This is a genomic window from Pseudomonas sp. P5_152 (genome assembly GCF_033989915.1).
GTDB lineage: Bacteria > Pseudomonadota > Gammaproteobacteria > Pseudomonadales > Pseudomonadaceae > Aquipseudomonas.
This window is the reverse complement of the sequence record NZ_JASFAH010000002.1, coordinates 3,220,172-3,681,544: the sequence shown is the minus strand read 5'-3', so window position 1 is coordinate 3,681,544 and position 461,373 is coordinate 3,220,172. Positions and strand designations below refer to the sequence as shown.

Sequence of the window (461,373 nt, the reverse complement as noted above, 5' to 3'; positions counted from 1 at the left end):
CGTTGCGCCCCGAACCGCCCTGGCCGCAGCGCTGAGCCTCAAGTACACAGACGCTCTTGCCCTGTTCCAGCAAATGCACGGCCGCCGACAAGCCGGTGAAGCCGGCGCCGATCACGCAGACATCGGCCCGCACCTCGCCCTTGAGCGCCGCCCGGTCAGGCCGTTGCGGCGTCAGTTTTTCCCATAAGCATTCTTCGCGTAACGGCATTGCCAGACTCCGATCAGAAACCGAACCCACACAATTCAATGTGGGAGCGAGCCTGCTCGCGATTGCCATCAGCCAGCCAACAACGATGCTGGCTGACAAGACGCTATCGCGAGCAGGCTCGCTCCCACTGGGGACTACCGCTCGACTGCAGTTTCAATCAAACGTAATGCCCTGGGCCAACGGCAGTTCCAGCGAGTAGTTGACGGTGTTGGTCTGGCGTCGCATGTAACCGCGCCACGCATCGGAGCCCGACTCGCGACCGCCGCCGGTTTCTTTCTCGCCGCCAAACGCGCCGCCGATTTCCGCACCGCTCGGGCCGATGTTGACGTTGGCGATCCCGCAGTCGCTGCCCACCGCCGACATGAACTGCTCGGCTTCACGTACGTCAGTGGTGAAGATGCACGACGACAGGCCTTGCGGTACAGCGTTGTTGAGGCGCAGCGCTTCGGCGAAGTCGTTATAGCCAACCACGTAGAGGATCGGCGCGAAGGTTTCGCTGCACACCACGTCGCTTTGCTCGGGCATTTCGACGATGGCTGGCGAGACGTAGTAGGCGTTGGGGAACTGCGACTCGAGCTGGCGCTTACCGCCGAATACTCGGCCGCCTTCACTCAGAGCCTGCTCCAGGGCGTCCTGCATGTTGTCGAAACTGTGTTTGTCGATCAGTGGCCCGACCAGGTTGCCTTCCAGCGGATGGCCAATGCGCACCTTGGAATAGGCGGCCTTGAGACGGGTGACGATCTCTTCCTTGACCGATTCGTGGGCAATCAGCCGGCGCAAGGTGGTGCAGCGCTGGCCAGCAGTGCCGACGGCACTGAACAGGATGGCCCGGACCGCCATGTCCAGGTCGGCGCTTGGGCCGAGGATCATCGCGTTGTTGCCACCGAGTTCGAGAATGCTGCGGGCGAAACGGGCGGCGATTTTTGGCGCCACTTCGCGGCCCATGCGGGTACTGCCGGTGGCACTGATCAGGGCTACGCGCGGGTCGTCCACCAGCGCTTCACCGGCATCGCGGCCGCCGATGATCACCTGGCTGAGGTAGGGCGGTGCATCACTGAAATTCTTCAGCACTCGTTCGAACAGCGCCTGGCAGGCCAGTGCGGTGAGTGGGGTTTTCTCCGACGGCTTCCAGATCACCGGGTTGCCGCACACCAGTGCCAGCGTGGTGTTCCAGGCCCAGACCGCGACCGGGAAGTTGAACGCACTGATCACCCCGACCACGCCCAGCGGATGCCAGGTTTCACGCATGTGGTGACCCGGGCGCTCGGAGGCGATGGTCAAGCCATAAAGTTGGCGGGACAACCCGACGGCGAAGTCGCAGATGTCGATCATTTCCTGCACTTCACCCAGACCTTCCTGAGTGATCTTGCCGGCTTCCCAGGACACCAACTCGCCCAGGTCGGCCTTGTATTCGCGCAGGACCTCACCGAACTGGCGCACCAGCTCACCGCGGCGCGGCGCTGGCACCTTGCGCCACAATTCGAATGCATGCTCGGCACGACTGACCTGCTGCTCGACTTCGGCGGCACCTTCCCAGTTCACCGAGGCAATCTGGCTGCCATCGACTGGTGAATGCACGGGCTGTTTGCCATTCTGGTACAGGGCCGGGTTTACCCCCAAACGATCAAGCAATGCGGCAACCATGGGTCACTCCTCAAGCAAAAAACGGAAAGTTCGCAGCCGCAGCAAGTCGGCTGATCAGGCCTGTAGTTGTAGCGCTACACAGACGAGCCAACAAACGACGATTAGGCGAGATATCATTCCGTTTATTCATGCAACGCGTTGCAACAAGAACAAAGGGACCACCCATGCTGAATAAACGCCACTTGCCATCGATCACTGCCCTGCAGTGCTTTGAAGCGGTCACCCGCCACCTGAGCTTCACCCGCGCCGCCGAAGAGTTGAACCTGACTCAGAGCGCAGTGAGCAAACAGGTGGCGCAACTGGAAGAGCTGTTGCAGCACCTGCTGTTTCGCCGGGTCCGGCGGCGCCTGCAAATGACCCCGGCTGGGGATCTGTACCTGGTTGAAGTCCGAAAAATCCTTACCCAGGTCGAAATGTCGACCCACTACCTGCGCTCCTACGGTGGCGAGACAGAAGTCTTGCGGGTGTCCACCCCGCCTACTTTTGGTGCCCGCTGGCTGGTGCCTCGCCTCAAGGGTTGGCGCCTGCGCCATCCGCAGATTCATCTGGACCTGTGCAGCGAACAGGAAGCCGACGACCTGCTGCAAGGCCGTGCCGACCTGGCGTTCTACTTCGGCCAGGGCTCTCGACCGGGCACCGAGTGCCTGAAGCTGTTCGGCGAAGAACTGGTCCCGGTGTGCGCGCCCGGCAGCCTGCCGGAGCACCCCTTCACGGACCCGACCCAGCTCACCGACCTGGTGTTGCTGCAAAATGCCTCGCGGCCCCAGGCCTGGCACGACTGGTTCGACAGCCAGGGTTACCAGACCGAACACAGCTACCACGGGCCACGCTTCGAGACGTTCTACATGTGCATCCGCGCCGCGCAAGTCGGCTGTGGCGTGGCCCTGTTGCCGCGTTTCCTGGTGGAAGAAGAACTGGCCGACGGCAAGCTGGTCATTCCCTGGCAGCATGCAATGCCCAGCAGTGACGCCTATTACCTGGCCTACCCGGAACACTCGGCGGAGGTGCCCAAGGTCCGGGATTTTGTGAAGTGGATGCTGGAGCAGATCGATACCCCGGCAGCCAACTGATGAGGGTCGCTCCAACAATGGATAGGCGTCGGCCAAAAAATCACTGGCAATCACCACTGCCGATATGCGCCACTACGCCCACTCAATGAAACTGCGTTAAAGGCTGCGGCCAGCCTGGAGATCCCCGTTATGAGCGAGAGTGTGTTTGCCGATCGCATCGTGCAGAACCTGCTCGACACCGACTTCTACAAGCTGACCATGATGCAGGCGGTGCTGCACAACTACCCTAACGTTGAAGTCGAATGGGAGTTTCGCTGCCGCAACAGCGAAGACCTGCGCCCTTACCTGGCGGAAATCCGTTTTCAGATCGAGCTCCTGGCCGAGTTGAGCCTGAGTGCCGACCAGTTGGGTTTCCTGGAGCGCATCAGCTTCATGAAGCCGGACTTCCTGCGTTTTCTCGGGCTGTTCCGCTTCAATCTGCGCTACATCCACACCGGCATCGAACAGGGCGAATTGTTCATCCGCCTGCGCGGGCCATGGCTGCATGTGATTTTGTTCGAGGTGCCGTTGCTGGCGATTGTCAGCGAGGTGCGCAACCGCTATCGCTACCGCGAAGTGGTGCTCGAGCAAGCCCGCGAGCAGCTGTATCGCAAGTTCGACTGGCTGAGTGCCAACGCCAGCAGCGAGGAGTTGTCCGAGTTGCAGGTCGCGGATTTCGGCACCCGTCGCCGGTTTTCCTACCGGGTCCAGGAAGAAGTGGTCAACGTGCTCAAGCACGACTTCCCGGGGCGCTTCGTCGGCACCAGCAACGTGCACCTGTCCCGGGAAATCGACATGAAACCGCTGGGCACCATGGCCCACGAGTGGATCATGGCCCACCAGCAACTCGGCCCAAGGCTGATCGACAGCCAGAGCGCCGCCCTCGATTGCTGGGTCCGCGAATACCGTGGCCTGCTCGGCATTGCCCTGACCGACTGCATCACCACCGATGCATTCCTCAACGACTTCGACCTGTACTTCGCCAAGCTGTTCGACGGCCTGCGCCACGACTCCGGGGACCCGATCCTGTGGGCGGAAAAAGCCATCGCCCACTATCACAAGCTCGGCATCGAGCCGATGAGCAAGACCCTGGTGTTCTCCGACAGCCTGACGCTGCCCCGCTCGCTGGAGATCTTCCGGGCGTTGCGCGGGCGGATCAATGTCAGCTTTGGCATCGGAACCAACCTGACCTGTGACATTCCCGGTGTCGAACCCATGAGCATCGTGCTTAAAATGGCCGCCTGCAACGGCCAGCCCGTCGCCAAGATTTCCGACGAGCCTGGCAAGACCCACTGCAAGGATCCGAATTTCGTCGCCTATTTGCGACATGTGTTTCAAGTACCTGCCGCCCTATCTGGCAATTCAAGCAAGGAGTGAATTCATGCAAGCCGTACAGCGTGAGATTGCTGAACAGCTCAAGGTCCAACCGCCCTTCGCCGACCAGGCTGCCCTGGAAGCGGAAATCGTGCGGCGGATCGCTTTCATCCAGGACTGCCTGGTCAATTCCGGGCTCAAGAGCCTGGTGCTGGGCATCAGTGGTGGCGTCGACTCGCTGACCGCAGGCCTGCTGGCCCAACGCGCCATGCGTGAACTGCGCGAGCGCAGCGGTGATGCGGGCTACAAATTCATCGCCGTGCGCCTGCCGTACGAAACCCAGTTCGATGAACACGAAGCCCAGGCGTCGGTGGACTTCATCGCACCCGATGAGCGCCACACGGTCAACATCGGTCCGGCGGTCAAGGCACTGGCCAGTGAGGTCGCGGCCTTTGAAGGCAAACATGCGGTGTCGGTGGATTTCGTGCTGGGCAATACCAAGGCCCGCATGCGCATGGTCGCCCAGTACACCATCGCCGGCGCCGCCCACGGCCTGGTGATTGGCACTGACCACGCCGCCGAAGCGGTGATGGGCTTTTTCACCAAGTTCGGTGACGGCGCCTGTGACCTCGCGCCCCTCAGCGGCCTGGTGAAAAACCAGGTACGGGCCATCGCCCGACACTTCGGCGCGCCTGAGTCACTGGTGGAAAAAGTCCCTACCGCCGACCTCGAGGACCTGTCGCCGGGTAAACCGGACGAAGCCTCCCATGGCGTCACCTACACCGAGATCGATGCCTTCCTGCACGGTGAGCCGGTGCGTGAAGAAGCATTCCGGATCATTTGTGACACCTATAGAAAGACCCATCACAAGCGGGTGATGCCGTTTGCTCCGTGATTGACCAAGGGGTCTGTGGCGCGGCCATCGCGAGCAGGCTCGCGATAAATGCCAGGCACAAAAAAAGCGTCCCGGCGGGACGCTTTTTTATGGGCGCTATAGGCTTACTTCAGGGTAATGGTGCCTTTCATCATCGAGATGTGGCCAGGGAACGAGCAGAAGAAGCCGTATTTTTGCGCAGCGTCGAGTTTCGACACGTCAAAGGTCACGGAGTCTTTCTCGCCAGCACCGATGATCTTGGTGTGGGCGATCACGCGGGTATCGCCTTCCTTGAGGTAGTTCTTGTCGATGCCGGCTGCCAGGCCATCGGTGGCGATCGGCTGCATGTCAGCTTCAGTGCTGATCACCAGGTTGTGGCCCATGACGTTCTTCGGCAGGCTGCCGGAGTGGGTCAGCTCGACGGTGAATGTTTTGCAGCTCTTGTCGATTTCAATGGCCTTGGTGTTGAAGGACATCTGGTCAGTGGAATCAACGGTGACCTTGCATTCGGCAGCCATCAGTTGGCTGCTAGCCAGTGTCAGCAGGGATACCGCAACAAGTTTGGCAAACATGGTGAATCTCCAAGGCAGGGTTAAAAAATCCATATCTTGTAAAGACTGCCTGAAATTTCCGGAAGTTCCTATGACCTGAATCAAGAATTGTATACAACTTTCGAGCTATGACACTCATCGAAACAATCTACCAGCCAGACAGCCCGCGCCAGCCTAAGATCGGTCCATTGTTCCCGCCAATGGAGTGTCCGTCATGTCCCTCAATAGCCTGTTGTGCAGTTTGCTCGCCGCCTACGCCTGTGGTGCCAGTGGCACATTTGATGAGGCCCGCCGCGCGGATTAATCTTGGAGCAACCCGGTGCCAGCCATTACTCTGCGCTCGTCACTGATCACGGAGGAAGGCATGTCTTTAACATCTGTTTGTGTGTTTTGCGGCGCCAGCACCGGTACCGACCCGGCCTATCGAGAGGCCGCGATTGCCCTGGGCCAGGAACTGGCTCGGCGCAAGCTGACGCTGGTGTACGGCGGTGGCGCGGTCGGCTTGATGGGGATTGTTGCCGACGCCGCACTGGCGGCCGGTGGCGAAGTGATCGGAATCATTCCCGAAAGCCTGAAAAACAAGGAAATCGGCCACAACGGCCTGACTCGCCTGGAAGTGGTCGACGGCATGCACGCCCGCAAGGCGCGCATGGCAGAACTGAGCGACGCCTTTATCGCCCTGCCCGGCGGCCTGGGCACCTTCGAGGAACTGTTCGAAGTCTGGACCTGGGGCCAGCTCGGCTACCACGGCAAACCGCTGGGTCTGCTGGAGGTGAATGGTTTCTACAGCAAACTCACTGCATTTCTTGATCATGTCGTCGGTGAAGGCTTCGTTCGCGGCCAGCACCGTGACATGCTGCAAACGAGCGAATCGCCGCAGGATCTGCTGGATGCACTGGATGCCTGGCAGCCGGTGGTCAGCCCCAAATGGGACGGGCAAAAACCCGATTAACCCTTGGTCCCGGTTTAAAGGCAGAATACGCGCCGCTCAACCTCACCTTCGACCCCAGAGGATCGCCCATGGCTAAACCTAATTACTCCTTCGCCAAGCGTCAAAGAGACTTGGCCAAAGAGCAGAAGAAAGAGGAAAAGTTGCAACGCAAGAAAGCGGCTGCCGATGAAGAGGCCGGCGCACTGAACCAGGATGCAGAAGGCGAAGTGACTGCCGAAGACGCTGTAGAAACACCGAAAGAGCAGGCGCCAGACGCCTGAGCCCCACCGGACAGTGTCCCGCCTATCTTCTGTAGGAGCTGGCCAGCCAGCTCCTACGGCGGACCGCGCTAGTCCATCGGCAAGACCGTCACCCGTACTTCCGGGTCATGGCTGCCGCCCCCCAGAATCACCCCACGCAACGGCGACACATCGGAAAAATCCCGGCCCCAGGCCAGGGTGATGTGCTCCAGCGCCGGCTGGACATTGTTGGTCGGATCAAAATCCACCCACCCCACTACCGGACAAAACACCGACACCCAGGCATGGGACGCATCGGCGCCGATCAGCCGCGCCTGCCCGGGAGGTGGTTGCGTCAGCAGATAGCCACTGACGTAACGCGCGGCCAATCCCCTGGAACGCACACACGCCAGCATCAGGTGCGCAAAGTCCTGGCACACCCCCCGCCGCCGCTCCAGCACCTCCACCAGCGGAGTTGCGACCTGCGTGGCCTCGGCGTCGAAGGTGAACTCGCTGAAGATCTTCTGCATCAACGCCTGTACCCCCAGCATCAGCGGCCGCCCCGGCGCAAAACAGCTTTCGGAGAATTCGACGAAGGGGCTCTTCAAGTGCACATACGGCGACTCGAAGCGATAACGACACGCCTGCAGCACCTGGTCGGCGACTGACTGGCCACTGTAGGTCAGCGCACTGCGGGTCGCCTCCCAGGCCGGCGACTGCTGGAAGTCGGGCAATGCCCGGGCCAGCACCTCGACCGTCAGCCGGGCATTGACCTGCAACTCATCGTGGGGTCGCTCGAATGCCAGGCGGGTCAGCGGGTTGCCGAACACGTCCAGCTCATCGCGACGGGTCGTCGGTGATGGGCTGATCAGCAACTGCTGCTCGGTGCAGCGCTGCCAGGCACAGGGCCGCGGCCACAAATGGGCCAACTGCTGGGCCAGGGAAACCGGGCTGTCGTAGCGATAATGGGTGTCGTGGAGAATCTGATAGCGGGCACTTTTCACACGGACACCGTACGTTGGCTGACATCGTCGACATGGGCGAAATGCCGCAAGGCCAGGCGATCGGACACCTGGTTGCTGACATCGGCGACCTCCTGCAGCAAGTCCGCCAGGCCATCGAGGGCGGCGCGCACACTGCTGTCACCGAAAAGCGGGTTTTCCAGGCAGCCAAGGTCAAACCCGGCCAGGCGCTCCACCAACAGTGGCAAGGCCGCCTCGGCAGGCGCAGCGAAGTCGTGGTTCAAGCGCTTCAGGGAGCGGCTCACCAGTTTCAACTGGAACAACACCGCATGGGGGTTCTGTTCATCGAGCAACAACAGGTCCAGCACCGGGATCAACTGCGCCACGGCCAGGTAACGGGAGCGGTAGGTGATGCTGCTGTTACCCAATTCGAGCAACCATTCCAGGCCCGCCTGATCGAACGCCCCGGCGCCACGCAGAAAGCCCGCAAGGCTGCTGCTCAAGAACTGCAAACGCTCGATGCGCCGGCCGATCATCAAGAAGCGCCAGCCTTCGTCGCGGGTCATGTCGTCCAGGGCAAACCCTGACAACGCGGCCAGCGACATCACCAGGCGGTTGAGAAAATCCAGCAACTCGCCAAAATCCGCGGCCTCGGTCGAAAGCGCCATGGCTTCGCGCTGCAACTCCACCAACGCCTGCCAGTTCTCGCGCGACAGCTTGCCGCGCACCTGGGACGCCGCCCACTGCAAGCGCTGCAGGTTGGCGCGCAGGCTGAACGACCAGTCGGCACCGAGCAAGGCGGCGAGCAGGCGCTCGGGCAACTCGCCCTCCTCGGGCAGCAGCATCAGGCTTTCCCCCAGCTCGACAGCCGCTTGCAGGGCCTGCGGATCGTCGCCGTCGACATAACGCGCAAGCATGATGCGCAGCAAACGCGCGCTGTCATCGCAGCGCTCGCAATAACGGCCGAACCAGAACAGGTTTTCCACCACCCGCGACGGCAGGTACGGATCGCGCCGCACCAGGTCGTGCACGCCGAGGGTTCGCTGGGCTTTCCATTGTTCGCCGACGGGGGCTCGCTCGCCCAGCACCCAGGTGTCTTTGCTCGCACCGCCACGCTGCATCGAGACCACTTCGGCATCCGCCTCGGCGGCCACCCGGGTCAGGCCACCGGGCAATACCCGATAGCCGTCGCGACTGGCCACCGCATACACCCGCATACCGATGGCCCGTGGCTGCAACTGGCCGGTTTCGGCCTGCCACACTGGCGCCTGGGACAGCTGGGCCAATTCTTGCGCCACATAGGCATAGGGTCGCGCACGGATGCGTTGTATCAGATCAAGCCGCTGTTTTTCACTCAAGTCGCGGCCAAACACCGGGATAAAACTCTGCGAGGGAAAGGCCGGCTTGATCAGCAGCTCGGGAAGCTTCTCCAAGGCTTGCTCCAGCACCGGCGGTTCGCCGCACCACCAAGTGGCAATGGACGGCAGGAGCAGTTCCTCACCGAACAGGTATTGATTGATCTTCGGTAGAAACCCCAACAGGCCTGGCGATTCCAAAACACCGCTGCCCAGGGCGTTGGCCACCAGCACCCGGCCCTGGCGCACCGCATCGAGCAATCCTGGAACGCCGAGGGCCGAGTCGGTGCGCAGCTCCAACGGGTCGCAGAAGTCATCATCGAGCCGGCGCATGATCGCGTGGACCCGGCGCAGGCCACTCAGGGTCTTGAGGTAGACGGTGGCATCCCGCACCGTCAAGTCACCGCCCTCGACCAGCGGATAACCCAGTTGGCGGGCCAGGTACAGGTGCTCGAAATAGCTCTCGTTGAATCGCCCGGGGGTCAACAGCACCACCAGCGGCACTTCCTCGGCGCTGGGTGCCTGGCGGGCCAGGGTTTCCTGCAGGGTCCGGAAGAACCCCGCCAGGTGTTGCACCTGCAGGTCGCGGTAGAGTTCGGGAAACGCGCGGGACACGATGGTGCGGTTTTCCAGCGCATAACCGGCGCCAGACGGTGCCTGGGTGCGGTCCGCGGTGACCCACCAGCGCCCGTCGGGGGTGCGCGCCAGGTCCACTGCATACAGGTGCAGGAAGGTGCCGGCAGGCGGCTGGATCCCCTGGCACGGCCACAGGAAATTGTTATGGCCAAACACCAGTTCCGCCGGCAGCAGGCCCTCGGCAATCAGGCGCTGCGGGCCATACAGATCCGCCAGCACCGCGTTGAGCAGCCGTGCACGCTGGGCGATACCGGCCGACAGGTGCTGCCACTCCTCGGCGGCGATCACGTGGGGCAACAGGTCCAGCTCCCAGGGGCGGTCGGCACCCTTGGGGTCGGCGTAGACATTGTAAGTGACGCCGTTTTCCTGGATCTGTCGCGCCAGCAACGCCTGGCGCTGTACCAATTGTGCAGGCGAACTGCGCTGCACCTGCTCGAACAGGCGCCGCCAATGCGTGCGCACGGCGCCGCTGTCGTCGAGCAGTTCGTGATAGGTGCCCGCCGTGAGCGGGTAACGGTCTAGCAGGTCAGGCATGGAACGCTCGGCAGGCTCAGGAAAAAATCAGGTTAGCGCATAACTATGGCAGGTCTGTTATTGGCTGGCCTGCGCAAACCGGCGCAAATCCAGGGTCATGGGCAACTCATCATTGATAGTCAGGGTCGGGACCTGAAGGGGTCCCGGGCTGTGGCCAAGCCGGAAAAACCGCGCCATGCGCCGGCTCTCGGCTTCGTTGGCGTTGACCGGCAGGCTGTCGTAGTTGCGCCCTCCCGGATGGGCAACGTGGTATTGGCAGCCCCCCAGGGAGCGCTGCATCCAGGTGTCGAGCAGGTCGAACACCAAGGGCGCATGCACCCCGATGGTTGGCTGCAGGCAGTTGGCGGGCTGCCAGGCGCGGAACCGCACGCCGGCGACAAACTCGCCGACCCGACCGGTCGGCTGCAGCGGCACCGCAACCCCATTGCAGGTCAGCACATAGCGCTGCGCAGCCAGCCCCGTGAGCTTGACCTGCAGGCGTTCCAGGGACGAGTCGACATAACGCACCGTACCTCCCGTTGCGCCCTCCTCGCCCAGCACATGCCAGGGCTCCAGCGCCTGGCGCAGCTCCAGTTCGATGCCGCTGACCGCATAATCGCCGACCTTGGGAAAACGGAACTCCAGGTGGGCGGCGAACCATTCGGCGCGCAACGCATACCCGGCGGCGTTGAGATCCACCAGCACATCGGCAAAGTCCTGCTCGATAAAGTGCGGCAGCAGGAACCGGTCATGCAGCTCCGTCCCCCAGCGCGCCAGCTTGGCCGGCGCATAGGGCTCGCGCCAGAAGCGCGCCACCAGGGCCCGCAGCAACAGTTGCTGGACCAGGCTCATACGCGCATGGGGCGGCATCTCGAAGGCCCGCAACTCCAGCAGGCCCAAACGCCCGGTCGCACCGTCCGGCGAATAGAGTTTGTCGATACAGAACTCGGCGCGGTGGGTGTTGCCGGTGACATCGATCAACAGGTTGCGTAGCAGGCGATCCACCAGCCAGGGAGCGCAGGCCTCACCCGGCGGCGGCATTTGCGCGAAGGCGATTTCCAGCTCGTACAAGGCGTCGTTGCGCGCCTCGTCGACCCGCGGCGCCTGGGACGTCGGGCCGATGAACAGGCCGGAAAACAGGTAGGACAAGGACGGGTGGTTGTGCCAGTAGCTGATCAGGCTGCGCAGCAGGTCCGGACGCCGCAGAAAGGGTGAGTCGGCCGGAGTCGCGCCTCCCAGTACAAAATGGTTACCGCCGCCGGTGCCGGTGTGGCGGCCGTCGATCATGAATTTTTCGCTGGTCAGGCGGGTCTGGCGGGCTTCCTCGTAAAGGAACTCGGTGCGCTCCACCAGCTCATCCCAAGTGGCGGACGGCTGCACGTTGACCTCGATCACGCCTGGGTCCGGGGTCACCCGGAAATTGCTCAGGCGCGGATCACTGGGCGGTTCATAACCCTCCAGCAACACTGGGCAATGCAGTTCCTGGGCGGTGGCCTCGATGGCGCTGACCAGCTCCAGGTAATCCTCGAGCCGCGCAAGCGGCGGCATGAACAGGTACAAGCGCCCTTCCCGAGCCTCGGCGCAGAACGCGGTGCGGGTCAGCCAGTCGGCCGACTCGTCGAGTGCCGGCACGCGCTCCTCGGCCTCTGCGGGCGTAGCGTGGACCGCCAGTTGCGCGGTGCCCGGCAGTGCTGGGAAGTCCTGGTTGGGGTCCTGCGGGTGAATGAACGGATACTCCGCGGCTTTTACCCAAGGCTGGGAACCCAGTGGCAATCGATAGCCCAGGGGGGAATCGCCGGGGATCAACCGACAATGCTCATCGCGCAGGTACCAGCGCCCGCTTTGCCACTGGTCGCCCTGGGGGGTGCGCGCCAGCGGCAGGACCTGGCCAATCACCTTGTCCAGGCCCTGGCTGAAGACCTTGCGCAGCCGCGCACGCTCCAGCGGCTCGTCCAGGCGCGGGTCTTCGGCGCTGACGTTCAGCGGCAAGTTGCCTTCGCGCCACAGGTAATAGAAATGATCTTCGTAAGCCGGGAATACAAAACGCGCAGGCAATTTCAAGCGCTCGGCGACACTCGCCAGAAAACGCCCGGCCAGCGCACCATCCGCACCGTAGTCCTGCTGCTCATCGGCGATCAACGCACTGTTGTGCCAGACCGGTACGCCATCACGCCGCCAGTAGCAGTTCAGCGACCAGCGCGGCAGTTGTTCGCCGGGGTACCACTTGCCCTGGCCGAAATGCACCAGGCCTTTGGGCGCGTAATGCTTGCGCAGGCGCTGGAACAGCTCGGCAGATAGCCGACGTTTGTCCGGGCCGAGCGCGGCGGTGTTCCATTCGGCGCCATCCGGGTCGTCGATCGAAACGAAGGTCGGCTCGCCGCCCATGGTCAGCCGCACATCGCCGGCCAGCAGGTCGCCGTCGATCTGCCGGCCCAGGGTCTGGATGGCCTGCCACTGCTCCTCGGTGTAGGGCTTGGTGACCCGGGGCGCTTCCCAGATCCGCTCCACCGACATTTCATGGCTGAATTCACACTCACAGGGTTCGACCAAGCCGCTGATCGGGGCCGCAGAGGACGGATCGGGACTACAGGCCAACGGAATGTGTCCTTCACCGGCAAACAGCCCAGAGGTGGCGTCCAGGCCGATCCAGCCCGCACCCGGCAGGTAGACCTCGCACCAGGCGTGCAGGTCGGTGAAATCCACTTCGGTGCCGGACGGCCCGTCGAGGCTCTTCACGTCCGCCGTGAGCTGGATCAGGTACCCCGAGACAAAACGCGCTGCCAGCCCGAGGTTGCGCAGCAGCTGCACCAGCAACCAGGCCGAGTCGCGGCATGAACCGGATGCGTGCTCCAGGGTGTATTCCGGGGTCTGGACCCCGGGTTCCATGCGGATCAGGTAACCGATGTCTTCGCTCAGGCGCTGGTTGAGGGCCACCAGGAAATCCACGGCCGGCAGCGGCGTGCGCTCGATACCCTGCAGATAAGCCTTGAGCCTGGGGGTCAGCGGCAGGGTTTCGAGGTACGGCGCCAGTTCCTTGCGCTCATCCGCGGCGTAGGCGAACGGGATGTACTCGGCGTAGGGCTCGAGGAAAAAATCGAACGGGTTGAACACCGCCATTTCGGCCAGCAAGTCGACTTCGATGCGCAGTTGCTCAGTCTTTTCCGGGAACACCAAGCGCGCCAGGTAGTTGCCCTGGGGGTCTTGCTGCCAGTTGATGAAGTGCTGCTCGGGCAACACTTTCAGCGAATAAGAGAGGATCCGCGTGCGGCTATGGGCCGCCGGGCGCAGGCGCACGATCTGCGGGCCGAGTTCGACGGCGCGGTCGTAGCGGTAGTGCGTGACGTGGTGCAATGCGACATGAATCGACACGGCGTGCCTCCTGCGAGCCTAAAGCGTACCGGGCACCGCGCAAGACTTATGCCATACAGCAGCGCTGGCGCTTTCTCCGGTTGCTTGAGGCAGTACAGCACCAAAATCGGGCGCTGCAGGAAAATGGTTTGGCGCAGGTGCACGTAAATGTGGCGATCCGTCAGAAATTGGTTGGCAGTTCCGGCCTCTTCGCGGGCAAGCCCGCTCCCACAAGGATCGCTGCGAATGCAATAAAGCAGACAACCTCCAACACTGTGGAAGCGGGCTTGCCCGCGATGAGGCCAGCAGCTCCAGTACATTTCCCAAGCCTGAAATGCAGAACGCCAACCCGAAGGTTGGCGTTCTGTTCAGCGGGGGCGCGGCTTAGCGCGGCACAACCGGCTTGCGCGCAGGTTTCGGGCCCTTGCCTTTGGCCGCATCCTTACGCTCCTTGGCCGCCTGCTGGTTACGGGCGAACGCCGCAGCCTTGGCCTGTTCACGCTTGTCCCACGGATTGCCACCATCACTGGCACGCGGCGGCAGGCCGGTATGCTGGGTGAGGATCTTGGTGGTCTTTTCCGTCGCCGCCACTTTATGGCTGCCAGCCGGCGTCGAGTTCTTGCGACGGGCACTCTGGTAGCTGTCGCTAGCCGGCTGGTGCAGCGGAATCAACTGGTTCTTGCCCGGCCCGATCAGGTCGGCGCGGCCCATGCGGGTCAGCGCTTCACGCAGCATTGGCCAGCCTTTCGGGTCGTGGTAACGCAAGAACGCCTTGTGCAGGCGACGCTGCTCCTCGCTCTTGACGATGGTCACGCCGTCGCTCTTGTAGGTGACCTTGCGCAGCGGGTTCTTGCCCGAGTGGTACATGGCGGTGGCCGTGGCCATCGGCGACGGGTAGAACGCCTGTACCTGGTCGGCGCGGAATCCGTTGCCCTTGAGCCACAGGGCCAGGTTCATCATGTCTTCGTCGGTGGTGCCCGGGTGGGCCGCGATGAAGTACGGAATCAGGTACTGCTCCTTGCCCGCTTCCTTGGTGTACTTCTCGAACATGCGCTTGAACTTGTCATAGCTGCCGATGCCCGGTTTCATCATCTGGTTGAGCGGACCTTCCTCGGTGTGTTCCGGGGCGATCTTCAGGTAACCACCGACGTGGTGGGTCACCAGTTCCTTGACGTACTCAGGCGACTCGACCGCCAGGTCGTAACGCAGGCCCGAGGCGATCAGGATCTTCTTCACACCCGGCAAGGCGCGTGCGCTGCGATACAGCTGGATCAGCGACGAGTGGTCGGTATTGAGGTTCGGGCAGATGCCCGGGAACACGCAGGATGGCTTGCGGCACGCGGATTCGATTTCCGGGCTCTTGCAGGCGATGCGGTACATGTTCGCGGTCGGCCCGCCAAGGTCGGAAATGACCCCGGTGAAACCCGGCACTTTGTCGCGGATCTCTTCGATTTCGCGAATGATCGACTCTTCGGAACGGTTCTGGATGATCCGGCCTTCGTGCTCGGTAATCGAGCAGAAGGTGCAGCCACCGAAGCAGCCGCGCATGATGTTGACCGAGAAGCGGATCATGTCGTAGGCCGGGATCTTCTCCTTGCCGTACGCCGGGTGCGGGACACGGGCGTAGGGCATGCCGAACACGTAGTCCATTTCTTCGGTGGTCATCGGAATCGGCGGCGGGTTGAACCAGACGTCGACTTCGCCATGCTTCTGCACCAGCGCACGGGCGTTGCCCGGGTTGGTTTCCAGGTGCAATACCCGGTTGGCGTGGGCGTAGAGCACCGCGTCACCACGGACTTTTTCCACCGATGGCAGGCGAATCACGGTCTTGTCGCGGGTCATGCGCGGGCTGGCCAGGATCTGCACGACTTTAGCTTCGCTCGGATCCTCGACGGGCCCTTTTTCCTGCTCGATGGCGCAGGCTTGGGTGTCCTGGGTGTTGACGTACGGGTTGATGATCTTGTCGACCTTGCCCGGACGGTCGATGCGCGTGGAGTCGACTTCGTACCAGCCTGCAGGCGTGTCACGACGAATGAACGCGGTACCGCGCACGTCGGTGATGTCTTCGATCCTGTGTCCGTAGGACAGGCGCTGGGCGACTTCGACAATGGCCCGCTCGGCGTTGCCGTATAGCAGGATGTCGGCGCAGGCGTCGATCAGGATCGAGTTGCGCACCCGGTCCTGCCAGTAATCGTAGTGGGCGATGCGGCGCAGGGAAGCTTCGATGCCACCGAGCACGATCGGCACGTTCTTGTAGGCTTCCTTGCAGCGCTGGCTGTACACCAGGCTTGCGCGATCCGGACGTTTGCCGGCCATGCCACCTGGGGTGTAGGCGTCGTCGGAACGGATCTTCTTGTCGGCGGTGTAGCGGTTGATCATCGAGTCCATGTTGCCGGCCGCGACACCGAAGAACAGGTTCGGCTCGCCGAGCTTCATGAAATCGTCTTTGGACTGCCAGTTCGGCTGGGCAATGATCCCGACGCGAAAGCCCTGGGACTCCAGCAGCCGGCCGATGATGGCCATGCCGAACGATGGGTGGTCGACGTACGCATCACCGGTAACGATGATGATGTCGCAGGAATCCCAGCCAAGCTGATCCATCTCCTCCCTGCTCATCGGCAGGAATGGCGCAGGACCGAAACATTCGGCCCAGTACTTGGGATAGTCAAATAACGGCTTGGCTGTTTGCATGACGGTGACCGGTGTTGAGATGAAAAATCGCGGGCGCGGAATATAGCACAAATTTTGACCAATTCCGACGGTTATGGTCGGAAATTACGGCGACCCAATCGCGGGCAAGCCCGCTCCCACAGGGATCACACTAACCCTGTGGGAGCGGGCTTGCCCGCGATGAGGCCCTTTCAGGCACTACACAACTTACTCGTCGTCGAAATTGTAGCTGCCCGGCGCGAGGTTTTCGAAGCGCGTGTACTTGCCGATGAACGCCAGTCGTGAGGTGCCGATCGGGCCGTTACGCTGCTTGCCGATGATGATTTCGGCGATGCCCTTGTGCTCGGTTTCCGGGTGATACACCTCGTCCCGGTAAACGAACATGATCACGTCGGCATCCTGCTCGATCGCTCCGGACTCCCGCAAGTCGGAGTTGATTGGCCGTTTGTTCGGTCGTTGCTCCAGGGAGCGGTTGAGCTGGGACAACGCCACTACCGGGCAGTTGAATTCCTTGGCCAGGGCCTTCAAGGAACGGGATATCTCGGAAATCTCGTTGGTCCGGTTGTCGCCACCCGACCCCGGGATCTGCATCAGCTGCAGGTAGTCGATCATGATCAGCGCGACGTCACCGTGCTCACGCACCAGTCGGCGGGTCCGCGCGCGCATTTCCGAAGGGCTGATACCGGCCGTATCGTCGATGAACAGCTTGCGGTCGTTGAGCAGGTTGACCGCCGAGGTCAGGCGCGGCCAATCGTCGTCGTCCAGGCGACCGGCCCGGACCTTGGTCTGGTCGATACGGCCCAGGGACGACAACATACGCATGATCAGCGATTCGCCTGGCATCTCGAGGGAGTAGACCAGTACGCACTTGTCGCTGCGCAACACGGCGTTTTCCACCAGGTTCATCGCAAAGGTGGTTTTACCCATGGACGGACGGCCAGCGACGATGATCAAGTCAGCCGGTTGCAGGCCGCTGGTTTTCTCGTCGAGGTCGGTGTAGCCGGTGGACAGGCCGGTGATGGCGTTGTCAGTGTTGAACAGGGTGTCGATGCGATCGATGGCCTTGGTCAGCAGGTCATTCACGCTCACCGGGCCGCCGGTTTTAGGCCGGGCCTCGGCGATCTGGAAGATCTGCCGTTCGGCTTCGTCGAGAATCTCTTCAGCCGTACGCCCTTCGGGGTTGAAGGCGCTGTCGGCAATTTCGGTGGCGATGCCGATCAACTGCCGCAATGTTGCCCGGGCACGAACGATCTGGGCGTAGGCCTTGATGTTGGCGACCGACGGGGTGTTTTTCGCCAGCTCACCCAGATAACCGAGGCCGCCCACCTGGGAGGTCTGGCCTTCCTTGTCGAGCTGTTCGGCGAGGGTCACCACGTCGATCGGCGAATTCTGGTCCGCCAGCTTGGCAATCGCACGGAAAATCAGGCGGTGGTCATGACGATAGAAATCACCGTCCGAGACCTGATCGAGCACGCGTTCCCAGGCGTTGTTGTCCAGCATCAGACCACCGAGTACAGCCTGTTCGGCCTCGATGGAATGGGGCGGCACTTTCAACGCGGCGGTTTGCAGATCGTATTGCTCAGGAGCGGAGATATCGTTCATGGCCACTTGGAATTAGGGGATCGTAGAAAAACAAAAGGCACGACCTGTAAACAGGATCGTGCCCGATGTTAACTGGCTGACACGCGAGGTGCCAGTCAGTTAGGTGCTGCTTAAGCTGCTACCACGACAACGCGTACGGTGGCTTCAACTTCAGCGTGCAGGTGCACGGCTACGTCGAATTCACCTACGTTGCGGATGGTGCCGTTCGGCAGACGAACTTCGCTTTTTGCAACTTCAACGCCAGAGGCGGTCAGTGCATCAGCGATGTCGTGAGTACCGATCGAACCGAACAGCTTGCCTTCGTCACCGGCGGTGGCAGTGATAGTCACTTCCAGCTCAGCCAGTTGGGCAGCGCGGCTTTCAGCCGAAGCTTTTTTGTCTGCAGCCAGTTTTTCCAGCTCAGCACGACGCTCTTCGAACGCAGCCAGGTTGGCAGCGGTCGCAGCGGTAGCTTTGCCGTAAGGCAGCAGGTAGTTACGGCCGTAACCAGCCTTAACGTTCACTTTGTCGCCCAGGTTGCCCAGGTTGGCGACTTTTTCCAGAAGGATCAGTTGCATGTGAAAATCCTCTTAACTTTTAACCTTCACCGTTCGCGTTATCGACGTCTTTCGGCGTCAAACGACCGCGAAAATCAATCAGGCTGTCGACAATGGCCAGGACCACCAGCAACGGATAGATCAGCTGCATAAACAGCAACAGCGTTACGTACAACCCCACCAGCCAAAACTTGGCCAGTCGCTTTTCAGCCACCAGCCCATGAATCAAGGCCAGCCCGGCGAACACCAGCGGTACGCTGCACAACGGCGTCAACATGGCCATCTGGGTACCGAAGTTCGGCCCCAGAAGCATGCACGCCAGCAGCAACATCGCCGGCCCCAGCGGGATTCGGATGGCGCGAAACTCGCGACCAAAACCACCGGGGTTGTACAACAACGCCTGCCAGTAGCGCCCGACAATCAGGCTCAGCACACTGACGATTTGCAACAAGGCCGCTATCAGGCCAGTCAGGACCGGTGCAATCAGGGCGGCGAGACGCGCTCGCTCCTCTACCGACAATTGCTGGTAGAGGTCACCGAGGGCCAGCGGCAGGATCTTGACCAGTTCCTGTGCCAGCATCTCGATGTGGGGACGGTAAACCGCACCCAGCACCACCGAAAACACCACTCCCATCGCTACGCTGACCAGCAGCGTGCGGTTCCAGGACTCACTTGCGCGTAAAACCAACGCAAGGCCCGAAGATCCCAGCAGCACCATGAGTGCCCGTGGATCATCGGAATACAGCCACCAAATCAAGGCTGGCAGCATCCCCAGAGCAAGGACGCCCAAGGCGTCCTTCAATCCGCGCCGCAGCAGCACCAGGCTCCCTGCGGCAGCACCCAACCAATACAACAACGGCAATGCCGCGCATCCGGCCACTACGAGAGTGGCCTGCATACGGCCGCGCATGATGAACTCAGCTATGGCACGCATGCATTCAATCCCTTACTACGTGTCGACTGCCCGGTCTCAGCGGCCGTGGCTGTCGGTGTAGGCCAGCAGGGCCAGGAAGCGGGCGCGCTTGATAGCGGTGGCCAGCTGACGCTGATAACGTGCTTTGGTACCGGTGATGCGGCTTGGAACGATTTTGCCGGTCTCGGATACGTAGGCTTTCAGAGTGTTGAGATCTTTGTAATCGATCTCTTTCACGTCTTCAGCGGTGAAGCGGCAGAATTTACGACGACGGAAGAAACGTGCCATTTGATAGGCTCCTTAAAAGGTCCGTGGATTACTCGTCAGCGTTATCGCTGTTGTCGCTGTCATCACTATCAGCGCTTTCGGCGCCTTCGTGCTCAGGACGGTCGCGACGCTCACGGCGCTCACTGCGGTTTTCTTCAGCCTTGAGCATCTCGGATTGGCCGGTAACGGCTTCTTCGCGACGGATGACCAGGTTACGGATCACTGCATCGTTGTAGCGGAAGTTGTCTTCCAGCTCGGCCAGGGCCTTGCCAGTGCACTCAACGTTCAGCATCACGTAGTGAGCCTTGTGAACATTGTTGATTGCGTAGGCCAGTTGACGACGGCCCCAATCTTCCAGACGGTGGATTTTGCCGCCGTCTTCTTCGATCAGCTTGGTGTAACGCTCAACCATGCCGCCGACTTGCTCGCTTTGATCCGGGTGGACCAAAAAGATGATTTCGTAATGACGCATGAATGCTCCTTACGGGTTGTAGCCTGCCGCTCAAAAGCGGTCAGACAAGGAGTGAATGACACTTATGGACTTGCTTGCGATAGACACATGCGTGCCTGCCGTCACAGCAAGGGGCGCAATTGTAGAGAAGGGACAGGAGAGGTGCAAGGTTATTGGTGAATATTTGAACAGTTCGTTCGCATGCGCATTTGCGCGACACCACAAACCCCTGTAGGAGCGAGCTTGCTCGCGATGAGGGCACAACATTCAACATTGATGCCGAATGTTGCACCGCTATCGCGAGCAAGCTCGCTCCTACAGGGAACACAACCGGGTCAGGACTTTTTGCCGGTCCCGGCAGCCTTGACGCTGCGCTGACGCTGGGCTTCGAACAGGCAGACACCTGTGGCCACGGACACGTTGAGGCTGCTGACGCTGCCGGTCATCGGCAAGTGCACCAGGTAGTCGCACAGGTCACGGGTCAGGCGACGCATGCCGCTGCCTTCGGCGCCCATGATCAGGATCGTCGGGCCGGTCATGTCCTGCTGATACAGGCTCTGCTCGGCTTCGCCCGCCGTTCCGACCACCCACAAGCCACGCTGCTTGAGTTTTTCCAGGGTGCGCGCCAGGTTGGTCACGGCCACCAACGGAATCACTTCCGCGGCGCCACAGGCTACTTTTCGTACAGTCGGGGTCAGGGTCGCTGACTTGTCCTTCGGCACGATCACCGCCAGCGCACCGGCCGCATCGGCCGAACGCAGGCAGGCACCGAGGTTGTGCGGGTCGGTCACACCGTCGAGCACCAGCAACAGCGGTGCGCCTTCGGTACGGTCCAACAGCTCGTCGAGCATGGCCTCACCCCAGACCTGGCTCGGACTGACATCCGCAACCACGCCCTGGTGCACGCCCTCGACCCAGGCATCCAGCTCACGACGCTCGGCCTGGCCGACCGCAACGCGGTTTTCGCTGGCCAGCTCGATCAGCGTCTGCACCCGCGGATCGCTGCGGCCTTCGGCCAGCCAGATCTGCTTGACGCGTTTCGGGTGGTGACGCAGCAATGCTTCTACCGCATGCACGCCGTAGATTTTTTCCAACTGACTCATGACTTGGCCTTAGGTTTACGTGCCCCGCCGCTTTTGGCTGGAGCCGAGCCCGCTTTTGGCGGACCCTTACGGTGTTTACTCGGTTTGGCTGGCTTGCCGCCGGTGGCCTTTTCAGGCGCCGACCGTCCGGTCTTTCCCCCAGACGCCGCTTTACCACCGCTTTTCGCTTCGGCCAGCAACGCCTGTTTCATTTCCCGACTCTTGCGCACTTCGGCGTTTTTCGCCGCGGCATCGCTTGGGCGGTAGGCTTCGGCAGCCTTTTCCTTGGCAGGACCACGACGACCGGTTTTCGCCGGCGCTGGTTCTGCGGCGGTCTTGGCAGCCGGAGCGGCGGTTTCGCTGCCGCGCTTCTTGCGGCCGATCGGTGCGCTGATGGTTTTTTCCGCCATCTCGAAGTCGATCTTGCGCTCGTCCAGATCAACCCGCATCACGCGCACTTCGACGGTGTCGCCGAGGCGGAAGCTGCGACCGGTACGTTCACCGGCCAGGCGGTGGTGCACAGGGTCGAAGTGGTAGTAGTCGCCCGGCAACGCGGTGACATGGACCAGGCCTTCGACATAGATATCGGTCAGCTCGACGAACAGGCCAAAACCGGTCACGGCGGTGATCACACCCGGGAACGACTCGCCCACGCGATCTTTCATGAACTCGCACTTGAGCCAGTTCACCACGTCGCGAGTGGCTTCGTCGGCGCGGCGCTCGCTCATCGAGCACTGCTCGCCGAGTTGCTCCAGCGTCGCTTCGTCGTACGGATAGATACGCGCCTTCGGAATACTCATCGCGCCAGCACGCTTGACGTGCGGGGTGTTCATCTTCGAATGGATGACACTGCGAATCGCCCGGTGCGTGAGCAGGTCCGGGTAGCGGCGGATCGGCGAGGTGAAGTGGGTATAGGCTTCGTAATTCAGGCCGAAGTGGCCCTGATTGTCCGCGCTGTACACCGCCTGGCTCAACGAACGCAGCATGACCGTCTGGATCAGGTGGAAATCCGGGCGATCCTTGATACCGGCCAGCAAGGCCTGATAGTCCTTCGGCGACGGACCATCCTTGCCTTTGTGCAGGGACAGGCCGAGCTCGCCGAGGAAGGCGCGCAGTTTTTCCAGGCGTTCCGGTGGCGGGCCATCGTGAACACGGTACAACGCAGGAATCTCGTGCTTCTTGAGGAACTCGGCGGTAGCCACGTTGGCCGCCAGCATGCATTCCTCGATCAGCTTGTGCGCGTCGTTACGCACAGTCGGGCGGATTTCCGCGATCTTGCGCTCGGAACCGAAGATGATCCGGGTTTCCTGGGTTTCGAAATCGATCGCACCACGCACGTGACGAGCGGCCAGCAACACTTTGTACAGCGAGTAGAGCTGCTTGAGGTGTGGCAGGACGTCGTTGTACTCGCCGCGCAGTTGACGCGCCTCGGAGAGTTTCGGCGTTTCCAGCATCGCGCTGACCTTGTTGTAGGTCAGGCGGGCGTGGGAGTGGATCACCGCTTCGTAGAAGCAGTAGTCGGTCATTTCGCCGGACTTGGAGATGGTCATCTCGCAAACCATGGCCAGGCGATCGACGTGCGGATTCAGCGAGCACAGGCCGTTGGACAGCTGCTCGGGCAGCATTGGGATCACGCGCTCGGGGAAGTACACCGAGTTGCCGCGAACCTGGGACTCGTTATCCAGGGCCGAGCCGATCTTCACGTAGCTGGAAACGTCGGCAATCGCCACGTACAACTTCCAGCCGCCGGAGAACAGGCGCAGCTTGCCTGGCTTGGACTCGCAGTAGACGGCGTCATCGAAGTCGCGGGCATCTTCGCCGTCGATGGTGACGAACGGCAGATGGCGCAGGTCGATGCGTTTCTCTTTGTCCTTCTCTTCGACTTCCGGCTTGAGCTTGGCCGCTTCCTTGAGGACCGCTTCCGGCCAGACGTGAGGAATGTCGTAGGTACGCAGGGCGACATCGATTTCCATGCCCGGCGCCATGTAGTTACCCACTACCTCGACCACGTCGCCTTGCGGCTGGAAGCGTGGGGTTGGCCAGTGGGTAATCTTTACTTCAACGAATTGACCGACCTTCGCGTTCGCGTTGCGGCCCGGAGTCACCAGCACTTCCTGCTGGATCTTCGGGTTGTCAGCGACGACAAAGCCGATGCCGCCTTCTTCGAAGTAGCGGCCGACGATGGTTTCGTGAGCACGCGACACCACTTCGACGATCATGCCTTCGCGACGCCCGCGACGATCCAGGCCAGACACGCGCGCCAGGGCACGGTCGCCGTCGAACACCAGGCGCATTTGCGCCGGGCTCATGAACAGGTCGTCACTGCCGTCGTCCGGCACCAGGAAGCCGAAGCCGTCACGGTGACCGCTGATGCGGCCAAGGATCAGGTCGAGCTTGTCCACCGGTGCGTAAGTACCACGACGGGTGTAGATCAGTTGAGCGTCGCGCTCCATGGCGCGCAGGCGGCGGCGCAGGGCTTCGACCTGGTCTTCTGTGGTCAGACCAAACTCTTCGACCAGTTGCTCGCGGTTAGCAGGCGAACCTCGATCAGCAAGGTGCTGAAGGATCAGTTCGCGGCTAGGAATAGGGTTTTCATATTTTTCCGCTTCACGAGCGGCCTCGGGATCGAGGGACTGCCAATCGGCCATTAGAGAGTTTTCACCTTGTCTATATGCGGGTTAGTTTGGCATAGGCGTAATGAAACGGGAAATTTCAGGCTACTGAAGGCCCCAAATGCCCTTTCCTGCCGCCGGAATGCGACCGCCTGGCAGCATTCGTAAAGTTTTCCCTGTTTTTTTGATATCAGGGGTTTACAGTTAAAACGACGCTCCGTATAGTGCGCGCCATCGACGACGTACAGCGTTGCCGATACTGCCCAGATGGTGAAATTGGTAGACACGCCAGCTTCAGGTGCTGGTGACCGCAAGGTCGTGGAAGTTCGAGTCTTCTTCTGGGCACCAATTACGAGCTTGAGATTAGTTCAATTTCAAGGCTCACACAAAAACCCGCGAAAGCGGGTTTTTGCATTTTAGCGGTTTGATTTAATTTTATTAAATCAGGGGTTTACAGATCAAATAGCGCTCCGTATAGTGCGCCACATCAACAGCGGCAACGTTGTCGATACTGCCCAGATGGTGAAATTGGTAGACACGCCAGCTTCAGGTGCTGGTGACCGCAAGGTCGTGGAAGTTCGAGTCTTCTTCTGGGCACCAATTCAAATTCAAGGTCGATGATCTTGAATCTCACAAAAACCCGCGAAAGCGGGTTTTTGCGTTTCCGGCCTCCGAAAAACACCCCACCCTCTTCTGTAGGAGCGAGCTTGCTCGCGATGCACTCGAGAACAGCACTTGTTCTCAGACAGAACGCGCCATCGTTCACGCCCATCGCGAGCAAGCTCGCTCCAGGAATCAGCGTCCGCACTTGAGAAACAATATCGTTTATCATTGTTTCAAGTTTTTGCAATGCGACAGTGAGGAACCCTGCGAATGATGTTTCGAAATACCCTGCGCCGCGGCCTGACCTTCACGCTGCTAGGGCTGGTCCTGGCCTGCCCACTCACCCAGGCGGCCGATCCGGTTTCCCTGACGCTTTATAACGGCCAGCACAAGGAAGTCGGCGATGCCGTCGCCAAAGCCTTCGAAGCCAAGACCGGGATTCACGTCAACGTACGCAAAGGCAGCAGCAACCAGCTTGCCAGCCAGGTCGTGGAGGAAGGCGAGCGCTCACCCGCCGACGTGATCTACACCGAAGAGTCGCCGCCACTGAACAAGCTGGGCGAACAAGGCCTGCTGGCCAAGACCGACGATGCCACTCTGGCAGTGCTGCCCAAGGATTACGTGGCCAGCAATGGCACCTGGATCGGCGTCACCGCCCGGGTCCGCGTGGTGGCCTACAACCCGAAACTGATCGACGAAAAAGACCTGCCAAAATCGGTGATGGAGTTCTCCGATCCGAAATGGCAAGGCAAGGTCGGGTTCGTACCCACCAGTGGCGCGTTCCAGGAACAGGCCGTGGCGATCATCAAAGTGCACGGCATGGATGCGGCCGAAGAATGGCTGACCGGCCTGCGGGCGTTCGGCAAGACCTACAGCAACAACATGGTCGCCCTCAAGGCCGTGGAAAACGGTGAAGTAGCCACGGTGCTGGTGAACAACTACTACTGGTTCGCCCTGCAACGGGAAAAAGGCCAGCTCGACTCGAAGCTGTATTACTTCAGCGACGGCGACGTCGGCGGCCTGATCACCGTTTCCAGCGCCGCTGTGCTCAAGTCCAGCAAGCACCCGCAAGAAGCCCAGCAACTACTCGCCTATATGGCCAGCGAAGAGGGCCAGCGTGTGATTACCCAGACCACCGCCGAGTATCCGCTGCATAAAGGCATGGAGTCGGACCGCGGACTCAAGCCGTTCAACGAACTGCAAGCGCCGAAAGTCACCCCGGCCGACCTGGGCAATGCCGAGGAAGCCCTGGAACTGGAACGTGAAGTTGGCTTGAACTGATGAGCGCCTCCCTGCCCGCCTCCGCCTCGCGCGCAGCCTATGTACCCCGGCGCAAGCGGCCTTCGATCTGGTTGCTGCTACCGGTGCTGCTACTGGTCTGCCTGAGCCTGCTGCCACTGCTGTATGTCGGCCTCAAAGCCTGGCAGGCCGGCTGGGCGCAGGCGGTGCATCTGCTATGGCGACCCTATGTGTTCGGCCTGCTGCGCAACACCCTGCTGCTGATGATCGGCGTCACGCTGGCCTGCGCCTTGGTCGGCCTGTCGCTGGCCTGGCTGCTGGAGCGCAGCAACCTGCGGGGGCGGCGCGTATGGGGAGTGATTCTGTGCTTGCCGTTTGCCGTCCCGGCTTTCGTCAGCAGCTTCACCTGGGTCTCCCTGAGTGCCAGCTTCGAAGGCCTGGGCGGGGCGATCCTGGTGATGAGCCTGTCCAAGTACCCGCTGATTTTCCTCCCGGTGGCGGCGACCCTGCGCAATCTCGACCCCGCCCTGGAGGAGTCGGCCCGCACCCTGGGCCTGAACCGCTGGGGCGTGTTCTTCAAAATCACCCTGCCTCTGCTCTGGCCCTCGCTGCTGGCTGGCTCGCTGCTGATTGCCCTGCACATGCTGGTGGAATTCGGCGCCCTGTCGATCATTGGCCTGCAAACTTTCACCACGGCGATCTATCAACAGTTTGAGCTGGAGTTCAGCAACGCCAATGCGGCAATGCTCTCCGCCGTCCTGCTGGCGCTGTGCCTGGTGCTGTTGTGGCTGGAGCTGCGGGTGCGCGGCAAGGGCCGCCATGTGCGGATTGGCCAGGGTGCCGCGCGGCATGCCGAGCAGGTTCGCCTGGGCGCCCTGGCACCGCTAGGCCAGCTTTACTGCCTGTTGCTGGCGATTGTCGGCAGCGGGATTCCCCTGGGCATGCTCGGGTACTGGCTGGCGGTAGGCTCTTCGGCAGCCTTCCCGATGGCGGCAATCGGCGAAGCGCTGCTGTCATCGCTGGTCTTGTCCCTGGGCGGCGCAGCGCTGTGCCTGGTGCTGGCGGTGCCCGTGGGCTTGCTGGTGGTGCGCTACAAGGGCCGCCTGGCGCTCTGGGCTGAACGCCTGCCGTATTTACTGCACGCGCTGCCTGGCCTGGTGATCGCCCTGACGCTGGTCTACTTCGCCTTGCACTATGTGCCAGCGCTGTACCAGACCTCGGGGTTGCTGCTGATCGCCTACGCCTTGCTATTCCTGCCGCTGGCCCAGGCGCCGATTCGCACGGCCCTGAACAAGGCTGCTCCGCAACTCGAAGAGGCCGCCCGCACCCTCGGCGCGTCCTCGTTCAGCGCCTTTGTGCGAGTGACGCTGCCGATCATCTTTCCGGCGCTGGGCGCAGCCTTTGCCCTGGTGTTCCTCGATGCGATGAAAGAGCTGACGGCGACCCTGCTGCTCAGCCCGACCGGGCTCAACACCCTGGCCACCGAGGTCTGGGCTCACACTGCGAATGTCGAGTTTGCGGCAGCAGCACCCTATGCGGCGCTGCTGATTCTGGTGTCGGGGCTGCCGGTGTATCTGTTGACTACCCGGATGTATTTGAGTCGCTGAGATGGCTATTGCGGGCAAGCCCTACGCCCGGAACTGCCCCAGGCTGGCCTTCAACTGCGCCGCCAAGCCATCCAGCACTTTGCCGCTGGCCGTGGTTTCAACCACCGCCTGGGCCGCCTTCTCGGCCTGGGCATGGATGGTCTGGACCCGTCCGCGCACCGCTTGCGCGCCCTTGGCCTGATGCGCCGCCGCCTGGGTCGCCAGGCCGATGGCCGCATGCACTTGTTCGACAGAGGCCTGCACCGACTGCTGCAGCCGTGCATTGTCGCGCAATACCAACAACCCTTCGTTGGCCTGGCGCCCTGCCTGGCCGATCGCCGCTACCGCTTCACGCGCGCCCTGCTGCAGGGCACCGATGTGCGCCTGGATGTCGCCGGTGGAGCTTTGTGTCTTGCTCGCCAGCGCCCGCACTTCGTCCGCCACAACCGCGAAACCGCGCCCGGTCTCACCGGCCCGCGCCGCTTCGATGGCGGCATTAAGGGCCAGCAGATTGGTCTGCTCGGCAATGCCGTGGATCACCTCCAGGACCACCTCGATCTGCTCGCTTTGCTGGGCCAGCCGTTCGATCACCTTGGCGCCCGTATCCACCTGCCCGGCCAGCGCTTCGATCAAGCTGCCGACCTGAGCCGAGGTACGGGTGTTTTCATCGGTCGCCTGGCGAATGTCCACCACCTGCTGCAAGGCCGCCTGCATGGCATGACTTTCAGCCTGCGCCTCGTCCGCCATCTGTGACAGCGCCCGCAGGCTCTCTGCCACTTCGTCACGCTGGGATTTCGCCGCGGCATCGGCCCCGGCGTTACGCTGGCTCATGGCGCCGATTTCCACACCTGTGCGCTGGGCCACATCACCCGCCTCGCGAACGATCGGCTGCAACTTATCGACAAACCGATTGACCGCCGACGCCATGTCGCCGATTTCGTCCTGGCTGTTGATCTGCACGCGCTTGGTCAGGTCGCCCTCGCCCGCCGCCAGGTCATCCATCGCGGCAATCAGTAACTTCAGGCGATTGACCACTCGCCGCCCGAGCACCACCGCGAGCAGCAGCAACACACCGCAGCCGACCAGGGCCAACGCCATGCCGATCCGCCAGCGCAGAGTCGCCGCGGCTTCCTGTACGGTAGCGGTGGTATTGGCCTGCATCTCGCTGGCAGTGGCCTGCGCCGACTGCAGGCGCGCGCGCATGGCTGTAGCGCTGTCGGCCGCGGCGCCCTTGAGGCTGTCACCGACCAGTTGATCGCTGCTGGCGATCAGCGCCGAGAAGCGCTTGTCGAGCGCCGCCAGGTCCGCCTCGACCGAGGCCGTGGAAACGCCCATCAAGACCTTGCCGATTTCCACGCCATTAGGGTTGATCGAAGCCTCGACATAGAACACCGACGGATCGTTTTTCGCCGCATCCAGCACTTTATCCAGGGCACGCTCGCCCTGGCCTTTTTCCAAAAGGGCCTTGTTGATCGGGTTTTCCCGGTTCAGGTAGCGGGTCAGGTGCTGGCCGGTGGCATCGTCGTACACCACAAACAGCACATTGGGATTGCGCTGGGCGCGCCGGGCGAACTCGGACAGGGTCGGAACATCGCTATCCCACATGGCGCGCGGTGCGACCGATGCCAGGAGCTGGGCCATGTCATTGGCCGAGTCCTTGAGGTCCTTTTCCAGGGTAGCGCGCAGTTGTGCCTGCTCATCCTCGAGTCGCGAAGACAAACCGGCCGTCAGGCGCTGACGGGTACTGGTGGAGAGGTTATCCAGACTGGAAGTGACCTCGCGTCCGGCTTGTTCCAGCTCACCCGAAAGCTTCTGGCTATCGGCGCCCAGTCGCGCGCCCAGATCCGCCTCCAGGGCGGTCACGGTGCTCCGCGTCAGGGCAACCGCCACCAGAACCTGCACCAAAAGGGCGATACCAAGGGTAACGAATACGGGCCGCAACAAACGGCTTTGTAACAGTGAGAGAACGGCCGACACAGAAAATCCCTCTACTTGGATGCTATTAAACTGATAGCACGCTCGAAGGGATATTCACAGCAAAGGTCATGCCGCCCGGCAGGCACAAACGACAAAGGGCCCCATCAGGGGCCCTTTGTTTTTTACATCAACAGCTTATTAAGCGAACGGGTGACGCAGAACGATAGTTTCGTTGCGGTCCGGACCGGTCGAAATAATGTCGATCGGCGCGCCGATCAGCTGTTCAACGCGCTTGATGTAAGCACGGGCATTGGCTGGCAGCTCTTCCAGGGTTTTGGCACCCACGGTCGATTCGGTCCAACCTGGCACTTCTTCGTACACAGGCTGCAGGCCCAGGTAGCTGTCGGCGTCGGTCGGAGCAATGTCGTTGCCTTCTGCATCTTTGTAGCCGACGCAGATATTGATGGTCTCCAGACCGTCGAGTACGTCCAGCTTGGTCAGGCAGATACCCGAGATGCTGTTCACATCGATAGCGCGACGCAGGATAACGGCGTCGAACCAGCCACAACGACGAGCACGACCGGTAGTCGCGCCGAACTCGTGACCTTGCTTGGCCAGGTGCGCACCGACTTCGTCGAACAGCTCAGTCGGGAATGGACCCGAACCCACGCGCGTGGTGTAGGCCTTGGTGATGCCCAGGATGTAGTCCAGGAACATCGGGCCAACACCCGAACCGGTAGCAACGCCGCCAGCGGTGGTGTTGGAGCTGGTCACGTACGGGTAGGTGCCGTGGTCGATGTCCAGCAACGAACCCTGGGCGCCTTCGAACATGATGTCTTTGCCAGCGCGACGCAGGTCGTGCAGCTCGGCAGTCACATCCAGCATCAGCGGGGTGAGCAGCTCGGCGTATTCCTTGCACTCGGCCAGGGTCTTTTCGAAGTCGATGGCTGGCTCTTTGTAGTAACCCACCAGCATGAAGTTGTGGTAATCCACCAGTTCACGCAGTTTGTCGGCAAAGCGCGGCATGTTGAGCAGGTCGCCCACACGCAGGCCACGACGCGCAACCTTGTCTTCGTAGGCCGGGCCGATACCGCGACCGGTAGTACCGATCTTCAGCTCGCCACGGGCCTTTTCACGAGCCTGGTCCAGCGCTACGTGATACGACAGGATCAGCGGGCAGGAAGGGCTGACACGCAGGCGCTCGCGCACCGGTACGCCTTTCTCTTCCAGCTTGGTGATCTCGCGCAGCAGGGCGTCTGGTGCAACCACCACGCCGTTGCCGATCAGGCACTGCACGCCTTCGCGCAGTACGCCCGAAGGGATCAGGTGCAAGACAGTTTTTTCGCCATCGATCACCAGCGTGTGGCCAGCGTTGTGGCCACCTTGGTAGCGCACTACGGCGGCAGCATGTTCGGTCAGCAGATCAACGATCTTGCCTTTGCCCTCATCACCCCATTGGGTGCCCAGGACTACGACATTCTTACCCATAACACTTGTCCTCATTCGCGCAAACTTGGTGCCGGCAGCGGCCGGCAGGAAAACTCAAGAAGCCAGCGGCAATACTTGCCAAAGCCCGTTCTGCTGAATCAATTGCCGGTCGCAGTCCGCGTCACGGGCGGCGGCCAATGGTTGCCCAGGCAATGCCTGGACGACACGCTGACCCTCACTGCGCAACTGGCAAACCTGCTGCCAGAGTGCCGCATCCGTACTGTCAGGCATCCAGATACCGCCAGACGGTAGCTCGATCTCAGCACGCCCCAGGGTCACCAGGGTTTTCAAATCGGTGGAGAAGCCGGTGGCCGGACGAGCGCGACCGAAGTCGGCGCCGATGTCGTCGTAACGACCGCCCTGGGCAATGGACTGGCCAACACCCGGCACGAATACCGCGAACACCACACCGGTGTGGTAGTGGTAGCCACGCAGCTCACCCAGGTCGAAGTACAGCGGCAACTGCGGGAAACGCACGGACAGCCGCTCGGCAATCGCCAGCAAGTCGTCCAGCGCTGCCAGCACCGGCGCCGGCGCCTGGGCCAGGCGCTCACGGGCAGCAGCCAGCACTTCACGGCCGCCACACAGGTCGACCAGCGCCCGCAGCATGCCCGCCAGGTCGGCAGGCAGGCCTTCGGTCAAGGTAATGACCTCGTCGATAGCCTTGCGTTGCAAGGCGTCGAACAGCTGTTGCTCGACCTCACCGGACAAACCGGCCGCACGGGCCAGGCCGCGGTAGATACCGACGTGGCCCAGGTCCATGTGCACATCCGGCACATCGGCCAGTTGCAGCATGGCCAGCATCAGGCTGATGACTTCGACGTCGCTACTCGGGCTGGCGTCGCCGTACAACTCGGCGCCCAGCTGGATCGGGCTGCGCGAAGTCGACAAGGCACGGGGCTGCGCATGCAGCACACTGCCGGCGTAGCACAGGCGGCTCGGGCCTTCGCGGCGCAGGGTGTGCGCATCGATGCGCGCCACTTGCGGCGTGATGTCGGCACGAAAACCCATCTGCCGGCCAGACTGCGGGTCGATGACCTTGAAGGTGCGCAGATCCAGGTCCTGGCCCGCACCGGTCAGCAGGGATTCCAGGTACTCGATATGGGGAGTCACGACAAACTCGTAACCCCAGCTCTGGAACAGATCCAACACCTGACGGCGCGCCACTTCAATGCGCGCCGCCTCTGGTGGCAGTACTTCTTCGATGCCATCTGGCAGCAGCCAGCGGTCTACCGTTGCCATTACGCCATTCCCCTTTGATCCGGGCGGCCAACCCTCGGCCGGCCTTGAGTGAAGCAGAAAATGTCTGGCCCATGCACAGAATTTCACGCGCATGGACGACGTGGCGATCGGCCTGAATCCGGCCTCGCCAAACACTTTCCTCGAAAAACCTGTCGAGTTGTTCAACCCGACTGCACGCAATCAAACGTGCAGACGCAAAAAAGCCGGGAATTTCCCGGCTGCCGCATCATACACACGTTTTCCCAAAGGATCACCCCGCGAGAGGCTTTAGCCGCCCGGCGGGGTTCCTTTTGGATCAGTGTCGGATCAAGGCTTGGCTTTTTCCAGGTAACGGAAGAAGTCGCTGCTTGGATCCAGGACCATGACGTCGGATTTGTTCGCGAAGCTTTCACGGTAGGCGCGCAGGCTACGGTAGAACGCGTAGAACTCCTGGTCCTGGCCGTAGGCCTTGGAGTAGATCGAAGCGGCCTGGGCATCACCGTCACCGCGAACCTCTTCGGATTCACGATAGGCTTCAGCCAACAGTACGCGGCGCTGACGATCGGCGTCGGCACGGATGCCTTCTGCCAGCTCGTTACCCTTGGCACGGTGCTCACGGGCTTCACGCTCACGCTCGGTGCTCATACGCTCGAACACGCTGCGGTTCACTTCCTTCGGCAGGTCGATGGTCTTGACCCGAACATCGACAACTTCGATGCCCAGCTCTTGTTCCGCCATCTTGTTCAACGAAGCCGTGATATCCGCCATCAGCGCATCACGCTCACCAGACACCACCTCGTGCAGGGTGCGCTTACCAAACTGGTCACGCAGGCCCGATTCCAGACGGCGGGACAAACGCTCGTCGGCAATCTGCTTGAGGCCGGATGTCGCGGTGTAGAAGCGCTCGGCATCCTTGACTCGCCACTTGGCGTACGCATCGACCATCACGGCTTTCTTTTCCAGCGTCAGGAAACGCTGTGTCGGTGCATCCAGGGTCATCAGGCGTGCGTCAAATTTACGCACCTGGTTAACGTAGGGCACTTTCACATGCAGGCCTGGCTGGACATCAGCCTGGACCACGCGGCCAAACTGCAGCAACACCGCACGCTCGGTCTGAGCCACGATGTAGAAGCAGTTCCAGGCAGCGATAGCCACGACAACGCCGACAATAAGGGCGATCAGCGATTTATTGCTCATCAGCGACTCTCCCTGGTACGTGCCTGTTGCTGCAGATCTGCTGCCGCACGCGCATTCGCTTCATTGCTGCTGGCCGCGGCACCGGTCGCCGGAGCGCTGGCAGGACGGCCACTGTCGATCATCTTGTCCAGCGGCAAGTACAGCAGATTGCTCTGGCCATTCTTGTTGCCGGTCACGAGAACCTTGCTGGTGTTGCTGAAGACTTCCTGCATGGTGTCCAGGTACAGACGCTCACGAGTGACTTCCGGAGCCTTGCGGTACTCGGCCACCAGCTTGGTGAAGCGGTCGGCCTCACCCTTGGCGCGCGAGACTGTTTCGTCACGGTAACCGTTGGCGTCTTCGATGATGCGTTGGGCCTGACCACGCGCTTCCGGCACGACGCCGTTGGCATAGGTTTCAGCCTGGTTGCGCGAACGCTGCTCGTCTTCACGGGCACGGATCACGTCATCGAAGGCTTCTTGCACTTCACGCGGTGCCGCTGCGTTCTGTACGTTGACCTGGGTCACGGTGATACCGGTGCGATAGGTATCGAGGAAGCGTTGCAGACGCTCCTTGATTTCGCTGGCCATCAATTCACGACCTTCAGTCAGCACCTGGTCCATGGCGGTAGAACCCACCACGTGGCGCAGGGCACTGTCGGTTGCGTGCTGGAGGCTGATTTCCGGCTGATCGACGTTCAGCACGAAGTCCTGCAGGTTGCTGATCTTGTACTGCACGGTCAGCGGCACTTCGACGATGTTCTCGTCTTCAGTCAGCATTTGACCCTGCTTGGTATAGGCACGCTCACGCGTGACGTTTTCCATGTACTTCTTGTCGATCGGCGGGAGGTAGATGTTCAGGCCCGGGCCAACGGTCTCGTAGTACTTGCCGAAGCGCAGCACCACGGCTTGCTCCTGCTCGTCGACCACATAAACCGCGCTGTACAGCCACACGGCCGCCAGCACGACGAGGCCGATGCCGAGCAGGCCATAACCGCCGCCCTTGCTCGAACTACCGCCATCGTCACCACGTTTCTTACCACCACCGAACAACCCATTCAGGCTTTCCTGCAGCTTTCGGAAGGCCTCGTCGAGATCTGGTGGCCCCTTGCGGTCGCCATTATTGCGGCGCTTACCACCCCAAGGATCCTGATTATTCGAGTTGCCACCCGGCTCATTCCAAGCCATAGCGCTCTCCATCTGATAAAGCAAAGACGCACCCACGGCGCGCCGACCAATGCTACAGAATGCCCGTCATAGCGGCACAACCGCTTTTTCAGGCTTTTATTGCAAAGTGTGTTGCTCGATGAATTCCAGCGGCTGCATTCCCTCGCGGCTCACCAGTCGATTGAGTTCGACCCGTGGCAAACGAACGTCCAGCAAACTGATGCCTTCTTCGTCGTATTCTTCTTTCTGTACTGCGCCCAGCTCGAAGAACTGTGCACGCAGTCGAGCGAATCGTTGCGGCAAACGCAATGTACCCACAAACAACTCACTGCCCAGCAACTCGGCAATCGCTTGCTCAAGTAATTCCAGACCACTGCCATCACGCGCCGAGAGCCAGACCCGTTGCGGCTTGCCATCGGCATCGCGCTGGATTTGTGGCTCAACGCCTTCAAGCAAATCGAGTTTGTTATAGACCTCGAGGATCGGCAAGTCCTGAGCCCCAATCTCGCCCAGCACCACCATCACCTGCTCGATCTGCAACATGCGATCCGGTTCGGCCGCATCGATCACGTGCAACAGCAAGTCGGAGTTGCTCGACTCTTCGAGCGTAGACCGAAATGCCTCGACCAGCTTGTGCGGCAAGTGGCGGATGAAACCCACAGTGTCCGCCAGGACAATCGGCCCCAGGTCGTCCAGTTCCAGACGGCGCAAGGTCGGGTCCAGCGTGGCAAACAACTGGTCAGCCGCGTACACGTCGGATTTAGTGACGTTGTTGAAGAGCGTGGATTTACCGGCGTTGGTATACCCCACCAGAGACACGGTAGGAATATCTGCACGCGATCGACCCCGTCGCGATTGCTCGCGCTGGCTACGCACTTTTTCCAGCCGCCCCTTGATCTGTCGCAGGCGAACCCGCAGCAGGCGGCGGTCGGTTTCCAACTGGGTTTCACCCGGGCCACGCATGCCGATACCGCCACCCTGACGCTCAAGGTGAGTCCAGCCACGAACCAGGCGGGTGCTCATGTGGTCAAGCTGGGCCAGTTCGACCTGGAGCTTGCCTTCATGGGTACGGGCGCGCTGGGCGAAAATATCGAGAATCAGACCGGTACGGTCGATCACGCGACACTCGAAAACACGTTCGAGGTTACGTTCCTGACTGGGCGTGAGGATGTGATTGAAAATTACCAGATCGGCCTTTTCGGCATGGACCAGGTCGCGTAGCTCCTCGACCTTGCCGCTGCCAATCAGGAATTTGGCGGTTGGCCGATGACGCGGCACGTTAAAAAACGCAACGGTCTCGGCGCCCGCCGAATTAGCCAGTTCCTGAAACTCCTGCGGATCTTCGCGCGCCTCAGGGTCCTGTCCATCCAAGTGAACAAGGATCACTCGTTCACCACCACCGTGGCGCTCAAAGAACAAAGGAGACTCCTATCAGGCGTTACCTGGCTCAGCGTCACCCTGTTCGGATTCGGTTGCGCTAGGCAGACGAATTGGACGAACCGGTACCACTGTCGAGATAGCGTGCTTGTAGACCATCTGGCTGACGGTGTTCTTCAGCAGGATGACGAACTGGTCGAACGACTCGATCGTGCCTTGCAGTTTGATCCCGTTGACCAGGTAGATGGAAACCCCAACTTTCTCTTTACGTAAAGTATTCAAGTAAGGGTCTTGTAGCGAATGCCCTTTTGACATGTGCCGCACTCCTTTAAGGATTCAATAATAAAAAAATAGGTAAGCAGAAAGCTTTCAGCCGTCACACCCCCAAGGATAGACGGCAATTGCAAGGACTCAGCTCAATATGGAGACCGATCCCAAGTATTTCAAGGCGCGTGGCAGATTGTCGCAATCGAGGCTGTCCAGCCAGTGCAAATCAGCCCAACTGCGCAGCCAGGTGAACTGGCGCTTCGCCAATTGGCGCGTGGCAATGATTCCACGCTCCTGCATCTCGGCTGACGTCAGCTTGCCATCCAGGTAATCCCAGACTTGTCGGTAGCCTACAGCGCGTATAGACGGCAACCCCGAATGCAGGTCACTTCTTTTACGCAGGGCTACGACCTCGTCAATGAACCCCTGTTCCAACATTTGTGTGAATCTTTGTTTAATTCGCTCATGCAGCACCTGGCGATTTGCCGGGGCAATGGCCAAGTTTGCGACAGTATAGGGCAATTGTGGGCGTCCCGAAGCGCCTGCTTCAGTACTTTGCGCAGATTGTCGTGCGCGCAGCTCGGTCATGCTCTGGCCGCTGGCCCGATAGACTTCCAGCGCCCGACTCAGGCGCTGCGGATCGTTGGGGTGAATGCGGGCCGCGGAAACGGGGTCAATCACCGCCAATTGATCGTGCAGGGCCTGCCAGCCAAGGCGGGCCGCCTCTGCCTCGATCTCGGCACGAATCTGCGGGTCGGCAGCGGGCATCTCGGCCAGGCCGTCGATCAACGCCTTGTAATAAAGCATGGTGCCGCCCACCAGCAGCGGGATCTTGCCGCGCGCGGTGATCTCGGCCATGGCCTCGATAGCATCGCGACGGAAATCCGCGGCCGAATAGGCGTCGGCCGGGTCGAGAATATCGATCAGGCGGTGGGGAAACTCCGCCAGCAAGGCCTTTGAGGGCTTGGCCGTGCCGATATCCATGCCCCGGTAGACCAGCGCCGAATCGACGCTGATCAGCTCACAGGGCAGTACCTTGGTCAGCTCGATGGCCAAATCGGTCTTGCCCGCAGCGGTCGGGCCCATCAGGAAAATCGCTGGAGGGAGCTGGCTCATCAACGACCGCGCAAGAACAGTTTGTCCAGATCGTCCAGGCCCAATTGGGTCCAGGTCGGTCGGCCATGGTTGCATTGACCGCTGCGCTCGGTGTTTTCCATGTCACGCAGCAGACCGTTCATTTCCGGCAGGGCCAGGCGCCGGTTGGCGCGGATCGCGCCGTGGCAGGCCATGGTCCCGAGCAACTCGTTGAGGTGCGCCTGGATACGGTCGCTGGTGCCGTACTCCATCAAGTCCGCCAAAACGTCCTGCACCAGGCGATTGGCCTCGGCCTGCTTGAGCAGCGCCGGGATCTGCCGGATACCCAGGGTTTCCGGGCCCAGGCGCTGCAGCTCGAAGCCCAGGCGCTGGAACCAGCTGACGTGCTCTTCCGCACAGTCGGCTTCGCGCTGGCTGACTGCCAGGGATTCGGGCACCAGCAGCGGCTGGCCGCTCAGGCCTTCGCTGGCCATTGCCACCTTCAGGCGCTCATACATGATCCGCTCGTGGGCGGCGTGCATGTCCACCAGGACCAGGCCTTGAGCGTTTTCCGCAAGAATGTAGATACCCTTGAGCTGCGCCAGGGCGTAGCCCAAGGGTGGAATGTCGTCCTGACCCTCCGGCAACGCCGCGGCATTCGCCTCGGGCAAGGGTGCAAAAAACTCGCGATAGGCCGCCTGGGCCTCAGCCACCGGCACGCCGGCACCTTGGGGCCGTGGCGTGTATTGGTACTGATAACCGGCACCGGCACCCGAGCCCGGCGCAGCGCCGGTATTGAATGTCGGCTGGCCCTGGGGTTGCTCAAGCAGCGCATTGGCCGCCAGGCGCATTTCCCCTTGCGGACCGAACTCCCCGGCCTCGATCCCGGTGGGACGAACCATGCCGGCAACCGGCGCTGGCGCGGCCAACTGGTCTTCCGGACGCACATCGCCGAGGGCGCGGTGCAGAGTGCCATACAGGAAGTCGTGAACCATGCGCCCATCGCGAAAGCGCACTTCGTGTTTGGTCGGGTGCACGTTGACGTCGACCGCCGCCGGGTCGACTTCGAAAAACAGCGCGAAAGTCGGATGGCGTCCGTTGAACAGCACGTCGCGATACGCCTGGCGCACCGCATGGGCCACCAGCTTGTCGCGCACCGCACGGCCGTTGACGAAGAAATACTGCATGTCCGCCTGGCTGCGGTTGAAGGTCGGCAACCCGACCCAGCCCCACAGATGCAAGCCATTGCGCTCGATTTCGATCGGCAATGCCTGCTCCAGGAAACCCGAGCCGCAGATGGCTGCCACCCGCCGCGCACGGGCCGCATCATCATGGGCCTCGTGCAGGCTGAGGATGGTCTTGCCGTTGTGCCGCAGGTGGAAGGCCACATCAAAGCGCGCCAGTGCCAGGCGCTTGATCACTTCTTGCAGGTGATCGAATTCGGTCTTTTCAGTCTTGAGAAACTTGCGCCGCGCCGGGGTGTTGAAAAACAGGTCGCGCACTTCCACCGAGGTGCCCACCGGGTGGGCCGCCGGTTGGACCCGGGGCGCCATGTCACGGCCTTCGGTCTCGACCTGCCAAGCCTGATCGGCATCCCGGGTGCGTGACGTCAGGGTCAGGCGCGCCACGGAACTGATGGAGGCCAGGGCCTCACCGCGAAACCCCAGGCTCATCACCTGCTCGAGGTCTTCCAGGTTGCGGATCTTGCTGGTGGCGTGACGGGCCAGGGCCAGGGGCAGGTCATCGGCCGGGATCCCCCGGCCATCGTCGCGAACCCGCAGCAGCTTGACCCCACCCTGTTCGACATCGACATCAATGCGCCGGGCGCCGGAGTCGAGGCTGTTCTCCAGCAACTCCTTGATTACCGAGGCGGGGCGCTCGACTACTTCACCAGCGGCGATCTGGTTCGCCAGGCGCGGGCTGAGCAGTTCGATGCGCGCGCCGCTGTTCACCGAGTCGTTCATTCCTTGGCCGCCAGTTCGGTGCCGGGAATGTTCAGGTGCTGGCCGATCTTCAGCTCATCGGATGGCAGGTTGTTGGTGCTGCGCAAGCTGGCCGCAGACACCTGGTAGCGCACGGCGATCATCGCCAACGTCTCGCCGGGGCGCACGGTATGGTCCCGTGGGCCCTGGGCGATTTTCCCGGAATCGCGCAGCCAGGCAATGTAGGTGCCCGGTGGCGGGTTTTGCTGGAAGAACTGCCGAACGCCACTGCTGATGGAGCGGGCAAGTGCCTGTTGGTGGCTCGGGGCGGCCAGTTTCGAGGCTTCGTTGGCATTGGAGATAAACCCGGTTTCCACCAGGATCGACGGAATATCCGGGGATTTCAGCACCATGAACCCGGCCTGCTCGACCCGTTGCTTGTGCAACGGCGTGACCCGGCCGATGTTGCTCAAGACCTTCTGGCCAACGTTGAGACTGGAGGTCAGCGACGCGGTCATCGACAGGTCGAGCAGGACCCCGGCAAGCATCCGGTCCTTGTCGTCGAGGCTGACGTTGCCAGCACCGCCGATCAGGTCGGAACGGTTTTCGCTGTCAGCCAACCAGCGCGCGGTCTCGGAAGTCGCACCACGGTCGGACAAGGCGAATACCGAAGCGCCGAAGGCAGCTTTCGACGGCGCAGCGTCGGCGTGGATCGAGACAAACAGGTCGGCGCCTTTCTTGCGGGCGATTTCGGTACGCCCACGCAACGGAATGAAATAGTCGCCGGTGCGGGTCAGTTCAGCGCGAAAGCCCTTGATGCCGTTGACCTGACGCTGCAGTTCACGGGCGATGGCCAGTACCACGTCTTTCTCACGCTGGCCGCGCGAACCCGAGGCGCCTGGGTCTTCACCGCCGTGACCGGCGTCGATCACCACAATGATGTCACGCTTGCCGGGGGGCGCAGGTGGTGCGGGTGGCAGCTTGATTGCCGGCGCCGTCGGGGTCACCGGCACCGCCGGAATGGTCGCAACGCTAGGCGTCGGGGCCGGCGGCGGTGCGGCGTCGGCCGGGTTGTCGAACAGATCGACCACCAGGCGGTTGCCGTACTGCGCATTGGGCGGTAGCACGAAGCTTTTCGGGGTCACGGCCTTTTTCAGGTCGATGACCACCCGCAGGTCGGTCGGCGTACGTTGGGCCGAACGCATGGAGGTAATCGGGGTATTTGCGGTGGCGACGTTCAGCGGCGCGCCGAGCACGGCACCGTTGATGTCGATCACCAGGCGATCCGGGGCCGTCAGGGTAAAGACGCTGTGCTGGACAGTACCAGACAGGTCAAACACCAGTCGCGTGTTGTCCGGTGCCCGCCACAGGCGAACACTGTTGACCTTGGTCGCGGCCACAGCGTCAACGGCCAGTGCCGTAAGCAGCATTCCTACGACAGCAACCAACGCGCGAAAGCGCATACCTAACCCCATCATTTATTTGAATTCCAATGCCAAAGCGGCACACCAGGTCTCGCCACGCGGGCTCTGGGGCAACAAACTCAGCGAACGTCCGCTGTCATGCGGGCTAATGGTAATGGTCAGGTCGGGCTTTGGCAAAAAGCCTGCACCTTTCTGGGGCCATTCGATCAGGCACAACGCATCGTCTTCGAGGTAATCACGAATACCCAGGTACTCCAGCTCTTCCGGGTCGACCAGCCGGTACAGGTCGAAGTGGAAGGCACGAATCTCACCGATTTCGTAGGGTTCGACCAATGTGAACGTAGGGCTTTTTACTGATCCTACATGGCCCAGGCCGCGAATGATGCCCCGGGACAGGGTGGTTTTACCCGCCCCCAGGTCGCCGTCCAGAAATACGATGCCATGCCCCTGGGTCACTTGGGCAATACGGGTACCCAGCGCCACCATGGCGTCTTCATCGGCCAGATACAGGGTTACTTCAGACACGGTGCTTGCTCCTCCAGCAACTGACGAATGGCGGGAATCAGATCACTGGCCGCCAGCCCTCGGCCCAACTTACCTTCACGCTCGCCCGCCGTGGCATGCAGCCATACGGCCAGCGCAGCGGCCTCGAACGCGGCCATCCCCTGGGCCAGCAACGCCCCCAGCAAACCGGCCAGGACATCGCCCAGGCCTGCGGTGGCCATGGCCGGATGACCACGCTCGCAACGATAGACACGACCATCGGGACTGGCGATCAGAGTGCCCGCGCCCTTCAATACGGTGACTGCATCAAATTGTTGGCTCAACGCGCGCGCTACGCTAAGGCGGTCAGCCTGAACCTCGGCTGTCGAAATCCCCAACAGTCGTGCCGCCTCCCCTGGATGCGGGGTGATCACGCAGTCCTTGGGCAGACTGACCCCACCACGGGCCAACAGATTCAGCGCATCGGCATCCCAGACCTGGGGCAGCGCTGCGTTGGCCGCTGCCGACAACAGGCTGCGCCCCCAGGCGCCCTGCCCCAGTCCAGGACCGACCACCAGCACCGATGCCTGCTCCAGCAGCCCCATCAACTGGTTCGCCGACGAGGTGCCAAGCACCATGGCTTCGGGCAACCGGGCCAGTGCCGCCGGCACATGTTCGCTGCGGGTGGCCAGCGAGACCAGCCCGGCCCCGCTGCGCAAGGCACTCTGGGCACTGAGCAGGATGGCGCCGCCAAAACCGCGGTCGCCGCCGATCAACAACACATGGCCAAACTGGCCTTTATGGGCGCTCGCCGAACGTGCGGCAAGTCTCGGCAAATGGCCGGGATCCAATGACTGAACGTCGGGTAAAGGGTGATTTGTCTGCGGCATGCGTCTTCGGGCTCCGATGTCTGGCAGAATTATACGCACCTCAGCTCCGGTTTCTCTTGTCTCATGCCTGCAATTACTACAGACCTCCCCGCGCTCGCCCAATCGATCAAGGACTGGGGCCGCGAACTGGGCTTTCAACAAGTCGGCATCAGCGGTCTGGACCTGGCTGAGCATGAGCAGCACCTGGAGCGCTGGCTTGGCGCTGGCTATCACGGCGAAATGGAATACATGGGCGCCCACGGCAGCAAACGCTCACATCCCGAGGAGCTGGTGCCGGGCACCTTGCGTGTGGTCTCGCTGCGCATGGACTACCTGCCAGGCGATACCAACATGGCGCAGCTACTGGCCCAACCGGAAAAAGCCTACGTCTCGCGCTACGCCCTGGGCCGCGACTACCACAAGCTGATCCGCAAGCGCGTGCAGCAACTGGCAGAAAAGATCCAGGCGCTGATCGGCCCGTTCGGCTATCGCGCCTTCGTCGACAGTGCACCGGTGTTGGAAAAAGCCATCGCCGAGCAGGCCGGCCTGGGCTGGATCGGGAAAAACACCCTGGTGCTGAACCGCAAGGCCGGTAGCTACTTCTTTTTGAGCGAACTGTTCGTCGACCTGCCGCTGCCCGTGGACCCGCCCCACAGCACGGAACATTGCGGGCGCTGCACCGCCTGCCTGGACATCTGCCCGACCAACGCCTTTGTCGGCCCCTACGTACTGGATGCGCGACGCTGTATTTCCTACCTGACCATCGAACTGAAAGGCCCGATTCCCGAAGAGTTGCGTCCGCTGATCGGCAACCGGGTGTTCGGCTGCGACGATTGCCAGATCGTCTGTCCCTGGAACCGCTTCGCCCGCCCCAGTGGCGAAAGTGACTTCAAGCCCCGCCACAACCTGGACAATGCCGGCCTGGCCGAGCTGTTCCTGTGGGATGAAGACAAATTCCTCAGCAGCACCGAAGGCTCGCCCCTGCGCCGCGCCGGTTATGAACGCTGGCTGCGCAACCTGGCCGTGGGCCTGGGTAACGCGCCGTCGAGCATTCCGGTGCTGGAAGCCTTGAAGGCCCGGGCCGAGCACCCTTCAGAACTGGTGCGCGAGCACGTGCAATGGGCCCTTGAGCAACATCAGGCTTCGTCGTTATAGACGAACTTGGGCATTTCCCAATGAAAACGGATCGCCAGCAAGCGCAGCAGGAATCCGCCGAACAAGGTGATCAGGATCGCCTGCTCACCCGGCAGCTCCAGGTACAGGCAGAACATGTAGCACCAGGCAGCCGCAAACGAGACGCTGGCGTAAAGCTCGCGACGGAAGATCAGCGGGATGTCGTTGCAGAAGATGTCGCGCAGGATGCCGCCGAATACCCCAGTGATCACCCCGCTGACAGACGCCACCAGCATGCCGTGGCCCATTTCCAGGGCGGTCATGCAGCCGATCAGGGTAAAGGCCACCAGCCCCACGGCGTCTAGCACCAGGAACAGCGAGCGCAGGTGGCGCATCCAGCGCGCGGTGAACACCGTGAACATCGCCGCCACCGACGTCAGCACCAGGTACTCCGGGTGCTTGACCCAGGTCAGCGGGTAATGCCCCAGCAGCACATCACGCACCGAACCGCCGCCCAGGGCGGTGACGCAGGCGATCAGCACCACACCGAACCAATCCATGCCCCGACGGCCGGCAGACAACGCGCCAGTCATGGCTTCAGCGGTAATGGCAATCAGGTAGAGCATCAGCAACATGGTGGCGGTCCTTGCAGGAAGGCGCGCAGTCTAGCCATTTCGGATCCGCACCAGAAGAGGGCATATGCTGATCAGCCTGCTTTGCTGGGTCAGGCCTTGATGAAATGCTGGCGGTAGTGCTGCAACTCGGCGATGGATTCGCGGATGTCGTCCAGGGCCAGGTGGGTGCTGCCCTTCTTGAAGCTGTCGCGCACGTCCGGTGCCCAGCGGGCAGCCAACTCTTTGAGAGTCGAAACGTCGAGATTGCGGTAGTGGAAATAGCTTTCCAGGGATTTCATGTGGGTATAAAGGAAGCGTCGGTCCTGGCAGATGCTGTTGCCGCAGATCGGCGACTTGCCCTTGGGTACCCACTGTTCCAGAAACGCGATCGTCTGGGCTTCGGCTTCGGCCATGCTGATGCGGCTGTCGCGCACCCGCTGGGTCAACCCGGAACCGCCGTGTTGACGGGTGTTCCACTCGTCCATGCCAGCCAGGATCTCGTCGCTGTGGTGAATCGCGATCACCGGGCCTTCAGCCAGGGTGTTGAGATTGCTGTCGGTGACAATCGTTGCCATCTCGATGATGACGTCGGTGTCAGGGTTCAGACCGGTCATTTCCAGATCGATCCAGATCAGATTCTGTGGGTTTTGCATGTGTCGGCTCCTAAGCAGTGTTGCGCAGTTTAGCCTAGGCAACCCCCTGGGCGTGCTAAACTCGCGGCCGTTTTACCTAATCGCTGCATTATCAACACGGAACACCCATGGCCAAACGCCAACTCAATCGTCGTCAAAACTGGCGCATCGAAAAAATTCAAGGCGAGCGCGCTGCCCGCGCCGCCAAACGCGAATCCAGCGCCGTGCAAGCGCTGGAGGGTGGCGACCTTGGTCCCGAGCAAACCGGCCTGGTCATCGCCCACTTCGGCGTCCAGGTCGAGGTCGAGGCTTGCGAAGGCGAACTGGCCGGCCAGGTGTTCCGCTGCCACTTGCGCGCCAACCTGCCCGCACTGGTAACCGGCGACCAGGTCGTCTGGCGTGCCGGCAACCAAGGCATCGGCGTGATCGTCGCGCAACTGCCGCGCAACACCGAGCTGTGCCGTCCGGACAGTCGCGGCCAACTGAAGCCGGTCGCGGCCAACGTCGACATGATCGTCATCGTCTTCGCCCCGCTGCCCGAGCCCCACGCCAACCTGATCGACCGCTACCTGGTAGCTGCCGAACACGCCGGCATCCGCCCGCTGTTGCTGCTCAACAAATTCGACCTGATCGACGAGCACAACGCCCCGGCGCTCAACGCCCTGCTGGCGGTGTACCGCACCCTCGGCTACCCGGTGCTGGAAGTCTCGGCGCACCACGGCAATGGCATGGAAACCCTGCAACAGCAGCTGGACGGACGCATCAGTGTGTTTGTCGGCCAGTCCGGCGTCGGCAAGTCGTCGCTGGTCAACAGCCTGCTACCGGAAGTCGAAACCCGCGTCGGGCCGCTGTCCGAGCTGTCTGGCCAAGGCACCCACACCACCACCACCGCGCGGTTGTTCCACTTCCCAGGTGGCGGTGAGCTGATCGACTCCCCGGGCATTCGTGAATTCGGCCTGGGCCACGTCAGCCGCGCCGACGTCGAAGCCGGCTTCATCGAGTTCAACGACTTGATCGGCACCTGCCGCTTCCGCGACTGCAAACACGACCGCGAACCTGGCTGCGCCCTGCTCAAGGCCCTGGAAGACGGCCGCGTGCAGCAGCAGCGGATGAACAGCTACCGTTCGATCATCGCCAGCCTGCCTGAAACCAGCTACTAAACAGACGCGCTCGCCGCTCCAGCACTGATGGAGCGGCGGGTGGTTCATGTCGCCCGACAAATCCCTGCACCTTTTAAACATCGGAATTTTCTGTAAGGCCCGCGCACGCCTGCTTGTAGGGCGATTCTCTTTCTCTCTGCCGGTCTTGCGACGCCCATTCAAGTGCATACATTCAGTCTCTCTCGCATTCAGGCGATACCGAGGGAAACCCATGCAAACCTATCATCTGTTCATCAGCCACTCGTGGAACCACGCCGACAAACACGACCGGCTGGTGGAGTTGCTCAGCGCACACCCGAGCTTTTCCTTCAAGAACTTCTCGGTGCCGCCGCAGAATCCGATCGTCGGCGCCTTGAACGACATGCAACTGGAGCTGGCGATCGAAAACAAGATCCGCCCCTGCTCTGCGGTGTTGATCATGGCGGGCGTGTATTCGACGTACAGCAAGTGGATCAACAAGGAAATCGAGATTGCCAAACGCCTTGGCAAGGTGATCATCGCGATCAGGCCTTTCGCCGCCGAGCGCACGTCGACGGTGGTGCGTGACGCGGCGCACGCCGAATGTGCGTGGAACACCAACAGCATTGTCAACGCGATCCGCCAGCACACGGCGGTGTAACCATGCGCAAGGGATTGTTCATCGGGATCAACCACTACAGCCACGTCACCCAACTGAGCGGCTGCAACAACGACGCCATGGCCATGGCATCCCTGCTGGAGCGCCATGCCAGCGGCCGACCCAATTTCAGCAACAAGATCATGACCTCGGCCGAAGAAGTCCTGACCGGCCGGCTATTGAAGCAGAGCATTCAAGAGTTGTTCTCCGGGGATTGTGATGTCGCCCTGTTGTACTTCGCCGGCCACGGACAGTTTGATACGAGCATTGATGAAGGGCTGCTGATTCCCCAGGACTTTGGAGGCGGCGGTGACGGCATCCGCATCAGCGACATTCTCGGCTGGGCCGGCAATGCCACCCAGATCAAAAACAAAATCATCATTCTCGATTGCTGTGAAGCCGGCGCAGCCGCCGATGTCCGCGGTTTAAGGGGCGGCAGCAGCATGATCGGTGAGGGCTTGACCATCCTCACCGCGTGCAAGAAAGAGCAGCCAGCGATGGAGAGGGCCGGCCACGGCGTTTTTACCGGCCTGCTACTGCAGGCATTGCATGGCGGCGCGGCCAACGTACTGGGCAAAGTCACGCCCGGCAGCGTCTACTCGTTTGTCGACAACGCGCTGGGCGCGTGGGAGCAGCGTCCAGTCTTCAAGACCAACGTGTCGCAATTCGTTGCCTTGCGCGAAGTCGCGCCACTGATCGCCGAGGACATACTGCGAAAACTGCCCCTCTGGTTTACCGAGCCAAGTTTTGTCTTCCCTCTGGACCCCAGCTTCGAACCCACCGACGCCGCCTTCGATCCGGAAAACGGCGACATTTTCGCCCAACTGCAAAAGTGCAATCGCCACAGCCTGGTCGAGCCAGTTGACGCCGAGCACATGTACTACGCCGCCATCAACGCCACCGGTTGCCGGCTCACCGCACTCGGCGCCTATTACCGCGAACTCGCGATCAAGGGACACTTCTGATGCCTGTGTTTATCAGCTACCGCCACACCGACCGCCCCATCGCCATGACCATCAACGAACGGCTGAGCCAGGCTGGGATAAAAACCTATCTGGATGTACTGGATCCCGAATCGCAAACCACCGACGACATCACCGGGGTGATTACCCGCAACATTACCGAGTGCAGCCATTTGCTCGCAGTGGTGTCGGACAAAACCGCGCACTCCTGGTGGGTACCCTTCGAAATTGGCGAGGCGACCATCAGTGACCGGCGAATCTGCTCATTCAAGACCGGCACCGGAGAACTGCCCGAGTACCTCGACAAGTGGCCAAAACTGTCGAGGATTGCCGACCTCGATTTCTTTATCGACGCCTACCGCGACGAGCAGACAAGCAGACGCGCAATGACGCTGGACTCGATCGTCAGCAACGAGTCGCTACGCTCGAACAACCGGACTAATGCAGATCGCTTCCATACCGAACTCAAGGCCAGGGTCCGCCGCGGCTTTTGAAGCGAACGGCGAGCATGAAAAAGCCGACATCGCTGTCGGCTTTTTATTGATCACTGCTTGGTGGCTTCAGATGGCTTGGGCAGCGGATCATCAAACAGATTCAAGCGCTCGCGCAGCTCATGGGCTGGCAGCGGTTGCTGGTCTGCAGGCAAGGCATCCGGGTCGACTGGCACTGCCGGCACTTCGCCCGGGGCCCCTTGGCCCTGGGTCGGCACCGGCGCCGGCTCGGCACCTTGTTCACCTTCGATGGCACGCTGGGCCTTCTTGGTCAGGACCACAATGTCGATCCGGCGGTTGACCGGGTTGAACGGATTCTTGCGGTCGAACATGGCCGACGAAGCGTAGCCCACCACCCGCGCCACCTGCGTTTGCGGATAGCTGCCAGCCACCAGCGCTCGTCGCGCGGCGTTGGCACGGTTGGACGACAGCTCCCAGTTGCCGAAATCACCACTGCCGGCATAGGGCTTGGCATCGGTGTGGCCGCTGATGCTGATCTTGTTGGGCACCGCCTTGATGGTGTCCGCCATGGCCAGCAGGATGTCTTCGAAGTACGGCTTGAGGCGTGCACTGCCGGAGTCGAACATCGGCCGGTTTTCCGAATCGATGATCTGGATGCGCAAGCCATCCGGGGTGATCTCGAACAGGATCTGGTCCTTGAATTTCTGCAGTTGCGGGTTTTCCTCGACCTTGTTCTGCAACTCCTGCAGCAGCAACTCGAGGCGTTCCTGCTCGACCTGTTCGGCCACGCCTTCGGCCTGCTCGGTATCGACCGTCACCTTGTCCGGCTGCGGCTGGAATTTGGCCTCAGGGTTGAGGGTCTTGTCCGGCGCCAGCTCCGGCGAACCGCCGAGGTCGATGACGTAGGGCGTACCGCTCTCGGTGAAGCCGATCGGATCCTTGAAGTAGCCGGCAATGGCGATCTTCTGCTCCGGCGTGGCCGTGGACAGCAGCCACAGCACCAGGAAAAACGCCATCATCGCCGTCGCGAAGTCAGCGAACGCGATTTTCCAGGCGCCCCCGTGATGCCCGGCCGCGATGCGCTTGACGCGCTTGATGATTATCGGCTGATTGTTTTCCATGACTCAGCGACCGCGAACTGCTTGTTCCAGCTCGGCGAAGCTAGGACGGTGCGCCGGGTACAGCACCTTGCGCCCGAATTCCACCGCCAGCGACGGCGGCATGCCGGAAGCCGAGGCCACCAGCGAGGCCTTGATGGCCTCGTAGACGTTCAGCTCTTCCTTGGCGTCGTGGGCCAGGGAATGGGCCAGCGGACCAAAAAAACCGTAGGCGGCGAGAATACCGAAGAAGGTCCCCACCAGTGCCGCACCGACGTGCAGGCCGATGGACTTCTGGTCGCCCTCACCCAGCGAGGCCATGGTGACCACGATCCCCAGTACCGCCGCGACGATACCAAAACCGGGCATCGCATCGGCAATGCCGTTGACTGCATGGGAGGGGTGTTCCAGGTCTTCCTTGAGACTGTACAGCTCCATGTCGAACAGGCCTTCGAGCTCATGGGGCGCCATGTTGCCGGACGACATGATGCGCAAGTAGTCGCAGATAAACGCAGTCATGCGCTCGTCCTTGAGCACCGTCGGGTACTTGGCAAAAATCGGGCTGGCGGCGGCGTCCTCGATATCCCCTTCAATCGCCATCATGCCTTCGCGGCGGCTCTTGTTGAGGATCTCGTAGATCAGGCCCAGCACCTCCAGGTAGAAGGCGTGGGTGAAGCGTGTGCTGAACATGCTCAGGGACTTCTTGAGCACGTGCATGGTCATGTAGCCGGGGTTGGCCTGGAGGAATGCACCCAGGGCTGCGCCGCCGATGATCAACACCTCGAAGGGCTGGATCAGGGCGGCAATCTTGCCATGGGAAAGCACGTATCCGCCGAGCACGCTCGCGAATACGACGATGATGCCGATAATTTTAGCCATAGGTAGAAGGTACTTACTTAAGTCGGGTTCAAGGTCATATTCGGAAGTTAAACAATCTCTTCTTCTACTTATCGGCAAAACTGCGCCAGACTATAGCCAGTTATGGCGAAAAGCCAATTTGCCCCGCCCCGGGCGTGTTTGAAGTCAACGATGATCGCGCCCGACCATGGTTAATGAAACGAACGTCCCACCGGCAACCCCCTCCACCCTGCAGGACTGGGTCCAGCGTCTCGACGCTGTGGTCTTGCCCGTACCGCAGGCCAGCCATGACCGCGTGTGCAGAGCCATCAACAGCAGTCGCAGCTCCCTGCGCGATATCGCCGACTTGATTCAGGGCAGTCCAGCCCTGGCCCTGAGCGTGATCCGCGAGGCCAATCGCCACGCCCACGGCAGCCTCAGTGAGCCTTGTGAAAACCTGGAAGTGGCGCTCACTCGCCTGGGCCTCAAACGCACCGCCGAACTCCTGGCACGCCTGCCCGCCATGCCCGAGCGCGATATCCCGCCTGCACTGCGCAAGCTGCAACTGATCAGCCAGCACGCCTCGCAACAGGCCAACGGTTTTTTTGCCAGCCGCCTGGCGCGCCTGTGGCAGGACATCCACTGGGGCAGCCTGTTGTTTCTGGCCCCCCTGTGGCCGCTGGCCCTGAGTCACCCACAGTTGCTGCAGGAGTGGGAGCGCCGGGTGATCCACCAGGGCGAGGCAGCGCACAAGGTCGAAAAACAGCTGTTCGGGGTACGCCTGCTGGAACTCTGCCAGGTGCTGGTGGAGCTCTGGCGCTTGCCCTTCTGGGTCGCCCAGGGCTATCGCCTGCTGCTCACCGAGCAACGCGAGCTGGTGCAAGTGCTGCACATTGCCCGTGACGCCGACCATCCACTGCGCCAGCAAAACCGCCTGGATGACGATCCGACCTTGCGCCGCTGGCTCAACCAGCCCGCCAACAGCGTGCTGCTGGCCAACGGCCTGGCGCTGTCGGCCCAGCAATCCTGGGTCGGCCCGCACACCCGGCGCTGGCAGTACCTGACCAGCCTCTACCTGCAAATGCCGATGGATGAGGTGCAGCAGCAACAGCACCAACAGGCCGCGCAAAGCGCGCGCAACCACGGCCAGCCCGACCTCTGGCACCCGGCCGAGGCGCTGCTGTGGCCCTGGGAAGATGCCCAGGGCCGCGGCGAACAGGCTCCCGCCGCGCCCTCGGCCGAGGACCTGCAGCGCTGGCGCAAACACTGTGCCCAACTGCTGGCCGAGCCGAGCCCCTTCAGCAACGCCCTGCACCTGACCACCTGCGCCCGGGATGCCTTGGCGGCCTGCGGCATGCGCCGGGTCATGCTGCTGATGGCCGACCGCACTCAGAGCAACCTGCGTGTCCACCAGACCTGGGGCTTGCCCAAGGACAGCGCCACCCTGCAACTGGCGGTCGGCCAGAGCAGCGTGCTGCAGCGCTTGCTGGCGCAACCGGCGCAATTGCGCCTGACACCCGCCAACCATGCACAGTTTTGCGCCCACTTGCCGGACAGCCTGCACTCGCTGTTCGACGGCGAGCACTTGCTGCTGCGCTCGCTGACCAACAAAGGCAAAGTGATCATGCTGCTGGTCGCCGACCAGGGTGGCGGCGCGTTTGCCGACATCAGCGTCCAGGCCTTCGGCAAAACCGCGCAGTGCATCGAAAAGGCTCTCAATACCTATAGCGCGCGTTGATCCCTCGCTCATCCGCTTTTTCCGTCGACGGATTTGCCAATCTGGCGAAGTGATACTAATCCTTACTCACTACTGATCACCCTGCGCAGCCCCTCCCGCGAGCAACGACGGAGAGTGATACGTCAACAGTCCACTCCAAGGACAGGAATTATGTCTGGCAGTCATTCTTGGGCACGACTGGGTAGTCGTGGATTTGGCGTTTTCTGGGTGATCGGCGGCCAGGCGGCGCAGAGCCTGACCAGCTTCCTCACAGGCCTGGTGCTGGGCCGCTGCGTCTCGCAAGAAGCCCTGGGCGCCTACGCCCTGGGCTTGAGCTTCTGCTTCCTGATCATCTCGTTGGGCGACACGCTGATCGCGACGCCCTACACCTATCTGCGCGCCAGTGGCGAAGGGGAGCCGCACGCCCTGTTCAGCAGCGCCTTGTGGGGCAGCGCCGGGCTCGGCCTGGTGGTGGCGTTGGTCTTGACCCTGCTGCACCAATTCGGGGCGGGATTGCCCAGCGAGCTCTGGCCTGCCCTGCCCCTGGCGGTGATGGGCCTGGTGATGCGCGAATTTCTGCGGCGGCATTTCTACGTGATCAACCGCTCCAGGCAAGCCCTGATCCTCGACCTGACCAGTGCCGTCGGCCAGTTGCTCGCCCTCGGGGTCTTAGCCTGGGGTGGATGGCTCAGCGCTGAAACAGTGTTCTTTGCCATCGCCGGGGTTTGCGCCCTGTCCTTTGCGCTGAACCTGCCGCAGGCCCAGGCGTCATTCTTCTGGCCACCGATCAGGCAACTGGCGACTCAATGGCGTGCCTTCCTCGGCTATGGCGGCTGGCTGGTGGCCGGCGGGTTGTGCCATGTGGCCAGCGTGCAGCTGTACCCCTGGCTAGCGCTGCTGGGGGGCGGCCAGGCGATGGCCGGCCTGTATGCGGCGTGCATCGCGGTCACCAACCTGATCAATCCGTTGCTGATCGCCCTGACCAATCATTTCCGCCCACGCTTCATTGCGCACTATCAAGAGGCAGGCCCGGCACGTTTGCTCCGCTATATGCTGCTGCGGGCGTTGCCATTCCTGCTGCCGGCCCTGGGGTTCGTGCTGCTGGCGTGGCTGGCTGGGGAGCCGTTACTGGGCGTGCTGTACGGCCCCGACTTCAGCAAAGGCGGGCCGGCGCTGGTGTACCTGGCCTTCGGCCTGCTGGCCGTGGCAGCCGCCGCACCGATACAACTCGGGCTCCTGGCCTTGCGGGCGCCGGTGAGCAACCTGTTCTACCACGGCACCAACCTGACAGTGCTGCTGGTACTGGCCTTGATCTGGCACGACCGGTTGTCGCTTGAGCTGCTGGCCCAGTTCTATTGTGGCGCAAATGTTGCTGGCCTTTTGATGCTAGCAATTATGTTCCAAGTAATGGCAAAAAAAACTAACCGCTGCACTGGTGAAATACAGGTGAGTGACTAAAGTCAAACTTCGCCTAATGGCTATTAAGTATCAAAACGCCACAAGTTCGCTGTTGTCGTTGGAGCTATCTGTAACAAAAAACACTTATGGACCCTTGATCCGCGCAGTAGGGGTCGGCGAATGGATTGGACGTTTTATCAGACTCAGGTTTTTGGCCAAGGAGTTAACGTCATGCGCAAGATAGTAGTAACTGGCGGCGCCGGCTTTGCGGGCTCGCATATTGTCGACGAAGTTTGCCGGCATTTCTCTGACGCCAAAGTTGTGGTCTTCGACAAGATGACTTACGCCGGCGATGTTCGCAATATTTCCCATCACTTGTTTCCCAATCGCGTCCAGTTGCTGGTCGGCGATGTTGCCGACCTGGATATGTGCCGCCGTGTGGTCAAGGACGCTGACCTGGTGATCCATGCCGCAGCCGAAAGCCATGTGGATAACTCTTTCGGCAACTCCCTGGAGTTCACCCGAACCAATGTGCTGGGCACCCATGCGTTGATGGAAGCCTGCCGCCAGGAGAAGGTCAGGAAGATCGTCCATGTCAGCACCGACGAGGTCTACGGGCAGGTCATGGAAGGCGCGGCCAGTGAAAACGAGGTCTTGCGCCCCACCAACCCCTACTCATCCTCCAAGGCCGCGGCCGAGATGATCCTGCAGGGTTACCTGCAGTCCTACCACGAACCCATCGTGATCATCCGGGCCAACAACCTCTATGGCATCCGCCAGTTTCCGGAAAAGATCATCCCGCGCTTTATCTGCCACATGCTGACCGGGCGCAAACTGACCCTGCATGGTAATGGCACCAATCGCCGGCACTACCTTAGTGCACAGGACTTCGCCGAAGCGGTGGTGTTCGTGGCTGAAAAAGGTGAAGTCGGCGAGGTCTACAATATCGGCACCACCGAGGAATATACCAACCTGCAAGTGGCCGAACTTATCAGCAAGGCCTTCGACAAACCCTCGCGCGAAGTCATTACCTATATCCCCGACCGGCCGTTCAACGACGGGCGTTACTCAGTGTCCTGGGACAAGCTCATGCACATGGGCTGGAAGCCCAAAAACAACCTGAGCGACGACATCAGCATGTTAGTCGACTGGTACCGCGACAACTTCGCGCGCTACCCGGAGTTGTTTGGCGAGTTGCCCGCGACCGCTGCCGTCGAGGTCGAAGTCGCCGGCCTGCTGCCGGTACAGGAAGTCTCCAACGGGCTCTCCAAAGGCCTTAGTTCCTGACTCAGAGTTGTTGTCACTTGCGCAGTTGAGGCGAGGATATTCCATGTCAGTTAGCGAAACGCTCCCGGGCGCTGCCCCGGACGCACAGGTGCAGGGTACGCGTGCTAAAAAAAGGGCCCGCCGTTTTGATGCCCCGGCCTTGGCTGGCCTGGAAATCCTCCTGACTCGGCTGGGCCGGGTGCTGGGAGGATTGCTCGCGACCGTGCTGCTCAACGTCCACTACTGGTGGCTCACGGATCGCTGGTGGGCCGATGCCTGGACGGTCGGTTTCGTGGTGGTCTGTGCCTCGGCGGTGATGCCCGTGCGGGTCTACAAAGGCTTTTCGCGCCAGGACCGCAAAGCCCTGCGCTGGGTCAGCTCGGTGCTCAACGGCGCACTGGTGACCCTGCTGGTGCTGGTGTTCATGGAGATCGGCCAGATGCCGATGCTGGCTCCCTGGTCCTACCTCGCGCTGTTCATCATGCTGGTGCTTTTTGCGCAAGTAGCCGGTCAGTACGTGTCGCGCTACACCCGCTCCTGGGACCGCAAGCTGCGCCTGGTCATCGTCGGCGCAGGCGAGCAAGGCGTGGCGATTGCGCGCTACCTGACCGCCCGGGAACCGGAAATCGTGGTGATCGGTTTCATCGACGACCGCAGCTCGCGCATTGATACCTCCACCCTGCCGTTCCCCCTGCTCGCCGGGGGAACCGCGCAGCTGGACCAACTGCCACCGGACATCGACGGGGTGATCATCGCCCTGCCCAACCAGGCAGGCGACCGGGTCAGCTCGCTGGCCACCCGCCTGCGCGGGCAGATGGGCAATGTCTACCTCGCCCCCGAGGAGCCGGTGCTCGGCCATCCCTTCCTCAGCCGCCCGCACAGCGGACCCGGCAACATGTTGCTGCTGGGCATGAACCCCTTGCCTATCGAAGGACGGTTGATCAAGCGGGTGTTCGACATCAGCTTCTCGGCGGTCGTGCTGTTGCTGTTCCTGCCCATTGGCCTGGTACTAGGCGCCCTGATCCGCCTGGAGTCGCCTGGGCCGGCGCTGTTCACCCAAGGTCGCTACGGCCTGCGCAACCGCCTGTTCCAGATCTACAAATTTCGCAGCATGCGGTTCGACCCTACGCCCGGCGAAATCTGCCTGAACCAGCGCCAGGATGCCCGCGTAACCCGGATCGGCAACTTCATCCGACGCACCAGCCTCGATGAGTTCCCGCAGTTCATCAATGTGCTGCTGGGGGATATGTCGGTGATCGGTCCACGCCCTCACCCGCCGGGCGTCAAGGCCGGCGACCGCACCTACGAGAACGTGGTGGTGGATTTCGTCGAGCGCTACAAGGTGCGCCCAGGCATTACCGGCTGGGCCCAGGTCAATGGCTCACGGGGCAATACCTTCACTGAAGAGTCACTGACCGAGCGCTTCATCTTTGACGTGCAGTACATCCAGAACTGGTCGCCAGAGCTGGACTTGTGGATCGTGATCAAGACCATCTTTGGTGGGTTGGGAGGCAAGAATGCATTTTGAATCGATGCCCGTCGCCAGCCCGAACGAGGAAGCCAATCTGGGAATGCGCAGCAGCATCATCGTGCTGACCCTCAATGCCCAGGAGCACCTCACGGCCCTGCTGCCGGCCCTCACCGCCCTGAAACAGGCGCCTCGGGAGGTGGTGTTCATCGACTCCTCGTCCACCGACCTGACGCCGCAGATGATCGAGACCGCCGGGCATCGCCTGGTGACCATCCAGCGCAGTGAGTTCGGCCACGGCAAGACCCGCAACCTGGCGCTGCAGTTGTGCGCCGGCAGCGAGTTCCTGGTGTACCTCACTCAAGATGCCTGCCCCCAGGGCGATGATTGGCTGCAACGCTTGCTCAAGCCCTTTGCCGACCCACAGGTGGCCCTGGTCTACGGCCAGCAGCTACCGCGCCGGGAGGCCACCGACACCGAACGTTTTGCTCGCGAGTTCAATTACCCCGATCGCCATGAGCGCACGACCCAGGCAGACATCGCGCGTATCGGAATCAAGGCGGTGTTCTGCTCCAACTCCTTTGCCGCCTATCGTCGCGACGCACTGGAGGCCGTCGGCGGATTCCCCACACAGTTGCCCCTGGGCGAAGACATGGCCGCAGCCATCCGCCTGCTCGGCAAGGGTTATGCCCGGGTCTACGAACCCGCGGCCCAGGCCGTGCACAGCCACGACTACAGCATCAGCCAGGAATTCAAGCGCTACTTCGACATCGGCACCCTGATTGCCATGGACAGCGAACTGAGCAAGGCGCGCCTGTCGACGTCCGGCGAAGGCTTGCGGTTCGTCAAGGTCGAGATCCAGGCTGCACTCAAGCGCGGCCAGCCCCTGGCAGTTTTTTCCATCCTGCTGCGCACGGCGGGCAAGTACCTGGGCTACTGGCTCGGTGAGCGTTACCTACGGGTACCGCTGGCATGGCGCCGGCGGATGAGCATGCATTCAATGTTCTGGAACCAGCCATGAGCATTGTCGTCGTCGGGGATACCAGCCTGATCGCCCAGGCCTTGCGCCAGTGCGAGCAGACGGCTGGCTGGGGTTTTATCGGCCACCGCGAAGCCCTCGCGAGCGACACCTGGCTCGACGGTGTCAGCCAGGTGCTGAACCTGGCGTACAACCCGGCCCTGCGCAACGGCTACGAACACGCCCTGGACTTCGAACTGGCCCTGGCCCGGCGCATCGAACCGCTGCCGCAGGTGCGCTACATCATGGCCAGTTCACGCCTGGTGTACGGCCCCGCGATCAATGACCAGGCCTTGCAAGAATCCCAGGAACCCCAGCCCGTGGCGACCTACGGGATCGGCAAACTGATCACCGAACGGGCGATCACGCAGATGCTCGGCGAGCGCCTGACCATCGTGCGCATGAGCAATATCTTCGGCTACGAACTTGAGGAAAGCCGGCGCAACTTCTTCGCCATCGCCTTGCGCAGCCTGCTTGGCCAGCAGCGCATCGTGCTGGACATGAGCCCCTTCGTCGAACGCGATTTCCTCCCCGTGGACGTCCTCGCCAGTTGGCTGGCACGAATCGCCCAAGACCCGCAGCCAGGCATCTTCAATCTTGGCTCAGGCATCGGCACGCCCACCGGGCGTATTGCCCAGTGGTTAATCGAAGGTTTTGGCAGCGGTGAGTTACTGGTGACCAACCTGCGCGAATTCGACGGGTTCCGCCTGGATATCGCCGCCGCCCGGGCCACCTATGGCATCCCGGGCCTGACTGCCACGGCGCTCAGGCAGCATTGCCAAGCCCTCGGCGCCCGCCTGCATGATGAGAGTCGATTGCTCCAGGGGTATGCGTGATGAAGACGCTCACGGTTTCCATCGTCAATTACCGCACACCGCAATTGGTGGTCGAGTGCGTGGCATCGCTCAAGCGTTTCCCGCCCAGTCGGGCAACGCTGGCCATTGCCGTGGTCGATAACGCTTCGGGCGATGACAGCGTGTCGGTCATCGCCCAGCAGTGCCCGGACATTCAACTGATCGCCTCGCCAAACAACCTGGGTTTTGGCGGCGGCAATAACCTGATCCTGCGCGGCTTGCGCAGCGACTACGTGCTGCTGCTCAACAGTGATGCCCAGGTCGAGGCCGGCACCCTCGACCGGCTGATCGAAGTCCTCGAACTGCAACCGCAGGTGGGCGCGGTCAGTGGCCGAGTCGTCAATGCCAGCGATGGCGCCGATCAGGATTTCCCCTGCCGTTTCCCCAGCCTGACGCAGATGGTCAAGCGCATGCTGACCGGCCCGCAGTTCCCGGCCAACGGCCAGTCGGCCCCCATCAGCCTTGAGCGCCTGCATGGCGCCTGCATGCTGATCCGCGGCGAGCTGCTGCACAGCGTCGGGCTGTTTGACGAAGGTTTCTTCATGTACGACGAAGACGTCGACTGGTGCGTGCGGGCCCGCAATGCCGGCTGGGAGTTGCTGCTGGTGCCCGACGCGCGGATTCTGCACCACGGCGGTAGTTCCTCCGGACGCGCACCCGCTGGCCAGCGCCGCCAGGCGCCGAGTGAAACCGCGCTGCGCATGCGCTATGAGCTGCGCCGCAGCCGCTATCGACTGTACCGCAAGCACCGCAGCCTGGCCGAAGTGCTGCTGCTCAAACTGCTGACCGACCTGGTGATGCTGGCCGCCAGTGCCAAGACCCTGCTGGCCGCCGTCCTGCAGCCGGCGCGGCGCGAGGAAGCCCGGGCATTGCTGCGGGCCAATGCCCGGGTGATGTCGATCAACCCCCTGCGCATCGAGGTGGTTGACCATGGCGTTTGAGCCCTCACCCTACGAGCCCCTCGATGACCGGACTCAGCGCCGGGGCGTGGTGCTGGCCGGGGTTCTGGGGTTGGTGGTGGCGTTCACCACGGTCTACATGCCCCTGGCGGGCATGGCCTTGTCGTTGGCCTTCGGCGGCGTCCTGCTGCTGGCCCGCCGGCCGCAATGGTTATTCCTGGGTTTTGTGATCAGCCTGGCCATCCCGATCCAGAAGACCGTCGGTGGCATTCCACTGAACGCCGCCGATGCGCTTGTCGTGCTCTGGGCGCTGCTCTGGCTGTTCATGCTGCAACGCCCGCAAGCGCCGCACCTGGGGCGGATGCGCGTACCGTTCCTGATCCTCGCCATCACGCCCTTCCTGATCGCGGTGTTCCTCGCACAACTGGGCTCCATCGCCCCCGGCGCCAGCATCAAGCAGTCATTGCGGGTCGTCGAATGGTTCGTACTGTTGCCAGCGCTGTTGATGGTATTTCGCCCGGATCAGGACTTCTGGCGTTTCGCCGCGATCACCCTGATCTGCACTCCGGTCTTCTTTGCCATCGATGGCCTGGTGGAGTATGCCACCCACGGTCACACGCTCACCGGCATGCTGGGCATCCCGGTGCCTGGCCCCAGCGGTGACGAACCGGCGATCCACCACACCTTCGATATCTCCGGCCGGGCGGGCAGTTCCTTTGGTGGGGCGCAGGGCCTGGCCATGTACCTGGTGATGCTGCTCAGCATCTCCCTGGCGCATCTGCTGAACTCGCGCAGCGGTGGCCTGAGGGTCCTGGCGGGCCTGGGGATCGTCATCAGCATCGCCGGGATGATAGCCGCCCAATCCCGAGGCGGGCTGCTTGGGGGCCTGGCGTGCCTGTTGGCGATCTGCCTGATGCTGCGCCCGCAGCTGTGGAAATTCCTGGTGCTGGGGTTGATCGCGGTGGCCGTGATCGCCCCCATCGGCCTGGGTCTGTGGCCCAGTTGGGACGGCACCCTCAGCGGCCTGGTGCCGGGCCGCCCGGATGCGGTGATTGACCGCCTGACCATCTGGGGCGTGGTGCGTGACGTGTGGTTCGACAACCCGTTGATCGGGGTCGGACTGGGCAATTTCCGCGATGAGTTCTACGCCCGCGGCGTAACCCTCAACGTCGAACTCGGCTACCAGTCGACGCATGCCCACAACACCTACCTGGAGCTGCTCGCCGACACCGGCGCCCTGGGGCTGCTCAGCTACCTGGCCTTCATTGTCATGGTCTTCCGGCAATTGATCCGGCGCTGGAAGCGCAGCGTTGGCGACCCCGGCGACACCTTCACCCTGGCCGCGGTGGGCACCCTGACCGCGTACTGCGTGTTTGCCATGGTCGACATGCTGCTGCTGCAAAACATGCACTTCACCCTGGTGCTGCTGCTGAGCCTGGGGCTGACCGACAGTACCGCCCGCGCCCTGGGGCTGACCGGCGTCAAGACTCAAGAGGTTGCTGGATGAAGATCATGCTGCTGGTCGAGGAACTGGGCATCGGTGGCCTGCCCAACTACGTGCTGGACCTGGCCCGGGCACTGAACGCCCAGGGCGACCGGACCCTGGTGGCGCACCAGGGGCAACAGGTCCCGGCGCACCTGGATTGCACCGGGGTGCAATTGCTCGGCCTGGGGGATGCCGATTCGCCCGGCCAGGCCCTGGAGCGCATCCAGGCCTGGGAGCCGGACCTGGTGCACGTGCACCTGTGCAGCGACAGCGACCTGCTGGCGGCATTGACCGACAGCGGCCTGGCGCTGATGCGCTCGTTCCATGACTACACGTCGATGTGCCTGCGCCGCGGCCGTCGACGTTTTCCGGGAGATCGTTGCCAGCGCCCTCTGGACTGGTCCTGCGCCTTGAATGGTTGCCTGATCGGTCCGCCGAAAGCCGGTGGCCGTGTGCCGCGACTGATGGACTTGGCGGGCAAACTCAACGAACGCGGGATGTACCAGCGCTTTCGCGGGGCCGTGGTTGGCAGCCAGCATATGGGCCGGGTGCTGCGGATCAATGGCTTCAGCGAGCAGCGGATCCATGTGGTGCCTTACTTCAGCCGGTTCGACCAACAGGCCCAGCAGCCGCAGGCCGTTGGCAAACCTGCCCTGCAAGGACGTCCCCTGCAGTTGCTGTTTGCCGGCCAGGCCGTCAAGGGCAAGGGCCTGGAGGTGTTGGTCAAGGCCCTGGCCGAGATCCAGGGTGACTGGCGCCTGGTCGCCATCAGCAGCGGCCCGCGCCTGGCTTCGGCCCGTGGGCTGGCGGAAAAACTGCAACTGACCTCGCGCATTACCTTCATCGACTGGCTGGCCTCCGAAGAACTGGCCGGGCACTACCGGGGCGCCGACCTGTTCGTATTGCCTTCGGTGTGGGACGACCCCGGTCCCTTGGTGGGGATTGAAGCGATGGCCTTCGAGACGCCGGTACTAGCGTTCGCGGTCGGCGGCATTGCCGACTACGTGCGCGATGGCCACACCGGCTTGCTGGTCACCGATGTCAGCGTCAAGGGCCTGGCCGCCGGCCTGCAGCGCGCCCTGGATGAACCCGAACGCCTGGCGGTGCTCGGGCGGGCCGCTCGTGAGTGGGTCAAGGCCAACCACAGCCGCGACGGTCACATCCGCGCCTTGCGCGCGTTGTATGAGCAGTGCACCCACAACTTACCGGCCCATCCCCCCCTGGGACTGATCTACGGGAGTGCGCGGGTATGACCGTATTGCGCCAGTTTGCCGGGTTCTATAGCAAGGCGATCGCGCCCTGGGCCGTGGCCAAGGGTGAGCTGCTCAGCGTCCAGCGCCTGCGTGGGCTGGCGGTGCTGATGGTGTTGGTGGTGCACGTCGAAGACATCGGCCGCAAGCTGCCGGTGATGGCCGACTTTCACAGCACCTACGCCATGCGCGTGGGGTATTCGGCCCCCGACCTGTTCTTCGTGATCAGCGGTTTCATCATGACCTACGTCTCGGCAGGCAGTGCGTTCCAGCCCAAGCGCTGGGTCCTGAGCCGGGTCTTTCGCATCGTGCCGCTGTACGTGCTGTTTACCGGACTGGTGGTGCTGATGTGGCTGTACAGCCCGAGCATGACCATGGGCTCGGGCAGCCACGACTGGGTCAGCGCGCTGAAGTCGATGCTGATGCTGCCGCAAGCCGGCCTGCCGATCCTGTTCGTGGGCTGGACGCTGGAACATGAAATCGTGTTCTACACCATCGTCTTCCTGGTCATGCGTTTCAGCACAATCAACGCCTTGCCGTGGGTGATGCTGACCCTCTCGGTGCTGGCCCTGGCCAAATGGGCACTGCGGGTCCACGGTGGGATCGACTTCTGGGACTACCACCTGTTTTCGCTGTTCATCATCCAATTCACCATCGGGGTCGGGGTCTTCAAGATCTATCAGCGGGCCCGGGCCTGGGGCTTCTGGCCGCCCTTCGTGGCGGGCTGCGTCCTGCTATTGCTGGCGTCGATCTTCGCCGACTCGGGACAACTCAACCGCGAACAACCAATCCGAGTCCTGAGCTTTGGCCTGTCCTATGGCGCCTTCATGTTGGCCGGGCTGACCCTGGAATGGCAAAGCCGCACCAAAGGCCACGTGCCCACGCGCCGGGACTGGATGGTGCAGATCGGCGATGCCTCCTACGCGATCTACCTGACACACCCGTTCGTGCTCGCCAGTTTTGGCCGGTTGTTCAAGGTGGTCAGCGTGCCCCCCTTCGGCGCGGTCGGGGTGGTGATCCTGGCGGGCCTGACTACGATTGGGGTGGGGTATGCCGTGCATGTGTTGCTGGAAAAGCCGGTCATCGAGATTGGCAAACGAATCACCCGAGCCATTGCATAAGCAACTAAGGAAGAATCAATCATGAATGCAATCAGTCATCCCATCGTGCCCTCTGCGGGTGTAGACGAGGCAAGACTGAGGTTTCCGATGCAGGAAATCATGGCCAGGGTCCTGCGCGATGCCACTGACGAGGCACTCACGCAACTGATGTTCATCGGTGTGGCGCGCAAGGTCGGCACCACCTTTGTCGCGCAGCAGGCCGCCAGCCACCTGGCGGCCGCCTTCGGCAGCGTGCTGGTGATCGAAGTCAGCGCCAATGTCGACGACACCGAAATGCTCGCCGGCGACCTCAAGCGCCTGCGGGTGCCGAACCATTCGGTGGTACGCATCAGCCTGTCGGTCAACAGTTGCCTGAAGCTGCTGGGCCACGGCGGTGAATCGCCGGCGAAACTGGCCGAGCGCCTGCGCGAGCACTTTGACCTGGTGCTCTGGGACATGCCGTCGCCGACGTTCGCCCCCGTGTCGATCGTTGCCGCTCGCCACATGAATTCGATTGTGCTGGTCGCACAGGCCAACAAGAGCCGACGCCATGCCGCCAAGTACGTATGCGACCGCCTCGAGGACAGCGGCGGCAACATTCTGGGCGTGGTGCTCAATCGTACCCTCAACTTTATTCCGGAGTGGTTGTATCGCTGGTTGTAACCGTGGCCAAGAAAAACATGAATTTCACCTGGGGATAAGAACGGACATGGCGATCATGGACTGGTGTGGGGCGAGCGCGAAGTTTCTGCTAACCGCTGTACTGATGGGGGGCCTGCTGAGTGGTTGTACAACGATCAAGACCGAACAGATGGCTGGGTCGCAGACTTTGCCGCTGCTAGGCAAGGATGGGGTGGTGCCCGGCGGAAAATACCTGATCCGTCCCGGCGATGACCTGGACATCAAGTTCTACACCGCCAAGGACTACGACGAGGCGATCCCGGTGCGGCCCGATGGCTTCATCAGTATGCAGCGGGTCTCGGACATCAAGGCCGCCGGGTTGACGCCCGACGAACTGAGCGCGGCCATCAGCAAGGCCTACACGGGCAAGCTCAGTGATTCGAGCGTGTCGGTGATGGTCAAGTCCTTCAAGGGCTTTCGCGCGTACATCGGTGGCGAAGTGGCCAAGCCCCAGGTCATCCCCATGGAAGGTGGCATCACGGTGATGCAGGCGATCTACCGTGCCGGAGGCCTGCGTTACACCGCGCACCCGGAATCCGTGGTGCTGATCCGCAAGCAGGAAAATGGCGAGCCCAAGAGCTACCACCTGGACCTGAGCGACCAGGCCATCGAGCTGGGCAAGAACGACATGGCCGTGGCTTTGCAACCCTACGACGTGATCTATGTCCCGCGCTCGCCAATTGCCAACGCCAACCTGTGGGTGACGCAATACATCACCGACCTGCTGCTGTTCAAAGGCATCAACTTCGGCTTCTCGGTCAACCGCAACTACAACAGCGGGGACAGTTCGGATGGCACCTTCTAATCCACGCGTGAGGCTCTGGAGCAGCCTGCTGCTGGGGTTGCTCGCCTGTTTGCTGGTGCCCGTGGCGCAGGCCGAGATGAAATACGGGATCAACGCCAAGTGGGGCGGTGGCGGCTACGAAGAGCTGGTCGCACGCTTTGCCCTGGCCCGTTCGCTGGGCGTCAAGCAGGTGCGTATCGACTGGGAGTGGCGCCTGGTGGAAGGCCAGAAAGGCGTCTACGACTGGACCCCGATGGACAACCTGGTCAAGGCCGCCGCCGAGCAGGATATCGAGCTGTTGCCGATCGTCCACTACGCGCCGAACTGGGCCCTGCCAATGCTCGCCTTCAAATCCAGCGGCACCTACGAGCTGGCGCCTTCGAGCGACTACTACGACAACTTTGCCGCCTTCATCAAAGCCTGTATCGAACGCTACGGCCCCACCACCAAGGCCGGCATCACCTACTGGCAGATCTGGAACGAACCCAACACCCCGCAATTCTGGGGGCCGTCGCCCAAGCCCAAGGACTTCGTCAAGATGATGAAAGCCGTGAGTCACGCGGTGGCGGAACAACGGCCGAGCATCAAACTGGTACACGCCGGTATCTCGCGCAATGACATCACCTACCTGTGGATGCTCTGGGATATCGACCCCTCCTACGGCGAGTACTTCGACATCCTGGCGGTGCACCCGTACCTGTTCAACAAGGACGCCAGCGGCATCAACGCCCCCCAGGACATGGACGCCGACGAAAGCAGCCTGGCCAAGATGGGGTTTGTCGGCAGCAAGGAAGACAACACCTACCTGGGCAAACTCTTCAACCTGCAACTGTTCATGCACCTGCGCCAGTCGAGCAAGCCGATCTGGATCACTGAGCTGGGCTATGTGGTCGCCGCGCCGCCCCTGGGCGTGACCGAAGCCCAGCAGAGCGCCAAGACCAAGGCCACCCTGGACTACATCAACCAGCATCTGAGCGGCAAAAGCTTCGGCAAGGGCTTGCGTGGCGACCTGCCGGCCGATGTCGAGCGGGTCTACTGGTTTTCACTGGAGGACTACGAGTCCCCCGATGGCCTGGGGAATTTCGGCCTGATTCGTGCGGACGGTACCGAGCGGCCCGCCGCCGCCGTGTATCGCCAATACGCCCAATAAGAGGGGATGAACATGAGTATCCGCGACGTTCTTAATATTCTCTTCAAGCGGCGTTATGTCGCGATCTGCTTCTTCCTGGCGGTGTTGATCGGTGGTTTTGTCGGGCTCAAGGTGTACCCGGCAACCTACGACGCCACCGCCCGCCTCCTGGTGCGCCTGGGCCAGGAAGACATCTACATGCCGGTGCTGAGCAGCAGCCAGTTCCGCACGCCGATGATGTCGGTGGTGCGCGAAGAACAACTGCACTCCGAAGCCGAGATCATCACCAGCGAAGGCCTGTCCGAACAAGTGGTGGACAAGCTGACGCCGCAAGTGCTGTTTCCCGGCATCGACATCAACCATCCCTGGTACTCGCCCAAGGGCTGGCTGCAGATGGCTACCCAGGCCTACGCCGGTCTCGAGAGCTTCTTCTTCCCGCAATCAGGCAACCGTGACCTGCGCAGCAAAGCCATCTCGCGCTTGCAGAATGACCTGAGTGCAGAACCGGTCAAGAGCTCCAACATCATCGAGGTCACGCTCAAGAGCAAATCGCCGCAGGCCGCCGCATTGGGGGTCAACGAGCTGGTCAAGCACTACCTCACCGAACGGGTCAGGGTTTACCAGCGCGAGCAGACCGGCTTTATCTCTACCCAACTGGAAGAGCTCGACGGCCAGATCAAGGGCATCGAAGGCACCCTGGAACACTTCCGCAATGACCGGCAGATCATGGATGTCGACCTACAGCGCAGCATGCAGATCGAAAAGCTCAAGGACGCGCGCAAGAACATCGATACCACCTCATTGATGGTCGAGCAGACCGACAAGCAGATCGGTGTTCTTCGCAGTCAGTTGAGCGGCTTGCCCCAGGTGACCGAACTCGACGGCCAGCAAGGCTCCAACAGCTACGCCCTGAGCGAGATGAACAAGCAACTGACTGACCTCAAGCGCCAGGAGGCCGACACCATCGCACGGCTGTCGCCGAGCGATCCGAAGGTCAGCTCACTGCGTGAACAAATCACCGTGGTCGAACGCGGGATCGCCGAACAACGCGGCCAGCGCGACACCAACTCGCGGCGCGGGATCAACCCGCTCAACGCCCGCGTGCGCGATGACCTGATGAAAAGCGAGGCGGCCATGGCCGGTTATCGCCAGGGCCTGGCCACCCTCAAGGAGCAGGAGGCGGCGGATGTCACCCGGCTCAACGAAATCAACAACGTCGAAGCCCAGTTCAAGGAACTGGAGCAGAAACTCGGGGTACTGCGCGACAGCCGCAAGCTGTACCTGGAGAAACTCGAGGAGACCCGCTTCCTCAACGAACAGGCCAGCTCGCAGATCGGCAACGTCTCGGTAGTGAGCTGGGCAACCGTTAATACCAAGCCGGTCAGCCCGAAACTGTGGATGGTGTTGATTGGCGTGCTGGTCGGTGGCTTGCTGGGCGGGATCGGCCTGGCCTTCGTGATCGAGTTCTTCGACGACAGCCTCAAGTCCGACTCGGACGTGCGCCGCTACCTGGGCCTGCCGGTGATCGCCAAGGTGCCGAACCTGGGATGACCCCTGGGGGGCGAGCCTGCTCGCCCCCCTCCCTCATTGATCACAAGCCCTCTGTTAGTGCTTGCGCTACAATCGTCTCCCTTTGTGCTCTGGAGACCTCACATGCCTGACTTCTCTGGCTTGCCGTTGGTGATCGAGCCGGGCGACCTGCGCGCCCGCCTCGACGCCCGCGAACTGATCCTGGTGGACCTGACCAGCAGCGCCCGCTATGCGCAAGGGCATATCCCCGGCGCACGCTTCGTCGACCCCAAGCGCACCCAACTGGGCCAGCCGCCAGCACCGGGCCTGATGCCGTCACAGGCGGCACTCGAAGCCCTGTTCGGCGAGCTGGGGCATAACCCCGATGCGGTCTACGTGGTGTACGACGACGAAGGCGGCGGTTGGGCCGGGCGCTTCATCTGGCTGCTGGATGTCATCGGTCACCACCGCTATCACTACCTCGACGGTGGGTTGCTGGCCTGGCAGGCCGAAGACTTGCCGCTGTCTGGCGAGGTTCCGGCGGCGGTCGGCGGCCCAGTCGGGCTGACCTTGCACGAGGGCCCCACGGCCACCCGCGAGTACCTGCAAAGCCGCCTCGGCGCCGCCGACCTGGCGATCTGGGATGCACGCGGCCCGCTGGAGTATTCCGGGGAGAAAGTCCTGGCGGCCAAGGGCGGGCATATTCCCGGGGCGATCAACTTCGAGTGGACCGCGGGCATGGATCAGGCGCGTCAGTTGCGCATCCGCAGCGACATGCCACAGATCCTCGAGCAGCTTGGCATTACCCCTGACAAAGAAGTGATTACCCACTGCCAGACCCACCACCGCTCTGGCTTCACCTATCTGGTGGCCAAGGCACTCGGTTATCCGCGGGTCAAAGGCTATGCCGGTTCATGGGGCGAATGGGGCAACCATCCCGATACGCCCGTTGAGATTTAAGGTTTTTAAGGACAGTTAATGAAAAAGCGTTTGTTTATCCTCAGCCAGTACCTGCTGCCCCACCACCTGCTCTCGCGTCTGGCCGGCTGCATTGCCGAATGCCGCGTGCGCTGGTTCAAGAATGCCTTCACCGCCTGGTTCGCCAAGCGCTACCAGGTAGACATGTCCCAGGCGCTGGTCGAAGACCTGACCGCCTACGAGCACTTCAACGCGTTCTTCACCCGCGCCTTGAAAGACGGTGCTCGGCCACTGGACCAGACCCCGGGCGCGATCCTCAGCCCGGCCGACGGTGCGGTCAGCCAACTCGGCCCGATCGAGCACGGCCGTGTGTTCCAGGCCAAGGGCCACAGCTTCAGCGTGCTGGAACTGCTGGGTGGCGACACCGCGAATGCCGCGCCGTTCATGGGCGGCGACTTCGCCACCATCTACCTGTCGCCCAAGGATTACCACCGCGTGCACATGCCGCTGGCCGGCACCCTGCGCGAAATGGTCTACATCCCGGGGCGGATCTTCTCGGTCAACCAGACCACCGCCGAAAACGTACCGGAACTGTTTGCCCGCAACGAACGTGTGGCCTGCATTTTCGACACCGAGCGTGGCCCGATGGCCGTGGTCCTGGTGGGTGCGATGATCGTTGCCTCGATCGAGACCGTCTGGGCCGGGCTCGTCACGCCACCCAAGCGCGAACTGAAGACCTTCCGCTACGACGAAGCCGCCCGCGCACCGATTCACCTGGAAAAAGGTGCGGAGCTGGGTCGCTTCAAGCTGGGTTCGACGGCTATCGTCTTGTTTGGTCCGGACCAGATCCAGTGGGCTGAAGAACTGGCAGCGGGTTCGCCAGTGGTGATGGGCCAGGGTCTGGGCTCACCAAAAGCCTAAAGTCCACGCTGTACCTTGTGGGAGCGGGCTTGCCCGCGAAAGCGTCGGCACAATCAACATAGATGTTGAATGTACCGGCCTCTTCGCGGGCAAGCCCGCTCCCACATTTATAGGTGGTGTATCAGAGTTGACCGTCGCGGTCGCGGAACCCCAGCAGATACAGGACTCCATCCAGCCCGAGGGTGGAAATCGCCTGTTTGGCCGACTGTTTGACCAGCGGCTTGGCGCGGAACGCCACACCCAACCCGGCAATCGCCAGCATCGGTAGATCGTTGGCCCCGTCACCGACCGCAATGGTCTGTTCCAGACGCAATCCTTCCTTGTGCGCCAGTTCGCGCAGCAGATCCGCCTTGCGCTGGGCGTCGACAATCGGCTCGACTGCCACCCCGGTGACTTTGCCGTCGACCACTTCCAGCTCATTGGCAAACACGTAGTCGATGCCCAGCTTGGCTTGCAGCTGCTTGGCAAAGTAGGTGAAGCCACCCGACAGGATCGCCGTCTTGTAACCCAGACGCTTGAGCTCGGCGAACAGGGTTTCGGCGCCTTCGGTCAAGCGCAGCGAGGCGCCGATGGAATCCAGTACACCGACGTCCAGGCCCTTGAGCAAGGCCAGGCGTTCCTTGAAGCTGGCACGGAAATCCAGCTCGCCAGCCATGGCCCGCTCGGTGATTTCAGACACCTGCTCACCGACGCCGGCCGCCTTGGCCAGTTCGTCGATGACCTCGGCCTCGATCAGCGTCGAGTCCATGTCGAACACCGCCAGGCGACGGTTGCGGCGAAACAGCGAGTCTTCCTGGAACGCGATATCGACGTTCAACTCCTGGGCCACGCTGAGGAACTCGGCCCGCAGCGCTTGCGGATCAGCCGCCTCGCCGCGTACCGAAAACTCGATGCAGCCCTTGCCCTTGTCGGCCGGAGTGTCCAGCGGCATGCGCCCGGACAGGCGGTCGATATGGTCGATGTTCAGGCCGTACTTCGCGGTGATCGAGCTCACGCTCTGCAATTGCTCGGCTGTCACTTTGCGCGTCAGCAGGGTCACGATATGGCGTTTTTTACCCTGGTTGCCGACCCATTGCTGGTAGTCCTCTTCGGAAACCGGGGTGAACCGCACCTGCTGATCAAGCTTGTAAGCCGTGAACAGGATGTCCTTGAGCACCGACTTGCCTTGCTCGGTGTCGGGAATTTCAACCAGGATGCCGAACGACAGGGTGTCGTGGATCACCGCCTGGCCGATGTCGAGAATGTTCACACCACCCTGGGCCAGAACACCGGTAATGGCCGCAGTCAGACCCGGACGGTCGACTCCCGTGATGTTTATCAGGACGATTTCGCGCAAGGCGCACCCCCGCAAGTGGAAAAAAACCGCATTCTACCCACATTCAGTGACCATCGGGCACAGCGAGCGCTTTGCCGGTCTGGGGGCTATCGCTATACTGCGCGTCAACTCCACGGACAAAAGAGCCGAGCTCAGTGAACCGGCCCACGCCAGTCAAACCCGATAACTTCTTCCTGCTGATCTTCCGTGCACTGCGCCACCGCCGTGTACCGATTGCATTGCGCATTGCCAGCCATAACGTGATCCTGGTCGCATTGGCCCTGGTGATCTACGCCTGCGTGATGGGTCTGCAGTTCAAACAGGCAATGCACGAACAGGCCGATGCCCTGGGTCAGAGCCTGACCACCCAGACGGCAACCTCGGCCACCGAGCTGCTGGTGTCCAACGACATCCTCAGCCTCAACGTGCTGCTGAACAACCTGACCAAGAATCCCTTGGTGGCCCACGCCGCTATTTATAGCGTGGACAACCGGATCCTGGCCGAGGCGGGGCAACGTCCCAAGCAGGGCCTGCTGGGCGAAACCCAGGGCATGTACGAGAGCAAGATCACCTTCCAGGACGTGTCGGCCGGGCAATTGCGCATCAGCCTGGACATGCAGCAGTTCGAACAGCCGATGACCATCAGCCTGCAGAGCATGGGCATTCTCAGCGCCATCCTGCTGGCCCTGGCCCTGGCCCTGAGCCTGCGCCTGGGGCGCAACATCTCCACGCCACTCCTGCAATTGCGGGTGTGGCTGCGTGACATCGACGAACACACCCCGGCCACCCAGCGCCAGGACGAGATCGGCGACCTGGCCCGCCAGTTGCACGCCAGCTTTGCCCCTGAGCCGGTAGCGCCGGTGGTGGTTGACGAGCCGGAAATCGATGAACTGGACGATGTCGAGGACGACGAGCCAGCGTTCGAAGTGCGCAACTTGCGGGACCCGAGCTTCGATGAAAGCGCCCCGGTGGCCAGCCTGAAAGCGGCGCCCCGGCACGTGATCAGCGCCGAAGAAGACGAAACGGACGACGATGAAGACCCGTTCGCCGATGTTCGCGACAGCGCCACCAGCGCGGTAGTCGTCAAGCCACAGCCCAAGGTCGTCGCCTCCAGCCAGCCGCAGTTCAGCGCCGTGCTCGCCGTGCAACTGGGCGCCCAGGAGCAGCTGCGGCGCCTGCCGCGGGCACGCCTGACCGAGTTGCTGGACCGCTACCGCGACTGCCTGGACCAGGCTGCGTCGCTGTACGAGAGCGAGCTGCACACGCTCAACGACGGCAGCACCCTGATGCTGTTCCACACCCAGGACAGCGGCGAAGACTACCTGACCAACGCCATCTGCTGCGGTGAGCTGTTGCGCGCCCTCGGCCATCAGTTGCAGATCGAAGTCGCCGACAGCGGCATCACCCTGCAATTGCAACTGGGCCTGACCCTGGGCGAAGAACTCTTCGGCCTGAGCCAGATCGACCTGCTGTTGACCGAAACCGCCCAGGACGCTCTCGCCCTCTCCCAGCACAGCCGTAACCTGCTGCTGGTGGAGCGCAAGATCAGCGACGACGCCTTGATCCGCCAGCGCGCCCGCATCCGCCCGATCGCCAGCCCTGAAGGCGCCTGCTGCGTCGAGCGCCTGATGGAGCCCTACCCTTCGATGCTGGAACGACAGCTGGCGCGCATGCACGAGACCCGCGCCTAAGTCCGATCGCGCCCCACCCAAGCCCGCAGCCGAGTAATCGCCTGCGGGCTTTTTATTGCGTCCCGCAGTTGCCAAGGGGGGGGGCAGCTCCATTGGACCAGGTAGCAGCGAGCTTGCTCGCGAAGAACCCAAGAACAACGCGCTGATTCAGACAATGCACGTCATCGTTAACGTCCATCGCGAGCAAGCTCGCTCCTACAAGCAGCAGTTTCGGGGTCGGCAGAAACAACAAAACCCGCACGGGGCGGGTTTTGTGGGGGCGACGTGCAGCTTAGAAGCGGAACACTTCCATGTCCGTGCGAATAGGCGCGGCCATCGGAATCTTCGGCTGTTTCTCACGCTCGGCAGGAGCCGTGGGTTTTGCCGCAGCAGGCTTGCGTGGAGCCTCGGCAACAGGTGGCTGGTTGGCCAGCGGCTTCAGGGCGACCGACAACTGCTCGGCCAGGCGCTGCAACAGCACCCCCTGGGCTTGGACCTGTGCAGCGGTGCCGCCGGCATGTTGCTCCTGCAGGTGAATGATGCGGTTATCGCGGACCTGGCCGCGACGGTCGATCAAGCGCCACTGGGCATCGAGCACCGCCGGTTGCGATTCGCCGGAGTCCAGGCGGGTAATCGACAGCAATACCTGCACGTCCGGAGTGAACCCCAGGGTCGCCGGTGCCAGGACCACGCGCTGGCTGTCCAGCTGACCCGCGACCTGACGCAGCAGCAACTGATTGATGTCCGAAGACAGGCTGCCCGCCCAACGACCGTCGGTCGACGCTTGCAGGCTGCCGTCCGGTTGACGCTGCAACAGGGTTTCACGCTGCAGGTAATCGGCAATCAACACCGGACCCAGCAACACCGCCATGCCTGAGCTTTGCGCAGGCTGTGCCGGGGTGCCGCTGTCCAGCTGATACAGCGACACCGGCTGGTGAACGCTGCAACCCGCCAGGCCAAGAACGCCAGCGAGCAACAAAATTAGAGGAAAGCGCAGAACAGTCATCATCCCATCCAGGTGACGGCCACAAGGCCAGCCACTGTGAAAATACTCAAAAAATATGAAGAACGCTCGACCACGCCGGCGCTTGAAAGGCCATATCATCCGTGAATATGCCTTGCGACTCCAGCGCGAAAGCATCGATCTACGCGTTAAATCGTAGATCGAGCGCTCTAGACCGCTTAATTGAGAGTTTCTACCAATAGTGCATCGACCCGCTGGAAGCCCCGCGGCAGTTTATTGCCCCGGCGTCCACGCTCACCCTTGTAGTGCTCCAGGTCATCGGCCTTGAGTGACAGTGTGCGCTTACCGGCCTGCAATACCAGCGTCGCGCCTTCCGGCAGCACCGCGATATCCGTGACATATTCCTCGCGGTTAGCTACACGTTCGCCGGGGATACCGATGATTTTGTTGCCTTTACCCTTGCCCAGCTGCGGCAGGTCGCTGATTTTGAAGATCAGCAGGCGACCTTCGGTCGTCACCGAAGCCAGCCAGTTCTCGTCACGGTCTGCGACCGGACGCGGCAGGATCACCTTGGCGTTGTTCGGCAGGCTCAACAGCGCCTTGCCCGCCTTGTTCTTGGCTTGCAGGTCCTCGCCCTTGACCACGAAGCCGTAACCCGCGTCGGAGGCGATCACGTACAGGCCATCATCCTCTGGCATCAGGACACACTCGAAGGTCGCACCCGGTGGCGGAGTCAGACGGCCGGTCAACGGCTCGCCCTGGCCACGGGCCGACGGCAGGGTGTGGGCCGGCACCGAGTAACTGCGTCCGGTGGAGTCGATGAACACCGCAAACTGGTTGGAACGACCGGCAGCAGCAGTCTTGAAACCGTCCCCGGCCTTGTAGGAAAGGCCGGTTGCATCGATATCGTGGCCCTTGGCCGAGCGTACCCAGCCTTTTTCCGACAGCACCACCGTAACTTTCTCGTTCGGCAGCAGATCATGCTCGGTCAGCGCCTTGGCTTCGGTGCGCTCGACAATCGGCGAGCGACGGTCGTCGCCATACGTCTCGGCATCCTTGAGCAGCTCGGTGCGTACCAGCTTCTTGAGCTTGGCTTCGCTGCCCAGCAGGGCTTGCAGCTTGGCCTGTTCCTTGAGCAGTTCGTCCTGCTCGTCGCGCAGCTTCATCTCTTCCAGGCGCGCCAACTGACGCAGGCGCGTGTCGAGGATGTAGTCGGCCTGGATTTCGCTCAGGGCAAAACGTTCGATCAGCTTGGCCTTGGGATGCTCCTCGGTGCGGATGATGTGGATCACTTCATCCAGGTTGAGGTAGGCAATCAACAAGCCGTCCAACAGGTGCAGGCGACGCTCGACCTTGTCCAGGCGGAACTGCAGGCGGCGACGCACCGTGCGCACCCGGAACTCCAGCCACTCGACCAGCAACGCGCGAAGGTTCTTCAGCTGCGGCTTGCCGTCCAGGCCAATGATGTTGATGTTGACGCGGTAGGTGGACTCCAGCTCCGTGCTGGCGAACAGGTGCTGCATCAGGGCTTCATGATCGACCCGGCTGTTGACAGGAATGATCACGATCCGGCACGGGTTCTCATGGTCGGACTCATCACGCAGGTCGGCGATCTGCGGGGCCTTGGACGGCTTGGCCTGCATCATCGCGGCAATCTGCTCCAGCACCTTGGCCCCGGAAACCTGGTGCGGCAGCGCGGTGACGATGATGTCGCCGTCTTCGACGTGGTACACGGCGCGCATGCGCACCGAGCCCTTGCCGGTCTCGTACATTTTCAGCAGGTCGGCGCGCGGCGTGATGATTTCCGCCTCGGTCGGGTAGTCCGGGCCCTGGATGTGCTCGCACAGTTGCTCGACCGTAGCCTTGGGCTCATCGAGCAAGCGCACGCACGCCGTGGCGACTTCGCGCAGGTTGTGCGGCGGGACGTCGGTGGCCATGCCCACGGCGATGCCGGTGGTGCCGTTGAGCAGGATGTTCGGCAAGCGTGCCGGCAACACCAGCGGTTCATCGAGGGTGCCGTCGAAGTTCGGCCCCCAGTCGGCCGTGCCCTGCCCCAGCTCGCTGAGCAATACTTCGGAGTAACGCGACAGCCGTGCTTCCGTGTAACGCATGGCGGCGAAGGATTTCGGATCATCCGGCGCACCCCAGTTACCCTGGCCGTCCACCAGCGTGTAGCGGTAGCTGAACGGCTGGGCCATCAGCACCATGGCCTCGTAGCAGGCAGAGTCGCCGTGCGGGTGGAACTTGCCGAGCACATCACCGACGGTACGCGCGGATTTCTTGTGCTTGGAGTCAGCGTCCAGCCCCAACTCGCTCATGGCGTAGACAATACGTCGCTGCACCGGCTTCAGGCCGTCGCCGATATGCGGCAGGGCCCGATCCATGATCACGTACATGGAGTAGTTGAGGTAGGCATTTTCGGTGAAGTCGGCCAGTGAGCGGCGTTCTACGCCGTCCAGGCTGAGATCCAGGGAGTCGCTCATGCGGGCCTCATCATTTCGTGGTCTGGCGCAGCAGCAAGGTGCCACCGCGCTGGGTAAATTCGAGTTGTTTCAGGGCGCTCATGCCCAGCAGCACTTGATCGCCGCTCAAGCCTGGCGCCACCAGGGCGCGCACGTCATGCAAGACAATGTCGCCCAGTTTCAATTGTTGCAGTCGGGTCCGGTAGCCCTGGCTGCGGCCATTGGCCGTGCTCAGGGTGACCGCGGCACCTTTTTCCAGATTCAGCCGTTGGGCCAGGCCGGCCGGGATCGACACATCGGTGGCCCCAGTATCGAGCATGAAGTTCACCGGCTGACCGTTGATCTGGCCATCGGCAACGAAGTGTCCCTGGCCATTACCCACCAGCTTCACCTCGATAAACCCCTCACCCTGCTGCGAACTGACCTGGGTGTTGGGATTTTCCTGGCGCTGTTCCCAGTCGCCGAAAAACCGCGTTGCCAGGAACAGCCCGGCACACCAGGCGAGCACCAGCAGCACCCGGCCGGCGCGTTTTCCCGGCGCCTGCTGACTCATGACTTGGCGCTCCAGCCACCCTGCGGCGCAGCGAAGCGCCAGACGATCGGGCGGACTTCGCCGTCAGCCCGGGCGCCGTTGTTGTTGTCGATGCCGATCCAGGCACCTGAGGCGTCGATCACCAGCGCCTCGGCCAGGCCGTAGGCTTGCGGATAACGCCGCGGCGCCTGCAAGGCATCGGCGGCATACGACCAGCAACGCTCGACCTGGGCCGTCACCGCGTCACGGCGGCAGATTTCATAGGCGTTGCGCTCCAGGGTAAAGAGCTTGCCGTCGAACCACGCCAGGTCGGCGAAGTCCCGGGACACCGGCCGGGCATGGGGAAACTGCGCCGGTTGCATCTGTGTGCCGGCTTCGCTGAGCAGCACGCAGGCACCGTCGCAGTCCCACACGGTTTGTTGCCGCTTGAGCCGCAACAGCCCACGTCGCTCACGCTCGGCCGCCAGCCACAGCTGGTTGCCCTCAGGGTCGACAGCCAGGCCTTCAAACAGCGCATTGAAGTGCAGCAACATGCCACTGGCCCGCGCTTCGCGCACCAGCATCGGGGAAATCTTCAGCCATTGCGCGGCGCCCGTCGGCGGCACCCGCAACACCGCTGCATGGGCCTCGCTGACGATGTAGCGATTGCCGGCCTTGTCGCAGCTGATGCCCTCGAAATCGAAGTTACCACCGCGCACGATCGACGACGCCCAGGTACGCGACTTCAGCCCCCAGGGCAAGCCGCTGTCAGGCACCGGCGGCACGTCGACGGGCACCGCTTCGGCCTGCCAGACACCCTCGCCGGTGGCGAGACGGTAGATCTGCCCATCGTCGCGATCGGAAACCGTCCACAGTTCATTGCCGCATTGCGCCAGACCCGACAGATTACCGCCGTGCATGCCTTGCACGGCATGCTCGGACAGCATCGTCAGCTCAGGCGCCGGCTGCGCGAACGCAGCCCCTGCCAGCAACAACCACGGGAGGGCAAAACCGCTCCGCATCAGGCCAGAACCTCGGCCAGGTTGCCCTTGGACTCCAGCCAGGACTTGCGATCACCTGCACGTTTTTTCGCCAGCAGCATGTCCATCATTTCCGAGGTGGCGGCAAAATCATCCAGGGTCAATTGCACCAGGCGCCGGGTGTTCGGGTCCATGGTGGTTTCGCGCAGTTGCGGTGGGTTCATTTCACCCAGGCCTTTAAATCGGGTGACCTGGGGCTTGCCGCGTTTCTTCTCGGCCACCAGGCGGTCGAGAATGCCATCGCGCTCGGCTTCGTCGAGGGCGTAGTAGATTTCCTTGCCCAGGTCGATCCGGTACAGCGGCGGCATCGCCACGTAGACGTGACCGGCATCCACCAGCGGGCGGAAATGCTGGACGAACAAGGCGCAGAGCAAGGTGGCGATGTGCAGACCGTCGGAGTCGGCGTCGGCGAGGATGCAGATCTTGCCGTAGCGCAGTTGGCTCATGTCCGCCGCGCCCGGATCGACACCAATGGCGACGGCGATGTTGTGCACTTCCTGGCTGGCCAGCACTTCGCTGCCGTCCACTTCCCAGGTATTGAGGATCTTGCCGCGCAGCGGCAGGATCGCCTGGAACTCTTTGTCCCGCGCCTGCTTGGCCGAGCCGCCGGCGGAATCACCTTCCACCAGGAACAGCTCGGAGCGCATCGGGTCCTGCCCGGCGCAGTCGGCGAGCTTACCCGGCAGGGCCGGCCCCGAGGTAATGCGTTTGCGCTCGACTTTCTTGCTGGCCTTGAGGCGACGGCCGGCGTTGTTGATCGCCAGCTCCGCCAGGAGCATGCCGGTTTCCGGGTTGGCGTTGAGCCACAGGCTGAACGCGTCCTTGACCACCCCGGACACAAACGCCGCCGCCTCGCGGGACGACAGGCGTTCCTTGGTCTGGCCGGAGAATTGCGGCTCCTGCATTTTCATCGACAGGACGAACGCGATGCGCTCCCAGACGTCTTCCGGCGCCAGTTTCACCCCACGGGGCAACAGGCTACGGAACTCGCAGAACTCGCGCATCGCATCGAGCAGGCCCTGACGCAGACCGTTGACGTGGGTACCGCCCTGCGCCGTGGGGATCAGGTTGACGTAGCTTTCCTGCACGCTGTCGCCGCCTTCGGGCAACCACAGCAGCGCCCAGTCGACCGCTTCCTTATTACCAGCCAGGCTGCCGCAGAACGGCTCGTCCGGCAGGCGCTCGAACTCACTGACCGCGTCCACCAGGTAGGAACGCAGGCCGTCTTCGTAGTGCCACTCGACTTTTTCGCCGGTGGCCTTGTCTTCAAAACTGACCAACAGCCCCGGGCACAACACGGCCTTGGCCTTGAGCACGTGCTTGAGGCGGCTGATGGAGAATTTCGGCGAATCGAAATACTTCGGATCCGGGGCAAAGAACACGCTGGTACCGGTGTTGCGCTTGCCGACACTGCCGACCACTTCCAGCTCGGTTTTTTTGTAACCGTCGGCGAAAGTCATCTGGTATTCGTTGCCGTCACGCTTGACCCGCACCCGGACCTCGGTCGACAGGGCGTTGACCACCGAAATGCCGACCCCGTGCAAACCACCGGAGAACTGGTAGTTCTTGTTGGAGAACTTACCGCCGGCGTGCAGTTTGGTGAGGATCAGCTCGACGCCCGAGACGCCCTCTTCCGGGTGGATATCCACCGGCATGCCGCGGCCATCATCGCTGACTTCCAGCGAGTGGTCGGCGTGGAGGATGACCTGGACCGATTTGGCGTGCCCGGCCAAGGCTTCGTCGACACTGTTGTCGATGACTTCCTGGGCAAGGTGGTTCGGCCGACTGGTGTCGGTGTACATGCCGGGGCGTTTACGCACCGGGTCGAGGCCCGAGAGGACTTCGATGGCGTCTGCGTTATAAGAGCTAGCGCTGGGAGTGGCCATGGGGTCTCGTCGTCAGTCGTTCATGAAAATAGGGGCAAGGGTTCACAGTGCTGTGAAATCGATCGCCTGGTACACATCTGCGCCAATGCCGGCAAAACTCAACAGGGCCGGCATCTGTCCGGCAAATCCCTGGAAACTATGGTCGCCGCCGGCCTGGATGCGCAACGCACAGGCTCGGTAATACTGTTGGGCGAGGCGATAGTCCAGCGTTTCGTCGCCGGTCTGCAGCCACACCTGGTAGCGCCGTGGGTCCTGGGGCGCCGGCACTTCCAGCTCGGCCAGGGCCGTGATGTGGTCGTGGGTCAATTCCCAGGTCTGTTCGGTATACAGGTTTTGCTGCGTCCCCAGGTAGCCGTCGAACATCCGGTGCGGACTGACGGCAGGGTTGACCAGCAGGGCCTTGAGGCCATGGAGCTCGGCCAAGTGAGTGGCATAGTAGCCGCCGAGTGAGCTGCCGACCAGCAGTGGCCGTCCCAGCTCGGCAATCGCCTGCTGTAACTGACCGATGGCCTCACGCGGGTGATGATGCAGGGCCGGAACGCGCAATTGGTCAGCCAGCCCCAGACGCTCCATCACTCCGATCAACTGGCTGGCCTTTTTCGACGCAGGCGCGCTGTTGAAGCCGTGGATGTAGAGGATCGAACCGGACATTTGAGCTCCCTGGCGGTCGGCAAAAGAAAGCGCAGTTTACAGGGAGTCGGGCATATCGCGAGCAGGCTCGCTGCCACATTTGTTTCCTGGGTCGGTGTAATCCCTGCTCGCGATCGCCGTGAAGCGGTGTTTCTGCTCAGTAACCTTCAGAACCGTAATCGACCGTGAAATCGAATCCAATGACCCGCTCCACTCCGGTTTCCAACCGCCCATCGGGCAACAGGCGCAGCCAGCGGTAGCCTGGCGCCAGGGTATCGACCCGAAAATCTTCGCTGCCGGGTTCGAACTGGATACAGGTCGAAGGCGATGCCAGCAACCGCACGCCGTTGCGCAGTTGGTCGATTTCCTGATGCACATGCCCCCATAACACGGCGCGCACCTGGGGAAAGCGGTCGAGCACGGCAAACAGCGCTTCAGGGTTACGCAAGCCGATCGGCTCCATCCACGGACAGCCAATGGGCACCGGGTGATGATGGAAACACACCAGATGATGACGTTCGGGCGCCTCGCTCAGGGCGCGGGCGAGCAATTGCAGTTGATCGTCCTGCAGGTAGCCCGGCACCGAACCCGGCACGGCGGAGTCGAGCAAGGTGATCCGCCAGTTGCCGATGTCCAGCAACGGTTCCAGCAGCGAACTCTGCACGGCCGCCTGGGCCATGACCTGCGGTTCGTCGTGGTTGCCCGGAATCCAGCGGGCAGGCGCGTCGATCTGCTCGCTCAAGCGGCGAAACAGCTGATAGGAGGCCAAGGTGCCGTCCTGGGACAGGTCGCCCGTGGCAATCACCAGGTCCACCCGGGGCTGTTGCACCCGCACCAGTTCGATCACCGTCGACAGGCTGTCGCGAGTGTTCATGCCCAGCAGCGTGCGGTCAGCCTCGGCGAACAGATGGCTGTCGGAAAGCTGCACCAGCAGGACCGGGTCGTTGGCGGTCAGAGTCGATACGCTCGGCAAGGCGTTCTCCCAAGGCGCGATCACGCAGGTGGATAAGTGGCGCAATTATGCTGGGGCATGGGTAAAAGAGGAAAGCCGTGAACCGGACACAGTTCACATCTGCCGCTTAACGCACCACTTCGTATTCGTGCCCGCACGCCAGGCAATGGCTCAGCCATTCGCCGAGGAAGACGTTGAGCTGGGACTTTTCGTCAGGCTGGTGCATGAAGGCATTGGGGTAAGGATAGATGCCGCGAAAGCGCCGCGCATGTTCGGCGCTGACCACTTCGGCCATGCGCGCATCGTGATAGACCTGCACCTCCAGCTGCGGCACCGGCAGCCAGGGCAGGCTGTGTTCCTGGCGCACACGCAGGGTGGTGGTGTAGGGACAGGTCAGCAGGACCTCGAGGGTCAGCACCCCGAGCATCTGGTCGCCCTGGGTCATGGCGATGCGCCGCGCCGCCGGCGTATTGCGCATGTCCGGCAGCAGCCGCAGCAAGCGGGCATAGTTGGCCTCGCAGGCGCTTTGCAGCCCCACCAGGTCGACCCGATAGCGGTCGCGCTGTTTGTTTACGACCATAGCCCCCTCACTTCAACGCGGTTCAAAGCCAGCCATTGCAAGGCAATAATGCTCGCCGCGTTGGAAATCCGCCCATCACGCACGGCCTGCAGGGCATCTTCAAAGTCCCAGACCGTGACGCGAATATCTTCTGCTTCCTCCAGCAACCCATGCAGGCCGCCAGCCCCCGTACTGTCACACCGCCCCAGGTACAGGTGCACGTATTCAGTGCTACCGCCAGGCGACGGAAAATAGTTGAGCATCGGCCACAACGCCGTGAACTCAAGCCCAGCTTCCTCCTGCGCTTCACGGTGAGCAACTTCTTCCGGTTGTTCGTCCTTGTCGATCAGACCGGCGACCAGCTCGATCAACCACGGGTTGTCGGTCTTGCCCAGGGCCCCCACGCGAAATTGTTCGATCAACACCACCCGGTCGTGCTGCGGATCGTAGGGCAGGACGCAGACTGCATCGTGGCGCACGAACAGTTCGCGATTGATTTCCCGGCTCATGCCACCGGCAAACAGCTCATGGCGCAGGTGTACCCGGTCGAGCTGGTAGAAGCCCTTGTGGCAGTTCTCGGTGCGCACGACGTCGACGACAGTCGGGGTGGCATTGGTAAAGTCAGTCATCACAATCCTCGTCTACTGCAGATCCGCTACGAGGCTCCAACCTCGACTTCGCGCCATCCTAACGCGCTCGCCACCTTTGATGCAGCCCCTTTGCAGTTGCCGGGATAGACGGCAGGGGGGCAAACCTACTCTAATTGACACTATTGAGCTTAGTGGCGAACTGACCGCCCCGCTGGCAGTCGAAGCCGGTAACTTTTTGCCTACCCTTGATCCATGAAGGACGCCCATGTCACTTTTGAAAATCGCCTCCGTGGCCTGTATCGCCCTGACCCTGGGCGCCTGCCAAAGCCTGTTCGAGCCTAGCTACAAGGCGCCGCTGGAAACCCTGCGCGACACCGCAGAGACTATCAAGCCCGGCTGCACCGGTGCCGAATGCCCGCTGGTCAACATCGATCTCGTGCGCTTCCCCGGCGAACCGCAACTGGATGGCATCATCGAACGACGCCTGCTGCAAATGACCCCCACCGCCGCCGATGCACCACTGCCGGTTTCGCTGGCGGCCTATCGCGAGCAGTTCCTGCGCGATGCCGCCCCGCGCAACAGCAGCTACTTGCAGGCCAAGGTACGCGAGCAGCATGACGGACTGGTGATCATCGAGCTGTCCAGCTATCTGGACAACGGCACTGCCACTGGCAAGCCGGGACGCGGCTTCATCAACTACTCGCGCCAGGAGCACAAGGTGCTGACCCTGGCCGATATGCTCAAGCCGGGCGAGGAACAGGCATTCTGGAAAGCCGCCCAGGTGGCGCACAACAGCTGGCTGATCAGCACCCGCCTGGATCAGGAAGCGCAATTCCTCAAGGCCTGGCCGTTCAAGCAAACCCCCAACGTTGCCCTGACCACCGCCGGGGTGATGCTCAAGTACGACGTGAACACCATTGCGCCTTACGCCCTGGGCCACGTCGAGTTGAAGATTCCTTATTCGCGCCTGGGTGGCATCCTCAAGCCCGAGCTGTTTCCCGCCCGAAAGTAACGATGCGGCCCAGCACCAGCTGCAACAGCCCTGCCAGGATCAACGCCGGCAGGGTTGCGCCCAGCTCGGGATAAAAATTGGCCAGCAAGTGATAGGTAACCACCCCGCCCAACCAGGCGCACAGGGCCGACCCGCGCAACGCCGCGCAGGTCGCCTGGGCACCGCGCTTGCGCAGGATGAAGTGATCCACCAGCACCACGCCGAACAACGGCGCGAACACCGAGCCGATCAGCAGCAGGAAGTTCTGGTACTGGGCCAGTGGCGCCAGCAGCGCGATCAGGGTGCAGATCACACCGATGGCCAGGGCCAGGTGCTCGACCTTGAGCCGTGACAGGGTCGCGCTGGACACTGCCGCCGAGTGAATATCGGCAAAGGCGTTTTCCGACTCGTCGAGCAGGATCAACAGCAGCGGAATCCCCAGGCCGGCACCGGCCAGCGCCAACAGCAAGGCATTCACGTCACCGCTGGGGGCAAACGCCAGGGTGTAGGCCACGCCCAGGCTCATCAGCCAGAAGTTACCGATGAAAAAGCCCAGCGCTGTGCCGCCGAAGACATTTTTCGCGCGCTTGCCGAACCGCGAGTAGTCCGCAATCAGCGGCAGCCAGGACAGGGGCATGGCGATCGCAATGTCGAAGCCCACGGCGAACGGCATCGAACCGTCACCGGCCTGGGCCCACAACGCAGCCAGGTCAGCCTTGGCAAACAGGTTCCAGGTCAGCCAGATGCACGCTGCCAGCAACAGCCAGATGCCCCACTTGCGCAGGATCTGCCGCACGAACGTCAGGGGGCCGCTCACCGCCAGCAGGGTCGCCAGGGCGCCGAAGAACAGGGTCCACATCAGCGGGCTGGCCATCAGGCTGCCCTCGCTGAATCCGCGGGCGCCCAGCAGGCTGGCGGCATCGCGCATGACGATGATCTCGAACGAGCCCCAACCGATCAACTGCAGCAGGTTGAGCAGCGCCGGCAGGCTTGCGCCCTTGCTGCCCAGAGTCAACTTGAGCGCGGCCATTGACGACAGGCCAGTATCGCTGCCGATCACGCCGACGGCCGCCAGCAGCAGCACGCCGACCAGGGTGCCGAGGAAAATCGCCAGCAACGAACCCGACAGGCCCAGGCCCGGCGCAAGCAAGGCGCCGGTCTGCAGGACCATCAGGCCGATGCCGAGGGAAAACCACAGGGAGAACAGATCACGGCCGCCGAAGACGCGCTGGTCAGTCGGCACCGCGATATCGGGGGAGTAAGTGCTGGGTTGAATGCTCAAGGGTGTTATCTCAGAGGGACATTTTTTGTTGTGTTGACCGCTATCGCGGGCAAGCCCGCTCCCACATGGACTGCATAAATCCTGTGGGAGCGGGCTTGCCCGCGATGGGGCCCTCTCAGGCCCCGACCCTTCGGGTCAGATCAAACCTTCTTGTACAGCTGGCTGCCTTCCTGCTTGAAGCGCTCGGCCTGTTCGGCCAGGCCTTGGGCGACGTCCACGTCCACCGCTTCGATCCGTTGGTTGGCCGCATACTCGCGGACTTCCTGGGTGATCTTCATCGAGCAGAATTTCGGCCCGCACATCGAGCAGAAATGCGCGACCTTGGCCGAGTCCTTCGGCAGGGTTTCATCGTGGTACGAGCGGGCGGTGTCCGGGTCCAGGCCGAGGTTGAACTGGTCTTCCCAGCGGAACTCGAACCGTGCTTTGCTCAAGGCGTTGTCGCGGATCTGCGCGCCCGGATGGCCCTTCGCAAGGTCGGCGGCGTGGGCGGCGATCTTGTAGGTGATGATCCCGGTCTTCACGTCATCCTTGTTCGGCAGGCCCAGGTGCTCCTTGGGCGTGACGTAGCAGAGCATGGCGCAACCGAACCAGCCGATCATTGCGGCACCGATGCCCGAGGTGATGTGGTCGTAACCCGGGGCGATGTCGGTGGTCAGCGGGCCGAGGGTGTAGAACGGCGCCTCGTCGCAGCACTCCAGCTGCTTGTCCATGTTCTCCTTGATCAACTGCATCGGCACGTGGCCCGGGCCTTCGATCATGCACTGCACGTCGTGTTTCCAGGCGATCTTGGTCAGCTCGCCGAGGGTTTCCAGCTCACCGAATTGTGCAGCGTCGTTGGCGTCGGCAATCGAGCCCGGACGCAGGCCATCGCCCAGCGAGAAGCTGACGTCGTAGGCCTTCATGATTTCGCAGATGTCTTCGAAATGGGTGTAGAGGAAGTTTTCCTTGTGATGCGCCAGGCACCACTTGGCCATGATCGAACCACCACGGGAAACAATGCCGGTCACGCGCTTGGCGGTCAGCGGCACATAGCGCAGCAACACGCCGGCGTGGATGGTGAAGTAGTCGACGCCCTGCTCGGCCTGCTCGATCAACGTGTCGCGGAACAGCTCCCAGGTCAGGTCTTCGGCGGCGCCGCCGACTTTTTCCAGGGCCTGGTAGATCGGCACGGTGCCGATTGGGACTGGCGAGTTGCGGATGATCCACTCACGGGTTTCGTGAATGTGCTTGCCGGTGGACAGGTCCATGACCGTGTCCGAACCCCAGCGAATGCCCCAGGTCAGTTTCGCCACTTCTTCTTCGATGGACGATCCCAGGGCACTGTTGCCGATGTTGCCGTTGATCTTCACCAGGAAGTTACGGCCGATGATCATCGGTTCCAGTTCGGTGTGGTTGATGTTGGCCGGGATGATCGCGCGACCGCGGGCGATTTCCTCGCGCACGAATTCGGGGGTGATGATTTTCGGCACGCTGGCGCCGAAGCTGTGGCCGGCGTGTTGCTGGTCCAGCAGGCCGGCCGCGCGGGCCACTTCCAGCTTCATGTTTTCGCGGATGGCGACGTATTCCATCTCGGCGGTGATGATGCCTTGGCGCGCGTAGTGCATCTGGCTGACGTTGGCCCCAGCCTTGGCGCGGCGCGGGTTGTTGACGTGGGCGAACCGCAGCTTGGTCAGCTCGGCATCGGCCAGGCGTTCCTGGCCGAAGTTGGAACTCAGGCCTGGCAGGCGCTCGGTGTCGCCACGGGCTTCGATCCACGGCGAGCGCACGTCGGCGAGGCCTTTGCGCACGTCGATGATGACGTTCGGGTCGGTATAGGGGCCGGAGGTGTCGTAGACCACGACAGGCGCATTGATTTCACCGCCGAAGTCGGTCGGGGTGACGTCCAGGCTGATTTCGCGCATCGGCACCAGGATGTCCGGGCGCGTGCCCTGGACATAAATCTTTTGCGAGCGGGTAAAGGGCTGCACCGATTGTTGATCGACCTTGGCCGATTCACTCAGGTGGGTCGCATTTTTTAGTTTTGTGGTCATCACGGGCTCTCCAGACAGCATCCAGGCAGTGGATTGTCGGAGCAGAACCTGAAAGGCACGGAGGCACCAGGACTGGTGCTGTGCATCATCTCGCGAAGCGTTCGATTGTCGAACAATATCCCGGACGAAGCACAAGAGGACTCGCCGGGTGACGAGAAATCTTGTTCCCTACGCAGGCGCTAACCTGATCAGGTTCAACGGGATCCGAAATTATTCGATCTCAGCCTCATAGCAAGGCACCCCGACAAGAACCCGGCCAGTCTAGACATAACCACCCAAGAACGCCAACCCCGGATTAAACAGCGTGATGAATGGCGTAATTGCAGGATTGTTGCCCCAGGTCACCACAACTACACTCGCTACGCCATGCCACGCCTTGACGCTGACGGGCCCGCGCCGTAGCTTGGCGCTCTATTTCTTGTCGCATTTTCAATTCTAGGGATCGCCTCATGCTGCGCAAACTCTCACTGGCTCTCGCCGTGTCTTGTGCGTCCAATGGAATGGCCTGGGCAGCAGACACGCCCCTGTCGACCAAGACCGACCTGGTCAGCGTCTACCAGGAGGCAGTCGACAACAACGCCGACCTCGCGGCGGCCCGTGCCCAATATGGCGCGCAAAAGGAAGTCGTGCCCCAGTCGCGCGCCGGCCTGCTGCCGAACCTCTCCGGTGGTGCGGAAATCGCCAACGTGCGTACCGACATCGACTCCCCGGCGGCCATTGCCAACCGCAACGCGCATTTCTACCAGGCAACCCTGGCCCAGCCGCTGTTCCGCGCCGACCGCTGGTTCCAGTTCCAGGCCGCCAAGGATGTCAACGAACAAGCCGCGTTGCAGCTCTCGGCCACCGAGCAGGACCTGATCCTGCAGACCGCCCAGACCTACTTCAACGTGCTGCGCACCCAGGACAACCTGGCCTCGACCAAAGCCGAAGAAGCCGCCTTCAAGCGCCAGCTGGACCAGTCCAACGAGCGCTTCGACGTCGGCCTCTCGGACAAGACCGACGTGCTGCAGTCGCAAGCCAGCTATGACACTGCCCGCGCCAACCGGATCCTCGCCCAGCAACAGGTGGATGACGCGTTCGAGGCCCTGATCACCCTGACCAACCGGCAGTACAACTCAATCCAGGGCATCGTCCATACCTTGCCGATCCTGCCGCCGGCGCCCAACGACGCCAAGGCCTGGGTCGACACCGCAGCCCAGCAGAACCTCAACCTGCTGGCCAGCAACTACGCGGTCAGCGCGGCCGAAGAGACTCTCAAGCAACGCAAGGCCGGGCACGCCCCGACCGTCGATGCCGTGGCGCAGTACAAGAAGGGTGACAACGACGCCTTCGGCTTCAGCAACCCTAGTGCCTTTGGCCAGCCCTACAGTGGTGACGTGACCCAGACCACCGTCGGCCTGCAGCTGAATATTCCGATCTACAGCGGTGGCCTGATCAACTCCCAGGTCCGCGAGTCGTATGCACGCCTGGACCAGAGCGAGCAACAACGTGAATCGCTGCGCCGCCAGGTGGTGGAGAACACCCGCAACCTGCACCGCGCGGTGAACAGCGATGTCGAGCAGGTGCAAGCGCGCCGCCAGTCGATCATCTCCAACCAGAGCGCGGTGGAGGCCACTGAAATCGGTTATCAGGTGGGGACCCGCAATATCGTCGACGTGCTCGATGCCCAGCGCCAGCTGTACACCTCGGTGCGCAACTACAACAACAGCCGCTACGACTACATCCTCGACAACCTGCGCCTGAAACAGGCGGCCGGCACCCTGAGCCCGGGCGACCTGCAAGACCTCAAGCGCTACCTCAAGGCCGACTACAACCCGGACAAGGACTTCCTGCCACCGGACCTGGCCAAGGCTGCGGCCGAGCAGTTGAAAGCCCGACCTTGAGCTGACACTCAAACCCTTGTAGGAGCGAGCTTGCTCGCGATAGCGGTAGATCAGTCAACACTGGTCTTCAATGTGCAGCTGCCATCGCGAGCAGGCTCGCTCCCACAGGTTGTGTGAATTGATCAACCCTTGAGCAACCGCCCCAACCCATCCAGCAACCGCTGCAACGCGCCCTGGTTGGCGCGCATCACGGTCAATCCCGCTTCGGCCATTTGCTGCGCATCGCGCGGCAGTTCGAACAGGCGCTGCACCGCCACCGCCAGCCCGTGGGCGTCCTCCACCTCTTGCAGGGCCTTGGCATTGCGCATCAACGCCGCGATCTCGAGGAAGTTGAACAGGTGCGGGCCACTGAGTACCGGCTTGGCCAATGCCGCCGGCTCCAGCAGGTTATGCCCGCCGTTCGGCACCAGGCTGCCGCCGACAAACGCACTGTCCGCCAGGGCATAGAGAAACAACAGTTCGCCCATGGTGTCGCCGAGCAGCACCGCGGTATCGGCGTCGACCGCCGCGCCGCTGGAGCGCCGGACCGTGTTGAAACCCTGCTGCTGGCACAGCTCGAACACCGAGTTGAAGCGTTCCGGGTGACGCGGCACCAGAATCAGCAACGCGTCCGGGTGGCTGGCGAGCAACTGCCGATGAGCCGCCAGCACTACCTCGTCCTCACCCTCATGGGTGCTCGCGGCGATCCACACCGGTCGCTGGCTCGCCTGCCATTGCTCACGCAGATCGCTGGCGCGTTGCAGCAAGGTCGGGTCGATGCTCAGGTCGAACTTGATCGAACCCGTTACCTCGACCGTTTCCGCCCGCGCCCCTAGCGCCCGGAAGCGTTCGGCTTCGGCTTTGGTCTGCACGGCGAACAGGCTCATTTCAGCGAGCATCGGCTGCGTCAGTTGGCGAAAACGCCCGTAGCCCTTGGCCGAGCGTTCGGAGAGCCGGGCGTTGGCCAGCGCCACGGGAATCGCGCGCTTGGCGCATTGGTGAATATGGTTGGGCCACAACTCGGTTTCCATGATCACCGCCAGCTTGGGCTGGACCCGGTCGAGAAAACGCGCGGCGGCACAAGGCAAGTCGTACGGCAGGTAGCAGTGCTGGATCCGCGGTTGATTGGCGAACAACGCCTGGATTCGCTCCGAGCCGGTCGGCGTCATGCAGGTGACGGTAATCGGCAGCTGTGGATAACGCTCCAGCAGCGCACGAATCATCGGCGCCGCGGCGATGCTCTCGCCCACCGACACCGCGTGCACCCAGATCCCGCCGGGCGCCATCGGTGGCAGGCCGATGGAAAATCGCTCGCCGATACGCTTGGCGTAGGCCGGCGCCTTGCGCGAGCGCAGCCACAGTCGAATCGCCACCAATGGCAGCCCCAGGTAAAACAATGCGGTATAGAGGGTTCTGTTCATGGGGCCGGAGTTTATCGACTTTTTCAGCCAATCGCCTGCAACTGCACGGCAAAACGTTCGGCCAGCCACCGCGCCGCCGGCCCCAGCGTCTCATCGCGGCGCCAGACCAGCTCCACCACCAGCGCCGGCGGCGTCCACTCGCTGAGCAGTTCGACCATCTGCCCCTGATAGGCGGGGTACTGCACCACGTGCCGGGGCAACCAACCCCAGCCCAGGCCACGCATCAGCCATTCCGCCAGCACGTAGAAACTGTCGGCGCGCCAGACCTGAGGACTGGCCTGTTCACTGCCGGGGTAGACACTCGAATGGGTGGCCATCAACAGTTGCCGATGCTGGGCCATTTGCTGGCAATTGACCTGGCCGCCCGCCGCCAGCGGATGCCCCACGCCACACACGGTGACCATCTCGACACTGCCCAACACCCGCCGCTCCAGCGCTTCAGGGATCTGCTCGTGATAAAACAGCAGGCCCAGGTCGGCCTGACGCTGGACCAGCTTGCGCGCGACATCGCCCTGGGCGGCACTGGCCAGTTGCACCTCCAGGCTGGGGAATTGCTCAGCCAGCGCCTCCAGGCTGTCGAGCACCGGCTGATAGGGCATCGCCTCGTCCTGGGCCAGGCGCAGGCGCGCCTCCTGGCCACGCATCAAGGCCTGCGCCCGGCCGTTGAGGCGCTCGCACTGGCGCAACACTTCCCGCGCCTCTTCCAGCAAGGCGCTGCCGGCCTCGGTCAGCCGTGGCTGGCGGCCGCTGCTACGCTCGAACAGGCTGACACCCAGGTCCGCCTCCAGCAGTGCAATCGAACTGCTGACAGCCGACTGCGCCTTGCGCTGGTCGCGGGCCACGGCAGAAAACGAGCGCTGCTCGGCGACGCTGACGAACAACTGCATCTGCTCCAGGTTCCACTGAATACTCATGCTGTAACCCATCTTCAAATCAGATAGGTAATGACTTTACCGCATCTAAGGAATCACTAGAATGCCGACCTCAGAAAGCAACACTTCATACGAGGATTGACCCATGACCGCTTACTACTACCTGGCCATCGCCATCTGTGCCGAAGTGATTGCCACTGTTTCGATGAAAGCGGTCAAAGGCTTCAGCACGCCCCTGCCACTGGTGCTGGTGATCGTCGGCTATGGCATCGCCTTCTGGATGTTGACCCTGGTGGTGCGCAGCGTTCCCGTCGGCGTGGCGTATGCAGTGTGGGCCGGCATGGGCATCGTGATGGTCAGCGTCGCCGCGCTGTTCATCTACGGGCAGAAGCTCGATGTTCCGGCCATGCTGGGCATGGCGCTGATCGTGCTCGGGGTGGTGGTGATCCAGCTGTTCTCGAAAACCGCCGGGCACTGACCCACGGCAGCCGCTACATAGCGCTCGGCATGAATCTGTATACTGCGCCCCTAGTCTTGAACACTGAGGTCGCCGCATGCCATCCGTTATTTCCACCGACGTACTGATTGTCGGCGCTGGGGTTGCCGGGCTCTGGCTGAATGCACGCCTGCGCCGCCAGGGGTTTGCCACCGTGCTGGTGGAAAGCGCCAGCCTCGGCGGTGGGCAGAGCGTCAAATCCCAGGGAATCATCCATGGCGGCGCCAAGTACGCGCTGCATGGCGCCCTGACAGGCGCCTCGGAAGCCATCGCCGACATGCCGCGGCGCTGGCGCGAGGCCCTGGCCGGTGACGGCGAGCTGGACCTGTCCGGCGTGCGCCTGCTCTCCGAAGCCCATTACCTGTGGTCCCCCGGCACCCTGGCCGGCAACCTCACGAGTTTCTTCGCCAGCAAGGCCGTGCGTGGACGGGTCGACCAGGTCAAGGGCGAGCAATTGCCGCCAGCCCTGCAAGACAAACGCTTCAAGGGCAAGGTCTATCGCCTGGCCGAGTTGGTTGTCGATGTCCCCAGCCTGATCAGCCGCCTGGCGCAACTGGCCGGTGATGGCCTGCTGGCTGCACAGCAGATCGAACCGTTGCTGGAAGACGGTCAGTTGGTCGGCCTGCGGGTCGACGAGCGGGAGATCCGCGCGCAACGCATCGTCCTCAGCGCCGGCGCCGGCAATGCCGACCTGCTCGCCGCCCTGGGCCTCAGCCAGCCGGCCATGCAATGCCGGCCGCTGCACATGATCCTGGTCAAGGGCCCGAGCCTCAAGCCGCTGTACGCCCATTGCCTGGGCGGCGGGCCAAAACCGCGCATCACCGTCACCACCCATCCGGCGGCCGATGGCCAATGGGTCTGGTACCTGGGCGGTGATATTGCGGAAGCCGAAGGTGTAGCACGCGAACCCGCTGCGCAAATCGCCGCCGCGCAAAAAGAACTCGGGCAACTGCTGCCCTGGATCGACCTCAGCCAGGCGCAGTGGGCAACCTTGCGCGTCGATCGCGCCGAACCGCAGCAGTCGGGCCTGAGCCGTCCCGACAACGCCTTCCTCGCCGAGCAGGACCGCCTGCTGGTGGGCTGGCCAACCAAGCTGGCATTGGCCCCGGACTTTGCTGACCGGGTGATTGCCGCCCTGCAGCGCGACGGTATCCAGCCGAGCCACCCGGCGCCCTTGCCCGACCTGCCGAAACCACCCATGGCGGTACCGGCCTGGGAGCAACTGCTGCCATGAGCCAGGCCACTCTGCACGATTTGCACCGCCCGCTGGGCAGCACCGGCCTGCAGGTTTCGCCACTGGGCCTGGGCACCGTCAAGCTGGGTCGCGATCAAGGGGTGAAGTACCCCAACGGTTTCCAGATCCCGGACGACGACGAAGCGCGCATGCTGCTCAAGCTGACTCGCGACCTGGGCATCAACCTGATCGACACCGCCCCCGCCTATGGCCGCAGCGAAGAACGCCTCGGCCCGCTGCTGCGTGGCCAGCGCGAAGACTGGGTGATTGTCAGCAAGGTCGGTGAAGAGTTCGCCGACGGCCAGTCGCACCACGATTTCAGTGCCGCCCATACCCGTTTCTCGATCGAGCGCAGCCTGCAACGTCTGGAAACGGATTTTATTGACCTGGTGCTGGTGCACTCGGACGGCAACGACCTGGCGATCCTCAACGACAGTGAGGTCTACCAGACCCTCGCCGCGCTCAAGGCCGAGGGCAAGATTCGCGGTTTCGGCTTCTCCGGAAAAACCGTCGAAGGCGGCCTGAAGGCTCTGGAACAGGGCGATTGCGCCATGGTCACGTACAATCTCAACGAACAGGCCGAGCGGCCGGTGATCGACTACGCTGCTGCACACGGCAAAGCGATCCTGGTCAAAAAAGCCCTGGCCAGCGGTCACGTGTGCCTGAGTCCGGGGGTGGACCCGGTACGTGCCAGCTTCGAGTTGTTGTTTGCCCAACCCGGGGTTGCCAGTGCTATTGTCGGGACCATCAATCCGCTGCACCTCGCCCACAATGTGGCGACCGTTGCTCAAGTCCTAGCCAGTCGTTGAACCGCCGCCGAGGCGGCCGACCCCGACGCAAGAAGGAGCCGACATGCCGCGCACGCTCATAAGAAAGAACCCCAGCAACTTCAAGACCCTGCCGTTATACGTCGAAGCGACTCCCGAAGGCCTGAGCTACCAGAGCGTCGGGATGCCGCTCAACTTCTCCCAGACCCTGCAACGTCGACGCCCGGTCACGGTGGCCAATGCCGAACACTTTGCCCTGGAACTGGCCAACCTCGGCGTGTCAGTGCGCCTGACCCTGCATTGGCAGAATCGCGACTATTGGGTGTTGGTGCGCCAACGCCGCCAGGACCGTGGCGATGTGGTACTCAAGCTGATTTCCGGTTACGTTCCGGCCCACGAGCTGAATCTGCCGCTGCACACGGCGATTCAGGAGATCGCCGAAGAATGCCTGCTGGAAACCCCGGAAGGCTGGCTCGGCGGTCGGTTCAACGACACCTGGCTGCCAGCGCCCTATGCCACCGCCCTGCATTACCGCGAAGCCATGCCGTTTCGCCTGACCCCGGAGTCGGGCGCGGCACGCCCGGTGCGCTGCGCCAACCTGCAATTGATCGAGCGCCCACGGGCCTACGTGCACCTGCCCACGGCGTCGCTGCAACTGATTTACGATTTGCGCCTGGATGTGCCCAAGGAAGCCAAATCCCTGAGCCTGTTCCATGTCGACGAGCGCCTGGAAGGCGATCAACTGGTCGCCCGCCTGGATCGCAAGCGCCCGGACCTGTACCTGATGCCCCTCAAGGACGGTCAGCCGCTGCCCGAGCTCTACACCCTGAAAAAGGATCAGTTGTACCCGGCGAGCACGCGCGGTCTGTACCTGGCCGAGAGTTTTGCCCGGCAGGAAGGCTGGCTGGTACGCGATGAACGAATCAAATGGAAGGACTGGCTCAAGCAACAAGGCTTGAGCCAGCCAGGCAAGCCGTCAGGCTTGAGCCGCCTGACCGGCAAGGCCAGGCAACTGCTGAAGAAAATCGTGCCGCGCAAGGCGACCCGCTAAACGCGGGCGGTGGCGAGGGAGCAAGCCCTCGCACCGGCTCAGCCTTACTCGGTCTTGCGGATCTTCTCGACGATCGCGGTCGTCGAGCTGTTTTCCACCAGCCCCAACACCTTCACCGTGCCGCCATAGGCGCTGACGATATCGGCACCGACCACCTGGTCGATCCCGTAGTCGCCACCCTTGACCAGCACGTCCGGCTTGACTTGGGTCAGCAGGTTTTCCGGGGTGCCTTCAGGGAAGCTGATCACCCAGTCCACTGCGCCCAGGCCCGCCAGTACGGCCATCCGCCGATCAACGCTGTTGATCGGTCGGCCAGGGCCTTTCAAGCGGCTCACCGAAGCGTCGTCGTTGACCGCGACGATCAAGCGATCGCCCTGGGCCCGCGCCTGCTCCAGGTAGGTCACGTGACCGGCATGGAGAATATCGAAGCAACCGTTGGTAAAGACGATCGACTCGTTGTGCGCACGCGCATCGTCGACGGCCAGCAACAGTTGCTCGAGCCCCAGTACGCCGCGCTCCGAGCCTTCTTCACGCTGAATCGCCCGACGCAATTCCGGAGCACTGATGGCCGCCGTACCCAGCTTGCCGACCACAATGCCCGCCGCCAGATTGGCCAGTGCCACTGCGTGGGGTAGTTCTTCGCCAGCCGCGATCGCCGCCGCCAGGGTCGAAATCACCGTATCGCCGGCACCCGTCACGTCGAATACCTCGCGGGCACGCGCCGGTAGGTGCAGCGCCGGATGATCGGGACGCAACAAGGTCATGCCGTGCTCGCCACGGGTCACCAGCAACGCGCCGAGATCCAGGTCGTGCATCAGCTTGGCACCCTTGCTCACCAGGTCGTGCTCATCGACGCAACCGCCGACGATGGTTTCGAACTCGCTGAGGTTAGGGGTGATCAGGCTGGCGCCGCGATAGATCGAGAAGTCCTTGCCCTTGGGGTCGGCCAGCACCGGAATGCCACGGGCACGAGCCGCCTGGATCAGCACCTGATGGTTCTTCAAGGCGCCCTTGCCGTAGTCGGACAGCACCAGCACCTTGATGCCTTCGAGCAGATTATCGACCTCGGCGCCGAGCGCCAGGGCGTCGGTGGCGAAGGGTTCCTCGAAATCGATACGCAGCAGTTGCTGGTGACGACTCATGACCCGCAGCTTGACGATGGTCGGCTGGTGGGCGATGCGCTGGAACAACGCCCGCACGCCAGCGCCCTTGAGGCTGTTGGTCAGGCTGTCGGCAGCTTCGTCGTCACCGGTCACGCCGACCAGGGACGCTGGCGCGCCGAGCGCAGCAATGTTCAACGCAACGTTAGCGGCACCGCCCGGGCGGTCTTCGATTTGCTCGACCTTGACCACCGGCACCGGTGCCTCAGGAGAAATCCGTGAGGTACCACCATGCCAATAACGGTCGAGCATGACATCGCCGACCACCAAGACAGGGGCTTGATCGAATCGCGGCATGGACAACTTCATGGTGCAACCCACATACAAAATGAACAGGGGCGCGATATTAGCACAGGGTGAACGCTGGCTAGTTCGAGAGCTTCATCGGCTGTGATGCAGACTGTGAAATTGTTTATTTTTTAAACAATTCAGACAAATAGAGGGGTGAGCCAGGCTCACCCCTCTGTCGTTATCAGGCAATACCGGCCGGAGTCGGCTCATCCAGACCCATGGCGTGCAGGCGCGAATAGTACCCGCCCTGGGCCAGCAACTGGGTGTGGGTACCGCGTTCAACGATTTCGCCGTGATCCATGACCAGGATCAGGTCGGCTTTCTCGATGGTCGACAACCGGTGGGCAATCACCAGAGTGGTGCGGCCCTTCATGACTTTATCCAGGGCTGCCTGAATATGGCGCTCGGACTCGGTATCGAGGGCGGAAGTCGCCTCATCGAGGATCAGCAATGGCGCGTTCTTCAACAGGGCGCGGGCAATGGCCAGGCGCTGGCGCTGACCACCTGACAGCAGCACGCCGTTTTCCCCGACCTCAGTGTCCAGGCCCTGCGGCAACTGGGAAATGAAGTCCATGGCATAGGCGTCTTCAGCGGCCTTCTCGATGTCCTCGCGAGGCGCGCCGGCCAGGTCGCCATAGGCAATGTTGTTGGCGACCGTATCGTTGAACAAGGTCACATGCTGAGTGACCTGGGACACGTGCTTGCGCAGGTTACGCAGGCGATAGTCTTCGATCTCGACCTCATCGAGCAGGATCTTGCCGCTTTCGTGATGGTAGAAACGTGGAATCAGGCTAGCCAGTGTCGATTTGCCGCTGCCCGAACGCCCCACCAGCGCGATCATCTGCCCGGGGGCTGCGCTGAAGCTGATGTTTTTCAATACTTCCCGATCGGTACCCGGGTAGGTGAAGCTCAGGTTGTGCACATCCAGGCGACCGCTGATGCGCTCGCGCTCGACTGTGCCGCTGTCGACTTCCGGCTCGACGTCCAGTTGCTCGAAGATGCTTTCAGCACCGGCGACACCCTTCTGGATGGTCGAGCTGACTTCAGACAGCTGGCGGATTGGCTTGGGCAACAAACCGGCAGCGGTGATGTAGGCCACCAGATCACCGGCGGTGGCATCACCGCGCAGGAACAGCACCAGGAACATCAGCGAGGCCATGGCGGTATAGATCACCAACTGCAGCGCCGGGGTGTAGATGGCGCTGGTGCGGGTCATGCGCAGCTGCTTGTCAGTATTGCTTTGGCTGGCCCGGGCAAAACGCTGCTCTTCGTAGCTTTCGCCACCGAAGCTGCGGACCACGCGATAGCCTTGAATGGTTTCGGAAGCGACATGGGTCACGTCCCCCATGGCCACCTGGATTTTTTTGCTCTGCTTGCGGAATTTCTTGCTGGTGTTGCCGACCATGAAGGAAATGATCGGCAGGATCGCCAGCATCACCAGGGTCAGTTTCCAGTTCATCCACAACAGGTAGGCAAACAGGAAAATCACTGTCAGGCCTTCACGAATCACCACCTTGATGGCGTCGGTCGCCGCCCCGGTGACCATGGTCACGTTGAAGGTAATGCGGGAAATCAGATGCCCGGAGTTATGGGTATCAAAATAGCGGTTAGGCAATACCAGCAGCTTGTTGAACAGCTCCACCCGCAGGTCATGCACCAACCCCAGGGAAACCTTGGCCAGGTAGTAGTTACTCAGGAACGAACCCAGTCCCTGCCACGCCGCGATCAGAATGATCAGCAGGGGCACGGCCACCAGCAACTGCAGGTCCTGAAGGAACGGCACATTGGGGAAGAGCACGGCTTCGGGGTTGCTCAAGCCATCGACGAAGTACTTGAGAATCCCGGCCAGCATCGGTTGAGTGGAGGCAAATATCACAAAGCCCAGGATACTCAACAGGAAAATGCCTACGTAGGGTTTTACATACCCCAGCAGTCGAAAATAGATTTTCAGGCTTGAATCCTGTTCCGCATTGGGCGGTGCTGCACTCATCGTAGAGCTCACTTCTTAGGTAGAACGCGGAATTTTATCACAGGCTTGGAACTTGGCCTGTGTCCATACCAAAACGCTGGCCAGGCCCACCGGCAACCAACTGATGAACCACTCGGCACGCGGGGTGCCACTGATGCTCGCCGCATCGAATTGCATGGCCAGGAACGAGAACATCCAGATCCCGATGATGCCACGGCCGTACACCGTATCACGTGCCCGCCACGCCTCGCGCAGCACGGCAAACCAGACCACGCACCAGAGCAGCAGCCCGGGCAGCCCCAATTCGATGGTGATATGGGTAAACAGGTTGTGGGCGTGATCGAACTCATGGCCTTCGGTAAACACCGAGTAGGCCGAACCCAGGCCCAGGCCACGCCACGGGTGCTGGGCAATCATGTCCAGGCTGGCCATCAGGATTTGCGGGCGGAATGAGGCGCCCCTGGCCATCACCAAAGGCTCCAGCAGCCAGAATGCGAACATCGCCATCGTCAGTGCGCCGACGGCGATCAGACGGCTGTGGCGGTCGCGGCTCCAGATCGGCATGCTGACGAACGTCAGCAACAGCGCCAATGCCGCCCCCCGGCTCTGGGACAGCACGACAAACCCGCACAGGAATGCCAGCGCCACCACCCAGACCGCCTGTTTCCAGCGCTCCTGCGGGATCCAGTGCGCCAGCCAGACAGCTGCCAGGCCCAGCACATAACCCCCCAGGATCGGATGAGCCAACTGGCCCAGGCCAACCAGGCGCGCGGTCCACAGGTTATCGTCGACCAGGTAGAACTTGATGGCCGCCAGCACCGCCGTCAAGGCCAGCCCCAGGCCGCCCCACTGCATGATGCGAATCACCCGCTCGGGGCGGGTATTGGCAAGTACCGGGAAAAACAGCAGGAAGACGATGACGTACAGCGCGCGCTTGGCACCGCGCGAAGGTTCGGGATCCTGGGTCCAGAGCAGGGTCAGCAACGCCCAGGCTCCCAGCGCCAGGACCGCCAGGCACAGCACCCGCTGCGCTTGCCACAACTCAGCCAGTCGAGCCCGTGCCGACCAGGCCAGAAACAGGGTCGGCAACCAGAGAAACGCGACCAACCCTTGCTGGTAAATCTTGTTGGTTGGAGCGAACGCGATAGCGAGCAAAAACCATAGAAGACCTGTCGCCATCCAAACCTGCGCCCAACGCGTTTCCTGCATCTACCCGCTCCCGCTGAAAAATCCAAGTGCCAACACGGCATGGTTAAAACAACAACTTTTCGGCATCATTGATCGCACATACGCCCCATTTTTCTACAAGGCTTCCTACATGCAATGCTTCCGGCTTCCACACGCCGCTTTAACTCAAATGGTTGAAGGCGCCAGAGTACTAGAAGCCGACAGCTTCGGCCCGAAAGTATTCCTTTTGCCGGACGGCAACATTCTCAAGCTGTTCCGGCGCAAGCGACTGCTCTCGTCGGCCCTGTTTCGCCCGTACTCGAAACGCTTTATCGAGAACGCCGCCCAGCTCGAAAAACTCGGCATCCCGACCCTGCAGACGCTGAAATTCCATCAACTGGAAACGCCCGGCATGACGGCAGTCCTCTACCGCCCCTTGCCTGGCGAAACCTTGCGCCAGATTGCAGCCAAGGCAGGTTTCGACTGGCAACAGGCCTTGCCCGCATTGACCCTGTTCATTCGCCAGCTGCACAGCGCCGGGGTGTACTTCCGCTCGCTGCACCTGGGCAACATCGTGGTGACGCCCGACAATCAGTATGGCCTGATTGATGTCGCCGACATGCGCTTCACCCGCGGGCCGCTGCCACCGCATCTAGTCAAGCGCAACCTGCAACACTTCGCGCGCTATATTGAGCGCGAGAAGCTGAACGAGAGCTTTCCAATGCACACTCTCGAGCAATCCCTACTGCCGGCATGACAACAGGGTCCGGGCTGCCTGGCTGAATTCCAGCCACCCGCGGTCCGGGCACAGTACCGCCGATTGAGCCTGGGCAATCTGCTCGGGAGCGACGCTGAACGTCTTGATCAGCGCCTCGCTCCAGGCTTGAGTGTCTTCTGTCGCGGCGTACCACCCCGCCTCTGCCAACTGCTCGCGGAACACCGCAAGCTCGCTGCTCAACACCGGCACACCGGCCAGTACTGCCTCCTGCAGAATCAGGCCCAGGCCTTCTTCCAGCGACGGGATCGCCACCCAGTCGAATGCTCGATACAGCCTTGCCACATCGTCCAGGTGCCCAGGCAGCGAGACACTCCCCTGCAGGCCGAGCTGGTTGATCCGCTCCTGCAGGGCGGCGCGTGCATGACCTTCACCGACAATCACCAGGTGCAGGCGCGGACGCTCGATCAGCGCCATGGCAAACGCCTCAATCAAGCAGGCAAACCCCTTGTTACCCACCAGACGCCCCACTGCGCCCACCACCGGAGTGTCATCGGTGGGCAGGTGCAGACGGGTTCGGGCCTGTTCGCGAGACAGCAGGCGGGAGCGAAAGTCGGCGGGGTCAAGCGCACTGCGCAACGTGACGACCGGCAAATGCAGAGCGCTGGCCAATGACTCAGCGAGGGTTTGGGAAACCGCCGCCAGGGTCAACCGGGAGGAATCGAACCCCGCCAACAACTGACGATCGGCGGCCCTGATCCGGGTTTCCCCGTGAAACAGCACCACCGCACGCAGCGACGACAGTTTTTCCAGGACCGGCAACAAGGCGCGAGCAGTGCCCAAGCCATCGAGCAACACCACTTGTGTATCCGTGTCCTTGAGGGCGCGGTGGAAGTGCGCGCGCATCCTGCTCTGCAGCAGTTTCCAGACGTGTTTGCCCTTGAGCCGGCTGGAGGACAAGTGCCATTCCCGGGTTTGCCCGATATCGGCGGCACAGCCTTGCTTATCGCCGCACAGCAGCCAGGTATTGACCGTGATGGTCGGATCCACCTGGCTCAGAATCTGCCGATGAACCTTGTGGATGGAGGCAAAAGCTGAGCCACCGGACCACATGACATTGAGGATACTCATCGAGCGGGGCACCCTTTTCCACATCGGCTTGAGGCACTGTTGGACCCCAACAGTGCCTGGTCATTGCCAGTTATAGTTTCAAATGCTCTCAAACGCTTGGAATACCCGGTCAAATACCCAACTTCAGGCGAATTCGTTCGACCAGGCTCAAGGCCGCGCGCGGTCTTAGCGGGGGCTGGAGCTCTTCGACGATCCGCTGGCCGACCCGCGCAAAACTGAACTGGCTGACGGCCAGGTCCCGGCCATTGCGGGCAATGCTGGCTGCCAGCCCAGGATCGGCACGCAGCAGCGCAAGCTTTTCCTGCAACTGTGCAATGTCACGATAGAACACGATGTTGTGCATGTCCTGCAGGCCCAGCGCGCGGCTCTCGGCCTCGCCCTGGTCGAAGGCCAGGAGCACGCAGCCGCAGGCCATGGCTTCGAAATTCTTGATCATGAACTCGCCCATGCCGACATCGGCACTGACGAAAAAGCGGATCCGGTTGAGCGTATCGCGATACTCGTCACCGGACTTGGTGCGAGTCACCACCAGCGGTTCGACACTGGCCAACTCGTCGAGCAATGCCTTGCGCCCACTGTAGGCAACGCTGTTGGTACTGCCGACGAAGGCCAGCTCGATATCGCGCTCCCGGCCCTGATCCTGCAACAGGCTCTGGTCATAGCCCTTGGGCACGAACACCGCGTCGAAGCCCTCCTGGCGCAAGCGCTCGGCGACCACGAAGCCGGAACTGATGACCCGTGCCCACGGCAGGCGGCGGTAGTGCGCACTGAACTTGCCGGTGTATTTGCAAGGAATGTAGTTCTGGTAGGCGTCGTGCTCGAGGATCACCAGGTTGGGGATGGTGCGGATAAAACTCGCCTGGCGGATTTCCTGCTTGAACCGCAGGAAAAACACGATGCGCTCATAACGCGTCACATCCACTTCACGACGGAAGTAGCGGCGCAGGTTGCGCTGCTCGTCACTGCTGAGCCACCGCAGGTCGCATTCGCAATGATCGGCCACGCCTTCATACAAGCGGTCGAGAATCGCCCGCTGTTCTTTCTGCACCAGAAATAGAACCTTCATCGTTTTCCTTGCAGTGCAAGCCAGCCCAAAAAAAGTGCAGAGATTAACCCACGATCTCAGTAGAAAGATGTCCCGCAATACATAATTACAAACGCCAGAACAGCTCGTGGCGACGCACTGCCTTGCGGAAAAACTCATTTTCGCCATAGGGCGAACCCCGACGCCCTGCCAGCCAGCGCTGCAAGCCACGGCGCAAGCGCCGCTTGAAGGGTGCGCGGGGCTGCAGGTCATGCATCATGCCCAGCGCCATGGCCTTGTCCCGCTGCTGTTCGAGCGACAGGCTCAGGCAATACGGCTGCAGCACCTGCGACCCGTCGAACACCGGCGGCAAGGCAATCCCGGCACCGGAGTCGCCCATGGGCCAGCGATCGTTGTCGTGCAGGTGATTAGCGTAGCCGAGCAGTACCGAGGGTTGCCACTCAAGCCCCTGCAACGCCTCCAGCACCGCTTGCTGGGCACAGATGTGGTCAGGGTGGGGATCGAGCCAGCTGTGGGGCAGCACGATCACCTCAGGGCGCGCCTTGAGCAGGACTTCGCGCAGATCGGCCAGCAGATTGTTCCAGGTCGGCAGGCCGTCGAGGTCGCCCGGCAAGGTAAACGGGTTGAACCGGCGGAAGGCGCGGATATCGCCCAGTTCGGCCTCGCGGGAAGCCACCGGCTGTTGCGGTGCCGCCTGCATGGCAGGCAACTGCAGGCAGAAATACCCCAACTGCACGCAGTGCGCCTCTGGCACACCGGCCCAACGGGGCACCGTAATACTGTCCCAGGCGCGCAGACGGCCCTTGAGCCGCGATGCCTGGACCTTGTCCAGGCCCATCGCCTGATAATGTTCGGCTTCGATTTCACCGGCCGTCAGGGTAACGATCCAGGTCTCGGCAGCCTGGCTGTACAGGCCGAATGCGGCGAGTTCGGCATCATCGGCATGGGGCGCAATCACCATGACCCGCTGCTGGCGGTAGTCCGGTTGTTCGATCGACCACAGCAGCGGCTCCCCGGCCAGCCGGCAGAAATGCCCACGCAAGCGCAACTGACCGGCAGACAGAACCTGCGCCTGGCCACTGAGGTTGAGGTAACGCAGGCCGCTGACCCCGCGCTCGAAGACTTGCCGATCCGGCTGATCACCGCCAGCCAGCTCGACCACCGGGTCGAAAAAGCGCCCCAGCCAGGTGCTCTTGACCTGCACGGCCAAGACCAGCGTGGTGTCGTCCGCCAGGATCACGCCCTCATCCAGCAACAGCCGGTCCCCGTCCAGGCGAACCTTGGGCTGCGGGGTGTACGGCGGGAAGCTGTAGACGTAATCGTCCTTGGGCGAATAGAACAAATGGTCGGCGAACCAGGCCTCGTGGGCGACCCAGGCCAGCACCGCCAGCACCAGCGGCACCCACCAGGCCAGCAGCACGCCGATGCCGACCAACAGCACCAGAGTGATCAACAGGCCGATGCGTTTGTTGCGTCGATGACGCTTGAGCAGTTGCTGCTTGCGACTCATGGGCTGGCTCATACAGTGAAGACGGGCACGGGATTGCACCAACGGTCCTTGTATTCACGATCTGCGCGACCAAACGAAAAGCGCAACGGCTTGTCGACTGCCCGCGCCTGCTCCCAGGCACTTTGTGTGTTGAGAAAGCTCAGCACGCTACCGGGGCTGAACTCACGGGTCTCGGGGTCGACCCCGCCATTGATGTACTCGACGCTGATCCACTGCGGCGCTTGCACCCGGTACACCAGCTGGATCGCAATCGGCGCATCGTTGAGGAAGATCACCGAACCGATCAACAACTCGCGCAGCAACTCCAGCACCTCGCTCATGCGCGCCGCACCCGTGGCTGGGAAACCCCAGCGGCGCTGGAACAGATCGCAGTAGATAGCGGCCAGTTCGCTGCTGGAAAACTCGCTGACCGGCCGCACCACGCCGCCCGCCTCTTCCAGCAAGCGCAGTTCACGGCGCTGGTTGTAGCGAAATTTCTTCGACAGTTCTTCGGGTGTGCGTGCCATCGCCAATTGCTCGGCTTGCAGCCTGAGGCCGGTGAAACGACCTTCATTGAGCGCCGACAAGTAGCGGGCACGATGGCGTAGCACGGCCTGGGCATCGGGGGTGGCCGGCAGAATCAACTCGGCATTGCCGAGGTCAAACAGACCTTTCTTACCATGACGCTTGAGCACATCCTTGGACAAGGCCAGGTCGCGGCCCCAGGTCGGGATCGCCGCCTGCAGCTCGCCGCCCTGCTCCCAGGCCAGGTAACGTACGGGAATACCGGCCAGGTCAGCCAGGCGCTCGACCACCAGCGGGTGAGTCGCGACGCTGCCCCCCCAACGTTGCCAGGCGTCGCTATAGGTCGACGCGTCGACAACGGACCAGCCGCGTTCGCGCCAGCCTTGGAATCGGTTGAGCATCAAGCCCTCGTCGTCAGATCAATGACAGGCGGCAGACGCCAGAACGCCTCGCGTACCGCGCGATCGGAAAATTGCTGGCGCAGGCGCTCAAGCATCAGCTCGGCGCACAACTGGCGCTCCCGCTGGTCCATCCGGGCCAGGTGTTGCAGCCCTTGCGCCAGGTGTTCGGCGTCGCCCAGAGGAAACAGGATTCCGACGCCTTCGACCACTTCCTTGGCCCCGCCACACGCCGTGGCCAACAACGGCACGCCGGCCGCCATGGCTTCGAGTAGCACCATGCCAAAAGGTTCATGGTCGGAGCTCAAGGCAAACACATCAAAAGCGCGGAAGTAGCGACGCGCTTCAGGCACTTGGCCGAGGAACAACACGCGATCGCCGATCCCCAGTTCGCGGGCCAGTTCCTTGAGGTCCTGCTCCAGGCGGCCGGTGCCGAGAATCGCCAGTTGGCTATCGACCGGCAAGCCTGGCAAAGCCTGGGCAAAGCCGTGGAGCAGCGTGGCCTGGTCCTTGTCCGGGTGCAGGCGGCCAACGTTGCCGACCACCCAGGCATCCGACGACAGGCCCAACTCTTCCCGCGCCTGGGCGAAGGACAGCTGGCTGGCCTGCAAGGCGTCGACATCGATACGGTTGTAGAGCGTTTGAATGCGTGCTGCCGGCCATTTCGGCAGGCAGCGGCGCATGTCGTCGCGCACCGCGTCAGAGACCCCGAGCAGGCTCAGACGCTTGCGGAAAATCTGCGCAAACAGCTTGCGCGTGCGCCGCTGGTAGTCACCAAAGGCGTGGTGCACGCCAATCACCGGCAGCGCCGTGGCGAGCAAGGCGATGTAGATCGGCTTGAACCGGTGGGCAATACAGAAACTGAACTGGCGCGACTGGGCGATCTTGCGCAGATCGGCAATCGCGCCCAGCTTCAGGCCACGAATGGCCTTGGAGCTGTATTCCATGAACAGCACTTCGTCAGACGCGCAGCCGGCTGCGACTTCGGCATCGGCCACCCCGGTGAGGAACACCGTGGTCACACGATAACCGGAGCCCGCAAACAGGCTGGCGTACTGCCGGGCGCAGTCCAGGAACGGCCCGTCATAGCCGTGACAGAACTGCAGGACATGGCGCTCAGCCGAGCGTGTCATAAGCGTCCGCGCCGTCTTTGACCACGAGAATGTCTTCCATGATCAAATACTGTAGATCGGAACCGAAGAACATGTTCAGCGCGTCGGTCGGCGAGCAGATCATCGGTTCGCCACGACGGTTGAGCGAGGTATTGAGCGACACACCGTTGCCGGTCAGCACTTCCAGGGCTTTCATCATGTCGTAGTAGCGTGGGTTGTACTCACGCTTGAGCACCTGGGCTCGGGAGGTGCCGTCTTCATGGACGACTTCCGGCACGCGGGTCTTCCACTCTTCAGCCACTTCGAAGGTGAAGGTCATGAAGGGGGCCGGGTGATCAATCTTGATCATCTGCGGCGCCACGGTGTCGAGCATCGACGGGCAGAAAGGCCTCCAGCGCTCGCGGAACTTGATCTGGTGGTTGATCCGGTCAGCCACGCCAACGGCGCTCGGGCAACCGATGATCGAACGACCACCAAGGGCACGCGGACCGAACTCCATGCGCCCTTGGAACCAGGCTACCGGGTTGCCATCGACCATGATCTTGGCGATGTTTTCCGGCATGTTCTCAAGCTTGCGCCAAGCAGGCTTGCTCGGGTGACGGGCACACGCGGCGATCACGTCTTCGTTGCTGTACGAGGGGCCGAGGTAGACGTGTTCCATCTTCTCGACCGGTACGCCACGGGCGTGGGACACATAGGCAGCAGCGCCAACTGCGGTACCGGCATCGCCGGATGCAGGCTGCACAAACAGCTCTTTGACGTCGTCGCGGGCGATGATTTTCTGGTTCAGCTTGACGTTCAACGCACAGCCACCGGCGTACGCCAGCTTGCCGGTTTCCTTGAGCACATCGCCCAGGTAGTGGTCGATCATCTGCAGCGAAATTTTTTCGAACAGCGCTTGAATGCTGGCGGCGTAGTGGATGTAAGGCTCGTCGGCGATGTCACCTTCGCGCTTGGGACCCAGCCACTCGATCAGCTTCGGCGAGAAGTAGTAACCCTTGCCCTTCTCTTTATAACGACGCAGGCCGATGACGTTGGCGTAGTCGGTGTTGATCACCAACTCGCCGTTTTCGAACGAAGCCAGGCGCGAGAAATCGTATTTGCTGGCGTCACCGTACGGCGCCATGCCCATGACCTTGAACTCACCGTCGAGCATGTCGAAGCCGAGAAACTCGGTGATCGCGCCATACAGGCCGCCGAGGGAGTCCGGATCGAAGAATTCCTTGATCTTGTGAATCTTGCCGTTTTCGCCGTAACCGAAGAAGGTCGTGGCGTACTCGCCCTTGCCGTCGATACCCAGGATCGCGGTTTTCTCTTTGAAACCGGAGCAGTGATAAGCGCTGGAGGCGTGGGCCAAGTGGTGCTCGACCGGCTCGATCTTGATTTTCTTCGGATCGAAGCCCAGTTGCTCCAGGCACCAGACGATCTTGTTGCGATAGCGCTTGTAGCGACGGTTACCCATCAGGATCGCGTCAAGTGCGCGATCCGGGGCGTACCAGTAACGCTTGGCGTACTGCCAACGGGCCTTGCCGAAGAGGCTGATCGGGGCGAACGGGATCGCGACTACGTCAACGTCTGAAGGTTTGATACCGGCCTGTTCCAAGCAGAACTTCGCCGATTCGTAAGGCATGCGGTTCTTTGCATGTTTATCGCGTACGAAGCGCTCTTCTTCAGCAGCCGCGACCAGCTTGCCGTCGATGTACAGCGCTGCGGAAGGATCATGGCTAAGGGCGCCGGACAGGCCAAGAATCGTCAATGCCACAGGGGTCTAGCCTCTTTAGTCTGCATGCAGGCGACGTGCGCCTGGAAATAATGTGTCCCCGCACCAAGGCGAGAAACAGCTAAAGGGCGAGATTATAGCGTAAAGATGACGGGCGGCGAGGACTGCGTCCTCGAACACAGCCTCGCGGGCTCGACAGCTGCTACGGGGGGTTGGGGTATACCCCTCCAAAAAAAAGAGTCAAGCCACCTGCTTGGGCAACCGCTGATCAATCACCCGATACAACGCCGACCCCTCACCCCAATTACGCATGAACCGCGCCCGATCCCGCGCATAAGCCGGCGCAAAACTACTGAGTGAAGCGTGCTGACACATCGAATCCAGGTCAATCAACGACCAGCGATCCCGGTCCCAGAACAGGTTATGCCCCTTGAAATCACCATGACTGATGCGCTCGGCGATCAACTCGGCAAACAGTTGATCCAGCGCCACCAACTCAGCCTCAGGCGCCTCGCCACTTTCCACATAGGGCGCAAAACGCTCAATGATGTCCGGCCCCGGCAGATACTCGGTGATCAGGTAGGCCCGGCTGCGCAGCCAGAAAAACCGTTTTTCCAGCAACGCCAACGGCTTGGGCGTGGCGATGCCGAGGAACGCCAGGCGATTGCCCTCGCGCCAGGAATGCCAGGCGCGGCTCGGACGCCAGAAACGCTTGAGCCAGTGGGCAAACCCCTTGATGTTGTAGCGCTTGACCACCAGCGTACGACCACCCACCTCAACCTTGCCCACACTCGCCGCGCCGCCGGTCTTGTACAGATGCCCCTGGTCGAGCAAGGCATCGGCCTGCTCCAGCACCGGCAACATGGCGGCCTCTTCGTCGCGGCGAATCGCACGCAACCCAAAGGCCCCGCGCTGCACGGCGAACAGCGAGCACTCACGGCCAACCTTGATCAGGTAATCCTTGAGTCGCCAGCTACGAATCTTGCGTACCTGCTTCTGCAAGGCTTCGAGCGGCAACGCGTGCTCGCCATTGCTCAGCAGGTAATGCACCAGCAACTCTTCGGTGAACGGCTCCAGCGTCTTGGGCAACTGGGCAAAAAACACCCCGAGGTTTTCCAGGACCTTTTGCCGCGACAACGGCTGCCCCGCGGTTTCGGCATGAATCCCGGCACCGTCGATCAAATACAGCCGACCACCGTGGCGCAGCAGATTGTCCAGGTGCAGGTCCGATTGCCACAGGCCCTTGCTGTGCATCTGGCCAATGGCGGCCAGCGCCTCGGCCAGCACTTCGCTTTGCTCATCCGCCAGCACTGGCAGGGCTTCGACCTGTTGCCAGGCGTCGCCCAGGCTGTGCGCGCCCTCGAGCAGTTCGAACAGCAACCAGCCGCCCTCGCCTTCTTTCAGGCCGTCAGCCAACAACAACGGGGTGGTCAGGCCTTGGGCCGCGAGCAGGCGCACACCGTCCAGCTCACGCTGAAAATGCCGCGCCGCCTTGCGGCCCACCAGCAACTTGGCCAACACCGGACGCCCGCGCCAGACCCCGGCCCCGACATAGCGCTGGCCGGGCAGCACCCGCAGCAGACTGAGCAGTTGCAACTGCGCCGGGCCCGCGGCATCGGCCAACTCCAGGCTCAACGGCAGTTGTGGGGTGCGTCCGGCGTTTTTCAGTTCAGACAAACGCATCAACGCGTCCCCTTATGACTGCGTCGAGCGGACAAGCGCTGCAGCCAGGCATCCACCAGCGCACTGTCGGCGGGTTGATCCAGGTACGCCGCCAGCAAGCTGCGCACATTCTCGGTGCTCCAGACCGGCGCTCGGCGCAACAACGGCTCCAGATCCTTGACCCGGTCGCGCTGGCCAAACAGCAGCGGGCGGGTTTTCTCCAGGTCGATCAGTTGCGCCCGATAGCCTTCGTCATCGGCCTGCAAGAAGATGTGCTTGGGATAAAAGCAGCCATGCACCTGGCGCACGCCGTGCAGCCGCCGCGCCAACAAGCCGCAGGCGCGCAGGATCGCCGCCTGTTGCCCGGCGCTGAGCTGCGGCCATTGTTGCAGCAGCGCATCCAGGTCGTTCCAGCCATCCAGCGCCCGCGTCAGCAGGATCGCGCGGACTTCGCCGGCGACTTTGCGCTCGCCAAAGAACACCGCCTCCAGCGCCGGAACCCCCAACTGCCGGTAACGACTGATGTTGCGAAATTCCCGGGCAAAGCTCGGTTCGCCGAAGGGCCGGTGCAGGGTTCGTGTCAGGTAGTTGCTCTGGCGCTTGAGGTAATACCCCTGGCCGTCCAGGTCCAGGCGGAACACGCTGCTCCAGCCCCCGCCCGAGGTGTTGGGCTCGTCCACCGCTTCCAGTTCCCGCGCCCACAGCGCATCGAACGTGGCAAGCCCGTGGCGTTCGAACCGCTCGCGGTCCTCGGCGGCTAGAAAATCAGTCATCAGAGCGCATCCCCATAGCGCTGTTTGCGCTCGTACAGTTTGTTCGCCTTGCCCTCGAGCCAGGCCAGCAGCGAGGCTTCTTCACGCAGGATCTGGCGCAACGGCAGCAGGAAATAACCCTTGAGGAAACGCAGCTTGTCGCGGCGAGTCAGGCCGATGTCCAGCGCCGAGAAGTACAGCGCGGCCAGGTCCTTGTTGCGCCAGCGTCGGGTGATCGCCGGGCGGGTCTGGGCCCGATGCAGGTCGATGATCGAGAGCTTGAAGTCCTCAGCCGTGACCGGCTTATCGGTGTGCAGCAGGAAATGGCAGATATAGCAGTCGCGGTGATTGACCCCGGCGCGGTGCATCATGCCGGTCATGCGTGCCACTTCGGCAATCAGCGCGCGCTTGAGCCGGGGCTCCGGCGCTTGCCGGGCCCAGTCGATACTGAAGTCTTCGAGGCTGACGGTCGGCGCCAGCTCTTCGGTGATGATGAATGAATGCTGGTCAGCGGGGTTGCTGCCTTTTTCGCCATAGGCCACGGCGGTCATGGTCGGCACCCTGGCCTCGTGCAAGCGCTGGATCGCCCGCCATTCCTGGCCCGCGCCGAGCACCGGCAGCTTGGCCGTGAGCAGGTTCTTGAAGATCTCGCCCCAGCCGATACCCCGGTGAATCTTCACGAAGTAGCCGTTGCCAGCGACTTCGGTGCGCAGGGTGCGGCGCGCTTCGAGTTCACGGTAAACCTCGCCCTCCAGGCCTTCGACGGCGCTGAACGCATCGCGTCCGGCCCACAGGCTCTTGAACGGTTCGGCCAGAATCAACTTCATCAGTGTTGCTCCGCCAGAATCACATCCGCCGCGTGCTGCGGCATGCTGTAAAGGTCGGCCGTGTCAGCGAAGGCCAGGCCATTACGGCTCCAGGCCGCACGTGCGGCATCATCGCTCAACATGGTCGTCAGGTACTGCGTGAGTTGCGCCTGCTCGAAGGGCTCGTCCAGCACCAGGCCGCAGTCGGCCTCGGCGATGTAATGGGCATAACCACATACCGCGCTGACCAGCACCGGCAACCCGGCCACCAGCGCTTCGAGCAGTACCGTCCCGGTGTTTTCGTTGTACGCCGGGTGGATCAACAGGTCGGCACCGAGCAGGAACCGCGGGATATCACTGCGGCCCTTGAGGAACTGCACATTATCGCCCAGGCCCAGTGCGGCACTCTGCAACTGGAATACTTTGGGGTCATCCTGGCCAATTACAAACAGCCGCGTGCGTTTACGCAATTCGGCCGGCAGCGCGGCCAGGGCCTTGAGACTGCGGTCAACGCCCTTGGTCTTAAACCCGGAGCCAATCTGCACCAGCAGCAACTCGTCGTCGGCCAGGGAGAACTCACGGCGAAAGTCCGCGCGAATTTCGCCGGCATTCGGCGGCGCGCGCCGGTCCTGGGCAATGCCCGGCGGCAGCAAGTGGAAGCGCTCCAGCGGGGTGTCGTAATGCTTGATGAACAGCGGCTGCTGGACTTCGGAGATCATCAGCACTTCGGTTTTCGCGTCCTTGGCGAACACCGCGCGCTCATACTCGGCGAAATGCCGGTAGCGACCCCAGCGGCGGTACAACGAATTGCGCAGGTTCTGCGCCTTGTCCTCGAAGCAACCGTCGGCGGCGTAGTAGACGTCCAGGCCAGGCATCTTGTTGAAACCGATCAGGCGGTCCACCGGGCGCCTGGCCAGGTCCTCGGCCATCCAGGCGCTGAGTTTTTCATTGCGCCGATGGTTGAAGAACGCCTTCACCGGCGCCACCAGCACTTCAAAGCCCGGCGGCACGTCGCCTTCCCAAATCAGCGTATAAACGCGGATCTGGTGTCCGCGCTGCTGACATTCCAGGGCAATGCGCATGAAATCACGCTGCAAGCCGCCAAACGGGAAATATTTGTACAGTACAAAAGCCAATTGCATCAGCGCAGCTCCTCAGCCATTAACAACGTGCTCAGTCGGCTCGCGACACGCTCGGGGTTCAGGCGAGTGAAGCACAGTGGCCACTCGCGCTTGAGATCAAACCGACGCTGGTCTTCAGCCGTCGGTTGGTAGGTACATTTCTTTTGCATGCACGGCGCACAGGGGAAATCACTCGCCATGTGCACCTGGCTACGACCATAGGCGCCCGTCAGGCCCGGGTTGGTCGGACCGAACAGCGACACCGTCGGCACGTCCAGCGCCGCGGCCAGATGCCCGAGGCCGGTATCCACCGCCACGCAGGCTTGCGCGCCGGCCAACACCTTGGCGACGCCCGCCAGGTTCAGCTTGGGCAACACCTCGGCGTTGCGCAGGCCCTGGGCGATACGCTCGGCGCGCGCCTTCTCGGCCGGATTACCCCACGGCAACTTCACCGCCATGCCCAGGTGCCCCATGCGCTCGGCCAGTTCGCGCCAATAGGCTTGCGGCCAGTGCTTGGTGTCCCAGGTGGTGCCGTGCAGGAACAGCACGTACGGATTCTTGCGCGGCAACTCCACCAGGCGCTCGACGTTCAGGCCGTAGTCGCCCAGGCCTTTGGGTAAGTCGTAGCCCAGGGCCACGGCGAACAACTGGCGCAAACGCTCTACCGCATGTTGCCCACGGGCCACCGCCAGGCGCCGCGAGTAGAAGCGCGCCGCCAGAGGCTCGCGGGCCGAGTGTTTGTCCAGGCCAGCCACCGGTGCCCGCACGTAACGGGTCAGCAAGGCACTTTTGAGCAGGCCCTGGGCATCGATCACCAAGTCGTACTTGGTCGCCTGCAGGTTTTGCTTGAAGCGCTTGAACTCGCCGCTCTTGATGGTCTGCCAGAGATTCTTGCGCCAGCGACGGATCGCCACGGGAATCACCTTGCCCACCGCCGGATGCCAGGTGGGGATTTCGGCAAAGCCTTCTTCCACCACCCAGTCGAACTGGATGCCGGGGATCGCCCGCGCAGCGTCGGTCAGCGCGGGCAACGCATGGATCACATCGCCCAGCGAAGAGGTCTTGATCAACAGTACCCGCAACTTAACGAACCTCGACCACAGTGCCCTGCAACCGCTGCAAGGCATCGTTCACCGCTTGCGGCATCAGCTGGCGCAGGCAGTTGTAATGGCCGAAGCGGCAGGTGCGGTCAAAACACGGGCTGCATTCGATGCCCAGGCGCACGATTTCGACGTGCTCGGCCAGCGGCGGGGTAAAGCCCGGCGAAGTCGAACCGTAGACCGCCACCAGCGGACGATTCAGCGCCGCGGCCACGTGCATCAGCCCGGAGTCGTTGGAGACCACCGAGTCGGCGCAGGACAGCAAGTCGATGGCCTCGGCCAGCGACGTGTCGCCACTGAGGTTCATCGCCTCTTCCCGCAGCCCGGGAATCAACCGGGAACGGATCTCTTCGCCGACCGCGTGATCGTTCTTCGAACCGAACAGCCAGACCTGCCAACCCTCGCGAATCTTCGCCTCGGCGACCTTGGCGTAATGCTCGGAGGGCCAGCGCTTGGCCTCGCCGAACTCGGCCCCCGGACACAGCGCCAGCACCGGGCGATCGAGGGTCAGGCCGAACTTGGCCAATGCCGCCTCGCGGGTCACAGGATCGATTTGCAGGCTGGGCCGTGGATAAGGCGTCGGCAGTTCGGCTGCCGGTTCATAGGCCAGCGCCATGAAACGCTCGATCATCAGCGGGTAGCGCTCTTTATCCAGCGTGCGCACATCGTTGAGCAGACCGTAGCGAAACTCGCCACGCCAGCCGGTGCGCTTGGCGATGCCGGCAAAAAACGGTACCAGCGCCGACTTCAACGAGTTCGGCAGCAGGATCGCCTGGTCGTACTGGCCGGCCAGGGACTTGCCGATCCGCCGCCGCGTTGCCAGCTCCAGCGCGCCGTGGCCGAGCGGAAAGCTCAAGGCCCGGCGCACCTGGGGCATGCGCTCAAGGATCGGCCGGCTCCACTCCGGGGCCAGCACGTCGATTTCGCACTGTGGATGACGCTGCTGCAGACACATGAACAGTGTCTGCGCCATCACCATGTCACCGACCCAACTGGGCCCAACGATCAGAATTTTCATAGTTATCCACAAACGAATAGGGGAGGCATTGGCCTCCCTGCTTCGAAAAACACTGTGGGAGCGGGCTTGCTCGCGATGGGGTGATTACCTTCAACACTGCTGTCGACTCACACTCCGCTATCGCGAGCAGGCTCGCTCCCACATGGGTATTGGTGCACATCCCGTGCAGTGTCGCTTGAGTGGCTCCAGATCTACCAATCACAGCACCTTCACTGTGGGAGCGGGCTTGCCCGCGATAACGATGTAATAGCCGACATCAACGGTGATGTCTGACGACGCCATCGCGGGCAAGCCCGCTCCCACAAGGGGCATGAGGTGTTTGAACTACCCCGTGTCAGCTTAGCCCCAACTCGCGCCAGATTCGCAACACCTGTTGGCGCTCATCGACAAACTGGTTGCCTGCCACCACCCCGGCCTCGTTCTGCAACGCCTGGCGGTGAGCGGCGGCGCGGTAGGCCTTGTAGACCTCACGCATCAGGCTGGCATCGGCCGCGGGCATCAAGCCTTCGTGCTCCAGCTCTTCCAGAATGCGGATGTTGTCTGTCCAGCGCAGCAGCGGCGGATGCGTCTGGGACCACGCCAAAGCCGCGTATTGCACCATAAATTCAATATCGACGATACCACCGGCGTCCTGCTTGAGGTCGAACGGCACCGTGGCTTCGAAGGCATTGGCCGCCGTCCCGGCACCGGTAATCCTGGTTCCCAGGTTATCGCGCATCTTGGCGCGCATCTCGCTGACTTCCTGGCGCAGCTTGGGCAAATCGCGGGCTCGCCCCAACACCTTGGCGCGGACTTTCTCGAACGCCTGGCCGACATCCTGGCTGCCCACCAGCACACGGGCGCGCACCAGCGCCTGATGTTCCCAGGTCCACGCTTCATTCTCTTGATAGCGCTCAAACGCCCCCAGCGAACTGACCAACAGCCCCGAGGCGCCGGAAGGCCGCAGGCGCATATCGACTTCGTAGAGTTGCCCGGAGTTGGTCTGGGTGGTCAGCAAATGAATGATGCGCTGGCCCAGGCGGGTGAAAAATTGCGCGCCATCGATCGGCTTGGGCCCGTCGGTTTCCGCCTGCGGGTCACCGTCGTGGATAAACACCAGGTCCAGGTCCGAACCATGGCCGAGTTCCAGGCCGCCGACCTTGCCGTAGCCAACAATCACAAAACCTGGGTCGCACAAGGTGCCGTCGGGGCGCTGTGGCGAACCATACTTGGCGGCGGTCTGGCGCCAGGCCAGGGCCAGGACCTGCTCGAGGATCGCCTCGGCCAGCCAGGTCAGGTAGTCGCTGACCTTCATCAAGGGCAGGCTGCCGGCGATTTCCGAGGCGGCGACCCGCAGGCGGTGCGCCAGCTTGAAGTGCCGCAGGGCCTCCATCTGCTGTTCCAGGTCATCCTCGGGAATACGCGTCAGGCGCTCGCGCAGCTCCGCCGCCAGTTCCGGCGCCAGGGGCGGCTTGAATAGGCGCCCCTCGTTGAGCAACTCATCGAGCAACAGCGGGAAGCGGGTGATCTGTTCGGCAATCCACGGGCTGGCCGCGCACAACGTCAGCAGGCGGCGCAGGGCACCCGGGTTTTCCGTGAGCAACACCAGGTACGCCGAACGCCGCGCCACGGCTTCAACCAATGGCAGCACACGCTCCAACACCAGGTCCGGGTTGGCGTGCTCGACGGCCTGGGCCAGCAAGCGCGGGATAAAGGCGTCCAGACGCTCGCGCCCCAGACGCTGCATTGCCCGCAGCTGCGGACTGCCTCGCAGGCCGGCCAAGGCCTTCAGGGCTTTCGGCGCATCGGCAAAACCGCCCTCCTGCAACTGACGGCACGCAGCTTCTTCGTCCTGGGCGTCTTCCCACAGCGGCAACCATTCACCACCGACCACCACTTCGCTTTGCGCACCCTCCTCTTCGTCGGGATCGGCGATCACTTGACGGAAATGCCAGTCGACCCGGCCCCGCCAATACATCAACTGCGCATGGAAGGCTGGCCAGTCGGCAAAACCCAGCATAAAGGCGATGCGCGCCTGATCCTGCTCGTTGTCGGGGAGCATTTGTGTCTGCCGATCGGCAATCGCCTGGATCGCGTGCTCGGTGTAACGCAGAAACTCATAACCCTCGCGCAATTCGCCGACCACCGCCGGCGGCAGGTAACCCTGCCCTTCCAGCGTGCTGAGCACCTTTAATAGAGGACGCTGCTGCAGGCTCAGGTCGCGGCCGCCGTGAATCAGCTGGAAGGCCTGGGCGATGAATTCCACTTCACGGATGCCACCGGCGCCCAGCTTGATGTTGTCGGCCATGCCCTTGCGCCGCACTTCCTGCTGGATCAACTGCTTCATGGTGCGCAGCGCTTCGATCGCCGAGAAATCCAGGTAGCGCCGATAGACGAACGGGCGCAGCAGGTCGAGCAATTGTGCCCCTGCGACCTGGTCGCCGGCCACCACCCGTGCCTTGATCATGGCGTAGCGTTCCCAGTCACGGCCCTGGTCCTGATAGTACTGCTCCAGGGCATTGAAGCTGAGCACCAGCGCGCCGGACGAGCCGTACGGACGCAGGCGCATGTCGACGCGAAATACAAAACCGTCGACGGTCATCGGGTCCAGCGCCTTGATCAGCCGCTGGCCCAGGCGAATGAAGAACTCCTGGTTATCCAGCGCACGCTTGACGCCGACGGTCTCGCCGCCTTCGGGGTAGGCGAAGATCAGGTCGATGTCCGAGGACAGGTTGAGTTCCACCGCGCCGAGCTTGCCCATGCCGAGGATGACCATCTGCTGCGGCTCGCCACTGCGCCGCCCGGTGGGCGTGCCGAACTGCTGGCAGTGGCGCAGGTACAACCACTGATAGGCCTGGTCGATGCTGGCATCGGCCATGTCCGAGAGATCGCGGCAGGTCTGGATCAAGTCGGCCTGACGGTTCAGGTCGCGCCAGATGATGCGCACCTGGTGACGGTTACGCTGGCGGCGCAGCGCCCGGGCCAGTTCGTCATCGGTGGTAGCTGCCTGCGCTGCCGTGGCGATCTGCGCGCATAGCTCACCCGCAGCGAAAGGGCGGTCCAACTCGCCGGACTGCACCAGCGCCAGCAACATCAAGGGGTCACGTACACATTGTTCAGAGACAAAGTCGCTGGCGCCCGTCACGCGAGCCCATTGCGCCCAGCGTTCGGGCGTCCAGGTGGACAGGCCATGATCATCGTCGAGGGCGGCCACGGCCGCGCGCAACGATTGCTCGGCACGGCTGACAAACGGCTGGAGAATGGCGGGCAGTTGGGCAAGCGAAGGCAGGCTCATGGTCTATCCTTGATCGGCGTAGAAAGGGCGGTCTGTAGTGAACCCAGCAATTGCACTACGCAAAGGACTGTCGAACAAAGGTTAGAAATAGCTGAAATCTCAATATTTTTGGTAGCCAGCATCACGCTCGACCCTATTCTGGTTGGCTAAAGACCAAGAGTAACGATTATTCTCACAACACAGCAGGAGGCCACAAGCCGTTCTTCTGTAGTTTTACTACTCGTATATACATTCGAAAGGCTGAAATGCCCGGAGATTTGTAGTAAAACTACACGCCGCCGAATCAACCTCCGGCATTCCAAGAATTTATAACGTCTGCCCACAAGGCCAGTCGCTAACTCAGGCAACCGATTCTGGTAGCCTTTCCGCCCTGGAGCAAGCCATGCAAGACCTCGATCCCGTCGAAACCCAGGAATGGCTGGACGCCCTGGAATCGGTTCTCGACAAAGAAGGCGAAGACCGTGCTCACTATCTGATGACCCGTATGGGCGAACTCGCAACCCGTAGCGGTTCGCAACTGCCTTACGCCATCACCACGCCATACCGCAACACCATCCCCGTTACCCACGAAGCACGCATGCCTGGCGACCTGTTCATGGAACGCCGCATTCGCTCGCTGGTACGCTGGAACGCGATGGCCATGGTGATGCGTACGAACCTGAAAGATTCTGACCTGGGCGGTCACATCTCCAGCTTCGCCTCCAGCGCAACCCTGTACGACATCGGCTTCAACTATTTCTTCCAGGCCCCGACCGACGAACACGGCGGCGACCTGATCTACTTCCAGGGTCACACCTCGCCAGGCGTCTACGCCCGTGCGTTCATGGAAGGCCGCATCACCGAAGAACAAATGAATAACTTCCGCCAGGAAGTCGACGGCCAGGGCCTCTCGTCCTATCCGCACCCTTGGCTGATGCCTGACTTCTGGCAGTTCCCGACCGTTTCCATGGGTCTGGGTCCGATCCAGGCGATCTACCAGGCACGTTTCATGAAGTACCTGGAAGCCCGTGGCTTCATTCCGGAAGGTAAGCAGAAAGTCTGGTGCTTCCTGGGCGACGGCGAGTGCGACGAGCCGGAATCCCTGGGCGCGATCTCCCTGGCTGGCCGCGAGAAGCTGGACAACCTGATCTTCGTCATCAACTGCAACCTGCAGCGCCTCGACGGCCCGGTTCGCGGCAACGGCAAGATCATCCAGGAACTCGAAGGCGTGTTCCGTGGTGCCCAGTGGAACGTGACCAAAGTCATCTGGGGCCGTTTCTGGGACCCACTGCTGGCCAAGGACGTCGACGGTATCCTGCAACGCCGCATGGACGAAGTCATCGACGGCGAGTACCAGAACTACAAGGCCAAGGACGGCGCGTTCGTCCGTGAGCACTTCTTCAACACGCCAGAACTCAAGGCGATGGTTGCCGATCTGTCCGACGACGAGATCTGGAAGCTCAACCGTGGCGGCCACGACCCGTACAAGGTCTACGCGGCGTACCATGAAGCGGTCAACCACAAAGAACAACCGACCGTCATCCTGGCCAAGACCATCAAGGGTTATGGCACCGGTGCCGGCGAAGCGAAAAACACCGCGCACAACACCAAGAAGGTTGATGTTGAAAGCCTGAAGCTGTTCCGCGATCGTTTCGACATCCCGGTCAAGGACGAAGAGCTGGAGAACCTGCCGTTCTTCAAGCCTGAGCCAAACAGCGCTGAAGCCCGCTACCTGAGCGAGCGTCGTACTGCACTGGGCGGTTTCGTGCCACAGCGCCGCGCCCAGAGCGTGAGCATTCCGACCCCGCCACTGGACACCCTCAAGGCGATCCTGGACGGCTCGGGCGACCGTGAAATCTCCACCACCATGGCCTTCGTGCGGATCCTCGCGCAATTGGTCAAGGACAAGGAAATCGGTTCGCGCATCGTCCCGATCATCCCGGACGAAGCCCGTACCTTCGGTATGGAAGGCATGTTCCGCCAGTTGGGCATCTACTCCTCCGTCGGCCAGCTCTACGAGCCAGTCGATAAAGACCAGGTGATGTTCTACAAGGAAGACAAGAAGGGCCAGATCCTTGAAGAAGGGATCAACGAAGCAGGTGCCATGAGCTCCTTCATCGCGGCCGGTACTTCGTACTCCAACCACAACCAGCCAATGCTGCCGTTCTACATCTTCTACTCGATGTTCGGCTTCCAGCGGATCGGCGACCTGGCCTGGGCGGCCGGCGACAGCCGTACCCGTGGCTTCCTGATCGGCGGTACCGCTGGGCGGACCACGCTGAACGGCGAAGGCCTGCAACACGAAGACGGTCACAGCCACATCCTGGCTGCCACCATCCCGAACTGCCGCACCTTTGATCCAACCTACGGCTACGAGCTGGCGGTGATCATCCAGGACGGCATGAAGAAGATGACCGAAGAGCAGCAGGACGTTTTCTACTACATCACCGTGATGAACGAGTCCTACCAGCAGCCAGCCATGCCGGCCGGTGTGGAAGAAGGCATCATCAAGGGCATGTACCTGCTCGAAGAAGACAACCGCGAAGCGGCGCACCACGTACAGCTGATGGGCTCCGGCACCATCCTGCGTGAAGTCCGTGAAGCGGCGAAGATTCTGCGTGAAGAGTTCAACGTCGGCGCTGACGTATGGAGCGTTACCAGCTTCAACGAACTGCGTCGCGATGGCCTGGCCGTGGAGCGCAGCAACCGTCTGCACCCAGGCCAGAAGCCTAAGCTGAGCTACGTCGAAGAGTGCCTGAACGGCCGTAAAGGTCCGGTGATTGCCTCTACCGACTACATGAAACTGTTCGCCGAGCAGATCCGTCAGTGGGTACCGTCCAAGGAATTCAAAGTCCTGGGCACTGACGGTTTCGGCCGCAGCGACAGCCGCAAGAAACTGCGTCATTTCTTCGAAGTTGACCGTCATTTCGTGGTGTTGGCAGCCCTGGAAGCACTGGCTGACCGTGGTGACATCGAACCTAAGGTTGTGGCTGAAGCCATCGCCAAGTTCGGTATCAACCCGGAAAAACGCAACCCACTGGACTGCTGAGGAGATTTTCCGTGAGCGAACTCATTCGCGTACCTGACATCGGCAGCGGTGAAGGTGAAGTAATTGAACTGTTTGTGAAGGTCGGCGACAAAGTCGAAGCCGACCAGAGCATCCTGACCCTGGAATCGGACAAGGCGAGCATGGAAATCCCTGCTCCCAAGGCCGGCGTGGTCAAGAGCCTGAAAGTGAAGCTGGGCGATCGCCTGAAAGAAGGCGACGAACTGCTGGAGCTGGAAATCGAAGGTGCTGCTGATGCAGCCCCTGCGCCAGCCGCTCCTGCCGCTGCTCCTGCCACTCCTGCTGCTGAAAAGCCTGCAGCTGCTGCCCAGGCCCCTGCGGCCCCGGCTGCTGCACCTGCCGCCGCCACCGTGCAGGACATTCATGTCCCGGACATCGGCTCGTCGGGCAAGGCCAAGATCATCGAACTGCTGGTCAAGGTCGGCGACACCGTCGAGGCTGATCAGTCGCTGATCACCCTGGAATCCGACAAGGCCAGCATGGAAATCCCTTCGCCGGCTGCCGGCGTCGTGGAAAGCATCGCGGTCAAGCTCGAAGACGAAGTCGGCACTGGCGACTTTATCCTCAAGCTCAAAGTCCAGGGTGCAGCCTCTGCAGCCCCAGCACCTGCTGCTGCGCCAGCTCCGGCGGCCAAGGCTGAAGCGGCACCTGCCGCTGCCGCCCCTGCGCCTGCTGCCAAAGCCGAGGCCGCTGCGGCCCCGGCTGCTGCGCCAGCGCCAAGCGGTGCCAAGGTTCACGCCGGTCCGGCCGTACGCCAACTGGCCCGTGAATTCGGTGTCGAGCTGAATTCGGTGAGCCCTAGCGGCCCGCACGGTCGTGTGCTCAAGGAAGACGTGCAGGTTTACGTCAAGGCCATGATGCAGAAGGCCAAGGAAGCCCCGGCCGCCGGTGCTACTGGCGGCGCCGGTATCCCTCCGATTCCAGTCGTGGACTTCAGCCGCTTCGGTGAAACCGAAGAAGTGCCGATGACCCGCCTGATGCAAATCGGCGCATCGAGCCTGCACCGCAGCTGGCTGAACATTCCGCACGTGACCCAATTCGACTCGGCGGATATCACCGAGCTGGAAGCGTTCCGTATTGCCCAGAAAGCTGTGGCCGAGAAGGCTGGCGTCAAGCTGACCATTCTGCCGCTGCTGCTCAAGTCTTGCGCACACCTGCTCAAGGAACTGCCGGACTTCAACAGCTCCCTGGCACCAAGCGGCAAGGCGATCATCCGCAAGAAGTACGTGAACATCGGTTTTGCGGTTGATACCCCAGACGGCCTGCTGGTTCCTGTGATCAAGAACGTTGATCAGAAGAGCTTGCTGCAACTGGCTGGCGAAGCCGCTGCGCTGGCTGCCAAAGCCCGCGACAAGAAGCTCACGGCCGACGACATGCAAGGCGCCTGCTTCACCATCTCCAGTCTCGGCCACATTGGCGGCACCGGCTTCACGCCGATCGTCAATGCACCGGAAGTGGCGATCCTCGGCGTGTCCAAGGCAACCATCCAGCCAGTCTGGGACGGCAAAGCCTTCCAGCCGAAACTGATGCTGCCGCTGTCGCTGTCCTACGACCACCGTGTGATCAACGGCGCCGCTGCGGCCCGTTTCACCAAGCGTCTGAGCGACCTGCTGGGCGACATCCGCACCATCCTGCTGTAAGACCGCTGGGCCCTTCTTTCGCGAAGGGCCCTGCGTGCTCCACGTTTTCCGAGCGCCACGCTCGTACCTCAACCCCGCCAATTGGCGGGGCTTTTTTTGCCTGCAAAACAGCCCAACCTCGAAAGGCGCTTAGGCAAAACCGCTACGCATTCCTACCGGCGTTAACACCAAAGACTACGCCAACAGTTGACCAGGACCACGTCCCGGGTCCACTTCCCCGCCAATTCTCAAATGCCCTCCAGCCATAAGATGAATTGCAAAGCACACATACCGTGCTGGACGCGACTTCCCACGCCGCACTTCGAATGGATTCGAATATGCTCAAGCCTACTGTCGGCCCAATTGTCGGCCACACCACCTTTCAACATGCCCGCCTGTTTCTGCGGGGCGCCCCAGTGACCAACGCCTGGGTGTTTGCCGGGCTGCGTTATCGCCGCACGGGCGATCCGAACTGGTCCAAAGGGTTCTTTGCCGAGCTGACGACGGATCGCGACATGTCGGCGGTGATCGCGCTGCATGACCTCGCCAGCGATACCGAGTATGAGTACCAGGCAGGCTGGTTCAATACGGGCAATACCCGACCGGCGCTGGAAACCCTTGACCCGTTAAAACTGCAATGGCCCCGGGAAACCTACCGCTTTCGCACCGCCTCCAGCAAAGCCTGCACCCCCCGCAGCTACATCGTCGGCTCGTGCCGCTACCTGCGCATGACCCTGGGTCTCCCGTCAGCGCCCGCCAAGGGCGACCGGATCTTTGCGGCGATCAAGCGGCTGGCGGACACCTCCTCGTCAGCGATCAGCGCCCTGGTGATGACCGGTGACCAGGTGTATGTGGACGACATGAACGTCGTCGCCCCGGACCGCGATTACCCGGATATTCTCGCCAAGTACCGCGCGGCCTTTTCTCAGCCCCATATTCGGGCGCTAATGGCCTCATTGCCGACCTACATGATTCTCGACGACCACGAAATAGAGGATAACTGGCCCGCCAACGCCGGTGGCAACGACAACAGCCTGTATCGCAACGCGATGGCCGCGTACGAAATCTATCAAGCCAGTCATGGTCCGGCTGGCGAGCAACCCGATGACCAGCCGCCACATTACTGGTACCAGTTTGCCCAGGGGGACATCGAGTGGTTTGTCATGGACACCCGAACCCGACGCAACCTCTCGGCCGACGACCGACGCATCATCGATGCCGATCAAGAGCAAGCGGTGCTCAAGTGGCTGATCCACAGCCCGGCGCGGGTCAAAATGCTGGTCACCGGCGTCATGCTGTTCCCGGACAGTAAAGGCAATGACAGTGACACCTGGAAAGCCTTCCCCGAACAGCGCCTGCGCATCCTCGAAAGTATCCGCCTGCACAAGATCAGGAATGTGCTGATCATCTCGGGTGACGTCCACGGCTCACTCACCTCGCGCCTACGTCACACAGCAGACCCGGACTTCGAGGTGCAGACCATCGTCTCGTCACCGTTTTGCAACAGCGCCTGGCTGCCCTTTGCCAAGTCCTCGTCGTTCATCCTTGACCAGCCGCTGGCGAAAACCGCTGCCGGCGACTATTACCTCGAATGGACAAGCGAGGTGATCAGCCAGGACAACTTCGCCCACCTGACGGTGCACACCGAGCATATTCGCGTGGAGTACCGCGACCCTGATGGCGACCTGCTGTATTCGGTAAACCTTCCCCTGCACCCTCCCCCCCAGACTCTGCCACTTGTTGTGTAGGTGTGGCCTTACGAAATCCCACAAATTACGCGCAGTTTTCCTACAGAAATCCGTGTTTCGGCCGATAAACACCTATAGCACTAAGCCTTCATCCTCTATTGTCAGCCAGGGCGGCATCATGCAACCTTGCCGCTGGCTACACAGAGGGCGTGAGCACGTCGCGTTCAGCATTTTCGAAGCGAGTTTCTTCCATGAAAAGCCATCCCGATGCCGCCAGCCGAATGGTGGCCGAGGTAGTGACGCAATTGCCTGTGCCCTCGCGGCTCGGCATGCTGCGTTTCGAGCGGCTGAATGAAGCAAGCTGGGCCCTGCTGTTTCTCGACCCCAACTGCGAACGCCAGTTCGGCCTGCCCGCCGTAGAGCTTTGCGCCCTGGTCGGCTCGCCCTACGCCAGCCTGATGGAGCCTGAAGCCCGTTATCAGTTGCACGATACGATCCAGCAGCAACTGAGCCAAAGCCCGCACTACCTGATCCGCTACACCCTGCACACTGCCCAGGGCTCCCTGAGCCTGCTGGAAATGGGCGAAGCCTATAAGCAACACAATCGACACCTGCTGCGCGGTTATCTGCTGGTGGTCGACGGCCTGTTCGAAGACGACCCCTTGCTGCCGGCGCTCGACCTGGAAACCCAGAATTCGCGCCTGCAGATTGCCCTGGAGTTGAACCAGCGCGCCCAGCAGGAACAACTGCAACACCTGGAGCGCGTGCGTGCCCAGCAAGACCTGATCCTGCTGCTGACGCGCCAGCGCTACAGCTCCGGCAATTCGTTGCGCGAAGCGGCCGAACTGATTACCCGCAGCGCCTGCGATATCTACCAGATCGACAGCGCCAGCCTGTGGAACCTGGAAAATCGCCAACTGCTGCCGATTTCCGCCTACCACCGCTCTTCGCAGGAACACCGGCTACCCGAAGTGATCGACGCCAGCGGCTTCCCCGATTACCTGGAAGCCCTGCACTCGAGCCGGGCCATCGATGCCCACAACGCCATGCATGACCCGCGCACCCGGGAAATGGCCGAGAGCCTGCGTCCACGGGACGTCAACGCCATGCTCGATGCCAGCATCCGCGTGGACGGCCAGGTGGTCGGCGTCCTGTGCCTGGAACAGACCGGCGTGACCCGTGCCTGGCAGTCGGACGAAATCGCTTTCGCCGGCGAGTTGGCCGACCAGTTTGCCCAGGTCATCAACAACCACAACCGGCGCACCGCCACCAGCGCCCTGCACCTGTTCCAGCGTGCGGTCGAGCAAAGTGCCAACGCCTTTTTGCTGGTCAATTGCGACGGCGTGGTCGAGTACGTCAACCCCAGCTTCACGGCGATCACCCAATACAGCACCGAAGAAGTCCACGGCCAGCGCCTGTCGGAACTGCCGGCCCTGGAAAATCTCAGCGAACTGCTGTTCGACGCGCCCTCGAGCCTGGCCAAGAGCAACAGCTGGCAAGGTGAGTTCAAGAGCCGGCGCAAGAATCTGGAGCCCTACTGGGGCCAGTTGTCGATTTCCAAGGTGTATGGCGACAACCGTGAGCTGACCCACTACATCGGCATCTACGAAGACATCACCCAGGCCAAGCTGGCCCAGCAGCGCATCGAGCGCCTGGCCTATACCGACAACCTGACCAACCTGGGCAATCGCCCCGCGTTTATCCGCAACCTCGACGAACGTTTTGCCCGCGACAGCGACAGCCCGATCTGCCTGCTGCTGGTGGACATCGACAATTTCAAGCGGATCAACGACAGCCTCGGCCACCAGACCGGCGACAAACTGCTGATCAGCCTGGCCCGCCGCCTGCGCAACAGCTTGAGCCCGAGTGGCAGCCTCGCGCGTTTTGCCAGCAACGAATTTGCGGTACTGCTGGATGACGCCAGCCTGTCTATCGGCCAGCAAATGGCCAGCCAGCTGTTGATGACGCTGGACAAGCCGATGTTCGTCGATAACCAGTTGATCAGCGTCACCGCCTCCGTCGGCGTGGCCTGTGCGCCGCTGCACGGGCGCGACCCGCAAACACTGATGCGCAACGCCGGGCTGGCCCTGCACAAGGCCAAGGCCAATGGCAAACACCAGGTCCAGGTGTTCACCGAAGCCTTGAACGCCGAGGCCAGCTACAAGCTGTTCGTGGAGAACAACCTGCGCCGCGCCCTGACCCAGAACGAGCTGGACGTGTTCTACCAGCCCAAGCTGTGCCTGCGCTCCGGTCGTCTGCTGGGGATGGAAGCACTGCTGCGCTGGAACCATCCGGAAAAAGGCATGATCCGCCCCGATCAGTTCATCAGCGTCGCCGAAGAGACCGGCCTGATCATCCCCATCGGTAAATGGATCGCCCGCCAGGCCTGCCGCATGAGCATCGAACTGAGCGCTGCCGGGCTGGGCAACCTGCAGGTGGCGATCAACCTGTCACCCAAGCAGTTCTCCGACCCGGACCTGGTGTCCTCGATTGCCAACATCCTCAAGGAAGAAAAGCTCCCCGCCCACCTGCTGGAGCTTGAACTGACCGAAGGCCTGTTGCTGGAAGCCACCGAAGACACTCACCTGCAGCTCGACCAGCTCAAACGCCTGGGCCTGACCCTGGCCATGGACGATTTCGGCACCGGCTATTCGTCCCTCAGCTACCTGAAGAAATTCCCGATCGACATCATCAAGATCGATCGCAGCTTCATTCATGAGATCCCGGACAACCAGGACGACATGGAGATCACCTCGGCCGTGATCGCCATGGCCCATAATCTCAAGCTCAAAGTGGTGGCCGAAGGCATCGAGACGGCCGAACAACTGGCCTTCCTGCGCCGCCATCGCTGCGACGTCGGCCAGGGCTACCTGTTCGACCGGCCGATCCCCGGCGCCGAGCTGATCGACAAGCTCAAACGCTACCCACGTGGCCCAATTGCCTGACTGAGTCATCCCTGCGGGCGCTCGCTCCCGCGGGGATTATTCGGCACACTGGCGGTCTGACTACTTACATACTCTGACTGAGAGGACTGATCATGGTCTTGCGCTCGGAAATTCTGGTGAACAAAAACGTGCTCCCAACTAAAGAACAAGCCCTGCCCGGCCGCGAATCCCCGATCACCGTACCGGAGAAACACTTCGTCAATAAGGACCAGTACATGCTGGGTCCCTTCATTGGCAATGTGGAATTCGCGATCTTCGGCCTGGGCTGCTTCTGGGGCGCAGAACGCAAGTTCTGGCAGCGTGAAGGCGTGGTGAGCACAGCGGTGGGTTATGCCGGCGGCTTCACCCCCAACCCGACCTATGAGGAAGTCTGCTCGGGCCTGACCGGCCACACCGAAGTGGTGCTGGTGGTGTATGACCAGGACCGGATCAGCTACAAGCAGTTGCTGGCGATGTTCTGGGAGCTGCACAACCCGACGCAAGGCATGCGCCAAGGCAACGACATCGGCACCCAGTACCGTTCGGTGATCTACGCGGTCAAACCTGAACAACTGGAGGAAGCCAAGGCCAGCGAGCAGACGTTCCAGGCGCAGCTGACCAAGGCGGGAATGGGCACCATCACCACCGAAATCGAACAGGCCCCGACCTTCTACTACGCCGAGGCGTATCACCAGCAGTACCTGGCGAAGAACCCTGAGGGCTACTGCGGGATCGGCGGCACAGGCGTGACCTGCCCGATCTGATTTTCAGATCGTCAAAAGCATCGCGGGCAAGCGGAGCGCCGCCCGGCCCGCCCCCACAAAACCTGTGGGAGCGGGCCGGGCGGCGCTCCGCTTGCCCGCGATGGCGTCCGATCAGACGCCGCTAAAACAGCTGATCAACTCTCGGCGATCAACCAATCCATCTGCCACCCACCCTGGGTCTGGCCAAGCTTCTGCGCCAGCCACGGCAGCAACTCCCGCAATTCCTCTTCCAGCCCCCACGGCGGATTGGCAATCGCCAGCCCGGAGCCATTCAGGCTGTTCGGTGTATCCAGCGGATGCACCAGCAATTCCACACGCAGCAACTTCGGCGCGCCCGTGCCGGCCAGGTCCTGATAGAAGCGGCGCAACATGCGCTGGTCCTTCACCGGGTACCAGATCGCAGCCACGGTTTGGCGCATACGGCCAATCGCTTCTTTGAGCGAAGCGGCACAGCGCTGCATCTCATCGAGCTTCTCGAACGGCGGATCGATCAGCATCAAGCCACGCTTCTCCGGCACCGGCAGCATCGCCCGGGGCACATGCCAGCCTTCGCCCAGGTGCACCTTGACCCGGCGATCGCCCTTCATGTTGTCCTTGAGCAGCAAGCCGTCTTCCGGGTGCTTCTCGTTGAGCAGGACACGATCCTGCGGGCGGGTCAGGCGCCGCGCCAGCTCCGGCGAGCCAGGGTAGTAGCGCAACTGGCCATCCGGGTTCATCTCGTGCAGCACCTGCATGTAGTCGGCCGTCAGCACCGGCAGGTCCGGCTCGCCCCACAATCGCGCGATACCCTCCAGGTACTCACCGGTCCGGCTGGCCTGGTCGCCCTGCAAGTCATACAGACCAATGCCGGCGTGGGTGTCGAGATAGGCAAACGGCTGCTCCTTGCGCGACATCAGGGCGATGAGGCGGGTCAAGGTCAGGTGTTTGAACACGTCGGCGTGATTGCCGGCGTGGAAGGCGTGACGATAATTCATGGCTGCTCCTGCGAAGGAGGCGAAGTTTACCTTTTACCGGCCAGCAAGTCAGGGGTTCACGGCTGAGCGGGCCTGCGCTTTTGCAGTTGCCTGTTTCAGCAAAGTCCACCAACGAAAACGGCCCGCATCCATCAGGCTGCGGGCCGTTCTTTGATCAGCGATTGATCAGGGCATTGGCCCTGGCAATTACTTGTTCAGGTGGAAATCTTTCTCTGCTGCGGCAAAGCGCTGCAGCATGCCGGCCGATGGTTCGCCCATCTTGCTGACCAGGAAGATTGCCAGGCTGGCGAAGATGAAGCCCGGGATGATTTCGTACAGACCCAACAGTTCGAAATGCTTCCAGACGATCACAGTCACCGCACCTACCACGATACCGGCCAGTGCGCCGTTACGGGTCATGCCTTTCCACAGTACCGAAATCAGTACAACCGGACCAAAGGCGGCACCGAAGCCGGCCCAGGCGTAGCTCACCAGGCCCAGTACGCGGTTTTCCGGGTTGGCTGCCATCGCGATGGCCACCAGTGCAACCGCCAGGACCATGGCGCGGCCGACCCAGACCAGCTCGACCTGGGAAGCGTTCTTACGCAGGAAGGACTTGTAGAAGTCTTCGGTCAGGGCACTCGAGCACACCAGCAGTTGGCAGCTCAGGGTGCTCATTACCGCCGCCAGAATGGCCGACAGCAGCACGCCAGCGATCCACGGATTGAACAGCAGCTTGGCCAGCTCGATGAACACACGCTCGTGGTTCTCGGTCACAGGGCCGGCAACTTCCGGGTGCGCCGAGAAGTAGGCGATACCGAAGAAGCCCACTGCCACGGTGCCGCCCAGGCACAGGATCATCCAGGTCATGGAGATGCGACGCGCCTTGGCGATCGATTTCACCGAATCCGCCGCCATGAAGCGCGCCAGGATGTGCGGCTGGCCGAAGTAGCCCAGGCCCCAGCCCATCAGCGAGATGATGCCGATGAAGGTGGTGTTTTTCAGCATGTCGAAGTTGCTTGGATCTTGCGCTTCGATGGCCAGGAAGGTGGTGTCGACGCCACCGGTGGCCAGCAGCACGATGATCGGCGTCAGCAACAGGGCGAAGATCATCAGTGTGGCTTGCACGGTGTCGGTCCAGCTGACTGCCAGGAAACCACCGACGAAGGTGTAGGCAATAGTCGCCGCAGCACCGGCCCACAGCGCAGTCTCGTAGGACATGCCGAAGGTGCTTTCGAACAGACGGGCGCCAGCCACAATGCCGGAAGCGCAGTAGATGGTGAAGAACACCAGGATCACCACGGCAGAAATGATGCGCAGCAGGCCGCTCTTGTCTTCGAAGCGGCTGGAGAAGTAGTCCGGCAGCGTCAGTGCATCACCGTTGTGCTCGGTCTGTACCCGCAGGCGACCGGCCACGAACAGCCAGTTCAGGTAGGCACCGATGATCAGGCCGATGGCGATCCAGCTTTCCGACAGGCCCGACATATAGATGGCACCTGGCAGGCCCATCAACAACCAGCCACTCATGTCCGAGGCGCCAGCGGAAAGCGCGGTCACGACGCTGCCCAGGCTACGGCCACCGAGAATGTAGTCAGAAAGGTTGTTGGTGGAGCGATAGGCCATGAAGCCGATCAGCACCATTGCTGCGATGTAGATCACGAACGTGATCAGGGTTGGATTGCTTGCACTCATTGAGTTACGCCCTGGCTTTGTTTTTATGTAGCAGCGGTCTGTTGAACCGCCACCAAACGATTACGCTTGAAAGACGATTGGAGAATCCGCGCATTTATGACTGATGTTTCCCCAGGAAAGCCATCAGCCGATGAACCGTCTCGTGGATGGTTGCACCTTGGGCGCGAATGCTATTCAACAAAGCAAATGAGGTGCAACCTGTTTCGCCCGAATAAGTTGCACCCAGTCGGAAATTTATTTTAAAGGACAGTTTTTGCTCCCTTTCGGAGCAAGAAACTCAACGGACTGGGAGAAAAAGCACCAAGCAGGGGCGACACGCTGTTGCTTGAATTTAATTCCTGACGAACTGCCGATAATTCCGACAAAAAAGGGTTGCACCAGGTTGCACCTCCATCAGTGCGCCGCTAATCTTGCCGCCAGCTGATGCCACGCAGTCGTGGCAAACATGAGGATAAAAATATGGCTACCACCACCCTTGGGGTCAAACTCGACGACCCGACCCGCGAGCGCCTCAAAGCCGCCGCGACCTCGATTGATCGCACGCCGCACTGGCTGATCAAGCAGGCGATTTTCAATTACCTGGAAAAACTTGAGGGTGGTGCAACCCTGACCGAGCTCAACGGTTTGACCCGTGCCGAGGCCGATGACAGCGCTGACGTGCACGTCGACCACGCGCACCAGTGCTTCCTTGAGTTCGCGGAAAGCATCCTGCCGCAATCGGTCCTGCGCGCCTCGATCACCGCCGCCTACCGTCGCCCTGAGCCGGAAGTGGTGCCAATGCTGCTCGAACAGGCCCGCCTGCCTGCAGCGATGGCCGAGGCCACCAACAAGCTGGCCGCCTCGATTGCGGAAAAACTGCGTAACCAGAAGAGCGCCGGCGGCCGTGCAGGCATCGTCCAGGGTCTGCTGCAGGAATTCTCCCTGTCGTCCCAGGAAGGCGTGGCCCTGATGTGCCTGGCCGAAGCGCTGCTGCGGATTCCCGACAAAGGTACCCGCGACGCCCTGATCCGCGACAAGATCAGCACCGGCAACTGGCAACCGCACCTGGGCAACAGCCCGTCGCTGTTCGTCAATGCTGCGACCTGGGGCCTGCTGCTGACCGGCAAACTGGTCTCCACCCATAACGAATCCGGCCTGACTTCGTCCCTGAGCCGCATCATCGGCAAAAGCGGCGAACCGATGATCCGCAAGGGCGTCGACATGGCCATGCGCCTGATGGGCGAGCAGTTCGTGACCGGCGAAACCATCGCCGAAGCCCTGGCCAACGCCAGCAAGTTCGAAGCCAAGGGCTTCCGCTACTCCTACGACATGCTCGGCGAAGCAGCACTGACCGAACATGACGCGCAGAAATACCTGGCGTCCTACGAGCAAGCCATCCACTCGATCGGCAAGGCTTCCCACGGTCGCGGCATTTACGAAGGCCCGGGCATCTCCATCAAGCTGTCGGCCCTGCACCCACGCTACAGCCGCGCCCAGTACGAGCGCGTGATGGACGAGCTGTACCCGCGCCTGCTGTCGCTGACCTTGCTGGCCAAGCAATACGACATTGGCCTGAACATCGACGCCGAAGAAGCCGACCGCCTGGAACTGTCGCTGGATCTGCTCGAGCGCCTGTGCTTCGAACCACAACTGACTGGCTGGAACGGCATCGGTTTTGTGATCCAGGCCTACCAGAAGCGTTGCCCGTACGTGATCGACTATGTGATCGACCTGGCTCGCCGCAGCCGTCATCGCCTGATGATCCGCCTGGTAAAAGGCGCGTACTGGGACAGCGAGATCAAGCGTGCCCAGGTCGAAGGCCTGGAAGGCTATCCGGTCTACACCCGCAAGGTGTACACCGACGTTTCCTACATTGCTTGCGCGCGAAAACTGCTGTCGGTACCAGAAGTCATCTACCCGCAGTTCGCGACCCACAACGCCCACACGCTGTCGGCCATCTACCATATCGCCGGTCAGAACTACTACCCGGGCCAGTACGAGTTCCAGTGCCTGCACGGCATGGGTGAACCACTGTACGAACAAGTCGTGGGCAAGGTTTCCGAAGGCAAGCTGAACCGTCCGTGCCGCGTGTACGCACCGGTCGGCACCCATGAAACCCTGCTGGCGTACCTGGTACGTCGCCTGCTGGAAAACGGCGCGAACACTTCGTTCGTCAACCGGATCGCCGACCAGTCGATCTCCATCCAGGAGTTGGTGGCCGATCCAGTGAACCAGATCGAGCAGATGGCGACGCTGGAAGGCGGCTTCGGCTTGCCGCACCCGCGTATCCCGCTGCCGCGTGATCTGTATGGCAGCGAGCGCGCCAACTCCAGCGGCATCGACATGGCCAACGAACATCGCCTGGCTTCGCTGTCCTGCGCTCTGTTGTCGAGCGCCCATAACAACTGGAAAGCCGCGCCGATGCTCGGTTGTGCCTCCAGCAGCGAAACCCCGGCACCGGTCCTCAACCCGTCGGATCATCGCGACGTGGTCGGCCATGTCCAGGAAGCCACCGTCGAAGACGTCGACAATGCGATCCAGTGCGCCCTCAACGCCGCACCGATCTGGCAGGCCACCCCGCCCGCCGAGCGCGCGGCGATCCTGGAACGTGCCGCCGACCTGATGGAAGGCGAGATCCAGCCGCTGATGGGCCTGCTGGCCCGCGAAGCCGGCAAGACCTTCGCCAACGCCATCGCCGAAGTGCGCGAAGCCGTGGACTTCCTGCGTTACTACGCGGTGCAGGCACGCAACGATTTCAGCAACGACGCCCACCGCCCACTGGGTCCGGTGGTGTGCATCAGCCCGTGGAACTTCCCATTGGCAATCTTCAGTGGTCAAGTGGCTGCTGCATTGGCCGCCGGCAACCCGGTCCTGGCCAAGCCTGCGGAACAGACCCCGCTGATCGCCGCTCAAGCCGTGCGCCTGCTGCTCGAAGCCGGTATCCCTGAAGGCGTCCTGCAACTGCTGCCAGGCCGTGGTGAAACCGTCGGTGCCGGCCTGGTCGGCGACGATCGCGTCAAAGGCGTGATGTTCACCGGTTCCACCGAAGTCGCGCGCCTGCTGCAACGCAACATCGCCGGGCGCCTGGACTCCCAGGGCCGTCCGATTCCACTGATCGCCGAAACCGGTGGCCAGAACGCCATGATCGTCGACTCCTCGGCCCTCACCGAACAGGTGGTGATCGATGTGGTTTCCTCGGCCTTCGACAGCGCCGGCCAGCGTTGCTCGGCACTGCGCGTGCTGTGCCTGCAGGAAGATTCGGCAGACCGCGTGATCGAAATGCTCAAGGGCGCCATGGCTGAATGCCGCCTGGGCAATCCGGAGCGCCTGTCCGTGGACATCGGCCCGGTGATCGACGCCGAAGCCAAGGCTGGCATCGAGAAGCACATCCAGGGCATGCGCGACAAAGGTCGCAGCGTGTACCAGGTGGCAATCGCCGATGGCGAGGAAGTCAAACGCGGCACCTTCATCATGCCGACCCTGATCGAGCTGGAAAGCTTCGACGAGCTGCAACGCGAGATTTTCGGCCCGGTACTGCACGTGGTGCGCTACAAGCGCAAAGACATCGACCTGCTGATCGAGCAGATCAACGCTTCCGGCTACGGCCTGACCCTGGGCGTGCACACTCGCATCGACGAGACCATCGCCAAGGTGATCGACAACGTCAATGCCGGTAACGTCTACGTCAACCGCAACATCGTGGGTGCCGTGGTCGGCGTGCAACCGTTCGGCGGCGAAGGCCTGTCGGGCACTGGCCCGAAAGCCGGTGGCCCGCTGTACCTGTACCGCCTGCTGTCGACTCGCCCAAGCGACGCGATCGAGCAATCCTTCGCCCGTGCCGATGCCGAGACAGCGCCGGATGTGCGTCTGCGTGATGCCATGCGCAAGCCACTGACCGCCCTGCAAGCCTGGGCCGACAGCCACAAGCTCAACGACCTCAGCGCCCTGTGCGTGAAGTTCGCCGAGCAATCGCAAAGCGGTATCACCCGCGTCCTGGCCGGCCCGACCGGCGAGCGCAACAGCTATGCGATCCTGCCGCGCGAACACGTACTGTGCCTGGCGGACAGCGAAAGCGACCTGCTGACGCAACTGGCTGCGGTCCTGGCCGTGGGCGGCTCGGCAGTGATGCCGGAGAACGAGCTGAGCAAGGCACTGCTGGCCCGTCTGCCAAAAGAAGTACAGGCGCGCATCCAGCGGGTTGCAGACTGGACCAAGGACGAAGTCGTCATTGATGCCGTGCTGCATCATGGTCACTCCGACCAGTTGCGTGCGGTTTGCCAGCAAGTGGCAACCCGTGCCGGCGCCATCGTCGGGGTCCACGGCCAGGCGCCGGGGGAAACCGGCATTGCGCTGGAACGCCTGGTGATCGAGCGCGCGCTGAGCGTCAACACCGCAGCGGCCGGCGGTAACGCCAGCTTGATGACGATCGGCTAAAACCGATAAGCCGGGCAACTGCAACAGATGCCCGGTTAAGCAACAATCCCTGTGGGAGCTGGCTTGCCAGCGATAGCGATGTGTCAGTCACCATTAGTGTTGACTGATCTGCCGCCATCGCTGGCAAGCCAGCTCCCACAGTGGTTTGTGGTGAGTATGTTAAGTCACCGCTCTTGCCCACCATCACGCTCATCAATCTTCCTGTTCACCCCGCCCTTCCCGCCTCTAGACTCGGCCCATTCCAAAACAGGTAGGCCGCCATGTCCGAGACGCTGCTCAGTTCCCGCAATCTGGCTTTCGAGCTGTACGAAGTCCTCGATGCCGAGGGCTTGACCCTGCGCGAGCGTTTCGCCGAGCACAACCGCGAGACCTTTGACGCGGCCATTGGCACCGCCCGCAGCATCGCCGAGAAGTACTTTGCGCCCCATAACCGCAAGGGCGACGAGAACGAGCCGCGCTATGAAGACGGCAAGGCGATCCTGATCCCGGAAGTCAAACCTGCCGTGGATGCCTTCCTCGAGGCCGGTTTTCTCAACGCCGCCCGCAGTTTCGAGGCCGGTGGCATGCAGTTGCCGACCCTGCTGTCGCAAGCCTGTTTCGCCCACTTTCAAGCAGCCAACGCGGCAACCACTTCCTACCCGTTCCTGACCATGGGCGCGGCCAACCTGATCGAGAGCTTTGGCACCGACGAGCAGAAACAACGTTTCCTGCAGCCAATGATCGACGGTCGGTTTTTCGGCACCATGGCCCTCACCGAACCCCACGCTGGCTCGTCGCTGTCGGACATCCGCACCCGCGCCGAACCGGCGTCTGACGGTACTTATCGTCTCAAGGGGAACAAGATCTTTATTTCCGGCGGCGATCATCCGCTCTCGGAAAACATCGTGCACATGGTGCTGGCCAAGCTGCCGGACGCGCCGGCCGGCGTGAAAGGGATTTCGCTGTTCATCGTCCCCAAGTTCCTGGTCAACGATGACGGCAGCCTCGGTAAGCGCAATGACGTGCTGCTGGCCGGCCTGTTCCACAAGATGGGCTGGCGCGGCACCACTTCGACTGCGTTGAACTTCGGCGATAACGGGGAGTGTGTCGGCTATCTGATAGGCAAGCCGCACCAAGGCCTAAGCTGCATGTTCCAGATGATGAACGAGGCGCGGATCGGCGTCGGCATGGGCGCGGTGATGCTGGGGTATGCCGGCTACCTGTATTCCCTGGAATACGCCCGCGAACGCCCGCAAGGTCGCCTGCCGGACAGCAAGGACCCGAATACCGCCCCGGTCTCGATCGTCCAGCACGCCGACGTCAAGCGCATGCTGCTGACCCAGAAAGCCTACGTCGAAGGCGCATTCGACCTCGGCCTCTACGCGGCGCGATTGTTCGATGACACCACGACGCTTGAGACCGAAGCCGAGCGCAAAAAGGCGCACGAACTGCTGGACCTGCTGACGCCCATCGTCAAATCCTGGCCATCGGAGTTCTGCCTGAAGGCCAACGAACTGGCGATCCAGATCCTCGGCGGCCACGGCTACACCCGCGAGTACCCGGTGGAGCAGTATTACCGCGACAACCGCCTGAACCCGATCCACGAGGGCACCCACGGCATTCAGTCGCTGGACCTGCTGGGGCGCAAGCTCGCGCAGAACGGCGGCGCGGGGCTCAAGCAACTGATCCGCCTGATCGCCGACACCGCCGAACGTGCCCAGGCATATGAATCGCTGACGCCATTACGTGAGCCACTAGAAAAGCTGGTGGCGCGCCTGCAAACCGTGACCATCGGCCTGCTGACCGATCTGGCTCAGGGCAAGGTCAACAGCAGCCTGGCCAACTCGGCGCTGTACCTGAAGGTATTTGGTCACACGGTGATCGGCTGGCGCTGGCTGGAACAGGCGATCCGCGCCGAAGAAGGGTTGGCCAAGGGCAATGCCGCGGACGTCGGCTTCTATAAAGGCAAGCTGCAAGCGGCGCGCTACTTCCTGACTTGGGAAGTGCCGGGTTGCCACCATGAGCTGGCGATTCTTGAAGCGCGCGATGACGTGTGCCTGGGCATGCAGGATGAGTGGTTTTGATCACTGCCTTGCGGTGCTGCTGAAATCCAATCATCGGATCGCCGCCCGGAACAAGCCCGCTCCCACAAGGATCTGTGTTGTTCACAGATAAGTGGGAGCGGGGCTTGCCCGCGATAGCGCCAGCTGGGCCGACGCTATTTTCAGTCAGACCTGACTGATGGTCTTGGCAATCACTTCGACCGTGGCGCTGACTTGCTCTTGGTAACGGTCGAGTTCCTGTTGGTGACGTTTCTGCATTTCCAACTGCTTTGAACACAGGTTCATCGCCGTCAGCACCAGCAGTTTGTCCCCGATCAGGGTCGGGTATTTCTTCTTGGTCTCAGCCAGCACCGCCTTGAGCATGAGCGCGGCATCGAGCAGCATCTGCTCTTCCCCGGCCGGCGCCTTGATCGAATAGTCTTCTCCAAGAATGGAAACGACTTTTACCCCATCGGCACCGTGATTCATGCGTTCACAGGACCTGCGCTCACACGCTCAACCAGGGCTTGAATACGGGCTACGGTGGCACCCTGCTTTTCTTCCTGTTCCATCAGGCTCAGTTGCAGGCTTTCGTTTTCGTCCTTGGCCTGCGCCAGCTCGGCGCTCAGGGCCTGGTTAGTGCCGAGCAGTTCCTGGTTCTGTTGCACCAGCTCGCTGACCAGTTGTTCCAATTGGCTTAGGGTTGCTTCCAACATTTTGATATTCCGGGCATTTTCAAAGGGCGCGTACGATAAAGAAAAGTCACCACAGGCGCCAGGGTTATTGCGGCGCAGAGCCTTGATTTTCCTGGCGGCGATCTTTCCCGCGAATGTTAAAGACTGCGATTGGCCCATCTGGTTCCTGCAACTCGTCAGGGGCAAGCAAATGTTACCCACGCCCCCTTGATTACACGGGGGTGAAACAGGCCACTTAAAAGCTTTTTGACAGCATCACATTTCAACAGGTTAGAATCGCTGGCACGCAGACTGCATGGTCAGTTCGCGCCCGCCTTTCAGCTTTCCGGAGTACTGCCTTTGAATGCGACGACCATCAACAGCCTGTTCTTGATCGGCGCGTTGCTGGTAGGTGCGAGCATTCTAGTAAGTTCACTTTCCTCCCGTCTGGGCATCCCGATTCTGGTGATCATCCTGGCCGTGGGCATGACCGCCGGCGTTGACGGTGGCGGCATCATTTTCGATAACTACCCCACCGCGTACCTGGTCGGCAACCTGGCCCTGGCCGTGATCCTGCTCGATGGCGGCTTGCGCACCAGAGTCTCGAGCTTTCGCGTGGCGTTATGGCCGGCGTTGTCGCTGGCCACCGTCGGGGTGCTGATCACCACCGGGCTGACCGGCATGGCCGCGGCCTGGCTGTTCGACCTGAACCTGATCCAGGGCCTGTTGATCGGCGCCATCGTCGGCTCCACCGATGCCGCGGCGGTGTTCTCCCTGCTCGGCGGCAAGGGCCTCAACGAACGTGTGACGGCCACCCTGGAAATCGAGTCCGGCAGCAACGACCCGATGGCGGTGTTCCTCACCGTGACCCTGATCGACATGCTCGCCAGCGGCCAGACCGGCCTGCACTGGAGCCTGCTGACTCACCTGCTGCGCGAGTTCGGCATCGGCGGCCTGATTGGCCTGGGCGGTGGCTGGCTGATGCTGCAGATGGTCAACCGGATCAACCTCGCCACCGGCCTGTACCCGATCCTGGTGATCGCCGGTGGCCTGGTGGTCTTTGCCCTGACCAACGCCCTGCACGGCAGTGGTTTCCTTGCGGTGTACCTGTGCGGCCTGGTGATCGGCAACCGCCCGGTGCGCAGCCGCCACGGCATTTTGCACATGCTCGACGGCATGGCATGGCTGGCGCAAATCGGCATGTTCCTGGTGTTGGGCCTGCTGGTAACGCCCCACGACCTGCTGCCGATCGCCCTGCCGGCCCTTGGCCTGGCCCTGTGGATGATCCTGTTTGCCCGGCCGCTGTCGGTGATGGTCGGCCTGCTGCCATTCAAGGCTTTCCATGGCCGGGAAAAGGTGTTCATTTCCTGGGTCGGCCTGCGCGGCGCGGTACCGATCATTCTCGCGGTGTTCCCGCTGATGGCCGGGCTGCCCAACGCCCAGCTGTACTTCAACCTGGCGTTCTTCATCGTGCTGGTGTCGCTGCTGGTCCAGGGCACGAGCCTGCCGTGGGTGGCCAAGCTGCTGAAGGTGACGGTGCCGCCGGAGCCCGCGCCGATCTCCCGCGCAGCCCTGGAAGTGCACGTGACCAGCGAGTGGGAACTGTTCGTTTACCGTCTCGGCGCGGAAAAGTGGTGCATCGGCGCAGCCCTGCGCGAGCTGAAAATGCCCGAAGGCACCCGCATCGCTGCCCTGTTTCGCGGCCAGCAACTGCTCCATCCGTCGGGTAGTACGGTGCTCGAAGTCGATGATTTGCTCTGCGTGATCGGCCATGAACACAACCTCCCGGCCCTCGGAAAACTGTTCAGCCAGGCCCCGCAACGGGGCCTCGACCTGCGTTTTTTCGGCGACTTCGTTCTCGAAGGCGACGCCCAGCTGGGCGCGGTTTCCGCGCTGTACGGGCTGCAACTCGAAGGGGTCGATCCGGACATGCCGCTGGGCCGCTTCATTACCCAGAAAGTCGGCGGCGCTCCGGTGGTAGGTGACCAGGTGGAATGGAACAACACCATCTGGACGGTTGCGGTCATGGACGGGAACAAGATTGCCAAAGTGGGCGTCAGATTCCCCGAAGGAAGTCGCCCGGGCCCCGGGTTGTTCCTCTAAACTCCTTTTTCCGCCACGTTTTCGATCGGTCTCTATGCCAACCCTGCGCACATTTTTAGCTGTAGCCCTGTTGGGGCTGAGTCTTTCCGTCGGCACCCTGCAGGCGGCCGAACCACCTTCCGCTGACACCGTGCAGAAGAGCCTGGACAAGATCGCCGAACGCAAACTGCCCGAGGCCGATCAAAAAGCCCTGCAAGCGGTACTGCAACAGACCCTGACCCAGCTGTCGAACAAGGCCGATTACGACAAGCGCCTCAACGACCTCAAGCAACAGCTGAGCACCGCGCCCAAGCAGAACATCGAGAACCAGCGCGAACTGGACCGTCTCGAGGCGACCAAGGTGATCCCGGTTGCCCAGCGCTACGCCAGCCTGAGCGTGCCGCAGCTCGAACAGATGCTCACCGAGCGCAGTACCCAGCAAAGCGACCTGCAAAAGGCCCTGGCCGATGCCAATAGCCTGATCATCACGGCCCAGACCCGCCCCGAGCGCGCCCAGGCCGAAATCAGCAGCAGCCAGACCCGTATCCTGCAGATCAACAACATCCTCAAGACCGGCAAGGACAACGGCAAGACTCTCTCCAACGAGCAACGCGATCTGCTCAACGCCGAGCTCGCCGCCCTGAATGCGCTGATCCCGCTGCGCCGCCAGGAACTGGCCGGCAACAGCCAGCTACAGGACCTGGGCAACAGCCAGCACGACCTGCTGACCGAACGCACTGTGCGTATGGAGCGGGAGATCCAGGACCTGCAGACCCTGATCAACCAGAAACGCCTGGCACAGTCCCAGGAGACGGTTACCCAGCAGTCGATCGAAGCCCAGAAAGCCGGCGGCAGCAGCCTGCTCGCCACCGAAAGCGCGGCCAACCTGAAGCTCTCCGACTACCTGCTCAAAAGCACCGACCGCCTCAACGAACTGACCCAGCAGAACCTGCAAACCAAGCAGCAGCTCGACACCGTGACCCAGAGCGACGCGGCGCTGGACGAACAGATCAGCGTCCTCAAGGGCAGCCTGCTGCTGTCGAAGATCCTCTACAAGCAAAAGCAGGCCCTGCCCCGCTTGCGCCTGGACCGCGACCTGGCCGACCAGATTGCCGACATCCGCCTGTACCAATTCGAAGTCAATCAGCAACGCGAGCTGATCAGCAATCCCACAGCCTATGTGGATAACTTGCTGGCAGCCCAACCGCCGGACCAGGTTACCCCGCAACTGCGCAAGAACCTGCTGGAGCTGGCGCTGACCCGGGTCGACCTGCTGGAGCGCCTGAACCGTGAGCTGAGCGCCCTGCTCAACGAATCCATCACCCTGCAGTTGAACCAGAAGCAACTGCTGACCACCGCCCAGAACCTGCGCTCGACCCTCGACGAACAGATGTTCTGGATCCCCAGCAACAAGCCGCTGGACCTGGAATGGCTGCGGGCCGTGCCGACGCGCCTGGAAAAGCAGATCAACACCCTGCCCTGGACCTCGACCCTGACCGAGCTGAGTGACGGCCTGATCCAGCGACCGCTGCTGTTCACCCCGCTGGCGCTGCTGATCGGCTTTCTACTGTGGCGCCGCAAGTACCTGTATGGCCGCCTGAACAAGGTCCACCAGGATATCGGGCACTTCAAGCGCGACAGTCAATGGCACACGCCCCAGGCAATTCTGATCAATGTGCTGCTGGCGATGCCGGTTTCCCTGGCACTGGCGCTGTGTGGCTACGCCTTGCAGATCGACGCCCGCGGGCAAAACACCAACCTCGGTGCGGCCCTGCTGCAAGTGTCCCAGGCCTGGCTGGTGTTCTACACCGCCTACCGGATCCTGGCTCCCGGCGGCGTGGCGCAGTTGCACTTCCGCTGGGAAAAACCCCAGGTCGAGTTTCTTCGCGGCTGGATCCGGCGCCTGGGCGTGGTGGTGATCGCACTGGTCGCCGTGGTAGCGGTGGCCGAGTTGCAACCGGCGGCACTGGCCGATGATGTGCTGGGCATCGGCGTGGTGCTGACCTGCTACGCCCTGATGGCCTGGCTGCTCAGTCGCCTGTTGCTCCACAGCCCGACCCACAACAACGCCTCGCTGTTTCGCAAGGCGGTCGGGGTGATGTTCACCGCGCTGCCCGTGGCGCTGTTCATTGCCGTGTGCTTTGGCTACTTCTACACCGCCCTGAAGCTCAGCGACCGGTTGATCAACACCCTGTACCTGTTGATGTTCTGGCTGGTGATCGAGGCCACCTTCGTGCGTGGCCTGTCCGTGGCGGCTCGGCGCCTGGCCTACCAGCGGGCGTTGACCAAGCGCCTGGCGGCCAAGGAAGCCGGCGATGGCGAAGTGGTGGTCGAAGAACCGACGCTGGACATCGAGAAGGTCAACGAGCAATCCCTGCGCCTGATCCGCCTGGCCCTGCTGGGTGGCTTCATTGCCGCCCTGTACTGGGTCTGGGCCGACCTGATCACGGTGTTCTCGTACCTGGACAACATCACCCTCTACGAATACACCAGCGGCACCGGCGCCAACATGAGCATGGTGCCGATCAGCATCGGCGACATGCTCGGCGCCCTGATCATCATCGGCATCACCATGGCCCTGGCGCGCAACCTGCCCGGCCTGCTGGAAGTGCTGGTGCTGTCCAAGCTTGACCTGGCCCAGGGCAGCGCCTACGCCACCACCACCTTGCTGACCTACGTGATCGCCGGCATCGGTTTCGTGACCACCCTGTCGACCCTCGGGGTCAGTTGGGACAAGCTGCAATGGCTGGTGGCGGCGCTCTCGGTCGGCCTGGGTTTCGGCATGCAGGAAATCTTCGCCAACTTCATCTCCGGGATCATGATCCTGTTCGAGCGTCCGGTACGGATCGGCGACACCATCACCATCGGCAACCTGTCGGGCACGGTGAGCAAAATCCGCATCCGCGCAACCACCATCACCGACTTCGACCGCAAGGACATCATCGTCCCGAACAAGACGTTCATCACCGGGCAACTGATCAACTGGTCGCTGACCGACACCATCACCCGTGTGACGCTCAAGCTTGGCGTGGACTATGGCTCGGACCTGGACCTGGTCAAGGAGCTGCTGCTCAAGGCCGCCCGCGATAACCCGCGGGTGCTCAAGGAGCCGGAGCCCCACGTGTACTTCCTGAACTTCGGCGAAAGCACCCTGGATCACGAACTGCGCGTGCATGTGCGTGACCTGGGTGACCGCAACCCGGTCCTCGACGAGATCAACCGGTTCATCAACCGCGAATTCAAGAAGCAGCACATCAACATCTCGTTCCGGCAGATGGAGGTGTACCTGAAGAACCTCCACGGCCAGGAATACAAGATGGTGCCGATCGAACCGGAAGCGAAAACCATCGTTGCGGCAAAGGACCTCTCTGGCGAGCAACAACCACCCGCGCCGAAACTCGACTAACCGGGCAATCCCCAGCAGAATGCTCGGACATTCTGCTGGAGATGGCCGTTGAAAGCCCTCGACGAACTGACCTTCGACAACCGCTTCGCTCGCCTGGGCGACGCGTTCTCAACCCATGTCCTGCCCGAGCCCATCAGCGAGCCGCGCCTGGTCGTGGCCAGCCCCGCCGCCATGGCCCTGTTGGACCTCGACCCGGCGGTGGCCGAGACCCCGGTGTTCGCCGAGCTGTTCGGCGGTCACAAACTGTGGGCAGAAGCCGAACCCCGGGCAATGGTCTACTCCGGGCATCAGTTCGGTTCCTACAACCCGCAACTGGGCGATGGCCGCGGGCTATTGCTGGGCGAGGTCTACAACCAGGCCGGCGAGCATTGGGACCTGCACCTCAAGGGGGCCGGGCAGACGCCCTACTCACGCATGGGCGATGGCCGCGCCGTGCTGCGTTCCTCGATCCGCGAGTTCCTCGCCTCGGAAGCGCTGCACGCACTGGGCATCCCGAGCAGCCGCGCGCTTTGTGTGATCGGCTCCAGCACACCGGTGTGGCGCGAGAAACAGGAACGGGCGGCGATGGTCCTGCGCCTGGCGCCGAGCCACGTGCGTTTCGGCCACTTTGAATACTTCTACTACACCAAACGTCCCGAGCAACAGAAGGCCCTCGGCGAACACGTCCTGGCGCAACACTTCCCCGAGTGCCTGGAACAGCCGGAACCTTACCTGGCGATGTTCCGCGAAATCGTCGAGCGCAACGCCGAGCTGATTGCCAAGTGGCAGGCCTATGGGTTCTGCCACGGGGTGATGAACACCGACAACATGTCGATCCTGGGCATCACCTTCGACTTCGGGCCATTCGCCTTTCTCGACGATTTCGATGCCCACTTCATCTGCAACCACTCCGATGACCAGGGCCGCTACTCGTTCAGCAACCAGGTACCGATCGGCCAGTGGAACCTCAGCGCCCTGGCGCAGGCCCTGACGCCATTCATCAGTGTCGAAGCCCTGCGCGAGGTCCTGAGCCTGTACTTGCCGCTGTTCCAGGCCCATTACCTGGACCTGATGCGCCGACGCCTGGGCCTGACCACCGGCGAAGACAGTGACCAGACCCTGGTCGAGCAGCTACTGCAGTTAATGCAAAACAGTGCCGTCGACTACAGCCTGTTTTTCCGCCGCCTCGGCGATCAGGCACCCGAGCAGGCCCTAGCCCGCTTGCGCGATGACTTTGTCGACATCCAGGGTTTCGATGCGTGGGGCGAGCGTTACAGCGCCCGGGTGGCCCGTGAAGGGGTGGTTGACCAGGAACAGCGCCGCACACGGATGCACGCGGTCAACCCGCTGTACATCCTGCGCAACTATCTGGCGCAAAAAGCCATCGATGCGGCAGAAAATGGCGACTATTGCGAAGTCCGCCGCCTGCACGCGGTGCTGAGCAAGCCGTTCGAGCAACAACCGGGAATGGACAGCTACGCTGAACGCCCGCCGGAATGGGGCAAGCATCTGGAGATCAGTTGTTCGTCGTGAGGTGATATTCAGATAAACATCTAGGCAAAATGCTAAAGCAATCTTCCAAGCTCGGAATGCGAGCCAAAAACTCGTTGCATCAATCGGCCTGAGCCGGCTCAGGCCGCTTACCGTGCTTGAAAAGCACAAAGTCGCGATCAATATTAACCGTAGCGGCACTCTTGATAATGAACGCTAATCCAAAGCCGATCGCCACAAACAAACCTGAAACTTCAGGGTCTGCCGCGTAGAGGCTTGCAACCATACCGATCAAGAAATAAGGCAACATAATCAGCAAGGCCATCTTTCCCACGCGGGCGGCTGTTTGTAGCTTCTTGTCCAGCACCTGACGGTCACCTTCCTCAAGCAGAAGTTCCGAACCGCATTGATCGCAAGAGATCGGGTGTAGCTCGATCAGTTCAAACGCCTGCTGATACGAAGGTGTCAACAACGAACTGCAATGCCCGCAACTCATGTTTACATCATTGTAAGTAGTTGACTCGGCGACCGAAGCCGACTCATTTGTGTTACTCATGATTGTTAGATCCCTTCAGTTTGAAACGCCGACCACAGAGCCGCACGCAAAGCGTCAGGCTAACAGCCTGATATTGAGCGGGAAGTCAGCTCATACGCCAATGCATGTAGGGTTTATCTTTATCTGAAGAAGGTAATGCCCTACAAACTGCCTTCTTGATAAACCAGATTCCGCCACCAGATCTTCTTCATAGATTGCCTTCCGAGAACTAATCATGACGTCCCCAAGCCTCATTCCCTGCCCTGCTTGCAACGGCCTCAACCGCATCCCTGCCGAGCGCCTCGACGACCATCCAAAATGCGGGCGCTGCAAGGCCGAAGTCCTGCTGAGCAAGCCGTTTGAATTGAAGCAAGGCGACTACGCCAGCCAGATCAAGGGCGATCTGCCGCTGCTGGTAGACGTCTGGGCGGACTGGTGCGGGCCGTGCAAGTCGTTTGCACCGGTGTTCGAGCAGGCGGCCGGACAACTGGCGGGCAAGTGCCGGCTGGCCAAGCTGGACAGCGAAGCAAACCAGCAGTTGTCGGCGCAGCTGGGGATTCGCTCGATTCCGAGCCTGATCCTGTTCAAGAACGGCCGGGAAATCGCCCGGCAGAGCGGGGCGTTCCCGTTACCGCAGTTGATGGCCTGGCTGCGCAGCCAAGGCATCTGAAACAACACAGACCCTGTGGGAGCGAGCCTGCTCGCGATAGCGGACTGACATTCAATAAAGATGTCGCCTGATACACCGCTTTCGCGAGCAGGCTCGCTCCCACAGTGGTTCTGTGTTGACAGCTAGAGTCAGGCGTTTTCCAGCAGATTGTGCAGCTCAACGAATTGCTGGGTCAGCTTGTGCCGTGGATCAAGGTGGATCAGCGGCGTATTGGCCTGGTGCGACTCACGCATGCGCACCGAACTGCCCAGGTACACCGGCAACACGGGCAGGCCTTCGGCAATCAGCTCATCGAGCATCTGCTGCGGCAGGCTGGCCCGCGCCTGGAATTGGTTGACCACGATGCCTTCGACCTCCAGGCCTTCGTTGTGGTCTTCCTTCAATTCTTCGATCTCCGCCAGCAGGCCGTACAGCGCCTGACGGGAAAAACTGTCGCAATCAAAGGGAATCAACACCCGATCGGCGGCGATCAACGCTGAAACCGCATAAAAGTTCAGGGCTGGCGGGGTGTCGAGGTAGATCCTGTCGTAGTCTTCGGCCAGTTCGTCGAGCAATTTGCGCAGCTTGTTGATCTTGTGCTTCGCCTCAAGCTTAGGCTGCAGGTCGGCCAGTTCAGCCGTGGCGGTGATCACGTGCAGGTTGTCGAACGGGGTTTCATAGATATCCACCCGGTTCTTCTTCGAGAACGGCCCGGACGACAGGGTCTGCTTGAAGAAGTCGGCAATCCCCATCGGAATGTCATTGCCGGTCAGGCCGGTGAGGTATTGAGTGGAATTGGCCTGGGCATCGAGATCCACCAGCAGGGTGCGATAGCCCTCGCTGGCGCTGACCGCCGCCAGATTGCAGGCGATACTGGATTTGCCCACGCCACCTTTCTGATTGAACACCACGCGCCGCATTGCAAAACCTCCGTGTATCAAAGAATGACCGAGTGTAGTAGGCCTCGATGCCGCTTAGCTACCTTGGCGGCAAACAGACTACAGAGTCAGCTGCAATCTCTTCGAGTTAACCAGCGCGATCTTCCAATGACTGAAGAAGTGGCTGGCAGATTTCCCCGGCGAAAACCACAGAACTGCCCCGCCGCCGGTTACTTGAGAACGCTCACCATCTACTGAACAAAATGTAACCAGCATTTGCTACAAGCCAACAGCACCGGGATAATGCGCGACACTCGGCCGCCGTGCCACGCCAGGTCAGTCGCCAATCGAAACGACTTACCGCGTCAAGGAAGCCCGCAGGGGCGGGAAGAATTCAGTGATCACATTCAGCATCGCCCAATGGCGCGCCTGGGCCCCTGGGCTCGTAAGCGTGGACGACTGGCAAGCCTGGAGCCGCCAACCGGTGGTACTCCCGGCCAGCGATGAGGCTCCCGACGTATCCTTTCTTCCAGCCATGCAGCGCCGCCGCCTGAGCCGCCTGGCCCGCATGGCCTTCAGCGTCGGCTGGCCGCTGGCCGAAGGTCGCGAGCAACTGCCATTGGTGTTCGTGTCCCGTCATGGTGAAACCCCGCGCACCTTCGAGATCCTCAGCGACCTGGCGACCGAGCAGCCGCTGTCGCCTACCCAGTTCAGCCTGTCAGTGCACAATGCGATCATCGGACTGTGGTCGATCATGCGCGGGGAAACCAGCGAAATGACCGCCCTGGCCGCCGCCGGTGACGGCCTCGAACATGGCGTGCTGGAAGCCGCGGCCCTGCTCGATGAAGGTGCACCGGCAGTGCTGCTGGTGGTGACCGAAGATCAGCCCCCCAAGGCCTACTCACCGTGGATCGACGACGTGCCGTTTCCCTACGCCGTCGGCTTGCTGCTGACCCCCGGTAAAGACTGGCAGCTGTCCCTGAACAGCGCAGCGGATCCGTTGTCCAAAGCCCACTGGCCCCACGCGCTGAATCTGTTACCTGTGCTCCTCGGCCAGGAGACTTCTTGCCAACATGCCTGGAAAAATCGTGTATGGACCTGGCAACGCAATCCGTGACCGAAAAAACCCGCGACGCCTACTACTGGCGCCTGCTGGCGACGGCTGCCAGCTTTGCCCTGTTCGGGTTGGGTGGGCTGTGCCTGCGGCTGGTGGTTTTTCCGGTACTCGGTTGCTTGCCCGCAGATGCCCCGACCCACAGGCGGCGGGCACGCGCGACGGTCAGCCGGCTGTTCTGGCTGTTTGTGCGGTTCATGACCCGTACCGGCGTGCTGACCTACGACATCCAGGGCGCAGAACGCCTCGGCCGTCCGGGACAGATGATCATGGCCAATCACCCGTCGCTGATCGACGTGGTGTTTCTGATCGGCCTGGTGCGCCACGCCAATTGCGTGGTCAAGCAAAGCCTTTGGGAGAACCCCTTTACCCGCAGTCCGCTACGCTGCACTGAATACATCAGCAACGACGGCAGCATGGACATGCTCGATGCCGCCGCCGACGCGCTCAGGAGCGGGCAAACCCTGATTATCTTCCCGGAAGGCACACGCACCCAGCCCGGCCAGCCACCGGCCTTCCATCGTGGAGGGGCGGCTATTGCCCTGCGGGGTGCGAGCATCCTTACCCCGGTGATAATCAAGGTCAGCCCGACCACCCTGACCAAAGCCGAACCCTGGTACCGGATCCCCAAGCGCCGCGTGCACTTCAGTTTCCGCGTGGGGGCCGATATAGACCCACAAGCCTTCGCCGCGATGGGGCCTGCGCCGCAGGCCTCGCGCAAGCTCAACGACTACTTGCATCATTACTATATTAAGGAGCTCGCCGAAGATGAGCGAACTGCACCGTGAGATAAAACTGCTGATCATCGATTCCCTGGGCCTGGAGGATATCGGTGTCGATGACATTGGCGATGAGCAGACGCTCTTCGGCGAAGGCCTGGGCCTGGACTCCGTGGATGCCCTGGAGCTGGGCCTGGCGATCCAGAAAAAGTACGGCATCAAGATCGATGCCGACGCCAAGGACACCCGCAACCACTTCATCAATGTGGCGAGCCTTGCGGCGTTCGTCACGGCAAAACAGGCAGCTTGAGACCGGACCATGCAAACTCGTGACGATATTTTCAACACCTTGCGCGATGCCCTGGTCGAACTCTTTGAACTGGATCCGGCGCGCGTGAGTCTTGAATCCCACTTGTACCAGGACCTGGAGATCGACAGCATCGATGCCGTCGACCTGATCGACCACATCAAGCGCCAGACCGGCAAGAAAATCGCCGCCGAAGAGTTCAAGTCGGTGCGCACTGTCAGCGATGTGGTCGAGGCGGTCTATCGTCTGGTTCAACCGGCAGCATGAGCCCAGTGATCGGCCTTGGCCTGTTGCTCACGGGCCTGTTGTACCCCTTTGCGGTGTATTACGGCATGGCGCACTTCGCCCCGTGGCAATTCGCCCTGCTGCTGGGCAGCCTGTGGCTGGCCAGGGCCGTGACGGGCAAACGACGCCCTGGCGACGTGCTGATGGCCGGCGCAGTGCTGCTGTTTTGCCTGATGCTGGCGTTGCTCGACAGCCCGGGCCTGCTGCGTTGGTACCCGGTGCTGATCAGCGGCCTGTTGCTGGGGCTGTTCGGCGCGAGCCTGAAGTACGGCCCGCCGATGGTCGAGCGCCTGGCGCGCCTGCGCGAGCCGCAGTTGCCGCAAAAAGCCATCCGCTATACCCGCAATGTGACGATTGCCTGGTGCCTGTTTTTCCTGTGCAACGGCCTGTGTGCTGCTGCCCTGACCCTGTGGGCACCGCTGAGTTGGTGGGCGCTGTACACCGGGCTGATTTCCTACGTTTTGATCGGTCTGATGTTTGCCATCGAGTGGCTCATACGACAACGGGTACGAGGCCACCCATGAACTGGATAAAACTTGAGCACCTGTTGCTCAAGACTCAAACACAGCGGGCCGTGACCAGCGGCCCTGCGCTCGACCACGCACGCCTGTGCGAGCAGGCGCTGAGCCTGGCTGCCGGCCTGCAGGCCCGCGGCGTGCAGCGTATTGCCGTGCACCTGGAAGACGCCGCCGACCTGGCCATCGCCCTGCTCGGCGCCTGGCGCGCCGGGGTCAGCGTACTGCTGCCTGCCGACCTGCAAGCCCAGACCCGTCAACGCTGGAGCAGTGAAGTCGAGCTGTGGCTGAGCAACCAGCCGGGTGATGCCTGCCTCGACGATTTGCGTGACCCGCCACTGGCGCCCGCCACCCTGGATCTCGATCGCTGCCAATTGAGCCTGTGCACCTCCGGCTCCAGCGGTGAACCCAAGCGCATCGACAAGTCCTTGCGCCAACTGGCCAACGAAGTCGAGGCCCTCGAGCAGCTGTGGGGCGCCGACCTGGGCGACGCCTGCCTGATTGGCAGCGTCGCCACGCAACATATCTACGGCCTGTTGTTCCGCGTCCTGTGGCCGTTGTGTGCCGGGCGCCCGTTCGTGCGCAAACAACTGGCGTTTCCCGAAGACCTGCAGCGCGCCAGTCGCGAACATCCGGCCTTTGCCTGGGTCGCCAGCCCGGCCCTGCTCAAGCGCATGGGCGACAACCTCGACTGGCCGGCCCTGAGTGCGGTACGCCGGGTGTTTTCTTCCGGTGGCGCGCTGCCGGGCGAAGCCGCGCAAAGCCTGCATAACCGGCTGCAGCAATGGCCAACGGAAATCCTCGGCAGCTCGGAAACCGGTGGCATTGCCTGGCGTCAGGGGCATGAGCCCTGGCAGCCCTTTGCCGGCGTCCAGCTGCGCCAGGACAGCGACGGCGCCTTGCTGATCGCCTCGCCCTACCTGCCGCCCGGTCATGTCGAACACAGTGCCGATGCCGCCCGCATCGACGCGCACGGGCGCTTCGAACTGCTGGGGCGCCTGGACCGGATCGTCAAACTGGAAGAAAAACGCATTTCCCTGCCCATGCTCGAGCAAGCCCTGGTGACCCACGACTGGGTCGCCGAAGCCCGCCTGGGCGTGGTCCAGGAAAACCGTGCCTCGCTCGGCGCAGTGCTGGTCCTCAGCGAAACGGGCCTGCATGCCTTGCGCAATATTGGTCGGCGCAACCTGACCCAGGTCCTGCGTGAACACCTCAACCAGCATTGCGAAACCCTGGCACTGCCCCGCCGCTGGCGCTTGCTGCGACAACTGCCGATGAATGCCCAGGGCAAACTCCCGCAGAAAACCATCGATGCCCTGCTCCTGGCGCCGCGCCCCAAGACCCCCGAGGTGCTGGAGCAGAGTGAAGACGAAGGTCAGTGGAGCCTGCAACTGGCCGTGCCCCCGGACCTGGCCTACTTCAGCGGTCACTTCCCTCTCGCACCGGTGTTGCCGGGCGTGGTGCAGGTGGACTGGGCCTTGAAGCTGGGCCTGCAGTTGATGAACCTGCCGCAAAAGTTTGCCGGTATGGAAGTGCTCAAGTTCCAGCAACTGGTGCGCCCGGGCGATGAAATCCAGCTGCACCTGCGCTTTGACGCAACACGCGGCAAGCTGTACTTCACCTACCGCAATGCCACCGCCACCTGCTCCAGTGGGCGGATCCTGCTCGAGAGCGCAATTGATGCATAACCCTTGCGCGGTGATCCCGGTCTACAACCACGAAACCGCCATTACCCGGGTGGTCGAGGCCATGCTGGCCGCCGATTTGCCGTGCATCCTGGTGGACGATGCCAGCAGCCCGGCCTGCGCCGCGGTACTGGATGCCCTCGGCCAACGGCCCAAGGTGTTTGTGTTGCGCCTGGGCGTCAACCAGGGCAAGGGTGGCGCGGTGATGCACGGCCTGCGCGAAGCCGCGCGCCTGGGCTTCAGCCATGCCCTGCAGGTGGACGCCGACGGCCAGCATGACCTGCAGGATGCCACGCGGTTTATCGCCTGCTCCAAAGCCCACCCCGAGGCGCTGGTCTGCGGTTACCCACTGTACGACGCCAGCGTGCCCAAAGGCCGCCTGTACGCGCGCTACCTGACGCACGTGATGGTCTGGATCAACACCCTGTCGTTGCAGATCCGCGACTCCATGTGTGGTTATCGGGTTTATCCGCTGCCACCGACCCTGTCCCTGATCGACTCGGCCAACATCGGCCGGCGCATGGACTTCGACTCCGACATCCTGGTGCGCCTGGCCTGGCGCAACCAGCCCATGCTGTGGCTGCAAACCCGGGTGCACTACCCACTGGACGGCGTTTCGCACTTTCGCCTGTTCTACGACAACGTGCTGATTACGCGCATGCACACGCGGCTGTTCTTCGGCATGCTGCTGCGCTCGCCCGCGCTGCTCTGGCGGCGGTGGCGCCGATGAGTGGCAACGCCGATAACAAGCACTGGGCCGACCGCGAGGAGCGCGGCAGCTTCTGGTTGATGAAATTCACCGCCGGCGCTGCCAAGCTGCTGGGCCGACGCGCATTGAGCCCGCTGCTGTACGGCATCGTCCTGTACTTTTTCCTGTTTGGCCGTAATGCCCGCCAGAGCGCCTGGCAGTACCAGCAGCGCCTGGCCGACTGGAGCGCTCGCGACGACTTGCGCCCCAGCCATTGGCGGGTGTTTGGCCAGTTCATGGCCTTTGCCGACTCGATGCTCGACAAGCTCGACGTCTGGAACGGCAAGCTGAGCATCGAGCAGATCGAGATCATCGACCCGGCCCTGCTGCGCAATCAACTGCGCGGTGCCCGCGGGCAACTGCTGGTGGGCGCCCACCTGGGCAATCTCGAGGTGTGCCGCGCACTGGCGGAGATCGGCGAGCGGGTCACCATGAACGTGCTGGTGCACACCAAGCACGCCGAGCAGTTCAACCGCTTGCTGGGGGAAGCCGGGGCGACCAACCTGCGGCTGATCCAGGTCAGCGAGCTGGACCCGCTGACCATGCTGCAGCTGCACGAGCGCCTGGAGCGTGGCGAATGGTTGGCGATCGCCGGTGATCGGGTGCCCCTGCACGGCGGGCGCAGCGTGACCGTGGACTTCCTCGGCCATCCGGCGGCGTTCCCGCAAGGCCCGTGGTTGCTGGCCGGCTTGCTGAAATGCCCGGTCAATCTGCTGCTGTGCCTGAAGCAACCCGCGGGCCACTACCGACTGACCCTCGAACCCTTCGCCGAGGCGATACTGTGGAAACGCAGCGAGCGCGAGCAGGTCATTCATCAGTGGGCTTCCCGTTATGCCGAACGCCTGAGTCACTATTGCCTGCAAGCGCCCCAACAATGGTTCAACTTCTACCCTTTCTGGAAAGCCGATGACGACGCCCACGCTTGAGCCGGTAACCTTCGGCGAACTCCCCTTGCGCATCGAGGACGTGCTGGCCCTGGCTAACCGCCAGGCCCCTGCGCGGCTGCAAAGCGACAGCGCCTACCGCGAGCGCATCGCCAAGGGCGCGCGGTTTCTCGATTCGTTGCTGGACAAGGAAGGCGTGATTTATGGCGTGACCACCGGTTACGGCGATTCCTGCGTGGTGGCGGTTCCGCTGCACCACGTCGAGGCCCTGCCCCGTCACCTGTACACCTTTCACGGCTGTGGCCTGGGCCAGTTGCTTGATGCCCAGGCCACCCGCGCCGTACTCGCCGCACGCTTGCAGTCGCTGTGCCATGGCGTCTCCGGGGTTCGCGTGGAACTGCTGGAGCGCCTGCAGGCGTTCCTCGACCAGGACATCCTGCCGCTGATCCCCCAGGAAGGTTCAGTGGGCGCCAGCGGTGACCTGACGCCGCTGTCCTACGTGGCCGCAACCCTGTCTGGGGAGCGTGAGGTGCTGTGGTGCGGTGAGCGCCGCACCTCGGCCGAGGTCCACCGCGAGCTCGGCTGGGCACCGCTGGTACTGCGCCCCAAGGAAGCCCTGGCGCTGATGAACGGCACCGCCGTGATGACCGGCCTGGCCTGCCTGGCCTTCGCCCGCGCCGACTACCTGCTGCAACTGGCCACGCGCATTACCGCGATGAATGTGGTCGCCCTGCAAGGCAACCCGGAACACTTCGACGAGCGCCTGTTCGCCGCCAAGCCCCACCCAGGGCAGATGCAAGTCGCCGCCTGGCTGCGCAAGGACCTGGCGATCGATGCGCCCACCGCGCCCCTGCATCGCTTGCAAGACCGCTACTCGCTGCGCTGCGCACCCCATGTGCTGGGCGTACTGGCGGACAGCCTGAACTGGCTGCGCTCGTTCATCGAGATTGAACTCAACAGCGCCAACGACAATCCGATCATCGATGCCGAAGCCGAGCGCGTGCTGCACGGCGGGCACTTCTACGGTGGGCACATCGCCTTCGCCATGGACAGCCTGAAGAACCTGGTGGCCAACGTCGCCGACCTGCTCGACCGTCAGCTCGCCTTGCTGGTGGACGAACGCTACAACCATGGTTTGCCGAGCAACCTGTCAGGCGCCAGCGCCGAGCGGGCCATGCTCAACCACGGCTTCAAGGCGGTGCAGATCGGCACCAGCGCCTGGACCGCCGAAGCGTTGAAAAACACCATGCCGGCCAGCGTGTTCTCGCGTTCCACCGAATGCCACAACCAGGACAAGGTGAGCATGGGCACCATTGCCGCCCGCGACGCGATCCGCGTGCTGGAACTGACCGAGCAAGTCGCTGCCGCCACCTTGCTGGCCGCCCAGCAAGGGGTGTGGCTACGCGGCCAGGCAGCCGATGCCCGGCCCTTGCCGCCAGCATTGGCGGCCATGCACGCGGAGTTGGCCAAGGACTTTGCCCCGGTGATCGAAGACCGTGCCCTGGAAGGCGAGTTGCGCCTGTGCCTGCAACGAATCGGCGAACAACACTGGAGGCTGCATGCGTAGCAAGGGAGTGCTGCACCACGACACCGAGATCCTCGTGCCGTTCTTTGACGTCGACAGCATGCACGTGGTCTGGCATGGCCATTACGTGAAGTACCTGGAGATCGCCCGCTGCGCCCTGCTCGACAGCCTGGGCCACAACTACAAGGCCATGCAGGAATCTGGCTACGCCTGGCCGGTGATCGACCTGCAGTTGCGCTACGTGCGCGGCGCCGTGTTCGGCCAGCGGCTGAATGTGCGGGCCAGCCTGGTTGAGTGGGAAAACCGCCTGAAGATCAGCTACCTGATCAGCGACCTCGCCAGCGGCGAGCGCCTGACCCGTGCCTGCACGGTGCAGGTCGCCGTCGACCTGGCCAGCCGCGAGATGCAATTGGCCTCGCCGAAAGTGTTCACCGATGCCGTCACGAGAGCCCTCGAATGATGCACACCCCCCCTGTAGGAGCGAGCTCGCTCGCGAAAGTCGTCAACGATAACGCTGCACGCCTGGTATTGCGACGCGTCCTCAGGTTCTTCGCGAGCAAGCTCGTTCCTACCGGAATGGGGGTATTACTGAGCTTCAGCGCACAGGCATTCGACCTGCAACAGCTCAGCACTCAACTGGCCAAACCCACGGTAATCCACGGCCAGTTCATTCAGGAAAAACACCTGCGCGCCCTGCCCCAGCCGTTGACCAGCCAGGGCAGCTTCGTACTGGCCAAGGATCACGGCTTGCTCTGGTTGCTCAAGACTCCGCTGCAGCAGGACTACCGCATCACCGCCCAAGGCATCGCCCGGCGTGACGCCAACGGCTGGCAGATGCTGCCGGGCAAAAGTGCCGGTGCCGAGCAGAACCGTTTGTTCCTCGCGGTGCTGCAAGGTGACAGCAGCGGACTGCAGCGTGATTTCGAACTGGCGCTCAGTGGCGATGCACGGCGCTGGCACCTGACCCTGACCCCGCGTTCGCTGCTGCTCAAGCAGGTATTCCAGCAAATCAACATCGACGGCGGTGAACTGGTACAGCGCATCGAACTGCTCGAAACCCAGGGCGACAGCACCCTGCTGCGCATGCAGGACAGCACCGCCAATCAACCTCTCAGTGACGCGGAGCAACATGACTTTGCCCAGTGAACGCAGGCTGCCCTGGCTGTTCCTGGGCCTGCTGCTGGGCGTGCTCGCGCTCGGCGCCTGGCAATGGCGCGACGGTGCGCCCTTGTCGGCCAACCTCATGGAACTGGCGCCCGGCACCACTCCTGACGCGCTGGAACTGCGCGCCGAACAGCGCATGCAAGAACCGCTGAACCGGGAAATGCTGGTGCTGGTCGGCCATCAGCAGCGCAGTCAGGCCATCCAGATGGCGCAGACCCTCGGCGCTCAATGGCAGGCCAGCGGTCTGTTCGAAAAGGTCCAGTGGGATCTGCAAGCCGATCTGCCGGCCCTGCGCAGCCAACTGCTGTCAGGTCGCCTGGCCATGCTGTCGAAGACCGACCGGCAACAATTGCTGGAACAGCCGGACGCCTTTATCCAGCAACGCCTGCAAGCCCTGTTCGACCCCTTCAGCAGCTTTAGCCTGGTGCCCAGCCAGGACGACTGGCTGGGCCTGACCGGGCGTATCCAGAACAGCCAACCGCAGCGCGGCGTGGTGCAGCTGGACATCGGCAGCGGCGCATTGATTGCCGACGCCGACGGCAAGAGCTGGGTCCTGCTGCGGGCCCGCACCGCCGGCAATGCCTTCGACATGCAACTGCCGCTGCAAGTGGCCGGGCTGCTCGAACGCAGCCGCGAACAGGCCGCCAAGGCTGACGTGCAACTGCTCGCGGCCAGCGGCCTGCTGTATGCCGCTGCCGGTCAGCAGCAGGCGACCCGGGAGATGACCTGGGTCGGCGGCGGCGCCACCCTGGGGATCCTGCTCCTGCTGTTGCTGGCTTTCCGCCGCTGGCGGGTGCTGCTGGCGTTCGTCCCGGTGCTGGTGGGCATGTTGTTTGGCGCGGTGGCCTGTGTCGCGCTGTTTGGCCACATGCATGTGATGACCCTGGTCCTGGGTTCCAGCCTGATCGGGGTGGCGGTGGATTACCCACTGCATTACCTGTCCAAGAGCTGGAGCCTGAAACCCTGGCGCAGCTGGCCGGCCTTGCGCCTGACCTTGCCGGGGCTGACCCTGAGCCTGATCACCAGTTGCATTGGCTACCTGGCCCTGGCCTGGACACCGTTCCCGGCCCTGACCCAGATCGCCGTGTTCTCGGCCGCCGGACTGCTCGGCGCCTATCTGTCGGCGGTGTGCCTGCTGCCGGCGCTGCTCAAGGGCCTGGAGCTGAACCCGGCGCAGTGGCCGCTGCGGATCTGCGAAGGTTTGTTGAACCTGCGCGAAGCCCTGCTCAAACACCTGCGCACCCCCGTGTTGCTCGCGCTGCTGCTCGCCTTCTGTGTCGGTGGCCTGTTGCAATTGCACACGCGCAACGACATTCGCCAATGGGTCGGAGCGCCCGCGCAACTCACCGAAGAGGCGCGGACCATCGCGCAGATCACCGGCTTTCAGCCCACCAGTCAGTTTTTCCTGGTGCGGGCCGCCAACCAGGAGCAATTGCTCGAGCGCCAGAGCGCCTTGAGCGAACGCCTGGAGCAACTGGTCAACCTGGAAAAACTCCAGGGTTTCCTCGCGCTCGATCAACTGGTCAGTACCCCCAGCGTGCAGCAGCAGGTGCGCGAGGCGTTGGCCAAGCTGCCCCAGCACTGGCAGCCCTTGCTGGCCCTCGGCATCTCGAACGAGGCGCTGCAGGCAGAACTGGCGGCGTTGCAGGCGCTGCCGCTGCAGGATATCGATGCCGCGCTGCTGGGGCCGCTGGCTGAACCCTACCGCACCCTCTGGCTGGGCCCAAACGCCGAGGGTGTGGCGGCCATGGTCAGCCTGCAAGGCTTGAACGACCCAGCATTACTGCGGGTGCAGACCCAGGACTTGCCCGGCGTGGTGCTGGTGGATCGCCTCGGCGACCTGAACCAGGTATTCGCCGCCACGCAAATCAGCGCCGCCGAGTTGAAGCTCGCTTCCTGCGTGCTGATCGTGCTGGTGCTGATTCTGCCCTTTGGCCTGGGCGGTGCCCTGCGCATCGTCCTCCTGCCGTTGCTGGCCGCCTTGTGCAGCCTGGCCAGCCTGGGCTGGCTGGGGCAACCCTTGACCCTGTTCAGCCTGTTCGGCCTGCTGCTGGTAACGGCGATCAGCGTCGACTACGCGATCCTGATGCGCGAACAGGTGGGTGGCGCGGCGGTGAGCCTGCTCGGCACCCTGCTGGCGGCGCTGACCACCTGGCTGTCGTTCGGCCTGCTGGCGGTGTCCAGCACCCCGGCGGTGAACAACTTCGGCCTGGCAGTGAGCCTGGGGCTGGTGTTCAGCTTCATCCTCGCACCGTGGGCGGGAAGCCAGGCCCACACGGCGCCACGCCGGGAGCCGCAAGCATGCTGATTGCCCTGTTCTGGCTCCTGGCCCTGGCGCTGTTCGCCGCGGCCACCTACCTCGGCCGACACCTGGGCCTGATTCCGATCGTCAGCCAGTTGCTGCTGGCCACCTTTGGCCTGCCGTTGCTGATGTACTTCTGGATCGAGCCGGGCTGGCAGCTCACGGGTGCCGAACTGATTGGCCCCGGGTGGCTGAAAAACCTCTACAGCCTGGGTTTTGCCTTGCTGCTGGGGCATATCCTCAGCGACGTGATCGACCTGCGCCTGGACCGCCAGAGCCTGAAAATCGCCCTGCCGAGCTTTTGCCTGCCCTTCGCCTGCGGCCTGGCCACGGCCATCTGGCTGCTGCCAGCGCAACCCTGGATCAGTTCCCTGGCGGTCGGCCTGCTGTTCGCGATCACCGCGATCCCGGTGCTGTACCTGTACCTGCGCCACATCGGCTATCCCGCGGCTGCGACCCGACGCCTGGTGCAAACGGCAATCCTCATCGACTTGACCTGCTGGACCCTGTTCGCTGTGGCCCAGGGCAGCCTGCACCTGAGCAGCCTGTTGCTGCCGTTGGCCGGTGCGTGCACGCCGCTGCTCCTGCGCCTGCTCGGGCTGCGCCAGCCGCTGATCTACAGCGCCGGGTTTTTCCTGTTGCTGGTAGTGGCCGAGCACTACAAGCTCAACGCCCTGATTCTCGGCATCGGCTACCTGCTGTTGATGGCCACCATGAAAATCGCGCTGGTGCTGCCCCTGCCGGCGGTGTGGATGAACCGTGTGCAGACCTGGATCGCCATCCCGCTGATCCTGACCTTCGGCATTGTGCAGATCGACGTGCACAGCGCCCTCGACAGCCTGGGCTGGGGTAAATTGCTGGCCTTGCTGCTGTTGCCGATCGCCAGCAAATTGCTCGGCAACTGGCTGGGCCTGGGCTGGGCCGGACTATCCTTTGCAGGCGCCAGCCGCTGGCGCGAATCTGTGCTGCTGAATATTCGCGGGTTGAGCGAGATCGTCTTTCTCAACCTGCTGCTGCAACAACAGCTCATCAGTGGCGCGCTGTACTTCGCGCTGATGCTGATGGGTCTCGTCGCGACGCTACTGCCGGCCTTGCTCGGCATGCACCGCGCCCCCGGAAATAGCGCCGCTACGGCAAGGAGTCCACGTGCCAACCGTTGAAATAGAACAGCGTCAGGTAGTGATCATCGGCGCCGGCCCCTCGGGGGCGATTGCCGCCGCGCTGCTCAAGCGCAAGGGCCACGATGTGCTGGTCATCGAACGCCAGCATTTCCCGCGATTTTCCATCGGCGAGAGCCTGTTGTGTCACTGCCTGGACTTCGTCGAAGAAGCCGGCATGCTCGATGCGGTCAACGCCGCCGGGTTCCAGCTGAAGAACGGCGCCGCCTTCGCCTGGGGCGAGCACTACAGCGCCTTCGACTTTGGTGACACCTTCACCGCTGGCAAGCCGACCACCTTTCAGGTGCAGCGCGCCGACTTCGACAAGTTGCTGGCCGACCAGGCCGCCTTGCAAGGGGTGGAAATCCGCTACGGCGAGGCCATCGTCAGCGTCGATGTCGAGCGCCCGCAACCCCTCCTGCAGGTACTGCGCGAGGACGGCAGCCAGTACCCCGTGCAAGCCGCCTTCATTCTCGACGCCAGTGGCTACGGCCGCGTGCTGCCGCGCTTGCTCGACCTCGAAGTGGCGTCGAACTTTCCGCTGCGCCAGGCGGTGTTCACCCACGTGCAGGACCGGATCGACAGCCCGGCGTTCGAGCGCGAGAAAATCCTCATCACCACCCACCCGACCCAACGCGATATCTGGTTCTGGACCATCCCGTTCAGCAATGGCCGCTGCTCGGTGGGCGTGGTCGCGGCCGCCGAGCATTTCGCCGGGCGCAGCGCCGACCTGGATGCCTGCCTGCAAGGCTTCATCGCCGAAACCCCGAGCCTGGCCAAGGTTCTGCAAAACGCCGTGTGGGACACCGAGGCCCGGACCATCGGCGGCTACTCGGCCAACGTCAAGACCTTGCACGGGCCGGGGTTTGCCCTGCTGGGCAATGCCGCGGAGTTCCTCGACCCGGTGTTTTCCTCCGGCGTGACCATCGCCATGCGCTCGGCGAGCATGGCCGCCGCGGTCCTCGATCGCCAACTACAGGGGCACAGCGTCGATTGGCAACGCGAGTTCGCCGACCCCCTCAAACGCGGGGTCGACACCTTCCGCTGCTATGTCGAAGGCTGGTACAACGGCACCTTCCAGGATGTGATCTACCACCAGGGCGGCACCGTGGAGATCCGCCGCATGATCAGCGCGATCCTCGCCGGCTATGCCTGGGACGAACGCAATCCGTTTGTCAGCGAGGCCCGGCGCCGGCTGAAAATGATCTCGCAATTCTGTGCCCGGGATGCCACATGAGCCAGCGTGACCTTGTCGCTCGCCTGATGCTGCTGGGTGCTGCCTTGCTGCTGAGCGCATGCGCAGGCCAACCACCTCTGCCCGCGGGGCAACCGGCGTTGGCGCTGCCGCTGCAACTGCACGTGCAACAATCGCAGGACCAGCAACGCCAGGATTGGGTGCTGGTGATCCAGCGTGAAGAACCCGGGATTCGCTGGTCAATGATGGACTTGCTGGGTATCCCCCAGGCACGCCAGAAACTGGTCAACGGCCAGTGGCAGGCTGACGGCCTGCTGCCGCCCAACCCGCAAGCCCGGGAACTGTTCGCCGCGTTACTGTTTGCCCTGACGCCGCCAGACCAGTTGCAAGCCAACTACCCCAGCGCCTGGCAGCATGGCGCGCAACGTTCGCTGCCCACGCGCTGGGACGTACGTTATGCCCAGCCCCTGAACTTTCAGCTCAGCCTGCCCCAGGGCCCGACCTATCAGGTCACGCCACTTCGCGGGGACACCCCATGACGGCTTACCTCAACGCCCTCGGGCTGGTCTGCAGCCTCGGTCGCGGGCAGCAGGAAGTCGCGCGCAACCTGTTCGCCGGGGACGGCTCGGGGATGCGTGTCGAGTCGGGCTGGGTGCCACAGCGCGCCCTGCCGGTGGCGGCAGTCCAGGGCGAACTGGCAGCTATTCCCGCTCATCTGCGCCAGCACGCCAGTCGCAATAATCAGCTGTTGCTGGAAGCGGCGCTGCAGATCCGTGCCGACATCGACCAGGTCATCCAACGCTACGGAGCGCAGCGTATAGCAGTGGTGTTGGGCACCAGCACCTCAGGGATCGACGAAGCCAGCCAGGGCCTGGCCACCTATCTGCGGGACCGGCGATTCCCCGCAGACTATGACTATCGGCAACAGGAACTGGGCGCCCCGGCGGACTTCCTCGCCGACTGGCTGCAACTGCGCGGCCCGGCCTATGTGATTTCCACCGCCTGCACCTCCAGCGCCCGCGCCCTGCTGAGCGCCCAGCGCCTGCTCGACCAGGGCCTGTGCGACGCAGTGCTGTGCGGCGGCGTCGACAGCCTGTGCAAGCTGACGCTCAACGGTTTTTCGGCCCTGGAAGCGGTGTCCGAACAACGCTGCAATCCGTTCTCCGTGAACCGCAATGGCATCAACATCGGCGAGGCGGCGGTACTGTTCCTGATGACCCGCTGTGCCAATGAGCAACCGACGCTGGCCCTGCTCGGTGGCGGCGCCAGTTCCGATGCACACCATATTTCCGCCCCCGAGCCCTCCGGTCGCGGCGCGCGACAAGCGATGCACAAGGCCCTCGACCGTGCCGGCCTGCAGCCCGGGCAGATCAGCTACCTGAACCTGCACGGCACCGCGACCCAGCACAACGATGCGATGGAAAGCCAGGCCGTGGCCAGTCTGTTCCCGGCCGGCGTACCGTGCTCCTCGACCAAGCCCCTGACCGGCCACACCCTTGGCGCTGCCGGGGCCCTGGAAGCGGCGTTCTGCTGGTTGAGCCTGGGCGCGGACAACCCCGCCCACGTCCTGCCTCCTCACCTCTGGGACGGCCAGCCGGACCCAGGGCTGCCAGCGCTGCAATGGGTGACGCCGACCGATCGCCTGGCGTCCATTGGTCCGCGCTACCTGATGAGCAACTCCTTCGCCTTCGGTGGCAACAACGTCAGCCTGATTATCGGAGACGCACCATGATTGACTGGCCGCTCGCCGAACTGCTGCCCCACGCTGGCGACATGATCCTCATCGACCGGGTCCTGGGGTTCGACGAAGAACAGATTCACACCCAACTGACGGTCAAGCCCGACGGCCTGTTCAACCATCCGGACGGCAGCCTGCCGGCCTGGGTCGGCATCGAGCTGATGGCCCAGAGCGTCGCCGCCTTTGCCGGTTGCCATGCCCGGCGGCGCGGCAACCCCGTGGAACTGGGGTTCCTGCTCGGTACCCGCAAGTTCGAGTGCAACGTCGAGCAGTTCCCGGCTGGCACCGAGCTGACTATCCACGGGTTCCGCTCCCTGGAAGATGACAATGGCATGGGCGTGTTCGAATGCCATATCCACGGCACCGGCATTCACGCCAGTGCGCGCCTGAATGTGTTCCGCCCGCCCCAGGCGGCTCAATATCTCGATCAATCCAAGGAGTCCAGTGATGACTGAATTCGTACTGGTCACCGGCTCCAGCCGTGGCATCGGCCGCGCCATCGCCCTGCGCCTGGCGCAGGCCGGGCATGACATCGTGGTCCACTGCCGCAGCGGTCGCGCCGAGGCCGACGCGGTCCAGGCCGAGATCGAGGCCCTCGGCCGGCGCGCCCGGGTCCTGCAGTTCGACGTCGCCGACCGCGCCCGGTGCAAAACCGTGCTGGAGGCCGATGTCGAGGCCCATGGCGCCTACTACGGCGTGGTGCTCAACGCCGGACTGACCCGCGACGGTGCATTTCCCGCCCTGAGCGAAGAAGATTGGGACCAGGTCATGCGCACCAATCTCGACGGCTTCTACAACGTACTGCACCCGGTGATGATGCCGATGATCCGCCGCCGCGCCGCCGGCCGGATCGTCTGCATCACGTCGGTGTCGGGCTTGATCGGCAATCGCGGGCAGGTCAACTACAGTGCCTCCAAGGCCGGTCTGATCGGCGCGGCAAAAGCATTGGCGATCGAGCTGGGCAAGCGCAAAATCACCGTCAACTGCGTCGCACCCGGCCTGATCGACACAGCCATGCTCGATGACAACGTGCCGGTGGAAGAACTGATGAAAATGATCCCCGCACAACGCCTGGGCACCCCACAAGAAGTGGCTGGCGCGGTGAACTTCCTGATGTCGGCAGAAGCCTCGTACATCACCCGCCAGGTACTGGCCGTCAATGGAGGCCTGTGTTGATGAAGCGCGTCGTCGTCACCGGCATGGCCGGCATCACCTCCCTGGGTAACGACTGGGCAACCATCGCCGGCCACTTCAAGGCCAACCACAGCGGCATCCGGCGCATGCACGAGTGGGATCGGTTCACCGAGCTGAACACCCGGCTGGCCGGCCCCATCGATGACTTCAAGGTGCCGGCCCACTGGACCCGCAAACAGCTGCGCAGTATGGGCCGGGTGTCCCGCCTGGCAGTTGGCGCGGCCGAACGGGCCCTGGCCGACGCTGGCCTGCTAGGTGACGAGTCGATCAAGGACGGGCGCATGGGTGTGGCCTGCGGCTCATCCACCGGCAGCACCGACGAGATCAAGGCCTTCGGCAACATGCTGCTCAACTCGGTGGCCGAAGGGCTCAACGCCAACTCCTACGTGCGCATGATGCCGCACACCACGGCAGCCAATATCAGCATCTTTTTCGGCCTCACCGGGCGCCTGATCCCCACGTCCAGCGCTTGCACCAGCGGCAGCCAGGGCATCGGCTACGCCTATGAGGCGATCAAGTTCGGACGCTTGCCGTTGATGCTCGCCGGCGGCGCCGAAGAGCTGTGCCCGACCGAGGCCATGGTGTTCGATGCGCTCTACGCCACCAGCCTGAAAAACGATGCGCCGCAATCCAGCCCACGGCCCTACGACACTGCGCGCGACGGCCTGGTGATCGGTGAGGGTGGCGGCATGCTGGTGCTTGAAGAACTTGAGCACGCGCTGGCTCGTGGTGCGCATATCCACGCCGAAGTAGTCGGTTTCGGCAGCAACGCCGACGGTCAACACACCACCCGTCCAGAACAGAGCACCATGCGCCGGGCCATGGAGTTGGCGCTAGAGGACGCCGGCCGGGAGCCAGCAGCGATCGGCTACGTGAACGGCCACGGCACCGCCACCGAACAGGGTGACATCGCCGAAACCATAGCCACCAGCAGCCTGTTCGGCAACCGCATGCCCATCAGCTCGCAAAAGAGTTTCCTGGGCCACACCCTGGGCGCCTGCGGTGCCCTGGAGTCCTGGTTCAGCATTGAAATGCTCAACAGCGACGAATACGCCCACACCTTCAACCTCGACCACGTCGATCCCCAGTGCGGCGCGCTGGACTACCTGCGTGGCGAGTTCCGGCAGATGTGCAACCAGTACGTGATGAACAACAACTTTGCCTTTGGCGGGGTGAATACTTCGTTGATTTTCAAGCGCTGGGCGTAACACCAGAACGACAAAGGGCGCCTTTCGGCGCCCCTTCACAGACAGGTCGGCTTGTCATCACCCTTTACCTGCCTGGCTCTGCGATGGCTGGTTGACCAGGATCCTCAGAGTCTCACAAGCCCCTTGCGGGAACTTGTGCAGTATTGCCCGGAATGGCGTCTCGGACAATAGATGGCAACTCGCCTGCCTGCGCCAGATTCGACCGCATCACAAACCCAGCGCCCTACGCACCGCGACCTTGATGGCATCAAACTCATCTGTTTCAAGTTGTGAAATGCCGTACACGCGCTTTCCTTTGCGATCACGACTCTTGATTCGATCGAGCCTGGAGAGACTGACTGTCGCGACCATATCGCATTTTGCCCAACAAGTCGGGTTCGCTCCCTGCAAATGGCTGGACAGCTCCAGGTGGTGTTCAAGCACACAGTCTGGAGCGGTTGTACTGAGTGGAACAACTGTCACCAACAAGCGGTTGCTCCTGTGCTTTCGTATGACGACAACAGGTCTGACCTTGATCATTTCTGGGACTTCATAGCCCCTGAAGTCGCAAATCAGCACACTGCCTTCCTTGGGCTGATATTGAAGTGGCATCCGTGTCACCCGACTAAAGAAATCGATTCTGCGCAAGAATCGCGAAAACCACTAAGTTCAATCCATTACTTGAAATGTCCCGAGAGCGACACCTTGCTCACGACTTCACTGCGTCGACCTTGCGCGTCAGTAGCTCGACAAACGCCTTGGCCATCGGTGACTTCTGGTCCTTGCGCTGAACCAGCCACACCGCCGACATGGCCAGCGGATCGAGTAGCGGTCGGTAGACCACGCCGTCGATGCGCATCCGTTGGTAGGACGCCGGCAGTACCGAGACTCCCAGCCCCGCCGCCACCAGGCCAATGATGGTCATGGCCTCGCCGGCTTCCTGGGCAAAGTGCGGGCTGAAGCCAGCGTCGCGTGCCAGGCTCAGCAGTTGCGCGTAGAGGCCGCTGCCGTAGCTGCGCGGAAAGAACACGAACGGTTCATGGGCCAGCGCCGACAGAAACAGGCCCTCCTCACTGCCCACCGATAACGGGTCCTTGGCACTGAGTACCGCCACCAGCGGCTCGCGGGTCAGCTCGACCACCTCCAGCGAGTCCGGCAGCGGCAACGGCCGCATGATGCCGACCTGGATCGACTCGTCCACCAGTGCATCGGCGACCTGGGTGCTGCTCATTTCCCGCAGGTTCAGGTGCACGGCCGGGAAGCGCTGGCGAAAGGCAAAGATGGCTTGGGGGATGGTTGAGTTGAACGGCGCCGATGAGGTGAAGCCGATCTTCAACTCCCCCAGCTCGCCGAGTTGAGCGCGGCGCGCCACATCGGCGGCTTTGTCGACCTGGGCCAGTACCAGCCGCGCCTCTTCGAGGAATAGCCGGCCAGCTTCGCTGAGTTCGACCCGACGATTGGTACGCTCGAACAGACGCGCCCCGACCTCTTGTTCCAGCACCTGGATCTGCTGGCTCAGTGGCGGTTGGGAGATGCCCAACACCTGTGCCGCGCGGCCGAAATGCAGTTCTTCGGCGACGGCGATGAAGTAGCGCAGATGGCGCAATTCCATGAAAACTCCATTAGGTCGTAAAACCTCTTAAACAGGTCGAACAATATATTGGATAGAAACATTAGCCAGCTATATGCTTTTTTCATTGCCTGCCCGGCCGTGCACTCCCGAGGTCCCCCGTGAAAACTGCTGTTGCGCCACTCGCCCATGATCTTCCGCCTGCCGCACAGGCCCCCGGGGTCGCCCAACTGCATGAGGTGTACATCGAAAAAGGTACGCCGATGTTCCTGCGCACGGTGCTCGCGCTGTTCAGCGGCGGCTTCGCCACCTTTGCCTTGCTGTACTGCGTGCAGCCGATGATGCCGCTGTTTTCCCATGAGTTCTCGATCAACGCCGCGCAGAGCAGCCTGATTCTCTCGGTGTCCACCGGCATGCTCGCCATCGGCCTGTTGATCACCGGCCCCCTGTCCGACCGCATCGGCCGCAAACCGGTGATGGTCGCAGCGTTGTTCGCCGCCGCGCTGTGCACCCTGGGCAGCGCCCTGATGCCGACCTGGGAGGGCATCCTGCTGATGCGCGCGCTGACCGGCCTGGCCCTGAGCGGCCTGGCGGCGGTGGCGATGACCTACCTCAGTGAAGAGATCCATCCACAGCACATCGGCCTGGCAATGGGCCTGTACATCGGCGGCAACGCCATTGGCGGCATGTGCGGCCGACTGATAGTCGGGGTGCTGATCGACTTCGTCAGCTGGCACACGGCGATGCTGGTGATTGGCGGGCTGGCGCTGATCGCCGCGGCGGTGTTCTGGAAGATCCTCCCCGAATCGCGCAACTTCCGCGCGCGCTCGCTGCACCCACGCAGCTTGCTCGATGGCTTCACCATGCATTTTCGCGACGCCGGCCTGCCGCTGCTGTTCCTCGAAGCCTTTGTGCTGATGGGCGCCTTCGTCACGCTGTTCAACTACATCGGCTATCGCCTGCTGGCCGCGCCTTACCACATGGACCAGGCCTTGGTCGGCCTGTTGTCGGTGGTGTACCTGTCGGGCATCTACAGTTCGGCGAAGATCGGCTCCCTGGCCGATCGCCTGGGTCGGCGCAAGGTGCTCTGGGGCACCATCGTGCTGATGCTTGGCGGGTTGGCCGTGACCATGCTCAGCCCGTTGCCACTGGTGATCGTCGGCATGCTGATCTTCACCTTCGGCTTCTTCGGCGCACACTCGGTGGCCAGCAGCTGGATCGGCCGCCGCGCCACCAAGGCCAAGGGCCAGGCATCGTCGCTGTACCTGTTCAGCTACTACGCCGGGGGAAGCATCGCCGGTACGGTGGGCGGCGTGTTCTGGCACCAGGGCGGCTGGAACGGGATCGGGTTGTTCATCGGCACGCTGCTGGTGATTGCGCTGCTGGTCGCGTTGAAGCTGGCGAAGTTGCCGACCCTGGCGGAGAGCGCCAAGCCCTGACGCAAAAAAGGGCCGCATGGCGGCCCTTGGGGAAAAACTCGGTCTTAGTTGAGGATTTCCACCCGATCGACATCGATCTCACGCTTGAGCAAGCCCTTTTCCACTTCACCGGTCAGCTTGACCCTGGTTTTGTCGTTGAAGGCGACCGCAGGTAGATCTTCATCATCGATTTCAACGGTGACCGTACCGCTGGAATCCTTGAACTCGTATTTGTCGTCGTTGTTCAGCTTCTTCACCACAAAACCCTGCAGGACGACTGGCGTGTCGTCAGCTGCTTCGTTGGCCGCGGCCACCGTGGTGATGGGCTCGGCACCCGGCCCGGTGTAACCGGCAGCCAGGACCGCGGTGCTGAACAGGGGGGCAACGAGCAGAGCGAGGTAGCGTGCTTTCATGGCGATAATTCCATCTGGATTTCGATGGACCCAGGGTAAACAGGCTCGCTGAATTGAAACTTAATCTGCGCGCAAAAAAATGCCCGGCAAGCGCCGGGCGTTTTTTATCGGGTCACGATCACTCGTGATACTGCGCCGACAACTCGTGCACCGCGCGCAGGAAGGCACCGGCGTGTTCCGGATCGACTTCCGGGGTGATGCCGTGGCCGAGGTTGAACACGTGGCCGCTGCCTTTGCCGTAGCTGGCGAGGATTCGCCCGACTTCGCTGCGGATTGCTTCTGGCTTGGCGTACAGCACGGTCGGGTCCATGTTGCCTTGCAGGGCTACCTTGCTGCCGACGCGGTCACGGGCGCTGCCGATATCGCAGGTCCAGTCCAGACCCAATGCATCAGCGCCAGTATCGGCGATGCTTTCCAGCCACAGGCCGCCGCTCTTGGTGAACAGGATCACTGGCACTTTACGGCCTTCGTGCTCACGGATCAGGCCGTTGACGATCTTGCGCATGTAGGCCAGAGAGAACTCCTGGTACGCCGCCGCCGACAGGGCGCCGCCCCAGCTGTCGAAGATCTGCACTGCTTGTGCGCCGGCCATGATCTGGCCGTTGAGGTAGCTGGTGACCGTCTGCGCGAGCTTGTCCAGCAGCAGGTGCAGGGCTTGCGGGTTGTCATAGAGCATGGTTTTGGTCTTGCGGTAGTCTTTCGACGAGCCGCCTTCAACCATGTAGGTGGCCAGGGTCCAGGGGCTGCCGGCAAAGCCGATCAGCGGCACGCGGCCGTTGAGCTCGCGGCGGATGGTGCTGACTGCATCCATCACGTAGCCGAGGTCTTTGTGCGGATCAGGAATCGGCAGGGCTTCGATGTCGGCCAGGGTGCTGACGACTTTCTTGAAGCGCGGACCTTCGCCGGTTTCGAAGTACAGGCCTTGGCCCATGGCATCGGGGATGGTCAGGATGTCGGAGAACAGGATCGCCGCATCCAGCTGCGGATAGCGATCGAGCGGCTGCATGGTGACTTCGCACGCGAACTCCGGGTTCATGCACAGGCTCATGAAGTCGCCGGCCTTGGCGCGGCTGGCACGGTATTCAGGCAGGTAGCGACCGGCCTGACGCATCATCCACACGGGCGTGACGTCTACGGGTTGCTTGAGCAGGGCACGAAGGAAACGGTCGTTCTTCAGGGCAGTCATGTCGGCATCCGGAAAAAAAGTGCGGGCATTTTCTCAGAGCCGGACGCAAAAGGCACGGTTGCAGGTCAGCCTTTTGTCTATCGGGTCAATTTGTCGCGGTGGAATGCAGTTTTTGCAGTACCACAAAACACTGTGGGAGCTGGCTTGCCAACGATGCAGACACCTCGGTGTGTCAGGTAGACCGAGGTGATGCTATCGCTGGCAAGCCAGCTCCCACAGGTATTGCGTTGCAGTTTCGAACGGGGTTTACACGCCCAGGTAATCCAGGATCCCTTCGGCGGCATTACGGCCTTCGAAGATCGCCGTCACTACCAGGTCGGAACCGCGCACCATGTCGCCACCGGCGAAGATTTTCGGGTTGCTGGTCTGGTGCTTGAACTTGCCTTGCTCCGGGGCCACGACGCGGCCCTGGCTGTCGGTCTGGATGTCGAACTGCTCGAACCAACTGGCCGGGCTTGGACGGAAACCAAAGGCGATGACCACGGCGTCGGCCGGGATGATCTCTTCGGAGCCCGGAATCGGCTCGGGGCTGCGCCGGCCACGGGCGTCCGGCTCGCCGAGACGGGTCTCGACTACCTTCACGCCTTCGACCCGGTCTTCGCCGACAATGGCGATCGGCTGGCGGTTGTAGAGGAATTTCACCCCTTCTTCCTTGGCGTTCTTCACCTCTTTGCGCGAACCTGGCATGTTCGCCTCATCACGACGATAGGCACAGGTCACCGACTTGGCGCCCTGGCGAATCGAGGTGCGGTTGCAGTCCATCGCCGTATCACCGCCGCCGAGAACCACGACCTTCTTGCCTTTCATGTCGACGAAATCTTCCGGCGACTTTTCAAAGCCCAGGTTACGGTTGACGTTGGCGATCAGGAAGTCCAGTGCGTCGTAGACGCCCGGCAGGTCCTCACCAGCAAAGCCGCCCTTCATGTAGGTGTAGGTGCCCATGCCCATGAACACCGCATCGTATTCTTCGAGCAACTGCTCGATGGTCACGTCCTTGCCCACCTCGGTGTTGAGGCGGAACTCGATGCCCATGCCGGTGAAGACTTCGCGGCGATTGCTCAGTACGGTCTTTTCCAGCTTGAACTCGGGGATGCCGAAGGTCAGCAGACCGCCGATTTCCGGGTTCTTGTCGAACACCACCGGGGTCACCCCGCCGCGCACCAGCACGTCGGCACAACCCAGGCCCGCCGGGCCCGCACCGATCACCGCGACACGTTTGCCGGTCGGCTTGACCTTGGACATGTCCGGGCGCCAGCCCATGGCGAACGCGGTGTCGGTGATGTACTTCTCCACCGAGCCGATGGTGACCGCGCCGAAGCCGTCATTAAGGGTGCAGGCACCCTCGCACAGACGGTCTTGCGGGCACACCCGGCCGCAGACTTCCGGCAAGGTGTTGGTCTGGTGCGACAGTTCGGCGGCGGCGAGGATGTTGCCCTCGGCCACCAGCTTGAGCCAGTTGGGAATGAAGTTGTGCACCGGGCACTTCCATTCGCAATACGGGTTACCGCAACCCAGGCAGCGGTGGGCCTGGTCGGCCGACTGCTGGGGTTTGAAGGGTTCGTAGATTTCCACGAACTCTTTCTTGCGTTGACGCAACAGTTTCTTCTTCGGATCCTTGCGCCCGACCTCGATGAACTGGAAGTCATTATTCAGACGTTCAGCCATGTTAAAACCTCATCAAACTCTTCAGGCGCATATCACTGCGGGTTGGCACGAGTGCTGGAAAGCAACGTTTTCAAGCTGGCAGCCTTAGGCTTGACCAACCAGAAACGGCGCAGGTAATCATCGAGGTTCTCGGCGAGTTCACGACCCCACTCGCTGTCGGTTTCCTCGACGTACTCGTTCAGCACACGCTGCAAATGGCTACGGTAGGCTTCCATCGCCTCGCCGCTGATCCGCTGGATTTCCACCAGTTCATGGTTGACCCGGTCAACGAAGGTGTTGTCCTGGTCGAGCACATAGGCGAAACCACCGGTCATGCCTGAGCCGAAGTTGTAACCGGTCTTGCCCAGGACGCAGACAAAACCACCGGTCATGTATTCGCAGCAGTGATCGCCAGTGCCTTCGACCACGGTGTGGGCACCGGAGTTACGCACCGCAAAACGCTCGCCCGCGGTACCGGCGGCAAACAGCTTGCCGCCCGTGGCGCCGTACAGGCAGGTGTTGCCGATAATGGCGCTGTCCTGCGTCCTGTAGAGGCTGCCCTTGGGCGGAACGATAACCAGCTTGCCGCCGGTCATGCCCTTGCCCACGTAGTCGTTGGCATCGCCTTCCAGGTACATGTTCAGGCCGCCGGCGTTCCATACGCCAAAGCTCTGCCCGGCAGTACCTTTGAAGCGGAAGGTGATCGGCGCATTGGCCATGCCCTGGTTACCGTGCTTGCGCGCGATTTCACCGGAGATCCGCGCACCGATCGAACGGTCGCAGTTGCAGATGTCCAGGTTAAATTCGGCGCCGCTCAGGTCGTTGATGGCCGAGGTGGCCAGGTCGACCATTTTCTCGGCCAGCAGGCCCTTGTCGAACGGAGGGTTGCGCTCGACCTGGCAGAACTGTGGTTTGTCTGCCGGGATGTGATCGCTGCCCAGCAACGGTGTCAGGTCCAGGTGTTGCTGCTTGGCGGTCTGGCCTTCGAGGATGTCCAGCAGGTCGGTCCGCCCGATCAGCTCTTCGAGGGAGCGCACGCCCAGCTTGGCCAGCCACTCACGGGTTTCTTCGGCGACGTAGGTGAAGAAGTTCACCACCATGTCGACGGTACCGATGTAGTGATCCTTGCGCAGCTTCTCGTTCTGGGTCGCCACGCCGGTGGCGCAGTTGTTCAGGTGGCAGATGCGCAGGTATTTGCAGCCCAGGGCGATCATTGGCGCGGTGCCGAAGCCGAAGCTTTCAGCGCCGAGGATGGCCGCCTTGATCACGTCGAGGCCGGTTTTCAGGCCACCGTCGGTCTGCACCCGAACCTTGCCGCGCAGGTCGTTGCCGCGCAGGGTCTGGTGGGTTTCCGCCAGGCCCAGTTCCCATGGAGCGCCGGCGTACTTGATCGAGGTCAGCGGCGAAGCACCGGTGCCGCCGTCGTAGCCGGAGATGGTGATCAGGTCGGCATAGGCCTTGGCCACACCGGCGGCAATGGTGCCGACGCCAGCTTCTGCCACCAGCTTCACCGAGACCAGGGCCTTGGGGTTGACTTGCTTGAGGTCGAAAATCAGCTGCGACAAATCTTCGATCGAGTAGATGTCGTGGTGCGGCGGAGGCGAGATCAGGGTCACGCCTGGCACTGCGTAACGCAGCTTGGCGATCAGGCCGTTGACCTTGCCGCCTGGCAGTTGCCCGCCTTCGCCTGGCTTGGCGCCCTGGGCCACCTTGATCTGCAGCACTTCGGCGTTGACCAGGTATTCCGGGGTCACACCAAAACGGCCAGTGGCGACTTGCTTGATTTTCGAGCTCTTGATGGTGCCGTAGCGTGCCGGGTCTTCGCCGCCTTCGCCGGAGTTGGAACGCGCACCCAGGCGGTTCATGGCTTCGGCCAGGGCTTCGTGGGCTTCCGGCGACAGCGCGCCGAGCGAGATACCGGCGGAGTCGAAGCGTTTGAGCACCGATTCCAGCGGTTCGATCTCGCTGATGTCCAGCGGCGTCTCGAGGGTCTTGACCTTGAACAGGTCGCGGATCATCGACACCGGGCGGTTATCCACCAGCGCCGTGTATTCCTTGAACTTGGCGTAGTCACCCTGCTGCACAGCGGCTTGCAGGGTGTTGACCACGTCCGGGTTGTAGGCGTGATATTCGCCACCGTGGACGAACTTCAGCAGGCCACCCTGCTGGATCGGCTTGCGCGGGCTCCAGGCTTCGGCAGCCAGGGCCTTCTGCTCGGCTTCGATGTCGACGAAACGCGCGCCCTTGATCCGGCTCGGTACGCCACGAAAGCTCAAGTCGCAGACTTCCTGGGACAGGCCGATGGCTTCGAACAACTGCGCACCACGGTAGGACGCAATGGTGGAGATGCCCATCTTCGACAGGATCTTCAGCAGGCCCTTGGTGATGCCTTTGCGGTAGTTCTTGAACACCTCATAGAGGTCGCCCAGCACTTCGCCGGTGCGGATCAGGTCGCCCAGCACTTCATAGGCCAGGAACGGATAGACCGCCGAAGCGCCGAACCCGATCAGTACCGCGAAGTGGTGCGGGTCGCGCGCAGTGGCGGTCTCGACCAGGATGTTGGAGTCGCAGCGCAGACCTTTTTCGGTCAGGCGGTGGTGCACCGCGCCGGTAGCCAGCGAAGCGTGGATCGGCAACTTGCCCGGGGCAATATGACGGTCGCTCAGCACGATCTGGGTGCGACCGGCGCGCACGGCTTCTTCAGCCTGGTCAGCGACATTGCGCACTGCGGCTTCGAGGCCGAGGCTCTCGTCGTAGTTGAGGTCGATGATCTGGCGTTCGAAGCCCGGGCGATCGAGGTTCATCAGCGAGCGCCACTTGGCCGGGGAAATCACCGGCGAGCTGAGGATCACGCGCGAGGCGTGTTCCGGCGACTCCTGGAAGATGTTGCGCTCGGCACCGAGGCAGATCTCCAGCGACATGACGATGGCTTCGCGCAGCGGGTCGATCGGCGGGTTGGTAACCTGGGCGAACTGCTGGCGGAAATAGTCGTACGGCGTGCGCACGCGCTGGGACAGCACGGCCATCGGCGTATCGTCGCCCATCGAACCAACAGCTTCGTAGCCCTGCTCACCCAGTGGACGCAGTACCTGGTCACGCTCTTCGAACGTCACCTGGTACATCTTCATGTACTGCTTGAGCTGGTCGACGTCGTAGAAAGCCGAACCATGGTCGTTGTCTTCCATGGTCGCCTGGATGCGCAGGGCATTCTTGCGCAGCCATTGCTTGTACGGATGACGGGACTTCAAGCGGTTGTCGATGGCGTCGGTGTCGAGGATCTGCCCGGTCTCGGTGTCCACGGCAAAGATCTGGCCCGGACCCACGCGGCCCTTGGCGATCACGTCTTGCGGCTGGTAGTTCCAGACGCCGATTTCCGAGGCCAGGGTGATGAAGCCGTTCTTGGTAGTGACCCAGCGCGCCGGACGCAGACCGTTACGGTCAAGCAGGCACACCGCGTAGCGACCGTCGGTCATGACCACGCCAGCCGGACCGTCCCACGGCTCCATGTGCATCGAGTTGTACTCGTAGAACGCACGCAGGTCCGGGTCCATGGTCTCGACGTTCTGCCACGCTGGCGGAATGATCATCCGCACGCCACGGAACAGGTCGATGCCACCGGTGACCATCAGCTCCAGCATGTTGTCCATGCTCGAGGAGTCCGAACCCACGCGGTTGACCAGCGGGCCGAGCTCTTCCAGGTCCATCAGGTCGTTGCTGAACTTGGTGCGACGGGCCACGGCCCAGTTGCGGTTGCCGGTGATGGTGTTGATCTCGCCGTTGTGCGCCAGGAAGCGGAACGGTTGGGCCAACGGCCATTTCGGCAGGGTGTTGGTGGAGAAGCGCTGGTGGAACACGCAGATCGCGGTTTGCAGGCGCTGGTCACTCAGGTCCGGATAGAAGGCGGTGAGGTCCGCCGGCATCATCAGGCCTTTGTAAATGATGGTCTTGTGGGAAAAGCTGCAGATGTAGTGGTCGGTGTCGGCGGCGTTGGCCACGGACGAACGACGACGGGAGCTGAACAGCTTGATTGCCATGTCCTGATCGCTCAGGCCATCGCCGGCGATGAACACCTGTTCGATCTGCGGCAGACGCTCCAGGGCCAGGCGGCCAAGGACGCTGGTATCGATCGGCACTTTGCGCCAGCCGACCAACTGCAGGCCTTCGGCGAGGATCTCGCGGTTCATGTTCTCGCGCGCGGCCTCGGCTTTAACCGGGTCCTGATTGAAGAACACCATGCCCACTGCATATTGCTTGGGCAATGCTACGCCGAAGGTTTCCTGGGCGATTGCCCGCAGGAACACGTCCGGTTTCTGAATAAGCAGACCGCAACCGTCACCGGTCTTGCCGTCGGCGTTGATCCCACCGCGGTGGGTCATGCAGGTCAGGGCCTCGATGGCCGTTTGCAAAAGGGTATGACTGGGTTCGCCCTGCATATGGGCTATCAGGCCGAAACCGCAGTTATCCTTGAATTCATCTGGTTGGTACAGACCTGCTTTCATAGACACTTTCTCACCAGGCTGCCTCTTATCGAGACAAATTTCTTTTCAATTCAACCACTTACCTTCCGCGCCGAACGTACGCCAGCTTTGCGGGGGCAAAAGGGAGGTCATTGTACACACCGACACAGAGGCTCACAAATTTGACGACGAAATGTCGCAAATCTATGTCGCATTTATGAAAGGTTTAAAGCGATCTACTGTGCTAGTCAAAACTTTTTTTAATTCTGACCGCAACGACTCAAAGACTACTGTGACGCAGACACCACAAGGCACGCGGCCTGGGGGCAGCATGCCTTGCAGAAATTTTGAGGTGCCGGGAGAGGCGGCCTGGGTAAGGCCGCCGAATCTTCAGCGAGCTGTTGCCAGTTCTTGTTGGACGCTGGCGACAGAGCGAGGCCAAGGTTTACCAGCCTGAACCTTCGCTGGCAAGGCCTTGATGGCGGATACAGCGGCATCGCGGTTGGCGAAGTTACCGTAGGTGATGACGTAAAGCGGCTTGCCGTTGAGGACTTTCTTGAAATAACGGTACTCGCCGCCCTGCTCCTTGACGAAGCTCTGGGCCGAGGCTTCCGAGCTGGTGCCGAGGATTTGTACCACGTAGTTACCCGGCTTCTGACCGGCATACCAGGTGCCACCGGCTGCCGGCGCTGCCTTGGCGACAGTGGCTGGCTTCTCTACTGGCTTGGTCACCGGCGCTGGCTTGACCACAGGCGCGGGTGCCGGCTTGGCCACTGGGGCCGGGGCAGGCTTGGCCGTCGCGACCTGGGTAGGCGCAGGCACCGGCTTGGCCGCGGGCGTCGGCGCAGGACCGGCAGGCACGCCGCTTGGCGGAGCAATGGTGGTCACGGTCGGCGGAACACTGCTGGAGCCTTCGAGCGGCACGCCATCATCGCCCTCGGTGATGCCACCGGCAGCTTCAGCCAAAGGACCGCGCATCACCGGCTGCGACTGGCCGACCAACGGCAAGGGCATTGGCTGGGTATTGCCGGCGAATTCGACCGACGGCGCACCGCCGTTGGCACCCTGACCCAGGGGTAACTGCGCCTGCTCGTTGGCTGGAGCCCCGGTGGTTGGTGTCTTGTTGCGACCTGGCAGCAACCAGGCGGCAGCCACCGCGACCACGACTACGGCGGATATCGCCAATACGTGTTTCTTCGGCATGTTGAACCCCATACTTGGACGCTTGACCGCGGAGCGGCTAGCAATCATGGCTTCGATCATCGCATCGCGGGCAACCTGGTTGATGTTTCCAGGCCAGCCGTCGGAGCTTTCGTGAATCTCAGAGATCTGATTAGCGGTAAAAAGTTCGATTCCCCTGCCCGCACCCTCAAGACGCTGGGCCAGGTATTCGCGGGTTTCTTCTTCCGCGTAGGGCTGCAGCTCGATCACGTGGAAGCGCTCTTCCTCGGTGCTCAACTGCTCAAGCCCGGCGATCAGCGAAGGCTCGCCAAACAGGAACACATGCGGGCGGCCTTCCGGGGCGCCAGCAGCCAAGGCCAGCAAAGCCTCAAGCGCCGATTCGTCGAGCTGCTCGGCATCATCCACCAGCAGATAGACTTCCTGGCCGGTCAGCGCCAGTTGCACCACTTGCTTGAGGATCGCGCCGACTTCCGCCTGGGCGACATCCAGGGACTGGGCTACCTGACGCAGCACACCCGCTGCGTCGCCGGCACCACGGGCGGAAACCACCACGCTCTGCACCGACTGTTTGTTGGTGCTGGCCACCAGCGCCTGACGCAACAGGGTCTTGCCACTGCCCAGCGGGCCAGTGACCACCAGCAACAACTGGCTGTAGCGGGCCAGGTGATGCAGTTGCCCCAGCACCGGTTTGCGCTGGGCAGGGAAAAACTTGAAGCCAGGCACCCGCGGAGCAAAGGGGTCGTGGTTCAACTGGTAGTGGCCTAGGAACGCCTCGTCGGCATGCAAACTGGTCATTGTGATCTTATTAACCTTTCAGCTGAGCCAGGGCACGGTAATCCGCTCCCAGCGTTGCCTGTAAAATCTCTTTCGGATAATCGTCGGTCACGACTGCCTCGCCCATGCGGCGTAGCAGCACCAGGCGCAGACGTCCGTCGATTACTTTCTTGTCGATTGCCATGTGTTCGAGAAAATCGGCTTCGCTCATCTCTGGCGGCGGGATCACCGGCAACCCGGCGCGCAGGAACAGGGCAATGCCACGGCCACGCTCCTTGGGAGTGATCCAGCCCAGGCGCGAGGACATCTCCAGGGCCATTACGGTGCCAGCAGCGACCGCCTCACCATGTAGCCACACACCATAGCCCATGTGGGTTTCGATGGCGTGACCGAAGGTATGCCCCAGGTTGAGAGTGGCGCGCACGCCGGTCTCACGCTCGTCGGCACCGACCACCGCGGCCTTGGCTGCACAGGAGCGCGCGATCGCATAGGTCAGGGCGTCCTGGTCCAGAGCCCGCAGGCGGTCAACGTTTTCTTCGAGCCAGGTGAGGAACGGCTCGTCGCAGATCAAACCGTACTTGATGACTTCGGCCAGGCCCGCGGACAGCTCGCGCTCCGGCAGCGTATTGAGGGTGGCGGTATCGATCAGCACCACGTTGGGCTGATAGAAGGCGCCGACCATGTTCTTGCCCAGCGGATGGTTGATACCGGTCTTGCCGCCCACCGAGGAGTCGACTTGCGACAACAAGGTGGTCGGTACCTGGATGAAGTCCACGCCCCGCTGGTAACAGGCGGCAGCGAACCCGGCCATGTCGCCAATCACTCCGCCGCCCAGGGCGATCACGGTGGTGCGGCGGTCATGGCGCGCGGTCAGCAGGCCGTCGAATATGCTTTGCAGGGTTTCCCAGTTCTTGAAGGCTTCGCCGTCGGGCAGTACCACGGAAATGACCGAGAACTGCGCCAGGCTGCGGGTCAAGCGCTCCAGATACAGCGGGGCAACGGTCTCGTTGGAGATAATTGCCACCTGCCGTCCGGCGATGTGTGGCGCCAGCAACTCGGGCTGATCCAGCAACCCTTCGCCAATATGGATCGGGTAGCTACGCTCGCCTAGATCAACCTTAAGTGTCTGCATGTGTCCCCACAGTAAGTTGGAATCAGGCGTCCTGCCTTATGTTATCGACTGGCCACGTCTGCCTGTGTGACGTGGCGTGCTAGCCATGCGCCACACCCGACTGCCGCCATGGCGCGACGCCGAGGATAGCGCATTTCGCCCTGCGGATTAACGGGGAGGTAGCTGCTGCAAGCGTTCCAGAATATCCAGCACCACCATCCGCGGCGGCCGCTCATCGGTTTGCACCACCAGGTCGGCGATTTCCCGATACAGCGGATCGCGCAGGGCCAGCAAGTCACGCAGGGTTTTTGCCGGATCAGCAGTACGCAGCAAGGGACGATTGCGGTCGCGCGCAGTGCGCCCGACCTGCTGCTCGACCGAGGCGTGCAAGTAGACCACGCGACCGCCGGCGTGCAGCGCCCGACGATTGGCTTCGCGCATGACCGCACCACCGCCGGTCGCCAGCACCACGCCATCGAGCTCACAGAGCTCGGCGATCATCGCCTGCTCGCGATCACGAAAGCCGGGTTCGCCTTCCTTATCGAAGATCCACGGGATATTGGCGCCTGTGCGCAATTCAATTTCCTTATCGGAATCCTTGAACGGCAGACGCAGCTCTTTGGCCAGCAAGCGGCCGATGGTGCTTTTACCCGCACCCATTGGCCCAACAAGAATCAAATTTCGCACAGAATCAATGACTCACAGCAATCGCCTGGTTATTCATGATACGCGGAGTGAGAAATACCAGCAGCTCGGATTTTTTCTCCGACACCACGTCACGCCGGAAAAGGCGGCCAAGATACGGCACATCACCAAGAAATGGCACCTTATCTACAACCTTGCTTTGAGTATTTGAGAAAACCCCGCCTATCACGATAGTTTCCCCATCGACCACCAGCACCTTGGCATTGACCTCGTTTTTCTTGATCGGCGGCACATCCTGCACCTTGTTCAGGTAATCGGGCTCGTCCTTGGTGACCTTGACCTCCATGATGATGCGATTATCCGGGGTGATCTGCGGCGTCACCTCCAGCGACAGCGAAGCCTCCTTGAACGACACCGAGGTGGCGCCGCTGGAGCTGCTCTCCTGATAAGGAATTTCGGTGCCCTTGAGGATCTTCGCGGTCTCCTTGTCGGCAGTCACCACCTTGGGTTGCGAGACGACTTCGCCGTTGCCGGTTTTCTCCATGGCCGACAGTTCAAGGTCGAGCAGCAGGTTATCGGTAATGAATGCAATGCCCAGCCCCGAGGTAGCACCCGCTGCCCCCATATCGACAAATGGCGCGCTGCCCGAGCTGAGCAGAGCCGCTCCATCGCCGCCAACCCCGGAGGCACTCCAGTTGCCCCGGCCCATCGCACCACCCCAGCGCACGCCCAGACTCTTGTCGTAATCGACATTGGCCTCGACGATCCGCGCCTCGATCATCACCTGGCGTACCGGCACATCCAGTTGCGTGACGATCCGTCGTAGCTCGTCCATTCGATCCTGGGTCTGGAAGGCGATGATGTTGTTGGTTCGCTCATCCACCGTCAGCGTGCCTCGCTCGTCGAGTCGGTCCTGGGCATTGGTCACTGACTGGAACAGCCGGGCTATTTCAGTGGCCTTGGCGTAATTGACCTGCAACAGCTCACGCCGCAGCGGGGCGAGTTCGGCCAGTTGCCGCTGCGACTCCAGCGTCTGCCGCTCACGGGCGGCAATTTCCTGTGCCGGGGCGACCAGCAGGACGTTGCCAGCCCGACGCTGGTCCAGGCCCTTGGTCTTGAGTACCAGGTCCAGCGCCTGGTCCCAGGGCACGTTATCCAGGCGCAGCGTGATGCTGCCCTGCACCGAGTCGCTGGCCACCAGGTTGAGGCCAGTGAAGTCGGCGATCAGTTGCAGCACCGAACGCACTTCGATGTCCTGGAAATTCAACGACAACCTTTCGCCACTGTAGGCATGACGCTCGGCGCGCTGATCACCGGGCGGCGCGACAATATCCAGCGACCTGGAGTTGGCCAACAACCCCGGTGACAGCAGCGCAATCCATAGCGCCACACCGAGGGTCGAAAAAATCCTGTACATGGTTAGAGCTCCACTAGGAGTGCGTGTTCAAGGAAAGGCTGCGTGGTCGTTCCAGCCAGGCGCCCTGGCCGTCGGGCACCAGCTCGACCACCTCGACCCGGGTCTCGCTGACCGATACCACTCGGCCTTCATTGCGCCCGAGGTAGTCACCCACCTTGAGCCGATGCACCGCACCCGCACCGCGCAGCAGGGCATACGCCCCCGAGGTACCGACCATGGTGCCGACCATTTCGAACTGCTCGATGCCGAAGCGCTCGAGGTACTGGCGGGGCCGCAGTCGATCCGGCTCACCCCTTGGCTCACCCCTTGGCTCGCCCCACACCAGCCCCTCCTCGCCCGCCATGACCTGCGCCGAGAACGGACTGCGCAGTGACGCCGCGCCGTAGCTGAATAGCGGGTATGGCGCCCACGTCGGCACGGCTTCGAGAGGGCCGGGCAATTCAAGGCGCGCTTCATCCATGTAGGTGTCCAGATCACTGAAATCGCGCTCACCACCACAGCCAGCCAGACCACCGAGCAACAACGCCAACCACCCGCAACGCACCGTGTTCATGGTTGCTGCCCGCTGTCGGCGGAGCGATAGGTTCTTGCCAGAATGTTCATGCGCAGCGTCGGACCCTCGCTGGAATCCAGCGGGCGAATGCTGAAGTCGTGCAGCGTGACGATCCGCGGTAAGGCCGAGACAGCGCTGACGAACGCCGCCAGGTCATGGTAGGCACCCGTCGCGCTGATCTGGATTGGCAGCTCGACGTAGAACGGCTGGTTGACCTCGGGCAACAACTTGATCTCTTCCAGCTCCAGACCACTGCCCGAGCCTGCACGACTGATGTCCTCCAGCAACCCCGGCATCTCAGTGTCGCCGGGCAGTTGTCGCAACAGCGTGGCGAAGGCGCTTTGCATAGTCCTCATCTGCTCGAGGTGAGGCTGTAAATGGGCCGCTTGGTGCGCCTTGCTCACAAATACCTGCTTGAGTTCGGCCTCCCCGGCGCGGGCAAGTACCAGCCGCGCCTGCAGTTCGCGCAAATAAAAGCTGTAGCCCAGGACCAACAGCAGCACCATCAACAGCACGCCCAGCAGGGCTTTGCCCAGCGCCGGCCAGGTCGCCATGTTGTGCATGTCCAGGCCATCGAGGGTCAACCATGGCAGCCGCCTCATGCCTCCAAGCCTGCTTGCGCCTGAGCCACGGTCAAGCGAAAAACACTGGTCGAGCCCTCGTCGCCAGCGCTTGCTGTTTTAACCTCCTCCAGCACAGGAACAGCCAGGCCACCCGCGGCCGCAAGGCTACGCAGGAGCTGCGAAACCTGGGCATTGGATTCGGCCACACCGCCGATCGACAGCGTCTTGCCGACCCTCCCCAACTCGGTGAAATACACACCATCGGGCAGCGCGCGGGTCAATTGATCGAAGAGCCTGACACTGGCCGGCCGATTACCTTGCAGGCCCTGAATGATCTGCAACCGCGCCAGCAACTGCTCGCGCCGGGCTTGTAGATCGCTGATCTGGCTGATCCGCTCATCCAGGCTGGCAATGCGGGCACCAAGGTAGGCGTTGCGCGAAGCTTGCTGCTCGATGGCGCGGTCAAGGATGCGCTCGCCCAGCACGATGAGGCCGGTCGCAACTACGGCGATACCGACCAGCAACCACAAGAAATGTTGGTGCCGCACCTCGCGCTGCTTTTCACGCCATGGCAGAAGATTGATCCTGGCCATCAGTCAAAGCTCCTTAACGCCAGACCGCAGGCGACCATCAACCCGGGCGCATTGTGGGCGAGTGCCGCAGCATCGACCGCACTGCCCAAGGCCATGCCGGCAAAAGGATTGGCTACCCGGGTCGGGATGCCCAGATGCTGTTCGAGCAGGCGATCCAGCCCGGCCACCGCGCAGGCCCCTGCGGCCAGCAGGATATGCTCGACTGCGCCGTGCTGGCCCAAGGCGAAAAACTCCTGCAATGAGCGCGATAGCTGTTGCGCCAATACCTCAGCATCGCGAGACAGGTCCAGCCCACCCGGCTGCGTCGCCACTCCTGCCGGTTCGAGAGCAAACCCGTAGCTCGGCTCACCGGCCTGGTTCAGTTGGTGCGCACCCAGCAGTTGTTCGCGGGCATACAGGATCTGGCCAGCGCTTATCACACTTAAAGTCGACAGACCGTTGCCAATCTCGACCAGCGCCACTAGCGACTGCGCCTGGGCACCGTCCGGCGGCGTTGCCAGCAGATCCACGCAACGCGCCAGCGCATGCGCCTGGATATCCACCACCCGCGCCGTCAGCCCAGCCAGTTCCAGCGCGGCCTCAAGCAACTCGACATGATCCTTGCGACAGGCCGCCAGCAACACCTCGACCTGCCCCGGATTGTGCCGCGAGATTCCCTGGACCTGGAAATCCAGGGCCATGTCATCGAGGGGATAGGGAATGTACTGGTCCGCGTCCAGCTTCAACTGGCTTTCCAGGTCGTCGTTCGTCATTCCCGCTGGCATTTCCAGGGTCTTGGTGATGACCGCCGATCCGGAAACCGCCACTGCTACATTGCGCACCCGGGTCCCGGCTTTCAGCCATGCGCGGGCCAATGCCTGCCCCACGACCTCCACTTGAACAATGGCGGCCTCCACCACTGCATTCGCCGGCAACGGCTCTATTGCGTAGGTCTCGAGCCGATAACACGCGCCTGAGCGGCTTAATTCGACCAGCCTGACCGAGGCGGCGTCGATGTCGATACCCAAGAGGGTTCTAGGTTTTTTCCTGAAGAGTCGTGGCACAGTCAATTCCCTATGACTTTCCGTGAGTTACGCGTGCTTTGCCGGCCTTGCAGGCAATCGCAACGTCTTGACAGCGTGGCCAAATGCGCTTTAAGCGGAAAAATGCTTATAATGCCCAGCGTTTTTTTCCGCTTTCTTCAAGCGCAGGCCGCTCCTTGTTTTCCCTGAATGCCCTGACGCCAAATTCATTCTTTGCCCTGGATATCCAAAAGCCTTGATTCGTCTGCTGAAATTTTTCGGGTGGTCCATCGTCGCTGTTTTCTGCGGACTGCTGCTGGGTCTGAGCGGGGCGTTTCTTTACCTTAGTCCCGGACTGCCGTCAGTGGAGGCACTGCGAAGTATCCAGTTGCAGATTCCTTTGCGGGTCTACAGCAGCGACGGCAAACTGATCGCCGAATTCGGCGAGATGCGCCGCAATCCCATACGTTTCGCCGACATTCCGCCCAATTTCATTAATGCGTTACTAAGTGCTGAAGACGACAACTTCGCCAATCACTACGGCGTCGATCCGAGCAGCCTGATGCGTGCCGCCACCCAGTTGGTAAAAAGCGGACACATCCAGTCCGGCGGCAGCACCATCACCATGCAGGTAGCGAAGAACTTCTTCCTGACCAGCGAACGCAGCTTCTCGCGCAAGACCACCGAGATCCTCCTGGCCCTGCAAATCGAGCGTCAGTTGACCAAGGACGAGATCCTCGAGCTCTACGTCAACAAGATCTACCTGGGTAACCGCGCCTACGGCATCGAGGCGGCGGCGCAGGTGTACTACGGCAAGTCGATCCGCGACGTCAGCCTGGCGCAGATGGCGATGATTGCCGGCCTGCCCAAGGCCCCTTCGCGCTTCAACCCGCTGGCCAACCCGGCGCGCAGCAAGGAACGTCGCGACTGGATCCTGGGGCGCATGTACAAGCTCGGCAAAATCGACGAGGCGGCGTACCAAGCTGCGGTCAATGAGCCGCTGAATGCCAGCTACCACGTGCCGACTCCGGAAGTGAACGCCCCCTACATCGCTGAAATGGCCCGCGCCGAAATGGTCGGACGCTATGGCAGCGACGCCTACACCGAAGGTTTCCGGGTCACCACGACCGTGCCGAGCAACCTTCAGGAAATGGCCAACACCGCCGTGCATGAAGGCTTGATCACCTACGACCAGCGTCACGGCTACCGCGGCCCCGAATCCCGCCTTCCAGGCAAGACGCCCGACGCCTGGGCCAGCGAGCTGACCAAGCAGCGCACCATCAGCAGCCTTGAGCCGGCCATCGTCACCGAGGTCGACAAGAATGGCTTGCAGGTGCTGACCCGCACTGGCGCAGAGCACGTGGCCTGGGACAGCATGAAATGGGCCCGGCCATTCCTCAACACCAACAGCATGGGGCCTAATCCGCGCCAGCCGTCCGATGTAGCCCAGGTCGGCGACCTGATCCGCGTCCAGCGCCAGCCCGACAACAGCCTGCATTTCAAACAAATTCCGGTCGCCCAAGGCGCACTGGTGTCCCTGGACCCGCAAAACGGTGCAATCCGCGCCCTGGTCGGTGGCTTCGCCTTCGAGCAGAGCAACTACAACCGCGCCATGCAGGCCAAGCGCCAGCCAGGCTCGAGCTTCAAGCCATTCGTCTACAGTGCGGCGCTGGATAGCGGCTACACCGCAGCGACCCTGGTCAATGATGCGCCGATCGTGTTCGTCGACGAGTACCTGGACAAGGTCTGGCGCCCGAAGAACGACACCAACACCTTCCTCGGCCCGATCCGCATGCGCGAAGCTCTGTACAAGTCGCGCAACCTGGTCTCGATCCGCCTGCTGCAAGCGATGGGCGTCAGCAAGACCATCGATTACATCAGCCGCTTCGGCTTCAACAAGCAGGACCTGCCGCCGAACCTGTCGCTGGCACTGGGCACCGCAACCCTGACGCCCATGGAGATCGCCACCGGCTGGAGCACGTTCGCCAACGGCGGCTACAAGATCACCCCGTACATCATCGACAAGATCGAAAGCCGCAATGGCGACACGCTGTTCGTCGCCAACCCGCCGAGCGTGCCCAAGGGCGATATCGCCAGCAACGGTATCGCCGCGCCGACCGCCGAGACCTTTACTGTCGACGCCATCCCAGGCGAAGCCCCGGCCGCACCAGCACCCGAGCAGGCACCGGCGATCGCGGAGCGTATCGTCGACCCGCGCACCACCTACATCCTCAACAGCATGCTGGAAGACGTGATCAAGCGCGGCACCGGCCGTCGCGCCCTGGCCCTGGGTCGTAGCGACCTCGCGGGCAAGACCGGTACCACCAACGAGTCCAAGGACGCCTGGTTCTCCGGTTACAACGCCGACTACGTGACCACTGTCTGGACCGGTTTCGACCAGCCGGAAAGTCTCGGCCGTCGCGAGTTCGGTGGGACCGTCGCGCTGCCGATCTGGATGAGCTACATGGGCGCCGCCCTCAAGGACAAGCCGCCACACACCCAGCCAGAACCCGAGGGCATCCTCAGCCTGCGGGTAGACCCGGTCAGCGGTCGCGCCGCCTCCCCAGGCACGCCAGGCGCCTACTTCGAACTGTTCAAGGCCGAAGACACGCCTCCGACCGGCAGCGAGCTGGGCAACGGCAGCGCCCCGGGCAGCCCACTGCCGGCAGACGAAGTGGCGCCAATCGACTTGTTCTGATGCCACACCATTGAAAAAGCCCCGCCTTCGACACAAGTGCGGGGCTTTTTTTGCGCCGGATCCTGGTGCGCGCAAGGCTTGAGAGACTCTGCGCCATAGCGCTCCCGACAAGCCCGCGCCCACAACGCAAAAAGCCCCGACTCGCAGGAGCCGGGGCTTTGTGTTGAAGCGCTAAACGGGCTTAGCCGTTGAACACATCATCCACGCTTTTCAGCGGGTAGTTCTTCGGATACGGCAGGGTCGCTACGCCGGTCTCGATGGCGGCCTTGGCCACGGCATCGGAGATCACGGTGATCAGGCGGGCATCCATTGGTTTCGGGATGATGTACTCACGACCGAATTCCAGCTTGATGCCGCCGTAGGCATCGCACACTTCCTGTGGCACAGGCAGCTTGGCCAGTTCACGCAGGGCGTTGGCAGCGGCTACTTTCATTTCTTCGTTGATGCGCTTGGCGCGAACGTCCAGGGCACCACGGAAGATGAACGGGAAGCCCAGTACGTTGTTGACCTGGTTCGGGTAGTCCGAACGACCAGTGGCCATGATCACGTCGTCACGGGTGGCGTGCGCCAGTTCCGGGGCGATCTCTGGATCAGGGTTGGAGCAGGCGAACACGATCGGGTTGGCCGCCATGGACTTCAGGCCTTCAGCGCTCAACAGGTTCGGGCCGGACAGGCCAACGAACACGTCTGCGCCTTGCAGGGCGTCAGCCAGGGTGCGCTTGTCGGTCGCGTGAGCGAAGACTGCCTTGTACTGGTTCAGGTCGTCACGGCCGGAGTGGATCACGCCGGTACGGTCGACCATGTAGATGTTTTCGATGTTGGCGCCCATGCTCACCAGCAATTTCATGCAGGAGATGGCCGCAGCGCCTGCACCCAGGCAAACGATCTTGGCATCGGCAAGGGTCTTGCCAGCGATTTCCAGGGCATTGATCATGCCGGCCGCGGTTACGATCGCGGTACCGTGCTGGTCATCGTGGAACACCGGAATATCGCACTGCTCGATCAGAGCTCGTTCGATCTCAAAGCACTCAGGGGCCTTGATGTCTTCCAGGTTGATGCCACCGAAGGTGATGGAGATGCGCTTGACGGTGTCGATGAAGGCTTGCGGGCTCTCGGAGTCGACTTCGATGTCGAACACGTCGATACCAGCGAAACGCTTGAACAGTACACCCTTGCCTTCCATGACTGGCTTGGAAGCCAATGGGCCGAGGTTACCCAGGCCGAGAATCGCGGTGCCATCGGAAATCACTGCAACCAGGTTGCCTTTACCGGTGTACTTGTAGGCCAGTTCAGGATCGCGGGCGATTTCGCGAACTGGTTCGGCTACGCCGGGGCTGTAGGCCAGCGACAGGTCGCGAGCGGTAGCGGTGGCCTTGGTGAGCTCGACACTCAGCTTCCCTGGACGAGGATGGGCATGATATTCGAGAGCGGCAGTTTTCAGATCAGACATGGGGGCATTCCGCTTTTTACTGTTGGACAGACTGGTCAGCGAGGATACGCGCCTGGCAAAGTCCCCACAAGACTGACCAGTCACCCCTGTCAAGCGCCCTGCCCTACGACTTTGGGCCAAGAGCCACGGAACACAAGGGCTCAACTGTTCACAATCGCCATAAAAAATGTCTACAATTATTTATCCAACCCTGCCCGCAAGTGACTGGGCAGCACCACAACAGGCTCTCTTCAGGCCCCGCGACAAATCCCGGGCATAAAAAAAGGCGTCCACCAGGGACGCCTTTTTCATCAATCTGCAAAAGCCGCAATGGCCTTCCAGGCTGATTGGCCTTAGGCCTTTTTCGCGCCGAAAGCACCGAAGCGATCTGCGAAGCGCTGTACACGGCCGCCAGTATCCAGAGTCTTCTGCTTACCGGTGTAGAACGGGTGGCACTCGTTGCATACGTCGATCGCCAGAGGCTTGGCCAGGTTCGAACGAGTTTCGAACTTGTTGCCACAGCTGCAGGTAACTGCGGTGATTTCGTATGTTGGATGGATATCGGCTTTCATGGTGATTCCTCAGGCTAGCGTGCCGCCACTCAACACCATTGTTGAATACCGCACGTAATTAGGCCGAGGATTCTACCAGACCTTCCAAATCACGCAAGCTGTCCCTGATGCCGACCGTCTGCTAGGCTCCGGCCCTTCTTCACCGCCCGTCCTATAGAGAATCCCCCGCGTGCCCGACGCCATCCTGCGCCTCGCCCTGCCTTCGCCCTTGCGCCGCCTGTTCGATTACCGCGCCCCGGCGGGCGTGCTGCGGGCGCAGTTGCACCCTGGGATGCGCCTGCGGGTACCATTCGGCCGGCGCGAGATGATCGGCATCCTGGTGGAGGTCACCGACCACAGCGAAGTCCCGGCAGAAAAGCTCAAGCCGGCCCTCGCGCTGCTGGATGCCACGCCACCGCTGCCGGCTTCATTGTTCAAGCTGTGCCTGTGGACCTCCCAGTACTACCAGCACAGCCTCGGCGACACCCTGAGCTGGGCCTTGCCGGTCCTGCTGCGCCAGGGCGAACTGGCCGAGGCGCGCCAGGAGCGCTTCTGGTCGATCAGCCCCGGGGCCAGGCTCGACGACCCGCGCATCGCTCGCGCCCCGCGCCAGCGCGAAGCCCTGGCGACCCTGGCCCAGCATCCCCACGGCGTGGCCCATCAGTTGTTGAGCAAGCTGATGCTGAGCAAGGACAGCCTCGACCTGCTGCTGGCCAAGGAACTGGTGCAGGTGGAGATCCGCAAGCACGCCCCCGGCGAGCGTCACGAACACTGGCTGGCCCAGCCGGAACTACCTTTGAATCCGGAGCAGCGCGCCGCCTACGAAGCCGTCAGCGCTGGTCTGGACAGTTTCCATGCCTTTCTCCTGGCCGGCGTGACGGGCAGCGGCAAGACCGAAGTGTATTTGCAACTGATCCGCAAAACCCTGGAGGCCGGTAAACAGGCGCTGGTCCTGATCCCGGAGATCAACCTCGGACCGCAGACCCTGGCGCGCTTCGAGCAGCGTTTTAATGCGCGAATCGCCCTGGTGCACTCGGCAGTCAACGACCGCGAGCGCCTGGAGGCCTGGCTGGCCGCCCGCGACGGCGATGCCGACATTATTATCGGCACTCGCTCGGCATTGTTCACACCCATGAAGAACCCCGGCCTGATCATCATCGATGAAGAGCACGACGGCTCCTATAAACAGCAGGAAGGCTTGCGCTACCACGCCCGCGACCTGGCACTGGTGCGAGCCCGCCAGGAAAATATCCCGATCGTCCTTGGCTCCGCGACGCCGTCCCTGGAAAGCCTGCACAACGCCTACACCGGTCGTTACGGCCTGCTGCGCCTGAACGAGCGTGCCGGCGGCGCAAAACAGCCGCGCTTCCTGCGCCTGGATGTGAAAAGCCGTCCGCTGGACAGCGGCATTTCCGGGCCGATGCAACAAGCCATTGGCCAGACCCTCGCCGCCGGCCAGCAAGTGCTGGTGTTTCTCAATCGCCGCGGCTTTGCCCCAACCCTGCTGTGCCACGATTGTGGCTGGATGTCCGAATGCCAGCGCTGCGATGCACGGATGACCGTGCACCAACGCTCCGGCGAGCTGCGCTGCCACCATTGTGGTTATGTCGAACGCGTGCCGCGGCATTGCCCCAAGTGCGGCAAAGTCGATTTGCGCCCAGTGGGTGCCGGCACCGAACGCGCCGAGGAACGCCTGGGCATCCTGTTCCCCGACTTTCCGGTGCTGCGGGTCGACCGCGACAGTACGTCGCGCAAGGACGCGATGAACCAACTGTTCGCCACCATCCAGAAAGGCCAGCCGTGCATTCTGGTCGGCACCCAGATGCTCGCCAAGGGACACCACTTTCCCCGCGTCACCCTGGTGTCGATTCTCGATGCCGACGGCGGCCTGTTTTCCGGCGACTTCCGCGCCAGCGAGCGCATGGCCCAGTTGATTGTCCAGGTTGCCGGACGCGCCGGGCGGGCCGAAGAGCCGGGCAAGGTGATCATCCAGACCCACCTGGCGGACCATCCGTTGCTGGTGCAACTGACCGAGCAGGGCTACTTCGCCTTTGCCGAACAGGCCCTGAGCGAACGCCGCGCCGCGGGGCTGCCGCCTTTTGCCCACCTGGCATTGCTGCGCGCCGAAGCGCACAAGCCCGGGCAGGCCGAAGGTTTCCTCGACGAGGCCTGCAGCGAGGCGGAGCGGTTGCTGGCCGAGCAGAACCTCGGCGGCATCGAGCTGCTGGGCCCGGTGCCCGCACCGATGGAACGCCGCGCCGGACGCTATCGCGCGCAACTGCTGCTGCAAGCCACGGCCCGAGCGCCCCTGCATCGACTGTTAAGCAGCTGGCTACTGGTGCTGGAGCAGATGCCCAGCGCACGCGCGGTGCGCTGGTCGCTGGATGTCGACCCTGTGGATTTGTATTGAGCGCCTGCAAGTCGTCTACCCGCCATGGCAGCCGATTTGTCACCACATATCCGTAACCGGCCTGCTAAGGTTGGCAAGCCCGACTTCGCAACGGATAATGTCCAGTTTTTCCACCTGCGCATTGACGCGCCGCCGCTTTGCGGTTGAAAGAGAAGACCATGAAAGACACCATTCGCCAGTTGATCCAGCAAGCCCTCACCCAACTCGTTACCGACGGTGTGTTGCCTGAAGGCCTGACGCCGGCGATTCAGGTGGAGAACTCCCGTGACAAGACCCACGGTGACTTCGCCAGCAACATCGCCATGATGCTGGCCAAGCCGGCCGGCATGAAACCCCGCGACCTGGCGGAAAAAATCATTGCCGCCCTGCCGGCCGACGAAAACGTCAGCAAGACAGAAATCGCCGGCCCGGGGTTCCTCAATTTCTTCCAGAACACCCAGGCCCTGGCATCGCGCCTGGATGCGGCCCTGGCCGACGCCAAAGTCGGCGTGCGCAAGGCCGGTCCCGTGCAGCGCACCGTGGTTGACCTGTCGGCCCCGAACCTGGCCAAAGAGATGCATGTCGGCCACTTGCGCTCGACCATCATCGGCGACGGCGTGGCCCGCGTGCTGGAGTTCCTCGGCGACACCGTGATCCGCCAGAATCACGTGGGCGACTGGGGCACTCAGTTCGGCATGCTGATGGCCTACCTGCAGGAAAACCCGATCACCAGCGACGAGCTGTCGGACCTGGAGAACTTCTACCGCGCCGCCAAGCAACGTTTCGACGAATCCGCAGAGTTCGCCGACCGCGCCCGTGGCCTGGTGGTCAAGCTGCAAGCCGGCGACCCGGAATGCCTGGCCCTGTGGACCAAGTTCAAGGACATCTCGCTGTCGCACTGCCAGAAAATCTACGAACAACTGAACGTCAAGCTGACCATGGCCGACGTCATGGGCGAAAGCGCCTACAACGACGACTTGATCAATGTGGTCAACGACCTCAAGGCCAAAGGCATGCTGGTCGAGAGCAACGGCGCCCAGTGCGTGTTCCTCGACGAATTCAAGAATGCCGACGGCGACCCGCTGCCGGTGATTATCGTCAAGGCCGATGGCGGCTACCTGTACGCCACCACTGACCTGGCCGCCGTGCGCTACCGCAGCGGCGTGCTCAAGGCCGACCGCGCCCTGTACTTCGTCGACCAGCGCCAGGCCCTGCACTTCCAGCAAGTATTCGCCGTGGCACGCATGGCCGGCTTCGTGACCCATCCAATGGAAATGGAACACATGGGCTTCGGCACCATGAACGGCGCTGATGGCCGTCCGTTCAAGACCCGTGATGGCGGCACCGTGAAGCTGATCGACCTGCTCAACGAAGCCAAGGAGCGCGCCTACACCCTGGTCAAGGAAAAGAACCCGGAGCTGGCCGAGGCCGACCTGCGCAACATCGCCAAGGTGGTGGGCATCGGTGCGGTGAAATACGCCGACCTGTCCAAGCACCGCACCAGCGACTACAGCTTCAACTTCGACCTGATGCTCAATTTCGAAGGCAATACCGCGCCTTACCTGCTGTACGCCTACACCCGCGTGGCTGGCGTGTTCCGCAAACTGGGCAAGGATTTCAACGAAGTCCAAGGGCAGATCGTCCTCGAGGCCGCGCACGAACACGAACTGGCAGCCAAGCTGGCGCAGTTCGGTGAAGTGCTGAACAACGTCGCCGAGAAAGGCACGCCGCACATCCTTTGCACTTACCTGTACGACGTTGCCGGGCTGTTCTCCAGCTTCTACGAGAACTGCCCGATCCTCAGCGCCGAAACCCCGGCACAGATGCAGAGCCGCTTGCGCCTCGCCGCGCTGACCGGTCGCACCCTCAAGCAAGGCCTGGAACTCTTGGGCCTGGAAACACTGGAGCGTATGTAAGTTGGCTGCCAAGAAAAAACCTGCACCCAAGCGTGGCGCCAGCCGTTACCAAGCTCCTGCAAAACAGCCGATTCCGGGGTGGCTATGGATGGCCATCGGCCTGACCGTGGGCGCCTTCATCGTGTTCCTGATGAAGCTGGAGCCGGGCAAGGGCGATGACGTCAAGCGGGTCAAGCAGGAAGAACAGAAAGCCACGCGCATGGCCGAGGCCAACAAGACCCCGCCGAGCCCACAGCAACCGGTGAAGCCCAAGTACGACTTCTACACCCTGCTGCCGGAATCGGAAGTGATTGTGCCGCCAGACGCCGTGCCTGAAAAAACCCTGCCAACACCGCAGACCGCGCCCGTGGCACCGGTTACGCCGGCAGAAGCGGCGAAGATCGACACCGCGCGCGCCCAGGCAGCCTTGAGCGGCCTGACCCCACCGCCTGCGCCTCCGGTGGCCAAGGCGGCCCCGGTGACCAAGTTCTTCCTGCAGGCCGGCTCGTTCCGCAAGGAAGCCGACGCCGACCGGGTCCGTGCACAGATCATCCTGCTCGGCCAGGCGGTTTCGGTCGAGTCCGGCACGGTCAAGGACGAAACCTGGTACCGCGTGCTGGTCGGCCCGTTCAGCAACCGCGAACAATTGACCACCGCCCAGAAACAATTGGCGGGCAGCGGCTTCAGCAATCTGTTGTTACAACAACGCCAGAGCCGCTGACAGCACGATCAACCCCCCTCCTGTGGGAGCGAGTCGGACGGCGCTCCGCCTGCTCGCGAAGGCCTACATTCAGTCAACATTGATGGCGACTGATACAACGCTTTCGCGAGCAGGCTCGCTCCCACCAGGATGACCTGCGACCCACCACCACTCGTCCCCTCTACCACCGCGCAGTTGAAAAACGCCACAGCACCCCCATATGAGTTGGCATAAGGCATTTTCGCCCCGCTGCGTGGAGACTCTTCCCTTGACCACCATCGTTTCAGTTCGCCGCCACGGCAAAGTCGTCATGGGCGGCGACGGCCAGGTTTCCCTGGGCAACACCGTGATGAAAGGCAACGCGAAAAAAGTTCGTCGCCTGTACCACGGCCAGGTCATCGCCGGTTTCGCTGGCGCCACCGCCGACGCCTTTACCCTCTTCGAACGTTTTGAAGGCCAACTGGAAAAACATCAGGGCCACCTGGTCCGTGCCGCGGTCGAGCTCGCCAAAGAATGGCGTACCGACCGCTCCCTGAGCCGCCTCGAAGCAATGCTCGCGGTCGCCAACAAAGACGCCTCGCTGATTATCACCGGCAATGGCGATGTGGTTGAACCCGAGAACGGCCTGATCGCCATGGGTTCCGGCGGCGGTTACGCCCAGGCGGCAGCCAGCGCCCTGCTGAAAAAAACCGACCTGTCGGCCCGGGAAATCGTCGAAACCGCCCTCGGCATCGCCGGCGACATCTGTGTCTTCACCAACCACACCCAGACCATTGAGGAGCAGGACTGCGCCGAGTAAGCGTGCGTGGCTGCGCGCCACCGCTCACTCTTGCCTGAGGTCCGCCAATTATTATGTCCATGACTCCCCGTGAAATCGTCCACGAACTCAATCGCCATATCATCGGCCAGGACGACGCCAAGCGCGCCGTCGCCATCGCCCTGCGCAACCGCTGGCGCCGGATGCAACTGCCCGAAGAACTGCGCGTCGAAGTCACCCCCAAGAACATCCTGATGATCGGCCCGACCGGTGTCGGCAAAACCGAAATCGCCCGGCGCCTGGCCAAGCTCGCCAACGCACCGTTCATCAAGGTCGAAGCCACCAAGTTCACCGAAGTCGGCTACGTTGGCCGCGACGTCGAGTCGATCATTCGTGACCTGGCCGATGCCGCTATCAAGCTGCTGCGCGAACAGGAAATGATCAAGGTTCGTCACCGCGCCGAAGACGCCGCCGAAGAGCGCATCCTCGATGCCCTGCTGCCACCGGCACGCACCGGCTTCAACAACGAAGAAGCCCCGGCCCAGGACTCCAACACCCGCCAACTGTTCCGCAAGCGCCTGCGCGAAGGCCAGTTGGATGACAAGGAGATCGAAATCGAAGTCGCCGAAGCCGCGGGCGTCGATATCTCCGCGCCACCGGGCATGGAAGAAATGACCAACCAGCTGCAGAGCCTGTTCGCCAACATGGGCAAGGGCAAGCGCAAGAACCGCAAGCTCAAGGTCAAGGAAGCGCTCAAGCTGGTCCGCGACGAAGAAGCCGGCCGCCTGGTCAATGACGAGGAACTCAAGGCCAAGGCCCTGGAAGCGGTCGAGCAGCACGGCATCGTGTTCATCGACGAAATCGACAAGGTCGCCAAGCGCGGCAATTCCGGTGGCGTCGACGTCTCCCGCGAAGGCGTACAGCGCGACCTGCTGCCGCTGATCGAAGGCTGCACAGTCAACACCAAGCTGGGCATGGTCAAGACCGACCACATCCTGTTTATCGCCTCCGGTGCATTCCACCTGAGCAAGCCGAGCGATCTGGTGCCTGAACTGCAAGGCCGCCTGCCGATCCGCGTTGAACTCAAGGCCCTGTCGCCGGAAGACTTCGAGCGTATCCTCAGCGAGCCGCACGCATCCCTGACCGAGCAGTATTGTGCCCTGCTGAAAACCGAAGGCCTGGCCATCGAGTTCCAGCCGGACGGCATCAAGCGCCTGGCCGAGATCGCCTGGCAGGTCAACGAGAAGACCGAGAACATCGGTGCCCGTCGCCTGCACACCCTGCTCGAGCGCCTGCTCGAAGAGGTTTCGTTCAGTGCCGGCGACCTGGCCAGCGCCCACAGCGACCAGCCGATCCGCATCGACGCCGACTACGTCAACAGCCACCTGGGCGAATTGGCGCAGAACGAAGACCTGTCCCGTTATATCCTGTAGGTCACTTCTACTGCGATAAGGGACCTGTGGGGGCGAGCCGGCTCGCTCCCACAGGTCCCTCGCAATGACGGACGACCAGCCCCATGACAACCCCGCTTCCCACCGATATCAAGCTGCACAAAGCCTCGAAAACCCTGTCGCTCAAATATCCCTCCGGCGAGGAATATCAACTGAGCGCCGAGTTCCTTCGGGTGCACTCCCCCTCCGCCGAGGTCCAGGGCCATGGCAAACCCATCCTGCAATTTGGCAAGATCGGCGTAGGACTGAGCAAGGTCGAACCGGCCGGCCAGTACGCACTGAAACTGACCTTCGACGACGGCCACGACAGCGGCCTCTTCACCTGGGATTACCTCTACCAGTTGGCACAGCGCCAGGACGCCCTCTGGGAAGATTATCTTGGTGAACTCAAAGCCGCCGGAAAGTCCCGCGATCCGAGTGAGTCCGTAGTCAAGCTGATGCTCTAGACCGGAGCTTACGCTCATTAGAAGGCATTTTCTAATTTCATCTGCTTGAATGCTCCCGCCCAGGACCCTCCATTGGCCCGCTTGCGAAAAAAATTAAACTCGGGTAACCAATGGAGCTGGCAAGTTCTGTGCAGCGCTCCCTGATGTAAAAAATCAGCGATGTGCAATTAACGGTCACCCGAGCAGTAGTACCTGGCATTGGCTGTGTGACTACACAGCAGGACTCAGGTACTCGTCTCAGGACAATGGAGCGTCGTAGATGAGTAACAAGAATAACGATGACCTGAAACGCCAAGCCTCGGAAAACACCTTGGGGCTCAATCCTGTCATCGGCTTGCGTCGCAAAGATCTGCTTACCTCTGCCCGTATGGTGCTGACCCAGGCCATCAAACAACCCATTCACAGCGTCAAGCACGTGGCCCATTTCGGCCTCGAGCTGAAGAACGTGATGTTCGGCAAATCCGAGTTGCAACCCGAAGGCGATGACCGTCGCTTCAACGATCCGGCCTGGAGCCAGAACCCGCTCTACAAACGTTACCTGCAAACTTACCTGGCCTGGCGCAAGGAGCTCCACGACTGGATCGGCGACAGCAACCTGTCGGAGCAGGACATCAACCGCGGACACTTCGTCATCAACCTGATGACCGAAGCCATGGCCCCGACCAACAGCGCGGCCAACCCCGCTGCCGTCAAACGCTTCTTCGAGACCGGCGGCAAGAGCCTGCTCGACGGCCTCTCCCACCTGGCCAAGGACCTGGTACACAACGGTGGCATGCCGAGCCAGGTCAACATGGGCGCCTTCGAAGTCGGCAAGAGCCTGGGCACCACCGAAGGTGCGGTGATTTTTCGCAACGACGTGCTGGAGCTGATCCAGTACCGGCCCATCACCGAACAGGTTCACGAGCGCCCCCTGCTGGTGGTTCCGCCGCAGATCAACAAATTCTACGTATTCGACCTGAGCCCGGAAAAAAGCCTGGCGCGCTTCTGCCTGCGCAACAACCTGCAGACCTTCATCGTCAGTTGGCGTAACCCGACCAAGGCGCAACGCGAGTGGGGCCTGTCGACCTACATCGAGGCGCTCAAGGAAGCGGTCGACGTGGTCACCGCGATCACCGGCAGCAAAGACATCAACATGCTGGGCGCCTGCTCCGGCGGCATCACCTGCACCGCCCTGCTCGGCCACTACGCGGCGATCGGCGAGAAGAAGGTCAACTCCCTGACCCTGCTGGTCAGCGTCCTGGACACCACCCTGGACTCCCAGGTGGCGCTGTTCGTCGACGAGCAGACCCTGGAGTCCGCCAAGCGCCACTCCTACCAGGCCGGAGTGCTTGAGGGTCGGGACATGGCGAAGGTCTTCGCCTGGATGCGCCCCAACGACCTGATCTGGAACTACTGGGTCAACAACTACCTGCTGGGCAACGAACCGCCGATATTCGACATCCTGTTCTGGAACAACGACACCACTCGCCTGCCGGCCGCGTTCCACGGCGACCTGATCGAGATGTTCAAAAGCAACCCACTGATCCGCCCCAATGCACTGGAAGTGTGCGGCACGCCCATCGACCTCAAGCAGGTCACGGCCGATGTCTATTCCCTGGCCGGCACCAACGACCACATCACCCCGTGGAAGTCCTGCTACAAGTCGGCCCAGCTGTTTGGTGGCAAGGTCGAATTCGTGCTGTCCAGCAGCGGCCATATCCAGAGCATCCTGAACCCGCCGGGCAACCCGAAATCGCGCTACATGACCAGCACCGAGACGGCATCGAACGCTGATCAGTGGCAAGAAAACTCGACCAAGCACACCGACTCCTGGTGGTTGCACTGGCAGGCCTGGCAGGCCGAGCGCGCGGGCAAGCTGAAAAAAGCCCCGAGCGCACTCGGCAACAAGACCTTTACCGCGGGTGAAGCAGCACCAGGGACCTACGTACACGAACGATAACTGACACACCTCGCCCCCTTGTAGGAGCGGGCTTGCCCGCGATGACGGCAGCAGCTTCAGCCAATGCGCTGACTGATCCTGCGCTATCGCGGGCAAGCCCGCTCCCACAGGTTGCCGAGGATGAATTTGAGAACGTGACCCACAGGGCCTGAAGCATGCCGCAACCGTTCATCTTTCGTACCGTCGACCTGGATGGCCAGACCCTCCGCACTGCGGTACGCCCCGGCAAGCCTCACTTGACGCCCTTGCTGATTTTCAACGGCATCGGCGCCAACCTGGAGCTGGTGTTTCCGTTCGTCCAGGCGCTGGACCCGGACCTGGAAGTGATTGCCTTCGACGTGCCCGGTGTCGGCGGTTCATCGACGCCGCGCCGGCCGTATCGCTTTCCCGGGCTGGCCAAGCTGACCGCACGGATGCTCGATTACCTCGACTACGGCCAAGTCAACGTGATCGGCGTGTCCTGGGGCGGCGCCCTGGCGCAGCAGTTCGCCCATGACTACCCCGAGCGCTGCAAGAAGCTGGTATTGGCGGCCACGGCGGCCGGCGCGGTGATGGTGCCGGGCAAGCCAAAAGTGCTGTGGATGATGGCCAGCCCGCGGCGTTATATCCAGCCATCCCACGTGATTCGCATTGCGCCGATGATCTACGGTGGCTCGTTTCGCCGTGACCCTAACCTCGCCGCCGACCACGCCAGCAAAGTCCGCTCCGCCGGCAAGCTGGGCTACTACTGGCAGCTCTTCGCGGGGCTGGGCTGGACCAGCATCCACTGGCTGCACAAGATCCACCAGCCAACCCTGGTGCTGGCCGGTGACGACGACCCGCTGATCCCGCTGGTCAATATGCGCCTGCTCGCCTGGCGTATTCCCAACGCCCAGCTACACATAATCGACGACGGTCATTTATTCCTGATCACCCGGGCCGAGGCCGTCGCCCCGATCATCATGAAGTTCCTCCAGGAAGAACGGCAGCGGGCGGTGATGCACCCGCACCCGGCACCCTATGGCGGCACCTGAGGTGCGCTGGCGGGAATGAGGGACTTGTTCACGGCTTGACGAAGGAGTGTTGACTCATGCGAGACAAACCAGCGCCGGGCACCTTGCCCACAGCCGCTGCATTCATCAATGCCCAGAGTGCGATCACCGGTCTGCGCGGCCGGGACCTGCTCTCGACCTTGCGCAACGTCGCCGCCCACGGCTTGCGTCACCCGGTACACAGTGCCCGGCACGCACTGGCACTGGGTGGCCAACTGGGCCGCGTGTTGCTGGGTGAGACCCTGCACCAACCCAACGCCGCCGACACTCGTTTTGCCGACCCCAGCTGGACCCTCAATCCGTTTTACCGACGCAGCCTGCAGGCCTACCTGAGCTGGCAGAAACAAGTCAAACGCTGGATCGACGAAAGCGGCATGCCCGATGACGATCGCGCCCGCGCGCACTTTGCCTTCACCTTGCTCAACGATGCGGTATCGCCCTCCAATACCCTGCTCAACCCGTTGGCGATCAAGGAACTGTTCAACTCCGGCGGCCACAGCCTGGTCCGCGGCCTGAGCCATCTGTTCGATGACCTGATGCACAACAACGGGCTGCCCAGCCAGATCACCAAGCACGCCTTCGAGGTCGGCAAGACCGTTGCCACCACCACCGGCGCGGTGGTGTTTCGCAATGAACTGCTGGAGCTGATGCAATACAAGCCCATGAGCGAAAAGCAGTACGCCAAGCCGTTGCTGGTGGTGCCGCCGCAGATCAACAAGTACTACATCTTTGACTTGAGCCCCAGCAACAGCTTCGTCCAGTTCGCCCTGAAAAACGGCCTGCAGGTGTTCATGATCAGTTGGCGCAACCCGGATGTGCGCCACCGCGAATGGGGCCTGTCCAGCTACGTCGAGGCCGTGGAAGAAGCCATGAACGTGTGCCGGGCCATCACCGGCAGCCGCGAGGTCAACCTGATGGGCGCCTGCGCCGGCGGCCTGACCATCGCTGCGCTGCAGGGTCACCTGCAAGCCAAGCGGCAACTGCGGCGCATCTCCAGCGCCACTTACCTGGTCAGCCTGCTCGACAGCCAGTTGGACAGCCCCGCCACTCTGTTCGCCGACGAGCAGACCCTGGAAGCGGCCAAGCGACGCTCCTACCAGCAAGGTGTGCTCGAAGGCCGCGACATGGCCAAGGTGTTTGCCTGGATGCGCCCCAACGACCTGATCTGGAACTACTGGGTCAACAACTACCTGCTGGGCAAGGAGCCGCCCGCGTTCGACATCCTCTACTGGAACAACGACAACACGCGCCTGCCGGCCGCCTTTCACGGCGACCTGCTGGACTTCTTCAAACACAACCCGCTGACCCATCCGGGCGGCCTCGAAGTGTGCGGTACGCCGATCGACCTGCAGAAGGTCAACGTCGACAGCTTCAGCGTGGCCGGGATCAACGATCACATCACGCCCTGGGATGCGGTGTACCGCTCCACGCTCCTACTTGGCGGCAACCGCCGCTTCGTGTTGTCCAACAGCGGTCACGTGCAGAGCATCCTCAACCCGCCGGGCAACCCCAAGGCCAACTACGTCGAAAGTGAAAAGCTGACCAGCGACCCTCGGGCCTGGTACTACGACGCCAGCCATGTCGACGGCAGTTGGTGGACTCAATGGCTTGCCTGGATCCAGGAGCGCTCCGGCGCCCAACGGGAAACCCTGATGGCCCTGGGCAATCAGCACTACCCACCCATGGAGGCGGCGCCCGGTACCTACGTACGGGTGCGCTGATTTTTCTCGACGCCACGGCCGGGAACAGGCCGTGGCACTCAAGGCTCGACAACTAAGAAGACTGGATGAAAACCCGCGACCGGATTCTCGAATGTGCCCTGTTGTTGTTCAACCAGAAGGGCGAACCCAACGTCTCGACCATGGAAGTTGCCAACGAAATGGGGATCAGCCCCGGCAACCTCTACTACCACTTCCACGGTAAGGAGCCGTTGATCCTGGGGCTGTTCGAACGTTTCCAGAGTGAACTGACGCCGCTGCTCGATCCGCCGTCGGACGCCCGGCTGGCGCCGGAAGACTACTGGCTGTTCCTGCATCTGATCATCGAGCGCCTGGCGCACTACCGCTTCCTGTTCCAGGACCTGTCGAACCTGGCCGGACGCCTGCCGAAACTGGCCAAGGGCATCCGTAACCTGCTCAATGCCATCAAGCGCACCCTGGCCTCGCTGCTCGCCCGGCTCAAGGCCGAAGGCCAACTGGTCAGCGACACCCAGGCCCTGGGCCAACTGGTCGAACAGATCACCATGACCCTATTGTTCTCCCTGGACTACCAGCGAATTCTCGACCGTGAAGGTGAAGTGCGGGTGGTGGTCTACCAGATCATGATGCTGGTCGCCCCCCACCTGCTGCCGCCGGCCAAGCTCGCCACCGAGCGCCTGGCGCTGCAATACCTCGAAGGCCAGGCGTAAGGGCTGGATGCCGATTCGCGCACAACAAAAACGCCCGACCTTCGCAGGCCGGGCGTTTTTATCTGTCCCGGGAATATCAGGACTGACTGGTTGGCGCCGAAGGTGCTGGCGTAGCAGTCGGGGTCGCAGCAGGTGCTGGCGCGGCGGCGGAGTTCGCCGGGCTGACCGCAGCAGCCGCAGTGGCCGGCTTGGCAGCGACCGCTGGGGCTTTCGGCGCGGCAGCTTTGGGAGCTGCAGGCTTCTTGGCTGCCGGCTTTTTCGCGGCTGCGGGTTTGGCGGCAGGTTTCGCTGCTGCAGCTTTCACCGCAGGTTTGGCGGCGGGCTTGGCAGCGGCTTTGGCGGCAACCGGTTTTGCGGCGGGCTTGGCCGCGGCAGGCTTGGCAGCTGCGGTTTTCGCGGCCGGCTTGGCGGCTGGCTTGGCAGCCGGTTTAGCTGCAGCCTTGGCCAGTGGCTTGGCGGCAGTCTTGGCGGCTGCCGGTTTGGCCGCTGCGGTTTTGGCCGCTACGGGGGCAACCTTGGCGCCGGTGAGTTTTTCGATTTGCTTGGTCAGGGTGTCGACCTTGCTGTGCAGGGCTTTCACTTCGTTGCGGCTCGGCACGCCGAGGCGCGAAATGGCACTGTTCAGGCGCTTGTCGAAAGCCCCTTCCAGTTCGTCCCATTTGCCCAGCGCGCGATCCTTGACCCCACTGATGCGCGACTTGGCCGAAGAAGCGGAGTCCTTGGCGGCGTCGACTTTTTTACCGACAGCGCTCTTGGTGAGCTTCTCGGCTTTCTCGCCATCCTTGACCAGTGTATCGAAGAGCTTGCTACCGTCAGTGTCGATCTTCGAGTACACGCCTAAACCAGCAAGCCAGATTTTGCGGGAGTAGTCTTCGACCTTCCCGATCCACGAGCTGCCTTCTTTTTCAGTATTCTTTTTACCAGCCATCCCGTTCTCCTTAATGTTTACGCGCGACACGTTCGAGCAATGCCGTTAGCTCATCGAGCTTAGCAGAGAGTGTCTCAACGTCATGTTTAGACGCAATGCCGACACGATTCAAGGCACTGGCGACACGCGTATCAAAAGCCTTCTCGACTTTATCAAGCTGCACTTCAACGCGGTCCTTGAGACTGACTACATCACCCTTGACGTTATCAATCTGAGTGTTGGCCGCTTCAAGTTGTTCCGTAACAACTTTTTTGCCTTTCTTTTCAACAGATTGACCAGCCTTGATCAATTCTTGAACGTATTCGCTGCCCTCTTGACCGACCTTGGCGTAGGCACCCAGGCCTGCCAGCCAGATCTTGCGGGCATAGGATTTCACTTCGTTCACCGGGGCAGGTTGAACGTCAGTTTTTTTCTTCAAAGTAACTTTGGCCATGGTGCACCTCACGCGCAGAAGGTTTGAGGAACTGCCCGCAAAAGAGTCGGGCTCAGGCACAAGGTAGGTAGAAAAATTAGAAACGGCACCCTAAGAACCGACACAAACCGCTGGATACACCACAAACCTATGTAGGAGCGAGCTTGCTCGCGATGACGGCGGGTCAGGCACTATCGATGTTGAATGGACCGGCCTCATCGCGGGCAAGCCCGCTCCCACAGTGCGCTTTGGGTGCTCGCTGATTTTGCATACACCCACAACCTTTGTGGGAGCGGGCTTGCCCGCGATGGCGGCGTGTCAGGCACTATCGATGTTGAATGGACCGGCCTCATCGCGGGCAAGCCCGCTCCCACAGTGCGCTTTGGGTGCTCGCTGATTTTGCATACACCCACAATCTTTGTGGGAGCGGGCTTGCCCGCGATGACGGTGGGTCAGGCACTATCGATGTTGAATGGACCGGCCTCATCGCGGGCAAGCCCGCTCCCACAGTGCGCTTTGGGTGCTCGCTGATTTTGCATACACCCACAACCTTTGTGGGAGCGGGCTTGCCCGCGATGGCGGTGGGTCAGGCACTATCGATGTTGAATGGACCGGCCTCATCGCGGGCAAGCCCGCTCCCACAGTGCGCTTTGGGTGCTCGCTGATTTTGCATACACCCACAATCTTTGTGGGAGCGGGCTTGCCCGCGATGGCGGCGTGTCAGGCACTATCGATGTTGAATGGACCGGCCTCATCGCGGGCAAGCCCGCTCCCACAGTGCGCTTTGGGTGCTCGCTGATTTTGCATACACCCACAGTGCGCCTTGGGTGCTCGCTGATTTTGCATACACCCACAATCTTTGTGGGAGCGGGCTTGCCCGCGATGGCGGCGGGTCAGGCCGCATCGATGCTGGATACTTCACAATCAGACCAGGGCTTTATCCAGGGCTTTTTCGATTTCCGCCTTGATGGTCCCGCTCATCGCCGACATCAGCAGGCCGAGCTCGACATCGACCCGGATCGAATCCTCACCCACATGCACTGCGCCCTTGACCCCCGAGCGCTTGAGATTGAGGGTATCGCCCGCCCATTTGGGCTCCAGGCCATACTGTGCAGCCAGCTTCTCGGCCAGTTTATCGGCCTTCTCGCGCGCCGCTTCCTTGCCCAGGCCGTGGGCACGTTCAACACTAATACGGGCCATTGATTGACTCCTGATTGATCGGGACTTGCTCAAGACATCTTGACCCCGACTGCGTCAAAAGGTCCCGGCGGTTGCCTATCTTACATTCAGCCTTGCCAAGACAAAGCAGGCCCTGGGGATTAGAATGTCGCGCATTCTCTTTTGGTGACGGCGATATGACTGATCAGCGCAAAGGCAGCGATGCCGAACCCACCACACACTTCGGCTTCAAAAACGTTCCGCAAAGCCAGAAAGCGGAAAAAGTCGCTGAGGTGTTCCACTCGGTAGCGGCCAAGTACGACCTGATGAACGACGTGCTGTCCGGCGGCATGCACCGCCTGTGGAAGCGCTTCACCATTGAGCTGTCGGGTGTGCGCGCAGGCAATCGGGTCCTGGACATCGCCGGCGGTACCGGTGACCTGGCTGCCAAGTTCTCCCATCTGGTCGGCCCGACCGGCCAGGTAGTGCTGGCCGACATCAACGAATCCATGCTCAAGGTCGGTCGTGACCGCCTGTTGGACAAAGGTGTGGCCGGCAACATCGAGTTCGTCCAGGCCGACGCGGAAAAGCTGCCGTTCCCGGACAACCACTTCGATTGCGTGACCATCGCCTTCGGCCTGCGCAACGTCACCCACAAGGAAGACGCCCTGCGCTCGATGCTGCGTGTACTCAAGCCTGGCGGCCGCCTGCTGGTGCTGGAGTTCTCCAAGCCGACCAACGCCCTGATGTCCAAGGTCTACGACGCCTACTCGTTCGCCTTCATGCCGATGGTCGGCAAACTGATCCTCAATGATCCGGAAAGCTATCGCTACCTGGCCGAGTCGATCCGCATGCACCCGAACCAGGAAACCCTGAAGTCGATGATGGTCGAGGCCGGTTTCGACCGCGTGACCTACCACAACATGACCTCAGGCATCGTTGCCCTGCACCGCGGCATCAAGCCCTGATGTTGCTCGCCGGCCTGCTCGCCAGCGTCGAACTCGGCCTGAACCGGGTCCTGCGGCTCGACAGCACGGCGCTGCCGCGCCTGGCCCATTTGAACGGCAAGGTCATTGCCGTCGAGTGCCGCAGCCCGGCGTTGCAGCTGTTCATCCTGCCCAGCGATGAGGGCCTGATGCTGGCGGCCCACTGGGCAGCCGAAGCCGATTGCACCCTGCGCGCACCGGCGGCCAGCTTGCTCAAGCTGGCCATCAGCAAGGACAAGACCGCAGTGCTGCACAGCCCGCAAGTCGAGCTGGACGGTGACAGCGGCGTGCTGCTGGAGCTGGCTGGCGTGCTGCAGGACCTGGAGCTGGACTGGGAGTACGAACTCGCACGCTGGCTGGGCCCAGTCGCCACGCAACTGCTCGGCGGCCACCTGCGCAGCCGCGCGCGCTGGTACCAACAAGGTTTCACCAGCCTGAACCAGAACCTGGCCGAATACCTCGCCGAAGAGTCGCGTACCCTGGTCGGGCAACGCGAAGCCGAAGCGCGGTTCAGTGAGCTGGACCAGATCAAACTCGATCTGGAACGTCTTGAGGCGCGCTTGGAGCGTCTTTCCCGATCCCTCGACTCAAGCGATAACGCATGAAGCTGCTCGCCGTCCGCCGTCTGTTGCGCATCCAGCGCGTCGTGATCCGCTACCGCCTCGATGACCTGCTGTTCGCCCTGCCATTGCCCTGGTTCCTCCTGGCACTGCGTTATGCCCTGCCGTGGCGCTGGTTCCCGCGCAAGACCCTGGAACTGAGCCGGGGCGCGCGCCTGCGTTTGGCCCTGCAGGACCTGGGGCCGATCTTCATCAAGTTCGGGCAGATCCTCTCCACTCGCCGCGACCTGCTGCCCGAAGATATCGCCGATGAGCTGATGCTGCTGCAGGACCGAGTACCACCCTTCGACTCGCAACTGGCCGTCAAGCTGATCGAAGAGCAACTGGGGAAAAAGATCAGCGAGGTGTTCAGCCGCTTCGACATCGAGCCCCTGGCCTCGGCCTCGGTAGCCCAGGTGCATGCCGCGCAGCTGAAAAGCGGCGAAGAGGTGGTGGTCAAGGTCATTCGCCCAGGCCTCAAACCGATCATCGCGCAAGACCTGGCGTGGCTGTTCATCCTCGCCCGCACCGCGGAAAAACTCTCCGCCGATGCGCGCCTGCTGCACCCGGTGGACGTGGTCCAGGACTACGAAAAAACCATCTACGACGAACTCGACCTGCTGCGCGAAGCGGCCAACGCCAGCCAACTCAAGCGTAACTTCGACGGCTCGCCCCTGCTGTACGTGCCCCAGGTCTACTGGGACTGGTGCCGGCCAAAAGTACTGGTGATGGAGCGCATCTACGGGGTCCAGGTCACCGACCTGGCAACCCTGGCCGACCAGCGCACCGACATGAAGATGCTCGCCGAACGCGGCGTGGAGATCTTCTTCACCCAGGTGTTTCGTGACAGCTTCTTCCATGCCGACATGCACCCGGGCAACATCTTCGTCAGCACGGTCAACCCGTGGAGCCCGCAGTACATTGCCATCGATTGCGGCATTGTCGGCAGCCTGACCCCGGAAGACCAGGACTACCTGGCGCGCAACCTGTTCGCCTTCTTCAAGCGCGATTACCGGCGTGTCGCCCAATTGCACATCGACTCGGGCTGGGTACCGGCGGAAACCAAACTCAACGAATTCGAAGCGGCGATCCGCACGGTATGCGAACCGATCTTCGAAAAACCGTTAAAAGATATTTCCTTTGGCCAGGTGCTGATGCGCCTGTTCCAGACGGCTCGGCGCTTCAATATGGAAGTCCAGCCGCAGTTAGTCCTGCTGCAAAAGACCCTGCTCAACATCGAAGGCCTGGGCCGCCAGCTGTACCCGGACCTGGACCTGTGGAACACCGCCCAGCCGTTCCTCGAACGCTGGATGCGTGAACGCGTCAGCCCGAAAACCCTGCTGGGCAACCTGCACAACCAGGTCGAGCAACTGCCGCACCTGGCCAACATGACCCGCGATCTGCTCGAACGTATGACCCAACCCCACGCCGCCAACCCGCCCGTGGCCTGGCATCGGCGCTCGGACGACTGGTTCCTGCGCCTGCTCGGTGCCGCCCACCTGGCCGGCGGTGCGATCCTGCTGGCCGGTGGTCCGCTGAACGAACTGGGCCACTGGCCGGGCGCAATTATGCTCGCGGTGGGTTTGTATCTGGTCGTTCGCCGATAGCCAGCCGGGTTGTCGGCTGGCACACTGTTTCAAATCGCCCAGGCCCAGCGAAGATGCTGGGCCCGGCTGTCGGAGTCGAAGATGAAAAACTGGCTGGACGAGATCAAATGGGACAGTGACGGCCTGGTGCCGGCGATCGCCCAGGACCACAAGACCGGGCGCGTGCTGATGATGGCCTGGATGAACCGCGAAGCACTGGAGCTCAGCGCTGCCGAGAACCGCGCCATCTACTGGTCACGCTCGCGTGGCAAGCTGTGGCGCAAGGGCGAAGAGTCCGGCCACGTGCAGACCCTGCATGAGATGCGCCTGGACTGCGACGCCGACGTGATCATCCTGATGGTCGAGCAGATCGGCGACATCGCCTGTCATACCGGGCGCCAAAGCTGCTTCTACCGCGTATTCGAGAACGGCGACTGGAAAACCGTCGACCCGGTGCTCAAGGACCCGCACGCCATTTACTCTGCAGGACACAGCCATGAGTGACACCCTGACCCGCCTGGCCCAGGTGCTGGAAGAGCGTAAAGGCGCCGCCGCCGACAGTTCCTATGTCGCCAGCCTTTACCACAAGGGCCTGAACAAGATTCTGGAGAAAGTCGGCGAAGAGTCGGTCGAGACCATCATTGCCGCCAAAGACGCCGCCGTCAGCGGAGATTGCAGCGATGTCATCTACGAAACCGCTGACCTGTGGTTCCATAGCATGGTCATGCTGGCCCAGTTAGGGCAGCATCCGCAGGCGGTACTCGACGAACTGGACCGCCGCTTCGGCCTGTCCGGGCACGACGAGAAAGCCTCGCGTCCATCCAACTGAATAACGATTAGAGAGGAGCAGCAAGATGGGCATTTTTGACTGGAAACACTGGGTCGTCATTCTGGTGGTGGTAGTGCTGGTATTCGGCACCAAGAAACTGAAAAACCTCGGCACCGACGTCGGCGAATCGATCAAGGGCTTTCGCAAGGCCATGAACGATGACGAAAAACCCGCCGAACCGGTGGTGCCACCGACCGCACAGCCAGCACCGCCCGTGCAGCCACAGGCTTCGACCCTGAACGAGCCGCACACCATTGACGTGCAGGCCCAGAAAGTCGAAGAGCCGACCCGCAAAGACTCGTGAGCACAGACTAATGTTTGGTATCAGCTTCTCTGAACTGCTGCTTGTCGGCCTCGTTGCCCTGCTGGTGCTGGGCCCCGAGCGCCTGCCGGGCGCTGCGCGCACCGCCGGCCTGTGGGTCGGGCGCCTGAAGCGCAGCTTCAACGCGATCAAACAGGAAGTTGAGCGTGAAATCGGTGCCGACGAAATCCGTCGGCAATTGCACAACGAGCACATTCTGTCGCTGGAGCAGGAGGCGCGCAAAATCCTCAATCCGCTCCAGCAGCAGCCGACGCCAACTGAAACGCCGATCTCCCCAGCCACGCCTGCCCCAGCGGTGAGCTCCGCGGCAGTCGAGCCAGCAGCGGCCACCGTCAGCGCACCTGTCACCGAGCCGGCGGCCACCGCTGCGCCTGCTCCCCACGACCCAACACCGGCGCCGCGAGCCCCATGAGCGATATTCCAGAGAACGACCAACACATGCCGCTGGTCTCGCACCTCACCGAGTTGCGTACCCGCCTGCTGCGCTGTGTCGCGGCGATCTTCCTGATCTTCGCCGGGCTGTTTGCCTTCACCCAGCAGATCTACACCTTCGTCTCGACACCGCTGCGGGCGTACTTGCCGGCGGGTGCGACGATGATCGCCACCGACGTCTCGTCGCCCTTCCTGACGCCATTGAAGCTGACCATGATGGTCTCGCTGTTCCTGGCGATCCCGGTGATCCTGCATCAGATCTGGGGCTTCATCGCACCGGGCCTGTATAAGCACGAGAAGCGCATTGCCGTGCCGTTGCTGGTGTCGAGCATCGTGCTGTTCTATGCCGGCATGGCGTTCGCCTACTTCCTGGTGTTCCCGCTGATCTTCAAGTTCTTCGCCGCTGCCACCCCGGCCGGCGTGGAGATGATGACCGACATCACCAGTTACCTGGATTTCGTCATGACGCTGTTCTTCGCCTTTGGCGTGGCGTTCGAGATCCCGGTGGCCGTGGTCCTGCTGGTATGGATCGGCGTGGTCGACGTCAAGTACCTGCGCAAGATCCGCCCGTACGTGATCATCGGTTGCTTCGTGGTGGGCATGATCCTCACCCCGCCGGACATCTTCTCCCAGACCCTGCTGGCCGTGCCGATGTGGATGCTGTTCGAGATCGGCATCCTGTTCGGCAGCCTGATCAGCAAACGTGGCGAGCATCCGGACGACCAGCCGGCTGACGATCACAACGACCAGCCGCCAGCGACCCAACCGTGAACCTGCTGCTCCTCGAAGAGGCCGATTTCATTGCGCCCGACCGGGTCGTGCTGCGCGATCGGCGCTTGACCCACATGCAGGAAGTGCACCGCTGCGAAGTCGGTGACAGCATGCGCGTCGGACGCATCGGCGGGCTGATGGGTGCGGCCCAAGTGCTGCGCCTGGAACCCGGCGAAGCCGAGTTGCGGGTCAGCCTTGACCAGCCACCGCCGGCCAAGCTGCCCCTGACCCTGGTCCTCGCCCTGCCTCGGCCGAAGATGCTGCGCCGGGTGTTCCAGACCGTGGCCACCATGGGCGTGCCCAAGGTGGTGCTGGTCAACAGCTACCGGGTCGAAAAGAGCTTCTGGCAGACCCCCTTCCTCGAGCCCGAGGCGATTCGCGAACAATTGATCCTCGGCCTGGAGCAGGCCCGCGACAGCGTGCTGCCGGAAATCGTCATCGAAAAACGCTTCAAGCCCTTCGTCGAAGACCGCCTGCCGGCCATTGTCGAGGGCACCCTCGGGCTGGTCGGCCACCCTGGCAACCACCCGTCCTGCCCTCGCGGGCTGACCGAGCCCGTAACCCTGGCCATCGGCCCGGAAGGCGGCTGGATCCCCTACGAAATCGACCTGCTGGGCAAGGCTGGACTGCAACCGGTACAGCTCGGCGAGCGCATCCTGCGAGTCGAAACCGCAGTCACCGCACTGCTCGCTCGCCTATTCTGATCCCCAGGATCGTAGGAGCACCTACAGATTCTCTTTAGTCGGCCGATAGACTCTCCATAATTCGAATCAATGGGGAGTCTGCAGCATGTACCGATGGTTAGCCGAGAACCTTGGCAATGTGAGCGTAAATCGCAAGCTGGGCATCGGCTTCGGCCTGGTCTTGCTGATGACCCTGCTGATCACCGTCAACGGCTGGTCGGGCATGAGCAGCATCATCAGCCGGGGCGACAAGCTCGGCTTCATCTCCAGCCTCGCCGCACTGACCAAAGACCTGCGCATTGCCCGCCTGGACTATGACATGCGTCACGGCGAGCAAGGACCGGCGGCGGTGAACGAGGTGTTGAACAACCTCGACCAGGGCCTCAAGAGCGCTCTGACGATGATCGAGCAGCCCGCCGACGCCGCCATACTCAATGAGCAACTGGAAGCCGTCAGCGAGTACCGGCACGCCTTCGCCGACATGACCCAGGCCACCACCCATCGTGAAGCCGCCAGAGCCAACCTGGGCGCGACCGCTGACGCTGCCGTGGCCCGCGTCAACGAAGTGGAGAAAGCCCTGCTGCAAGGCGATAACGTGGCGCAGTTCAACAGCGTCATCGACCTCAGCAAACTGCTCCAGCAGGCGCGCTTCCAGGTCCGCGGCTACACCTACAGCGGCAAGGCCGAGGCCGAACAGCCGGCCCTGGCCGCCATCGACGCAGCCCTCGACTACCTCAAGGCCCTGCCCGCGCAACTGCCCGAGCAGCACGTCGGCAACCTGCAACAGGCCAGCGACTCGCTGATCGGCTACCGCGCGGCGGTCAGCCAGTACCGCGATGCCCAGGTGGCCAGCGCCACCGCACTCAAGGACATGGCCCATCAAGGCGACGTCCTGCTGGAACTGAGCAAAAAACTCACGCTGTCGCAGACGGTCGTCCGCGACACCGACGCCGCCCACGCCAAGAACACCCTGTTGCTGAGCACGGTGCTGGCCCTGGTGTTCGGCCTGATCGCTGCCTGGGCCATCACCCGGCAGATCATCATCCCGCTGAACCAGGCCCTCAAGGCCGCCGAGCGGGTGGCCGCCGGCGACCTGACGCACAACCTGATCTCCCAGCGCCGCGACGAACTGGGCCAACTGCAGCGCGCGATCCAGAGCATGATCGTCGGCCTGCGCGAGCTGATTGGCGGGATCAGCGATGGCGTCACGCAAATCGCCAGCGCTGCCGAAGAGCTGTCGGCGGTGACCGAGCAGACCAGCGCCGGGGTCAACAGCCAGAAGGTCGAGACCGATCAGGTCGCCACCGCGATGAACGAAATGGCCGCCACCGTGCAGGAAGTCGCGCGTAACGCCGAAGAGGCCTCGGAGGCCGCCGTCGCGGCCGACCAGCAGGCCCGTGAAGGCGACAAAGTGGTCGGCGAAGCCATCGCCCAGATCGAGCGCCTGGCCACCGAGGTCGGCCACTCCACGGTCGCCATGGGCGATCTGAAGCGCGAGAGCGACAAGATCGGCAGCGTGCTGGACGTGATCAAGTCCGTGGCCCAGCAAACCAACCTGCTGGCCCTCAATGCCGCCATCGAGGCCGCGCGGGCCGGTGAGGCCGGCCGAGGTTTTGCCGTGGTCGCCGATGAAGTGCGCAGCCTGGCGCAACGCACCCAGAAGTCCACCGAAGAGATCGAGGAACTGATCGTTGGCCTGCAGAGCGGCACCCAGCAGGTCGCCACCATCCTGGACAACAGCCGCAGCCTGACCGACAGCAGCGTCGAGCTCACCCGCCGCGCGGGCGGTTCGCTGGACAACATCACCCGCACCGTCTCAGCGATCCAGGCAATGAACCAGCAGATCGCCGCCGCGGCCGAGCAACAAAGCGCCGTGGCCGAAGAGATCAACCGCAGCGTGCTGAATGTGCGTGATGTGTCCGAGCAGACCTCGGCCGCCAGTGAGGAGACCGCCGCCTCCAGCGTCGAGCTGGCGCGGTTGGGTACTCATCTGCAGATGCTGGTGGGTAAATTCAGGGTCTGATCGGTGGCACACGCGAGGCTGGCAACAGCCTCCCGGTTCAGGCCTGGAACCCGCCAACCTGGCGAATGCGCTGCGCCAGGGCCGCGAGGTCGTGGTTGAGCTCACCCTTGAAGTCATGGGACGAGATATAGCCTTCGTAGCGCTCGAAGAACTTGTCGACGTTGGAACTGATGGGTTTGAAGGCGCTGGAGTCGCCCGTCCCGTGCATGGGGAAGAGCTTGGCGTGCAAATGGTCGATGCCATAGCCTTCCAGCATCAAGCCCGTGCGGCCAACGTCCGGCAGCGCGCGGTCGATCAGCAGTGCGACTTTTTTCGCGGCGATCATCAACCCCGACAATACCTCGTCAGACTGGGCGAACGCGTAGCTGCCAACGTGCTGCCGGGGCACGACCACCGAGAAGCCCGGTGTATTGGGACGGCTGGAGAGGAATGCCACGTGGGCTTCGTCCTCCCAGATCAGGTGCATGGGTGCCTGGCCGGCGAGCATTTTGCAAAAGATACAGTCCATGTTGTTCAAGCCCGTCCGTGGAGTCCTTGATAAACGTTTCTGCCGACCAGTTATTTAGTCGCGCCCTTACAAGACCTGACGCAAGAACGCCTGCGCCCGCGGGTCCTTCGGTGCATCAAAGAACTCGGCTGGCGAGGCATCTTCCAGCAACTTGCCGTGATCGAAGAACAGCACCCGGTCCGCCACTTCGCGGGCAAAGCCCATTTCATGAGTGACGCAGACCATGGTCATGCCTTCTACCGCCAGGGTCTTCATCACATCCAGCACTTCGCCGACCATTTCCGGGTCGAGTGCCGAGGTCGGCTCGTCGAACAGCATGACCTTGGGCTCCATGGCCAGCGCCCGAGCGATTGCCACCCGCTGTTGTTGGCCGCCGGACAGGCGCGACGGGAACTCGTGGGCCTTCTGCGCAATGCCGACCTTCTCCAACAGCGCCATGGCCTTGGCTTCGCGCTCCTTCTTGGCGCGCTTGCGCACGACCTTCTGCGCCAGGCACAGGTTCTCCAGCACGGTCATGTGCGGGAACAGGTTGAAGTGCTGGAACACCATGCCGACTTCACGCCGGTAGGCATTCACGTCGGTTTTCGGGTCGGCCAGTTGCAGGCCGTCGATGCTCACCGAGCCGGAATCGAACTCTTCCAGGCCATTGAGGCAGCGCAAGAAAGTCGATTTACCGGAACCGGACGGACCGATGACCACCAGCACCTCGCCCTTGGCCACCTGGGTGGTGACGTTGTCCACCGCGCGAACCACCTGGCCACGGGTGTCGAAGACTTTTATCAGATCGCGGACTTCAATCACTTTGCGCGAGCCTCCGCTCAAGCCGGCTGGCCATTTTCGACAGCGGCAGGTTGATCAACAGGTACAGCCCGGCCACGCAGAACAGGATTTCGAACGGCGAGAACGAGGTGGTGATGACTTCACGGCCACTCTTGAGCAGCTCGGTGATGGCGATGACCGACACCAGCGAGGTGTCCTTGACCAGGCTGATGAATTGCCCGGCCAGTGGCGGCAGCACCCGCTTGAATGCTTGCGGCAGCACCACATGGCGCATCGACTGGCTGGCATTCAGGCCCAGGGAGCGCGCGGCTTCGTTCTGCCCACGGGCAATCGACTGCACGCCCGATCGAATGATCTCGGCCACGTAGGCCCCGGTGAACAGCGACAGCGCGGCAATCCCGGCGAACTCGCGGGACAGGTTGAGCACCGTGCCGATGAAGAAGTAGAAAATGAAGATCTGCACCAGCAGCGGCGTACCGCGCACCAGCTCGATGTAGACGATCGACAGATCGCGCAGGGTCGGGTTGTTCGACAGCCGGCACAGGCCGGTTGCGAGGCCGATCAACAGCCCAAGCACACCCGAGACCAGCGACAGCCACAAGGTTGTCCACAAGCCCCACAGCAGCGGTCCTGCGGCCCAATGCCGGGTGACACCGATCACATCGCCTTCGGCCACATCGTCGCCACGGGCCACTTGCAGGCTGTTGTCGTCGACCGTCAGCACTTGCTCGGTGCCGGCGTCGTTGCGCAGGGTCACCTCAGCTTTGTCACCTTTGCGCACCAGTTCACTGACGGTGGAGATGTCGGCGGCACGCTGGGTGTCTTCGGCGTGATAGGCGAAGTACTGCGGCACGCGGTTCCAGCGCCATTCGTAGGACATCAGCGAGGTGGCGTAGTACAACGCGCCGGCCATGCCGACCAGCACCAGCACGGTCAGGACGTGCCAGGGCCATTGGGCTTTTTTATGTTTCATTGCGGGTTCCGGGATGTTTGTTGCCTGTCAGGCCGTCATCGCGGGCAAGCCCGCTCCTACAATGGTCCAGGTGAGCAGCATTTTTGTGTCCAACGCTGAACCTGTGGGAGCTGGCTTGCCAGCGATTGAGGCGACTCGGTCTATCTGACCAAGCCTTATTCCATGTCTTTCTGCCAAGCGGTGTCTTTGAACCACTTGTCATGAATACGATCGTAGGTGCCGTCTTCGTGGATCTGGTGCAGGAAGTTGTTGATGAAGTTCAGGCTGTCGTAGTCGCCCTTCTTCAGGCCGAAAGCCAGTGGCTCGTAGGTGAACGGCTTGTCGAGGAACACCAGCTTGCCGTTGCCGACCTTGTTCACTGCCACCACGTTGTACGGTGCGTCGTAGACAAAGGCGTCAGCCTTGCCGTTGACCACGTCGAGCACACCTTCCTGTTCGTTGTCGTAGCCGTGGTACTTGGCTTTGGACATCAGCTTCCTGGCGACCATTTCGCCCGTGGTGCCGAGCTTGGAGGTGATGCGGTAGTCGGCGCTGTTCAGGTCTTTATAGGACTTGATGGTGCCTTCCAGCTCCTTGCGGATCAGCAGCGTCTGGCCGACCACGATGAAGGGTTCGCTGAAGTTCAGGCGCAGGTTGCGTTCCTGGGTCAGGGTCATGCCGCTGCCGATCATGTCGAACTTATCGGTCAGCAAGGCCGGGATGATGCCATCGTAACCGGTGGATACCAGTTCCAGCTTGACGCCCATGGCCTTGGTCATGGCTTTGAGCAGATCGACTTCGAAGCCAATGATTTCGCCGCGCTTGTTGGTCATTTCAAACGGCATGTAGGTCGGATCCATGCCGACTTTCAACGTGCCACGCTTGACTGCATCGTCGATGGCGCCGGCCTGCGCCGCGTTGACCGCTACCAGTGCCGAGACGCCGAGCATCAGCATCGAGAGATACTTCTTCATCATCAAAGTCCCCAATCTTTTTGTAGTAAGGCGCGCAATCGAACGCTTTTTTGTGGAAAACGGCCGATACGGACACAAAGGTTGTCCGGGCACACCAAAGAAGGGAGCGATGCTAACGCACTCGGCCGTTTGCACAAGTGGTTACGAAGTTTCAGGCAAAAAAAAGCCCCGCGGATCGGCGGGGCTTTTTCATCAGGCCGGTTGTGCCTGCAAGCTCAAGGGCTTGAGCGGCAACAGCGGCGCATGGGGGTCGGCTTTCACCGAAGCCCGCCAGGCGTCCAGCCAGTCGGCGTGGCCTTCGCTCCAGACCTGCTCATGCAGGCGAGCCAGGGCTACCGGGTCGCTGAGCAACTGCAGGCGCTCATGGTTGTTCAAGCCGGCCGGGCCGACTTTCAACGCGTGGCGTACCCGCTCGGTGCGCAACCACTCGATCGGCTCGGCCTGACCGTGACGCGAAGTCGCCAGCGCACACGCCAGGGCGTTCTGCTGCGGGTCGACCACGGCGCGGATGAAGCCGTCGTTCAGGGCGTGCCAGCGGTTCTCGTGGGTGTACTGGTCGGTTGCCAGCAAGGCCTGTGGCGGATTGTATTCCTCAGGAATCAGGAACAGGCTCTCGTCACGGGACTTCAGGCCCAGGCCCACACGGCTGGAGATCACCGACACCGGGATCGACAGCATCAACGAACCGACGATCGGCACCAGCCACCACAGGAAGCTCGGGTTCAGCCAGATCACCAGCAAGGCCCAGAAGAAGCCCAGCAGGGTCTGCGGACCGTGACGCTTGACTGCCTCGCTCCAGGGCGTGGAGTCATCGTCACGCTGTGGCGAGTTCCAGGTCGCGGCCCAGCCGAGGAACGCGGCGAGCACAAACCGGGTGTGGAAAATCATCCGCACCGGCGCCAGCAACATGGAGAACAGCATCTCCAGGAGCATTGACAGGGTGACCTTGAACTTGCCGCCGAACTCTTTCGCGCCCTTGGCCCAGATCAGGATGATGCTCAACAACTTCGGCAGGAACAGCAGCACGATGGTGGTCGAGAACAGCGCGATGGCCTTGTCCGGGTGCCATTGTGGCCACAGCGGATACAACTGGCGCGGTTCCAGGAAGTACTGCGGCTCCATCAGCGTGTTGACCGCCAGCAGCGCCGTCGACAGCACCAGGAAGAAGAACCACAGCGGTGCCGACAGGTAGGACATCACGCCCGTCAGGAACACCGCACGGTGCACCGGGTGCATGCCCTTGACCAGGAACAGGCGGAAGTTCATCAGGTTACCGTGGCACCAGCGACGGTCACGCTTGAGTTCGTCCAGCAGGTTGGGCGGCAGTTCTTCGTAGCTGCCCGGCAGGTCGTAGGCAATCCACACGCCCCAGCCGGCACGGCGCATCAGCGCGGCTTCAACGAAGTCGTGGGACAGGATGGCACCGGCAAACGCGCCTTTACCGGGCAACGGCGCCAAGGCGCAGTGCTCGATGAACGGCTTCATGCGGATGATCGCGTTGTGCCCCCAGTAGTGGGATTCGCCCAACTGCCAGAAGTGCAGGCCGGCGGTGAACAGCGGGCCGTAGACCCGGGTGGCGAACTGCTGCATGCGCGCATACAGGGTGTCCATGCCCGACGCCCGTGGCGCGGTCTGGATGATCCCGGCGTCCGGCGTGGCTTCCATCAAGCGCACCAGGCTGGTCAGGCATTCACCGCTCATCACGCTGTCGGCGTCGAGGACCACCATGTACTTGTAGTCACCCCCCCAGCGACGGCAGAAGTCGTCGAGGTTACCGCTCTTGCGTTTGACCCGACGGCGACGGCGGCGATAGAAGATCTTGCCAAAGCCCTTGGCTTCGCGGCAGACATCCAGCCAGGCTTGTTGCTCGGCGACACAGATATCGGAGTCGTTACTGTCACTGAGGACGAAGAAATCGAAACGATCGAGATCGCCAGTGGCGGCCACCGATTCGAAGGTTGCGCGCAAACCGGCAAACACCCGTGGCACGTCTTCGTTGCAGATCGGCATCACCAAGGCGGTGCGGGCGTCTTTGGGAATCGGCTCGTTGCCGGCACTTTTACCGGAGATGCGGTATTTATCGTGACCGGTCAGCAGCTCGAGGAAGCCCATCAGCGCGGTCCAGAAACCGGCCGAGACCCAGCAGAACAGAATCCCGAACAGAATCAGGATGCTGGTCTGCAAGGCGTATGGCAGCACTTGCGTGGCGGTCTGCATCAGCGGTTGATGCAGGACTTCGTTCAGGTCGACGAACGACCAGCCCTGGTACGGCATGATGCCTTTCATGTACCAGCCGGCAACGATGGTCTGCCCGAGCATCAGCACCAGCAGGATGTAGCGGCGAATCGAACCGACGGTGCGCCAGCGCGCGGCCGGCAGCACACGTTCATCCTTGGGCGGTGCCGGCGGATTGGTGCGACCGGTCAGCCGACGCCAGCCGCGCACCAGGATATTGGTACGCCACGGCTCGGGCACGACCTTGGTCCGACGGATCGGCGGGGTGGCTTTCAGGCACACCCGGCCGCTGGCGTCGAGCACCAGCATCTCGGCCTCTTCCAGCTCCTCGGCGGAGTTGAGGGTCAGGCGACGGCCGACCGAGGCCTGTGCGGCCTCGCTCGGTGCGTCGAAGGTCGACGAGGACAGGCGTTCATGCAGTTCGCTGAAGGATTTGCAGCCCGCCAACTCGGCGCGCTGCTCATCGGTCATCGGCAAATGCGCCAGATACTCGCTGAGCGACTCTGGCTGTGCTTGGGAATTACTCATCGGCAGGCAACTGATAGCTCCAGGTCTCGGTCAAGACTTCTTCAGTCGGCGCCGATTCCGGTGTGGCTGGGGCCGCTTCGGCAGCAACTGGCTGCTTGGCGTCTTTGTTGTCCTTGGTCTTGCTCTCGGCAGCGGGCTTGGCGTCAGCCTGTTTGGCGTCCGCTTGCTTGGCTTCTGCCTGCTTGGCTTCCTTGTCCGCTTTCTCTTGCTGCTTGGCGGCCACTTTGTCGGCCTTGGCCACCGAGGAATTGGAGCTTGGCAGCGAAGTCTTGGTCAGGTCCGCCGGCACGATGGGCTGCACCAGGGCCGCACGCATCTCGGTCGACTTGCTCGGGTCCTTGATCTTCATCCGCAGGGTCAGGCGCCAGCCCTTGGTTTCAGGGTTGTAGCGCACGCTGTTCTCGACCAGCTCGGCATTGTCACCCACGCTGACCTGGCTACGAACGTCGGCCTCCGGCGGCAGGGCTGCCAGGGATGGACCTTCGAAATCCACCAGGTAGGCAACACTGCCATCTGGCTGACGAATCAGGTTGGATTGCTTGACGTCGCCGGTGGAACGCAGGGTCTGGCTGACCCACGCGCTATCCGGGGCGTGCAGGGCTGCTTCGTCGATGGTCCAGTGCAGGCGATAGGCTACATCCAGTGGCTGGCCAGGCTCCGGCAGTTTTTCCGGGCTCCAGAAAGCCACGATGTTGTCGTTGGTTTCGTCGGCGGTAGGAATTTCCACCAGGTCGACCGAACCCTTGCCCCAATCACCTTTTGGCTCGATCCAGGCGCTTGGGCGCTTGTCGTAGCGGTCGTCGAGGTCTTCATAGTGGCTGAAGTCGCGGCCACGTTGCAGCAGGCCAAAACCACGTGGGTTCTCTACCGAGAAGTTGCTCACGGCCAAGTGTTTCGGGTTGTTCAGCGGACGCCAGATCCACTCGCCGTTGCCGGCATGGATCGCCAGGCCGCTGGAGTCGTGCAGCTCGCGACGGTAGTTGAGGACCTTCGATGGCTGGTTGGCGCCGAACAGGAACATGCTGGTCAGCGGGGCGATGCCCAGCTTGCTGACCTTGTCACGCAGGAACATCTGCGCCTTGACGTCGACAATGGTGTCGCTGCCAGGACGCAGGGTCAGGCGGTAGGCGCCGGTGGCACGTGGCGAATCCAGCAGGGCGAAAATCACCAGGTGCTTGTCGCCCGGCTTCGGCTGCTCGATCCAGAACTCGGTGAAACGCGGGAATTCTTCACCCGACGGCAGCGCGGTATCAATCGCCAGGCCACGGGCCGACAGCCCATAGGTATGGCCCTTGCCGACGACGCGGAAATAGCTCGCGCCGAGCATGGTCATGATTTCGTCTTGCTTGTCGGCCTTGTTGATCGGGTAAAGCACACGGAAACCGGCATAACCCAGTTGTTCGGTGGCCTTGGGATCAAACTTGACGTCGCCGAAATCGAAACGACTTGGGTCGTACTTGATCTCTTCGACGGTGTTGGCCGTGATTTCGTTGATTTTCACCGGCGTATCGAAATGCATGCCCTGGTGATAGAACGACAGCTTGAACGGGGTCTTTTTATCGGCCCATTCAGCTTTTTCGGTCAGGAAACGAATTTTTTGATAGTCGGCGAATTTCATTTCGCGAAATTCGTTCGGCAGATTGCTGCGCGGAGCCTCGTATTTCTGCCCAGCCAGCTCTTTTGCCTTGGCCGACACATCGTTCAGATTGAATGCCCAAAGCTGGCCGGCGCTGAGCAGGCAAAACAGGGCAGAGCCTGTCGCCAGTGCGTTTCGTAACCGTTTGGCAGACAATTTTGGTGCAGTACAGGGACTAACAATCACGAGCAACCCTCGCCGAAAACAGATCAAAAAACCAACGGCCAGCTATCTATATGCCAGGTTGGCGAGCATTGTTCCGACTCCGATGGGGCAAAATGATTCCCCAAACGGTCGTGAACAAGTCTCTACCTAAGTCAAAAATGGGCCAACGAACGCTGATCCCCGTAGCGCGGGATTATCTAGTAGCCCGCGTTACAACGCATCAGGGGTAACAAAGTATTTATTGCGAAAAACCCCTGTTTCACCCCGAAACAGCCCTGAAAAGATGTTTCAAACGCTTTCAGGTCTGCAACAGGAAGGTCACCGGGCCATCATTGACCAGATGCACCTGCATATCCGCGCCAAATCTGCCTGATGCCACATTGCCATGCAACTGCTGTGCTTTGCCTAGTAAATAGTCAAAAAGCTCTTCGCCCAGTGCCGGAGGGGCAGCGGTCGAAAAGCTCGGGCGCAGGCCATTTTTGGTGTCGGCGGCCAGGGTGAACTGCGAGACCAACAGCAACCCCCCGCCGACATCGGCCAAGGACAGGTTCATCTTGCCCTCGGCGTCGCTGAATACCCGATAGTTAAGCAGCTTCTGCACAAGTTTGTCGGCGCTGGCCCGGGTATCGTCGGGTTCAACGGCCACCAGGACCAGCAAGCCCTGGTCGATCGAGCCGACAACCTCCCCCGCTACCTCGACGCGCGCGCCACGCACGCGCTGCAACAGGCCCTTCATGCTTCTTCAGGCGGCAGGTCGAGCAGGCGCCGCGCCATCTGGTTGGCAGCCCGCACCAGGGCATCGGTGATACCCAGCTCGGAGGCAGCGTGCCCGGCGTCGCGGATCACCTGCAGTTCACTGTTGGGCCAGTTCTGGTGCAACTCCCAGGCATTGTCCAACGGGCAGATCACGTCGTAGCGGCCATGCACGATGACGCCAGGCAGGTGGGCGATCTTGCCCATGTCGCGAATCAGCTGGTTGGGTTCCAGGAAGGCGTTGTTGGTGAAGTAGTGGCATTCGATCCGGGCAATCGACAGCGCGCGCTGCGGCTCCGAAAAGCGATCGACCACCAGCGGATTCGGGCGCAGGGTCGCGGTGCGGCCTTCCCAGAGCGACCAGGCCTTGGCCGCATGCATCTGGGCAATCTGGTCGTTGCCGGTCAGGCGCTTGTGAAAGGCGTTGAGCAGATCGTCACGTTCGTCCTGGGGAATCGGCGCGATGTAGTCCTGCCAGTAATCAGGGAACAGGCGGCTGGCGCCGGCCTGGTAGAACCATTCGATTTCCTGCGGGCGGCAGAGAAAAATCCCGCGCACAATCAGGCCGTGCACGCGCTCTGGGTGGGTTTGTGCGTAGGCCAGGGCCAGGGTCGAACCCCAGGAGCCACCGAACAGCACCCACTTGTCGATGCCCAGGTGCTGGCGAATCCGCTCCAGGTCGGCAACCAGGTCCCAGGTGGTGTTGTTTTCCAGGCTTGCGTGCGGGGTCGAACGGCCGCAACCACGCTGATCGAAAGTGACAATGCGATACAGATTCGGATCGAAGTAGCGCCGGCTCTGCGCATCGCAACCCGCCCCCGGGCCGCCATGAATGAACACCACCGGCAACCCTTCCGGTGATCCGCTTTCGTCGACGTACAGGGTATGGGTTTCATCGACGGCCAGATCGTGCCGGGCGTAAGGTTTGATCTGCGGGTACAAAGTCTGCATTGCGCGCTCCGTAAGGGGTCGAGGTCATCCCTGGGGGGACTTCTATTATTCTGCCGTTGGGCATCATAAACCCGAATAGCGCAATGAGCATGTCCCTGAAGAAAATACGGTTTTTGCGGCGCCGGCGAGGGTCCTTTCCCACGCAAACTTGCAGGGCGAATGCAAGACTTGCAAACACCCAGAATCACTGTGGGAAAGCAGACCGCCTCAGACGCCCTTACCACTCCTCAACCGTATCGCTGCCGCCCCCAGGCCAACATCCCTTGCAGCAGTTGCTTGAGCACCACCTGGGTCGGAGCGGCCAGGTCGGGGCGGTAGCGGAACGGCTCGAACTCTTCCATATAGGTGCACTGCCCCAACTCCAGTTGCACCGCATGAATGTTTTCGTCCGGGTTGCCGTAATGCCGAGTGATGTGGCCGCCCTTGAAGCGCCCGTTCAACACGTGACTGTAATCGCTGTGGCCAGCACAGATCGCTTCCAACTCGGTCGCCAGCGTCGGATCGCAACTGGCACCGTTGAAGGTGCCGAGGTTGAAGTCCGGCAGCTTGCCTTCGAACAGGTGCGGGATCACCGAGCGAATCGAGTGCGCGTCGAACAGCATGGCATAGCCGAACTCGGCCTTGAGCCGCGCCAACTCCTGCGCCAGCGTGCGGTGGTACGGGGTCCAGACCTGCTCCAGATAACGTGCGCGCTCCTCGGCAGACGGCTCCAGCCCTTCGCGGAACAACGGCACGCCGTCGAACAGGGTCGCCGGGTACAGGCCGGTGGTCGCGCCGACGTACAGCGGCTTGTCGTCAGACGGACGATTGAGATCGATGACGAACCGCGAATACTCCGCCGCCAGGGTGCTGGCGCCCAGTTCCTGGGCGAACTCGTAGAGTGTCGGAATGTGCCAGTCAGTGTCCGGCAGGCTTTGCGCGGCGGGGATCAACCCGGCCTCGACGGCTGGCGTCAGGCGCACACCGGCGTGCGGCATGCTGATCAGCAGCGGCACCCGGCCTTGTTGGAAGTTCAGAACCTTATCCACAGCTGCTCTCCTAAATCTCGACTTCAACGCCGTGACGCACGACGCGTTTTTCCAGGTCACCACCCAACCAGTACGACAGGTCGGCCGGACGATCGATCTGCCAGGCGACGAAGTCGGCAACCTTGCCCACTTCCAGCGAACCGTGGGTATCGGCCATGCCCAGCGCAGTGGCGGCGTGGATTGTCGCGCCAGCCAAGGCTTCCTCCGGCGTCATACGAAAGCAGGTGCAGGCCATGTTCAGCATCAGGCGCACCGACAGGGCCGGCGACGTGCCGGGGTTGAGGTCGCTGGCGATGGCGATTTTCACGCCGTGCTTGCGCAGGGCATCCATCGGCGGCAACTGGGTTTCGCGCAGGAAGTAGAACGCCCCAGGCAGCAGTACGGCTACCGTACCGGCCGCGGCCATGGCGATGGCGTCGTCTTCGGTCATGAACTCCAGGTGATCGGCCGACAACGCCTGATAACGCGCCGCCAGGCTAGAGCCATGCAACGACGACAACTGCTCGGCGTGCAGCTTCACGGGCAGACCCAGCTTCTGCGCGGCGATGAACACCCGCTCTACCTGCGCCGGCGAGAACGCCAGGTATTCGCAGAACGCATCCACCGCATCCACCAGCCCTTCAGCCGCCAGGGCCGGGAGCATCTCGTTGCAGATATGCTCGATGTAGTCGTCGCTGCGATCGGCGTACTCCGGTGGCAAGGCGTGGGCCGCCAGGCAGGTGGTGCGCACGCTGACCGCAAACGCCTCACCGAGGCGCCGGGCGACACGCAGCATCTTGCGCTCGCTGACCAGGTCCAGACCGTAGCCAGACTTGATCTCGATGCTGGTGACGCCGTCGCGCAGCAGGCTTTTCAGGCGCTTGGCGGCACTGGCGAACAGTTCGTCCTCCGTTGCGGCACGGGTCGCGCGCACGGTGCTGGCGATACCCCCGCCGGCGGCAGCGATCTCGGCATAGCTGACGCCTTGCAGGCGCTGTTCGAATTCGCCGCTGCGGTTGCCGCCAAACACCGTGTGCGTGTGGCAGTCGATCAGGCCCGGGGTCACCCAGGCCCCCGCGAGGTCATGGACCTCGGGGTAATAATCGGACGGCAGCTCGCTGCGTGGGCCGATCCACTCAATGTGCGCACCTGACGTCACGATGGCGGCATCCTCGATGATCGAGTAATTGCCTTGGGCCATGCTTGCAACGTGGCAGTGTTGCCAGAGAGTTTTCATCCCAGGCCTCCGTTAGGTTATCGATGGGACATGGAAGGGTCGCGACTCACCTCGACCGCCGTTGGGGCAGCCGGCTTGACCCACAATTTATAAGCAATCACCAGCAAGACGATCCACACCGCACCGACTACCAGCGCTGCCTGGGTGCTCGGGAAGTAACCCAGCACACCAAATACAAACAGCATGAACACTATCGCGGCCGCCGGCGCATAAGGCCAGAACGGTACCGGGAATTTCAGCTCGGCGACTTGCTCGCGGGTCATCGAACGACGCATGGCCACTTGGGTCACCAGGATCATCAACCACACCCAGACGGTGGCGAAAGTCGCGATCGAGGCGATCACCAGGAACACATCCTTGGGGATCAGGTAGTTCAACACCACGCCGCCCAGCAACGCTGCGCCCATGACCACCACGGTCATCCACGGCACGCCCTGTTTCGACAGCTGGGCAAACCCCTTGGGTGCGTGGCCCTGCTGCGCCAGGCCGTACATCATGCGTCCGGCACCGAAGATATCGCTGTTGATCGCCGATACTGCCGCCGAGATCACCACGATGTTAAGCACAGTTGCCGCCGCGCCGATGCCCAGGCTGTCGAAGATCTGCACGAACGGGCTGCCCTGGCTGCCAATCTGTGGCCATGGGTAGATCGCCATCAACACAAACAGGGTCAGCACGTAGAACAGCAGGATCCGCAGAGGCACCGCATTGATCGCCCGTGGAATCACCCGTTGTGGGTCCTTGGCTTCACCGGCAGTGATACCGATGATCTCGATGCCGCCGAATGCGAACATCACCACCGCCAGGGAGGCAATCACACCGCCGATGCCATTAGGCATGAAACCACCGTGGGCCCACAGGTTGCTCAGGCCGGGAGCCGTTTCAGTGCTGGCCGTGCCGATGCCGAAGAGCATGATGCCAAAACCGCCGAGGATCATCGCGACGATGGCGGCGACTTTCAGCAGCGACAGCCAGAACTCCATCTCGCCGAAGACCTTGACGTTGCACAGGTTCAGCCCGCCGATCAGCAGCACGATGCCCAGCACCCAGATCCAGCGCGCGACTTCCGGGAACCAGAAGCCCATGTAGATGCCGAAGGCCGTGACGTCGGCCAGGCAGACGATGATCATCTCGAAGGCGTAGGTCCAGCCCAGGATGAAGCCGGACATGGGCCCCAGGTAGGTGCTGGCGTAATGGCCAAAGGAACCCGAGACCGGGTTGTGCACGGCCATCTCGCCCAGGGCGCGCATGACCATGAACACCGCGGCGCCACCAATCAGGTAGGCCAGCAGCACGGCCGGCCCGGCCATCTGGATGGCCGAGGCGGAACCGTAGAAAAGCCCGGTGCCGATCGCCGACCCCAGTGCCATGAAGCGAATATGTCGGGCGGATAGCCCGCGTTTCAAGCCTTTGTCTGGCTGTTGCATTGCTCGTCCCTATTATTTTTGTCGAAGCAAATCGATTCGCAGGCAAACCTGCTCCCACAGGTTCAGCGCAATCCTTGTGGGAGCCGGCTTGCCCGCGATGGGGCGCTTACAGGCTCGGCAGCAACTTCGCCGTCACCAGTTCATTCAAGCAACGCGAAGCCAGCAGCTCGCTGGCGGCGTTGATGTCCGGCGCGAAGAAGCGGTCTTTCTCGTAGAACGGCACTTTGGCGCGCAAGGTGCTGCGGGCTTTTTCCAGTTTCGACGAGGTTTTCAGGCCGTCGCGCAGGTCCAGGCCCTGGCAGGCAGCCAGCCACTCGACTGCGAGAACGCCACGGGTGTTTTCAGCCATTTCCCACAGGCGCTTACCTGCCGCCGGGGCCATGGACACGTGGTCTTCCTGGTTGGCCGAAGTCGGCAGGCTATCTACCGAATGCGGGTGCGCCAGGGCCTTGTTTTCACTGGCCAGGGCCGCCGCAGTCACCTGGGCGATCATGAAGCCGGAGTTGACGCCACCGTTGGCCACCAGGAACGGCGGCAGTTGCGACATGTGCTTGTCCATCATCAACGAAATGCGGCGCTCGCTCAGGGAGCCGATTTCCGCGATGGCCAGGGCCATGTTGTCAGCGGCCATCGCCACTGGCTCGGCGTGGAAGTTGCCGCCGGAGATCACATCGCCTTCGCTGGCGAAAACCAGCGGGTTGTCGGACACGGCATTGGCTTCGACGGCCAGCACTTCAGCGGCCTGGCGGAACTGGGTCAGGCAGGCGCCCATGACTTGTGGCTGGCAACGCAGGGAGTACGGGTCCTGGACCTTGTCGCAGTTCTGGTGCGAATCAGATACTTCACTGCGCTCGCCCAGCAGGTCGCGGTAGGCTGCGGCCGCGTCGATCTGGCCTTTCTGGCCACGGGCAGCGTGGATGCGCGCGTCGAACGGCGAGCGCGAACCCAGCACGGCTTCCACGGTCAGGCCGCCCAGTGCCAGGGCACCGGCGAACAGGTCTTCACCTTCAAACAGACCACGCAGGGCGTAGGCCGTCGATACTTGGGTGCCGTTCAGCAGCGCCAGGCCTTCTTTGGCAGCCAGGGTCAGCGGCGCCAGGCCGGCGACTTTCAGCGCCTCGGTCGCTTCCAGCCATTCACCCTTGTAACGGGCCTTGCCTTCGCCCAGCAGGACCAGCGACATGTGGGCCAGGGGCGCGAGGTCACCGGATGCACCGACCGAGCCTTTGAGCGGGATGTGCGGGTACACCTCGGCATTGATCAGGGTGATCAAGGCGTCGATCACCACCCGGCGAATACCAGAGAAACCACGGCTCAGGCTGTTGACCTTGAGCACCATGATCAGGCGCACCAGCGCATCGCTGATCGGCTCGCCAACACCGGCGGCGTGGGACAGCACCAGGGAGCGCTGCAGGTTTTCCAGGTCTTCGCTGGCAATGCGGGTCGAGGCCAGCAGGCCGAAACCGGTGTTGATGCCGTAGGCGGTGCGGTTTTCCGCGAGGATCTGTTCCACGCAGGCCACGCTGGCGTCGATCTGTGCCGAAGCACTGTCGTCCAGGGTCACACGCACCGGCTGCTGATACACGGCACGCAGTTGGGCAAGGCTCAGTTGGCCTGGGATTAGGTTCAGCGCAGTCACATTCATTCTCCTTTTGAGAGTTTATTAACCAGACGCTCCGGAAGTATCCGTTGTCCGTCGCTTCCCGCTTTTGAGGGGTGGCGCCTTGGCACGCTGGTCTTGGTTAGAAGTCAGTACAAATCGGCAAATGTCTCTTGCAGCGAGGCCGGGTCTTTCAACAGCATGGTCATTAATCCACGGTTTTCAGCCTGCACAAGCAATCTCTGCCGACATCACTGATGCAGGAGCTGGCTGCCCGCCGGCTCCTGCGGGTAGTGCGTTACTGGCCGGTGATCATCGGCAGGTTCAGGCCCTGTTCCTTGGCGCAGTCGATCGCGATCTGGTAACCGGCGTCGGCGTGGCGCATTACGCCAGTGGCCGGGTCGTTGTGCAGGACACGAGCGATACGCTCAGCCGCTTCGTCGGTACCGTCGCAGACGATCACCATGCCCGAGTGCTGGGAGAAGCCCATGCCGACGCCGCCGCCGTGGTGCAGGGAAACCCAGGTCGCGCCGCTCGCGGTGTTGAGCAGGGCGTTGAGCAGTGGCCAGTCGGACACGGCATCGGAACCGTCCTGCATCGATTCGGTTTCGCGGTTCGGGCTCGATACCGAACCGGAGTCCAGGTGGTCGCGGCCGATCACGATCGGTGCCGACAGCTCGCCGCTGCGCACCATTTCGTTGAACGCCAGGCCCAGCTTGGCGCGCAGGCCCAGGCCAACCCAGCAGATACGTGCCGGCAGACCCTGGAAGCTGATGCGCTCGCGCGCCATGTCCAGCCAGTTGTGCAGGTGCGCGTCGTCCGGGATCAGTTCCTTGACCTTGGCGTCGGTCTTGTAGATGTCTTGCGCGTTGCCCGACAGTGCAGCCCAACGGAACGGGCCGATGCCACGGCAGAACAGCGGACGGATGTAGGCCGGTACGAAGCCTGGGAAGTCGAAGGCGTTTTCCACGCCTTCTTCTTGCGCCATCTGACGGATGTTGTTGCCGTAGTCGAAGGTCGGAATCCCCATTTTCTGGAAGTCGAGCATCGCCTTGACGTGCACCGCCATCGATTGCTTGGCGGCTTTGACCACGGCAGCCGGCTCGGTCTTGGCACGGGCGCGGTACTCTTCCCAGGTCCAGCCGGCCGGCAGATAGCCGTTCAGTGGGTCGTGGGCGCTGGTCTGGTCGGTGACCATGTCCGGGCGTACGCCACGCTTGACCAGTTCCGGCAGGATCTCTGCCGCGTTGCCCAGCAGCGCGATGGAAATCGCCTTGCCTTCCTTGGTGTATTTTTCGATGCGTGCCAGCGCGTCGTCGAGGTCGGTGGCTTGCTCATCGACATAACGGCTGTTCAGGCGGAAGTCGATGCTCACTTGCTGGCATTCGATGTTCAGCGAGCAAGCGCCAGCCAGGGTTGCAGCCAGAGGCTGGGCGCCACCCATGCCGCCCAGGCCTGCGGTCAGCACCCAACGGCCTTTGAGGTCAGCGTTGTAGTGTTGGCGACCGGCTTCGACGAAGGTTTCGTAGGTGCCTTGGACGATGCCCTGGCTGCCGATGTAGATCCAGCTGCCGGCGGTCATCTGGCCGTACATGGCCAGGCCCTTGGCATCCAGTTCGTTGAAGTGTTCCCAGCTGGCCCAGTGTGGCACCAGGTTGGAGTTGGCGATCAGTACGCGCGGAGCGTTGGCGTGAGTCTTGAATACGCCGACCGGCTTGCCGGATTGCACCAGCAGGGTCTCGTCGTCATTCAGGTTGGTCAGGCTTTCGACGATCTTGTCGTAGCATTCCCAGTTACGCGCTGCGCGACCGATACCGCCATAAACCACCAGTTCTTTAGGGTTCTCGGCAACTTCCGGGTCGAGGTTGTTCATCAACATGCGCAGCGGCGCTTCGGTCAGCCAGCTCTTGGCGGTCAGTTTGTTACCGCGGGCAGCGCGGATTTCAACGTCACGGTATTTCGTAGGCTTATTCTCGGTCACGAACAGAACTCCTCAGCAATCAATCCAAACCAACCCAGGCGGCGGGCGAGCAAGCCGGCGAACAACGATGCACACCAGCGAATCTGTGGACGATGGTTGAGTCTTCGTGACTCATACGCATACGTCTTTACTTGTACATACAAGCATATGCAATCGAGCGGCCAACTTGCTGGACAAGCATTCAAGAAAAACCCTGCAATGGCTGGAGAGCGCCAGGAACAAGGGCTCTGGCGCGGAAGATTTTTTCCGTGGGAAGATTTTCGAGGACATGTCCGATGTTACTGCTACATGATTTTTTCGCCACGCTGGGGCGTTCGGTAACACGCACGCCCAATTCAGCGCATTCCAGAAACACCCTACAACCTCATTAGATACGTCCGACTCTACCGCCGCTGATCCCCGCCGACTTCATGACCACCCCCTGAAGTCACTCCTGCGAGAACCCGCAATGAAACAGTGGAAAGTCAGAACCCATCTCCTACTGCTTGCCGGCACCCTGCTGACCAGCTTGATGTGCATCGGCGCACTCGGGCTGTACGGGATGCGCTCCACAGTCCAGGGACTGGAGACGGTCTACCTCGACCGGGTCATCCCGCTGCAAGACTTGAAGAAAATTTCCGCGCTGTATTCCGTGCAGATCGTCGACGCCATACACAAGGCCCGGGACGGCATCTACACCGCAGCACAAGCGGCGGAGCAGATCAGCCTGGCGCTGCCGGAGATCGAACAACTCTGGCTCAACTACCAGTCGACGCACTTGATTGCCGACGAAGTGCAACTGATCGACGAAATCACCCCGCTGATGCAGGCAACCGAAGCTCCGCTGCGGCATTTGCAGGCGCTACTGAACAGCAGGGACCTCTCAATCTCAAACCCGAACCTGGAGCGCTTCGCCGCCCGACAGCTCTACCCCTTGATCGACCCGTTGACCTCACTGTTTTCGCAACTGACCGACGTTCAACTGCAAGAGGCCCGAAAACAGTACGAGTTCAGTCACGCCCGCTACGATTTCTATATGAAGCTGGAGGCTATAGTCCTGGCGCTGACGCTGCTGTTCGCCAGCCTCTACGCCGCGATATTTTGCGCCAGACTGCTGCGCTACCTCGGTGCCGAGCCTCACGAACTGGCCGCCATCAGCACGCACATCGCTCAGGGCCAGCTCTTCGATCCGCCAACCATCACCGCAACCACTACGGGGGTCATGCAGTCCGTCGAGGCGATGCGGCGCAGCCTGCGTACCATGATCGGCAAAATTCGCGAGGCCTCGCGGCACATCGAGGCCTCGACGAAAAGCCTCGGCACCTCGTCCGAGCAAGGCCTGAAACAGGCCGCCGAACAAACCAGTGCAGCGTCTTCGATTGCCGCGGCCGCTGAACAGATGTCGGCCAACATCACCCACATCGCCGAGAGTGCCGTACAAGCGCGATACCACGCAAAAAGCCGAACAGATCACCGTCCAGGGCATTGCCACCATGGACCGATCCATCATCGAAATGCAGCAAATCGCGCAGTTGGTGACCCAGACATCGAGCGATCTCGATCAACTGACCCTGCATTCCAATTCCATCGGGAAAATCGTCGACGTGATCCACAGCATCGCCGAACAAACCAACCTGCTCGCACTCAATGCCGCCATCGAGGCCGCCCGGGCCGGGGACCAAGGCCGCGGGTTTGCCGTAGTCGCCGAAGAAGTACGCGAGCTGGCGATCCGCACGACCCGCTCCACCGCCGAGATCGTGAAGCTGGTGAATACGATCCAGAGCGGCATGCGCAAAGCGAACAACAGCATGAGCGCCGGTCGTGAGCGGGTGCTTCAGGGCCAGCAACTGATCGACAGTGCTGGCGCATCGATGAATGATGTAAAAGGCGCGCTGGATCAGTCACTCGACGCGGTCAGGCAGATTTCCCACGCCTTGCAGGAGCAACGTGTAGCCAGTGAAGACGTCGCGCGCAATGTGGAAACCGTCGCCCAGCGTGTTGAGGAAAATGTCTCGGCACAACAGGACGTCGTGACAACCACTCATGCGCTCAAACGGATGTCGAGTGAGCTGGAAGACACCGTTCGAGGCTTCACCCTCGAACGGGAATAACCGGCATTACCGGTGCTGCGTCAACTCGATCACGCAGCAGGGGCCATTGACGGAAATTTCCAGCAAGCCGCGGTTAGCGTCCAGTTGCAGGCAATCATGGCGACCCAGTTGCTGGGGACCTTCACTCAGCCTGACTTCAAGTTGCTCGGTGACACTGAACACCAACACGCTGCCCGCTGAAGTAAAGAAACGCTGCTCACCCTCCAACCACTGCAACCGCGCACTATAACGCTGCGGCGCATAGATCAGGTTGAAGTCGCGGATCGCGCCACCCAGCAGGGTGCACGACACCTGGCTCTCGCCGCTGAAGGCAAAGGGATCCAGCGGTAACAGTGGGCGCGTGTCCTCGCCGTCGACCGTCAAGCGCATGCCCGCGCCTTGCAGCACGGTAATCACCCGCTGATAACCGGCGAAGGTAGAGAAGCCGCCCGACTCGCCGATATCGGCAATCGACAGGCGCCAGCCGAAACCGTCCAGGCCGGTGCCCGCATCGCGGGTGATTTCTTCAGTGCTACCGCCGCCATTCTTCCACGGCATGCGCGGATAGTCGGCCGCGCGCAAGACCTTCAACTGACTCATGGGTGCCTCGTGTCTTATTTATGAAACCGCCCTTCCAGGCGATGACGGGAACCGGGGTGGATCAGGCGAGCGGCAGTCACCGGCTGGCGGCCCGACCAGGTGCGCCGACGAATCAGCAGGCAGGGCTCGCCCTTTTCGATTTGCAGCAACTTGCACTCGCTGGACTCGGCCAGGATCGCCTCGACCACGTGCTCGCCCTCGGTCAGGGGCGCGACCTGGTTCAGGTAGGCGTATGGCGTTTGTTGGGTGAAGTCTTGCTTGAGGTAGTCCGGCGCCACCAGGGCGTTGACGAAGCGATCTTCGATCTGCACCGGAATATCGTTCTCGAAATGCACGATCAGCGAGTGGAAGACCTTCTGCCCTTCGCGCATGTCCAGCGCCAGCGCACGCTCGGAACCGGCAGCCTCTTCTTCCAGGGTGATCACCTTGCAGGTGTGGCGGTGGCCACGGGAGGCGATCTCATCGGCAATGTTGTGCACTTCAAACAGAGCGGACTGGCTCTTGGGTTCGGCGACAAAGGTGCCGACGCCCTGCATGCGCACCAACAAGCCGTCGGCCGTCATCTCGCGCAGGGCGCGGTTGATGGTCATGCGGCTGAAACCCAACTGGCTGACCAGCTCGCTTTCCGACGGCACACGGTAGTGCGGCGGCCAGTTTCCACTGTCGATCTGCTGGGTGATCATCTGTTTGACGCGTGCGTACAAGGGCGCCGGACTGTCGCCCAGGTTGGCACTCAGCGTCGATACTGCGGGCGGAGTCGGCACAGGAAATCCTTGTTGATGGATGAAAGTCACTAGCTTGCCGGAGTTTACCGAGCAGGCAAACGTCTGTATATGTATATACAAATAACACACGATGGGGTGCTGAACCATGTCCGCCTTCTTTGCCGAGCGCGCGCTACTGCCTAACGGATGGGCCAACAATGTACGTCTTGAGGTCGGCGCCGATGGCCTGCTGACCCACATCCAGGCCGATGCAAGCGCACAAGGCGCGGAGCAACTGAGTGGCCCGCTGCTGCCGGGCATGCCCAACCTGCACTCCCATGCGTTCCAGCGGGCGATGGCTGGGCTGGCAGAAGTAGCGGGCAATCCGAACGACAGTTTCTGGACCTGGCGCGACCTGATGTATCGCCTCGTCGGAAAAATCAGCCCTGATCAGTTGGGTGTGATTGCCCGCCAGCTGTACATCGAAATGCTCAAGTGCGGCTACACCTCGGTCGCCGAATTCCACTATGTGCACCACGATCACAATGGCCAGGCGTATGCCGACCCGGCCGAGCTGTCGCTGCAGATCAGCCAGGCCGCCAGCGCCGCCGGTATCGGCCTGACCCTGCTGCCGGTGCTGTACAGCCATTCCGGTTTTGGTGGCCAGGCGCCGAACGACGGCCAGCGCCGCTTTATCAACAGCACGCAAAACTACCTCGACCTGCAGGCTCGCTTGCAGCCGATCCTGGCGCAACAGCCGGCACAGCGCCTGGGTTTGTGTTTCCACTCGTTGCGTGCGGTGACACCACAGCAGATCAGCGACGTGCTGGCCGCCAGCGACCAGCAGTGCCCGGTACATATCCATATCGCCGAACAGCAGAAGGAAGTCGACGACTGCCTGGCCTGGAGCGGTCGCCGACCGCTGCAATGGCTGTATGAAAACACCGAGGTCGATCAGCGCTGGTGCCTGGTGCACGCGACCCACGCCAATCCGGAAGAAGTCAGTTTGATGGCCAGAAGCCGCGCCATCGCCGGCCTGTGCCTGACCACCGAAGCCAACCTGGGCGACGGAATTTTCCCGGCCGTGGACTTCCTCGCCCAGGGCGGGCGCATGGGTATCGGTTCCGACAGCCATGTGTCGTTGAGTGTGGTCGAGGAATTACGCTGGCTGGAATACGGCCAGCGCCTGCGCGATCAACGCCGTAACCGCCTGTATGGCGCCGAGCAACCGATGGTCGGTCGCACCCTGTACGACGCCGCGCTCGATGGCGGCGCGCAGGCGCTGGGCCAACCGATTGGCGCCCTTGAGGTCGGCAAGCGCGCCGATTGGCTGGTGCTCGATGGCAATGATCCTTACCTGGCGACCGCCAGTGGCGACGCCATTCTCAACCGCTGGCTGTTTGCTGGCGGCGACCGTCAGGTCCGCGACGTGCTGGTCAACGGCAAGTGGGTGGTGCGTGACGGCCATCATACTGGCGAAGAAGAGAGCAACCGGGCGTTTACCCAGGTGTTGCGCGACCTGCTGGGCTGACACCCGCTCTTGCAGGAGCAAGGCTTGCCCACGATGGCGGCGACACATTCGCCATCGCCGGCAAGCCTCGTTTCTACGGTTACTTCGAGGTCTTGGCCATCCGCGTATCCGACACACGCCAGATCAGGCGAGTGGTGTCGTAGCCCTGCTGACGCGCCCTGCTCAGCAGTTCTTCACGGGTCTCGGCGTTGACCTCCGGCTTGCGTGACAGCAGCCAGAGGTAGCGGCGATTGGGGTTGCCGACGATCGCGGTCTGATAGTCATCGCTGACGTACAGCACCCAGTAATCGCCCTTGACCACTCCCGGCAACAGGCGGGTAAACCAGTTATCGAAATTCACCCACAGCTTGTCGGTCTTGCCCGGCACCTGCGGCGTCGCCGTGCCCCGGGCTTCTTCCCAGGTCCATTCTGGCGTCAGGCAGCGGTTGAGCACGTCCATGTCGCCGTCAGGCTTGAGGGCGTAATGGGCCTCGGACTGGGCGCAGTTGCGCTGGAAGTACATGGGCATGCGCGCCAACTCGTACCATTTGCCCTGGTAACGCTTGAGGTTGACGTTATTGGCCGTTTTCGGTGCCAGCGAATCATCGCCAGAGGTGGCACAGCCGGCCAAGAACAGACCGGCTAAAAGAACTAATACAAACCGCATCATTATTTTTCTCCCGTGGGCGCTTGGCCCCGGTTTACTTCAGGCCTTGCCCGGAAAACATCAACACTTTGTCACCGGCAAACTGCACGCTGATAAAGCTGTTCTTGTCGCCCCAGGTGCAGCTGGACATCCCCAATGCGCCGGAACAATCGGCCGGTTTGCCCAGCAGGGTTTCGACCTCGGCCTTGGGCATGCCCGCCGAAAGTTTCGAGTAGTTTTCCTGGTTGACCTTGCTGCATGCGGCCAACAGCACGCAAAACGACAGCAAGGCGATAGATCGCAGCGACATGGTGAAACTCCTGGAAAGAGACGCTGGCATGGCTGCCAACCAAAAGCTTAGAAGAGAAATCGCCCATCTGGTTCCCACCGCAGGCGGGTATTTCTTGAACGGTCAGATCGACGCTCAAGGCTCGAATCGGACACCTTTTTGCGGTGTACGACATTTCGTCGTTTTTTGCCAAACCCGTCTCATCTTTGCCGTCGTGGCGCAGTCAGTGCAAAAGATGATCGAAGAGCTTCAGCAATTGGTGGGGAGTTTGCGGATCCAGGGTGCTGTCACCGACCTCATCGCGGGCAAGCCCGCTCCCACAGGGATCTCTGTGGGAGCGGGCGCCCGCTTGCGGCTTGCCCGCGATGGCGGCATCAGCAACAACAAAAAGCTAGAACCGCGACCCCGGCTCACGCAAAAACGCGACCTCTTCGGGCGTACTCTCACGCCCCAGGATCGCATTGCGATGGGGAAAGCGGCCAAACCGCGAGATGATCTTTTGATGCCGTTCGGCGTAATCGAGGTTATCGGCAAACACCTCGCGTTGTGCCTGGGGCTGCTCGGCCAGCAAGTCGGCAAAACGCGAAATCGCCTCGTTCTGCACCGCCAGGTGCTCGCAGTGCTCGAACACCAGGTAGATAAAGACGCGCTGGATCGCTGGCAACTGCCGATCGAAATCCGCGGCTATGCCTTGCGCCACAAGCTGCTGGGCACGCAGGTCACCGGAAAATGCAGCGGGGGTATCGCGATAGATCATGCGCGGCAATTGGTCGAGCAACAACACCAGGGCCAGCCAACCTTCGGGACGTTGCGTCCACTCGGTCAATCCGCCGGCCAGTGCCTGGTCCACCAGGTCCGCAAAACGCTCACGCGCCTCACGGTCCTGGCTGTCACGCTTGCCGAACCACAGACCGCCCTGTTGCGCCGCCACTTCGTTGGGGTTGTCGGCTGTACCGAACCACCATTGGAGCAACGGCAACCAGGGCGCGGTCATGGTTTATTCCTTGTGGTAAGCCGTGGCGCGTTCGACTTCTTCTTTCGAGCCGAGGAACACCGCTACGCGCTGGTGCAGGCCATCGGGCTGGATGTCGAGGATGCGCTGGTGACCGTCGGTGGACGCACCGCCAGCCTGTTCCACCAGGAACGACATCGGGTTGGCTTCGTACATCAGGCGCAGCTTGCCCGGCTTGGACGGCTCGCGGCTGTCGCGCGGGTACATGAACAGACCGCCACGGGTCAGGATGCGGTGCACGTCCGCGACCATCGCGGCAACCCAACGCATGTTGTAGTTCTTTTTCAGCGGGCCTTCTTCGCCAGCCAGCAACTCTTCAACGTAGCGTTGTACCGGAGCTTCCCAGTGACGCTGGTTAGACATATTGATGGCGAATTCCTGAGTGGCCGCAGGAATGGTGATGTCTTCGTGGGTCAGGACGAAGCTGCCCATTTCACGGTCTAGGGTGAAGCCTTTGACGCCGTCGCCCAGGGTCAGCACCAGCATGGTCTGTGGACCATAGATGGCATAACCGGCAGCTACCTGCTGGGTGCCTGGCTGCAGGAAGGCTTTTTCATTCAGGGGTTCGTTCTGGGTCAGGTACTCGTTCGGGCAACGCAGTACCGAGAAGATCGTGCCGACCGGGGCGTTGATGTCGATGTTCGACGAACCGTCCAGTGGGTCGAATACCAGCAGGTATGCGCCTTTCGGGTACTTGCCCGGGATCTGGTAGGCATTGTCCATTTCTTCGGACGCCATGCCGGCCAGGTGACCGCCCCATTCGTTGGCTTCGAGCAGGATCTCGTTGGAGATCACGTCGAGCTTCTTCTGCACTTCGCCTTGCACGTTTTCAGTGCCCATGCTGCCCAGAACACCGCCCAGGGCGCCTTTGGAGACGGCGTGGCTGATTTCCTTGCAAGCTCGCGCCACTACTTCGATCAGGAAACGCAGATCGGCAGGAGTGTTGTTGCTACGGGTCTGCTCAATCAAATAGCGACTCAGGGTAACGCGGGACATGTAAGGCTCCGGAGAAGTGGGGGCTAAAAACCCGCGCAGTTTAACGCGAGTCGTTACGCAATTGCTCTTATCAGACGAGATTCGCCTGACAGAGTTCATGCGCCGGGTTGAGCGTAGTAGCAAAAACGTAGATTGGGATCAGGGTTTGACCGCCGGCTTGCGTAACAAACTGAAGGCCATGGCCGCCAGGAACAGCACGCTGAGCAACAGTACAGCCCACAGGCCCAGCTTCTTCCAGTCGGTCCCTTGGGCCAGAGGCGGCACTACGACCGGCGGAGTCACCAGCGTGCCCTCCTCGATCCGGGCCTGGCCGAGACTCTCCAGGCGCTTGGGGCTGATGTCCGGGATCAGGGTAGCCAACGGCAGGCTCGCGGTTTTTTCACTGCTGCTGCCCAGTGCCAGGCGGTAAGGCCCGGCGCCCCGGGCGAGGAATACCAACTGGGTCGCGCGCACCGCATAACGCACGCTGGGCGCTTCGGCACCCAAACCGCCACCGCGATCATCGACGGTCAATTTCAACTGCTGCACCACCTGCCCTGGCAGCTGCAACTGGTCCTGCACCACGTCCTGGCCGTTCTGGGTCAGGCGGTAGAGCAAACCGCTGCTCACGGTCTGCCAAGGCAGGCTGGCGTCGCGACGCCCGGCCAGCGACACCGGCGCCAGGCTGTTGGCTTCGGTCAATTGCACCTGGAGGCGTTCGACACGCAGGCCCATCGGCAACTGCCAGGTGTATTCACCGGCCGGGGTACGGCTGCCGGCCACCGGCTCGGACCACACCAGGGGCTGCGCCGGGCTGCTGGTGGTCAGGCTCTGCAACAGCGCCGAGGTCAGTACCGGGGCCGCCTGCGGGGTTTGCCACAGCAAACGCAGGTAACGCGCCCGTTGGCCAGGCAGCGCGACTTCATGCTGCTCGACCCGTTCGTCGGCAAACGACAGGCGCGCCACTTGCCCTTCGCCCCAGGCCTGCCAGTTCTGTAAATCGTCACTGGCTTCGATACTGAATCGCTGGAAACCGTCCTGCTCGCTGGACCAGTCGAGGATCAATTGCTGCAACGGCGCCTTGATTGCACTGGCGTCCAGCAGCCAGCCACGGCGCACTTCCTCACCGGCCTCCAGCTGGCTGGACGGTTGCACCTGCACCAGGGTGCCGGCGGCATTGGACAACACACGCACGTTCGGCACCGCCGAGCTCGCATCGGCCGAGTCGTACAACGGGAACCACTTGACCTCATGCAGTTGCAGGCTCTCACCACTGGGCGCTTGCTCGCGCGTCAGCGAATAGGCCTGCACTTCACCGGCGGCATTGAACACTCGCACATCCGCCAGATCGCTCTGATGGGCGTGCAGTTGCACGGCCAGGGGCAAATCGAGGCGGTACCAGGGGCCTTCGCCGCTGAGGGTCAGCGGCACGTGAGTGGCGAAATTCGCTGCGGTTTGCGCGGCCTGCGCCGACAGCACCATGCAGCATCCAAGCACAGCCAGCCAGCGCGGGCTCAACATCATGTTCAAGACGACACTCCTTCAGATTCATTGGCCGCTTCATGCGGCTCAGGCGCAGCTTCGATTCGTTTGGGCGGCAGCGGCGCAAAGTAGCCGACCACCAGCAGCAATACGCCAACGCCAATGAACGACACGATGCGTGCCAGCCCACCGCGGTTGCTCAACTCGACAAACACCAGTTTGGCCACCACCAGCGCGATCAGCGCCGCGCCCACCAGCCAGACTTCCCGACGTTTGCGCAGGTGCCCGCCGATCATCAGGCCGAGGGCGATCAGGGTCCAGACCAGCGACAGGCTGGCCTGCACCAGCATCGACCCGAGCAATGCATCCAGCTCATATGGCACGCCACCCCAATGGTGGGCGCTGCGCATCACCACGGCGGTGAAGAACGCGAACAGCGACACCCCAACCACAACTTCGCTGGCGAGCCCGGCGTGCTCGAAGCGGATGGCCAATTGGCCCTGGGCACTGCGCGACCACGCATAGACGCCGAACAAGGCGAACAGCAGACCGATATCCAGTGGGTTCAGTAGCGGCACGTAGGGCAACGGCTCGGCGTTGCCGGAGCTGACCGTGTTGGCCAACCAGAACCAGCCCAGCATTAGCACCGCCAAGGGCAGCGCGGCATACAGCCGGTACTCGCGGGCATAGGCCGACACCGGCCACGGCCAGGCACGTGGCGCGGCCATCAACACCAGGTACAGGCTCGGCAGAATCGCCCAGCCCAACCAACGCCAGGCATTGTACTGCTCGGACAGCACCAGCAGGCCGTAGCGTAACTCCAGCGCCAACACCCCGATCAACAGCCAGCAACCCAGCACATGAGCCACGCTCGCCACCGGTTGCACGAGCATCGGCGCCAGACGCCGCAACGAAACGAAATGCACGGCGAACACCGCCGCCCACGCCAGCCAGCCGAAATCCGCCGCCGGGTGATAACGCCCATGGGACGCCGCCCACAACAACAGACTGGCCGCCGGGATCAACAGCGTGCACAGGATGCCCAGGGCCGACCAGTTCAGGCGCAAGGCCAGCCAAGTCCACAGCGCCACACTCAACGCTGCGCAGCCCAGCAACAGCGCGCCAGACAACTGCACCGGCGCAAAACGCAACACCTCGGTCAGCAGGGCCAATGCCCACCAGGCCGCGCCCCACGCCAACAGCAACTCGGACAAGCGCCGCAGGCTCAAGGCATCAAACGCACTGGCATGGTTGCCCACCTGCAAGCGCCAGGCCCCGACCATCGCCGCCAGCCCCAGCACCATGGGCGTCCAGAACCCGGCATGGGCCAGCGGCCGCAAGCCTTGGTGATCCAGAGGCCCGAGCAAGTCCGGGCCGGCGATCAGGAACGCCGCGCCGCCGATCACCTGCAGCACCAGGCCAAAGACAAAACTCAGGCGCTGCTGCAAGTACAGGCTCAACCAGATGATCAACACCCCACTGGTGGCCCACACCGCGCTCGCGGTTTGCCAGGGCAGGACAAACAACACCGCCAGATTGATCAGCGCCAGGCCCGCCAACAACACCAGTGACAAGCCGCGCAGCAAGCGCAGATCGCTGCGCACCATGCTGTCGCGGGCGGCAAACAGCATCCCGCCGATCAATGCCAGGCCAATCAACGATGCGGCCAGCAGACCGCTCCAGCCGGTGTTGAACACCGCCGTCGAATCGCCGCTGGCACCCTGCAGCCGTAGCAGGAACAGCACGCCACCGAGCAGTTGCACGGCAAACGCGGTGAACAGGAAAGTGCGCGATTGCAGGCGCAGTCCGACGAACAAGGTCGCCAATCCCGCCAGGGCCCAACTGATGGCCGTGCCCTGGGTGAAGAAGAACAGCGGTGCCAACAGATAAAGGAACGTCAGGCCGGCGCAGGCCAATATCGGCAGGCCTTGGCGCTCCCAGGCATGGCTGTGCCCAGGTGCCGCAGCGCGTAGCTGATTGAAGGTGAACAACAACGCCAGGCCGAGCATCAAGGCGCCCAGCGGTGCCCCCTCGATCAGGCTGCTGACGCCGACATCCAGCTCGCTGAGAAATGCCAGCGCCGAGCCCAACTGCAGCAGCAAGGCAAAGGCCCGTGCCAGCGGCCGCTGCTGGCGCAAGCCGAGCCAATAGATACCCGCGCCTTCGACGGCCCAAGCGGCGGCCGTCCAACGTGCATCCAGACCCAGGGGAATGGCCAGGCTGGCAAAGATCACCCCCAGCGCCAGGCACGTCTCACCCAGCAACAGCGCGCGCCCGCCACTGAGTACGCGGGCCAGGCCCATGTAGATAAAACCCAGCAGCAGCGCACTGAAGGCCGCTGCGAACTCCAGGTGATGCACCAGCGCGAACTGCAAGCCAAAGCCCACCAGCGGCGGGCCGAACAGCAGCGTGCCGTCGACGTAGTCGCCCTTGCGCGCCGACCAGTGCAGCAGTGCTTCGCGGTCGCCGTCCAGCGGGGCGTCGCTGATCTCCAGCAACTTGCGCCGGGCGAACAGCAGGCCGATGGCCACGTACATCAGGAAGAACAGCATCAGGAACGGCTCGGTGCTCCACAGCAGTTCCGGAGTATAGGAGCGCAAGCCCCAGGCCAGGCCGATGCCGAAGGTGCCGACGAAGCCAATCAGGTTCAGCAGGCGCCAGGCCTTGAACCAGGCGATGCCGAGGATGCCGGCGTTGAGCAGGGCGAAGTAACTGAACAGCGCGACATGGTTGCCGGCACCGGTGGAGGTCAGGATGGGTGCGGCGAATCCGCCCAATGCCGCGGCGCAGGCCAGGGCCAGGGAGTCCTGGGTGATCGCCAGGATCGCCGAAAACACCGTCACCGCCACCAGCAGGCCGAGGGCCGCCGTCGGATCGAGCAAAGGATGCAAGCGCATGGCGGCGAACACGGTGAGGTACAACACGGCAATCCCGGTGCCCTGGAAGATCAACGCGTACTGGGTGTTGCGCAGCCGCAGCCACCACCCCAGCCCCAGCAAGGCCAGGGCCGCCGCCGCAACGCCGGCATAGCGCAACTCGATCGGCACCACCATGCCCTCGGTGGCGTAGCGCAGCAGAAACGCCAGGCCGAAGAACAGCAGCACCACACCCACTCGCAGCACCGTGTTGCCGCCAAACAGCCAGTCACGCGCACCGGCGATGGCGCGGTCGAACAAGTTGGGCGCGCGAGGCGCCGGGGGCTGAGGCGCGGCGGATGGCTCAGGCTGGGGCGTCCACAGGTCGACCGGTGCAGGCTCGACACTGGCTTGGGCCATGCTGATTTCAGGCGGTAGCTCCCAGACCAGCTCGGACGCGGCAGGCGTTGGCTCGAGTTGAGGCGCTGGCGCCGGGACAGCCTCGGCATGGGAGAGCGGCTCGGCAGCAACGCCCCCGCCCTCCAGCGAGGCCAGGCGCTGCTCGACCGCACCCAAGGCCACCTGGGCCAGCTTCAATTCACGCCCCTGCTGCAAAGCTTGCGCATTCAAGCGTTGCAGCACAAACGCCTGGCCAGCACCCAGCCCGATCAGCGCACCGATCAAGGCGTCGCTGAACGACTCATCGAGCAGCCAGCCGAGCACCAGCCCAATCAGCATGAACATCCATTGCATGGTCGATATCCCTTCGCGTAGGAGCTGCCGCAGGCTGCGATTGGCCCGCTACACCAGTATATCGATCCCTCCCACCCGAACTACGAGACTTTTCTTAAAGGCCTCCCCTACTCCAGCGCCTTCCAGATATCCGTGGCGTACTCACGAATGGTCCGATCCGAGGAAAACCAGCCCATCCGCGAACTGTTGAGCACCGCTGAACGCCACCACTCCTTGGAGTCGTGCCAAAGGGTCTCGACGCGCATCTGCGCGGCCCAGTAGGAGTCGAAGTCGGCACAGACCAGGAAGCGGTCGTACTCGATCAAGGAGTCGATCAGGCCGGTGTAGCGCGCCGGATCATCCGGCGAGAACACCCCGCTGCGAATTGCCTGCAACACGTCGTTGAGCCGGTGCGAAGCGGCAATGTCCGGGGCGGCGTGGAACTCGTGGTTCTGCTTGCGCGCCTCGACCTGCTGGGCACTCAGGCCAAAGATGAACATGTGCTCGGCACCGATGCGCTCGCACATTTCCACGTTGGCCCCGTCCAGGGTGCCGATGGTCAGGGCGCCATTGAGGCCGAACTTCATGTTGCTGGTGCCGGATGCCTCGAAGCCGGCGGTGGAGATCTGCTCCGACAGGTCGGCCGCCGGAATGATGCTTTCGGCCAGGCTGACGTTGTAGTTGGGCAGGAACACCACTTTCAGCAGGCCGCGCACGGTCGGGTCGTTGTTCACTGTGCGGGCGATGTCGTTGGTCAACTTGATGATCAGCTTGGCCTGGTGATAACTGGCCGCCGCCTTGCCGGCGAAGATCTTCACCCGCGGCACCCAGTCGGTCTCAGGCTCGGCGCGAATCGCCTGGTACAGCGCCACCGTGTGCAACAGGTTGAGCAACTGGCGCTTGTACTCGTGGATCCGCTTGACCTGCACGTCGAACAGCGCCGCCGGGTTGACCGCAATCCCCAGGCGCTCGTGAATCAAATAGGCCAGGGCTTTCTTGCTGTGCAGCCGCTGCTCGGCGAACTGCTTGCGGAACGCCGCTTTCTCGGCAAACGGCTCCAGGCCCAGCAACAGTTGCTCGGGGTTATCCAGCAGCTCCGGCCCCAGGGCATCGACCATCATCGAGGTCAGTTCCGGGTTGGCCTGGTACAGCCAGCGGCGGAAGGTGATGCCGTTGGTCTTGTTGTTGATCCGCTCGGGGTAGAGCTTGTGCAGCTCGGAAAATACCGTGCTGCGCATCAGTTGCGTGTGCAGGCCGGACACGCCGTTGACGCTATGGGAGCCGAGGAACGCCAGGTTGCCCATGCGCACCCGGCGGCCGTTGTCTTCCTCGATCAGCGACACCGCGCGCAGCACGTCGAAGTCGTGGATGCCCTTGGCCCGCAATGAGTCGATGTGCTGGGCGTTGATCAGGTAGATGATCTGCATGTGCCGCGGCAGCATCCGCTCCATCAGCCCTACCGGCCAGGTTTCCAGCGCTTCGGGCAACAGCGTGTGGTTGGTGTAGGACAGGGTATCGACCGTGACCTGCCAGGCCGCATCCCACTCCACGTCGTAGATGTCGACCAGTTGGCGCATCAGCTCGGCCACGGCAATCGAGGGGTGCGTATCGTTGAGCTGGATCGCCGCATGATCGCCCAGGGTCAGCACCGAGCTGTGCATGTTGCGATGGCGCCGGAGCAGGTCCTGCAGGGACGCGGCGACAAAGAAGTACTCCTGGCGCAGGCGCAGTTCCTGCCCCGCTTCGGTGCTGTCGGCCGGGTAAAGCACCCGGGAGATGCTTTCGGCCCGGGCCACTTCGGCCACCGCGCCCAAGTGATCACCGGCGTTGAAGCGCTCCAGGTGCAGGTCCTCCATGGCCCGTGCCCGCCACAGGCGCAAGGTGTTGACGCTGGCCCCGCGCCAACCGACCACGGGCGTGTCGTACGCCACCGCGCGCACCGTTTCCGAAGGCGTCCAGACTTGCTTGCTCTTGCCGCCGGCATCGATGACGGTCTCGACGCTGCCGCCAAACCCGATCGGGTAGATCACCTCCGGCCGCTCGAACTCCCAGGGGTTGCCGAAATCCAGCCAGTGCTCGGTCTGCTCCTGCTGCCAGCCATCGACAATCGCCTGGCGGAACAGGCCGTGCTCATAACGAATGCCGTAGCCATGCCCGGCGATGCCCAGGGTCGACATGCTTTCCATGAAACACGCGGCCAGGCGGCCGAGACCACCGTTGCCCAAAGCGGCGTCCGGCTCCAGCAGGCGGATCCGCTCCAGGTCGACCCCCAGCTCGGTCAAGGCCTCGCGGGCTACGTCGAGCAGGCCCAGGTTACTCAGGCTGTCGTAGAGCAGGCGGCCGATGAGGAATTCCAGCGACAGGTAGTACACCCGCTTCTGGCCTTTGCGGTAAATCTGCCGCGTATGGTCCATCCAGTGCTCGACCATGTGATCGCGCGCTGCCAGCGCAATGGCCTCGAACCAGTCGTGGTCGAAGGCGTGATCCGGATCCTTGCCGACGGCATAGGTGAGTTTGGTCAGGACGGCTTCGCGAAATGCGGCCACCTCAGCTTCGCGAACAAGTGGTTCTTGAGTCATCGATAGGGCCTCGGGCGAGCATGGAATTGACTGAGCCTAGACGGTCTGACAAACGGTGCAGTCGCTGGTTCGGGTGTTTTGCACAATCACCTGAATTGAGTGGTTCAGGAACAAAAGGATGCAGGGGGCGTGCCGGATCCTTGAAAAAGTTGTTCAAAAAACCACCAATCCCGTATCATCCCGCGCCCGGATACAACGCTCCCCCTTGGAACCCTGATGAAGCCTCAACTGATCGCCGCCGCGGAACTCGACCGTCTCGAGACCTGGCAGAAATACTCCAGCCATATGTGCGGCGGCTGCGTGTCCAGCTGCTGCACGCTGCCAGTGGAGGTCAAGATCAAGGATCTGATCCGCATCGGCATCGTCGATGAATTCGAACGCGGCGACCCGCCGAAGAACATCGCCAAGCGCCTGCAAAAGGAAGGGATCGTCGAGCGTTACAACCAGAAATCGGAAATCTTCACGCTCCAGCGCATGAGCAACAACGATTGCCTGTATCTGGATCGTAAGAGCCGTTTCTGCACTATTTATGACAAGCGCCCGGATACCTGCCGCAATCACCCCAAGATCGGCCCACGACCAGGCTACTGCGCCTACAAGCCCAAGGAAGTGGTGCGCGATACCCAACGGCGGACGCTGGACAAGTTCTGATCTGGATTTTGTATGGCTCCAAAGGCCCTCATCGCGGGCAAGCCCGGCTCCCACACGGACCGAGTTGCCTGGCTGAACGCGGTAAATTGTGGGAGCTGGCTTGCCAGCGATAAGGCCCACACAGTCATCACATAATCCCAGACAAATAAAAACGCCCCCGACCTTGCGGTCGGGGGCGTTTTTTTTGCCCGCTAACTAAGTGACTTAGTTATTGGACTTCTTGGCAGCGCGGGTACGCTCGCTTTCGCCCAGGATCTTCTTACGAAGACGGATGGACTTAGGAGTGACTTCACACAGCTCGTCTTCTTGTACGAATTCCAGAGCTTGCTCCAGAGTGAAACGTACAGGCGGAACCAGAGCGATGGTTTCGTCTTTACCCGAAGCACGCATGTTGTCGAGCTTCTTGCCTTTAGTCGGGTTAACACCCAGGTCGTTGTCGCGGCTGTTCAAGCCAACGATTTGACCTTCATAGATGTCCTGGCCGTGTTCGATGAACAGCTTGCCACGCGACTGCAGGGTTTCCAGCGAGTAGGTCAGCGCCTTACCGGTAGCAACCGATACCAGCACGCCGTTCTGACGGCCGGACATGTCGCCGGACTTCATCACGTCGTAACGGTCGAAGATCGAGGTCAGGATGCCTGCACCGGAGGTCAGGGTCAGGAACTCGTTACGGAAACCGATCAGGCCACGGGCCGGGATGTTGTACTCAAGGCGCACACGGCCCTTGCCATCCGGAACCATGTTGGTCAGGTCGCCCTTACGGATACCGATCTGTTCCATGATCGAACCTTGCGATTCTTCCGGCAGGTCGATGGTCACGTTTTCGTACGGTTCGTGCTTGACGCCGTCAACCATGCGGATGATCACTTCCGGACGACCAACACCCATTTCGAAGCCTTCGCGACGCATGGTTTCGATCAGTACCGAGAGGTGCAGCTCACCACGGCCGGATACTTTGAACTTGTCAGCCGAGTCGCCTTCTTCAACGCGCAGAGCAACGTTGTACAGCAGCTCTTTGTCCAGACGTTCCTTGATGTTACGGCTGGTCACGAACTTGCCTTCTTTACCGCAGAAAGGCGAGTCGTTTACCTGGAAGGTCATGGAAACGGTTGGTTCGTCAACGGTCAGCGGAGTCATTGCTTCGACGTTCAGTGGGTCGCACAGAGTGTCGGAGATGAACAGCTGGTCGAAGCCGCTGATGCAGACGATGTCGCCGGCAGCTGCTTCTTCAACGTCGATGCGGTGCAGGCCGTGGTGACCCATCAGCTTGAGGATACGACCGTTACGCTTCTTGCCGTCGGCATCGATAGCCACGACCGGAGTGTTCGGCTTGACGCGACCACGAGCGATACGGCCAACGCCGATAACACCCAGGAAGCTGTTGTAGTCCAGAGCGGAGATCTGCATCTGGAACGGACCGTCACGGTCGACTTTCGGCGCTGGTACGTTGTCGACGATCGACTGGTACAGCGGGGTCATGTCTTCAGCCATGTCGGTGTGGTCCAGACCTGCAATGCCGTTCAGGGCAGAGGCGTAAACCACTTTGAAGTCCAGCTGTTCTTCGGTAGCACCCAGGTTGTCGAACAGGTCGAAGATCTGGTCCAGAACCCAGTCCGGACGTGCGCCTGGACGGTCAACCTTGTTGATTACCACGATTGGACGCAGGCCGGCTTCGAAAGCCTTCTTGGTCACGAAACGGGTTTGCGGCATAGGGCCGTCTTGAGCGTCAACCAGCAGCAGAACGGAGTCAACCATCGACATTACACGTTCAACTTCGCCGCCGAAGTCGGCGTGGCCCGGGGTGTCCACGATGTTGATGTGGTAGCCGTTCCAGTTGATGGCGGTGTTTTTCGCCAGAATGGTAATACCGCGCTCTTTCTCCTGGTCGTTGGAGTCCATCACGCGCTCGTCGTTGAGCTCGTTGCGCTCCAGGGTGCCGGATTGACGCAAGAGTTTGTCTACCAGGGTGGTCTTACCATGGTCAACGTGAGCAATGATGGCGATGTTGCGTAGATTTTCGATCACTTGTGTATCTCGATCAGAGGATTCGGTGTGCTGACAGGTCGTGGCAGCGATTTACAGTAGAGTCAGGCCTTGCCGTTACAGCTTGACGGCAGAGTCGGGGGGCCGGTGACGCAGGCCACAGGCAAACAGCCCCGGGCTCTTAGCTCGGTCGATAAACGCGCACATTGGCATGCCCCTCACTGAGCAAATGGTGGGCATGCAGGCGACTCATCACGCCTTTGTCGCAATACAGCAGGTACTGGCGAGTAGGGTCCAGTTCCTTGAAACGAGCGTTCAGTGCATAAAACGGCATCGTTTGTACCTCGACGCCAGCCAGGGCGAGCGGGTCGTCTTCAGCAGCATCCGGGTGACGGATGTCGATGACGATCTGACCTGCCAGCGCTTCGCTGACTTCTTCAATTTGCACGTCCTGGCCCAACTCGTCGATTACCCGATCGATCGGCACCAGTTTGGCGTTCTCGAGCGCACGCTCAAGGACTGCCATGTCGAATTCTTTCTCTTCATGCTCCACGCGTGGACGCTTGGCGTGGGTCTTGGGGTTCACCGAGATGACCCCGCAGTACTCTGGCATGTGCTTGGCGAAGTCGGCGGTGCCGATTTCGTTGGCCAGGTCGATGATGTCCTGCTTGTGACTGGCGATCAGCGGGCGCAACACCAGCTTCTCGGTCACACAGTCGATCACCGACAGGTTCGGCAGCGTCTGGCTGGAAACCTGGGAGATCGCCTCACCGGTCACCAGCGCCTCGATCTCCAGTCGATCGGCGATTCGCGAAGCAGCGCGCAACATCATACGCTTCAATACGACGCCCATATGACTGTTATCTACTTTGCCGAGAATTTCTCCCAGCACTTCCTCGAACGGCACACTGACAAATAACACGCGTTGCGAGCTGCCGTACTTCTTCCAGATGAAGTGCGCCACTTCCATCACGCCCAATTCGTGGGCACGCCCGCCGAGATTGAAGAAGCAGAAGTGCGCCATCAGCCCGCGCCGCATGATCTGGTAGGCCGCCACCGTGGAATCGAAACCGCCGGACATCAGTACCAGGGTCTGTTCCAGGGCGCCCAGCGGGTAACCGCCGATGCTGTTGTGCTGGTTGTGGATCACAAACAACCGTTTGTCGCGAATTTCGATGCGGACTTCAATTTCCGGGTCTTTCAGGGAAATTCCGGCGGCGCCGCACTGGCGACGCAGTTGGCTGCCGACGTATTTCTCGACATCCATGGAGCTGAATTCGTGCTTGCCGGCGCGCTTGCAGCGCACCGAGAAAATCTTCCCGGCCAGCGCCTCGCCAAAGTGCTGCTTGCACTTGGCGACCACGTCGTCGAAGTCACCCAGCGGGTACTCGTCGACCTGCAGGAAATGCGCGATGCCCGGCATGCAGCTCAGGCGCTCGGTCATGTCCTTCAAGGCTTTGGGGTCAGTCAGCTGCGTTTCCAGCTCGAGATTGTCCCATACACCGTTCACCACCACAGCCGGGTCCAGATCGCGGAGCACGGCACGGATGTTCTTGGCCAACTGACGGATGAAACGCATCCGTACCGGGCGGCTTTTGATGGTGATCTCGGGGAAGACTTTTACGATTAGTTTCATGAAAACAGCGCGCGCTGGGCCAGCCGAAAAAGGGGGGCGCGGATTATAGCGGAAATTGCTCAAGGTTTAACCAGTTAATGTGCAGAAGGTTTTCAGTGCACCAAAACGGGTCATTTATGCTTTTGAGCGCTACATTAGGGGGCGCGATTTTGCCCTTTTCCACGCTTTGCACCTTTATAAGCGTGATATTGGGGCAAAAAACCCAACTCGGGGCACTGGCATGCAATTTGCTCCCTTGTGAGGCAGGTTGCCTTGGCAGAGTATTCGCGCCGGCATCACCCACATTCTAAGGGCATCCACTACTCAAGCCCGAAGCCACCCGGAGGACACTATGTCGAAGTCGGTTCAACTCATCAAAGATCATGACGTCAAATGGATTGATCTGCGCTTCACAGATACCAAGGGCACTCAGCACCACGTGACCATGCCGGCTCGCGATGCGCTGGATGATGCTTTCTTCGAAGAAGGCAAAATGTTCGACGGTTCCTCCATCGCTGGCTGGAAAGGCATCGAAGCTTCCGACATGATCCTGATGCCGGACGACAGCACCGCTGTCCTCGATCCGTTCACCGAAGACCCAACCCTGATCATCGTCTGCAACGTGATCGACCCTTCGACCATGCAAGGCTACGACCGCGACCCACGTGCGATCGCCAAGCGTGCCGAGGACTACCTGAAGTCCACCGCTATCGGTGACACCGTATTCGTCGGTCCTGAGCCTGAGTTCTTCATCTTCGACCAGGTCAAGTTCAAGTCCGATATCTCCGGTTCGATGTTCAAGATCTACTCCGAACAAGGTTCGTGGATGTCTGACCAGGACGTGGAAGGCGGCAACCATGGCCACCGTCCAGGTATCAAGGGCGGCTACTTCCCGGTTCCACCGTTCGACCACGACCACGAAATCCGTACCTCCATGTGCAACGCCATGGAAGAGATGGGCCTGACCATCGAAGTTCACCACCACGAAGTGGCGACTGCCGGCCAGAACGAAATCGGTGTGAAGTTCAACACCCTGGTTGCCAAGGCTGACGAAGTTCAGACCCTCAAGTACTGCGTACACAACGTGGCTGTAGCTTTCGGCCGCACCGCTACCTTCATGCCTAAGCCTCTGTACGGCGACAACGGCTCGGGTATGCACGTTCACCTGTCCATCGCCAAAGATGGCAAGAACACCTTCGCTGGCGAAGGTTATGCCGGCCTGTCCGACACCGCCCTGTACTTCATCGGCGGTATCATCAAGCACGGTAAGGCCCTGAACGGCTTCACCAACCCGGCGACCAACTCCTACAAGCGTCTGGTGCCAGGTTTCGAAGCTCCAGTGATGCTGGCCTACTCGGCTCGCAACCGCTCCGCTTCGATCCGTATTCCTTACGTGTCCAGCCCACGCGCTCGCCGTATCGAAGCTCGCTTCCCGGATCCGGCTGCCAACCCGTACCTGTGCTTCGCCGCACTGCTGATGGCTGGCCTGGACGGCATCCAGAACAAGATCCACCCTGGCGACGCTGCTGACAAAAACCTGTACGACCTGCCGCCTGAAGAGGCGAAAGAGATCCCACAAGTTTGCGGCAGCCTGAAAGAAGCCCTGGAAGAGCTGGACAAAGGTCGTGCGTTCCTGACCAAAGGCGGCGTGTTCTCCGATGACTTCATCGACGCTTACATCGCTCTGAAAAGCGAAGAAGAAATCAAGGTTCGCACCTTCGTACACCCACTGGAATACGAGCTGTACTACAGCTGCTAATCCAGTAGCGCCAGCGCAAGCGGCGTGACGATGAAAGAGGCCTCCTACGGGAGGCCTTTTTTATGGAAAATTCCGACACCACGAAACATCGACTGCTCGCTGATTCAGCGTCGCGCCTGACATCCAGTGCAGCCCCGGGCACTTAGTCTTTCACAAGGCCGCACCGCAACACCCCAGCTCGCCCGCCCTTCCCCTTACGTCAAAAAGGAATCTGCCATGCGCTCATTGAGGTGGTGCCTGCTTATATGGCTCGCCCTGTCTGCCGCCGCGCTGAGCGCACCGCGCCCCACCTACTGCGTACTGGCCCTCAGCGAGCTGACCGACGGCCAGGCCCTGCGCGCCAATAACGGTTCATTCAGCGTTGGCGTACAGATCCAGCCACCGCTGCAGGCCACTCATCGCTTGCGCCTGCTGCTCGATGGCCAGCCCTACGGCCCAGCGAGCGAAACCACCCGACTGCACCTGCTGAACATCGATCGCGGCGAGCACAGCCTCGCAGTGCAGGTGTTGGCCGCAGACGAGGTGATCCAACAGAGCCCAACCCTCAGGTTCACCGTGCTGCGAGTACGCAAGCGCTAGGGCAGGCAAACTCATTTTGCAGCCATTGAGGCGCCATTCAGGTTTGCGCACTATATTGGTGCAACGACTTGCACGCTTGCCACTTATCAACCCATTTTGGTTCGAAAATACCCGGCAAAGCTGGCAGAACGCCACGCAAGGCAACTTAAAGCGCCCATTTCAGGGAGTTATTGCTTCTTTTCGGAGCCTTGGTTTGGTTTTTGCATTTTCCTCGCAACAGCGCCTCCTTCTCGCGCGCGCCTGCTCCAAAAGAGGTCCTCATGACCATCAGCGACGCACTGCACCGCTTGCTACTCGACAACTTGACCACTGCCACCATCCTGCTCAATGCCGAACTGCGCCTTGAGTACATGAACCCGGCGGCGGAAATGCTCCTGGCCATCAGCGGCCAGCGCAGTCATGGGCAATTCATCAGCGAGCTGTTCACCGAGTCGACCGAAGCGCTGAACTCCCTGCGCCAGGCGGTCGAACAGGCCCACCCCTTTACCAAGCGCGAGGCGATGCTCACCGCCCTGACCGGCCAGACCCTGACCGTCGACTACGCGGTGACGCCGATCCTGAGCAACGGTGCCACCCTGCTGCTGCTTGAGGTACACCCGCGCGACCGACTGCTGCGGATCACCAAGGAAGAAGCGCAGTTGTCCAAGCAGGAAACCAGCAAGATGTTGGTGCGCGGCCTGGCCCACGAGATCAAGAACCCGCTGGGCGGGATTCGCGGCGCGGCCCAGTTGCTGGCCCGCGAGCTGCCGGAGGAAAGCCTCAAGGACTACACCAATGTGATCATCGAGGAAGCGGATCGCCTGCGTAACCTGGTGGATCGCATGCTCGGCTCGAACAAACTGCCGTCGCTGGCCATGTGCAACATCCACGAAGTTCTTGAGCGCGTGTGCAGCCTGGTGGAAGCGGAAAGCCAAGGCTGCATCACCCTGGTGCGCGACTACGACCCGAGCATTCCGGACGTGCTGATCGACCGCGAACAGATGATCCAGGCCGTCCTCAACATCGTGCGCAACGCGATGCAAGCCATCAGCAGCCAGAACGAGCTGCGCCTGGGCCGCATCACCCTGCGCTCGCGGGCCATGCGCCAGTTCACCATCGGCCACGTGCGCCATCGCCTGGTGACCAAGATCGAGATCATCGACAACGGCCCCGGGATTCCCGCAGACCTGCAGGAAACCATCTTCTTTCCCATGGTCAGCGGCCGTCCGGACGGTACCGGACTGGGCCTGGCCATAACCCAGAACATCATCAGCCAGCACCAGGGCCTGATCGAATGTGACAGCCATCCAGGCCACACCACCTTCTCGATCTTTCTGCCACTGGAACAAGGAGCCACATCGACATGAGCCGTAGTGAAACCGTGTGGATCGTCGATGACGACCGTTCTATCCGTTGGGTCCTGGAAAAAGCCTTGCAGCAGGAAGGCATGACCACGCAGAGCTTCGACAGCGCCGATGGCGTGATGAGCCGCCTGGCGCGCCAGCAACCGGACGTGATCATCTCTGACATCCGCATGCCGGGTGCCAGTGGCCTGGATCTGCTGGCACGGATTCGCGAACAGCACCCGCGCTTGCCGGTGATTATCATGACCGCGCACTCCGACCTGGACAGCGCTGTCGCGTCCTACCAGGGCGGCGCGTTCGAGTACCTGCCCAAGCCGTTCGACGTCGACGAGGCGGTGTCATTGGTCAAGCGCGCCAACCAGCACGCCCAGGAGCAACAGGGCCTGGAAGTGCCCGTCGCCCTGACCCGCACCCCGGAAATCATCGGCGAAGCGCCAGCGATGCAGGAAGTGTTTCGCGCCATCGGGCGCTTGAGCCACTCCAACATTACCGTGCTGATCAACGGCGAATCCGGGACCGGTAAAGAGCTGGTGGCCCACGCCCTGCACCGCCACAGCCCACGGGCGGCCTCACCGTTCATCGCCCTGAACATGGCGGCGATCCCCAAGGATTTGATGGAGTCCGAGCTGTTCGGCCACGAGAAAGGTGCATTTACCGGCGCCGCCAACCTGCGCCGTGGACGTTTTGAGCAAGCCGACGGCGGCACGCTGTTTCTCGATGAAATCGGCGACATGCCGGCCGACACCCAGACCCGCCTGCTGCGGGTCCTGGCCGACGGCGAGTTTTACCGGGTCGGCGGCCATGTACCGGTCAAGGTCGACGTGCGCATCATCGCCGCGACCCACCAGAACCTGGAAACCCTGGTCCACGCCGGCAAGTTCCGTGAGGACTTGTTCCACCGCTTGAACGTGATCCGCATCCACATCCCACGCCTGTCGGACCGTCGCGAAGACATTCCGACCCTGGCCAAGCACTTCCTGGCCCGCGCCGCACAAGAGCTGGCGGTGGAGCCAAAGCTGCTGAAAAGCGAAACCGAGGAATACCTGAAGAACCTGCCGTGGCCAGGCAACGTGCGCCAGCTGGAGAACACCTGCCGCTGGATCACGGTGATGGCTTCGGGGCGCGAAGTGCACATCGGCGACCTGCCGCCGGAGTTGCTGAGCCTGCCGCAGGACTCGGCACCGGTGACCAACTGGGAACAGGCCCTGCGCCAATGGGCCGACCAGGCGCTGGCTCGCGGCCAGTCGAGCCTGCTGGACAGCGCGGTGCCGGCGTTCGAGCGCATCATGATCGAAACCGCCCTCAAGCACACCGCCGGCCGCCGCCGCGATGCTGCGGTTTTGCTGGGTTGGGGGCGTAATACCCTGACGCGCAAGATCAAGGAGCTGGGGATGAAAGTTGATGGTGGGGACGATGATGAAGGGGATGAGGGTTAGATCCTTCACCGACCTGTAGATCCATTCGCGGGCAAGTCCGCTCCCACAGGTTTTGCACAATCCTGTGGGAGCGGGCTTGCCCGCGATGCTTTCAGGGCCAGCGTGCACCGCCTGAATGCACCGTGACCCGCGATCGCGCACGGCAACAGATCCGAAATCCCACCTGCACCTGCAATCAAACCCCTATCAAAAAAACACCAAAGCCCCGGAATACGGGGCTTTCGACGTTTCAACACAACATTTTGTTTCAGCTCGTTAAAACCTGGCACGCCCCCTGCAATAGTTCATTCAGTGATTCAGTTCACTACCCGGTTTCGGGGACCTTGGTACAGGCAGGCCGGGGATTCCCCTCTTTACATCGGGCTCACACCGCACAAGCGACGAGCCCAAGCAGTTTTGGGGCCCTTGATACAGGCAGGTCAGGGGTTCCTTCTTTACACCGGGCTCACGACGCAACGCGTGAGCCCTGCCGTTTCGGGGTCCTTGGTACAGGCAGGCCGGGGATTCCTCTTTTATTGCTCCTGGAGATGGATCTCCAACCGCCAGCGATCGTCCACCTCGCTGCCGGCCCAATCGCCCTTCAGCGGCCGGGCCGCTACCAGCGTCAGCAACAACCCCTTGTCACTCAAACGCACCCGCCAGTTCACATCCTTATCGTTGAGCTTGAGCTGGCCCTTCTGTGCCTGCCCCTGGGCCTCGAACAGCAGCGCGAGGCTGCCGTCGATCAGTTCACCACGGGTCTTGGGCGCGTGGTTGAACCACACCACCAGGCCATCGCGGGTGACCTCGACCTGCTGCAACTCGGTCGGCTCGGGGCTGGTCAGGCGACCGATCATCAACCCCACCATCAGGCCGACAATCGCCAGCGAGGCCATCACCCGCGGCAATAGCTTCGATCGCCGATCCACTTCCGGCGTAGAATGCCGTCCATCTTTACCTTCGGAGCCGTGCATGTTTCACGTCATCCTTTTTCAACCAGAAATTCCGCCGAATACCGGCAACGTTATCAGGCTGTGCGCCAACAGCGGCTGCCACCTGCACTTGATCGAGCCACTGGGCTTCGAGATGGATGACAAGCGCCTGCGTCGGGCCGGCCTCGACTATCACGAGTATGCCACCTTGCAACGGCATGCCGACCTTGCCAGTTGCCTGGAAAGCCTTGGCCATCCACGCCTGTTCGCATTCACCACCAAGGGTTCGCGGCCGTTTCACGACGCCAGTTTCGCCGAGGGCGATGCGTTCCTGTTCGGCCCGGAAAGCCGTGGCCTGCCGGCCGAGGTGCTAGACGCCCTGCCCGACGGCCAACGCCTGCGCCTGCCGATGCGCGAAGGCTGCCGCAGCCTGAACCTGTCCAATACCGTGGCGGTCGCCGTATACGAAGGCTGGCGGCAGCTGGGCTTCAAATAACCCACCGGCGTTTTTTCGCCTGGCCAAAACAATCGCGGGCAAGCCCGCTCCCACAGGTTTTGCACAATCCTGTGGGAGCGGGCTTGCCCGCGATGTTGTCAGCCGCGCTGCTTACTGAACGGTCTGAGCGCCGTCCTGCTGCATGCGTTGCACTTCTTGCGCGTACAGCGCGTCGAAGTTGACCGGGGCCAGCATCAGGGCCGGGAACGAACCACGGGTCACCAGGCTGTCCAGGGCTTCGCGAGCGTACGGGAACAGGATGTTCGGGCAGAACGCGCCCAGGGTGTGGCTCATCGAACCTTCGTCGAGGTTCTTGATCAGGAAGATACCGGCCTGCTGGACTTCGGCGATGAAGGCCACTTCGTCACCGTTCTTCACGGTCACGGACAGGGTCAGCACCACTTCGTGGAAGTTGTCTTCCAGTACTTTCTGACGGGTATTGAGGTCCAGACCGACGCTCGGCTCCCACTGCTGGCGGAAGATCGCCGGGCTTTTCGGGGCTTCGAAGGACAGGTCACGTACGTAGATGCGCTGCAAGGAGAATTGCGGTGCGGTTTCTTCTTCGCTAGCTGCAGTGTTCTGTTGGTCAGTCATCTCAGATCCTTTCTGATCTTGGGTCTTATAGGGAAGGAATTAGGCCTTGAGCAGCGCGTCGAGCTTGCCAGCGCGGTCCAGGGCAAACAAATCATCACAGCCACCGACATGGGTGCTGCCGATCCAGATCTGCGGCACGGACGTACGCCCGGCCTTGCTGGCCATTTCGGCACGCACCTGTGGCTTGCCATCGACCTTGATCTCGTCGAAGGCTACGCCCTTGTTTTCGAGCAGATACTTGGCGCGCGAGCAATAAGGGCAGTAATCGCTGGAGTAGACGACGACGCTGGCCATATCACTTCACCAGCGGCAGGTTATCGCCCTTCCAGCTGGAGATCCCGCCGGACAGCTTGGCGGCGGTGAAGCCGGCCTTGAGCAGTTCGCGCGCGTGGGTACCGGCTGTCTGGCCCATGGCATCGACCAAGATGATGGTCTTGGCCTTGTGCTTTTCCAGCTCGCCGACGCGGGCAGTCAGTTTGTCGTGCGGAATATTCAGCGCGCCAACGATGTGACCAGCGGCGAAATCCTTGGCCGCACGGATGTCGATCACCACACCAGCGTCCTTGTTGACCAGGCTGGTCAGCTCACCGGTGCTCAGGCTGCGACCGCCGCCCTGCATTTGATAAGCGATCAGCAACGCCAGCAGTACGACGAAGATACCGACGAGCAGATAGTGGTTAGTGGCAAATTCAATCAGGTGAGCAACCATCGAAGGAGGTTCCAGGGCGTTAAAATGTCGGCCAGTATACACAGCCACTATGGTGGGCCAAACCCCGTCCGGCGGTGACGCCGCCGGAACTTAGCTTTAAACTGCCACTCCCTTTTTTCATCGCCCCTTTTTTAACTCAGCCACGAGTGGAATCTATGACTACCACGCCTAAACCTTTGGTCCTGATGATTCTCGACGGCTTCGGTCACAGTGAGAGCGAAGAATCCAACGCCGTGTTCGCGGCCCGCAAGCCTGTCCTCGACCGGTTGTGCGCCACCGTACCGAACGGCCTGATCTCGGGTTCGGGCATGGACGTCGGCCTGCCGGACGGCCAGATGGGCAACTCGGAAGTCGGCCACATGAACCTCGGCGCCGGCCGCGTGGTGTATCAGGACTTCACCCGCGTGACCAAAGCGATCCGCGACGGCGAGTTCTTCGACAACCCGACCATCTGCGCCGCCGTGGACAAGGCCGTCGCCGCCGGCAAGGCCGTGCACTTCATGGGCCTGCTGTCCGATGGTGGCGTGCACAGCCACCAGGACCACCTGATCGCCATGGCCGAACTGGCCTTCAAGCGCGGCGCCGAGAAGATCTACCTGCACGCTTTCCTCGATGGCCGCGACACGCCGCCGAAAAGTGCCCAGTCGTCGATCGAACTGCTGGATGAAGCCTTCAAGACCCTGGGCAAAGGTCGGATCGCCAGCCTCATCGGCCGTTACTTCGCCATGGACCGCGACAACCGCTGGGATCGCGTCTCCCAGGCTTACAACCTGATCGTGGACGGCAACGGCGAATTCAACGCCGCGACCGCCCAAGAAGGCCTGCAAGCCGCCTACGAGCGTGGCGAGAGCGACGAATTCGTCAAGGCCACCACCATCGGCGAGCCGGTCAAGGTCGAAGACGGCGACGCCGTGGTGTTCATGAACTTTCGCGCCGACCGTGCGCGCGAGCTGAGCCGGGTGTTCGTCGAGGACAATTTCAGCGAGTTCGAACGTGCCCGCCAGCCGAAACTGGCCGGTTTTGTCATGCTCACCCAATACGCCGCCAGCATCCCTGCCCCGTCGGCCTTTGCCCCGGGCAGCCTGGAAAACGTACTGGGCGACTACCTGGCGAAAAACGGCAAGACCCAACTGCGGATCGCCGAAACCGAAAAATACGCCCACGTGACCTTCTTCTTCTCCGGCGGCCGCGAAGAACCGTTCCCGGGTGAAGAACGCATCCTGATCCCTTCGCCAAAAGTCGCCACCTACGACCTGCAGCCAGAGATGAGCGCGCCGGAGGTCACCGACCGCATCGTCGAGGCCATCGAGAACCAGCGTTACGACGTGATCGTGGTCAACTACGCCAACGGCGACATGGTCGGCCACAGCGGCGTGTTTGCTGCTGCAGTGAAAGCGGTTGAATGCCTGGACCTGTGCGTCGGCCGGATTGTCGAAGCCCTGGAAAAAGTCGGTGGCGAGGCGCTGATCACCGCCGACCACGGCAACGTCGAGCAGATGGCCGACGAATCCACCGGCCAGGCCCACACCGCCCACACCACCGAGCCGGTACCGTTCATTTATGTCGGCAAGCGTGATCTCAAGGTCCGCGAAGGCGGGGTCCTGGCCGACGTAGCACCGACCATGCTGATGTTGCTGGGGCTTGAGCAACCGGCCGAAATGACCGGCACCTCGATCCTGGTGTAACCCGCCCCATCAAACACCGACAAAACCCTGTGGGAGCGAGCTTGCTCGCGATAGCAATCTGACAGTCAACATCTACGTTGAATGTTATGACGCCATCGCGAGCAAGCTCGCTCCCACATTGGTTTTGGGGTGTTTTCAGAGGTAACTCTGCTCCAGTTATCACACCGCCCTAATTGGGCGTTTTTTTTGCAACGCTTGCCGGGCATACTAGGCTGTCTTTTTTCCCCCGGTGTCGCCCGCCTCTATGCTCCGCGTCCTGATAGCCCTAGCTCTGACCTGCCTGCTCCAACCGGCCTTGGCTGACGAGCGCGCGCAAACCCAACAACAGTTGGACGCCACGCGTCAGGATATTGCCGAGCTGAAAAAGCTGCTGGGCAAGTTGCAGGAAGAAAAGTCCGGGGTGCAGAAGGACCTCAAGGGCACCGAGACTGAGATGGGCAAGCTCGAGAAGCAGGTCGATGCCCTGCAAAAAGAGCTGAAGAAAAGCGAATCCGAGCTGCAGCGACTCGATACCGAGAAAAAAAAACTCCAGAGCGCGCGCACTGAACAGCAACAACTGATTGCCACCCAGGCCCGCGCGGCCTATCAGAACGGTCGCCAGGAATATCTCAAGCTGCTGCTCAACCAGCAGAACCCGGAGAAATTCGCCCGCACCCTGACTTATTACGACTACCTCAGCCAGGCGCGCATGGAGCAGTTGAAGAACTTCAACGAAACCCTGCGCCAACTGGCCAATGTCGAGCAGGACATCGCCCTGCAGCAAGCCCAACTGCTGGTCCAGAAAAGCAGCCTCGACAGCCAGCGCGACGAGCTGGACAAGGTCCGCAAGGAGCGCCAGCAAGTGCTGGCCAAGCTCAACACGGACGTCAAGGACCGCGACCAGAAGCTGCAGGCTCGCGAGCAGGACCAGGCCGACTTGTCGAAAGTCCTGAAAACCATTGAGGAAACCCTGGCACGCCAGGCCCGGGAGGCAGAAGAAGCGCGGCAAAAAGCGCTGATCGCCCAGCAGGAAGCGGAAAAAAAGCGTTTACGTGAGGCACAGGCCGCGGCAGACGCCCCGACCGATGCCCCACGCAAAATTACCCGACCGACACCCGGCGCCCTGGTCTCCAGCGCTGGCGAAACCTTCGGCGGGGCATTTTCTGCAACGCGGGGAAAACTTCCTTGGCCAGTTGATGGTCGATTGCTTGCCCGCTTTGGTGAAAGTCGCGGCGACGATGCCCGCACCAAGTGGGACGGCGTGATGATCAGCGCCTCCGCTGGCAGCCAAGTGCATGCCGTGCACGGCGGACGCGTGGTGTTCGCCGACTGGTTGCGGGGCGCCGGCTTGCTGGTGATTCTCGACCACGGCAACGGCTTCTTGAGCTTGTACGGCCACAATCAGACGCTGCTCAAATCGGCTGGCGACGTGGTCAAGGCCGGCGAGTCCATCTCCACTGTCGGTAACAGTGGCGGCCAGGACACGCCCGCGCTGTATTTCGCTATTCGTCAGCAGGGTCACCCGAGTGATCCAGCACAATGGTGCCGTGCGCAAGGATAAGCGCACCATCTAACTCAGGAGTTCGTTCGACATGCTGCATTTGTCCCGCCTCACTTCGCTGGCCCTGACGATCGCCCTGGTGATCGGTGCGCCCCTGGCGTTTGCCGCTGAACCGGCCTCGTCGACCTCGGCTGCGACCACCAAGGCGCCATTGCCGCTGGATGAGTTGCGTACCTTTGCCGAGGTCATGGACCGGATCAAGGCCGCGTATGTCGAGCCGGTGGACGACAAGACCCTGCTGGAAAACGCCATCAAGGGCATGCTCAGCAACCTCGACCCACACTCCGCCTACCTGGGGCCGGAAGACTTCGCCGAGCTGCAGGAAAGCACCAGCGGTGAGTTTGGCGGCCTGGGCATCGAAGTCGGCTCCGAAGACGGCTTCATCAAGGTGGTGTCGCCGATCGACGACACCCCTGCCTCCAAGGCGGGCATCCAGGCGGGCGACTTCATCGTCAAGATCAACGGCCAGCCTACCCGCGGCCAGAGCATGACCGAAGCCGTGGACAAGATGCGCGGCAAGATCGGCGAGAAAATCACCCTGACTCTGGTCCGCGACGGCGGTTCGCCGTTCGACGTGACGCTGACCCGCGCGACCATCCAGGTCAAGAGCGTGAAGGCGCAGTTGCTGGAGTCGGGCTACGGCTACATCCGCATCACCCAGTTCCAGGTCAAGACCGGCGAAGAGGTCTCCCAGGCCCTGGCCAAGCTGCGCAAGGAAAACGGCAAGAAGCTCAGCGGCATCGTGCTCGACCTGCGCAACAACCCAGGCGGTGTCCTGCAATCGGCGGTGGAAGTGGTCGACCACTTCATCACCAAGGGCCTGATCGTCTACACCAAGGGCCGGATCGCCAACTCCGAACTGCGCTTCTCGGCCACCGGCAAGGACGAAAGCGAAGCAGTGCCGATGGTGGTGCTGATCAACGGCGGCAGCGCCTCGGCCTCGGAAATTGTCGCAGGTGCCCTGCAGGACCAGAAACGTGCAGTCGTGATGGGCACCACCAGTTTCGGCAAGGGCTCGGTGCAAACCGTGCTGCCGCTGAACAACGACCGCGCGCTGAAGATCACCACCGCACTGTACTTCACCCCGAACGGGCGCTCGATCCAGGCCCAGGGCATCGTTCCGGACATCGAAGTGCGTCGGGCCAAGATCACCAGCGAGCAGGACAGCGAGTACTTCAAGGAAGCTGACCTGCAAGGCCACCTGGGCAATGGCAACGGCGGCGCCGACAAGCCAAGCGGCTCCGGCGGCAAGGCCAAGCCGATGCCACAGGACGACGACTACCAACTGGCCCAGGCGCTGAGCCTGCTCAAGGGCCTGAGCATTACCCGCGGCCGCTGAGATGCGCCTGCGGTTGCTCCTCGGCCTGCTGTGCTGCCTGGCCGGCGTTGCCCATGCAACGCCCGGGCAGGCGCCACCCCACAAGGCCTACCTGAGCCTGATCATCGATGACCTGGGGCAGAACCTGCCCCGGGACCGCCGCGTGCTGGCGCTGCCCGGACCAGTCACCGCAGCGATCATGCCCGACACCCCCCACGCCGCTGAATTTGCCCGCGAGGCCCACCGCGCTGGCAAGATCGTCATCCTGCACATGCCCATGGACCCGGCCACCGGCCCGTTCGCCTGGCACCCCGAACTGCCCGTCGAAGAACTGCGCAAGCGCCTGGACGCCGCGTTCAAGGCCGTCCCCTTCACCGCCGGCATCAACAATCACATGGGCAGCCGCATGACCGCCCAGCGACCGGCCATGGCCTGGTTGATGGCCGAGCTGCAACGCCGGCACAAGCTTTTCGTCGACAGCCGCACCAGCGCCCAGACCGTCGCCGCCGCCGAGGCGCAGAAGATCGGCCTGGCCAGCGCTTCACGCGATGTGTTCCTCGACGACGAACGCACCGAAGCGGCGATCTACAACCAACTGCAGAGCGCCATAAGCCTGGCGCGCAAACAGGGTTCGGCGGTGATGATCGGCCATCCCTACCCGCAGACCCTGGCAGTGCTGGAACGCGAACTGCCCAAGCTCAAGGCCCAGGGCATCGACTGGATTGATATCCGGCAGATGATCAGCGTGCGCGGCAATCGCGCCATGACTGCCCATGGCAAAGATGGGACTTATCGCTAACCAGCAGCGAGCCACTACATAGTTACCGCCAGGCGTCTCAGCCAATTCTGGATATTGAAACCCGCAGCCCAATTGGGCTGCCTTTCAATTATCAGGAATGACCATGAACCCACATGAAGATGACGCGGCACCCTCAAGGCCAATGGAATCAATCAAAGTTGAAAACCTGCTGATCAACTTTACGACCGAATTTCACCGGATCTGGGATAACAAAGGCTCACGCTCGAAACCCGGTGGCTTTTGGCGCCCCAGCCCTGCCCCTGACTCGCTGCCGGGCTTTTTCCCACTCGGTGACCTCGCCGTATCCGGCCACGACAACATCAACAATCGAAGAGTAGTGGCCGTCGTTTGCGAAGGCGAGCCGCCAAGTGCTGGCGCCAACCAGGACAAGGCACTGAGCAAGCCCGATGATTTTGAACAGGTCTGGAAAGACACGGGCTCAGGCGCCAAAACGGACTGTTCAATATGGCGCCCCGTACCACCTGAGGGCTACGTGGCACTTGGGTTGGTGTGCGCTGACGGTCTCGATAAACCTTCAGTCAACTCCGTGCGTTGCGTGCGGGCAGATCTTGTCGTGGCGGCATCCATCGACACAATGATCTGGAGCGACAAGGGCAGTCGCGCCAAGCAGGACTTCAGCGTGTGGAGTGTCCTGCCACCGGTCGCGGCCGCAGGAGAGATTCATTTTGCGCCAGGCACATTCGTCGGCGTCAACAGCTATACCAAACCAGCAACGCACGCCGCCGCGCATGCACTGCGCATGCGCATTTCGCTCAAAGCCGAACCTTCGCCAGTGCCTCCGTCCCTGACCGGATACGAACCCCCTACCTCAAGCCAATCCGCCACAGTCACCCAGACTGCGCGGCTCCCCTGGTTCGCGATCAAGGATCCCAACCTGAGCGCCTTCGAGCAGTTTCGTACTTCTCCCTACTACCTATTACATAGAAAAGAGCAGTACGTATTGATCGGCCACGGCCATAACACCAGCTCCTCGGGAAAAACCTTCAAATGGACCGATGAGGCACCCACCGCCGAAAGCCTCGAAACCTTCTCTCGCCTGACCTCTGTCGAGGTAGGAGTGGAATGGAGCTCCAGGTTGCCGGAATTTTCCATATCGCTGTCACCGACCTTTTCAGTCGAGTTCTCGGCAAAACTGGGCAACAGTTTCTCCCCCGTCAGCACCCAGAACAGCAGGTTGATCGGCCCCCTGGCGACACACGTGGTTACCATCGTTGCGAAGAAGCGCGTCGTCGCGGTTTATCGCACACAGTTTGACTACCAATTGCTACGCAGCAACGGCACACAAGTGGCAAGCGAGGGCAGTTACTCGGACTACGACAAACTGCATTTGAGCGAATATCCGCCGGAACAGTAACCGGACTGCGGCCGGCACCTCGCCGGGGGCCGGCGAGAGCGCTCACCTTGAATTTCATCACCAAGGAATGGACATGAATCACCTCAGCTTCGCGGGCCTGATCGGCTTGTTAGCTATTTGCGCAGTGCAGGCCCGCGATCTGGGCGAAGGCGCCGTAAACGACTCACCGTCTAGGGCACTGCAAAACAGCGAACATCTTTATGAAATCTGGAGCGGCGTGGGACGACTCAGTCTCCAATCGGGCGAGACTTGCAGCGCCGTTCTACTGGACACGCGTAACAGACAAGGCCAAGCCAGCGGCCCTGCTTACCTGCTCACCAGCGGTCATTGCGTGTTCTTTCAGTACGGTTCGGCGCGGACCAATCTGCCTTTGAAGGCCAGCGTCACCTTCCACTACTTTCATGACATGCCACAGCGTATGCGCCGATACACCATCCAAACTGCCCGATGGAGCAGTCTGGTCGGGACCGATCTTGCAGTACTGGAGGTCGACGCGACATTGGCGTCGCTGATACAGGCCGGGGTCAACCCGCTCAAGCTGGCGTCCCATCAAACCTACGAGAGTCAGGATGCGCTTAACATTGGCGCGCCGAGCGGCTTTACCGAACAAGGGCTTCGATTGAGTGCCTGTGCTGAACAAACCGCCGGAACGTTCATCGATCACCCCGGGGTGTTCCCTTCGGCTATGAAAAACAGTTGCGACCTTCACGCTGGCAGCTCCGGTAGCCCGATGCTGAACCGCCGCACCAATGAAATCACCGGCATCGTCAGTAAAGTCGCGGTCTCGCGCAATACACCCGAACCGCCTGGTTGTGAGCATTCGACGTCTTGCAAGGCAGCCCGTTTCAACTACAGCTACTCGGCCAACTTTCTGCATAAGTGCTTTATTGACGGTGTCTTCACCAGCGATGGGGCGGACTGTTCCCTGGAACCGGTCGAACTGACTGTCTCGGAGCCCTGGAATCTCAAGTCATACGTTCATAGAACACAAAATGCGGACGGACAGCTCATATTGCCTACGTGGGATTTCAGGTTCTCCCTCGAGGTGCCCTTCTATCGCTACAAAACGGTCCATAACGCCAGGGACTGCAAGGCGCCCGACAATTACAGCGCCGCTGTCAGCACTGAAGACGCTTACATCAATACTGAAATCGGGCCACAAAACGGCACACATGCACTCTGCATTATTGGCATCAGTTCTGAGGAACAGCACCTGACAAGGGCGACATTGAATAACGTGTTTACAAGTGCCGTGTACTTGAGCGCGACGCCAGCCGCTCCGTCTCAGGTGGTATCGAAGTGATGGTTACAGATACTTCGCCATGATGTCGTCCACCACGCCTTCTTTGCGCAGCTGATCCAGCGCTGTCTGAAGCTTGGCGACGGTTTCATCCGGCACGTCTTTATTCAACGCCAGATACAACTGCGCGCTATGGAAACGCAGGACCGTCTTGAGGCCCGTGACCCCGTCCTGGCGCGCCAGATAGCGCCCGGCAGGGTCACCGGTGGCCCACAGGTCAATCTGGCCATTGAGCAGTTTTTTCGCGTTGTCCTGATCGCGTAGCACCACGATCGGCTTGAGTCCCTGCTTGGCCAATGTCTCGGCGATGGCGTCGCCCTTGTAGGCGCCGATCTTGTATTTGCGCGCATCTTCCAGGGTCTGCAGGGTGATTTTGCTGTCGGCCTTGGCCAGCATGATCCAGTCGTCCGGACCAATAGGGCCGACCCACTTGAAGAGGTTTTCGCGGTCTGGCAAGCGCGCCATGACGAACACCCCGTATCCGGGATTTTCCAGGGCGAGTTTGTAGACTCGCTCCCAGGGGAAACGCAGGGTCAGGCTGTAGGTGATGTTGGCCCGCTTTAGCATCTCGCGAACGATGTCCACGGCGATGCCATTGATGTTCTCGTCCTGAGCGAAGTTTTTGCCGTTCTTCGCCATGTTGTAGGGCGGGAAGTTTTCCGTCAGCAAGACCAGGTCGATATCGGTTTTTTCAGCGGCCCGTAGCACGCCGCAGAACAGTAACGAAGTACTGGCAAGAACGAGGAAAAGGCGTCTGAGCATGTCGGCTACCGCAATCCATTGGCGTGCCCAAGCTTGCCTTGAGCCCGCCATGCTGTCCACTGGCCTTTATCGAACCACAATCCCGCGCGCCGCCATGTAGGCCTTCGCTTCCGGCACGGTGTATTCGCCGAAGTGAAAGATACTGGCCGCCAACACTGCACTGGCGTGACCTTCGAGGATACCGTTAGCCAAGTGCTGCAGATTGCCGACGCCGCCGGAAGCGATCACCGGGATCCCCAGGGCATCACTGATGGCGCGGGTCACGCCCAGGTCGAAGCCGTTTTTCATGCCGTCCTGGTCCATGCTGGTCAGGAGGATTTCCCCGGCCCCCAGGCCTTCCATCTTCTTCGCCCACTCCACCGCATCCAGCCCGGTGGGTTTGCGCCCGCCGTGGGTGAAGATTTCCCAGCGCGGGGTTTCGCCCGGCAGGGAGACTTTCTTCGCGTCGATGGCCACGACGATGCACTGCGAGCCGAAATGCTGCGCGGCTTCGCCGACGAACTCCGGGTTGAACACCGCCGCGGTGTTGATCGAGACCTTGTCCGCACCGGCATTGAGCAGGTTGCGAATGTCTTGCACGGTGCGTACACCACCGCCCACGGTCAGCGGAATGAACACCTGGCTGGCCATGCGCTCGACGGTATGCAAAGTAGTGTCGCGGCCATCGACGCTGGCGGTGATGTCGAGAAAGGTAATCTCATCGGCACCCTGCTCGTCGTAGCGACGAGCGATTTCCACCGGGTCGCCGGCGTCACGGATGTTTTCGAACTTCACACCTTTGACGACCCGGCCGTTGTCCACGTCCAGGCAAGGGATGATGCGTTTGGCCAGCGCCATGGTCAGTCCTCAGCCTTGGTACGAGTCGCAGAAGGCTTGCGCCTCGGCAACGTCGAGGGTGCCTTCGTAGATCGCCCGGCCGGTGATGGCGCCGATGATGCCCGGTGCGCGAGCGTCGAGCAGCGACTTGATGTCACCCAGGTTGTGGATACCGCCGGAGGCAATTACCGGAATCCGGGTGGCCGCAGCCAGGGCAGCGGTGTACGACACGTTGCAACCCTGCATCATGCCGTCTTTGGCGATGTCGGTATAAACGATGGCAGACACGCCATCGGATTCGAATTGCTTGGCCAGGTCGATGACGTTCACGGTGCTGATTTCAGCCCAGCCGTCAGTGGCGACAAAACCGTCCTTGGCGTCCAGGCCAACAATCACCTTGCCCGCAAATGCGCGGCAGGCTTCGGCGACGAAGGCCGGATCTTTGACTGCCTTGGTGCCGATGATCACGTAGCTCACGCCCGCCTTGACGTAGTGCTCGATGGTTTCCAGCGAGCGGATGCCACCGCCGATCTGGATCGGCAGGTTCGGGTAGCGCTTGGCGATGGCGGTCACTACTTCGCCGTTGACCGGCTGGCCTTCGAACGCGCCGTTCAGGTCGACCAGATGCAGACGACGGCAACCGCCCTCTACCCACTTGGCAGCCATGCTCACCGGGTCATCGGAGAACACTGTGGAATCTTCCATGCGGCCCTGGCGCAGACGTACACAGGCACCGTCCTTGAGATCGATAGCGGGAATAATCAGCATCTGGCAAACCTTCAAATTCGATTTTTCAGCATTGCTCGGAAATCAGTTTTTCTCGAGCGCCCACAGGTCGCTTTCGATGCTTTCAAACCTCTCTTTGAGGTGTGTCTGCACATCGAAAATCGCCCTGTTGTAATAGTGCGGAGCAATTTCGCGGGTAAACAGCTCAAGGATTTCGCCCGCTTCGAACGAACCCAGGTCCAGTTCGAAGCGGTCCTCCATGAAGCGCTTGATCTTGTGATTGGCCTCGTTCTCCTGTTCAGGAGTGAGGGTCAGGATCGGCGGCTTCTTCTTCACGGCCATTTACCAGCGACCATCCCACGCCGCGAAGTTCTGCAGCAATTGCAGGCCATGGGTATGGCTCTTCTCAGGGTGGAACTGCACCGCGAAACGCGAGCCTTCGGCCAGCGCAGCGGCGAAGTCGACGCCGTAGTGACCGCCACCGACCACCTGCCGCGGGTTACCGGCGGCGATGTAGTAGCTGTGCACAAAATAGAAGCGCGCCAGGTCCGGGATGTTGTGCCACAGCGGGTGATCCACCACCTGTTGCACTTCGTTCCAGCCCATGTGCGGGACTTTCAGGTGTTCGCCGTCTTCATGCAGGCCCTTGCCGAAGAACTTCACCGCACCTGGAAACAGGCCGATGCAGTCGACGCCGTCATTCTCTTCACTGTGTTCGAGCAGGGCTTGCATGCCGACACAAATGCCGAGGAACGGACGGTCCTGGCTGACTTCGCGCACCAGCGAGTCGAAGCCCAGGCGACGGATCTCGGCCATGCAATCGCGAATCGCGCCAACACCGGGGAAAACCACCCGGTCGGCTTCGCGAATCACATTGGCATCGCTGGTGATCAGCACCTTGCCGGCACCTACGTGTTCGAGGGCCTTGGCCACCGAGTGCAGGTTACCCATGCCGTAATCGATAACCGCGACCGTCTGCATTACAGAACGCCCTTGGTCGAAGGCATTTGCCCGGCCATGCGCTCATCGAGCTCGACGGCCATGCGCAGGGCGCGGCCGAAAGCCTTGAACACGGTTTCGATCTGGTGGTGGGTGTTGGTGCCACGCAGGTTGTCGATGTGCAGGCTGACGTTGGCGTGGTTGACGAAACCCTGGAAAAATTCCTGGAACAGGTCGACGTCAAAACCACCCACGGTTGCGCGGGTATAGGGAACATGCATCTGCAAGCCAGGACGGCCGGAGAAGTCGATCACCACGCGCGACAGCGCTTCATCGAGCGGCACATAGGCGTGGCCGTAGCGACGGATGCCTTTCTTGTCGCCGATGGCTTTGCTGAAGGCTTGCCCCAAGGTGATACCGACGTCTTCCACGGTGTGGTGGTCGTCGATATGCAGGTCGCCCTTGCACTCGATATCCAGGTCGATCAGCCCGTGTCGGGCGATCTGGTCCAGCATGTGCTCAAGAAAAGGTACACCGATATTAAATCGGGCCTTTCCGGTGCCATCCAGGTTGATCGAGGCTTTGATCTGGGTTTCCAGAGTGTCGCGCTCGACGGACGCCATACGTTCGGCCATCACCAGCTCCGCAAAATCATTGGGCGAAAAAGGCATCCATTATAGGCACGGCGGCGGCAAACAGAAACACGCCAAATGATATCCCTGACCGGTTGAAGCCAATGTGGCCGGGGATATACCTGTCATGACATGTATGAGCCTGAGCGCTGTCGAGCGTGGTGTATCAGGCACACCGCGCTGCCGTTTGTCGCGAGCAAGCGTTGCTCCGACGGGGTTCGCGGTGTGCCGGGTAGTGCGCGTTGACTAGTGAAACAGCACTGCCGTCTTCTGCAGGGTCACCCATACGCCCCACGCCAGCGGAATCCCCACCACCAGCCAGGCCGCCACGGCCAACGGCACGCTGGCCGACGACGCCTTCCACTCCAGCACCGTAGTGCTGTCGGCGCCTTTGTCGTGCCCCAGGGCCTGTTCTGCTGCGAGCTCGGCGTCGGTCATGAAGTACTTGTCTGCCACTGGACGCACCAGCAGGTTGCAGAGGAACCCCAACACCAGCAGGCCGGCGAGAATGTACAAGGTGATGTCATAGGCCGCTGCGCGCTCGACGCCGATGCTCAGCTGATACTCACGCAGGTAGTTCACCAGCACCGGGCCAAGCACGCCCGCCGCCGCCCAGGCCGTCAGCAGGCGACCGTGGATCGCCCCGACCATCTGGGTGCCGAACAGGTCGGCCAGGTACGCCGGCACCGTGGCGAAACCACCGCCGTACATCGACAGGATGATGCAGAACGCGGCGACGAACAGCGAGACGTTGCCCAGATGCCCGAGGTTCGGGATCAGCGCATACAGGGCAAAACCCAGGGCGAAGAACACAAAGTAGGTGTTTTTGCGCCCCAGGTAGTCGGAGAACGACGCCCAGAAGAACCGCCCGCCAATGTTGAACAAACTCAGCAACCCGGTAAAACCGGCGGCGATGGCCGCGATCGAGGCCAGTTGCCCGGCGTCCAGTTGACCGAATGCCAAATCGTTACCCAGCAACTTGCCGCCAAACACTTCCTGCAGCAGCGGCGAGGCCATGCCGAGAATGCCGATCCCGGCCGATACATTGAGGCACAACACCAGCCATACCAGGCGGAACTGCGGGGTTTTCCACGCCACATTCACGTGTACGTGACGATGGGTAATCATCGCGTTGGCGACTTTTTTCGCCGGCGGGGTCCAGCCCTCAGGCTTCCAGCCGGTCGGCGGCACGCGGTACGACAGCGCCCCGCCGATCATGAACACGAAGTAAATCGCCGCCATCACCAGGAAGCTCTGCCAGACGCCGACTCCGCCTGGCGAGGCGAAATGCCCCATCAACGCGGCTGCCAGCGGCGCACCGACCATGGCCCCGCCACCAAATCCCATGATCGCCATGCCGGTGGCCATGCCGCGCTTGTCCGGGAACCACTTGATCAGGGTCGACACCGGGGAGATGTAGCCCAGGCCCAGGCCGATCCCACCGATCACCCCGGAACCGAGCCACATCAGCCAGATCTGGTGGGTATAGATACCCAGCGCGGAAACCAACAGGCCACCACACCAGCACAGTGCCGACACCACACCGGCCTTGCGCGGCCCGGCATGTTCCAGCCAGCCGCCCCAGATAGCCGCCGAACAACCGAGGAAGATGAAAAACAGGGTGTAGATCCAGCCGAGCATCGAGATCGGCCAGTCACACTGGGACGAGAACACCTGGGCGATAAAGCTCATGTCCGGCGCGCACGCTACGGGCGCGGTCACACCAAGGGCCTTGGACAGCGGTAGCCAAAACACCGAAAAGCCATAGGCCATGCCGATGCACAGGTGAATGGCCAGTGCGGCCGGTGGCACCAGCCAGCGGTTGAAACCGGGCTTGGCGATGATGCGTTCCTTGGACAGGAACGTCGGCGGGGGCGCAATAATGCCCGCCTCGGTGCTCGTGCTCATGTGTGTTTCCCCCAATTATTAGTATGGTTCGCCCGCCACTCCTCACCCACAGCCTTGTTTGCACATTGGCATGGCCGTTTTATCGAGTGAGGGTGCGTCTGGCGCGACAACCGGTCGCAGCGAGGCAGGCGGACGGGCGAAGATTACCATTTGCCCGTGAGAGAAAAACCAGTCACTGACCAGTCGTCAGTTTCGGAGCGCTATACTCCCCCGCTAAATTTCGAATTCGACTCTCTACAAGGACTCGCCCCATGAAAGCGTTCGGCAAAATCCTGGGTCTGGTACTTCTCGGGCTGTTGCTGGTCATTGTGGCCCTGGGCTTTGCCCTGACCCACTTCTTTGATCCCAATGACTACAAAGACGAGATTCGCCAGATTGCCCGCGACAAGGCCCACATCGAGCTGACGCTCAATGGCGACATTGGCTGGAGCCTGTTCCCCTGGCTCGGCCTGGAACTGCACGAAGCCAGTGTCGCGACCCTGAGCAACCCCAAGGCACCGTTCGCCGACCTGCAGATGCTGGGTCTTTCGGTGCGGGTCTTGCCGTTGCTGCGCCGCGAAGTACAGATGAGCGACGTCCGGGTCGAAGGCCTGAACCTGCGCCTGAACCGCGACAAGGATGGCCACGGCAACTGGGAAGACATCGGCAAGGCCGTGCCGGTCGCGGGCCAGCCCGAGGTAGCGGCGACCAGCAGCGACACCACTGCCAGCGCTCCGGTCCCGACAGAGAAACCCGCCCAGCCGATTCGCCTCGATATCGACAGCCTGACCGTGAATAACGCCCGGGTGGAGTACACCGACGAGCGCACCGGCAAGCAATTCACCGCCGAGAGCATCCAGCTGAGCACCGGTCCCGTGCACGATGCGACCAATATCGACGTCAAGTTGACCGCGTTCCTCTCCAGTAACCAACCCGCACTGCGGGTGCGCACCGAGCTCAATGGCGAACTGCGCTTCGAACGCGCGCTGCAGCGCTACAAGTTCGAAGACATGAAACTGTCAGGCGAACTGACCGGAGAACCGCTGCAAGGCAAGGCCGTAACCTTTGCCGCCCAAGGGCAGGTATTCCTCGATAAAGCGGCGAACGTCGCCGAATGGACGGGCATCAAGCTGTCCGTCAATCAATTGCGCGCACTCGGTGAACTGAAGGCCAATGACCTCGACAAGACCCCGCAAATCAGCGGCGCCCTGTCGATCGCCCAGTTCGACCTGGCCAAGTTTGTCGACAGCATCGGCCAGAAACTCCCGGCCATGGCCGAGGGCAGCCTGAGCAAAGTCGAACTGGTCAGCCGCCTGGCCGCGACCCCCACCAGCCTGTCGCTGGACAACATCAACCTGAAACTCGACGACAGCACCTTCAGTGGCCGCATCGCCGTCGAGGACTTCGCCAAACAAGCGCTGCGCGTGCAGCTCAAGGCCGACACCTTCAACGCTGATCGCTACCTGCCGCCCAAGTCCGCCGATGCCAACAGTGCAGCGGTGGCCCGCCAGGCGGAAGTCAGCAGCACCGAAGCCGATGCCCTGGCCGGCGCCGGCAGCACGCCCCTGCCGAACGCCCCGACCAAAGGTGCGTGGAGCAACGACAAGCTGATCCCGGCCGAGCGCCTGAGCAAGCTCGACCTCGACGCCGACCTGACCTTCGGCCAACTGACCCTCAGCCAACTGCCAATCCACAACGCAGCCCTCAAGGCCACCGGCCAGGGCGGCTTGCTGACCCTGCAAAACCTCAGTGGCGAGCTGTACAACGGCACCTTCAACGCCAAGGGCACCCTCGATGTGCGCCAGCCGGTGCCGGCCTTGAGCATGCAGACGGCGATCAACCGGGTGCCTGCGGAAAAAATTCTCGAGAGCCAAGGCAAAAACCCACCGGTCAAGGGCCTGATCACGCTCAACAGCCAGCTCACCGCCAACGGCAACAGCCAGAAAACTCTGATCGACAGCCTCAACGGCAACGCCAGCTTCGTCATCAACAATGGCGTGCTGCTCAACGCCAACCTCGAACAGCAGTTGTGCAAAGGCATCGCCACCCTCAACCGCAAGACCCTCAGCGGCGAGCCACGGGGCAAGGACACGCCGTTCCAGGAACTCAAGGGCAACCTGACCTTGCGTAATGGCGTCGCCAGCAATCCAGACCTGAAAGTGCGTATCCCGGGGATGACCGTCAACGGCAACGGCGACGTCGACCTGCGCGTGCTGGGCATGGATTACCGCGTCGGCATCATTGTCGAAGGCGACCAGCGCGACATGCCGGACCCGGCCTGCCAGGTTGGCGAGAAATTCGTCGGTATCGAGTGGCCGCTGCGCTGCCGCGGCCCACTGGAGCTCGGCGCCAAGGCCTGCCGCCTGGACAACGAGCGCCTCGGCCAGGTCGCCAGCAAACTGGCCGGCGACAAGCTCAGTGAGAAAATCGATGAAAAACTCGGCGACAAAGTCAGCCCGGAACTGAAGAACGCGCTCAAGGGGCTGTTCAAACGATGAGAGCCGAGCAATTTTCAACGGCGGTGCTGGACTGGTACGACCGCCACGGCCGCCATGACCTGCCCTGGCAACAGGGCATCACCCCATACCGGGTGTGGGTCTCGGAAATCATGCTGCAGCAGACCCAGGTCAGCACTGTGCTGAACTACTTCGACCGTTTCATGGCGTCGTTGCCCACGGTCCAGGACCTGGCCGCCGCACCGGAAGATGAAGTGCTGCACCTGTGGACCGGGCTGGGCTACTACACCCGCGCGCGCAATTTGCAAAAGACCGCGAAGATCATCGTCGAGCAGTACGGCGGCGAATTCCCCCAGGATGTGGAAAAACTCACCGACCTGCCGGGTATCGGCCTGTCCACCGCGGGCGCCATCGCCAGCCTGAGCATGGGCCTGCGGGCGCCGATCCTCGACGGCAACGTCAAGCGGGTGCTGGCGCGTTTTACCGCACAAGAGGGTTATCCAGGCGAGCCCAAGGTTGCCAAGCAGCTGTGGGCCACCGCCGAACGCTTCACCCCCCACGACCGCGTCAACGCCTACACCCAGGCGATGATGGACATGGGCGCAACGCTTTGCACCCGCAGCAAGCCAAGCTGCCTGCTGTGCCCGCTGGAAAAGGGCTGTGAAGCGCACATGCTCGGCCTGGAAACCCGCTACCCGATCCCCAAGCCGCGCAAAACCGTACCCCAGAAACGTACGCTGATGCCGCTGCTGGCCAACCGCGACGGCGCCATCCTGCTTTACCGGCGCCCCTCCACCGGCCTTTGGGGCGGTTTATGGAGCCTGCCGGAGCTGGATGACCTCGGCGACCTGGAGCACCTGGCCCTGCAACACTCGCTGCAACTGGGCAAACACACCGAGCTGGCGAACCTGATCCACACCTTCAGTCATTTCCAGTTGGCCATCGAACCCTGGCTGGTTCAGGTCGAGGAGGCCGGCCATCACGTGGCCGAGGCCGACTGGCTCTGGTATAACCTCGCCACCCCGCCGCGCCTGGGCCTCGCCGCCCCGGTGAAAAAACTGCTCAAGCGCGCGGCCGACGTATTGAACGCAGGAGAGTCGTCATGACCCGCACCATCATGTGCCGCAAGTACAACGAAGAACTGCCGGGCCTGGAGCGCGCGCCCTTCCCGGGAGCCAAAGGCCAGGACATTTTTGACCACGTGTCGCAAAAGGCCTGGGCCGACTGGCAAAAACACCAGACCCTGCTGATCAACGAAAAACGCTTGAACATGATGAACGCCGAAGATCGCAAATATCTTCAGGGCGAGATGGACAAGTTCTTCTCCGGCGAGGATTACGCCAAAGCCGAAGGCTACGTGCCGCCTGCTGAGTAATTGCGTAGATACCGGGGTCGGATCGTAAGCGACGGTAATAATTAAAATTTTTTTGAAAACTTGCTTGACGACCCCCTGAAAAACCAGTTTAATGCGCCCCGTTGCCCAGATAGCTCAGTCGGTAGAGCAGGGGATTGAAAATCCCCGTGTCGGCGGTTCGATTCCGTCTCTGGGCACCAAATACCGAAAACCCTGAATCGCAAGATTCAGGGTTTTTTTATGCCCGTAGAAAACTGAAGATGCTCAAATAGCCCGTCGCCGTACCCGCATCTTCACAAGGACACCTCTACGCATGGACAGGCAAAGCACGGGCAACCCCGGCCCATCCGAACCTTTCCAGGCCCTGGACAAGGTTTTCAAGTTCATCGAAAAGCACAACTGGAAGCTGTTCCACTTCGCCTCCCTGGCTTTCGGCTTCCTGATCTTCCTGATCTATTTTGGCCAAAACCACTTCTACCCCGACTTCGACCTGTTCGGCTTCGTATCGCTTCTGGCGGCAGCAGCCCTCATGGGGTGCGTCATCGTGCTGCTGATCGGCTTTGGCTTCACCGCCCCCGGGTGGATCTGGTCAGAAGTATTCTTCAGCGACAAACCCGTGGATGAAGAGCTGAAGTATCGAATCAACGGCAACACTCCCAAGACAAATCTCGACCGACGCCTGATCAACCGCTATTTTTTCGCCCCCGGGTTCTGCAGCCTCGCCGTCTTGTGGCTGGCTCTGTATTTTTTACAGGACGGCCACGCCTTTACCCTCGGCTTGCTGGCCGGGCCACTGGCGATCGGCATCGCGTTCGGCCTACCCCTGCAAAAAAACTACGAACTACCGTCCTATAGCTGGCTGAAGTTCGCCATCACAGCCTTCCTGACATTCCTTACCGGCAACCTCGTCGCACTACTGGCAACGACAGCCCTGGCCAGGGGAGCCCCCGGAATGGTCAAAACCCTGGGCGAATACCCGTTCATGGCCGTGTGCTTTTTGGCCTTGCTGATACTCCTCACGGTCATTACAGCCGTGATCCGGCAAAACCAGCGCCATGTGCTGATCGTCAGCCCACTGCTGGCCCTCCTGCTGATGTTTGGGGCCAATACCTGGAGCGTACTGCCCGGGAAAATCATCAGCGCCCTGGGGCTCGGCAATTATCAGGCAGAGCAGGTACTGCTGAGCAAAGAGCTCTGCGAGAAATACCAGGCGATCGAGAGCTATGGAGTCAAGGCCGATTGCGCCCTGAACCACGTTCACGTGGTCTGGTCGATGGGTGGCCTTAGCGTGATCAAGTGGTCATTTGCAGATCAGGAGATCAAGGTCAAAGTACCCAGTGCGGTCATCCTCTCCATCAGGCTGGCGGCACCAGACGCGCCTGGCAAACCCTGAACCACCACGACCCTGTCCTCAGTGACAGGGCCGGGACGACTGCAGGCAGCTACTGGGCATCATTCCAGTGAAAGACCAGATTACTTGCCCCGCCACTGCCAACATCTGCGGTATCACGCCGCTCCTCGCCATTGCGCGTGGCGATCACCGAATACTTGCCGGCGGGCAGCTTCACGTAGACCAGGGGACCGGCGTTATCCAGCGTCAGCACGGCTTGCCCTGGCGCCTTTTGCACCACTACATCGACATCGGCCGTGTATTGGTTCTGCGGGCCCACGGCAAAGGTCATGTGCAGGTTGTAGCCCTGGGCCTGCTCAATGGCTCGGGACTCGTCGAGGCCGATGCCGCCTGACAGGTAGGTAATTCCGTTTTGCTGCTGTGGCTGGGCTTGCACCCCGGCGCTGTCGATCGGCTCATAACTGGCGGCTTGCGCCAGCACGGGGAACAGCAACAAACCGACCGCCGCGAGTGGTAACAGGAACAAACGAACACGTTTCATGATGACAACTCCCGGGCTCTGTAGAACCCAATCGTTATCCCTTTTCGATTTCCGCCAGCACGACCAAGTTTCAGACTGATTTGAACTTGAGCCAACCACGAAAAGGACTACAGGACTCACCTGTCGAACTTCGCCCCCTCTGGCGGAATTCCAGCGCAACTACAGGTCTTTCCTGCAGACTTCCAGGCCCCGCCCTGCATCCAGTCCCACCCCACGACTGAGAAGCTCTCCCGCCTGTTCTTCCCAACGCGGAGCCCCTCATGAGCGCCATCGAACCCCAGTCCCAGGAGCCACAACTTGCCTCACTGCTGGGTAGTCTCGGCGACCTGATCCGCGAGGCGCGGCGCAAAGTATTGCGCGCAGTCGATACCACCCAGGTGCAGACCTGCTGGCAGATCGGGCGGCATATCGTCGAGTTCGAGCAGCAAGGCGCCAGGCGAGCGAGGTATGGCAAGCAACTGCTGGCGACGCTGGCGAGTGTGCTGACGGCGGAGTTTGGTAAAGGCTTTGATGAGCGCAATCTGCGGTACATGCGAGACTTCTACCAAACTTTCCCAATTTGGAACGCAGTGCGTTCCGAATTGTGCTGGTCTCATTACCGCAGGCTTTTGCGCGTCGAAAACGACCACGCCCGCCACTGGTACATGATCGAATCCGCCACCCAGAACTGGTCGACCCGGGCCCTGGAACGCCAGATCGGCACGCTCTACTACGAGCGCCTGCTGGCCAGCCGCGATCGTTCGACCGTGAAGCAGGAAGCCGCGACCCATATCCAGCAACTGCCGGCCACCCCCCGGGATTTCATCCGCGACCCGGTGGTGCTGGAGTTTCTTGGCCTGCCCAATGCCGGCTCGGTGCTGGAAACCGATCTGGAACAAGCCTTGATCAATCAGTTGCAAGGCTTCCTGCTGGAACTGGGCAAGGGTTTCGCCTTTATCGCCCGCCAGCAACGCATCAGCACCGACAGCAAAGACTTCTACATCGACCTGGTGTTCTACAACTACTTGCTCAAGTGCTTCGTTATCTTCGACATCAAGCGTGGCGAACTGAGCCATCAGGATGTGGGCCAGATGGACATGTACGTGCGCATGTATGACGACCTCAAGCGCGGTCCGGAAGACAGCCCCACCGTGGGCATCATCCTCTGCGCACAAAAGGATGAGTCGGTGGTCCGCTACTCCATGCTGCAAGGTCACGAACAGCTATTCGCCAGCAAGTACAAACTGGTGCTGCCCAGCGAGGAGGAACTGCGTGCGGAACTGGATCGTGAGCGGGTCATGCTCGAGCAACGGCTGATCAACCGACACCATTGACCACCCGGACGGATTGTCGACCCGCCAAAGGCAGACTATGGTTGGCAGCTACCCGCAAAGGTTGCGCGCCAATGAATTTGCAGGAAAGCCCTTCACTGACACCGACTCAAATCGAGCTGGAACTGCCGGCCAAGCCGCTTATGACCTCCTTCCGGGAGCCCGCCGCCGACGGTTTTGCCCTGGGTGGTTTCACCTGGCGGCATGCCGGCACCGACCAGTCCCGGGCAGTGGTGATCATCAACGCCGCCACTTCGGTGCGTTGCCGCCACTACTCGCGCTTTGCCGAATACCTGTGCGCCCATGGCTGCGACGTCATCACCTATGACTATCGGGGTATTGGCGAGTCGCGCCCAGCCTCGCTGAAAAACCTCGACGCCAGTTGGTCGGACTGGGGCCACCTGGACTTCGAGGCCATGCTCAAGCGTTCCCAGCGCGAGTTTCCTGGCCAGCCCATCGATGTTGTCGGCCATAGCTTTGGCGGCTGTGCCGCGGGATTGGCGAACTCGGGGCCGCTGATCCGGCGCCTGGTGACCGTCGGTGCACAGTTTGCCTACTGGCGCGACTACACCCCGGACCTGCGCTGGCGGATGTTCGGCAAGTGGCATGTGGTGATGCCGCTGGTGACCTGGCTCTGCGGTTACTTCCCCGGCAAACGCCTGGGCTGGCTGGAAGACACTCCGGCCGGCGTGGTGCGCGACTGGAGCCGATCCGCGCCGCGCTTCGAGCAGTGCCCCAGCGGCCGCGTGCTTGCCGCAAAAGTCGGCCAGCTACCTTTCGTCGCCGTTACCGCGAAAACCCTGGCAATCAGCCTCAGCGACGATCCCTACGGCACCGTTGCCGCCATCGAGCGCCTGCTGGGCTACTTCACCCGCAGTGCCAACACTCACCTGCGAATCGCCCCGCAAGACATCGGCGAGCAACAAGTCGGACATTTCGGCTTTTTTCGCAGCCCATACCAAGCCACACTATGGCCCATTGCATTGTCCTGGCTGCAACATGGCGAACTGGCCCCCGATCATCCCGGGCGGCGAGTCCCCCGTAGCTGACCGGCCTGCACCCTCTCGACGAGACACGGAACGACGCCCATGGCATCCGCGAACAAGCAGCAAAAACGCGCCACCCGCGCCAAAGCCAAGGCCAAGCAGAACCGCACCCAACGCGCGGCCGCGCCGGTGGACCTGGACCCGAACGACGATCGCATCGACTTCGAGTCAGTCGACCTGACCGAGCTGTTCAAGAAAATGATCGACGCCGAAAAGACCAGCCAGCAAGCCCTGTGCAGCGCCTTCCTCGAAGACCCGCTGCTGGAACTGGTGTACGAGCAGGAAGGCGAAGAAGGTGCCATGGACTTCATCCTGGCGGCCCTCATCGAATATCGCCAATGGTCCACCGAGACCGACGAAGCCGGCGCCCTGGCGTGGATCGAATCGCCAGCCTTCCAGGCTGACTACGTGGCGGCGTCCGACGCCATCGCGGCCAACACTCAACAGAAAGCGAACTGAATTACATGGCATCCCCGAACAAACAGCAAAAACGCGCCAAACGCGCCAAGGCCAAGGCCAAGCAGATCCGCATGGTCGGCAGAAAGCCGCTGGCACTGGATGACGAGACAGGCCACCTGGACGCGCCGATCCCCGAGTACACCCTGGCGATGTTCAGCAAGATGCACGCCGCAGAGGCCACCAGCCGCAATGACATGCTGTTGACCCTGCTGTCGAACCTCAGCGAGATCATCAACGAGCACCCAGATCTGCTCGACATGGAAAACGCCGAGAACGAAGCCATGGCCGCCACCCACCTGGCCGCCGACATGCTGATCGACTACCGCATGTGGGCCGACGGCATGGACCGCGAAACCGCCCAGGCCTGGCTCACCGAGCCGCAGTTCATCAGCGACTTCGGCAATGCCCTGGACAGCTACCGCGAATCCTTGGGCGAACCGGACGAAAAGGCCGAATAAACCCTGCAGTCCGCTAATCAGAACGGCCGCTCGTCACCCCTGACAGCGGCCGTTTTTCGTTAGCAGTCTTTACCATGCGTGCACGTACAACCCGTCGATCGGACAGCTGTATATCCCATTGACATATCCCGCCCAAAATCTATTCTTAAGCCTCGACAGCACCACAAATGGAGGAGACTCATGGAACAAACCACCCTTTTCCTGAGCAATCGCAGCCAGGCTGTCCGCTTGCCCAAGGCAGTCGCGATGCCCGCCGATGTGAAGCGCGTTGAGGTCATTGCCATTGGCCGTGCGCGTCTCATCACCCCGGCCGGAGAAGCCTGGGACAGTTGGTTCGATGGCGAAACGGTGACGGATGACTTTATGGCAGACCGTGAGCAGCCGGCCAATCAAGAGCGCGAGTTGTTCTGATGCTCAAATACATGCTCGACACCAATATCTGTATTTTCACCATCAAGAACAAACCCCAGATAGTGCGCGAAGCATTCAATCGTCATAACGGGCAATTGTGCATCAGCGCGGTCACTCTGATGGAGTTGATCTACGGTGCGGAAAAATCGGCCGCACCTGAAAAGAACCTCGCCATTATCGAGGGGCTGGCGGCTCGTCTTGACGTCTTGCCGTTCGACTATGAAGCCGCTGCCCACACCGGAATGATTCGCTCGGAACTTGCAAAAGCCGGAACCCCCATAGGTCCCTATGACCACATGATCGCCGGCCACGCACGCTCCCGAGGTTTCATTGTGGTAACCAACAACCTTCGTGAATTCCAGCGGGTTCCGGGATTGCGCGTCGAAGACTGGGTCCACCCCGCCTGAAATAAACCAACAGGGCGCTTCTTATTGCGCGCGAAATAATTGCGCCAAAATCTGTCATGACCTCACATTCCGCGGCCTGCACAAAGACCGAGCTCCAATGCTAAGCCATTGATGTTAATAGCACTTCGCCAGAACATTAACGTGCCATCCAGCCACCGGATGAATCGGCGCACCAAAAACACACAGAAAAAACCACTGGTGCACAATAAACGCGCCGATCAGGAACGAATGTCCGCTTAGCGCTTCCAACACCCGGCCAAAGCTGGCACCATCGCGCCTTTTTTTACGCTCCCCCCACGTAAACATGGCTTCAAACAGATGTTCGGTTGTTGATGGCGCGACAGTCTGCTGCGTCGATGCGACAACCGCGCACCACTTCCCGTGTGCACCCCGTGGGGCTGTTGGCCGCCATTCCAACGCTATGCTAGCTTGGCGCCTCGCCAGGAAGGCTGCCCAACAGCACAGGCACAACCGAACACAATGAGGACCGTACATGGCTGAGGCCACGCCCGCGCTTGAAATCCGCAACTTGCACAAACGCTACGGCCAGCTGGAGGTGCTCAAGGGCGTCTCGCTGACCGCACGCGACGGCGACGTGATCTCGATCCTGGGTTCCTCCGGCTCCGGCAAGTCCACGTTCCTGCGCTGCATCAACCTCCTGGAGAACCCCAACCAGGGGCAGATCCTGGTGGCTGGCGAAGAACTCAAGCTCAAGCCGGCAAAAAACGGCGAGCTGGTGGCCGCCGACGGCCGGCAGATCAACCGCCTGCGCAGCGAAATCGGTTTTGTGTTTCAAAACTTCAACCTGTGGCCGCACATGAGCGTGCTCGATAACATTATCGAAGCACCGCGCCGCGTGCTGGGGCAGAGCAAGGCCGAGGCCATCGAAGTCGCCGAAGCCCTGCTGGCCAAGGTTGGCATCGCCGATAAACGCCACGCGTACCCGGCGCAACTGTCCGGTGGCCAGCAACAACGCGCGGCCATTGCCCGCACCCTGGCGATGCAGCCCAAAGTGATTCTGTTCGATGAACCCACTTCGGCACTTGACCCGGAAATGGTTCAGGAAGTACTAAACGTGATCCGCGCCCTGGCCGAAGAAGGCCGCACCATGCTGCTGGTCACCCATGAAATGGGCTTCGCCCGTCAGGTCTCCAGTGAAGTTGTGTTCCTTCACCAGGGCTTGGTAGAAGAGCAAGGATCGCCACAGCAGGTGTTTGAAAACCCGCTTTCGGCGCGCTGCAAACAATTCATGTCCAGCAACCGCTAACGGAGCTACCCGCATGCAGAACTACAAGAAATTCATCCTGGCCGCTGCCGCCACTCTGGTGTTCTCGGCCAACGCAATGGCTGCCGAAAAACTCAAGATGGGCATCGAGGCGGCCTACCCGCCGTTCAACAACAAGGATGCCAGCGGCCAGGTAGTCGGTTTCGACAAAGACATCGGCGACGCCCTGTGCGCCAAGATGAAAGTCGAGTGCGAAGTTGTCACCTCTGACTGGGACGGCATCATCCCGGCCCTCAACGCCAAGAAGTTCGACTTCCTGGTGTCTTCGCTGTCGATCACCGACGAGCGCAAGCAGGCCGTGGACTTCACTGACCGCTACTACTCCAACAAGCTGCAATTCATCGCGCCGAAAAACGTCGACTTCAAGACCGACAAGTCCTACCTCAAAGGCAAGACCATCGGCACCCAGCGCGCGACCCTGGCCGGTACCTGGTTGGAAGACACCTACGGTGACGACATCAAGGTCAGCCTCTACGACACCCAGGAAAACGCCTACCTGGACCTGACCTCCGGTCGCGTCGACGGCATCCTGGCCGACAAGTACGCCAACTACGACTGGCTGAAAAGCGATGCCGGCAAGAACTACGAGTTCAAAGGCGACCCAGTGGTAGAAAGCGACGAAATCGGCATCGCGGTGCGCAAGGGTGACAACGAATTGCGCAACAAGCTGAACGCCGCTATCAAGGAAATCGTCGCTGACGGCACCTACAAGAAGATCAACGACAAGTACTTCCCGTTCAGCATCTACTGATCCTGACGTGCCTGACCGGTGCGCCCACCCGGCGCGCCGGTCTTTAGCAAAGCCTGCTGCAACTTGAATAGACCTCCATGATTATCGAACTCCAAGGATTCGGCCCGGCGCTCGCCGCTGGCGCGCTGATGACCGTCAAACTGGCTCTCACGGCCTTAAGCCTGGGGCTGGTGCTCGGCCTGCTCGGCGCCTTGGCCAAGACTTCCCCGTACAAGTCACTGCAGTGGCTTGGCGGCACCTACTCGACCCTGGTACGCGGCATCCCGGAACTGCTGTGGGTGCTGCTGATCTACTTCGGCACCGTCAACCTGATGCGTGCCCTCGGCGAGTTTTTCGGCAAACCTGACCTGGCGCTCAATGCCTTTGCCGCCGGCGTGATCGCCCTCGGCCTGTGCTTTGGCGCCTATGCCACGGAAGTGTTCCGTGGGGCGATCCTGGCCATTCCCAAGGGCCACCGCGAAGCGGGTGTGGCCCTGGGCCTGTCGAAATGGCGGATCTTCACCCGGCTGATCATGCCGCAGATGTGGCGTATCGCCCTGCCGGGGCTGGGCAACCTGTTCATGATCCTGATGAAGGACACGGCCCTGGTCTCGGTCATCGGTCTGGAAGAAATCATGCGTCACGCGCAGAACGGCGTGACCATGACCAAACAGCCGTTCACTTTCTATATGGTCGCCGCCTTCATGTACCTGGGGCTGACCGTCATCGCCATGACCGGCATGCACCTGCTGGAAAAACGCGCCGCTCGCGGCTTTGCCCGGAGCAACCAATGAACTGGGAAGTGATCATCAAGTGGCTGCCGAAGCTGGCCCAAGGCGCTACCCTGACCCTGGAACTGGTCGCCATCGCGGTCATCCTCGGCCTGCTGCTGGCCATTCCGCTGGGCATCGCCCGCTCGTCCAAGCTCTGGTACGTGCGCGCCCTGCCCTACGCCTACATCTTCTTCTTCCGCGGCACGCCCCTGCTGGTGCAGCTGTTCCTGGTCTACTACGGCCTGGCGCAGTTCGACGCGGTGCGCAGCAGCGCGATGTGGCCATACCTGCGCGATCCGTTCTGGTGCGCCACCGCCACCATGACCCTGCACACGGCCGCCTACATCGCCGAGATCCTGCGCGGCGCGATCCAGGCCATCCCCCCGGGTGAAATCGAAGCCGCCCGGGCGCTGGGCATGTCGCGGCCCAAGGCGCTGTTCTACATCATCCTGCCGCGTGCCGCGCGCATCGGCCTGCCGGCCTACAGCAACGAAGTGATCCTGATGCTCAAGGCCAGCGCCCTGGCCAGTACCGTGACCTTGCTCGAACTGACCGGCATGGCTCGCACCATCATTGCCCGTACCTACCTGCCGGTGGAGATCTTCTTCGCCGCCGGTATGTTCTACCTGCTGATGGCCTACGTCCTGGTCCGGGGTTTCAAGCTGCTGGAGCGCTGGTTGCGCGTCGATGCCTGCCAGGGACGCTGAGCCGTCGGTGCTGACGGGCGAGCAGTTGCTCGCCCGCTTCAACGCCCTCGATGCCTTCCTGAGCGAGCACCAGGCACTCTGGCGCCCGCGCCCGTTTACCCAGCGCCAGTTGCCGTGGGAAACTACCCACCCGCAACTGGCCCAGTGGTTACGCCAGCGCTCGCTGCAACACGCCGAAGACCACCACAACCATCCCGAACAGCTACTCGCCCCGGCACCTTTCCCGGCGCTGGCGGCGCAGTCGGCGGCCCTCAGCGTGCTCGCGCAATTCCCTGCCAATGCCATCCAACCCGCCGCGCCGCGCCTGAACGTCGACGTTCCGGGGCGCAAATGGCAGCAGATCGAAGCCTTTGCCGCCTGCCTGCAGTTCGCCGAACAACCCCGGCACTGGCTGGACTGGTGTGCGGGCAAGGGCCATCTGGGCCGCCGCCTGCTGCAAGCCGGCCAGCAACTGACCTGCCTCGAGCATGACCCGGCGCTGATCGCCAGCGGCCAGGCCCTGAGTCAGCACCATCGGCTGACTGCCCGGCATCGGCAGCAAGACGTGCTGGCAGCCGATGCAGCGGCCCAGGTCAGCGCCGACCTGACGCCAGTGGCCCTGCACGCCTGCGGCGACCTGCACGTGCGCCTGTTGCAACTGGCGAGCGCCGCCGGCTGCCCGCAACTGGCCATCGCCCCGTGCTGCTACAACCGCACCCAGGCCAGCCAATACCAAGCCCTGTCCAGCGCCGGCAAAGCCTCCAGCCTGCAGCTTTCCCTGGACGACCTGGCCCTGCCGCTCAGCGAAACCGTGACGGCCGGCGCCCGGGTCCGACGCCAGCGCGACAGCTCCATGGCCCGCCGCCTGGGCTTCGACCTGCTGCAACGACAACTGCGCGGGCTGGACCAGTACCTGCCGACGCCGTCACTGCCCAGCGCCTGGCTGGACAAACCCTTCGCCGACTACTGCCGCGACCTCGCCGCACTCAAAGACTTATCCACAGTCGGCACCCAGGACTGGCCGGCACTGGAAGCCGCCGGCTGGCAACGCCTGGCCGAAGTGCGCAACCTGGAACTGGTACGCGGCTTGTTCCGCCGCCCACTGGAACTGTGGCTGGTCCTCGACCGCGCGTTATTTCTCGAATCCCAGGGCTACCAGGTTCGCCTCGGCACCTTCTGCGAAAGTGCGCTGACGCCGCGCAATCTGCTGCTGCTAGCCGAGCGCCATTAAGGGGCATTTTGTCGCAGCGCAGCCTGTGGATAACTCTGTTGATGAAAATCCATCTGGGCCTTTGGATCCAAGGCTTTTAGGGCTAAAAGGCCCTTGGTCATTTTTTGTTCACATTAAAAAACGAACGAAAAAACAGCCAGTTGCGATTTGTTGAGAATTCCTGCAAAAAATCGGTCATCCAGAGCGCCAGACAACTGCCAGTTGTGCATAAGCTTTAAAACCAAAGGACATAACTGCCGAATCCTGGCCTCTAACATGCCAACAATTGCGCGCATCAGATGCAGTTGCTATACACAGTCATCGGGCGCCCAGCGGGTGCCATGAATCGCCGTAACCGACTGACAGGAAGCGCCAGTGACGTTCATTTCCTATGCACAGAACTTCGAAGACATTCGCCTGTGGCGCGCCCTGAAGCACTTCGAAAACGGCTTCTACATCGACGTCGGCGCCAATCAGCCCACCGTGGACTCGGTCACCAAGGCGTTTTATGAACGCGGCTGGACCGGCATCAACATCGAGCCGGTGCAGGTCTACCACGACGCCCTGTGCCAGGAGCGGCCCAAAGACATCAACCTGCAATGCGTGGCCGGCGACAACGCCGAGGCCCTGACCTTCTACGCCATCGCCGACACCGGCCTGTCGACCGTGGAAGCCAGCGTCGCCAAGCAGCACCGCGACGCCGGCATGGACGTGCGCAGCCACACCGTCGACTCCCGCACCCTGACCTCGATCTGCGAAGAACACGTCAAAGGCCCGATCCACTTCCTCAAGATCGACGTCGAAGGCCACGAGGAAACCGTGCTGCGCGGCATGGACTTCAGCCAATGGCGCCCCTGGATCATCCTCATCGAAACCCCCTGGACCCGCGACCAGACCTGGGAACAACTGCTGCTCGACGCCGGTTACCACTCGGTACTATTCGACGGCCTCAACACCTTCTACCTGGCCGAAGAACACCTGCACTTCAAGGGCGCATTCGAACTGGCCCCGTGCAACCTCGACGAATTCCAGTTCTGCTACGGCCACAGCTTCAGCTACCCCCTGACCGACCTGGAAACCGCCCTGCACAACGAACGCCAACGCGCCGACCGTGCCGAAGCCGAACTCCACGCCCTGCGCAACAGCCGCTCCTGGCGAGCCGTAGAAAAGCTCAAGAAAGTGCTGCGCAGAGCCTGACCCTGAGCGCTACGCAAAAATAGTCAGAATTCAGGGGTTTACAGACGCAAAGCAATCGCTATAATCGTCGCCCAACACGCCGGTATAGCTCAGTTGGTAGAGCAACTGACTTGTAATCAGTAGGTCCCGGGTTCGACTCCTGGTGCCGGCACCATACAAGGTTCCAGAGAAGGCTTTCAAAATCTCTGAAACCCCCGAAAAACCCGCCTTCTGGCGGGTTTTTTCGTTTTGGCGTTCCATCGGTTTCCGTCAGAAACTGGTGGATTCCAACCGTTTTAGGGGTAGTGTTAGGGGTAAGGTAATTCGATAAAGGGGGAGTACCCTTATGTCGCGCACCACTGCTCCACTCTCCGATTCGGCTTGCCGCTCAGCCAAGCCCACCGACCGCGCCTACAAGCTTTTCGACGGCGACGGCCTCTACCTTCTAGTCCAACCCAATGGCCGTAAAGGCTGGCGGCGTCGTTACGTCAAACCCGACGGACGGGAAGGACTGACCTCGTTCGGCAACTACCCCGTCATTGGCCTCGCCGATGCGCGCCGCAAGCGATTGGAGGTCAAGCGAATGCTGTCGGATGGCATTGATCCCATAGAGACCAAGCACCAAGCCAAGGCGGAAGCCGTGATCAAAGGCAGAACCTTTGAAAGCGTTGCCCTGGACTGGCATACGGAAATGTCGGCCAAGTGGGCACCAGGCCATTCCAAGACTGTGATGAGTCGCCTCAAAACCCACGTGTTCCCGCTGATCGGCGCCCGCGCCATTGTCGACCTCGACACCCATGACCTCATGCAGCCCTTGGAAGCGATCAAGAAGCGCGGAACGATCGACGTTGCTTTAAGGGTACAAAACTACCTGCAGAGCATCATGCGCGAGGCAAAGCGCCTCCGGCTTATCACCATAAACCCTGCTTACGATCTCGAGGGCTCGATCAAGGCCCCGCGGGTGGTCCATCGCCCCGCTCTACCCTTATCGCGACTGCCGGAACTGCAGGAGCGGATCGACACCTATAAAGGCCGGGCACTTACCCGTCTGACGGTGATGCTGTCGCTGCATGTGTTTGTACGCTCCAGCGAGCTGCGCTTCGCCCGCTGGAGCGAGTTCGACCTCAAGCGCGGCGTCTGGGAGATACCGGACACTCGACCCGCGTTGGAGGGAGTACCCTTTTCCACAAGGGGTACGAAGATGGCAGGGGATATCCATTTAGTACCCTTATCGCCGCAAGCAGTGGCGCTACTCGAAAAAATCCATGCACTCACAGGCAAATTCGCATTGGTCTTCGCAGGGGATGCCAAACCCTGGAAGCCCATGTCCGAAAATACGGTGAACAACGCGCTTCGGACGATGGGATACGACACCAAAACCGATATCTGCGGGCATGGATTTCGTTCGATGGCCTGCAGCGCACTGATCGAGTCAGGATTGTGGTCAGAGACAGCCATTGAACGGCAGATGAGTCACAAGGAGCGCAATAACGTCCGCGCCGCTTACATCCACAAGGCAGAATTCATCGAGGAGCGGAGGCTGATCATGAACTGGTGGAGCCGGTACCTTGAGGCGAATCAACAGGAGCATGTCACTCCACACGAATTTGCGAACCAGACCGGGGCGAACGTCACGCGGCTCAAGGCGAAAAGCCGCTAGAGGGAGTAGGCCGTTAACCTACTCCTCGTCCTGTCCACCCATGTGCGCTTTGTACGCCTGCCTTTCATGAGTCGGCTTGGACGGAAATGCCAACTGAATCTGCCTACTTTTCACCATTCCATTCAGGTACTGCTGACGGAGGGCATCTGGACTGCGCTTTACCAAATTAGCCAAAACGTTGAGCGTCAGATAGTGCTCCTTGCATAGGGTGATAATCACCTGTTGCATACGATCCTTTTGCATGCGCTCTCGATTGCGCGGCTCCTCAGCCAGTATTTCGAGCTTTTCTCGAAACCCTGCATCAAGCCTGTCCAAATCATCGATCAGCGGCGCGTCAATATGATTGCTCAATAAACAGCCATCATCGTTTCGCTGCATATCCAGCTCGACCTTATGTTCGGAGCTACCTGCGTTATGTTCGGAGCTAGCCCCGTTATGTTCGGAGCTGCCGGCGTAATGTTCGGAGCTCTGCAGCGGACCTGCGAACACTTGCTCCGGCGTAGGCAGTTGCTCACCCGGCAGGTGATAAATCATGCCCCGTGAGCGCCCGTCGGGCACAAGGAATCCCTCGCGTACCAACCGCGCAAGCAGTTGGCTCAAGTCATGAGCATGAGTATCACAAATCTCAAGGAGACGATTATGGCTGACCACCCGCTCAATCGCGGCCGTGGCCAAAATCAACCTGGCAGTATGTTCCAAGCTCTCGAAACGAACCCCAAATCGCTCTCGTAACTGCTCCACCACCCCTTCAGGAAGCAAGTCCAACATGCGAAGCTCAAGAAGGGTTTGCTCGGGCTCGGGCTTTTCATAAAGGGCTGGCGGTCGCCAATGCTGGCTGCGCCACCCGCTGTAGATTTTTGGAACCCCAGAACCACCACGCTCGCCAAGGCCTATAAGAAGAAACATTTGGTGCATTAGCCTGTTCCGGCAATCGCTGGTACCACCTTGCAACACCTGCTCAAGGGGTAAACGTAAGCCGCCAGGATTGCGAAAGCCAAACAAGTCAGGACGCTTCACGACTAACACAGAAACCCGCCCGGTATAGTCGGCATGGACCAAGGTATTAACCAAAGCCTCGCGCAGAGCTTCATGTACCGGTGTGTCATCCTGGCGCTGATCACCTTTGAGAACGAACGGTACCTTTAGGTCCTCAACCAACTTGCGATAAACCCGCCGGTAGAAATCAAACAGATTTCCTGACCAGGTTCCATCAGGGACGAGTCTATCCACCCAACGTAGTTCTGTTTTGGCCTGCGGCCGCTCCTGATAGTCCACAAAGTAATGCGGCACACTCTCTTGGATCGAAAGCCAGCGTCCGAACATCAGTAAACCTGCCAGAGTCAGCCCTTCGACTCCGTTCGCGCGGTCCTTTCGCCAGCCGCCTATCTGTCGGAGAAACTCAATCCCTTGGTGCTCCAGCGCTGGATGGCCTGGCTTTATGTCGCCAAGCATCTGGCGGTAGATACGCAGACTGTCCGGATCGATGTCTGCGAAGTCGTAATTTGGCAAAATCCGCTCGTCCCGACAGTCCTCCACTTGCTCTGCGAACATGCGGCGAACATCTTCCTCAGAGCAACGCCGATCACCCTCATGTAATCGACGATAAGTGTTACCTAGCGGCTGACCATTGAGAAATACCGGCTTCTGCTTACGCGAAGCCGCCGGGATTTTCACTTCAAGTACCTGCTTGCCCTCCAGCTCTCTGACGACCACCTCCCGGTCAGTCAGCAGATTGACACTGACCTTGGCCGGATTGTTGAGGGTATTGAACAGGTCAGTACGTACTTTCTCGATATTGGATAGACCTGCAACGCTGAACCGCCCATCCTTCTCGCGCACGCCAAGCAGTACTACCCCACCCTGAGTGTTAGCAAAAGCGGAGTAGGTTAACCAGAAATCCTTAGGCAACTCTCCCTTCCCATCCTGCCCCTGAGCGAGCTTGCATTCGAGCTCGACAGATTCAACCAGCGAGGGCAGGTCTTCAAGGGTGTGGGGATTGAGTGACATCAAAGACTTCCTAAATGATCAGCCTGCTTCACGTAGCTGCAAAAGGTCGAAGAAAAGACATACGTGCGGGGATTGTACTCAGTCTTCCATAGTCGCACGCAACTCGACGAGCGGAGACTAATCATGAACTGGTGGAGCCGATTTCCAGTCACCCATCAGCAGGAGGATGTCACTCCTCACGACTCTGCACGAATGTCACACGGCCAAAAGCCAATCGCGGCGCAGCAAAGTAAGCGTACGTTCTCGAAATCTCGATGATCCGCTTGTCCACGCGGGTCCATCCAAACAGGGCTGCAAAGCCGCCCTGCTTGGATGGACCTCACTTAAAAAAACTAAAGCCCACGCAACTGTCTGTGGAAAACCACTGATCTCCACCGGTGGATAATTTCATCCACAGCCGCAGGACTCCCGAAAACTCGAGCCTTGACCCAAATTATCCACAGGCGTAGAAAAGATAGGGCAAAGCGCTGTCGTTGACAGCAACCCAGGTAGCCAGAATCTTTAAGGCTACGCCACACCGTGGTGGTTCTCCCAAAGTGCGATTAGCGTCCGGCGGCTCGCATGGTCACAGCGATGTGATGGATGCCTACTTTTATCAGTGTGCCCACTGCGGCAACTCATCCCCTTTCATAGCTGCCCTGCAGCAACCTACCCGCTTGGCCATTTCCTTGCGCCAACCGGCGCCCGTCTCTTTCTCCCGGAAAGAGACGGGCGCTCCTACCGCTGCTGCAGCCCATGTCGTACATGGCTTTGCCGCAACTCTCCTCGTGACAATCGGCGTGACAAACGCCGAAGTCACCAGCAACAGCGATGCCGATGATGGTGCCGCAGCCTACGGAATGGACTGCACCTGACTGACAGTCAGGCATGCCCCGGTCATCGCATCACTACCTTCACTCGACTCAGGATCTCGCGGCATTGGTCTCGTCAGCCAGTGCAGCCTCCACCCGCCCACTTCTTTGGAAGTGTTCAGGAGGTCAGATCATGAGATGCCCAAGCTCCCGGTCGTAAAGAGCCGCCAGTCCTGCGTTAGAGGACAACCCTCACAGGTCGCAGGGGCCTTGATCCCTGATAACACTCAACATTCGTGGCGGGATGACGTGAGGAAGGTTTGAAACTTTTTGGCTTCGAGAGGAGTTCGATCATGGCACTGGTAGGTAAACGTGGCGGGCGCAATTTTGGCTATGGCCGGCAACTGAGTTATGCCGGGCCGCAGGCGTTAAAAGACATGTTCGGCGGAGGGCATTACGGGACCGTCAAAGCGCACAGTGATCGTTAGCTGGCATTTGTACGATGGTGTCGGTCTGAGGATGGGCCCGGGTTTAACGATGCGAGGCAAATTGATTGGCGGACCTTGCTGGACTACGCCGGTCATCTGCGTCACCAAGTTGAACAAGGCGCTATCAGCATCGCCACCGCGCAAAACCGGTTGTCCGGCGTAAACCGAACCATGGCCGCACTTCGCGGTGATCAGTATGTGAAAGTGCCGAGTCCGAGCAAGACGCTGGGAATGCGGCGGAACAGTGTTCGTCGCTCGGTGCCGCAAGGCCAAGACCGCGAACACGTGAAGCGGATCGTCGACGTCCTCTGCGAACACCAAATGCCGCGTGCGGCGGCCATCGCCCAGTTGGCGCGAGCCACCGGCATGCGCTTGCGCGAGGCCATCTTGGCCGACCTTCCGCGCCTGCGAAGAGAAGCCGAACACTATGACAAGATCAACATCCAGGATGGCACTAAAGGTGGCCGCGGCGGCGCAACCGCGCCTCGTTGGATCAGGGTGAATGACCATATTCGCGAAGCGCTCAGGTACGCCGAACAGGTCTCTCCCGACGGTAGCCGCAACCTGCTGGCACCGAATGAACGCTACCGCGATTTCCAACAGGTACTCATTCGCCCCGCACGGGAGATTCTCCATACGCACAACCTCAAAGGCTTCCACGAACTGCGTGCGGCTTATGCGTGCGAACGCTATGAGCAGATTACCCATCACCTAGCGCCCATCAACGGTGGCAAGTGCAGGCGCCTCGATCTACGCCTTGATCGAGAGGCACGCTTACAAATCAGCTATGAACTGGGACACGGTCGAATCGACGTGGTATCGGCGTACATCGGTGGTCGGGTATGAATAAACCATTCGATATGGAGATCTTCTTGGCTGGAGTACTGACTGGAGCACATGCCTCACGCGAACGTCACATCCGCCAGGCCAAGACTATTCAAGCAGCCATTTCTGAACGCTGGAACCGAGATAATCCATGGACATGGCAAAGAAAGCATCTCGTTTGGTTTTTGAACCACCACATGAACTCAAACTCGAAATCGACGCGCTACTACTACCTGCTGACCACAAGCCTGATCTCTCTGCGCCTAGGAAAATCCTGGAACTTTCAACGTTAGCCGAATGCCAGCAACTGCGCGCTCTGTATCCCTCACTGGCAGATTGAGCCAGCCAACGATTTGATTGGGATTAGGGCGGACCTCTTGAGCACCCCTGAACCTAACCTCTGTTGTTTGATAACCTCTATGTTTTACTGATGGACCTGAGGGTTGTAGCTTGAGGCTACAGGCTTCACCTGAGACGTAGAGGCTGAAGGCCGTGATAGACACTAGTCTGGTGGCGAAGCTAAGGGCTGAGAATGCAAGATTGGTTGCCTTGCTGGATGCTCATGGCATCGAATGGCGCCCGCCTGCTGAGCCAGTCAAGATAGCGATTGTCCAAGCAGAACAATCACAGCAACTCGATACTGATGGAAAGCTTGCCCTATTCCGAAGCTTGTTTCGTGGTAGGACGGACGTTTATCCCATCCGCTGGGAAAGCAAGGCAGGCAAATCAGGATACGCACCCGCTTGCGCAAACGAATGGAGACCTGGCGTTTGTGAGAAGCCCCGAATTAAATGTGGCGACTGCGGTAACCGCCAGCTGCTTCCGCTGACCGATGAGGTGGTCTATCGCCATCTGGCGGGCGAAGTGGTCGTTGGTATCTACCCCCTACTCTCTGATGACACTTGTTATTTTTTGGCGGTCGACTTCGATGAGGCCGAATGGCGTGATGATTCCAAAGCTTTTGTGCAGTCATGCCATGAGCTGAACGTCCCGGTGGCGCTGGAAATATCGCGCTCAGGCCAAGGGGCTCATGGCTGGATTTTCTTTGAGCGTAATGTTCCTGCCTGCGATGCGCGCCGCCTCGGTGCCGCAATCATCAGTCATGCCTGTGAGCGCACCCGCCAGTTGGCGCTCAGCTCCTATGATCGACTGTTTCCAAACCAGGACTATATGCCCAAAGGCGGCTTTGGAAATCTCATCGCGCTCCCTTTGCAAAAGCGGGCCAGGGCCCAAAACAATAGCGTTTTTGTAGACGACTCGCTTGAGCCTCATCCTGATCAATGGGCCTTCCTGGCATCGATTCAGCGCATGAGTCCAGAAGATATCCAGCCCGTTATTATCCAGGCGATGGGTAATCGGGACCCTCTAGGGGTCGCCTATGTCGATGACGAAGGTGATGCAGAACCTTGGAAAGATCGTGAATCGAGATCACGTAAATTGACATGCCCGTTGCCTGCTGCTGTCAATATCACGCTGGCTAACTTAATTTACTTTGAAAAGTCGGAATTGCCACAGCCATTGGCAAACCAGCTTGTCCGGCTCGCTGCCTTTCAAAATCCTGAGTTCTACAAAGCTCAGGCCATGCGCATGTCAGTGTGGAACAAGCCAAGGATTATCGGCTGTGCCCAGAACTTCCCCAAACATGTTGCGTTACCACGTGGCTGTTTGGATGCTGCGCTGGAGCTTTTAGGGGAAAACGGGGTTACCGCTATTCTTAAAGACGAAAGCTTCGCGGGCGACCCCATCGACGTGAGTTTTCTCGGGACCCTGCGTTCTGACCAAGAGGCTGCTGTCAGCGCAATGCTAAGTCATGACACCGGTATCCTCTGCGCACCGACTGCTTTCGGTAAAACAGTGAGTGCTGCTGCGTTGATTGCCGCACGTGGCATTAACACGTTGGTGCTTGTGCATCGGACGGAACTGTTAAGGCAGTGGCAAGAGCGCTTGCAGGTGTTCTTGGGAGTCGGGAATGGTGTCGTTGGAACTCTTGGAGGCGGAAAAGCGAAGCTTACCGGCATCATCGACATTGCCGTAATGCAGTCGTTATCGCGAAAAGGCGAGATCAGCGATCAGGTAAAAAACTACGGCCAGATCATCGTTGATGAGTGTCATCACCTATCAGCAGTGTCATTCGAGGCACTACTGAGGAGCGCGACCGCGCGGTACGTGCTGGGACTCACGGCAACCCCAGTGCGCCGAGATGGGCAGCAGCCTATTATTTTCATGCAGTGCGGACCGATCCGACATTCTGCTGCTCGGCCAGCGAATGCGCCTCATGACCTATCTGTCGTGCCTCGATTGCTGTCCAAACCAATAGTGGTCCCCGACGGCTTTGGGATTCAGGACGTTTTTCGGCATCTAGCCGACGACTCTGAGCGGACAGCCAAAATCGTCTCGGAGATTGAGCTGGCGTACAGCGAGGGTAGAAAAATTCTAGTGCTAACGGAGCGGACGGAACATGTGGATGCCCTTGAATTAGAATTGAAGCAGCGTGTGCATAACCTTTTCACGCTTCATGGGCGAGTGCCTAAGAAACAGCGCCTTTCCCGTATGCATGAGCTTGAGTCCCTTCCCCCTGATGCTCCACGGGTGCTGTTGGCAACAGGAAAACTAGTAGGTGAAGGCTTCGATCACCCGCCGTTGGACACGCTGGTGCTGGCAATGCCCATCTCATGGAAGGGAATCCTTCAGCAATATGCGGGGCGGTTGCATCGATCGCATGCCGATAAGGCCGACGTGCGAGTGATCGACTTCGTTGACGAGGGTAATGTCGCGCTGCTGAGGATGTGGGATAAGCGCCAGGCGGGTTACAAAGCGATGGGCTACCGTATGGCTGATTCCATGGCCACCATGGACCTACTCTAACTCTAACGTGGTTGACCGTTGACACATCAACGGCCCAACTCTCATAGACGAATGACCGGCCGCTGTGGGGGCAACTCCGGCCCTTCGCCGTTAGTCACGTCAAGCAAGATCCTCAGCCGTACGAGGACCTTGAGGTAGTTTTAGAGGTAGAGTCGCACAGGGCTTTATGTATTAATCAGCTAATTCAATAACTTATTAGATCGTTCGACTCCTGGTGCCGCACCATACAAGGTTCCAGAGAAGGCTTTCAAAATCTCTGGAACCCCCGAAAAACCCGCCTTCTGGCGGGTTTTTTCGTTTTGGCCTTATGCCAACCTCCATTCCCCCCTTCTCCCCCTCCTCCCCAACCACCAAAGTCTGTCAAAAGTCAGATTTGTCGTTTTTCAACATATCACAATGCCACTATCGTTCATTTTCGCTCTATCATGTGCCCATTACCCTCGATCCAATAGCTGACGGCTGTGATGTGCTAGATTTGTCGCCTCTACGCGGCACCTACGAACACGGACGTCCCGGCCTTTAACGCCTGGCACTTATACGGATATTCCCCTCCATGGGCTTTTGCCTGGGTCACTGCATCACCTGTTATTTGCCTGGAGTCCTGCGTTATGCACGCGGCTCGGGCTTCTGCGTGCCTGTCGTTTGTTGGCGCAGGGTTTCGAAAACGCGCACTGCGATCGATCAACAAGCACCGCGGGGATTTTCAATCGCCGGCGGGGCGTCACTCATTCAGCTGCTGGGCTGACAAGAATTTCCGTCTGATGGGCTGACAAGAATTTCCGTCTGATGGGCGGGTAAAGGAATGGGGAAAAGGACATTGGCATGCGTGTAAATGGAAGAGTGAAACCTACGGCCCTTGCGGTGGCGGTAGCGGTCGGCCTGAGTGGTTGTGCGCAGATCGACAATTACATGGGCGAGTCGTCGGGGACCACCGCCTGTATGACGGGCGCCGCCGTGGGTGCCCTGGTGGGAGTGGCCGTGGTGGTACTGACCAAAGGCGACGGCAAGGACATGGTGGTCGCCGGGACCGCTGGCGCAGGTGCCGGTTGTGGTGTGGCCCTGCTGTACCGCGACCGGGTGCAGAAACTGCAGGCCGTGGCCAAGCAGGAAGGCCTGGTGATGCAGGTCAACGAGTTGAACGCCAATGTCGCCGCCACCCCGAACGCCGCGCCGAAACTGCAAGCCGTTGGGGTTGAAGCCCAGGTCCAGTCTTCGGAGATGTTTGCCGTGGGCTCGGCAGAGTTGACTCCGGCCGGTCGTCGCCAACTGACGTCGCTGGCAACGGCGCTGACGGACAAGCAAGCGGACAAGGCGCCGGCCACGAAGAAAATCCTGGTGGTCGGGCATACCGACGCCACCGGCTCGGCTGATTTCAATCAGAAGCTGTCGGAACAACGCGCGCGCGCCGTAGGCCAGATCCTTGCCGATGTCGGTATTCCCCGTCAGAACATTTACTACCAGGGTGCCGGTGCATCGCGTCCGCTGGCCAACAACGCCACCGAGCAAGGGCGCACCGAGAACCGCCGTGTCGAGTTCGTCGAAGTGCAGAGCGAGCAGTTGCTGGTGGAGCGCGTGCGCAATGAGCGCAGCAACGCCAAGTACCTCGCCCATGGCACTGCGCCTGCAACTACCGCCAAGCCGGCGACTACCAAGCCTTCGAGCAAGCCTGCGGTCGTGGCCAGCAAGCCCACGAGCAAGACCCCAGCCCCGGTTGCCCAGGCACCCGCGCCAGCACCTGAGCTCACAGCGCCCGTGGTTGCCGACAGCTCGCCGAATGTGCCGCTCAGCGGCAAGGGTGGTGTCGACTTCGGTGGCCGCCCAGTGACCGATACCCGCTCGCAACTGGCCATGGGCATCACGCCGAAAAGCTCGCCCTTCGCCATCATCGGCACCGCCAACGCTGCGGCCCCGCTCAGTTCTTGCGTTGCCGACATGCCGCGTATCGAGGGTCAGGTCAAGAGCCTGGCGGACGACAAGCCGCTGAAGGAATTCGCCACCACCGAGTTTTTCCCTGGCCTGAACGGCAAGCCATGGGCCACTGCGGTGAACGGTCACTCCGTGGCCGTAGGCCCGATTGCCGTGCTGCGTGACGGCGCCAAAGTGGCCCAGGCACCGAAGATGCAATTGATCACCGACTTCGCCGGCGCACAGAAAAAGCAGAGCCCGAGCTACGCCTCGGTGGCCAACACCTACGAAGGTGAAAACCAGATTCTGTACCGCGTGTTCGCGATCGATCAGCAAAAGTCGCCGGTGAGTTGCATCGATATCGTGTTCGACAAACGCGCCGGCAATGCAGTCGCTGGTGAAATCTATTACCCGAAACAGGGTGACGCTTACGTCGCTCAGTTCACTCCCAAGCGTCGATAAGTAGAGAGGAACCCACCCATGCTCGAGATTTTCCGCGCGTTTTTTACCGCGTACTGGTATGTGATCATTCCGGTCGTGTTCACCACCCTGATGGCGATTCCGGTCATTGTTTACTGGTCATCCTTCAAATACTGGTGGATGAACCTGCGCATTCGCATGCCGGGTTTTGGCCGGATTCGCCACTGGGTCAAGAACCCGGGCACAAAGGAAGCCCCATCCGAAGAGAATCCCAAGGCCCTGGGTTTTCTATCGTCGGAAAGCGAGTTGTGCCATTTTTACGAAGCCTACTATCGCGATCACCAACCGTCGGAAGCGGCCTTCCATCGCAACCAGGACTACCTGGGCAAAATTCATGAGGATGGTCGCCACGAGAAAGGTCTTGGTTTGTGGAGCTTGATCATCATCCTGATGCTGATCGAGGCCACGGCCTTCGGTTTTGCCCTGGCGCCCTTCGCCCTGACCCTGGCCACGCCAAACACCGCGATGGCCGGTGCGTTCGCCATCGGCCTGGTGATCTCGATCATTGGCTTGTTCCTCTCCGAGTTCGCGGGTCGGGTGCTGTACAAAAACAGCGTCATCGATCACATCATGTCCTACCAAAGCCTGCGCCGCAGTGGTAGCGAAGGCGACTTCACCGGCAAGGGTGTCATCACCCTCGACAACACCAAAAGTGATAGCGAGCTGCCCGAGTATCAGCAGATGCTCAACCGGGTCAAAGTGGATAAGAAAGACGGCATGCCCATCAAGAGCTTCGGTGTTCTTATCGGTTATGGCGTATTTATTATCGGCCTGGCTGCAGCGGCTTTCTGGGTTCGTACCGAAACCCTCAACGCTCAGGAAACCGACCTGATTGCCAACCCTCCTGCCATCAGCCAGTCCGCTGACGACTTCCCGAGCAACGATGGCGTGCCACTTCCGGACGACATGCAGGCGATGTCCGATAGCGCCGCAGGTAAATCGGCGCAGGACCAGATCGATGCCCTGCACCGCGCATCTCTGGTGACCTTTGCCGTCTTGAGCGGGCTGTTTATCTTCATCCAGGCGACCTCGACTTACCTGGCATACATTTACGGGTTTGCCGGTATTCACTCACGCAGGGCCTGGGAGTTGGTCCACAAATTTTCCAGCGCCGATGAGTACATGCGTTATCACGCCAGAAAAGCCCGCAGCGTCGCCAACGATGCACAGGCTTCACTGGGCACACTGCAAGGCCTGCAAATGAAAGTGTTCCGCATTGGTGGTGAAGACGAGACAAAGTTGCGCGAAGACTTGTCGAGCCGCAACTTCAAGGCCTTCATCAACGAGGAAGATGACAAGGCCGCGCGCAAAGGTATCAAAGACGGTGAAGCGGGTACCCGGACTCAGGCTCGCCAACTTATCCTGAACTATCTCAATCAGATCATGGCCGATGTGAATGCTGCCATTAAGGCCGGCGACGACGCGAAGATAAACCAATTGATCGCCCAAGCCATGCCACGTCTTGAGCAGATCGATGACAAGGATCCAGAGTTGGTTGGTTTGAAGCAGAGCTTCAACTCCCTGAAAATCTTCTACGTTGCTCCAGCGCCTGCATCCACAGCAGCTCCAGCCCCTGCACCGGTAGTCGCCCAGGTCGTGGCCGTCACCGTGGAAGCCGCACCTGCCCCCGTCGTCGCACCAGCACCAGCAGCCGCAGCCGCAGCCGCTCCGTCGACCACCTCCTTCGACCACAACGCCTTCGGCGACCTGACCGCCTTCGATGAAGATGACATCGACTACGTGGCCAACAAGAAAGGCGTGGACGCCGCCACTATCCGTCGCGCGCGCAAGCTGCAAATGCTCGATAAGCAGGAGGTCTGATGAAGTTCAAGAGCCTGCTGCTGGCTCTGGCATTCGTGCCCGCTGCCCTGGTGGCAGCGGAGCGCAATGATGTGCCGAGCTGCTACGCCCAGACCAAGATCGAGCAGTTTCGCAGTGCGCCTTCCGGGCGCATGTTGACGGTGGTGGTAGACCAGACCACGCCGCTGACCCAAGACCTGCAGAAAACCGCCTGGGGCCACATCAAGCGCTTCCTGCAGCCGGGCGACAAGCTGCGCCTGTACTCGTTCAGCGCCTACCTCGACGGCCATTACACGCGCCTGCAGTTTGCCGGCGAACTGGAAAAGCCGATCGACCCGGCAGTGCTCGGCGATGTGCCGATGATGGCCAGCCGCAAGTTCGACAGCTGCATGAAGGGCCAATCGACCGTCTTCTATCAGCGCTTCGGCAAGGCCTTCGCCAGCGCCATGGGCAAGTCCAGCTCGGACATCCCGCGTAGCGAAATCCTCTTCAGCCTGAAGTCCATCGGCGACGACATCAAGACCGCCGAAGGGGTGGACGACAACGTCATCCTGCTGATGTCCGACATGCTCGAGTACAGCGACTTCGGCAGCTTCTACACCAACAACGGGATCCGCGAGATCAATCCCGGCGTGGAGCTGGCGAAGGTCGAGAAGCAGAACCTGCTGGCTGACTTTGGCGGGGCCCGGGTCTATGTGCATGGGGCGGCCTTTGTGCCCACCCAGATCAAGAACGGCTACCGCAGCGGCAAGATGATCCAGAACCTCGAAGGCTTCTGGAGCCAGTACTTCGCCAAGTCCAATGCCACGCTCAAAGGCTTTGGTAACCCTGAGCTGACTAGCGCGGTGGAGTGATTGCACCAATTGTGACTGCCTCACACTCGTATGTGGCGTGCGCCGAACTTTGTAGGAGCTGGCTTGCCAGCGAAGAACGTCAACGATGACGCAGCGCAATCAGGCGGATTGCGTTGTCCTGACGTCCATCGCGAGCAGGCTCGCTCCTACAGGGGGCGGGATGTTTTCAGCATAAAAAAGCCCCAACTCTCGCGAGTCGGGGCTTTTTTTTTCAGCCTGGTATCAGGCGCGATCACGCATGCTTTATCAGAACACGTTGATCGGGTAATCCACGTACACCCGCAGCTCGTTGCCGCTGACGTTGTACTCGCTGGATTTCTGCGACACGCGCAGGATCGAGCTACGCAGCTTCACGCTCAGGTCTTTGGCCGGGCCGCTCTGGACCACGTACTTGAACTGGTTGAAGATTTCGCGCTCGGTGCCACCGGTGCTGGTGGAGGTGGTGATGTTGTCGCCACGCACGTAAGCCACGTTGTAGGTCAGGCCTGGCACGCCGAAAGCGCCGAAGTCGAGGCCGTAGCCCAACTGCCAGCTGCGCTCGTCTTCAGCGTTGAAGTCGGACCAGTAGGAGTTGGCCAGGTAGATGGTGTTGCCACCGTCACCGACACGACCCTGGTCTTTCTGGTAGCCGCCGTAGGCGTAGCCCAGGTTGCTATCACCGGTGCTGCGCTGGTGCGCCAGGGTGAACGAGTGCGGACCGGTGGCGAAGGTGGCTGCCAGGCTCCAGATCTTGTTGTCGTCGCCAGTGGCGCCGCTTTCACGAACGTAGGAGTCTTCCAGCTTGGTGCGGTAGCCGTTCAGGTCCAGGGTCAGGGACTGATCGCTGGCCAGCGGGAACACGTAGTTCAGGTTGATGTACTGCTTCTTCAGCACGTCTTCGACGTCGGAAGCGTACAGCGCACCCTTGAACTGCTCGGTGAACTGGTAGCTACCGCCCAACACGTTGATCGACTTCAGGCCACCGCTGTCACGGCCTTCGGCGCTTTTACGCGACTCGGCAGTGAAACGACCGGCGTTCAGTTCCAGGCCTTCGATCTCTTTGGAAGTGATCAGGGTACCGGTGTAGCTTTCCGGCAGCAGGCGGGAGTTGTCGTAGTTCAGCACCGGCAGGGCCGGCATCTGGTCACCGTAGGTCAGCACGGTGCTCGACAGACGGAATTTCACCGCCGCGCCAGCCTTGGACAGGTCGTTGGCTGCAGCGCCGCTGTCGCCTTGCTTGAAGAAGTCGATGCCACCGGCACCGCTACGACCCTTGCCGCCGTCCAGGCGCAGAGCGTACAGACCGAAAGCGTCCACACCAACACCGACGGTGCCCTGGGTGAAGCCCGAGGAGAAGGTGCCAATGGCAGCCTGGCCCCATTCGGCCTTATCGTCGTTACCATCCTTGTAATCGCGATTGATGTAGGCGTTGCGCAGCAGCACTTTCAGGCTGCTGTCTTCAACAAAACCCTTGGACTCAGCTTGGTCATTGGCCATTGCTTGAGTCGCGCTCAACATCCCCAGTGCGATCAGACTAATACGCTTATTCAACATGTTATTTTCCTTATTACGGGTTGATACGCGCTGTGACCGCTGGCTGAAATGGCTGCTTTTGCGCTCTTTTTTCATCCCTAAACAAAAGGGCCCGCCCACACAAAAGCGTGGCGGGCCCTTTTTTATTGTTTTGAGTCGTGGCTACGTGCCACAGGCGTTGGGGCGAATCCTATCCGCGCATGTAACTGTGTGTCAATTTCGTGAATCGTCTGTAATAAGACGAAAATTGTCTAAGAAATCAGTTGCCGGCGGTACTCATAGACTCGTGGATAAGCCGCTGAGCCCGCACGATCAATGGACACAACCGTCCAGCCCACAGGTCGGAGCCACTGCCGCGCTATCAAGCGCAGGCTGTTTCAGCGACTGGCCCAGCCATTGGGCAAAGGCTTCAGGCTTGCCCAGCCAAGGGCCGATATCGATCAGAGAAAACTGCCCGCCCTGCTCCAGCACCAGCGTCGGAAACCCTTGCCCGCCAACCTCTGCCAGCAGCCCCCGGCTGTGCTTGAAGTGGATCTGCAACTCGTTGGCCAGGACCTGTTTGAACTCAGCATCAAAGGCCTCGGCGTCCAGGCCGATGGCGGTGGCCAGTTCCCGCAGTACCGCCTCATCGGCAATGCGCCGACCTTGCACATAGTGTGCGCTCTGCAAGCACCCGAGCAGTTCCAGGCCACGACCACCAAGCCGTTCCGCCGCCAGCACCGCAGCGGTCGGTGGCGCCGAATCGAAGACTGCCGAGTGATCACGCAGCAGGCCGTCGAAATAAACCTGGCCAAACGGCTGCCCGGTGTACTCGGCAATTCGCCGGTCGTGGGGCATCACATAATCACGCAATTGCGCACTCACCGGCTGCCGGTTGGCTCCGGTCATCATGCCGCCGCCGTGCAGCAAAACCGGCAAAACCGCCTGCGCTGCATGCACCAGGGGTTTAGCGCCATAGCACCAGCCACACAAGGGATCGTAAATGTAATGAAGGGTCGGGCCAGACATCCGGGGCTCCAGCAAAGGGTCAGAATTAGTGGCAAGCAGGTTATGCCGGACGCGATCCTGGAAAAACCTCGCCTCGCGACTTGGTTTGTTGCACAGAGCGGTCGAATCGCCAACGAAATAATTAGTAACAATCAATCCAGGCGGAGCATCAGGAATAATTAACGGAAGTAAATAGCAAGCATTACCATTCGCACCCTCGAATGATCTACCCCTCCGGATGCGTTTCAAATGCCTGCCCCCTTCCGTCTTACGTCCGTCACCCTGGGCTTATGCGCCTCGTTGACCGGCGGTGTTACCTGCGCTGCGATCACTGAATTGCCCGCCACCTCGATCAGCGCCGAAGTAGGCGAAATCGACGATTCACGGGTCAAGATAGTCAGCACCGCGACCCGCACCGCCACCCCGGTACGCTACGTCCCGCAGGCCATCGACTCGGTAAAAACCGCCAACCTCTCCGACTACGGCACCAACGACCTGGGCACGGCCCTGGGCGGCATCCCCAACGTCAGCAGCGGAGCCGACACGCGCTTCGACAGCTTGCGCATTCGCGGTTTCGACGCCAGTAACGACTTCTACCTCGACGGCATCCGCGACGACAGCCAGTACGTGCGCGACTTGCACAACATCGAGCGCATTGAAGTGCTCAAAGGCCCGGCCGCAGTGCTGTACGGCCGTGGCAGCCAGGGCGGGATCGTCAACCGGGTGAGCAAGTTGCCAGAGTTCGGCCGCCGCTCGACCCTCGAAGCCCAGGGCGGCAGCGAGGACATGCGCAGCCTGTATGCCGACCTGAGCACCGACCCGAGCGAAAACCTCAGCCTGCGCCTGAACATGGGCAACCTGGATGAAAACAGCTTCCGCGACGGCGTCAGTGGCAGCCGCCAACTGTTCGCACCGTCGATGAGCTGGCAACTGACACCGGACCTGAACTGGTTGGTGCAGTACGAATACAGCCGCTACAACCGCACGCCCGATCGCGGCATCCCGGCCATCAACGGACGGCCCGCCGATGTCGGCCGCGATACCACCTACGGCACCGATAACGATTTCATCGACGACAAGTCGCAATCCCTGCGCTCGAAACTCAGTTACGAGCTTGCCGACAACTGGCAACTGCGCCACACCCTGGGGGTGTTCAAGCTCAACAGTGATTTCGACAACACCTACGTCACCAATGTGAACACCACGACCAACCAGGTGGTTCGCCAGCATTGGCAACAGGACCTGACCACCCGCAATGTGTTCAACAACCTGGAACTGGAAGGCGGTTTCAGCACCTTCGGCCTCGAGCATCGCCTGCTCAGCGGGCTGGAACTGGGCAGCCAGCGCCGCGATCCGAAACTGTACAACGCGGCCACCACGCCACCGGGCAACAGCCCCGTGCCGAACCTGGACCTGTACCACCCCGACCGGAACATCGTGCACACCGGGCGCATGCAGGTCTTCAGCGACTCCCACACCGAAGTCGAAAGCCGCGCCATTTACCTGCAGGACCAACTGCGCCTCAACGATCAATGGCAACTGCTGGCCGGTGTGCGTTATGACACCTTCGATGTCGACTCGACCAACCAGCTCAAGAACATCTCCGAAGACCGCGACAGCCACAGCACCAGCCCACGGCTCGGCGTGGTCTGGACCCCGCTGCAGAACCACTCGTTCTACGCCTCTTGGAGCAAGACCTTCTCGCCCGTCGGTGGTGGCCTGATCGGCATCACGCCGGGCCTGACCACCAACGTCAACGACCTGAGTCCCGAACTGACCAAGCAGAAAGAGATCGGCGTGAAGAGCGACTGGCTCGACGACCGCCTGAGCACCACCCTGGCGATCTACGAACTTGAGCTCTACAACCGTCGCACCAGCGATCCCAACGATCCGACCGTGACCCTGCTCACCGGCGTGCAACGTTCGCGTGGTATCGAACTGACTGGCGCCGGGAAAATCACCGGCAATTGGTATGTGCGCGGCGGTATGGGCTTTCAGGACGCCACCGTCGAGAAAGACAACAACGGCTTTGAAGGCAAGCGCATCAGCAACGTCGCCAAGCGCAACGGCAGCCTGTTCATCACCTGGAAACCGGAGATGGGCTGGTACGCCGAGACGGGCCTGACCCTGGTGGGCGATCGTTATGCCGACAACCTCAACACCACCGTCCTGCCCGGTTATGGCCGCTGGGACGCCCTGGCCGGTTTCCGCCAGAAAGACTGGGACCTGCGCGCAGCGCTGAACAACATCAGCGACAAGACTTACTACGAGTCGTCGACCAGCGCCTACCAGATCCAGCCTGGGGCACCCCGCAGCCTGGTCGTCACCGGGACCTACAGTTTCTAAAGGCAAAAAAAAGCGCTGCCATCCGGGCAGCGCTTGAGCAATCCATTGTTGTCTATCCTTGCATCACATCCCACAGCGCTTCCAGTTCTGCCTCGCTGAAAAAATCAGCGGGGTAGCGCTCGATCATCATCCTGCGCGGGTCGGGTTCCCTGACCTGCCGCGTTCCGTTGGACTTCAACCATTGCGCCAGCACTTGCAGCGACTCGCGATTGAGTGCCAAGGGATGTGCTGTCCGCTCGCTGACCCTGTTCATTGCAGCGCTCTCTCCCGGTTCTTGAGCGGCCAACTTATCCAAGGTTTATGACAGAACATCGCCGTTCTGCATTCCCGGGAATCACCCTCGGACCAATACAAGAGCTATGCCAAGGCGCCTGGCAGCCCGACGTGCGGCTATAAAAAAGCCCGCAGTCCTTTCGGGCTGCGGGCTGGCTGTGAATGCCTCGATGACGCGGGCTAAAACGCCCGATCATCGCCAGCCACAGGCTGTTACAACTTCACTCAACCTTTGTGGGGCGCAGGTTGCTGTTGGGTCAGGCAATGAATGTTGCCGCCACCCAGTAACAGTTCACGCCCCGGGACCATCACCACTTCATGCTGCGGGAACAGGTTCTGCAGGATTTCCTTGGCCGGGCCATCCAGCGGATCGTCAAAGCTGGGGGCAATGATGCCGCCGTTGACGATCAGGAAGTTCACGTAGGAACCGGCCAAGCGCACCGAAGGATTACGCTCCTGGCTGCCGTCTACCGGATCGACTCCCGCGCATTCTTCCTCGGTTGCATACAGCGGCCCCGGGATCGGCATCTTGTGCACGACAAACGGGCGGCCCTTGGCGTCGGTGCTGTTTTGCAGGACGTTCATGGCCGCCTGGCAACGTGGGTAGTTCGGGTCCTGCGGGTCATCCGTCCAGGCCAGCAGCACTTCGCCGGGACGCACGTAGCAGCAGAAGTTATCCACATGGCCGTCGGTTTCGTCGTTGTACAGACCGTCCGGCAACCAGATGATCTTATCCACAGCCAGTTGCGCGCTGAGCACCGCTTCGATTTCGCTGCGGCTCAGGTGCGCGTTGCGATTGCGGTTGAGCAGGCATTCTTCGGTGGTGATCAGCGTGCCTTCACCGTCGACGTGGATCGAACCGCCTTCGAGCACGAAGCCCTCGGTGCGGTAACGCGAACTGCGCTCGATCTCGAGAATCTTGCCGGCGACTTGCGCGTCACGGTTCCACGGCGAGTACAGGCCGCCGTCGAAACCGCCCCAGGCGTTGAAGTCCCAGTGCACGCCGCGCACTTCACCGCTGTTGTTGATGACGAAGGTCGGGCCGGTATCACGCACCCAGGCGTCATCACTGGACATCTCGACCAGGCGAATATTCGGTACATCGAGGCGGGCGCGGGCGTTTTCGTATTGGCCGGCGGACACGGCAACGGTCACCGGTTCAAAGCGGGCAATGGCCTTGGCCACTGCCACGTGGGCGGCTTGTGCAGGCTTGCCGCCCAGGCGCCAGTTGTCCGGGCGCTCTGGCCAGACCATCCAGGCCTGGGTCTGGGGGGCCCATTCAGCCGGCATGTAGAAACCGTCGGCGCGGGGGGTGCTGTGCAAAGTGGTCATAACAATCAGGACTCCAGGGAACCGTCTAGGGTTTTCAGCGGGCCATACAGGTTCGGACGCCGATCGCGGAACGAACCCCAGGCGCTGCGGATGTGCTCCAGCTCATCCAGATCAAAACTGTGCACCAGTATGCCTTCTTCGGTCTGGTTGAGCTCCTCGACCTTCTCGCCGAACTGGTTGGCGATGAACGAAGAACCGTAGAAGGTGATGTCGTAGCCGTCCTGTTCTTCGTTGCCGATACGGTTGCTGGCGATCAACGGCATCAGGTTGGCGCCGGCATGGCCCTGCTGTACCCGCTGCCAGTGGTCGCGCGAGGAGATGCTCTTGTCGTGCGGTTCGCTGCCGATGGCCGTCGGGTAGAACAGGATCTCTGCGCCGAGCAGCGCCATGCTGCGGGCGCACTCCGGGAACCACTGGTCCCAGCAGATGCCCACGCCAATTTTCGCGTAGCGGGTGTTCCACACCTTGAAGCCGGTGTCGCCCGGATTGAAGTAATACTTTTCATGGTAGCCAGGGCCATCGGGGATGTGGCTCTTGCGATAAATCCCCAGGTTGCTGCCATCGGCATCGATGATCGCGATGCTGTTGAAGCGCGCCCGGCCAGCCAGCTCGTAGAAGCTGATCGGCAGGACCACCTGCAACTCCTTGGCGACTTTCTGGAAGTGCTTGATGGCCACGTTGTCTTCAACGCGGGTCGCCAGTTGCAGGTAGTCCGGGTTCGGCTTCTGGCAGAAGTACGGGGCCTCGAACAACTCCTGGATCAGGATGATCTGCGCGCCCTTGCCTGCAGCCTCACGGACCAGCTTCTCGGCGGTCTCGATGTTGGCTTCAAGGTCCCAGGAACAGGCCATCTGGGTAGCGGCGACAGTAACGATACGACTCATGAATCATCTCCCGGGCGGGTGCAGGGGGTCGAGCGTGGCATCGACCGATGACAGAAAGGGGATCGGCCGGGCGCAGAAATCCACAGCGCGGCGTCAGGCGACTTTATAACCGATAAAAATCGGCTTTTGAAGTGCCTGATATGCGAATTTATCTTTTATCAGCTACTAATGCCGATAATAATCGATATTTATGGAGGATTTACTGGCCTCATCGCGGGCAAGCGGAGCGCCGCCCGGCCCGCTCCCACATCTATGGTTATGGGAGCTCACAGATTTTGCAGACACCCACCCAACCTGTGGGAGCTGGCTTGCCAGCGATGGCGACCTAACGGCCACCCTCGCCAGCGCAGGCTTACAACCCTTCGCCCAGCACCTTCGCCAGCATGTCGACAAAAAAATCGACACTCTGGCGCGACGTGACCATCGGCGGCTTGATCTTGAGGACGTTGAGGAAGTCTCCGGTCGGCTGCATGAAGATCCCCAGCTCGCGCAGGCGGTCGCACAGCAGGGCGGTTTCTGCGGTGGCCGGCTCCAGCGTCTCGCGGTTGCGGACCAGTTCCACCCCCAGGTAAAAACCGGAGCCATGCACCGCACCGACCAACGGATAACGCTCGACCAAGGCCTCCAGGCGTTCCTTGAAATAGCCGCCGACGACCTGGGCGTTCTCCCACAGCTTTTCTTCTTCCATCACATCCAGCACCGCCATGCCGATGCGGCAACTCACCGGGCTGCCACCGGCCGAAGAGAAGAAGTAGCCTTCGGCTTCCAGCGCTTGGGCAATTTCCCGACGGGTAATCACCGCCCCCAAGGGCTGGCCATTGCCCATGCCCTTGGCCATGGTGATGATGTCCGGGACCACGCCCTGCTCTTCAAAGCCCCAGAAAAACTTGCCCATGCGCCCATAACCGACCTGCACCTCGTCGGCGATGCACACCCCGCCCCGCGCGCGGACCAGCCCATAGACTTGCTGCAGGTATCCCGCGGGCAACGAGATACCACCGGCATTGCCATACACCGGCTCGCAGATGAAACCCGCCAACGGGCGCTTCTGCTCGTCCAGTCGAGCCAGGTGGTGCTCGACGCTGCGCACGTAATCCGGCGCACTGTCGGGCCCGCGGAACTCACCCCGGTAGGTGTTTGGCGCGGTGACTGGGTGCACCCAGTCCGGGCGACTGCTCAGTGCTTGCGGGTTGTCGGCGATTGAGGTCGACACCGCGTCCGCCCCCACCGTCCAGCCGTGATACGCCTCCAGCACACTGAGCATGTCGCGAGCGCCGCTGTAGGCCCACGCCAGGCGAATCGCCAGGTCGTTGGCCTCGCTGCCGCTGTTGACCAGGAACACCCGGTCCATCGAGTCCGGCGCCAGCGCCAGCAGGCGCTCGGAGAATTCAGCGATGGCGGCATAGTGAAAGCGCGAGTTGGTGTTGAGCAGCGACCACTGCCGGCTGGCCTCGGCGGCCATGCGCGGGTGACCGTGGCCCAGCACCGCGACGTTGTTGAGCATGTCCAGGTAGGAGCGGCCCTGCATGTCGATCAGGTGGTTGCGCCAGCCCCGCTCGATGCGCGGCGGATCGACGTAATAGTGCTTTTGCGAACGGGCGAAGCTGGCATCCCGACGGGCCAGCAACGTGTGCGGATCGAGCTCGAGCTCGGCATCGCAGGCCAACCCCAGCAACGCCGCCGGAGACGGGCACAATGCTTGCCAGGCCGGAGCCCGGGACGGCGTGCAGAACAGCGGCGGATCGAGTTCGGCGCCACGACACAATTGCACCCGCAACGCGCCGCCGGCCTCCCCCAGCACCTGGCCCTTGAGCACTGCGGCACCACTGTGCAGCGACGGGGTGACACCCCACAGGCGCACGCTCAGTTGGGCACTGTCGAGCTGCAGGCGGCCATCGGCGCTCAAGTGGATGACACCCGCAAACGGCGCCTCGATCGCAGTGCCCATCGGCACCTGCAAATCGACGTGCAGCGGGTAAGTGTCCGGTTCCACCGCACTGTCCGGACGGGTCCGGGACAGGCGGTACTGCCCGTAGCGACTGGCCGCCAGGCCGTGGGCCTGCGCCGCTTGCGCCAGTAGACGCTGATCGATGCCCTCCTGTTCCCAGTTACCGGCTTCGAAGTGTGCACTCAGCACACCCAGGTCGAGCAAGGCGAACTCGCGCCCCACCAGGCTCGGCAGCAAGGGCGCAAAGCCCTGGCTGGCGATCACCGGCAGCGACTCGCCGGCAGTCACCAGGATCGCCGCTTCCATCAGCTCGAAAGGCACCGACGTGGCGACGCGGAAGATCTCCCACTCGTGGCTCAGGTTGTCGCGGCTGTACTGGTTCTGCGGATCGATGCTCACCTGCTGTTCACCGCTGAGCACCAGCACCGCCGCCCGCGCCACAATCAGCGGCCAGAGTGCCTGCAACTCTTCACGCTGCAGCGGATTGACCGCGTGGTAGGCGCGCACCGCCGGCAGGATCACCATGGGATCGCCATCGGCATGGTGCAGCAGCGCCGCGCAGGTCACCGACAGATCGGTGATGCGCCAGGTGCGGATCAGATCGCCGAAGTCGATCACCCCCTGCAACTGCCAATGCCGTTGCGCATCTCGCGTCCAGACCACGTTGTCGTCGGTGATGTCCATGTGGATCGCCTGCACCGGCAGCTTTGCCTGCAGGGGCCGCAAGCGCTGCTCGGCGTGCAGGGCGGCGGCGCTGATCAGCTCGCGCTGCTGTGGGTCGCCGATTACCGGCAGCAGGTGTTCGGTCAGTGCACTGGCGTGGCGGGCATCCCACTGCAATGTGCGCTCCAGTCCCGGATGGGTGAACCCGGCCAGGGCCAGGTCCATTTCGCCGCAAAGCCGCCCGAACCCGGCCACCACCTCATGGCCCAGGTGATCGAGGTGAGTCAGGGATTGCCCGTCGATGTAGTCGAGCAAGCGCACGTGCAGGGACTGGCCGGCCAGCTCCAGGGTCAGCAGGTCGGCGCCGCTCTTCGCTGCGATGACCCGCGGCACATGCAGCCCCGGGCGTGTCGCCAGGTGTTTGAGCGCAGCGTGCTGAGCCTCAAGCTCCAGCGCGGCATAGTCGCCCCGGCAGATTTTCAGGACGAAGCGTCCCTGATCGCTGTCGAGCCGATAGTTGAGGTCCTGCTGGCTGCCCAGTGACTGCAGCGTCCCGCTCAACCCGTAGTGCTCACGCAGCAACTCCAGTGCTTGTTCTGCGCTGACTTGCGGACTGGCCAGACTGGCGCGGTGAATCAACGTGGCGAGCAACATACAACGACCCCTGGAATTTTTGTAAGGCGTCTATATCGCCACTGCTCAGGGCGATACGCAACCCCCGGCAGCGGTCAGTGATCGGTCAGCGTGATGGAACGCGTTGCGCGAGTGTCTCGCCGCGCAAGCCTAGGCATAATGCAGCGGTACCCCCAGGCGATGCCCGATGCCCATGACTCCAGCCCTCCCCCGCAGACCCCGTTGGCGCAGCCTGGCTTTGCTTGCCCTGTGCCTGGCTCCCTTGCTGTGGCCGCTGGAGCACCTGGCCGAGCGTTATTACCGCAGCGAACTGGCCGGACAGAACCGCCAGACCCTGGACCTGTACGTCGCCAACCTGCTGGGCACCCTGCACCGCTATGAGGTGTTGCCGCAGATCCTCGGCGATCTGCCCGCCTTGCGCGCCGTCCTCGGGGCGCCGGACGATGGCGTGACCCAGGGCAACGCCAACCGTTTCCTGAAAAACATCAGCGCCCAGACCGGGGCCGAGGTCATGTACCTGATGGACGTGCGCGGCAACACGCTGGCCGCGTCGAACTGGGACAAACAGGACAGCTTCATCGGCCGCAACTTCGCCTTCCGCCCTTACTTCAGCGAAGCCATGCAGGGTCGCCTCGGACGCTTTTTCGGCCTGGGCACCACCTCCACCAAGCGCGGTTATTACTTCGCTGCCGCCGTGCGCGACGGCGAGGAAATACTCGGCGTGCTGGTGATCAAGGTCGACCTCGACCACACCGAAAGCCTGTGGGGCAAGACTCCGGAGCAACTGCTGGTAACCGATCACAATGGCGTGGTCATCCTCACCTCGCGGGCGGATTGGCGTTTCCGTGCAAGCCGGCCGCTGACGGAAGACGAACGCACCGCCATCGCTGCCGTGCAGCCCTACCCGACCCTCGATCCACGACCGTTGCAGATCGACCAGAACGCCTGGTTGACCCAGACCCAGCAGATCGATGAAACCGGCTGGCGCGTCAGCATTCTTGCGCCCAGGACCCTGATCGACCGCCCCGTGCGCACGGTGCTGGCCATCGGCGGCGCGACGCTGCTGGTGCTGATGTTGCTGCTGGGGCTGATGATGCAGCGCCGGCGCCACTATCTGCAACGCATCGACTTCGAAGCCAAGACCCGGCGTGAACTGGAAGTCCGGGTGGCCGAGCGCACCAGTGACCTGGAAGGCCTCAACCGCCGGCTCCGGGAAGAAGTGCTGGAGCGTGAGCAGGCGCAACAGGAATTGGTCCGCGCCCAGGACGACCTGGTGCAAGCCGGCAAACTCTCGGCGCTGGGCACCATGTCGGCGAGCATCAGCCACGAACTCAATCAACCGCTGGCGGCGATCCGCAGCTACGCCGAGAACGCCGAGGTGCTGCTCGATCATCAACGCACCGACGATGCCCGCGGCAACCTCAAGCTGATCAGCGAACTGACCGGGCGCATGGCCTCGATCATCGCCCACCTGCGCGCCTTTGCCCGACGCGACCGCCATGCCCCGGAAAGCGTCGCCCTGCAACCGGCGCTGGACGATGCCCTGGCGTTGCTGGCCAAGCGTCGCCGCAGCATGGAAGTGGAGCTGATCCGCGACCTGCCGGCCGCCGCGCTGTGGGTCGAGGCCGGCGAAACCCGCCTGCGCCAGGTGCTGGGCAACCTGCTGGCCAACGCGCTCGATGCCCTCACCGAAAAAGGTCCACCGCGCAAACTCTGGTTGAGTGCCGAAACCACCGCCGAGGGCGTCAATCTGTACATTCGCGATAATGGCCCGGGGTTCTGCATGGAAGCCCTGGGCCGCGCCAGCGAGCCGTTCTACACCACCAAGACCCGCACCCAGGGGCTTGGCCTGGGGCTGGCCATCTGCGAAACCCTGATGCGCGCCTTCGGCGGTGAACTGTCGTTCGCCAACCACAAGGAAGGCGGCGCCCTGATCACCCTGCGGCTGCGCGCTGGCGCACCCGGTGTAAGCCTGCAACCGTCCGAGGACCGCAGTGAATGAGCAACCTGATCGACAATCGGATTGAAGTGGTACTGATCGACGACGATCCGCACCTGCGCCAGGCCCTGAGCCAAACGCTGGACCTGGCCGGGCTGAAGATTCTGCCGCTGGCGCAAGCCCAGGGCCTGGCCGCGCGCCTGGAGCGCGACTGGCCCGGCGTGGTGGTCAGCGACATACGCATGCCCGGCATGGACGGCCTGGAGCTGTTGGCCGAACTGCACGCCCAGGACCCGGAGCTGCCGGTCTTGCTGATTACCGGTCACGGCGACGTGCCTTTGGCGGTGCAGGCGATGCGCGCCGGTGCCTATGACTTCCTCGAAAAACCCTTCGCCAGCGATGCCCTGCTCGACAGCGTGCGCCGGGCCCTGGCCCTGCGCCGCCTGGTCTTGGAAAACCGCAGCCTGCGCCTGGCCCTGAGCGATCGGAATGAACTGAGCACGCGGTTGATCGGTCACTCGCCGTCGATGCTGCGCCTGCGCGAGCAGATCGGCGCGCTGGCCCCGACCAAGGCCGATGTGCTGATCCTCGGCGAGACCGGCGCCGGCAAGGAAGTGGTGGCCCGCGCCCTGCACGACTTGTCGAACCGCCGCAACGGCCCCTTCGTCGCGATCAACGCCGGTGCATTGGCCGAGTCGGTGGTCGAAAGCGAACTGTTTGGCCACGAACCGGGGGCGTTCACCGGGGCGCAGAAACGACGCATCGGCAAGTTCGAATTCGCCAACGGCGGCACGCTGTTCCTCGATGAAATCGAGAGCATGAGCCTGGACGTGCAGGTCAAGCTCCTGCGTCTGCTGCAAGAGCGGGTAGTAGAGCGGCTGGGGGGCAATCAGTTGATCCCGCTGGACATCCGCATCATTGCCGCGACCAAGGAAGACCTGCGCCAATCGGCCGACCAGGGGCGCTTTCGCGCCGACCTGTACTACCGCCTGAACGTCGCACCCCTGCGCATTCCACCCCTGCGCGAACGCGGCGAAGATGCTCTGATGATGTTCCAGCACTTTGCCGATGAAGCCAGCGAACGCCATGGCCTGGCGCCCCACGAATTGCTCCCGGGGCAACGTGCGTTGCTGCTGCGCCATCGCTGGCCGGGCAATGTGCGCGAGCTGCAGAATGCCGCCGAACGTTTTGCCCTCGGCCTGGAACTGGCGCTCGACTCCACTGCCGACGATGGCAGTCCCGTGTCGCTGACTGCCGAACCCAGCGGCAACCTCAGCGAGCAGGTGGAAAGTTTCGAGAAGAACCTGATCGCCGCCGAACTGGCACGCTCCCACAGCTCCCTGCGCAGCGTCGCCGAAGCCTTGGGGGTACCGCGCAAGACCCTGCATGACAAACTGCGCAAACACGGCCTGAACTTCGCCGACGCCGCCGGCGCCCACAACAGCGGCGAGGAGCTCGATTGAGCCACAGCCCGCCAACTGTGATCCCGGCAACCCACCATGAGGCCCACGCATGAACCACGACAGTCGTTACCTGGAATCGATCCTGCACCACGACATCCCCCTGACCCGGGACATGGGCCTCAAGGTGCTCGACTGGCAGTCCGGGCAGTTGCGCCTGCAGCTACCGCTGGCAGCCAACGTCAACCACAAGAGCACCATGTTCGGTGGCAGCCTGTACTGCGCCGCCGTGCTGGCCGGCTGGGGCTGGTTGCACCTGCGCCTGCGCGAAGCCGGCATCGAGGACGGGCACATCGTGATCCAGGAAGGGCACATCAGCTATCCGCTGCCGGTGACCACCGACGGGATTGCCATTTGCGCGGCACCAAGTGCGGCGGTGTGGAACAAGTTCCTGGCCATGTACCAGCGTTATGGCCGGGCTCGCCTGACCCTGCAAACGCGCATCGTCAACGCCGACAGCAATGACGATGCGGTGACCTTCAGCGGGCAATATGTGTTGCATCGCTGAAGAACATGAGCAGTGGCGCTGGTTCAGGCCCGAGCCAGTTCCAGCAGCTTTTGCCGCCACGAGGCCTTGGCCGGCAAGGCCAGGAAGAAGCTGTTGAGTAAGGATTCCCGGGCTGGGTAGGTGAAGGGCACACCGCTCAGTTCCAGCACTTCGCCGCCCGCGCCTTCGAGCACGCCTTGCGCTGCCGCGGTATCCCACTGGGACGTTGGCGCCAATCGCGGGTAGCAATCCGCCGCGCCTTCGGCCAGCAGGCAGAACTTCAGCGAACTGCCGATATTCGCCAACTGCAACTCACCCAGGCTGGCACTCAAGCCCGCCAGCAAACGCTCTTGTTCCGGGCTGGAATGGCGGCGGCTGGCAACCACGGTAAAGGCTTCGCCTGCCCCCGGCGCCTGGCGGACCTGGATCGGTAGCGCGGCGCTGTCTTTGTCGGCGCGCCAGGCGCCGAGCCCCGCACCGCCGAAATAGCAGCGGCCATTGGTCGGCATCGACACCACCCCAAACACCACGCGCCCCTGCTCGATCAGCGCGATGTTGACGGTGAATTCTTCACTGCCGGCGATGAACTCCTTGGTGCCGTCCAGCGGGTCCACCAGCCACCAGCGCTGCCAGCCAGCACGCACGGCTTGCGGGATATTGGCGTCTTCTTCCGAGAGCACCGGGATGCTCGGATCAAGCGCCGTCAGGCCCGCGAGAATCACATGGTGCGCCGCCAGGTCGGCGGCGGTGACCGGCGAATCGTCGGTCTTGGTCATCACCTCGGTACCGGTGCGCCAGAACGGCAGGATCGCCTCGCCAGCCTGCAGCGCCAGCTCGACCACCGACGCCAGCAACGGGTGTGCCTGGGGTAAATCCCTCATGGCTGGAACGCTCCGCGCTGGGTCAGCAGGTCGCGGGCCAGGTACAGCGCCGCCAAGGCCCGGCCTTCGGTGAACTGCGGGTTTTGCGCCAGCGCTGCCAGCTCGCGCAGATTGACCCGGTCAACCCGCATCGGCTCCGGCTCGTCCCCTTCCAGGCGCTCTTCGTAGAGCTCGGTGGCCAGCACCACCTGGATTTTCTGGCTCATGTAACCGGGCGACAGCGACAGCTCGGTCAGGTGCTCCAGTTGCCGCGCGCCAAAACCGGCCTCCTCCTTGAGCTCGCGCTCGGCAGCGGCCAGCACATCCTCGCCCGGCTCGATCAGGCCCTTGGGCAAGGACATTTCATAGGCATCGGTACCACCGCAATACTCTTCGACCAGTACTGCATGGTCAGCATCGAGCATCGCCACAATCATCACTGCGCCATACCCGGCGCCCTTGCCGACCAATCGCTCATAGGTGCGCTCCACGCCATTGGAGAAACGCAGTTGCACCTCTTCCACGCAAAACAGGCGGCTGGTGGCGACGATCTCGCGGGCTAGGACTTCGGGTTTTTGGCGCATAGCGGCTCCTTGGCGTGAACGGGTTACTATACCCGGCCTTTCCTGATTGTTTATGCCGGATATCTGTTTCCCGCTGGAGAAGCCTGCAATGCCCACACTGCCCTGGCGCGACATCGATACCGTTCTGCTGGATATGGACGGCACGCTGCTGGACCTGCACTACGACAACCATTTCTGGATGGAACACCTGCCCCAGCGCTACGCCGAATTGCACGGCATCAGCCGGGCCATGGCCGAGCTGGAAATGCAGCCGTTGTTCGAGCGCAACGCCGGTCAGTTGCAATGGTATTGCCTGGATTTCTGGAGCAGCGAACTGCGCTTGCCCGTGCGCGAGTTGAAGCTGGAAACCGCTCACCTGATCGCCCTGCGCCCGGATGCCGATACCTTTCTGGCGGCGATCAAGCAGTCCGGCAAGCGGGTCATCCTGATTACCAACGCCCACCGCGATTCGTTGTCGCTGAAACTGGAAAGGATCGAGCTGGCGCCCTACTTCGAGCGTTTGATCAGCTCCCACGACTATGGCTTCCCCAAGGAGAGCCGACAGTTCTGGGATGCGTTGCAGGCCGACATCGGCTTCGACCCAAGCCGCAGCCTGTTCATCGATGACACCTTGCCGATCCTGCGCAGTGCGCGGGATTTTGGTGTGGCGCATCTACTGGCCGTCAGCGTGCCGGATAGCCGCAAAGGGCCCAAGGACACTGCCGAGTTTGCCGCGGTGGGGGATTATCAAGAGCTTATTGCGGGGCTTTAGACCTGGTCGCCTGCATCGCGAGCAGGCTCGCTCCCACAGGGCGCGCATCAACCCTGTGGGAGCGGGCTTGAGGGTTACTCAGGAATACGCAACGTCTGGCCCGGGTAGATTTTGTCCGGGTGCGACAACAGCGGCTTGTTGGCCTCGAAGATTTTGTTGTACTGGTTGGCCGAACCATACACCGCCAGGGAAATCGCGCTGAGGGTGTCACCCTTCTTCACTACTACAAAGCGTGCAGCGGCCACCACTGGCCCGCTCACCGTGATCTGGTCATCGACACTGCCGACGCCGGCAATGTTGCCCACCGCCAGGAGGATCTTCTCTTTCTCTTCCTGACTGCTGACTTCGCCCGTCACAGTCACCTTGTCGCCATCCACCGTGGCCTGCACATTCGGGTTGCCCAGGCCGACCTTCGCGATGTGATCCTTCAACTGCTCGCTCGCATTGGCGTTACCCGGTGTCAGCAGATCCAGCAGTTTTTCGCCTGCTTCTTTCACAAAGCTCAAAAGACTCATGGTGCACTCTCCTTGGGTTTAATAGGTCCGGTCGCGAAAGACTAGACCAACTCTGCGCAACGCGGTTCCCAACCGACCAATGACGCACGTCAACCCAACCGCTAGAATCGGTCCCTCACCGCGCCCAGGAATGAAGATGGACATCAAACAGCTGAAATTCCTCATCGCCCTCGACGAAACCCGCCATTTCGGCCAGGCCGCCGCGCGCTGCCACATCACCCAACCCACCCTGTCGATGCGCTTGCGCAGCCTGGAAGAAGAGCTGGACCTGCCGCTGGTCAATCGCGGCCAGCGTTTCGAAGGTTTTACCGCCCCCGGTGAGCGGGTGCTGGCCTGGGCGCGCACCGTGCTGGCCGCTTATGACGGCCTGTACGCGGAAGCTGCGGCCTGTCGCGGTAACCTGGTCGGCACACTGCGCCTGGGGGTGGTGCCGCTGTCTAGCTTCGATCCGCTGCCGCTCTTGCACCAGTTGCACGGCGAACACCCGAACCTGCGCTTCGAGCTGTCGGCCCTGAGCTCCGAGCAAATCCTCGAACAACTGGCGAACAACCGCCTGGACCTGGGTGTGTCCTATCTCGAGCGCCTGGATGGCGAGCGCTTCGACTCGCTGGCCTTCAGCGAAACCCGCATGGGCCTGCTATATGACCAGCGTTTCTTCACCTTCGGCGAGACGCCCTTGAGCTGGGAGGCGCTGATCGAGTTGCCACTGGGCATGCTCACCAGCGGTATGCACTTTCGCCAGTCCATCGACCACAATTTCCACAGCCGGGGCCTCAGCCCACAACCGTTGCTGCAGACCGATGCCGTTCATCAATTGTTGCAGGCCGTCCACGGTGGCCTGTGTTGCGCCATCATGCCCCTGGAAGGTGGCCTGGAAGCCTTGACCGAACACCTGCGCCTGCAGCCGATTGCAAACGCGCAAACCCTTGGCCGCCTGGGGCTGATCATGCGCCGCAGCGCACCGCGCTCAGCCCTGGCGGAAGCCTGTTTTGCGATTTATCAGAGATCACAAGCCGGCTCTTGATCGACGCTATCTATCGGTAGATCAGTATTAGCGATTAGACGCGACACTTTGCCGCGCCTAGGCTTAAAGCTGGATAACCCGCCGGTACAGCCCCATGAACGCCAAGCGCCCGACCTGCGCGGCGCCCGCCCTCGACACGCCCGCGCCCGCCGCCAGTCAGAGCTATCAGTATTGCAACCTCGACCTCAGTGCCAGCGCCAGCACCGCACTGGCTGAAGAGGTCGCGCTGGCGATTGCCTACAACGGCATCAGTCAGGCAGTGATGCTGGTGACCCCGACCGATCTCGAAGACTTTATCGTCGGCTTCAGCCTGGGCAGCGGGATCGTCAGTGACCTGAGCGATATCTACGACATGCAACTCAGCGGCTCGGGCTCTGCGCAGTACGCCCAGGTCAATATTGCCAGCCGTGCGTTCTGGAACCTCAAGCAGCAGCGTCGGCAACTGGCCGGTACCAGCGGCTGCGGGCTGTGTGGCGTCGAGGCCGTGGAGCAGGCCCTGCCGCAGCTCGCCGTCTTACCTGGTGCGCCCCTGCCGCCGGCCGAATGGCTGGAGGGCTTGCGCCAGCGCATCAATGCCTTCCAACCCCTGGGGCAGCACTGCGGGGCGGTGCACGCGGCGGTGTTCATGAATAACCAGGGCGAGTTGCTGCTGGGCCGCGAAGACATCGGCCGGCACAACGCCCTCGACAAGCTGATCGGCGCCCTGGTCCGGCAGGACATCCCGACGGCGGGCGGGGTGGCGATTGTCACCAGTCGCTGCAGCCTGGAACTGATCCAGAAAGCCCTGCGCGCCGGGATCCAGACCCTGGTCAGCCTGTCGTCGCCCACCGGCCTTGCCCTGCAGTGGGCGCGCCGGCACAACCTCAATCTCATCCACTTGCCGCACAAAAGTGCGCCGCGGGTGTATAGCCCTGCGATGGAGAATCAAGCGTGAGCACTCATCATCAAGCCGACCAGACACCCACTCCACGCTACAAGCCCTACAAGGGCCCAGCCGGTGGCTGGGGCGCGCTGATCAGTGTCGCCCAGGCGTGGTTGACCAGCGACAACGCGCTGAAAAACATCCGCATGATGCTCAAGACCAACCAGAACGGCGGGTTCGACTGCCCGGGCTGTGCCTGGGGCGATTCGCCGGAAAGCGGCATGGTCAAGTTCTGCGAAAACGGCGCCAAGGCGGTCAACTGGGAGGCCACCAAGCGCCGGGTCGACGCGGCGTTTTTCGCCAAGCACAGCGTCAGCGCATTGCTGGAGCAAAGCGATTACTGGCTCGAATACCAGGGCCGCCTGACCGAGCCGATGAGCTACAACGCCGAGACCAACCGCTACCAGCCCATCAGTTGGGAGGCCGCGTTCGCGCTGATCGGCCAGCACTTGCAAAACCTGGCGAGCCCTGACCAGGCCGAGTTCTACACCTCGGGCCGCGCCAGCAATGAAGCAGCCTATCTGTACCAACTGTTTGTCCGCGCGTTCGGCACCAACAACTTCCCGGATTGCTCGAACATGTGCCACGAAGCCAGTGGCGTGGCGCTGGCGCAGAGTGTCGGGGTGGGCAAAGGCACGGTGACCTTCGATGATTTCGAACATGCCGATGCGATTTTCGTCTGGGGCCAGAACCCCGGGACCAACCATCCACGGATGCTCGAGCCGCTGCGTGAAGCGGTCAAGCGCGGTGCCCAGGTGGTCTGCATCAACCCGCTCAAGGAGCGTGGCCTGGAGCGCTTCCAGCACCCGCAGCACCCGATCGAAATGCTCACCAACGGCGACAAGCCGACCAACACCGCCTATCTGCGCCCGGCGCTGGGTGGCGACATGGCGTTGTTGCGCGGCATGGCCAAGTTCCTCCTGCAGTGGGAACGCGAAGCGCAGGGCAGCGGCGCACCTTCGGTGTTCGACCATGACTTCCTCAACGAGCACACGGTCAACATCCTCGACTATCTGAGCCAGATCGACGACACCCCGTGGGAGCAGATCGTCGAACAGTCCGGGTTAAGCCTGGAAGAAGTCGAGCAAGCCGCGCGCATGTACGCGGCCGGCAAGAACGTGATCATGTGCTGGGCCATGGGCATCACCCAGCACCGCCATTCGGTGCCGACCATCCAGGAAATCGCCAACCTGATGCTGCTGCGCGGCAACATCGGGCGCCCGGGCGCGGGCCTGTGCCCGGTGCGTGGCCACAGTAACGTGCAAGGCGACCGGACCATGGGCATCAACGAACGGCCACCGGTGGCGTTCCTCGATGCGCTGGAGCGGCGCTTCCAGTTCAAGGTGCCACGCGACAATGGCCACAACGTGGTCGAAGCCATCCACGCGATGCTCGAAGGTCGCTCGAAAGTCTTTATCGGCCTGGGCGGCAACTTTGCCCAAGCCACGCCGGACAGCCCACGGACCTTCCAGGCCCTGAGCAACTGCGACCTCACCGTGCAGATCAGCACCAAGCTCAACCGCAGCCACCTGGCCCACGGTAAAGCCGCCTTGATCCTGCCGTGCCTGGGCCGTACCGACATCGACCTGCAGACCGAAGGGGCGCAAGCGGTGACCGTGGAAGATTCGTTCAGCATGGTCCACGCCTCCAATGGCCAGTTGAATCCGCTGTCCAGGCTGATGCGCTCCGAGCCGTCGATCGTCGCCGGCATCGCCGCAGCTACCCTGGGCAGCGCTCCCGTGGACTGGAACTGGCTGGTGGCCGACTACCGACGCATTCGCGAGTTGATCGCCGACACCATTCCGGGCTTCAAGGACTTCAACCAGAAGATCGAGCACCCAGGCGGTTTCTACCTGGGCAACAGCGCCGGCGAACGGCGTTGGAACACCCCGTCAGGCCGCGCCAACTTCCGCGCCAATGCCTTGCCGCTCGACCTGGTGCACGAACGCACCAGGGCCACCGGGCAGTTGCCAGACTTGATCATGCAGTCCATGCGCTCCCACGATCAGTACAACACCACCATCTACGGCCTTGATGACCGTTATCGTGGGGTCAAGGGCCAGCGCGATGTGCTGTTCGTCAACGAAGCCGACATCATCCGCCTGGGCTTCAAGCCAGGGCAGAAGGCTGACATCGTGTCGATCTGGGATGATGGCCGCGAGCGTCGGGTGAAGGGCTTCACCTTGTTGGCGTTCGATATACCCGCCGGACAAGCGGCGGCGTATTACCCGGAAGTGAACCCCTTGGTGCCGCTGGAAAGCACCGGGGATGGCAGTCACACCCCAACGTCCAAGTTTGTCGCGATCCGCCTGGAAGCTGCGAGTGCCAGTGGTTTGATCAAGGCCAGGTCGGCCTGAAGCCTGGCGTCGAATTGTCGGCCGCCTGCGCTTAACCAACACCCACAAAAAAGGCCGCTTTGTTAGCAAAGCGGCCTGTCTCAAGTAACTAAAGACCTGCAAATTTCAATTAAGTTCCGCAGCAAAAACAACAACTTAGCAAAATGTGCGAAGGTCGTGTTACTCGTCGGATTTCGATTGTAACCATCCTGACACAGCCTCAGGATCGCGGCGTCATCCCTCTGAGGCTCCTCTATGAAGTTCTCCTCGATTCTCTTGTTGTCCCTTGGCCTGATCAGTGGCGTCGCGTCAGCTGGAGGCACCACCGAAGCCGGTGTGGGCGGCGCATTGGGCGGGGTTCTTGGCTCGGTCGTCGGTCAGTCACTGGGCGGCAGCACTGGCTCAACCATTGGTGCAGCACTGGGCGGTGCTGGTGGTAGTGCGGTGGGCGCCGACAAACGCAGCCGTGGCGAAGCCGCGATCGGCGGTGCGCTGGGCGCAGCCGGCGGCAACGTGGTCGGTCGCAGCGTCGGCGGTACCTCGGGCAGTCTGATCGGCGCAGCAGCCGGCGGCGGTGCCGGTGGTGCGCTGGGTAACTACATGGGTAATAAAAGCTATGACGACGACCGTGACGATCGTGATGATCGTCGCTACCGCGGTGGTCGCGATGACCGTCGCTACTACCGTCACGGCCACCCGGGTCGCGGCCATGCCTATGGGCATCGCAAGCACAAGCATTATCGCGACTGACCCCGTCGCATCACGCAAATCCCGCGTAAAAAATCGCAGCCCTCGGGCTGCGATTTTTCGTTTCAGGCCAGCAATCGCTCCAACGCCGCACGCAGCCCGGCAGGGATGGTCACCGGCTGGTTCGAAGCCCGATCGACAAATACGTGAACAAAGCGCCCGGCCGCACAGGCATCCTCCTCACCGGCCTTGAACACAGCCAGTTCGTACTGCACCGAACTGTTGCCCAGCTTGCCGACCCGCAGGCCGATGTCGATGCGCTCGGGGAACGCAATCGAGGCGAAGTAATCGCACGCCGAACTCACCACAAACCCGACCACTTCGCCGTCATGGATATCCAGGCCACCGACCTCGATCAGGTAGGTGTTCACCGCCGTGTCGAAGAAGCTGTAGTAGGTCACATTGTTCACATGGCCATACACATCGTTGTCGTGCCAGCGAGTGATGATCGGCTGGAAGTGCCGGTAGTCGGCGCGTTGGGGCATGCGGTCAGTCATGAGGTTTCTCGTGCAAAGGGGCTGGCAGTGTAGTGGCTGCAGCGGGGCTCAGTCAGCCTGGTACCGCGCCAGCTGTCCGCCACTCGCGGCCAACTGGCGGATGATCCCGGCAGGCTTCCACAAGGCGCCCCGCTCGGCCTCCAGGCGCAACAATCGTGCCTCGATCGCGGCCAGTCCTTGCTGGTCCGCCCATGCCATCGGCCCGCCCTTGTCCGCCGGAAACCCGTAGCCGTTCAGGTAAACCAGATCGATGTCCCGCGCGGATTCGGCAATGCCTTCCTGGAGAATCTTGGCCCCCTCGTTGACCAATGCCAGCAGGCAGCGCTCGAGGATCTCTTCAGTGCCGATCTCGCGGCGTTGATAACCGAGCTGCTCACTGACCCGCAAGACCTGCGCATCGACCTCAGGATCGTGCTCGGCCTGGCGGCTGCCCGGCTCGTAGTGGTAGTAGCCGTTGCCGCTCTTCTGGCCGAAACGTCCTTGCTCGCACAGGCGGTTATCCAACTGGATTTCATCCTCATCCTGGCCGACACCGGCCAACTCGCGGGCGCGCCAGCCGAGATCGATACCGACCACGTCGTACATGCGAAACGGCCCCATGGCAAAACCGAAGCCCTGCAGCGCGGCATCGACCTGGTAGGGGAATGCACCCTCGAGCAACATTTTGCGCGCCTCGAGCACATAGGTATTGAGCATCCGGTTGCCGATAAAGCCGAAGCAGTTACCCGCCACCACACTGACCTTGCCCATGCGTTCGCCCAGGACCTTGGCTGCCTGCAGTACCGCCGGGGCGGTGTGCGCACCACGCACGATTTCCAGCAGTTTCATGATGTGCGCCGGGCTGAAGAAGTGCAGGCCCAGCACCTGTTGTGGACGCTGGGTGACCGCGGCAATGGCGTCGATGTCCAGGGCCGAGGTATTACTGGCCAGGATTGCCTGGGGCTTGAGCAGCCCGTCGAGCTGGCGAAAGATCTGCTGCTTGAGCTCGAGGTTTTCGTAGACCGCCTCGATCACCAGGTCCACCTCGCTGATCGCCGCGTAGTCCGCAGCGGCCGTGACCCTGGCGATGCGCGCATCCGCCTCGGCCTGGTCGATACGGCCCTGACGCACGTTGTGCGCCCAGGTCTGGGCGATGGCCGTCAGCGCCTGGTCGAGCATCTGCGGATTGTTGTCGACCCACTGCACCGGCACCCCGGCATTGGCCAGGCACATGACGATGCCACGGCCCATGGTGCCTGCGCCGATCACGGCGGCACGCTGAATCTGGAATGGCGTCTGGCTCATTGTTTGCTCTCTTGTTGGCGATCCTTAGACAGCGATCACCATAGTCAGCCGGCCAGGCTTTTTGAAGTCAATTACGCTGATGGGCGACATTCAGCAGATGGATGTTCCTACAGGTAGATGGTGCTCGGCCCAACTGCGCACCTCGGCGTAAGGGTAAGCCTCCAACGCCGCAAAGCCGGGAATTGATCGGGCCTTGAGCTTGGTAAACAGCGGCATGCTGATGCCACACAAAAACCGCGTCAGCCGATCCGCGCTCGGCACCTGAGCGCTGAAGCCCTGGTGCCTGCGGATAAAGTCGCCGCACAGGGCCTCGAAGTTTTTATCCGCCAGTGCCGGCAATTCGGGGGGCGCCGGCAGACGGGCAACCTGGCCATGGCACACCGAGCAATGCCCACATTGCCGAGGCGCATTGTTATCACCGAAATACTGCGCCAGACGAAAACCCAGGCAGTGATCAGTGGCGAACAGATCGAGCATGGCGTGGATCCGCGCAACTTCCGTGCGTTCGTGCCGGGTGAAATACGCATGCAGGTCCAGGCTCAACGCCTGCCCATCGAAGTCGCTCTGGAGCAGGCTGTAGACCTCGGTCGTCTGTTTGCTTTCCAGCTCGATCCAGCCTTGCTCCTGGAAGTAATCCAGGGCCTTGACCACCCGGTTGCGCTCAGCCTGGTATCGCAGGTACAGCGCGTCGAAATCGACCGTGACCCAAGTTCGCGCGCGGCTTGAGGTCTGGATGATGGCTTCGACAAAGTCCCGGCGCTCGCCGGTAAAACGTGCCAACAGCGCTTCAGGTTCCAGTACAAACTTGAACCGGTACTCGGCGAAATAGGCGTACCGCGGGGCGATCAGGCGCTTGAGTTCCAGTTGAACCAGGAGGGTCTTGAGCGGCAACTGGCGAATGTTGCTGTGATCGGCCAGCGGCCCCAGCAAAAACTCCCATTGCCCCTCCGGCGCGCACGCTTGCAGCTCATCGAGCACACGGCGGATGCCATCGAGCTCCGGGGTGTCGCCATAGACGAAGTTTTCCAGCACGTTGAGGCTGTCACGATTGGCCAGTACCAGGCAGTCGGAGGGTTCACCGTCTCGTCCGGCGCGACCGATTTCCTGGCTGTAGTTTTCGATGGATTTGGGCAGGTCGAAATGCACCACATTGCGGATGTCGCTCTTGTCGATCCCCATGCCAAAGGCGATGGTGGCGACAATGCAATTGGACTGGCCGCCCATGAACCGGCGTTGAATCGCTTCGCGCTGATCATGGGGTAGACCGGCGTGATAGGCCTCGGCCGCAAGCCCTTGCTGGCTCAGGTGCTGGGCGATCTGTTCGGCGGTTTTCTGCAGGGTCACGTAGACGATGCTGGGCTGCCCGGCCCGTTCGCCCAGCCATTGCACCAGGCGCCGACGCTTGTCCTGGCCACGCACCGGCTCCACCAGCAAATTGAGGTTGGGCCGATAGAAGCCGGTGGTGACCACATCATCCGGAGCAATGGCAAACCTGGCCTGCATGTCGGCAATGACCTTGGGCGTCGCGGTGGCGGTCAGCAACAGGGCCTGGGGGATGTTGAACTGGCGCTGGTAGTCCGGCAGTTTCAGGTAGTCCGGGCGAAAGTTATGACCCCACTCGGAAATGCAGTGTGCCTCGTCCACCACCAGCAGCGAGATCGGCACCTGCTGCAGAAAATTGCGAAAACGCTCGTTCTTCAGGCGCTCCACGGAAATCATCAGGATCTTCAACTCGCCGCTGCGCGCCCGCGCCATCACCTCGTTGGCGTCATCACGGCTCTGGGCCGAATCGATACTGGCTGCGGCGATGCCGTGCCGTTGCAGGAATGCCAGTTGATCCTGCATCAGCGCCAGCAGCGGCGAGACCACCAGCGTCAGGTGGGGCAACAGCAAGGCCGGCAACTGGTAACACAAGGACTTGCCGGAGCCGGTGGGGAAAATCGCCGCTGCCGAGCGCCCCGCCAGCACTGCACTGATCGCCGCCGCCTGGCCGGGACGAAACTGTGGATAACCGAAGACCTGTTCGAGGGTGTTGTGCATGAGCGGTCACTCCATTGACGGCGGCAATGCCAAAAGCCTAGCGGGCGAGTGCAGCACGTCGAGAAAAGGTCGGGGATAAAAAGATACGGAATGATACAGGGAGAACGTCCCATGACCCGCGACTCTGCAACGCTCGCGAATCGTGCATTTCAATGCGAAACATCCTACTCAGTTTTGTCGAGCTGACGCCGTCTCGCCAAGCGTCAAACCTACCCAACACGTGGGAAATCCGCGTCTTGGCCATCCGCCCAAAAAAACCGCGAAACGCCTGTAGGCCAGCTTCCGATCGTCGTGTAATTCCCCTACAACAGCCGTCCATGCAGGCCATCTTGCTGCGCCTTGCCAGCACTCCCTATAGTTTGCAGCAAGGCGCAACCGCCCCTTACCGAGCGATTTCGTATATGCCTACCGGAACCTTGCCCATGAGCACCTTAACTCCGTTTTTCGAGCGCTATCGTCGGCTGAGCTCTGCCGCCGGCGATACCCCGGTACTGGTCATCGACACCCACGCCACTCCCCAGGCTCTGCTCGACGCGGCTCAACAACGCATCCGCGCCGCCAGCAACTTGCTGGAAACCTTTTACTGCCTGTGTTTCAACCAGGCGGACGTCAAGGATATTTCGCATATCGTCAACGCGTTATATCTATTGATTCAAGACGGCAGTGACTTGCTTGAAGTCATGCAACAGCGCATGCCAAAACAAACTTGAAGTTACCCACACACACTAAAATCCAGCAACACTAAGCACCTTCAATACTTAGCCATTCAAACCTAACCTGCCTATTCATTAAAAAAATTAAGGCAGCCCCCCAATGACCACATTAACTATATATTTCTGCGGAACCGGCTCGACTAAGTTCGACGCTACGAATGATACGTACTGGAACGGCGAACTTGTTTCCACTCTGGCCAGCCACGAACTTAGTCGAGAGTTTGCCGAATGGGCAGTGATCGACGGACCCGGCAGCAGCAACTTGCAAGCCGACGAAATGTTCTACGAATCCGAAGAATACGGTATTGCCGGAAGCCTGTTCGGCAGTGGCTGGGTAGAAAACGTCAAGCACGCCCTGCAACTCATCAAGGGCAAGAGTTCCTGGCAACGCCTCGAACTAAGCGAAGAAGAATATAATCGCCTGAAAGCTGCCGGCATTCCCATTGAAGAGGTCAAAAAAGTCGGCTCATGGTTCTGGCGCAAGTACAATTACGGCAAACGTCCGGTCAGCCAGCAGGAGTTACAGGAACAAATAATCAAAATGTTCCGCAAGGACGGTATTATCCCGACCACTGTCAATCTTGTTGGCTGGAGTCGCGGTGCGGTAAGTTGTCACATGTTGGCCAACATGATGCTCGATGATCCTGAACTGAAACAGGTACCGGTGAATATCTTTGCCGTCGACCCTGTTCCTGGCCCCCTGAACTTTCAGCCTGAGCGGGTGACACTTGGCGCCAACGTCAAAGAGTATGTTGGCTTTTTTGCCCGCGACGAACGCTCCAAGGGGTTTTGCTGCGTTATCCCGCTGACTCACAACAGCACCAGGACCCATATCTACCCCATGGCCGGCCGCCACGGCACCTTGGCCGGCAACGCTTCCCTCAAGGGCACCCGTGGCCCGAAACAACTGCCGGAACCCGGCCTGATAGTTCGCCACTTCGCCGAGCGCTGCCTGACCCGCTGGGGCGTTAAGCTCGACAAGATGCTCCAGCTGTCGACTGCGGATCTGCAGAACCACCACAATGCCATCGAACAAGCCGACGCCGATTACGTACGCATGCGCAAAGAGTCCTATACCTACTTCAACGAGCAGGAACAGGGCGAGCGTTACGTCTCCCATGGCAGCAAAGGCACCGCCTTCTCTACGGTCCAGGGTCCGACCCTGCAGCCGAAGGCAGGGCTGAGTGCGAGCCTGGTGTTTGAGCAGTCCAGCTACCTGGATATTCGCTGATTGTGCAGCGCTTCAATCACAGGCACAAAAAAGCCGCCCCGAGGGGCGGCTTTTTTGCATCAGACCAACACTTACAGCTTAGGACCTGCAGCCTTGATGGCGTCGCTCACGTCGAACTTCTTGAAGTTCTCGATGAACAGGCCGGCCAGGGCCTTGGCAGCTTCGTCGTAGGCGGCTTTGTCAGCCCAAGTGTTGCGTGGGTTCAACAGGCCAGTCTCAACGCCCGGTACGGCCACTGGCACGTCGAGGTTGACGGTGTCCAGGTGCTCGGTCTCGGTACCGACCAGAGCGCCGCTCTGGATCGCTGCGATCACCGCACGGGTAGTCGGGATGTTGAAACGCTTGCCGACGCCGTAGCCACCGCCGGTCCAGCCGGTGTTGACCAGGTAGACCTTGGAGCCGAAGCCGCGGATGCGCTTGATCAGCAGCTCTGCGTATTCGCCAGCCGGACGCGGGAAGAACGGTGCGCCGAAGCAGGTGGAGAAGGTCGACTTGATGCCGCTGCCCGAACCCATTTCAGTCGAGCCCACCAGAGCGGTGTAGCCGGACAGGAAGTGGTAGGCCGCTTGTTCTTCGTTGAGGATCGACACTGGCGGCAGAACGCCGGTCAGGTCGCAGGTCAGGAAGATCACAGCGTTTGGCTCGCCACCCAGGTTCTGCTCGGAACGCTTGGCAACGTGCTCCAACGGGTACGCGGCGCGGCTGTTCTGGGTCAGGCTGACATCGGCGTAGTCGGCGTGCTTGGCGTCGTCGATAACGACGTTTTCCAGGACTGCACCGTGCTTGATGGCTTTCCAGATAACCGGCTCGTTCTTCTCGGACAGGTCGATGCACTTGGCATAGCAACCGCCTTCGATGTTGAACACCACGCCTTCACCCCAGCCGTGTTCGTCGTCACCGATCAGGTAACGGCTTTCGTCGGCCGACAGGGTGGTTTTGCCGGTGCCCGACAGACCGAAGAACAGGGTCACGTCGCCTTCTTCGCCGATGTTGGCGGCGCAGTGCATTGGCAGCACGTCAGCGGCCGGCAGCAGGAAGTTCTGTACCGAGAACATGGCTTTCTTCATTTCACCGGCGTAACGCATGCCGGCGATCAGTACTTTCTTCTGTGCGAAGTTGAGGATCACGCAACCGTCGGAGTTGGTGCCGTCACGCTCTGGCACGCACTCGAAGTTGGCCACGTTGAGCACTTGCCATTCTTCACGGCCGGCCGGGTTGTACTGCGCCGGGTTGATGAACAGGCAACGACCGAACAGATTCTGCCAGGCAGTCTGGGTGGTCATTTTCACGGCCAGGTAGTGGTCTTGGGCAGCACCAACGTGAACGTGGGAAACGAAATGCTCTTGCGCGTTGTTGAAAGCCTCGACGCGAGCCCACAGGGCATCGAACTTGTCGGCCGGGAACTTGCGATTGATCGGGCCCCAGGCAATGGCTGCCTGGGTGGACGGCTCTTCAACGATGAAACGGTCGACCGGCGAACGACCGGTGCGGTGACCGGTTTCTACGACCAGCGCGCCAGTATCGGCAAGCACGCCTTCACCGCGCTGCAGGGCTTCTTTGACCAGATCGTCAACACTCAGATCGGTGTATACGGCGTTATTGGCTTGCGTCATGAGGTTCCCCGTCGGCCAGTGGCCGAGTGCTCCGAACGTTTTGTAGTAGAAAGTCCCGCACTACTACCGCGAAAAAAGTGGGCCGGATTATGCCAGAAAAGCCTGAAAAGAGTAGGGTCCTCCCGTCAGTACGGCGTTAATCCGGAACAAAGCAGTGAATTTACCTGCGCTGAAACGTTTTAGTGACGAGTATCTGACGGCGTATCCACACCCGCACCGGCGAACAATTGGCCGATATCGGCCGAGTCGAACAGGTAGCGTTGGTTGCAGAACTGGCAATCGATCTCGATATTGCCGCCATGTTCGACGACCAACGCCTGGGCATCTTCCAGGCCGAGGCTGACCAGGGCATTGCCGGAACGCTCACGAGAACAGCTGCAACGAAAGCGCAATTTCTGCACATCAAACAGGCGCACCTGCTCTTCGTGGTAGAGACGGTGCAGCACGGTTTCGTTGTCCAGGCTGAGCAGTTCATCGGCGGTCAAGGTGCCACCCAGCGCCGTGATGTGCTGCCAACTGGCGGCACGTTCTTCATCGTCTTTCAGGCGGTCGGCGGGCAGTTGCTGCAGCAGCAGACCACGAGCCCGACGGCCATCGGCATGCAGCCAGAAGCGGGTACCGACCTGTTGGGACATGACGAAGTAATTAGTGAAGCATTCCGACAGGGTCGCACCATCAAGATCGACGATGCCCTGATACCGCTGGCCCTGGGTCGGGTCGACAGTCAGAGCCAGGACGCCATTGGGCATCATGTCCGCCAGGGTCGCATCAGGGGCGATCTGGTCGGCTTCGTAACGCGCCAGGCCACGGATTTCCCGCTCGCTCGAGCACTCGATCATCAAGAGCGGCACCGGGCCTTCGGAACGCGCCTGAAGGATCAACAAACCATCGAACTTCAAGGTGCCGACCAACAGCGACGCAGCCGCCATCAGCTCGCCAAGCATCTGCGCCACCGGCTCCGGGTAGGGGTGTTTGGCGAGGACTTCGGCATAGCTGCGCTCCAGCGCAACCAGTTCGCCACGGGTATCGCTGTCATCAAAAATGAAGCGCTGGGTGTAGTCGGTATCCGGTAGATCAGTCATAGGTCTGGGTATCTGAAGTGATGACAAAATGTGTGCAAGGGCCGAAAATCAGCTTCTCGCACTATTTTGGTGCGTGATTTATCGCCATGGGAGGCATTTTATGAACAATCCGAGTCTGTTCCAAGCAAGGTGGGACCTCGGCCGATTGACGCTGTGTAATTTAGTCCCGCTGGCCCTGCTGGGTTTCTGGTTATGGCCCGCGGGACAGATGCTGTGTGTGATTTTCGACGAGTGGCTTTTTCATTTACTCAATGACCCCCTGGCGACCAATCCAACCTGGCTGCACATCTGGGCGGTTGCCAGCCTGAGACCCTTTGACGCGGTGGTCGGGGTGATCCTGCTGGCGCTGCTGATTCGCGGCAACTGGGTGTTCAAGGCCGGCGATGTGCGCCGCGCTTTTTTTGGCTTCTTCGCCATTCTGTTGCTGATGCTGGTGATCCGTACCCTGTTCTCCAAAGTCGCCGCGCACCTTGGCTGGCAACACCAGAGCCCGTCGATGGTGATCGCCGGCGCGGTGCAGATGAGCGACTACTTCCCGGGCCTGGAAAAGACCTGGGAACTCAAGGACCGTTCCAGCCAGAGCTTTCCCGGGGACCATGCCTCGGTGCTAATTATCTGGGCACTGTTCATGAGCCTGTTCAGCCGTACCCTGGGGCAATGGCTGACGGTCTGGAGCCTGGCCCTGCTGTTCATGCTGCCGCGCCTGGTAGCTGGCGCCCACTGGGGCCAGGACGATTACATCGGCGGTATGCTGCTGGCGGTCTGGGCCTTGGGCTGGGGTTACTACACGCCGTTCGCTGCCAGGGCGTCGGAGTTCTTTATGCGGCTGACCGCGCCACTTTTCAAGTTACTGGGCCAGTTGCCGGTGGTTTCGCGGATGAGCGTCGTGCGAAATGTTGCTGCCGGCTGATTGAATGTCCGCTGCAAGGATCGCCACCTGCAGGTGGCAATCCTTGGTCCGCTATTCGTGGCTGCTGCCGTGAAACTTGAACAGGTCACGGCGCTGTTTCTTGCTCGGCTTGCCGTCGGTAGTGACACTCAGGGCGCCGGCCTTGCGCAGTGCCGCGGCATTCTCGCGCTTGACGATACTGGCGTCGGTCTCCGCGTACAGCGCCTGGGCCTCTGGGGCGCCGCGCCGAACAATCGATAGCGCCTGGACCACCACCGTGCGTTCTTCAAATCCGATGCGGATCTGTAACTCATCACCGACGCGCGGCTCCTTGCCTGGCTTGCAGCGCTCACCTCGACAATGCACCTTGCCACTCTCGATGGCGGCCTTGGCCAGCGCGCGGGTTTTGTAAAAGCGCGCCGCCCACAACCACTTATCGAGACGGACTTTGTCGTCCTCTTCGCTTTTTTGTGCCATGGGTTTTCCTCATTCTGAAATATTTCTGAACTGTACTACCGTTTCTGTCATGCCATGAATTTCACCGCCGCAGCATACAATGCTCCACCTCCTCAGGCCGCATCCGAGGAGCGGCAATCCGGGCTGTAGATATCTGTCGCCTTTTAACCACTATTCTGCGTGAATACCGCCCATTCGACCGCGTTGCGGTGCGAGCGGGTATCTCACCGGTTGAGCACATTTGAAGACATTTGACCATTTGACCGTTGTCGGTCTGCGCGAGTGGGTGGCGCTCCCTGATCTGGGAGTTGCGGGCCTGCGTGCGAAAATCGACACCGGTGCCAGCACCTCCAGCCTGCACGCCACCGAGATCGAGCCGTTCGAGCGCGATGGCGAGAAGTGGGTGCGGTTTACCGCACACCTGGGCACGGTGGTGCAGTTGCGCCACCGTCGCTGTGAAGCGCCGCTGGTGACACGAAAAACCATCAAGAGCTCCAATGGTCACGCGCAGGTGCGCTACGTGATCAGCACCACCCTGGCACTCGGTGATCGGGTCTGGCGAGTCGAGTTCACCCTCGCCTGCCGCAAGTCCATGCGTTATCGCTTGCTCCTCGGCTCCAAGGCCCTGATCGACGGCCAGTTGGTGGTCAATCCCGGCATCAAGTACGTTCAAGACAAGCCGGTGTTCCCGGTGTCCACTCTCTCCTCCACAGGTGTTGCATGAAGATCGCTGTGCTGTCGCGGAACCCGCGTCTGTATTCCACTCGTCGTTTGGTTGAAGCCGGGACCGAACGCGGCCATGAGATGGTGGTGATCGATACCCTGCGCGCCTATATGAACATTGCCAGCCATAAGCCGCAGATCCACTACCGCGGCAAACCCCTGGAAGGGTTCGACGCCGTGATCCCGCGGATCGGCGCGTCGGTGACCTTTTATGGTTGCGCGGTGTTGCGCCAGTTCGAAATGATGGGCGTGTTCCCGCTCAACGAGTCGGTGGCGATTGCCCGCTCGCGGGACAAACTGCGCTCGTTGCAGTTGCTGTCACGCCGTGGCATCGGCCTGCCGGTCACCGGTTTTGCCCACTCGCCGGACGACATCCCTGACTTGATCGACATGGTCAATGGCGCGCCCCTGGTGATCAAAGTACTGGAAGGGACCCAGGGCATCGGCGTGGTGCTATGCGAAACAGCGACCGCCGCCGAGTCGGTGATCGAGGCGTTCATGGGCCTCAAGCAGAACATCATGGTCCAGGAATACATCAAGGAAGCCGGTGGCGCGGACATCCGCTGCTTCGTGGTCGGCGACAAGGTGATTGCGGCGATGAAGCGTCAGGCCAAGCCAGGCGAGTTCCGCTCCAACCTGCATCGTGGCGGCAGCGCCAGCCTGATCAAGATCACCCCGGAAGAACGCATGACGGCACTGCGCGCGGCCAAGGTCATGGGCCTGGCGGTGGCCGGCGTCGACATCCTGCGCTCCAACCACGGACCGCTGGTGATGGAAGTGAACTCCTCACCGGGCCTGGAAGGGATCGAAACCACCACCAGCAAGGACGTGGCGGGGATGATCATCCAGCATCTGGAGAAGAACGGTGGACCGAACATGACCCGGACCAAAGGCAAGGGCTAAACCAAAAGATCGCAGCCCCTGCAGGAGCTGCGATCTTTTCAGGCTGCAATCTTTTCAGCTGTCAAACCGCATCCCGAGGCAACATCAACCCCAACGGCAACCGCACCCGCGCCTCCAGGCCACCGCCGGAACGGTTGCGCAGTTCGACATTGCCGCCATGCATCGACGCGATGCGCTTGACGATGGCCAACCCCAACCCGGTGCCCTTGCCGCCCCGGGCACGGTCGCCGCGGGTGAACGGGTTGAAGATCGCCTCCAGCTCCGCCGGATCGATGCCGGCCCCGCGATCCATGACACTCAGCACCACGTACGGCGCGCTGACATCCCCCGAGACGTAAGCCGCCACCTCGACATCGCTGCCAGCGTGATGCAAGGCGTTGCCGATCAGGTTGTTCAGCAGGCGCTTCATCGATACCCGACGCAGCGGGAACGGTTGGATTGGCTCCAGGCGCAGGCGCACGCGTTCTTCGTTCTGGTTGTAGGGCGCCGCCACTTCACGCACCAGGTCGCTCAGGTCGACCTCCTCCACCGACTCGTCGCGACCATCACGAATGAATGCCAGGAACTGGTCGAGAATCGCGTCCATGTCCTCGATGTCGCGCACCATGTCGTCCGTCAGGTCGTTGTGGCCGCCCATCAGCTCCAGCGATAGGCGCAAGCGGGTCAGGGGCGTACGCAGGTCATGGGACACCCCCGCCAGCATCAACTCACGCTCACGCCCTGCCTGCTCGACATCCTCGGCCATCTGGTTGAAGGCCCGATACACTTCGGCCATCTCGCTGGGCGTGTCGCTGATCGGCAGCCGCACGCTGCGGCCCTGCCCCAGTTGCCGCGCGGCATCCACCAGGCGCTTGAGGGGCTGGTTGAGCTGGCTGACGAAGATCCACGCCGAGGCGGTGGATAACAGTCCGATGGCGAGGAACCAACCCAGCACGCTCCAGATTTTCTGGCCCCGCAGCGGATGCGGGTACAGCGGCACTTTCAGCCAGCCATCGCCCAGGCTCGGCGCCCGCACCCAGAGCGCTGGCGGTGCGTGCATGCGCAGGCGCACTTCGGTGTCACCACCCAGTTCGGCCTGCATCTGCCGTTGGTAGATTTCACTGTAGGGCCAATGCTGCTCACCGTCGGGCACGCCAGCGCCGACCACACGGATCAATCCGACGGAGTCGGCAATTTCAGCTCGGTTGGTTTCGTCGGCGGCCCAGTACGCGCGCAGTGTCAGGGCGACACCGTGGCTGTACTGACGATCCACCAGCACGTCCTCGTTCATCAATAGATAAACCAGGGTCAGCGCCTTGGAAAAAAGCACGACGATCAGCACCAGCCAGAGGGTGCGGGAGAAGAAACTCTGAGGGAACCACACAGGGGTTTTCATAGGACACAGCTACACACTTTGCAGGAGCGAGAGAGACTCGCAGAGTTGCGGATCACGAATCAACCGGATAACGCACTATCCGGCCGATTCGCTCCTACAAATGACTGATCACTTGGTCGCAGTGCCGTCCGGAACGAACACGTAGCCCACACCCCAGACAGTCTGGATGTAACGTGGCTTGGAAGGGTCGGGTTCGATCATCCGGCGCAAGCGGGAGATCTGTACATCGATGGAGCGCTCCAGGGCATCCCATTCGCGGCCACGGGCCAGATTCATCAGCTTGTCGCGGGTCAGCGGCTGGCGCGCGTTCATCACCAGCGCCTTGAGGACCGCGAACTCACCCGTGGTGAGCATGTGTACTTCATCGCCGCGCTTGAGTTCGCGGGTAGCCAATGACAGCTCGTAGTCACCGAAGCTCACGCTTTCGTCTTCGCTGCCCGGCGCGCCCGGCACCGGTGTCGACTGACGGCGCAGGACCGCCTTGACGCGCGCCATCAGCTCGTCCGGATTGAACGGCTTGGCCAGGTAATCATCGGCTCCCAGCTCCAGGCCCTTGATGCGGCTCAGCTCGTCGCCCTTGGCGGTGAGCATGATGATCGGGATCTGGTTGTTCGCGCCACGCAGGCGGCGGCAGGCGGTCAGGCCGTCTTCACCGGGCAGCATCAGGTCGAGGACGACCAGGTTGAACACTTCACGGGCCAGCAGACGATCCATCTGTTCGGTGTTCGGTACGGCGCGGGCACGGTAGCCCTTGCTGACGAAAAAACGTTCCAGCAGGCTGCTGAGCCCCGGATCGTCGTCAACGATTAGAATTTTTTCGCCTTCAGCAGTTTGTGCAGTGCTGCTCATTGGATGCTCCTTTGATCTCGGCGCGCATTATGGCGTAGCTGCCGTTATACGCACCGTGTGCATTGTTAGCAGATTTTTCCTCTACCGCCAGCGATACAGGCATTGTGCCTACAGGTTGCTTTAGCCCCCGAAGCGCGGAACGCTGGTTATAATGCGCGGCCTTTTGTGTCAGGCAACGTCAGATCGTTACCGTCTGTGGCGGCTTTTTATTTTTCCGCGCCGGGCAGTAATTTTTCGATTTCACGGGTCAATGGGATGCCTTTTGATCCAGGTAGCGGCGCAGGCCAGGCCGCTCAACCAGACTCGCCGGGCCTAGTCACTGCGCCCGCGAGCCTGCTTTCACAATTTGTCAGGTGGTTTTATGGACAGCATCAACAGCCGCATCGCCGAGGAACTCGGTGTCCGCCCACAACAGGTCGAAGCGGCCGTCGCGCTACTCGATGAAGGCTCCACAGTGCCCTTCATCGCCCGCTACCGGAAAGAAGTGACCGGCAGCCTCGATGACATCCAGTTGCGACACCTGGAAGAGCGCCTGCGCTACCTGCGAGAACTCGACGAACGGCGCATCAGCATCCTGGCCAGCATCCAGGAGCAAGGCAAGCTGACCCCGGCACTCGAGCGTGACATCAAGCTCGCCGACACCAAGACCCGCCTCGAAGACCTGTACCTGCCGTACAAGCAGAAGCGCCGCACCAAGGGCCAGATCGCCCTGGAAGCCGGCCTCGGCGAGCTGGCCGACGGCCTGTTCAACGACCCGACCCTCGCGCCAGACGCCGAAGCCGCGCGCTTCGTCGATGCCGAGAAAGGCGTGGCCGACGTCAAGGCGGCCCTCGAAGGCGCCAAGTACATCCTCATGGAGCGCTTCGCCGAAGACGCCAACCTGCTCGACAAGTTGCGCAGCTACCTCAAGCAGGAAGCCACTCTCAGTGCCCGCGTGATCGCCGGCAAGGAAGAGGAAGGCGCCAAGTTCCGCGATTACTTCGAACACGATGAACCGCTCAAAAGCATGCCGTCGCACCGCGCACTGGCAATTTTCCGTGGCCGCAACGAAGGCATCCTCAGCTCCGCGCTGAAAGTCGGCGACGAGCTGCCGGGCACCATGCACCCGTGCGAAGGCATGATCGGCCAGCAATTCGGCATCGCCAACCAGAACCGCCCGGCCGACAAATGGCTGGGCGAAGTGGTGCGCTGGACCTGGAAGGTCAAGCTCTACACCCACCTTGAAACCGACCTGCTGGGCGAGCTGCGTGACGGCGCCGAGACCGAAGCCATCAACGTCTTTGCCCACAACCTGCACGACCTGCTGCTAGCCGCCCCGGCCGGCCCGCGCGCCACCCTGGGCCTGGACCCGGGCCTGCGCACCGGCTGCAAGGTCGCGGTGGTCGACTCCACCGGCAAGATGCTCGACCACGCCACGGTCTACCCGCACGTGCCGCATAACAAGTGGGACCAGACCATCGCGGTGCTGGCGGCCTTGTGCGCCAAGCACTCGGTTGACCTGATCGCCATCGGCAACGGCACCGCCAGCCGGGAAACCGACAAGCTGGCCGCCGACCTGATCAAAAAATACCCAGCGATGAAAATGACCAAGGTCATGGTCTCCGAAGCCGGTGCTTCGGTGTACTCGGCCTCGGAGCTGGCCTCCAAGGAATTCCCGGATCTGGACGTATCGATCCGTGGTGCGGTGTCGATTGCCCGGCGCCTGCAGGACCCGCTGGCGGAACTGGTGAAGATCGATCCGAAGTCGATCGGCGTCGGCCAGTACCAGCACGACGTGTCGCAGTTGAAACTTGCGCGTGGCCTGGACGCGGTGGTCGAAGACTGCGTGAACGCCGTCGGGGTCGACGTCAACACCGCCTCCGTGGCGCTGCTGGCGCGCATCTCCGGCCTCAACGCGACCCTGGCGCAGAACATCGTCAGCCACCGCGACGAACACGGCGCATTCAAGACCCGCGCCGCACTGAAGAAGGTCGCCCGCCTGGGAGAAAAAACCTTCGAACAGGCCGCCGGTTTCCTGCGTGTAATGAACGGCGACAACCCGCTGGACTCCTCGGCGGTGCACCCGGAAGCCTATCCGCTGGTACAGCGCATTGCCGCTGAGACCGACCGTGATATCCGCTCGCTGATTGGCGACGCAGGCTTTCTCAAGCGCCTGGACCCGAAGAAATACACCGACGAAACCTTCGGCCTGCCAACCGTCACCGACATCCTGCAAGAGCTGGAAAAACCTGGTCGCGACCCGCGTCCCGAGTTCAAGACCGCCGAGTTCCAGGAAGGCGTCGAAGACCTCAAGGACCTGCAACTGGGGATGATCCTCGAAGGCGTGGTGACCAACGTGACCAACTTCGGCGCATTTGTGGATATCGGCGTGCATCAAGACGGTTTGGTGCATATCTCCGCGCTTTCCGAGAAGTTCATCAAGGACCCACGGGAAGCGGTGAAAGCCGGTGACGTGGTCAAGGTCAAAGTCATGGAAGTCGACATTCCGCGTAAACGCGTGGGCCTGTCGATGCGCATGAGCGACACCCCCGGCGAGAAGATCGACGGTGCCCGTGGTGCACGTCCAGGCTCGGCTCCACGCCAGTCTTCGAACAACGCACCGCGCAAGGAAACCCCGGCGGCCGCGCCAAGCAACAACGCCATGGCGTCGCTGTTTGCCAACGCCAAGCAATTGAAGAAACGCTGATGGAGGTCCCTGCCGGGTTGTCCGAAAGCGCCTTCTTCAAGCTCTTGGGTTGCCGTTTGCACAGCCTGGAAACCGGGGTCGCGCAAGTCGCCCTGGGCCTTGCGCCAGAGCTGCGCAATCGCGGTGGCAAGCTGCACGGTGGGGCCCTGTTCAGCCTGGTGGACATTGCCATGGGGCTGGCCTGTTCCAGCGTGCATGGCTTTGACCAGCAGAGCGCGACCATCGAGTGCAAGATCAACTACATCCGCGCCGTCTCGGACGGCGAGGTGCTGTGCACGGCCCGGGTGCTGCACCCGGGCCGGCGCACGCTGGTGGTCGAGGCCGACGTGATGCAAGGCGACAAACTGGTCGCAAAAGCACAAGGCACATTCGCTGTCCTGTAGATGCCGCTCATCGATTTGGGTTAATTTCAGCGCAATGCAACCTGTGGGAGCGAGCTTGCTCGCGATGGCGGTGTGTCAGACGACGTTAATGTTGACTGAGACGCCCTCATCGCGAGCAAGCTCGCTCCCACAGGGATTGTGCAGTTGCCGACCGACCGGCATGAGGCCTGGGCGGCGAAAAAACCAGGCGAAAACGCCAGTTTCCACTTCACCCTTGTAGACCGTCTTGCCCACCCCCATATTGGGGCGACTGACGCGTGAAGGAATCCAACTTGAGCGAACTTCTCAACCGCCGCCTGGCTCTGCTCGGTGAGCGCGCTAACCTCTCTCTGCTCGAACAGTGCCTTCACGGCATCGAACGTGAATGCCTGCGCGTGACCAGCGAAGGTCGCCTGGCGCAAACGCCGCACCCGGAAGAATTGGGTTCCGCGCTGACCAACGAACAAATCACCACCGACTATTCCGAGTCGCTGCTGGAGTTCATCACGCCCGCCCTGCCGGACCCGGCAGATACCCTGGCGAGCCTGGACAGCATTCATCGCTTTGCCTACAGCAAACTCGGCAACGAGTACCTGTGGAGTCCATCGATGCCGTGCCCGTTGCCGGCCGAGGAAGACATCCCGATCGCCTACTACGGCACCTCCAACATCGGTCAGCTCAAATACGTCTACCGCAAGGGCCTGGCCCTGCGCTACGGCAAGACCATGCAGTGCATTGCCGGGATTCACTACAACTTTTCGCTGCCGGAGAAGCTCTGGCCGCTGCTCAAGGAATCCGAAGGGTTTGTCGGTACCGATCGCGACTATCAGTCCTCGGCCTACATCGCCCTGATCCGCAACTTCCGGCGCTACAGCTGGTTGCTGATGTACCTGTTCGGGGCCTCGCCGGCACTCGACGCCGGTTTCCTGCGCGGTCGTTCGCACCAGTTGGAACAACTGGACGCCGACACCCTGTACCTGCCTTACGCCACCAGCCTGCGCATGAGCGACCTGGGTTACCAGAGCAACGCCCAGGCCGGCCTGACGCCGTGCTACAACGACCTGGACAGCTACACCGACAGCCTGCGCAAAGCGGTGGCCACACCCTATGCGCCCTACGTGGAAGTCGGCACCCACAAGGACGGGGAATGGGTCCAGCTCAACACCAACATCCTGCAGATCGAGAACGAGTACTACTCCAACATCCGCCCCAAACGTGTGACCTACACCGGCGAGCGGCCGATCCAGGCCCTGGTGGCCCGGGGCATCCAGTACGTTGAAGTGCGCCTCCTGGACATCAACCCGTTCCTGCCAACCGGCATCGACCTGCCCGAAGCACGTTTCCTCGACGCCTTCCTGCTGTACTGCGCGCTGAACGACAGCCCGCTGCTGACCAGCAACACCTGTAGCAACGCCACCTCGAACTTCCTCAGCGTGGTCAAGGACGGGCGCCGTCCGGGCCTGCAACTGCAGCGCGATGGACAGCCGGTGGACATGAAGGAATGGGCCTTCGAACTGCTGGAAAAAATCGCCCCGGTGGCTGCATTGCTGGACCAGAGCCATGGCGCTGACACCCACAGCAAAGCCCTCGATGCACAGCTGGCGAAGATCAAGGACCCGTCCCTGACCCCGTCCGCCCAGGTGCTGGCGGCGATGAACGAGCACAAGGAAAGCTTCGCCCAGTTCTCCCTGCGCCAGAGCCAGGCCCACGCCGAGTTCTTCCGTAGCCAACCGCTGCCGGCCGCAGAACAGGCCCGGTTCGAAGCTGCGGCCCGCGCGTCCCTGGAGCAACAAACCGAGCTGGAACAGAACGAGGTCGGTGACTTTGATGTGTTTGTCGGCTCGTATCAGGCGAGTATTCTGGCGATCAGTAACTAACCGCCGAAGGTCCTGCGCACGTTATCGTCGCAACTGCGCCCGGAGCAAGCTCGCTCCCACAGTGGATTCTCGGTGTGAGCACAATCGTGCAATCACCATTAAACCCATGTGGGAGCGAGCCTGCTCGCGATGACCGCGTAGCGGTCGCTCCTCAAGCTTTCTTCACATAAGCTAATTCGAAAAAGTTATTTATTTTCGAATTCTTAGATCATTTAGTCTCATCACTCGCCGAAATCCCGGCCGCCTGATGAGGACTCGATGATGAAACTGCACTTCCCCCTACGCCTCCTGGCGGCCGCGTCCCTGGCTGCCGCGAGCTTTTTCGCCCAGGCGGCCGACGTCACTGTCGCCTACCAGACCACCGTTGACCCGGCCAAAGTGGCTCAGGCCGACGGCGCCTACGAAAAAGCTACCAACGCCAAGATCGACTGGCGCAAATTCGACAACGGTGCCGACATCATCGCCGCCATCGCCTCCGGCGACGTGCAGATCGGCTACCTGGGTTCCAGCCCGCTGACCGCGGCAATTACCCGCAAAGTGCCAGTCCAGACGTTCCTTATCGCCACCCAGATCGGCGCCGCCGAAGCCCTGGTCGCCCGCGACGGTTCCGGGATCAAGACCCCACAAGACCTGGTCGGCAAGAAGATCGCCGTGCCCTTTGTCTCCACCGGTCACTACAGCCTGCTGGCCGCGCTCAAGCACTGGAACATCGACCCCTCGAAAGTCACCGTGCTCAACCTCGCCCCGCCGGCGATCATCGCGGCGTGGAAACGCGGTGACATCGACGCCACCTACGTCTGGGACCCGGCCTTGGGCGTTGCCAAGGAAAACGGCAAGGTGCTGATCACCTCCGGTGAACTGGCCAAGTTCGGCGCTCCGACTTTCGATGCCTGGATCGTGCGCAAGGACTTCGCCGAGAAGCACCCGGAAATCGTCACCGCCTTCGCCAAAGTCACCCTCGATGCCTACGCCGACTATCGCAAAGACCCGCAAGCCTGGCTCGCCAACCAGGGCAACGTCGACAAACTGGTGAAGCTGTCGGGTGCCAAGGCCAGCGACATTCCGCTGCTGCTGCAAGGCAACGTCTACCCGCTGGCGGCTGATCAGGTGCTCACCCTGGGTGCACCGACCACCAAGGCCATTACCGACACCGCCACGTTCCTCAAGGAACAAGGCAAGGTCGAGGCCGTGCTGCCGGACTACGCGCCCTACGTCAGCGCCAAATACATCACCAACTGATCGGAGCACATCGCGATGGCCTTGCTACAGCTGGAGCGCATCAGCGCACAGTACCCAGGCAGCCCGGAACCGGTACTGGCGGATATTTCCTTGACCCTGGGGCCCCAGCAACTGCTGGTCGCCCTCGGCCCGTCCGGCAGTGGCAAGACCTCGCTGTTGAACCTGATCGCCGGGTTTGTCGAGCCCAGCGCCGGGCGCATCACCCTCGACGGCGTCCCTGTCAAAGGCCCAGGTGCCGAACGCGGCGTGGTGTTCCAGGACGATGCATTGCTGCCTTGGCAGGATGTGCTGGCCAACGTTGGTTTCGGCCTCGAACTGGCCGGTGTACCCCGCGCCCAGCGTGAAATCCGAGCGCGGGAAATGCTCGCCCTGGTCGACCTCGCAGGCTTTGACAGCCGGCGCATCTGGCAGCTCTCGGGCGGTCAGAAACAGCGCGTCGGCCTGGCTCGCGCCCTTGCCGCCGACCCACGGGTGTTGCTGATGGACGAACCCTTCGGCGCCCTCGACGCCTTCACCCGCGAACAGATGCAGGAGCTGTTGCTGCAAGTCTGGCGCCGCACCGCCAAACCGGTATTCCTGATTACCCATGACATCGAAGAGGCGGTGTTCCTCGCCACCGACCTGATTCTGCTGGCGCCCAACCCCGGGCAAATCGTCGAACGCCTGACATTGGATTTCGGGCGGCGATATGCCGCCGGCGAATCGGCACGGGCGATCAAATCCGACCCGCGCTTCATTGAAACCCGCGAACACGTGCTCGCCCGTGTGTTCTCGCAACGCAGCGCCGCCCAGCGGCAGGAGCGCGCATGAGCACTTATGAGATCCCGGCCGCATCGGCCAAGACATCCAGCCCGACCAGTCCCCTGCCACTGCGGCGCAGCATCGGCACCCGCTGGATCAGCGTCCTGACCCTGGTCAGCCTGATCACGCTGTGGTGGGCCGTGACCGCCACCGGCCTGATCGAACCACTGTTCCTGCCGCCACCCTCGGCAGTCCTGCAAAAGGGCTGGCTACTGGCGACCAGCGGCTACATGGACTCGACCTTGTGGCAACACCTGGGCGCCAGCCTTGGGCGTATTGGCCTGGGCCTGGGGTTTGCCGTGCTGAGTGCCGTACCGGTGGGCATTGCCATCGGTCACAACCGCATCGCCCGGGGCGTGCTCGACCCGCTGATCGAGTTCTACCGGCCGATTCCACCATTGGCCTATCTGCCCCTGATCGTGATCTGGTGCGGCATCGGCGAGCTGTCCAAGGTCCTGCTGATCTACCTGGCGATCTTTGCGCCGATTGCCATCGCCACCGCCACCGGCGTACGTACCGTCGACCCGGCCAAACTGCGCGCCGCGCAGTCGCTGGGGGCAACCCGGGCACAACTGATTCGCCACGTGATTTTTCCCAGCGCCTTGCCGGACATTCTCACCGGTGTGCGCATCGGCCTGGGCGTGGGCTGGTCGACCCTGGTCGCCGCCGAACTGATTGCCGCCACCAGCGGCCTGGGTTTCATGGTGCAGTCGGCCGCGCAGTTCCTGGTCACCGACGTCGTGGTCCTGGGCATCCTGGTGATCGCGCTGATTGCCTTTGCCATGGAGATGGGCCTGCGTGCCCTGCAACGCAAACTGGTGCCGTGGCACGGCCAGACCCATTGAATTGACTATGCCGACACTTCGGCACCCGGATTGAAGAGAGCCCCATGAGCAGCCTGACCATCACCCCCTTGAGCCATGCCCTCGGCGCGCAGATCAGTGGCGTCGATATTGCCCAGCCCCTGAACGTCGAGCAGCGCGACGCCATCGAGCAAGCCCTGCTCAAGCATCAGGTGCTGTTCTTTCGCAATCAACCGGTCACCGCGCAGCAACAGGCGCGTTTTGCCGCCAACTTCGGCGACCTGCACATTCACCCGATCTACCCCAACGTGCCGGAACAGCCTGAAGTGCTGATCCTCGACACGGCCCAAACCGATGTGCGCGACAACGCCGTCTGGCACACCGACGTGACCTTCCTGCCGACTCCGGCCCTGGGCGCAGTACTAAGTGCCAAGCTGTTGCCAGAATTTGGTGGCGATACCCTGTGGGCCAGCGGCATCGCGGCCTATGAAGCCCTGTCCGAGCCTCTCAAGGTCCTGTTGCAGGGCCTGAGCGCCACCCACGATTTCGTCAAATCGTTCCCGCTGGAGCGCTTTGGCAACACTGCGCAAGCGCTCGAACAATGGGAAGCCACGCGCAAGAAAAACCCACCACTGTCGCACCCGGTGATCCGCACGCACCCGGTCAGCGGGCGCAAGTCGCTGTTCGTCAATGAAGGCTTCACGACCCGAATCAATGAGCTCTCGGACAGCGAAAGCGAAGCCATCCTCAAGCTGCTGTTCGCCCACGCCACCCGCCCGGAATTCACCATCCGCTGGCGCTGGCAGACCGACGACGTGGCCTTCTGGGACAACCGCGTGACCCAGCACTTTGCAGTGGACGACTACCGCCCCGCCCGGCGCGTGATGCACCGGGCCACGGTGCTGGGGGATGTGCCGTTTTAACTGAATTGTTGCCGAGGAGATGCGCTGGTCTAAACCGCATTGGGGCGAAGCACGCCTATGCTCGATAGGACGCACAGGAGTGTACGACCATGCACAGCACCATCATTATCGCCTTCGGCCTGGCCCTGCTGGCGCTGATGTTGTTCATCGGCCAGCAACTCGGCTTCAGCCCACAGACCCTGACCTACAGTTTTGTCGTGCTGTGGCTGGCGCTGTCGACAATCAACGGCGCCATCGGCGTGATGGTTGGCGGGCAGTCAGTGATCCATGAGTTGATGGTGGGGTTCATGGTGTTTGCCGTGCCGGTGGCTGCCCTGGTGTTGTTCATGACCATGAGCAACACCTGAGCAGCCCGGCCCCGATCAACGCACCAAGTGCAGGAACTGCATGTGGCGCTCGTACTGGTCGAGGATGTCGTTGATGATCTGCTCCTTGGTGTAGCCCATCAGGTCGTAGTCCTGACTGCCCTCGCTCAAGTGCACTTCGGCGCGGTAGTAACGGCGGTTGCGCAGCTCCTTTGGGCCCATGCCGCCACGGGCGAACGACGGCGTGAAGTAGCCGCGCATCTGCACCTGGTAGATGAACGGGTGCTGGTCGCCGTGACCGATTTCCAGGCTGACGCTGTCGTTGGCCGGGTCCGGCTGTGCAACCACGTTCACCCCCTTCTCGACGAACACCGCCGTCACTTCCTCGATCGCCGGACGCACCGTGGTCTCGAGGAAGCGATACACCTCATCGCGGGACGGGAAGTGCACGGCCTGGCTCAAGCGCTGGCGCCAGCCGCCCTTGCCACGGCGCGAGGTCGAGACCGGGGCCAAGGAGTGCATCTGCGCGATCTTCTTCTGCGACTCGAGATAGAAGGCCTTGTGCAGCCCCCACATCATCAACAGCAAAATCATCGAGAACGGCAGCGAGGTCAGGACCACCGCCGACTTCAACGAGTCGATGCTGCCGGCGAACAACAGCGCACTGGTCACCAACGCGGTCATCGCCCCCCAGAACACCCGCAGCCATTTCGGCCCGTCTTCATCGGCATTGCCGCCCTTGGCCGACAGCGTCGAGAGCACCACGGTGCCGGAGTCGGCCGAGGTGACAAAGAACACGAAGCTGATGAACACCGTCACGGCGATCACCGTCTTGCTCCACGGGTAGGTTTCCAGCAGCAGGTACAGGGTCATCGACGGGTTGTCGATCGCCGACATGCCGAGCGCGCTCATGCCGTGGTTGAGTACCTGGTCGATGGCGCTGTTGCCGAAGATCGACATCCACGCCAGGGTGAAGCCCAGCGGAATCAGCAGCACCCCGAAGACAAACTCACGGATGGTCCGGCCACGGGAAATCCGTGCAATGAACAGCCCGACAAAGGGCGACCATGCAATCCACCAGGCCCAATAGAACACCGTCCAGCCGCCCAGCCAGTCGCTGGGCTTGTCGTAGGCGTAGAGGTCAAAACTCTTCATCGGCAAGGCGCCCAGATAGTCGCCAAGGTTCTGGATCAAGGTATTGAGCAGGTGCTGGGTGGGGCCGGCAAACAGCACGAACAGCAACAGCGCGCAGGCCAGCAGCATGTTGATGTCGGACATCACCCGCACGCCCTTATCCACACCCGCGACGGCGACGATAATCGCCGCGCCCATCATCAAGGTGATCAGCCCGACCTGGACCCACTGGGTGTGCGCGACGCCGAACAGGTAATCGAGGCCGGAGTTGAGGTGCAGCACGCCAAAGCCCATGTCCGCGCCCAGGCCAAATACCGTGGCGATAATGCCAAAACCATCCACCGCGTAGCCGATCGGGCCGTTGATGCGCTTGCCGATCAGCGGGTACAGCGCCGAACGCAGGGCCAGCGGCAGGTTGTGCCGGTAGGCGAAGTACGCCAGGGCCATGCCGACAAAGGCGAACACCCCCCAGCCGTGCAGGCCCCAGTGCAGGAACAGAATCTGCATCGCCTGGCGCGCCGCATCGGCCGTGCCGGCTTCGCCCTGGGGCGGTAGCGACAGATGCGTCAGGGGTTCGGAAACGCAGAAGAAGAACAGCGTGATACTGATGCCGGCGGCGAACAGCATGCCGGCCCAGGACAGGTAACTGAATTCGGGCTCGTCGTGGTCGGCACCGAGCTTGATCTTGCCGTAGCCAGACAAGGCGGTGACCACCACGAAGACCAGATACAGGGTCATTGCCAGCATGTAGTACCAGCCGACCGTGTTGGCCGCCCAGTTTTGTGCTGCCAGGAGCCAGGCACCGGACTGCTGCGGGAAGGCGATGACCACCAGGCCGAACAGCAGGATGAAACTCGCCGCGAAATAAAACACCGGCGGATTCATGCGGATTTGACCGCTGGGAGGGGTAGCGGATGCACTCATGGACGGTGCACCTTCTGTGGGTAAAGCGTGGCTGTAAATTTCGGACTCAGCAAAGGCAAGCCTCCTGTTGTGAGCGGGCAGCGAACCACCGGTTTAACTTGAATGAACGTTCAAGTTAAACATGGATAGGGCACTAAGGACTAATTCCAAGGCTCGGCGGTACTCTCGTACGCTAGCTCAAGGAAGGGTATGACGTGAGGTTGAACGGAATCGTTCAACGGATATTTAGCAAATGGTCAGCCACCATTTACCAGGTCTCACAAGCCCTGTGGGAGCGGGCTTGCCCGCGATGGCCATAGGTATCTACACAACTTTGTAGCGGCCTGTGGGCTGGCCGGGGTGTTGGATTAGGTCGAGTACATATCCATTTTTGCGGTAACGGCCACCTATGGTTCCGCTTTTACAGCGGCTCACTTTTGGAGGAGCCCAAAAGTAAGCAAAAGGCTCTTGCCCCACCACTCGGCACCTCGCTTAGGCTCGGTGTTCCCTCACTCCGGCTTGAATCCGTGGGCCGCCGCCACGCGCCATCCATGGCGCGGGGCGGCTAACCCGGCGTCCTGCCGGGTTACCCACGGCTTCAAGCCTGCGTTCGGCCAGCGTGGTTAACGGGGCGCCCAGGATCAAAAGCCAGAGCCAGAGCCAGAGCCAGAGCCAGAGCCAGAGCCAGAGCCAGAGCCAGAGCCAGATTAAAAGATTGCTGACTTCGTCAACGTCTTAGGAAGTAGAAGCTACACCGCGCATGCCCTAGCGATCAGGTCGGCTTTAAGGCCGCCTCGCTTTGTTTTTGATCCTGGGCGCCCGTTAACCACGCTGGCCGTAATCCGATATTGATTTGGGGGGTAAACCGGCAGGACGCCGGTTTAGCCGCACTGGGCCAGGGAGGGCCCATTGCGGCGGCCCCCCAAATCAATGTCGGAGTACGGGCATGCCGAGCCTAAGCGAGGCACCGAGTGGTGGGGTAAAAGCGTTTTGCTTACTTTTGCCTGGGCCGGCATTCCGGCTGTTCAAAAGTGAGCCGCCGTCAGGCGGAACCATAGGAGGCCATTACCGCAAGAATGGATATGTACTCGGTCTTATCCAACACCCTGGTCGGCCCCGAGGTCACTACGCAAGCAGGTTCTCTCTCCACAGGTGCAACGTCGCACCACAGTTGTGTAGATACCTATGCCGCGATGGCGGTGGGTCAGGGGTAAGGGCGCAACCCCAAGCCGCCATCACCGCAGCAACGGATCCACCCCCCAAAACCAGGATCAAAAGACTCCGCAGGCTTACTTCTGCGTCCCATCATCATGCTGCAGATTGGCCTGGGTCAGGTTGCTCCCTGGCGGTACGCTGCGGGTCAGCCAGACGTTGCCGCCGATGCTCGAGCCCTTGCCGATGGTGATCCGTCCGAGGATGGTCGCACCAGCGTAGATCACCACATCGTCCTCGACGATCGGGTGACGCGCATGCCCCTTCTGCAACTGACCGTCCTCGTCCGCCGGGAAGCGCTTGGCGCCCAGGGTCACGGCCTGATAGATGCGCACGCGCTCGCCGATGATCGCGGTCTCGCCGATCACCACGCCCGTGCCATGGTCGATGAAGAAGCTGCGGCCGATCTGCGCACCCGGGTGGATGTCGATGCCGGTGGCCGAGTGGGCAATTTCCGAGCTGATCCGCGCCAGCAACGGCAGGCCGGCTCGGTACAGGTGGTGCGCCAGGCGATGGTGAATCACCGCCAGGATCCCCGGGTAGCAGAGCAATACCTCATCGACGCTGCGGGCTGCCGGATCGCCGTGATAGGCGGCGAGCACGTCGGAGTCCAACAGGCCGCGCAACTCGGGCAAGGCCAGGGCGAAATCCTGGATCAGGCTGATGGCCCGTGCCTCGACCTCGGTATCGACCTGGGCGGTTTGCCTGGCGACATAGCGCAACTCCAGTCGCGCTTGGCCCAGCAGGGCATTCAAGGCCACGTCCAGAGTGTGCCCGACGTAGAAGTCCTCGCTCTCCTCACGCAGGTCCACCGGCCCCAGGCGCATCGGGAACAAGGCGCCACAGAGGGCTTCGAGAATCTCCGCCATCGCTGCGCGCGATGGCAGCTCGCGACCACCCTGCTCACCGCTGCTGCGACCATTTTGCGCACGCCACTGGTCACGGGCTACGCGCAGTTGGCTGACGATGGTCTGTAATTGCCAATGGCTGGAACGCTCACTCACGGTCAAAACTCCTCGCACGCAGCGGCCCCATACCAGGCCGCCTGAATGGCAGTCACTTTACGGTATGGTCACAAACCGCAATTAAGAACGAATTGTGCGAGCCTTAGCACTTTTAGGAATATGCGATTGACGGTTGCCCGGGTAAAACGGCCTGCCTATAGTCCAGACACCTCCTACTACCCGTGCGGACCCATGATCAAACAACAGCTTGCTCGCTTTCACCGACTGGATCTTCTCGTCAACGCCACCCCCTTGGAAAAGCTCGAGCGGCTGTCGACCTGGCTGGGGCGCGAGGTCTACGTCAAGCGTGACGACCTGACGCCGCTGGCCATGGGTGGCAACAAGCTGCGCAAACTCGAATACCTGGCCGCCGACGCACTGGCCCAGGGCGCCGACACCCTGATCACCGCCGGGGCCATCCAGTCCAACCATGTGCGCCAGACTGCGGCAATTGCCGCAAAGCTCGGTCTGGGCTGCGTCGCCCTGCTGGAAAACCCGATCGGCACGGATGACAGCAACTACCTGGGCAACGGCAACCGCCTGCTGCTGGACCTGTTCGATGCCAAGGTCGAGCTAGTGGACAACCTCGACAACGCCGACCAACAGTTGCAAGCCCTGGCGGAGCGCCTGCGCAGCAGCGGCAAGCAGCCGTACCTGGTGCCAATTGGCGGCTCCAATGCCTTGGGCGCGCTGGGGTATGTGCGGGCAGGGCTGGAACTGGCCGAACAGATCAAGGACACCGGCCTGCAATTTGCGGCCGTGGTCCTGGCCTCGGGCAGTGCCGGCACCCATAGCGGCCTGGCGCTGGCATTGAGTGAAGTGCTACCGGAACTACCGGTGATCGGGGTCACCGTCTCGCGCACCGATGAAGACCAGCGCCCCAAGGTCCAGGGCCTGGCCGAACGCACCGCCGAACTGCTGGGGATCCAACTGCCGGCGAGTTTCAAGGTACAACTGTGGGACGAGTACTTCGCCCCCCGCTATGGCGAGCCGAGCGCCGGTACCCTGGCTGCGGTCAAGCTGCTGGCGAGCCAGGAAGGCCTGTTGCTCGACCCGGTCTACACCGGCAAGGCCATGGCCGGACTGCTCGATGGCATTGGCAGGCAGCGTTTCGACAATGGTCCTATCCTGTTCCTGCACACTGGCGGCGCCCCGGCACTGTTTGCCTACGCTGCATCGTTCGCCTGAAGCCAATCCACGTCATGTAGGAGCGAGCTTGCTCGCGATAGCGCCCTAAAGCATTCCACGACATCCACCAAATAACCCTAAAAGGAATAACAAACTCACTTTTTATTATTTTCAAGTCTAAAAATCCCGCCCTATAGTCTCGCCGCAGGCGCAATTGTCGCGAGACGCATACGCTGCTTCTAGGGCAGGATGTGGAATTCCCGATTTTGCCTGCTTCATAAAAAACGTCTTCATAAAAAACACAGGGGCTTGTCATGAATTTTTCCGCATTTCGTCGAAATCTGCTGGTGGGCTCGCTGGGCCTGGTACTTGGTGCCGGTCTGTTGGGGCAAGCGGTAGCCGGTGAGCAACTGCAAAAGATCAAGGACGCGGGCGTGATCAACGTCGGCCTGGAAGGCACCTACCCACCGTTCAGTTTTGTCGATGCCGACGGCAAGCTGGCAGGTTTCGAAGTCGAATTTTCCGAAGCCCTGGCCAAGGAGCTGGGGGTCAAGGTCAAACTGCAACCGACCAAGTGGGATGGCATCCTCGCCGCCCTGGAGTCCAAGCGCCTGGATGCGGTCGTCAACCAGGTAACCATCTCTGAAGAGCGCAAGAAGAAGTACGACTTCTCCGAGCCCTACACCGTCTCCGGGATTCAGGCCCTGGTACTGACCAAGAACAAGGACAGCATCAAGTCCGCCGCCGACCTGGCTGGCAAGAAAGTCGGGGTGGGCCTGGGCACCAACTACGAGCAGTGGGTGAAGGCCAATGTGCCGACCGCTGACATCCGCACCTACGAAGATGACCCAACCAAGTTCCAGGATCTGCGTGTCGGGCGCATCGACGCCATTCTGATCGACCGCCTCGCCGCGCTGGAATACGCCAAGAAAGCCAAGGACACCACCGCTGCCGGTGAAGCGTTCTCTCGTCAGGAAGCCGGTATCGCCCTGCGCAAAGGCGAGCCTGAGCTGCTGGCCGCAGTGAACAAGGCGATCGACAAGCTGCGTGCCGACGGTACGCTGAAGAAGCTTTCGGAAAAATACTTCAACGCTGACGTCACTCAGTAATGGGCGAGGCTTTCCAACTCGCGCTGGACTCCGCGCCCTTTCTTCTCAAGGGCGCGTACTACACCGTCATCCTCAGCCTTGGCGGGATGTTTTTCGGCCTGCTGCTGGGCTTCGGCCTGGCCTTGATGCGCCTGTCGCGCTTCAAGCTGGTGAGCTGGATCGCGCGCATTTATGTGTCGTTCTTTCGCGGCACGCCGTTGCTGGTGCAGCTGTTCGTGATCTATTACGGTTTGCCGCAATTGGGCGTCGAGCTTGATCCGCTGCCGGCGGCCTTGATCGGCTTCTCGCTGAACATGGCCGCCTATGCCTGCGAAATCCTGCGCGCCGCCATCAGTTCGATCGAACGGGGCCAATGGGAAGCCGCGGCCAGTATCGGCATGACCCGTGCGCAGACCCTGCGCCGGGCCATCCTGCCGCAAGCCGCGCGCACCGCATTGCCGCCCCTGGGCAACAGCTTCATCTCGCTGGTCAAGGACACCGCGCTGGCCGCGACCATCCAGGTGCCGGAGCTGTTCCGCCAGGCACAGCTGATTACCGCCCGCACCTTCGAAATTTTCACCATGTATCTTGCCGCCGCGCTGATCTACTGGGTTCTGGCCACGGTGCTGTCGCACCTGCAGAACAAGTTGGAAGAGCGGGTCAATCGGCACGACCAGGAGTCCTGACCCAATGATTGTCGTGGAAAAACTGACAAAGCAGTTCAAGGGTCAAGTTGTGCTCAATGGCATCGACCTGGAGGTCAAGGAAGGCGAGGTGGTCGCCATCATCGGCCCCAGCGGCTCGGGCAAGACTACCTTCCTGCGCTGCCTGAACTTTCTCGAAGAGCCGAGCAGTGGCCGGATCAAGGTCGGCGACATCGAGATCGATGGTAGCCGCCCGCTGAACCAGCAGCAGGGCCTGGTGCGCCAATTGCGCCAGCACGTGGGCTTCGTGTTCCAGAACTTCAACCTGTTCCCGCACCGCACGGCTCTGGAAAACGTCACCGAAGGGCCACTGGTGGTCAAGAAGATTCCCAGGGAGGAGGCCCTGGCACTGGGCCGCAAACTCCTGGCCAAGGTCGGCCTGGCGGGCAAGGAAGATGCCTACCCGCGCCGGCTCTCCGGCGGCCAGCAACAGCGCGTGGCGATCGCCAGGGCGCTGGCCATGGAGCCGGAAGTGATCCTCTTCGACGAACCAACCTCCGCGCTGGATCCGGAACTGGTCGGTGAAGTGCTGGCGACCATTCGTGGCCTGGCGGAAGAAAAACGCACCATGGTCATCGTCACCCACGAAATGGGCTTTGCACGCGACGTGGCCAACCGCGTGGTGTTTTTTGACAAGGGCGTGATCGTCGAACAAGGCGAAGCCAAGGCCTTGTTTGCCAACCCCAAGGAAGAGCGTACCCGACAGTTTCTCAGCAAGTTTCTTAACGCCTGAAGTTTCGCGCAACCCGCAACTTCCCATTTGCAACAGTCACTTTCCACGGAAGGAAGTGGCGCCTGTTAAAAACAATAACTCCCCCCTGGTATTTATCCCTACGCGCACACGGAATAAATAGTTACGTCCTCCCCTTTCCTCCGGCGGCGTACCTTGGCCCAGGCTCTGCGTCTCGCCGTCCCGAAAATAGCCTGCTTTATAGTTCTATAGCTTTGATCATCCGAGAAAAACCCCAATCACCTGTACGCTGGAAACGCCTCCAAGGTAGGACATTTCTGATTGACCAAGGATCACCAACTTCCCAACTTTCATCTATTGACACCCTATCAGGCGCGCTCTTATCTAGACGCCAATTAACTGCACACCGGCATTAACCAATCGGCTATCACTTGAACTCGACACCCTGAATCAATGTGAACTAACGCAACTTCGAAACGGACTTCGCTGCGGTATTTCAAGGAGAACACGCATGACCTGTCTGCGGAACAAAGTAGAACTGACGGCTCCACGCCTGGCGCAATCGTCGGGATCCGCCATTAACGGTGTCTCAGCGGCTCATCTGCTGATCGAGATTGCCCCCTACGCCAGCATGGAAGAAGGCGACCTGATCGAGCTGTTCTGGGACACCTGCTACGTCGCCTCCAAGGTCCTGGAAGCCGCGGATATCGGCCAGCCCATCCACCTACGGGTGCCCGAGAGCTTTATCCGCAACGGCAGGTCCGGTATCCACTATCGGGTCATGCAAGTCGGCCATGACCCGGCGCGCTCAGCGACCAAGCGAGTGCAGGTCAAGCTCGACTGCCCCGGTGGGCAACCACACAGCCAGTGCGCCGATGAAAACCAGGGGCTGGCGCCCTTGGGCATTCCAGAGATGATCCGCAAGCATGGGGTCAACCCGAACCAGATGAAACGCGGCGTGCCGCTGACCATCGAGCCTTACCTGAACATGGCCACCGCCGATGCAATCACCCTGCGCTGGGGCGATGTGCGCCTGGACCTGCCCAAGGTCAAGCCCGGCGAGGTCGGCAAGCCGATCAACCTGTGGGTGCCGTCGGCAGTGATTCTCGAGGCCGGAGAGGACAGTCGCCTGGAAGTGACCTACTGCATTCTCGATCGGGTGGGCAACAACTCACGCTGGGCGCCTGCGCGCCTGTTGCGAATCGGCTGCTGCCCACCCGGCGCCAGGCTGCCAGCCGACCCTGAGGCAACAGCGCACGGACCTTCTATGTATATTCCTAAAAGTTAGTTTATTAATTTTTTATACGCGATTAGGGTATATGCACCGGACCACCGGACATTCTTGATTCTGATTTCGCCGCACGACGCGGCTTATCCATGAGATGTGAGGTAGGTATGGTCCGGAACACAATCACCCCAGTGCAGATCGCCAGGGCATTGCGTGCAGCCAAGGAGTGGCAGTGATGTCCAGTCTGGCCGAAGCAAACATCCAGAGCGATCTGGACATCGCCCCGCCGCTGCTGCCCGCACAGGTGCTCGGCAATGACGCACAAGCCCTCGAAGCTGCCCACGAACTCGCGGCTGTCGCCCGCCAGCAAGCCGCGCGCCGCGATCAGCAACGCAAATTGCCCTGGGCGGAAATCGAGCAGTTCACCCGCAGCGGCCTGGGCAGTATCGCCATTGGCAAAGCCTTTGGTGGCCCACAGGTTTCCTACGTCACCCTGGCTGAAGTCTTCGCGATCATTTCCGCGGCAGACCCAGCACTGGGGCAAATTCCGCAGAACCAGTTCGGCATCCTCAACCTGCTGCAACATGTGGCCAGCGAGCCGCAGAAACAGCAGTTGTTCCAGAGCGTGCTCAACGGTTCGCGCATCGGCAATGCCGGCCCGGAACGGGGCAACAAGAACACCCTGGAACTCAAGGCCCGTATCACCGCCCAAGGCGATGGTTGGGTGCTCAATGGCCAGAAGTTCTACTCCACCGGTGCCCTCTTCGCACACTGGATCGCGGTCAAGGCGCTCAACGACGACGGCAAGCAGGTGATGGCGTTTATCCGTCGTGGCACCCCGGGACTGCGAGTGGTGGACGACTGGTCGGGGTTTGGCCAACGCACCACCGCCAGCGGCACCGTATTGCTCAACAACGTGCGGGTCGACGCCGACCTGGTGGTGGAAAACTGGCGGCTCAACGAGCGCCCGAATATCCAGGGTGCCGTCTCCCAACTGATCCAGGCCGCCATCGACGCCGGCATTGCTCGCGGCGCCCTCGACGACGCCATTGAATTTGTACGCACCCGCGCCCGGCCGTGGATCGATGCCAAGGTCGACCGCGCCAGTGATGACCTGTACGTGATTGCCGACATCGGCAAACTGAAGATCGAACTGCACGCCGCCGAAGCGCTGCTGCGCAAGGCCGGCAAGGTGCTGGATCAGGTCAGCGCGGCACCGGTCACTGCCGCTTCCGCCGCCCGCGCCTCGATTGCCGTCGCCGAGGCCAAGGTGCTGACCACCGAGATCTCGTTGCTCGCCAGCGAAAAGCTCTTCGAGCTGGCCGGCAGCCGCGCCACCCTCGCCGAATTCAACCTCGATCGTCACTGGCGCAATGCGCGCGTGCACACCCTGCACGACCCGGTGCGCTGGAAGTACCACGCCGTGGGCGACTACCGCCTCAACGGCACCTTGCCGAACCGGCATTCCTGGATCTGACCGACCAGACATCTGGAGATTTACATGACGTTTTCCCATTCCGTCGCGGTCATTACCAGCGATGAACAAGCCCTTATTGTCGCCAGCGACCTGGCCGAAGACTTGCGCCGCGACAGCGCCCTGCGCGACCGTGAACGTCGCCTGCCTTATCCGGAGCTGGAAGTGTTTTCGCGCTCGGGCCTGTGGGGCATCAGCGTCCCCCGCGAATATGGCGGCGCCGGGGTGTCCAACGTCACCCTGGCCAAGGTCATCGCCCTGATCGCCCAGGCCGATGGTTCCCTGGGGCAGATTCCGCAGAACCATTTTTATGCCCTCGAAGTCCTGCGGGTGAACGGCAGCGAGGCGCAGAAAACACGCCTGTACGCCGAAGTGCTCGCCGGCCAGCGTTTCGGCAATGCCCTGGCGGAACTGGGGACCAAGACCGCCCATGACCGGGTCACCCGCCTGACCCAGGATGGCCAGGGCTACCGCATCAACGGCCGCAAGTTCTACGCCACCGGCGCCATCTACGCCCAGCGCATTCCCACCTCAGTGGTTGATGACCATGGCGTCCAGCAACTGGCCTTCGTGCCCCGCGATAGCCAAGGCCTGACGGTGATCGACGACTGGAGCGGCTTCGGCCAACGCACCACAGGCAGCGGCTCGGTGGTGTTCGAGGACGTCTATGTGTCTGCCGACGACCTGGTGCCGTTTCAAAGCGCCTTCGAGCGTCCGACCCCGGTCGGCCCGCTGGCGCAGATTCTCCACGCCGCCATCGACACCGGTATCGCCCGCGCCGCCTACGAAGACGCGCTGCACTTCGTGCGGACCAAGACCCGCCCGTGGATCGACTCCGGCAACGACCTGGCCACCCAAGACCCGCTTACACTGAAAAGCTTCGGTCACCTGAGCATCCGCCTGCACGCCACCGAAGCGCTGTTGGAGCGTGCCGGTGAATTCCTCGACCAGGCTCAGCGCGACACCAACGCAGACACCGTGGCGGCCGCCTCGATTGCCGTGGCCGAAGCCCGCGCCATCAGCAGCGAAATCTCCCTGGCCGCCGGCAGCACTCTGTTTGAGCTCGCCGGTAGCCAGGCGACGCTGGCCGAGCATGGCCTGGACCGGCACTGGCGCAACGCCCGCGTGCATACCTTGCATGACCCGGTGCGCTGGAAATACCACGCGGTGGGCAACTACTACCTCAACGATGAAAACCCGCCGCTGCGAGGGACCATCTGATGAGCAGCCCCGTGCACGCGAAGAAAAAAATCCTCCTCAATGCCTTCAACATGAACTGCATCGGGCACATCAATCACGGCCTGTGGACCCATCCACGAGACAACTCGACCCAGTACAAGAGCGTCGAGTACTGGACTGAGCTGGCGCAGCTGCTGGAGCGCGGGCTATTCGACGGTTTGTTCATCGCCGACATCGTCGGTGTCTATGACGTGTACCAGGGCTCGGTGGACGTACCGCTCAAGGAGTCGATCCAGTTGCCGGTCAACGACCCGCTGCTGCTGGTTTCGGCCATGGCCGCGGTGACCCGTAACCTCGGCTTCGGCCTCACCGCCAACCTCACCTATGAACCGCCGTACCTGTTCGCCCGGCGCATGTCGACCCTCGACCACCTGAGCCGTGGGCGGGTGGGCTGGAACATTGTCACCGGCTACCTCGACAGCGCCGCCAAGGCCATGGGCCTGAGTGAGCAGGTCGAACATGACCGGCGTTACGACCAGGCCGACGAGTACCTGCAGGTGCTGTACAAGCTCTGGGAGGGCAGCTGGGAGGCGGACGCGGTACTCAACGACCCCCAGCAGCGCATCTACGCCCAGCCGGGCAAAGTGCACAAGGTCGAGCACCACGGCGAGTTCTATCAGGTCGAGGGTTATCACCTGTGCGAACCCTCGCCGCAACGCACCCCGGTGCTGTTCCAGGCCGGCAGTTCGAGTCGCGGCCTGCAATTCGCCGGGCAACACGCCGAGTGCGTGTTCATCAGTGGCCAGGACAAAACCTCGACCAAGGCCCAGGTCGACAAGGTGCGCGCCAGCGCCGTCAGCGCCGGGCGCAACCCAGACGACATCAAGGTATTCATGGGTTTGAACGTGATTGTCGGAGCCAGCGAAGAGGCCGCCTGGGCCAAGCACGCCGAGTACCTGAGCTACGCCAGCGCCGAAGCCGGAGTGGCGCATTTTTCCGCCTCCACTGGCATCGATTTCTCCCAGTACGGATTGGACGAGCCTATCCAGTACGTGAAAAGCAACGCCATCCAATCCGCCACCCAGCACCTGAAAAACAACGATTGGACCCGGCGCAAACTGCTCGATCAGCACGCCCTGGGCGGTCGCTACATCACCCTCCTCGGTTCACCCGAACAGGTGGCGGACGAGCTGGAGTCGTGGATCGCCGAAACCGGCCTGGACGGCTTCAACCTGACCCGCATCGTCACCCCGGAAAGCTATGTGGATTTCATCGACTTGGTGATTCCCGAGTTGCAGCGCCGTGGTTCGTACAAGACCGCGTATGACCAGGGCACCTTGCGCGAGAAGCTGTTTCAAGGGGCCGCGCAATTACCCGAACAGCACACCGGTTCGACGTTTCGCCGCTGACCGGTCCCACGAACCATTGTGGGAGCGAGCCTGCTCGCGAAGAGCCTCCCAAACAACCCAACTCTATGACTGGAAAACCATCATGAAAAACACCTTGTTCACCCACCCAGTCAAAGCACTGGCACTGGCCCTCGGCCTTTTCAGCTCCGTGACCTTCGCCGCCGACGCGCCGCTGAAGGTCGGCACCACCGCCGCCTTCGCCATTCCCCTGGAGGCCGCGGTCGAGGAGGCCGGCAAGCAAGGCCTGAAAGTCGAGCTGGTGGAGTTCAGCGACTGGATCGCACCCAACGTCAGCCTGGCCTCGGGCGACATCGACGTGAACTACTTCCAGCACATCCCCTTCCTGGAAAACGCCAAGGCCGCCGCCGGCTTCGACCTGGTGCCGTTCGCCCCGGGGATCATCAACAACGTCGGCCTGTATTCGAAGAAATACAAAAGTTTCGCCGAGCTGCCCGAAGGCGCCAGCGTGGCCATCGCCAACGACCCGATCAACAGCGGGCGCGGCCTGCAACTGCTGGCCAAGGCCGGCTTGATCACGCTCAAGGATGGGGTGGGCTACAAGGCCACCGAAGACGACATCGTCGCCAACCCGAAGCAGATCAAAATTCTCCAGGTCGAAGCCGTGCAACTGGTGCGCGCCTATGACGACGCCGACCTGGTGCAGGGTTACCCAGCCTACATTCGCCTGGCCAAGACATTCGACGCCGGCTCCGCGCTGCTGTTCGACGGTCTCGACCACAAGGAATACGTGATCCAGTTCGTGATCCAGCCCAACAGCAAAACCGACCCTCGCTTGATCAAGTTCGTCGACATCTACCAGCATTCGCCCGCCGTACGCGCTGCCCTGGATAAAGCCCACGGCAAGCTCTACCAAGCCGGCTGGGAAAGCTGAGCATGAGCGCCGCGAGCCAACTGCGACTGGAAATTCCAGAGCCCCACAACGCGGTCCAGACTGAACTGCACCCCGACCTCAATCACGCCCACGTCCGCTTCATTGGCCTGGGCAAGACCTACAACGGCCAGCAAGGCCCGGTCGCCGCGCTGCACGGCATCGACCTGGCGATCCAGCGCGGTGAGGTGTTCGGCATCATCGGCCGCAGCGGTGCCGGCAAGTCGTCGCTGATCCGCACCATCAATCGCCTCGAACAACCAACCTCGGGCCGGGTGCTGATCGATCAGGTGGACATCGGCGAGTTCGACGAAGACCGCCTGGTGCACCTGCGTCGGCGCATCGGCATGATCTTCCAGCACTTCAACCTGATGTCGGCCAAGACCGTGTGGCAGAACGTCGAATTGCCACTCAAGGTCGCCGGCGTGGCGAAACCGGCGCGCGAGCAAAAGGTCCGCGAGCTGCTCGAACTGGTGGGCCTGCAGGACAAGCACAAGGCCTACCCGGCACAGCTCTCGGGCGGGCAGAAACAGCGCGTCGGCATTGCCCGCGCGCTGGTGCACGATCCGGCGATCCTGCTGTGCGACGAAGCCACTTCGGCGCTGGACCCGGAAACCACCCAATCGATCCTCGGCCTGCTGCGCGAAATCAACCGACGCCTGGGCCTGACCATCATTCTGATCACCCACGAGATGGCAGTGATCCGCGATATTTGTGACCGGGTGGTGGTGCTCGAACACGGCAAGATCGTCGAGCAAGGCCCGGTCTGGCAAGTGTTCGGCAACCCGCAACACGAGGTCAGCAAAACCCTGCTGGCGCCGCTGCAACACAGCCTGCCGGAGGACCTGCAAGGCCGCCTGCAAACCCAACCCGCCTCAGCCCAGGCCGCCGTGGTATTGCGCTTGCAGTTCACCGGCAGCAGTCAGGACGAACCGGACCTGGCTGCACTGTTCAGCGCCCTGGGTGGCCGGGTGCGCTTGCTGCAAGGCGGAGTCGAGCGAATCCAGGGGCATGCCTTGGGGCAATTGCTGCTGGCAGTGTCGGGGTCGTCCCTGGACACCGAACAATTGCGGCAACGCGCCGCTGCATGGGCGCAACAGGTAGAGGTGCTGGGTTATGTGGTTTGAGCGTTTGCTGCAAGGCTTTATCGATACCTTCCTGATGGTCGGCGTGTCGTCGCTGATCGCCTTGCTGGCGGGTATTCCGTTGGCGGTGATCCTGGTCACCAGCGCCAAGGGCGGGATCTACCAAGCCCCGGCGCTGAACCGTGCGCTGGGGGCCTTTGTGAACCTGTTCAGGTCGATCCCGTTCCTGATCCTGATGGTCGCGCTGATCCCATTTACCCGGTTGATCGTCGGCACCACCTACGGCGTCTGGGCCGCTGTAGTGCCACTGACCATTGCCGCCACGCCATTTTTCGCGCGGATTGCCGAGGTCAGCCTGCGCGAGGTCGATCACGGCCTGATCGAAGCGGCCCAGGCCATGGGCTGCCGCCGCTGGCACATCATCTGGCACGTGTTGCTGCCTGAAGCGCTGCCGGGGATTGTGGGAGGGTTCACCATCACCCTGGTCACCATGATCAACTCCTCGGCCATGGCCGGGGCCATTGGTGCTGGTGGCCTGGGCGATATCGCCTACCGTTACGGCTACCAACGCTTTGACAGCCAGATCATGCTCACGGTGATCGTGCTGCTGGTGATTCTGGTGGCGGTGATTCAATTGGGCGGGGATCGGTTGGCGCGCGGCTTGAACAAGCGTTGAACCCTCGGCCGCAAAGGGTATATTCGGCTCACTCCCCTTGCCTGCGCAGCCGATCATGAAACACACCCCCGACGACCTCCAACAGATCACCGCCACCACCCTGGATCACTACAATTCGGTGGCCGAAGGCTTTCGCGAAGGCACTCGCGAGCATGACGTCAGCCAGAACATCGCGGCCCTGCTGCGGCACATCCAGGGTGAGGCGCCGCTGCAGATTCTCGACTTCGGCTGCGGCCCGGGGCGGGACTTGCAGACGTTCACTCGCCTGGGACATACGGCCGTCGGCCTCGACGGCTCTGAGCAGTTTGCCCGGATGGCCCGCGAGGACAGCGGCTGTGAGGTCTGGCAGCAGGACTTTCTCAAGCTCGACCTGCCGGCCGATCGGTTTGACGGGATTTTCGCCAATGCCGTGCTGTTTCATGTGCCACGCCAGGAGTTGCCGCGGGTGCTACGGCAACTGCACGGGACCTTGAAACCGGGTGGTGTGCTGTTCAGTTCCAATCCCCGTGGCGACAACCAAGAGGGCTGGAATGGCCCGCGATACGGGGCGTATCACGACCTTCACGCGTGGCAGCAATTGCTCACCGAGGCGGGTTTTGTCGAGCTCGAACACTACTACCGCCCGGCCGGGCTGCCGCGCGAGCAGCAGCCTTGGCTGGCGAGTGTCTGGCGTAAATCGGCGTAGGCCGTTAGACCGCCATCGCGGGCAAGCCCGCTCCCACACAAGCCTGCTGGGTGTATGCAAGATCTGCGAACCCCAAAACCACTGTGGGGGCGGAACATTCAGCATCGATGGCGCCTGACACACCGCCATCGCAGGCCTGCAGGGTGTATGCAAGATCTGCGAACTCCAAAACCACTGTGGGAGCGGGCTTGCCCGCGATCGGGGCGGAACATTCAGCATCGATGGCGCCTGACACACCGCCATCGCAGGCAAGCCCGCTCCCACATAGACCTGCGTGGGTGTATGCAATATCTGCAAGCACCCAAAACCACTGTGGGAGCGAGTCGGGCGGCGCTCCGTCTGCTCGCGATGAGCGCATGGCGCTCGCCTTTATACCGCCTCTTTAGTCGGCTCCTTGATCTTGTACCAGGCCACATACAGCGCCGGCAGGAACAGCAGCGTGAGCAGGGTGGCGACGATGATCCCGCCGATCATGGCGTAGGCCATCGGTCCCCAGAACACTTCCCGGGCAATCGGGATCATGCCCAGGCTCGCGGCGGCCGCCGTCAGCAGGATCGGTCGGCGGCGGTGCTCGGTGGCTTGCACCACGGCATCCCAGGGGGAACAACCGTCGCGCTCGAACGAGTCGATCTGGGTCACCAGGATCACCGAGTTGCGAATGATGATGCCGATCAGCGCCAGGATCCCCAGGATCGCCACAAAGCCCATGGGCGTACCCGTCGGGATCAGCGCCAACACCACCCCTATCAGGCCCAGCGGCGCGACGCTCGCCACCAGGAACAACTTCTGCACACTGTGCAACTGGATCATCAGGAACGTCGCCATCAGGAACAGCATCAGTGGCACAACCTTGGCAATCGGCCCCTGGGCCTTGCCGCTCTCCTCCACCGTACCGCCCGTGGCAACCTTGTAGCCTACCGGCAACGCTGCGGCGAACTTCTCGATGTCCGGCTTCAGCAGCTTGACCAGATCCGTTGGCTGGATCTCATCGCGCACCGCCGCCTTGATGGTGATGGTCGGCTTGCGATCGCGACGCCACACCAAAGGTTGCTCGAGTTCGTAGCGCACGGTGGCAAAGGCCAGCAGCGGGATCGAGGTTCCGCTCGGGGTGAGGATCTGCAGGTTCTGCAGAGTCTTCGGTGAGCCCCGCTCAGCATCCACGGCGCGACCGACGACGTTGATCAGGTAGATGTCATCGTCGACCTGGGTCACCGTCGAGCCACTGACAATGCTGTTCATCAGGCTCGCCACGTCCTCGGACGACAGCCCGAGTTGCCGCGCCTTGTCCTGGGCAATGTCGATGCGCAGGACCTTGCCCGGCTCGTTCCAGTCGAAAATGATCTCGCCGATATGCGGGCTCTTGTCCAGCTCGCTGGCCAGGTCAATCGCGTGTTTGCGCACCTGATCGATGTCCTTGCCGCTGACCCGGTACTGGATCGGCCTGCCCACGGGCGGGCCCATCTCCAGCGCCTGCACATAACTGCCGACACCCACGAAGTCCTCGCGCAGACGCTCACGCAGGCGCTGGCTGAGGGCCGTGCGCGCTTCAAAGTCCTTGCTGACAATTACTAACTGGGCGTAGTACGGGTTCTGCAGTTGCTGGTCCAGTGGCAGGTAGAAACGAATCGCGCCCTGGCCGATGTAAGTGCTCCAGCGCACGATGTCAGGGTCGCCCTTGAGGGTGGCTTCGAGACGGTCGACCACCTTGCGGGTTTCATCCAGCGAGGCGTTCTGTGGCAGGTTGAGGTCGACCAGGATCTCTGGGCGATCCGATGACGGGAAGAACTGGTTCTGCACAAAACGCATGGAGAACACCGCCAGCACGAAGCACAGCACCGTGATGCCGATGGCCCACCAGCGATTGCGCATGCACCACAGCAGGCCACCGTTGAAGGCCCGGCCAACACGCCCAGGCTCGGTGGAATGCGGCTTCACCTTGCTGCTGAGGATGTGTACGCCAATCACCGGGGCAAACAGCACCGCGACAATCCAGGAGACGAGCATCGCCACCGCGATCACGGCGAACAGGGTGAAGGTGTATTCCCCGGCGGAGCTGCCGTTGAGGCCGATCGGCACAAAACCGGCGACGGTCACCAAGGTCCCGGTGAGCATCGGGAACGCGGTCGAGGTATAGGCGAACGTGGCCGCCTGCTCCTTGGTCTCGCCCATTTCCAGGCGCGTGACCATCATCTCCACCGTGATCATTGCATCGTCCACCAGCAGGCCCAGGGCGATGATCAACGCGCCGAGGGAGATCCGCTGCATGGTGATGCCGCTGTACTCCATGAACACAAAGACCATCGCCAGCACCAACGGAATCGAGCAGGCCACCACCAGCCCCGCGCGCACTCCCAGGCTGATGAAGCTGACCACCAGAACGATGATCACTGCCTCGAACAGCGCACTGGTAAAGCCACCGACGGCCTCCTCTACTACTTCGGCCTGATCGGAAACCTTGTGCACACCGATGCCCACGGGCAGGTCGGCGGTGAGTTCGTCCATGCGCTGGTGCAGCGCCTTGCCGAACTCCTGGATGTTGCCACCCTTCTGCATCGCCACGGCCAGGCCAATGGCGGGCTGGCCGTTGAAACGGAACATCGGCGCGGCCGGGTCGACGTAGCCACGGCTAATCTCGGCGATGTCGGCCAGGCGGTAGAAACGATCGTTGAGACGCAGGTTGACCGTCGCCAGGTCTTTCTCCGAGGCGAACTGCCCCGAGGTCCGCACGGATATTCGCTCCGGTCCTGCCTCGATCACCCCGGCCGGGGTCACCGCGTTCTGGGTCTGCAGGCTTTGCACCACTTGCGCCTGGTCGATGCCCAACGCCGCCAGTTTGCGGGTGGAGAAATTCAGGTAGATGACTTCGTCCTGCTGGCCGACCATCTCGATCTTGCCCAGCCCCGGCACATCACGAATCTCCGCGCGGGCCTGCTCGACGTAGTCGCGCAACTGGCGCATCGACAGGCCATCGGCGGTGAAGGCGAACACCGAGCCGAACACATCACCGAACTCATCGTTGAACGAGGGGCCCTGGATGCCCCGCGGGAAGCTGCCGTGGATATCGCCGATTTTCTTCCGTACCTGGTACCAGATTTCCGGAATGTCCTTGGCGCTGGTGGTGTCGTGCAGGTACACATAGACCGTGGACTCACCCGGACGGGTGTAGCTTTTCACGTAGTCGAGCGAGTCGAGCTCTTCGAGTTTTTTCTCGATGCGATCAGTCACCTGCTTGAGGGTTTCCTCCTGGGTCGCACCCGGCCAGCGGGTCTGGATGACCATGGTCTTGATGGTGAACGAGGGATCTTCCTCGCGGCCCAGGTTGAGGTAGGAAAACACCCCCATCAATAAGGCGACGAACATCAGGTACCAGACAAACGACTGATGCTTGAGGGCCCATTCGGATAAGTTGAAACTCCCTTTCATCGCGGGCTTTCCTCATCGATTCTGACTTTTTGCCCCGGTTTGAGGCTGTTCACACCGGCACTGACCACACGCTCGCCATTCTTCACCCCGCCTCCCAGGATCACACTGTCGGCACCACGGCTGAGCAGGCTGACGTCCCGTGGGGAAACGGTCTGGTTCTGCGGGTCGATCACCCAGATCCGCGATTTGCCGTCGACGTCCTGCACGGCGGTGAGTGGCAACTCGATGCGCGGCTTGATGGCCGAGCTGAGGGTGACACTGATGGCCGTGCCCAGGCGCAAGCCCACTGGCGTCTCGGCCAGGGTCAGGCGCGCGCGACGGGTGCGGGTCGCGCTTTGCGCCTGGGGTTCGATTTCGCGAATGATCGCCGTGGTATGGGTCGACGGATCCAGTTGCGCCGCCACCACAAACACCACATCGGCAGGCAACTGCTCGGCAAGGTCTGCAGGCAGGTCGATCACCGCTTCCTTGATATCCGGCCGGGCCAGCGTCACCACCTGCTGGCCGGCGGTCACGACCTGTCCAGCCTCGGCGTTCCAGGCCGTGACGACTGCGGCATGGTCGGTGCGCAACTCGGTGTAGGCCAACTGGTCCTGGGACTGCCTGACGGCGGCCCGAGCCTGGTCGAGTGACGCCTGGGTGGTTTTCAAGTCGGTCTGGGCCAAGTCCAGTTGGGCTTGCGCCCCCACGCCACGGTTGAACAGCTCCTGCTGGCGCCGTGCATTGGCCTGGGCGTTGATCAATTGCGCCTCGATCTTCGCCAGGTCGCCCTGGCTGGCGCGCAACTGGTTCTGTTGATCAGTGGGGTCGAGGGTCGCGAGCAAGGCGCCCTTCGCCACTTCGCTGCCGACATCGACGTTGCGGCTGGCAATGCGCCCTGGTACCCGGAACCCGGTATTGCTTTCATACCGCGCCTGGATACTCCCGGCAAAACGCCCGAGGTTTTCCTGGTCATAGGCGCGCACTTCGATCGACAGCACCGGGCGCACCGGCTCAGGCGGCGGCTCTTTATCGGAACAGGCGGCCAGCAACAGCCCGGCCCCCAGCAACATCACCAGGCGCTTCATGGCTGGACTCCTGGCAATTGCGGTGCGCTTGCGGAAGGGGTAACGATTTCCACCCGCACATCGGGGTGCAACAACTGGCCGCCGGCGGTGACGACTTTCTCGCCGTCGCTCAGGCCGTCGCTGATGATCACCTTGCCGGAAAGGTAGCGACCGACCGTGACGGTCTTGAGCTGGGCCTTGCCCTGGCTGTCGACCAACCATACGGCCGGATCGCTGAGGTTCTTGGTCAATGCCGACCACGGCAGTTCGACCGCCGACTTGCCCGGCACATTGGCCGTGGCACTGACCACCGAGCCCAGGCGCATGCCTTCGGGCAACTCACTGAGGGTGACCTTGACCTGCACCGTACCGGTTTGCGCCGACACCGCCGGGGTGATTTCGCGCACCGTACCGGTGGTCTTGATCTTCGGATTGTCGAGCAGGCTGACCTCCACCGTTTTGTCTTCCGGCGGTTCAGTCAGCAGCGATTCGTAGATGTTGAACACCGCATCCCGCTCGCCGTCGCGGGCCAGGCTGAAAATCGGCACCGTGGCCTGCACCACCTGGCCGACTTCGGCCTGGCGTGCGGTGATGATCCCCGGTGCGTCGGCAATCAGCGCGGTGTAGCTCAGTTGCTCACGGGCGTTGGCCAACTGCGCCTGCGCCGCGGCCAATGCGCTCTGGCTGCTGCGCAGCGCGGCCTGAGCCGAGTCATATTCACTTTGGCTGGTGTAGGCCTTGGGCAGGAGTTTTTGCTGGCGCACAAATGCCGCAGCGGTCTGCTTGACCCGCGCCTGTTCGGCGACCACCTGGGCCTGGGCCGAGTCGACACTGGTCTGCAGGTCCTTGGGGTCGAGCCGGGCGAGCACCTGCTTGGCCGTCACCCGGTCACCGACATCCACCGTGCGCTGGATGATCTTGCCCCCAACCCGAAATGACAGATCGGTCTGGACCCGTGCCTGCACGTCCCCGGTCAGGGTCACGGAAGCGGCGTAATCTGCCAGCTTGACCTCTTGCACGAACACCCTGGGGCGTTCCTTCTCGACCGCTGGCTTGTCGCCGCAGGCGGTCAGTAGCCCAAACACACTCAGGCCAACAATAATTTTCAATCCAGGACCAGCCATGCAGGCTCCTTTGCGTGTTGCGGGCGAATGTGCGGCGTACGACTCAAGAGCTTAGATCAGGGTGGCAACGACGCATCCAGTGGCGCAAATCAATTTGCGCCGCTTCCATGGACAGCTTGAAATCGGCGGGATTCAATCCGCTGCGCCACAGCGTGGGGCGCTAAATGGCTAATATCCTGACACACTGTGTGGATGGTTTCGTGTCGGATCTGTCACAACCCGGACAAGTCCTCGCTACAAAGGAGTTTGCGGATGCTCAAGACCCTCGCCGTGGCCAATTACCGCTCGATCAACAAACTGGTGATCCCGCTGGCACGGCTGAATCTGATTACCGGTCCCAATGGCAGCGGCAAATCCAACCTTTACCGCGCCCTGCGCCTGCTGGCCGAGACCGCCCAGGGTGGCGTGGTCAACGCTCTGGCGCGCGAAGGCGGGCTGGATTCAACCTTCTGGGCCGGCCCGGAGAACATCAGCCGGCGCATGCGCAACGGGGAAGTGCCGATCCAGGCGTCGCAACGCCAAGGACCTATGCGCCTGCGCCTGGGTTTCAGCGGTACCGACTTCAGTTATGCGATCGCCCTGGGGCTGCCCATGCCGCTGCCAGATGAGGTGTCGTATTTTTCCCTGGACCCGGAAATCAAGCGCGAGTGCATTTGGGCTGGTGCCCTGTATCGCCCTGCCAGCCTGCTGGTCAATCGCGCCGGCCCGATGATCCGCGCCCGCGAAGGGTCCACCTGGGAGGTGCTGGCCCAGCACACGCCGACCTTCGACAGCTTGTTCGACCAGGTCGGCAACCTGCGCTCCTCTCCCGAGGTGTTGCTGCTGCGCGAACAGATTCGCGGCTGGCGTTTTTATGATCACTTTCGCACGGACGCCGAAGCACCCGCGCGCCAGGTGCAGTTGGGAACACGCACTCCGGTGCTGCATCACGATGGCCGAGACCTGGCGGCAGCCCTGCAGACCATCCGCGAAATCGGCGATCCGCAGGCCCTGCAAACCGCCATCGGCGACGCCTTCCCGGGTGCGCGCCTGAACATCGCCCCGGTGCAGGGCGGGCGGTTTGCCATCGAGTTCTATCAGGAAGGTTTGTTGCGCCCGCTGTCCGCCGCCGAATTGTCGGACGGCACCTTGCGCTACCTGCTGCTGATCGCGGCGCTGCTGACGCCACGACCACCGACGCTGATGGTGCTCAACGAGCCGGAAACCAGCTTGCACCCGGACCTGCTGCCGGCACTTGCGCGGTTGATCATCCGCGCCTCACATGCGAGCCAGCTGTGGGTGGTGTCCCACGCCAGCCGCTTAATTGCTGCGCTGCAACAAGACCCTGAGTGCAACGCCATTGTGCTTGAGAAAAATTTCGGCCAGAGCGAAATGGTCGGCCAGGGCATGCTCGATGAACCGGCGTGGAACTGGCCGGATTGAGCCACTCGAAAAACCGCTTCGCTGACCCACCAGCGAAGCGCTCCCAAGGATCACTGCAGCGCTGAAGAATTCAGCCCTGCCACTTGCCGCCTTCGACAATCACGCTTTCAGGCTTGGTGTCGTCGCTGAGCTCTTTGCGCACATATTGGTCATAGAGCTTGAGCAGGTACTTTTCTTCACCCAGCTTCGCCAGCTCGGCATTGACCCAGTCACGCAGCTCGATGTTGCCCTTCTTCACAGCCGGGGCAATCGGTGCTTCGGCCCCCAGGGTTTCGTCGAGTACGCGGTAGCCCGGGTTCTGCTTGGCCCAGCTGAACAGCACCAGATTGTCCTGGGCATAAGCGTCGCCACGACCGTTGGCCAGGGCTTGCAGTGACTCGGAGTTTTTCTCGAACTTGAGCAGTTTCCAGTCCGGGTGGTTCTTGGTCAGCCAGATATCGGCGGTGGTGCCGGTGGTGACGATGGTCGTGCGGCTGGCCAGGTCTTGCAGGCTCTTCACGTCACTGGCCTGGGGCACCAGCGCCTGCACCGCCACCTTGAGGTTCGGGTTGGTGAACTCAACCGCTTCCTTGCGCTCGGGGGTCACGGTCATGTTGGCCAGGATCAGGTCGACCTTGTCGCTTTGCAGAAACGGGATCCGGCTGGCCGGCTCCACGGCGACAAACTCGACCTTGTTCTCGTCGCCCAGCAGGTCCTTGGCAAATTGCCGGCCGATGTCGGTATCAAACCCGACGTAGCGCCCCGCCTCATCGACAAAACCGAACGGTGGCTTGTCGGTGAAGACGCCGACAATCAGCTTGTCCCGTGCTTTGATTTTTTCCAGGTAGCTGGCCGGCGCGGTGCTTTCACTGGCGACTTTGGGCTTGGGCGGCTCTTCAGTCTTGTTGCAGCCGGCCAGCAGCGCAAGGCCGAACAAGGGGAGTAGCAGCAGGGAAGACTTGGCAGTTTTCATGAGGGTAACGGTTCCTTTTTTTGCGAATGAGCCGCAGCTGCCTGTTTCGGCAGAGCTTCGACGTAGGAGAACTTCTCCAGGAACTGCTGCGCGCGTGCGGTTTGCGGGTTCGTAAAGAAAATCTCGGGTGGGTTCTGTTCCAGGATGCGTCCGGCATCCATGAACACGATGCGGTCGGCCACCGCGCGGGCGAAGGCCATTTCGTGAGTCACGATCAGCAGCGTCATGCCCTCGCGCGCCAGGCCCTGGATCACTTCCAGCACCTCCTTGACCATCTCCGGGTCAAGGGCTGCGGTCACTTCATCGAACAGCATCACCTGAGGGTTCATGCACAGTGAGCGAATAATCGCGATGCGTTGCTGCTGACCACCGGAGAGCTGACGGGCGAAGGCGTCGCGCTTGTCTGCCAGGCCTACCCGTTCGAGCAGGGCCAAGGCTTGTTCACGGGCTTCACGGGGGTCGCGCTTCTGCACCTTGAGCGGGCCGAGCAGCAGGTTGTCCAGCACGCTCATGTGCGGGAACAGGTGGTAACTCTGGAACACCATGCCGATCTGCTGACGCACCTGGCGCCAGTCGGTGTTGCTGTCCAATAACTGGCGCCCGGCAAACAGCAACTCTCCGCTATGAGCGACTTCCAGGCCATTGAGGCAACGCAGCAAGGTACTTTTGCCGCAGCCGCTGGGACCAAGGATGACAATCACTTCACCGGCCTCGACACTCAGGTCGATGCCCTTGAGCACCTGCTGCTCAGCGAAGAATTTGTTGAAACCCTTGAACTCGATCAATGCGCTCATGCTTGCGTCCAACGCCGCTCCAGCACACGCGAGGCGGCCGAGAGCGGGTAGCAGATAAAAAAGAAAAACAGGAACAACGCGCCGTAGATCAGCACCGACTCGTAGGTGCGTTCGATGATCTGCTGCCCGACCTTGATCACATCCACCACGCCGATCAGCACCGCCAGCGAACTGGTCTTGATGATTCGCGTGTAGACGTTGATGGTCGGTGGCGTCATGCGCTTGAGCGCCTGGGGCAACAGCACATAGCCGAACAGTTGCGGGCCGGACAGGCCAATCGACAAGCCCGCCTCACGCTGCCCACGTGGCAAGGAATGCAACGCCCCGCGCACCACTTCGCCGACTTCGCTGGCGCCCCACAACGACAGCACCAACACCGCGCACCAGAAACTGGGCAGGCTCAGGCCAAAAAAGATCGGCAGGCCAAAAAACAGCAGGTACAGCCAGACCAGCACCGGGATCGCCCGGAACAGCTCCAGGTACACCCGCAAGACCACCTTCAGCCATTGCACATGGAGGTTGCACAGCACGCCGTAGAGCACCCCGCCCAAGGTGCTGATGGCGATGCTCAGGAAAGAGATCGACAGGGTTTGCGCAGCGCCCCTGGCCAGTTGCGGCAGAGACACCCAGAGCAACTCAAGACCCGAACTGGCCATGCTGGAGCCTCCTTTCCAGGCGGCTGAGCAGCAGCGACAGCGGCAAGAACAACAGCACGCAGATCAGCGTGAGCACGGCGAGCATTTCGTAGGTTTTGTAATACAGCGCGATGTAGCTCTTGGTGGTGTAGAGAATTTCCGGCACCGCCACCGCGGAGACCACCGTGGTCTCCTTGAGCAGGAAGATGAAGTTGGCAAACAGCGACGGCAGGCTGAGCAGCCCCGCTTGCGGCAGGATCACGTAGCGCAGCAATTGCCCGTTGGACAGGCCGATCGAGCGACCCGATTCCAGTTGCGCCGCCGGCACCGCCTCGACCCCAGCCCGCAGGACTTCCGTCAGGTACGCGCCACCGAGGAAGGTCATGGTGATGATCGCTGCCGCAAAGCCGGAGACCTTCACCCCCAGCGCGGGCAAGGCGAAGTAGACGAAGAACAGTTGGATCAGCAGCGGGGTATTGCGCGCCAGCTCGACGTACACCGCCACCAGGCGCTGCAAGTAGGGGGTACGCAGCACCAGCACAGTGGCGTTGAGCACGGCCACCAGCAACGAGGTGCCGATAGCGATCAAGCCCACCTGCAGGGTCACGCCTACGGCGCGCAGGAATGCCGGCAGGGTGCCAAGGATAAACGCGTAGTCAAAAGTCATGGGGAGTCCTGGACGTCGCTGGGTAAACGACGGTGATGCAGTCCATAGGGCTGTGGATAACAGCTCGGCAGGCACTGACTTTAAAGGCATAAAAAGAAAGATTTAAATACCGTTAAAGCATATTGATATCACGCAAAAACCTATGCCCCGGATTGGCGTAGGTGGCCAGGATCAATCCCCCGGGCATAAAAAAACGCCGACGCTGCAGCAGCCGTCGGCGTTCAAACCTTGAAGGGGTTTATCGCGTGATCAGAACGCCGGCAGGACCGCGCCGCTGTACTTCTTGGCGATGAATTCCTTCACCTCTGGGCTGGTCAAGGCCTTGGCCAGTTTCTGGATCGCGACGCTATCCTTGTTGTCTGGACGAGCCACCAGGAAGTTCACGTAAGGCGAATCCGCGCCTTCGATCACCAGTGCGTCTTTAGCTGGGTTGAGGCCAGCTTCCAGCGCGTAGTTGGTGTTGATCATGTCCAGGTCGACCTGATCCAGCACACGCGGGAGCATGGCCGATTCCAGTTCCTTGAACTTGAAGTTGTGCGGGTTCTTGGCAATGTCTTTTGGCGTAGCCAGGGCGTTTTTCGGATCTTTCAATTCGATCAGGCCGGCTTTCTGCAGCAGGATCAAAGCGCGACCGCTGTTGCTGCCCTCGTTCGGGATGGCGATGGTTGCGCCATCCTTGAGCTCAGCCAGGGTTTTGACTTTCTTCGAGTAACCGCCGAAAGGTTCGACGTGCACACCGATCACAGTCACCAGGTTCGTGCCTTTGCCTTCATTGAAGCTTTGCAGGTACGGCAGGGTCTGGAAGTAGTTGGCGTCCAGACGCTTCTGATCGACCTGTACGTTCGGTTGCACGTAATCAGTGAAGACTTTGATTTCCAGGTCCACGCCTTCTTTGGCGAGAGTTGGCTTGATCAACTCGAGAATCTCGGCGTGCGGTACCGGAGTGGCCGCGACCACCAGTTTCTCGCCGGCCTGGGCCAGGCCAGCCGTCAGGGCAGCCGCGAGTGCGGTAAACAACAGAACCTTTTTCATGCAGTGTCCTTATTTGTCGTTGTCGACAACGGCTTAAAAGTGAGGTGCCAGTGAAGTGCTATCGCTGGCGTGAGGCGGACAATACCCGGATTTTTTATGCCGTAAAAATACTTTTTATCGAAGCCTATATTCGATAAACGAATAACAAATCCGCAACCGTCACGCACCGCGAATTACACGTGCGCCAACAGCTGCTTCAGCCTGTCCAGGGGTTCACGGTTACCACTGCGGACCCATTGCTCCACCCAGCGCTCAATCAACTGCAACGGCTGCTCGGTGGCTGGCAGGTTCAAATGCTCCGGCGCAATCTCGTCACCGCTGCTGACCAGCAACGCAAAATGAATGACGTTCTCCAGCTCACGGGTGTTGCCCGGCCAATTGTGTTGCTCCAGCACCTGCTGCGCCGCGTCGCTGATAAAGGGCACCGGCAAGCCCAGGCGCTGGCTGTAGATGCCGAGGAAGTATTCGGCCAGCGATTGAATGTCACCCACCCGCTCGCGCAGCGCCGGCAATTGCAACTGGCCTTCGCTGAGGTAGTGGTAGAGCCGCTCGTGGAATTTGCCGGCCGCCACGGCCTGCGCCAGGTCGATGCTGGTGGCGGCCACCAGGCGCACATCGACCGGGCTCGGCTGCTGGGCGCCGACCCGGGTGACTTCGTGATTCTCCAGGGCCGCCAGCAACTTGATCTGGATCGGCAGCGGCAAGTCGCCGATCTCATCCAGGTACAGGGTCCCGCCGTTGGCCGAACCAAACCAGCCGGCACGGCTGCTGGCCGAGCCACTGAAACTGCCGCCGGCATAACCGAACAGCTCGGCATCGGCATAGGTCGGGCTGATGGCGCCGCAATTGACCGAGACGAACAAGCCACCGCGATCACTGGCCCGGTGAATGTGGCGTGCCAGCAATTCTTTACCACTGCCGGTTTCGCCGTGAATCAACACCGAAATCGCCCGCGGTGCCAGTTGCTCCAGCTCCTGGCGCAAGGTGCGCGAACGTGGGTCGACGAACACCAGCGCCTTGGCACGAATGCTCAGCGGACTTTTTTCTGCGTCGGGAAAGGTCAGCAATGGCTGACCGAAGGTTTCATGCAAACTCATGGCAGGCTCCCGCCCAAAACCGCCGGCGGACGGGGGCGTTTAATTGAAATGGACGATCAGGCGCGGCGCAGGGCGTGGTGTTCCATGCGGTTCTGCAGGCGATACAGGTAAGCGAACCCCTGTTCCCAACGATGGTGGCCGGACTTCACGTTGATGTGTCCAGCACCTGCCAGGACGCCTGCCTCGGCGCCCCAGTTGCGCGCCAGCTCGAGGGCGCGCGGGGCGCTCACGGCAGCGTCGTTGTCAGAGCTGACGACCTGGCTGGGAAACGGCAGCAGGTGCGTGGGAATCGGTGCGAAATTGCGCAACGCCGGCACGCACGCCGGGCGCTCGACATCGGCAGGCGCCACCAGCAGGGCCCCGCGCACCTGGCGCAGCGCCTGCAAGGGTGCAGTGGCCGCCCAATGGGCAACGGTGATGCAACCCAGGCTGTGGGCGATGAGGATCACCGGCGTACTGTCGGCAGCAATGGCCTCGGCCAGCGCGGCCACCCAGTCTTCACGACGAGGGGTGAGCCAATCGGCCTGCTCGACCCGTGCGCTGTTCGGCAGACTGTTCTGCCAGTGGGTCTGCCAATGATCGTCTGGCGATCCCTGCCAGCCCGGCACAATCAGGTAGCGAATTGATTCGTTGCGCATGGGGAGCTCTCCTGTGCGTGTCTGTTCCTGATCGAGTATAGGGATGAGATTTATATTCGTTAAGGAATAAGAAGCTATTTATTAAGACCCTAATGGAATATGAAAGATTGAGAGGGTTGGGTGCGCTGGCAAGCCAGCACTTACGAGCGGGGGGGATTGCGATAAATAAAAAAAGGGCCGCACCCTGCCAAGGAGACGGCCCTGGAAAACTGTGATGGATTAGCGCGCAGTAATCACCGAAAGCTTGGTAATACCCGCCCGTTCGATGGACGCCATGGCGCGCGCCACTTCGCCGTAGTTCACACCGTCATCGGCCTGCAACTGCACCCGCACCTGCGGGTCCTTGGCCTTGGCCGCCTGCAGGTTGAACTCCAGCAAGTCCGGTTGGATTTCATCCTTGTTGATGAACAGCTTGCCGGCGCCGTCGATGCTCACCACCAGTGGATCTTTCTGTTCCACCGGGGCGACCGCTTCGGTCTTGGGCAGGTTGATCGGAATCGCGTTGGTCAGCAGCGGTGCAGTGACGATGAACACCACCAGCAACACCAGCATCACATCCACCAGCGGCGTGACGTTGATCTCGCTCAGTACCTCATCGCTGTCTTGGGTAGAGAAGGCCATATCAGGACGCCTCCTTCACTTTATGCACAGCGTTCTGGGCGGTGTTCTTTTGCGCCGTCGGGTGCAGCAGCACGCGGAACGAGCTCTTCTGCGCCAGGCTGTAGAAGTCGTGGGCAAAGTCATCCAGATCGGCGGCGGTGAGCTTCAGGCGACGCAGGAAATAGTTGTAGACCAGCACCGCTGGCACGGCGACCGCGATCCCCACACCCGTCGCCACCAACGCGGCACCAATCGGTCCGGCCACGGTTTCCAAGCTTGCCGAGCCGGCGGCGCTGATGCCCTTCAAGGCCTCCATGATGCCCCACACAGTGCCGAACAGACCGATGAACGGCGAGGTGCTGCCGATACTCGCGACCACGGCCAGGCCGGTTTCCAGCGAGCGCCGTTCACGTACGATTTGCTGGCGCAAGGCGCGCTCCAGGCGGTCCTGGTGATTGATCGCCTGGCTCAGGTCCGCCGCCGGCGCTTCACCGACCTGGATCGCCGCGTAACCGGCCTGGGCCACACGGGCAGCAGCACCGGGATGGGTCTCGCTCAGTTCAGCCGCCGAATCGAGACTGGAGGCGGCCCAGAACTGTTTATGGAATTTGCGATCCTGGGCTTTCAGGCGCGCGAACTGCACACCCTTGAGCAACGCCAGGCCCCAGGTGGCGACGGAAAAGACCACCAGCAGCCAGATCACCGCGCTTTCGATGGATTCGAGTGGAGATGCCAGTAACGTCATGATGTGTTCCCTCTGTGTAAACACTTAGCGCGAATAAGTTGCGGTTCAATGAATCTTGAAATCGATGGGCACGCTGACCCAGCCGTCCTGGGCGACATCACCCTGCTTGGCCGGCACAAAGCTCCAACGTTTCACGGCACTTAATGCCGCATCGTCGAGCTGCTGGCGGCCACTGCTTTTCTGGATCTGGATCTCCCCCGGCTTGCCGCTGGCCAGTACGTGCACCCGCAACAACACCGTGCCCTCCCAACCCCGACGCTGGGCCAGCGACGGATATTCCGGTGCCGGGTTCTTCAGGTACGCGGCGTTGGCCGAGGCCGGAGTGACCGGTGCCGGCGCCGGGGGTGCAGGCGGTGCTGGCGCCGCCACCGGGGCTGCCGGTTGCGGCGGCGCAGGCGGCTGTTGCACGGCTTTTGGCGCGGGCTTGGGCACCTGCTTGACCACCGGTTTGGGGATCGGCTTGGGTTTTGGCGGTGGCTTGACCGCCAATTCATCCACCACCGGTGGCGGTGGCTCCACTACCGGCGGCGGTGCCGGTTGTGGCGGTGGCGGTTCGACCACTGGTGGCGCCGGACGCGAGAACTCGATGGTCATCGGCGGAATTTCCGGCGGCACGATCGGCAGCGCCGGCGTGGGTTGTTGATTGACCCAATAAATCACTGCGCCATGCACCAGCACTGCCAGCACCGCCAGCACAATCGCCTCACGACGGCGCAAGCTGCTCTTGGGCGTCTTTTGCAGCCGCAACTGGCCCAGAGGCGTGCGATAAGCCCGGCCGAGATCGACCAACTCACCACTTGGCGCCTGGCGCCATAACACCTCATGTGCACTGGCGGCGGTCTGGACATTGCCCATTGAATGACTCCCTACGGTCTTTTGCGAATAACCCGACAGCAGCGCCTGATTCCCCCCGCGCTAATGCCTGGAGGTGAATGATTGGCGGCAGAGGCTTATCCCTTAAAGTAATTTTTAAGGCTTCACATAGAACCGTATGGAATATAAAAAACCACGTCCAGGCGCAAAGCCGCACGGTTCAAGGGCTACAGAGGAGGCGCAAAAACCCCATGCCTTGCAGGCATTGAAAATATTCGCCAAAGGCATGCAAAACTGACGAGATACGACCAATTTTGTGTGCGAACAGGGCAGCGCTCAGTCGGCTCCCGATGAACCAGAGGAAAAAACAGACCGACTTCCAGGTTGCCGTGCTTTGGCTCTTGATCTTGATTCACCCGCCCCATCGGCAGCCTGAGCGAGGGGCCGTACGTCAGGGGCACAGCGCTTGGGTGGGCCTGTCCCGTGACAACGGACGCCAAGAAGCGATACTTAAGTCGCTCTCTTGGAGGTTGCCCATGACCCTGCGCTCGATGCTCAAACACGGCCTGCTGGCCGCCGGATTACTGTTGGGGGGAATGCTGATGGCCAGCGATGACGCGCTGCTCAACGCCGTACGCGCCGGACAATTGCAACAGGTGCAAGCCCTGCTCAAGCAAGGTGCCGAGGTCAATGTCCGGGGGGCCGATGGCAGCAGTGCGCTGCTGTTGGCCACCGCCGACAACCGGGTCGAGATCGCCCGTACGCTGATCGAGGCCGGGGCCGACGTCAATCAGCAGAACCTGATCCAGGACAGCCCTTACCTGCTGGCCGGCGCCAGCGGGCACAACCAAATCCTCGCCCTGACCCTGAGCCACGGCGCTGACCTGAAAAGCACCAACCGCTACGGCGGCACAGCGCTGATCCCCGCCTGCGAGCGTGGGCATGTCGACACCGTACGAATGTTGATCGCCGCCGGGGTCGACCTCAACCACGTCAACCGCCTGGGCTGGACCTGCCTGCTGGAAGCAATCGTGCTCGCCGACGGCGGACCGGCGCACCAGCAGATCGTCGCACAACTGATCAGCGCCGGCGCCGACCTGAACCTGCCCGACCACGACGGCGTCAGCCCGCTGCAACATGCCGAACAACGCGGCCAGAGCACCATCGCCAAAATGCTGCGCGATGCCGGCGCTTCGTGAACAGCCAGGACTTGAGCCATGCATGACACCCCACCCGCCGGCCCGCGAACCGAATCACGCCTCAAGCACTTCGCCGGCTGGGCCTTGCTGGTGGCGCTGGGCTTGAACCTGCGGCCGATCCTCAGCTCCATCAGCCCCTGACTCAGCGACTGGCGCTGGCCTGCTGGACCGCCGGGGCCGGGACAATCACCGCCGTTTCCGAACGCGGCGTGCCCACCGGCACCCAGTCGTAATTCACCGGCAATGCGCGGTACACCCAGTTGCTCAGCGCGTCGCTGCCTGGCGCCTTGCCCAGGTAAGGGCTGACGTACTCCCAGACGTTCTCACCGCCTTGGGTGACCTGGAAAAAGCGCCCGTGCATGCCCTCGTCGATCAAGGTATTGCCGTTGGGCAAGCGCCGCGCGCTGCTGATGAACGAACTGTAGAACGCCCACCCCGGCTGCCTGGAATTGGCGGCGCTGTACTGCCAGACGATCTGTTGGCTGAGCGGATCGATTTCCAGCACCCGTGAGCCCGAGATCAGCCCCAGGGGCACCGAGGGATACCCCGCCGTACCCTGGTTGTCGAACACCAGCAGGTTGCCCGCCCCCGGCAATCCGGGGCCAATGATATGGGCGTCATGCTGGCCGACGAATTGATCCACGGCTCGCGGCACCTGCCCGGCGGTTTTCGGGTTGATCGGCGGCAGGTTCGGCCCCAGGTGCCAGACCACCTTGCCGCTGTTTTTGTCGATGATCGCGATGAAGTTGGCGTTGCGTGAGTCAATCAGCAGATTGTCCGGGGCAAAACGTTTGTCACCGGCGTCGAACCACTTGTTCGGCCCCACGACACTGAGGTTGTTGATGTGCAGGTAGTCCGGGTCCTTGCTGGCATGCACCAACTTCAATTGCGCGGGTGTGAAGCCAAACTCGGTGAGGTGCTCGGACGCCAGCCACTGCCATTTCACTTCACCTTGAGGGCTGACTTCATAGATCGCATCGTCGATCACCTCCGGCACCTTGAAACCCGACACTGCATGCACCTTGTTCGCCAGCACCAGGGTGTTGCCATTTTTCAGCCGTCGTTGATCGTGGTGCTGTTGCGCCGCGCCACCGGGGGCCTGGTCGCCCCACTGCCAGACCACCTTGCCGTTCCAGTCCAGCTCGCCGACGCTCTGGTTGCCCAGGCCGTTACCTGCCGATCCGAGCTTGCCAGGGTCTTTGTCACTGAGTTGCAGCAACACTCGTCCGCGCTCGCCGCCCACCAGTTGCGGGTCGATGATCGCCGAAGGAAAACCGGCCTGTGGCCAGGTTTTCACGGCGTTGCCATTCATATCGATCAGGTGGGTCTGTTTGTCCGCGCCGCTGAAAATCACGTACTGGTTGTACGCTTTGGCCGGGTCGTAACGGGTGACGCCGGTGGGGTAGACACTCGGTGCGGCGAGTGCCGCCGAGGCCATCACGGCGCTGGACAGCAGCACCGCCAGCGCGGTCTTGGTATGCAACATGGTGCAACTCCTGTTCAAGGGGGTTAGAAGTCGTAGCGGCCGGTGACACCCAGGGTTCGCGGCGTGCCGAGCAAGCCTTCGTAGGCGCCGTTGCCGCCGGTCCAGAGGGTGGTGTAGTAGGTCTTGTCGAAGGCGTTCGTCAGCCACAGCGAGACATCCCACTGCCCCTCATGGAAGTCGCCGCGAAAGCCGGTGGAGAGGTTGACCACGGCATAGCTGGGGATCTGCCCGTAGTCGGAGTCCTCGACCGTACCGACCGCCTTGGAACGGAAGGCATAGCTGGCGGTGACGTACTCTTCGAGGCCGTTGTCCAGGTTCCACTTGTATTCACCGTTGGCGTTGCCGATCCACTTCGAAGCCCCGACCACCTGGTGGCCGCTGAGGTCGCACGCCGCCGGCGCGCCCGGTGCCAGGCTGACTTCCGGTGGGCATGGGGCATCCTTGTAGGAGAGGTAGCTGACGTCGTTGTACGAGCCGTTGAGGTTCAGGGTCAGGCCGCGCAACGGCACCAGGGTGCTCTCCACTTCCACGCCGCGCGAGCGCACGGAACCGGCGTTGGTCAGGTACTGCACACGATTGACGTCGTCATAGGCGTTGGTCTGGTAGCCGTTGACCTGGGTCCAGAACAGGTTGGCGTTAAGCTGCAGGCGGCGGTCCCAGAGCGTGCTCTTGAAGCCCAGTTCGGCGTTGTTGGCGCGCTCGGTCCCCACCAGCAAGGAGTCGGCGCCGGCCACTGGTGCCGAACCTACCGTCAAGTTGACCCCACCGGATTTCTCGCCGTGGGACAGCGTGGCGTAACCCAGCAAGTCATCGGTAAAGCGATAGCTGAGGTTGAGCAAGCCTGACGGGCTGGTGCTGTACTGGTTCAGGTCCCCGGAGTCGTAGGCCCCGGTTCGACCGTTGCGCACGTTGGCCGCAGCGCCGGTCACGCCAGCGCCGCCAAGGGGCGCATCACGACTGACCCAGGCGCTCTTCTCCTCGTAGGTACCACGCAGGCCAGCGGTAAAGTCCAGGCGCTCGGTGAGGTGCCAGGTACCTTGGGCGAACAGCGCGAAGCTGTTGGTTTCGATATGGCCATCGCCAAGGCTCGTCACGTTGGCCAGGGCCCCGCGTGGCGTGCCGTTCCAGATATCCGCCTGGGGCCCGTAGTAGGCGAAGGAGCGGTTATCCAGGTTCGAACCGAAGTAGTAGGCCCCGAGCACGTAGTCAAAGAAGCCGCCGGTGGGCGACGCCAGGCGAAATTCCTGGGAGTACTGCTTGTCTTCCACCGACACGCCGGCGTTGTAGGTGGCCGAGACATTCAAGCCATCGTCGTTGCGCGGGGTGAAATTCCACCAGCGATAGGAACTGATCGAGGTCAGGGTGAAGTCGTTCGGCAAGGTCCAGTTGGCCTCCAGGGAGGTACCGCCCTGGAACACTGTGACGTGCTGGTCGTTGTTCAGATTGACCTTGCGATGACTGCCGTCGACCAACGTCGCCCCCGCCGCCGCAGCGCGCGCCTGGTAGACATTGACCCCATTGATGGTCGGCCCGGTGCTGTAGAGCACGCGGGTGCCGGCACTCGAGTCTTCTTCGTTGTAGTCGCCGATCCAGCGCAGGTTGAAGCTCTCGTTGGGCTTGTACAGCAGCTGCCCACGAAAACCCTCGCGTGAACCGCCGTTCAAGTCATGGCCGTCGTACTCGTTCTTGATGTCGCCGTCGCTGCGGGTCCGATAGGCCGAAAAACGCCCCGCCAGTTCGTCGTTGAGCGGCCCGGATATCGTGCCCTTGGTCTGGAAATAGCCGTCTTCGCCGACCGAGGTTTCGATGCTGCGCTCCGGGGTGAAGCTCGGTGCCCGGGTACTGATATTGATCACCCCGGCCGTGGTGTTCTTGCCGAACAAGGTGCCCTGGGGCCCGCGCAGAACCTCCAGTTGCTCGATGTCCATCAGGTCGAACACCGCCATCCCCGGGCGTCCCAGATAGACGTTATCGATGTACAGGCCGACGCTGCCTTCCAGGCCGTCGCTGGCCGGGTTGTTGCCCAGGCCACGGATCGACACGCTGGACTGGCGGGCATGCATGTAGGCCACGTTGACGCTGGGCACCAGTTGCTGCAGGTCCTGGATGCGATACACCCGCTGGCTCTCCAGGGCCTGGCCACCGATCACACTCATCGGGGTCGGCACGGCCTGCGCACTTTCTTCACGGCGTCGCGCGGTGACGGTCACGGTCTCCAACTGTCCGCCGCTGGCCTTGGTCTTGCCCGTGGCGGTAGCTGCCGGCGTGCCGGGTTCAGCGCCGGTGGTGTCGGCGGCATAGGCTTGGGTCCAGTTCGCACTGCCAGCCAGTAACAGGGCCAGCGGCAGGCGTTTGAGCCGTCGGGGCGCTAGGGGTGAGGCGAGTTTCGATGCACGCATGGGACGGCTCCTGGTCAAGAAATACACACCCTGTATATTCTTTTAAGTTATTTATTTATGTTTTTACAAAGATTTACTGCATAAGAGATTGCCTTTATAAGGAGTCGACCTAATGCATATCCAATGCATTTCCCCGATATTTTTTATGTGAAAAATGCATATCGATCTGCGCCAACTCAGGCACTTCATCGCCCTCGCCGATCAGCGCAGCTTCGTCGCGGGTGCCCAGGCGGTGAACCTGTCGCAGTCGGCGTTCAGCCGCAGCATCCAGGCGCTGGAGCACAGCGTCGGCTGCCAATTAGTGGACCGCGGGCGCAAGGACCTGGCGCCGACCAAACAGGGCCAGGTGCTGCTCGAACATGCGCGGCGACTGGTCAGCGGTGCGCAGCAAATGGCCAACGAGATCAGTCAGTTCAATGGCCTGGAAGCCGGAGAGCTGCGCTTCGGTTGCGGCCCCGCCCCGGCGGCCGGCCTGATTCCCCGGGCCATCGGCAGCTTCATCGGGCGCTATCCCAAGGCGCGGGTACAGTTCCAGGTGGACGACTGGCAAAGCCTGTGCAAACGCCTGCTCAGCGACGAGTTCGAATTTTTCGTCGCCGACACCCGCCAGTTCGAAGCCAACCCGGACTACCTGACCCAACGCCTGCGCCCGCGCAAATGGCATTTCTGCTGCCGTGCCGGGCATCCGTTGGCGGGTCTTGCCTCGGTCAGCGCGGCGCAGTTGATGAGCTACCCGATGGCGGTGACCATTCGCCCGCCGAACCTGCGCAAGGTCATCGTCGACCTCAGCGGCCGCCCGGACTTCACACCCAACGTGGAATGCGAAAACAGCTATAGCCTGCTGGGCGTGGTGCTGCGCTCGGATGCCATCGGGATTGTCGGCGCCTACAGCGATGCGCTGCATCACGCCAAAGGCGACCTGGTGTGCCTGAAAGTCGAAGGCCTGGCCGACGACCTGGAGGAGCTGTACACCCGCTATGGGATCGTCAGCCGCGCGGGGTATCGGCTATCGCCGCTGGCCGAGGCGATGATCGAACAGATCAAGGCGATTGATGAGCGGGATGAGGACGTGTGTTCGCTGGAGTACGTCGCGGTCTAAGCGAATGTCATCGCGGGCAAGCCTTGCTGTTGCAGTCACTGCATCAAAACCATTCCCCGAATGCACTTGCCCCAACCCGCTGCCCAAGGCGAAATCCCTCACCTGTCTTTCGATCGGTGACGCCCATGTCCAATGCCCAACCCCCCGTGCGCAATGTGCTGTACATCATGTGCGACCAACTGCGCCGCGATTACCTGTCCTGCTACGGCCACCCCCATCTGCACACGCCGAATATCGATCGCCTGGCCGCGGCCGGCGTGCGTTTCAGTCGCGCCTATACCCAGGGCACGATTTGTGGGCCGTCGCGGATGTCGGCCTACACCGGGCGCTACGTCAGCAGCCATCAAGTGGCGTGGAACGCCGTGCCCCTGCCCCTTGAAGAGCTGACCATCGGCGACTACCTGCGGCCCCACGGCATTCGCACCGCGCTGGTCGGCAAGACCCACGCCACGCCCAACCTGGACGCTCAGCAACGGCTGGCCATCGACGCGGCCAGTGCCGAGGCCGAGGTGTTGAACGAGGTCGGCTTCGAACCCTACTTTCGCCACGACGGGATTTTCCCCGACGACCCGCTGTTCGACGACAAACGCGAATCGGCGCCCTACACCCACTACCTGCGTGACCTCGGCTTCGGCGGCAACAACCCGTGGCACGAATGGGCCAATGCCGGTGCGGATGAGCAGGGTGAACTGCGCAGCGGTTGGAAGATGCGCAACGCTCACCTGCCCGCGCGGATTCCCGAGCAGCACTCGGAAACCGTGCACACCACCGACCGCGCCATCGACTTTATCCGCGAACAACAGGAACAACCCTGGTGCCTGCACCTGTCGTACATCAAGCCGCACTGGCCGTACATCGCACCCGCGCCGTACCACGCGCTGTACCGCGCAGACCAGGTGCTGCCCGCCGTGCGCGCGGCCGCGGGTGAGGAGAGCGACCACCCGGTGTATGCCGCCTTTCGCCAACACGAAGAGAGCCTGAACTTCTCCCGGGACGAGGTGCGCTTGAATGTGATCCCGACCTACATGGGCCTGATCAAGCAGGTGGACGATCAGCTCGGGCGGCTGTTCGACTTCCTCCAGAGCAACGGCCGCTGGGATGACACCTTGATCGTGTTCACCAGCGATCACGGCGACTTTCTCGGCGACCATTACCTGGGAGAAAAGGAGTTCCTGCTGGAGCCGGCGGTGGGTGTGCCATTGATCGTGCGCGACCCGCGAGCCGCTGCGCACGTCAGCCGTGGTTCGGTGGATGAGCGCCTGGTGGAAACCATCGATGCCTTGCCGACGTTCCTTCAGGCCTTGGGCTTGCCGACAGCTGAGCATCGCCTCGAAGGCCGCTCGCTGATCCCGCTGCTACATGGCGCACCAACTGACTGGCGCCGCTACGCCATCAGCGAATACGACTATGCGTTCCAGGCCCCGGCCCGCGAACGCCTGGCGCAACCGATCGACCGTTGCCGCATGACCATGGTGCGCAGCGAGCGTTGGAAATACCTGGCGTACGATGGTTTCCGGCCGCAGTTGTTTGATCTGCACAATGATCCGCAGGAGCTGCGCGATCTCGGTGCCGACCCGGCGTATGCGTCCGTGCGCGAAGAGCATGCGGGGTATCTGTTCGAATGGCTGCGAGGGCTGAAGCGCCGGACCACCATCAGCCATCCGGAAATTGATCTGCGCGGCCAGCGGTTTCGCTACGGTGAGCCACAGACTGAGAAAATGGTGCAGATCGGCGTGTGGTGAAAAAACATCGCGAACAGCCCGCAAGCGAGCGCCCGCTCCCACAGGCCTTGCACCAATTCCTGTGGCAGCGAGCCTGCTCGCGATGAAGCCCTGTCAAACAACGCTAATCTCAGCACCCCGGATGGTCTGGCTACGCTGCCCCGCTACCCCCACCGGCACCTCGCCCCTGAGCGTCACGCGGCGCACGATACGCTCCTGGGTGCCGTAGTCATCCACTGCGTAATGCTGAGTCGAGCGGTTGTCCCAGATCGCCACATCACCTGCCTGCCAGCGCCAGCGCACGGTGTTTTCCAGGCGCGTGACGTGGCTTTGCAGCAGGTTGAACAGGTGCGCCGAGTCGGCCTGGGAATAACCCTTGATGCGTTTGACAAAGTGCCCCAGCAACAAGCTCTTCTCTCCACTGATCGGGTGGACGCGCACCACCGGGTGCTCGGTCTCGAACACGGTTGAGGTAAAGATCTTGCGATAGCGCTCCAGCTTTTCCGCCGAGACATCCGGCTTGACGCCCGCGTAGTCATATTCGTTGCTGTGCACCGCCCACAACTGGTCGGCCAGCGCCCGCAGTTCCGGCGCCAGCTCGTCATAGGCGCTGGCAGTATTGGCCCAGACCGTGTCGCCACCGGAAGTAGGGGCGAGCACTGAACGCAGGATCGAAGCCTTCGGGTAGGCGTCAACGAAGGTCACGTCGGTGTGCCAGGAGTTGGCCCGCTGGCCCTGGGCGCCGTCCAACTCGAGCAGGTAGCGGGTGCCGTCGCGCACCGGCACGGTGGGGTGCGCCACCGGCTCGCCGAGCAGATGGGCAAAGGCTTCCTGACGCTGATCGTCGAGGTGGGTCTGTTCGCGGAAGAAGATCACTTTGTACTGCAGCAGCGCCTGCTGGATCGCCTCGACAGTGGCGGCATCCAGCTCACCGGAGAGCTGCACACCTCGAATCTCGGCACCGATACGGCCAGCCACCGGATGGATTTCAAGCGCGTGGACTGCAGGTTTTACAGCGAAAGCGGCATTGCTCATGGGGACACCCTCGATCGGACTGCTGACGGTTTGCCGACGGCGAAACAACGCTCTATCTATATTCAATTTAGGTCTAATAGATATTCACATGCTTCGTTGACGGAATAAGAGCTTGCATTTAAAACCTCAGGCAACCCTCGTCGCAAATGCCTTCGAGCTATTTTTAGGATGCCGGAAAAGCATATGGATCTTCGCCAGTTGCGTTACTTCATCGCCCTCAACGAGCACCGCAGTTTTGTCCGCGCCGCCGACGCCATGGGCATCACCCAGCCGGCCTTCAGCCGCAGTATCCAGGGCCTGGAGCAGGAGTTCGGTTGCGTGCTGGTGGACCGCGGCAACAAGGACCTGCGCCCCACCCCCGAGGGCCAGGTGGTGTTGCAACACGCCTTGACCCTGGTCCAGGGCGCGGCGTTGCTCAGCGCGCAAGTGACGCAGATGACCAAGCTCGATGCCGGTGAAGTGCACTTTGGCTGTGGCCCGGCGCCGGCGGTGAAACTGGTGCCGGATGCCGTGGCGCAATTCGTCAACGCGCACCCGAAGGTGCGCACCTGTTTTCAAGTGGATAACTGGGAAAAACTCAGCCGTGCGCTGAGCCGTGAAGAGATCGAGTTTTTCATCGCCGACATCCGCCATTTCGAGGCCGACCCGAACTTCCAGACGCGCGCCCTGACCCCCAAGCGCGGGGTGTTTTTCTGCCGTCCGGGGCATCCATTGCTGGCCAAGGAAAGCCTGTCGACCAACGACATGTTCGACTACCCGCTGGCAACCACCCTGATCCCGCCGGGCATTCGCAAACTGTTGGCCAACCTCAGCGGCCGCACCGATTTTTCCCCGACCATCGAGACCGAGCATTTTCCGGCGCTGGTGAAGATCGTGCTGCAGTCCAACGCAATTGGCGTCGGCACCGAAGAAGCTTTTGTCGAAGACATCGCCCAGGGCTCGCTGGCGCTGTTGCACTGGCGCAACCTGCCGCAGAACATCGAGAGCATGAACGCCCGCTGCGGCATCGTCAGCCGCACCGGCTTTCGCTTGTCACCGGCGGCGCGGGCACTGATCGAAACCCTGGTGGCGGTAGATAAACAGGACATGGCCGTGGCGGTTTAATCGCGGCCTTACAATTTGGCCGCAGCCAACGGTGGCGCCACCCACTCACTGACCTTGAACGGCTTGCGAATCAGCTTCTGCTGCGCGGCCAGGTCAACGGCGTCCTGCAATTTGCCGAGGAACACCGGGTCCAGGGTCGAGGGGAAGACCTCACTGAGTTTCTGGTCCTTGAGGTCCTGCTGCAGAATCAGCGGCGGGTAGCTGGCCAGACCCGAGACCAGTACGATGTAGGCGTCCTTGTTGCTGTCCTGGGTCAGCCATTGCACGGCGTGTTCCTGGGCCTTGAGCAGCTTGGCCACGGCTTCGGGATGCTCGTCGACAAACTTGCCGCTGCCCACCAGTACCGCCTGGATACTGCCCGCCCCTCCCAGATCCTTGGTGTTGAGCGGCAGTTCGGCCAGGCCCCGGGCCTGCAGCGCGGTCAGCCCGGAGCCGCCCCACGAGGCGTCGATCTGCTTGGCCGCGAGCGCCGCCACGGCCGCGTTGAAGTCCAGGTTGATGACCTTGAAGTCCTTCTCGCTCAGGCCCTGGCTGGCCAGTGCGGCATCGAACGACAGCTGGCTGGCGGTACCACGGAAGATCGCCACGCGCTTGCCCTTGAGGTCTTGCAGGGTCTTGACCCCCGAGCCCGGGACCACGCCCAGGTAGTGCTTGATCCCCCGCGCCGTGGCGCTGAGCAAGCGGGTATCGAGGCCGTTGGACTTGCCGATAATCGCTGCCAGGTCACCCAGGTACGCCAGGTCGACTTGCCCGTTGGCGAAGGCTTCATTGATCACCGGGCCCGCGCCCTTGAAGTAGTTCCACTGGATCTCGACGCCCTGTTCGGCAAAGGCTTTCTCGAAAATCTGCTGGGTGCGCAACACATCGGTCAGCCCGCCTCCACTGTGCTGGGTGCCGGCACTGAGGTCGGGCACGGCGATACGGATTTGCGTAAGTTCGGCGGCGCTGACATTCAACGCCAGGCCAGCGAGCACGCCCGCGGCAAACAGATTGATGACGCGTTTGAAGGGAGTGTTCATAGGGTGCGGCTCCTGATTACGACGGGCGTTTAGGAGCCGAAAGTAGGCACAGTCGGACTAAAGATTTAAATACTAAAAATTCACATTTTAATAACCAAAACGCATACACCAGCCAAAACGCTGCTCTCAGCGCGGTATGCAGCAACAGCATCAAAAATATTCTTCGAATGCATTGGATGCGTGGCAGGGACAGGCCTTAAATGGCTTCTCTTATCTCCCAATAGCATTGATTTTATTTTTAATAGATCAAATTCACATAAAAAGACTTTGCCCATCCCGACAACGGAGATCACCCATGGCCCGTGTTTCCCTGCTGACCCTGCCACTGGCCGCCCCGCCGTTGAACCCGCGCCGGCTGTGGCCGAACCTCAGCCAGCGCGTCCTGCCCTGGCTGCTGCCTCTGGGCCTGTTTGCCCTGTGGTGGCTGGCTAGCCGTAATCAGTGGATGAGCGAGCAGATCCTGCCACCGCCGACGCTGGTCTGGAGCAGCGTGGTGGAACTGGCGGGTGGTGAGTTGTGGAGTCATCTGGCGATCAGCCTGCAGCGCCTGTTCTGGGGCCTGCTGGCGGGGATCAGCGCGGGTGCCGTTCTGGGCGCCGCACTGGGTTTCAGCCGGCGTCTGGAGCGCCTGGTGTTCCCCACTTTCGCTGCCTTGGCGCAGGTGCCGACCCTGGCCTGGATCCCGCTGTTCATGGTGTTTTTCGGCATCGGTGAAGTGTTGAAACTGGTGGTCCTGATCAAGGCCATCGTAGTCCCCGTAACCCTGCACACCTTGGTCGGGGTGCGTGACGCGCAGCCGAAATTGCGTGAGGCCGCCGCCGTGTTGCGCCTGCCCCGTCACCTGTTGATCCGCCGCCTGGTCCTGCCGGCGGCCCTACCGGCCTTCATGGCTGGGGTGCGCCTGGCGCTGGCGGCCGGCTGGACCTCCTTGCTGGCGGTCGAGTTGCTGGCTTCGAGCGAAGGCATCGGTTACCTGATGGTCTGGGCGCGCCAACTGTTCATGCTCGACATCGTGTTCGTGTGCATCGTGGTGATCGGCGTGATTGGCGTGGCCATGGATCGCGGCATCGGCCTGCTGGACCGCAAGCTGGTGCACTGGCCACACCCACCCACCGCACAGATTACCCGGGGCCCGCGCTACCAGGGCTGGCAACGCCTGCAACCCTGGCTGCTGCCGCTGGCCTTGCTGGTGGTGTGGCAGGTGGCGACGGATCAGGCGTGGGTCGATGCCAATATCCTGGTCAGCCCCTGGACCGTGCTGCTCACTGCCGTGGGCGGCCTGGGCGATGGCACGCTGCTGGGGGGCATGGCCCTGAGCCTGAGCCGGACCCTCGGCGGATTGCTGCTGGGCGGGGGCCTGGGCTTTGCACTGGGCCTGTTGCTCGGCTTGTCATCGTTCAGTGAGCGCTTGCTCGGGCCGAGCCTGGCCGCCATCCGGCAGATCGCCATTTTCGCCTGGGTGCCGCTGCTCACCGCCTGGTTCGGCCTGGGGGAAGCGGCCAAGTATGTGTTCGTTGCCCTCGCCGCGTTCTTTCCATTGTTCATCGCCACCCAGCGCAGCGTTGCCAATCTCTCGCCGCACCTCGATGAAGCGGCGCGGGTGTTGCGCCTGAACCTGCGCCAGCGTTTGCGGCGACTGATCCTGCCGGGGGCCGCCCCGGGGATCTTCGCCGGGCTGCGCCTGAGCCTGATCTATGCCTGGCTCGGGACCATCGGCGCTGAGTACTTCATGCCGTCCAACGGCGGCATCGGCAGCCAGATGATCGGCGCCCAGCAACTGCTGCGCATGGACCTGATCATGGCCGGCATGCTCCTGGTCGGCCTGACCGGCGCCCTGCTCAACCTGCTTGGCCAACTCCTTGAAACCCGCGCTACGCGCTGGAGGCACGCATGACCGCTCCGATTGTCAGCTTCAACCACGTGGGCAAGACCTTCGACGTCGATGGCGTCGAACTGGAAGCGATCCGCGAATTCAACCTGGACATCGCCGAGGGCGAGTTTGTCGCGATTGTCGGCTCCAGCGGCTGCGGCAAGTCCACCCTGCTGCGCTTGCTGGTGGGACTGGACACGCAATTTCGCGGGCACATCAGCGTCGACGGCAAGGCCGTGACCGGGATCGGCGGCGAGCGCGGCATCGTGTTCCAGGAACACCGCCTGTTTCCCTGGCTGACGGTCGAGGAAAACATCGGCCTGGGCTTGGTCAACGAACCGTTGAGCGCGGCGCAACGGCAACGGCGGATCGCTGATTTCATAACCCTGGTCGGGCTCAGCGACTTCACCCGCGCCTACCCGCACCAGCTCTCGGGCGGCATGGCGCAACGGGTGGCGATCGCTCGCGGGCTGGTGGCCAGCCCACGGATCCTGCTGCTCGACGAACCCTTTGGCGCCCTTGACGCACTGACCCGCCAGCAGATGCAGGATGAGCTTCTGGCGATCCGCCGCCGGGCCAGGATCACCACGGTGCTGGTCACCCACGATGTCGAGGAAGCGATCTTCCTCGCCGACCGGGTGGTGGTCATGGAGCCGCGCCCCGGGCGCATCAAGCAGGTGGTCAACATCAGCCTGCCCCACCCGCGCCAGCGCAGCAGTTTCGACTTCCATCAACTGCGCGAAGAGTTGCTGCACGAATTGACCAGCGACGACCACTACCAACCGCCCGTCCCCGAGCAGATCCGCAACCTGCCGCTGACGTTCATTGCTTGCTAACGAGGAGTCCCTGATGCCGCAACGTCCCAATTTCCTGGTAATCCTGGCCGACGACCTGGGGTTCTCCGACCTCGGCGCCTTCGGCGGTGAAATCGCCACGCCGAACCTCGACGCCCTGGCGAACAACGGCTTGCGCCTGACCGATTTTCATACCGCACCAACCTGCTCGCCGACCCGCTCGATGCTGCTCACCGGCACCGACCACCACATCGCCGGTATCGGCACCATGGCCGAAGCGCTGACGCCCGAGTTGATCGGCAAGCCGGGCTACGAAGGCTACCTCAACGACCGTGTGGTGGCCTTGCCCGAACTGCTGCGCGAGGCTGGCTACCAGACGCTGATGAGCGGCAAATGGCACCTGGGCCTGACCGCCGAACTGGCGCCCCATGCCCGTGGTTTCGAGCGTTCGTTCTCGTTGCTGCCAGGGGCGGCCAACCACTACGGTTTTGAACCGACCTACGATGAGCAGACCCCCGGCCTGTTGAAATCGACGCCAGCGCTGTACATCGAAGACGATCGATTGATCGACCAGTTGCCCAAGGATTTCTATTCTTCCGATGCCTTCGGCGACAAGTTGCTGCAGTACCTCAAGGAGCGTGACCAGAGCCGGCCGTTCTTCGCCTACCTGCCGTTTTCCGCGCCACACTGGCCGTTGCAGGCACCGGCCGAGGTGGTGGAGAAATACCGTGGCCGCTATGACGCCGGCCCCGAAGTGCTGCGCCAGGAACGCCTGGAAAAGCTCAAGGCCCTGGGCCTGATCGACGCCGATGTCGAACCGCATCCAGTGCTCGCGCTCAGCGCCCAATGGGAAGCCCTGAGCGACGAACAGCGGCAGGTGTCCGCGCGAGCCATGGAGGTCTACGCGGCGATGGTCGAACGCATGGACTGGAACATCGGCCGGGTGGTCGACTACCTGCGCAACCAGGGCCAGCTGGACAACACCTTTATCCTGTTCATGTCCGACAACGGAGCCGAAGGCGCGTTGCTCGAAGCGTTTCCCAAGTTCGGCCCGGAGCTGCTGACCTACCTCAACCAGCATTACGACAACAGCCTGGACAACATTGGCCGCGCCAACTCCTACGTCTGGTATGGGCCGAACTGGGCGCAGACTGCCACCGCGCCATCACGCCTGTTCAAGGCCTTCACCACCGAAGGCGGGATCCGCGTGCCGGCGCTGGTGCACTACCCGGCGCTTGCGCTCAAGGGGCGGATCAGCCATGGATTTTCCACGGTGATGGATATCACCCCGACCATTCTCGACCTGGCCGGCGTACGCCATCCGGGTAAAGTCTGGCGCGGCAAGCAGGTGGCCGAGTTGCGCGGTAAATCGTGGCTGGGGTTCCTGTCTGGCGAGACCACCCAGGTCCACGACGAGCACACGGTGACTGGCTGGGAACTGTTCGGTCGGCGGGCGATTCGCCAGGGACAATGGAAGGCGGTGTACATCCCCGGGCCAGTCGGGCCGGCAACCTGGCAGCTGTATGACCTGGGCAGCGACCCGGGGGAAATCCACGACCTGGCAGCGAGCCAGCCCGACAAGCTCAGCGCGCTGATCGGGCATTGGCAGAGGTATGTGGAGGAGACCGGGGTGATCCTCAGCGCTTCACCGTTCCAGCCGGACTGAAGTGGCCTGACACACCGCCAACGCGGGCGAGCCCGCTCCCACAATGGTTGTTGGGGCTAGCTTTTTTGCATACACCCCCTCCATTTGTGGGAGCGGGCTTGCCCGCGATGGAGCCATTACAGACAACCCATCAAGCCCGCACGGTACGCACTTCTTCCCCCGCCACCTGCTCCTTGCGGGTAAACCGGTTGGCGCGGCCGAAGGTCCCGAAATCATTGAACCGCACCCCCATCTCACGCATCACCTTATGTGCCACCGGCACAGTCAACTGGCGGATGTAGAACGGCTCCTTGACCACAAAATGGTGAATGCCGTGGCTGCTGCCGAAGTTGCAGCAGAACGCTTGCATCGGCCACATCCACCACGGGTTGAGCACCTGGGTCTGCTGGATCACGTTACCGGCCTCGATATCGCCGTAATAGTGCATGTTCGAACTGACGAAGTGCAGGCAGAAGGTGCGCAGCACGTTGGGACCAATGATCACCACCACGGCGATATCGATCACCTGCATCACCGCCAATGTGCTCGCTGACCACTCCACCGCAGTGCCCATCAGCCAGGCGATACCGTTGATCCCGTGAAAGCCGAGGAACACGTACCAGGCGCCCCAATGCAGCAGTGCCAGCGGCGCATAGACCTTGAGGCTGCGCTGGACAATGCTCAGCTTGTGCGCCCAGGTCTTGGCCCGCAGCATGCGGATAAAGGCCGACATCAGGTTATCGCCGACCATCAGCAACCGAGCGATGCCCCATGGCTCACCGTTGGTGATGGCGCGCTCTTCCATGTCGCTCTCGGTGCCGGATACCTTGTGGTGATTGAGGTGCAGGTGACGGCGGATCCACGGGTTGATGGTGCTCGGGCGCGCCAGCCAGACCAGTCCCATCATCAGGTTGTGCGGCAGCCGCTGCTTGCGAAAGTACATGCTGTGGATCAGGTCGTGCTCCAGCTCATGGGTCAGCGAGGCAAAAAAAGCGTTGAGCAGCAGGCACACCCACCAGGCCATGTGCCCGCTGATGTACAGCGCCGCCGAACCGACCATCCCGGCCAGGGCAAAGGCCAGGATGCCGGCGCCAAGCGCATCCTGATGCAGCAGGAGCGGGTAGCGCTGGCGCAGCTCGACGCCCTTGGCGAGCACCACTTCACGAATATGCGCCGATCGTTGTTGTGCATTCAGGCGTTCCGGACTTGCAGAAGTACCGTGCATGCTTCCATCCTCTGGTTATTGATGTTCGCATCCTGCCCTGTGCGGTCGCGTTGGGCGCTAGCTGTGAACGCCAACCTGTTGACCGGAAGCGCCAATCATCATGATTGAACCCACCTCACTCGCCAGCTGGACCCGCGCCCTGCGCAAACAACTCGATGCCCTGGGCTTCGACAGCGATGTGCTGTGCCGGCAAGCCGGGCTCGACCCACAATTGATGGACGACCCCAACGCGCGGTATCCACTCTCGGCCACCACGCGCCTGTGGGAACTGGCCGTCCAGGCCAGTGGTGACCCGGCGATCGGCCTACGGGTCTCGCGGTTCGTCAGCCCGACCACTTTTCACGCACTGGGCTATGCGCTGGTGGCGAGTGGCAGCCTGCGCGAAGTGTTCGAGCGCATCGTGCGTTATCACCAGGTCGTCAGTGATGCCCTCGAACTGCACTTGAGCCGGGCTGAGGACCGCTACTGCTTCACCCTCAAAGTCCCCGCCGACAGCCCGGCGCCGGCTCCCGAAGCCCTCGATGCCTTCGCCGCGATCTATGTGCGCACCTGCCGCAACCGCCTGGGCCGCGAATACGCGCCACTGGCGGTGTACTTGCGGCGTGCGGAGCCGGCCGACCCCCATCCCTGGCACAAGGTATTTCGCGCACCGGTGTACTTCGCCGCAGAAGAGGATCGCCTGGAGTTTTCCCTGGAGGATTTCGACAGTCATCTGGACGACGCCAACCCGGAACTGGCCGAGCACAACGAGACCGTGCTCAAGCGCACCCTGGCGCAACTCAAGCCACTGACCTGGGAGCGCAAGGTTCGCGACGCCATCGAGGAGCAACTGCCCGAAGGCGAACCCAGCGCCGAACGCATCGCCCAGGCCCTGCACCTGAGCCTGCGCAGCCTGCAACGGCACCTGGCGGACGAGGGCTGTCGCTTCGACACCCTGCTCAACGAAAGCCGCGAGAACCTGGCCCTGCTGCACCTGCGCGACCCGCAGTGCTCGTTGAGCGAAATCAGTTATCTGTTGGGATTCGCCGACACCAGCAGCTTCAGCCGCGCATTCAAGCGCTGGACCGGAATGACACCGGGGCAGTTTCGCGATGGGTTGCGCTGATCAGCCCTTCACCAGGCTGCGCTCAGTGCCGGCCTGCCATTGCTCGAGCATGGCCTTGCCTATCTCGGCAAAACCCCGATTGCTGCGGATGTAATCCCTCATCTCGACCATCGCCGACTCCATGCCATGAACCACTTGCTGTAACAGTTCATGGCAACGGCCCTCGGTCAGGTTGCAGGCCGAGCGCCCAAAGCGCATCAGCATTTTGTATTTGGGCCATGCTTTTGAGCCACCCAACAGCAACGCCATGCTATCGGTCTTGATATAGACCGAGGTGGTGACGATGTCATAGGCCGGGGCGAAGCTGATGGGCGCCGCAGCACTGCAGTCGGGATACAACACACCAAAGTTCTTCAGGTGTGCATCGCCATTTTTCAGGCCCGCCGACAACGCGACAATCTTGAAGAACGACTCCAGGGCCTGGCCCAACAAGTGCGGAGAAACGAACGCCTTGATCTGCTTGGCAGCCCCTTCATACGAGCCATCGTACTTGGCCCTGGAAGGCCAAGCGTTGAGTACACAGAAATCTTCGAAGCCCAGGTAGCCTTGGTCATTCAGATCAAAACGCTCGACGACCAGGAATTTCCCGCGCTCACTCAGTTCGAATCCAGGCACCTCAAGCCCCGAATGCAGCGCTGCGCGCATGCAGAAGTACTCGTTTGCCGCCAGCTCCGGGTATTCCTCCGGGCGAAAGGTCTTGACCAGATGGGTGGCCCCTCGATGGGTCAGCCGGTCTATGGGGGCAGCACTGTCGCGCAACAGCACTTTGGGCTGCACCCCGGAGACCCCCGAGTACTGGCCATAAGTGTGCAACAGGTCTTCAAACAGGCCTTGGGCGCCATCATGCACCAGCAGGTCTGCGAGGCGGGTGTCTGGGAGTGGGGGAGTGGCACTGCCCATCTCGCAAAGTCCCAGGCGTCCCAACTGGTAAGGGCCAGTGATCGCCAACAGCGCGAAGTCATCAAAGCCGCGAATCGCCTTGCTGAATCGACGCACCAGTTCCTCACGCAGCGCGCCTTCCGGCAGGTTCATTTCAAACACCGGCGGCAACCCGCGCGCCCAGGCATAGCTCTCCAGGCGAACGGGCATGGTCAACGAGACGGCGTGGGTTTCTTGCGCGTCATCGGCATAACTGAACACTGAATCATCGCGCGACTGACCGCGACCCAGGGTCCCTACCGGAGAACCGGACACACTGACATGCAAACGTTGCTTATCCAGCGCGTCACTCATGGAAGTTAACCTTTTTCAGGCTGTCCAATGTCGCACGCCGGGATTGTCTAGGTACCGCCGTGAGCTCGTAGCCAAAGCCATTAAGGATGGCTTCGACCTTGCGGATACCGATTTCCGACAAGGAGTTGTTCTCGATGCCCGAGATAGTGGCACGGCTCATCCCGTACTGGATCGCCAGTGCCTGCTGCGTCAGTTTGCGTTCTTTGCGCAGCGATCTGATCAGTTCGCCAAGGTTTTCCATGGGCCTCACCTGCATCCTATACAGTGCATTTTTACTAAAAACATACGTATGCATCGTATTTAATGCATTAATGAGCCAGAGCTTAGCCTAATCCCTGAACAGAATGCGCCTGCCACTGACCGGTGGCTTAGCGCCCGCGATCGCGGCGCAACAACTTGCGTACCCGCGCCACCAGCGCGCTGTGGGTGAACGGCTTGAGCAGGTAGTCATCTTCATGCAGTTCCAGGCCACGCAAACGGTCCTCGATCCCGTCCTTGGTGGTCAGGAACAGTATCGGTGTCGCACCGAGCTGGCGGATCTGTTGCAACAGTTGCCAGCCGTTCAGGCCCGGCAGCATCACGTCGAGAATGATCAGGTCATATTCAACGGTCTCGATGAAACGCCGACCGGCCATGCCGTTGTCGGCCACATCCACCGTGTAGCTGGCTTCGCTCAGGCCCTGGGCCAGCGCCTTGGCGATTTCCGGCTCGTCTTCCACTAACAGCAATCGCATGGCACACCTCGAATATTCGTCGCTACAGGCTAGGCGCCTTGGCGGCCAAAGCCCATCACTAACGCTTATTTCGGATCAACCGAGCACGTCACGGCTGCACCAGCGCGCGCAGCCGCGGGGCATCGAGGATCTCGATTGCACCGTAACCCAGGCTGAGAATGCCTTGGCTTTCCAGGTCCCGCAGGATCTGGTTGGTGGTCTGGCGCGACAGTGACAGTAGCAACGCCAGTTGCTCCTGAGGCAGTTGCAGGACTCGCCGCGCCGGCTCGATCTCGCCATAGCCATCGGCGATCATCAGCAGTCGGTGCGCCACCCGGGCCGGGGCCGCCAGCAGGGTCAATTGTTCGAGGTTGATGAAGGTCAGGCGCAGTTTGTGGCTCATCAGCAGCGCCAGTTGCCGCCAGTGCTGTGGTTGCTGATCGAGATAGGCCAGCAATGCGGCCTGTGGCAGCTGCAACAAGGTGCAGGGCCCCACCGCGTAGGCATCATGGGTGCGTGGCTGGCCGTCGAACAGGCAGATTTCACCGAACCAGTGCGGCGCTTCGATCAGGCTCAACAAGGCCTCCTTGCCCTGCTCGCTCACCGCCCCCACCCGCACCGCGCCCTCCAGTACGGCGTACAGGCCACAGGGTGCATCGCCGCGACCGAACAGGATCTGCCCCGCGGACAAGTGCCGCACGCGCGCCAGGGACAGCAAGCTATCCTGAAGACAGGATGGCAGGTGGCTGAACCACTGCCCCTGCATCAGGCATGCACGCCAGGCCGGTATTTGCATGAAGACTCCACAGTGATTGTCGTCTGGCTGACAGAGCAACGACGGGCCTCAGGGCATGATCAACATCCCTACAGGAGGAATAACAATGAAAAGCCTGGTTGACCACCTCAGTCAATACGCCGCTTACCACCGTGACCCGCGCAATATCGCCAGCCACTTTATCGGGATTCCGTTGATTGTGGTGGCCGTCGCGGTGCTGCTGTCACGGCCGTCCTGGTCGGTGGCCGGGCTCTGGCTGTCGCCGGCAGTGCTCGTGGCCCTGGCCTCGGCGTGGTTCTACCTGCGCCTGGAAGTGCGCCTGGGCGTGCTCATGACGGTGCTGCTCGGCCTGTCCGTGTGGCTGGGCCAGGTCGTCGCGGTGCAAAGCACCGGGGTGTGGCTGGGCAGCGGCATCGGGCTGTTTGTGCTGGGTTGGGTGATCCAGTTTGTCGGGCATTACTACGAAGGACGCAAACCGGCGTTTGTCGATGATGTCAGCGGGTTGATCGTCGGGCCGCTGTTCGTGGTGGCCGAACTGGCATTCCTGCTGGGCCTGCGCCATGACCTCAAGGAGCAGATTGAGCAACGGGCAGGTCCGGTGCGCAGCATGACCCACGGCCGCGCCTGAGGCGGCGCAGTTCAGCGGGCCATTCGAGCATCCAGGCAGGCCTTGAGGCTGTCACGCAAGACCGCCGCGTCGAGGGGTTTTTGCAAGACCCGGAAATGGCTCGCGGCGGTCTCTTGCTGGCACGCCTGTGAAGTGTCGCCGGTAATGATGATCGCCGGCACGGCTTGATCGAGGTACTGCCGGGCGCGGCGGATCGCCTCCAGGCCGCTCATGCCGTTCAGGCGGTAGTCACTGAGGATCAGGTCAACCGCCGCCCGCCCTGTCTCGCTCGCTGCGCCATGCTGCTCACAGGCCTGCGCCACCGAGGCGCCCGCGTAGACCCTGTGGCCCCAGACTTCCAGCAAATCGCGCAGGGCCTCCAGCACGCTGGGTTCATCATCGATGATCAGAATGCCCAGGGCATTGTCCGAGCGTTGCAGCTGCGGCGCGATGGCTGACCTGCTCGCCGGCGCCGTCAGCGGGACCCGGATCGAGAACATCGAACCACGCCCTGGCACCGAGACCAGGCGTGTTGCATGCCCCAGCAGGCGCGCGGTATGACGCACGATCGCCAGGCCCAGGCCGAGCCCTTGGCTGCGGTCGCGCTCGGGGTTATGCAACTGGACGAACTCTTCGAAAATCTGCCCGCGATACTCCGCTGCAATACCCGGCCCGGTATCGAAGACCTGGATCTCCAACTGCCCGCCCCGCCGCCGACAGCCCAGCAGGACGCCGCCGCCATCGGTGTAGCGAAAAGCGTTGGACAGCAGGTTATCGAGGATGCGCTTGAGCAACACCGGGTCGGTGTCGACCCAATGGTGGTTGGGGTGGATTCGCCAGTGCAACTGGCGGGTGCGGGCGATGGCCTCGAATTCGTCGCCCAGGTCGATGAACAAGCGTTCCAGCGATACTGCTTCGCGCTTCACCACCACCACGCCAGCGTCCAGCCGCGAGATGTCCAGCAAGCCGTTGAGCAGGCTACCGAGATTACCGATCACCGCGCCCAGGCGAGCCGCTACCTCACGCGCCTTGTCGGCCCGCACAGCGCCGCGCTCAGCCAGCGCCGCCAGGCCCGCGACAAACAGGCCCAGGGCATGGATAGGTTGGCGCAAGTCATGACTGGCAGCCGCCAGGAAACGCGATTTGGCTTGATCGGCAGCCTGCGCGCGATCACGCTCCTGCTCCAGGCGGCCAACCAGCTCGACGTTTTCCAGGCGCAAGCGGATGGTCTCGCACAGCGTGCGGTAGGTGACCCGGCTGTAATACAGATTGACCCCGGCCAGGCAGGCGAGAAAGAACAGGTAGATGGTGTAGGTTTCCCCGGAATGCAGCAGGCACTGCAGGGTGACGGGCAGCAGCATGGCCACCAGCGAACCGGCGTAGGCCGGCGGGAACGCCGACAGTGAGGGCACCGCTCCACACACCAGGCCGGTCAGCACCACGCAGGTGAACGCCAGCAACTGTGGATCGCCGGCGGCAAAGCCGACCCAGCCGAGCACGCCCCAGAGCAGGCTCGACATCCACGACAGCGCCGATGCCCGCCAGGCCCACTGTTGCGCCTGGCGGTGGTCGATCCGTGGGGATTGGCTAAAGTAAGTTCGCGAGAGCAGCAGCCGGATAGCCGTCAGGCCGTACATCGCCAGGATCCAGCCAATGATCCAGCTCAAGGGCACGGCATGCCTGAACACATACGCCACCGGCAAGGGTATGACGAAGTTGGCAAACAGCACCGCGTAGGATTGTCGAAACAGCAGATCGACGAAATACTTGCGCTGGATAATCTCGGGCATGGCCAATCCCAATAAAAAGAGCGACTGAAAATGGAAGTGAAGCGCCTGAACGTCCTGATTGCCGATGACCATAGCATCGTGCGCGACGGCCTGAGATTTCTCCTGTCCACCCGCGATGATCTGCAGGTGGTCGGCGAGGCCGCCCACAGCGATGCGATCCTCAGCGTCCTGGCTCAACACCAGGTCGACCTGCTGCTCCTGGACCTGGGTATGCCGGGGGTCAACCGCCTGCAATTCATTCGCCAACTGCGCGCCGATTACCCGCGGTTGAAAATCCTCGTGCTGACCGCCAACGTCGAGTTGAGCACCATTCGCGGCGTGCTCGAGGCGGGCGTGCAGGGCTACGTCACCAAGGCCGACGAGAGCCATGAGCTGTTCGACGCCATCGATGCCATTCGCCTGAACCAGCGCTACCTGGCCGTGGCCGTGCGCTTCGCGGTGGAGGGCCATGGCAGTAGCACCCCCGACGCCCACCTGATAACCAGTGGCGGTGGGCTGACCCGCCGCGAGCAGCAGATCCTCGGCCTGGTTGCTTCGGGGCAGTCCGCGCACGACATTGCCGACGCCCTGCACATCAGCCCGTTGACCGTGCGCAAACACCGGGAAAACCTGATGCGCAAACTCGACCTGCACAACACCGCCGAACTGGCGGTGTACGCCGTCCGCCTCGGGCTGGCTGTGGGCTGAAGCATGCTGCGTTGCCCCGCTGGGTAAAATACGACAACTGCCGTATTTCACCGCCTTTCCCCCCGCCCTAACCTTGCGGCTCTGGTACTTCGCTGCTCGCACGACCTGCCCGGCCTTTCCCTCCAGCGTCTTCCAGAACCTGCCCGAAGGCATCACTCACTGGAAGAGCACCACCATGTCCCTGCATCTCTGGATTCCCTTCGCCACCGCCACCCTGGCCTTCGCCTGCATGCCAGGGCCGGCCATTCTGTACATGACCAGCCAGACCCTCGCCCACGGCCGGCGCGCCGGACTCAAGGCGGCGCTGGGTATTCACCTGGGTTGCTATGCGCACATTGCGGCGGCCACCTTTGGTTTGTCGGCGCTGCTGCATGCGGCGCCGATGGCATTCGACGTGATCCGCCTGGCGGGCGCCGGCTATCTGATCTGGCTGGGGGGATCGATGATCGTCAAGAGTCGACAGCCCGCCACGACCGACACCCCGAAAGAGCCCGGGGTGCTGCGAGACAGTGTGGTGGTGGAAGTGCTCAACCCGAAAACCGCGCTGTTTTTCCTGACCTTCCTGCCGCAATTTGTCGACGTCACTGCCTCGGCACCGGTCTGGCTGCAGTTCCTGCTGCTGGGCAGCTTCGTCAACCTGGTGTTTTCCCTCGCCGACGTGGGCGCGGTGCTGGGCGCATCGCTGTTGCTCGGCCCCTTGTCCACGGCCGGCTGCCAGCGATTCGTGCCGCGTTTCAGCGGCACGATCCTGATCGGGTTGGGGTGTGTGCTGGTGCTGCAAAGCGGCTTGAAATGAACGTTGTGTAGCAGCTGTTACGGGCTGCTACAAGTTGGAGACTTTTTGCCAGACCTTGGGTTTGAAGAACAGGGTCTCGCCCTTGGCCAGGCCGGTCAGGCTGTCGTGGTCCTTGACCACTTCGGCCTCGATCAACTCACTCTGGCCTTCCACCTTCAAGGTCACCCGCGTGGTGGCGCCCAGGGGGCGAATGTCGCGGACTTCGGCGGCGTGATGGTCTTCCAGTTCATGGCGCGACAGCGACACTTCGTGGGGACGGAACAGCACGTGGTTGTCTTCGCCCAGGTGCAGGCGGTTCGAGTCGCCGAGGAAGTGATAGACAAAATCGCTGGCCGGATTTTCGTAGACCTCACCCGGTGAGCCGATCTGCTCGATCACGCCCTTGTTCATCACCACGATTCGATCGGCGACTTCCATCGCCTCTTCCTGGTCGTGGGTAACGAATACCGAGGTCAGGTTGATGTCTTCGTGCAAGCGGGCCAGCCAGCGCCGCAGTTCCTTGCGGACCTTGGCATCCAGGGCCCCGAACGGCTCGTCGAGCAACAGCACCTTGGGTTCCACCGCCAAAGCGCGAGCCAGGGCGATCCGTTGGCGTTGACCACCGGACAACTGCTCCGGATAGCGATCCGACAGCCAATCCAGTTGCACCATGTTCAACAGTTCATGGACCTTGGCGGCGATCTGGCTTTCGCTCGGGCGCTGGTTCTTCGGTTTCATCCGCAGGCCGAACGCGACGTTGTCGAACACCGTCATGTGGCGAAACAGCGCGTAGTGCTGGAACACAAAACCGACGTTGCGATCGCGCACGTCATGGCCGGAGACGTCTTCGCCGTGGAACACGATGTTGCCCTGGTCCGGGGTTTCCAGCCCGGCGATGATCCGCAGCAGGGTGGTCTTGCCACAGCCGGACGGGCCGAGCAAAGCCACCAGCTCGCCGCTCTGAATGTCCAGGCTGATGTTGTCCAGCGCCTTGAACGCGTTGAAATTCTTGCTGACGTTACGCACTTCGATCGACATGAATTATTCCTCCGCGGCGCTGGCGCGCAGGCGGTTAATACGGTTTTCGCTCCACTGCTTGAGCAGCAGGATGAAGAGCGCCAGGATCAGCAACAGGCTCGCAACGGCAAACGCGGCGACGTGGTTGTACTCGTTGTAGAGGATCTCGACGTGCAACGGCAAGGTGTTGGTCACCCCACGAATGTGCCCGGAAACCACCGACACCGCACCGAACTCGCCCATCGCCCGCGCGGTACACAGCACCACGCCGTAGATCAGGCCCCACTTGATGTTCGGCACGGTGACATGCCAGAACATCTGCCAGCCGTTGGCGCCCAGCAAGCGCGCGGCTTCCTCTTCCTGCGTGCCCTGCTCCTGCATCAGCGGGATCAGCTCACGCGCGACAAAGGGCACGGTGACGAAGATTGTCGCCAGCACGATGCCCGGCAAGGCAAAGACGATCTGGATGTCATGGTCCTGCAGCCACGGCCCGAACAGGCCCTGGGCGCCAAACATCAGCACATAGACCAGGCCGGCGATCACTGGCGACACCGAGAACGGCAAGTCGATCAGGGTCACCAGCATGCTCTTGCCACGGAACGAATACTTGCTCACGCACCAGGCGGCACTGACGCCGAACACCAGGTTCAACGGCACCGAGATCAGTACCGCGATCACCGTGAGTTTCAGGGCGGACAAGGCGTCGGGCTCGAAGATCGCAGCGAAGAACGCGCCCAGGCCAAGTTTCAGGCCCTGGGACACCACGATGAACAGGGGCAGCAACAGGAACAGGGCGAAGATCAGCCAGCCGAGAACGATCAGGATCCGTCGCGAGCTGGCACTGCCACGACGGGCAGCGTTGGCCGAGGAAGCGGCGCTAATAGACGATTGGGACATGGTTCGCGCCTCCTTATGGGGTTTCGATGCGCCGCTGCAACAAGTTGATCAGCAGCAACAGGACAAAGGAAACCACCAGCATCAACACGCCAATGGAGGTGGCGCCGGTGTAATCGTACTGGTCGAGCTTGACCATGATCAGCAGCGGCAGGATTTCGGTTTTCATCGGCATGTTACCGGCAATGAAAATCACCGAGCCGTACTCCCCGACACCCCGGGCAAATGCCAGGGCGAAACCGGTCAACCAGGCGGGCAACAAGGCCGGCAGCAGGATGTAGCGGAACACTTGCAAGGGTTTAGCCCCCAGGCATGCTGCCGCTTCTTCGATCTCACGCGGGATATCGGCCAATACCGGTTGTACTGTACGTACCACGAATGGAAGGGTCACGAACGTCAGGGCAAGGGTGATGCCCAGGGGGGTATAGGCAATCTTGAATCCCATGTCCGCTGCAAACTGACCCACCAAGCCATTGGGTGCGTACAGCGCCGTGAGCGCGATACCGGCCACCGCAGTGGGCAAGGCGAAGGGCAGGTCGATCATCGCATCGATGATTTTGCGTCCCGGGAAGGTGTAACGCACCAGCACCCAGGCCAGCAGCGTGCCGATGATGCCGTTGATGATCGCGGCACACAGCGCCGTGCCAAAGCTCAGTTGCAACGCCGCCAGCACCCGCGGTGCGGTGATGATGGTCCAGAACTGCTCCCAGGTAAGTTGAGCGGCGTGGACGAACATCGCCGCCAGGGGTATGAGCACAATCAGGCTGAGGTACACCAAGGTGTAGCCCAGCGTCAGCCCGAAGCCGGGTATGACGGGGGAGATACGACGCGACATAAAAGTCCTTGGTCAAGAACACAACAAAGCCCCGAAGGTAAATCCGGGGCTCGTTGATAGCAATTTAAGATTACTGTGCCTGGTAAATCTGGTCGAACACACCGCCATCATTGAAGAACTTCGGCTGGGCGGTTTTCCAGCCACCGAAGTCCTTGTCGATGGTTACCAGCTCCAGGGTCGGGAACTGCTTGGCGTACTTGGCAGACACGTCCTTGTCACGTGGACGATAGAAGTTCTTCGCCGCTATTTCCTGGCCTGCCGGGCTGTACAGGTGCTTGAGGTAGGCTTCGGCGATCTGTTCGTTGCCTTTTTTCTCGGCGTTCTTGTCGACCACCGCGACCGGCGGTTCGGCGAGGATCGACAGTGAAGGCACGACGATTTCGAACTTGTCTGCGCCGCCATCTTCCTTGAGCGCCAGGAAGGCTTCGTTTTCCCAGGCCAGCAACACGTCACCCTGACCGTTGTTGACGAAGGTGATGGTCGAGCCGCGAGCACCGGTATCGAGCACTGGCACGTGCTTGAACAGGGTCTGTACGTATTCCTTGGCCTTGGCTTCGTCGCCACCATTGGCCTTGAGACCGTAGGCCCAGGCTGCCAGGAAGTTCCAGCGGGCGCCGCCAGAGGTTTTGGGATTCGGGGTGATGACTTCAACACCGTTCTTGGTCAGGTCGCCCCAGTCCTTGATGCCTTTGGGGTTGCCCTTGCGCACCAGGAACACGATGGTCGAGGTGTAGGGAGTGCTGGCCTCGGGCAGGCGCTTCTGCCAGTCAACAGGCAGGGTCTTGCCCAACTTGGCGATTTCGTCGATGTCACCGGCCAGCGCCAGGGTCACCACGTCGGCCCGCAGGCCATCGATCACCGCCCGCCCTTGCTTGCCGGAGCCACCATGGGACTGCTGGATCTTGACGTTGTCGCCGGCATGCTCCTTCTTCCAGAAGTTGATGAACTCTGCGTTGTAGTCCTGATACAGCTCACGCGTCGGGTCGTACGAAACGTTCAGCAACTCGTAATCCTTGGCAACCGCGGAACCGGCAAAAATGGCACTGGCCAGAGCGGCCAAAGCGTAACGGCGAATCGACGACATGGTGGAGCTCCTGAAATTTTTGGTGTTGGCTGTTCTTATGGATTTCTGGAAACGGGTTGCCAGCGACGCCTCAGCTCGGCTTGTTGCTCGGGTTCTGCAGGCGGAATTTTTCCTTGCGCTCGATCTGAACCACTTGGGCGTTGTGCACGGTGATCTCTACCGCACCAAAGCGCAGATCGCGCAGGGCGCTCTGGATCTCGCGCAAGATGGTGGCTTCGTCATGGCCGTCAACGCTACGTAGGGATGCGCTCATGGTGCTGCTCCTGAAATGAGAAGTGCCTCGCAGTGGCGGCACTGCTTGTGGCGTGAGAGCAATAGTAGATAGCCGTGGATATTCTTAAAAATACTATTTAAGAATGTTTATATAACTGAAAAGTATTTTTCGCCCAGACAAGGGCTTGCGTGGACTTCACGGTTTTGCCTGCCGTGATTTGGACAGCGGGTGCAGATACTTGATCACGCTGGGCTGCAGCGCAGCCCTTGGATGAAGCACCACCGCCTTAGCGGATCAGTGGTGCCCGCGCCCAATCCAGTTCATCTGCCGGCATGGGTCGCCCATACCAGTAACCCTGGCCCAGGTCACAGCCGTGATCGAGTAAAAACGCCGCCTGTTCGACGTGCTCGATGCCTTCGGCGTGCACCTGCATGCCCATGCTTTGCGCCAGGGCGATGATCACCCGCACGATAGCGGCATCGTCATCATCCCAGGGCAGTCCGGCGACAAAACCCTGGTCGATCTTGAGCTTCTGCACCGGCAGGCGCTTGAGCCGCAACAGCGACGAATAGCCGGTCCCGAAATCGTCGATGGCCAGGCGCACCCCCAACTCGCGCAGCCGGTGCATCTGCTCCAGGGCCACTTCCGGGTCGCCCATCACCGCGCTTTCCGTCACTTCCAGCTCCAGGCAGGCCGGATCCAACCCGGTGTCATGCAGCACTTGGGCGACGCGCTGATACAGCTCGCGTCGGGCGAACAGGCGGCTCGACACGTTCACCGCAATGAATGACAACACCACGCCAGCTTGCTGCCACTCGCACATCTGCTGACACGCCTGACGCATCACCCAGGCGTCGATGTCCGCGATCAGCCCGGTGCGCTCGGCAATCGGGATGAACTCGCTCGGCGGCACCAGGCCACGCTGCGGGTGCTGCCAGCGCACCAGTGCCTCGACGCCGATCAAGCGGCTGCACTGCAGGTCGTGCACGGGCTGGTAGTAGACCCGCAGCTCCTGCTGCTCCAGCGCCCGGCGCAGCTCGAAGGCGGTCTCGACCCGATGCTGGGCATGGGCCGTCAATTCCTCGGTGTACAAGGCATAGTCGTTACGCCCGGCGCTCTTGGCCTTGAACAATGCCGAATCGGCATTGCGCAGCAACTGCTCGGCGCTCTGCGCGTCGCTGGGGAACAGGCTGATGCCGACACTGGCATTGATGAACAACTGATCGGCGTCGATCACGAAGGGTTCTTTCAGACCGTCGATGATCCGTTGCGCCAGCGCCGCGGCCTGGACCAGTTGCCCACAGCTCTCCACCAGCACGGCAAACTCGTCACCCCCCAGGCGCGCCAGGGTCACGCCGGGGCCGAACATCTCGCGCAAGCGCGAAGCCACCGCCTTGAGCAGGCGATCGCCGACGTTGTGCCCCAGGCTGTCGTTGATCATCTTGAAATGATCGAGGTCGATCATCAGCAAGGCACAGCCGCGCTTGTGGATTTGCGCCGACGCCAGCGCCTGCTCGACACGATCGCCGAACAGCAGGCGATTGGGCAGGTCGGTCAGCGGGTCGTGATGCGCCAGGTGCTTGAGCTCGTGCTCGGAATCCTTGATCGCGCTGATATCGGAAAACACCGCCACGTAGTGGCTGAGCTGACCGCAGTCGTCACGGATCACCCGGATGGTTTGCCACTGGGGGAAAATCTCGCCGCTTTTGCGCCGGTTCCAGATCTCACCGCTCCACTGACCACCACGCCCGAGATCCTGAAACATCTTCTTATAAAAATCCGGCGGGTGATGACCGGACTTGAACAGGCTGGGCGTACGCCCCAGCACCTCGTCGGGCTGGTAACCGGTGATTTCCATGAAGGCGCGATTGACGTGGACAATCTTGCGCTGGCGATCGGTCACCAACACGCCTTCATGGGTGCAATCGAACACCGCCTGCGCCTGGCGCAATTGCGCGCGGTCCTCAGTGCCCCGGCCCAACGCGGCTCCCCGACCGAGAAAACCCGGCCAGCGCCCACGCACCAGGACAATCAAGCCGGCACTGAGCAGCACCCAGACGTAACCGTTGATCAGTTGCCAGCGGGCTAGATGAGCGGAATCATCGAACAAATTGTTCAATAAACAACCAGTAATCCCCAACCACACGCAGGAAATCACCAGGTAAAGCAGCGCTGCACGCAATGCATCGCGATAAAAGGCAGGCATCCGGCCGTCCATGTCCCTACAAAAGTTCGGAATTATAGAATAAAGAAACATCCCGCCACTCTTATCTGAAAGGGTGACTGGTTTTATCTGTGTCCTGAGTGATAATGCGCGAGCTATTTTTTTCTTTATCGAGGGCCATATAGCCTATGTGGTACGAAGGTTTACTCGGCTTGTCGGCCTGGCAACTGGTGGCAGTCACCCTGTTAATGACCCACATCACCATCGTGGGTGTCACGGTTTACCTGCATCGTTACTCGGCCCATCGCTCTCTTGAGCTGAATGCCGGCCTGAAACACTTCTTCCGCTTCTGGCTGTGGCTGACCACGGCGCAGAACACCCGCGAGTGGACCGCTATCCACCGCAAGCACCACGCCAAGTGCGAAACCGTCGATGATCCCCACAGTCCGGTCATCAAGGGCCTGTCCACGGTCCTGCGCAAAGGTGCCGAGCTGTACCGCGCCGAAGCCGAGAACCCCGAGACCCTGCGCATCTACGGCAAGAACTGCCCCGAAGACTGGATCGAACGCAACCTGTACAGCCGCTACCCGTTGCTGGGCGTGGCACTCATGGGAGTGATCGACCTGCTGCTGTTCGGCACCATCGGCATCACCATCTGGGCGATCCAGATGATGTGGATCCCGTTTTGGGCCGCCGGCGTGATCAACGGCCTGGGCCATGCGATCGGCTACCGCAACTTCGAATGTCGCGACGCGGCGACCAACCTGGTGCCATGGGGCATCCTGGTGGGTGGCGAAGAGCTGCACAACAACCACCACACCTACCCCAACTCGGCCAAGCTGTCGGTGAAAAAGTGGGAATTCGACCTCGGCTGGGCCTGGATCCAGCTGTTCAGCTTCCTGCGCCTGGCCAAGGTGCAGCGCGTTGCGCCCATTGCCCACCGCGTCGAAGGCAAGGGCAACCTGGACATGGACACCGCCATGGCGATTCTCAACAATCGTTTCCAGATCATGGCCCAGTACCGCAAGCTGGTGATCGGCCCGTTGGTCAAGCAAGAGCTGGAAAAGGTCGACCATTCGGTACGCCACCAATTCCATCGCGCCAAGCGCCTGCTCTCGCGGGAAACCAGCCTGCTGGATGAAAAGCATCACCTGCGCATCCAGACCATGCTCGAGCACAGCCAGGCACTGAAGGTCATCTACGAAAAACGCCTGGCCCTGCAGCAGATCTGGGTCAAGACCAGCTCCAACGGCCACGACATGCTGGCGGCCATCAAGGACTGGATCCACGAAGCCGAGGCCAGCGGAATTCAATCCCTGCGCGACTTCGCCCACCAGCTCAAGACCTACTCCCTGCGTCCGGCGTAAAGCCCCAAACCATAGATGTGGGAGCGCCGCCCGGCCCGCTCCCACAGGTTCTGCGTCAGATCAGGTCTTGCGCAGGCGCATCAGTTCCGGCAAACCGATCTTGAGCAAGCGTGCCGTTCGGCTTTTCGCCAGCTCCTCGACGCCCTCATGCTCCGTCAGGCGGGCCAACTGGGCGGCCATGTTCATCACCAGGGCTTCCCTGGAGTAAACCCCGCCACCAAGCCGATAGACCGCGGCAATCAGCTCTCGCAGCTCCAGCGGCAGCCGCCAGCGGGTGCGCAGCGCCGAACCGTAGGCCGCTGCAAACGTCACCAGCGCCTCACCCACCTCCTGCTCGTCATCCAACTCGCCACCGGCCTGCTTCCACTCCTGAAGGCAGCGCAACAACGCCAGGTCCCCCAGGCAATGGAGCATGCCGGCGCAGTAGCAGCGTTCCTGATCCAGATCGAGCAACCGCGCGAGCGTGCGGCCGTACTCAGCAGTGTGCAGCGACAGCTCCCAGTAGCGCTCGGCGTAGTCGGCCAGGCACGGGTCGCTCAACTTCGCACTGCGCTTGAGAGCAAGGCCCAGCACCAGGTTCATGCTTTGCCCGGTGCCAAGACGATGCAGGGCCTGGGACAGGGTCTGCACTCCCTCGCCCAGGTGCTGTGCAGCGCTGTTGGCCGCGGCGATCAGTACGGCGGTGATCTGCGGGTCCGTGCGCACCTCTTCTTCCAGCAACCTCAAGTCGAGGCCATTGGGATTCAGGCTGCGCTTGACCGCCAGTTGCACATCGGTCAGCAAGGGCGCGCCGTCTGCCAACTCACGCCGACGCTCCAGGAAGGTCGCCAGGGTCATACCTGGGGCCAGCGCCGGCACATCGCAGGAGACCGTCTGCCCGGCGCTCAGCAACAGGCCCTGCAGGCGAAGCGTCAGGCCCTGCATGTTCAGCGGCTTGGTCAGGTACGCCGTGGGCGCCAGCGGGATCGCCTCGCGCACGCTGGCACTGTCGTTGCGGTGACTCATCAGAATAAACGGCAACGGCGGATGACGGCGGCGCTGGCGCACACTGCGCAACAAACCCAGGCCATCGACTCCCGGCAGCTCGCCATCGGCAATTACCAGGTCGTAGGGTTGCTCGGCCAGCAGTTGCAGGGCCTGCTGGCCGTCGGCACACAGGTCCAGCCGTGCGTCGCAGCGCACGTTCAACAACACCTGTTTGAGCAGGTCCCGCGACCAGGGATCGGCTTCGGCAATCAGCACGCGCGGCACGGCAGGTAAATCAACAGCGCTCATCAGGACACTCCGGGGCAATCCTTGCACCTTAGACAATGCTGCTGATTCGATACAGGCCAAAAGCCAGCGATGTGTAGGCAAAGATAAAAAAAACCCGCCGCGGCGGGTTTTTTGTGGACCAGGTCACACTCGGTGATCAGAGCTCGGAGAAGCACTCTTCGATAATCGCCAGGCCTTTGTCCAGTTGCTCGTCCGGCGAAGTCAGCGGTACCAGCACGCGCAGTACGTTGCCGTAGGTGCCGCAGGACAGCAGGATCAGGCCCTTGTCGCGCGCCTTGGCCACGACCGCAGCAACGGCAGCGGCGTTAGGCTTGTGGGTGTCGCCGTCGTCGAACAGCTCGACCGCGATCATCGCGCCCAGGGCACGCACCTCACCGATCACCGGGTACTTGGCCTGGATGGCCTTGAGGCCAGTCACCAGACGCTCGCCGACTGCCTTGCAGCGGTCCAGCAGGTGCTCTTCTTCGAACACTTCCATCACGGCCAGGGCCGCGGCGCAAGCGATCGGGCTACCGGCGTAGGTGCCGCCCAGGCCGCCTGGCGCGATGGCATCCATGTATTCAGCCTTGCCGCACACACCGGCCAGCGGGAAGCCGCCAGCAATGGATTTGGCGAAGGTGGTCAGGTCGGCAGCAACGCCCATCTGTTCCATGGCGAAGAAGGTGCCGGTACGGCCAGCGCCGGTTTGCACTTCATCAGCGATCAGCAGGATGCCGTGCTTGTCGCACAGCTCGCGCAGACGAGCCATGAATGCTTTTGGCGCGACGTAGAAACCGCCTTCGCCCTGCACTGGCTCGATGATGATGGCAGCGATGTCACGCGGCTCGGCATCGTTCTTGAAGATGCGTTCGATGCTGGCGATCGAGTCGTCGATGCTCACACCGTGCAGTTCGTTCGGGTACAGGGCGCGGAACACGCCGCCTGGCATCAGGCCCATGCCGGCCGAGTAAGGCACGACCTTACCGGTCAGGCCCAGGGTCATCATGGTGCGGCCGTGGTACGCGCCGGTGAAGGCGATCACGCCAGCACGGCCGGTGGCGGCACGGGCGATTTTCACGGCGTTTTCCACCGCTTCGGAACCGGTGGTGACCAGCAGGGTTTTCTTGGCGAAATCGCCTGGAACCTTGGCGTTCACTTTTTCGCACACTTCAACGTACGGCTCGTAGGCCAGTACCTGGAAGCAGGTGTGAGTCAGCTTGTTCAGTTGCTCGGTCACTGCCGCGATGATTTTCGGGTGCACGTGACCGGTGTTCAGCACGGCGATACCGCCGGCGAAGTCGATGAACTCGCGACCTTCAACGTCGGTCACGGTGGCGTTCTTCGCGGACTCGGCGAAGATCGGGTGAATCTGGCCAACGCCGCGTGGTACAGCGGATTCGCGGCGTTTCATCAAAGAAGCGTTGGTCTTGCTCATAGTGTCCTCATTCACCGCTCATCGGGCGGCGTGGTTCAAGGAAAATGCGGCGGGGAGGCAACTGGGCAGCATGCGATGATCGACTGCCGCAGCTTTCCCGGCCACAGAGAAAATTGCGTGTGTTGCACGCAAAGGGACAGCGCTCTCGTGCCCTTTGCGTTTCAAGCAATGCCTTGCCGGGCTTAGCTCTTGGAGCTTAGATGCCCAGGCAGAGGTATTTGATTTCCAGGTAGTCTTCGATGCCGTACTTGGAGCCTTCACGGCCCAGGCCCGAGGCCTTGATGCCGCCAAATGGCGCGACTTCGTTGGAGATCAGCCCGGTGTTGACGCCGACCATACCGTATTCCAGGGCTTCAGCCACACGGAACACACGACCCAGGTCGCGAGCATAGAAGTACGAGGCCAGGCCGAACTCGGTGTCGTTGGACATCGCGATCACTTCGGCTTCGTCTTTGAAGCGGAACAGCGGCGCCAATGGACCGAAGGTTTCTTCCTTGGCCACGGCAGCATTCTTCGGCACGTTGGTCAGGATGGTCGGCTCGAAGAAGTTGCCTTCCATGACCTTGCCACCGGCCAGGACTGTGGCGCCTTTGGCGATCGCGTCAGCAATGTGCTCCTGGACCTTGGCCACGGCCTTGCCATCGATCAGCGGACCCGTGGTAGTGCCTTCTTCCAGACCATTGCCGATCTTGAGCTTGGCCACGGCCACTTTCAGCTTCTCGGCGAACGCGTCGTAGACCGAGTCCTGAATGTACAGGCGGTTGGCGCAGACGCAGGTCTGGCCATTGTTGCGGTACTTGGAAATGATCGCGCCTTCGACGGCCTTATCCAGGTCCGCGTCGTCGAACACGATGAACGGTGCGTTGCCGCCCAGTTCCAGGGACACTTTCTTGATGTCCTTGGCGCACTCAGCCATCAACTGGCGACCGATTTCGGTCGAGCCGGTGAAGGACAACTTGCGCACGATCGGGTTGCTGGTCAGTTCGCTGCCGATATCGCCGGCGCTGCCGGAAACCACGCTGAACACACCGGCAGGAATGCCGGCACGCTGGGCCAGTTCAGCCAGGGCGAATGCCGAGAAAGGCGTTTGCGAAGCTGGCTTGAGCACCATGGTGCAACCAGCAGCCAGTGCCGGGCCAGCTTTGCGGGTGATCATCGCGGCCGGGAAGTTCCACGGGGTAATGGCAGCGGTCACGCCGATTGGCTGCTTGATCACGATCAAGCGCTTGTCTGGCTGGTGGCCTGGAATCACGTCACCGTAGATGCGCTTGGCTTCTTCGGCGAACCATTCGATGAAAGAGGCGGCGTAGACGATTTCGCCCTTGGCTTCGGCCAATGGCTTGCCCTGCTCGAGGGTCATCAGGCGAGCCAGGTCGTCCTGGTTTTCGATAATCAGTTCAAACCAGCGACGCAGCTTGTTCGCGCGGTCCTTGGCGGTCAGTGCACGCCAGGCCGGCAGCGCTTTGTCTGCAGCTTCAATCGCACGACGAGTTTCGGCCGCGCCCATTTTCGGCACGGTGCCCAGAATTTCGCCCGTTGCCGGGTTGTTGACGTTGATCGTCTGACCATTGTCCGCATCAACCCAAGCGCCATCAATGAAGGCTTGCTGGCGGAACAACAGGGTGTCTTTAAGCTGCATGTCGGCTTTCCTTAACAGCACCGCGCGCGCGCGGAGCGAATTATGATTGTAGAAAGGCGCCTTGAAGGCTGCCGTCAGGGAAATCATTCACCGGGCTGAAGCACATAAATAGCGCACTGATTGAAACTCGTGCGGTTCAGCACCCAGACAAGAGCGTTTGAAATCTCAAACGAATCCTAGGATCAAAGGGGGTAAAGGACAATAGGTTGTTCGAAAAAAAGAACGAAAAGCCCGTTTAACCCAAGGTTTTCTGATCAACGTCGCGAACACCCTCTTAACCGGCAGAAAACATCAGGCTATTCAGCAGCATGGACGCACGCTGTGCTTATGAGTATTATGGCGCCCGCATTGCACCAGTAGCTCAGCTGGATAGAGTACTGCCCTCCGAAGGCAGGGGTCGTGGGTTCGAATCCCGCCTGGTGCACCATATAAAACGAAAGGCCCGGGTGAAAACCCGGGCCTTTTGTTGTTTCAGGCATCCACTTCGTCGCCAGGGCTCGGCGCCCCATACCTGGAATTGTGCACCAGTTGTTCGACGAAGAACTCCACGTGCCCGCCAGGGTGAGCCGGCAGAGGCCAGGCGTTGATCTTTTGCGCAATGTCGCGAAAGGCGTTGGCAAACCGGGAACGTGGATACGCTTCGACCACCACCTGTCGCTTGCGTACGGCCCTGGGCACTGACTCGTCGTTGGGCACCGCGCCCAGGTAGTGCAAGTGCACGTCGAGAAGCCGATCAGTGACCTTTTCCAGCTCGGCAAACAGCTTGCGCCCTTCCCGTGCATTTGCCGACTTATTGGCCAGCACGCGAAAGCGGTGAATGCCGTATTGCTGATGAAGCAATTGAATCAGGTTGCAGGTGCCACGAATCGCCGCGGGCTCATCACACGCCACCACTATCACTTCCTGGGCGGCACGCAGAAAACTCATCACCGTCTCACCGATACCGGCCGCCGTATCGATGACCAGGACATCCAGTTCGTCGCCAATACTGCTGAAGGCATGGATCAGCGCATGAAATTGTGCCGGTTGCAGGTGGGCCATGTCCGGCGAACCGGAACTTGCCGCAGCGATACGGATGCCTCCTGGGCCCCGTACCAGCGCATCCGCCAGCTCGCAACGCCCGGCAAGGACATCCGCCAGACGGTACCTGGGTGTCAGCCCCAGCAAGGCATCGATGCTGGCCAGCCCGAGGTCGGCATCCAGCAATACCACCCGCCGACCGGCTCTCGCCAACGCCAGGGACAGATTGACCGCCACCGTGGTTTTGCCAACGCCACCCTTGCCGCCACTCACGGCAATAACGCGCACACGATGCACACTATTCATCTATTTTTCTCTTGCACACGCCTTGTGCACCCGCCCGTCAAAAAACAGTGCCTGACACGCGCAGGCCAAAAAACCTGGCCAACGCGGCCCTACGCCGAAGGTTATGAATGCTTAGTATCAGTATGTTGGTAACCATCTACTGAACTGCCGAAGTACGCCGTGAGAAACCGACGGTTAAAAAACGGCGAAACTTGCGCGGTGCAGTTAATGCCATGACGCAACACTACCTGACGAGAGAGATCACTCGATTACTGCGCCAATGAGTTAGGCCGAAGTACAGCGCTACAGGCCCATTACTCGCCTGTTAGTCCGCACAGCGCCGTCCACCTCCGACACACAAACAGCTGCGTCGGCCAGCACCGGGCAGAAAATAAAACAACCCGTCGACGCGACCTCAATCGTACAGGCTCCCGCCACATGAAAAGTTTCTTACTTAGACCAAATTATAGTTATTACTAAAGCATTAGCCTATGCTGATTTCATCCGAAAGGATGATCACCCCAGCCCTCTTACTATCCGACTAATACAATGATAATAAGATGTGCGCTGCATTATAACGTCAGCCCAAGAAGCCTTTTCCAGAGCCAAAAATTCGAGCGGGCAAAGCCATGATATTTTTTTCCCGGCAAAGTAGAAAAAGTTCATCAGTTGAATTAGAGTCCCTAGTGAGCTTTGGCGCTGCCTGCTAAAGCCTTATCTTTTATCGGGAATTGGAGAGCCGACCGCTACAGCAGTAATAGCGGCGGAAGAGAAGGATCGCAAATGCATAAGAAAACCGCGCGCCTAACTATACTGATTGATCTTCCGACTAAAAAGAAATTAGAGGATCTCTCTGAGACTGTCGATCTAACCGTGTCGCAGATTCTCAGAAAATTAATCAAGAACCACCTGAGCGAGTTCGACCAACCGATCAGCTTTTCGCCGGAAGAAATAACCCGCGACGACGCTTTTCCGCTCAACTAGAACGAAAGTACCGGTATCCGTGTGACGTAGTTCACATTCGCGTCACTTATTACACCGCCGCTCTTGCCGGACGCGGGAAAACTGCATGGATTCAGTTGGGTTCGATTATCGAACACAATAATGCTAGCCCCCCCAGAATTCTGTCTTCATCTGACGTTGACAATGGATTTTCTTATGTCTTTGAAACAGCAATTACTCGCCTGTTACAACTTTTTTAAAGCACAGACAGTAGAGCCCATCAGCAGCACTGACGCGCCGACGACGTGCACCTTGTTTTTTTCCCTCAGCAACGGCACACAACGGGCACGGGTATTCCACAACAGCGCCGACACCTTCGAGGCTGCGTGGAATCACGCACTCCTGAACTTCCCACCACTACCGGTTGCGTCCCAACAAGATCATCCGACCGAGCGGCTCTGGCTGCGGGTTGAGCGCGCTACCCACCTGACGACGCTGTCGTGGGCACAATTGCAGGAGCGCCTGCAGCGCCACAAACGCAATTACTTTCGCTTCGGCATCGCCTTCGACCCGCAACTGAAGACCGCCCTGACCGAACAGGAAATCAACGCCAACGCAATCCTCTACGGCGGTTCGACAGTGCCGCTGGCCCGCTTTAACCCGGGCAATTTTTCGGTGTATGTGAAAAAACGCTTTGCCGATTCAGCAGCGCTGGAGGCCGCCCAGAAGGCCCAAGCCGACCCGCAGACCCCGGTCTACCTGTTCCAGACCCAAGGCGTTTTTTGTGCCGAAGACGGTATCGCCCACGCCCTCAACAGCAGTGGCCCGGATGTCGGGCGCCGCAAGACCTCGGTGCTGGACGCGGGCGAGATCCGCGACAAAGTCGTCAGCGCCTCGGACTTTCTCGCCCGCCAGGTCAAGGACAGCGGGGAATTTGTCTACGGCCAGTTCCCCTGTTTTGACCGCACCATCCAGAACTACAACGCCCTGCGCCACGCCAGCACGACCTATTCGATGATCGAAGCCTGGGCGCTGACCCGAGACGACGCCCTCCTGGCCTCGATCCAACGCGCCCTCGACCACCTCACCCTTACGCTGATCAGGCCCTACACCCTGCCCGACGGCAGCGCCGCCGCGTACCTGGTGGATGTCGGCGACGAAATCAAATTGGGCGGTAACGCGGTCTGCCTGTTGGCCCTGGTGAAATACAGCGAGGTGACCGGCAATCGCGATTACCTCCCGCTGCTGGCGGCGCTAGCCAATGGCATCGCCTGGATGCAGGATCCGCAAACCGGTGGCTTCAACCACGTCCTGCATGCCCACGACCTGAGCGTCAAAGCGCCGTTCCGGATTATCTACTACGACGGTGAAGCCGCCTTCGGGCTGATGCGCCTCTATGGTTTGAGTGGCGACGAACGCTGGTTGCACGTCGTCGAGAAAGCCTTCGACTATTTCATCGCCAAGGAGCACTGGCGCGAGCACGACCACTGGCTGAGCTATTGCGTCAATGAGCTGACCCGCTATCGGCCCGAGGAAAAATACTTCCGCTTCGGCCTGAACAACTTCGTCGATTACCTGGGGTTTGTGCAGCAACGCATCACCACCTTCCCCACCCTGCTGGAGTTGATGATGGCCGCGCAGCAGATGCTGCAGCGTATCGAGCAACTGCCGCAACTGCGCCATCTGCTCAACGAGGTCGACTTGCAGGCGTTCTATCGCGCCTTGCACCACCGCGCCGGGCACTTGCTCAACGGCTACTTCTGGCCGGAAATGGCAATGTTCTTTGGTCATCCGGCGCGCATCGTCGGCTCGTTCTTTATCCGCCATCACGCCTTTCGCGTGCGTATCGACGACGTCGAACACTACCTCTCGGGGCTGATTGCCTATCACCGCTACCTGCTCGACGGCGCACCGCAGGTCCGCGCCGCCCAGCCAGACGCACAGCAAGATGGCGCCGGCTGGCAGTGGGATGCGGCCAAAGTGCTGCAAGCCACCGGTGGCACCTGGGCGGTCGCACCCGAGGCGGATTGGACCGCCAGCGGGCTGGCTCCGTCCATGGCCTACTTCAAACCGCAACGCATGTTGAGCCGCCACCCGAGCAAGGTCGGCGCCAATGAGGCCCGGCTTGCACGCCTGTGGGCCAAGGCCGAGCCGCAGCTGCGTCCCTCAGCCATGGTCTGCGTCGACCCCACGCCTTACCTCGGCAGCGGCCTGCCGGTGCTGCAAGTTCCGGACACGGCAGATGCCATGCTGCAACTGGGGCGGTACGCCCGCAAAGCCTTCGCCGGCCAGGTGTTCGGGGTCACCGGCAGCGCCGGCAAGACCACGGTTTGCGCGATGCTGACCCATGCCCTGGCGCAACTGGGCAGCGTGGCGCAAACCGAGGGCAACGCCAACCTGCCCCATGGGATTGCCTGGAACCTGGCTTGCATGACCGAACCTGCACAGTTCTGGGTTCTGGAAATGGCCGTCGGCAGGATGCCTATCAACTCCGAACTGGTGCGCCCCCATGTCGCGGTCGTCACCAGCCTGGCCCCGGCACACCTGGAGTACCACGGCACCCTGGAGAACCTCGCGCGCAAGAAAAGCGCGATCTTCCGGTCCATGGCACCCGGCGGGCATGCGGTGCTGAACCATGACATGCCGTACTTCCAAGTGTTCGCCAATGCCGCCCAGCGCGCGCAATTGACGGTACTCAGCTACGGCGAGCACGAACTGGCTGATCTGCGACTGCTGGACTGCTGCACGACCCCGTCCCACCTGCAGGTCAATGCCAGCCTGCGCGGCACGCCCGTGCACTTCAAGTTGCGCGCCCGCGGCCACCATATGGTGCTCAACGCCCTGTCGGTGCTGGCTTCGCTGGTGTGCGCCGGCTTGCCCACGGCCCAAGCCCTGGCCGCACTGGAGACATTCGCCGCGGTGGATGGCCGCGGCAATACGCTGACCATCCCTTGCGGCGACGGTGACTACCAACTGATCAACGACGCCTACAACGCCAATCCGGGCTCGATGGGGGCGTCGCTGAAAATGCTCGCCGAACTGCCCGGCCGGGCCGACCAGCGCGTCGCCGTACTGGGGGATATGCTCGAGTTGGGCCCCGACACCCAGCGCTATCACCTGGAACTGGCCGAGTCCCTGCTGGCCGCAGCCCCACGCCAGACCCTGCTCTGCGGACCACTGATGCACGGGTTGTATGTGCAACTGCGCGATCAGTTACCCATCGAGTGGTTCGAGGACGTCAAGGCCCTGCAGGAGCAACTGCCACGGCACGCCGCGCGCTGGTTCCAACCAGGTGATTGGGTACTGGTGAAGAGTTCTGGCGGCACTGGGCTGTCCCAGGTGGTCGACTCACTGATGGCCGCCGAGCCGGCCGTCGCGGCGCTCTGACACCCTCCGTGACCACGACTCGCTGACTCCAGCGAGTCGTGCCTTCAAGGTTGTGCGCACTGCGCCGCCGTCTTCAGCCCGATATCGTTGCGCAACTGATGAAACGCCGGTGCAGTCGCCGGTGCTTCGATCAGTTGCGCCGGCAATCCGGCATCGCGCAGTGCCTGGTAGAACTGCTCCTGCAACACAAAGGGGGCGACCTGGTCGTTGCGATTGCCCAGCACAAACAACTGCCGATCGGGCACCTGGGCAATGCCGGCGACATGCTCCAGCGGATCGTACGGATGCAACAGGCCATTGGTGTCGCGCCCCTCGCGGGACGGCAGGCCTTTGCTGCGACGAATCATCTGCGCCCGTTCGAGCAAGGCAAAGGCTCCCGACGTCATGACCGCGCACTGCACATCTTCGCGCCCCAGTGTCAGCAAGGCCGCCACCACCGTCGCCCCGCCGCTGTGCCCGAGCAACACAAAACGGCCGATGCCATAGCGCTCGCGCAACTGGTCGAGCGCCGCGTCCAGCGCCTGGAACTCGGCGGGCTGGCGCCGCTGGCCATGGTTGCCGCTGGAGCCGTAGGTCCCCGGACGCGCAACAATCACCACCGGCACCCCGGCCCGCCGACTCAGGGCCGCCGCTTGCCGATCCTTGGCGCGCAGGGTATTGCCGGCAATGGTTGCGGGCGCGCGGTGCATTTCGATATTGCGGTCACCATGAAACATCACGATCACCACCGGCGCGTGCGCAAGCGGCACGGCACTGAAGTAGCGGATGCAGGCCTGGCCGTTGGCGTACTCGACCCACAGGGCCGAGTCCTGATCGGTGCAAACGGCGGGATCTGCCGGGGTGTTCCACGCCAGTGGCAGGTCTTCCGTGCCCCGGGCCCACAGCGGCGCACTGACCAGCAGCACCGCACACGCCAGCCACCTTGCGACGCTCATTGAGTGCATGCCTAGCGCTCGCGCAAGGCTTCGCGCGCCCGGTTCATCGGCTTGATCAGGTAATCGAGCACAGTCTTCTGGCCGGTCTTGATGTCCGCCGCCGCGATCATCCCCGGCACAATCGAAAACGCCTTGCCGGCCTTGTTGTGCAGCTCATTGTCATTGGTGCGAATGAACACGCGGTAGTAGAAGACCTCGGGTTTGACTTCATCCTGGATGGTGTCCGGGGAAATGGTCACCACCTTGCCATCCATGCTGCCGTAGATGGAGTAGTCATAGGCCGTGATCTTGACCTTGGCGTCCTGGTCGGGATGGATGAAGGCAATGTCCCGCGGGGAAATGCGCGCCTCGATCAACAACTGGTCGTCCATCGGCACGATCTGCATCAAGCGGCCATTGGGTGGAATGATCCCGCCGATGGTGGTGACTTCGATGTCCTTGACGATCCCCCGTACCGGCGAGCGCAACGTCAGGCGCGTGACCGAGTCGGAACGGCCCTTGAGCACCGAGGACAGGGTCTGTACATCGGAGTTGGCCTTGGCCAGTTCTTCGCCGGCCCGCACCATGTATTCGGAGCGCGACTGGGTGAGTTTCAGCTCCAGCTCGGACTTCTGGCGCTTCAGGCGCAAGACCTCGACGTTACTGGCGGCGCCGACCCGGGCCAGGTTCTCGGTGATTTCCAGCTCGCTGCGCACCAGCCCCAGGGAGGCCCGCACCCCCGCCTGCGACTCTTCCAGCCCTTTGCGCCGGGTCTGGTACAGGTCGGTTTCAGCGCTCATCAGCGCCGGGTAGGCCTTGAGTTCCGCCGGGAAAGCCAGCGGGGTGCCGTTCACTTCCGCCTGCAACCGCGCAACGCTGGCCAGGGAGGCGCGGTACTTGGCGGCACTCTCGCCGAAATTGGACTCGGTCTTGGTCGGGTCGAGCTTGGCGAGGATTTCCCCCTGCTTGACGATATCGCCCTCGGCCACATTCAGTTCGGCGACGATGCCGCCCTCCAGCGACTGGATCACCTGCTCGCGCGAAGTCGGGATCACCTTGCCGGTGCCGGTCGACACTTCATCGATTTCAAACAGGTAGGCCCACACCCCGAACGCCAGCAGCATCAGCGCCACACACCAGACGACGCGCGTCGAGCGCACGACCGTGACGTCATCCAGGCTGTCGTCGGCGCTTGAGTTGTCACCCTGGGTATTCGCCGAGCCTGCCCGTGGCACCCGCGCCAGGTCCGGGTTCGAGCCCGAGGAACGATTGTTGTTTTCCATCTGAGCTATCCTTTTGCGCAGTCAGTGGCTGGGAGCAGCCGGCTCACTGCGCCGGGTTCCGAGGTTTGGAAAGACGGGCAATGGCGTTGTCCTTGGTGTCATCGATGATCACCGCGCCGTTGTCGACGACGATGATCCGATCCACCAGGCTCAACACACTCATGCGGTGCGTGGCGATGATCAGCGTGCGCTGCGCGCCCCACTGGCCCAGGCTCTGGATCAACTTGCGTTCACTGGCGTCGTCGAGGGCCGCAGTGGGTTCGTCCAGCAGCACAATCTGCGGCTGGCGAATGATCAACCGCGACAGCAGCAGCGCCTGGCGCTGGCCACCGGACAGGCCGAGACCACCTTCCAGAATCATGTGGTCCATGCCCAGTGCGAACTTGCTGATGAACTCCAGCGCACCGGTCAGCGCCAGCGCTTCGAGCAGGTCCTGGTCGCTGGCGTGAGCCGCTCCCAGCATCAGGTTTTCCCGCAGCGTGCCGTGGAACAGCCGGGAGTTCTGGGTCAGCAGACCAACATCGCGGCGCACATCGGCCGGGTCGATATGGCTCAGGCCAACGCCATCCAGGGTCAGCGAACCTGAACTGAGGTCGATCATCCCGGCCATGGCCTGCAGCAGCGTCGACTTGCCCGCGCCGTTGCGCCCGAGCACCGCGATGCGCTCACCCGGGGCAATCTTCAAGTGCTTGACCGTGAGGGCCGGCATCGGTGCATCTTCGGCGTACTTGAACTCGGCCTGCTTGAACTCATAGTCGCCGCGCACCAGCGGCAGGTGTACACGCTTGCTGCCCTCGGCCTGGTCGACCGGCATCTGCATGATCCGGTGCAAGCCCTGCAGGGCCACTTTGGCCTGTTGCCAGCGGGTCAGCACCAGGGTGATCTGCGACATCGGCGCCATCATGCGCGACGCCAGGATCGACGCGGCCACCAGGCTACCGGTGGTCATGTCACCCGCCATCACCATCGGCGCACCGAACACCACCACCACGGCAAACACGCCGCCCTGCACGCTCTGGGTCCAGGTCACCAGGCCACTGGTGAGCGTGCGCGAACGCAGGCTGGCCTCGGCGGCAGTCGCGTTGTAGTGGTTCCACTGCTGCTGGAAACGCTGTTCGGCCTGCAGCATCTTGATGTCGTCCAGGCCTTGCACGGTCTCCACCAGCATGGCGCTGCGCAGCGAACTTTCGCGCATCGACTGGTTGGCCAGCCTCGCCAGTTTCCGTTGCGACAACAGCCCCGGGATGATCAGGAACAGCACCGCGCCCAGTGGCACGGCCACCAGCGGCCCGGCAATAAACCAGTAGATCACCACGAACATCAGAAAAAACGGCAGGTCGGCCAAGGCGCTGGCAGTGCTGGAGGTGATCAGTTCACGCAGTTGCTCAAGCTCGCGCAACTGGGAAATGAACGAACCGGTGGATTTCGGCCGGGCGCTGTTACGCAGGCGAATGGCATGGCCGAAGACCAGGTCCGAGACGCGCATGTCGGCACGCTTGCCGAGCAGATCGGTGATCCGCACACGCATTACCCGCAGGACAAAATCGAAAAACAGCGCCAGCATCACCCCGCCGAACAACACGTACAGGGTCGGCATCGACTCGGCGGGAATCACCCGGTCGTACACCTGCATCGAAAACAGCACCCCGGCCAGGCCGAGAATGTTCGCCGCCAGCGACGCCAACATGACATGGCCGTAGGGGCGCATGTCGCGCAGGACGATGTTCCTGAACCAGCTTTTCTCGTAGGGCTTGATGTAGTCGTCGACCCGCGAGTCCCGCGCCGCCTGCACCGGTCGCAGAATCAGCGCCTTGCGCGCCGACACCAGCAGCTCGGCACGGCTGATGCGGCTTTGCAGGCCTTGGTCACCGCTGTAGACAATACCCAGTTCATCGTCGTCGCTGAGGGTCTGCAGCACACCGATTTGCCCATCGTCGAACTGCAGCACCAGGGGCAGGCGCCGCTGGACCAACAGCGCCGGGCTGAAATCCACGACCTTCAGGCTCAGCCCGGCCTGGCGTGCCATCTGCCGCAGCACCTCGTCGACCCCGGTGCCCTTGCTCCACTGGGCGGCAATGCGCACATTCTGCGCCGAGCAATCCAGGCGATTGTGCCGGGCGACCGCGAGGATCGCTTCCAGCCAATCTTCGTAATCGAGCGCGCTGGCCGCCTCCAGGGTCTGCGGTTCGGTGGCGCCCTGGGTATCCAGGTTCACAGCGTCGTTCATGGTCGAATCTCCACACCTTGGATGGTGCCACTGTCCAGATTGAACGCCGTGCGCAAGGCGCTGCTGTTGTACAGGCAATCGATTTCCAGACGGTGCAGATCCGCGGCGGTGTTAGCCCGATCCATGGCAGCCTGGTGGATTTCCTGCTCGGCGTTCAACAGATCGAGCAATGGCCGCGTGCCCAACTCAAGGTATTGCTGGCGATACAAATCGCGGGTTTCAGAAATGCTGCGTTCACGGAAATCCAGGGTGGTCAGGCGCTGTTCGAGGCTGGAGGTCTGATCCCGCGCCTCAAGCAAACCCTGGCGTACCGCCAGGCGCGCAGCGTCGTTGGCCGCCTCGGCCGCCCGCAACGCTTGGGCCGCTGCCGATTTGCGGGCATTGATCGCGCCGCCCTGGTACAGCGGCATCTCGACGTTGAGGAAGATCCCGTAGCGCGTGCGGTCGCGCCCGCCCACGCTGCCATCTTCATCATTGCTGTCCAGGTACTGGGTGGCCGACGGATCCAGCGACACGGTCGGCATCGCTTCGGCCCGGGCCTGGGCGATCTGCGCCTGGGCATCGACTTGCTGGGCCTGGGCGATCAACAACGAAGGCGTCAGCACCTCGTCGGCATTGATGCCTTGGCAGGACTGGCGCAGCGTGCTCGGCACCTCAGTGGCGACACTGACCGGCGTGCGCGCGCCGAGCAGACTGCCCAGGCTGCTGCGCCAGCGGTTGTACAGCGCGGTGTATTGCAACTGCGTGGCAACGGCAGCCTCGACCCGCGAGCGCGCCTGGATCAGGTCGGAGCGGGTGCTGGCGCCCATGTCGCTGCGCTTTTGCGCCAGGTCGGCAATGGCCGTCAGGCCCTTGACCTGCGCGCGGGAGATGTTGAGCAACGCCTGGTAGCGCTGCAGCTCGATCACCGAAAAGGCGGTATCGCGCGCCACCTGGTCGATGGCCAGCAACACCGAAGCCTGCTTGCCATTCACCCGGGCCACGGCACTGTCCACCGCACTGTCGACCTTGCCGAAGTCATACAACATCTGCGAAGCCGACAAGGTGAAGGCCTGGCTTTGGCCGTTGCCGGTCAGGCCGCTGTCGTACCCGGAATTGAACCCGCCACGAATCTGCGGGTAATAACCGGCACGAGCCACGGTGACATTGTCGTGTTGCTGGTACAGCTGGCCGATCGACTCGGCGATCGCGGGATGCCAGGCGACGGCCAGTTGAATGGCGCGCGGCATCTCGAGGTTGTCGGGGACTGCATGACTGGGGGCAGCCGGTTGGCTGGCACCGAACGAATCACCCGGTAAATTCTGGCCCACATCTTTGGGGCTGATGGTGTTGATACTGTTGGGTTCGTAGTCGCGTGTCAGCGCTACGGCCCGCTCTATCGTCAATGGCTGTACGGCGACTGCCAACAACGCCACAAACAGGAACTCGAACCGATCCTTAGGTCTCAAGTAATGCTCCACATCAGCTTGTGATGAAAAAGATAGACGCTTATTTGCCCTGCTGCCGACTCAATTTCAGCGACCTGCACGGCTCACTCGAATTCGTGGTGTAACGCCAGGGCGGCGCAAGAACGCGCCGCCTGGATCGTTACTGTTGATTGATGGAGGATCAAAGGAGAACGCCGGGCCCAAGGCCCGACGCTCCCCCGCCAGCAACGTGGTTAAACCACGTTGACCCCGCTTTGCACCCAGAGTTGATGGGTTTCATCTTCCTGGCTGGTGTACACCACGTACTCCTGCCCGTTCTCCAGCTGCGTGCTACCCACCGACCAGTTGCCCGTCAGATGGACGCTGTCCTGCTCGTCGCCCTGGATAAACAATCTATCCGTCTCGGGCGATGTCACAGCCACCAGGTCTTCCAGGCTCACGGTCAGGTCGACCGCACTGAAGTCGTTCAGGTCGATGCTCTCGATATCGCTGACTTTACCGACCAGCAAGCTCAAGTTAATCGTCGCATCGCCACCGTCCCAGACCAGGGTGTCGAAGCCGTCCCCGCCATCCACCGCTGCAAACTCGGTGTCATGGATCGCGATATGGTCAGCACCGTCGGCACCTTCGGTGATCGTGGCCGATGACGGTTCCTGCTCGAACGCAGCTGCGGCGAAGCCTGGGGCTTCGGTTGCAGGATTGCCCGGGTTGGCATCGTCCCAGACCAGATCAAGATCCGGCGAGTCAAGGCGTACGTACAGCGTGGCGGTGTCCTCCTGGCCACCTGGAGTGGTGAGTTTGTAGGTGAAGCTGTCCACTTGGCCGACATCAGCCAGCGCCAGACCCGGGGTCGGCGTGTAGCTGTAGTCACCGTCAGCGTGCAACGTCAGCGTGCCGAATTGCCCTTGCACCACCGCTCCGGTTTGACCCGGAATGACGTAGACCCCGTTGATCAACACACTCAGTACCGTCAACGTCGACGGAATACTGTCTGGCACGGAGTGATCGCTGATCAGCAGGACATTGCCCGTTGCGGCGGTCGCAGCCCCCGTGACGAACTCCGTCGGATAGGTGGTAACCAGCGTCTGGCTAACGGTCACTTCAGTACCCAGTACCGCCTTGGCCGTCGATGACGACAGTCGATACTCACCTTGACCCAGCGTGAAGGTATGAGTCGCCGCAGTGGTGCTTTGACCCGGCACGTTCACCCAAGCAGTCCCGTTGAACGTCTGCAGGACAATGGTTGTTACTGCAGTCGAACCAGAGCTATTGACCACAAGCTCTGCCGTCGTGCCACTGGCGACCGTGAAGGACTCCCCGTCGTGCGGGGTAACAGTGCCGAGTAATCCAGGCCCGAAGTACTGGATTGCCACCAGGTCATCAATTACTACCCGGACATCGACATCTATCTGTGCGGTGCCGATATCGTCGCTGGCAACCAGCGCCACGACACCCGGTGCCGACGGATCGGCAGGACTCCAGGTAACCGTCGAGTCGGTGCTGTCGATGCGCACGTACAGGGTGGCCGAAGCCGTCCCGCCAGCCGCTGTCGCCAGTTGATAGACGAAGGCATCTACCTTGCCGATGTTCGCCGCATCGCCCGATGGCGTGTAGCTGTAATCACCATTGGCAAAGATCGTCAGATCACCGTACAGCCCGTGAACCACGGTACTGCCCACTGGATTGATAACCACACCGTTGACTTCGTCGACCGTCGCATCCGCTGCGGTACCTGGAGAGTCCGGCGCGCCTGCAAAGCCGTCATCGATGATGACGTTCCCGCTGACTTCACCTCCTGTTGCCGTGAAATCGACCAGGCTTACATTATCGACGCTCAGTTGCGCCGTAGCCGTTGCGCCCACTGCCACGAGTGCAGGGTCCATGGCGAGCGTGAAGCGATACTCCCCGGCCGCCAGGCCTTCGATTTTCGCGGTAGTAACACCTGGACTGAACAGCCCAAGCAGATCGAGCAAGCCACCACCTACGCTTCCCGAATCAACCGGAGTCCAGCCGCCAGCACCGTCGCTGACCTCAAGTATTGCTTTGAACCCACTGCCCAGCACGGAGACCAGGTCGCCCGAACCGAAGGACAGATTCAAGGTACCGGTGTGTTCACCCGTCACCGTGAACTCCTGCGACAGCACAGGGATACCGAGCTGAATCCCACCAATCCCCAGCAACGTGAACACGTTCATGCTGTTGAGCGCGGTGTTGGTCGTAACCGGAGTTACGGTCAATTCAGCGGTTGCCAGGTCGTCGAAGGCTTCCAGGTCGGCGTCGGCGTCGGCGTCGGCATCAGCATCGGCATCGGCGTCGGCATCGGCGTCCGCATCAGCATCGGCATCGGCATCGGCATCGGCATCGGCATCGGCATCAGCGTCGGCATCAGCATCCGCATCCGCATCCGCATCCGCATCGGCATCGGCATCGGCATCGGCATCGGCATCCGCGTCAGCATCGGCGTCAGCATCCGCATCCGCATCCGCATCCGCATCGGCATCCGCATCCGCATCCGCATCGGCATCCGCATCGGCATCGGCATCGGCATCGGCATCGGCATCGGCATCGGCATCGGCGTCAGCATCGGCGTCGGCATCCGCATCCGCATCCGCATCCGCATCCGCGTCAGCATCGGCATCGGCGTCGGCATCGGCGTCGGCGTCGGCGTCGGCATCAGCATCGGCATCGGCATCGGCATCGGCGTCGGCATCGGCGTCGGCGTCGGCGTCGGCATCAGCATCGGCATCGGCATCGGCATCGGCGTCGGCATCAGCATCAGCATCGGCGTCGGCGTCGGCGTCGGCATCCGCATCCGCATCCGCATCCGCGTCAGCATCGGCGTCGGCGTCGGCATCGGCATCGGCATCGGCATCCGCATCCGCATCGGCATCGGCATCGGCGATGATCGGCATCGGCATCGGCGTCAGCATCCGCATCCGCATCCGCATCCGCATCCGCGTCGGCATCGGCGTCGGCGTCGGCATCAGCATCAGCATCCGCATCCGCGTCAGCATCGGCGTCGGCGTCGGCGTCGGCGTCGGCGTCAGCATCGGCATCGGCATCCGCATCCGCATCGGCATCGGCATCGGCGTCGGCATCAGCATCGGCATCGGCGTCAGCATCCGCATCCGCATCCGCGTCGGCATCGGCGTCGGCGTCGGCATCAGCATCAGCATCCGCATCCGCATCCGCATCGGCGTCGGCATCGGCATCGGCATCAGCATCAGCATCAGCATCCGCGTCGGCATCGGCATCGGCATCGGCATCCGCGTCGGCATCAGCATCCGCATCCGCATCCGCATCGGCGTCGGCATCCGCATCCGCATCGGCGTCCGCATCGGCATCGGCATCGGCGTCCGCATCAGCATCAGCATCCGCATCCGCATCCGCGTCGGCATCGGCATCGGCATCCGCGTCAGCATCGGCGTCGGCGTCGGCGTCGGCATCCGCATCCGCATCCGCATCGGCATCGGCATCGGCATCCGCGTCGGCATCAGCATCGGCATCGGCATCAGCATCAGCATCAGCATCAGCATCAGCGTCCGCGTCAGCATCGGCATCGGCATCGGCATCCGCGTCAGCATCGGCGTCGGCGTCGGCGTCGGCGTCGGCGTCGGCATCCGCGTCAGCATCGGCGTCGGCATCCGCATCCGCATCCGCATCCGCATCCGCATCCGCATCAGCATCAGCATCGGCGTCGGCGTCCGCATCAGCATCGGCATCGGCATCGGCATCGGCATCGGCATCGGCGTCAGCATCGGCGTCGGCATCGGCATCGGCATCGGCATCGGCATCGGCGTCGGCGTCGGCATCCGCATCAGCATCAGCATCAGCATCAGCATCAGCATCAGCATCAGCATCGGCATCGGCGTCAGCATCGGCGTCGGCGTCGGCGTCGGCGTCGGCATCAGCATCAGCATCGGCGTCGGCGTCGGCGTCGGCGTCGGCATCAGCATCAGCATCGGCATCCGCATCGGCGTCGGCATCCGCATCCGCATCCGCATCCGCATCCGCATCCGCATCGGCATCGGCATCGGCATCGGCGTCAGCATCCGCATCCGCGTCGGCATCGGCATCGGCATCGGCATCGGCATCCGCGTCAGCATCGGCATCGGCGTCGGCGTCGGCGTCGGCATCGGCATCGGCATCGGCATCGGCATCGGCGTCAGCGTCGGCATCCGCATCGGCATCGGCATCGGCATCGGCATCGGCATCGGCGTCAGCGTCAGCGTCAGCGTCAGCATCGGCATCCGCATCCGCATCCGCGTCAGCATCGGCGTCGGCGTCCGCATCAGCATCAGCATCGGCGTCGGCATCGGCGTCCGCATCAGCATCAGCGTCGGCGTCGGCATCCGCATCCGCATCCGCATCCGCGTCGGCGTCGGCATCGGCATCGGCATCGGCATCGGCATCCGCGTCAGCATCGGCATCGGCATCGGCATCGGCATCGGCATCGGCGTCGGCATCCGCATCCGCATCCGCGTCCGCATCGGCGTCGGCGTCCGCATCAGCATCCGCATCGGCGTCAGCATCGGCGTCGGCGTCGGCGTCGGCATCAGCATCCGCATCGGCGTCGGCATCCGCATCCGCATCCGCATCCGCATCCGCATCGGCATCGGCATCGGCGTCGGCGTCAGCATCCGCATCCGCGTCGGCATCGGCATCGGCATCGGCATCGGCATCCGCGTCAGCATCGGCGTCGGCGTCGGCATCGGCATCGGCATCGGCATCGGCATCGGCATCCGCGTCAGCGTCGGCATCCGCATCGGCATCGGCATCGGCATCGGCATCGGCATCGGCGTCGGCATCCGCATCCGCATCCGCGTCCGCATCGGCGTCGGCGTCGGCGTCCGCATCCGCATCCGCATCGGCGTCAGCATCGGCGTCGGCATCGGCATCAGCATCCGCATCCGCATCCGCATCCGCATCAGCATCAGCATCAGCATCAGCATCAGCATCGGCGTCGGCGTCCGCATCGGCGTCGGCATCGGCATCGGCATCCGCGTCCGCATCGGCATCGGCATCGGCATCCGCGTCAGCATCGGCGTCGGCGTCGGCATCGGCATCGGCATCCGCGTCAGCATCGGCGTCGGCGTCGGCGTCGGCGTCGGCATCGGCATCGGCATCCGCGTCAGCATCGGCATCGGCATCGGCGTCGGCGTCGGCGTCGGCATCCGCATCGGCATCGGCATCCGCGTCGGCATCCGCATCCGCATCGGCATCGGCATCGGCATCGGCGTCAGCATCCGCGTCGGCATCGGCATCGGCATCGGCATCGGCATCCGCGTCAGCATCGGCATCGGCGTCGGCATCCGCATCGGCATCCGCATCCGCATCGGCATCCGCATCCGCGTCGGCATCGGCATCGGCATCGGCATCGGCGTCGGCGTCGGCATCAGCATCAGCATCAGCATCAGCATCCGCGTCCGCATCAGCATCAGCATCGGCATCGGCATCGGCGTCAGCATCCGCATCGGCATCGGCGTCGGCATCCGCATCCGCATCCGCATCGGCATCGGCATCCGCATCGGCGTCCGCATCAGCGTCGGCATCGGCGTCGGCGTCGGCGTCCGCATCGGCGTCCGCATCGGCGTCGGCGTCGGCGTCCGCATCGGCGTCCGCATCGGCGTCCGCATCGGCGTCCGCATCGGCGTCGGCATCAGCATCGGCATCGGCATCGGCATCCGCGTCAGCATCGGCATCCGCATCCGCATCCGCATCCGCATCCGCATCCGCATCCGCATCGGCGTCAGCGTCAGCGTCAGCGTCAGCGTCAGCGTCAGCGTCAGCGTCAGCGTCAGCGTCAGCGTCAGCGTCAGCATCGGCATCGGCATCGGCATCCGCGTCAGCATCGGCATCGGCATCGGCATCGGCGTCCGCGTCCGCATCCGCATCCGCATCGGCATCGGCGTCGGCATCGGCATCGGCATCCGCGTCAGCATCGGCGTCGGCATCAGCATCCGCATCCGCATCGGCGTCCGCATCGGCATCCGCATCGGCGTCCGCATCGGCATCCGCATCGGCGTCCGCATCGGCATCCGCATCGGCGTCGGCATCCGCATCGGCATCGGCATCGGCATCCGCGTCGGCATCAGCATCAGCATCAGCATCAGCATCGGCATCGGCATCCGCGTCGGCGTCGGCGTCAGCATCCGCGTCGGCATCGGCATCGGCGTCCGCATCAGCATCAGCATCCGCGTCGGCATCCGCATCGGCATCGGCATCGGCATCGGCATCCGCGTCAGCATCGGCATCCGCATCCGCATCCGCATCGGCATCGGCGTCGGCGTCGGCATCGGCATCGGCGTCGGCGTCGGCGTCGGCATCGGCATCGGCGTCGGCATCAGCATCGGCATCCGCATCCGCATCCGCATCCGCATCGGCGTCGGCGTCGGCATCGGCATCGGCGTCCGCATCCGCATCGGCGTCGGCATCCGCATCGGCGTCGGCGTCGGCGTCGGCATCAGCATCGGCGTCCGCATCCGCATCGGCGTCGGCATCCGCATCGGCGTCGGCGTCGGCGTCGGCGTCGGCATCAGCATCGGCATCCGCATCCGCATCCGCATCCGCATCCGCATCCGCATCCGCGTCAGCATCGGCGTCAGCATCAGCGTCGGCATCCGCATCCGCATCCGCATCGGCATCCGCATCCGCATCGGCATCCGCATCGGCATCGGCATCCGCATCCGCGTCGGCGTCGGCGTCGGCGTCAGCGTCAGCGTCAGCATCGGCATCGGCATCGGCATCGGCATCGGCATCGGCATCGGCGTCAGCATCGGCGTCCGTCTCATCGATGTCCGGAGCAGTGACTTCGGTCGGGCCTGATTCGTTTTCTGCAGCGTCGGTCAGCGTTACCGTGATGGTTTCGCCGTTGACTTGTGGGGTGGTGAGCACGACTTCGAAGGTGCCGTCGGTGCCAACGGTGCCGGTGCCGATGACGTTGCCATCGGCATCCTTGAGGGTGACCGTGGTTTCTGGCTCGCCTTTACCGGTGACGGTGCCGCCATCGGCACTGACCACCAGGTCGGTCGGTGGTGCTGGGGCGGTGGAGTCGTCCGCGACGACAGTCGCCGGGGCCGAGACGTTGCCTGCGCCATCGGTGAGTGTTGCGGTCAGGGTTTCGCCATTGGTTTGTGGCGTAGTCAGCACAACTGCGAAATTGCCATCGGGACCGACCGTTCCGGTACCAATGATGTTGCCATCGGCATCCTTGATGGTGACGCTGGTGTTGGGTTCACCTTTACCGGTGACGGTGGTGCCATCGGCCATGACAGCCAGGTCGGTCGGGGCATCGGGTGGGGTGACGTCCCGCTCTTCGACGACGACGGTGTGGGCGATGACGTCCGCTGGCGCGGACACGTTGCCGGCGGCATCGGTCAGCGTCGTGGTGAGGGTTTCACCGTGGTTTTTCGGGGTGTCGAGCGTAACCACGAAGGTGCCATCGGCGCCGACTGTACCGGTGCCGATCACGTTGCCGTCGGCATCCTTGATGGTGACGACGGTGTTGGGTTCGCCTTTACCGCTGACGGTGTTGCCGTCGGTGCTGACGGCAAGATCAGTCGCGGCCGCCGGAGCGCTGGTGTCGCTGGCGTCGACGCTGGCCGATGGCGAGACGTTGCCCGCCGCGTCGGTCAAGGTGGCCGTCAGGGTTTCGCCGTTGGTTTGTGCTGGGGTCAGGCTGACCACGAAGGTGCCATCGGCGCCGACGGTGCCGGTGCCAATCACATTGCCATTGGCATCCTTGATGGTGACCGTGGTGTTGGGTTCACCCTTGCCGCTGACGGTACTGCCATCAGCACTGACGGCCAGATCGCTCGGTGCGGCGGGGGCTGTGGTGTCGCCCGCGGTGATGGTGCCGGGAGCAGAGACGTTGCCCGAAGCGTCAGTGAGGCTGACCTCGACTGTTTCACCATTGGTTTGCGGGGTGTCCAGGTTGACCTGGAAGTTGCCATCAGCGCCGACCGTGCCCGTGCCGATAACACGGCCACTGGCGTCCTTGACTGTCACCGTCGAACCCGGTTCGCCACGACCAATGAGTACCGCACCGGTGTTGTCGAAAGCCAGGCCGGTAGGGGCGTCTGGAGGCGTCGAGTCGGCGTCACCGCCACCGCCACCGCTGCCCCCATGTCCACCAAAGAATATTGCTGCGGCACCGCCGACACCCAGCAGGCTCAACCCCCACGCCAGCCAGTCTGGCGTGGTGCTGCCCGCCGCCGTAGCGGCCATCAGGTCTTCAAGGGTGCCGATTTCGCCAAAGGTAAAACCGGAATACGGCGAGGAGTAGCTCCCCAGGAACAGGGTTCCGTCGTTGTCCTCCAGGACCAATTGGTTGGGTTCGCCATCGCTGCCGACCACAAAGAAGTTATGGACCGTGACCGTGCCACCAGACTTCAGGGTGATGACCAGATTCTTGCCCGACTGCTGCATCGACTGGACGCTGCTCGGGCTAATGGGCACTTTTACAATACTGGTTCCGTTCAGGGCGACATTACCGAACGTTTGTTCGGTCGCCGCCCCCGTCGCCTTGTCGACAATTACAATATTCTTCATCGCACACCTGTTTTTTATTTCAGCTAGTCGAATCCCATAACAAAATCGACTCGAACGCGTGCGCAGCTTCTTAAACAGAGGCTGAGCATTCGTATAAGCGAAAGTTATGTAAAAGTTTTAATCCAGAAGTAGTACTCAACCCACACCGGAGCGCTCACTGGGTGCCAGGTGTTTAACCTGGCCAGCACGTGGGAAGTTGGACTTGCACAGGGGAGTTGCAGCGCCATGCTGCAAGGGCATCAAGCGGAGGAACCAGCGCTTGCGGAGGGGGTTGATCACCGTAGACGCTCCCTGTCTTTTGCCCGTCATCGGGAATCGCATCCTTTCGTAAAACGTATCCAGCACGCCTTTGAAAAGCTGCAAGAAGTAAGCAAAAACCGTCGTGATAGAACTTCCCAGCACACTGAAAACGGTTCGCTTACAAGGATACTAACCAGCAAAAAGTTGGCGTCAAAGAAAAAAGTTCACGCCGTCAATACCCACATTAAAACAACGGCAAAGAAGATTGGGCGCGAATGTTTCGAGAATTAAAAGGAGAAAATACTGGGTGATAATTTCATTATCATAAAATATTACTGAAGGAGATTTTCAATACCTTCGAAGAGCAAAATCATGCACAAAGCATTAAGCATTTAGACTTGTTACATTTGGAAATATATTTGTCGAGCGGTTCCAGGCCAGCACAGGACATACACTCGACCGCGCTGGCCGATCAGACCTCGAACCGACTCACCGTGCCCGCCCCAAAAAACCTTTCATGCTGCCTGCGGAACAAAAACCGTCCGGCGACCACCAACATAAGAAGGGCTGCGCAGCTCACGGAAGTAGCAGTCAAGCGCAGCAACAGGCGTCGTTTGCTTCGACCCTGACCATGGCGTACCCCAAGGGACGGCATGCCGGGGGTCATTCCCTGTATGGAGATAGAGAAAACATGAGAGTCCTGTCGTTGTTCGGCACCCGCCCCGAAGGCATCAAGATGGCCCCATTGGTCCATGGCCTGGCCGGTACCGAAGGCATCGAGAGCATTGTCTGCACCACCGGCCAACACCGCCACATGCTCGACCAGGTGCTGCAGTTATTTGATATCAAGACCCACCACGACCTGGACGTGATGCTCCCAGGACAAACCCTCAATGGTCTGTTCGCGCGCTTGATGACCCGGGTCGATGCCCTGCTCGAAGAGGTCAAGCCCGACTGTGTGCTGGTGCACGGCGATACCTCCACGGCAACCGCCTGCAGCCTGGCCGCGTTCCACCGGCGCATCCCGATCGGGCATGTCGAGGCTGGCTTGCGCACCGGCGACCTGACCCAGCCGTTTCCCGAGGAAATGAACCGGCGCGTGGTCGACGTCATGGGTAAATGGCTGTTCGCACCGACCGTGACCTCGCGCGACAACCTGCTCAAGGAAAACCTCGAAGGCCGTATCTATGTCACCGGCAACACGGTGATCGATGCCCTGGAGCTGACGCTGCACAAACTCGACCACAACCCGGACATGGAGGCCAGCTTGGCCGCGCGTTATGCCTGGGTCGACCCGGCACAACGCCTGGTGTTGGTGACCGGTCACCGCCGCGAGAATTTCGGCGATGGTTTCATCCAGATCTGCTCGGCCCTGGCGGCGCTGGCCAAGCGTGAGGATGTGCAGATCGTCTACCCGGTGCACTTGAACCCACAGGTGCGCGACGTCGTGATGTCGACCCTTTCCGGCCTGCCCAACATCCACCTTATCGAGCCGCTGGATTACCTGGATTTCGTCTGGTTCATGCGCCGCGCCTACCTGATCCTCACCGATTCGGGCGGTGTTCAGGAAGAGGCCCCGCACCTCGGCAAACCGGTGCTGGTGATGCGCGACACCACCGAGCGCCCGGAAGCTGTGAGTGCCGGAACGGTGACACTGGTCGGGACTCGCAAGGAGCGCATTGTCAGCGCCGTGCAGACCTTCCTCGACGACGCCGAGCACTATCAACGGGTGGCTCACAGCGTCAATCCCTACGGTGACGGACACGCCACAACACGGATCATTTCGGCACTCACCGGCCGCCAATTCAGTGAGTTTGATCCACCCATCCCGGCAATCCGCCCGACCATCGGCTAAACTGAATAGTCAAAATTACGTCACGCCAAACCAAAGGCGCACAAAATAATAAAATTTATACCAAAATATTGACACATGACGTTGCGGCACTCCACAGTGTGGGTGCCAATGCGGGGATGGATCCAAAGCTGCCACAGGGACAACCAATGGCCATTTGCCCCTCCTGCACTGACAGTTACGTTCGAGCTCATGCCGGCCCGTTTGTCAGATCTGTATTCCAGCTTGTGTCCAAGCTGAGCACCGCCACTGAGCCCGTGTACTTCGCTTGCCCGACACTCACGCCACCTACCGAGGACGTGAATGCGCAGGGCAGTCGTGAACTTTCACTTTTCAGATGCGGCCGATAACCACGCATGAATACTCCTACGAATCGCCAGCAGTGCCTTACCCTCCTCAAGCAGGTCGTACTCGTCGCACCTTTAGCCGCGCCGCTGATCGCCATGGCGTCGCCCGGCAGCGATGCGTTGCGCACACTGGCCCAGGACGACTGGGTGCAGCGCAGCGTTTCGCTGGCCGACATGGGCATCACCAACCCGGTGGTGCTGCAGGAAAGCGACAACCACCAGTCGTTCTTCCTGCCAGTGCCCAAAGGCGTTGCGCTAGATGCGGCCTCGATCAACATCCAGGGCAACTTCATCAAGGGCGAAGAGGCTCCGGCCGCCCTGCGCCTGTCGGTAGACGGTCGCCCGCTGCATACCCAGAGCGTGACCGAACGCGCAGGGGACCTGGCTAGGCTGCTGCCAGTCGAAGCCCGGCGCCATGAGTCCGGTTTTGTCGATTTCACCATCGACTGGAGCTCGCCCAGCGGCCAACGCCTGTGCGAGCCCACCCGCCAGAGCAACAATGTGCTGACCCTGTCGCCCGACACTGCGCTGACCTATCGCTATTCGATGCGTGGCCTGAATACCCTGGCCGATGCCTGGAGCACGCTGCCGGGCAAACCGGTGATCCTGATCGCCGCCGGCAAGCTGGAGCAAGCCAGTTTCGACAGCACCTGGCGCCTGGGCGTGGCCCTGGAACGCAACGCCAAACGGGCCCAGGTCAAGGCCTTCCCGGCCGTGGGCGACGTGGTCGCTATCGATCAACTGAAGATTCCTGCCGCCTTGAGCACGGTCGCGCCGTTCTCCGCGCTGACGGGCAAAGACCGCCACACCCTGGCCAACGCCGCCGAACTCGGCGCCTTGCTGGTGCTCGACGCACCCGCGACCCGGGCTGACCTGGCAATTGCCGACGCCGCGCTGGTCGGCCAGATCAACACCGCGCTGGATGCCCTGCGCGATCAATTGCAAAACGATGAAGACGCGGTCAAGGCCCTGGGAGAATGGCGTAGCCGGCATGCCAGCGCCGCCCAGAAAGTCCCGGGCAGCCAGCAGATTCAACTGACCAGCCTCGGCCATCAAGCCGTGATCAGCGTGGCCGCCGACGCCGGGGCCAAGGCCGCTGGAGTATTCGATTCGCACTGGCGCAACGTGCTTGTTTCCGCCGAGGCAACCATTCACCAAGCCGGTGAAACCGGGGACGGCAGTGACCGTGAACTGCGTGTCGGCACACTCGGTGGCTCGACCACCGCGTTTGATGTGGTGACCCGTGGCGAGTGGAATGCCGTATTCCCGCTGAGCGCGGTGGCCGTCCAGGGCCGGATGCCCGGCGAGCTGATCCTGGATGTGGCCGCCGCACCAGGGGCGTCGATCACCCTGCCGGTGGCTTCGGTGCTGTGGAACGGGGTCCTGCTCAGTGCCAAGCAACTGAAGGCCGACGGCAAACCCGAGCGCCTGACCGCCCGTGTCCCGGGCTATGCCCTGGGGGTGACCAACAACCTGCAGGTGCGCTTCCAGCGCCAGCCGGTCTCGCCAAACTGCGCCGAAATTCCCCAGGGGTATCCGGTCAACGTGTTGCCGAGCAGCTACCTGCGCTCCTCCGATGCCGAGCCGGACGGCACCTTCGTCGGCCTGCTGCCATTGCTGGCAGGCAATGCCCAGGTAATCGTGCCGAAGACCGCCCTGGATACCCCGGCGGCCAACCTGCGCCAGATCATCCGCCTGGCCAGCGCCGCATCGATATCACCGGTCAATGCCGAACTGACCCTGGCCGACAGCAGCCAGCCGTTCAAACCAAGCAAGCCATTCCTGTCACTGGATGTGCCGCTGGAAGGGGCCAAGCCGCTGATCGATGTCAAAGACTTGCAGCGCTTGCGTGCCGGTGGTGACGACAAACGCCTGCTTGACCTGACCGGTCCGCAACCGCTGAGCGCGGCGTCGGTGGTCGACTCGAACAGCCAGCACGGGGTGGTCTGGTATGCCTTGGGCGACCAGGTGCTGACCCCGGGGGCACCGTTCGTGTTCAACCAGGGCAACGCCGTAGTGCTGGGTGTGGACGGTCCGCTGACTTGGGTCGATACCTCCGAGCCTGGGCTGGTCCAGTCGATGGGCCTTGGCGAATCGCCGTTCCATGAGTGGCGCAAGTACCTGGCGTGGGCCCTGCCGCTGTTTGCTGCGGCCCTGCTCGGTTTGCTGGTACTGGGTGTTCTGGCGCGTCGCCACAAAAAGAAACAAGGCTTGTAACGACCACGGGAACAGCTCATGTCCTCGCTCTACCTGCCGTATCTGCTTGCGGACTACTACCACATCCTGGAGATCGTGACGGTCATCGTGGGCGTGCTGATCATGCTCTCCAGCCTCGATGACCTGTTCATCGATGGCTGGTACTGGGTTCGCCAGGCGTACCGTTCGCTAATGGTCAAGCGCCGCTACAAGGCGCTGACGGCCGAACAACTGCGCTCCAAGCGCGAGCAACCGCTGGCGATCATGATCCCGGCCTGGCTCGAGTACGACGTGATCGCGCCGATGCTCGAGAACATGGTCGGGTCGCTGGAGTACAAGAATTACTCCATCTTCGTCGGCACCTACTGCAACGACGCACGCACCATTGAAGAAGTGGAACGCATGCGTCGGCGCTACAAGCAGTTGATCCGCGTCGAAGTCCCCCACGATGGCCCGACCTGCAAGGCCGACTGCCTGAACTGGATCATCCAGGCGATCTTCGCCCAGGACCTGCGCCAGCCCGAGCCGTTTGCCGGGGTCGTCCTGCATGACAGCGAAGACGTGCTGCATCACCTGGAGTTGCACTACTTCAACTACCTGCTGCCGCGCATCGACTTCATCCAGCTGCCGGTCACGTCCCTGGAGCGGGATTGGTATGAACTGGTGGCCGGTACCTACATGGATGAATTCGCCGAGTGGCACACCAAGGACCTGGTGGTGCGTGAAAGCATGTCGAAAATGGTCCCGTCAGCGGGCGTCGGCACCTGTTTCTCGCGCAAGGCCCTGCTCGAACTCTCGGCAGAGACCAACAACCAGCCGTTCAACACCGCCACCCTCACCGAGGACTACGACATCGGTGCGCGCCTGGCACGGCGCGGCATGAAGCAGATCTTCGGCAAATTCCCGGTCGACTACATCGCCAGACGCGCCAAGTGGTTCGGCCACGGTGAAGCGAAGATGGTCGCGATTCATATGCCACTCGGCGTACGCGAGTACTTCCCCGACACCTTCCGCACCGCCTATCGGCAGAAGGCCCGCTGGACCCTGGGGATCGGCCTGCAGGGCTGGAGCCAGGTTGGCTGGGAAGGTTCGCTGGCGACCAAGTACCTGCTATATCGCGACCGCAAGGGCCTGGTGACTTCCTTCGTGGCAATTGTTGCCTACATCCTACTCGCCCAGCACCTGCTGTTCATGGTGATGACCTCGATGGACTGGTGGACGACCTACTACCCATCGGTGTTCAGCCCCCACAGCGGGCTGATGCAGTTGATGTGGGCCAACGGCATCCTGTTGAGCCTGCGGGTGCTGCAACGCGGGTATTTCGTCGGCCGCCTGTATGGCTGGGAACACGCGCTGTTGTCGGCACCGCGGATGATCATCGGCAACTTCATCAATGCCATGGCCGCCGCGCGGGCCTGGCGCCTGTACCTGGGCCACCTGTTCCTCGGCAAGCAGTTGGTCTGGGACAAGACCATGCATGACTTCCCGTCCTCCGACCAACTGGTCCAGCAACGCCTGCGCCTGGGGGATCTGTTGATGTCCTGGCGGGCGATCGACCAGGAATCCCTGAACAAGGCACTGCAAGCCCAGGCCGCCGAACACAAGCCCCTGGGGCAGATCCTGCTCGAGCACGGCTACCTCGACCAGGCCACCCTGAGCGAAGCGATCTCATTCCAGAACGACACGGGCCAGCCAGTTGCTGCCGGTCCCACTGAACAACGCTCCTCAGAGACGCCATGATCCCTACTTCGCGTTTACTTCTGCTCACCGCAGCCTTGCTCTGCAGCTCGACGCTCCTGCCGCTGCCGGTGTCGGCCGCCGCCTATGAGGCGCCCCTGGAGGGCGAAGCCTGGCAACAGGCGGACCTGGCGTACAAGAGTTACCAGGCCGGCCGTTACCGCGATGCGCTGGAGCAGGTGAATGCCGCGCTGAAACTGCGGCCCGATGTGGTGCGCCTGAACCTGTTGCAGGTCTATACCCTGCAAAAGCTCGGACGCATCACTCAGGCACGCCAGGCCGCGCAGGCGGCGATCAAACGCGGCGTTGACGACCCGGCACTGCGCGCCACCGTGAAAAACCTGCAACCCAAGACAGCCGCCGCCACCGGCCGCGGACCGTCGGCGGCCTATCAGCGTGGCTTCCCGCTGGCGACCAAAGGGTATGCCGCCTACAACGCCGGCGACATGCCCGCCGCCGCCCGGGATGGCGAGCAAGCCTTCCGCGCTGACCCAAGCCAGGGCACGTGGGCCCTGCTCTGGCTCGACGCGCTGGAGGCCCAGGAGAAATGGCCCGAGGCGGTGAGCGCCGCCGACCAGGTGATCGCCCTGAACCCGCCGAACAAAAGCGACATCGAGGCCCGCCGCACCATGTTGCAGCGGCGCATGGCCGTACGGCCGACCCAACTGGCCTACCAGGCACTGATCACCAACCAGCCTGCCGAAGCGGCCAGGCTGGCCCGCGAGGCCGTGAACCTCGCGCCGGACCTCACCAGCCAGCGCCTGTTGCTGGTCACCGCTTTGCTCCAGGATAAACAGCCCGCCGCCGCCGAGCAGGCGGCCACTGAGGCCCTGGAACAGAACGACGAAAACACCGTGATGCTGGTGATGCGTGCGTACCTGCGCCAGCTCCAGGGCAAGAAAGACTCAGCCCGTGGCGACTTCGACGAGGCCATGGCCCAGGATTGGCTGGACGACGATCAACGCCGCAACGTGCGCCTGATCGCAATCGACGGCGCGCTGGCTTCCGGTGACACCGCCCGCGCCGAACAACTGCTCGGGCCAATGGACGCCAGCGACGAAGCCGTCCTCAAGCGCCGGGAAATCCTCGCCGAGGACAACAAGCCAGCGCCCAAGCTGACCACCACGCTCTACCCCGCGCCTGCCCAGTCATGCCATGACACACCCTATGGCACCCAGTGCGAATTGTTGCCCTCCGACCAGGTCACCGGTCCGGCTGGCCCTGCCACCGAAGCCTACGCCGCCTATGGCCGGCAGGACTATCAGGAAGCAATCAAGCAATCGCGCCTGGCCGTGGAACAAGCACCAGACAACCCCGACTATCAGCGCCTGTTGACCACGTCCCTGGCCTCGGGCAACGCGGCCCAGGCCGCCGAGGCCGAGCAGCGCCTGACCCGCGCCCTCGCCGCTTCGCCAAACGACGCCGACCTGTTCATGCAGCGCGGCTACGTGCGCCAGCGCAATCGCCAGCCGGACCTCGCGCTCCAGGACTTCAGCGCTGCACGGGCCACCGGCAAGGCGCCGCCGACGGTGATCCTCAACGAGGCCTATGCCCAGTCGGCCATGGGCGACAACCCGGGAGCCGTGAAGAAACTCAAGAAAGCCATCGACATGGCCGACGCCAACCAACTCGAACTGGATGACCAACAGCGCTACAACACCCGTGGCGCCATTGCCGGACTGGATCGTGAATGGGGCGCGACCGTGTCGCTCGGCTATCGCGGGGCACAACCCACCACCAACAGCAGCGGTGCCGGCTTGAGTACCGCAGGTGATTCGCTGTTCAGCACCTCCGAGCTGTACTGGCGACCCACCCAGTTCAATGACCAGAACGGTATTCTCGAGGTCTACGGGCGGCTGACCAACACCCTGTATGACGAAGGCAGCGAGTTCGAGTCCAGCCAGTTCGTCGACCCCTGCAGTGGCAGGACGACCCTCGACAACCGCGACAGCAATGACCGCACCAACGGCTCAAGTACCACCTCCGGCTTCCCGAGCACCATCGGTTCGCTGGGGGTGCGCTACATGCTGGCCGATACCGGTTTTACCTTTGGCCTGGAGCGCCGGTTTTTCCTCGGCTCGGCGACCCGTGAAGGCACCGTCTACCCGTCCAAGCGCGGCGACCAATGCGCGATCCAGAACGCGATCCAGGAGCAGAACGAAGCCAACGCAGCCACCAACAGTCCCGCGATCAACGGCATGATGACCCGCTATCAACTGGACAGCGATGCCGGCGGCTGGCTCTCGTACATCACCTACGGGTTCTACAAAGGCACTGAGCTGCGCACCAATGAATCCAACTGGTTCACCATGGATGGCTACGCACAGCTGGGGTATGCCTGGGAAGACAACGACGCGACCTTCACCGCCTATGACGTGGACAACCAGGGCAGCCGTACCCGGCAACTGGCCAAGACCGATGGCCAGCTCAAGCGCCAGCAAGTGTTCGCCAGCAGTGAGCTGCGGGTCGGTCGCAGCCTGCGCTTCGACCAACTGGGGCCCAACGTGGTGGTGTTCCCGCACATCGTCGGGGCCGTGGACTGGATCTGGCAGAAAGACCAGGCCACCGGCCTGGACTTCGGTAAAAACGATCAAATCGACCTGAGCAACGTCAGCCAGGACTGGTCACTGACCAATGACGCCACCTCATGGTCCATGGGGGTCGGCCCCGGCGTTGCGGTTCGCTACTGGTTCCGCGAAGACCACTACAACGCTCCACGCTCCTCCCTGAGCTGGTCCATGCAGTACCGCTACCCAATTGGCGGTGGTGCTACGGAACGGGCCAAAGGGCTGTTCATGAACCTGATTTTTTCCTATTGAGCCCCCTAGTCATAAGGACCTTTGCCATGTCACTTGCACGTCTGGTCACCCAACCACTCAAACGCCTGGGCGCCCCCCTGCTCGGCATGACGCTGGCACTGTCGATGGCTACCGCGCACGCCGAAGACTCCGCGCTGGTGATTCGCGGCAGCGATGGCTGGCTGTTTCCGGGCTGGGGCAGCCTGACCGTGGTCGACAACAAGGCCATCGACACCAACACCGCGCTGATCAATGACGCGCGCCAGGCCCTGGCCGCCCGTGGCGTGAAACTGCAGGTCCTGCTGCTGCCGGACAAGACCCTGTTCTATCAAGACAAGCTGCCGGCCGACAAAGCCCTGAGCCCGCAAGTCAAACAGCGCTACCAGACGATTCTCGGCAAGCTCAAGCAGGCCGGTATCTCGACGTTCGACGACGCCGCCGTACTGAGCCAACTGAAGAACTCGGGCAAGGACGTGTTCTACCGCACCGACCAGCACTGGACCCAGCCCGCCGCCGACGCCACCGCCGTGGCCACTGCCGAGCAGATCAAGCGCGACGTGCCGAACCTCAAGGGCAATCCCGGCACCGGCATGGCCCTGGGCAGCGAGTTCAAGGAGCGTCGCTATGGCGACCTCGCCGAGCGCTTCCTGACCGAAGAGCAACGCAAGGCCACCGGCCGCGAAACCTTTGTCGTGCGCCGCCAGGACACCACCGGCGGCCTGCTGGATGCCGCACCGGCACCGGTGCATGTCACCGGGCACAGCATGGTGCAGCCGTACTTCGGCTTCCCGCAGAAACTGTCGAATGCCCTCGACCGCCCGGTGTCGGTGAACTGGAAGCCGGGCAACATCGGCCACTGGACCATGCTCCTGGAATACCTGGAATCAGCCGACTTCAAGAAAAACCCACCGCAGGTGCTGGTGTGGCAAATGTTCGAGCCGAGCTACGCCTACGGTCCGCAAGCGTCGGGCATGTGGGACAACGCCTCGATCATGAGCGACAGCGCCTGGCGCCAACGCCTGCATGGCGCACTGGGACGCTGATCGATGGCAAACGAGCAAAAACCAGTCTCGCACCGCATGAGCGCCGCCGCGATCATCGGCCTGCTGCTGGTCGGGCAGGCGGTCGGCATCTGGATGCTCCTGCACGCCAAGCTCGAGCCAGGACAACTCAAACCCTCGGCCTGGGTTGACGGTTCGGCCGGCCAGGTGCTCGGACACGTGATGAAACTGCCGCTGCAGGACGAGGCAGACACCATCAGCTCGGCGGTGCGTTATCGCTTCCTCGGTGACTTGGGCGCGCAGGTGGTCCAGGGTTGCCCGAACTGGCTGTTCTATCGCGACGGCCTGCGCGCGCAACCCGGGGTGCACGACGCCTATGAAGCCCGGGTGCGCCTGATGCAGCACTGGGTCGGCGACCTGCGTGCACATGGCCTGCAAGTGCTGGTGGTGACGGTGCCAGACAAGTCGCGGGTGCAGACCGAAGGCCTTTGCGGCCTGCAACAGAGCACCCAACTGCAGGCCCGCCTGCAGGGTTGGCAAGCCCGCCTGGCGCGTGCCGGCGTACCCCACAGCGACCTTTTTCCCGCACTGGCCCAAGGCAACGAGCCGCGCTTTTTCCACACCGATGTACACATGACGGCAGTCGGCGCTCAAGCAGCCGCCGAAGTGGTTGGGACGCAGGCCGTGGAACTGCTGGGGAGCAAGGGCAGCCAGGCGTTCAACGTTTCGCCCCCAGGCCCCGCCGTGCCGCGCATGGGCGACCTGATCAGCTTGGCCGGCCTGGAACAGGCCAGCCCGACCTGGCGCCCCGCCCTCGACATGGCGCAGCCGGTGAGTATCGAACCGCTGCGCAGTGGCGGCCTGCTGGATGACACGCCTCCCGTGGAAGTGCTGCTGGCCGGCAGCTCCAACGGCCGGCGCAGTGAGTTTGCCGAACGCCTGGGGATCTCCCTGGGGCGCCAGGTGTGGAACCAGAGCATGGACGGTGGCCAGTTCTCCGGCGCGTTGCTCGCCGCCCTGGCCAAACGTGACAAATGGCCTACCAGCCTCAAGCTGGTCATTTGGGAGTTTTCCGAGATGGCCCTATCCCTGCCGCTGACGGCCGACGAACGCGCCGTGCTGGCCACATTGCCTAAGCAACAGGACGACCATGCTCTTTAACTCCTATCTCTTCCTCTTCCTGTTTCTACCGGTCACCCTGGCGGCCCACTACCTGTTCAGCGCCATCAGCCCGCGGATGGCCGCCGTATGGCTGTGCATCACCTCGCTGGTGTTCTACGGCTGGTGGAACCCGCAGTTCGTGATGTTGCTGATCGGCTCGATCGCCTTCAACTATGCAATCAGCCAGGTCATCCTCAGCACCGCCCACCGACCGCGCCTGCAACTGGCCGTGGCCACAATCGGGGTGGCGGCGGACATCGCCCTGCTGATCCACTACAAGTACTTCGTCACCTTGATGAACTTCGCCCACGACTGGGGGTTTGGCAGCGGTCGCCTGGACGACATCATCCTGCCGCTGGGCATCTCGTTTTTCACCTTCACCCAGATCGGCTTCCTGCTCGATTGCCGCGCCGGCATCGTCAAGGAACGCAGCCTGCTCAGCTACGTGCTGTTCGTCACCTTCTTCCCGCACCTGATCGCCGGGCCGATCCTGCATCACAAGGAAATGATGCCGCAGTTCGCCAAGCGCGAAACCTACCGTTTCAACGCCGAGAACCTCAGCGTCGGCGGCATGCTGTTCGTCATCGGCCTGGCCAAGAAAGTGCTGTTGGCCGACCCGATCGCACCCTACGCCGATGCCGGTTTCGCCCAACCGGGCGAGTTGCAGTTCTGGGCCGCCTGGGGCACGGGCCTGGCCTATGCACTGCAGCTGTACTTCGACTTTTCCGGCTACTCGGACATGGCCCTGGGGTTGGCGAAGATGTTCGGCATCCGCTTCCCGCTGAACTTCAACTCGCCGTACAAGGCCAGCAGCATCATCGAGTTCTGGGCGCGCTGGCACATGACCCTGACCCGCTACCTGACCGCCTACCTCTATTACCCGGTGGCCATGGCGGTGTCGCGCTACCGCACCAAGCGCAACCTGCCGGTGGGCACCCAGGGCGTGTCGAGCCTGGGCGGGTTTGCCGCCACCATCATCCTGCCAACCGCCTTCACCATGGGCCTGGCCGGCATCTGGCACGGCGCCGGGTTGCAGTACCTGATTTTCGGCCTGATGCACGCCGCCTACCTGTCGATCAACCACGCCTGGCGCATCTTCGTGGTGGGCCGCACACCGGTCGCCGCGCGCAAGGACAACCGCCTCAAGGAAGCCGGCTACGTCCTGCTGACCTTCGCCGTGGTGATCATCGCCCAGGCATTCTTCCGCGCCGAGGACACCGAGGATGCGCTGCGGCTGGTGGAGGGCATGCTGGGCTTGCGCGGGTTCGACAGCCTGCCGAACGTGGTTTACCCGGCGCAGATCGCCTGGGGCGACGCCTGGCGGATGTTCATGGGCCGCCACCTTGCTATCTTCCATATCATCGCCCTGCTGTGCGTGGTCTGGTTCCTGCCCAACTCGCACCAGATCATGGGCACCTTCTCACCGGCACTGGCCAAGGCGCAGCCGACCGGACCGGCCTTCCTGCGCTGGGCCCCGACGTTCAAATGGCTGGTGATCCTGGCGGCGTTGCTGTTTCTGTGCCTGATGAACCTGCACAAGGAAGCGCGCTTCCTGTACTTCCAATTCTGATCAATGACTAGCGGAGCATGACCTCGTGAGCACACCCAATGCAGCACTCGTAACCCAACTCGGCGAGATCGTCGCCAACGTGATCCAGTCCACCGTTGAACCGGACGATCTGCTGATCGAATCCGGCCTGGTCGACTCGCTGACGGCCGTGGATATCGTGCTGGCGGTGCAAAAGGCCTTTGGCTGCAAGGTTCCACCAACCGAAATCGAAGAACACCTGGAGTCGGTCAACGCTCTGGCCGCCTTTGTCGAGGAAAACCAGAAAGCCTGACGGCCCGCGCCGTCCCTCACTACTCAGGGGGCTGTATGTATTTTGACTTTGATCGATGTGATTTCGCCGAACAGGATCAGGCCACCACAGCGCCCGCGCTGAGCGACGCCCAGCACCAGATCAGTTGGGCCGGGTTGCTGGCGGCTACCGATGCCTGGCAGCACCGCGCACGGGCGGCTGGCGTGCTGCCGGGCCACGCGCTGGTGATCAGCGGACACAAGGAGATCGAGTTTGTGGTGGCCATGCTCGGCTGCCTGCGCCTGGGCATCACCTACGTGCCCGTCGACAGCATCAACCCACCTGAGCGCCTGAAGCTGATCACCGAACGGGTCGCCGCCGCCCAGTGCTACAACGCCACCCTCAATCGTTTTGAAGCAGGTGCCGCAGTCTGCGCGCCGCTGGCGGAGCCGGGCATCGCCTACATCATGTTCACCTCGGGCAGTACCGGTGAACCCAAGGGCGTACAGATCGGTCGTGACAGCGTCGCGCTGTTCGCCAGCTGGATCCGCGACTGCCTGGCACTGGGGCCGCGTCCGGCGTTCATGAACCAGATGCTGTTCAGCTTCGACTTCTCGCTGTTCGACCTGTGTGGCGCGCTGGCCCTGGGTGGCGCCTGCGTACTCTGCCCACGGGAGACCATCGCCGCGCCCGACGCCTTCGTGCGCTACCTGGCCGATACCGGGGTGCAGGTCTGGGCGTCGACGCCGGCCTTCGTCCGCCAGCAGTTCCTCAATGACGATTTCAACCAGGCCCACCTGCCACAGCTGGGGGTCTTCGTGTTCGGCGCCGAGTCGCTGTCGCCGGCCATGGCCGAGCAGCTCTGGGCGCGTTTTCCCGACGCGCGCATCATCAATTCCTATGGCCCGACCGAAGCGACCTGCTCGACCACCTGGGTCGAAATCAAGCGCCCCCTGGATGGCGCCCGCAATCCGCTGTCGATCGGCCGGGCCAAGCCCTATGCCGAGGTATTCCTCGACGACGGGGAGATCTGCATCGCCGGCGACCACGTCATGCGTGGCTACCTCGGACGACCTGACCTGACCGCCAAGAGCCTGTTCCTGCACAACGGCAAGCGCGCCTATCGCACCGGCGACATTGGCGAAATCGACGAGCAGGGCCTGGTGTACTTCCATGGCCGGCGCGACGACCAGATCAAGCTCAACGGCTACCGCATCGAGCTGGGTGAGATCGATGCCGCGCTGGCCAGCCTGCCTGGCGTCCACGCGGCCGCCACGATTGCCCTGCGCCGTCCCGATGGCAGCCTGGTGCGCATGATCGGCTTCGTCTCCTCCCCCGAAACCCTGGAGCCCGGGGTGATCGGCCCCTTGCCGGAGCAGTTGCACGACTGGAAACAAACCCTCGGCGAACGCCTGCCGCACTACATGGTGCCCTCGGAACTGGTGGCCTGCGGACTGTTCCCCACCAACGTGTCCGACAAGGTCGACCGCAAGCGCCTGGAGTCCCAATACCGGGAAACGCGCATGAAACCCACCAAGGAGCAACCATGAACCCGCGTGCCTTTACCCTTCGCGCCACCCTGCTGCTGGGCACTTGCCTGGCAGGCCCGGCCATGGCCGAAGGCGTCCTGGCCCAGCTGTACGCGCCCCGCCCTCCGGCGGGCTCAGCCTTTGTCCGGGTGGTCAACCCGAGCGCCGAAAGCCTCAAGGTGCAAATCAGCAACGGCACCATGCAAGCGATCGGTCCAAGCCAACTGGCCAGCAGCTATGCAATCGTCAAGGGCAACGAAGCCTTCAGCGTGACCCTCGACGGCAAGCCCGCAGGCCAACTGCAAGTGGCGCCGGACAGCTTCAACACCCTGGTACCGCAGGATGGCAAGTTGCAGGTGCTGGACGACAGTGCCGGCAGCGAAGACGCCCTGAAAGCCGAACTGCGCTTTTATAACCTGGCGAGCGATTGCCCCAAAGGCAGCCTGGCAGTGGCTGACGGCGGCCCGGTATTGTTTGCCGACGTAGCCCCACTCAGCACTGCTGCGCGTGCCATCAACCCGGTGAGCGCGTCACTGAGTGCCGGCTGTGGCAAGGCCACGGCCGAGAAACTGGCGTTGCCGCAACTCAAGCCCGGTGATCACTACAGCCTGTTCCTCACCGGCAGCGCTGCGGCGCCCGTGCTACGCGGGCAACTGAGCAGCACCGACCTCTACGCGAAATAGGCCTCCCCATGCGCAAGATATTCCGCGAAGACCACCTGCTGTTTCGCGAGCAGGTGCAACGCTTCATCGCCGAGCGCATCGTGCCGCGCTACGACCAATGGGAAACCGCTGGGGTGACCCCGCGCGAACTGTGGCGAGAGGCCGGCGAGCAAGGCCTGCTCAATTCAGCGCTGCCGGCACCCTATGGCGCCGACGGTGATTTCGGCCACGCCGTGGTGGTCATCGAAGAGCTGGCGCGGGCCAATTGCCTGGGCATCGGCTTCTCGATTCACTCGGACATGGTCTCGCCTTATCTCTGGAACCTCGGCACCCAGGCGCAGAAAGACCGCTGGCTGCCGGCAATGGCCAGCGGCGAGGTCATCGGCGCGATTGCCATGACCGAGCCCGGTGCCGGCAGCGACGTCAAGGCGATCCGCACCCGTGCGGTACGCGATGGCGAGGACTTCGTGCTCAGCGGGCAGAAGACCTTCATCACCAATGGGGTCAACGCTGGCCTGGTGATCGTACTGGCCTGCACCGACCCCGAACTGGGCGCTCGCGGCCTGTCGTTGCTGTGTGTCGAAGAAGGCTTGCCCGGCTTCAGCAAGGGCCCGGCCATGCGCAAGATCGGCCAGCACGCCCAGGACACCTGCGAGCTGTTCTTCGATGAAGTGCGGGTGCCGGTGGATTGCCTGCTCGGTGAATTGAATGCCGGATTCCAATACATGAGTCACGAACTGTCCCGTGAACGCCTGGCCATCGCCCTGCGGGCCGCGGCGTCGACCGAGGGCATGCTCGAACAGACCAAGGAGTACACCCGGGGTCGCAAGGTGTTCGGCAAGCGCGTCATCGACTACCAGAACAACCGCTTTGTCCTGGCCGATGCCAAGGCTCGCCTGACCATGCTCCGGGTATTCCTCGACGACTGCGCGCTGCAACTGATGGAGGGCAACCTGGACCCGGTGGTCGCGGCCATGGCCAAGCTCAATGCCACCGAGATGCAGGGGCAGATTCTCGACGAGTTGCTGCAGTTGTATGGCGGTTATGGCTACAGCGCCGAGTACGGCATTGGCCGCGCCTGGGCCGATGCGCGGGCGCTGCGGATCTTCGGTGGCACCAGTGAAATCATGCGCGAGATCATCGGGCGCTCACTCTGAGCCCTGCTGGCGCCAACCTCAGGAGCGCGCCTTGAGCCACTGCTGGCGCAAGCGTTGCGCCTGGGGGTCGGTACCGGTCGCCCAGGGATCGACGGCAAACGCGATGATGCGTTCCGCGCCCGTGGTCTGGGCCCACTCCAACTGACGCTGGACCCGCGGGTAGTCTGCCGAAACTGCCTTGAAGTCAGTGCCGTCGTTACGCGCTGACGGCAGTTGCTCGAACAGTTCGACAATCACCTCGAACTTCACCCCACGCTGACGCAGGTACTGCAGCAGCGGTTCGATCGCCTTGAGGTTGTTCCAGCCCGCCACCCCCACGCCGTCCTGCACCATGGGCCGCAGCTGGGTGCGGGCCAGCAGCGATTGCCACAGTTGCACCAGGCTGCCGTCGGTCTGCAGGGTGCTGTAGTAGGTGGAGATGGCCGGGACACCATGACCGGCGTTCTGCGACACCCCCGACAAGGCCGTCAGCCATTTGCCCAGGCGCTCCTGTCGGGCGGGTTCGGTCCAGTGGTACTGCTCGATTTCGTACGGGATGTACCAACCGGCAAACTGCTCATGCGCGGACCACGGCGCCTCGCGCATGTAGCGACTCGCCGCCTGCAAAGACCCACTGAAGAACGCGGCCTGGGTCGGCTCGTCAGTGGCCGACAGCGCCTGCCACCAACCATTGTCGTAAGGCAGGCCGATACGCACTTTCATCCCATGCTCGCCGGCGGTGTCCAGCAGGTCCTGCATCACCGGGTCTGGGAGCATCCAGTCCGGCTCGTCCCCGCCGAGCAACCCCACCCACTGCAGCACCAGCTCATCACAGCCCAATTCAGCCATGGCCGCCATACGCGTCGCCCACTGATCGCGGCTGAATTCGGCGTGGCTTTTCCAGATCTGCAGGAAAGTGGCGTCCATCTGCGGCTTGCGCGAGCAGCCGCCTAGCGGACCGAGCAAGGCCAGCACCGGTGCACAAGCCGCCAGTCGCAAGAGCTGCCGCCGACCTTGGCATGGCGGGTTCAATGGATTGGGCATTGAGGTCTCACTGACTGGGGCTGTGGGAGCATCTGCATGCAGGGGACTTCATCATAGCGACTTGCGTGTGCGCTAAAGGTTCTGGTCGTCGATTGCGAACTGACGCCCGAGGTCCCGCGCGCTGTGTAAAACACGCTCTATCAGGATGCCTTGCCCGCTCACGCTATAAAAGATCAGGTAGCGTCCATGGGTAAGCATGCGCAGACCTTTGGCGCAGTCTTCACGCGCAACGCCCAGATCCGGCTGCTCAATCAGTAATAGACTGCGCTGGCGCAGCTCATCAACAAAGGTTCGAGCGCGGGTGCGATTGTCTCGAGCGATATAGCGGGCAATGTGTTGTAGATCGTCGCGCGCCATGGCGCTGAACGACAACTGCCTCACGGACGGCCTGGTTCAGCCGTGACCTGCTCAACGATCGCGTCGAGCTCGGCGAACATCGTGTCCGCGTCTATTGCCGGCCGAGGGTCAGTCCGGCTGGCCGCTATCGCTTCGCGTATTTGCGCGGCATGCAAGCGCTCCAGCAACGCCTGATAAGCCGCATGGGGTAAAAGATAAGCTGCGGGGCGGTTATGATTGAGTATTGCCACAGCCTCAGACCCCGCCAGCTCGATTACAGTACTCGGGCTGCGCTTGAGTTCGGTGATGCTGACTGAGCGGCTAGCGAGTAGTTGCTCCATGAGCAAACTCCAAGGTACTAAAAAAGGTACCTGATAGTGCTCGATTTAGCGCGAGCGGGTCAACGCACATCTGACCGGCTGCGTGCCACACAGAGGGGCCGGATCCAGTTTCGCCCGCAACCCAGGAGGCGAAAATGTTTAGACCCCCCTTTCAACCAACAAGGATTGGCCCGTCGCCAATTGAGTGATTTTTGCACGGACGGTTTTTCGCAGTACTCATGGCCCTGGCCCTGCTGGCAGGCTGTTCGACCACGCCGCCGCGGGACCAGGGCAACATTTGCAGCATCTACCGCCAGTACCCCGACTGGTATGAAGACACGCTGAAAATGGAGCAAGCCTGGGGCCTGCCGCCTCATGTGGCGATGGCGATCATCAAGCAGGAAAGCAGCTTCGTGGAGGACGCCCTGCCCCCTCGTGACTATTTCCTGTGGGTGATTCCCTGGGGTCGGGTCAGCTCGGCCTATGGCTATGCCCAGGCGCAGGATCCGGTGTGGGGCGAGTACAAGAGCGCAACCGGCAATGGCGGCTCGCGGGACAATTTTGACGACGCGGTGATGTTCGTCGGTTGGTACGCCGCCGGCACTCAGCGCCAGCTAGGGATTTCCAAGTGGGATACCTACAGCCAGTACCTGGCCTACCATGAGGGGCGTGGCGGGTTCAGCCGCCAGAGTTACCGGCAAAAACCCTGGCTGATGCAGGTGGCGCGCAAGGTTGAGCAACAGGCGAAAAACTACGGCTGGCAACTCAAGCAATGCCGGGCCGAACTGGAGAGCAATCGCAGCTGGTGGTAGGGGTCAAGCCTGGGGGTCGGGATCATCGCCAGCGTCCGGCGCGCAGGATGGCTCGTCGTCATCCTCCTCATCGTCGTCATCCAGCAGAGAGTCCTTGCGGGCTTCAGTAATTGCCCGGCGCATTTCTTCGCCCTTGACCGGGCAATTGAGCAATTGGGCAATGCGGTCGATACGTTGTGTCACAGCTGGCCTCCAACTCGCCAGGATTTGCCTCGATAGTGCGCGCTTTCACCGATCGACGCCAATCCCTGTACGTTCAGTTGCCCGGGTATCTATTGGTAATTGCACTGATCGAGACGTAAATAACCCGTGACCACCTGGCTGATATCACCGGCCTCGTCATTGTGGATCACCATGACCCCGGGCCGACGCAGCTGCATCAGGAGCTCGTTGCTCAGGCGAAAGCTTGCCTGCAAGCCATGGTCACCTACCACCGGTGCCGCTTTTCGGCGACGCGCGAAGCCTTTGCTCCTGCGCTGCTGGTAACGAGCCCAGGCAATCAGCAGCACGGCATTGAGCAGGGCGACCCAGACGTAGAGTTGCAACGTACCGAGGGCGTCGAGCACCGAGACTTCAATGCGCGGTCCAGTGTGTGTATTGAGCAACGGCCACAGGCCGCGCACCAACAGGTAGCTCAGGCCGACCCAGGCCAGCAGCGTGAAAAAAGCGTCGAGCACGACCAGGAAAGGCCGTTGCCGGGTTCTGATGATTTTCATTGTTCGAGCACCTCGTCATCGTCGTCGTTCAGCGGTTTGATCCCACGATCCGGGCTGACCCAGCGCGCGCGCTTCTGGTGTTGACCAAACAGCACCTTGGGGAAGCTCACCAGGGTCGTCAGCAGGCTGATGAACCAGAACACCAGGGGATACCAGACCACCCAGAACATGGTTTTCCACAGGCCCCGCTCGTAACGCCGGTCGATCAGAATGCTGACCGCGAACTGCAGCAGGCAGACCATCGCCAGCACCAACCCGGTGAAGGCCGGTGGCAACAAGTGATGCACGGCAATGGCTTCGGGCATTTCGACGAATTTGCCGACGGCCCAGAAAATCACCGAGAGCAGGAAGGTGAAGGCCCAGCCGGTCGATAGGCAGTACTCGAACAGCAAGGGCCAGAGATAACGATGGCGGTATTGCCAGATGCCGCGGATGTTCTTGAACAGCACCTCGGCACCGCCCTGCGCCCAGCGCAGCCGCTGCTTCCACAAACCTGCGAGAGTTTCCGGCATGAGGATCCAGCACAAGGCGCGCGGTTCGTAGAAGATGCTCCAGTGATCCAGTTGCAGCTTCCAACTGATGTCGATGTCTTCGGTGATCATGTCCGGGCTCCAGTAGCCAACCCGATCCAGCGCCGAACGACGGAATGCGACAATCACCCCGGACACCGTGAAGATCCGTCCGAACACCCGCTGCGTGCGCTTGATCAAGCCGATGATCGACGAAAACTCACCCACCTGGACCCGTCCCACCAGGGTCGAGCGAGTGCGAATCCGCGGGTTGCCGGTCACTGCACCGAGCCGGGCGTTGTCCAGCATCGGCGCCACCAGGTAAGCCGCAGTGTCCGGTGCGAGCAACGCATCACCGTCAATGCACACCAGGTACTCGCTGCGCGCAGCGATCGCTCCCATGCGCAGGGCCACCGCCTTGCCCTGGTTCTGTGCCAGATGCAGTACGCGCAATCGCGGGTCCTGCACCGCCAGGGCATCGAGGACGGCAGCGGTGTTGTCGCTGGAACCGTCGTTGATGGCGATCACTTCGATGTTCGGGTAGTGCTGGCCTAATGCGGCATGAATGGTATCGGCCGCGTTGTCGCCCTCGTTGTAGCAAGGGATCAGGATCGAAATCAGCGGTTCACCGGCCAGCGGCGGTGGCAACGTGTCTTTGCCCCAGGGCCAGTGACGTTCCCAGTGCAGCCAGAAATACAGGCCGCCGGCGATCCACAGTCCGGACATGAACAGCGGATAGAAAAACACGAAGTCCATCAAAAATTGCCCGGTAACCAGGAAAATCACGCCCAGGGGAATCCCCAGCACGATCGCCAGTACCAACACGGCTAGCAGTCTGTCCAGCATGTCAGCGATTCCACTTGTTGGAGAGCGCGGGGCGCACAGTTTTCAGGTCCGGCTGGTTCTCGAGGAAGTTGTCGGGGTAGTAGCCAAAACTCGTGGCACCCTCGCGCTTGAGACGCGCCATCCAATCCGCCAGTTGTTGACTGCTCAGCGGCGCGGACGCATCGCTGCGGTTCCAGTCGCGGGCCTGCAGTTCGAACACCGTGCGCTGCAAGGCGCCGGGGCGGGACTTGACCGTGGCCACCAGGGATTCCAGCCAGGCACCGGACTGCTCATGGGTCTTGCCCTCCATCAGCGGCATGGCCATGGGGGCAGTCCAGTCGTAGGCGCCGAGGAAATCATCGAGGTTCTGCGCAAACCAGGCTTCGCTCGGCGGATTGAGCATCGGCTCGGCGAACAGGTTGCGCGCTGTGCGCACCTGCGGCCCGCGGATGGCGCGGACCCTGGCGGTGAGTTCGTGGGTGAAGTCGATCAGGTAGCGACTCTTGAAGCGCGTCCAGCGCTGCATCGTGGCCGGATCGCCACGCAGTTGGGCGATCGATCCCGGCAAGCCGTTGGCGGCATAGACCTGCAAGGCTTGTGGACTGGCGTCTTCGAAATCCGAGAGCAAGGCGTCATCGTGGTAGAGAATGCCGTCGACCGAGGTCAGGCGCGCCACGTCCTCATAGAGCTCGCCGATGATCCGTCGCACGTTGGGATCGAACGGCGACAGGCGTTGGTACTGGCCAGGGTCAACCGAGGCCTGGCCGCTGTCGGGATCCCAGCGGGTCACCCGAGGCAAGGCGGGATCGAGGGCAAAGCTGAGCACCGGCATCCAGGCAAAGACTTTGACGTTGGCCCGGGTACGCAACTGCCAGGCGACACGATCGAAGAGGTCGGCGCGCACCGGCAGATGGCGGTTGGGGAAGTACAGCGAGTGCACCAGCCCATCGCCCTTGGGATCGGCGAACGCTTGCAGGAACACCGTGTCCGCGCCCATGTCGGCCATGCGCTGGATCAGTTTGCCAAGGTTGCTGTCCTGCTGCGCCGGGTCCGGGTCGTAGACGTTGTCCAGATCGACATGCACCACGCGCATCGGCGCCTTCGATTGCACGCCGACGATGCTGTTGGCGAAATGCTCGCCGTCCGGGTCCGAGGCCACCAGATAACGCGGGCTGCTCATCAGGTCAGCCAGGCTGTCGAGACCGTCGTCGAGGGTCAACGCCATCTGGTAGCCCTGCTCGTCCACCACCTGTAGCGCGCTACCGTCGGCGGCGCCGTACGGCCAGACCCAGACCCGTGGCGCGTAGCCGGTGACCGCGCGAATTTTCGCCGAGATAGCAACCACGTCACTGCGCAAACGAGCCTGGAACTCGGCCTCTGTCTCGTAACGCTGAGTCAGCGCGTCGTAGCGACGGGTCGCCGCCGCTGGCTGCAGGTTTCCTTGCGGGTTGGCCAGCACGCCCTTGTGACTGGCATCGGTGTGGGCGGCAATTTCCACCAGGCCGGAACGCGAGACTTCGCGAATCTGCTCCCAGGTCAGGAAGTCCGAGCGCTGGCGTGGAGTACCGGCAAAATCCACCGGTTGATTGAGCGGTGTGTCGATCCAACTGCCGACCGGAGCCAGCAAGGCAGGCCAGCGATAAGCACGCAGCACCGGCATGACCCGGGTATAGAAGCTCGAATAGCCGTCATCGAAACTCAGCAGGATCGCCTTGGCTGGCAGCTCGGGGCCACCCTTGCGGGCCGCCATGATCTGGTCGACGGTCACCGCCTGATAGTGATTTTCCCGCAGCCAGGCCAATTGCTCGATCAAGCGTTCGGTGCGCACAGCGACCACCGCCTGGTCGGGATCGCGGTCCTCGACATCGTGATAGGCAATGCCCAGCACATGGTTTTTCGGCCAGGGCTGTTCACTGGCTGCCAGCGGTCGTTGTGAGGGCGGCACAAATGCTGGGGCCTGCTGGGCGCAGGCGGTGAGCAACAGGACCCCCTGCAGCAGGATGCAACGTGTGATTGCAAGCATGGGCAAACTCTTCTAGAAGCGGTAGGTGAGGTCGATGATCAGGCGCAGATCGCTCTCGCGATCGCCGTCATAGGGCCGGTTGAGCCAGCTCAACGCGGCACCCGCCTCGAATACGTCGTTCCAGCTGACGCGCTGGCCGTAACTGAGCAGACCGATGGCCCCCGTGCCGTAATCACGCTGGCTGTAGGTACCGGCACCGGCCTGGAACTGCTGGCTCCAGGCGGTTTCGTAACGGTGATAGAGCACGTGATTGGCGCTCAGCGTCGGCAGCACGCTGAGGTCGGACTTGGGATTGAAATACGGCACATCGGCGTTCTTCGAGTTGTGGCTGCTGCCCACTTCCAGACCCGCATCGACTTGCAGGCCTGGCGTGCTGTACACGCCCTCGCGCCCCGTCAACAACGCCTCGAACCGGCGATTGCCATCACTCAAGCGCGACGGGCTGAGCGCCAGCTGCCACTCACGACTTTCATTGCCACGCCAGCGCAGGAAAGCACTGCCGCCATTGGCCGTGATGTCACTGTTCAGGGCCCGTAGCGGCGTATTGGCCGACAGATAGTCGAGGCTAGCGCCGTACTGCCAGTGATCGTCGATGTCACGAGCCGCCGCCAGGCGTGCACCGGTCTTGTTGCCATAGCCGTACGAGTGATTGGAGATTTCCGTTTCCAGGGTCATGTCGCGCGTCCGCCGCTCCACACCCACGCGCTGCCAGCGATGGTGACCGGTGCCTTCCTGGAAGTCGCCGGTGGCGTAGCCGGCACCACCGAACAGTCGCCAGTCCTCATCGATCGGTGGGCTATAGAGCACTGTTTCAATGCCCAGGTCGCGGCTGCCGTTGACCGCGCCGGCACCGCTGTCTGCGCCGCCGTAACTCTTGCCGCCATAGGCCGAGACCCGCAGTTCAGCCATGTCATGAACTTCACGCAGACGCTGCAGACGCTGGACCTGGCGGTTGTCCGGGTAGCGCGCCACCACGTCGTCGGTCAACGCATCCAGTTGCCGCCACTCCTGCAAGTCCAGTGCGGTATAGCCCTGCCCGACTTCCAGGCCAACGTCGCGTGGCGCCATGCTTTCGGTTTCCTTGAGCTGGGACTCCGCACGACGCGGCCAGTCACGGGCGCGGTACAGGTCTGCCTGGGCCAGGCGCAGGCCGATATTCCCCGGGCCCTGTTCGACCAAGGCCGCCAGGCGCTGCTCGGCCCCGGGCAAATCCGCCCCATAGGTGCCGGCCTGGGCCGCCAGTTGCTGCGCATCCATCCACTCATCATTGGGGTTGCCCACCGGCAAGCCCTTGAGCTCGACCCGTGGGTTCTGGCTCTGGGCCAGGCTGTCGGCGAGCTCGCGCGCTTGTTCCGGTTGATCGTTTTCCAGCAGGGCGTAGTACAGCGCCGTGCTGTCTTCCAGGCGATCACCCTGGTCGGCATCGGGTGCCGCCAGAACCTGGCGGTACATATCGACGGCCACTTCCGGCTGACGCTGATCCAGATAGGAGGCGGCCACCCAGCGCAGCGCATAGGTGGGAATGGGCACACCTTCGCCAATCAGTTGTTGGTAGTCATGGATAACCTCGGCGGTACGCGCACGCGCCTTGAGCGCACCCAAGCGGTCGATACGCCAGCGCCGCACGTCATCGCGTGCCTGGGCGTCGGCGCTCCAGGTTCGGATGAGCTGGTCGTAGTCGGCCAGGGCACGGTCGGCAATAACGTAGCGCTCCTTCTCGCTGCGCGTGGCCAGCTCCGCCAGGCGCACCCGCTCGGCCGCCACATCGCCCTCGATACGCCGCAACAGTGTCGGTTCGATCAACCCCGGGCGCTGACGCGCCAGGCGTAGCGCCGGTTCCGGTAAACGCGCACGCTGCAGGGCGAACACATATTCGCGGGCGACTTCAGGCGTGCTCCCTGCACGGACGAACGCCTGGTCGTACTCGAACAAGGCGTCGTAGGTCGCCCCGGCGCGGGTCAGGGCATAGGCCAGTGCCAACCGGCGATGCGGATCCCCGGGCTTGGCGGCCACCAATGCTTTGGCGCGGTTGACCGCGTCACCCGGTTGACCGGCATCGGCCTGAACCAGCGCCAGCCCCAGCTGCACGTCGGCGTTATCGGGGTCGCGCTCCAGCGCCCTGCGATACAGCGCGGCGGCCTCATCCCAGCGCTGTAGATTGCGGTAGGCACGCGCGGTGGCGGTCAGCGCCTGGAGGGGCAATTGCCGCTGGCGGGCCTGGGTTTCATAAACCTTGACGACTTCGCTGTCGAGGCCCGCCCAACTGGCGATCTGCAGATGATCGCTGAGCTGGCTTGTGGATAACTGCTTGTCGGGAACCTGGCGCAGCACGCTCAATACCGGCCCGTAGTTGCCCGCACGGGCCTGGCGCACCAGGTCATCGTATGCCGTGTCGGCAACCGCCAGGGTCGGCCAGAGCAACTGGCTGCAAAGCGCTACGCGAACAATCGGGCGCAGGTGGGGATGGAGGGTACGCAACATTCGCAGGTTTCCTGTACGAGGAAAGCTGGAGCGATGGGTTTTCCCCCTGATGGCAACACCATCAGGCGGCCAGTGCCTGATGACACGGCCAAGCTATCCTGCGATGCAGTCTTCCATGGCGAGGGTAGGCAAAAGACGAATCCGCATATTTCTTCAGAATCGTCCTACAAAACAAAACGCCCGACCGTGCGTAAGCACAGGCCGGGCGTTTGGGTGAGGCGGTGGTGCCAGTGGCTTACTGGACTTCGCCCGGGGTCCCGAGCTTGCTCATGACGAAAGCGACAAACTCCTCGACGGTCATTTTCTGGCCGTTGAACTCCACCTGGTTGTTGGCGTAGTGCAGCTTGGACACGACGTTGTTGCCTTCCAGCGTCGCCAGTTGGGTGCCGACCGCCATGCTGCTGAACATATCACTGGTGGCCAGGGCTTCTTCGGCAATGGCCTTGGCGTCTGTCTGGCCTTCGACCAGGGCCTGCACACTCACAAGGTCAGTGATCATCGGCTTGGAGACCTGCAGGTTGAAGTCCAGCAGGGCAATCAGCTCGCGCACCATCTGATCGGTCGGCTGGTCCATCGACTTCGGCTTGGTCAGGTCCAGCACCAGGCTGGCCTTGCTTTCACCGTTGGCGGTGGTGAACGAGAGGTTCTCCAGGGCGATTTGCGGCTGGGCGGCCAGCAGTTTTTCCAGGTCAGCCTTGGCCTGGGCCTCCTCGGCTTCGCTCAGTTGCAACTCCGGCACGGGTTGCCCTGCCGCAGCGGCTGCGGCGGCGGCTTCCTCGTACGGCTGCAGTTTGGATTGATAGATCTGCACCAGCGACAGCGTCGACGGGATGTCGAGATTCTTCATGCTCCAGGCCATTTTGGCCGAGCCGAGCGCTTTGTCGTTGAGGGTGATTTCGGCAATCTTGTAATCGGCACGGCCCGCCGCGTTGCTCCCGGATTCGCTGGTGGCGGTCTTCATTTCCAGTTTCTTCAGGTGCAGCACCGCCTGCTTGTCACCGAAGATGGTTTTGCTGCTGCTGACCTCGACGGTGTTATCGCCCAGGTAATAGCCGAAGCTGCTTTTAGTCAGGTTGCTGGCCAGGGTCAGGCCGTTGAGTTCGACTTTGACCGGCGACTGGTCCTCGGCGACGCTGGTCAGCGTCAGGCTGTCCATGTAACCGTTGGCCTTGACCTTCTGCGCCTCGGCGCTGGCCGAGACCTCAAGGTTGAGCCCGGAAAACTTCAGCGTCGACTGGTCGTCGAGCACGGTGTCGACAGGCAACAACTCAAGGGTGCCGCTGGTGGCGCGGTCATAGCCAAGGTTGATCACCCCCTTGAGCGGCGACACGTCCTTGGTGGCGGCGAACCATTTGGCGGTCAGCGGGGTTTTTTCCAGGGAGTAGTGACTGGTGGCCATGACCGGCAGCCATTTCAGCGATACCAGCCGCGAGAACGGCAGCGGGCCGTGTTCGATATGGTCGGTGAACAGCAGCTCTACGCCATCGGCGTGTTCGCCAAACATCTCGCCCTGACCCTTGAGGCGGTAATGGGCGGTGCTGCTGAACAGCTGGCGATCCAGCGACACCAATTCCAGGGTCGCGGTGCCGTTGGAGCCGACCATGGCCGCTTGCAACTGCTGGTTGGCGTCGGCGATGGACGTCTGCAACACCCCTTCCAGCTTGGTGCCGGTGTACCACGCGCCGCCGGCACTGATTGCACCAATGGCCACTACGATTCCAAGAAGCACACCTGCTGATTTATTCATGAAATACCTGTTCATTGTCCGTTGTTGAAAGGGTCGTCTTCCCTGAACCCATGACAGGCCGTGGCGCGACTTCGTTCAAATTGCGCAGCAGATTAGCATTAGCGGTCTATGGCAACCCAATGAATAAGGGTTAAAGAGTGTCCAGTGACCACGACCAGTCGCGGCCACGCCCGCACCGTTGCAGGAGCGGCTTGTGCCTCAGGAATACTCCGTTTCCATCTCGTCGAGCTGATGATCAAAGCTTTTCAGGCGCGCGGTCCAGGTGTACACCAGCACCTCGAAGTCACGATTGATCACCGTGCCGTCGGGTGAATCGAAGCGTGGGTCGCAGACATCCAGCTGGTAGCGTTCGCGGGCCATGGCGGTGGCGACGTCAGCGAGTTCCCGGGCGTTGTTCAGCCAATGCCAACCTTCGCCGGTCACTTGCTGGTCGAGGGCCCGGCATTGCACCTTGAGCGCTTCGAGGCTTTTTTCCAGCGGGGTGCCGGTCAGTTCGCCCATGACCTCCTGGAAGGTGCGACCCGGCTGCCAGTAGCTGCCCCAGAAATACCGGTCGAACACCGTTTCGACCCGGCGCAGCGCCACCTTGGTGTCCCAGATCTGCACCAGGGTCTTGCCTTGTTCGAGTTGTTTTTTCTTGATCCGCTGGCCTTGCAGCGAGGCCCAGGCGACCACCGCGATCGACAGCACGCCGATCATCGCGCTGGCACTGTCGAGAAAGAGTAGGGCCTTGTCGAGCTGGTGAGCCAGCATGACGCCATAAAAATAGGTAGCAGACAGCAACACCAGTGCGGCGATCGCGCACCAGAAGCCGGGAGCATAAGGGTTTTTCATTATTGGAATCCCCATGACCTGTGCGAGCCTTGATTGGCGGATTCGCCCGCGCGGATCCGACATCTCAAAGCATAGCAACGGCCTCAGGGTTTCGTCGGTTTTGCCGCTTGCGTTCGTCCGCTTTCCCAGCCGCCGCCCAGGGCCAGGAACAGATCGATCTGGCTCATGGCAACCTGGGTGTTGGCCATGGACACTTGCGCCCGTACGTCGGTGTAGGTGCGGGTGGCCTGCAGGTCGGCGAGGAACGATGCCCGACCGGCCTGGAAGAAGCGGTGCGTCTGGTCTGCCGCCACTTGCGCCGACTGCTCGGCGTCGGCCAGCGCATCGCGGCGCTGCAACAGCGCAGCGTATTGAGTGAGGCCGGTCTGGGTTTCGCGAATGGCGTTGAGCACCACCCCGTCGAAGTGCGCCAGTGCGCCCTGGCTCACCGCCTCGGCCTCATGCACCCGCGCGCGGGCGCCGTTGGTCGGCACGCTCCAGGTCAGCAACGGGCCGAAGCCCCAGCGATTGGTCTGGGACTCGCCCAGGTGATCGAGGATGCCGACGGTGCCCACAGTCGCCCCGATGCTGATGTCCGGGTACAACTGACCGGTGGCCACGCCAATTTCCGCAGTCGCCGCCGCCAGCCGGCGCTCGGCCTGGCGCACGTCCGGCCGCCGTTTGAGCAGCGTGGCACCGTCGCCCACCGGCAACAGTTGGGCGATTCTGGGCAGCTCGTGGCAACTGGCAGTGCCGGCCGGTAACTGGTCGACCGGCTTGGCCAACAGCATCGACAGGCGGAACAACCCGGCTTGGCGCGCCGCTTCATAGCGCGGCATTTCCGCGCGCAGGGACTTGAATTGGGTCAACGAACGAGTGACCTGGGTTTCGTCGCCGCGCCCGGCATCGCGCAGGCGCTGGATCAACTGGGTGCTCTGCCGTTGCAGGTCGAGAGAATGCTCGGCGATCTCGCGCTCTTCGTTGGCCGCGCACACCTGGGTGTAGGCACGCACCACATCGGCGACCACGGTGATGCGTGCGGTATCGGCCGCCGCCTGGGTGGCATCGGCATTGGCCTTGGCCGCTTCGATACCGCGCTGCAAGGTGCCGAACAGATCGAACTGATAGGACGTGGTCAAGGCCACGTCGCCGACGTTGGCCACCGGGACTTTTTCCGGCAGCAAGAAAGCTTCCCCGGATTCCTGCAAGCGTTGGGCGCCAAGCTTGACCCCACCACTCCAGCCACCGGCCGATTCGGCCTGCTCGACTTGCGTGCGAGCGCGGGACAGGTTGGCCGCCGCCACTCGCAAATCGGTGTTGGAGGCCATGGCCTGTTGCACCAATTGATCCAGGCGCGGGTCCTGGTACAGGCGCCACCAATCCGCCGGCACTGGTGCCGAGACCACGTTGTGCGCGTCGATTGGCAGCTCGCCCTGCAAGTCCGCACGCTGCACCGCCGCGTCCTTGGGCACCTGGTAATCCGGGCCGACCACCTGGCAGGCCGACAGCAGCAGGCCCAGGCCCACCGTGACTAATCCGCCAGCGGTCTTCATTGGGCTGGCTCCTGGGCGGGCTGGTCGGCGATGATCGACACAGTGGCGGTACGCCCGGCGATCATGCGGAAGTCCTGCGGCACCTCGTCAAAGGCAATGCGCACGGGAATCCGCTGGGCCAGCCGCACCCAACTGAACGCCGGGTTGACGTTGGGCAGCAGGTTGGCGCCGCTGCTGCGGTCGCGGTCCTCGATCCCGGCGACGATGCTTTCGACGTGCCCACGCAGGCGCGCGTTATCACCGATCACCCGGATGTCGACGCGCTGGCCAACATGAATGCCACCTAGCTTGGTCTCTTCAAAATAACCGTCGATGTGGAACGAGTTGCTGTCGACCACCGACAACACCGGGCGCCCGGCAGTCACGAACTCCTGCACGCGAGGCGCGCGGTCGTTGACGTAGCCGTCGACAGGGCTGCGGATCACCGAGCGGTCGAGGTTGAGCTGGGCGCTGTCCACCGCGACCTGGGCCTCCATCAGCGCCACCTCGGCACGGGCCACGCGCGACTGGCTTTCTTCCAGTTGCTCACCCGGCACCAGGTTGCCCAGGCCGCGGTTGCGCTTGGCTTCGCGCTGGGCCTGGGCCAGGGTCTCCTGACGGTCGGCAACAGCCGCCTTGGCCTGGCGCAGCGCCAGCTTGAAGCGGTCCGGATCAATGGCGAACAACACCTGGCCACGCTTGACCGGCTGGTTGTCGCGCACCTCCACTTGCTGGATCAACCCGGAAACGTCCGGGGCGATCTGCACGATGTCGGCGCGAATGTGTCCGTCACGGGTCCACGGGGCGAACATGTAGTACGCCACCATGCGCCACACCACGAACACGGCCAGCGTCACGATCAGCAGGGTCAACACCACACGGCCAAGGGTCAAAAAAGGTTTTTTCATGTCATCAGGTATCGACTGATTGAGTCCACGGCGCCGAGCAGCAAGGCGTACAGACCCACGTTGAACAACGCCCGGTGCCAGACCAGGCGATAAAAGTGCAAGCGCGTCAGCACCCCGTGCACCAGCAGGTACAACACATAGGTAATGCCCATCAGCACCAGCAGGGTGGGCAGGAACACCCCGCTGACGTCCAGGTCACCGATCATAGAGGCGCTCCATCAATGCCATGGGGTAGCGGTTCTTCCAGCTCGCCCGTGCCGAGGAATTCCACGCCCGGCAACAGCGCCAGGCGCAGGCCACTGAGGGCGTGCAACAGGTTCAGGCGGGTGTCATCGTCGCCTTGCAGGCCCTGGCCATTGAGCGCACGCCGGGCGCGGTCCATGGTCATCTGCAACGAGGCCGGGGCCGGCAGGCGTTCGCCGGCCTTCAGGCACGCCTTGAAGTATTCGCCGACCTCGGCCACCACCTGACGCAACAGCACATTCGGCACCCCCAGCACCCGTGGCGCGTAGGCCAGGATGTCCAGCAGGTTGAGCCCGACCCGCACTTCGCGCAGGGCGATGCCGGTGTCCTGGCCCGTCATGGCCAGGCGTGGCAGGTGCTGCATCAAGCGGTCGAGCATTTGCACCCCCAGTTTGCGGCTTTCGGCCAGGTTGGCCGGCTCCGTCATGCCGACAATGTCGTGCCAACTGAAGCGGGTCAGGCGCTTGGCCGCCAACTCCGAACCGAATGGCCGCGCCACCAGGGTCCAGACAAAGGCAAACAACAAGCCGATGGGACCGGCCAGGTTGGAGTTGACGAAGCTCAGGAAGTCCGCGTCGTAGACGCCTTGCAGGCTGATGAACGACGAGGTGTTGACGATGGTCAGCAGCATGCCCAGGTAAAACGCCGGCTGCACCGTCAGGGTACCGACGACGATGTAGGGCACGGCGAACGCCAGCACCAGCATCGGGAAGTCATGCAGGTTGGGCAGGATCAGGAACAGGTAAAGGCTGGCGAATACCACTGACAATGCGGTCCAGAAGAAGAACCGGTAGATCTGTGGCGCCGGGTCGTCCATCGCCGCAAAGAAACTGCACGCCACCGCCGCCAGGATCACCGCGCTGCCGCCGTCGGGCCAGCCCAGCGCAATCCACAGCAGCGAGGCGACAATGATCGCCAGCACGGTGGAGGTCGCCGAATACAGCATCAATCCCCGGTCGAGAAAGGGCGTCAGGCGCCCGAGACGCCAGTGCCGGTACACCGCCCGCCAGTTGTCCTGGTTATCGGTGTGAATCGCGTATTGCAGGCTGCGCAGGTCCTGCCACAGGTCGATCCACTCGCCCAGGCGGTACAGCGCGTTGGAAAACAGCAGTTGCTTGCGATCATCCAGGGCTTGCGCGCTGGGTTGCAGGGCCTGGAGTTGCGCGCGCAGGGCCTCCCAGCGCGCGACCGAGGCATCGCTGTACTCGAGCCATTGCAGGGATGAACTGAGGATCGGCGCAAACTTGTCGACCAACTCCGGGGTACGTCGCTGCAAGGCGTAGAGCGCATCGTCCAGGGCATCGATCACCGGCAGCAGGTGGATCATCCGCCCGCGCAGTTCCTTGATGTTGCGCACGGTTTGCGGCCGGGCACCTTCGTGGGGCAGTTGGCCGATCATCAGCTCCAGGGAGTTGAAGGTGGCAACCATCGAAGCCTGCAGCGCGCTGATTTCCCCAGGCTCGACCTCACGACTGAGGAAGCGCTGGCTATAGGTCACGGCGCTACCGAACCACTTGCTCACCGCGTCATCGAACACCGGGGCCAGGCGCCGGGGCCAGAACAGACTGCCCACCACCGCCGCGCAGACAATCCCGAGAAAGATCTCCTCAGTGCGCGCCTCTGCCACATCCCACACCGCCAACGGGTTATCCACCACCGGCAGGGCGATCAGCGGCAAGGTGTAACCGGCAAGCATCAGCGCGTAGCTGTTGGCGGTGCGCAGGTGCATGGAGAGGAACAACAGGGTGCCGGTCCACAACGCAATCACCACCACCAGCACATAGGGGCTCTGCACGAACATCGGCACGAACAGCAAGGCCGCCGCCGCACCGGTAAAGGTGCCGATGGCGCGGTACAGGGCCTTGGAACTGGTAGGCCCGACGAACGGGCTGGAAACGATGTAGACCGTGGCCATCGCCCAGTACGGCCGTGGCATCTGCATGAGCATGGCGATGTACAGCGCAATCATCGACGCCGAGAAAGTCCGTACCCCGTAGAACCAGTCGCGAGCCGGCGGCATCCCAGAAAAAAATCCGCTCAAGATGGGCTCACCGCTGCCTGCTCGGCGGTCTCGAACGCGCGAATCACCCGCAGCGCCGCTTCCAGGTCCGCCGCATCGATCCCTTCAAGCACCTCGCGGCGCAGGCGCACCAACTCCACCTCCACCGCTTGCACCAGCTCGCGACCGGAGTCGGTCAGGCTCAGGCATTTGGCGCGCCGGTCGTGGGTATCTTCGGTGCGGCAGACATACCCGGCATGGCATAACTGGTCGAGCAGGCGCACCAGCGAAGGACTCTCCATCCCCGCGGCCTGGGCCACGGTCACCTGGCGCACACCCTCACCCAGGCGCCCGATCATCAATAACGGGACAGCACAGGCTTCGGAGATACCAAAGTTGACCAGCGTGGTCTGGCAGATTTTGCGCCAATGCCGCGCGGCCACCACCATGGCACTGCTGATGTTCATTTGAAGGGCGTCGAGGGTCTGGGGCACAGGAGAATTCGCACACTGTTAGTTTGCTAACTATCAATATCGCACTGGAAGGGAAATCCAGTCAAGTTTTGAAACAATTTGCTGATCGGCAGCCAACTCACTCGTCCGCGCTCACCTTCACCCTCGCATTCGCCTGTAGCCGCTGCCGAGCTCCGCGAGGCTGCGTCCGAGGACAACGTCCTCGCTCGGTTCATGGGTAGATAAACTCTAGTCGACTTCTG

379 protein-coding genes, 5 tRNA genes, 6 pseudogenes and 1 riboswitch (1 of these 391 running past the window's edge) are annotated in these 461,373 nt (G+C 61.9%); of the genes and pseudogenes, 195 read left to right on the top strand and 195 right to left on the bottom strand.

From position 1 onward, the window contains the following. Together QMK50_RS16625 and QMK50_RS16620 are read right to left on the bottom strand one after the other, a co-directional pair. Nucleotides 1–208 carry the 5' portion of an NAD(P)/FAD-dependent oxidoreductase gene (locus QMK50_RS16625; protein ID WP_095169550.1) on the bottom strand. It extends 1,076 nt beyond the left edge of the window, so 208 of the gene's 1,284 nt are visible here — the first part of the coding sequence; it begins with the start codon at nt 206–208; its stop codon lies beyond the left edge, outside the window. 153 nt (nt 209–361) lie between these two features. Further along, nucleotides 362–1,852 (bottom strand): aldehyde dehydrogenase family protein, encoded by a 1,491-nt coding sequence (locus tag QMK50_RS16620; RefSeq protein WP_166589851.1) that lies wholly within the window; start codon nt 1,850–1,852, stop codon nt 362–364. Nucleotides 1,853–2,016: 164 nt separating this feature from the next. On the opposite strand from QMK50_RS16620, the gene QMK50_RS16615 reads away from it, so the two are divergent. From QMK50_RS16615 to nadE, 3 genes are all read left to right on the top strand, one after another. Then, nucleotides 2,017–2,922 (top strand): LysR family transcriptional regulator, encoded by a 906-nt coding sequence (locus QMK50_RS16615; protein WP_159993467.1) that lies wholly within the window; start codon nt 2,017–2,019, stop codon nt 2,920–2,922. Between the two features lie 129 nt (nt 2,923–3,051). After that, nucleotides 3,052–4,278 carry a nicotinate phosphoribosyltransferase gene (gene pncB, locus QMK50_RS16610; protein ID WP_320333521.1) on the top strand — a complete coding sequence of 409 codons (1,227 nt, stop codon included), beginning with the start codon at nt 3,052–3,054 and terminating at the stop codon, nt 4,276–4,278. Nucleotides 4,279–4,282: 4 nt separating this feature from the next. Next, on the top strand, nt 4,283–5,110 hold the full coding sequence (gene nadE / locus QMK50_RS16605) for an ammonia-dependent NAD(+) synthetase (protein ID WP_320333520.1): 828 nt from the start codon (nt 4,283–4,285) through the stop codon (nt 5,108–5,110). A 104-nt stretch (nt 5,111–5,214) separates the two neighbouring features. On the opposite strand, the gene azu is transcribed toward nadE, so the two are convergent. Next, complete coding sequence (azu, locus tag QMK50_RS16600) at nt 5,215–5,661, bottom strand: azurin (protein WP_095169555.1); 447 nt, start codon at nt 5,659–5,661, stop codon at nt 5,215–5,217. A 343-nt stretch (nt 5,662–6,004) separates the two neighbouring features. On the opposite strand from azu, the gene QMK50_RS16595 reads away from it, so the two are divergent. Both QMK50_RS16595 and QMK50_RS16590 read left to right on the top strand, forming a co-directional pair. Then, a complete protein-coding gene (locus QMK50_RS16595; protein WP_095169556.1) occupies nt 6,005–6,592 on the top strand; it encodes a TIGR00730 family Rossman fold protein in 588 nt (195 codons plus the stop codon). 68 nt (nt 6,593–6,660) lie between these two features. Beyond that, entirely contained in the window at nt 6,661–6,852 is a 192-nt protein-coding gene (locus QMK50_RS16590; RefSeq protein WP_095169557.1) for a hypothetical protein, read from the top strand. Between the two features lie 68 nt (nt 6,853–6,920). Here the strand turns inward: QMK50_RS16590 and QMK50_RS16585 are convergent, their stop codons facing one another. The 11 genes from QMK50_RS16585 to rnr all read right to left on the bottom strand — a co-directional run bounded on the left by QMK50_RS16585 (nt 6,921) and on the right by rnr (nt 23,793). Further along, nucleotides 6,921–7,814 carry a transglutaminase family protein gene (locus QMK50_RS16585; RefSeq protein WP_159993463.1) on the bottom strand — a complete coding sequence of 298 codons (894 nt, stop codon included), beginning with the start codon at nt 7,812–7,814 and terminating at the stop codon, nt 6,921–6,923. Beyond that, on the bottom strand, nt 7,811–10,297 hold the full coding sequence (locus tag QMK50_RS16580; RefSeq protein ID WP_320333519.1) for a circularly permuted type 2 ATP-grasp protein: 2,487 nt from the start codon (nt 10,295–10,297) through the stop codon (nt 7,811–7,813). Before QMK50_RS16580 ends, QMK50_RS16585 begins: the two co-directional genes overlap by 4 nt. Before the next feature lie 57 nt (nt 10,298–10,354). Further along, nucleotides 10,355–13,645: a transglutaminase family protein gene (locus tag QMK50_RS16575; RefSeq protein WP_320333518.1), complete on the bottom strand. Its 3,291-nt coding sequence runs from the start codon at nt 13,643–13,645 to the stop codon at nt 10,355–10,357. 363 nt (nt 13,646–14,008) lie between these two features. Beyond that, entirely contained in the window at nt 14,009–16,315 is a 2,307-nt protein-coding gene (locus QMK50_RS16570; protein ID WP_320333517.1) for a YgiQ family radical SAM protein, read from the bottom strand. A 186-nt stretch (nt 16,316–16,501) separates the two neighbouring features. After that, nucleotides 16,502–17,896, bottom strand: a complete 1,395-nt coding sequence (gene dnaB, locus QMK50_RS16565) for a replicative DNA helicase (protein WP_017336265.1) — start codon at nt 17,894–17,896, stop codon at nt 16,502–16,504. A 110-nt stretch (nt 17,897–18,006) separates the two neighbouring features. Continuing rightward, the gene (rplI, locus tag QMK50_RS16560) at nt 18,007–18,453 is read right to left on the bottom strand and encodes a 50S ribosomal protein L9 (protein ID WP_095169562.1); all 447 of its coding nucleotides are present in this window, start codon (nt 18,451–18,453) and stop codon (nt 18,007–18,009) included. Nucleotides 18,454–18,472: 19 nt separating this feature from the next. Beyond that, a complete protein-coding gene (locus QMK50_RS16555; RefSeq protein ID WP_095169563.1) occupies nt 18,473–19,366 on the bottom strand; it encodes a hypothetical protein in 894 nt (297 codons plus the stop codon). Nucleotides 19,367–19,402: 36 nt separating this feature from the next. Next, nucleotides 19,403–19,633, bottom strand: coding sequence for a 30S ribosomal protein S18 (gene rpsR / locus QMK50_RS16550; RefSeq protein ID WP_002551829.1), 231 nt, complete (start codon nt 19,631–19,633; stop codon nt 19,403–19,405). 28 nt (nt 19,634–19,661) lie between these two features. Next, on the bottom strand, nt 19,662–20,084 hold the full coding sequence (gene rpsF, locus QMK50_RS16545) for a 30S ribosomal protein S6 (protein ID WP_003217491.1): 423 nt from the start codon (nt 20,082–20,084) through the stop codon (nt 19,662–19,664). Nucleotides 20,085–20,398: 314 nt separating this feature from the next. Further along, nucleotides 20,399–21,166, bottom strand: a complete 768-nt coding sequence (gene rlmB, locus QMK50_RS16540; RefSeq protein WP_095169564.1) for a 23S rRNA (guanosine(2251)-2'-O)-methyltransferase RlmB — start codon at nt 21,164–21,166, stop codon at nt 20,399–20,401. After that, the gene (gene rnr / locus QMK50_RS16535) at nt 21,163–23,793 is read right to left on the bottom strand and encodes a ribonuclease R (RefSeq protein ID WP_159993455.1); all 2,631 of its coding nucleotides are present in this window, start codon (nt 23,791–23,793) and stop codon (nt 21,163–21,165) included. The genes rlmB and rnr overlap by 4 nt, the downstream gene beginning before the upstream one ends. Before the next feature lie 225 nt (nt 23,794–24,018). Here rnr and QMK50_RS16530 point away from each other — a divergent pair. The 4 genes from QMK50_RS16530 to QMK50_RS16515 all read left to right on the top strand — a co-directional run bounded on the left by QMK50_RS16530 (nt 24,019) and on the right by QMK50_RS16515 (nt 27,206). Further along, nucleotides 24,019–24,105: transfer RNA gene (locus QMK50_RS16530), tRNA-Leu, on the top strand. Nucleotides 24,106–24,270: 165 nt separating this feature from the next. After that, nucleotides 24,271–24,357 (top strand) — tRNA-Leu (locus tag QMK50_RS16525). 273 nt (nt 24,358–24,630) lie between these two features. After that, nucleotides 24,631–25,641 (top strand): extracellular solute-binding protein, encoded by a 1,011-nt coding sequence (locus tag QMK50_RS16520; protein ID WP_320333516.1) that lies wholly within the window; start codon nt 24,631–24,633, stop codon nt 25,639–25,641. Further along, on the top strand, nt 25,641–27,206 hold the full coding sequence (locus tag QMK50_RS16515) for an iron ABC transporter permease (protein ID WP_320333515.1): 1,566 nt from the start codon (nt 25,641–25,643) through the stop codon (nt 27,204–27,206). Before QMK50_RS16520 ends, QMK50_RS16515 begins: the two co-directional genes overlap by 1 nt. 21 nt (nt 27,207–27,227) lie before the next feature. On the opposite strand, the gene QMK50_RS16510 is transcribed toward QMK50_RS16515, so the two are convergent. From QMK50_RS16510 to QMK50_RS16455, 12 genes are all read right to left on the bottom strand, one after another. Then, nucleotides 27,228–29,162, bottom strand: a complete 1,935-nt coding sequence (locus QMK50_RS16510; RefSeq protein ID WP_095169568.1) for a methyl-accepting chemotaxis protein — start codon at nt 29,160–29,162, stop codon at nt 27,228–27,230. A 138-nt stretch (nt 29,163–29,300) separates the two neighbouring features. Beyond that, nucleotides 29,301–30,590 (bottom strand): adenylosuccinate synthase, encoded by a 1,290-nt coding sequence (locus tag QMK50_RS16505; RefSeq protein ID WP_095169569.1) that lies wholly within the window; start codon nt 30,588–30,590, stop codon nt 29,301–29,303. A gap of 54 nt (nt 30,591–30,644) precedes the next feature. Continuing rightward, entirely contained in the window at nt 30,645–31,832 is a 1,188-nt protein-coding gene (locus QMK50_RS16500) for an ATP phosphoribosyltransferase regulatory subunit (protein WP_095169570.1), read from the bottom strand. 306 nt (nt 31,833–32,138) lie between these two features. Next, nucleotides 32,139–33,008: a protease modulator HflC gene (hflC, locus tag QMK50_RS16495; protein WP_095169571.1), complete on the bottom strand. Its 870-nt coding sequence runs from the start codon at nt 33,006–33,008 to the stop codon at nt 32,139–32,141. Continuing rightward, on the bottom strand, nt 33,008–34,174 hold the full coding sequence (hflK, locus tag QMK50_RS16490; RefSeq protein WP_095169572.1) for an FtsH protease activity modulator HflK: 1,167 nt from the start codon (nt 34,172–34,174) through the stop codon (nt 33,008–33,010). Before hflK ends, hflC begins: the two co-directional genes overlap by 1 nt. 96 nt (nt 34,175–34,270) lie before the next feature. Continuing rightward, nucleotides 34,271–35,572 (bottom strand): ribosome rescue GTPase HflX, encoded by a 1,302-nt coding sequence (hflX, locus tag QMK50_RS16485; protein ID WP_095169573.1) that lies wholly within the window; start codon nt 35,570–35,572, stop codon nt 34,271–34,273. 12 nt (nt 35,573–35,584) lie between these two features. Then, nucleotides 35,585–35,845, bottom strand: coding sequence for an RNA chaperone Hfq (hfq, locus tag QMK50_RS16480; protein WP_010221594.1), 261 nt, complete (start codon nt 35,843–35,845; stop codon nt 35,585–35,587). 96 nt (nt 35,846–35,941) lie between these two features. After that, on the bottom strand, nt 35,942–36,913 hold the full coding sequence (miaA, locus tag QMK50_RS16475; RefSeq protein ID WP_320333514.1) for a tRNA (adenosine(37)-N6)-dimethylallyltransferase MiaA: 972 nt from the start codon (nt 36,911–36,913) through the stop codon (nt 35,942–35,944). Beyond that, nucleotides 36,913–38,835, bottom strand: a complete 1,923-nt coding sequence (mutL, locus tag QMK50_RS16470) for a DNA mismatch repair endonuclease MutL (protein ID WP_159993449.1) — start codon at nt 38,833–38,835, stop codon at nt 36,913–36,915. The genes miaA and mutL overlap by 1 nt, the downstream gene beginning before the upstream one ends. Then, nucleotides 38,832–40,268 (bottom strand): N-acetylmuramoyl-L-alanine amidase, encoded by a 1,437-nt coding sequence (locus QMK50_RS16465; RefSeq protein ID WP_202982087.1) that lies wholly within the window; start codon nt 40,266–40,268, stop codon nt 38,832–38,834. The genes mutL and QMK50_RS16465 overlap by 4 nt, the downstream gene beginning before the upstream one ends. A 3-nt stretch (nt 40,269–40,271) precedes the next feature. Further along, nucleotides 40,272–40,742, bottom strand: coding sequence for a tRNA (adenosine(37)-N6)-threonylcarbamoyltransferase complex ATPase subunit type 1 TsaE (gene tsaE, locus QMK50_RS16460; protein WP_095169577.1), 471 nt, complete (start codon nt 40,740–40,742; stop codon nt 40,272–40,274). Further along, nucleotides 40,730–41,590: an NAD(P)H-hydrate dehydratase gene (locus QMK50_RS16455; protein ID WP_320333513.1), complete on the bottom strand. Its 861-nt coding sequence runs from the start codon at nt 41,588–41,590 to the stop codon at nt 40,730–40,732. The genes tsaE and QMK50_RS16455 overlap by 13 nt, the downstream gene beginning before the upstream one ends. A 63-nt stretch (nt 41,591–41,653) precedes the next feature. Here QMK50_RS16455 and queG point away from each other — a divergent pair, with 63 nt between their 5' ends. After that, nucleotides 41,654–42,724 (top strand): tRNA epoxyqueuosine(34) reductase QueG, encoded by a 1,071-nt coding sequence (gene queG / locus QMK50_RS16450; protein ID WP_320333512.1) that lies wholly within the window; start codon nt 41,654–41,656, stop codon nt 42,722–42,724. Here the strand turns inward: queG and QMK50_RS16445 are convergent. Together QMK50_RS16445 and orn are read right to left on the bottom strand one after the other, a co-directional pair. Continuing rightward, nucleotides 42,706–43,317, bottom strand: coding sequence for a trimeric intracellular cation channel family protein (locus QMK50_RS16445; protein ID WP_095169580.1), 612 nt, complete (start codon nt 43,315–43,317; stop codon nt 42,706–42,708). The two genes, queG and QMK50_RS16445, sit on opposite strands and share 19 nt — an antisense overlap. A gap of 89 nt (nt 43,318–43,406) precedes the next feature. Further along, nucleotides 43,407–43,949, bottom strand: a complete 543-nt coding sequence (gene orn / locus QMK50_RS16440; protein ID WP_095169581.1) for an oligoribonuclease — start codon at nt 43,947–43,949, stop codon at nt 43,407–43,409. Between the two features lie 107 nt (nt 43,950–44,056). Between orn and rsgA the strand changes: the two genes are divergently transcribed. The 4 genes from rsgA (at nt 44,057) to QMK50_RS16420 (ending at nt 47,160) form a co-directional block, all read left to right on the top strand. Beyond that, nucleotides 44,057–45,088, top strand: coding sequence for a small ribosomal subunit biogenesis GTPase RsgA (gene rsgA, locus QMK50_RS16435; protein WP_095169582.1), 1,032 nt, complete (start codon nt 44,057–44,059; stop codon nt 45,086–45,088). Between the two features lie 211 nt (nt 45,089–45,299). Continuing rightward, entirely contained in the window at nt 45,300–45,707 is a 408-nt protein-coding gene (locus tag QMK50_RS16430; protein WP_095169583.1) for a TIR domain-containing protein, read from the top strand. A gap of 2 nt (nt 45,708–45,709) precedes the next feature. Beyond that, a complete protein-coding gene (locus QMK50_RS16425) occupies nt 45,710–46,669 on the top strand; it encodes a caspase family protein (protein ID WP_320333511.1) in 960 nt (319 codons plus the stop codon). After that, entirely contained in the window at nt 46,669–47,160 is a 492-nt protein-coding gene (locus QMK50_RS16420; protein WP_320333510.1) for a toll/interleukin-1 receptor domain-containing protein, read from the top strand. The genes QMK50_RS16425 and QMK50_RS16420 overlap by 1 nt, the downstream gene beginning before the upstream one ends. Nucleotides 47,161–47,210: 50 nt before the next feature. Here the strand turns inward: QMK50_RS16420 and motB are convergent, their stop codons facing one another. Together motB and motA are read right to left on the bottom strand one after the other, a co-directional pair. Next, nucleotides 47,211–48,239 (bottom strand): flagellar motor protein MotB, encoded by a 1,029-nt coding sequence (motB, locus tag QMK50_RS16415; protein WP_320333509.1) that lies wholly within the window; start codon nt 48,237–48,239, stop codon nt 47,211–47,213. Between the two features lie 3 nt (nt 48,240–48,242). Then, nucleotides 48,243–49,094: a flagellar motor stator protein MotA gene (gene motA, locus QMK50_RS16410; protein WP_095169587.1), complete on the bottom strand. Its 852-nt coding sequence runs from the start codon at nt 49,092–49,094 to the stop codon at nt 48,243–48,245. A gap of 166 nt (nt 49,095–49,260) precedes the next feature. On the opposite strand from motA, the gene QMK50_RS16405 reads away from it, so the two are divergent. The 16 genes from QMK50_RS16405 (at nt 49,261) to asd (ending at nt 67,450) form a co-directional block, all read left to right on the top strand. Continuing rightward, the gene (locus tag QMK50_RS16405; RefSeq protein ID WP_320333508.1) at nt 49,261–50,790 is read left to right on the top strand and encodes an HDOD domain-containing protein; all 1,530 of its coding nucleotides are present in this window, start codon (nt 49,261–49,263) and stop codon (nt 50,788–50,790) included. Between the two features lie 150 nt (nt 50,791–50,940). Then, nucleotides 50,941–52,227: a hypothetical protein gene (locus tag QMK50_RS16400; RefSeq protein ID WP_320333507.1), complete on the top strand. Its 1,287-nt coding sequence runs from the start codon at nt 50,941–50,943 to the stop codon at nt 52,225–52,227. Nucleotides 52,228–52,398: 171 nt separating this feature from the next. Further along, on the top strand, nt 52,399–53,454 hold the full coding sequence (locus tag QMK50_RS16395; RefSeq protein ID WP_159993433.1) for a GDP-mannose 4,6-dehydratase: 1,056 nt from the start codon (nt 52,399–52,401) through the stop codon (nt 53,452–53,454). Between the two features lie 43 nt (nt 53,455–53,497). Beyond that, nucleotides 53,498–54,961 carry an exopolysaccharide biosynthesis polyprenyl glycosylphosphotransferase gene (locus tag QMK50_RS16390; protein WP_095169591.1) on the top strand — a complete coding sequence of 488 codons (1,464 nt, stop codon included), beginning with the start codon at nt 53,498–53,500 and terminating at the stop codon, nt 54,959–54,961. After that, nucleotides 54,951–55,922: a glycosyltransferase family 2 protein gene (locus QMK50_RS16385; protein WP_320333506.1), complete on the top strand. Its 972-nt coding sequence runs from the start codon at nt 54,951–54,953 to the stop codon at nt 55,920–55,922. The genes QMK50_RS16390 and QMK50_RS16385 overlap by 11 nt, the downstream gene beginning before the upstream one ends. Further along, on the top strand, nt 55,919–56,755 hold the full coding sequence (locus tag QMK50_RS16380) for an NAD-dependent epimerase/dehydratase family protein (RefSeq protein ID WP_320333505.1): 837 nt from the start codon (nt 55,919–55,921) through the stop codon (nt 56,753–56,755). The genes QMK50_RS16385 and QMK50_RS16380 overlap by 4 nt, the downstream gene beginning before the upstream one ends. After that, nucleotides 56,755–57,714 (top strand): glycosyltransferase family 2 protein, encoded by a 960-nt coding sequence (locus QMK50_RS16375; RefSeq protein ID WP_159993426.1) that lies wholly within the window; start codon nt 56,755–56,757, stop codon nt 57,712–57,714. The genes QMK50_RS16380 and QMK50_RS16375 overlap by 1 nt, the downstream gene beginning before the upstream one ends. Next, a complete protein-coding gene (locus QMK50_RS16370; RefSeq protein ID WP_320333504.1) occupies nt 57,704–59,179 on the top strand; it encodes an O-antigen ligase family protein in 1,476 nt (491 codons plus the stop codon). The genes QMK50_RS16375 and QMK50_RS16370 overlap by 11 nt, the downstream gene beginning before the upstream one ends. Further along, a complete protein-coding gene (locus QMK50_RS16365; RefSeq protein ID WP_320333503.1) occupies nt 59,176–60,411 on the top strand; it encodes a glycosyltransferase family 4 protein in 1,236 nt (411 codons plus the stop codon). Before QMK50_RS16370 ends, QMK50_RS16365 begins: the two co-directional genes overlap by 4 nt. Further along, a complete protein-coding gene (locus tag QMK50_RS16360; protein WP_320333502.1) occupies nt 60,408–61,529 on the top strand; it encodes an acyltransferase in 1,122 nt (373 codons plus the stop codon). Before QMK50_RS16365 ends, QMK50_RS16360 begins: the two co-directional genes overlap by 4 nt. Nucleotides 61,530–61,550: 21 nt before the next feature. Continuing rightward, the gene (locus tag QMK50_RS16355) at nt 61,551–62,171 is read left to right on the top strand and encodes a CpsD/CapB family tyrosine-protein kinase (RefSeq protein WP_143501236.1); all 621 of its coding nucleotides are present in this window, start codon (nt 61,551–61,553) and stop codon (nt 62,169–62,171) included. A gap of 148 nt (nt 62,172–62,319) precedes the next feature. Continuing rightward, on the top strand, nt 62,320–62,994 hold the full coding sequence (locus QMK50_RS16350) for a polysaccharide biosynthesis/export family protein (RefSeq protein WP_320333501.1): 675 nt from the start codon (nt 62,320–62,322) through the stop codon (nt 62,992–62,994). Then, complete coding sequence (locus QMK50_RS16345) at nt 62,981–64,123, top strand: hypothetical protein (protein WP_159993414.1); 1,143 nt, start codon at nt 62,981–62,983, stop codon at nt 64,121–64,123. Before QMK50_RS16350 ends, QMK50_RS16345 begins: the two co-directional genes overlap by 14 nt. 12 nt (nt 64,124–64,135) lie before the next feature. Further along, nucleotides 64,136–65,653, top strand: a complete 1,518-nt coding sequence (locus QMK50_RS16340; RefSeq protein ID WP_159987314.1) for a GumC family protein — start codon at nt 64,136–64,138, stop codon at nt 65,651–65,653. A 102-nt stretch (nt 65,654–65,755) separates the two neighbouring features. Continuing rightward, nucleotides 65,756–66,571, top strand: coding sequence for a thiosulfate sulfurtransferase (gene rhdA / locus QMK50_RS16335; RefSeq protein ID WP_095169602.1), 816 nt, complete (start codon nt 65,756–65,758; stop codon nt 66,569–66,571). Nucleotides 66,572–66,589: 18 nt separating this feature from the next. Then, nucleotides 66,590–67,450, top strand: coding sequence for an archaetidylserine decarboxylase (gene asd, locus QMK50_RS16330; protein ID WP_320333500.1), 861 nt, complete (start codon nt 66,590–66,592; stop codon nt 67,448–67,450). 121 nt (nt 67,451–67,571) lie between these two features. On the opposite strand, the gene serB is transcribed toward asd, so the two are convergent. Next, nucleotides 67,572–68,786, bottom strand: coding sequence for a phosphoserine phosphatase SerB (serB, locus tag QMK50_RS16325; RefSeq protein WP_095169604.1), 1,215 nt, complete (start codon nt 68,784–68,786; stop codon nt 67,572–67,574). A 134-nt stretch (nt 68,787–68,920) separates the two neighbouring features. On the opposite strand from serB, the gene QMK50_RS16320 reads away from it, so the two are divergent. Next, nucleotides 68,921–70,456 (top strand): AhpA/YtjB family protein, encoded by a 1,536-nt coding sequence (locus QMK50_RS16320; protein ID WP_320333499.1) that lies wholly within the window; start codon nt 68,921–68,923, stop codon nt 70,454–70,456. Between the two features lie 271 nt (nt 70,457–70,727). On the opposite strand, the gene QMK50_RS16315 is transcribed toward QMK50_RS16320, so the two are convergent. The 9 genes from QMK50_RS16315 to QMK50_RS16275 form a co-directional block, all read right to left on the bottom strand. Next, on the bottom strand, nt 70,728–71,441 hold the full coding sequence (locus tag QMK50_RS16315) for a membrane integrity-associated transporter subunit PqiC (protein WP_095169606.1): 714 nt from the start codon (nt 71,439–71,441) through the stop codon (nt 70,728–70,730). 176 nt (nt 71,442–71,617) lie between these two features. Continuing rightward, nucleotides 71,618–73,882, bottom strand: coding sequence for a DNA topoisomerase IV subunit A (parC, locus tag QMK50_RS16310; RefSeq protein ID WP_159993410.1), 2,265 nt, complete (start codon nt 73,880–73,882; stop codon nt 71,618–71,620). 10 nt (nt 73,883–73,892) lie between these two features. Further along, nucleotides 73,893–74,414, bottom strand: a complete 522-nt coding sequence (locus tag QMK50_RS16305) for a TIGR02281 family clan AA aspartic protease (RefSeq protein ID WP_095169608.1) — start codon at nt 74,412–74,414, stop codon at nt 73,893–73,895. Next, entirely contained in the window at nt 74,411–75,394 is a 984-nt protein-coding gene (locus QMK50_RS16300) for an esterase-like activity of phytase family protein (RefSeq protein WP_320333498.1), read from the bottom strand. The genes QMK50_RS16305 and QMK50_RS16300 overlap by 4 nt, the downstream gene beginning before the upstream one ends. After that, nucleotides 75,394–77,298: a DNA topoisomerase IV subunit B gene (gene parE, locus QMK50_RS16295; protein WP_095169610.1), complete on the bottom strand. Its 1,905-nt coding sequence runs from the start codon at nt 77,296–77,298 to the stop codon at nt 75,394–75,396. The genes QMK50_RS16300 and parE overlap by 1 nt, the downstream gene beginning before the upstream one ends. A gap of 42 nt (nt 77,299–77,340) precedes the next feature. Then, nucleotides 77,341–77,949, bottom strand: a complete 609-nt coding sequence (locus QMK50_RS16290; RefSeq protein ID WP_095169611.1) for a YqiA/YcfP family alpha/beta fold hydrolase — start codon at nt 77,947–77,949, stop codon at nt 77,341–77,343. Between the two features lie 136 nt (nt 77,950–78,085). Next, nucleotides 78,086–78,901, bottom strand: coding sequence for a 3',5'-cyclic-AMP phosphodiesterase (gene cpdA, locus QMK50_RS16285; RefSeq protein ID WP_320333497.1), 816 nt, complete (start codon nt 78,899–78,901; stop codon nt 78,086–78,088). Nucleotides 78,902–79,007: 106 nt separating this feature from the next. Then, on the bottom strand, nt 79,008–79,460 hold the full coding sequence (locus QMK50_RS16280; protein ID WP_159993402.1) for a DUF1249 domain-containing protein: 453 nt from the start codon (nt 79,458–79,460) through the stop codon (nt 79,008–79,010). Beyond that, on the bottom strand, nt 79,451–80,068 hold the full coding sequence (locus QMK50_RS16275; RefSeq protein ID WP_095169614.1) for an NUDIX domain-containing protein: 618 nt from the start codon (nt 80,066–80,068) through the stop codon (nt 79,451–79,453). The genes QMK50_RS16280 and QMK50_RS16275 overlap by 10 nt, the downstream gene beginning before the upstream one ends. A 226-nt stretch (nt 80,069–80,294) precedes the next feature. Here QMK50_RS16275 and QMK50_RS16270 point away from each other — a divergent pair, with 226 nt between their 5' ends. Then, nucleotides 80,295–81,041: an RsiV family protein gene (locus tag QMK50_RS16270; protein ID WP_159993400.1), complete on the top strand. Its 747-nt coding sequence runs from the start codon at nt 80,295–80,297 to the stop codon at nt 81,039–81,041. On the opposite strand, the gene cytX is transcribed toward QMK50_RS16270, so the two are convergent. Both cytX and thiC read right to left on the bottom strand, forming a co-directional pair. Beyond that, entirely contained in the window at nt 81,010–82,302 is a 1,293-nt protein-coding gene (gene cytX, locus QMK50_RS16265; RefSeq protein ID WP_159993398.1) for a putative hydroxymethylpyrimidine transporter CytX, read from the bottom strand. The genes QMK50_RS16270 and cytX overlap by 32 nt on opposite strands. Before the next feature lie 140 nt (nt 82,303–82,442). After that, nucleotides 82,443–84,332, bottom strand: coding sequence for a phosphomethylpyrimidine synthase ThiC (gene thiC, locus QMK50_RS16260; RefSeq protein ID WP_095169617.1), 1,890 nt, complete (start codon nt 84,330–84,332; stop codon nt 82,443–82,445). A gap of 148 nt (nt 84,333–84,480) precedes the next feature. Next, a riboswitch (TPP riboswitch) is annotated at nt 84,481–84,586 on the bottom strand. 195 nt (nt 84,587–84,781) lie between these two features. On the opposite strand from thiC, the gene QMK50_RS16255 reads away from it, so the two are divergent. After that, nucleotides 84,782–86,215: a TolC family outer membrane protein gene (locus QMK50_RS16255; protein WP_320333496.1), complete on the top strand. Its 1,434-nt coding sequence runs from the start codon at nt 84,782–84,784 to the stop codon at nt 86,213–86,215. Between the two features lie 122 nt (nt 86,216–86,337). Here QMK50_RS16255 and waaA read toward each other — a convergent pair whose 3' ends face one another. Together waaA and QMK50_RS16245 are read right to left on the bottom strand one after the other, a co-directional pair. Beyond that, nucleotides 86,338–87,615 carry a lipid IV(A) 3-deoxy-D-manno-octulosonic acid transferase gene (gene waaA / locus QMK50_RS16250; protein WP_320333495.1) on the bottom strand — a complete coding sequence of 426 codons (1,278 nt, stop codon included), beginning with the start codon at nt 87,613–87,615 and terminating at the stop codon, nt 86,338–86,340. A 23-nt stretch (nt 87,616–87,638) separates the two neighbouring features. Then, on the bottom strand, nt 87,639–88,529 hold the full coding sequence (locus tag QMK50_RS16245; RefSeq protein WP_095169633.1) for a LysR family transcriptional regulator: 891 nt from the start codon (nt 88,527–88,529) through the stop codon (nt 87,639–87,641). Nucleotides 88,530–88,632: 103 nt separating this feature from the next. Between QMK50_RS16245 and QMK50_RS16240 the strand changes: the two genes are divergently transcribed. The 4 genes from QMK50_RS16240 to QMK50_RS16225 all read left to right on the top strand — a co-directional run bounded on the left by QMK50_RS16240 (nt 88,633) and on the right by QMK50_RS16225 (nt 92,035). Next, a complete protein-coding gene (locus tag QMK50_RS16240; protein ID WP_015093202.1) occupies nt 88,633–88,965 on the top strand; it encodes a DMT family transporter in 333 nt (110 codons plus the stop codon). 76 nt (nt 88,966–89,041) lie between these two features. Further along, on the top strand, nt 89,042–90,217 hold the full coding sequence (locus QMK50_RS16235; RefSeq protein WP_320333494.1) for an NAD(P)/FAD-dependent oxidoreductase: 1,176 nt from the start codon (nt 89,042–89,044) through the stop codon (nt 90,215–90,217). Continuing rightward, complete coding sequence (locus tag QMK50_RS16230; protein WP_320333493.1) at nt 90,214–91,026, top strand: aldo/keto reductase; 813 nt, start codon at nt 90,214–90,216, stop codon at nt 91,024–91,026. The genes QMK50_RS16235 and QMK50_RS16230 overlap by 4 nt, the downstream gene beginning before the upstream one ends. A gap of 43 nt (nt 91,027–91,069) precedes the next feature. Further along, a complete protein-coding gene (locus QMK50_RS16225; protein ID WP_095169622.1) occupies nt 91,070–92,035 on the top strand; it encodes a metal ABC transporter ATPase in 966 nt (321 codons plus the stop codon). Between the two features lie 44 nt (nt 92,036–92,079). Here QMK50_RS16225 and hldE read toward each other — a convergent pair whose 3' ends face one another. The 3 genes from hldE to QMK50_RS16210 form a co-directional block, all read right to left on the bottom strand. After that, complete coding sequence (gene hldE / locus QMK50_RS16220; RefSeq protein WP_095169623.1) at nt 92,080–93,504, bottom strand: bifunctional D-glycero-beta-D-manno-heptose-7-phosphate kinase/D-glycero-beta-D-manno-heptose 1-phosphate adenylyltransferase HldE; 1,425 nt, start codon at nt 93,502–93,504, stop codon at nt 92,080–92,082. 163 nt (nt 93,505–93,667) lie between these two features. Then, nucleotides 93,668–95,476 (bottom strand): lipid A export permease/ATP-binding protein MsbA, encoded by a 1,809-nt coding sequence (gene msbA / locus QMK50_RS16215; protein WP_095169624.1) that lies wholly within the window; start codon nt 95,474–95,476, stop codon nt 93,668–93,670. A gap of 15 nt (nt 95,477–95,491) precedes the next feature. Beyond that, nucleotides 95,492–96,664 carry an O-antigen ligase family protein gene (locus tag QMK50_RS16210; RefSeq protein WP_159993378.1) on the bottom strand — a complete coding sequence of 391 codons (1,173 nt, stop codon included), beginning with the start codon at nt 96,662–96,664 and terminating at the stop codon, nt 95,492–95,494. Between the two features lie 109 nt (nt 96,665–96,773). On the opposite strand from QMK50_RS16210, the gene QMK50_RS16205 reads away from it, so the two are divergent. After that, nucleotides 96,774–97,379, top strand: a complete 606-nt coding sequence (locus QMK50_RS16205; protein WP_095169626.1) for a toluene tolerance protein — start codon at nt 96,774–96,776, stop codon at nt 97,377–97,379. Here the strand turns inward: QMK50_RS16205 and QMK50_RS16200 are convergent. The 13 genes from QMK50_RS16200 to glnE form a co-directional block, all read right to left on the bottom strand. Further along, entirely contained in the window at nt 97,365–98,468 is a 1,104-nt protein-coding gene (locus QMK50_RS16200; protein WP_320333492.1) for a glycosyltransferase, read from the bottom strand. The two genes, QMK50_RS16205 and QMK50_RS16200, sit on opposite strands and share 15 nt — an antisense overlap. A gap of 109 nt (nt 98,469–98,577) precedes the next feature. Continuing rightward, nucleotides 98,578–99,534, bottom strand: a complete 957-nt coding sequence (locus QMK50_RS16195; protein WP_320333491.1) for a glycosyltransferase — start codon at nt 99,532–99,534, stop codon at nt 98,578–98,580. 85 nt (nt 99,535–99,619) lie between these two features. Further along, nucleotides 99,620–101,023 carry a PIG-L deacetylase family protein gene (locus tag QMK50_RS16190; RefSeq protein ID WP_320333490.1) on the bottom strand — a complete coding sequence of 468 codons (1,404 nt, stop codon included), beginning with the start codon at nt 101,021–101,023 and terminating at the stop codon, nt 99,620–99,622. Nucleotides 101,024–101,031: 8 nt separating this feature from the next. Then, entirely contained in the window at nt 101,032–101,928 is an 897-nt protein-coding gene (locus tag QMK50_RS16185) for an antimicrobial resistance protein Mig-14 (RefSeq protein WP_320333489.1), read from the bottom strand. Further along, nucleotides 101,928–103,058, bottom strand: coding sequence for a glycosyltransferase (locus tag QMK50_RS16180; RefSeq protein WP_320333488.1), 1,131 nt, complete (start codon nt 103,056–103,058; stop codon nt 101,928–101,930). The genes QMK50_RS16185 and QMK50_RS16180 overlap by 1 nt, the downstream gene beginning before the upstream one ends. Beyond that, nucleotides 103,042–104,799 carry a carbamoyltransferase gene (locus tag QMK50_RS16175; RefSeq protein ID WP_095169632.1) on the bottom strand — a complete coding sequence of 586 codons (1,758 nt, stop codon included), beginning with the start codon at nt 104,797–104,799 and terminating at the stop codon, nt 103,042–103,044. The genes QMK50_RS16180 and QMK50_RS16175 overlap by 17 nt, the downstream gene beginning before the upstream one ends. A 198-nt stretch (nt 104,800–104,997) precedes the next feature. After that, nucleotides 104,998–106,440: a lipopolysaccharide kinase InaA family protein gene (locus tag QMK50_RS16170; RefSeq protein WP_159993356.1), complete on the bottom strand. Its 1,443-nt coding sequence runs from the start codon at nt 106,438–106,440 to the stop codon at nt 104,998–105,000. Continuing rightward, nucleotides 106,440–107,192 (bottom strand): lipopolysaccharide kinase InaA family protein, encoded by a 753-nt coding sequence (locus QMK50_RS16165; RefSeq protein ID WP_320333487.1) that lies wholly within the window; start codon nt 107,190–107,192, stop codon nt 106,440–106,442. Before QMK50_RS16165 ends, QMK50_RS16170 begins: the two co-directional genes overlap by 1 nt. Next, a complete protein-coding gene (gene rfaP, locus QMK50_RS16160) occupies nt 107,192–107,998 on the bottom strand; it encodes a lipopolysaccharide core heptose(I) kinase RfaP (RefSeq protein WP_159993352.1) in 807 nt (268 codons plus the stop codon). The genes QMK50_RS16165 and rfaP overlap by 1 nt, the downstream gene beginning before the upstream one ends. Further along, the gene (locus tag QMK50_RS16155) at nt 107,998–109,119 is read right to left on the bottom strand and encodes a glycosyltransferase family 4 protein (RefSeq protein ID WP_159993350.1); all 1,122 of its coding nucleotides are present in this window, start codon (nt 109,117–109,119) and stop codon (nt 107,998–108,000) included. Before QMK50_RS16155 ends, rfaP begins: the two co-directional genes overlap by 1 nt. Then, nucleotides 109,119–110,180 (bottom strand): lipopolysaccharide heptosyltransferase I, encoded by a 1,062-nt coding sequence (gene waaC, locus QMK50_RS16150; RefSeq protein ID WP_159993348.1) that lies wholly within the window; start codon nt 110,178–110,180, stop codon nt 109,119–109,121. Before waaC ends, QMK50_RS16155 begins: the two co-directional genes overlap by 1 nt. Before the next feature lies 1 nt (nt 110,181). Beyond that, nucleotides 110,182–111,216, bottom strand: a complete 1,035-nt coding sequence (gene waaF, locus QMK50_RS16145) for a lipopolysaccharide heptosyltransferase II (RefSeq protein ID WP_095167151.1) — start codon at nt 111,214–111,216, stop codon at nt 110,182–110,184. A gap of 334 nt (nt 111,217–111,550) precedes the next feature. After that, complete coding sequence (glnE, locus tag QMK50_RS16140; RefSeq protein WP_095167152.1) at nt 111,551–114,490, bottom strand: bifunctional [glutamate--ammonia ligase]-adenylyl-L-tyrosine phosphorylase/[glutamate--ammonia-ligase] adenylyltransferase; 2,940 nt, start codon at nt 114,488–114,490, stop codon at nt 111,551–111,553. Between the two features lie 382 nt (nt 114,491–114,872). Here glnE and aceE point away from each other — a divergent pair, with 382 nt between their 5' ends. From aceE to msrA, 5 genes are all read left to right on the top strand, one after another. Next, entirely contained in the window at nt 114,873–117,518 is a 2,646-nt protein-coding gene (aceE, locus tag QMK50_RS16135; RefSeq protein WP_095167153.1) for a pyruvate dehydrogenase (acetyl-transferring), homodimeric type, read from the top strand. A gap of 11 nt (nt 117,519–117,529) precedes the next feature. Beyond that, complete coding sequence (gene aceF / locus QMK50_RS16130; protein ID WP_095167154.1) at nt 117,530–119,176, top strand: dihydrolipoyllysine-residue acetyltransferase; 1,647 nt, start codon at nt 117,530–117,532, stop codon at nt 119,174–119,176. A 317-nt stretch (nt 119,177–119,493) separates the two neighbouring features. Continuing rightward, entirely contained in the window at nt 119,494–120,903 is a 1,410-nt protein-coding gene (locus tag QMK50_RS16125) for an alkaline phosphatase D family protein (RefSeq protein ID WP_320333486.1), read from the top strand. A 191-nt stretch (nt 120,904–121,094) separates the two neighbouring features. Then, nucleotides 121,095–123,788, top strand: coding sequence for an EAL domain-containing protein (locus tag QMK50_RS16120; RefSeq protein WP_320333485.1), 2,694 nt, complete (start codon nt 121,095–121,097; stop codon nt 123,786–123,788). Nucleotides 123,789–123,880: 92 nt separating this feature from the next. Next, entirely contained in the window at nt 123,881–124,531 is a 651-nt protein-coding gene (gene msrA / locus QMK50_RS16115) for a peptide-methionine (S)-S-oxide reductase MsrA (RefSeq protein ID WP_095167157.1), read from the top strand. Between the two features lie 134 nt (nt 124,532–124,665). Here msrA and QMK50_RS16110 read toward each other — a convergent pair whose 3' ends face one another. Both QMK50_RS16110 and putP read right to left on the bottom strand, forming a co-directional pair. Further along, on the bottom strand, nt 124,666–125,505 hold the full coding sequence (locus QMK50_RS16110) for a 23S rRNA (adenine(2030)-N(6))-methyltransferase RlmJ (protein WP_095167158.1): 840 nt from the start codon (nt 125,503–125,505) through the stop codon (nt 124,666–124,668). 186 nt (nt 125,506–125,691) lie between these two features. Beyond that, nucleotides 125,692–127,176: a sodium/proline symporter PutP gene (gene putP / locus QMK50_RS16105; protein WP_095167159.1), complete on the bottom strand. Its 1,485-nt coding sequence runs from the start codon at nt 127,174–127,176 to the stop codon at nt 125,692–125,694. Between the two features lie 459 nt (nt 127,177–127,635). On the opposite strand from putP, the gene putA reads away from it, so the two are divergent. Next, nucleotides 127,636–131,589, top strand: a complete 3,954-nt coding sequence (putA, locus tag QMK50_RS16100) for a trifunctional transcriptional regulator/proline dehydrogenase/L-glutamate gamma-semialdehyde dehydrogenase (RefSeq protein ID WP_320333484.1) — start codon at nt 127,636–127,638, stop codon at nt 131,587–131,589. 260 nt (nt 131,590–131,849) lie between these two features. Beyond that, on the top strand, nt 131,850–133,652 hold the full coding sequence (locus tag QMK50_RS16095) for an acyl-CoA dehydrogenase (protein WP_320333483.1): 1,803 nt from the start codon (nt 131,850–131,852) through the stop codon (nt 133,650–133,652). Nucleotides 133,653–133,796: 144 nt separating this feature from the next. On the opposite strand, the gene QMK50_RS16090 is transcribed toward QMK50_RS16095, so the two are convergent. Together QMK50_RS16090 and QMK50_RS16085 are read right to left on the bottom strand one after the other, a co-directional pair. Continuing rightward, nucleotides 133,797–134,099, bottom strand: coding sequence for a cell division protein ZapA (locus QMK50_RS16090; RefSeq protein ID WP_095167163.1), 303 nt, complete (start codon nt 134,097–134,099; stop codon nt 133,797–133,799). After that, complete coding sequence (locus tag QMK50_RS16085) at nt 134,096–134,326, bottom strand: hypothetical protein (RefSeq protein ID WP_320334524.1); 231 nt, start codon at nt 134,324–134,326, stop codon at nt 134,096–134,098. The genes QMK50_RS16090 and QMK50_RS16085 overlap by 4 nt, the downstream gene beginning before the upstream one ends. A gap of 318 nt (nt 134,327–134,644) precedes the next feature. Here QMK50_RS16085 and QMK50_RS16080 point away from each other — a divergent pair, with 318 nt between their 5' ends. From QMK50_RS16080 to selO, 3 genes are read left to right on the top strand one after another with little or no spacing between them, the layout of a single operon-like run. Further along, the gene (locus tag QMK50_RS16080; RefSeq protein ID WP_159993332.1) at nt 134,645–136,387 is read left to right on the top strand and encodes a potassium/proton antiporter; all 1,743 of its coding nucleotides are present in this window, start codon (nt 134,645–134,647) and stop codon (nt 136,385–136,387) included. 34 nt (nt 136,388–136,421) lie between these two features. Beyond that, complete coding sequence (gene mscK / locus QMK50_RS16075; protein ID WP_095167169.1) at nt 136,422–139,772, top strand: mechanosensitive channel MscK; 3,351 nt, start codon at nt 136,422–136,424, stop codon at nt 139,770–139,772. 48 nt (nt 139,773–139,820) lie between these two features. Then, nucleotides 139,821–141,284 (top strand): protein adenylyltransferase SelO, encoded by a 1,464-nt coding sequence (gene selO / locus QMK50_RS16070; RefSeq protein WP_320333482.1) that lies wholly within the window; start codon nt 139,821–139,823, stop codon nt 141,282–141,284. 79 nt (nt 141,285–141,363) lie between these two features. Here selO and QMK50_RS16065 read toward each other — a convergent pair whose 3' ends face one another. After that, nucleotides 141,364–141,798, bottom strand: coding sequence for a hypothetical protein (locus QMK50_RS16065; protein WP_143501166.1), 435 nt, complete (start codon nt 141,796–141,798; stop codon nt 141,364–141,366). A gap of 214 nt (nt 141,799–142,012) precedes the next feature. Between QMK50_RS16065 and trxC the strand changes: the two genes are divergently transcribed. Next, the gene (gene trxC / locus QMK50_RS16060) at nt 142,013–142,447 is read left to right on the top strand and encodes a thioredoxin TrxC (RefSeq protein WP_095167175.1); all 435 of its coding nucleotides are present in this window, start codon (nt 142,013–142,015) and stop codon (nt 142,445–142,447) included. A 128-nt stretch (nt 142,448–142,575) separates the two neighbouring features. Here trxC and QMK50_RS16055 read toward each other — a convergent pair whose 3' ends face one another. Further along, a complete protein-coding gene (locus QMK50_RS16055; protein WP_095167177.1) occupies nt 142,576–143,346 on the bottom strand; it encodes a ParA family protein in 771 nt (256 codons plus the stop codon). Between the two features lie 355 nt (nt 143,347–143,701). On the opposite strand from QMK50_RS16055, the gene QMK50_RS16050 reads away from it, so the two are divergent. Genes QMK50_RS16050 through QMK50_RS15960 form a run of 19 tightly spaced genes read left to right on the top strand, consistent with a single transcriptional unit; the run spans nt 143,702 to nt 161,044 of the window. Beyond that, nucleotides 143,702–144,421 carry a beta-ketoacyl synthase chain length factor gene (locus tag QMK50_RS16050; protein ID WP_320333481.1) on the top strand — a complete coding sequence of 240 codons (720 nt, stop codon included), beginning with the start codon at nt 143,702–143,704 and terminating at the stop codon, nt 144,419–144,421. After that, on the top strand, nt 144,397–145,206 hold the full coding sequence (locus QMK50_RS16045) for a lysophospholipid acyltransferase family protein (protein WP_320333480.1): 810 nt from the start codon (nt 144,397–144,399) through the stop codon (nt 145,204–145,206). Before QMK50_RS16050 ends, QMK50_RS16045 begins: the two co-directional genes overlap by 25 nt. Further along, on the top strand, nt 145,187–145,447 hold the full coding sequence (locus QMK50_RS16040) for a phosphopantetheine-binding protein (protein ID WP_095167183.1): 261 nt from the start codon (nt 145,187–145,189) through the stop codon (nt 145,445–145,447). Before QMK50_RS16045 ends, QMK50_RS16040 begins: the two co-directional genes overlap by 20 nt. Before the next feature lie 9 nt (nt 145,448–145,456). Beyond that, nucleotides 145,457–145,711 (top strand): acyl carrier protein, encoded by a 255-nt coding sequence (locus tag QMK50_RS16035; RefSeq protein WP_095167185.1) that lies wholly within the window; start codon nt 145,457–145,459, stop codon nt 145,709–145,711. Further along, the gene (locus QMK50_RS16030; RefSeq protein ID WP_320333479.1) at nt 145,708–146,253 is read left to right on the top strand and encodes a hypothetical protein; all 546 of its coding nucleotides are present in this window, start codon (nt 145,708–145,710) and stop codon (nt 146,251–146,253) included. The genes QMK50_RS16035 and QMK50_RS16030 overlap by 4 nt, the downstream gene beginning before the upstream one ends. Beyond that, complete coding sequence (locus tag QMK50_RS16025; RefSeq protein ID WP_320333478.1) at nt 146,250–147,932, top strand: AMP-binding protein; 1,683 nt, start codon at nt 146,250–146,252, stop codon at nt 147,930–147,932. Before QMK50_RS16030 ends, QMK50_RS16025 begins: the two co-directional genes overlap by 4 nt. Beyond that, a complete protein-coding gene (locus QMK50_RS16020) occupies nt 147,925–148,659 on the top strand; it encodes a glycosyltransferase family 2 protein (RefSeq protein WP_320333477.1) in 735 nt (244 codons plus the stop codon). Before QMK50_RS16025 ends, QMK50_RS16020 begins: the two co-directional genes overlap by 8 nt. Further along, nucleotides 148,656–149,603 (top strand): glycosyl transferase, encoded by a 948-nt coding sequence (locus tag QMK50_RS16015; protein ID WP_159993312.1) that lies wholly within the window; start codon nt 148,656–148,658, stop codon nt 149,601–149,603. Before QMK50_RS16020 ends, QMK50_RS16015 begins: the two co-directional genes overlap by 4 nt. After that, on the top strand, nt 149,584–151,128 hold the full coding sequence (locus QMK50_RS16010) for an aromatic amino acid ammonia-lyase (protein ID WP_320333476.1): 1,545 nt from the start codon (nt 149,584–149,586) through the stop codon (nt 151,126–151,128). The genes QMK50_RS16015 and QMK50_RS16010 overlap by 20 nt, the downstream gene beginning before the upstream one ends. Then, the gene (locus tag QMK50_RS16005) at nt 151,121–151,546 is read left to right on the top strand and encodes an acyl-CoA thioesterase (RefSeq protein WP_320333475.1); all 426 of its coding nucleotides are present in this window, start codon (nt 151,121–151,123) and stop codon (nt 151,544–151,546) included. The genes QMK50_RS16010 and QMK50_RS16005 overlap by 8 nt, the downstream gene beginning before the upstream one ends. Next, nucleotides 151,546–152,232, top strand: coding sequence for an outer membrane lipoprotein carrier protein LolA (locus QMK50_RS16000; protein ID WP_320334523.1), 687 nt, complete (start codon nt 151,546–151,548; stop codon nt 152,230–152,232). Before QMK50_RS16005 ends, QMK50_RS16000 begins: the two co-directional genes overlap by 1 nt. Next, nucleotides 152,216–154,558 carry an MMPL family transporter gene (locus QMK50_RS15995; RefSeq protein WP_320333474.1) on the top strand — a complete coding sequence of 781 codons (2,343 nt, stop codon included), beginning with the start codon at nt 152,216–152,218 and terminating at the stop codon, nt 154,556–154,558. Before QMK50_RS16000 ends, QMK50_RS15995 begins: the two co-directional genes overlap by 17 nt. Further along, nucleotides 154,552–155,712 carry a sodium:proton antiporter gene (locus QMK50_RS15990; protein ID WP_320333473.1) on the top strand — a complete coding sequence of 387 codons (1,161 nt, stop codon included), beginning with the start codon at nt 154,552–154,554 and terminating at the stop codon, nt 155,710–155,712. Before QMK50_RS15995 ends, QMK50_RS15990 begins: the two co-directional genes overlap by 7 nt. Further along, the gene (locus QMK50_RS15985) at nt 155,699–156,946 is read left to right on the top strand and encodes an NAD(P)/FAD-dependent oxidoreductase (protein ID WP_320333472.1); all 1,248 of its coding nucleotides are present in this window, start codon (nt 155,699–155,701) and stop codon (nt 156,944–156,946) included. Before QMK50_RS15990 ends, QMK50_RS15985 begins: the two co-directional genes overlap by 14 nt. Then, nucleotides 156,943–157,443, top strand: a complete 501-nt coding sequence (locus QMK50_RS15980; RefSeq protein WP_159993302.1) for a hypothetical protein — start codon at nt 156,943–156,945, stop codon at nt 157,441–157,443. The genes QMK50_RS15985 and QMK50_RS15980 overlap by 4 nt, the downstream gene beginning before the upstream one ends. Further along, nucleotides 157,440–158,636, top strand: coding sequence for a beta-ketoacyl-[acyl-carrier-protein] synthase family protein (locus QMK50_RS15975; RefSeq protein ID WP_320333471.1), 1,197 nt, complete (start codon nt 157,440–157,442; stop codon nt 158,634–158,636). The genes QMK50_RS15980 and QMK50_RS15975 overlap by 4 nt, the downstream gene beginning before the upstream one ends. Beyond that, nucleotides 158,633–159,097 carry a hotdog family protein gene (locus tag QMK50_RS15970; protein ID WP_320333470.1) on the top strand — a complete coding sequence of 155 codons (465 nt, stop codon included), beginning with the start codon at nt 158,633–158,635 and terminating at the stop codon, nt 159,095–159,097. The genes QMK50_RS15975 and QMK50_RS15970 overlap by 4 nt, the downstream gene beginning before the upstream one ends. Then, entirely contained in the window at nt 159,090–159,818 is a 729-nt protein-coding gene (gene fabG, locus QMK50_RS15965) for a 3-oxoacyl-ACP reductase FabG (protein WP_095167209.1), read from the top strand. The genes QMK50_RS15970 and fabG overlap by 8 nt, the downstream gene beginning before the upstream one ends. After that, nucleotides 159,818–161,044 (top strand): beta-ketoacyl-ACP synthase, encoded by a 1,227-nt coding sequence (locus tag QMK50_RS15960; protein WP_320333469.1) that lies wholly within the window; start codon nt 159,818–159,820, stop codon nt 161,042–161,044. The genes fabG and QMK50_RS15960 overlap by 1 nt, the downstream gene beginning before the upstream one ends. A 207-nt stretch (nt 161,045–161,251) precedes the next feature. Here the strand turns inward: QMK50_RS15960 and QMK50_RS15955 are convergent, their stop codons facing one another. Together QMK50_RS15955 and QMK50_RS15950 are read right to left on the bottom strand one after the other, a co-directional pair. Continuing rightward, entirely contained in the window at nt 161,252–161,635 is a 384-nt protein-coding gene (locus QMK50_RS15955) for a type II toxin-antitoxin system PemK/MazF family toxin (RefSeq protein WP_320333468.1), read from the bottom strand. 97 nt (nt 161,636–161,732) lie between these two features. Continuing rightward, nucleotides 161,733–162,635, bottom strand: coding sequence for a LysR family transcriptional regulator (locus QMK50_RS15950; protein ID WP_320333467.1), 903 nt, complete (start codon nt 162,633–162,635; stop codon nt 161,733–161,735). 119 nt (nt 162,636–162,754) lie between these two features. Here QMK50_RS15950 and QMK50_RS15945 point away from each other — a divergent pair, with 119 nt between their 5' ends. After that, complete coding sequence (locus tag QMK50_RS15945) at nt 162,755–164,032, top strand: MFS transporter (protein WP_095167229.1); 1,278 nt, start codon at nt 162,755–162,757, stop codon at nt 164,030–164,032. A 44-nt stretch (nt 164,033–164,076) separates the two neighbouring features. Here QMK50_RS15945 and QMK50_RS15940 read toward each other — a convergent pair whose 3' ends face one another. The 12 genes and pseudogenes from QMK50_RS15940 to pilM form a co-directional block, all read right to left on the bottom strand. Then, nucleotides 164,077–164,424, bottom strand: coding sequence for a YgiW/YdeI family stress tolerance OB fold protein (locus QMK50_RS15940; protein WP_095167231.1), 348 nt, complete (start codon nt 164,422–164,424; stop codon nt 164,077–164,079). Nucleotides 164,425–164,542: 118 nt separating this feature from the next. Beyond that, nucleotides 164,543–165,610: a uroporphyrinogen decarboxylase gene (hemE, locus tag QMK50_RS15935; RefSeq protein ID WP_095167233.1), complete on the bottom strand. Its 1,068-nt coding sequence runs from the start codon at nt 165,608–165,610 to the stop codon at nt 164,543–164,545. 246 nt (nt 165,611–165,856) lie between these two features. Then, nucleotides 165,857–167,275: an FAD-dependent oxidoreductase gene (locus tag QMK50_RS15930; RefSeq protein ID WP_095167235.1), complete on the bottom strand. Its 1,419-nt coding sequence runs from the start codon at nt 167,273–167,275 to the stop codon at nt 165,857–165,859. A gap of 32 nt (nt 167,276–167,307) precedes the next feature. After that, nucleotides 167,308–171,753 carry a glutamate synthase large subunit gene (gltB, locus tag QMK50_RS15925; RefSeq protein WP_095167237.1) on the bottom strand — a complete coding sequence of 1,482 codons (4,446 nt, stop codon included), beginning with the start codon at nt 171,751–171,753 and terminating at the stop codon, nt 167,308–167,310. 348 nt (nt 171,754–172,101) lie between these two features. Further along, on the bottom strand, nt 172,102–173,688 hold the full coding sequence (locus tag QMK50_RS15920) for an SPOR domain-containing protein (protein WP_095167239.1): 1,587 nt from the start codon (nt 173,686–173,688) through the stop codon (nt 172,102–172,104). 10 nt (nt 173,689–173,698) lie between these two features. Beyond that, complete coding sequence (gene aroB, locus QMK50_RS15915) at nt 173,699–174,799, bottom strand: 3-dehydroquinate synthase (RefSeq protein ID WP_320333466.1); 1,101 nt, start codon at nt 174,797–174,799, stop codon at nt 173,699–173,701. Nucleotides 174,800–174,946: 147 nt separating this feature from the next. Next, nucleotides 174,947–175,465 carry a shikimate kinase AroK gene (gene aroK / locus QMK50_RS15910; protein ID WP_095167243.1) on the bottom strand — a complete coding sequence of 173 codons (519 nt, stop codon included), beginning with the start codon at nt 175,463–175,465 and terminating at the stop codon, nt 174,947–174,949. A gap of 4 nt (nt 175,466–175,469) precedes the next feature. Beyond that, nucleotides 175,470–176,714 (bottom strand): annotated as a pseudogene (locus tag QMK50_RS15905) (type IV pilus secretin PilQ); the annotation flags it as partial. 139 nt (nt 176,715–176,853) lie between these two features. After that, nucleotides 176,854–177,393, bottom strand: coding sequence for a pilus assembly protein PilP (locus QMK50_RS15900; protein WP_320333465.1), 540 nt, complete (start codon nt 177,391–177,393; stop codon nt 176,854–176,856). Beyond that, nucleotides 177,390–177,995 (bottom strand): type 4a pilus biogenesis protein PilO, encoded by a 606-nt coding sequence (locus QMK50_RS15895; protein WP_320333464.1) that lies wholly within the window; start codon nt 177,993–177,995, stop codon nt 177,390–177,392. Before QMK50_RS15895 ends, QMK50_RS15900 begins: the two co-directional genes overlap by 4 nt. Further along, nucleotides 177,992–178,549: a PilN domain-containing protein gene (locus QMK50_RS15890; protein ID WP_320333463.1), complete on the bottom strand. Its 558-nt coding sequence runs from the start codon at nt 178,547–178,549 to the stop codon at nt 177,992–177,994. Before QMK50_RS15890 ends, QMK50_RS15895 begins: the two co-directional genes overlap by 4 nt. Further along, nucleotides 178,549–179,592, bottom strand: coding sequence for a type IV pilus assembly protein PilM (gene pilM / locus QMK50_RS15885; RefSeq protein WP_320333462.1), 1,044 nt, complete (start codon nt 179,590–179,592; stop codon nt 178,549–178,551). Before pilM ends, QMK50_RS15890 begins: the two co-directional genes overlap by 1 nt. Nucleotides 179,593–179,809: 217 nt before the next feature. Here pilM and QMK50_RS15880 point away from each other — a divergent pair, with 217 nt between their 5' ends. Continuing rightward, nucleotides 179,810–182,248: a penicillin-binding protein 1A gene (locus QMK50_RS15880; protein WP_413787323.1), complete on the top strand. Its 2,439-nt coding sequence runs from the start codon at nt 179,810–179,812 to the stop codon at nt 182,246–182,248. A 181-nt stretch (nt 182,249–182,429) separates the two neighbouring features. On the opposite strand, the gene QMK50_RS15875 is transcribed toward QMK50_RS15880, so the two are convergent. Both QMK50_RS15875 and rpmE read right to left on the bottom strand, forming a co-directional pair. After that, entirely contained in the window at nt 182,430–183,698 is a 1,269-nt protein-coding gene (locus QMK50_RS15875) for a malic enzyme-like NAD(P)-binding protein (RefSeq protein WP_159993264.1), read from the bottom strand. 332 nt (nt 183,699–184,030) lie between these two features. Continuing rightward, nucleotides 184,031–184,249 carry a 50S ribosomal protein L31 gene (gene rpmE / locus QMK50_RS15870; RefSeq protein ID WP_095167258.1) on the bottom strand — a complete coding sequence of 73 codons (219 nt, stop codon included), beginning with the start codon at nt 184,247–184,249 and terminating at the stop codon, nt 184,031–184,033. A gap of 169 nt (nt 184,250–184,418) precedes the next feature. Here rpmE and QMK50_RS15865 point away from each other — a divergent pair, with 169 nt between their 5' ends. The 10 genes from QMK50_RS15865 (at nt 184,419) to QMK50_RS15820 (ending at nt 197,243) form a co-directional block, all read left to right on the top strand. Continuing rightward, the gene (locus QMK50_RS15865; protein ID WP_095167260.1) at nt 184,419–186,638 is read left to right on the top strand and encodes a primosomal protein N'; all 2,220 of its coding nucleotides are present in this window, start codon (nt 184,419–184,421) and stop codon (nt 186,636–186,638) included. Between the two features lie 158 nt (nt 186,639–186,796). Beyond that, nucleotides 186,797–188,533 (top strand): arginine--tRNA ligase, encoded by a 1,737-nt coding sequence (gene argS / locus QMK50_RS15860; protein WP_320333460.1) that lies wholly within the window; start codon nt 186,797–186,799, stop codon nt 188,531–188,533. 1 nt (nt 188,534) lies between these two features. Beyond that, on the top strand, nt 188,535–189,233 hold the full coding sequence (locus QMK50_RS15855; RefSeq protein WP_095167265.1) for an SPOR domain-containing protein: 699 nt from the start codon (nt 188,535–188,537) through the stop codon (nt 189,231–189,233). A gap of 247 nt (nt 189,234–189,480) precedes the next feature. Further along, complete coding sequence (hslV, locus tag QMK50_RS15850; protein WP_093425160.1) at nt 189,481–190,011, top strand: ATP-dependent protease subunit HslV; 531 nt, start codon at nt 189,481–189,483, stop codon at nt 190,009–190,011. A gap of 53 nt (nt 190,012–190,064) precedes the next feature. Then, the gene (hslU, locus tag QMK50_RS15845) at nt 190,065–191,402 is read left to right on the top strand and encodes an HslU--HslV peptidase ATPase subunit (protein WP_095167267.1); all 1,338 of its coding nucleotides are present in this window, start codon (nt 190,065–190,067) and stop codon (nt 191,400–191,402) included. Nucleotides 191,403–191,485: 83 nt separating this feature from the next. Beyond that, nucleotides 191,486–191,866: a gamma-butyrobetaine hydroxylase-like domain-containing protein gene (locus QMK50_RS15840; RefSeq protein WP_159993258.1), complete on the top strand. Its 381-nt coding sequence runs from the start codon at nt 191,486–191,488 to the stop codon at nt 191,864–191,866. Between the two features lie 259 nt (nt 191,867–192,125). Beyond that, nucleotides 192,126–193,805: a class II poly(R)-hydroxyalkanoic acid synthase gene (phaC, locus tag QMK50_RS15835; RefSeq protein ID WP_159993256.1), complete on the top strand. Its 1,680-nt coding sequence runs from the start codon at nt 192,126–192,128 to the stop codon at nt 193,803–193,805. A gap of 155 nt (nt 193,806–193,960) precedes the next feature. Beyond that, complete coding sequence (gene phaZ / locus QMK50_RS15830) at nt 193,961–194,818, top strand: poly(3-hydroxyalkanoate) depolymerase (RefSeq protein ID WP_095167273.1); 858 nt, start codon at nt 193,961–193,963, stop codon at nt 194,816–194,818. Between the two features lie 56 nt (nt 194,819–194,874). Then, on the top strand, nt 194,875–196,557 hold the full coding sequence (phaC, locus tag QMK50_RS15825; protein WP_320333459.1) for a class II poly(R)-hydroxyalkanoic acid synthase: 1,683 nt from the start codon (nt 194,875–194,877) through the stop codon (nt 196,555–196,557). A gap of 65 nt (nt 196,558–196,622) precedes the next feature. Next, nucleotides 196,623–197,243: a TetR/AcrR family transcriptional regulator gene (locus tag QMK50_RS15820; protein WP_095167277.1), complete on the top strand. Its 621-nt coding sequence runs from the start codon at nt 196,623–196,625 to the stop codon at nt 197,241–197,243. Between the two features lie 76 nt (nt 197,244–197,319). Here the strand turns inward: QMK50_RS15820 and QMK50_RS15815 are convergent, their stop codons facing one another. The 3 genes from QMK50_RS15815 to QMK50_RS15805 all read right to left on the bottom strand — a co-directional run bounded on the left by QMK50_RS15815 (nt 197,320) and on the right by QMK50_RS15805 (nt 199,783). Beyond that, nucleotides 197,320–198,171 (bottom strand): phasin family protein, encoded by an 852-nt coding sequence (locus QMK50_RS15815; protein WP_320333458.1) that lies wholly within the window; start codon nt 198,169–198,171, stop codon nt 197,320–197,322. A 10-nt stretch (nt 198,172–198,181) separates the two neighbouring features. Next, nucleotides 198,182–198,604: a phasin family protein gene (locus QMK50_RS15810; protein WP_095167281.1), complete on the bottom strand. Its 423-nt coding sequence runs from the start codon at nt 198,602–198,604 to the stop codon at nt 198,182–198,184. Nucleotides 198,605–199,507: 903 nt separating this feature from the next. Beyond that, nucleotides 199,508–199,783 carry a polyhydroxyalkanoic acid system family protein gene (locus tag QMK50_RS15805; protein WP_095167283.1) on the bottom strand — a complete coding sequence of 92 codons (276 nt, stop codon included), beginning with the start codon at nt 199,781–199,783 and terminating at the stop codon, nt 199,508–199,510. A 155-nt stretch (nt 199,784–199,938) separates the two neighbouring features. Here QMK50_RS15805 and ubiE point away from each other — a divergent pair, with 155 nt between their 5' ends. The 11 genes and pseudogenes from ubiE (at nt 199,939) to QMK50_RS27385 (ending at nt 207,972) form a co-directional block, all read left to right on the top strand. Then, a complete protein-coding gene (gene ubiE, locus QMK50_RS15800) occupies nt 199,939–200,709 on the top strand; it encodes a bifunctional demethylmenaquinone methyltransferase/2-methoxy-6-polyprenyl-1,4-benzoquinol methylase UbiE (protein WP_095167285.1) in 771 nt (256 codons plus the stop codon). Then, a complete protein-coding gene (locus tag QMK50_RS15795; RefSeq protein ID WP_095167287.1) occupies nt 200,709–201,332 on the top strand; it encodes an SCP2 domain-containing protein in 624 nt (207 codons plus the stop codon). The genes ubiE and QMK50_RS15795 overlap by 1 nt, the downstream gene beginning before the upstream one ends. Then, nucleotides 201,329–202,933, top strand: a complete 1,605-nt coding sequence (ubiB, locus tag QMK50_RS15790; protein ID WP_095167289.1) for a ubiquinone biosynthesis regulatory protein kinase UbiB — start codon at nt 201,329–201,331, stop codon at nt 202,931–202,933. The genes QMK50_RS15795 and ubiB overlap by 4 nt, the downstream gene beginning before the upstream one ends. A gap of 81 nt (nt 202,934–203,014) precedes the next feature. Next, nucleotides 203,015–203,416, top strand: a complete 402-nt coding sequence (gene hisI, locus QMK50_RS15785) for a phosphoribosyl-AMP cyclohydrolase (RefSeq protein WP_095167291.1) — start codon at nt 203,015–203,017, stop codon at nt 203,414–203,416. Then, entirely contained in the window at nt 203,409–203,741 is a 333-nt protein-coding gene (locus tag QMK50_RS15780) for a phosphoribosyl-ATP diphosphatase (protein ID WP_166592170.1), read from the top strand. Before hisI ends, QMK50_RS15780 begins: the two co-directional genes overlap by 8 nt. Nucleotides 203,742–203,766: 25 nt before the next feature. Then, nucleotides 203,767–204,045, top strand: a complete 279-nt coding sequence (locus QMK50_RS15775) for a twin-arginine translocase TatA/TatE family subunit (RefSeq protein WP_095167295.1) — start codon at nt 203,767–203,769, stop codon at nt 204,043–204,045. Nucleotides 204,046–204,055: 10 nt separating this feature from the next. Continuing rightward, entirely contained in the window at nt 204,056–204,475 is a 420-nt protein-coding gene (gene tatB, locus QMK50_RS15770; protein WP_320333457.1) for a Sec-independent protein translocase protein TatB, read from the top strand. After that, nucleotides 204,472–205,266, top strand: coding sequence for a twin-arginine translocase subunit TatC (gene tatC, locus QMK50_RS15765; RefSeq protein ID WP_095167298.1), 795 nt, complete (start codon nt 204,472–204,474; stop codon nt 205,264–205,266). The genes tatB and tatC overlap by 4 nt, the downstream gene beginning before the upstream one ends. Further along, complete coding sequence (locus QMK50_RS15760; RefSeq protein ID WP_320333456.1) at nt 205,263–205,970, top strand: 16S rRNA (uracil(1498)-N(3))-methyltransferase; 708 nt, start codon at nt 205,263–205,265, stop codon at nt 205,968–205,970. Before tatC ends, QMK50_RS15760 begins: the two co-directional genes overlap by 4 nt. 85 nt (nt 205,971–206,055) lie before the next feature. After that, nucleotides 206,056–207,114 (top strand): annotated as a pseudogene (locus tag QMK50_RS27390) (methyl-accepting chemotaxis protein); the annotation flags it as partial. Beyond that, nucleotides 207,109–207,972 (top strand): methyl-accepting chemotaxis protein, encoded by an 864-nt coding sequence (locus tag QMK50_RS27385; protein WP_413787322.1) that lies wholly within the window; start codon nt 207,109–207,111, stop codon nt 207,970–207,972. The pseudogene QMK50_RS27390 and the gene QMK50_RS27385, both read left to right, overlap by 6 nt. A gap of 37 nt (nt 207,973–208,009) precedes the next feature. On the opposite strand, the gene QMK50_RS15750 is transcribed toward QMK50_RS27385, so the two are convergent. The 13 genes from QMK50_RS15750 to hutU all read right to left on the bottom strand — a co-directional run bounded on the left by QMK50_RS15750 (nt 208,010) and on the right by hutU (nt 224,706). Continuing rightward, complete coding sequence (locus tag QMK50_RS15750; protein ID WP_320333454.1) at nt 208,010–208,480, bottom strand: HIT family protein; 471 nt, start codon at nt 208,478–208,480, stop codon at nt 208,010–208,012. A 66-nt stretch (nt 208,481–208,546) separates the two neighbouring features. After that, nucleotides 208,547–209,281, bottom strand: coding sequence for an amino acid ABC transporter ATP-binding protein (locus QMK50_RS15745; protein ID WP_095167305.1), 735 nt, complete (start codon nt 209,279–209,281; stop codon nt 208,547–208,549). Further along, nucleotides 209,274–210,233: an amino acid ABC transporter permease gene (locus QMK50_RS15740; protein ID WP_095167307.1), complete on the bottom strand. Its 960-nt coding sequence runs from the start codon at nt 210,231–210,233 to the stop codon at nt 209,274–209,276. Before QMK50_RS15740 ends, QMK50_RS15745 begins: the two co-directional genes overlap by 8 nt. A gap of 155 nt (nt 210,234–210,388) precedes the next feature. After that, on the bottom strand, nt 210,389–211,186 hold the full coding sequence (locus tag QMK50_RS15735) for a transporter substrate-binding domain-containing protein (protein ID WP_095167516.1): 798 nt from the start codon (nt 211,184–211,186) through the stop codon (nt 210,389–210,391). Between the two features lie 192 nt (nt 211,187–211,378). Beyond that, nucleotides 211,379–213,949: a glucans biosynthesis glucosyltransferase MdoH gene (gene mdoH, locus QMK50_RS15730; protein ID WP_095167309.1), complete on the bottom strand. Its 2,571-nt coding sequence runs from the start codon at nt 213,947–213,949 to the stop codon at nt 211,379–211,381. Then, on the bottom strand, nt 213,942–215,714 hold the full coding sequence (locus QMK50_RS15725; RefSeq protein ID WP_371917581.1) for a glucan biosynthesis protein G: 1,773 nt from the start codon (nt 215,712–215,714) through the stop codon (nt 213,942–213,944). Before QMK50_RS15725 ends, mdoH begins: the two co-directional genes overlap by 8 nt. Before the next feature lie 334 nt (nt 215,715–216,048). After that, entirely contained in the window at nt 216,049–216,486 is a 438-nt protein-coding gene (gene dtd, locus QMK50_RS15720; protein WP_095167311.1) for a D-aminoacyl-tRNA deacylase, read from the bottom strand. Continuing rightward, nucleotides 216,483–217,454, bottom strand: coding sequence for a prolyl aminopeptidase (gene pip, locus QMK50_RS15715; protein ID WP_320333453.1), 972 nt, complete (start codon nt 217,452–217,454; stop codon nt 216,483–216,485). The genes dtd and pip overlap by 4 nt, the downstream gene beginning before the upstream one ends. 227 nt (nt 217,455–217,681) lie before the next feature. Continuing rightward, complete coding sequence (gene hutG, locus QMK50_RS15710; protein ID WP_320333452.1) at nt 217,682–218,482, bottom strand: N-formylglutamate deformylase; 801 nt, start codon at nt 218,480–218,482, stop codon at nt 217,682–217,684. 10 nt (nt 218,483–218,492) lie between these two features. Beyond that, a complete protein-coding gene (gene hutI / locus QMK50_RS15705; RefSeq protein WP_320333451.1) occupies nt 218,493–219,698 on the bottom strand; it encodes an imidazolonepropionase in 1,206 nt (401 codons plus the stop codon). Between the two features lie 17 nt (nt 219,699–219,715). Further along, the gene (locus QMK50_RS15700) at nt 219,716–221,125 is read right to left on the bottom strand and encodes an amino acid permease (protein WP_095167318.1); all 1,410 of its coding nucleotides are present in this window, start codon (nt 221,123–221,125) and stop codon (nt 219,716–219,718) included. A 106-nt stretch (nt 221,126–221,231) separates the two neighbouring features. Further along, nucleotides 221,232–222,770: a histidine ammonia-lyase gene (hutH, locus tag QMK50_RS15695; protein WP_095167320.1), complete on the bottom strand. Its 1,539-nt coding sequence runs from the start codon at nt 222,768–222,770 to the stop codon at nt 221,232–221,234. A 253-nt stretch (nt 222,771–223,023) separates the two neighbouring features. Continuing rightward, nucleotides 223,024–224,706: a urocanate hydratase gene (hutU, locus tag QMK50_RS15690; protein WP_159993232.1), complete on the bottom strand. Its 1,683-nt coding sequence runs from the start codon at nt 224,704–224,706 to the stop codon at nt 223,024–223,026. 448 nt (nt 224,707–225,154) lie between these two features. Between hutU and QMK50_RS27380 the strand changes: the two are divergent. Further along, a pseudogene (locus QMK50_RS27380) lies at nt 225,155–226,796 on the top strand (methyl-accepting chemotaxis protein). A gap of 6 nt (nt 226,797–226,802) precedes the next feature. On the opposite strand, the gene QMK50_RS15675 reads toward QMK50_RS27380, so the two are convergent. Beyond that, a complete protein-coding gene (locus QMK50_RS15675) occupies nt 226,803–227,375 on the bottom strand; it encodes a HutD family protein (protein WP_320333449.1) in 573 nt (190 codons plus the stop codon). 14 nt (nt 227,376–227,389) lie between these two features. Next, entirely contained in the window at nt 227,390–228,058 is a 669-nt protein-coding gene (gene hutC, locus QMK50_RS15670) for a histidine utilization repressor (RefSeq protein WP_232534619.1), read from the bottom strand. A 187-nt stretch (nt 228,059–228,245) separates the two neighbouring features. Here hutC and QMK50_RS15665 point away from each other — a divergent pair, with 187 nt between their 5' ends. Continuing rightward, on the top strand, nt 228,246–229,610 hold the full coding sequence (locus QMK50_RS15665; protein ID WP_320333448.1) for a formimidoylglutamate deiminase: 1,365 nt from the start codon (nt 228,246–228,248) through the stop codon (nt 229,608–229,610). A gap of 79 nt (nt 229,611–229,689) precedes the next feature. Here the strand turns inward: QMK50_RS15665 and QMK50_RS15660 are convergent, their stop codons facing one another. The 7 genes from QMK50_RS15660 to QMK50_RS15630 form a co-directional block, all read right to left on the bottom strand. After that, entirely contained in the window at nt 229,690–230,259 is a 570-nt protein-coding gene (locus tag QMK50_RS15660; RefSeq protein WP_095167329.1) for a lipocalin family protein, read from the bottom strand. A gap of 31 nt (nt 230,260–230,290) precedes the next feature. After that, nucleotides 230,291–230,545, bottom strand: coding sequence for a hypothetical protein (locus tag QMK50_RS15655; RefSeq protein WP_095167330.1), 255 nt, complete (start codon nt 230,543–230,545; stop codon nt 230,291–230,293). A 370-nt stretch (nt 230,546–230,915) separates the two neighbouring features. Further along, on the bottom strand, nt 230,916–231,518 hold the full coding sequence (locus tag QMK50_RS15650; RefSeq protein ID WP_159993228.1) for a DUF924 family protein: 603 nt from the start codon (nt 231,516–231,518) through the stop codon (nt 230,916–230,918). Nucleotides 231,519–231,521: 3 nt separating this feature from the next. Then, nucleotides 231,522–232,532 (bottom strand): class 1 fructose-bisphosphatase, encoded by a 1,011-nt coding sequence (locus tag QMK50_RS15645; RefSeq protein WP_095167333.1) that lies wholly within the window; start codon nt 232,530–232,532, stop codon nt 231,522–231,524. 138 nt (nt 232,533–232,670) lie between these two features. Next, entirely contained in the window at nt 232,671–234,041 is a 1,371-nt protein-coding gene (locus QMK50_RS15640; protein ID WP_413787298.1) for a DUF3999 domain-containing protein, read from the bottom strand. Next, nucleotides 234,038–237,601 (bottom strand): DUF2339 domain-containing protein, encoded by a 3,564-nt coding sequence (locus QMK50_RS15635; protein WP_320333447.1) that lies wholly within the window; start codon nt 237,599–237,601, stop codon nt 234,038–234,040. The genes QMK50_RS15640 and QMK50_RS15635 overlap by 4 nt, the downstream gene beginning before the upstream one ends. Before the next feature lie 107 nt (nt 237,602–237,708). Then, complete coding sequence (locus QMK50_RS15630; RefSeq protein WP_320333446.1) at nt 237,709–240,159, bottom strand: glycogen/starch/alpha-glucan phosphorylase; 2,451 nt, start codon at nt 240,157–240,159, stop codon at nt 237,709–237,711. Between the two features lie 216 nt (nt 240,160–240,375). Here QMK50_RS15630 and QMK50_RS15625 point away from each other — a divergent pair, with 216 nt between their 5' ends. Next, nucleotides 240,376–240,810, top strand: coding sequence for a YkgJ family cysteine cluster protein (locus tag QMK50_RS15625; protein ID WP_095167337.1), 435 nt, complete (start codon nt 240,376–240,378; stop codon nt 240,808–240,810). A gap of 204 nt (nt 240,811–241,014) precedes the next feature. On the opposite strand, the gene typA is transcribed toward QMK50_RS15625, so the two are convergent. Together typA and thiI are read right to left on the bottom strand one after the other, a co-directional pair. Further along, nucleotides 241,015–242,835 (bottom strand): translational GTPase TypA, encoded by a 1,821-nt coding sequence (typA, locus tag QMK50_RS15620; RefSeq protein WP_095167339.1) that lies wholly within the window; start codon nt 242,833–242,835, stop codon nt 241,015–241,017. 139 nt (nt 242,836–242,974) lie between these two features. After that, complete coding sequence (thiI, locus tag QMK50_RS15615) at nt 242,975–244,429, bottom strand: tRNA uracil 4-sulfurtransferase ThiI (RefSeq protein WP_095167341.1); 1,455 nt, start codon at nt 244,427–244,429, stop codon at nt 242,975–242,977. A gap of 331 nt (nt 244,430–244,760) precedes the next feature. Here thiI and glnA point away from each other — a divergent pair, with 331 nt between their 5' ends. The 4 genes from glnA to ntrC all read left to right on the top strand — a co-directional run bounded on the left by glnA (nt 244,761) and on the right by ntrC (nt 249,525). Next, a complete protein-coding gene (gene glnA / locus QMK50_RS15610; protein ID WP_095167345.1) occupies nt 244,761–246,167 on the top strand; it encodes a type I glutamate--ammonia ligase in 1,407 nt (468 codons plus the stop codon). A 216-nt stretch (nt 246,168–246,383) separates the two neighbouring features. Next, nucleotides 246,384–246,746, top strand: coding sequence for a hypothetical protein (locus QMK50_RS15605; protein WP_159993224.1), 363 nt, complete (start codon nt 246,384–246,386; stop codon nt 246,744–246,746). Between the two features lie 260 nt (nt 246,747–247,006). After that, nucleotides 247,007–248,092, top strand: a complete 1,086-nt coding sequence (gene glnL, locus QMK50_RS15600; protein WP_159993222.1) for a nitrogen regulation protein NR(II) — start codon at nt 247,007–247,009, stop codon at nt 248,090–248,092. Beyond that, nucleotides 248,089–249,525 (top strand): nitrogen regulation protein NR(I), encoded by a 1,437-nt coding sequence (ntrC, locus tag QMK50_RS15595; protein ID WP_095167349.1) that lies wholly within the window; start codon nt 248,089–248,091, stop codon nt 249,523–249,525. The genes glnL and ntrC overlap by 4 nt, the downstream gene beginning before the upstream one ends. 512 nt (nt 249,526–250,037) lie before the next feature. Here the strand turns inward: ntrC and QMK50_RS15590 are convergent. After that, nucleotides 250,038–250,478 carry a hypothetical protein gene (locus tag QMK50_RS15590; protein ID WP_320333445.1) on the bottom strand — a complete coding sequence of 147 codons (441 nt, stop codon included), beginning with the start codon at nt 250,476–250,478 and terminating at the stop codon, nt 250,038–250,040. Between QMK50_RS15590 and QMK50_RS15585 the strand changes: the two genes are divergently transcribed. Further along, entirely contained in the window at nt 250,477–250,932 is a 456-nt protein-coding gene (locus QMK50_RS15585; RefSeq protein WP_032862277.1) for a tRNA (cytidine(34)-2'-O)-methyltransferase, read from the top strand. The two genes, QMK50_RS15590 and QMK50_RS15585, sit on opposite strands and share 2 nt — an antisense overlap. Nucleotides 250,933–251,043: 111 nt before the next feature. Here QMK50_RS15585 and secB read toward each other — a convergent pair whose 3' ends face one another. The 3 genes from secB to QMK50_RS15570 are packed head-to-tail and all read right to left on the bottom strand — an operon-like array spanning nt 251,044 to nt 252,235. After that, on the bottom strand, nt 251,044–251,526 hold the full coding sequence (secB, locus tag QMK50_RS15580) for a protein-export chaperone SecB (RefSeq protein ID WP_095167353.1): 483 nt from the start codon (nt 251,524–251,526) through the stop codon (nt 251,044–251,046). A gap of 39 nt (nt 251,527–251,565) precedes the next feature. Beyond that, nucleotides 251,566–251,820 carry a glutaredoxin 3 gene (gene grxC, locus QMK50_RS15575; protein WP_095167355.1) on the bottom strand — a complete coding sequence of 85 codons (255 nt, stop codon included), beginning with the start codon at nt 251,818–251,820 and terminating at the stop codon, nt 251,566–251,568. A 1-nt stretch (nt 251,821) separates the two neighbouring features. Further along, nucleotides 251,822–252,235, bottom strand: a complete 414-nt coding sequence (locus QMK50_RS15570) for a rhodanese-like domain-containing protein (RefSeq protein ID WP_095167357.1) — start codon at nt 252,233–252,235, stop codon at nt 251,822–251,824. 155 nt (nt 252,236–252,390) lie between these two features. Here QMK50_RS15570 and gpmI point away from each other — a divergent pair, with 155 nt between their 5' ends. The 6 genes from gpmI to QMK50_RS15540 all read left to right on the top strand — a co-directional run bounded on the left by gpmI (nt 252,391) and on the right by QMK50_RS15540 (nt 260,255). Continuing rightward, the gene (gene gpmI / locus QMK50_RS15565) at nt 252,391–253,920 is read left to right on the top strand and encodes a 2,3-bisphosphoglycerate-independent phosphoglycerate mutase (RefSeq protein ID WP_320333444.1); all 1,530 of its coding nucleotides are present in this window, start codon (nt 252,391–252,393) and stop codon (nt 253,918–253,920) included. Nucleotides 253,921–254,164: 244 nt separating this feature from the next. Further along, on the top strand, nt 254,165–255,460 hold the full coding sequence (locus tag QMK50_RS15560; RefSeq protein ID WP_095167361.1) for a murein hydrolase activator EnvC family protein: 1,296 nt from the start codon (nt 254,165–254,167) through the stop codon (nt 255,458–255,460). 31 nt (nt 255,461–255,491) lie between these two features. Beyond that, complete coding sequence (locus tag QMK50_RS15555) at nt 255,492–256,799, top strand: S41 family peptidase (RefSeq protein ID WP_095167363.1); 1,308 nt, start codon at nt 255,492–255,494, stop codon at nt 256,797–256,799. A gap of 1 nt (nt 256,800) precedes the next feature. Then, complete coding sequence (locus tag QMK50_RS15550) at nt 256,801–257,577, top strand: divergent polysaccharide deacetylase family protein (protein ID WP_320333443.1); 777 nt, start codon at nt 256,801–256,803, stop codon at nt 257,575–257,577. Nucleotides 257,578–257,680: 103 nt separating this feature from the next. Then, complete coding sequence (locus QMK50_RS15545) at nt 257,681–258,952, top strand: Vps62-related protein (RefSeq protein WP_320333442.1); 1,272 nt, start codon at nt 257,681–257,683, stop codon at nt 258,950–258,952. Between the two features lie 73 nt (nt 258,953–259,025). Further along, nucleotides 259,026–260,255: a trypsin-like serine peptidase gene (locus QMK50_RS15540; RefSeq protein WP_320333441.1), complete on the top strand. Its 1,230-nt coding sequence runs from the start codon at nt 259,026–259,028 to the stop codon at nt 260,253–260,255. A gap of 3 nt (nt 260,256–260,258) precedes the next feature. Here QMK50_RS15540 and QMK50_RS15535 read toward each other — a convergent pair whose 3' ends face one another. The 7 genes from QMK50_RS15535 to QMK50_RS15505 form a co-directional block, all read right to left on the bottom strand. Continuing rightward, nucleotides 260,259–261,014, bottom strand: a complete 756-nt coding sequence (locus QMK50_RS15535) for an ABC transporter substrate-binding protein (protein WP_320333440.1) — start codon at nt 261,012–261,014, stop codon at nt 260,259–260,261. Between the two features lie 66 nt (nt 261,015–261,080). Further along, on the bottom strand, nt 261,081–261,851 hold the full coding sequence (gene hisF / locus QMK50_RS15530; RefSeq protein ID WP_320333439.1) for an imidazole glycerol phosphate synthase subunit HisF: 771 nt from the start codon (nt 261,849–261,851) through the stop codon (nt 261,081–261,083). 9 nt (nt 261,852–261,860) lie between these two features. Continuing rightward, the gene (gene hisA / locus QMK50_RS15525) at nt 261,861–262,598 is read right to left on the bottom strand and encodes a 1-(5-phosphoribosyl)-5-[(5-phosphoribosylamino)methylideneamino]imidazole-4-carboxamide isomerase (protein WP_095167373.1); all 738 of its coding nucleotides are present in this window, start codon (nt 262,596–262,598) and stop codon (nt 261,861–261,863) included. A gap of 42 nt (nt 262,599–262,640) precedes the next feature. Beyond that, nucleotides 262,641–262,898, bottom strand: coding sequence for a DUF2164 domain-containing protein (locus tag QMK50_RS15520; protein WP_095167374.1), 258 nt, complete (start codon nt 262,896–262,898; stop codon nt 262,641–262,643). Next, nucleotides 262,899–263,537: an imidazole glycerol phosphate synthase subunit HisH gene (hisH, locus tag QMK50_RS15515; protein WP_159993210.1), complete on the bottom strand. Its 639-nt coding sequence runs from the start codon at nt 263,535–263,537 to the stop codon at nt 262,899–262,901. Further along, nucleotides 263,537–264,130 carry an imidazoleglycerol-phosphate dehydratase HisB gene (hisB, locus tag QMK50_RS15510; RefSeq protein ID WP_095167520.1) on the bottom strand — a complete coding sequence of 198 codons (594 nt, stop codon included), beginning with the start codon at nt 264,128–264,130 and terminating at the stop codon, nt 263,537–263,539. Before hisB ends, hisH begins: the two co-directional genes overlap by 1 nt. A 243-nt stretch (nt 264,131–264,373) precedes the next feature. Beyond that, nucleotides 264,374–266,035, bottom strand: coding sequence for an OFA family MFS transporter (locus QMK50_RS15505; protein WP_320333438.1), 1,662 nt, complete (start codon nt 266,033–266,035; stop codon nt 264,374–264,376). 251 nt (nt 266,036–266,286) lie between these two features. Here QMK50_RS15505 and QMK50_RS15500 point away from each other — a divergent pair, with 251 nt between their 5' ends. The 5 genes from QMK50_RS15500 (at nt 266,287) to QMK50_RS15480 (ending at nt 271,217) form a co-directional block, all read left to right on the top strand. Further along, nucleotides 266,287–268,512, top strand: coding sequence for an AsmA family protein (locus QMK50_RS15500; protein ID WP_320333437.1), 2,226 nt, complete (start codon nt 266,287–266,289; stop codon nt 268,510–268,512). Beyond that, nucleotides 268,509–269,576 (top strand): A/G-specific adenine glycosylase, encoded by a 1,068-nt coding sequence (gene mutY, locus QMK50_RS15495; protein ID WP_159993204.1) that lies wholly within the window; start codon nt 268,509–268,511, stop codon nt 269,574–269,576. The genes QMK50_RS15500 and mutY overlap by 4 nt, the downstream gene beginning before the upstream one ends. Further along, the gene (locus tag QMK50_RS15490) at nt 269,573–269,845 is read left to right on the top strand and encodes an oxidative damage protection protein (protein ID WP_095167384.1); all 273 of its coding nucleotides are present in this window, start codon (nt 269,573–269,575) and stop codon (nt 269,843–269,845) included. Before mutY ends, QMK50_RS15490 begins: the two co-directional genes overlap by 4 nt. 103 nt (nt 269,846–269,948) lie before the next feature. Beyond that, nucleotides 269,949–270,024 (top strand) — tRNA-Phe (locus QMK50_RS15485). Between the two features lie 113 nt (nt 270,025–270,137). Beyond that, nucleotides 270,138–271,217 (top strand): hypothetical protein, encoded by a 1,080-nt coding sequence (locus tag QMK50_RS15480; RefSeq protein ID WP_320333436.1) that lies wholly within the window; start codon nt 270,138–270,140, stop codon nt 271,215–271,217. 49 nt (nt 271,218–271,266) lie between these two features. Here QMK50_RS15480 and QMK50_RS15475 read toward each other — a convergent pair whose 3' ends face one another. Beyond that, the gene (locus tag QMK50_RS15475; RefSeq protein WP_159993200.1) at nt 271,267–271,716 is read right to left on the bottom strand and encodes a carboxypeptidase regulatory-like domain-containing protein; all 450 of its coding nucleotides are present in this window, start codon (nt 271,714–271,716) and stop codon (nt 271,267–271,269) included. Nucleotides 271,717–271,976: 260 nt separating this feature from the next. Between QMK50_RS15475 and QMK50_RS15470 the strand changes: the two genes are divergently transcribed. The 14 genes from QMK50_RS15470 to QMK50_RS15405 all read left to right on the top strand — a co-directional run bounded on the left by QMK50_RS15470 (nt 271,977) and on the right by QMK50_RS15405 (nt 283,327). After that, complete coding sequence (locus QMK50_RS15470) at nt 271,977–273,029, top strand: PDDEXK nuclease domain-containing protein (protein ID WP_320333435.1); 1,053 nt, start codon at nt 271,977–271,979, stop codon at nt 273,027–273,029. 71 nt (nt 273,030–273,100) lie between these two features. Next, nucleotides 273,101–274,075 carry an alpha/beta fold hydrolase gene (locus QMK50_RS15465; protein ID WP_320333434.1) on the top strand — a complete coding sequence of 325 codons (975 nt, stop codon included), beginning with the start codon at nt 273,101–273,103 and terminating at the stop codon, nt 274,073–274,075. Between the two features lie 39 nt (nt 274,076–274,114). Further along, nucleotides 274,115–274,531 (top strand): hypothetical protein, encoded by a 417-nt coding sequence (locus QMK50_RS15460; RefSeq protein WP_159993198.1) that lies wholly within the window; start codon nt 274,115–274,117, stop codon nt 274,529–274,531. A gap of 5 nt (nt 274,532–274,536) precedes the next feature. Then, nucleotides 274,537–274,989, top strand: a complete 453-nt coding sequence (locus QMK50_RS15455) for a hypothetical protein (protein ID WP_159993196.1) — start codon at nt 274,537–274,539, stop codon at nt 274,987–274,989. Nucleotides 274,990–275,169: 180 nt separating this feature from the next. Beyond that, a complete protein-coding gene (gene vapB, locus QMK50_RS15450; protein WP_320333433.1) occupies nt 275,170–275,400 on the top strand; it encodes a type II toxin-antitoxin system VapB family antitoxin in 231 nt (76 codons plus the stop codon). Then, on the top strand, nt 275,400–275,807 hold the full coding sequence (gene vapC, locus QMK50_RS15445) for a type II toxin-antitoxin system tRNA(fMet)-specific endonuclease VapC (RefSeq protein ID WP_320333432.1): 408 nt from the start codon (nt 275,400–275,402) through the stop codon (nt 275,805–275,807). Before vapB ends, vapC begins: the two co-directional genes overlap by 1 nt. A gap of 493 nt (nt 275,808–276,300) precedes the next feature. Next, nucleotides 276,301–277,074 (top strand): ABC transporter ATP-binding protein, encoded by a 774-nt coding sequence (locus QMK50_RS15440; protein WP_095167396.1) that lies wholly within the window; start codon nt 276,301–276,303, stop codon nt 277,072–277,074. A 13-nt stretch (nt 277,075–277,087) separates the two neighbouring features. Continuing rightward, the gene (locus QMK50_RS15435; protein ID WP_095167398.1) at nt 277,088–277,843 is read left to right on the top strand and encodes an ABC transporter substrate-binding protein; all 756 of its coding nucleotides are present in this window, start codon (nt 277,088–277,090) and stop codon (nt 277,841–277,843) included. 77 nt (nt 277,844–277,920) lie between these two features. Beyond that, nucleotides 277,921–278,616, top strand: coding sequence for an ABC transporter permease (locus QMK50_RS15430; protein WP_159993188.1), 696 nt, complete (start codon nt 277,921–277,923; stop codon nt 278,614–278,616). Next, on the top strand, nt 278,613–279,302 hold the full coding sequence (locus tag QMK50_RS15425) for an ABC transporter permease (protein ID WP_095167402.1): 690 nt from the start codon (nt 278,613–278,615) through the stop codon (nt 279,300–279,302). The genes QMK50_RS15430 and QMK50_RS15425 overlap by 4 nt, the downstream gene beginning before the upstream one ends. After that, entirely contained in the window at nt 279,283–280,512 is a 1,230-nt protein-coding gene (locus tag QMK50_RS15420; protein ID WP_320333431.1) for a methyltransferase, read from the top strand. The genes QMK50_RS15425 and QMK50_RS15420 overlap by 20 nt, the downstream gene beginning before the upstream one ends. A 354-nt stretch (nt 280,513–280,866) precedes the next feature. Continuing rightward, nucleotides 280,867–281,688, top strand: a complete 822-nt coding sequence (locus QMK50_RS15415; RefSeq protein ID WP_095167405.1) for an FkbM family methyltransferase — start codon at nt 280,867–280,869, stop codon at nt 281,686–281,688. Between the two features lie 78 nt (nt 281,689–281,766). Beyond that, nucleotides 281,767–281,842, top strand: a tRNA-Thr gene (locus QMK50_RS15410). 171 nt (nt 281,843–282,013) lie between these two features. After that, on the top strand, nt 282,014–283,327 hold the full coding sequence (locus QMK50_RS15405) for a tyrosine-type recombinase/integrase (protein WP_320333430.1): 1,314 nt from the start codon (nt 282,014–282,016) through the stop codon (nt 283,325–283,327). Between the two features lie 18 nt (nt 283,328–283,345). On the opposite strand, the gene QMK50_RS15400 is transcribed toward QMK50_RS15405, so the two are convergent. After that, entirely contained in the window at nt 283,346–285,334 is a 1,989-nt protein-coding gene (locus QMK50_RS15400) for an RNA-binding domain-containing protein (RefSeq protein ID WP_159993180.1), read from the bottom strand. 1,144 nt (nt 285,335–286,478) lie between these two features. On the opposite strand from QMK50_RS15400, the pseudogene QMK50_RS15390 reads away from it, so the two are divergent. The 6 genes and pseudogenes from QMK50_RS15390 to QMK50_RS15365 all read left to right on the top strand — a co-directional run bounded on the left by QMK50_RS15390 (nt 286,479) and on the right by QMK50_RS15365 (nt 295,342). Continuing rightward, nucleotides 286,479–287,459 (top strand): annotated as a pseudogene (locus QMK50_RS15390) (integrase domain-containing protein). Then, nucleotides 287,456–287,731, top strand: a complete 276-nt coding sequence (locus tag QMK50_RS15385; protein ID WP_320333429.1) for a hypothetical protein — start codon at nt 287,456–287,458, stop codon at nt 287,729–287,731. Before QMK50_RS15390 ends, QMK50_RS15385 begins: the two are co-directional and overlap by 4 nt. 199 nt (nt 287,732–287,930) lie before the next feature. After that, on the top strand, nt 287,931–290,303 hold the full coding sequence (locus tag QMK50_RS15380) for a TOTE conflict system archaeo-eukaryotic primase domain-containing protein (protein WP_320333428.1): 2,373 nt from the start codon (nt 287,931–287,933) through the stop codon (nt 290,301–290,303). 822 nt (nt 290,304–291,125) lie between these two features. Continuing rightward, nucleotides 291,126–292,670, top strand: a complete 1,545-nt coding sequence (locus tag QMK50_RS15375; protein WP_320333427.1) for an OmpA family protein — start codon at nt 291,126–291,128, stop codon at nt 292,668–292,670. An 18-nt stretch (nt 292,671–292,688) separates the two neighbouring features. Then, a complete protein-coding gene (locus QMK50_RS15370) occupies nt 292,689–294,509 on the top strand; it encodes a hypothetical protein (RefSeq protein WP_320333426.1) in 1,821 nt (606 codons plus the stop codon). Further along, a complete protein-coding gene (locus tag QMK50_RS15365; protein WP_320333425.1) occupies nt 294,509–295,342 on the top strand; it encodes a hypothetical protein in 834 nt (277 codons plus the stop codon). Before QMK50_RS15370 ends, QMK50_RS15365 begins: the two co-directional genes overlap by 1 nt. A gap of 246 nt (nt 295,343–295,588) precedes the next feature. On the opposite strand, the gene QMK50_RS15360 is transcribed toward QMK50_RS15365, so the two are convergent. Together QMK50_RS15360 and QMK50_RS15355 are read right to left on the bottom strand one after the other, a co-directional pair. After that, nucleotides 295,589–296,875, bottom strand: coding sequence for an OprD family porin (locus QMK50_RS15360; RefSeq protein WP_166590319.1), 1,287 nt, complete (start codon nt 296,873–296,875; stop codon nt 295,589–295,591). A gap of 291 nt (nt 296,876–297,166) precedes the next feature. After that, nucleotides 297,167–297,862, bottom strand: a complete 696-nt coding sequence (locus tag QMK50_RS15355; RefSeq protein WP_320333424.1) for a DsbA family protein — start codon at nt 297,860–297,862, stop codon at nt 297,167–297,169. Between the two features lie 228 nt (nt 297,863–298,090). On the opposite strand from QMK50_RS15355, the gene QMK50_RS15350 reads away from it, so the two are divergent. Continuing rightward, nucleotides 298,091–300,187 carry a TonB-dependent siderophore receptor gene (locus QMK50_RS15350; protein WP_320333423.1) on the top strand — a complete coding sequence of 699 codons (2,097 nt, stop codon included), beginning with the start codon at nt 298,091–298,093 and terminating at the stop codon, nt 300,185–300,187. A gap of 52 nt (nt 300,188–300,239) precedes the next feature. On the opposite strand, the gene QMK50_RS15345 is transcribed toward QMK50_RS15350, so the two are convergent. The 4 genes from QMK50_RS15345 to QMK50_RS15330 all read right to left on the bottom strand — a co-directional run bounded on the left by QMK50_RS15345 (nt 300,240) and on the right by QMK50_RS15330 (nt 305,941). Continuing rightward, complete coding sequence (locus QMK50_RS15345) at nt 300,240–300,440, bottom strand: hypothetical protein (protein WP_159993160.1); 201 nt, start codon at nt 300,438–300,440, stop codon at nt 300,240–300,242. A gap of 245 nt (nt 300,441–300,685) precedes the next feature. Next, nucleotides 300,686–301,792, bottom strand: a complete 1,107-nt coding sequence (aguA, locus tag QMK50_RS15340) for an agmatine deiminase (protein ID WP_095167427.1) — start codon at nt 301,790–301,792, stop codon at nt 300,686–300,688. A 5-nt stretch (nt 301,793–301,797) separates the two neighbouring features. Next, nucleotides 301,798–302,676, bottom strand: a complete 879-nt coding sequence (gene aguB / locus QMK50_RS15335; RefSeq protein ID WP_095167429.1) for an N-carbamoylputrescine amidase — start codon at nt 302,674–302,676, stop codon at nt 301,798–301,800. A gap of 352 nt (nt 302,677–303,028) precedes the next feature. Next, nucleotides 303,029–305,941 carry an aminotransferase gene (locus QMK50_RS15330; RefSeq protein WP_320333422.1) on the bottom strand — a complete coding sequence of 971 codons (2,913 nt, stop codon included), beginning with the start codon at nt 305,939–305,941 and terminating at the stop codon, nt 303,029–303,031. 172 nt (nt 305,942–306,113) lie between these two features. Between QMK50_RS15330 and QMK50_RS15325 the strand changes: the two genes are divergently transcribed. Genes QMK50_RS15325 through QMK50_RS15315 form a run of 3 tightly spaced genes read left to right on the top strand, consistent with a single transcriptional unit; the run spans nt 306,114 to nt 309,827 of the window. Continuing rightward, nucleotides 306,114–307,922, top strand: coding sequence for a sensor histidine kinase (locus QMK50_RS15325; RefSeq protein ID WP_320334520.1), 1,809 nt, complete (start codon nt 306,114–306,116; stop codon nt 307,920–307,922). Next, entirely contained in the window at nt 307,919–309,322 is a 1,404-nt protein-coding gene (locus QMK50_RS15320; protein ID WP_095167433.1) for a sigma-54-dependent transcriptional regulator, read from the top strand. The genes QMK50_RS15325 and QMK50_RS15320 overlap by 4 nt, the downstream gene beginning before the upstream one ends. Nucleotides 309,323–309,371: 49 nt before the next feature. Next, nucleotides 309,372–309,827, top strand: a complete 456-nt coding sequence (locus QMK50_RS15315) for a YiiD C-terminal domain-containing protein (RefSeq protein ID WP_095167435.1) — start codon at nt 309,372–309,374, stop codon at nt 309,825–309,827. Between the two features lie 23 nt (nt 309,828–309,850). Here QMK50_RS15315 and cysQ read toward each other — a convergent pair whose 3' ends face one another. Next, a complete protein-coding gene (gene cysQ / locus QMK50_RS15310) occupies nt 309,851–310,687 on the bottom strand; it encodes a 3'(2'),5'-bisphosphate nucleotidase CysQ (RefSeq protein WP_320333421.1) in 837 nt (278 codons plus the stop codon). Beyond that, the gene (gene nudE / locus QMK50_RS15305) at nt 310,684–311,250 is read right to left on the bottom strand and encodes an ADP compounds hydrolase NudE (RefSeq protein ID WP_095167439.1); all 567 of its coding nucleotides are present in this window, start codon (nt 311,248–311,250) and stop codon (nt 310,684–310,686) included. The genes cysQ and nudE overlap by 4 nt, the downstream gene beginning before the upstream one ends. 88 nt (nt 311,251–311,338) lie before the next feature. On the opposite strand from nudE, the gene yrfG reads away from it, so the two are divergent. Further along, the gene (yrfG, locus tag QMK50_RS15300) at nt 311,339–312,001 is read left to right on the top strand and encodes a GMP/IMP nucleotidase (RefSeq protein ID WP_320333420.1); all 663 of its coding nucleotides are present in this window, start codon (nt 311,339–311,341) and stop codon (nt 311,999–312,001) included. A 74-nt stretch (nt 312,002–312,075) separates the two neighbouring features. On the opposite strand, the gene lysM is transcribed toward yrfG, so the two are convergent. Continuing rightward, a complete protein-coding gene (gene lysM, locus QMK50_RS15295; RefSeq protein ID WP_159993154.1) occupies nt 312,076–312,516 on the bottom strand; it encodes a peptidoglycan-binding protein LysM in 441 nt (146 codons plus the stop codon). A 136-nt stretch (nt 312,517–312,652) separates the two neighbouring features. On the opposite strand from lysM, the gene QMK50_RS15290 reads away from it, so the two are divergent. From QMK50_RS15290 to QMK50_RS15275, 4 genes are all read left to right on the top strand, one after another. Then, entirely contained in the window at nt 312,653–313,540 is an 888-nt protein-coding gene (locus QMK50_RS15290; protein ID WP_320333419.1) for a LysR family transcriptional regulator, read from the top strand. Nucleotides 313,541–313,634: 94 nt separating this feature from the next. After that, complete coding sequence (gene fdhD / locus QMK50_RS15285) at nt 313,635–314,474, top strand: formate dehydrogenase accessory sulfurtransferase FdhD (RefSeq protein WP_095167447.1); 840 nt, start codon at nt 313,635–313,637, stop codon at nt 314,472–314,474. Next, on the top strand, nt 314,471–316,819 hold the full coding sequence (locus QMK50_RS15280) for an FdhF/YdeP family oxidoreductase (protein ID WP_320333418.1): 2,349 nt from the start codon (nt 314,471–314,473) through the stop codon (nt 316,817–316,819). The genes fdhD and QMK50_RS15280 overlap by 4 nt, the downstream gene beginning before the upstream one ends. A 234-nt stretch (nt 316,820–317,053) precedes the next feature. Further along, nucleotides 317,054–317,548 carry a glycine zipper domain-containing protein gene (locus QMK50_RS15275; RefSeq protein WP_159993148.1) on the top strand — a complete coding sequence of 165 codons (495 nt, stop codon included), beginning with the start codon at nt 317,054–317,056 and terminating at the stop codon, nt 317,546–317,548. A 62-nt stretch (nt 317,549–317,610) separates the two neighbouring features. Here QMK50_RS15275 and QMK50_RS15270 read toward each other — a convergent pair whose 3' ends face one another. The 3 genes from QMK50_RS15270 to QMK50_RS15260 form a co-directional block, all read right to left on the bottom strand. Next, nucleotides 317,611–318,042, bottom strand: coding sequence for an acyl-CoA thioesterase (locus QMK50_RS15270; protein WP_159993146.1), 432 nt, complete (start codon nt 318,040–318,042; stop codon nt 317,611–317,613). A gap of 48 nt (nt 318,043–318,090) precedes the next feature. Beyond that, complete coding sequence (locus tag QMK50_RS15265; RefSeq protein WP_159993144.1) at nt 318,091–319,326, bottom strand: 3-hydroxyacyl-CoA dehydrogenase; 1,236 nt, start codon at nt 319,324–319,326, stop codon at nt 318,091–318,093. Nucleotides 319,327–319,416: 90 nt separating this feature from the next. Beyond that, nucleotides 319,417–321,366, bottom strand: coding sequence for an ATP-dependent DNA helicase RecQ (locus QMK50_RS15260; RefSeq protein ID WP_320333417.1), 1,950 nt, complete (start codon nt 321,364–321,366; stop codon nt 319,417–319,419). Nucleotides 321,367–321,788: 422 nt separating this feature from the next. On the opposite strand from QMK50_RS15260, the gene QMK50_RS15255 reads away from it, so the two are divergent. Together QMK50_RS15255 and QMK50_RS15250 are read left to right on the top strand one after the other, a co-directional pair. After that, the gene (locus QMK50_RS15255; protein WP_095167457.1) at nt 321,789–322,076 is read left to right on the top strand and encodes a hypothetical protein; all 288 of its coding nucleotides are present in this window, start codon (nt 321,789–321,791) and stop codon (nt 322,074–322,076) included. Nucleotides 322,077–322,179: 103 nt separating this feature from the next. Then, the gene (locus QMK50_RS15250; RefSeq protein WP_159993140.1) at nt 322,180–323,310 is read left to right on the top strand and encodes a hypothetical protein; all 1,131 of its coding nucleotides are present in this window, start codon (nt 322,180–322,182) and stop codon (nt 323,308–323,310) included. A gap of 71 nt (nt 323,311–323,381) precedes the next feature. Here the strand turns inward: QMK50_RS15250 and QMK50_RS15245 are convergent, their stop codons facing one another. Both QMK50_RS15245 and hslO read right to left on the bottom strand, forming a co-directional pair. Continuing rightward, the gene (locus QMK50_RS15245) at nt 323,382–324,923 is read right to left on the bottom strand and encodes a phosphoenolpyruvate carboxykinase (RefSeq protein WP_095167462.1); all 1,542 of its coding nucleotides are present in this window, start codon (nt 324,921–324,923) and stop codon (nt 323,382–323,384) included. A 179-nt stretch (nt 324,924–325,102) separates the two neighbouring features. Beyond that, a complete protein-coding gene (gene hslO / locus QMK50_RS15240) occupies nt 325,103–326,005 on the bottom strand; it encodes an Hsp33 family molecular chaperone HslO (protein ID WP_095167464.1) in 903 nt (300 codons plus the stop codon). Between the two features lie 100 nt (nt 326,006–326,105). Between hslO and QMK50_RS15235 the strand changes: the two genes are divergently transcribed. Continuing rightward, a complete protein-coding gene (locus QMK50_RS15235; protein WP_320333416.1) occupies nt 326,106–326,915 on the top strand; it encodes a phosphatase PAP2 family protein in 810 nt (269 codons plus the stop codon). A 51-nt stretch (nt 326,916–326,966) separates the two neighbouring features. Here QMK50_RS15235 and QMK50_RS15230 read toward each other — a convergent pair whose 3' ends face one another. Then, the gene (locus tag QMK50_RS15230) at nt 326,967–327,371 is read right to left on the bottom strand and encodes an RNA-binding S4 domain-containing protein (protein ID WP_159993136.1); all 405 of its coding nucleotides are present in this window, start codon (nt 327,369–327,371) and stop codon (nt 326,967–326,969) included. A 280-nt stretch (nt 327,372–327,651) separates the two neighbouring features. Between QMK50_RS15230 and QMK50_RS15225 the strand changes: the two genes are divergently transcribed. Then, nucleotides 327,652–328,074: an ATP-dependent zinc protease gene (locus QMK50_RS15225; protein ID WP_237234996.1), complete on the top strand. Its 423-nt coding sequence runs from the start codon at nt 327,652–327,654 to the stop codon at nt 328,072–328,074. Next, nucleotides 328,071–328,976, top strand: coding sequence for a 30S ribosomal protein S6--L-glutamate ligase (rimK, locus tag QMK50_RS15220; protein ID WP_095167472.1), 906 nt, complete (start codon nt 328,071–328,073; stop codon nt 328,974–328,976). The genes QMK50_RS15225 and rimK overlap by 4 nt, the downstream gene beginning before the upstream one ends. 61 nt (nt 328,977–329,037) lie before the next feature. Here the strand turns inward: rimK and QMK50_RS15215 are convergent, their stop codons facing one another. Then, nucleotides 329,038–330,351, bottom strand: coding sequence for an ATP-binding protein (locus tag QMK50_RS15215; protein WP_095167474.1), 1,314 nt, complete (start codon nt 330,349–330,351; stop codon nt 329,038–329,040). 108 nt (nt 330,352–330,459) lie between these two features. Further along, entirely contained in the window at nt 330,460–331,200 is a 741-nt protein-coding gene (ompR, locus tag QMK50_RS15210; RefSeq protein ID WP_095167476.1) for a two-component system response regulator OmpR, read from the bottom strand. A gap of 361 nt (nt 331,201–331,561) precedes the next feature. Between ompR and QMK50_RS15205 the strand changes: the two genes are divergently transcribed. The 8 genes from QMK50_RS15205 to QMK50_RS15170 all read left to right on the top strand — a co-directional run bounded on the left by QMK50_RS15205 (nt 331,562) and on the right by QMK50_RS15170 (nt 340,238). Further along, nucleotides 331,562–333,886 (top strand): Tex family protein, encoded by a 2,325-nt coding sequence (locus tag QMK50_RS15205; protein ID WP_320333415.1) that lies wholly within the window; start codon nt 331,562–331,564, stop codon nt 333,884–333,886. Further along, nucleotides 333,886–334,269, top strand: coding sequence for a PaaI family thioesterase (locus tag QMK50_RS15200; protein ID WP_095167480.1), 384 nt, complete (start codon nt 333,886–333,888; stop codon nt 334,267–334,269). Before QMK50_RS15205 ends, QMK50_RS15200 begins: the two co-directional genes overlap by 1 nt. Before the next feature lie 272 nt (nt 334,270–334,541). Beyond that, nucleotides 334,542–336,125 carry a glutamate--cysteine ligase gene (gshA, locus tag QMK50_RS15195; protein WP_095167482.1) on the top strand — a complete coding sequence of 528 codons (1,584 nt, stop codon included), beginning with the start codon at nt 334,542–334,544 and terminating at the stop codon, nt 336,123–336,125. Nucleotides 336,126–336,386: 261 nt separating this feature from the next. Beyond that, nucleotides 336,387–337,364 (top strand): taurine ABC transporter substrate-binding protein, encoded by a 978-nt coding sequence (tauA, locus tag QMK50_RS15190; RefSeq protein ID WP_159993134.1) that lies wholly within the window; start codon nt 336,387–336,389, stop codon nt 337,362–337,364. A gap of 15 nt (nt 337,365–337,379) precedes the next feature. Then, nucleotides 337,380–338,174, top strand: a complete 795-nt coding sequence (gene tauB, locus QMK50_RS15185; protein WP_320333414.1) for a taurine ABC transporter ATP-binding subunit — start codon at nt 337,380–337,382, stop codon at nt 338,172–338,174. Then, entirely contained in the window at nt 338,171–339,010 is an 840-nt protein-coding gene (tauC, locus tag QMK50_RS15180; protein WP_320333413.1) for a taurine ABC transporter permease TauC, read from the top strand. Before tauB ends, tauC begins: the two co-directional genes overlap by 4 nt. 44 nt (nt 339,011–339,054) lie before the next feature. Then, the gene (gene tauD, locus QMK50_RS15175; RefSeq protein ID WP_095167488.1) at nt 339,055–339,891 is read left to right on the top strand and encodes a taurine dioxygenase; all 837 of its coding nucleotides are present in this window, start codon (nt 339,055–339,057) and stop codon (nt 339,889–339,891) included. 89 nt (nt 339,892–339,980) lie between these two features. Continuing rightward, nucleotides 339,981–340,238 carry a hypothetical protein gene (locus QMK50_RS15170; RefSeq protein ID WP_159993126.1) on the top strand — a complete coding sequence of 86 codons (258 nt, stop codon included), beginning with the start codon at nt 339,981–339,983 and terminating at the stop codon, nt 340,236–340,238. 15 nt (nt 340,239–340,253) lie between these two features. Here QMK50_RS15170 and betT read toward each other — a convergent pair whose 3' ends face one another. Beyond that, nucleotides 340,254–342,215, bottom strand: a complete 1,962-nt coding sequence (gene betT / locus QMK50_RS15165; RefSeq protein WP_162530218.1) for a choline transporter BetT — start codon at nt 342,213–342,215, stop codon at nt 340,254–340,256. Nucleotides 342,216–343,522: 1,307 nt separating this feature from the next. Continuing rightward, nucleotides 343,523–344,449 carry a serine O-acetyltransferase EpsC gene (gene epsC / locus QMK50_RS15160; RefSeq protein WP_095167496.1) on the bottom strand — a complete coding sequence of 309 codons (927 nt, stop codon included), beginning with the start codon at nt 344,447–344,449 and terminating at the stop codon, nt 343,523–343,525. Between the two features lie 192 nt (nt 344,450–344,641). Here epsC and QMK50_RS15155 point away from each other — a divergent pair, with 192 nt between their 5' ends. From QMK50_RS15155 to QMK50_RS15100, 12 genes are all read left to right on the top strand, one after another. Then, nucleotides 344,642–345,637 carry a D-cysteine desulfhydrase gene (locus QMK50_RS15155; protein ID WP_095167497.1) on the top strand — a complete coding sequence of 332 codons (996 nt, stop codon included), beginning with the start codon at nt 344,642–344,644 and terminating at the stop codon, nt 345,635–345,637. Between the two features lie 254 nt (nt 345,638–345,891). Continuing rightward, entirely contained in the window at nt 345,892–346,686 is a 795-nt protein-coding gene (gene tcyJ / locus QMK50_RS15150) for a cystine ABC transporter substrate-binding protein (RefSeq protein WP_095167499.1), read from the top strand. Then, nucleotides 346,686–347,351, top strand: coding sequence for a cystine ABC transporter permease (gene tcyL / locus QMK50_RS15145; RefSeq protein ID WP_095167500.1), 666 nt, complete (start codon nt 346,686–346,688; stop codon nt 347,349–347,351). The genes tcyJ and tcyL overlap by 1 nt, the downstream gene beginning before the upstream one ends. 4 nt (nt 347,352–347,355) lie before the next feature. Next, the gene (tcyN, locus tag QMK50_RS15140) at nt 347,356–348,102 is read left to right on the top strand and encodes an L-cystine ABC transporter ATP-binding protein TcyN (RefSeq protein WP_095167502.1); all 747 of its coding nucleotides are present in this window, start codon (nt 347,356–347,358) and stop codon (nt 348,100–348,102) included. A gap of 469 nt (nt 348,103–348,571) precedes the next feature. After that, nucleotides 348,572–349,348, top strand: coding sequence for a hypothetical protein (locus QMK50_RS15135; protein WP_320333412.1), 777 nt, complete (start codon nt 348,572–348,574; stop codon nt 349,346–349,348). Nucleotides 349,349–349,523: 175 nt separating this feature from the next. Continuing rightward, entirely contained in the window at nt 349,524–350,765 is a 1,242-nt protein-coding gene (locus QMK50_RS15130; protein ID WP_095167503.1) for an SfnB family sulfur acquisition oxidoreductase, read from the top strand. 24 nt (nt 350,766–350,789) lie between these two features. Next, nucleotides 350,790–351,983 (top strand): SfnB family sulfur acquisition oxidoreductase, encoded by a 1,194-nt coding sequence (locus QMK50_RS15125; protein WP_320333411.1) that lies wholly within the window; start codon nt 350,790–350,792, stop codon nt 351,981–351,983. Further along, nucleotides 351,983–353,350, top strand: a complete 1,368-nt coding sequence (locus QMK50_RS15120; protein ID WP_320333410.1) for an LLM class flavin-dependent oxidoreductase — start codon at nt 351,983–351,985, stop codon at nt 353,348–353,350. The genes QMK50_RS15125 and QMK50_RS15120 overlap by 1 nt, the downstream gene beginning before the upstream one ends. A gap of 82 nt (nt 353,351–353,432) precedes the next feature. Next, nucleotides 353,433–354,242 (top strand): MetQ/NlpA family ABC transporter substrate-binding protein, encoded by an 810-nt coding sequence (locus QMK50_RS15115; protein ID WP_095167508.1) that lies wholly within the window; start codon nt 353,433–353,435, stop codon nt 354,240–354,242. Nucleotides 354,243–354,244: 2 nt separating this feature from the next. Then, the gene (locus QMK50_RS15110; protein WP_095167509.1) at nt 354,245–355,366 is read left to right on the top strand and encodes a methionine ABC transporter ATP-binding protein; all 1,122 of its coding nucleotides are present in this window, start codon (nt 354,245–354,247) and stop codon (nt 355,364–355,366) included. Beyond that, on the top strand, nt 355,356–356,000 hold the full coding sequence (locus QMK50_RS15105) for a methionine ABC transporter permease (protein WP_095167511.1): 645 nt from the start codon (nt 355,356–355,358) through the stop codon (nt 355,998–356,000). The genes QMK50_RS15110 and QMK50_RS15105 overlap by 11 nt, the downstream gene beginning before the upstream one ends. 55 nt (nt 356,001–356,055) lie before the next feature. After that, nucleotides 356,056–356,685 carry a class I SAM-dependent methyltransferase gene (locus QMK50_RS15100; protein WP_320333409.1) on the top strand — a complete coding sequence of 210 codons (630 nt, stop codon included), beginning with the start codon at nt 356,056–356,058 and terminating at the stop codon, nt 356,683–356,685. A gap of 369 nt (nt 356,686–357,054) precedes the next feature. Here QMK50_RS15100 and QMK50_RS15095 read toward each other — a convergent pair whose 3' ends face one another. The 3 genes from QMK50_RS15095 to QMK50_RS15085 are packed head-to-tail and all read right to left on the bottom strand — an operon-like array spanning nt 357,055 to nt 362,278. Beyond that, entirely contained in the window at nt 357,055–360,108 is a 3,054-nt protein-coding gene (locus QMK50_RS15095; RefSeq protein ID WP_320333408.1) for an efflux RND transporter permease subunit, read from the bottom strand. After that, a complete protein-coding gene (locus QMK50_RS15090; protein WP_095170621.1) occupies nt 360,105–361,175 on the bottom strand; it encodes an efflux RND transporter periplasmic adaptor subunit in 1,071 nt (356 codons plus the stop codon). Before QMK50_RS15090 ends, QMK50_RS15095 begins: the two co-directional genes overlap by 4 nt. Beyond that, nucleotides 361,172–362,278 (bottom strand): efflux RND transporter periplasmic adaptor subunit, encoded by a 1,107-nt coding sequence (locus QMK50_RS15085; protein ID WP_320333407.1) that lies wholly within the window; start codon nt 362,276–362,278, stop codon nt 361,172–361,174. Before QMK50_RS15085 ends, QMK50_RS15090 begins: the two co-directional genes overlap by 4 nt. 252 nt (nt 362,279–362,530) lie before the next feature. Here QMK50_RS15085 and QMK50_RS15080 point away from each other — a divergent pair, with 252 nt between their 5' ends. After that, complete coding sequence (locus tag QMK50_RS15080) at nt 362,531–363,700, top strand: AAA family ATPase (RefSeq protein ID WP_095170625.1); 1,170 nt, start codon at nt 362,531–362,533, stop codon at nt 363,698–363,700. 70 nt (nt 363,701–363,770) lie between these two features. Here the strand turns inward: QMK50_RS15080 and QMK50_RS15075 are convergent, their stop codons facing one another. The 10 genes from QMK50_RS15075 to QMK50_RS15030 form a co-directional block, all read right to left on the bottom strand. Beyond that, on the bottom strand, nt 363,771–364,652 hold the full coding sequence (locus QMK50_RS15075) for a transporter substrate-binding domain-containing protein (RefSeq protein WP_159993112.1): 882 nt from the start codon (nt 364,650–364,652) through the stop codon (nt 363,771–363,773). Continuing rightward, entirely contained in the window at nt 364,649–365,446 is a 798-nt protein-coding gene (locus QMK50_RS15070; protein ID WP_095170629.1) for an amino acid ABC transporter ATP-binding protein, read from the bottom strand. The genes QMK50_RS15075 and QMK50_RS15070 overlap by 4 nt, the downstream gene beginning before the upstream one ends. Further along, the gene (locus QMK50_RS15065; protein ID WP_095170631.1) at nt 365,443–366,102 is read right to left on the bottom strand and encodes an amino acid ABC transporter permease; all 660 of its coding nucleotides are present in this window, start codon (nt 366,100–366,102) and stop codon (nt 365,443–365,445) included. Before QMK50_RS15065 ends, QMK50_RS15070 begins: the two co-directional genes overlap by 4 nt. Beyond that, the gene (locus QMK50_RS15060; protein ID WP_095170633.1) at nt 366,083–366,748 is read right to left on the bottom strand and encodes an amino acid ABC transporter permease; all 666 of its coding nucleotides are present in this window, start codon (nt 366,746–366,748) and stop codon (nt 366,083–366,085) included. The genes QMK50_RS15065 and QMK50_RS15060 overlap by 20 nt, the downstream gene beginning before the upstream one ends. Before the next feature lie 249 nt (nt 366,749–366,997). Further along, entirely contained in the window at nt 366,998–367,780 is a 783-nt protein-coding gene (locus QMK50_RS15055) for a MetQ/NlpA family ABC transporter substrate-binding protein (RefSeq protein WP_095170635.1), read from the bottom strand. Between the two features lie 173 nt (nt 367,781–367,953). Next, nucleotides 367,954–368,877 carry a sigma 54-interacting transcriptional regulator gene (locus QMK50_RS15050; protein ID WP_320333406.1) on the bottom strand — a complete coding sequence of 308 codons (924 nt, stop codon included), beginning with the start codon at nt 368,875–368,877 and terminating at the stop codon, nt 367,954–367,956. A gap of 56 nt (nt 368,878–368,933) precedes the next feature. Beyond that, nucleotides 368,934–369,515: an alpha/beta hydrolase gene (locus QMK50_RS15045; RefSeq protein ID WP_095170639.1), complete on the bottom strand. Its 582-nt coding sequence runs from the start codon at nt 369,513–369,515 to the stop codon at nt 368,934–368,936. 219 nt (nt 369,516–369,734) lie between these two features. Then, nucleotides 369,735–370,136 (bottom strand): biopolymer transporter ExbD, encoded by a 402-nt coding sequence (locus QMK50_RS15040; RefSeq protein ID WP_320333405.1) that lies wholly within the window; start codon nt 370,134–370,136, stop codon nt 369,735–369,737. A gap of 1 nt (nt 370,137) precedes the next feature. Next, nucleotides 370,138–370,860: a MotA/TolQ/ExbB proton channel family protein gene (locus QMK50_RS15035; RefSeq protein ID WP_095170640.1), complete on the bottom strand. Its 723-nt coding sequence runs from the start codon at nt 370,858–370,860 to the stop codon at nt 370,138–370,140. 45 nt (nt 370,861–370,905) lie between these two features. After that, nucleotides 370,906–371,715 (bottom strand): energy transducer TonB, encoded by an 810-nt coding sequence (locus tag QMK50_RS15030; protein ID WP_095170642.1) that lies wholly within the window; start codon nt 371,713–371,715, stop codon nt 370,906–370,908. Nucleotides 371,716–372,209: 494 nt separating this feature from the next. On the opposite strand from QMK50_RS15030, the gene QMK50_RS15025 reads away from it, so the two are divergent. Further along, nucleotides 372,210–372,872: an ankyrin repeat domain-containing protein gene (locus QMK50_RS15025; protein WP_320333404.1), complete on the top strand. Its 663-nt coding sequence runs from the start codon at nt 372,210–372,212 to the stop codon at nt 372,870–372,872. A gap of 18 nt (nt 372,873–372,890) precedes the next feature. Beyond that, a complete protein-coding gene (locus QMK50_RS15020) occupies nt 372,891–373,013 on the top strand; it encodes a hypothetical protein (RefSeq protein ID WP_320333403.1) in 123 nt (40 codons plus the stop codon). 1 nt (nt 373,014) lies between these two features. Here QMK50_RS15020 and QMK50_RS15015 read toward each other — a convergent pair whose 3' ends face one another. Together QMK50_RS15015 and QMK50_RS15010 are read right to left on the bottom strand one after the other, a co-directional pair. After that, nucleotides 373,015–374,358 (bottom strand): aryl-sulfate sulfotransferase, encoded by a 1,344-nt coding sequence (locus QMK50_RS15015; protein ID WP_320333402.1) that lies wholly within the window; start codon nt 374,356–374,358, stop codon nt 373,015–373,017. A 23-nt stretch (nt 374,359–374,381) separates the two neighbouring features. Continuing rightward, nucleotides 374,382–376,757: a TonB-dependent receptor gene (locus QMK50_RS15010; protein WP_320333401.1), complete on the bottom strand. Its 2,376-nt coding sequence runs from the start codon at nt 376,755–376,757 to the stop codon at nt 374,382–374,384. A 154-nt stretch (nt 376,758–376,911) separates the two neighbouring features. Here QMK50_RS15010 and QMK50_RS15005 point away from each other — a divergent pair, with 154 nt between their 5' ends. Both QMK50_RS15005 and QMK50_RS15000 read left to right on the top strand, forming a co-directional pair. After that, nucleotides 376,912–377,856, top strand: coding sequence for a LysR family transcriptional regulator (locus QMK50_RS15005; protein WP_095170648.1), 945 nt, complete (start codon nt 376,912–376,914; stop codon nt 377,854–377,856). Between the two features lie 125 nt (nt 377,857–377,981). Next, nucleotides 377,982–379,598 carry an alkaline phosphatase family protein gene (locus QMK50_RS15000; RefSeq protein WP_320333400.1) on the top strand — a complete coding sequence of 539 codons (1,617 nt, stop codon included), beginning with the start codon at nt 377,982–377,984 and terminating at the stop codon, nt 379,596–379,598. Between the two features lie 93 nt (nt 379,599–379,691). Here QMK50_RS15000 and QMK50_RS14995 read toward each other — a convergent pair whose 3' ends face one another. Beyond that, nucleotides 379,692–380,612: a TauD/TfdA family dioxygenase gene (locus tag QMK50_RS14995; RefSeq protein WP_320333399.1), complete on the bottom strand. Its 921-nt coding sequence runs from the start codon at nt 380,610–380,612 to the stop codon at nt 379,692–379,694. A gap of 183 nt (nt 380,613–380,795) precedes the next feature. On the opposite strand from QMK50_RS14995, the gene QMK50_RS14990 reads away from it, so the two are divergent. Continuing rightward, nucleotides 380,796–381,716, top strand: coding sequence for a LysR family transcriptional regulator (locus QMK50_RS14990; protein WP_095170652.1), 921 nt, complete (start codon nt 380,796–380,798; stop codon nt 381,714–381,716). Nucleotides 381,717–381,724: 8 nt separating this feature from the next. Here the strand turns inward: QMK50_RS14990 and QMK50_RS14985 are convergent, their stop codons facing one another. Continuing rightward, nucleotides 381,725–382,735, bottom strand: a complete 1,011-nt coding sequence (locus QMK50_RS14985; RefSeq protein WP_320333398.1) for an ABC transporter substrate-binding protein — start codon at nt 382,733–382,735, stop codon at nt 381,725–381,727. A 295-nt stretch (nt 382,736–383,030) separates the two neighbouring features. On the opposite strand from QMK50_RS14985, the gene QMK50_RS14980 reads away from it, so the two are divergent. From QMK50_RS14980 to QMK50_RS14970, 3 genes are read left to right on the top strand one after another with little or no spacing between them, the layout of a single operon-like run. Further along, on the top strand, nt 383,031–384,629 hold the full coding sequence (locus tag QMK50_RS14980; RefSeq protein ID WP_320333397.1) for an ABC transporter permease: 1,599 nt from the start codon (nt 383,031–383,033) through the stop codon (nt 384,627–384,629). Continuing rightward, nucleotides 384,626–385,441, top strand: a complete 816-nt coding sequence (locus tag QMK50_RS14975; protein WP_320333396.1) for an ABC transporter ATP-binding protein — start codon at nt 384,626–384,628, stop codon at nt 385,439–385,441. The genes QMK50_RS14980 and QMK50_RS14975 overlap by 4 nt, the downstream gene beginning before the upstream one ends. A 13-nt stretch (nt 385,442–385,454) precedes the next feature. Further along, complete coding sequence (locus tag QMK50_RS14970) at nt 385,455–387,065, top strand: arylsulfatase (RefSeq protein ID WP_320333395.1); 1,611 nt, start codon at nt 385,455–385,457, stop codon at nt 387,063–387,065. 130 nt (nt 387,066–387,195) lie between these two features. On the opposite strand, the gene QMK50_RS14965 is transcribed toward QMK50_RS14970, so the two are convergent. Beyond that, a complete protein-coding gene (locus QMK50_RS14965; RefSeq protein WP_095170661.1) occupies nt 387,196–388,269 on the bottom strand; it encodes a fatty acid desaturase in 1,074 nt (357 codons plus the stop codon). 100 nt (nt 388,270–388,369) lie between these two features. Between QMK50_RS14965 and QMK50_RS14960 the strand changes: the two genes are divergently transcribed. After that, complete coding sequence (locus QMK50_RS14960) at nt 388,370–389,374, top strand: AraC family transcriptional regulator (RefSeq protein ID WP_095170662.1); 1,005 nt, start codon at nt 388,370–388,372, stop codon at nt 389,372–389,374. Here the strand turns inward: QMK50_RS14960 and QMK50_RS14955 are convergent, their stop codons facing one another. From QMK50_RS14955 to QMK50_RS14940, 4 genes are all read right to left on the bottom strand, one after another. Continuing rightward, nucleotides 389,375–390,607 (bottom strand): type II toxin-antitoxin system HipA family toxin, encoded by a 1,233-nt coding sequence (locus tag QMK50_RS14955; protein ID WP_159993102.1) that lies wholly within the window; start codon nt 390,605–390,607, stop codon nt 389,375–389,377. After that, on the bottom strand, nt 390,600–390,848 hold the full coding sequence (locus QMK50_RS14950) for a helix-turn-helix domain-containing protein (protein WP_159993100.1): 249 nt from the start codon (nt 390,846–390,848) through the stop codon (nt 390,600–390,602). The genes QMK50_RS14955 and QMK50_RS14950 overlap by 8 nt, the downstream gene beginning before the upstream one ends. A gap of 127 nt (nt 390,849–390,975) precedes the next feature. Then, a complete protein-coding gene (locus QMK50_RS14945; protein WP_159993098.1) occupies nt 390,976–391,341 on the bottom strand; it encodes a response regulator in 366 nt (121 codons plus the stop codon). A gap of 88 nt (nt 391,342–391,429) precedes the next feature. Further along, complete coding sequence (locus tag QMK50_RS14940) at nt 391,430–392,116, bottom strand: Crp/Fnr family transcriptional regulator (protein WP_320333394.1); 687 nt, start codon at nt 392,114–392,116, stop codon at nt 391,430–391,432. 85 nt (nt 392,117–392,201) lie between these two features. Between QMK50_RS14940 and QMK50_RS14935 the strand changes: the two genes are divergently transcribed. Continuing rightward, entirely contained in the window at nt 392,202–392,723 is a 522-nt protein-coding gene (locus QMK50_RS14935; RefSeq protein WP_159993094.1) for a DUF962 domain-containing protein, read from the top strand. Between the two features lie 11 nt (nt 392,724–392,734). Here the strand turns inward: QMK50_RS14935 and QMK50_RS14930 are convergent, their stop codons facing one another. Continuing rightward, a complete protein-coding gene (locus tag QMK50_RS14930; RefSeq protein WP_320333393.1) occupies nt 392,735–394,492 on the bottom strand; it encodes an ATP-binding protein in 1,758 nt (585 codons plus the stop codon). A 30-nt stretch (nt 394,493–394,522) separates the two neighbouring features. Between QMK50_RS14930 and QMK50_RS14925 the strand changes: the two genes are divergently transcribed. Beyond that, nucleotides 394,523–395,179 (top strand): response regulator, encoded by a 657-nt coding sequence (locus tag QMK50_RS14925; protein WP_095170669.1) that lies wholly within the window; start codon nt 394,523–394,525, stop codon nt 395,177–395,179. A gap of 175 nt (nt 395,180–395,354) precedes the next feature. Further along, complete coding sequence (locus tag QMK50_RS14920; RefSeq protein WP_320333392.1) at nt 395,355–395,975, top strand: LysE family translocator; 621 nt, start codon at nt 395,355–395,357, stop codon at nt 395,973–395,975. 27 nt (nt 395,976–396,002) lie between these two features. Here QMK50_RS14920 and QMK50_RS14915 read toward each other — a convergent pair whose 3' ends face one another. From QMK50_RS14915 to dibA, 6 genes are all read right to left on the bottom strand, one after another. Next, a complete protein-coding gene (locus QMK50_RS14915) occupies nt 396,003–396,992 on the bottom strand; it encodes a sulfate/molybdate ABC transporter ATP-binding protein (protein WP_095170673.1) in 990 nt (329 codons plus the stop codon). A gap of 3 nt (nt 396,993–396,995) precedes the next feature. Continuing rightward, nucleotides 396,996–397,868 carry a sulfate ABC transporter permease subunit CysW gene (gene cysW / locus QMK50_RS14910; protein ID WP_159993088.1) on the bottom strand — a complete coding sequence of 291 codons (873 nt, stop codon included), beginning with the start codon at nt 397,866–397,868 and terminating at the stop codon, nt 396,996–396,998. Between the two features lie 13 nt (nt 397,869–397,881). Further along, a complete protein-coding gene (gene cysT, locus QMK50_RS14905; RefSeq protein ID WP_095170677.1) occupies nt 397,882–398,700 on the bottom strand; it encodes a sulfate ABC transporter permease subunit CysT in 819 nt (272 codons plus the stop codon). Nucleotides 398,701–398,770: 70 nt separating this feature from the next. Continuing rightward, a complete protein-coding gene (locus QMK50_RS14900; protein ID WP_095170679.1) occupies nt 398,771–399,784 on the bottom strand; it encodes a sulfate ABC transporter substrate-binding protein in 1,014 nt (337 codons plus the stop codon). A gap of 70 nt (nt 399,785–399,854) precedes the next feature. Then, the gene (gene oscA / locus QMK50_RS14895; RefSeq protein WP_095170681.1) at nt 399,855–400,037 is read right to left on the bottom strand and encodes a sulfur starvation response protein OscA; all 183 of its coding nucleotides are present in this window, start codon (nt 400,035–400,037) and stop codon (nt 399,855–399,857) included. A gap of 247 nt (nt 400,038–400,284) precedes the next feature. Next, complete coding sequence (gene dibA, locus QMK50_RS14890; protein WP_320333391.1) at nt 400,285–402,204, bottom strand: phosphodiesterase DibA; 1,920 nt, start codon at nt 402,202–402,204, stop codon at nt 400,285–400,287. Nucleotides 402,205–402,350: 146 nt separating this feature from the next. Between dibA and desA the strand changes: the two genes are divergently transcribed. Then, nucleotides 402,351–403,529, top strand: a complete 1,179-nt coding sequence (desA, locus tag QMK50_RS14885) for a delta-9 fatty acid desaturase DesA (RefSeq protein ID WP_095170685.1) — start codon at nt 402,351–402,353, stop codon at nt 403,527–403,529. Between the two features lie 60 nt (nt 403,530–403,589). Here the strand turns inward: desA and QMK50_RS14880 are convergent, their stop codons facing one another. The 3 genes from QMK50_RS14880 to gabD all read right to left on the bottom strand — a co-directional run bounded on the left by QMK50_RS14880 (nt 403,590) and on the right by gabD (nt 407,857). Then, nucleotides 403,590–404,804, bottom strand: coding sequence for a response regulator (locus QMK50_RS14880; protein ID WP_095170687.1), 1,215 nt, complete (start codon nt 404,802–404,804; stop codon nt 403,590–403,592). A gap of 136 nt (nt 404,805–404,940) precedes the next feature. Beyond that, a complete protein-coding gene (gene gabT / locus QMK50_RS14875; RefSeq protein ID WP_159993082.1) occupies nt 404,941–406,218 on the bottom strand; it encodes a 4-aminobutyrate--2-oxoglutarate transaminase in 1,278 nt (425 codons plus the stop codon). 196 nt (nt 406,219–406,414) lie between these two features. After that, nucleotides 406,415–407,857, bottom strand: a complete 1,443-nt coding sequence (gene gabD / locus QMK50_RS14870) for an NADP-dependent succinate-semialdehyde dehydrogenase (RefSeq protein WP_095170691.1) — start codon at nt 407,855–407,857, stop codon at nt 406,415–406,417. Between the two features lie 350 nt (nt 407,858–408,207). Between gabD and QMK50_RS14865 the strand changes: the two genes are divergently transcribed. Further along, nucleotides 408,208–408,284, top strand: a tRNA-Arg gene (locus QMK50_RS14865). A 44-nt stretch (nt 408,285–408,328) separates the two neighbouring features. On the opposite strand, the gene QMK50_RS14860 is transcribed toward QMK50_RS14865, so the two are convergent. Then, complete coding sequence (locus tag QMK50_RS14860; protein WP_159993076.1) at nt 408,329–409,183, bottom strand: MinD/ParA family protein; 855 nt, start codon at nt 409,181–409,183, stop codon at nt 408,329–408,331. A 762-nt stretch (nt 409,184–409,945) separates the two neighbouring features. Between QMK50_RS14860 and QMK50_RS14855 the strand changes: the two genes are divergently transcribed. Beyond that, a complete protein-coding gene (locus tag QMK50_RS14855) occupies nt 409,946–410,146 on the top strand; it encodes a hypothetical protein (protein ID WP_095170694.1) in 201 nt (66 codons plus the stop codon). A 270-nt stretch (nt 410,147–410,416) separates the two neighbouring features. After that, complete coding sequence (locus tag QMK50_RS14850) at nt 410,417–413,491, top strand: Mur ligase family protein (RefSeq protein ID WP_320333390.1); 3,075 nt, start codon at nt 410,417–410,419, stop codon at nt 413,489–413,491. Between the two features lie 44 nt (nt 413,492–413,535). Here QMK50_RS14850 and QMK50_RS14845 read toward each other — a convergent pair whose 3' ends face one another. The 5 genes from QMK50_RS14845 to QMK50_RS14825 form a co-directional block, all read right to left on the bottom strand. Beyond that, nucleotides 413,536–414,426, bottom strand: coding sequence for an alpha/beta hydrolase family protein (locus tag QMK50_RS14845; RefSeq protein ID WP_320333389.1), 891 nt, complete (start codon nt 414,424–414,426; stop codon nt 413,536–413,538). Nucleotides 414,427–414,437: 11 nt separating this feature from the next. After that, nucleotides 414,438–415,688: an HlyD family type I secretion periplasmic adaptor subunit gene (locus tag QMK50_RS14840; RefSeq protein ID WP_095170698.1), complete on the bottom strand. Its 1,251-nt coding sequence runs from the start codon at nt 415,686–415,688 to the stop codon at nt 414,438–414,440. Nucleotides 415,689–415,731: 43 nt separating this feature from the next. Continuing rightward, complete coding sequence (locus QMK50_RS14835) at nt 415,732–417,915, bottom strand: type I secretion system permease/ATPase (RefSeq protein ID WP_320333388.1); 2,184 nt, start codon at nt 417,913–417,915, stop codon at nt 415,732–415,734. Next, nucleotides 417,912–419,330, bottom strand: coding sequence for a TolC family outer membrane protein (locus QMK50_RS14830; RefSeq protein WP_320334519.1), 1,419 nt, complete (start codon nt 419,328–419,330; stop codon nt 417,912–417,914). Before QMK50_RS14830 ends, QMK50_RS14835 begins: the two co-directional genes overlap by 4 nt. A 245-nt stretch (nt 419,331–419,575) precedes the next feature. Beyond that, the gene (locus tag QMK50_RS14825) at nt 419,576–422,338 is read right to left on the bottom strand and encodes a BapA/Bap/LapF family large adhesin (protein WP_320333387.1); all 2,763 of its coding nucleotides are present in this window, start codon (nt 422,336–422,338) and stop codon (nt 419,576–419,578) included. Here QMK50_RS14825 and QMK50_RS14820 point away from each other — a divergent pair. Then, entirely contained in the window at nt 422,244–426,167 is a 3,924-nt protein-coding gene (locus QMK50_RS14820) for a hypothetical protein (RefSeq protein WP_320333386.1), read from the top strand. The genes QMK50_RS14825 and QMK50_RS14820 overlap by 95 nt on opposite strands. A 30-nt stretch (nt 426,168–426,197) precedes the next feature. Here the strand turns inward: QMK50_RS14820 and QMK50_RS27375 are convergent. After that, nucleotides 426,198–427,892: pseudogene (locus tag QMK50_RS27375) on the bottom strand (Ig-like domain-containing protein); the annotation flags it as partial. Nucleotides 427,893–428,117: 225 nt separating this feature from the next. On the opposite strand from QMK50_RS27375, the gene QMK50_RS14810 reads away from it, so the two are divergent. From QMK50_RS14810 to QMK50_RS14755, 12 genes and pseudogenes are all read left to right on the top strand, one after another. Continuing rightward, complete coding sequence (locus QMK50_RS14810) at nt 428,118–428,423, top strand: hypothetical protein (RefSeq protein WP_143501281.1); 306 nt, start codon at nt 428,118–428,120, stop codon at nt 428,421–428,423. A gap of 400 nt (nt 428,424–428,823) precedes the next feature. After that, the gene (wecB, locus tag QMK50_RS14805; protein WP_320333384.1) at nt 428,824–429,987 is read left to right on the top strand and encodes a non-hydrolyzing UDP-N-acetylglucosamine 2-epimerase; all 1,164 of its coding nucleotides are present in this window, start codon (nt 428,824–428,826) and stop codon (nt 429,985–429,987) included. Nucleotides 429,988–430,340: 353 nt separating this feature from the next. Continuing rightward, entirely contained in the window at nt 430,341–432,548 is a 2,208-nt protein-coding gene (locus QMK50_RS14800) for a hypothetical protein (protein WP_320333383.1), read from the top strand. An 18-nt stretch (nt 432,549–432,566) separates the two neighbouring features. Continuing rightward, a pseudogene (locus tag QMK50_RS14795) lies at nt 432,567–434,210 on the top strand (glycosyl transferase family protein); the annotation flags it as partial. A 53-nt stretch (nt 434,211–434,263) separates the two neighbouring features. Next, on the top strand, nt 434,264–437,083 hold the full coding sequence (locus tag QMK50_RS14790; RefSeq protein ID WP_320333382.1) for an NfrA family protein: 2,820 nt from the start codon (nt 434,264–434,266) through the stop codon (nt 437,081–437,083). Between the two features lie 26 nt (nt 437,084–437,109). Next, nucleotides 437,110–438,105, top strand: a complete 996-nt coding sequence (locus QMK50_RS14785; protein ID WP_320333381.1) for an alginate O-acetyltransferase AlgX-related protein — start codon at nt 437,110–437,112, stop codon at nt 438,103–438,105. Nucleotides 438,106–438,108: 3 nt separating this feature from the next. Beyond that, on the top strand, nt 438,109–439,224 hold the full coding sequence (locus tag QMK50_RS14780; RefSeq protein WP_320333380.1) for an alginate O-acetyltransferase AlgX-related protein: 1,116 nt from the start codon (nt 438,109–438,111) through the stop codon (nt 439,222–439,224). After that, nucleotides 439,214–440,794 carry an MBOAT family O-acyltransferase gene (locus QMK50_RS14775; RefSeq protein WP_320333379.1) on the top strand — a complete coding sequence of 527 codons (1,581 nt, stop codon included), beginning with the start codon at nt 439,214–439,216 and terminating at the stop codon, nt 440,792–440,794. Before QMK50_RS14780 ends, QMK50_RS14775 begins: the two co-directional genes overlap by 11 nt. A gap of 25 nt (nt 440,795–440,819) precedes the next feature. Next, the gene (locus tag QMK50_RS14770; RefSeq protein WP_095170881.1) at nt 440,820–441,065 is read left to right on the top strand and encodes an acyl carrier protein; all 246 of its coding nucleotides are present in this window, start codon (nt 440,820–440,822) and stop codon (nt 441,063–441,065) included. 35 nt (nt 441,066–441,100) lie between these two features. Continuing rightward, complete coding sequence (locus QMK50_RS14765) at nt 441,101–442,573, top strand: AMP-binding protein (protein WP_095170879.1); 1,473 nt, start codon at nt 441,101–441,103, stop codon at nt 442,571–442,573. Then, nucleotides 442,570–443,235: an alginate O-acetyltransferase AlgF gene (locus QMK50_RS14760; protein WP_320333378.1), complete on the top strand. Its 666-nt coding sequence runs from the start codon at nt 442,570–442,572 to the stop codon at nt 443,233–443,235. The genes QMK50_RS14765 and QMK50_RS14760 overlap by 4 nt, the downstream gene beginning before the upstream one ends. Before the next feature lie 8 nt (nt 443,236–443,243). Continuing rightward, complete coding sequence (locus QMK50_RS14755) at nt 443,244–444,371, top strand: acyl-CoA dehydrogenase family protein (RefSeq protein ID WP_320333377.1); 1,128 nt, start codon at nt 443,244–443,246, stop codon at nt 444,369–444,371. Between the two features lie 18 nt (nt 444,372–444,389). Here the strand turns inward: QMK50_RS14755 and QMK50_RS14750 are convergent, their stop codons facing one another. The 3 genes from QMK50_RS14750 to QMK50_RS14740 all read right to left on the bottom strand — a co-directional run bounded on the left by QMK50_RS14750 (nt 444,390) and on the right by QMK50_RS14740 (nt 446,071). Then, complete coding sequence (locus QMK50_RS14750; protein WP_320333376.1) at nt 444,390–445,394, bottom strand: DUF4434 domain-containing protein; 1,005 nt, start codon at nt 445,392–445,394, stop codon at nt 444,390–444,392. Nucleotides 445,395–445,466: 72 nt separating this feature from the next. Continuing rightward, entirely contained in the window at nt 445,467–445,751 is a 285-nt protein-coding gene (locus QMK50_RS14745) for a type II toxin-antitoxin system RelE/ParE family toxin (RefSeq protein WP_256585536.1), read from the bottom strand. 20 nt (nt 445,752–445,771) lie between these two features. Then, nucleotides 445,772–446,071, bottom strand: coding sequence for a type II toxin-antitoxin system Phd/YefM family antitoxin (locus QMK50_RS14740; protein WP_095170869.1), 300 nt, complete (start codon nt 446,069–446,071; stop codon nt 445,772–445,774). 218 nt (nt 446,072–446,289) lie between these two features. On the opposite strand from QMK50_RS14740, the gene QMK50_RS14735 reads away from it, so the two are divergent. Continuing rightward, nucleotides 446,290–446,862: a hypothetical protein gene (locus QMK50_RS14735; protein WP_095170867.1), complete on the top strand. Its 573-nt coding sequence runs from the start codon at nt 446,290–446,292 to the stop codon at nt 446,860–446,862. Between the two features lie 3 nt (nt 446,863–446,865). Here QMK50_RS14735 and QMK50_RS14730 read toward each other — a convergent pair whose 3' ends face one another. From QMK50_RS14730 to QMK50_RS14675, 12 genes are all read right to left on the bottom strand, one after another. Further along, nucleotides 446,866–447,045 carry a hypothetical protein gene (locus QMK50_RS14730; RefSeq protein WP_095170865.1) on the bottom strand — a complete coding sequence of 60 codons (180 nt, stop codon included), beginning with the start codon at nt 447,043–447,045 and terminating at the stop codon, nt 446,866–446,868. Between the two features lie 89 nt (nt 447,046–447,134). Beyond that, nucleotides 447,135–447,578: a poly-beta-1,6-N-acetyl-D-glucosamine biosynthesis protein PgaD gene (gene pgaD / locus QMK50_RS14725; RefSeq protein WP_095170863.1), complete on the bottom strand. Its 444-nt coding sequence runs from the start codon at nt 447,576–447,578 to the stop codon at nt 447,135–447,137. Next, nucleotides 447,575–448,933, bottom strand: a complete 1,359-nt coding sequence (gene pgaC, locus QMK50_RS14720) for a poly-beta-1,6-N-acetyl-D-glucosamine synthase (RefSeq protein WP_320333375.1) — start codon at nt 448,931–448,933, stop codon at nt 447,575–447,577. Before pgaC ends, pgaD begins: the two co-directional genes overlap by 4 nt. A 1-nt stretch (nt 448,934) precedes the next feature. Continuing rightward, on the bottom strand, nt 448,935–450,935 hold the full coding sequence (gene pgaB / locus QMK50_RS14715; RefSeq protein WP_320333374.1) for a poly-beta-1,6-N-acetyl-D-glucosamine N-deacetylase PgaB: 2,001 nt from the start codon (nt 450,933–450,935) through the stop codon (nt 448,935–448,937). A 12-nt stretch (nt 450,936–450,947) separates the two neighbouring features. Beyond that, complete coding sequence (gene pgaA / locus QMK50_RS14710) at nt 450,948–453,416, bottom strand: poly-beta-1,6 N-acetyl-D-glucosamine export porin PgaA (protein ID WP_320333373.1); 2,469 nt, start codon at nt 453,414–453,416, stop codon at nt 450,948–450,950. A gap of 235 nt (nt 453,417–453,651) precedes the next feature. Further along, entirely contained in the window at nt 453,652–455,163 is a 1,512-nt protein-coding gene (locus QMK50_RS14705) for a YdgA family protein (protein WP_320333372.1), read from the bottom strand. Between the two features lie 198 nt (nt 455,164–455,361). Then, nucleotides 455,362–455,997, bottom strand: a complete 636-nt coding sequence (locus tag QMK50_RS14700; RefSeq protein WP_159993054.1) for an NADH:ubiquinone oxidoreductase subunit N — start codon at nt 455,995–455,997, stop codon at nt 455,362–455,364. An 83-nt stretch (nt 455,998–456,080) separates the two neighbouring features. Further along, on the bottom strand, nt 456,081–457,529 hold the full coding sequence (locus tag QMK50_RS14695) for an efflux transporter outer membrane subunit (RefSeq protein WP_095170851.1): 1,449 nt from the start codon (nt 457,527–457,529) through the stop codon (nt 456,081–456,083). Then, complete coding sequence (locus QMK50_RS14690) at nt 457,526–458,416, bottom strand: HlyD family secretion protein (RefSeq protein ID WP_095170849.1); 891 nt, start codon at nt 458,414–458,416, stop codon at nt 457,526–457,528. Before QMK50_RS14690 ends, QMK50_RS14695 begins: the two co-directional genes overlap by 4 nt. Then, nucleotides 458,413–458,622, bottom strand: coding sequence for a DUF1656 domain-containing protein (locus tag QMK50_RS14685; protein ID WP_095170847.1), 210 nt, complete (start codon nt 458,620–458,622; stop codon nt 458,413–458,415). The genes QMK50_RS14690 and QMK50_RS14685 overlap by 4 nt, the downstream gene beginning before the upstream one ends. Next, nucleotides 458,619–460,700, bottom strand: a complete 2,082-nt coding sequence (locus QMK50_RS14680) for an FUSC family protein (protein WP_159993052.1) — start codon at nt 460,698–460,700, stop codon at nt 458,619–458,621. The genes QMK50_RS14685 and QMK50_RS14680 overlap by 4 nt, the downstream gene beginning before the upstream one ends. Next, on the bottom strand, nt 460,697–461,125 hold the full coding sequence (locus QMK50_RS14675; protein ID WP_095170843.1) for a MarR family winged helix-turn-helix transcriptional regulator: 429 nt from the start codon (nt 461,123–461,125) through the stop codon (nt 460,697–460,699). The genes QMK50_RS14680 and QMK50_RS14675 overlap by 4 nt, the downstream gene beginning before the upstream one ends. Between the last annotated feature and the right edge of the window lie 248 nt (nt 461,126–461,373).

Coding starts and splice junctions, on each gene's coding strand:
- QMK50_RS16190 (WP_320333490.1), bottom strand. CDS start 101,023: ATGAGTCGCAAGCAGCAACTGCTCAAGCGTCATCGACGCAACAAACGC.
- asd (WP_320333500.1), top strand. CDS start 66,590: ATGAAAAAGCGTTTGTTTATCCTCAGCCAGTACCTGCTGCCCCACCAC.
- QMK50_RS14840 (WP_095170698.1), bottom strand. CDS start 415,688: ATGGAAAACAACAATCGTTCCTCGGGCTCGAACCCGGACCTGGCGCGG.
- oscA (WP_095170681.1), bottom strand. CDS start 400,037: ATGAGCGCATCCCTACGTAGCGTTGACGGCCATGACGAAGCCACCATC.
- lysM (WP_159993154.1), bottom strand. CDS start 312,516: ATGAGTCTTTTGAGCTTTGTGAAAGAAGCAGGCGAAAAACTGCTGGAT.
- ompR (WP_095167476.1), bottom strand. CDS start 331,200: ATGAGCAGCACTGCACAAACTGCTGAAGGCGAAAAAATTCTAATCGTT.
- parC (WP_159993410.1), bottom strand. CDS start 73,882: ATGAGCGACTCCCTGGATCTCAGCCTGGACGGCGTAGAACGCCGCTCA.
- QMK50_RS16390 (WP_095169591.1), top strand. CDS start 53,498: ATGTCAGTTAGCGAAACGCTCCCGGGCGCTGCCCCGGACGCACAGGTG.
- QMK50_RS15700 (WP_095167318.1), bottom strand. CDS start 221,125: ATGCAACAGCCAGACAAAGGCTTGAAACGCGGGCTATCCGCCCGACAT.
- QMK50_RS14855 (WP_095170694.1), top strand. CDS start 409,946: ATGCATAAGAAAACCGCGCGCCTAACTATACTGATTGATCTTCCGACT.
- QMK50_RS16165 (WP_320333487.1), bottom strand. CDS start 107,192: ATGACTGATTTTCTAGCCGCCGAGGACCGCGAGCGGTTCGAACGCCAC.
- QMK50_RS16620 (WP_166589851.1), bottom strand. CDS start 1,852: ATGGTTGCCGCATTGCTTGATCGTTTGGGGGTAAACCCGGCCCTGTAC.
- QMK50_RS14960 (WP_095170662.1), top strand. CDS start 388,370: ATGATTGAACCCACCTCACTCGCCAGCTGGACCCGCGCCCTGCGCAAA.
- QMK50_RS16210 (WP_159993378.1), bottom strand. CDS start 96,664: ATGCAGGAAACGCGTTGGGCGCAGGTTTGGATGGCGACAGGTCTTCTA.
- QMK50_RS14810 (WP_143501281.1), top strand. CDS start 428,118: ATGCTGCAAGGGCATCAAGCGGAGGAACCAGCGCTTGCGGAGGGGGTT.
- QMK50_RS15075 (WP_159993112.1), bottom strand. CDS start 364,652: ATGAAAACTGCCAAGTCTTCCCTGCTGCTACTCCCCTTGTTCGGCCTT.
- QMK50_RS15440 (WP_095167396.1), top strand. CDS start 276,301: ATGGCTGAGGCCACGCCCGCGCTTGAAATCCGCAACTTGCACAAACGC.
- QMK50_RS15490 (WP_095167384.1), top strand. CDS start 269,573: ATGACCCGCACCATCATGTGCCGCAAGTACAACGAAGAACTGCCGGGC.
- phaC (WP_159993256.1), top strand. CDS start 192,126: ATGAGTAACAAGAATAACGATGACCTGAAACGCCAAGCCTCGGAAAAC.
- QMK50_RS16380 (WP_320333505.1), top strand. CDS start 55,919: ATGAGCATTGTCGTCGTCGGGGATACCAGCCTGATCGCCCAGGCCTTG.
- QMK50_RS14990 (WP_095170652.1), top strand. CDS start 380,796: ATGGATCTTCGCCAGTTGCGTTACTTCATCGCCCTCAACGAGCACCGC.
- waaA (WP_320333495.1), bottom strand. CDS start 87,615: ATGAACAGAACCCTCTATACCGCATTGTTTTACCTGGGGCTGCCATTG.
- gabT (WP_159993082.1), bottom strand. CDS start 406,218: ATGAGCAAGACCAACGCTTCTTTGATGAAACGCCGCGAATCCGCTGTA.
- QMK50_RS16120 (WP_320333485.1), top strand. CDS start 121,095: ATGAAAAGCCATCCCGATGCCGCCAGCCGAATGGTGGCCGAGGTAGTG.
- QMK50_RS15555 (WP_095167363.1), top strand. CDS start 255,492: ATGCTGCATTTGTCCCGCCTCACTTCGCTGGCCCTGACGATCGCCCTG.
- QMK50_RS16615 (WP_159993467.1), top strand. CDS start 2,017: ATGCTGAATAAACGCCACTTGCCATCGATCACTGCCCTGCAGTGCTTT.
- QMK50_RS15275 (WP_159993148.1), top strand. CDS start 317,054: ATGAAGTTCTCCTCGATTCTCTTGTTGTCCCTTGGCCTGATCAGTGGC.
- mutL (WP_159993449.1), bottom strand. CDS start 38,835: ATGAACGACTCGGTGAACAGCGGCGCGCGCATCGAACTGCTCAGCCCG.
- QMK50_RS16185 (WP_320333489.1), bottom strand. CDS start 101,928: ATGCTCAACCGATTCCAAGGCTGGCGCGAACGCGGCTGGTCCGTTGTC.
- QMK50_RS15470 (WP_320333435.1), top strand. CDS start 271,977: ATGAGCGCCATCGAACCCCAGTCCCAGGAGCCACAACTTGCCTCACTG.
- QMK50_RS16230 (WP_320333493.1), top strand. CDS start 90,214: ATGAGCCAGGCCACTCTGCACGATTTGCACCGCCCGCTGGGCAGCACC.
- QMK50_RS16580 (WP_320333519.1), bottom strand. CDS start 10,297: ATGCCTGACCTGCTAGACCGTTACCCGCTCACGGCGGGCACCTATCAC.
- rhdA (WP_095169602.1), top strand. CDS start 65,756: ATGCCTGACTTCTCTGGCTTGCCGTTGGTGATCGAGCCGGGCGACCTG.
- nadE (WP_320333520.1), top strand. CDS start 4,283: ATGCAAGCCGTACAGCGTGAGATTGCTGAACAGCTCAAGGTCCAACCG.
- QMK50_RS15265 (WP_159993144.1), bottom strand. CDS start 319,326: ATGAGCCAGACGCCATTCCAGATTCAGCGTGCCGCCGTGATCGGCGCA.
- QMK50_RS15660 (WP_095167329.1), bottom strand. CDS start 230,259: ATGATGCGGTTTGTATTAGTTCTTTTAGCCGGTCTGTTCTTGGCCGGC.
- QMK50_RS15085 (WP_320333407.1), bottom strand. CDS start 362,278: ATGGCTGGTCCTGGATTGAAAATTATTGTTGGCCTGAGTGTGTTTGGG.
- QMK50_RS15400 (WP_159993180.1), bottom strand. CDS start 285,334: ATGTCACTCAATCCCCACACCCTTGAAGACCTGCCCTCGCTGGTTGAA.
- QMK50_RS15005 (WP_095170648.1), top strand. CDS start 376,912: ATGCATATCGATCTGCGCCAACTCAGGCACTTCATCGCCCTCGCCGAT.
- nudE (WP_095167439.1), bottom strand. CDS start 311,250: ATGCGCCAAAAACCCGAAGTCCTAGCCCGCGAGATCGTCGCCACCAGC.
- QMK50_RS16355 (WP_143501236.1), top strand. CDS start 61,551: ATGAATGCAATCAGTCATCCCATCGTGCCCTCTGCGGGTGTAGACGAG.
- QMK50_RS15675 (WP_320333449.1), bottom strand. CDS start 227,375: ATGAGTCAGTTGAAGGTCTTGCGCGCGGCCGACTATCCGCGCATGCCG.
- QMK50_RS14930 (WP_320333393.1), bottom strand. CDS start 394,492: ATGCCCGAGATTATCCAGCGCAAGTATTTCGTCGATCTGCTGTTTCGA.
- QMK50_RS16015 (WP_159993312.1), top strand. CDS start 148,656: ATGAGTGGCAACGCCGATAACAAGCACTGGGCCGACCGCGAGGAGCGC.
- QMK50_RS15215 (WP_095167474.1), bottom strand. CDS start 330,351: ATGAAAACCCCTGTGTGGTTCCCTCAGAGTTTCTTCTCCCGCACCCTC.
- phaC (WP_320333459.1), top strand. CDS start 194,875: ATGCGAGACAAACCAGCGCCGGGCACCTTGCCCACAGCCGCTGCATTC.
- QMK50_RS14880 (WP_095170687.1), bottom strand. CDS start 404,804: ATGAGCGCTGTTGATTTACCTGCCGTGCCGCGCGTGCTGATTGCCGAA.
- QMK50_RS14925 (WP_095170669.1), top strand. CDS start 394,523: ATGGAAGTGAAGCGCCTGAACGTCCTGATTGCCGATGACCATAGCATC.
- thiI (WP_095167341.1), bottom strand. CDS start 244,429: ATGAAACTAATCGTAAAAGTCTTCCCCGAGATCACCATCAAAAGCCGC.
- QMK50_RS15500 (WP_320333437.1), top strand. CDS start 266,287: ATGAAAGCGTTCGGCAAAATCCTGGGTCTGGTACTTCTCGGGCTGTTG.
- QMK50_RS16195 (WP_320333491.1), bottom strand. CDS start 99,534: ATGAAGGTTCTATTTCTGGTGCAGAAAGAACAGCGGGCGATTCTCGAC.
- QMK50_RS15255 (WP_095167457.1), top strand. CDS start 321,789: ATGAGCACCTTAACTCCGTTTTTCGAGCGCTATCGTCGGCTGAGCTCT.
- QMK50_RS16170 (WP_159993356.1), bottom strand. CDS start 106,440: ATGCGTTTGTCTGAACTGAAAAACGCCGGACGCACCCCACAACTGCCG.
- QMK50_RS15550 (WP_320333443.1), top strand. CDS start 256,801: ATGCGCCTGCGGTTGCTCCTCGGCCTGCTGTGCTGCCTGGCCGGCGTT.
- QMK50_RS15100 (WP_320333409.1), top strand. CDS start 356,056: ATGAAACACACCCCCGACGACCTCCAACAGATCACCGCCACCACCCTG.
- QMK50_RS15345 (WP_159993160.1), bottom strand. CDS start 300,440: ATGAACAGGGTCAGCGAGCGGACAGCACATCCCTTGGCACTCAATCGC.
- pgaD (WP_095170863.1), bottom strand. CDS start 447,578: ATGAAAATCATCAGAACCCGGCAACGGCCTTTCCTGGTCGTGCTCGAC.
- QMK50_RS16365 (WP_320333503.1), top strand. CDS start 59,176: ATGAAGATCATGCTGCTGGTCGAGGAACTGGGCATCGGTGGCCTGCCC.
- tatB (WP_320333457.1), top strand. CDS start 204,056: ATGTTTGGTATCAGCTTCTCTGAACTGCTGCTTGTCGGCCTCGTTGCC.
- QMK50_RS16375 (WP_159993426.1), top strand. CDS start 56,755: ATGAAGACGCTCACGGTTTCCATCGTCAATTACCGCACACCGCAATTG.
- aguB (WP_095167429.1), bottom strand. CDS start 302,676: ATGAGTCGTATCGTTACTGTCGCCGCTACCCAGATGGCCTGTTCCTGG.
- QMK50_RS15320 (WP_095167433.1), top strand. CDS start 307,919: ATGAGCAACCTGATCGACAATCGGATTGAAGTGGTACTGATCGACGAC.
- QMK50_RS16240 (WP_015093202.1), top strand. CDS start 88,633: ATGACCGCTTACTACTACCTGGCCATCGCCATCTGTGCCGAAGTGATT.
- motB (WP_320333509.1), bottom strand. CDS start 48,239: ATGGAAAACAATCAGCCGATAATCATCAAGCGCGTCAAGCGCATCGCG.
- QMK50_RS16110 (WP_095167158.1), bottom strand. CDS start 125,505: ATGAATTATCGTCACGCCTTCCACGCCGGCAATCACGCCGACGTGTTC.
- QMK50_RS15815 (WP_320333458.1), bottom strand. CDS start 198,171: ATGGCTGGTAAAAAGAATACTGAAAAAGAAGGCAGCTCGTGGATCGGG.
- QMK50_RS15205 (WP_320333415.1), top strand. CDS start 331,562: ATGGACAGCATCAACAGCCGCATCGCCGAGGAACTCGGTGTCCGCCCA.
- QMK50_RS16305 (WP_095169608.1), bottom strand. CDS start 74,414: ATGAGTCAGCAGGCGCCGGGAAAACGCGCCGGCCGGGTGCTGCTGGTG.
- QMK50_RS14685 (WP_095170847.1), bottom strand. CDS start 458,622: ATGATCGGTGACCTGGACGTCAGCGGGGTGTTCCTGCCCACCCTGCTG.
- QMK50_RS15020 (WP_320333403.1), top strand. CDS start 372,891: ATGCATGACACCCCACCCGCCGGCCCGCGAACCGAATCACGCCTCAAG.
- QMK50_RS16055 (WP_095167177.1), bottom strand. CDS start 143,346: ATGCGGCGCGTGGTGTTCAATCAGAAAGGTGGCGTGGGCAAATCCAGT.
- mutY (WP_159993204.1), top strand. CDS start 268,509: ATGAGAGCCGAGCAATTTTCAACGGCGGTGCTGGACTGGTACGACCGC.
- QMK50_RS15130 (WP_095167503.1), top strand. CDS start 349,524: ATGTCCAGTCTGGCCGAAGCAAACATCCAGAGCGATCTGGACATCGCC.
- QMK50_RS15245 (WP_095167462.1), bottom strand. CDS start 324,923: ATGACGCAAGCCAATAACGCCGTATACACCGATCTGAGTGTTGACGAT.
- hslO (WP_095167464.1), bottom strand. CDS start 326,005: ATGACTGATCTACCGGATACCGACTACACCCAGCGCTTCATTTTTGAT.
- QMK50_RS15975 (WP_320333471.1), top strand. CDS start 157,440: ATGACGGCTTACCTCAACGCCCTCGGGCTGGTCTGCAGCCTCGGTCGC.
- QMK50_RS15840 (WP_159993258.1), top strand. CDS start 191,486: ATGACAACCCCGCTTCCCACCGATATCAAGCTGCACAAAGCCTCGAAA.
- mscK (WP_095167169.1), top strand. CDS start 136,422: ATGCCAACCCTGCGCACATTTTTAGCTGTAGCCCTGTTGGGGCTGAGT.
- QMK50_RS16095 (WP_320333483.1), top strand. CDS start 131,850: ATGTCCGAGACGCTGCTCAGTTCCCGCAATCTGGCTTTCGAGCTGTAC.
- QMK50_RS14800 (WP_320333383.1), top strand. CDS start 430,341: ATGAATACTCCTACGAATCGCCAGCAGTGCCTTACCCTCCTCAAGCAG.
- pip (WP_320333453.1), bottom strand. CDS start 217,454: ATGCAGACTTTGTACCCGCAGATCAAACCTTACGCCCGGCACGATCTG.
- QMK50_RS14935 (WP_159993094.1), top strand. CDS start 392,202: ATGAAAAGCCTGGTTGACCACCTCAGTCAATACGCCGCTTACCACCGT.
- putA (WP_320333484.1), top strand. CDS start 127,636: ATGGCTACCACCACCCTTGGGGTCAAACTCGACGACCCGACCCGCGAG.
- QMK50_RS14915 (WP_095170673.1), bottom strand. CDS start 396,992: ATGTCGATCGAAGTGCGTAACGTCAGCAAGAATTTCAACGCGTTCAAG.
- QMK50_RS15030 (WP_095170642.1), bottom strand. CDS start 371,715: ATGGGCAATGTCCAGACCGCCGCCAGTGCACATGAGGTGTTATGGCGC.
- QMK50_RS15795 (WP_095167287.1), top strand. CDS start 200,709: ATGTTGCTCGCCGGCCTGCTCGCCAGCGTCGAACTCGGCCTGAACCGG.
- QMK50_RS14735 (WP_095170867.1), top strand. CDS start 446,290: ATGGCCCTGGCCCTGCTGGCAGGCTGTTCGACCACGCCGCCGCGGGAC.
- QMK50_RS15955 (WP_320333468.1), bottom strand. CDS start 161,635: ATGCCACTTCAATATCAGCCCAAGGAAGGCAGTGTGCTGATTTGCGAC.
- QMK50_RS15360 (WP_166590319.1), bottom strand. CDS start 296,875: ATGTTGAATAAGCGTATTAGTCTGATCGCACTGGGGATGTTGAGCGCG.
- QMK50_RS14860 (WP_159993076.1), bottom strand. CDS start 409,183: ATGAATAGTGTGCATCGTGTGCGCGTTATTGCCGTGAGTGGCGGCAAG.
- betT (WP_162530218.1), bottom strand. CDS start 342,215: ATGAATCCGCCGGTGTTTTATTTCGCGGCGAGTTTCATCCTGCTGTTC.
- dnaB (WP_017336265.1), bottom strand. CDS start 17,896: ATGAACGATATCTCCGCTCCTGAGCAATACGATCTGCAAACCGCCGCG.
- dibA (WP_320333391.1), bottom strand. CDS start 402,204: ATGCCTGCCTTTTATCGCGATGCATTGCGTGCAGCGCTGCTTTACCTG.
- waaF (WP_095167151.1), bottom strand. CDS start 111,216: ATGAAAATTCTGATCGTTGGGCCCAGTTGGGTCGGTGACATGGTGATG.
- pgaB (WP_320333374.1), bottom strand. CDS start 450,935: ATGCTTGCAATCACACGTTGCATCCTGCTGCAGGGGGTCCTGTTGCTC.
- vapB (WP_320333433.1), top strand. CDS start 275,170: ATGGAACAAACCACCCTTTTCCTGAGCAATCGCAGCCAGGCTGTCCGC.
- QMK50_RS15095 (WP_320333408.1), bottom strand. CDS start 360,108: ATGAAAGGGAGTTTCAACTTATCCGAATGGGCCCTCAAGCATCAGTCG.
- QMK50_RS14765 (WP_095170879.1), top strand. CDS start 441,101: ATGTATTTTGACTTTGATCGATGTGATTTCGCCGAACAGGATCAGGCC.
- tauB (WP_320333414.1), top strand. CDS start 337,380: ATGGCCTTGCTACAGCTGGAGCGCATCAGCGCACAGTACCCAGGCAGC.
- QMK50_RS16045 (WP_320333480.1), top strand. CDS start 144,397: ATGGACCTGGCAACGCAATCCGTGACCGAAAAAACCCGCGACGCCTAC.
- grxC (WP_095167355.1), bottom strand. CDS start 251,820: ATGGCCAGCGTCGTCGTCTACTCCAGCGATTACTGCCCTTATTGCTCG.
- QMK50_RS16035 (WP_095167185.1), top strand. CDS start 145,457: ATGCAAACTCGTGACGATATTTTCAACACCTTGCGCGATGCCCTGGTC.
- QMK50_RS14845 (WP_320333389.1), bottom strand. CDS start 414,426: ATGAGCGTCGCAAGGTGGCTGGCGTGTGCGGTGCTGCTGGTCAGTGCG.
- QMK50_RS14675 (WP_095170843.1), bottom strand. CDS start 461,125: ATGAACATCAGCAGTGCCATGGTGGTGGCCGCGCGGCATTGGCGCAAA.
- QMK50_RS15505 (WP_320333438.1), bottom strand. CDS start 266,035: ATGAGCACGAGCACCGAGGCGGGCATTATTGCGCCCCCGCCGACGTTC.
- QMK50_RS14965 (WP_095170661.1), bottom strand. CDS start 388,269: ATGCACGGTACTTCTGCAAGTCCGGAACGCCTGAATGCACAACAACGA.
- rlmB (WP_095169564.1), bottom strand. CDS start 21,166: ATGAGTCAGTTGGAAAAAATCTACGGCGTGCATGCGGTAGAAGCATTG.
- cysW (WP_159993088.1), bottom strand. CDS start 397,868: ATGTCCCAATCGTCTATTAGCGCCGCTTCCTCGGCCAACGCTGCCCGT.
- QMK50_RS16255 (WP_320333496.1), top strand. CDS start 84,782: ATGCTGCGCAAACTCTCACTGGCTCTCGCCGTGTCTTGTGCGTCCAAT.
- hflC (WP_095169571.1), bottom strand. CDS start 33,008: ATGAGCAATAAATCGCTGATCGCCCTTATTGTCGGCGTTGTCGTGGCT.
- rfaP (WP_159993352.1), bottom strand. CDS start 107,998: ATGAAGTTGATTCTGGCCGAACCGTTCAAGAGCCTGTGGGCCGGACGC.
- QMK50_RS16405 (WP_320333508.1), top strand. CDS start 49,261: ATGGTTAATGAAACGAACGTCCCACCGGCAACCCCCTCCACCCTGCAG.
- QMK50_RS15045 (WP_095170639.1), bottom strand. CDS start 369,515: ATGCGCAACGAATCAATTCGCTACCTGATTGTGCCGGGCTGGCAGGGA.
- QMK50_RS15060 (WP_095170633.1), bottom strand. CDS start 366,748: ATGACTTTTGACTACGCGTTTATCCTTGGCACCCTGCCGGCATTCCTG.
- pgaA (WP_320333373.1), bottom strand. CDS start 453,416: ATGTTGCGTACCCTCCATCCCCACCTGCGCCCGATTGTTCGCGTAGCG.
- hisF (WP_320333439.1), bottom strand. CDS start 261,851: ATGGCGCTGGCCAAACGCATCATCCCTTGCCTGGACGTGGACAACGGC.
- QMK50_RS16590 (WP_095169557.1), top strand. CDS start 6,661: ATGGCTAAACCTAATTACTCCTTCGCCAAGCGTCAAAGAGACTTGGCC.
- QMK50_RS16125 (WP_320333486.1), top strand. CDS start 119,494: ATGCTCAAGCCTACTGTCGGCCCAATTGTCGGCCACACCACCTTTCAA.
- QMK50_RS15090 (WP_095170621.1), bottom strand. CDS start 361,175: ATGAAGCGCCTGGTGATGTTGCTGGGGGCCGGGCTGTTGCTGGCCGCC.
- rpsR (WP_002551829.1), bottom strand. CDS start 19,633: ATGGCACGTTTCTTCCGTCGTCGTAAATTCTGCCGCTTCACCGCTGAA.
- QMK50_RS15355 (WP_320333424.1), bottom strand. CDS start 297,862: ATGTCTGGCCCGACCCTTCATTACATTTACGATCCCTTGTGTGGCTGG.
- QMK50_RS15010 (WP_320333401.1), bottom strand. CDS start 376,757: ATGCGTGCATCGAAACTCGCCTCACCCCTAGCGCCCCGACGGCTCAAA.
- QMK50_RS15080 (WP_095170625.1), top strand. CDS start 362,531: ATGCTCAAGACCCTCGCCGTGGCCAATTACCGCTCGATCAACAAACTG.
- glnL (WP_159993222.1), top strand. CDS start 247,007: ATGACCATCAGCGACGCACTGCACCGCTTGCTACTCGACAACTTGACC.
- QMK50_RS14950 (WP_159993100.1), bottom strand. CDS start 390,848: ATGGAAAACCTTGGCGAACTGATCAGATCGCTGCGCAAAGAACGCAAA.
- QMK50_RS14700 (WP_159993054.1), bottom strand. CDS start 455,997: ATGAAAAACCCTTATGCTCCCGGCTTCTGGTGCGCGATCGCCGCACTG.
- hfq (WP_010221594.1), bottom strand. CDS start 35,845: ATGTCAAAAGGGCATTCGCTACAAGACCCTTACTTGAATACTTTACGT.
- QMK50_RS15540 (WP_320333441.1), top strand. CDS start 259,026: ATGAATCACCTCAGCTTCGCGGGCCTGATCGGCTTGTTAGCTATTTGC.
- QMK50_RS14920 (WP_320333392.1), top strand. CDS start 395,355: ATGTCCCTGCATCTCTGGATTCCCTTCGCCACCGCCACCCTGGCCTTC.
- QMK50_RS15630 (WP_320333446.1), bottom strand. CDS start 240,159: ATGACTCAAGAACCACTTGTTCGCGAAGCTGAGGTGGCCGCATTTCGC.
- QMK50_RS16085 (WP_320334524.1), bottom strand. CDS start 134,326: ATGTTGGAAGCAACCCTAAGCCAATTGGAACAACTGGTCAGCGAGCTG.
- QMK50_RS14825 (WP_320333387.1), bottom strand. CDS start 422,338: ATGCTGATGCTGATGCCGACGCCGACGCCGATGCCGACGCGGATGCGG.
- rsgA (WP_095169582.1), top strand. CDS start 44,057: ATGGCCAAACGCCAACTCAATCGTCGTCAAAACTGGCGCATCGAAAAA.
- tatC (WP_095167298.1), top strand. CDS start 204,472: ATGAGCGATATTCCAGAGAACGACCAACACATGCCGCTGGTCTCGCAC.
- QMK50_RS27385 (WP_413787322.1), top strand. CDS start 207,109: ATGATCGTCGGCCTGCGCGAGCTGATTGGCGGGATCAGCGATGGCGTC.
- rnr (WP_159993455.1), bottom strand. CDS start 23,793: ATGGCCGATTGGCAGTCCCTCGATCCCGAGGCCGCTCGTGAAGCGGAA.
- QMK50_RS15105 (WP_095167511.1), top strand. CDS start 355,356: ATGTGGTTTGAGCGTTTGCTGCAAGGCTTTATCGATACCTTCCTGATG.
- tcyN (WP_095167502.1), top strand. CDS start 347,356: ATGATTGTCGTGGAAAAACTGACAAAGCAGTTCAAGGGTCAAGTTGTG.
- msbA (WP_095169624.1), bottom strand. CDS start 95,476: ATGAGTGCAGCACCGCCCAATGCGGAACAGGATTCAAGCCTGAAAATC.
- desA (WP_095170685.1), top strand. CDS start 402,351: ATGTGGTACGAAGGTTTACTCGGCTTGTCGGCCTGGCAACTGGTGGCA.
- secB (WP_095167353.1), bottom strand. CDS start 251,526: ATGACTGACCAACAGAACACTGCAGCTAGCGAAGAAGAAACCGCACCG.
- QMK50_RS15405 (WP_320333430.1), top strand. CDS start 282,014: ATGTCGCGCACCACTGCTCCACTCTCCGATTCGGCTTGCCGCTCAGCC.
- mdoH (WP_095167309.1), bottom strand. CDS start 213,949: ATGAGTAATTCCCAAGCACAGCCAGAGTCGCTCAGCGAGTATCTGGCG.
- QMK50_RS15895 (WP_320333464.1), bottom strand. CDS start 177,995: ATGAGGCGGCTGCCATGGTTGACCCTCGATGGCCTGGACATGCACAAC.
- QMK50_RS15560 (WP_095167361.1), top strand. CDS start 254,165: ATGCTCCGCGTCCTGATAGCCCTAGCTCTGACCTGCCTGCTCCAACCG.
- QMK50_RS15055 (WP_095170635.1), bottom strand. CDS start 367,780: ATGAAAAAGGTTCTGTTGTTTACCGCACTCGCGGCTGCCCTGACGGCT.
- QMK50_RS15250 (WP_159993140.1), top strand. CDS start 322,180: ATGACCACATTAACTATATATTTCTGCGGAACCGGCTCGACTAAGTTC.
- motA (WP_095169587.1), bottom strand. CDS start 49,094: ATGGCTAAAATTATCGGCATCATCGTCGTATTCGCGAGCGTGCTCGGC.
- QMK50_RS16395 (WP_159993433.1), top strand. CDS start 52,399: ATGCGCAAGATAGTAGTAACTGGCGGCGCCGGCTTTGCGGGCTCGCAT.
- QMK50_RS14995 (WP_320333399.1), bottom strand. CDS start 380,612: ATGAGCAATGCCGCTTTCGCTGTAAAACCTGCAGTCCACGCGCTTGAA.
- QMK50_RS15940 (WP_095167231.1), bottom strand. CDS start 164,424: ATGAAAGCACGCTACCTCGCTCTGCTCGTTGCCCCCCTGTTCAGCACC.
- QMK50_RS16225 (WP_095169622.1), top strand. CDS start 91,070: ATGCCGCGCACGCTCATAAGAAAGAACCCCAGCAACTTCAAGACCCTG.
- QMK50_RS15545 (WP_320333442.1), top strand. CDS start 257,681: ATGAACCCACATGAAGATGACGCGGCACCCTCAAGGCCAATGGAATCA.
- miaA (WP_320333514.1), bottom strand. CDS start 36,913: ATGAGCCAGCTCCCTCCAGCGATTTTCCTGATGGGCCCGACCGCTGCG.
- msrA (WP_095167157.1), top strand. CDS start 123,881: ATGGTCTTGCGCTCGGAAATTCTGGTGAACAAAAACGTGCTCCCAACT.
- orn (WP_095169581.1), bottom strand. CDS start 43,949: ATGCAAAACCCACAGAATCTGATCTGGATCGATCTGGAAATGACCGGT.
- QMK50_RS14760 (WP_320333378.1), top strand. CDS start 442,570: ATGAACCCGCGTGCCTTTACCCTTCGCGCCACCCTGCTGCTGGGCACT.
- QMK50_RS15520 (WP_095167374.1), bottom strand. CDS start 262,898: ATGGCCGTGAAGAAGAAGCCGCCGATCCTGACCCTCACTCCTGAACAG.
- QMK50_RS16000 (WP_320334523.1), top strand. CDS start 151,546: ATGCACACCCCCCCTGTAGGAGCGAGCTCGCTCGCGAAAGTCGTCAAC.
- QMK50_RS15655 (WP_095167330.1), bottom strand. CDS start 230,545: ATGTCGCTGCGATCTATCGCCTTGCTGTCGTTTTGCGTGCTGTTGGCC.
- vapC (WP_320333432.1), top strand. CDS start 275,400: ATGCTCAAATACATGCTCGACACCAATATCTGTATTTTCACCATCAAG.
- QMK50_RS15735 (WP_095167516.1), bottom strand. CDS start 211,186: ATGAAGAAGTATCTCTCGATGCTGATGCTCGGCGTCTCGGCACTGGTA.
- hutH (WP_095167320.1), bottom strand. CDS start 222,770: ATGAATGTGACTGCGCTGAACCTAATCCCAGGCCAACTGAGCCTTGCC.
- QMK50_RS14790 (WP_320333382.1), top strand. CDS start 434,264: ATGATCCCTACTTCGCGTTTACTTCTGCTCACCGCAGCCTTGCTCTGC.
- yrfG (WP_320333420.1), top strand. CDS start 311,339: ATGCCCACACTGCCCTGGCGCGACATCGATACCGTTCTGCTGGATATG.
- phaZ (WP_095167273.1), top strand. CDS start 193,961: ATGCCGCAACCGTTCATCTTTCGTACCGTCGACCTGGATGGCCAGACC.
- QMK50_RS16370 (WP_320333504.1), top strand. CDS start 57,704: ATGGCGTTTGAGCCCTCACCCTACGAGCCCCTCGATGACCGGACTCAG.
- QMK50_RS14980 (WP_320333397.1), top strand. CDS start 383,031: ATGGCCCGTGTTTCCCTGCTGACCCTGCCACTGGCCGCCCCGCCGTTG.
- QMK50_RS15110 (WP_095167509.1), top strand. CDS start 354,245: ATGAGCGCCGCGAGCCAACTGCGACTGGAAATTCCAGAGCCCCACAAC.
- QMK50_RS15315 (WP_095167435.1), top strand. CDS start 309,372: ATGAACCACGACAGTCGTTACCTGGAATCGATCCTGCACCACGACATC.
- QMK50_RS16020 (WP_320333477.1), top strand. CDS start 147,925: ATGCATAACCCTTGCGCGGTGATCCCGGTCTACAACCACGAAACCGCC.
- wecB (WP_320333384.1), top strand. CDS start 428,824: ATGAGAGTCCTGTCGTTGTTCGGCACCCGCCCCGAAGGCATCAAGATG.
- QMK50_RS16515 (WP_320333515.1), top strand. CDS start 25,641: ATGAGCGCCTCCCTGCCCGCCTCCGCCTCGCGCGCAGCCTATGTACCC.
- QMK50_RS14835 (WP_320333388.1), bottom strand. CDS start 417,915: ATGAACGACGCTGTGAACCTGGATACCCAGGGCGCCACCGAACCGCAG.
- QMK50_RS15970 (WP_320333470.1), top strand. CDS start 158,633: ATGATTGACTGGCCGCTCGCCGAACTGCTGCCCCACGCTGGCGACATG.
- QMK50_RS16200 (WP_320333492.1), bottom strand. CDS start 98,468: ATGAGTATCCTCAATGTCATGTGGTCCGGTGGCTCAGCTTTTGCCTCC.
- QMK50_RS16350 (WP_320333501.1), top strand. CDS start 62,320: ATGGCTGGGTCGCAGACTTTGCCGCTGCTAGGCAAGGATGGGGTGGTG.
- QMK50_RS15270 (WP_159993146.1), bottom strand. CDS start 318,042: ATGACTGACCGCATGCCCCAACGCGCCGACTACCGGCACTTCCAGCCG.
- thiC (WP_095169617.1), bottom strand. CDS start 84,332: ATGACCACAAAACTAAAAAATGCGACCCACCTGAGTGAATCGGCCAAG.
- QMK50_RS16280 (WP_159993402.1), bottom strand. CDS start 79,460: ATGGTCGTAAACAAACAGCGCGACCGCTATCGGGTCGACCTGGTGGGG.
- QMK50_RS16205 (WP_095169626.1), top strand. CDS start 96,774: ATGCAATGCTTCCGGCTTCCACACGCCGCTTTAACTCAAATGGTTGAA.
- QMK50_RS15805 (WP_095167283.1), bottom strand. CDS start 199,783: ATGGCCCGTATTAGTGTTGAACGTGCCCACGGCCTGGGCAAGGAAGCG.
- gltB (WP_095167237.1), bottom strand. CDS start 171,753: ATGAAAGCAGGTCTGTACCAACCAGATGAATTCAAGGATAACTGCGGT.
- QMK50_RS15000 (WP_320333400.1), top strand. CDS start 377,982: ATGTCCAATGCCCAACCCCCCGTGCGCAATGTGCTGTACATCATGTGC.
- rpsF (WP_003217491.1), bottom strand. CDS start 20,084: ATGCGTCATTACGAAATCATCTTTTTGGTCCACCCGGATCAAAGCGAG.
- tcyL (WP_095167500.1), top strand. CDS start 346,686: ATGGGCGAGGCTTTCCAACTCGCGCTGGACTCCGCGCCCTTTCTTCTC.
- QMK50_RS14985 (WP_320333398.1), bottom strand. CDS start 382,735: ATGAACACTCCCTTCAAACGCGTCATCAATCTGTTTGCCGCGGGCGTG.
- QMK50_RS16040 (WP_095167183.1), top strand. CDS start 145,187: ATGAGCGAACTGCACCGTGAGATAAAACTGCTGATCATCGATTCCCTG.
- hisA (WP_095167373.1), bottom strand. CDS start 262,598: ATGCTGATTATTCCCGCTATCGATCTCAAGGACGGTGCCTGTGTACGT.
- rpmE (WP_095167258.1), bottom strand. CDS start 184,249: ATGAAAGCCGATATCCATCCAACATACGAAATCACCGCAGTTACCTGC.
- QMK50_RS15590 (WP_320333445.1), bottom strand. CDS start 250,478: ATGCACGGCTCCGAAGGTAAAGATGGACGGCATTCTACGCCGGAAGTG.
- QMK50_RS15995 (WP_320333474.1), top strand. CDS start 152,216: ATGACTTTGCCCAGTGAACGCAGGCTGCCCTGGCTGTTCCTGGGCCTG.
- QMK50_RS15370 (WP_320333426.1), top strand. CDS start 292,689: ATGCTCGAGATTTTCCGCGCGTTTTTTACCGCGTACTGGTATGTGATC.
- tcyJ (WP_095167499.1), top strand. CDS start 345,892: ATGAATTTTTCCGCATTTCGTCGAAATCTGCTGGTGGGCTCGCTGGGC.
- QMK50_RS15040 (WP_320333405.1), bottom strand. CDS start 370,136: ATGGCCTTCTCTACCCAAGACAGCGATGAGGTACTGAGCGAGATCAAC.
- QMK50_RS16465 (WP_202982087.1), bottom strand. CDS start 40,268: ATGGGGTTAGGTATGCGCTTTCGCGCGTTGGTTGCTGTCGTAGGAATG.
- aceE (WP_095167153.1), top strand. CDS start 114,873: ATGCAAGACCTCGATCCCGTCGAAACCCAGGAATGGCTGGACGCCCTG.
- QMK50_RS15430 (WP_159993188.1), top strand. CDS start 277,921: ATGATTATCGAACTCCAAGGATTCGGCCCGGCGCTCGCCGCTGGCGCG.
- azu (WP_095169555.1), bottom strand. CDS start 5,661: ATGTTTGCCAAACTTGTTGCGGTATCCCTGCTGACACTGGCTAGCAGC.
- QMK50_RS16360 (WP_320333502.1), top strand. CDS start 60,408: ATGACCGTATTGCGCCAGTTTGCCGGGTTCTATAGCAAGGCGATCGCG.
- QMK50_RS15780 (WP_166592170.1), top strand. CDS start 203,409: ATGAGTGACACCCTGACCCGCCTGGCCCAGGTGCTGGAAGAGCGTAAA.
- QMK50_RS16300 (WP_320333498.1), bottom strand. CDS start 75,394: ATGCGGAGCGGTTTTGCCCTCCCGTGGTTGTTGCTGGCAGGGGCTGCG.
- aroB (WP_320333466.1), bottom strand. CDS start 174,799: ATGCAGACACTTAAGGTTGATCTAGGCGAGCGTAGCTACCCGATCCAT.
- hutC (WP_232534619.1), bottom strand. CDS start 228,058: ATGATCACCCAGCAGATCGACAGTGGAAACTGGCCGCCGCACTACCGT.
- QMK50_RS15535 (WP_320333440.1), bottom strand. CDS start 261,014: ATGCTCAGACGCCTTTTCCTCGTTCTTGCCAGTACTTCGTTACTGTTC.
- QMK50_RS16445 (WP_095169580.1), bottom strand. CDS start 43,317: ATGTTGCTGATGCTCTACCTGATTGCCATTACCGCTGAAGCCATGACT.
- QMK50_RS16065 (WP_143501166.1), bottom strand. CDS start 141,798: ATGAGTAACACAAATGAGTCGGCTTCGGTCGCCGAGTCAACTACTTAC.
- QMK50_RS16275 (WP_095169614.1), bottom strand. CDS start 80,068: ATGACTGACTTTACCAATGCCACCCCGACTGTCGTCGACGTCGTGCGC.
- QMK50_RS16520 (WP_320333516.1), top strand. CDS start 24,631: ATGATGTTTCGAAATACCCTGCGCCGCGGCCTGACCTTCACGCTGCTA.
- hutI (WP_320333451.1), bottom strand. CDS start 219,698: ATGAAAACTCTCTGGCAACACTGCCACGTTGCAAGCATGGCCCAAGGC.
- QMK50_RS15325 (WP_320334520.1), top strand. CDS start 306,114: ATGACTCCAGCCCTCCCCCGCAGACCCCGTTGGCGCAGCCTGGCTTTG.
- QMK50_RS15875 (WP_159993264.1), bottom strand. CDS start 183,698: ATGTCTGATCTGAAAACTGCCGCTCTCGAATATCATGCCCATCCTCGT.
- tauD (WP_095167488.1), top strand. CDS start 339,055: ATGAGCAGCCTGACCATCACCCCCTTGAGCCATGCCCTCGGCGCGCAG.
- parE (WP_095169610.1), bottom strand. CDS start 77,298: ATGGCCACTCCCAGCGCTAGCTCTTATAACGCAGACGCCATCGAAGTC.
- QMK50_RS14780 (WP_320333380.1), top strand. CDS start 438,109: ATGGCAAACGAGCAAAAACCAGTCTCGCACCGCATGAGCGCCGCCGCG.
- putP (WP_095167159.1), bottom strand. CDS start 127,176: ATGAGTGCAAGCAATCCAACCCTGATCACGTTCGTGATCTACATCGCA.
- queG (WP_320333512.1), top strand. CDS start 41,654: ATGCCTGCAATTACTACAGACCTCCCCGCGCTCGCCCAATCGATCAAG.
- QMK50_RS16455 (WP_320333513.1), bottom strand. CDS start 41,590: ATGCCGCAGACAAATCACCCTTTACCCGACGTTCAGTCATTGGATCCC.
- QMK50_RS15015 (WP_320333402.1), bottom strand. CDS start 374,358: ATGTTGCATACCAAGACCGCGCTGGCGGTGCTGCTGTCCAGCGCCGTG.
- QMK50_RS14750 (WP_320333376.1), bottom strand. CDS start 445,394: ATGCCCAATCCATTGAACCCGCCATGCCAAGGTCGGCGGCAGCTCTTG.
- fabG (WP_095167209.1), top strand. CDS start 159,090: ATGACTGAATTCGTACTGGTCACCGGCTCCAGCCGTGGCATCGGCCGC.
- QMK50_RS15570 (WP_095167357.1), bottom strand. CDS start 252,235: ATGGTTGCTCACCTGATTGAATTTGCCACTAACCACTATCTGCTCGTC.
- QMK50_RS15155 (WP_095167497.1), top strand. CDS start 344,642: ATGATCAAACAACAGCTTGCTCGCTTTCACCGACTGGATCTTCTCGTC.
- QMK50_RS16090 (WP_095167163.1), bottom strand. CDS start 134,099: ATGAATCACGGTGCCGATGGGGTAAAAGTCGTTTCCATTCTTGGAGAA.
- cysT (WP_095170677.1), bottom strand. CDS start 398,700: ATGTCGCGTCGTATCTCCCCCGTCATACCCGGCTTCGGGCTGACGCTG.
- aguA (WP_095167427.1), bottom strand. CDS start 301,792: ATGACCACTTTGCACAGCACCCCCCGCGCCGACGGTTTCTACATGCCG.
- QMK50_RS16505 (WP_095169569.1), bottom strand. CDS start 30,590: ATGGGTAAGAATGTCGTAGTCCTGGGCACCCAATGGGGTGATGAGGGC.
- QMK50_RS15810 (WP_095167281.1), bottom strand. CDS start 198,604: ATGGCCAAAGTTACTTTGAAGAAAAAAACTGACGTTCAACCTGCCCCG.
- QMK50_RS15350 (WP_320333423.1), top strand. CDS start 298,091: ATGCCTGCCCCCTTCCGTCTTACGTCCGTCACCCTGGGCTTATGCGCC.
- QMK50_RS16290 (WP_095169611.1), bottom strand. CDS start 77,949: ATGTCCGGTTCGATCCTCTACATCCACGGCTTCAACAGCGCGCCTGCG.
- QMK50_RS14785 (WP_320333381.1), top strand. CDS start 437,110: ATGTCACTTGCACGTCTGGTCACCCAACCACTCAAACGCCTGGGCGCC.
- hisB (WP_095167520.1), bottom strand. CDS start 264,130: ATGGCCGAACGTATGGCGTCCGTCGAGCGCGACACTCTGGAAACCCAG.
- QMK50_RS15330 (WP_320333422.1), bottom strand. CDS start 305,941: ATGTTGCTCGCCACGTTGATTCACCGCGCCAGTCTGGCCAGTCCGCAA.
- QMK50_RS15775 (WP_095167295.1), top strand. CDS start 203,767: ATGGGCATTTTTGACTGGAAACACTGGGTCGTCATTCTGGTGGTGGTA.
- QMK50_RS16570 (WP_320333517.1), bottom strand. CDS start 16,315: ATGCAAACAGCCAAGCCGTTATTTGACTATCCCAAGTACTGGGCCGAA.
- QMK50_RS15070 (WP_095170629.1), bottom strand. CDS start 365,446: ATGAGCGCATTGATCGAGTTCAAGGGTTTCAACAAATTCTTCGCTGAG.
- pncB (WP_320333521.1), top strand. CDS start 3,052: ATGAGCGAGAGTGTGTTTGCCGATCGCATCGTGCAGAACCTGCTCGAC.
- glnE (WP_095167152.1), bottom strand. CDS start 114,490: ATGAGCCTGCCTTCGCTTGCCCAACTGCCCGCCATTCTCCAGCCGTTT.
- QMK50_RS16595 (WP_095169556.1), top strand. CDS start 6,005: ATGTCTTTAACATCTGTTTGTGTGTTTTGCGGCGCCAGCACCGGTACC.
- QMK50_RS15125 (WP_320333411.1), top strand. CDS start 350,790: ATGACGTTTTCCCATTCCGTCGCGGTCATTACCAGCGATGAACAAGCC.
- QMK50_RS15750 (WP_320333454.1), bottom strand. CDS start 208,480: ATGGACTGTATCTTTTGCAAAATGCTCGCCGGCCAGGCACCCATGCAC.
- QMK50_RS15035 (WP_095170640.1), bottom strand. CDS start 370,860: ATGACGTTACTGGCATCTCCACTCGAATCCATCGAAAGCGCGGTGATC.
- QMK50_RS15645 (WP_095167333.1), bottom strand. CDS start 232,532: ATGTCCCGCGTTACCCTGAGTCGCTATTTGATTGAGCAGACCCGTAGC.
- gabD (WP_095170691.1), bottom strand. CDS start 407,857: ATGCAGCTTAAAGACACCCTGTTGTTCCGCCAGCAAGCCTTCATTGAT.
- QMK50_RS15890 (WP_320333463.1), bottom strand. CDS start 178,549: ATGGCCAGGATCAATCTTCTGCCATGGCGTGAAAAGCAGCGCGAGGTG.
- QMK50_RS15585 (WP_032862277.1), top strand. CDS start 250,477: ATGTTTCACGTCATCCTTTTTCAACCAGAAATTCCGCCGAATACCGGC.
- QMK50_RS15475 (WP_159993200.1), bottom strand. CDS start 271,716: ATGAAACGTGTTCGTTTGTTCCTGTTACCACTCGCGGCGGTCGGTTTG.
- QMK50_RS15820 (WP_095167277.1), top strand. CDS start 196,623: ATGAAAACCCGCGACCGGATTCTCGAATGTGCCCTGTTGTTGTTCAAC.
- QMK50_RS15665 (WP_320333448.1), top strand. CDS start 228,246: ATGTCCGCCTTCTTTGCCGAGCGCGCGCTACTGCCTAACGGATGGGCC.
- pgaC (WP_320333375.1), bottom strand. CDS start 448,933: ATGCTGGACAGACTGCTAGCCGTGTTGGTACTGGCGATCGTGCTGGGG.
- QMK50_RS15135 (WP_320333412.1), top strand. CDS start 348,572: ATGACCTGTCTGCGGAACAAAGTAGAACTGACGGCTCCACGCCTGGCG.
- QMK50_RS16430 (WP_095169583.1), top strand. CDS start 45,300: ATGCAAACCTATCATCTGTTCATCAGCCACTCGTGGAACCACGCCGAC.
- QMK50_RS16005 (WP_320333475.1), top strand. CDS start 151,121: ATGCGTAGCAAGGGAGTGCTGCACCACGACACCGAGATCCTCGTGCCG.
- QMK50_RS16180 (WP_320333488.1), bottom strand. CDS start 103,058: ATGACACGCTCGGCTGAGCGCCATGTCCTGCAGTTCTGTCACGGCTAT.
- QMK50_RS15435 (WP_095167398.1), top strand. CDS start 277,088: ATGCAGAACTACAAGAAATTCATCCTGGCCGCTGCCGCCACTCTGGTG.
- QMK50_RS15990 (WP_320333473.1), top strand. CDS start 154,552: ATGCTGATTGCCCTGTTCTGGCTCCTGGCCCTGGCGCTGTTCGCCGCG.
- glnA (WP_095167345.1), top strand. CDS start 244,761: ATGTCGAAGTCGGTTCAACTCATCAAAGATCATGACGTCAAATGGATT.
- QMK50_RS15480 (WP_320333436.1), top strand. CDS start 270,138: ATGGACAGGCAAAGCACGGGCAACCCCGGCCCATCCGAACCTTTCCAG.
- QMK50_RS14970 (WP_320333395.1), top strand. CDS start 385,455: ATGCCGCAACGTCCCAATTTCCTGGTAATCCTGGCCGACGACCTGGGG.
- QMK50_RS14940 (WP_320333394.1), bottom strand. CDS start 392,116: ATGCAAATACCGGCCTGGCGTGCATGCCTGATGCAGGGGCAGTGGTTC.
- QMK50_RS15650 (WP_159993228.1), bottom strand. CDS start 231,518: ATGACCGCGCCCTGGTTGCCGTTGCTCCAATGGTGGTTCGGTACAGCC.
- QMK50_RS15960 (WP_320333469.1), top strand. CDS start 159,818: ATGAAGCGCGTCGTCGTCACCGGCATGGCCGGCATCACCTCCCTGGGT.
- hisI (WP_095167291.1), top strand. CDS start 203,015: ATGAAAAACTGGCTGGACGAGATCAAATGGGACAGTGACGGCCTGGTG.
- QMK50_RS15385 (WP_320333429.1), top strand. CDS start 287,456: ATGAATAAACCATTCGATATGGAGATCTTCTTGGCTGGAGTACTGACT.
- QMK50_RS15930 (WP_095167235.1), bottom strand. CDS start 167,275: ATGGCTGAACGTCTGAATAATGACTTCCAGTTCATCGAGGTCGGGCGC.
- QMK50_RS16555 (WP_095169563.1), bottom strand. CDS start 19,366: ATGCGTGCCATAGCTGAGTTCATCATGCGCGGCCGTATGCAGGCCACT.
- rplI (WP_095169562.1), bottom strand. CDS start 18,453: ATGCAACTGATCCTTCTGGAAAAAGTCGCCAACCTGGGCAACCTGGGC.
- QMK50_RS15365 (WP_320333425.1), top strand. CDS start 294,509: ATGAAGTTCAAGAGCCTGCTGCTGGCTCTGGCATTCGTGCCCGCTGCC.
- QMK50_RS16315 (WP_095169606.1), bottom strand. CDS start 71,441: ATGACTGTTCTGCGCTTTCCTCTAATTTTGTTGCTCGCTGGCGTTCTT.
- ubiB (WP_095167289.1), top strand. CDS start 201,329: ATGAAGCTGCTCGCCGTCCGCCGTCTGTTGCGCATCCAGCGCGTCGTG.
- QMK50_RS14775 (WP_320333379.1), top strand. CDS start 439,214: ATGCTCTTTAACTCCTATCTCTTCCTCTTCCTGTTTCTACCGGTCACC.
- QMK50_RS14695 (WP_095170851.1), bottom strand. CDS start 457,529: ATGAAGACCGCTGGCGGATTAGTCACGGTGGGCCTGGGCCTGCTGCTG.
- hslU (WP_095167267.1), top strand. CDS start 190,065: ATGTCCATGACTCCCCGTGAAATCGTCCACGAACTCAATCGCCATATC.
- trxC (WP_095167175.1), top strand. CDS start 142,013: ATGACGTCCCCAAGCCTCATTCCCTGCCCTGCTTGCAACGGCCTCAAC.
- QMK50_RS15115 (WP_095167508.1), top strand. CDS start 353,433: ATGAAAAACACCTTGTTCACCCACCCAGTCAAAGCACTGGCACTGGCC.
- QMK50_RS15260 (WP_320333417.1), bottom strand. CDS start 321,366: ATGCACAACACCCTCGAACAGGTCTTCGGTTATCCACAGTTTCGTCCC.
- QMK50_RS16385 (WP_320333506.1), top strand. CDS start 54,951: ATGCATTTTGAATCGATGCCCGTCGCCAGCCCGAACGAGGAAGCCAAT.
- QMK50_RS14955 (WP_159993102.1), bottom strand. CDS start 390,607: ATGAGTGACGCGCTGGATAAGCAACGTTTGCATGTCAGTGTGTCCGGT.
- QMK50_RS15065 (WP_095170631.1), bottom strand. CDS start 366,102: ATGGCCAGTTCGGGTCTTGAGTTGCTCTGGGTGTCTCTGCCGCAACTG.
- QMK50_RS15050 (WP_320333406.1), bottom strand. CDS start 368,877: ATGAGTTTGCATGAAACCTTCGGTCAGCCATTGCTGACCTTTCCCGAC.
- QMK50_RS14900 (WP_095170679.1), bottom strand. CDS start 399,784: ATGTCGTCGATTCGCCGTTACGCTTTGGCCGCTCTGGCCAGTGCCATT.
- hemE (WP_095167233.1), bottom strand. CDS start 165,610: ATGACTGCCCTGAAGAACGACCGTTTCCTTCGTGCCCTGCTCAAGCAA.
- QMK50_RS15625 (WP_095167337.1), top strand. CDS start 240,376: ATGAAGCCTCAACTGATCGCCGCCGCGGAACTCGACCGTCTCGAGACC.
- QMK50_RS14745 (WP_256585536.1), bottom strand. CDS start 445,751: ATGGCGCGCGACGATCTACAACACATTGCCCGCTATATCGCTCGAGAC.
- QMK50_RS15170 (WP_159993126.1), top strand. CDS start 339,981: ATGCACAGCACCATCATTATCGCCTTCGGCCTGGCCCTGCTGGCGCTG.
- hflK (WP_095169572.1), bottom strand. CDS start 34,174: ATGGCTTGGAATGAGCCGGGTGGCAACTCGAATAATCAGGATCCTTGG.
- QMK50_RS15290 (WP_320333419.1), top strand. CDS start 312,653: ATGGACATCAAACAGCTGAAATTCCTCATCGCCCTCGACGAAACCCGC.
- QMK50_RS15950 (WP_320333467.1), bottom strand. CDS start 162,635: ATGGAATTGCGCCATCTGCGCTACTTCATCGCCGTCGCCGAAGAACTG.
- QMK50_RS15120 (WP_320333410.1), top strand. CDS start 351,983: ATGAGCAGCCCCGTGCACGCGAAGAAAAAAATCCTCCTCAATGCCTTC.
- QMK50_RS15420 (WP_320333431.1), top strand. CDS start 279,283: ATGCCTGCCAGGGACGCTGAGCCGTCGGTGCTGACGGGCGAGCAGTTG.
- QMK50_RS15375 (WP_320333427.1), top strand. CDS start 291,126: ATGCGTGTAAATGGAAGAGTGAAACCTACGGCCCTTGCGGTGGCGGTA.
- QMK50_RS16420 (WP_320333510.1), top strand. CDS start 46,669: ATGCCTGTGTTTATCAGCTACCGCCACACCGACCGCCCCATCGCCATG.
- QMK50_RS16270 (WP_159993400.1), top strand. CDS start 80,295: ATGTCACTTTTGAAAATCGCCTCCGTGGCCTGTATCGCCCTGACCCTG.
- QMK50_RS16345 (WP_159993414.1), top strand. CDS start 62,981: ATGGCACCTTCTAATCCACGCGTGAGGCTCTGGAGCAGCCTGCTGCTG.
- rimK (WP_095167472.1), top strand. CDS start 328,071: ATGAAGATCGCTGTGCTGTCGCGGAACCCGCGTCTGTATTCCACTCGT.
- QMK50_RS15235 (WP_320333416.1), top strand. CDS start 326,106: ATGAACAATCCGAGTCTGTTCCAAGCAAGGTGGGACCTCGGCCGATTG.
- dtd (WP_095167311.1), bottom strand. CDS start 216,486: ATGAAGGGCCTGTTGCAGCGCGTGCGTGGCGCGCGCGTCGAGGTAGCG.
- argS (WP_320333460.1), top strand. CDS start 186,797: ATGAAAGACACCATTCGCCAGTTGATCCAGCAAGCCCTCACCCAACTC.
- QMK50_RS15740 (WP_095167307.1), bottom strand. CDS start 210,233: ATGAAACATAAAAAAGCCCAATGGCCCTGGCACGTCCTGACCGTGCTG.
- tauC (WP_320333413.1), top strand. CDS start 338,171: ATGAGCACTTATGAGATCCCGGCCGCATCGGCCAAGACATCCAGCCCG.
- gpmI (WP_320333444.1), top strand. CDS start 252,391: ATGACTACCACGCCTAAACCTTTGGTCCTGATGATTCTCGACGGCTTC.
- QMK50_RS15605 (WP_159993224.1), top strand. CDS start 246,384: ATGCGCTCATTGAGGTGGTGCCTGCTTATATGGCTCGCCCTGTCTGCC.
- QMK50_RS16010 (WP_320333476.1), top strand. CDS start 149,584: ATGACGACGCCCACGCTTGAGCCGGTAACCTTCGGCGAACTCCCCTTG.
- ntrC (WP_095167349.1), top strand. CDS start 248,089: ATGAGCCGTAGTGAAACCGTGTGGATCGTCGATGACGACCGTTCTATC.
- QMK50_RS15980 (WP_159993302.1), top strand. CDS start 156,943: ATGAGCCAGCGTGACCTTGTCGCTCGCCTGATGCTGCTGGGTGCTGCC.
- fdhD (WP_095167447.1), top strand. CDS start 313,635: ATGAACGCCAAGCGCCCGACCTGCGCGGCGCCCGCCCTCGACACGCCC.
- QMK50_RS16425 (WP_320333511.1), top strand. CDS start 45,710: ATGCGCAAGGGATTGTTCATCGGGATCAACCACTACAGCCACGTCACC.
- cysQ (WP_320333421.1), bottom strand. CDS start 310,687: ATGAGGGATTTACCCCAGGCACACCCGTTGCTGGCGTCGGTGGTCGAG.
- tauA (WP_159993134.1), top strand. CDS start 336,387: ATGAAACTGCACTTCCCCCTACGCCTCCTGGCGGCCGCGTCCCTGGCT.
- QMK50_RS16030 (WP_320333479.1), top strand. CDS start 145,708: ATGAGCCCAGTGATCGGCCTTGGCCTGTTGCTCACGGGCCTGTTGTAC.
- QMK50_RS14690 (WP_095170849.1), bottom strand. CDS start 458,416: ATGAAAAAACCTTTTTTGACCCTTGGCCGTGTGGTGTTGACCCTGCTG.
- QMK50_RS16025 (WP_320333478.1), top strand. CDS start 146,250: ATGAACTGGATAAAACTTGAGCACCTGTTGCTCAAGACTCAAACACAG.
- QMK50_RS15455 (WP_159993196.1), top strand. CDS start 274,537: ATGGCATCCCCGAACAAACAGCAAAAACGCGCCAAACGCGCCAAGGCC.
- QMK50_RS15425 (WP_095167402.1), top strand. CDS start 278,613: ATGAACTGGGAAGTGATCATCAAGTGGCTGCCGAAGCTGGCCCAAGGC.
- ubiE (WP_095167285.1), top strand. CDS start 199,939: ATGACTGATCAGCGCAAAGGCAGCGATGCCGAACCCACCACACACTTC.
- QMK50_RS14945 (WP_159993098.1), bottom strand. CDS start 391,341: ATGCGATTGCTGTTAGTGGAAGACGAGCCGGAAATCGCCAAGGCGCTG.
- QMK50_RS16400 (WP_320333507.1), top strand. CDS start 50,941: ATGTCTGGCAGTCATTCTTGGGCACGACTGGGTAGTCGTGGATTTGGC.
- QMK50_RS14820 (WP_320333386.1), top strand. CDS start 422,244: ATGATCGGCATCGGCATCGGCGTCAGCATCCGCATCCGCATCCGCATC.
- QMK50_RS15465 (WP_320333434.1), top strand. CDS start 273,101: ATGAATTTGCAGGAAAGCCCTTCACTGACACCGACTCAAATCGAGCTG.
- QMK50_RS16500 (WP_095169570.1), bottom strand. CDS start 31,832: ATGGCAACGGTAGACCGCTGGCTGCTGCCAGATGGCATCGAAGAAGTA.
- QMK50_RS15635 (WP_320333447.1), bottom strand. CDS start 237,601: ATGCAATGGATGTTCATGCTGATTGGGCTGGTGCTCGGCTGGCTGCTC.
- QMK50_RS14740 (WP_095170869.1), bottom strand. CDS start 446,071: ATGGAGCAACTACTCGCTAGCCGCTCAGTCAGCATCACCGAACTCAAG.
- QMK50_RS14755 (WP_320333377.1), top strand. CDS start 443,244: ATGCGCAAGATATTCCGCGAAGACCACCTGCTGTTTCGCGAGCAGGTG.
- QMK50_RS16155 (WP_159993350.1), bottom strand. CDS start 109,119: ATGCAATTGGCTTTTGTACTGTACAAATATTTCCCGTTTGGCGGCTTG.
- QMK50_RS16340 (WP_159987314.1), top strand. CDS start 64,136: ATGAGTATCCGCGACGTTCTTAATATTCTCTTCAAGCGGCGTTATGTC.
- QMK50_RS15025 (WP_320333404.1), top strand. CDS start 372,210: ATGACCCTGCGCTCGATGCTCAAACACGGCCTGCTGGCCGCCGGATTA.
- QMK50_RS16235 (WP_320333494.1), top strand. CDS start 89,042: ATGCCATCCGTTATTTCCACCGACGTACTGATTGTCGGCGCTGGGGTT.
- QMK50_RS14705 (WP_320333372.1), bottom strand. CDS start 455,163: ATGAATAAATCAGCAGGTGTGCTTCTTGGAATCGTAGTGGCCATTGGT.
- QMK50_RS16245 (WP_095169633.1), bottom strand. CDS start 88,529: ATGAGTATTCAGTGGAACCTGGAGCAGATGCAGTTGTTCGTCAGCGTC.
- QMK50_RS15230 (WP_159993136.1), bottom strand. CDS start 327,371: ATGGCACAAAAAAGCGAAGAGGACGACAAAGTCCGTCTCGATAAGTGG.
- QMK50_RS15920 (WP_095167239.1), bottom strand. CDS start 173,688: ATGACCAGTTTGCATGCCGACGAGGCGTTCCTAGGCCACTACCAGTTG.
- hisH (WP_159993210.1), bottom strand. CDS start 263,537: ATGCAGACGGTCGCGGTTATCGATTACGGCATGGGTAACCTGCACTCG.
- QMK50_RS15200 (WP_095167480.1), top strand. CDS start 333,886: ATGGAGGTCCCTGCCGGGTTGTCCGAAAGCGCCTTCTTCAAGCTCTTG.
- QMK50_RS15460 (WP_159993198.1), top strand. CDS start 274,115: ATGGCATCCGCGAACAAGCAGCAAAAACGCGCCACCCGCGCCAAAGCC.
- QMK50_RS15900 (WP_320333465.1), bottom strand. CDS start 177,393: ATGAACACGGTGCGTTGCGGGTGGTTGGCGTTGTTGCTCGGTGGTCTG.
- QMK50_RS14975 (WP_320333396.1), top strand. CDS start 384,626: ATGACCGCTCCGATTGTCAGCTTCAACCACGTGGGCAAGACCTTCGAC.
- hldE (WP_095169623.1), bottom strand. CDS start 93,504: ATGAAGTTGTCCATGCCGCGATTCGATCAAGCCCCTGTCTTGGTGGTC.